The following is a 457,126-nucleotide window of genomic DNA, read 5'->3' on the forward strand; positions in this document are numbered from 1 at the left end:
GGTGACGCTTTGGCGCCGGCGCCCGGGAAGGGAATCACTGCCACCCTGACCTCACGAGTCATTACTCGTGGACCGGGTCGCGGTGGGTACTCGATTCGCCCACCGCACGAGAAAGTTCGAGGTCTTGATATGCCGGATAAATCCATCATCGACAGCAAGGCCCAGCATTACTACAACGTGTTCCATCACGAGCGCGACGGCTGGGTCAGCGTAACCGACGTGTACGCCTGGGTGGGCCGCACGACCCAGGAATTCAAGCTCACGCCAGGAACCGCCCCGGCCAGCGCACTGCAGAGATCCCTACTGGAGTACTGGAATAGATTGTTTGCCCCTATGGACACAGACGGGGACGGCGTCGTATCACGCGACGAATTCCTGGCCGGGTTTGTCAGCCTGGAGAACAAGCCGGATGATTACGCGCGGATCGTCACACCGTCCGCCAAGGTCTTCGTGGCCACTGCCGACGTCGACGGGGACGGCGAACTCGACAAGTCCGAGTTCAAGCGCCTGTTTCAGTCCTCTTTCGCACTGAGCGACGAAGACATCGACGTGTCGTTCGCCGACATCGACACCGACTGCTCCGGCTCCATCTCAACTGACGAGCTGAGAGCGGCCATTCGCGTGTTCCACAGCAGTACTGATCCGAACGACCGAGGTCACCGCCTCCTGGGAGCCCTGCGTTCCTGAGCCGACCGAACCGGACAGGCCCCTCTCGTCCAGAGCCCCTCGCCATCGGGGCGCTGATTTCCACTCGGCACCGGCGATCAGAGGGGTCCGCTGGTCCAGCGTCGAGCTGTGCTCAGGAACAACACGCCAGGAGAAACGACCGTGACCACCCATCTGGGGACAACCAAGGCGCCGCTAGTGACAGCGCACGCCAAGCGCATCGTGGCCGAGATCGGTGTGCTGAACAATCCGTACTTCCGAACGCTGGTGGACGGAAGCATGTCATTGGAGAGCTTCCGTACGAGCCAGGAGCAACTAGGTTTCGCCGTGACCTACTTCGCCCGTCCGATGGCTGTGCTGGTGTCCCGGATCGAGCACCCCGCGGATCGCGTCGGCATCCTGGGCAATGTCGTGGAAGAACACGGCGGATTCCGCCCTCAGGAATTCCACCACGAGACCTTCCGCGGATTTCTGGCCGGCATCGGCAGCGACACCGCACGGCTGAACAGCCTGAAGATGATACCGGCTGTCCACGCGTACAACAGCGTTCTCAGTGCGGTGTGCACGTGGGAGGACCCGCAGGTAGGAATTGGCTGCATGGGCGCGATCGAGTACGCATTCGCCTCGGTATCGGCCATCACGGGTAGCGCGGCGGTGAACCGCGGTTGGGTCGCACAAGCCGATCTGATGCACTACGGCCTCCACTCCGAAATCGACGAACAACACGCGGAGGACTTCTTCCTGCTGCTGGAACCCCACTACCAAGATCCAGCCGCCCGACGCCGAATCGACCAGGGCCTCGGCCTGGGCGCGTACGCACTGAACCGCCTCTACAGCGATCTGTCCGAACTGGGCCGTTCACAGCAGAACTGAACTGATCACGGCTGGGCAAGCAGGAAGGCTGCGAGCACGGTGAATTCGTCAACGCCGACGAGCAGCCGGCAAGCCGTCGATGTCGAGGCCACAGGGCCGAACACCTCTGCCTGGTCGCGCGCGGCCGAAGCGGTCTGAGCGCAGTGGGATCAGGGGATGCGAGAGACGTCATGATCCGGGAGACCCGGAGGGCTCAGGGGCCGTCGCGCCGACCGCAAGCAGAAGGCGGCACCACCGGTACGACTGGTGGTGCCGCCTTCTGGCGCGTCCAGGTACTCGCGCGAGGACGAACGGACCCACCCCAATGGAGCTTTTTTGTATGCCAGTTACCAAAAGCGGCCCGTGCGGCAGGGCCGTTCCCGGAGGTTCCTGTTGCCTTCAGGCCATCGCCGAACGTGACCGGCCCGGCCCGCACAGAGCGAGCAACGAGCGCGCGTCAGACGCCCTTCAGAACACGGTCAAGTGCCGCCCGGCCCGCAGGTCCCCAGTGCGGCTTGCCGCCGGGGAGGCCCTGATCTCCGTTCTGCCCCATGAGCATCAGGAAGAGGCTCTTCATGGCGGCCAGCCCGCGGGCACGCCGGATCGCCGCCTCGTCCGCACGCGCGTACGTGTCGAAGAACCGTGAGGCCGTGCCCGCGGGCAGCAGCACCCAGGCGGCGGCGAGGTCCCACGCCGGATCGCCGGCGAGCATGTCACCGAAGTCGACGATGCCCGAGAGCGTTCCGTCCGAGACGACGACGTTCGCGGGGTGGAGGTCGCCGTGCACCCACACCGGCGGGCCCTCCCACGCGGGGGCCGCGACGGCGTCGTCCCAGACGGCCCGGACGTCGGCGGCGATGCCGTCGAGGGCAACACCCCGGAAGAAGACCTCGAAGTCGTCCGTGCAGTTCCCGGGATGGCCACCGCGGCCCGTGGAGACCGGCGCCTCGGGCGGCGCCTCCACATGGAGCGCCCGGAGGAAACCCGCCAACGTGTCGGCCGCGTGGAAGCCGCGGCTGATCGAGCCGTGGTCCAGCGGCTCGCCGGGAACCCACGTCATCACGGTCCAGTGCTTGGGGAAGCGCTCGGACGGTTCACCGAACCGCACGGGGGTCGGCACCGGGAGCGGCAGGCGCGGGGCCAGCACGGGCAACCAGCGCCGCTCCTTGAGCTGAAGCTCCGGGGTGGGGTCCATGCGCTGCATACGCACGGCCAGCTCGTCCCCGAGGCGCCACATCTGGTTGCCCCAGCCGCCCGCCACCTCGCGGATGGCCAGCCCTGCAAGGTCTGGATGCTGCTCCCCCAGCAGGTCGCGGACCAGGTCTGCGGTGATCTCGATCTCGGTCATGCGAAGCCACAGTACCGAGGCGGAGGAAGATCCGTCGCCCCCGCCCACAACTGGCCGAGCCCTGGCGAGTGAGGCGTCCGAGGCGAGCGCGGGTGACGTTGACCGATGCCTCGGGCGCCGCGTTCTCAGCTGTGCGGCGGGAGGGACTTCACTCGATGAAGACCCTCACGGAGTCGGGGCTCCCGTTGTTCTGGTTGACGCCGACGAAGAAGTCGCTCCCAATGTGGGTGACATCTTCGATCTCGTCGGTCAATTCGTTCCCCGGGATTCCGATATCGCTCTCCACGTCGCCCCCGGACCAGTTGTACTGGTACACCCAGTTCCACCCGGTAGCGGGCGTTGAAGTGTTGATGGACTTGGTGTTCCAGATGTAGTTCTCAGAGCAGTCAATGCCTTGGTCGGAACGATTGCCGTGAGTCGTCAGGTTGCTCTTCACCAGCGTCCATCCGCTCGTCAGCGAACCGGCGCCGGGATGGGTCCACAGGTTGCCCGAGCGGCGGGCAGCATATTTGCCGGCTCCGTCGGCCGCCGTCGCGCTGTAGCAGAGGCCGCTGATGTTGCCGATGGGCAGATGGACCACCTCGCTCGCGCCAATAGATCCCGACGGGTCGAGGTGAGTGATCGTCACATCAGGGCTCGGGTAGGCCGATTGGCTTCCCTGGGTGGCAATCAAGGCGGGACCCTGGCCCCGATAGTTCGCGTGGTAGGCGAGGTCGTTACCGTGGCCGAGTGCGGGTATGGAGGTCGGCACCCCGGAGCAGATCCAGCTGGCACCGTCCCAGGTCGAGCCGTCGCGCAACCATCGGGACAGGACAGGCTCCGCCCCGCCCGCCTTGGTGAAAATGATGTAGAGCTGGCCGCCCGGCCCCGCGACCATGCCTTGCATGACGGTGCGGCCTGCCCTGCATGCACTGCTGTTCGGGATGTTGAGCCGTTCTGCCCCACTCCTGTCCCCAGCGGCGTAGGCAGACGTGGTCGAGGCAGTGGCGATTCCGGTCAAGAGTGCCACTACGGACGCGAAACTCAGCAGTTTCTTCACTCGGTGCCTCTCCTTTGTGGATGAGGAGGAGGCTAGCATCAGGCGCATACCCTGCATCCGAGGTGGCGTCAACCCGGCTGAAAAGTAACCGTTATGACCGATCGTCAATTCAAATCGCTGGGAGCCCGGTTCACGTTTCGGGGAAGTCGTGAGCGCGATCTCCCCGTCAGAAACCGACGGGCTACCAGTGAACCTTTTCCACCTTGATCAGCTGGCGAGTTCGAGGGCGACGACGGCTCGGACGACGGCTGTGATGCGGGTGGTGCTACAGCGGAGCTTCCGCAGAAGCCGCCAGGACTTGAGGATCGCCATGGCGCGTTCACCGAGGCTGCGGATCTTCGTGTGGTCCCGGTTGTGACGTCGGCGCCAGCCGCGCAGGTGCTTGCCACGGATCGGGACACGGATCGCGGGGCCGGCGCCCTGATACGCCTTGTCGGCCCAGCACTTGATGTCGTCTGCGGCGAGGGCGGCGGGAATGCCGTGGGCCCGCGCCGCGGTCAGGCCGTGTGTGGCTCCCGGCAGTGCGTCCGAGGCCCAGATCAGGCGTCCGGCGGGATCGGCGATGACCTGCACGTTCATCCCGTGACGCTTCTTCTTCCCGGAGTAGTACGGCCGGTCTGCGGCGATGCGGTCGATCGGCAGCACGGTGCCGTCGAGGATCACGTACGCCTTCTTCCGGACGGACGTCATGGCCTGTTCCAGCGTGGGCGCGAGGGCGGCCAGGAGATCGACGGCCTCGCGTATGTAGCGGTAGGCCGTGGCGATCCCGATTGCGGAAGCCCGCGGCGAGACGGGCGTAGGTGTCGCCGCAGCGCAGGTGGGCCAGGACGAGCAGGGCCTGCTGGGCCACAGGTGAGGCGACGCCACCGGGAGCCGATCCGACGGCGGTGACCTGCGAGGAGACCGGAGAGGTGCTGCAGGGCACGGCTGGACAGATCGATACCGGAAGGGTAGACAAGCACGCGAAAGCTCCTGGCGGACTGGTGATCTTGGTCGTGAACCCGTCTACCAGGAGCTTTCTTCATGCCCGCCGCCGGGGCTGCCGGTCCACCCACCCGTCAGGTTGGGGTAGCGCCGGGGTAAGCCCAAAGGCCACCAGTTCTTGATCTTGGTGGGTCTCTTCAGCTCTCAGGGTGGGCCGCGAGACCGTTGACGCGGTTCTCGTACTCGCGGCGGGCCTTGCGCTGGGCCGGGACTGCCGTGGTGCTGTCGAGGACCTGGCAGCGGTCCAGGAGTTGGCGATGAACCGCGGGTACGGCAGTGGCGCGAAGGGTGTAGCCCTGGCCGCGCCGTACGGCCTGGCCCTCGTCGAGCGAGGCTCGCTCGGCGTCGTCCAGCTCGGCGGCGCGGAGGAAGTCGGCGACCTTGCCCGGCATGTCGAGGACGACTGGCGTTTCCGGGGCTGGGGCGCCTGGGGCGGCGGCTGTGTAGTCGGGCAGGAGGTCGGCGACGGCGGTACGGATGGCGCCGCGGCTGACCTGGTGGTCGCGGGCGAGCGCGGCGATGGAGCGGCCTTCCAGGTATGCGGTGCGCACGGCTTCGGCCTTCGCGGCCGGGACGGCGGGGCGGCGCCCGCCCTTGTTGCCCTTCGCCTCGACGGCCCGCAGCCCGTCGTACGTCAGCTCCCGCTGGAGGTCGCGCTGGAGTCCGCCGGCGGCGGCGAGGGTCTGCACCATGAACTTCACGGTAGACAGCAGCTCTCCGGTCGCGGGTGGCGGGCGGTGAGGTCCATCGAGGAGAACGCGCCGTCGTGGATGCGCAGGGCGAGGCGGTCGCGGTGCAGGATATCGAGCACGTCGAGAATGTGGCCCGTGCCCCGGACCAGGCGGAACATCTCGGAGATGTGCACGGTGTCTCCCGCGCCGCGCGTACGCGAGGAGATCACCGAACTTCGTGCGCTCAAGCGGATGGAGGCGGCTGGAAGTGCCGGCCTCCTCCTCGAAGACGACCGGGTCCTCGATCCCGGCCTCGTCCAGGACGAGGTTCTGGCGGTCGGTCGACTGCTGGTCGGTCGACACCCGCTTGCAGACCAGGTTCGCCACCGAGAGGCCCCCTCCGTACGGAGGATCGGGCCCTATCTGTCGTCAAACCCTGTCAGCAATCACCATCGGATCTGATTGGATTCGCGCCGCCTCGAAGCCCCTGATTGCACGGGTTCATTGGACGCGTCGGCTGCCTGTCGTCAAACGTTTGTTTGACGACACCCGAGCGAGTCCGACGGGCACCAGCCTCGCGCTGCGGAGGTCTCCCTTGCCGAATGGGCGACTTAGAGAGCTATAGTGATAGGCAACTAGGTAAATGGAGGAACGGGTGATTGAGTTCCACCTGAACGGCCGGTCCGGCCTGTCTCCCTATCAGCAGCTGGTCCAGCAGGTCCGCCATGCGCTGCGCCTGGGCCTGCTGAAGGAGGGGGACAAGCTGCCCACGGTCAAGGACGTGGCAAAGCAGATCGCGGTCAACCCGAACACGGTGCTCAAGGCGTACCGCGAGCTGGAGCACGAGGGGCTGGTCGGCGCCCGTCCGGGCGTCGGGACTTTCGTGACCCGCACGCTGGCCGACGGCACGCTCGCCGCGCACGGCCCGCTGCGCAAGGACCTCCAGCGCTGGCTGACCAAGGCCCGTCTGGCCGGACTCGACGAGGAAAGCATCGAGGCACTGTTCATGAACACCTTTCGTAACGCAGCCGGAGAGGACGTAGCGTGAGCGCCGTCTTACGGGCCCAGGCACTGGGCAAGAAGTACAAGCAACGCTGGGCGCTGCAGAACTGCGATCTGGACGTTCCGGCCGGCCGGGTGGTGGGCCTGGTCGGGCCCAACGGGGCGGGCAAGTCCACCCTGCTGAACCTGGCCTCCGGCATGCTGACCCCGACCGCCGGCACCATCGAGGTGTGCGGAGGCCGTCCAGCCGAGGGCGTGGAACAGCTGGCCAAGGTCGGCTTCGTCGCCCAGGACACCCCGACCTATGCGTCCTTGAGCGTCGCCGACCACCTCGACTTCGGTCAGCGGCTTAATCCGAACTGGGACGACGCCGTGGCGCGGGACCGGATCCGTCGGCTCGGCCTGGACCCGAAACAGCGGGCCGGGAAACTGTCCGGGGGCCAGCGGGCGCAGCTCGCCCTCACCCTGGGCATCGCCAAGCGGCCCGAACTGCTCATCCTGGACGAGCCGGTCGCCGCCCTCGACCCGCTCGCCCGGCGAGAGTTCATGCAGGATCTGATGGAGGCAGTCGCCGAGCACGAGATGAGCGTCGTGCTCTCCTCGCATCTCGTCTCCGACGTGGAGCGGACCTGCGACTACGTCATCGTCCTGGTCGACTCCCAGGTGCAGGTGGCCGGCGACATCGACGACCTGGTCGTCTCGCACCACCGGCTCACCGGCCCGCGCCGTGACCCGGCCACGTTTCCCTCGGGCCAGCACGTCATCTCCGCCAGCCACACCGACCGGCAGACCACTCTCCTGGTGCGCACCGACACCGCGGTCCACGATCCTTCCTGGAGCGTGACCCCGCTCGGCCTGGAAGACATCGTCCTGGCCTACATGACGCGCCCCGCGGATGCCTTCCGCGACACCCGACCCACCCTTGAGGTGCTGCGATGATCTGGCTGACCTGGCGACAGTTCCGCACCCAAGCCACGGTCGTGTATCTCGCCCTGGCCTTCCTCGCCGTGCTCCTCGCGGTCACCGGCCCGCAGCTGGCCGACCTGTACGCCAGTGCCGGGGACGACCTGTTCGGCCGGATCACCAGCGCCGACCAGACCGTGTACTACCTCGGCCTCGTCATCGTCCTGCTCGTACCGGCCGTGATCGGCATGTTCTGGGGCGCACCGCTGATCACGCGTGAGCTGGAGACCGGCACGTACCGCCTGGCGTGGAACCAGAGCATCACCCGTACCCGCTGGCTCGCGACCAAACTCGTTCTCACCGGCGTGGCCACCATGGCCGCTGCCGCCCTGGCGTCTGTGGCGGTGACCTGGTGGAGCGGTCCGATCGACCAGGCCGTCAACAGCGGCGGGACCGGCGCAGATCCCTTCTACCCGCGCATCGATCCCCTGGTCTTCGGTGAGCGCGGCATCGTCCCGATCGGCTATGCCGCCTTCGCCTTCATGCTCGGCGTCACCCTTGGTGTGCTCATCCGTCGCACCGTGCCCGCGATGGCTGCCACCCTCGCCACGTACGCCGCCATCCAGATCGCCATGCCCCTGTGGGTCCGGCCGCACTTGGCCCCGTCCGTCGATGTCACCCTGTCGTTCACCCAGGCCAAGCCGGTGAACATCGGCATCGACGCCGTGCGCGAGGTGGACTTCGGCCAGCCGGGCGCCTGGGTCCTGTCCGAGCAGACCGTCAACGCCTCCGGCCGACCGGCCGCCCTGCCCGAGTCGCTCACCGACTGCTCCTCCATGTCGGACTGCGCCGCCAACCTCACCAAGGCCGGGTACCGGCAGCAGGTCTCCTACCAGCCCGCCGGCAATTTCTGGACCCTTCAGTGGGTCGAGACCGGGCTCTACCTCGGCCTCGGCCTCGCCCTGACTGGGTTCTGCGCCTGGTGGATCCGCCGCCGACTGACCTGACAGAGGCCAGTGCCACTACAGGAGTGACCGTGAGGGGCAACCGAGGCTGGCTGCCCCTCACGGTCGCCAGAGTCCTTTCACCGTTCAAGATCAATCTTGCCGATCCCGACTGTTCCGTTGGTCCCCGTACAGACCCGGTCTCGCCCAGTCAGGCCGCGGTCCCGAAGCCCTCGGCGCGCAGGTCCTGGTCGCGGAGCTGGGTGAAGTCGACGTCGAGTTTGGGGTCGTACGCCTCGGGCTGGATGCCGAGTTCGTGGGTGGAGTAATCACCAAACCGTTTAATGTGCTCGGTCAGGTACGGCGAGATATGCGCCAGGTCCTCCGGGTCGATCTCCCAGCCTTCCTCCAGGAGCTGCCGGACGATCTCCGCGATGTCCAGGGCGTTGTGAAAAATGACCGCGTTGGTGAGCAGGGCGTTGAACTTCATCGCCTTCTCCTGCTCGATGGGGTCGTTGTCGGCGAGGACGCCCTGGTTGCCGAAGCCGACCCACTGGGAGAACCGGTTGAACGACTCCACCTTGTTCGTCGCCGCGGTAACCCGCCGGCGAAGTGGTGCGTCCGAGAGGTAGCGCAACAGCTGCACCGTGCGTACCACACGGCCGACCTCGCGGAACGCGGTGTAGGTGGAGTTCTTGTGCGAGCCCGACCGCAGCCGCTTCAGCAGCGCCGAGGAGGAGATGGCGCCCTCACGTACGGACACGGCCACCCGCATCAGGTGCCGGAACTGGGACTCGATCAGATCCCAGTCGATGACGTTCTTGCCCACCTCCCCGAACAGGGAGTCGATGTGCACGTACTCGCTCTGCTTGGACGGGCGGTAGAAGGTCAGGCCCTTCCAGTTCCTGATCCTGGGCATCAGATCGAAGCCCAGCAGATGCGCCAAGGCGAAAACCGGCACGCTCTGGCCCTGGGTATCGGCGTGCACGGTGGTCGGTTTCACCTCGCTGGTGTTCTTGAGGAGGCCCTCAATGATGTACACGGCCTCCCACACCCCGCACGGGATGAAGTGCGTGAACAGCGCGATGCAGGTGTCCGAGATGTGGTGGTAGGCGATCCCGCCCGCCTTGTAGCGCACGCTCGTCTCGGCGAGCAGGTTGTTGAGGTACGTGTCCATGTGGGTGCCGTCCGCCGCCACAGCGGTGCCGTCGCCCCACGCCTGGGAGATGTCGAGGCGGGCATGCGCGTTGACCAGGTCAGCGACGGCTTCGTTCAGCAGCGCGATGGAGAAGTGCCGGTTGGCCACGTACGACAGCTCATGCCCGGACACCCCGGGGATGTGCTTGGCCGCCTCGTACGGGCCCATGTTGGTGCCCTTGACGAACGTGGTCAGCGCGTACCGGCCGAACGGGTCCTTGAGCTTCGGGTCGTTGCCCGAGGGCGGCCCGAAGCGGCGCCACCACTCCACCCAGTACGCGGTCCGGGCCACGATCCCCCTCAGCGTGCGTCCGGCATCCGGGCCTTGACCTCCTGCTCCAGGCGCTTCGCCGAAGGCCGCTGCCCCTCGGAACGGTGCGGCTTCAGGGACGGGATGCCGGTCTCCGGGTCGATAACCAGGCCCTCGCTGTCCGGGTACCCGGCATCCGCCGCCGCGGCGGCGCCGCGCAGCTTGTCCTCCAACTGCTGGCGGAAGGACGCCGCGTCGAAGGCACCGGCCTCGACCTCCTCGCACAGCCCGACCTCCACCAGGTAGTCGGCCGGCTTCTCCTGGATGTCCTCCCACGCGAGCAGCTGCTCGCTCCAGTCGGCGTACTCCTCCGAGCCGACCACCGCGACGTCCCCGGTGCGCAGCTCCTCGGCGAGGTGGGTGAGGACCATCGCCTCGAAGCGCTTGCGGACGAACCGGCCCGGCCTCGTCTTGTCGAGCACGGCCTTGCGCCAGTTCTGCGTGGCGAAGGAGATGTCGACGGTCTTGCCGTCCTCGCCGAGTGCGGTGATGTACTCGCCGCGGGCGCTCTCGTTGCGCATCGCGTGCGCGAGTGCGGCCAGCACCCGCCCGTCCTCGGACGTCGTGGTGAACTCCAGTTTCTCCGCCAGGTCGAACATCACCGACCGGTCCGGGCCGAGCTGCCCGTACAGCAGCACTTCCCAGAAGTTGCCGTGATGCGCGGAGACCTTCTCGATCTGCTCGTACTGCCCCGCCCCCGCGAACCCGCAGAAGCTCTCCACTGCCCTGGTAACCGCCCCCAGACCGCCGGCCTGCACCAACTGGGCCTTCGCCAGGGCGAGCACGGCTGGGAAGACCTCCCCGCCCGGGCGCCGGGCGACCTCTTCCACGGGCGCCGCCTCGTCCGGCTCGTCCAGGGCCTTCACGGCCTCGGCGGTCATCGCCGCGGCCTTCGCCAGCGCTTCTTGGGCGGGGCCGCCGTCGTCGAGGTTCTTGAGCACGGTGCGGTAGTTCCCGATCAAGGACTCGACGATCTCCCGCTCGGCGAGCCGGATCTCCTCCAGCTCCTCCTTGGCCTTCTTGATCTTCATGGCGACCCGTTTGCAGAACATCGTCGCCAGATCGTCCCGCACCCGCAGCCGGGCCTTGTGGGCGAGGCAGGCCAGCAGCGCGATCCGCTTGATGCCCGCGTAGTCCCGCAGCTCGGAAGCGTCCGCCGCATCCGCCTCCCCGGCGAAATCGGTGACCTTCGGCGCGGCAACACCGTCCACCCACACCGCGGTGTCGCCGAGCTCGTCCAGCCACTCCAGGTGCGTGAACAGGCGCTTGAAGTGCGACCAGCTCGGGCCCTGGGCGGTCTGCTTCAGCCGATTGAACTGCGTGGTGCCGTCGCTGTCGCACTCTTCCAGCAGCCGCAGCATCCCCGCCTGCTCGGCGAGGCTCATCCGGTCGTGGATGCCACAGCAGATCGCGGTGTTCACCTCGGTGCGAATCGTGGAAGCCATCGTGTCGAAGGTGGAAAACGCCGGCAGTTCCAGCCCGGCCGCCACCACCTTCTCCAGCGCGATATTGATCAGGTCGGCGGGGCGGTTCTTCGACGCGGCCTCCTTGCGGATCGCCGCCTCAGCGATGGGCCGTGCCTGGGACTGCTTGTACTTCGGCGCTACCCCAGGTTGGAAACGGCTCAGTCATCGGCAACGAAATGGGCCACCGACTCCGTCGGCAGCCCATCACGAAAGATCGAGGTTAAATAACTCTTGCCTGGCAATGTCCCGCCGTGCAAAGGTTAGGGAAAGGATTGCAGATCTATTGCAATCGGCAACCTTGGGGGATGTTTCAACGAATATCGAGCACAAGAACCGGCGGTTTCGCACCATTTGGGACAGTTTCGGCGCTAATGGGGCTACTGTTGGCCGCCCCTTCGGCGAGTTCGGCCAGTGGGCCTGAAACTCCCGTCGAAGTGTCCGCCTTCCTCAACTCTGAGAAGCAAAACGTCGATTTCAGCAGCCCCACACTGGACAGGATAAAGAAATCTGCCAAGGCGGATGGAAGTTCCCTCCAGGTGGCTGTGGACAACTATCTAGCGAATCCTTCGACCGCCTCCAGGCTGACTATGGTGCTCACCAATAGCAACGTCTCGGCAGGCGGCGACAGTGGAGGTCCGTGGTATCACGGAGGCACTGCGGTCGGAATTCACACCGGCATCGTGAGTAAGGGTGGAGCTGTTCGCAGCGTCTTCACACCCGCGTATTTGTTCCAGAATCGCGGCTACGACGTCTGGCAGCGATGAAGAGGTAGTTCTAATTTCTGTGGGGCAAGCTGAGCCGCTTGCCCCACAGGGCTATAGAGAGGCTTGACCTGTGCGGTTTCCGAGAACGATCAACCGCTTCTTGCTCGTTTCCGGGTTGCTCGCCCTCTCCGCTTGCGGAGGTGGAGGCGGAGGCGGAAAGAGCAGCGGGGGCCAGACCTCCCCGGACGGTCTCGCCGTGAAGGGCGAGAACCCGAAGATCCTGGTTCACAACCGCGAGCTGGCCGAAGACATGCTGGTGGGCGGACGTCTCGAGTACATTGCTGACGGCGACTGCCTGGTGGTGCACGCCGACAAGGGCGGCGTCGAGGTCACAGTGTCGCCGATCTGGTCGAAGGACGTGCAGCCGGCCCGCGAGGGCGGCAAGCGGGGTGTCGAAGTCCCGAACTTCGGCACGACTCTGGAAGGCGCCACGATCAAGGCGAGTGGCTCTTTCTGGGAGGCAGACGACGCCAGGATGAAGGACGCGGACATCGCGCGGGCATGCCGGCCGGAAGGGGGCTTCATCGTCCTCAACGCCGGCTCCTTCAAATAGGCCTTGTCCACGGTGGCGTCACTGAGCAGTTTCCAACCTGCCGGGCGGTTGGACGGCACCCCCGGCGACGGGCATGAAGAAAGCTCCTGGTAGACGGGTTCACGACCAAGATCACCAGTCCGCCAGGAGCTTTCGCGTGCTTGTCTACCCTTCCGGTATCGATCTGTCCAGCCGTGCCCTGCAGCACCTCTCCGGTCTCCTCGCAGGTCACCGCCGTCGGATCGGCTCCCGGTGGCGTCGCCTCACCTGTGGCCCAGCAGGCCCTGCTCGTCCTGGCCCACCTCCGCTGCGGCGACACCTACGCCCGTCTCGCCGCGGGCTTCCGCAATCGGGATCGCCACGGCCTACCGCTACATACGCGAGGCCGTCGATCTCCTGGCCGCCCTCGCACCCACGTTGGAGCAGGCCATGACGACCGTGCGGAGGAAGGCGTACGTGATCCTCGACGGCACCGTGCTGCCGATCGACCGCATCGCCGCAGACCGCCCGTACTACTCGGGGAAGAAGAAGCACCACGGGATGAACGTGCAGGTCATCGCCGATCCCGCCGGACGCCTGATCTGGGCCTCGGACGCACTACCCGGAGCCGTGCACGATCTGACCGCGGCCCGGACCCACGGCATTCCCGCCACCCTCGCCGCAGACGGCACCAAGTGCTGGGCCGACAAGGCGTATCAGGGCGCCGGCCCTGCTATCCGCGTCCCGCTCCGGGGCAAGAATCCGCGTGGTTGGCGTCGGCGTCACAACCGCGATCACGCGAAGATCCGCAGCCTCGGCGAACGCGCCCGGGCCACCCTCAAATGCTGGCGGCTCCTGCGGAAGCTCCGCCGCAGCACCACCCGGATCACCGCCGTCGTCCGAGCCGTCGTCGCCCTCGAACTCGCCACCTGATCAAGATGGAAAAGGCCAGTGGCCCCATCTGCCCCATGACCTCCCGGCCTGGTCGGCGGTGTTCTGCTACGAAGCCCTCACCCATGGCGCACTGTTGGACATCGACGTCGAGCTCAGGAGTCATAGCCACGGATGCCGCCTGCGAGGGCCCTTCGGCCCACAACTGGACCCACGCAAGGCGGAACATCCACACCGTGGTCAGACGGCGCCGAACTCTCCGGCCCTGGCACCTGCCACGAAGGAGGCGAACGAGGCGGCGGGAACGTTCAGAACCGGACCGGCCTGCTCCTTGGAGTCACGGACCGGCACGATGCCGAGCGAGTCGACAAGGTTGGTAGCGACCTCGACGCACTGGCCGCCGTTGCCGCTGTACGAGGACTTGAACCAACGAGGGGATTCGGTCGTCACGGGGTGCCCTTTCGTAACTGCTCGATCATGGCCACGGATGCCGCTTGGGAGAGCGCCTCGGCCTGCAGTTGATGGTAGGCCGTCAGTATGGGCAGCACGAAGGCAGTTTCGCGTTCAAGATGCCCGCGCTGGGCGGACTCCGCGTAGGACATGAGAGAGCGGTCCGGCATCGTGAGTACGGTGATGGGCAGGCTGAACGGTCGCCGCGCCCCCATGGAGAACGGCGCTACTTGCAGCACAGTGTTCGGCCGCTCAGCAAACGCCAGCAGGCGATCGAACTGGGCTTCCATGACAGCGGGATCACCCATCGGCCGACGAATGCAGCCCTCGTCGAGCACAGCAAAGATCAAGGGTGACGGGATACGGGCAAGCGCGGCTTGCCTCCGCACCACTAGCTCCACTCGCTCGTCGGCCTGTTCAGGGGTGACGGCTTCACGCCGAACCGCGTCAGCTTCCAGCGTTGCCGCGTACTCCGGCGTCTGGAGCAGGCCAGGGACGACACCCACTTCGTACAGCCGGATCTCCGCCGCACGCGCCTCATGCGCAACGTACTCCGGGAAGCCTTCAAGTAGTGCCGTGTACCTCACTGCCCGACTCATGCGCTCGAATCGGTCACCCGTGCCGAACACTCTGTCAGCACTCTTCGCAAACTGCAGAGTTGGGGGGCGACGACCAGTCTCAACGGCTGAAATATGCGTGCCTGAGCACCCCATGCGCTCAGCCAGCTCGTCCTGTGTCCAGCCGCGTTCATCCCTCAGCATGCGGAGAAGCTGGCCGAAGCGCGCACTGGGTGACTTGTCCGGGTCCAGTTCCTTACGGTTCACCATTCGGAAATCCAACTCCCCACTCAGTTGCTGCAAGTTGAACTCGCTCCGAGCCTAAGCCACGCTGAACGCCCTTGGTAGTGAAACGACTACAGAGAGGAGCGGCGATGCCTGAGCAGAAGCACGCCCAGCTCCCGCCCGCCGGGACGCTCATGGCGGACAGCAGCCGTAACGACCGCGTCGGAGAGTTCCGAGGGGTCTCCGGCCCCTACTGGTCACTGCGGCCCATCGGCGGGGGTCCCGAGTGGGAAGCCGTCCCCGAACACATCCGCCCCGCCACCCGCGACGAGCGCCTCCACGCCCGTACCGCGTACGAGAACGCCAGGAGCCGGGGGGAAGTGACATGACCGACCGCAGCAGCACCGAGCCTTCCGGGACCGCCGTGTGCCGGGAGTGCCAGAAGCTTGATCTGGCCGAAGCCGCAGCCCGGCGTGAGCGGGACGAGAGCCGGGCGACCGACTGCCGTGTGCTGCGCAAGCGGCATCTGGCCGCCGCGCACGGGGAGCGGGCGTGAAGCGGCGCCCGGGTGGGGAGTGTGCGGCGTGACCGGTGCGGGCTACGCGGTGGAGGTCACCGCGACGACCGGGCAGCGTGCCGTGTCGCTCGGCGGGGCCGTGGTGAGGAATCGCCGGCTCGCCCTGCGGTGGCTGCGGCGGCAGGCGCTGCGGCTCGTGGAAGGACGCGGCGCCGCGTACGGTTCCGCGTGGTCCGGCGGGATGGACGTACGCACGGTCATCCGTCAGAGCTCCGGTGTGCGCGCGGCGCTCCGGGCCTGGGGCGATGACCTCGGCCAGCAGGACCACGCCATGGCCCGGCTGGAATCCGGGTGCCCCGACGTGTTCACCGTGGTGGACCCCGCCCTCGGCCTCCTGGTGACGCTCGCCGGGCGGCGCCTCCGGCCGGGGCGTGCCGTCGGCGGACAGCGAAACGACCGCGCTCGCCGGGCGGACCGGCGGGCACGGCCGTGCGGAGGGCGGACCGTGGGGTTCGCCGCGGTGGGTCAGCCGTTGACGGTGAACCAGGTGGCGCGGGACTTCTTCCACTCGTCGTGGTCGAGGTCCTTGGCCTCCGTGCCGTCCCCGTACAGATCGGCCGAACCCGCGTCCGTGATCAGCTGGGCTCGTGCGCCGGGCGTGTTGAGGTCGGGGACGTCGACGACGGCCTCCCAGCCGCCCGGGTCGGTGGTCGGCAGGTCGAGGCGCTTGACCGGCGCGTGGCCCGCGATACCGTCCCAGGAGTAAAGGGCGTACGGATCGGAGTTGTCGTCCGCCGCCCAGGAACCGGCCACGATCAGATACTGGTCGGCGGAGTTCTTGCGGATGTCGCGGATGCTGAGTCCGCCGAGGTCCAGCTCGATCGGGGTGCCGATCGTCGCCTTCGCTCCTGAGCCGGCCACCTTGTCGAAGTTGGTGACGGGCACGATCAGCGCCTTGCCGCCCTCCTTCGGCGGGACGAGCGGGGCGCGGAAGCCGAGGTAGGCGGTGGTCGTCGAGCCGGGTGCGAACTCCAGGCCCTCGATGTTGAACCCGTCGATCTGCTTGGGCGCCTCGCCGTCCTTCGTCCCCGCCGCGAAGCCGTAGCGGTTGCCGTTCGTCTTGTCCCAGGCGACGAGGTCGTCGCGGAGCTTCTTGTACTTCCCGCCGACCGTCAGCTCCGTGGCGGCGCCGGAGCCGCTCACCGTGGTCGTGAAGACGGTGTTGCGGTCGGACTTGTACGCACCGTCCTTGTTGTTGCCCAGCGAACCGGTCCAGTAGATCGTGTTCCCGACCCGGGCCGCGCCCTCGATGTCGATCTCCTTGGACACCCCGAGCTTCGAGGCGACGTCCCAGGTACGGACGGGCGCCCCGGAGACCGAACTGTCGTAGAGGCGCAGGGTGTTGGTCTCGTCGTCGGCGACCACCACATAGCCGTCACCGGCGTCGACGGCGGCCGAGGCGTCCGAGGAGCCGGTGAGGTAGCGCGTGTCGGCCGCGTTCCGGACGGCGGCGGACGCCGCGTAGTGCAGGGACTTGGTGGCGGACTTGCCGCCGAGGCCGGTGACCTTGATCGTGAGGTCCGTGTAGCCGCGGGCGTGGGCGGCGACCCGGAGCTGCCGGGTGGCGCCCGTACCGGTCACCGTCACATCGCCGGTGGCGGCGACGGACGACTTGGAGCTGGCGGACGCCGCCACGCCGAGCGCCGACACATCGGCTCCGCTCTGCCCGACGGTGACCGTCACCACGGGGTCGGCGGTCGCGCCGACGGCGCCGGAGAGATAGCCGACGGACAGCGTGATCGTCGGCGTTCCGTAGCTCGCGGCGTGCGCGGGTGCGCCCAGACCCAGGGCGGCCAGCGCCAGTGCACCTCCCGCGGCGGCGACGGTCCGGCGGTGAGGGAGGACAAGCTGATGCAGCACGGTGTGCCTCTCGTCGGCGGGGTGTCGAGAAGTAGGTTCTGATTCTCGCGCCAACGGCGGGCGGACGCCGGGGATACGGCGGACGAACAACGCCGAACGGCCCCCGGCTCAGACAGGAGCCGGGGGCCGTTCACACGCACACGGTGTCGCTCAGACGTTGAAGCCCAGCGCGCGCAGCTGCTCGCGGCCGTCGTCCGTGATCTTGTCGGGACCCCACGGCGGCATCCAGACCCAGTTGATCCGGAGCTCGTTGACGATGCCGTCGGTGGCGGACCTCGCCTGGTCCTCGATGACATCGGTCAGCGGACAGGCCGCCGACGTCAGGGTCATGTCGAGGGTGGCGATGTTCGCGTCGTCCACATGGATGCCGTAGATCAGGCCCAGGTTGACGACATCGATGCCCAGCTCGGGGTCGACGACGTCGTACAGCGCCTCGCGGACCTCCTCCTCGGAGGCCGGCTTGGTGGTGAGAGTCTCGTTGTCGCTCATGCCGTCTTCCCTTCGGACAGCGCCTTCGCCGTCGCGTCTTTCCACGCCATCCAGCTCAGCAGCGCGCATTTGACCCGGGCCGGGTACTTGGAGACGCCGGCGAACGCGACCGCGTCCTCCAGCACCTCCTCCATCGCGTCGTCCGGCTCCAGCTGTCCCTTGGACTGCATCAGTTCCAGGAACGCGGCCTGGATCTTCTGGGCCTCGCCCAGTTCCTTGCCGACCAGCAGTTCGTTCAGCACGGAGGCGCTGGCCTGGCTGATGGAGCAGCCCTGGCCCTCGTAGCTCACATCGGCGATGGTCTCGCCGTCGTACCGTACGCGCAGCGTGATCTCGTCACCGCACGTCGGATTGACGTGATGCACCTCGGCGTCGCCGTCCCGCAGGCCACGCCCGTGGGGGTGCTTGTAGTGGTCCAGGATCACTTCCTGGTACATGGAATCAAGCTTCACCAGTCAACCCTCGCCGCTGTCTAACCGAAAAAGTTCCGGACGTGTTCCAGGCCGTCCACCAGGGCGTCGACCTCGGCGGGCGTGGAGTACAGATAGAACGACGCTCGCGTCGTCGCAGGAATTCCGTACCGCAGGCAGACCGGCCGTGCGCAGTGGTGTCCCACCCGGACGGCGATGCCCTGCTCGTCGAGTACCTGACCCACGTCGTGCGGGTGGATGTCGCCGAGTGTGAAGGAGATCGCGGCCCCGCGGTCCTCGGCGGTGGCCGGACCGATGATCCTGAGGTCCGGGACCTCCAGGAGCCGCTTCACCGCGTACTCGGTGATGGCCTGCTCGTGGCGGTGGATGTTCTCCATGCCGATCGCCGAGAGGTAGTCCACGGCCGCGCCGAGGCCGACGGCCTGGGCGATCGGGGGCGTACCCGCCTCGAACTTGTGGGGCGCCGGGGCGTACGTCGACGAGTTCATCGACACGGTCTCGATCATCTCGCCGCCGCCGAGGAAGGGCGGCAGGTCCTCCAGGAGCTCCTGCCGTCCCCAGAGCACGCCGATGCCGGTCGGACCGACCATCTTGTGGCCGGTGAAGGCCACGAAGTCGGCTTGCAGCGCCTGCACGTCGAGCACCATGTGCGGGGCCGCCTGCGAGGCGTCGATGCAGACCAGCGCGCCGACTTCCTGGGCGCGCCGGACGATCTGCTCGACCGGGTTGATCGTGCCCATGATGTTCGAGACCAGTGTGAAGGAGACGATCTTCGTCTTCTCGGTGATGATCTCGTTGATGTGGGACAGGTCGAGCCGGCCGTCGTCGGTGATGCCGAACCACTTCAGCTTCGCACCGGTGCGCTGCGAGAGCAGCTGCCACGGCACGATGTTGGAGTGGTGCTCCATCTCCGTGATGACGATCTCGGTCTCGTGGTCGACCCGGTAGGGCTCGTCGGCCCAGCCGAGCATGTTGGCCACGAGGTTGAGCGACTCCGAGGCGTTCTTGGTGAAGATCACCTCGTTGCGGCTGGGTGCGTTGATGAACGCGGCGACCTTGTCACGGGCGCCTTCGTACAGCGCCGTGGCCTCCTCCGCGAGCACGTGCACGCCGCGGTGGACGTTGGCGTTGTGCCGCTCGTAGTACTCGTTGAGGGCATCGAGCACCTGGCGCGGCTTCTGCGAGGTCGCCGCGTTGTCCAGGTACACGATCTTCTTGCCGTCGTGGACCGTGCGGTCCAGGATCGGGAAGTCCTTGCGGATCGCCTCGGTGTCGAGGAGGCCGGAGAGCCCCTGTCGGGCGTCAGTCACGCGGAAGCGCCACCCTTCGTGTAGGCCTCGTAGCCCTCGTTCTCCAGCGTGTCGGCGAGCTCGGCGCCACCGGACGCGGCGATGCGGCCGTTGGCGAAGACGTGCACGAAGTCGGGCTTGATGTACTTGAGGATGCGCGTGTAGTGCGTGATCAGCAGCGTGCCGACCTCGCCGGACTCGCGGACCCGGTTGACGCCCTCGGAGACCGTCTTCAGCGCGTCGACGTCCAGACCGGAGTCCGTCTCGTCGAGGATCGCGATCTTCGGCTTGAGGAGCTCCAGCTGAAGGATCTCGTGGCGCTTCTTCTCACCGCCGGAGAAGCCCTCGTTCACGTTGCGCTCGGCGAAGGCGGGGTCCATGTGGAGCTCGGACATCGCCTCCTTGACCTCCTTCACCCAGGTACGCAGCTTGGGGGCCTCGCCGCGGACGGCGGTGGCGGAGGTGCGCAGGAAGTTGGAGACCGAGACACCGGGGATCTCGACGGGGTACTGCATGGCGAGGAACAGACCGGCGCGGGCGCGCTCGTCGACGGTCATCTCCAGGACGTTCTCGCCGTCCAGGGTCACCGTGCCGCTGGTGATCGTGTACTTGGGGTGGCCTGCGAGGGAGTACGCGAGGGTGGACTTGCCGGACCCGTTGGGGCCCATGATGGCGTGGGTCTCGCCCTGCTTCACGGTCAGGTCGACGCCCTTGAGGATCTCCTTCGTGGCGTTGTCGGCCTCGACGGTGACGTGCAGGTCGTGGATTTCAAGCGTTGCCATGGGTGACTCAGGTCTCCTGGGTGACGGAGACGAGCACATCGTCCCCTTGGATCTTGACGGGGTATACGGGGACGGGGCGCGTCGCGGGAAGGCCGGACGGCTTGCCGGTACGCAGGTCGAAGCTCGATCCGTGCAGCCAGCACTCGATCATGCAGTCCTCGACCTCGCCCTCGGACAGCGAGACGTTCGCGTGCGAGCAGATGTCGTTGATCGCGAACACCTCGCCCTCGGTGCGGACGACGGACACCGGCGTGCCGTCGAGCTCCACCCGCTTGGGGGTGTCGTCCTCCAGCTCGCTCAGCGCACAGGCTTTGACGAAGGCCATCAGACCGACGCCTTCAGCTCGGTCTCGATCTTGTCGAGGAGACGGGCTTCGACGTCCGGCAGGCCGATCTGCTGGACCAGCTCGGCGAAGAAGCCGCGCACGACGAGGCGGCGGGCCTCCTCGGCGGGGATGCCGCGGGACTGGAGGTAGAACAACTGCTCGTCGTCGAAGCGGCCGGTCGCGGAGGCGTGGCCGGCGCCGACGATCTCGCCGGTCTCGATCTCCAGGTTCGGCACCGAGTCGACCCGCGCACCGTCGGTGAGAACCAGGTTGCGGTTCATCTCGTAGGTGTCGGTGCCCTCGGCGCTGGCCTGGATCAGGACGTCACCGATCCACACGGCGTGCGCGCCGTCGCCCTGCAGCGCGCCCTTGTAGGCCACGTTGGACTTGCAGTGCGGGGCGTTGTGGTCGACCAGGAGGCGGTGCTCCTGGTGCTGGCCCTTGTCGGTGAAGTACAGGCCGAAGAGCTCGGCCTCGCCGCCGGGGCCCGCGTAGGCGATCCGCGGGTGGATCCGGACGACGTCGCCGCCGAAGGTGACGACGATGGACTTGAACGAGGCGTCCCGGCCGACCAGCGCGTTGTGCTGGCCGACGTGGACGGCCTTCTCGTCCCAGTCCTGGACGGAGACGACGGTCAGCTTCGCACCGTCGCCCAGGACGTAGTCGACGTTGGCGGCGAGGACCGCGTCACCGGTGTGGTCGATGACGACGACGGCCTCGGCGAAGGCGCCCAGCTGGATGACCTGGTGGCCGTAGGCCACCCCGCCCTCGCCGTGCACCGCGATCCGGATCGGCTCGGTGAGCACGGCTTCCTTGTCGACGGTGACGACGGAGGCCTGCTCGAAGGACGAGTAGGCCTGGGCGGCCACCCGGTCCACCGGCGTACCGGCCTTGCCCAGCCGGGCGTCGTCGCGGCCGACGGTCTCGACCGTGACGCCCGAGGGCGCCTCGATCGCGACCTTCACACCGCTGCCGGTGGCGACGGCCGTGCCGTCGTGCAGACCGCGCAGCCGCTCCAGCGGCGTGAACCGCCACTCCTCCTCGCGGCCGTGCGGGACCGGGAAGTCCGCGACGTCGAAGGACGGGGGGGCGCTAATGCGCGTGGCGACGGTCGACTCGGCGGCCACCGCGATGGAGCCGGCGGTGGTGGAGCCCGCCGGAATGTTCTGAGCCTCAGCCATGGCTGTCGTAGTGCTCGCTTTCTCAGTCAGACGGTGTCAGGGGGATTCGGTCGTCGGTGTACTAGCCGACCGAACCCTCCATCTGCAGCTCGATCAGCCGGTTGAGCTCAAGGGCGTACTCCATCGGGAGTTCCTTCGCGATCGGCTCGACGAAGCCGCGCACGATCATCGCCATTGCCTCGAACTCGGTCATGCCGCGGCTCATCAGGTAGAAGAGCTGGTCCTCGGAGACCTTGGAGACGGTCGCCTCGTGCCCCATCGACACGTCGTCCTCGCGGACGTCGACGTAGGGGTAGGTGTCGGAGCGCGAGATCGTGTCGACCAGCAGCGCGTCACAGAGCACGTTGGACTTCGCGCCCGGCGCGCCCTCGCCGATCTCGATGAGACCGCGGTAGGAGGTGCGGCCGCCGCCTCGTGCCACCGACTTGGAGACGATGTTGGACGAGGTGTTCGGGGCCATGTGGACCATCTTGGCGCCGGCGTCCTGGTGCTGGCCCTCGCCCGCGAAGGCGATGGACAGGGTCTCGCCCTTGGCGTGCTCGCCCATCAGGTAGATGGCCGGGTACTTCATGGTGACCTTGGAGCCGATGTTGCCGTCGACCCACTCCATGGTCGCGCCCTCGTAGGCGACGGCGCGCTTGGTCACCAGGTTGTAGACGTTGTTCGACCAGTTCTGGATCGTCGTGTAGCGGCAGCGGCCGCCCTTCTTCACGATGATCTCGACGACCGCGGAGTGCAGCGAGTCCGAGGAGTAGATCGGCGCGGTGCAGCCCTCGACGTAGTGGACGTAGGCGTCCTCGTCGACGATGATCAGCGTCCGCTCGAACTGGCCCATGTTCTCCGTGTTGATACGGAAGTAGGCCTGGAGCGGGATCTCGACGTGCACGCCCTTCGGCACGTAGATGAACGAGCCACCGGACCACACGGCCGTGTTCAGCGAGGCGAACTTGTTGTCACCGACGGGGATGACGGTGCCGAAGTACTCCTTGAAGAGCTCCGGGTGCTCCTTCAGCGCGGTGTCGGTGTCCATGAAGATGACACCCTGCGCCTCCAGCTCCTCGTTGATCTGGTGGTAGACGACCTCGGACTCGTACTGCGCGGCGACACCGGCGACGAGACGCTGCTTCTCCGCCTCCGGGATACCGAGCTTGTCGTACGTGTTCTTGATGTCCTCGGGCAGGTCCTCCCAGGACTCCGCCTGCTTCTCCGTCGAGCGGACGAAGTACTTGATGTTGTCGAAGTCGATGCCCGACAGGTCGGAGCCCCAGTTCGGCATGGGCTTCTTGCCGAAGAGCTTGAGGCCCTTGAGCCGCAGCTTCAGCATCCACTCGGGCTCGTTCTTCTTGTCCGAGATGTCGCGGACGACAGCCTCGGAGAGGCCGCGCTTGGCCGCCGCGCCTGCCGCGTCGGAGTCGGCCCAGCCGAATTCGTACGTGCCCAGGCCATCGAGCTCAGGGTGGGCAGTCTCCGTAGGGAGCGTCATGCGGGGTTCCTCCCGGACTTGCTTGTGGATGCTGATTCAGTGGTCTGTGAGGTGGGGTGACCGCTGCGCGGGATGTAGGTCGTGCACACCCCGTCGCCGTGGGCGATGGTGGCGAGACGCTGCACATGCGTCCCCAGGAGGCTGGAGAAGAACTCCGTCTCCGCCTCGCACAGCTGCGGGTACTCCTCGGCGACGTGTGCGACCGGGCAGTGGTGCTGGCAGAGCTGCTCGCCCTGCTGCGGGCCCGGCGCGCTACGCGCCGTAGCAGCGTACCCGTCGGCGGACAAAGCCTTGGCCAAGGCCTCCGTACGGGTCTCGGGGCCCGCGGCGTCGATCGCCGCGCGGTAGGCCGCCGACTGGTCGGCGACCCTGGCACGGGCGAACGCCATGACCGCGTCGTCGCCCGCGGTCTCGGCGATCCAGCGCAGGGCGTCCGCGGCGAGCGTGTCGTAGGACTGGTCGAAGGCGTCCCGGCCGCAGTCGGTCAGGGCGAACACCTTGGCCGGGCGGCCACGGGTCCGCGCCCCGTACACCCGCTGCTCGCGGGCCTCCACGACATCGTCGGAGACGAGGGCGTCGAGCTGTCGGCGGACGGCGGCCTGGGTGAGCCCCAGGCGCTTCGCGAGATCGGCGGCGGTGGACGGGCCGTGGTCCAGGACGGAGCGCGCGATCCGGTTGCGCGTCGAGCGCTCACCGGTCGCGAGTTCCTCCTGCGGAGCCTCGCCAACGTATTTCACAACGCCATTGTTGCGTAATTCATCCGGCCCTGACAAGCACGGTCCGAAACGATCAACGGTGGAATCGATCACTTAGGGTTACCTAATCAAGCCCCGGGACGGGGGCCCGGAAGACGGCTGCCTAGACTTACCGCCCATGAAGAGCGAGCCCGCCCCACCCCCGTCCGGCCCGGCTGTCCAGGTCCGTGGCCTGGTGAAGCGGTACGGCGACCGGACCGCGGTGGACGGCCTCGACCTGTGCGTGGGCGCCGGTGCGGTCACCGCGGTCCTCGGCCCCAACGGCGCCGGGAAAACCACCACGATCGAGACCTGCGAGGGGTACCGCCGTCCGGATGAGGGGACGGTCCGGGTCCTCGGTCTCGACCCCGTCGCCGACGCGGCGCGGCTGCGCCCCCGGATCGGCGTGATGCTCCAGTCCGGCGGCGTCTACTCCGGCGCACGCGCCGACGAGATGCTCCGGCACACGGCGAAGCTCCACGCCCACCCGCTGGACGTGGACGCCCTGATCGAGCGCCTGGGCCTGGGCGGCTGCGGCCGCACCACCTACCGGCGGCTCTCCGGCGGTCAGCAGCAGCGGCTCGCCCTCGCGATGGCCGTCGTCGGCCGCCCCGAGCTGGTCTTCCTCGACGAGCCGACCGCGGGCCTCGACCCGCAGGCCCGCCGCTCCACCTGGGACCTCGTACGGGAACTGCGCACCGACGGCGTGTCCGTCGTGCTCACCACCCACTTCATGGACGAGGCCGAGGAGCTCGCCGACGACGTCGCGATCATCGACGCCGGCCGGCTCATCGCCCAGGGCAGCCCGGAGACCCTCTGCCGCGGCGGCGCGGAGAACACCCTGCGCTTCACCGGCCGCCCCGGTCTCGATCTCGGCTCCCTGCTGAAGGCACTGCCCGACGGTTCGGAGGCGGTCGAGCTCAGCACCGGCGCGTACCGCATCACCGGCCAGGTCGACCCGCAGCTGCTGGCCACCGTCACCTCCTGGTGCGCGCAGAACGGCGTGATGCCCTCCGGCATCTCCGTCGAGCGCCACACCCTGGAGGACGTCTTCCTGGAACTGACCGGCAAGGAGCTGCGCGCATGAGCGCCGGTACGTACACCCCCCGGCCGGGCGCGGCCCCGCTGCCCCGCATGATCGCCGCGCAGACCGCGCTGGAGACGCGGATGCTGCTGCGCAACGGCGAGCAGCTGCTGCTGACGGTGGTCATCCCGACGCTGCTGCTGGTCCTGTTCAGCGCGGTCGACATCGTGGACACCGGCTCGGGCGCGTCGGTCGACTTCCTGACCCCCGGCATCCTGGCGCTCGCCGTGATGTCCACGGCCTTCACCGGCCAGGCCATCGCCACCGGCTTCGAGCGGCGCTACGGGGTGCTCAAGCGGCTCGGCGCGTCCCCGCTGCCCCGCTGGGCGCTGATGACCGCCAAGACGCTGGCCGTGCTGGTCACCGAGGTGCTCCAGGTGGTGCTGCTCACGGTGATCGCCTTCGCGCTGGGCTGGTCTCCGCACGGCAACCCGTTCGCCGTCCTGCTGCTGCTCGTCCTCGGGACCGCCGCGTTCTCCGGGCTCGGCCTGCTGATGGCCGGGACGCTGAAGGCGGAGGCGACCCTCGCCGCGGCCAACCTGGTCTTCCTGCTGCTGCTGGTCGGCGGCGGGGTCATCGTGCCGCTGGACAAGTTCCCCGACGCCGTCCAGTCGGTGCTGGGGCTGCTGCCGATCGCGGCCCTGTCCGACGGCCTGCGCGACGTCCTCCAGCACGGTGCGGCGATGCCGTGGGGCGACCTCGGCATCCTGGCCGTCTGGGCGGTGCTGGGCCTCGGCGCGGCGGCGCGCTTCTTCCGCTGGGAGTGACCCCGGACACGCGACAGGTCACGGTTCGTCCCCCTCGTGAAAGCTTGCACAAGCGGCCGCCTACGATGGTCCCCGTGCCCAAGCTGACCCGAGCCGAAGTCGCTCAAGCCGTACGGAACCCGCTTCAGTACATCGCCGAACGCTGGACGCCGTCCGCCCGGACAGTGCGCCGCGCGGCCATGTCCGCCGTCGTGATGGCCGTCGCCATCGTCGTCACCGGCGGCGCGGTGCGGCTGACCGGTTCCGGTCTCGGCTGCCCGACCTGGCCCAAGTGCACCGACGAGAGCCTCACCGCGACGAGCGCGATGGGCTTCCACGGCGTCATCGAGTTCGGCAACCGGATGCTGACGTACGTCCTGTGCGCGGCGGTCGGGTGGGCGATCATCGCCGCCCGGTCGGCGAAGCCGTGGCGGCGCGGTGTCACCCGGCTCGGCTGGGCGCAGTTCTGGGTGGTCATGGGCAACGCCGTCCTCGGCGGCGTCGTGGTCCTGGTCGGCCTCAACCCGTACACCGTCGCGGCGCACTTCCTGCTCTCCACCGCACTCCTCACGATCGCCCTGCTGACCTGGCACCGCATCGGGGAGGGCGACACCGCGCCCCGTCCGCTGGTCGGCAAGGCGGTCTCGCAGCTGACCTGGCTGCTGGTGGTGGCGGCCGGGCTGCTGATCGCGGTCGGCACCGTGGTCACGGGGGCCGGCCGGCACGCCGGGGACTCCAGCGACGTCCACCGCATCCCGATCGACTGGAAGATGATCGCGCAGCTGCACGCCGATCTCGCCTGGGTCGTGGTGGCGCTGACCGTCGCGCTCTGGTTCGTCCTGAAGGCCGTCGACGCGCCCGTCGGCCCGCTGCACCGCGTCCGGGACCTCTTCCTGATCCTGATGGCGCAGGGTGTGATCGGGTACGTCCAGTACTTCACGGACACGCCGGAGATCCTCGTCGGGCTGCACATGTTCGGCTCGTGCCTGGTGTGGATCGGGGTGCTGCGCGTCCTGCTGTCGCAGCGCGAGCGGCCGGTGGACATCGCCGGGGTGCCCGGCCCGGCGGCCGAGCAGCCGGAGCCCGCGACGGCCTGAACCCCGGCGTCGAGGCGTGAACGGCTCCCCCGCTGCCCCGTCGGCCCCGTCATGCCCCCGCGGCCCATTGCGCGTCCCCCACGTCCAGCAGCGCGGCCAGCCGGGCCGGGTCCGGCAGCGGTCCGTGGTCGCCGGTCACCCGCAGTGCGGCGCCGGCGGTGAGATGGCCGAGGCGCAGCGCCCGTACGGTGTCCTCTCCGTGCAGCAGTCCGGCGAGGAACCCGGCGGCGAACGCGTCGCCCGCGCCCACCGGTTCGACGACCGCGACCCGGGGCGCGGGCACGGTGTGCGTCCGGTCGCCGTCGAAGGCGGTGGCGGCCCGCCCGCCGTCCTTGACGACGAGGACGCGCGGCTGGGGCAGCAGCGCGCGCACGGCGGCCGCGTCGGTCAGCCCGGCACCCCACAGGGCCTGCGCCTCGTCGAGGCCGACGAAGGTGATGTCCGCCTGCCGGGCGAGGCCGAGCAGCACCTCGGGCGCCGTGCCGTCCGGCCAGAGGGCGGGCCGGTGGTTGACGTCGAAGCTGACCGGGCGGGGCCGTTCGGCGGCGGGGACCTCCAGCAGCGCGGCGACCAGGCCGTGACAGTGCGGGGAGAGCGCCGGGGTGATGCCGCTGAGGTGGACGAGCCCGGCGGTGCGTACCGCGTCGTCGTTCAGCACGTCCGCCGTCAGGGCGGAGGCCGCCGAGCCGCGGCGGTAGTAGTGGACCCGGGTGGAGTCGGTGCCGGGGTCCTTGACGAGGAGTCCGGTCGGGCGGTGCGGGTCGGTGCGCACCCCGCTGACGTCGACCCCGGCCGCGGCCACCTCGTGCAGGATCCGGCGGCCGAAGGGGTCGTCGCCGAGCGCCGAGACCCAGCGGGCGGGCACCCCGTGGTCGGCGAGGTAGACCGCCACGTTGGACTCGGCGCCCGCGATGCGTACGCCGAGCCGGGCGGCCTCCTCCAGGGGGGCGACCGGGTCCGGGACCAGCGCGGCCATCGTCTCCCCGACGCAGGCCACCGGGGGGCGGGCGGGCCGTCCGGCCCAGGCACGTATCGCGGCGGTCATACGGGACTCCCCTGCCGGTAGGCGGCGGTGGGCAGGCCCGGAACATCGACCCGTACGGAGAACACCGCGCCGTCCAGCGGACCGGGCGCGGTGAGTCCGTGCCGGGCGCTGGTCACGTACAGGGTGTCGCCGTCGAGGCAGAGCCCGGCGGGCTGTGCGGCGGGGAACCGGATCTGCCGGTCCGGGGTGCCGTCGGCGCGGAAGCGGTGGGCGGTTCCGGTGCCCCAGACGGCGGTCCACAGGCCGCCCTCGGCGTCGACCGCCATGCCGTCCGGGCTGCCCCGGTCGAACGCGGCGAAGGTGTCGGGCGCCCCCAGCGCCCCGCTGTCCGGGTCCACGGGGTAGCGGCGGATGACGCCCTTCGCGCTGTCCGCGAGGTACATCGCACCGCCGTCCGCCGTGAACACCGGGCCGTTGGGCACCGTGAGCCCGTCCAGCACCCGGTCCACCGCGCCGTCGTGGCCGACCCGGTAGAGGGAGCCGGCGCCCTCCACGGCGTCGCACGCCATGCTGCCCGCCCAGAACCGGCCCCGCGGATCGGCGGTGGCGTCGTTCATCCGCATCGCGGGGACCGCCCCTTCCTCGGGCCGGGCCAGCCACCGCGTGACGCCGTCCGGGGCGATCAGGCAGATGCCGGTTCCGGCGGCCGCGATCCAGTGTCCGGGGCGCCCGTGGACCGGGGCGACCGCGCCCAGCGGTTCGTCGAGCCGGACCAGCGGAACGAGCGGGGCGGTGCGGTCGGCGGGGCCGGACAGCAGCCGGCCGGTCAGGATGTCGACGAGGACGATGCGGCCGTCGACCGCCCGGATGCCCTCACCGAGCCCGAGGCGGTCCGGCCACAGCGCGGCCGGTGCGCCGGCGCTCATCGACCGCTGCCCGACGGGATGCGTACCGCGGCGAGGAAGGCGCGGGCGCGCTCGCGCAGCGCGTCGGTGCTGCCGCCGTCTGCGGCGTCGCCGATCAGCGGGGAGCCGACGCCCACCGCGGTGGCGCCCCGGGCGAGGTAGTCGCGGGCCGCTTCGGCGTCCACTCCCCCGACCGGGACGAACGGCGCGTGCGGGAACGGCCCGCGCAGCGCCGACAGATAGCCGGGGCCGCCGGCCTGTGCGGCGGGGAAGAGCTTGTACGCGTCGGCGCCGAGCCGTTGCGCGGCGACGATGTCGCTCGGGGTCATCACTCCGGCCAGTACGGGCAGTCCGATGCGCCTGGCCTCCGTGACGCCCTCGCAGACGGCCGGGGTGACGACGAAGTCGGCTCCCGCGTCGCGTACCGCCTGGGCGTCCTGGGCGGTCAGCACGGTGCCCGCGCCGAGCGGTGCGGCCGGGCCGAGGGCGGCGCGGGCCCGGCGGATGACGCCGAGTGCGTCCTGCCCGCTGAGGGAGACCTCGATGAGCGGGAGTCCCTCCTCGGCCAGGGTGAGTACGGTCCTGAGTGCGGCGTCCGCGTCGGCGCCGCGCACGATGGCGACGATCCGGTGGGTGCGCAGCGCGGTCAGCAGCTCCACGTGCGGGTTCCCTTCTGGTTGTTCGGTACGTCTGTCATGGTGTGCGCCGTCACGGTGAGGCGCCAGCGGACCTCGCCGCCGGCCGGGACGACGGCGGCGTCGCCCTCCCCGGCGGCCGCGAGGCCGAAGACCCGGCCGAGCATCGGTTCGACGCCGACCGAGCGGTACGGGTGGTGCTCGGGGAAGCCGCCGAGGTTGCGCCACAGCGCGACGGACACCGGCTGGTCCCCGGCCTCGACGGCCAGCCGCAGCACGGCCGTTCCGTCGTGGACGGACACCTGCCGGGTGCCGACGACCGCGCCGACGGCCGTACCGTCGTCCGGGCCGATTCGGTCGAGGCCCGAGGGCCAGGCACAGGGGATCCACCGGTCTCCGCCGTCCGGGTAACGGCGGACCGGGGCGCCGTCCGCGATCCCGATGCGGGCGCCCGGTGCGAGGTCGAGCAGGGCGTGGGCGGCCCACAGAAAGCGGTAACCGGGTTCCGCGGTGAGCCGGTAGTCGGCCACCGCGCGGTCCCCGTCGGTACGGATGCGCCGGCCGATCCGGAAGTCGGGGCAGTCGGCGGACTCGGTGCCGTCGGCCGCCCGTTGCCAGGGCCTGGACCAGGCGTCGCCGTGGTCGGGGGTGCCGCGTACCGTCGGCACGCACTCCTCCAGACCGCCGGCGTCGGCGAAGGCGTCGCCGGGACGGACGCCGGGGCGGCGCGGCTCCGGCCGGTGCCGGAGCCATTCGCGGCCGGCCGCCCGCAGCGAGGTCCACCGGCCGCCGTGCGCGGGGTCGGTCTCGATCCGCAGGAGGGCCGGGGCGCTCACCATTCGGCGAACGATCCGTCGTCGTGCCGCCACACCGGGTTGCGCCAGGCGTGTCCGGAGCGGCTCGCCGCGCGGACGGCGTTCTCGTCGACGGTGATGCCGAGCCCCGGCCGGTCGGTGCGCCGGGCGTGGCCGGCGTCGAAGCGGTACGGCTCGGTGTCCACGACGTAACTCAGCAGGTCGGCGTCCTTGTTGTAGTGGATGCCCCGGCTCTGCTCCTGGATGAGGAAGTTCGGGGTGGCGAACGCGATCTGGAGGCTGGCCGCGAGCGCGATGGGGCCCAGCGGGCAGTGCGGGGCGAGCTGCACCCCGAAGGTGTCGGCGAGCGAGCCGATGCGGTGGACCTCGGAGATGCCCCCGGCGTGCGAGAGGTCCGGCTGGGCGACCGCGATCCCGGCCGTCAGCGCGGGCAGGAAGTCGGCGCGCCCGTAGAGCCGTTCGCCGGTGGCGATGGGGACGCAGGTGGCGGCGGTGAGGGCGGGCAGCAGGTGTCCCTGCTCGGGCAGGAGGGGTTCCTCCACGAACAGCGGGTGCAGTGCCTCGATGGCGTGCAGTACCCGGCGGGCCCCGGCCGGTCCGAATCTGCCGTGCATGTCGATGGCGACGTCGCGGCCGGGGCCGAGCACGTCGCGGACGGCGGCGACCCGTTCGACGACGGCTGCGGTCTCGGCTGGGGTGGCCAGCGGCGAGGTGCGGCCGGCCGCGTTCATCTTGACGGCGGTGAAGCCGGCCTCGACCTGGGCGGTGACCTCCTCCGCGAGGCGGGCGGGTTCGTCGCCGCCGACCCAGGCGTAGACCCGGACCCGGTCGCGCACGGGGCCGCCGAGCAGGGCGTGGACGGGGGCGCCGTACGCCTTGCCCGCGATGTCCCACAGCGCCTGGTCGATTCCGGCGACGGCGCTGGAGAGCACCGGGCCGCCCCGGTAGAAGCCGCCCTTGCTGAGGACCTGCCAGTGGTCCTGGATACGCAGCGGATCCCGGCCGACGAGGTATTCGGCGAGGACGTCGACGGCGGTCCTGACCACTTCGGCGCGGCCCTCGACGACGGGTTCGCCCCAGCCGACGACGCCCTCGTCGGTCTCGATCCGGCAGAACAGCCAGCGCGGCGGCACGAGGAAGGTCTCGATACGGGTGATCTTCATCGGTTCACGGTCCCCTCTGCGGTGCCGTCGTCGGTGCCGTGCACCCGGTCGAGGTCGCGTACGGCCTGGTCGAGCAGGGCCCGCATGGCGTGCTCCGCGGCGGCCGGGTCCCGGTCGCGGACGGCGTCCAGGACGGCTCGGTGACTCGGGACCGGGTCCTCGCCGTGCTGGGAGCTGTGCACGATCTCGTCGCGGTGGGCGAGGCCGGACTCGATGACCATCTCCATGCGGTCCAGCAGTTCGTTGTGGGTGGCCGCGAGAAGGGCGCGGTGGAAGGCGAGGTCCGCCTCGACCGCGTGGGCGGGGCCGCCCTCCCGCTCGCCCATCGCGGTGATCGCGGCTTCGAGGACGGCCAGGTCGGCGTCGGTGCGGCGGTCGGCGGCCAGCCGGGCCGCGGCCGGTTCGATGATGCCGCGGACCTCGCCGAGGTCGCGCAGGAGTGCCAGGTCGGTGCCCGACTCGGTGCCGCCGGCGAACTGCCAGCGCAGTACGTCCGCGTCGAGCAGGTTCCAGTCCGCGCGGGCCCTGACGAAGGTGCCGCGCTTCTGGCGGGCGTCCACGATCCCCTTGGCCGCGAGGACCTTCAGGGACTCGCGCAGGGCGGTCAGGCTGACGTCGAGCTCGCCCTGGAGTGCCACGAGGTCGAGTGTCGCCCCTTCGGGGATCTCGCCGCTCAGGACCCGGCGCGCGAGAGTCTCCACGGTCTGGCCGTGCACTCCGCGGCGCGCGTATGGCGTCATGTCCGTGGTGCCTTTCTGTGCGATGGGGTACGGCGGCGGTCAGGCGGAGGCCTTGACAACGGACCAGCCGCCGTCCACGAGCAGGCTCGATCCGGTGATGTAGGACGCTTCGTCGGCGGCGAGGAAGGCGATGGCCGCGGCCGCCTCCTCGGGGGTGCCGAACCGGCCCGCGGCGGTCTCGGCGACGCTCTTGCGGCGGTCCTCCTCCCCCACCCGGTCCCAGGCCCCGGTCAGGATGGGCCCCGGCAGGACGGCGTTGACCCGCACCTCGGGCCCGTACTCCACCGCGAGCTGTCCGCACAGCGAGAGCAGCGCGCCCTTGGACGCGGCGTACGCGGGGTGCCCGGGGATGCCCTTGTGGGCGTGGACCGAGGAGGTCAGCACCGCGGCGCCGCGCTGTGCGCGCAGGTCGGGCAGGACCGCCCGGAAGCCGAGGAAGGTGCCGGTGAGGTTGACCGCGAGCTGCCGCTCCCAGGAGGCGAGGCTCATCTCGTGGGCGGGGGTGACGTCGACCGTGTAGGCGTTGCTCACCAGGACGCCGACGGGGCCGAAGGTGTGCGCGGCGGCCACGGCCCGCTGCCAGTCGCCCTCCTCGGAGACGTCCGTGCGGACGAAGCGGGCCCGGCCGCCCCGGGCGCGGATGCCTCTCGCGACGCTCTCGCCGGGGCCTTCCGCGATGTCCGCGAGGATCACCGCGGCGCCCTCCGACGCGAGCCGTTCGGCGGTGGCCGCGCCGATGCCCGAGGCGGCTCCGGTGACCACGGCCACCTTGTCGGCGAAGCGGGGGTTTCCGTTCATGGTGCGGGTCGACTCCTCGGGTTCAGCGGTGCTGTCGTGACTCCGGTGACGGTGTACCCGGCCCGGACGGAGATCACGGGGCGGCGCCTCGGACAGGACTGTGACGGCTCACCCGACCCCCCGTCAAGATTAATTACTAATTAAGTGAAACTTGAGTCCACCGGTGGGCGGAAACGGCGGAGGCCGGTCGGACTGGTGTCCGACCGGCCTCCGCGTGGTGTCTGTCCGGCCCGTGCGGCCCGCCCGCCCCTCAGCCCTTGTCGGCCGGGCCGCCGACCTGGATGCCAGCCATCCGCGTCCACTCGTACGGGCCCGTGCGCACCTTGGCGGCGAACTCGCCGTCGAAGGACTCGTGCATCGTGATCCCGGACTTCCGCGCGGCGCTCTCGGCGACCGCGTACGAGGGGGCGACCAGATCGCCCCAGCCGCCGTCCTCGCCGACGAGGACGATGCGGGTGCCCGACTCCCCGATGTAGGCGAGCTGCCCCTCGGCGCCGCCGTGCGCCTTCGCGAAGGCGCCGATCTGCTTGGCGAGCCGCGCCGCCCTGCGCTCCGCGCGCGCCGCCTGCTTGCCGTCCACCTGCTGGGTCTCAGCCGTCTCTGCCATGGACAGGATGCTACCGACGGGTAGCTGAACTGGCGACGGGCGGAGCGCGTGGCGTGGGCCACGCACCCCGCCCGTCGGCGGAGGCAGAGGGAGCGGACTACCGCAGGAAGGGGTCCACCGCGACGGCGACGAACAGCAGCGACACATAGGTGATCGACCAGTGGAACAGCCGCATCTCCTTGAGCTTGGCCCCGGCCGCGCCGGCCTTGGCGCGGCTCTGCAGGCCGTGCGCCTCCCAGAGCCAGAAGCCGCCGGTGAGCAGGGCCACCACCGTGTAGAACCAGCCGGTGTAGCCGAGCGGGGTCAGCAGCAGGGAGACGATGACCATGACCCAGCTGTAGAGCACGATCTGGCGGGCGACCACCCGGTTGGTGGCAACGACCGGAAGCATCGGGACACCGACCCGCGCGTAGTCGTCCTTCACCTTCATGGAGAGCGGCCAGTAGTGCGGCGGCGTCCAGAAGAAGATGACGGCGAAGAGGATCACCGCGGCCCAGGACACCGAGTTCGTCACGGCCGACCAGCCGATGAGGACCGGCATGCAGCCCGCGATACCGCCCCAGACGATGTTCTGCGAGGTGCGGCGCTTCAGCAGCATCGTGTACACGACGACGTAGAAGAGCAGGGCGCCGAGCGACAGTGCCGCCGACAGCCAGTTGACCAGCAGACCGAACCAGACCGTCGAGATCACCGCGAGGCCGATACCGAAGGCCAGGCACTCGCGCGGGCTCACCATGCCGGTGACCAGCGGTCGCTGCGACGTACGGTCCATCAACGCGTCGATGTCGCGGTCGATGTACATGTTCAATGCATTGGCACCGCCGGCGGACAGATAGCCGCCGATGGTGGTAGTGAGCACGAGCCACAGGTCGGGTACACCCTGAGCGGCCAGGAACATCACTGGAACAGTGGTGATCAGCAACAGCTCGATGATCCGAGGCTTGGTCAGTGCCACGAATGCCTTGACACGGGCCCCGAATGGGCGATGGCCCCCTGGGCTCGGAGTCAAGGCGACCCCTGCGGGTCGGGACTCGACGGCCGTCACGCACACCCCTGACAGAGAAATCCCAGCAAGCTCCGGGCGTGAAGGCCCAGTAAAGACTTGCGCGAACCAGTCCACTGTAGACGTTGGGGACATGCCGATCTTCGCGGGGGTGGGGTCGTGTTGATGTGGCGCGGGGAGCCGTTGCGGCACCTGCGCGGAGGGCTTGGCTCATCCGGGTGACACGCCGGAATTCCCGGGCCTGCGGACGACCCGCCCAAGGGTGCGTCGGCGCACCTCAGGAGTGGGTCCCCGCGCTCATCGGAGTGGCGCATCGGTGAGCCTCCGCGCTCATACGGGAGGCGAATCCGGCGGGCCGCCCGCACCCTGGGATTACCCGGAAAACGCGGGTTGCGACGGGGGTAGGCTCGACAATGTCCGGTGCGGTCACAGCCACCGGTTTACAACAGTGGAGAGGAGCCCTGACTCAGGGTGAGCACCAAGCCGACCACCACAGACCTCCAGTGGACCGAATTGGACCAGCGGGCCGTGGACACTGTCCGCGTTCTCGCCGCGGACGCCGTACAGAAGGTCGGAAACGGCCACCCGGGTACGGCCATGAGCCTGGCTCCCGCCGCGTACACGCTCTTCCAGAAGGTGATGCGGCACGACCCCGCCGACGCGGAGTGGACCGGCCGTGACCGGTTCGTGCTCTCGGTGGGCCACAGCAGCCTGACCCTCTACATCCAGCTCTACCTGGCCGGGTACGGCCTGGAGCTGGAGGACCTCGAAGCCTTCCGCACCTGGGGCTCGAAGACGCCGGGCCACCCGGAGTACGGCCACACCACGGGCGTGGAGACGACCACCGGTCCGCTGGGCCAGGGTGTCGCGAACGCCGTGGGCATGGCCATGGCCTCCCGCTACGAGCGCGGCCTGTTCGACCCAGAGGCGGCCCCCGGCACCTCCCCGTTCGACCACATGATCTGGGCCATCGCCGGTGACGGCTGCCTCCAGGAGGGCATCTCCGCGGAGGCGTCCTCGCTGGCCGGGCACCAGAAGCTGGGCAACCTGGTCCTCCTCTGGGACGACAACCACATCTCCATCGAGGGCGACACGGAGACCGCGGTCTCCGAGGACACCCTCAAGCGCTACGAGGCGTACGGCTGGCACGTCCAGCGTGTCGCGCAGCTGCCCAGCGGTGACCTGGACCCGGCGGGTCTGTACGAGGCGCTCCGGGCCGCGAAGGCCGAGACCACCCGCCCGTCGTTCATCGCGGCCCGCTCGATCATCGCGTGGCCCGCCCCGCACGCCCAGAACACCGAGGCCGCGCACGGCTCGGCCCTCGGCGCCGACGAGGTCGCCGCGACCAAGAAGGTCCTCGGCTTCGACCCGGAGAAGTCCTTCCAGGTCGCCGACGAGGTCATCGCGCACACCCGTGAGGCGCTGGACCGCGGCCGCGAGACGAAGGCCGCGTGGGAGAAGACCTTCGCCGCCTGGCGCACCGCGAACCCGGAGCGCGCCGCCGAGTTCGACCGCATCCGTGCGGGCGAGCTGCCCAAGGGCTGGGAGGACAGCCTTCCGGTCTTCGAGACCGGCAAGGGTGTCGCCACCCGCGCCGCCTCCGGCAAGGTGCTCCAGGCGCTCGGCGAGATCGTCCCCGAGCTGTGGGGCGGCTCCGCCGACCTCGCGGGCTCGAACAACACCACGATCGACAAGACGTCGTCGTTCCTCCCGGCGGGCAATCCGCTGCCGGGCGCCGACCCGTACGGGCGCACGATCCACTTCGGCATCCGCGAGCACGCCATGGCCGCCGCCATGAACGGCATCGCGCTGCACGGCAACACCCGCGTCTACGGCGGCACCTTCCTGGTGTTCTCCGACTACATGCGCAACGCCGTGCGCCTGTCCGCGCTGATGCACGCGCCGGTGACGTACGTGTGGACGCACGACTCCATCGGTCTCGGCGAGGACGGCCCGACCCACCAGCCGGTGGAGCACCTGGCCTCGCTGCGCGCGATCCCGGGCCTGAACGTCGTCCGCCCGGCCGACGCCAACGAGACCACGATCGCCTGGCGCGAGATCCTGCGCCGCTACACCAAGGTGTTCGGCAAGGGTGCCCCGCACGGCCTGGCGCTGACCCGCCAGGGCGTGCCGACGTACGAGGCGAACGAGAACGCGGCCAAGGGCGGCTACGTGCTCTTCGACGCGCAGACGCCCGACGGGCACGTCGCGACGCCCCAGCTCGTCCTCATCGGCACCGGTTCCGAGGTACAGCTCGCCGTCGGGGCGCGCGAGGAGCTGCAGGCGGCCGGTATCCCGACCCGGGTGGTCTCGATGCCGTGTGTCGAGTGGTTCGAGGAGCAGAGCCAGGCGTACAAGGACAGCGTCCTGCCGCCGTCCGTGAAGGCCCGCGTGGCCGTCGAGGCGGGCATCGCGCTGACCTGGTACCGGTACGTCGGGGACGCCGGCCGGATCGTCTCGCTGGAGCACTTCGGTGCCTCGGCCGACGCCAAGGTCCTCTTCCGCGAGTTCGGCTTCACCGCCGAGCACGTCGTCGCCGCCGCCCGGGAATCCCTCGCGGCCGCCGCGCGCTGACGCCGTTAACGACTAGTAGGAGATGCATTTCTCATGACAGACGCACTCAAGCGCCTCTCCGACGAGGGCGTGGCGATCTGGCTCGATGACCTGTCGCGCAAGCGGATCACCTCGGGCAACCTGGCCGAGCTGATCGACCAGAGCCACGTCGTGGGTGTCACCACCAACCCCTCGATCTTCCAGAAGGCGATCTCGCACGGCGACGGTTACGAGCAGCAGCTCACCGACCTCGCGACCCGCAAGGTCACGGTCGACGAGGCCATCCGCATGATCACCACGGCGGACGTCCGTGACGCCGCCGACATCCTGCGTCCGGTCTTCGACAGCACGGACGGCCAGGACGGCCGGGTCTCCATCGAGGTCGACCCGCGCCTGGCGCACCACACGGATGCCACCGTCGCCGAGGCCAAGCAGCTGGCCTGGCTGGTGGACCGGCCGAACACGCTCATCAAGATCCCGGCGACGAAGGCCGGTCTGCCGGCGATCACTGAGGTCATCGGCAAGGGCATCAGCGTCAACGTCACGCTGATCTTCTCGCTGGAGCGCTACCGCGAGGTCATGGATGCCTACCTGGCGGGCCTGGAGAAGGCGAAGGCCGCGGGCCTGGACCTCTCCAAGATCCACTCGGTGGCCTCGTTCTTCGTCTCCCGGGTCGACACCGAGATCGACAAGCGGCTCGACGCGGTCGGCACCGACGAAGCCAAGGCGCTGAAGGGCAAGGCCGCTCTGGCCAACGCCCGGCTCGCCTACCAGGCGTTCGAGGAGGTCTTCTCCTCGGACCGCTGGTCCGTGCTCGACAAGGCGCACGCCAACAAGCAGCGTCCGCTGTGGGCCTCCACCGGTGTGAAGGACCCCGCGTACAAGGACACCCTGTACGTGGACGACCTGGTCGCCCCCGGCACGGTGAACACCATGCCGGAGGCGACCCTGGACGCCACCGCGGACCACGGGCAGATCACCGGCAACACCATCGCCGGCACCTACGAGCAGGCCCGTGCCGAGCTCGACGCCATCGGCGGGCTCGGTGTCTCGTACGACGACGTCGTCCAGCTCCTCGAGGACGAGGGCGTCGAGAAGTTCGAGGCGGCCTGGATCGACCTGCTCAACTCGACAGAGGCGGAACTCAAGCGCCTCGCCCCTTCGGAGGGCTGACCACTTTGTCTGGTGTTCCCGGAGCCAACCCGCTCCGTGACGCCCAGGATCGACGGCTCCCGCGCATCGCGGGGCCGTCGGGCCTGGTCATCTTTGGCGTCACGGGCGATTTGTCCCGTAAAAAGCTGATGCCCGCCGTCTACGACCTGGCCAATCGCGGCCTGCTGCCGCCGGGCTTCTCGCTCATCGGTTTCGCGCGCCGCGAATGGCAGGACGAGGACTTCGCCCAGGAGGTCCACGACGCCGTCAAGCAGCACGCCCGTACCCCGTTCCGTGAAGAGGTCTGGCAGCAGCTCATCCAGGGGATGCGCTTCGTCCAGGGCACCTTCGACGACGACGACGCCTTCGAGACCCTGAAGGCGACCATCCAGGAGCTCGACAAGGCGCAGGGGACGGGCGGCAACTTCGCCTTCTACCTCTCCGTGCCGCCGAAGTTCTTCCCCAAGGTCGTCCAGCAGCTCAAGAAGCACGGGCTCGCCGACCAGAAGGAGGGTTCCTGGCGGCGTGCCGTCATCGAGAAGCCCTTCGGCCACGACCTGAAGAGCGCGCAGGAGCTCAACCAGCTCGTGCACGACGTGTTCCCGCCCAACGAGGTCTTCCGGATCGACCACTACCTGGGCAAGGAGACGGTCCAGAACATCCTGGCGCTGCGGTTCGCCAACACGATGTTCGAGCCGATCTGGAACCGTTCGTACGTGGACCACGTGCAGATCACGATGGCCGAGGACATCGGCATCGGCGGCCGGGCCGGCTACTACGACGGCATCGGCGCCGCCCGTGACGTCATCCAGAACCACCTGCTCCAGCTGCTGGCGCTGACCGCGATGGAGGAGCCCGGCTCCTTCCACCCGAAGGCGCTGGTCGCCGAGAAGCTGAAGGTGCTCACGGCCGTCGAGCTGCCGGACGACCTCGGCAAGCACACCGTGCGCGGCCAGTACGCGCACGCGTGGCAGGGCGGCGAGGAAGTCCTCGGCTACCTGGAGGAGGACGGTATCGACCCCAAGTCGAAGACCGACACCTTCGCCGCGATCAAGCTGACGATCAACAACCGCCGCTGGGCGGGCGTGCCGTTCTATCTCCGGACCGGAAAGCGGCTCGGCCGCCGGGTCACCGAGATCGCGATCGTCTTCAAGCGCGCCCCGTACCTGCCCTTCGAGTCCGGCGCGACCGAGGAGCTGGGCAGCAACGCCCTGGTCATCCGGGTCCAGCCGGACGAGGGCGTGACCGTGCGGTTCGGCTCCAAGGTGCCCGGCACCTCGATGGAGGTCCGGGACGTCACGATGGACTTCGCCTACGGCGAGTCCTTCACGGAGTCCAGCCCGGAGGCGTACGAGCGGCTCATCCTCGATGTGCTGCTCGGCGACGCCAACCTCTTCCCCCGCCACCAGGAGGTCGAACTCTCCTGGGACATCCTCGACCCGATCGAGGAGTACTGGGACAAGCACGGCAAGCCCGCGCAGTACTCGTCGGGCACCTGGGGCCCGGCCGAGGCCGACGAGATGCTCGCACGAGACGGACGGAGCTGGCGCCGGCCATGAAGATCGATCTCACGGAAACCACTTCCAGCAAGATCAACCAGGCGCTCGTGTCGGCCCGCCGTGCCATCGGCACCCCGGCGATCGGCATGGTCCTCACGCTGGTCATCGTCACCGACGAGGAGAACGCGTACGACGCGCTCAAGTCGGCGGGCGACGCCTCGCGCGAACACCCCTCGCGGATCATCGCGGTGATCAAGCGGGTCAGCCGTTCGCCGCGCAGCCGGCGCGACGCCCGGCTGGACGCCGAGGTCCGGGTCGGCTCCGACGCGGGCACCGGCGAGACCGTGGTGCTGCGGCTCCACGGCGAACTGGCCAACCACGCGCAGTCGGTGGTCCTTCCCCTGCTGCTGCCCGACGCGCCGGTCGTGGTCTGGTGGCCGGAGGCGGCGCCCCCCGATCCGGCGAAGGACCCGCTGGGCGCGCTCGCCCAGCGCCGGATCACGGACGCGTACTCGGCGGAGCACCCGAGCGCCGAACTGGCGGTGCGCGCGAAGTCGTACACCCCCGGCGACACCGATCTGGCCTGGACCCGGATCACGCCGTGGCGCTCGATGCTGGCGGCCGCGCTCGACCAGCAGGCCGTGGACGTCGTCTCGGCCACGGTCGAGGGCGAGTCCGAGAACCCGAGCTGCGAACTGCTGGCCATGTGGCTCGCGGACCGGCTCCAGGTTCCGGTGGAACGCACCATGTCGGGCGGCCCGGGTCTGACGGCCGTCCGGATGGAGACCAAGAACGGCACGATCGTGCTGGACCGGGCCGACGGTTCGCTGGCCACGCTCTCCATGGTGGGGCAGCCGGACCGCGCGGTGGCGCTCAAGCGCCGTGAGACCGCGGAGCTGCTGGCCGAGGAGCTGCGCCGGCTCGACCCGGACAACACCTACGAGTCCTCGGTGAAGTTCGGCGTGGAACGGCTCGGGGAAACCGCAGCGCCCAAGGCGGCCGCCAAGCCGGCCGAGTCCTCCACCGCGCCCGCCGCCCCGGCCAAGAAGACGGCGGCGAAGAAGGCGGCCTCGAAGTGAGCGTCGTCCCCCAGCTCGTCGTGCACCGCGACAAGGAGCTGATGGCACAGGCCGCGGCGGCCCGGCTGATCACGAAGGTCGTGGACGCCCAGGCCGCCCGCGGTCATGCCTCCGTGGTGCTCACCGGCGGACGCAACGGCAACGGTCTGCTGGCCGCGCTCGCCCAGGCACCCGCCCGGGACGCGGTCGACTGGTCGCGGCTCGACCTGTGGTGGGGCGACGAGCGGTTCCTGCCCGAGGGCGATCCGGAGCGCAATGTCACGCAGGCCCGTGAGGCCCTGCTGGACTCGGTGCCGCTGGACCCGTCCCGGGTGCACGCGATGCCCGCTTCCGACGGCGCGTACGGGCGGGACGTCGATGCCGCCGCGGCCGCGTACGCCGCCGAACTGGCCGCCGCGGCCGGTCCGGAGGACCACGGTCCGGTGCCGGTGTTCGACGTGCTGATGCTGGGCGTCGGCCCGGACACCCATGTCGCGTCGCTCTTCCCCGAGCTGCCCGCGGTACGGGAGACCGAGCGCACCGTCGTCGGTGTGCACGGGGCGCCCAAGCCGCCGCCCGTCCGGGTCACGCTCACGCTGCCGGCCATCCGGTCGGCCCGCGAGGTGTGGCTGCTCGCGGCGGGCGAGGACAAGGCGGAGGCCGCGGCCATCGCCCTGTCGGGTGCCGGGGAGATCCAGGCCCCGGCGGCGGGCGCCTACGGACGCGCCCGCACGCTGTGGCTGCTGGACGCGGCGGCGGCGTCCCGGCTGCCGCGCGCCCTCTCCTCCGCCTGAGCGGACGTCAGTGGCAGTACCCGCGGGCCCGGCCTGCTCCTCGGAGCGGACCGGGCCCGCGGCGTGAAGGGCTCCCCCGCGCCGCACCGGGCTCACTCCGCCGCCGGGACCCGTTCCAGGAAGGGTTCCAGGAGGCCGTGGACGGCCTCGGAGGCGAAGTCCAGCCCCTCGGCCGCGTCCGCGTCGTACACCGTGTACTCGCCCGCTCCGGCGGCCGTCGTGGCGGTGATGTTCAGCAGCCCGGCCCGCCGCTGGAAGTACGACTGGCGCACCGTCCAGCCGATCACCCCGGCCCGTTCCAGCGCGGCCGTGGAGCGGCGCAGCGCGCCCGAGCGGGTCACCAGGTATCCGCCGCTGAGGGCGTGGCCGAGGCCGCGGTAGGCGTCCCGGGCCAGCAGCACCCCCACGGGGAGGCCGACGGCAGCGCAGCCGAGCGCGATCCAGAGCAGGACGGGCGTCAGCAGGGCGCCGAGCAGTGCGAGGACGAGGACCGGGCCGAGAACCGCCCAGAAGGCCCGGCGCAGCCGCCGGCCACGGGCGGTGACGGGGTGCGCGGTCAGTGGGGCGCCGGTCGGGGACACGGTCTCGCGGAGCACGGCGGCGGCGACGGCACCGGCGACCGGCCGGGGCGCGGCGGGCAGCAGGGTGTTGTGGTCGCCGTGCTGCTCCTCGTCGTCCTTGGCCAGGCCGGTGGTGATGGCGTCGACCCGGGCGGCGCCCAGCAGCCGGACGCCGAGCGGCTCGACGAGGTCGACGCCGCGCAGCCGGCGCTCCTCGATGGAGACGGACCGGGAGGTGAGCAGTCCGCGCCGGATCCGCAGGGTGCCGCCGGGTTCGCGTTCGAGGCGGTAGTTCCACCACATCTCGACCCAGAGGCCCAGCGCGCCGACGACCCCGGCGAGTACCCCGGCGACGGCGAGGAGCACGATCACCGAGAGCAGGGAGGTCTCCCGGTAGCGGTCACCGACCCATTCGATGACCTGGCCCTGCGCCCCGAACCAGTCGCTGACCTGAAGCACGGCCCCGGCCGCCGCTCCGCCGAGCGCGGGTGCGACGAACGAGACCGGTGCGTAGCGGATCCAGCGCGGGTCGAGGGAGACGAGTTCGCCCTCGCGGTGGCTGCCGGAGGTGGCGGCGAGGCCGCGCTCCAGGAGGGCGCGGCGCAGGCGTTCGCCCTCGGCCCGCAGGACCGGGTCGAGCTCCAGGGTGGATTCGCCGCCGGCGTGCTCACCGGTGCCGATCCGGACGGTGACGAGCCCGAGGACGCGCTGGAGCAGATGGGCGGTGAGGTCGACGCTCCGGATGCGTTCGCGCGCCAGCGAGCGCTTCTTGACCAGCAGCAGGCCGGTGTGGAGTTCGACGCGGTCGGCGCCGACCCGGTACCGGGTGCGGCGCCAGCGTATGTAGTCGGCGCCCGCGCCGGAGGCGATCAGGAGGGCGGCGCCCGTCAGCACCCAGGCGACGGCGGGGCCGAAGCCGAGGCGTCCGGAGAGCCCGAGCGTGGTCGGCACGGCGGCTCCGGCCGCGACCCCGGCGGTGACGACCGCGGTGAGCAGGACCGTGCGCCGGTCGAGGGACCGCCAGTCCCCGGCCGGGGCGGCCGTGCTCATGTGGCGTCCCCGGGGGTGTCCTGGGTGATCCGGGTCAGCCGCTCGGCGAGCTCGGCCGCCAGCTCGTGGTCGAGGCCCTCGATCCGGACCGCGCCCTTGGCGGAGGCGGTGGTGACGGTGACCGTGGCGAGCCGGTAGAGCTGTTCGAGGGGGCCGCGCACGGTGTCCACGGTCTGGATCCGGGACATCGGCGCGATCCGCCACTCCTGCCACAGCACCCCCGTGCGGACGTACACCGCCTCGTCGGTGACCTCCCAGCGGTGGTTGCGGAACCACCACAGGGGGAGCAGGACGGCGCAGCCGGCGCCGACGGCCGCCAGGACCGCGGCGCAGAGCAGCAGCCAGAACCGGGCGGACGTGAGGAACACGCCCAGCACGGCCAGGACCACCACCGGACCGGCGGTCAGCAGCAGCCACCGGGTCCGCCACCAGCCGACGACCCGCGGGTCCAGCGTGTGGACCGGCGGCCGCAGCCGTACTGTCCCCTCCCCCGTGGACATGGGCTCAGCGCCCCCTGCGCTCGCGGTACGCGGCGACGAGCGCGGCGGTCGAGCTGTCCAGCCGCTCGGCGGCCTCGCGCTCGGCCGCCTCGTCCTCGGTCAGCAACGGCTCGATCTTCTTGGCGAGGACCTTGCCCAGTTCGACACCCCACTGGTCGAAGGAGTCGATGTTCCAGACGGCGCCCTGGACGAAGACCTTGTGCTCGTACAGCGCGATCAGCTGGCCGAGCACCGAGGGGGTCAGCCGGTCCGCGAGGATCGTCGTGGTCGGGTGGTTGCCGCGGAACGTCTTGTGCGGCACCAGCTCCTCGGCGACGCCCTCGGCGCGCACCTCGTCCGGTGTCCTGCCGAAGGCCAGCGCCTGGGTCTGGGCGAAGAAGTTGGCCATCAGCAGGTCGTGCTGGGCGACCAGTCCGGGCAGCAGACCGTCGACCGGCTCCGCGAAGCCGATGAAGTCGGCCGGGATGACCTTCGTGCCCTGGTGGATCAACTGGTAGTACGCGTGCTGCCCGTTGGTGCCGGGGGTGCCCCAGACGACCGGTCCGGTCTGCCAGTCCACCGGGTTGCCGTCGCGGTCCACGGACTTGCCGTTGGACTCCATGTCCAGCTGCTGGAGGTACGCGGTGAACTTGGAAAGGTAGTGGCTGTAGGGGAGCACGGCGTGCGACTGGGCGTCGAAGAACGCGCCGTACCAGACGCCGAGCAGCCCCAGCAGCAGCGGGGCGTTCTCCTCGGCCGGGGCGGTGCGGAAGTGCTCGTCGACGAGGTGGAAGCCGTCGAGCATCTCGCGGAACCGGTCCGGGCCGATGGCGATCATCAGCGAGAGGCCGATGGCGGAGTCGTACGAGTAGCGGCCGCCGACCCAGTCCCAGAACTCGAACATGTTCGCGGTGTCGATACCGAAGTCCGCGACCTTCTCGCCGTTCGTCGACAGCGCCACGAAGTGCTTGGCCACCGCGTCCTGACCGGCCCTCAGACCGGTCAGCAGCCAGTCGCGGGCGGAGGTGGCGTTGGTGATCGTCTCGATCGTGGTGAAGGTCTTCGACGCGATGACGAAGAGCGTCTCGGCCGGGTCGAGACCCTGCAGGGCCTCGTGGAGGTCGGCGCCGTCGACGTTGGAGACGAAGCGGACGGTCAGCGAGCGGTCCGTGAAGGAGCGCAGCGCCTCGTACGCCATCGCGGGGCCCAGGTCGGAGCCGCCGATACCGATGTTGACGACGTTCTTGATCGGCTTGCCGGTGTGACCGGTCCACTCGCCGGACCTGACGCGCTCCGAGAAGGCGGCCATCTTGTCGAGCACCGCGTGCACGGCGGGCACCACGTTCTCGCCGTCGACCTCGATCACGGCGTCGCGCGGGGCACGCAGCGCGGTGTGCAGGACGGCGCGGTCCTCGGTGGTGTTGATCTTGTCGCCGCGGAACATCGCGTCCCGCAGCGCGGCGACCCCGGTGGCCCCGGCGAGCTCGCGGAGCAGCCGGAGCGTCTCGTCGGTGACCAGCTGCTTGGAGTAGTCGATGTACAGGTCACCGACCCGCAGCGTGTATCCGGTGCCGCGCTCCGGATCGTCCGCGAACAGCTCGCGCAGATGGGTCGTCCCGAACTGCTCACGGTGCTTTCCCAGCGCCGTCCATTCCGGCGTCTGGTTGAGCCTGGTTCGACTTTGTGCGTTCATCCCGGACATCAGCCCACTTCTCCTCGTCACCGCAGTTCCCCGCTGCCCCACCAACTTAATTGATCAGGAGGACGGACGGGACGGCGGCGGGCTGCGGCACGGCGGAAGCATTCCGGCCGGGCACCCTGGGGGTGTCCGGCCGGTGAACAACTTCTGGAACGCGAACCAGGTCTTCCGTTCGGATCAGGCTGGATCAGGGAGCGGGGCCAGGCCCCGCGAGCCCAGCGTGATCCAAACGAAGGGCCCTAGATCTCGCCGCGGAGTTTCGCGAGGGCCTCGGCGAGAATCGCCTCGCCGTCCTCGTCGCTGCGCCGCTCGCGCACGTACGCGAGGTGCGTCTTGTACGGCTCGGTGCGCGGCGGGTCCGGCGGGCTGTCGCGGTCCTGGCCGGCCGGGAAGCCACAGCGCGGGCAGTCCCAGGTCTCCGGTACCTGCGCGTCATGGGCGAAGCTCGGCTGCGTCTCGTGCCCGTTCGAGCACCAGAAGGAGATGCGGGCGCGTGGCGCGGACTCGCCGCGCTCGGCCTCCCCCATCGGCCCCGCTCCGACCCGGCTTCCCCGGATCGCGTTGCCACTTGCCACGGTCGTAACTCCCTGCGTGATGGTGCTCGAAGATGCCCCAGTCTACGTAAGGCCCAACGCGCGTCCAGTGATTGGAGTTACACCCTCACAGGAATCGCGTACGACGGGTCAGTTGTCCAGCTTGATGAGCAGACCAAGCACCACAATGCATGCGAACCAGCCCAGACCGACCACGACGGTGATCCGGTCGAGGTTGCGCTCGGCGACCGAGGAGCCACCGACGGACGACTGCATGCCGCCACCGAACATGTCGGAGAGACCGCCGCCCTTTCCCTTGTGCATCAGCACCAGCAGCATCAGCAGCAGGCTGAAGACGATCAGGGCGATCTCGAACGCCAAAATCACGGCTGGTCCCTACTTTCCGGAATTCCTGGACTGCGTATGCGAACAACGGGGGCCGGGAGGCTGTGCCCTCCTCGGCCCCCGCAAGGGTACGACGGATCCGCGCTACCGCATACTCACTGGTCGCGGAAGCGGACGATCTTGACGAACTCGTCGGTGTCCAGCGCGGCGCCACCGATCAGCGCGCCGTCCACATCGGGCTGCGCCATGATCGCGGCGACGTTGCCGGACTTGACCGAGCCGCCGTACTGGATGCGGACCGCGTCGGCCAGCTCCTGCGAGTACAGCTCCGCGAGACGGCCGCGGATCGCACCGCAGACCTCCTGCGCGTCTTCGGGGGTGGCGACCTCGCCGGTGCCGATGGCCCAGACCGGCTCGTAGGCGATCACGATGGACTCGGCCTGCTCGGCCGGGACGTCCTTCAGCGCGCCGTCGAGCTGGGCGAGCGTGTGGGAGACCTGCTCTCCGGCCTTGCGGATGTCCAGGCCCTCGCCGACGCAGAGGATCGGGGTCAGGCCGTGCCGGTACGCGGCCTTCACCTTGGCGTTGCAGACCTCGTCGGTCTCGGCGTGGTACTGGCGGCGCTCGCTGTGTCCGACGGCGACGTAGGTGCACTTCAGCTTGGCGAGCATGGCACCGGAGATCTCACCGGTGTACGCGCCGGAGTCGTGCGCCGAGATGTCCTGGGCGCCGTACTTGATCTTCAGCTTGTCGCCGTCGACCAGCGTCTGCACGGAACGCAGGTCGGTGAAGGGCGGCAGGACGGCGACCTCGACGGCGTCGTAGTCCTTGTCGGCCAGGGCGAAGGAGAGCTTCTGGACGTGAGCGATGGCCTCAAGGTGGTTGAGGTTCATCTTCCAGTTGCCCGCCATCAGCGGGGTGCGGGTGGTCATGAAAGGTCAGTCCTCCAGTGCGGCGAGGCCGGGAAGCGTCTTGCCCTCAAGGTATTCGAGGCTGGCGCCGCCACCGGTCGAGATGTGTCCGAACGCGTTCTCGTCGAAGCCCAGGATGCGGACGGCCGCGGCGGAGTCGCCACCGCCGACCACGCTGAAGCCGGACGAGTCGACGAGGGCCTGGGCGACCGCCCTGGTGCCCTCGGCGAAATCGGGGTGCTCGAAGACGCCCATCGGGCCGTTCCAGAAGACGGTGGCCGCGTCGGCGAGCTTCGATGCGTAGAGCTTGTTGGTCTCCGGACCGTTGTCCAGCCCCATCTGGCCGGCCGGCATGGCGTCGGCGGCGACGGTGGTGGGGTGGGCCGGGGCCTTGGTCTTGAGGTCGGGGAACGCCGGGGCGACCACGACGTCGACGGGGAGCACGAACTCCACGCCCTTCTCCTCGGCGCGCTTGAGGTACTCCAGCACGACCGGGATCTGGTCCTCCTGGAGCAGCGAGCTGCCGACCTCGTGGCCCTGGGCCTTGAGGAAGGTGTACGCCATGCCGCCGCCGATGAGGATGCGGTCGGCCCGCTCCAGGAGGTGGTCGATGACGCCGAGCTTGTCGGAGACCTTGGCGCCGCCGAGCACGACCGCGTAGGGCCGCCGCACGTCGTCGGTGAGCTTCTTCAGGACGCCGACCTCGGTGGCGATCAGGTCGCCCGCCGCGTGTGGCAGCCGGGCCGGGAGGTCGAAGACCGAGGCGTGCTTGCGGTGCACGGCGCCGAAGCCGTCACCCACGTACACGTCGGCGAGCTCGGCCAGCTGGTCGGCGAACGCGCCGCGCTCGGCGTCGTCCTTCGACGTCTCGCCGGCGTTGAAGCGGAGGTTCTCGATGACGGCGACCTCGCCGTCACGGAGAGCGGCGACCGTGGCGCGGGCGGACTCGCCGACCGTGTCGGTCGCGAAGGCCACGTCGGTCCCGAGCAGTTCACCGAGCCGGGTGGCCGCGGGCGCCAGCGAGAACGCCGGGTCCGGGGCGCCCTTGGGGCGGCCCAGGTGCGAGGCGACGACGACCCGGGCACCGGCCGCGGCCAGCTTCTCCACGGTCGGCTGGACGGCGCGGATGCGGCCGTCGTCGGTGATGGTGGTGCCGCTGAGCGGCACGTTGAGGTCGGCCCGGACGAATACGCGCTTGCCGGTGACCCCTTCGGCGAGAAGTTCGTCGATGGTCTTCATCTTCTGGACTCCTTGGAGGGACGAGAGAGCATGCAACGAGGCTCGAACTGCGCTTCATTGCGCTGTTCGAGCCCCGTACTCACATCGAGGTGCCTGCCGGTTCGAAGGTCAGAGCTGGCTGCCGACGAAAACGGTCAGGTCGACGAGGCGGTTGGAGTAGCCCCACTCGTTGTCGTACCAGCCGAGGATCTTCACCGTGTTGCCCTCCTGGACCATGGTCAGGGAGGAGTCGAAGGTGCAGGACGACGGGTCACCGACGATGTCCGAGGACACGATCGGGTCCTCGGTGTACGTCAGGAAGCCCTTGAGGTCGCCGTCGTCGGAGGCCTTCTTGAACGCGGCGTTGACCTCGTCCTTGGTGACCTCGCGCTCCAGGGTCACGACGAGGTCGGTGGCGGAACCGGTCGGGACCGGGACACGCATCGCGATGCCGTCGAGCTTGCCCTTGAGCTGCGGGAGGACCAGAGCGGTCGCCTTGGCGGCACCCGTCGTGGTCGGAATGATGTTCTCGGCGGCGGCGCGGGCACGGCGCAGGTCCGAGTGCGGGAAGTCCAGGATCCGCTGGTCGTTCGTGTACGCGTGGACCGTCGTCATCAGGCCCTTGACGATGCCGAAGTTCTCGTCGAGAACCTTGGCCATCGGCGCCACACAGTTGGTGGTGCAGGAGGCGTTGGAGATGACGTGGTGGTTGGCCGCGTCGTACTTGTCCTGGTTGACGCCCATCACGATGGTGATGTCCTCGTCCTTGGCCGGAGCCGAGATGAGGACCTTCTTGGCGCCGCCGGCGATGTGCTTGGCGGCGTCGGCCTTCTTGGTGAAGATGCCGGTCGACTCGATCACGATGTCGACGCCCAGCTCGCCCCACGGAATGTCCGACGGGTTGCGCTCGGAAAGCACCTTGATGGTGTGGCCGTCGACGGTGATGGTGTCGGCGGTGTGGCTGACCTCGGCCTTGAGACGACCCAGAATGGTGTCGTACTTCAGCAGGTGAGCCGTGGTCGCAGTGTCACCCAGGTCGTTGACAGCCACGATCTCGATGTCCGCACCCTGCTCCAGCAGCGCGCGGAAGTAGTTACGACCGATGCGGCCAAAGCCGTTGATGCCTACGCGGATCGTCACGAACCGATCTCCTCGTTAGGTACGCCGGTTTTCGACGCCGGCGAGTTGTATGGGATGTCCCCGACCGCCTACGACACTACCCCTCCGAGGCCCCGGGAGTGACATCGAGCGGGGCGGGAGGGGCGGCGGGGACCCGTACTCCCCAGTAGGAGTACGGGCCTCCGGTTGCCCTCCCCCGCCCGCTGCGACGACTACGCAGTGTCAACGCCCCCGGGAACGTGGCGCGTTCCTGCTCAGGTCCGCCGGCGGGGGCCCGATCAGCCGACCAGGCCGTCGGCCAGCTCTTCGCTGAGGGTGGATTCCGTGCTCGGGATACCCAGGTCCTGGGCCCGCTTGTCGGCCATCGCCAGGAGCCGGCGGATGCGGCCCGCGACGGCGTCCTTGGTCAGCGGCGGATCGGCGAGGGCGCCCAGCTCCTCCAGGGAGGCCTGCTTGTGCTCCATGCGCAGCCGTCCGGCCGCCGCGAGGTGCTCGGGCACCTCCTCGCCCAGGATCTCCAGCGCGCGCCCCACCCGGGCACCCGCGGCCACCGCGGCCCTGGCCGAGCGGCGCAGGTTGGCGTCGTCGAAGTTCGCGAGGCGGTTGGCGGTGGCGCGGACCTCGCGCCGCATCCGCCGCTCCTCCCAGGCGAGCACCGACTCATGGGCACCCAGCCGGGTGAGCAGGGCGCCGATCGCGTCGCCGTCGCGGACGACGACCCGGTCCACGCCGCGCACCTCGCGGGCCTTCGCCGCGATGGAGAGCCGCCGGGCGGCACCGACCAGCGCGAGCGCCGCCTCCGGCCCCGGGCAGGTCACCTCCAGCGAGGAGGAGCGCCCCGGCTCGGTGAGCGAGCCGTGTGCCAGGAAGGCCCCGCGCCAGGCGGCCTCGGCATCGCAGGTGGCCCCCGAGACCACCTGCGGGGGAAGCCCGCGGATGGGACGGCCGCGGCCGTCCACCAGACCCGTCTGGCGGGCCAGCTGGTCGCCGCCCGCCACCACCCGTACGACATAGCGGGAGCCGCGCCGCAGCCCGCCGGGGGCCATCACGATCAGCTCCGAGCTGTGCCCGAAGATTTCGAGAATGTCCCGCTTCAGCCGGCGCGCCGCCATCGCGGTGTCCAGCTCCGCCTCGATCACAATCCGGCCGCTCACCAGGTGCAGCCCACCCGCGAACCGAAGAATCGCCGAGACTTCTGCCTTCCTGCAGCAGGTCCGGGTTACGGGAAGCCGAGAGATTTCGTCCTTCACCGCTGGCGTCATCGCCATGGGCCGATCCTTCCATGCATCCGAAAAATACGGTCGTACGCGGCGGCCAACAGCTCCGGATCGTGAACCGGAACGCCGTCGGGTGAGGCAACCGGCGCCAGCTCGACCGCGGCACCGAGCCGTTCCGCGGCATCGGCGAGGGACTCACGGTCGGGCGCGGCGGCCTCGTCGGCCAGCACCACGTCCAAGGCGAGTTTAGGGGCGTGTCGTCCCAAAACCTCCAAATGACGCTGCGGAGAGAAGCCATCTGTTTCACCGGGTTGCGGCGCGAGGTTCAGCGAGAGGACCTTCCGGGCCTTCGTCTCGATCAGCGCGTCCAGCAGATCGGGGACGAGCAGATGGGGGATGACCGAGGAGAACCAGGACCCCGGACCGAGCACCACCCAGTCCGCGTCCAGGACCGCGGCGACCGCCTCGGGGACGGCCGGCGGGTCGGCCGGGACGACGTGCACGGACTGCACCTCGCCCGGGGTGAGCGCCACGGTGGCCTGGCCGCGCACCGTGTCCACCTCGTCCGGGCGCTCCGGGTCGTGTCCCCGTACGAGCGCCTGGAGCTCCAGGGGCACGGCGGACATCGGGAGCACCCGGCCCTGCGCCCCGAGGAGCTTGCCGACCAGGTCCAGGGCCTGGACGTGGTCGCCGAGCTGCTCCCACAGGGCGACGATCAGCAGGTTGCCCACGGCGTGCTCGTGCAGATCGCCCTTGGACTGGAAGCGGTGCTGGATGACCTGGGCCCAGGTCTGGCCCCAGTCGTCGTCGCCGCACAGGGCGGCCAGCGCCTTGCGCAGATCGCCGGGCGGCAGTACGCCCAGCTCCTCGCGGAGCCGGCCGCTGGAGCCGCCGTCGTCGGCGACGGTGACCACGGCGGTCAGATCACCGGTGATCCGCCGCAGCGCGGTCAGGGAGGCGGACAGCCCCATGCCGCCGCCGAGGGCGACGACCTTGGGCTGTGCGCCGCGCTTGCGGCCGGACAGCGCGGAGGTGGCCCTGCGCAGCCGGCGCAGCCGTATGGTGCGGCTGGTCACTCGCGCCCCATGTCCCGATGTACGAGCACGGTCTCGATCCCTTCGGTGGCCAGCCGGGCGGAGAGCTTCTCCGACATCGCGACGGAGCGGTGCTTGCCGCCCGTGCAGCCCACGGCGATGGTCACGTAGCGCTTGCCCTCGCGGCGGTATCCGGCGGCGATGAGCTGGAGCAGCTCCGTGTACTGGTTGAGGAACTCCTTGGCGCCCGGCTGGTCGAAGACGTACGCGGAGACCTCCTCGTTGAGCCCGGTGAAGGGGCGCAGCTCGGGGACCCAGTGCGGGTTGGGCAGGAACCGGCAGTCCACCACCAGGTCGGCGTCGACCGGCAGCCCGTACTTGTAGCCGAAGGACATCACCGTGGCGCGGAGCTCCGGCTCCTCGTCGCCCGCGAACTGGGCGTCCATCTTGGCGCGCAGTTCGTGGACGTTGAGGCTGGAGGTGTCGATCACCAGGTCGGCGTCGCCGCGCAGCTCGCGCAGCAGGTCGCGCTCGGCGGCGATGCCGTCGACGATGCGGCCGTCGCCCTGGAGGGGGTGCGGGCGCCGGACCGACTCGAAGCGGCGGACCAGCGCGTCGTCGGAGGACTCCAGGAAAACGATCCGTCTGGTGACGCCCTTGGCCTCCAGGTCCGCGAGGGACTCCCGGAGGTTGTCGAAGAAGCGGCGGCCCCGTACGTCGACGACGACGGCGATCCGGGCCACATTGCCCTGGGACCTGGCGCCGAGCTCCACCATGGTGGGGATCAGCGCGGGCGGCAGGTTGTCCACGACGAACCAGCCGAGGTCCTCCAGGCACTTGGCCGCGGTGCTGCGTCCGGCGCCGGACATGCCGGAGATGATCACCAGCTCGGGGATGGCCACCGTGCTGTCGCCCGTCTCGGCCGGGGTGCCCGTACTCATGTGTCCTGCTCCGTCTGCTCGGTCGGTGCGGTCGTGCCCTTGTTCATGTTCGCGCTCAGTCATGTCTTGCTGCCCCCGTCGTCCTCTTCGATGATCTCTCCTGTGGCCGTGTTCACGGCAGGCGTGGCCGGGGTGGTCGAGGCCAGCGCGGCGGCCACTGATTCCGCCGTCCTGCGGCCTATCCCCGGAACCTCGCAGATCTCGTCGATTGTCGCCTGCCTCAGCTTCTTCACGGAGCCGAAATGCTTGATCAGGGCCTGCTTCCGGGTCTCACCGAGACCGGCGACGTCGTCCAGAGGGCTGGAGCGGATGCGCTTGGCCCGTCTGGCGCGCTGGTAGGTGATGGCGAAGCGGTGGGCCTCGTCGCGGATGCGCTGCAGGAGGTAGAGGCCCTCGCTGGAGCGGGGCAGGACCACCGGGTCGTCGTCATCGGGCAGCCAGACCTCTTCGAGGCGCTTGGCGAGGCCGCAGACGGCGATGTCGTCGATCCCCAGCTCGTCCAGCGCCCGCTTGGCCGCGGCGACCTGGGGCCGGCCGCCGTCGACCACGAGGAGCTGGGGCGGGTAGGCGAACCGCTTGGGCCGGCCGTCGTCCTCGCGGGGCTCGGCGGCGGAGTCCGGGGCGGGGTCTTCCGGCGCGGAGTGCGCGGGCGTGGGGCCGGTGGGCGCGGGGCCGGTCCGGGCGGGGTCCGTCCGCGCGGGGTCCGTGTCCGCCGGGGTCTCCTCCCACTCCCCCGTGCGCTCCTTCTCCTGGAGGTAGCGCCGGAAGCGCCGGCCGATCACCTCGTGCATCGAGCGGACGTCGTCCTGTCCCTCGAAGCTCTTGATCTGGAAGCGGCGGTACTCGCCCTTGCGGGCGAGCCCGTCCTCGAAGACCACCATCGACGCCACCACGTCGTCGCCCTGGAGGTGGGAGATGTCGAAGCACTCGATGCGCAGCGGTGCCGTGTCCAGGCCGAGCGCCTCTGAGATCTCCTCCAGGGCCCGGGAGCGGGTCGTCAGGTCGGACGCCCGCTTCGTCTTGTGCAGCCCCAGGGCCTGGAGGGCGTTGCGCTGGACCGTGGCCATCAGGTCCTTCTTGTCGCCGCGCTGCGGGATGCGCAGGCTGACCTGGGAGCCCCGGCGGTCGGCCAGCCACTGGGAGACCGCGTCGGGGTCCTCGGGGAGGGCCGGGACGAGGACCTCCTTGGGGACGGCGTCCCCGGCCTCCTCGCCGTACAGCTGCTGGATCGCGTGCTCGACCAGTCCGGAGGTGTCGACGTTCTCCACCTTGTCGGTGACCCAGCCGCGCTGCCCGCGCACCCGGCCGCCCCGGACGTGGAAGATCTGGACCGCGGCCTCCAGCTCGTCCTCGGCGACCGCGATGAGGTCGGCGTCGGTGGCGTCGGCGAGCACGACGGCGCTCTTCTCCATGGCGCGCTTGAGCGCCTCCGCGTCGTCCCGGAGGCGGGCCGCCCGCTCGTACTCCATCTCCTCGGCCGCCGCCATCATGTCCTTCTCCAGGCGGCGGATGTACGCGCCGGTGCGGCCGGCCATGAAGTCGCAGAAGTCGTCGGCGAGTTCGCGGTGCTCCTCCGGGGTGACCCGGCCGACGCAGGGGGCCGAGCACTTGCCGATGTAGCCGAGGAGGCAGGGGCGGCCGGTCCTGGCGGCGTTCTTGAACACCCCGGCGGAGCACGTGCGGACGGGGAAGACCCGCAGCATCAGGTCGACCGTCTCGCGGATCGCCCAGGCGTGGCCGTACGGACCGAAGTAGCGCACGCCCTTCTTCTTGGCCCCGCGCATCACCTGGACGCGCGGGAACTCCTCGTTGAGCGTGACCGCGAGGTACGGATAGCTCTTGTCGTCGCGGTACTTGACGTTGAACCTGGGGTCGTACTCCTTGATCCAGGAGTACTCCAGCTGGAGCGCCTCGACCTCCGTGGAGACGACGGTCCACTCCACGGACGCGGCGGTGGTCACCATCGTGCGCGTACGCGGGTGGAGGCCCGCCAGGTCCTGGAAGTAGTTGGCCAGGCGCTGGCGCAGGTTCTTCGCCTTCCCGACGTAGATCACCCGGCGGTGTTCGTCGCGGAATCTGTAGACCCCCGGGGAGTCGGGGATCTGTCCCGGCTTGGGGCGGTAGCTGGAGGGGTCTGCCATGTCTCCCACCCTACTTGTGGGCAGTGACAGCGCGGTGTGCCCGTGGACGGCGCCGTGCTCCGGGGCGCGCGTGGGGATACGCGCCCCGGAGCACGGGGTCATCGGGCGCGGGCGGCTCCGGCGGTCAGCCGCGCCCCCGCCTCGCCGGACCGGTCACCGGGCCCGTCGGCGGCGCAGGGCCTTCGCGCCGCAGAGGCCGAGCAGGGCGGCGGCACCCGCCGCCGCGGTCCCGGAGGCGGCCGTCAGCGCGGTGTCCGCGCCCCGGTCCGCGCCCCGGTCCGCGCCGGTGTCCGCCGCGATGGCCGGTCCCGGCCGGGCGGCGGCCTCGGGGTGTCCGGCGGCCGGTTCCGCTCCGGCGGGTCCGTAGCCGCCCGCCCGGCCCGAGCGGGCGTATCCGGAGCCCGGGAGCTTGTCCGCGTACGCGGCGCGCACCCGGGTGCGGTAGGCGGCCAGGGTGGTGCCCCGCGCGCCGACCGCGTGCACCGCGTCCTGGTCCAGCGGGAGCACCCGGCTGCCCTTCTGGACGTACCAGGCGTTGATCTGCGGCTCCCGGAAGACGGTGCCGCCGGGCAGTTTGCGGGCGCCCGCGGCCGTGTACCGGGCCTCGTCGTCACCGGTGGCGATGTTCACCACCTGCCACCGCCCGTCCTTCCCCGGCTCGGGGAGCGTCCACAGGGACGCCTTCTGCCCGTCGGAGGAGACGGCGGTGCTGGCGAGGTAGTCCAGGCCGGCGACCGGGGCCCCCGGTTCACCGGCGACGAAGTCCGCGGCCAGGGTGCGTACGGGCACGGCCGCGCCCTCGATCCGCGGCGCGGCCGCAGCCCGGGTGACCGCGCCCTCCCGGGCGAAGAACCGGGACAGCGTGTCCAGGGTGGCGGCGTCGGTGGCGGCCGCGTGGGCCGCCGCCAGGGCCGCCGGAGTGGCCGCGGGACCGGTGGCGGCGGCCGCCTGCGGGGCGGCGACGGTGAGCAGTGCGGACCCGGCGAGCACGCCGGCCGCGGCGAGGGCCGCAGCGGCGGAGCGCGCGGTACGTGCGGCGGGGTGGACCGGGACTCCGGTGGAGGTCATGCCGTCACGCCCCGATCCGGTAGAGCGAATGGGTCCAGGAGAACTCGCTGTTGTTCACGTACCAGGCGTGCGAGGCCCAGTTGTAGCGGTTGTCGGAGGGCCAGGGATCGCCCCAGTAGACCCAGCTGTTCGCGTCGTCGTAGCCGTACAGCACGTGCATGTGACCGCCGCCGGAGGACCACTGGATGCGGGTCTCCACCGGCCTCCCGGCGGCGATCTCGGTCTGCACGGTGGGATAGCGCAGCCAGCCGGTGACGTACGAGCCGGGGCTGATGCCCGCCCAGGACAGACCGTCCTGGACGTTGCCGAGCGAGGCCTGCGAGTTGGGGCACTCGTAGCCCTGGGCCCGGCCGAACGCGGCGTTGCAGAACTCGTTCTGGGTGTGGCTGCGGCCGAACCAGGCGGCGACGGTGTTGCCCGCCGCGGCCCAGCACCAGTTGGTCTTCTGCTGGGCCTGCATCGTGATGTTCAGCCGCTGGGCCGCGGCGAGGGTGGCGGTGGGTGCGGAGCTGTTCCGCTCCGACGCGGTGGCGGTCGCCGCGGGTACGGCGAGCAGCAGGGCGGCGAGCACGGCCGTGACCGACAGCCGTCGGGGCCTGACTCTTCGGTTGCGCATGGTGGTCCTCCCGGGGCGGGGGGTGGGGTTCCAAGGAGCGCGTCCGGACGCTGTCGAGGAGCATCAACCGTTGTCGGGAGCGGGTCAACACGCTTCAATGCGGGGGAACATCGCGGTGTGAACGCCAGGGGCGGACGCGTGAACGCCTCCCCCTGGCCACCTGCGGACCGGCATCCGTCGGCGCGGCCCCGCTCCCGCACGACGTGAACGTTCACCTGGAGGACCCATGCAGCACACCGAGGCCGAACTGGCGCAGGTGCTGCACACCGGCCCGTTCCATCTGGCGCTGCGCACCGCGCTCTCCGTGCGCGGGCTGCCGCTCCAGCGGGTGCAGCACCATCTGGCGCACCGCGGGGTCAAGGTCGGTGTGACCAGCCTGAGTTACTGGCAGCAGGGGGCCAGGCGCCCGCAGCGCCCCGAGTCCCTGCGGGCCGTGAAGGCGCTGGAAGAGGTGTTGGGGCTGCCGGGGAACTCGCTGCTCGGGCTGCTGGGGCCCGGGGAGCCCCGCACGGAGGCCGACCGCCCGCCGGCCCGCTCGTACCGTTCCCTGGTGGACGCGTCCGGCGCGGTCGAGCGGCTGCTCACCGCGATGGAGTCGCCCGCGGACGGCGGGCTGCACACGGTGGGGCACCAGGAGCGGGTACGGATCGGGCCCGGCCGCCGGATGCAGCGCCGGAACTCCCAGCACGTGGTGCGCGCCCACCGCGACGGGATCGACCGCTATCTCGCCGTGTACCGCGGCGACCCGGGCTGCGATCCGGCCCGGGTCGGGGTGAGCGCCCGCGAGAACTGCCGGACGGGGCGGGTCCGCTGGGACGCGGAGACGGGGGTCCTGGTCGCCGAGCTGCTCTTCGACACCCGGCTGCGAGCGGGCGAGACGTACCTCTTCGGCTACGGCTTCGAGGACGGTACGGGAGGGCCGTGCGGCGAGTACGTGCGCGGTTTCAGCTTCGGCGGCGGGCAGTACGTGCTCCAGGTCCGGTTCGACGAGGAGGCGCTGCCGGTGCGGTGCCGGCGCTTCGCCCAGGTGTCCACGGGTGCGCCGCGCGGCGCCCGGACGGACCTCACCCTCACCGGCCGGCACCGGACGGTGCATCTGGTGGAGCAGGGGGTGCGGCCCGGTCTGGTCGGCATCGACTGGGACTGGGAGTGAGACGGGCCGGCGTCGCCGCCGGGCGCGAGGACGCGAGGAGCCCCGGGCCGGTTCAGGCGTCGGGGCCCGCGACCAGCCGGCCGCCCTCGACCCTGACCGGGACGGAGGGCAGCGGCACGGTCGCCGGACCGTGCACGGCCTTGCCGGTGGTGGTGTCGAAGAGGCTGCCGTGGCAGGGGCAGTGCCCCTCGTTCTCCTCGACCTTGTCCAGCAGGCAGCCCGCGTGGGTGCACTGGGCGCTGAACGCCTTGTACTGGCCCTTGGCCGGGCAGGTGACGATGACGCGCTGCTCGCGGTAGAGCTTGGACTGGCCGACCGGGATCTCGTCCGGGGCGCCGAGCTCGACAGGTGCGGTGGGGGTCGGCGTCTGGGCGTGCCCGAGCTTCGAGTCGGTCGAGCAGGCAGCCACTCCCAGCCCGGCGGCGCCCGCGAGAGCGGCGCCCTTCAGCACGGTACGGCGGGCGGCGGGCTGGCCGGACATGCGGTCTCCACTGGTCGGAGGGATTAGGTGCGCCAGAGGTGCCCGGGACGGCTGAGGCGGCGGAGGCATCGGTGACGTAACCGACGATACCGGCGGAGACGGACGCCCCTGCGCCCGGCCCGGTCGCACCCGGTCGTGCCTGGTCAGAGCCGCGGCCGTCGGGCCGGGGCGCCGAGGCGGGGCGGCCGGCTCCGGACACACGGCGAGGCGGTGGTTCCCGGTGCCGGGAACCACCGCCTCGCCCGGCCGTCAGGCCTTGCGCGCGCCTGCCGCCTTCTTCGCGGCCGTCTTCTTGGCAGCGGGCTTCTTGGCGGCGGGCTTCTTCGCCGTCTTCGTCGTCGCAGCCGTCTTGGTCGCGGCCGTCCCGGTGGCCTTCGCCGTGGTGCTCCGGGGCGCCTTCGCCGTCGCCGTCTTCCTGGCGGGGGCGGAGTGCGCGGCGACCGCCTTCTTCGCCGCCGTCCTGCGGGCCGGCTTACGGGCGGAGGGAACCGCCGCCTCGCTGACCCGGTCCGCGTCCAGGATGCCCTGGAGGAACTTTCCGGTGTGGCTGGCGGGGACGCCGGCCACGTACTCCGGGGTGCCCTCGGCGATGACCAGACCGCCGCCGTTGCCGCCCTCGGGGCCCATGTCGATGACCCAGTCGGCGGTCTTGACGACATCGAGGTTGTGCTCGATGACGATCACCGTGTTGCCCTTGTCGACCAGCCCGGAGAGCACCTTGATGAGCTTGGAGATGTCCTCGAAGTGCAGACCGGTGGTCGGCTCGTCCAGCACGTACACCGTGCGGCCGGTCGAGCGCTTCTGGAGCTCGCTCGCCAGCTTCACCCGCTGTGCCTCACCGCCGGAGAGCGTCGGCGCGGACTGGCCGAGCCTGACGTATCCGAGGCCGACCTCGTTGAGCGTCCGCAGGTGCCGCGCGATGGTCGGCACGGCCTCGAAGAACGCGAGGCCCTCCTCGATCGGCATGTCCAGCACCTCGGCGATGGACTTGCCCTTGTAATGGACCTCCAGGGTCTCCCGGTTGTAGCGCGCTCCGTGGCAGACCTCGCACGGGACGTACACGTCCGGCAGGAAGTTCATCTCGATCTTGATGGTGCCGTCGCCGGAGCAGTTCTCGCAGCGGCCGCCCTTGACGTTGAAGGAGAACCGGCCCGGCAGGTAGCCGCGGACCTTGGCCTCCATCGTCTCCGCGAACAGCCTGCGGACGTGATCGAAGACACCGGTGTACGTGGCCGGGTTGGACCGGGGTGTACGGCCGATGGGCGACTGGTCGACGTGCACCACCTTGTCGACGAGATCGTCCCCGTCGACCCGGGTGTGCCGGCCGGGGACCGACTTGGCGCCGTTCAGCTCGCGCGCCAGGTGGGTGTAGAGGATGTCGTTGACCAGGGTCGACTTCCCGGAGCCGGAGACCCCGGTCACGGCGGTCAGCACGCCGAGCGGGAAGGAGACGTCGATGTCCTGGAGGTTGTTCTCCCGGGCGCCGTGGACCGTGAGCAGGCGCGAGGGGTCGACGGGACGCCGGACGTCGGGCATCGCGATCGACTTCTTGCCGGTCAGGTACTGACCGGTGATCGACTTGTCGTTGGCCAGCAGCTCCTTGAGCGATCCGGAGTGGACCACCTTGCCGCCGTGCTCACCGGCGCCGGGGCCGATGTCGACGATCCAGTCGGCGACCTTGATGGTGTCCTCGTCGTGCTCGACGACGATGAGGGTGTTGCCCATGTCGCGGAGCCGGACCAGGGTCTCGATCAGCCGGTGGTTGTCGCGCTGGTGCAGGCCGATGGACGGCTCGTCCAGCACGTAGAGCACGCCGACCAGGCCGGAGCCGATCTGGGTGGCGAGCCGGATGCGCTGGGCCTCGCCGCCGGACAGGGTGCCGGCCGCGCGGTTCAGCGAGAGGTAGTCCAGGCCGACGTCGACCAGGAACTTCAGCCGCTCGTTGACCTCCTTGAGCACCCGCTCGGCGATCTTCTTGTCGCGGGCGTTCAGCTTCATCCGGCCGAGGAACTCGGCGCACTCGCTGATCGACATCGCCGCGACCTGGGCGATGGACTTCTCCATCACCGTCACCGCGAGGACGATCGGCTTGAGCCTGGTGCCCTCACACGTCGGGCAGGGCACCTCGCGCATGTAGCCCTCGAAGCGCTCCCGGCTGGAATCGCTCTCCGCCTCGGAGTGCCGCCTCTTGACGAACTGCACCGCGCCCTCGAAGGAGGGGGTGGTGTAGGCGCGCTCGCGCCCGTACCGGTTGCGGTAGCGGACCTCGGTCTGGATCTTGTGGCCGTGCAGCAGGGCCTTCTTGGCGCGCTGCGGCAGCCCGGCCCAGGGGATGTCCGTACGGAATCCGAGGGCTTCGGCGAGCGCGTTGATCTGCCGCCCGAAGTACTCCTTGGTGTGGCCGTGCGACCAGGGGTGGATCGCGCCCTCGTCGAGGGACTTCTCCTCGTCCGGGACGATCAGCTCCGGGTCGACCTCCATCCGCGTACCGATGCCCGTGCAGTCGGGGCAGGCGCCGAAGGGCGAGTTGAAGGAGAAGGAGCGCGGCTCCAGCTCCTCGAAGGAGAGGTCGTCGTACGGGCAGTAGAGGTGTTCGGAGTACATCCGCTCACGCTCGGGGTCGTCCTCGGGGAGGTCGACGAAGTCGAGCACGACCATGCCGCCGGAGAGGCCCAGCGCGGTCTCGACCGAGTCGGTCAGCCGGCGCTTGGCGCTGTCCTTGACGGTGAGGCGGTCGATGACCACCTCGATGGTGTGCTTCTCCTGCTTCTTGAGCGCGGGCGGCTCGGAGAGCTGGATGGTCTCGCCGTCGACCCTGGCCCGGCTGTAGCCCTTGGTCTGGAGATCCGCGAAGAGGTCGACGAACTCGCCCTTGCGCTCGCGCACCAGCGGCGAGAGGACCTGGAAACGGCTGCCCTCGGGCAGGCCGAGCACCTTGTCCACGATGGCCTGCGGCGACTGGCGCGAGATCGGGCGGTGGCACTCGGGGCAGTGCGGCTTGCCGATCCTGGCGAAGAGCAGCCGGAGGTAGTCGTAGACCTCGGTGATGGTGCCGACCGTCGAGCGCGGGTTGCGCGAGGTCGACTTCTGGTCGATGGAGACGGCGGGCGACAGGCCCTCGATGAAGTCGACGTCCGGCTTGTCCATCTGACCGAGGAACTGCCGGGCGTACGAGGAGAGCGACTCCACGTAACGGCGCTGCCCCTCGGCGAAGATCGTGTCGAACGCGAGCGACGACTTGCCCGACCCGGAGAGCCCGGTGAAGACGATGAGGGAGTCGCGGGGGAGGTCGAGCGAGACGTTCTTGAGGTTGTGCTCGCGAGCGCCACGGACGATGAGACGGTCGGCCACGCCGGTCCGCACCTTTCTAGAGAGAAGCGGGGGAACTGAGCCCCTGCCCCAGGGTATGGGGGGTGCCACAGCGTTGTACGGAGCTTTCGACTCCGAGCGTATAGCACGCGCATTCGATTTACTGACGGCTGATGACTCCTTCACCCAAATGAGTGGCGGGGCTACGCTCGGCCCCATGATTGATCACGTGCACGACCTGGACGCCCTACGTGAAGCGACCGGACGGCTGCTCAGCGCCACGGAGAAACTGGACGACTCCGCGCTCGCCTCGCCGTCGCGACTGCCGGGCTGGAGCCGGGGTCATGTCGTCGCGCACCTCTCACGTAACGCCGACGCGCTGGTAAATGTTCTCCAGGGCCGGCCGATGTACGCAGACAGCGAAACCCGCGACCGTGACATCGAGCGCGACGCCCCCCGGCCCCGGGCCGAGCAGCTCGCGGATCTGACGGAGAGCGCGGCCCGTTTCGTGGCGGCGGCCTCGGCCCCGGCCGACTGGTCACGCACGGTCGCGATGCGCAACGGTGTGACGGACTCCGCCTCCCGGATCCCCTTCCGCCGCCGCACCGAGGTCGAGCTGCACCACGTCGACCTGGGGGTGGGGTACGAGCTGGAGGATCTGCCCGACGATTTCACCGCCCGGGAGATCGACTTTCTCGCCGAGCGGTTCGCCGGACACCCGGACGTCGTGTCCACGGGCGTGGCCGACGGCACGGGCCGGTCCTGGACGACGGGTGGCGGAAAGGAAGGCGCCCCGGCCGTCGTCCGCGGGACGGCGTCCGAGCTGCTCGGCTGGCTCAGCGGTCGCCGCGACGGGTCGGCACTGACCGTCGAGGGCGGACAGCCCCTGCCCGCCCTGCCCCCGCTATAGGCTGAGACGCATGACGTACAGCGGAGCGGTCAAGGTCGGCGGGCGGGCGGACGTGCACGAGCTGACGGATCTGATGATCTCCAAGGTCGCCGTCGGCCCGATGAACAACAACGCCTATCTGCTGCGCTGCCGGGCCACCGGCGAGCAGCTCCTGATCGACGCGGCCAACGACGCCGGCACCCTGCTGGGGCTGATCGGCGAGGACTCGATCGCCTCGGTCGTCACCACCCACCGGCACGGCGACCACTGGCAGGCGCTGGGCGAGGTCGTGGCGGCCACGGGCGCGCGTACGTACGCCGGGCGGTACGACGCCGAGGGGATTGCGGTCCCGACCGATGTGCTCGTCGAGGACAACGACACCATCCGGGTCGGGCAGGTCGCCCTGACCGCCCGCCATCTGACCGGGCACACACCGGGGTCGATCGCGCTCGTCTACGACGACCCGCAGGGCGCTCCGCACCTGTTCACCGGGGACTGCCTCTTCCCGGGCGGGGTCGGCAACACGTTCGAGGACCCCGAGGCGTTCGTGAGCCTGCTGCACGATGTGGAGACCAAGCTCTTCGCCCCGCTGCCGGACGAGACCTGGGTCTACCCGGGCCACGGCCACGACACCACGCTGGGCGACGAGCGTCCGCGGCTGCCCGAGTGGCGCGCCCGCGGCTGGTGACGAGGCCCCGGTGACAGCCGCGGAGCGGATGTCACCGGGGCCGCACCACGGGCGTCACCGGGCCTCGCGGCCGCTTCAGGCGTCGATTCCGGCGCCCTTGTCCGCGCCGTCCTCGGCCTTCCCGGCCTCCGCCGCGGCCTGCTTCCTGTTGGCGAGGAGGCTGGTGATCGTGGTGATCACCAGCACGCCGCAGATGACGCCGAGCGAGACCGGGATGGAGATCTCGGGGACGTGCACCCCGGACTCGTGCAGGGCGTGCAGCACCAGCTTGACGCCGATGAACCCGAGGATCACCGAGAGCCCGTAGCTGAGGTGGACCAGCTTCTTCAGCAGACCGCCGATCAGGAAGTACAGCTGCCGCAGACCCATCAGGGCGAAGGCGTTGGCGGTGAAGACGATGTACGGGTCCTGGGTGAGCCCGAAGATCGCCGGGATCGAGTCCAGCGCGAACAGCACATCGGTGGTACCGATGGCGAGCATGACGACCATCAGGGGCGTCAGGACGCGCTTGCCGTTGTTGCGGATGAAGAGCTTGGTGCCGTGGTACCTGTCGGCGACACCGAAGCGGCGCTCGATCGTCTTCAGGAGACGGTTCTCCTCGAACTCCTCTTCCTCGTCGTCCGACCGCGCCTCCTGGATGAGCTTCCAGGCGGTGAAGATCAGGAACGCGCCGAAGATGTAGAAGACCCACGAGAAGTTGGCGATGACCGCGGCGCCCGCGGCGATGAAGACCGCCCGCAGCACCAGTGCGATCAGTACGCCGAAGAGCAGCACCCGCTGCTGGAGGTGGGAGGGCACCGAGAACTTCGCCATGATCAGCACGAAGACGAAGAGGTTGTCGACACTCAGCGATTTCTCGGTGATGAAGCCGGCGAAGAACTCGCCCGAGGCCTGGGTCTCGCCGAAGACGAGCAGGCCGAGCCCGAAGAGGGCGGCCAGCGCGATCCAGACGACTGTCCAGATTCCGGCTTCCTTGGTCGACACGTCATGGGGCTTGCGCCCGATGAAGAAGTCGACGGCGATGAGGGCGCTCAGACCAAGAATGGTCAGCGCCCAGAGGGTCCATGAAACGTCCACTGCGCCTCCGGCAGTTCGCTACGGCTACTGATCAGCGTCGTCGCTGCCGGAGGTCTCTTCCACCTGGGCGCGCGGGCTGCGCGCCTGGCCGGCGCCCCGGGACCGGTCACAGTCCGTACTGACGGGAACGCCGCGATCGGGAGTACTCCCCTCCGCCCAAGGAACAGTACAGGAATTACCAAGGAAAGGTAAAGAGAAGGCTAAAGAAGCATCAAAACACCAGGTCAGGGCGGTGGTGGGTGAAGGGAGAGGGCCGGGGCAGGTCAGCGGGGTCCGGTGCGGCGGGCGGCCGCCACCCGGGCGAGCACCAGCTCGAGAACGCCGCTGCCGGGAGGCGTCGTCAGCGGCTCGTACGTCCAGGCGTGGCCCACCCAGGGGTCGGCCAGATGGTCGTCCGCGACCGGGGTGATCCGGAGCAGCGAGCGCCACAGCGGATCGAGCACCGGCCCGAACCCGGAGGCGTCCTCCCGGTCCGCGACCATCAGGAGGTGGACGCCGACGGACGGCCCCTCGTCCGCGAGGTAGCGCAGCTGGGTGACGGCCCGGTCGTCGAAGCCGTGCGGGAAGTCGTTGACGATCAGCAACTGCTCGGCCGGGTCCAGATCGGGCGGCAGCGAATCCGCGGCGCCGGCCCGGACCGCCATCTGCACCAGGTCGACCCGCCGGGTGAGCTGGGCGAGGACCGAGGACACTCCCCCGGGCCCGGACGCGGGCGGGCCCGCGAGCACCCCGGAGCTGACCAGCGGGACGAGCGCGGCCGAGGCGGAGCCCGCCGGGTCGATGACATGGACCGAGAACTCTCCCGCCGGGTAGACGGCGAGCAGCCTGGCCGCATGCAGGACCGCGCTCTCCATGGCCAGCCGGTGCAACTGGTCGCTGTCCGTGAAGGCGGCGGCCTCGGAGGCCGTGCGCCCGCTGTCGATCCAGATGCCGCGCTCCAGCGGCAGCCGGACGAGCAGCGGGATGCGCAGGGCGGCGCTCTCAGGCAGGTGCAGATCACCGATCCGCAGCGCCATCGGGATCTCCATCGGAACCCGGTAGGCGTGCCAGACGGGGTTGTCCCAGCCCGCGTAGGGGGCGGGGAGCGCGGGTTCCACCACGGCGGACTCGGCGGCCAGCTGGGCGAGGTCCCGGTCCAGCGCCTCACGGGCCCGGCCGGTCAGCTCGTCGCGTTTGGCGCGAGCCTGCGCACGGGCCAGGTCGCCCGCGCCGCCCGTACGGCTGCGCGGGTCGGACAGGGTGCGCTCCAGCTCCTGGTCCATCCGGGACTCGGCGAAGTCGACGGCGCTGCGGTACGCGGCGGTGGTCCTGGCCAGGTCCTCGAACATCCCCCAGATCTGGTTGTAGAGGCGCTCGTCCATGGACCATCCGGTCGCGTCCCCGGCGACGGGCCGCGCCGGCTGTCCGGGGCCGGCGGGCGGCGCGGCGGGCGGGGGCGGCGGGGGCGCGGCGGACTGGCGGCGCGGGTGCGCGTAGTCGATGGGGCCGGACGGGACGGCGGCCGGGGGCTCGGGCTGCGGGGCGGCCGGGGGCCGGACGGGGGGCTGCCCGCCGCCCGGGGCGGGTGCGGGACCCGCCGGGTGCCGGACCCGGTCGCCCTCCGGGGTGCGGGGCGGGGGCGGTGACACGGAGCGGGCCAGGCCGCGGGCGACGGCCTCCTGGATCGAACCGGCCAGTTCGGCGGCCCGGTCGACGCCCTGGTCGGCGAGCATCGCGGCGAGACCGCCGGCGTAGCCCTGGCCGACGGCGCGGACCTTCCAGCCGCCCTGCCGGCGGTAGAGCTCCAGGGCGGCGACCGCGGACTCGGTGTCCAGGCCGGTCAGGGTGAAGGTGGCGATCTCGGCGCCTTCGAGTCCGGTGACGGCGACGAAGGGCGCGGCCACGGCTCCGAAGCGGGTCGGGCCGCCCGCCTCCAGCGGCAGGGCGAGCAGCACGGTGACCCGGTGCACCCCGTCGGGCAGGGCGTCGAGGTCGACGGCGAGCCGGTGGTCGGCCGCCGCCTGCCTGGACACTTCGAGCCCCGGCAGGTGCGGCGAGCCGGGGTGGGCGATCCGCTCGACGCCGTGCACGGTGCCGTGCTCGTCCCCGAGGGTGGCCCCGGCCACGACGGGCGCCCCTGCCGAAATCCGGATCTCCAGACGGGTCTGGGGCAAGGTGTGGTTCTGCCCCCGGACCAGCTCGGCCGTCATTGCCCTGTCCCCTCGACGAGTTGCCGCCGCGCGGCACGGTGCCGCGATGCGGTGCAGCTCCCGGCGGCCGATGCCTCCGGGAGCTGCGGATACCGATACGGACCTGCTGGTCCGGCCCTGCCTACAGGTGCGGCAGGATCGCCGGCATGAGGTCCTGGAAGGTGCGGCCGTTGGCCGGGGTGCCGATGGCGGTCATCTGCCACCCGTTCCCCGCGCGGTGCACCTTCGCCATGATCTGAGCGGTGTACTGCCCGCCGCCGTCCAGCGTGTAGCGGGCGAGCTCCTGGCCGTTGGTCTCGTCGACGATGCGGCAGAAGGCGTGTCGCACCTCCTGGAACGTCTGGCCGGTGAAGGAGTTCACCGTGAAGACGATCTGGTCGATGTGGACCGGCACCCGCTGGAGGTCGACCAGGATCGCCTCGTCGTCGCCGCCCGAGCCCGCGCCGCCGACCAGGTTGTCCCCGGTGTGCTTGACGGAGCCGTCGTCGCTGACGAGGTGCCGGAAGAAGACGACGTCGACCGGCTGCTTGTCGGCGAACAGGACCGCCGAGGCGTCCAGGTCGATCTCCCGGGTGCGCGAACCGAACAGACCGCGGCGCGGCGCCGCCTGCCAGCCGAGCCCCATCCGTACCGCGGTCAGGGTCCCCCCGTCGCTCTTCTGCAGGCTGATGGCCTGGCCCTTGGTCATGTTGACCGTCACGCGCTGTCCCCTCTCCGCTTCCCCGCAAACCGTCCTTGCGCGGTTTCCAGCACCCTACGCAGTCACTCCACCGGCGCATCGGGTGCGGGCCGTTTTGTGTCGGTTCTGCAACACACCCCGTCCCGCGGGGTCAGGCCAGGCCCGCTTCCCGCATCTGGCGCAACTCCTTCTTCAACTCCCCCACCTCGTCCCGCAGTCGGGCGGCCACCTCGAACTGCAGATCCGCGGCGGCGGCGCGCATCCGGTCGGTCATCTCCTCGATGATCCCGGCGAGCTCGGTGGCCGGGCGGTCGGTGACCACCGCCCCGTCCCCCTTGGCCTTCCCGGAACCGGCCTTGATGCCCAGCGTGGGCACGGGCGCCTTGGCGCCCTTCGCCTGGCGGTAGCCGGTGCCGAGGAGCTGCTCGGTGTCGACCTCCTCGCGGGCGATCGTCGCGACGATGTCGTTGATCTTCTTGCGCAGCGGCTGCGGGTCGAGTCCGCGCTCGGTGTTGTAGGCGATCTGCTTCTCTCGGCGCCGGTTCGTCTCGTCGATGGCCTGCGCCATCGCCGGGGTGATCTTGTCCGCGTACATATGGACCTGCCCGGACACGTTACGAGCCGCGCGGCCGATGGTCTGGATCAGTGAGGTGCCCGAGCGCAGGAAGCCCTGCTTGTCGGCGTCGAGGATCGCCACGAGCGACACCTCGGGCAGGTCGAGGCCCTCGCGCAGGAGGTTGATGCCGACCAGGACGTCGTACTCGCCGGAGCGCAGTTCGCGCAGCAGCTCGATGCGGCGCAGGGTGTCGACGTCGCTGTGCAGGTAGCGGACCTGGATGCCGAGCTCCAGGAAGTAGTCGGTGAGGTCCTCCGACATCTTCTTGGTGAGGGTGGTGACCAGGACCCGCTCGTCCTTCTCGGTGCGCTTGCGGATCTCGTGCACCAGGTCGTCGATCTGGCCCTCGGTGGGCTTGACGACGATCTCCGGGTCGACGAGGCCGGTGGGGCGGATGATCTGCTCCACGAAGCCGTCGCCCCGGGAGAGCTCGTACTTGCCGGGGGTGGCGGAGAGGTAGACCGTCTGGTTGATCCGGCCGAGGAACTCCTCCCACTTCAGCGGGCGGTTGTCCAGGGCCGACGGCAGCCGGAAGCCGTGGTCGACGAGGGTCCGCTTCCGGGAGGCGTCACCCTCGTACATCGCGCCGATCTGCGGCACGGTGACATGCGATTCGTCGAGCACGAGGAGGAAGTCCTCGGGGAAGTAGTCGAGGAGAGTGTTGGGCGCGGTGCCGGGGGTGCGGTCGTCGAAGTGCATCGAGTAGTTCTCGACGCCCGAGCAGGTGCCGATCTGGCGCAGCATCTCGATGTCGTACGTGGTGCGCATCCGCAGCCGCTGGGCCTCCAGCATCTTGCCCTGCTTCTCCAGCTCGGCCAGTCGCTGCTCCAGCTCCTTCTCGATGCCGCCGACGGCCTTCTCCAGGCGCTCCGGTCCCGCCACGTAGTGGCTGGCGGGGAAGACGTGGAGGGACTGGTCCTCGCTGATGACCTCGCCGGTGAGAGGGTGGAGGGTGGAGAGCGCCTCGATCTCGTCGCCGAACATCTCGATGCGGACGGCGAGCTCCTCGTAGACCGGGAAGATCTCGATGGTGTCGCCACGCACCCGGAAGGTGCCACGGGCGAACGCGAGGTCATTGCGGCTGTACTGGATCTCGACGAAACGGCGCAGCAGCTGGTCGCGGTCGATCTCGTCGCCCACCTTGAGCTGGACCATCCGGTCGACGTACTCCTGCGGGGTACCGAGGCCGTAGATGCAGGAGACGGAGGCGACCACGATGACGTCACGCCGGGTGAGCAGGGAGTTCGTCGCGGAGTGGCGCAGCCGCTCGACCTCCTCGTTGATCGAGGAGTCCTTCTCGATGTAGGTGTCCGACTGCGGGACGTACGCCTCGGGCTGGTAGTAGTCGTAGTACGAGACGAAGTACTCGACGGCGTTGTTGGGCAGGAGCTCGCGGAACTCGTTGGCCAGCTGGGCGGCGAGGGTCTTGTTCGGCGCCATCACCAGGGTGGGGCGCTGCAGCTTCTCGATCATCCAGGCGGTGGTCGCCGACTTTCCGGTGCCGGTCGCGCCGAGGAGCACGACATCCTTCTCACCTGCCCTGACGCGCCGCTCCAGCTCGGCGATGGCTGCCGGCTGGTCGCCGCTGGGCTGGTAGGGACTGACGACCTCGAAAGGCGCCACCGAACGTTCGATCTTCGAAACGGGCCGCATGCAACCACCGTACGACCCCCCACTGACAACGGGGCGGGTCAGCGGTCGTGGTGCCGTACGGGGTCGCGCCGCTGCGTGTGGAAGGACGCCGGGTCGGCGTGCGTGCCGAACCGGGGTATCTGGCGCTGGGCGGGGATGCCGAGGGTCCGTCCGGCCGCGGCGTCGCCCCAGTCCGGGGTGCCCATGACGACCAGGGGGTCGAACATCACGACGACCCCGGCGAGCAGCAGGAAGCAGGCCGGGCCGATCAGCATGGGCACGAGCAGGCCGGTCGGGGTCTCTCCGGCGGTGGTGCCGGTGATCGTGGCGGGGTGCAGGTGGACCCGGAGCGCGGCCATGCCCGTGTAGTGCATTCCGCTGACGGCGACGCCCATCACCACGGCGGCGCCCAGGCTGGGCAGGAAGCCGTGGATCGAGACGGCGGCCCAGAGCGCGGCCGTCGAGGCGACCACGGCGATGACCACGGAGAGCGTCACGGTGATCGTGTCGTACTCGAACTGCCCATCAAGTCGCATACCGGCCATGCCGAGGTAATGCATGGTGGCCACGCCGAGTCCGGTGATCGTGCCGCCCGTCACCAGAGCCATCGGGGTGGCGCCCCGGTACCCGACAAGGAAGATCCCGACACCGACCATGACGATCGCGACGGCGAGGCTGGCGAACGTGATCGGCTTGTCGTAGCCGATCGGTACCTCCTCGACGGAGAAACCCATCATCGCGATGAAGTGCATCGTCCAGATACCGGAGCCTATGGAGGTCGCACCGAGAGCAAGCCAGCCGGCCTTGAAGGAACGTTCCGTACGCAGGGAGCGAGTGGTGCAGCGCAGCCCCAGTGCCGCGCCGAGGCAGGCCATGAGGAACGCCGCGACGGGGGTCACCGCCCCATAGCTGAAACCGTCGATTGTGCCCTGCATACACACGCCCTTCGCAGAAGCCCGGGTGCGGACGACCCTAAGGCGCGAGGCCCGGCAAACAAACAGGAGAACTGCATTTTATCGACAGGGGCACCGGTCCATGACGCGGTCCCCCGGGTGCGTTCACACGGTGGCCACCCTTCGCCCGTCCCCTGTTCGACGGCGGCTGCGAGTCTCGGGCCGTACGCAACTCTGACGCAAGGAGTCCACGTGCACGCAGGCACCGCAACCGCCTCTGTCGCCGCCGCCGCGCTGCTGGGCGCCGGCACGTTCCTGTTGTCGAACACCGGCACACCGGTCACGGACACCACCGCGGCCGGGCACACCGTGACGGTGACCCCCGCCGGCCCCGCCCGGGGCACGGCAGCGGCCACCGGTGGCGTCCGGACGGCGGGCGACCCCGCCCCGGCCCGGACCGCCGACCCGCTCGTCATCGCCCACCGGGGTGCGTCGGCCTACGCCCCCGAGAACACCCTCGCGGCCGTGGACAGGGCCCACGCGCTCGGCTTCGACTGGGTGGAGAACGACGTCCAGCTCACCGAGGACGGCGTCCCCGTCGTCATCCACGACACCGGCCTGAAGCGGACCACCGACGCCGAGCAGGTCTTCCCGGACCGCGCGCCGTGGGCGGTCAAGGACTTCACGGCGGCCGAGATCGCCCGGCTGGACGCGGGCAGCTGGTTCGGGCCGCAGTACGCCGGCACCCGGGTGCCCACGCTCCGGCAGTACCTGGACCGGATCGGGCACAACCGCCAGAACCTGCTCCTGGAGATCAAGAGCCCCGAGATCTACCCGGGGATCGAGCGGGCGACCCTGCGCGTGCTGAGCCAGGCGGGGTGGCTCGACGGCGGGCATGTCCGCGACCGCCTCGTGATCCAGAGCTTCGGCGCGGACAGTGTGCGCGAGGTGCACCAGCAGCGCCCGGACGTCGTCACGGGCTTCCTGGGCAACCCGGCCGTCGCCGAGCTGCCCTCGTACGCCGAGTTCACCGATCAGATCAACCCGACGTACACCTCGGTCTCGGGCGCGTACGTGACGGCGGTGCACGCGCTGAAGGGGCCGCACCACAAGACGCTCCGGGTCAACGCGTGGACGGTCAACGACGCGGCGCACGCGCTCCGGGTGTCCGGGTACGGCGTGGACGGCATCATCACCAACGCGCCGGACGTGGTGCGGGCGGCCACCGGGACACGTGAGGCCGCCGGGGGTGCGTGAGGCCGCCGGCTGACCGTCCCGGGACCGCCGTCGCGGCCGGCCCGCGCCCGTTGTCAGTGGCCGGCCGTACGGTGGTTCCCATGAACAGCAACGGGGTTGTCGAGTGGGCCGTCGTGGAGAGCGACATCGGCCCGCTGCTGCTGGCCGCGACGGACGCGGGGCTGGTGAGCGTGGTCTTCCACGCGCGTCCGGCGGTACGGGACAGGGCCCTGTCCCAGTTGCGCGACCGGCTCGGCGCGGAGCCGGTCGAATCACCCGGCTCCGTCCGGCTGGCCGAGCCGATACGCCAGTTCGCGGCGTACTTCGCGGGCACCCTGCGGGATTTCTCCCTCGATCTGGACTGGTCGCTGACGAGCGGCTTCAACCGCCAGGTGCTCCGTGAGCTGTCGGAGGGCGTGCCGTACGGCACGGTCGCCGGTTACGGGGACCTCGCCGGGCGGGTCGGGCAGCCCGGGGCGGCCCAGGCGGTCGGGGCGGCCATGGGGTCCAACCCGTTGCCGGTCGTGGTGCCCTGCCACCGGGTGGTGGAGCGCGACGGCGGGATCGGCGGCTTCGGCGGCGGGCTGGAGACGAAACGGCGGCTGCTGGCGCTGGAGGGCGTGCTGCCCCCGCCGCTGTTCTGACCGGCGCACCCCTGTTCGGACCGGCCCGCCGGTGTTCGGAGCGGCGCACCGCTGGCACACTGCGTCGGTGACCAACACCCTCGACACATCCGACACCCCCGGCGAGCCGGCTCCCGCCGGGCGGGTCACCGCGGCGGAGCTGCCCGCGCTCCGGCGCAGAACGACCGCCGTCCTCATCGCCGGCCAGATACTCGGCGGCCTCGGTGTGCCCGTCGGCATCACCCTGGCCCCCGTACTGGCGACACAGGTCAGCGGCTCCGAGGCGCTGTCGGGCCTCGCGCCCACCGCGTCGGTGACCGGCACGGCCCTGCTCTCGCTGCCGCTGGCCGCGCTGATGACCTCGCGCGGCCGTCGCCCCGGCCTCGTACTGGCGTATCTGATCGGAGCGCTCGGCGCCGGCCTCGTGGTGCTGGCCACCGTGGTGGGGAACTTCCCGCTGCTGCTCCTCGGCATGGCCGCGTTCGGCGCGGGCTCCTCCGCCAATCTGCAGGCACGGTTCGCCGCGGCGGATCTGGCCGAGCCCGAGCGGCGCGGCCGGGCGATCTCGACCGTCATCTGGGCCACCACCATCGGCTCGGTGCTGGGGCCCAACATCGCGGCGCCGGCGGGCCGGGTCTTCCGCGGCACCGCCGTGTCGGAGACGGCCGGGCCGTTCGTCTGGGCAGCCGGCATCTTCCTGCTCGCCGCGCTCGTGGTCGCGGCGCTGCTGCGGCCCGACCCGCTGCTCACGGCACGCGCGCTGGCCCCGCAGGAGGAGAGCAGGTCGGCCGGGGACCGTTCGCTGCGTGCGGGCCTCGCGGCCGTGCGGGCCTCACCGATGGCCCGGCTGGCGCTGGTGACCGTGACCGTCTCGCACACCGCGATGGTCTCGATCATGGTGATGACCCCGGTCGACCTCGGCCACCACGGCGCGGACCTCCAGCTGATCGGACTGGTGATCAGCGGCCACATCGCGGGGATGTACGCGTTCTCACCGGTGATGGGCTGGCTGTCGGACCGCTTCGGCCGGCTCACCGTCATCGGCCTGGCGGTCGGGCTGCTCTCCCTGGCCGCGCTGCTGGCGGGCACCGCGGGCGCCGCTCACGGCAGGACCGCGGCCGGCCTGTTCGTGCTCGGGCTCGGCTGGTCCGCGGGGCTGGTCGCCGGTTCGGCGCTGCTCACCGACTCCGTACCGCAGCCCGCCCGCGCCGCCGTGCAGGGCCTGTCGGACCTGACCATGAACGCGTCGGCGGGCATCGGCGGCGCGGTCGCCGGGGTCATCGTCTCGCAGGCGAGCTACGGCTGGCTGAACCTCACGGGCGCCTGTCTGCTGCTGCCGATGGCCGCGCTGGCGCTGCGCCGGTCCCTCACCCGGCCCGCCTCGGTCTGAGCCGGGCCGGGTGAGGCGCCCCTCAGAGGCTGATGTGGTAGGCCTTGCGCAGCGTCTCGTGCACGGTCCACGTCGTACGGTCGCCCTCGCGCAGCACGCAGGCGTCGCCCGGTCCGATCTCCAGCGTCGCGCCGCCCTCGACCGCCACGGTCGCACGCCCGCTGACGACCACGAACAGCTCGTTGGCCTCGGTGTCCGTGACCACGCCGGGCGTGATCTGCCAGATCCCGCGCAGCTGTTTGCCGTCGGCCGACTCCCACAGCACCTTGCCGGTGACCTGCGGATCACCCGACACGACCTGTGCCGGATCGAGCGGCTCCGCTTCGAGCACGGCGTCCGGGATGTGCACGGTGAAAGAGGCGGGAGCTTGATCAATCGTGGTCATGGGCGGTCACTCTAGCGACCGTCCCGGAGCGTCCGGCAGGGCCCCGGGCCAAGTCCGCGGAGCGTCCGGCCCGGGGCCGCCCGGGACCGTGTCAGCTCCGCGGGTCCGGGGCGGTGGAGCCGACCGCGGTGAGCCAGGCGTCGGCGATCAGCCGGTGCCCGAGCCGGCTCGGGTGGACGCCGTCCGGGGCGAGCTCCGCCGGTTCCCGGTCCTGTGCCGCGCGGGTCATGACGAGGTCGGCGCGAACCAGCCGGGCCCCGTTGTTCCCGGCTGCCCGCAGGACGGCGTCCGTGCGCGGGGTGAGGTCCTCGAACCAGCTCTCCTGGTCCGGCACGGCCGGGAGCAGGAAGGGGGTGATGACGACGAGCCGTGCGGACAGCTCGCGCGCCGTGTCCGCGAGCAGCCGGTCGAGGCACGCCTCGAACATGTCGACCGGGCTGAGCACTCCCCGGTCGTAGCGCCGCCAGGTGTCGTTGATGCCGATCTTGACCGTGACCACGGTGGGCCGGTGGTCGATGACATCGGCGGTCCAGCGGGTTTCGAGGTCGTACACGCGATTGCCGTTGACTCCCCTGTTGATGACACGGGGTCCGGGTCCGCCGTCCGCGCGGTCGCGCAGGGTCTGCGCGATCTCGTGGACGTAACCCGTGCCGAGCGACGCGGGATCCGTACGGGTACGGCCCGCGTCGGTGATGGAGTCACCGATGAACAGGAGCGTGTCGTCGTTCTTGAGGTGCATGTCTGCTGTCCTGACGTCGGGGGCGCCGGAACGTCCCTGGTGATCCGCGGGTGTTCGGTCGGCTACGGCCGGCCGGCGGGGGTTCGGCCCGCGCATCCCCTCAGTGTCGCGGCCTCCCGCGCCAGCACCGCGGGGTCGTCGCCGGGCACGAACTCGATGAGTGCCTCGACACGCCGGCCGGCCAGCAGGCGGAGGGCGGCCGCCCACAGGTCAGAACGGTCCGCCAGCGGGAGCCGGTTGTTGCCCGGCCACCACGAGAAGGCGTGCACGGCACAGACCCGGTCGGCGAGCGATTCCAGCCCCGCCAGGGCCTCTTCTGCGGGTGTGTCGAGCGGCGGCTGCCAGTACGTGCGGACGTTGTCCGCGTCCACCTCGTCCAGCAGCCGGGCGGTCGAGGCGACGGTGTCGGTGAGCGTTCCCCCGTGGAACTCGGGCGCGAGCAGCAGTCCGTGGTCCGCGGCGATCCGGGCCGCCTCCCGCAGACAGCTCACGGTCTCGTGCCGCTCCTCGGGCGGGGTGGATCGCGATCCGGTCGCGCCCGCCCACACCCGGATCCGCGGCGCCCCGAGAAGCACCGCGGCGCGGGCGACGGCGGAGAACCCGGCCAGTTCGCCCCGGCCGGCGCGGAAGTACGAGCCGTACGAGCAACAGGCCAGCCCGTACCGGTCGGTGGCCTCACGGACCGCGCCGACGGTGCCGGGCTCCCCCGCGGGCGCGTGCACGTCCGCCCCCCACTCGATCACCTCCAGACCCGCGTCCGCGGCGCGCCGCGCGACCTCGGCGGCGGGCAGCCGGCGGAAGGTGACCGAGCACAGGCCCAGCCCGAGCCTTCCCGCCTCCGGCCCGGCCGTCGGTCGGAGCGGGACGCGGCCCGCCGCACTCCTGCTGCTCTCCTCGGTCATGAATCCGCCTTCCTGCGGTCGGGCCCTCGGGCGCTCTCGTACGGTCCGCCCGGACGGGGCGGGCGGACCGGGCCGGCTGGTCGGTGCCCCGTCACCGGGGCCGCTCAGGCGGCGTTCGGACCGACGTCCGCCGCCGTGAGGGGGTGGCGGAGCGCGGGAGTCGTCGCGTACTCGTCGGCACCGATGTCCCGTGCGCTGCCGCGCTGGTCCCCGTCGATGTCCTCGGTGACGGCGGCGCCGCTCAGGGTGGCGGCGCCGATCGCCGGGCTGCCCGGCGACAGCCGCAGCACACCGTCCGCGCCCTGGCTGAGCAGCGGGTCGGCCCGGGTGAAGCCCCCGGAGGGGATGTTGCCGTTGGCGGCCGCGCCCCACAGCAGGTTGGTCTGCCAGGTGAAGCCGGAGGTGGCTCCCATCGCGACGAGGCTGCCCGAGTCGCCGACCAGCAGGTTGTCGGCGACGGTCACGTCCTGCGGCGCGTACGCCCGGGTCTCGCCCGAGAGCATTCCGGTGTTGCCGATGAGGGAGTTGTGCACGATCACCGCGCGGTCGCAGGCGTCGTTGCCCCGCCGCTCGTCCTCCGTCTCACCGGAGTTGTGGTCCCGGGTGGTGCCGCTGCCGATCACCAGGGCCCTGCCGGACAGCCCGCTGAGGTAGTTGTTGACGATTCTGTGGTCGTTGCCGTAGATCCGTACCCCGTCCGTTCCTCCGATCAGGTGGTTGCTCTCCACCACGGAACGGTTGCCGTGGCGCAGCACGATGCCGCCGCGGCTGTCTCGGACGGTGTTGTACCGGATGGTGTTGTCCGAGGACTTCACCGAGATGGCCTCGGGGTCCCCGTCACAGCGCTCGAACAGGTTGTACTCGACGACCGCGTGGGCTCCGGAAAGGGCCCGGCTGCTGACGCCGAGGCGGATGGGCTCGCCCCCGTTGGCGCCGGTGAAGCTGTGGTCGGAGAAGTGGTTCCGGAAGATGTGCAGGTTCTGGGCCATGGCGGTCGGGCCGGAGCCGTCGACGACGATGAAGATGCCCGCGGTGGTCTTGTCGTGGAAGTGGTTCCGGTCGATCTTCGTGTCGTCCGCCCGCACGACGAGCCAGTACGGGTCGCCGGTGTCCGCGAGCTGGAAGTCGTTGCGGGTCAGCCGGATCGCCGAGCAGTTCGCGGGGATCTCCATCGTGGTGCTCTGCCGGAAGGAGAAGCCGCTGAGGGTGATGTTGCTCGAACCGCTGAGCACGAAGCCGCGTTCGCCACGCAGTACGGCGCCGCCGCGGGTCTTGGAGACGATGGTGATCTGCGCGGCGGCGGTGCCGTTCTTGCCGGTGATGTCGATCGCGCTCCCCGACGGGACCGTGTAGGTGCCGTCGGCCACGACGATGCGGTCACCGGGTGCGGCGCTGTTGATGGCGCTCTGGAGCTGGGCCAGGGTGGCGACCGGGATGTCGGCCGCCGACGCGCTCCCCGACAGCGAGGTGGTGAGCGGTACGGCGGCGAGCGCGGCCACCGCCGTGCTCCTGAGGAACGTGCGTCGTTGCATGGTGTCTCCTGCGTCGAAGTGGACGGGTGCGGTCAGCGGGCCAGGGGGCCGACGTCGGCCGGGGTCAGGGGTCCGCGCCTCGGGGCCCGGCGGGAGTATTCGTCCGCGCCCACGTCCCTGGACCGGCCGCGCGGCTGCCCGTCGATGTCGTGGGTGACGGGCGGCCACCGGAGGGTGCCCGCGTCGATCGCCGGGCTGTCGGCGGCCGGCCGTGCGATGCCGTGCGGGTCCTTCACCAGCCTCGGGTCGGTGCGGGTGCCGCCACCGGCGGGGATGTTGCCGTCGGCGGCGGCACCCCACAGGAGGTTGCCCGACCAGGTGAAGCGCACGGTGTCCGCCATCTCGACGAGTCGGCCCGTGTCCGCGACGAGCAGGTTGTCGGCGACGGTGACGTCGCGTGGCTCGTGCGGGCGCTGGCTCTCGCCGGAGAGCGTGCCGTTGTTGTCGACCAGGGTGTTGTACGCGATGAGGATCCGGTCGGGGGCGTCGTTGCCGCGGCGCGCCTCTGGCGTCTCGCCGGGCAGGTGGTCGCGCTCGGAACCGCTGCCGATCACCAGGGCGCGCCCCGACAGGCCGGCGAGGTAGTTGTTGACGATGCTGTGGTCGTTGCCGTAGATCCGTACGCCTTCCTGGCCGTCGACGAGGTGGTTGCCCTCGACCCGGTTGCGGTTGCCGTGCCGCAGGACGATGCCGCCGAGGCTGTTCCGGATGGTGTTGTAGCGGATGGTGTTGTCCGAGCTCTTCACCGAGATCGCCTCCGGGTCCCCGTCGGCGCGCTCGAACAGGTTGTACTCCACGACCGCGTGGGCTCCGGACAGGGCCCGGGGGCTGACGCCGAGCCGGATCGGCTCGCCGCCGTTGGAGCCGGCGAAGATGTGGTCGGAGAAGTGGTTGCGGTACACGTGGACGCGCTGGGCCATCTCGTCCGTGCCCGCGCCCTCGATGCCGAGGTAGATGCCGAGCGTGCTCTTGCCGTGGAAGTGGTTGTGGTCGACGGTGCTGTCGTCCGCGCGCACCATCACCCAGTGCAGGCCCTCGATGTCGGCGAGCCGGAAGTCGTTGCGGGTGAGTCTGATGTGCGAGCAGTCCGGGGGGATGTCCAGGGTGCTGCTCTGCCGGAAGGAGAAGCCGCTGAGGGTGATGTGGCTGGACGCCTCCAGGACGAAGCTGTGTTCGCCCTCCAGGACGACACCGCCCGGGGTCCGGGCGGCGATGGTCACGGGTGCGCGCTCGGTGCCGCGCTTGTTCCGGATGGTGAGGGGGCTGTCCGGCGGGACGGTGTAGGTCCCGTCGGCCACGACGATCCGGTCACCGGGCCGCGCCCGGTCGATCGCGGCCTGGAGCTCGGCCGGTGTGCGCACGGCTGCCGGGGCCGTGGCCGCGCTCGCGGCCGGCGCTCCGCCGACGGGGGCGGCGGCGAGCGCCACCCCCGCTGCGGTGCTCATGAGGAACGTGCGGCGTTGCATGGGTGCCTCCGTGAGTGTGGTGGACGGAGCCTGTTCCGGCTTCGGATCAGCGATCGGCCGGGGTGTCCAGGAACAGTTCGATGACGGGGACGGGGGTGTCGGGGCGGCGGACCGGGATCTGGAGCGTGAGCGTTCCGGCGGGCTGGCCGCCCATCTCGGTGTTGGCCGCGGGCCGGTCCGGATCGATGTGGACCGGGATGATCTCGGACGCGTCGTTCAGCAGCTGGGCGTAGCGCACCCGGCCGGCGAGGCCCGGCAGGTGCAGATGGCGCGGCGGCCAGGCGAACAGGTGGACGTAGAGCCGGTCGCCGCGCTGGGTGTACCGGCATTCGGCGGGGGGTGTGTACGGGGACGGGCCGCAGCCGCGGACCGACCGTTCGTGCAGCTCCGTCCAGCGGCCGATCTCGCCGAGGATCGCGCCGTCGCGCGGGTCGAGATCGCCGCGGCCGGTGGGGCCCACGTTGAGCAGCAGGTTGCCGCCCTTGGAGACCCCGTCGACGAGCATGCGGATCAGCAGGTCGGCGCTCTTGTGGTCGAGGTTGTCACGGTCGTAGCCCCAGCTTCCGTTGAGCGTCTGGCAGGCCTCCCAGAGCACGGGACGCCCGTTCTCGGTCATCGGGCCGGAGGGCTGGTACTGCTCGGGGGTGACGAAGTCCCCGGGAAGGCCGGTCCGGTCGTTGACGAGGACGTGGGGCTGGAGTTCCCGGATCGTCTCCAGGAGCTTCGGGGAGTCCCAGTCGTCGGGGCCCTTGCCGCCCCACCAGGTGCGCCCGGCGTAGGAGAAGTCGAAGAACAGGTAGTCGATGCGCCCGAACGACGTCAGCAGCTCGCGGACCTGGCCGTGCAGGTAGCGCTGGTAGTCGCGGATGTCGCGGTCCGCGTTGGCGGCCTTGAACTCCTCGTCGTCGCGCTGGGGGTGGGTGCCGTCCACCGGGAAGGACGGGTGGTGCCAGTCGATCAGCGAGTAGTAGAGGCCGACCTTGAGCCCTTCGGCGCGGCACGCCTCGATGAAGGGGGCGACGAGGTCGCGGCCGTGCGGCGTGTTGGTGACCTTGTACTCGGTGAGGGCGCTGTCCCACAGGCAGAAGCCGTCGTGGTGCTTGGTGGTGAGGACGACGTAGCGCATCCCGGCCGCCTTGGCCGCCCTGGCCCACTGGGCCGGGTCGTAGCGGTCGGGGTCGAAGTGGTCGAAGTAGACCTGGTACTGCTCGTCGGTCAGCTTCTCCCGGGTCTTGACCCACTCGTGCCGCGCGGCGAGCGAGTACAGCCCCCAGTGGACGAACATGCCGAACCGGGCGGCGGTGAACCAGGCCGTCTCCGGGGCCCCTTGGGGGTCCTGGCTCCCGGACGGGTGGGCCTGCGGGGTGTCGGCGCTCGGGGTCATGGGGAATCGCTCCTTCTCATCGGCGTCCGGTGGGTGCGCGGTGCGCGTCGGGGACGGTCGTACGGGGACGGTGGGCGGGTGCGTCGGCGGTGTCGTGCGAGGGCGGGGCGCGGGCTGCGGGGTCAGCCCTTCAGGGCGCCGGAGGACAGACCGCTGACGAAGGAGCGCTGGAAGAACAGGAAGACGATCACGGAGGGCAGCAGGGCCAGCAGCGAGGCGGCCATCACCACTCCGGGGGTGACCGCGGGGTCGATCCGCAGGGTCCGCAGCGCCAGCGGAAGCGTGTACGAGGAGGAGTCGGTGGAGACGAGGAGGGGCAGCAGGTACTGGTCCCAGATCATGGTGAAGCCGAAGACCCCGATGACGCCGAGGGCGGGCTTGCACATGGGCAGGATGATCTGGGCGAAGATCCGCAGGTCTCCCGCGCCGTCGATGCGGGCGGCCTCTTCGAGCTCGCGCGGCACGTCCTTCATGAACTCGGTCATCACCAGGATGGAAAAGCCCCAGGCGCCCAGCGGGACGATCATTCCGGCCAGGGTGCCGATGAGGTTGAAGTGGAGGACCGGCAGGTCGGAGAGGATCAGGGACAGCGGGAGCGCCAGGATCTCCTCGGGCAGCATCAGCGTCGCCAGGACGGCGACGAGCACCAGCGTCATCCCGGGGAAGACCTTCCTGGCCAGCGCGTACCCGGCCAGAACGGAGACGGCCACCTGGAGCAGCAGCCCGCCGCCGACCACGAAGAACGAGTTCAGCAGGTACGTGAGCACCCCCTGGTCGAAGGCGATCCTGAAGTTGTCCAGCGTGATGCCCGAGGGGATGACGCTCAGCTGTGTCGGGTCCTTGACGTGTCCGAAGGCGCTGACGAGCAGGGCCAGCAGGGGCCCCGCGAAGACGATCAGGACCAGCAGGTGGATGACGGCCCTCAGGACGCGGCCGCCGGCACTCCGGCTCTCGGTCAGGCCCAGCGCGGTCTCGGTCTGCGCACTCACTTGCTCTCCCTCCGCCGCAGCAGTTGGACGACGACGGTCAGGGCCAGCGTCGCGGCGAACAGCAGGACCGCTCCCGCCGCTCCGACGCCGAGCCGGTTCTGTTCCAGCCCGAGCTTGTAGATAAGGGTCATGACGACCTCGGTGGAACCGTCGGGTCCGCCGTTGGTGAGCAGGAACACCTCGGTGAACACCCGCAGTCCGCGGATCGCGGCGAGGATGAACAGGATCGAGAACACCGACCGCAGTCCGGGCACCGTCACGTGCCACACCCGCTGCCGCCTGGACGCGCCGTCGACCTTCGCGGCCTCGTACAGCCCGCGGTCCACGCTCGTCAGACCGGCGAGAATGATCATCATGTCGTAGGGGGCGCCCCGCCAGATGCCGGTGAGCATGATGGAGGCCATCGAGGTGTCGGGGTCGTTGATGAACCCCGACGGGCCCATTCCCACCAGGCCGAGGAGGGAGTTGAGCATGCCGTCCCCGGTCGGGTGGTACATGATCCGCCACAGTTCGGCGACGACCGCGATCGGCACCACCACCGGGAGGAACGCCGCGGAGCGCACGACCTTCAGCCGGCGGCTCTGCCCCTCCATCAGCAGGGCGAGGGCGAGGCCGAGCGCCATCGAGCCGGCCGTCTGCCCGGCGGCGAGGACGACGGTGTGCCACGCGGCCTCGCGGAATCCGTGGGACTGGAGCACCGTGGCGTAGTTCTCGGTGCCGACCCACTTGTTTCCCAGATAGGGCTGGACCTCCTGGAAGGACATGGTCAGCGCGTTGGCCATGGGGATGAACTTGAAGTACAGGAAGAGGAGCAGAGCGGGGGCGAGGAACAGCCAGGGCGTCCACCACCGGCCCGCTCTGCGGCTGCGCCCCGGGAAACCGGTGGCCCCGCCGTCCCGGCGGCCCGTCTTCCGCGGGGAGGGTCCGGCCGCCGCGGGGGCGGCCGGTTCCGCCTGGTCGAGGCTCATGACGCGGCGATCCCCTGCTCCTGGAGGATGTCGGCGAGCTGCTTGTCGAGCTCACCCAGCTTGGCCACGGTGTCGAGACCGCAGTCCGCCATGAGCGCGTTCACGGTGTCCGCCGCCGCCTGCCGTACCGGGGTCCAGTTCGGGATGGACGGCGCGTACCGCCCGGAGTCCTGGTACGCCTGCGCGTACGTCTTCCAGCGGGGGTCGGGACGCACCTGGGAGATGTCCACCGTCTTGTTGACGGGAAGCTGCACGGTGGAGCCGGTGGCGCCCTCCATCCCCGCCCTCTGGCCCTCGGCGGAGACGGCGAAGCCGGCGAAGGCGTCCTGGCCGGCCTGGTTGCCGGACCCGGCCATCAGGTAGACGGAGCCGCCCTCGGCGAGGACGGTGGCGTCCTTCGGCCCCTTGGGCATCGGCACGACCTCGTACTTGTCCTTGCCGAGGGTCTCGTCGAAGCGGGGCAGCAGATACGGGCCGACGACGAACATTCCGGCCCGGCCCGCCTCGAACGTCTCGTTCGTCGGCGGGGTGTCCATGGTCACGGCGCCGGGCTGGACGGCCTTGGCCTCGCAGCCCAGATCGCGGAACCACTGCATGGCCTCGACCGATGCCTTCGTGGTCATCGCCGGCTTGTACTTCCCCTTGCCGGTCTCGGTGATGAAGTCGCCGCCCGCGGCCCAGAGGAAGTTGGAGAAGTACCAGGAGGCGTAGCCGCGCTTGGTGGACAGCGGGGCGGCGAGGCCGGCGGTGTTCTTCTTGCCGTCGCCGTCGGGGTCCTGGGTGGTGAACGCCTTGGCCATCGCGGCGAAGTCGTCCCAGTCGCGCGGGATACCGAGCTTCAGCTTCTGCCGCCAGTCCTTCCGGATGAGCAGCGCGGACGCCTGCGCCGAGTACGGCAGTCCGTACTGCTTGCCGTCCAGGCTCTTCCCGGAGTCCAGCCCCTGGCCGACGATCTGCCCGCTGTCCTTGATCCTGTCCAGGTCGATCTCCCGGAGCAGGCCCTGGCTGTGCATGGCTCCGAGCTGCGTCACGTCGTTCATGACGATGTCGGGGAGGTTCTTCTGGGCGGCCCGCTGCTGCAGCTTGGTCTCGAAGTCGTCGAAGATGGCCGTGACCTCGACCTTGTGGCCCGTGGCCTTCTCGAAGGCGGTGGCGAGCCTGAGGACGCTCTGCTCTCCCGGTCCGCCCGGTGTCGTCCTGGTCCAGAGCTCCAGGGTCGCCTCGGGGTTCTGCTTGGCATCCACTCCCGCGGGCCCTGACGAACAGCTGGTGAGGACCAGCGCCGAGGCGAGGACACCCGCACCGATCCATCGCGATCTCTGCATCACAACTCCCGTTTTCGCCGCCTCACAGTGGGCCTGGAAAGCGCTTTCTGGGACGGTAACGGGGCCGGAATCAGCGGTCAATAGTCCGATGAATACAAAAAGTTTTCACCGACCGACAGGCCCTTCACTGAACATCCTCCCGGGCGCGGCCCGGCAATCCGGAACGCGCGAGGACGGTACCACCACCATAAAAGGCCTGGTAGCTGCCCAGTTCAGCTATCCGCACGCACGGCCACCCCGATCCACCCGGCTACTGATCACGACAACCACCACCCGAGCATCGAGGGCTGGACATCCGAGCCGTACACGAGGACATTCCAGTGATCCGATGTATCGTCCCTGCGACCACCCGGCCCAGTCGGCCCGAGAAACAAACAGGCCACACCAATCCACGACATCCCGTCAGACATTCGCCCACAGACCCGAGCAGGGACCGATGACCGCCCGGCGGCCGGTCCGGCACCGGACAGGCCGCCGAGGAGACAGACCCGACATGAACGAACCGGCCACCGCACCGACAGCCCTGTTGGTCATGGAGGAAGAGCGCCGTGCGGACGTCTACCCGGCCGAGGTGCTGGCCGGGATCGGCCGGCTCGTCCACTGGCAGCGACCGCCCCTCACCCGGCAGGAGCTCGCCGAGGACCCCGAGGTGCTGAGGGACATCGACATCCTGCTCACGGGCTGGGGGGCGCCCGTCCTCGATACCGCCTTCCTGTCGCACGCCCCTCGGCTGCGGGCCGTTCTCGTCGCGGCGGGATCCGTCCGGCACCTGACCACGCCCGCCTTCTGGGAGCGCGGCATCCCGATCGTCTCCGCCGCCGCGGCCAACGCGGTCCCGGTCGCGGAGTTCACCCTCGCCCACGTCCTCCTCGGGCTGAAGCAGGCACACCGCATCGCACGGGAGGTCGCGAGCAGCCGCCGCTTCCCGAGCGATCCCGACGTCCCGGGCGCCTACCGGTCACGGGTGGGCCTGCTGGGGCTCGGGCACATCGGCCGGCTCGTCGCCGGCCACCTCGCCCGCTTCGACGTCGAGATCCTCGCCACCGATCCCGTCGCCTCCCCGGACGCCGCCCGGCAGGCGGGCGTCCGGCTGGTCCCCGTCGAGGAACTCTTCGCCACCTGCCACGTCGTCAGCCTCCACGCACCGCTCCTGCCGGAGACCCGAGGCACGATCGGGGCGCGGCTGCTGAACTCCCTGGGGCCCGGCGCGACGCTGGTCAACACCGCGCGGGGCGCGCTGATCGACGAGGCGGCTACCGCCCAGGTCCTGCGCGCCAGGCCCGACCTCACCGCCGTGCTCGACGTAACGCATCCGGAGCCCCCGGCTGATGATTCGCCACTCTTCACCCTTCCCAACGTCGTCCTGACACCGCATCTCGGCGGCGCCCTGGGCGCCGAACGTCACCGCCTCGGACAGCTCGTGCTCGACGAACTGCGCCTGTTCATCCAGGGCCTGCCGCTCCGGCACGCCATCGATCCCGCACACGCCGCTTCGCTGGCCTGACGCCACCGGGCACGGCCGGCAAGGCACCCTTCCTCAGGAGGAATTCCGGTCGCGACGTCACGCGAGGCGGCCATGCTGTACCGAATGGCCGGGGCCGGGCAAGCCCGGTCGGCACCTCATTCCACAAGTCCACAGCCCAGGGGTGCCGCGTCGGCGAAACGTTAGTGAAACGCTAGTGAGACGTAAGCGAGCGGAGCGATAGTTCGGGGCAGGCAACGGCCCCGGCCCGGACTATTGCTCCGCATGTCCATTCGGCCGCTCATTCCGCTCGGCCGCCGCGTGAGCAGAGGGGCGGGCCGCGAACCCGAAAGGGATCGGGGCCGAATTCCGCGCGACTGTCGGCACTTTCACGTTCGCCGACGGACCCGCCGAGAGAATGTGCGCACGTCCGGTCAACGGGTTACCCGGAAATGCCACGGCGAATAACAGCCCCCCGTTTTCCTGAATACGCGGCCCACCAACTCGGTACGACCGGGGCAGCGGTACGCCCCCGCGCGGCGCCTCCCGGCTACTCGTCCCCCCGCAGCCCCGTCCAGGCCGGATGGCGCGGATCATCGGCCCGGACGACCGCGTCGGCGCTCCCGGCGGGCGCCACCTCGTCCTCGTACCGCGCGAAGGCGGGCAGCGTCCACTGCTCGCCCTCCTCGGTGCGCCGCCGCAGCGCACCCGGCGACAGCCGCAGGTGGACACTCAGGTCGAACGGGAACCAGTGCCCCAGCAGCAACGGCCCGTGCAGCACCAGCACCCCGCCCTCCGGCAGGAGCCGGTACGGGCTCCGGGTGGCCCGGTCCGTCGCCGGATCCCAGAGGTCGGGCAGCACCCGCCCGCTGCCGCCCGGCTCCAGCGGCCCGAACACCTCACGCCACAGCGCTCCGGTGTCGAACCAGCTGCCGTAGTACGAGTCGGGGTCCTGTTTCCCGTACTCGTACCGCAGGCTGGCGGGCCGCAGGAATCCCGCTGTGGACACCGGGAGCACGGCCCGGCCGCGGAGCCGCAGCGCCTGTTCGACCGCCCCGGCCAGCTCACCGGTGCGGGCGGCCGGGGCCCCGTCGACGGCGACCTTGAGCCAGGGCCCGCCGTCGGACGGCTTCAGCGCGTCGGCGTGCGCGGCGAGGGCGTCCGCCAGCCGTTCCCAGGTGATCGCTTCGAATCGCACGCGTCCATCATCGCCCCGTCGCGGCGGGGCTGTCCGCCTCGCCCGGCGCCGCACGGACAGGGCCCGTCAGCGGAGGTCCGCCCGATGGTCCGCCGCCAGCCGCACGACGCGCTCGGCGAGCGGGCCCCGGGCGGGCTCGATCGCGGCAGCGGCCTCGGCGAGGCGGGTGATGTCGGCGAACCAGTCACCGGTGACGGTGTCCGCCGCCCCGATGCGGGCGAAGCCGCGCTCCAGCAGGCCCCGGGCGGTCTGCGGCCGGCCGCGCAGCACCGCCTTCACCGCGGCGACCGCGTTGGCGAGTGCGCTGGCGGGCCTCGACCAGTCGTCGCGGCGCGCCGCCGGACTGTCCTGGTCGTAGCCGGGCCGACCGGCGACGGACAGCGCGACGACCTCCAGGTCCAGCCGCCAGAAGAGGGGCAGCCGGTCGAAGTCGACGAAGAGCAGCCGCCTCTTGCGGGAGTTCCCCAGCTCGGGGTCGACGCGCAGGGAGGCGACGCCGCGGACCGTGCCGAGCAGATCCGGGACGGCGGCGACACAGGCGTCGAACCGCTCGTCGGGCACGGTCCAGAGGAGGTCGATATCGCTGTACGCGTCGGCGGTCCCCCGTGCGAGCGATCCCCTCGGTTCCGCCAGCGAACCGGCGCAGTGGGAGCGGAGCACGCGCAGGAGCTCCTGCGCCAACGCGGCCCGGCGCGCCGGGTCCAGGCCCTCGGGCCCCTCTTCACTCATGGCCTGGTACCCCTTCGTCCCCGCCTCGTACGCTCTTCCTCATGGATCTCGCATTCGCCCGCACGTTCGCCGCGCAGTGGCAGGACGACTGGAACTCCCACGACCTGGAGCGCATCCTGACGCACTATCACGAGGACGTGACCTTCAGCTCCCCCATGATCGCCCGGTTCACCGGCGATCCCTCCGGCACCGTGCGCGGCAAGGACCAGCTGCGTGCGTACTGGGCGCGCGGGCTCGAACTCATCCCCGACCTGGAGTTCGAGGTGATGGACGTCCGGGTGAGCGTCGACACCCTGGTGATCGACTACCGCAACCAGATCGGCGGCCGGGTGTACGAGGTGCTGACGTTCCGGGACGGGCTGGTGGCCGGCGGCCTCGGTGCTTACGGGGAGACGCTCGCCCGCTGACGGTCGGCACCCGCCGGCGCGGTGGCCGGACGGGACGACAGGGGGCGGGCCTCAGCCCTGCTTCACTTCTTCCCGCCCTTCTTTCCGCAGTCCACTGCGTCGGCGTCGTCGGAGAGTTCGCTGCCCTTGGGCAGCAGATAGGTCACCCAGAGGACGACGGGCTCGGTCCCCAGATTGCGCCCGATGTGGCGGTGCTCGGCCCCGGACGGTTCGATGAAGGACGTTCCGGCGGGGGTCACCTCGACCGAGCAGTCGTCCAGGGTGCGCGTCAGCGTCCCCTGCTGGACGACCGCGATCAGCTGACCGCGATGGGTGTGCCAGCCGGTGGAGCCGCCTGGCTCGACGGTGATCTTCCGGAAGGTGACGTCGGTACGGCCCTTCGGCGTCTTCACCTTCAGCTTGCCCGGCGATGTGCCCTCCGCGACGACGGTGCCGGTCACACCACTGCCCGGGGTGGCGACGGCCGCCGACGGCACGAAGCCGAGGGCCGCCACACAGCCCCCGATGACAAGCGCCTTGCCCAGCCGCCCCCGCGGACCCTGTCGGCCCTCCGACTCCCGCCGTACCGTCCGTCCCGTCCGTCCCAGCCACGCGTGTTGTCTGCCGGATCTCATGGGCAACTCCTCTGCGTCGGTGTCACGGGCGTCATCTGGTGTCCCTGACATCCCAAATGCCCCGACGCTACCCAGGAGTCGGCAGCGCGAACCGTCCCGCCGTCGCCGTCATGCGCCTCGCAGCTCCGCGGCCAGCGGCCCCTCGCCCGACACCTCGATCCGCCCGTCCTTCACCGCCTCCGCGAACGTCGCCTCGCCGCGCCCCAGCGCGAGGCAGAGCTCGGCGTCGAGCACGATGCGCGCATCGGCGCGGGCGGCCGGACCGTCCCCGTAGACAGCGCTGCCGGCCTCCCGCGCTCCCGTACGGACGTGGAACTCGCCCTCGTCGAGATGCACATCGAGCACTCCGTCACCGGCCGGCCCGCCGGGTCCGTCCAGCGCGCGCAGCAGCGGGAGCGCGAACCAGTGCGCCCGCACCGCGTCGGTGGGCCGTCGCTCCGCGAGTGCGGGTGCGCCCCATTCGGCGAGTGCGGCGAGGACGGGCAGCAGCCCGTGTCCGCGCTCGGTCAGTTCGTACACCGAGGCGGCGGCGGGCGGCGGCAGTCTGCGGCGAGTGGCCAGTCCGCCCTGCTCCATGTCCTTGAGCCGGGAGGCGAGGACGTCCGTGCTGACGCCGGGGAGGTCGGCGTGCAGATCGGTGTACCGGCGCGGACCGGCCAGCAGCTCACGGACGATCAGCAGCGTCCACCGGTCGCCGACGGCGTCCAGCGCGCGGGCGCCGGCACAGAACTGGTCGTAACTCCGGCGGCGGGCCGCTCTGGGCGCGGGCTGTTGCTGACGTGGCATACGACGCAGTCTAGACATGTTGTTGGACTTTCCAAGCTCAAGCTTGGTAAAACCAAGTATCACAGTCGGGTCGGGGAGGCACCGCATGGAGTTCCGCCAGTCCAGCAAGCTCAACGAGGTCTGTTACGAGATCCGGGGTCCGGTCATCGAGCACGCCAACGCCCTGGAGGAGGCGGGTCACAGTGTGCTCCGCCTCAACACGGGCAACCCGGCGCTGTTCGGTTTCGAGGCGCCGGAGGAGATCGTCCAGGACATGATCCGGATGCTCCCGCAGGCCCACGGCTACACCGATTCACGCGGCATCCTGTCCGCCCGCCGGGCCGTGGCGCAGCGCTACCAGGCGATGGGGCTCACCGAGGTCGGCGTGGACGACATCTTCCTCGGCAACGGGGTCTCCGAGCTGATCTCCATGGCGGTGCAGGGCCTGCTGGAGGACGGTGACGAGGTGCTGATCCCGTCCCCGGACTACCCGCTGTGGACCGCGGTGACGACCCTGGCCGGCGGGAAGGCCGTGCACTACATGTGCGACGAGGCCTCGGACTGGAACCCCGACCTGGCCGACATGGCGTCGAAGATCACCGACCGGACCAGGGCCGTCGTGATCATCAACCCGAACAACCCGACCGGCGCCGTCTACCCGCGCGAGGTCCTCGACTCCATCCTCGGCCTGGCCCGCAGGCACGGTCTGATGGTGTTCGCCGACGAGATCTACGACCAGATCCTCTACGACGACGCCGAGCACCACAGTGTGGCGGCCCTCGCCCCCGACCTGGTCTGCCTCACGTTCAGCGGCCTCTCCAAGACGTACCGCGTGGCCGGCTTCCGTTCGGGCTGGATGGTGGTGTCAGGGCCGAAGCAGCACGCGCGCAGCTATCTGGAGGGGCTGACCATGCTCGCCTCCATGCGGCTCTGCCCCAACGCCCCGGCGCAGTACGCGATCCAGGCCGCGCTGGGCGGCCGGCAGTCGATCCGGGAACTGGTGGCGCCCGGGGGCAGGCTGTACGAGCAGCGCAACCTCGCCTGGGAGAAGCTGAACGAGATCCCCGGGGTGTCGTGCGTGAAGCCCAGGGGCGCGCTGTACGCCTTCCCGCGCATCGACCCGAAGGTTCATCCCCTGGTCGACGACGAGAAGTTCGTCCTCGACCTGCTGCTGCGCGAGAAGATCCAGGTCGTGCAGGGCACCGGTTTCAACTGGCCGCGGCCCGACCACTTCCGGATCCTGACCCTCCCGTACGCTGACGATCTCGACGCGGCGATCAGCCGGATCGGCCGCTTCCTGACCGGGTACCGGCAGTGACCGGACGCCGGAGATGAACGGATACCGATCGTGAGCCACCCCACCTGCCCCACCTGCCCGGTACCGGTCCACACCCAGTTCGCCTCGTTCGAGCTCGTCGGGGCGATCGTCGAGGGCGGGCTCGACCCGGCCACCGACCCCGCGTGGGCGGACTCGGGCGCGGAGTCGCCCGCGGAGTACGCGCGCTGGGCGGGCCATCTGTGCGGGATGACCTGTCTGCGCATGGCACTCGGCGCCGACGCCCCGCCCCTCTTCGCGCTGCGCGACGGAGCGCTCGGGTACGGCGCGTACACCGAGGACCCGGACGGTGCGATCCGCGGCCTGGTCTACGCCCCCTTCGCCACGTACGTACGGGAGCGGCACGGCCTCGGCGCGACCGTCCACCGGCACCTCTCGTCCGCGGAGATCCCGGCGCTGCTGGACGAGGGCCGGTCCGTCATGGCCTCCGTGCACTACGCGATCCGCCACCCGAGGCAGCCCGCGCCGGGACGGGGCGGGCACCTGGTGCTCCTGACGTCCCGTACGGCCGACGGCACGGGCGTCCACTTCCACAATCCGTCGGGCACGACGGCCGCGACCCGGTCGGCGGAGCTGCCGCTGGCCGAGTTCGAGCGCTTCTTCGCCGGACGCGGGGTCTCGCTGCGCGCGGCGTGACCGCGGCCGGGAAACGGGAGCGGGCCCGGGAGTGTAGCCGACCCCCGAGCCCTGTGATGCCACCTGTATGACACGCCGACACTTTTAAGGTCCCGCGTCAGTCTTATGTCGTCGCGTCCTGCCTTTGGACCACCGCGGACCGAAGCTCCGCGGGCCGGAGTCGAACCGGCATCTCGACGCACACGGGCACGGGCCCGGTCGATTCGGCGATAGGTGGCGCATGCTGAGTCTGGAGCAAGAGTCTGAGATTGATCGCGGCCTGCCTCTGCCAGTTGGGCCACCCCGGCCCGCATCCGTAAGAAGTACGGAAGTGCCGGGGGGAGGACTCGAACCTCCACCGGAACCGCGTCGTCACGACAAACTTCAGTTTCAGCTTTGCGCTCCTCGCGCACCCCGGCGGCTTCGACCGCCCCCGGGGATTCCATGGTCGGTCACCCGAAGAGGTAACCGAAGACCGCATCACCCACCCGCTGGTCCGTGACGTCCACGCCGTTGGCCTCCTCGCGGGCGAACTTGACGGCCTGCTGGAGCTTCTCGACCCGGTCGGTCAGTTCGTTGATCCGCCGTGCGGGCAGCGCCCCGGAGAACTTCACGGTCGTCCAGTAGCCGATCGGCACATCCTCGTAGTACACGTCGACCTGCGCCGGGTGCTTCTCGGTGGCCTCCGCCTTCACATGGTTGCGGGGCACCTTCTTGGTGCGCAGGGTCCGCACCGGCTCGGTCTTCCAGGAGTCGGTGGACGGGTCCTGGGCCCAGGCCTCCGAGGCTTCGAGCACCGGCAGTCTGCGGATGAAGGTGGTGACGTCCGTGAGCTGCTTCTCCAGGAAGAGCAGATACGACACCGGTACGCCGGCCACCAGCACCCGGCCGTCGACCGAGATGTCGGCGCGGGCCGCGCAGTTCGCCCAGTCCTTGGTGGCGGTCACGTCGAAGAGCCGGGTGAGGGTCTTCGCCGTCTCGCGCAGCACGTCCTCGGCCTTGATCTGCACCGGTGTCGACTCGGGCGGCAACTGCTCGCCCTCCTCGTCCTTCGGCTGGTAGGTCCGGGAGATCCCGGCCAGCAGGCCGGCCTTCTGGAGGCCGTGATGCGCCGCCGTCAGGTCCTGGTGAGCCTTGGACTTGACGCCCTTCTCCACTGCGATGATCTGATTGAGTTTCGCCACGTCCAGGAAGCTAGCAACAGCAACACGGCCTGCACCAGCGGTTTTTGCCGCACCGGAGGCGCTGGACGGACCGGGGTGCGGCGGGAGTACCGGACATCGATCGACAGGGAGCAGGCCGCATGGGCGCCGCGATACGTCATTTCACCGCCACGACCGAGCAGGGGCAGGTCTTCACGGTCAACATCGAGCGGGACTTCCGGTACGACCCGTACCGCGACTTCCTGGTCTGCGCGCACTGCGAGTGGCGTCCCTCTCTCCTGACCACGGAGCGGATCATCGACATGGCCGGGGAGCACCTGGCCTCCGCGCACGGGGCCGGGCGCGGGCTGGCGCAGCAGGAGGACGAGTCGTTCCGCAAGGGGCGGCTGATCGTGCTGCCGATCGTCGCCGTCGTGCTGATCGGTCTGCTGCTGCTCCTGAAGGGCTGACCCGTCAGCCGCCGCTGAGCTCCAGGAGCGCGCCCACCGGATCGGAGTCCGGTACGGCACGCGGCCACCACTCGTCCTGCCCCGGGTCGGACTCGTAGCCGTACCAGCGGCCGTCGTGGCCGAAGCGGAGCTGGAGCGTGCCACCGGGATGGGTGAGGTGGTTGCGCCAGGGCTGGAAGCGGGGGAAGCCGGCGGCTGCGAGGGCCGGGCGGGCCCGGTCGAACGGGCCGGCCGGGGGGTCCCACTGCGATTCCAGGACGTCCAGCCCCTCGGCCCCGCCCTGGCGCCAGGCGGCGACGGCGCGGGCCAGGTCGGTGGTGTTGCGGCCGGTGGCGGACGCCAGTTCGCGGTAGAGGGCGCGGGTGGTGGCGGTGAGCCCCGCGGTGGGCCGGGCCGCTGCCAGCCGGACCGCGTCCTGCCAGGAGGTGAGCCCGGCGAGCGGGTCGAGGCCGGTGGTGAGCAGGGCGTGGGCCCGTGCCGCCGCGTCCGTGGCGAGCTGGTCGAGGGCGAGGGGGTCCCGGCTGCCGGGCAGGCTCGGGTACGCGGGCGGCTGCCCGGGATGCGGCTCCACCGGGAACGGGGCGGGCAGCGGAGGCAGGAAGCGGCCGGCCAGCGCGTCCTGCGCCGTTACGGAGGGAGCGGCGGGGGCCTCGGGCCGCTCCCGAGCGGAGTGCGCGGCGTTGCGGTGGCCCAGGTCCTCCAGGAGTTCGCGCTCGCCCCGGCCGCGCAGCAGCAGCAGGACGAACGGATCGGCGTCCAGGAGCCGGGCCATCTGGTAGCAGAGCGCCGACACGTGCTTGCAGGGCCAGCCGTGGTCGGGGCAGGAACAGCTGGGGTCCAGGTCGTCGGCTGCGGGGAGCAGCGCGACTCCGGAGGCGGCCGCCGTGTCGGCCAGGGAGTGCGGCATCTCCTTGGTGAGCAGTGCGGCGAGGTGGCCGGGGCTGGCGGCGACCGCGGCGAGGAAGGTGTCCCAGTCGGCGTCGGTGAAGGTGCGCAGCCGCAGTTCGGCGCGGTAGGGCCGGGGGCGGCTGCCGTGCACATAGGCGACGACGCGGCCGGGGGTGACGGTGACCGCGGCGACGTGCCCGCCGTCGGCGTACGCACGGCCGCGAGCGAGCCTCGCCGCGTCCATCGAGAGGGCTTCCAGCGCCGCCACCCAGGCCCGGCCCCACCAGCTGTCCGCGAACGGCCCGTCGTCGCCGGAGGTCCGCGCGGGTACCGCCTCGAAGGTCCGCCGCAGGTCGTCGGGGCCCGGCCGGGACCGGGCGACGGGACGGGGGTCGCGGGCGGACTGCAGGGAGTGCGGGCGGGGACTCATGACGGCCTCCGGAGGGAGACGAGATCGGCGAGGTCGCGGTCGCTGAGCTCGGTCAGCGCGGTCTCGCCGGCGCCCAGCACGGCGTCGGCCAGGGCGCGCTTGGCCAGCAGCATCTCGCCGATCCGGTCCTCGACGGTGCCCTCGGCGATCAGCCGGTGCACCTGGACGGGCTGGGTCTGCCCGATGCGGTAGGCGCGGTCCGTGGCCTGTTCCTCGACGGCCGGGTTCCACCAGCGGTCGTAGTGGATGACATGGGCGGCCCTGGTGAGGTTCAGCCCGGTGCCCGCCGCCTTCAGGGAGAGCAGGAACACCGGGACCTCGCCGGACTGGAAGCGGTCCACCATCCGTTCCCGCTCGGGCACCGGCGTGCCGCCGTGCAGGAGCTGGGAGGGGATCGCCCGCGCGGTGAGGTGCGCGGAGAGCAGCCGGGCCATCGTCACGTACTGGGTGAAGACGAGGACGGAGCCGTCCTCCGCGAGGATCGTGTCGAGGAGTTCGTCGAGCAGGGCGAGCTTCCCGGAGCGGCCGACGAGCCGGGTCGGCTCCTCCTTCAGATACTGCGCGGGGTGGTTGCAGATCTGCTTGAGCGACGCCAGCAGCTTCATGATGAGGCCGCGCCGGGCGATGCCCTCCGACGCCTCGATGTACGCCATGGTCTCGCGCACCGTGGCCTCGTAGAGCGTGGCCTGCTCGCGGGTGAGGAAGACGGGGTGGTCGGTCTCCGTCTTGGGCGGCAGCTCGGGTGCGATGCCCGGGTCCGACTTCTTGCGGCGCAGCAGGAAGGGGCGGACCAGCCTGGAGAGCCGCTCGACCGCTTCGTCGTTGCCGATCCCGGCCGCCGTGCCGGTGTTCTCCACGATCCGGGCGTGCCGGGCCCGGAACGCCTTGAGGGGGCCGAGCAGTCCGGGCGTGGTCCAGTCGAGCAGCGCCCAGAGCTCGGAGAGGTTGTTCTCGACGGGGGTACCGGTCAGGGCGACCCGGGCCGGGGACGGAATCGTGCGCAGCGCCTTCGCCGTCGAGGAGTGCGGGTTCTTCACGTGCTGCGCCTCGTCGGCGACGACCAGTCCCCAGTTGTGCGCGGCGAGTTCGGCCGCGCTGGAGCGCATCGTGCCGTACGTGGTGAGGACGAAGCCGCCGTCGGGTTCGGCGAGGGTGCGGTCGGTGCCGTGGAACCGGCGCACGGGTACGCCGGGGGCGAAGCGGTTGATCTCCCGGTGCCAGTTGCCCAGCAGCGAGGCGGGGCAGATCACCAGGGTGGGCGCGCGATGGGCGCGGTGCAGATGCAGGGCGATGAGGGTGATCGTCTTGCCGAGGCCCATGTCGTCGGCGAGGCAGCCGCCGAGGCCCAGCGAGGTCATCCGGTCCAGCCAGGCCAGCCCGCGCAACTGGTAGTCGCGGAGCGTCGCGTTGAGGCCGGGCGGCGGTGCGACGGTGGTCTCGTCGTCGACGATGCGGGTGCGGAGCGCGGCGAGCGCGCCGACCGGCACGGCGTCGACCTGTTCGCCGTCCACCTCGGCGCTGCCGGTCAGGGCGACGGCGAGGGCGTCCACCGGGTCGAGCAGGCCCAGCTCCCGCTTGCGCGCCTTGCGGACGAGCGCGGGGTCGACGACGACCCATTGGTCCCGCAGCCGCACCACGGGCCGGTGGGCCTCGGCCAGCACGTCCATCTCGGCCTCGGTGAGCTGCTGGTCCCCCAGCGAGAGCTGCCAGTTGAAGGCGAAGAGCTGTTCTGCGTCGAAGAACGCCGTGCCGTCGGTGGCGGTGCCCGGCGCGGGCCGCACCACGGCGGCCGCGGTGAGGGAACGGGCCAGCTCCCGGGGCCAGTGCACGCTCACCCCGGCGGCCGAGAGCCGGGCCCCGGCATCGCTGAGCAGCTCGTACAGCTCGTCCTCGGTGAGGGCCAGCACATCGGGGACGGGCTGGTCGAGGAGGCGTTCCAGCGGGGCCCAGACACGGGCGGCGCGGCGCAGCGCGAGCACGGCGTCGATCCGGGCCCGCGGACCGAAGGGCTCGCCCGCCGCGCCGGTCCACAGCGCGGCGGCGTCGACGACGTAGGTCGGGTCGGCGAGGCTGTGCACCTGGGTGATGGCCGCGGCGGCGTGCCGCGCGGCGGCCGGACCGTCGGAGTCGGAGCCGGAGCCGGAGCCGAAACCGGAGTCGGAGCCGGAGCCGGTCGTGCCGGCGGTATCCGTTGTGTCGAAGAGTTCGTACGCGGAGAGGTCCAGGCGCAGCGACACCCGTACGCCCGCGTCCAGCCCGGCCGCGACCGCCACGGCCCACTCACGGGCGCCGGGGAGGTGCTGGGCCTCCCGGGCGGCGAAGGGCGCCCCCATGGCGAAAGCCGCCGCGGGGGTGCGGGGCAGGGTGTCGGCCACCGCGTCGAGGAAGGAGGCGATGAGCGGCTCGGGATCGGGAACCTGGAGGGGAGTGCGGTCCGGGAACGGCACCGCGTACCCCTCGGGGGGCATGGCCGCGGCGACCGCACGCAGATGGGCGACGTCCTCCGCGGCGCGCGGACCGGCCCGCCAGGCATCGTGATCGTCGGGCGTCAGCCCGGGAAGCATCCGGCCGCGGGCCACCAGATGGAGCGCGTGGAGGGTGGCGGCGCCCCAGCAGCGGGTGGCGGGGTGGGCGGACTGCTGGTGCCTGGCACGGGCCAGCAGGGGGACAGCGTCGGCGATGGACAGCACGAGGGCCGGCACGGTGTGCCGGCGGACGTCGCCCTGACCGCCGTGCCGTCGGACGACCGTGATCTCGGAGACCCGGTCGTCGGTACCGGCCGCGAAGCCCGTACCGGAGGCCGAGCCGCTGCCGGACGTGTCACCGAGGCCGGGGAGCGGGGCCCCTTCCGGGTCCCAGAACGCGATGCGGCCCTCCCTGGGGAGCGCTGCGGGGAGGAAGACGGCCGCGCAGCGCAGCAGGCGGCCGACGGCCGCGTCCTGCGGTGGTGATGCGATGGCCACCGGCCCCTCCCCTCATGCCCGAATCCCTGGTCACGGGCTCTGTGCCCGCTGTCCCCGGCACCTGACCGGCACCGGATCCCTCTGACTCGCGAGTCTAGGCGGGGGGTATGACAGCCGACCACGGGCCCGCCGCCGACCCCTCGGTTCGGACGGGGTACGGCGGGCGGGTCCGTGGGCCGGTGGCGGCCTCAGTGCCTGGCGAGCGGCTTCGACCCGTTGGGACGTGGCCGGGGCCTCGCGGCGGGCGGGGCGGGCTCGGGGGTGCGGGCCGTCCGCGCCGGCCCCTGTGACGGAGACGGACCCGCCGCCGGCGACGGAGACGGGGGCGCGGACGAGGACTCGGGCGCGGTCTCAGGTTCCGCGGACCGCGCCTCGGTCGGCGAGGACTCGGGTGAGGAATCGGCCGAGGACTCAGGCGCCGCCGCCGACGCGGGCTCCACAGGCGGCTCGGGCTCCGCGCCCTGCGCTGCCTGCACGCCCTGCACGGGCTGCGCGCCCTGCACGGCCTGCGGCGGCGCTGTCGTCGGCTGTGCCCGCTCCAGGAAGCGGAGCAGCTCCACCGGGAACGGCAGCACCAGTGTGGAGTTCTTCTCCGCGGCCACCGCCACCACGGTCTGCAGCAGCCTCAGCTGGAGTGCCGCGGGCTGGGAGGACATCTCCGCGGCTGCCTGGGACAGCTTCTTCGACGCCTGGAGTTCCGCGTCCGCGTTGATGACCCGGGCCCGCCTCTCACGGTCCGCCTCGGCCTGACGCGCCATGGAGCGTTTCATCGTCTCCGGCAGCGAGACGTCCTTGATCTCCACCCGGTCGATCTGCACGCCCCAGCCGACCGCGGGGCTGTCGATCATCAGCTCCAGGCCCTGGTTCAGCTTCTCCCGGTTGGACAGCAGATCGTCCAGATCGCTCTTACCGATGATCGAACGCAACGATGTCTGCGCCATCTGCGAGACGGCGAACCGGTAGTCCTCCACCTCGACGACGGCGCTCGCGGCGTCGACCACCTTGAAGTAGATGACCGCGTCGACCCGCACCGTGACGTTGTCCCGGGTGATCCCGTCCTGGGCCGGCACCGGCATCGTCACGATCTGCATGTTGACCTTGCGCAGCCGCTCCGCACCGGGGAGCACCATGGTGAATCCGGGCCCTCGTACGTCGTTCCGGAGCCGGCCGAACCTGAGAACCACACCCCGTTCGTACTGTTTGACGACCCGGGCGGCGGCTGCCATGTAGGCGACACCCGCCAGCACCACCACAACCAAAGCGATCAAGAGCTCCTGGACCATGACGGCCCCCTACCAGCCGGAAACACCGGAACACTCACTCCACGCCGGACAAGGCGCTAATACCACGGTATGCCCGGTCCGGGCGTCAGTCGAACTCCTGCCCACACATTCCGCCGAACCCCTGCCCACACATTCCGCGTGTCCCGTGCGTTCCGTGCATCTGTAGCCCGCCCGGCCGCCTCCCGGATGCCGGGTCGGCGGCGAGCGGGCAAGGTGGCCAGCGTGAGCACGTACCCCCGTGGCGTACGTGGGCCATGTGACGGAGTGCGTACGGATGAGCCGGACGAGACAGACGAGGACCTGCCCATGCCCGTGATCGACAACCGACGCCGCCGTTTCGGCATCGCAGCCGGGACCGCCCTCCTGACCCTCACCGTCGCGGGCTGTTCGGGCCTCGGCCGGACCGCGGTCGGTCCGGTCACCTACACGACCGAGCGGGAGGCCGTGATCATGGTGAACAGCCCCTCGGTGCGGGGCTGCCACCCGCTCGCCCCCGCGGGCGCCAAGGAAGTGGACAACGGGACCCTGATCGACATCATCCTGTACCGCACGCGGGACTGCACCGGACCGGGTACGACCTACCTCGCCACCACGCTCTCCGACGTGCGGGCGCCCGATTCGCTGCCCTGGCGCAGCTTCAGCACAGTGCACTGATCCGGGCCACCACCGCAGGCCGGACCGCCCCGCCACGCTCCGCTATCGAGGCACGGCCCGCACCCAGACGCCGTCATCCGTGAGATAGCGGTCCACTCCCAGTCCGGCCGCCGCCAGGTACTCCTCGAACTGTTCCTTCGACAGCGGCCGTGACAGGAACGTCTGCGACCACTGGGCGTCGTCGAACTCGTACTCGGCGCGCACCGAGCGCACCCCGTCCCCGGCCGGCTGCGAGGAGACGATCCGCAGGGTGTACCCGGCCGGTTCGACGCGCTCCCTCGGCAGTCCGGTGTGGTAGTCCGGCCCCTCGCGCTGGATGAGCACCGTCCCGCCGTCGCGCACGTACCTCCGGCAGGTCCGCAGCAGTCCGTCCCGCACCCGGTGGTCGCCCGTGTGCACCAGGAACGACGCGAGCATCACCACGTCGAACCTCTCGTCACCGAGCTCCAGCGTCTCGATGGGGCTCTGCACCGTACGCGCGCCGCGCACCTTCTCCAGCATCTGCGCCGACTCGTCCACCGCGGTGACGTCGAACCCGCGGCGGATCAGCGGATGCGTCACCCGGCCCGCCCCGCAGCCCAGTTCCAGAATCCTCGCCCCGGCGGGGACGGCGTCGGCGATCACGTCCGGTTCGCTGCCGACGGACAGCCGGGTGTACAGCTCCACCGCGCAGCCGTCCGGCGTGATCGCGCCGGGACCGGTCCCTGAATAGCCCTCACGTATCAGTTGTCCGCTCATGTACGGCGAACGAACCGTCGCCGGAGGCCGTTCCCGTACCGGACCGCCGAGCCGAACCGGCCCGTGACCAGGGGCCGTTCGCGTCCCTCACACGGAGCGGCGTGCCACCAGCGCGGCGCTGAGATGCTGGAGGTCGGCGGGGCGGGCCGGGGAGAGGCCGGTCAGCCGGTCGATACGGCGGATGCGGTAGTCGACGGTGTTGGGGTGGACGTGCAGTGCGGCCGCCGCGGCCCGGCGGTCGAGGCCGTGTCCGAGGTAGGTCTCCAGCGTGTGCAGCAGCTCCGGTTTGGCCTCCAGCGGGCGCAGGAGCCGGGCGAGCCCGTGCAGTGCCTCACTGGGTCTGCTCAGCTGGTACTCCAGCAGGACATCGGCCAGCCGGTACAGGCCGGGCGGCCGTCCGGTGCGGGCGACCAAGTCGACGATCTCGGCGTTACGGGCCACGGCGGCCGGGACCGCCGCCGGTTCGGCGGTCTCCGCCGCCGCGGTGACCGGTACCCCGGCCGCCCGCGTCGCCTCGGCGATCAGCTCGCACAGCCCGCCGGGACCGCTCCACGGCGGCGGCTCGTCGACGGGCAGCAGCACGGTGCCGCCGGAGGCGTCCAGAGCGGTCAGCGCGGGCGTGCCGGCGAACCGGTCCAGGGTCGTGCGGATGCGGCGGATCTTGCGGCGGGCGGCCACCCGCGCGCCGGGGCCGGGCGCCTGGCTCACCTCGTCGCGGTGCGGGGCGAACGCGAGCGTCATCGTCAGATAGCCCGCCGCCGGTCGCAGCCCGGTGCGCTGGCTGAAGCGGTCCAGGGCCTCACCGCTCAGCAGGGCGGCCATCAGGGCGTGCCGGCCGCCGTGCTCCTGGCTGTCCAGGATCTGCCGGGCCTCCAGATAGGCGCCGCTGACCGCGGACGTCAACTGCTGCTGGAGGACCATGATGCGGTCCATGATCTCCAGGACGGCGGGGAGGTCGGCGGGGCCCGCGTCCCGGGCGGTCTCCTGCCAGCACATCGCGATGCCGACCTGGTACGCGGTGAGGATCGCGTCCAGCGGCACGCCCTCCTCCGCGCGCTGGGCCGCCGAGTCGCGCTGCTGGGCGAGTTCGGCGTCGGTGGCGGGGCGGCGGTGTTCGACGACATCGGCGAAGAGCCGCAGATTGTGCTGGACGATGTCCGCGATGTCGCCCGCGATCTCCTCGTGGGGCAGTTCCGCGTAGACCGGCAGATCACTGAGCAGCCGGGCGACGACACAGGCGGTCAGCGCGGGGGCGCGGGCCCGCAGCTGGGCGGCCACCGGCCGCCCTGCGATGCACAGCGGCGGCTGCCCGGCGGGGCCCCGGTCCGCGTGTCCGCCTCTGACGACGGCCCGCTCTTTGTCATGCGTCACAAAAGCCCCCGCGGAAGTCTGCGTTACCCACCAGTTAAACGACGGCGTCCGAGTCTGCATGATGACCGGCGACACCCGCCATCCCGCCTCACCCCCCACCACCGGAGGTCGTCGTGAACTCAACCCGGAACAAGGCATTCTGTCGGACCGTCAGATCATCGGTCACCGCGCTCGCCCTGGCCGGACTGGCTGTCGGAACCGGCGCGTCCGGCGCGTCGGCGGCCGCCGACGACACCACCTCGTACGTCGCGCTCGGCGACTCGATGGCCTCCGGGCCGCTCATCCCGGGCATCACCGGACCGGTGGCGTGCGGGCGCTCCACGCACAACTACCCGCACGAGCTGGCGGCGAGCCTCGGCGCCTCGCTGAGCGACGTCACGTGCAGTGGCGCCGCGTCCAAGCACATGACGGAGAAGCAGTCGCTCTCCCTGCTCGACGTACCCATGGGTTCGGCGCCGCCCCAGTTCGACGCGCTGCGCGCGGACACCGACCTGGTGACCCTGACCATCGGCGGCAACGACGCCGGCCTGGTCGGTATCGCACAGGGCTGCACCACCCTCGACCCGACCGCCACCCCGTGCAAGGAGAAGTACAACGAGGGCGGGGTGGACCAGGTGGGGCAGCGGATCGCGGAGTTCGCCCCGCGCCTGGCCGCCGTGCTGGACGGGATCCACCAGCGTTCGCCGCAGGCCAGGGTGATCGTCACGGGCTACGGGCTGTACATCAAGCCCGGCGGCTGCTGGCCGCTCCAGCCCGTGCTGCCGGTGGACGCCGACTTCCTCCAGGGCAGCGTCGACCGGATGAACACGGTGATCGCCGAGCAGAGCGCCGCGCACGGCGCCGAGTACATCGACCTCGCCACACCCAGCAAGGGCCACGACTCCTGCCAGGCCCCGTCGGACAAGTGGGTCGAGGGGTACGTGCCGACGGCCCCGGCCGCGCCCCTGCACCCGAACCGGCAGGGCGAGTCGAACTACGCCCGCCTCATCGGCGCACACCTCCAGGGCTGACGCGTGGGGCAGGGGGCGCCCTCCACGGCATTCCGGCGGGAGCCCCTCCCCCATTTCCTGACGCCTCCCCTCCCCCGCAGGGCACAGACAAGGAGCACCATGCGTACGCACCGCACCGCCGGGGCCGTCGTCGCGGCCGCCCTCCTCGCAGGTACCGCACTGGCCCCGTCCGCGCTCGCGGCACCGCCCGCCGCCGCGGTGACGGCCGCGGCGGCCGCCGCCGTACCGTTCACCTCAGCAACGGCCGCACGCACGGCCGACGGCGGCCACACCCTCTCCTGGGCCTCCCCCGCCGTGTCGGTGACCGTCACGGCCGTCACCTCCCCCGACGCCACCACCGGTGTCGCCGTCGGAACGGCCCCGGGCACCGGCTCACTGACCGTTCCCGCCGGGACGCTCCCGGAGTCCGGGCGCTGGTACTTCCGGCTGGTCCCGGACAGCGGGAGCCCACTGGTCGTCGCCGACCGCTCCCTCGGCCTGGAGTCCGCCCGCAACTTCCGTGACATCGGCGGCTACCGCACCACCGACGGGCGCTGGGTCCGCTCCGGTCTGGTCTACCGCTCCGGCAAGCTGAACGGCCTCACGGACACCGAGCAGCAGCGGCTGGTCTCCCAGCGGCTCACGCTCGATGTGGACCTGCGCAACGCCATGGAGCGCCACGACGGCCCGGACCGGCTGCCCGCCGGTGTCGCCTACCAGGTCGCCGACGTCGTCTCGCTCGGCCACGGCGTCCGCTTCCACGACCCGGCCCTGATGACCCTGGCCCAGGCCGTCGCCGCCGGTCTCTTCTCCGGCTCCTCCGACCTCGGCCAGTCCATCGGCTACCCGTTCATGGTCAACTTCGTGGGCGGCGACTACGCGTTCCACGACCTGGTCACGGCCGTCGCCACGAACACCTCGGGGGCCACGGTCTTCCACTGCAGCGCGGGCAAGGACCGGACCGGCTGGGGCACGGCCGTCCTGCTCACCCTGCTCGGCGTCCCGCGGGCCACGGTCGAGGCGGACTTCCTCGCCAGCAACCAGTACACGGGCGACCCGCAGGCCGTCGAACTGAGCTGGCTGCACGCCGCGTTCGACGAGGTGGACCACCTGTACGGGGACTTCGACAGCTACGTACGCGAAGGGCTGAAGCTCGACGCGGCGACCGTGGAGACCCTGCGCGCCAGGCTGCTGACCGGCTGACCCGCGCCTCGGCCCGGATCAGCACCCCGGGTAGCGGCCGGCCGGCCACTCGACCGTGTGCTCGAACTCCAGGGAGAGGTCGTCGGCCACCTCGGTGATCACCGCCCGTCCTTCCGTGCGCACCAGCCAGGCCGGCGGGAGGTGTACGTCGCCGTGGTGGGCGCCGAGCAGGTTCCCGCAGACGGCGCCGGTGGAGTCGCTGTCGCCGGAGTGGTTGACGGAGAGCAGCAGCGCCTCGTCCACCTGCCCCGCGCCCGGCAGGACCAGCGCGCAGTACACGGCGATGGCGAGCGCCTCCTCGGCCACCCAGCCCGCCCCGAGCGACTCCACCTTCTCCGCGCTCGGGGCGCCCCGGGCGGCCAGCTCGTGGGCCGCCCGGAGCGCGGCGGTCGTCTCCTCGTGCCCGGGGTGGCGGGCCAGCAGCTCCATGGCCCGCAGTACGGAACCGGACAGGGAGTCGCCGTCCAGGAGATGGGTGACGATCGCCGCGAGGGCGCCGGCCGCGTAGGCGCCGGTGAGGTGGCCGTGGGTGATCTGGGCGCAGCGGGCGGCCAGCCCGAAGCCGGCCTCCGCGTGCGGGCCGGTCAGACCGAAGGGGGCGGAGCGCATCACCGTGCCGCATCCCTTGGAGCCGGTGTTGACCGGGCCGGGCTCGCCGAGCGGGGCCCTCGGGTCGGGGGTGTACCCGGCCGCGAGCCCGGTCAGACAGGCGTTGCCGGGGGCCCGCCGCGCGTACAGCCAGGGCTGCTGCCTGAGCCAGCCGGTACGGACGATGTCGTCCCCTTCGGGGGCGGGCGGCGCGGGGTGGTTCTGGGTGTCGAGCCAGCGCAGATAGGCGTGCCTGACGACCGCGGTCTCGGCGCCGCCGATTCCCCTGGCCATGGCCCGGGAGTGGGCCCTGATCAGCCCCTCGGCCGTGAAGAGCGTCATCTGGGTGTCGTCGGTGACGCGCCCGACCACCCCGTCCTCGTCGGCGGTGAGGCCGCGTACGCCCCGCTCTCCGTGGGCCCGCCGGATGCCCGCGAGCGACAGGAACTCCACCGGACTGCCCAGCGCGTCCCCGATCGCCCCACCAAGCAGGCATCCCCTGACCCGGGCCCTTCGGACGGAGTCGTTCCCCCATGCCGTGCCGCTCATCGCCGCCGCCCCCATTCCCTCTTGCCGGTCCGTGTCCCTCGCCGGTCCGCCGCGTTCCGCCGTCGCGGGTCCATGCTGGTAGGAGAGGCGATGGCCATGCGTACCGGTAGTGAACCGACGACTGCACGCAGTTCTCTGCGACTGCGGCTCTGGCTGAGTGTATGGGGCCTGGCCTGGGCCGTCCTCGGCCTGACGGCATTCACTCTGACCGGCCGCCCGGGGTGGGCGGCCGCCTGCGGTGTGCTGCTCGTCCTGGTGCTGGTGGACCTGGCCGTGATCGTCCACCGCATCCACCAGGGCCCGCGCTACCAGCCCGGCCGCACCGTCCCGCCGCACGGAGCGGGCCACGGGCGACGGCGGTGGTACGGGGACTGACCGCGGGCCCCACGGCGGGCGGACCAGCGGCACGGCGGGCGCGGAGGTCACCCGGCAGCCGCTCAGCCCTCCGTGTCGAAGCGGGCGGCCCTCAGGTACTCCGGGTTGGGGTCGAGCGCCGCCGCCAGCCTGAAGTGGCGGGTTGCCCGCTCCGGATGGCCGGCCCGCTCGAAGGTCCGGGCCAGCGCGAAGTGCGCGAAGGCGTTGTCCGGCTCCCGCTCCAGGACGAGTTCGAATTCCAGCTCGGCGGGGCGCAGTTGGGCAGCCGCGAAGAAGGCGCGGGCGCGCAGCAGCCGGGCGGCGGTGTTCTCCGGGTGGGAGGCGATCACCGAGTCGAGCAGCTTCACGGCACCCCGGGGATCACGCGCGGCCAGCAGTTGCTCGGCCGCGCGGAAGTCTATGACGTGGGTTTCCGGGTTCCTCTCGGGCACAGTCGCATCCTTCCCTCGGCCACCTCGGTGTGAACGTCGCTCCGGGCGCCGGTATTCCGGTCCGGGCGGCGCGGCACCGGCTCCCGGGTCAGCGGGCCGCGGCCCGCCGCTCCAGCTCCGACCAGAGCTCGCGGACCTGCGGTGCCAGCGCCTCGACCGGTCCGTCGTTGTCGATGACCAGGTCGGCGACGGCCAGCCGCTCCTCGCGGGTGGCCTGTGCGGCCATCCGGGCACGGGCGTCCGATTCCGTCATCCCGCGCAGTCGCACGAGGCGGTCGAGCTGGGCCCCGGGAGCGGCGTCGACGACGACGACCAGGTCGTACAGGGGTGCGAGGCCGTTCTCGGTGAGGAGGGGAACGTCGTGGACGACCACGGAGCCGGGGCTCGCGGCCCGTTCCAGCTCGGCGGAGCGGGCACCGACCAGCGGGTGGACGATCGCGTTGAGGACGGCGAGCCGTTCGGCGTCGGAGAAGACGATCGAGCCGAGCTTCGGCCGGTCCAGGCTGCCGTCCGGGCTCAGGACTCCCGTGCCGAACGCCTCGACGAGCGCGTCGAGCCCGGGGGTGCCGGGCTCGACGACCTCACGTGCGATCCGGTCGGCGTCGACGAGGACGGCTCCGTGGCCGACGAGCAGCCGTGACACTTCGCTCTTGCCGGCGCCGATTCCACCGGTCAGGCCCACTTTCAGCATGGGCGGCAGCCTAGTGCCAGGGCTGCGGGGCCCGACAGGCGGAATCGGCGCTCGTCGTACCGGAGGTCAGCTGTCGCCTTCCCGTTCGGCCAGGAAGCGCTCGAATTCGAGGCCGATCTCGTCGGCGGACGGCAGGTCCACCGGTTCGGCGACCAGGTTGCCCCGGGTCTCGGAGCCCGCCACCGCGTCGTACTGGTGCTCAAGGCCCTCGACCAGCGAGACGAGTTCCTCGTCGCCCTGCCCGATCTGGCGGTCGATCTCCGTCTGGGTGCGGTGCGCCTCGGTGCGCAGGGCGTGGGCGATGGCCGGCAGGACCAGTCCGGTCGCGGCCGTGATCGACTCCAGCGCGGTGAGCGCGGCGTCGGGGTAGGCGGAGCGGGCGACGTAGTGCGGCACATGGGCGGCGACACCGAGTACGTCGTGTCCGGCCTCCATCAGCCGGTACTCGACGAGGGCCTCCGCGGAGCCGGGCACCTGGGCCTCGTCGAACGGGCTGCGGTGTCCCGGCATGAGGTCGGTGCGGTTGCCGTGCGGGGTGACGCCGACCGGGCGGGTGTGCGGGACTCCCATCGGAATGCCGTGGAAGTTGACCGCGAGACGCACACCGAGGCGCTCGACGATCTGCTCGACGGCGGCGGCGAACCTCTCCCACTCCACGTCCGGTTCCGGCCCGGACAGCAGCAGGAACGGGGCCCCGGTCGCGTCCTGGACCACCCGGACGTCCAGCGTCGGGGTCTCGTACGCCGTCCAGCGGTCGCGCCGGAAGGTCAGCAGGGGACGCCGTGCGCGGTAGTCGACGAGGCGGTCGTGGTCGAAGCGCGCCACCACCTGGTGCGGCAGCGATTCGAGCAGACCGTCGACGATCTGCTCACCGGTCTCACCCGCGTCGATGTACCCCTCGAAGTGGTAGAGCATGACCAGGCCGGCCGACTCCTGGGCAAGCGCCATGTCGACGACAGCCAGGCCCTTCGGCTCCCATTCGTACAAACTCTGCGGATCAGCCACGGTTACCGCTCCTCCTTGTGTTCCTGAAGAAGAACGCCCCGAGGGGCACGGGCATTCCCGGCCGCACCCCTTCACAAGCTGTTTACCCAGGTAGCCGCGAGTGCAGTGCGGCGAGGCAGCGACGTTCAGATCAATGAACACCTCGGCGTGAAAGCCGAGTTCACGGCACGGGCGTGTCACGCGCCGTCAGTTGCTCGTGCATCCCGCACGTTTCCCCCGCCCCCTCGTGCGCCACCTTCACCCGCAATGGTCCAGACCTTGACACGGCGTCACTCCCTCTCTACGTTCACGGTCAGCAAGTTCAGACACTCGCCCCACGTTCATGTACGAGAACCCTGGACCTTGAACCCTTCGACGGGAAGGCACCCCCATGCGCACCCGCACGCTGCTCCCCGCCCTGCTGTCCACCGCCCTGGCCACCGGTGGTCTGATCCTCGCCTCGGCCGCCACCGCCGGGGCCGCGACCGTCATCGAGGTGAGTACCGCGGCCCAGCTCAAGTCGGCCCTCACCGCGGCCGGCCCCGGCGACACGATCCATCTCGCGGACGGCACGTACACCGGCAACTTCAAGGCGACCGTCCCCGGCAGCGCCTCCGCGCGCATCACGCTGACCGGCTCCGCCGGGGCGGTCCTCACGGCCGGCGGCGGCTACGGGCTGCACCTCAACGGCGCCTCGTACTGGACCGTGCGGGGCATCACCGTCTCCGGCGGCCAGAAGGGCATCATGGCCGACAGCGCCAACGGTGTCGTCATCGACTCGGTGACCGTGCACGACCTCGACATGGAGGGCGTCCACTTCCGCAAGTCCAGCAGCGACGGCGTCATCAAGAACTCCCGGATCTACGACACCGGGCACGACGGCCGCGGCATGGGCGAGGGCGTCTACGTCGGCACGGCGGGCGATCTCTCCGACAACAGCGACCGGGTGCAGATCCTGGACAACACGATCGGTCCGGACGTCGGCGGCGAGAACGTCGACATCAAGGAGGGCACCACGGGTACCCGGATCGTCGGCAACACCTTCGACGGCAGCGGGCTGACCGGGGCCAACTACGACGACTCCTGGGTCGACGTGAAGGGCAACGACGTGCTGGTCGAGGGCAACCACGGCTCCCGTACGACCAACAACGGCTACGAGACGCACACCCAGCAGAGCGGCTGGGGCTGCGGGACCGTCTTCCGCGGCAACACCTCTGACCTGTCCGGCTCGACGGGCGACAAACAGCTCGCGTTCAACATCACCAACTACAGCGCGAGTTGCGCCACCACGGTCCGCAGCAGCAACACGGTGACCGGCGGCAAGGGCCTGACCAACATCTCCGTCACCCCGTAAGCCGCCTCCGCGCGCCCGTCGCGGACATGAGTGAGGCCCGCCCCCCGAAGGGAGCGGGCCTCACTTTCATCTACCGCAGCCGATGACCGGCCGGAGGGTCAGAGCGTCAGCTCTGGCCGCCCGCCAGCTTCTCGCGCAGGGCAGCCAGGGCCTCGTCCGACGCCAGGGCGCCGGAGTTGTCCGCGGACTCCGAGGAGTACGAACCGCCACCGCCGCCGCCACCGCTGCCGCTGGAGGCAGCCGGAGCGCTGCCGGCCGGGGCGGCAGCGCCCTCGGCAGCAGCGGCCTCGTCGGCCTCGCGGGACTTGATGACCTGGGCCTGGTGCTGCTCGAAGCGCGTCTGCGCCTCGGCGTACTGGGTCTCCCAGACCTCGCGCTGAGCCTCGAAGCCCTCGAGCCAGTCGTTGGTCTCGGGGTCGAAGCCCTCGGGGTAGATGTAGTTGCCCTGGTCGTCGTACGACGCGGCCATGCCGTACAGCGTCGGGTCGAACTCGACCGAGGCCGGGTCGCCACCGAAGGACTCGTTGGCCTGCTTCAGCGAGAGGCTGATGCGACGGCGCTCGAGGTCGATGTCGATGACCTTGACGAAGATCTCGTCGTTGACCTGGACGACCTGCTCCGGGATCTCCACGTGGCGCTCGGCCAGCTCGGAGATGTGGACCAGGCCCTCGATGCCCTCGTCGACGCGCACGAACGCACCGAACGGAACGAGCTTGGTGACCTTACCGGGAACAACCTGCCCGATCTGGTGCGTCCGGGCGAACTGCTGCCACGGGTCTTCCTGCGTCGCCTTGAGCGACAGGGAGACACGCTCGCGGTCCATGTCCACGTCGAGAACCTCGACGGTGACCTCCTGGCCGACCTCGACAACCTCGGAGGGGTGGTCGATGTGCTTCCAGGACAGCTCGGAGACGTGCACGAGACCGTCGACGCCACCCAGGTCCACGAAGGCACCGAAGTTGACGATCGAGGAGACGACGCCGGAGCGGACCTGACCCTTCTGGAGGGTCGTGAGGAACGTCTGGCGAACCTCGGACTGGGTCTGCTCGAGCCAGGCACGGCGGGACAGGACCACGTTGTTGCGGTTCTTGTCCAGCTCGATGATCTTGGCCTCGAGCTCCTTGCCCACGTACGGCTGGAGGTCGCGGACGCGGCGCATCTCGACGAGCGACGCCGGCAGGAAGCCCCGGAGGCCGATGTCGAGGATGAGACCACCCTTGACGACCTCGATGACGGTACCGGTGACGATGCCGTCTTCTTCCTTGATCTTCTCGATGGTGCCCCAGGCACGCTCGTACTGAGCGCGCTTCTTCGAGAGGATCAGGCGGCCTTCCTTGTCCTCCTTCTGGAGAACCAGGGCCTCGATCTCGTCGCCGACCTTGACGACCTCGTTCGGGTCGACGTCGTGCTTGATCGAGAGCTCGCGGCTCGGGATGACACCTTCGGTCTTGTAACCGATGTCGAGGAGAACCTCGTCGCGGTCAACCTTGACGATGACGCCATCAACGATGTCGCCGTCGTTGAAGTACTTGATCGTCTCGTCGATCGCCGCGAGGAACGCGTCCGCATCGCCGATGTCGTTGACCGCAACCTGCGGAGTGGTGGCGGTGGTCTCGGTGCTGCTCGTCATGTGGGAAAGGGCTCCGGTACGGACAGTGAGTCGAAGTTACTGCTACGCCGTGAGCCCGTATCGCCTCTGCAGAAGCCGGACAGCCTGGGAAGCGCCCGATCCCGCGAACGGGAGGCGCCTCGTGAACCGAGGGGACATACAACAGATGCGAGCGCGGCCTGCTAGGTCTGAGGCGCGCAGGCTCGCAGCGCAACTTGTAGCATACGGGGGCAGCAGGGCACGGTCAATGCGCGAAGGCGCACACCAGGGGCGGAACGCCCCATACCCGGCACAACTCGTGTTCACCGAGGCCACATCGGCCCCGCCGATGTCCCGGACACACAGGTTCCGTACTCACAGATGCCCCTTGGTACGTACCGCGTATCACGGGGTGAAGGCAAACTACAGCGACGGGCACGATGAGCCAAGAGATCCACCCGGCAGAACCCGAGGCGACACGCCGCACCGCGGACGAGGCCGAGAGCAGCCGGGCCAGCCGCGGCTGGTGGGACCGCAACGCCGACGACTACCAGATCGAGCACGGGACCTTCCTCGGCGACGACAGGTTCGTCTGGGGTCCGGAGGGCATCGACGAGATGGAGGCCGGGCTCCTGGGCCCGCTCGACGACCTGGAGGGTCTGGACGTCCTGGAGATCGGGGCGGGCGCGGCACAGTGCTCGCGCTGGCTGGCCGCCCAGGGCGCCCGCCCGGTCGCGCTCGACCTCTCGCACCGCCAGCTCCAGCACGCGCTGCGGATCGGCGACGGCATCCCCCTGGTCCAGGCCGACGCCGGGGTGCTGCCCTTCCGCGACGGCAGCTTCGACCTGGCCTGCTCCGCCTACGGCGCGGTGCCGTTCGTCGCGGACCCGGTCCAGGTGTTCCGCGAGGTGCACCGGGTGCTGCGCCCCGGCGGCCGCTGGATCTTCTCCGTCACGCACCCGGTCCGCTGGGCGTTCCCGGACGAACCGGGCCCGGAGGGCCTGTCCGTCGCCGCCTCCTACTTCGACCGCACCCCCTACGTCGAGCAGAACGAGAACGGCGACGCGGTGTACGTCGAGCACCACCGCACTCTGGGTGACCGGGTTCGGGACGTGGTGGCGGGCGGATTCCGGCTGGTCGACCTGGTGGAGCCGGAGTGGCCCGCCTGGAACACCCAGGAGTGGGGCGGCTGGTCGCCGCTGCGCGGCAGGCTGATCCCGGGAACCGCGATCTTCGTCTGCGTACGGGACTAGGGCCTGCATGGGGTCACGCGGAACAACCCCATACAGGCCCTGAGGCACCGACCGGTGCCGGACGCGGCGGCGGGCCGTACGAGACTGGGGGCGTGATCCGCACCGACGCCCTGGACCGACTGCCCGTCCGCACCGCCGTGCCCGCACTGCGGCGGGCCCTCGACGACCGCGGCGTCGCCGTGCTGTGCGCACCCCCCGGCACCGGCAAGACCACCCTCGTCCCCCTGGTCCTGGCCGGGCTGACCGGTGACGGACCGCTCCGCCGGGTGGTGGTCGCGGAGCCCCGGCGGATCGCGGCCCGCGCGGCGGCGCGCCGGATGGCCTGGCTGCTCGGGGAGCGGGCCGGCGAGCGGGTCGGGTTCACCGTGCGCGGGGAGCGGGTGGTGGGACCGGACACCGTGGTGGAGGTGGTCACCACCGGGGTGCTGCTCCAGCGGCTCCAGCGCGACCAGGAGCTGTCCGGGATCGACGCGGTGATCATCGACGAGTGCCACGAGCGCCATCTGGACGCGGACACGGTGGCCGCGTTCCTCCTCGACGTACGGGCGGCGATCCGGCCCGATCTGCGGCTGGTCGCCGCGTCGGCGACGACGGACGCGCAGGGCTGGGCGCGGCTGCTCGGCGACGCACCGGTGGTCGAGGCGCAGGGCGTCTCGTACCCGGTGGAGGTCGTGTGGGCGCCGCCGGTCAGGCCGGTGAAGCCGCCGCACGGGATGCGGGTCGATCCCGCGCTGCTGACCCATGTGGCCTCCGTGGTGCGGCGGGCGCTGGCCGAGCGGGACGGCGACGTGCTGTGCTTCCTGCCCGGGGTCGGCGAGATCGCCCGGGTGGCGGGGCAGTTGTCCGGTATCGCCGCCGAGGTCCTCCAGGTGCACGGGCGGGCCCCCGCGGCGGTGCAGGACGCGGTGCTGGCCGGTTCGCCGGAGGGGCGGCGGGTGGTGCTGGCGACCTCGGTGGCGGAGTCGTCGCTGACCGTGCCGGGGGTGCGGACCGTCGTCGACTCCGGGCTGGCCAGGGAGCCGCGCACCGATCACGCCCGCGGCCTGAGCGCGCTGACGACGGTACGGGCCTCGCAGGCGTCGGGCCGCCAGCGGGCGGGCCGGGCCGGCCGCGAGGCGCCCGGGGCGGTCTACCGCTGCTGGGAGCAGGCGGAGGACGGGCGGCTCGCACGGTTCCCCTCCCCGGAGATCAAGGTGGCCGACCTGGCCGCGTTCGCTCTCCAGGCGGCCTGCTGGGGCGATCCGGAGGCCACCGGGCTCGCGCTGCTCGACGCTCCCCCGGCCGGTGCGATGGCCGCCGCCCACGAGGTGCTGACGGCCGTCGGCGCGGTGGGCCCGGACGGGCGGGTGACCGAGCGGGGCGTACGGATGTCGCGGCTGGGGCTGCATCCCCGGCTGGCCAGGGCGCTGCTGGACGGGGCGGCCTCGGTCGGCGGGCGCCGGGCCGCGGAGGTGGTGGCGCTGCTGAGCGAGGAACCGCCCAGGGAGTACGGGGACGACCTGGCGGCCGCGCTGCGCACCGCGCGCCAGGGCAAGGACTCCTACGCGGCCCGCTGGCGCCAGGAGGTGCGGCGGCTGTCCTCCTCGTCCAAGGGCGCGGCGGGCGGCGGTGGCGGAGCGGGCCCGGACGATGCGGCCGTCGGTCTGGTGGCGGCCCTGGCCTTCCCGGAGCGGGTGGCGCGGGCCAGGGCCGAGGGCGCGTTCCTGATGGCGTCCGGCACGGGGGCGGAGCTGCGGGACGGCTCACGGCTGCGCAGTGCGGCGTGGCTGGCGGTCGCGGTCGCGGACCGTCCGGCCCAGTCGGCGTCCGCGCGGGTCCGGCTCGCCGCGGTGATCGACGAGGACACGGCGCGGCTGGCCGCCGGGCATCTGCGGTTCGCGGGCGAGGAGGTCCGCTGGGACGGCAACGACGTGGTGGCCCGCCGGGTGGAGCGCCTCGGCGCCATCGAGCTGTCGGCGCGCCCGCTGAAGCAGCCGGACCCCGCCCTGGTCCGCGAGGCCCTGGTGGAGGGCCTGCGGCGGGAGGGGCTCGGCCTGCTGCGCTGGACCCGGGACACCGGACAGCTCCGGGAGCGGCTGGCGTTCCTGCACCGGGAGCTGGGCGAGCCCTGGCCGGACGTGTCGGACGAGGCGCTGCTGAGCCGTACCGGGGAGTGGCTGGAGCCCGAGCTGTCGCGGGCCCGGCGCCGCTCCGCGCTCGCCGGGATCGACGCCGGACAGGCGCTGCGCCGGCTCCTGCCGTGGGCGACCGGTGAGGGGGCCCGGCTGGACGAGCTGGCCCCGGAACGGATCGAGGTGCCGAGCGGTTCCCGGATCAGGGTGGAGTACGGCGGGGCGCAGCCGGTGCTCGCGGTGAAGCTCCAGGAGCTGTTCGGTCTCCAGGAGACCCCGCGGGTGGCCGGGGTTCCGGTCCTGGTGCATCTGCTCTCCCCGGCCGGCCGCCCGGCGGCGGTGACAGCCGATCTCGCGTCGTTCTGGCGGGAGGGCTACAAGGCGGTGCGCGCGGAGCTGCGCGGCCGCTATCCGAAGCACCCGTGGCCCGAGGACCCGACGACGGTGGAGGCGACCCGGTTCACGAAGGCCCGGCTCAAGCGGGAGTAGGTTCCGGGTCGGGGACGGGTTCCGGCGCGGGGTGCGGCCTCGGTGTGCCCGGCCGCCGGGAGCGGGCCTCCAGCCAGAGCGAGAGGGCCAGGAGCGCGGCGCCGAGGAAGAGGAAGCCCCAGGGCAGGTACGAGGTCAGCAGCAGCACCAGCACGCGCTGGGACTTGACCTGGTCGATGATCGAGGCGATGTAGTCCTCGCGCATCTTCACGTGCCCGGCGAACACCGTGACGGTGTCCTTGGGCATTCCCATCGCCTTCGCGTTCCGCATCTCCTCCCGGTGGATCTCCTCGCCGTTGACCGGCGCCCCGGTGACGGGGTCGACCCAGAACATCCGCTTGGTGGTGTACCAGCGGGTCATGCCGGTCTTGGCGATCTGCTCCGGGGTGATCTCCTTGATGGGCATCGTCTTCGGCATGGGGACCTTGGTCCACGGGACGGTCTGCTCGAAGTAGTAGACCTCGAGACCGCGGAAGGTCTGGGTGCCCTTGTAGTGGATGGGCGAGCTGGTGCGGGTCTGCGCGTCGAAGTACTCGTAGTCGCGCTTCTCGGTGAGGAAGGGCCACTTGAACTCGATGCCCTTGCGGCTGACCTGGTCGCCGTCGACCATTTCACCGGTGGCGTGGACCGGGGCCTGGCTGTGCGCGTCGAAGATGTAGCGCTCGGGGATCTTGGAGACCATCTTGCCGTCCGGGCCCTGGACGTAGGAGAGGGTGTCCCAGACGACGACGTCGCGGCCGGCGCTGCGTTCGATCTTCTCGGACTCCTCCACGTTGCCCTTGAGGGTCTGCACGATGGTGAGTTTGTCGACCTTCTTGGCCGTGAGGGTGCTGTAGTCGAGCAGGGTCGCGGGCTTCGCCTCCAGCACCGTCTCCTGGTACTGGTTCGGTGGGATCTTCGCCAGCCGCGGGAAGGCGTACCAGCGCAGCAGTGGCGAGAGCGCGGCGAAGAAGACGGCGAAGGCCAGGAGTACGAGGCTGGCTCGGCGGCGCATGGGGTGTCCTCCCTCTGCATTCCGTGGTGCGGACGGCATGGTGCGGTGCGGACGGCTAAGGCTGGTTCTTGGGGCCCGGGACGGTGGTCAGCAGGGGTTTGGGCGAGGTCTCGCCGGGGGGTGCGCCCACCGCGCTGATGGTGAGTACGAGGGCGAGGGCGGCGGCCAGTCCGATGGCGGCGGCGACGAGGGCACGCATGCTCGGCCTCCCGGGAGCGTGTAACTGATGGGTCGTCAGGGCTGGGGCACCGTAGCAACCGGGGCGCGAGATGAGAACACGTAGAACAGCCCCTTGGCCGGGTGTCGGCAAAGGGGCTGTTCCGGTGCGCTGTTCGGTCAGGCAGCGGCCTCGACCGTGAGCTCGATGACGACGGTGGCGCCGCCCTCGGTGGTGAGGCGCAGCTTGTAGGTGCCCGCCGTGTCGTCGGCGTGGATCTCCGGGAGGACGAGCTTGCCGTCGGCGTCGGTGCTCAGGTCCGTGAGGGTGCGGACCGGCTTGCCGTCCTTGTCCTCGAAGTAGGGGCCCTTGTCGTTCTCGGCCGGCTTCTCGTCGTCGGTGATCATGGTGGCGGTGACGGCGACGCCGTGGGCGGCCGCGTCCTTGTACGTGGCCTTGACCTCGACGTCGGCGAAGGTGGCGCCGGCCTCGGCGGTCAGCTTCGTGGTGCCGGTCCTGGCGATCGCGTCGGCCTGCCGGGCGGTGACCGTCGCGGAGTAGGTGACGGCGGGCAGCGAGGTGCCGCCGGCCGTCGCGCGCACGGTGAACTTGCCCGTCTTCTCGCCCGCCTTCAGCAACGGCGCGGTGGCCGTGCCGTCGGCCCCGGTGTCCAGGGTGACGCTGCGGAAGCCGTGGTCGAACGCGGCGTCCGTGTCACCGACGATGGTGAAGGTCACCGACGCCTTGGCGAACGGGCCGCCGAATCCGTTGTGCGCCCGTACCTTGAGCCGCTCGGCGAAGACGTCGCCCGCGGTGGCGGTCAGGGTGCCGCTGCCCGCGTTCCGCAGCCCGGCGAGGGTCTGGGACGGGGTGGGGTCGGGGGTCGGCGGCGGGTACGACGGCTTGCCGGCCGGACCGCCCGGGTCCGTCGGGGTGGGGCTCGGCTTCGACGGGGGCTTCGGGGCCGGCGAACCGTGCGGGGAGGGCGAGGGCGACGGCGAGGTCGAGGGGGACGGTGAAGGTGACGTGGTGGAGCCGGTGCTGCCCTGGTCCGTACCGCTGCCGAGGTCGGCCGGGAGGACGCCGCTGCCGTCCGGGACCTCGTGGGTGCCGCGCTTGTAGTACTCGAACCAGGAGCGGACGGTACGCAGGTACTCGTCCGAGTGGTTGTAGCTCAGGACCGCCCGGTCCAGGTCCGCGGCGAGCGACAGGTCGCGGGAGCCGGCGCAGAGGTAGCGTCCGGCGGCGAGCGCCGCGTCGTAGATGTTGTTGGGGTCCTTGCGCCCGTCGCCGTTGCCGTCCTGGCCCCAGGTCTCCCAGGTGGACGGGATGAACTGCATCGGGCCGACCGCGCGGTCGTGCGTCGAGTCCCCGTCGTAGGCACCGTTGTCGGTGTCCTTGATCAGGGCGAAGCCCTGGCCGTTGAGGGCCGGGCCGAGGATCGGGGAGAGCGTGGTGCCCTGCGCGTCGACGCGGCCGCCGCGGGCCTGGCCGGACTCGACCTTGCCGATCGCGGCAAGGAGCTGCCACGGCAGCCGGCAGGCGGCGTCCGTGCCCGCCACGGTCTGCTGCGTCTTCTTGTACGCCGCCAGGATCGACGCCGGTATGCCCGATTCCGCACTGCCCGTCACCGGCAGATCGACGGAGGTACCGGGCTTGTTGGGCGTGTTCAGCGGCGGCAGGTCCGTGAAGTAGGGCGAGTTGCCGGAGGCCGCACTGTCGTCCGAGGACGTCGCGCCCGCGGCCGGCTGGTCGCCCTCGGCCGCGACCAGGGGCGAACCGGGGGCCTGCGAGGCGGAAAGTGCCGCGACAGCGGCGGCGGCCACAGCAGTGGTGGTCGCCCCTCTGCGCAGTCGGCGACCGAATTGCGCTGCCATAACGTGTGGCCCTCCCCGTCGTCGGCTGTCCGCGCTCCCCTGCGCCTGGACTCAGGCGACCCTACGGCAACTTGCACCGCCCGAACACAGCGGCCTTACCGCTTCTCACCGGTTTCTCACGTTCCGGATCACCGGGTGTACAGCGGGCGGCGCTTCGGTGACGGCAGCTCACACATACTTTCACCATGCCGTTCACCCTCAGCCATGCCGCAGCCGTCCTGCCGGGGCTCCAGCGCGACGGAACGGGGCGCGGACCGCTGGTCGCCTCGGCCCTCGTCGCCGGTTCGTTCGCCCCCGACATCACGTACTACGCGGACACCGCCCTTCCCGGCGCCATGGAGTTCGGGCAGGTCACCCATGCGGTGTGGGGCGTGTTCACGGTGGATGTCCTCATCACGGCGGCGACCGTCGCACTGTGGCTGCTGCTGCGCGAACCGCTGGTGGCGCTGCTGCCGCGGAACCGTCAGGGGCGGGTGTACGCACTGGTGCGGGGAGCCCGCCGGGCGCCGGGGCGGGGGCCGCGGGATGTCCGGGACGCCGCCTGGTTCGTGGCGTCGGCGGTCATCGGGGCCGGTACCCATGTCGTCTGGGACGCGTTCACCCACCACGGCCGGTGGGGGGTACGGCTGGTGCCGGTGCTCGGCCGGGACCTGGGCGGATACCCGGTGTTCCAGCTGGTGCAGTACGGCACTTCGGCCCTGGCGCTGACCGTGCTCGCCCGGTTCACCGTGTCCGCGCTGCGGCGCACCGGTGAACAGCCGGCCCCGGCGTCCGTACCGGTGCTCGGCCGCCGGGCGCGGTGGTACGCGGTCGGCGGCATCGGCCTGTGCGTGCTGCTGGGCGTCGTTCACCGGTGCGTTCGCTGGTACGCGTACTTCGGGCACGTCGACACACCGCTCGACCTCATCCCCACCGCCTGCTTCGGCGCGGGCGCCGGACTGGCGGTGGGGCTGGTGCTGTACGGGGTGTGGATGCGGCTACCGGGCCGCGGCGGCAGCGGCACGCCGTCGCCCTCAGCCGCCGGAAGCGCCCGGAACGCGGGCCCGTCCGGCGGCTGAGGGCACTACTCCCACGAAGCCTGCCTGCCATCAGTGCGCGGCGGACTCCCAGTCCCTGCCCACGCCCACCGACACGTCCAGCGGTGCGCGCAGTCGCACCGCCGTCGACATCTCGTGGCGCAGGATGCGCTCCACCTGCTCACGCTCCCCCGCGGCGATCTCCAGCACGATTTCGTCGTGCACCTGGAGCAGCATCCGCGACTCCAGCTTCGCCTTCGTGAGTGCCCGGTCGACGTGGAGCATCGCGACCTTGACGATGTCCGCCGCCGTGCCCTGGATCGGTGCGTTGAGCGCCATCCGCTCGGCCGTCTCCCGGCGCTGGCGGTTGTCGCTGTTGAGGTCCGGCAGGTAGCGGCGGCGGCCGAAGACCGTCTCCGTGTAGCCGGTGGCACGGGCCTCCTCCACCACCCGGTGCAGATAGTCACGGACCCCGCCGAACCGCTCGAAGTAGGTGTCCATCAGACCGCGGGCCTCGCCCGCCTCGATGTTCAGCTGCTGGGAGAGGCCGAACGCGGAGAGACCGTATGCCAGCCCGTAGCTCATGGCCTTGATCTTGCGTCGCATCTCCGGGTCGACCGCGGACTTCTCGACGCCGAACACCTGCGAGGCGACCGTGGTGTGCAGGTCCTCGCCGGAGGTGAACGCCTCGATCAGGCCCGCGTCCTCGGAGAGGTGGGCCATCACCCGCAGTTCGATCTGGCTGTAGTCCGCCGTCATCAGCGACTCGAAGCCCTCGCCGACGACGAACCCGCGACGGATCGCCCGGCCCTCGTCCGTGCGGACGGGGATGTTCTGGAGGTTGGGGTCGGTCGAGGAGAGCCGGCCCGTCGCCGCCACCGTCTGGTTGAACGTGGTGTGGATGCGGCCGTCCGCCGCGATCGTCTTGACCAGGCCCTCGACCGTCACCCGGAGCTTCGCCTGCTCGCGGTGGCGCAGCATGATGACCGGCAGCTCGTGCTCGGTCTGTGCGGCCAGCCACGCCAGGGCGTCGGCGTCCGTGGTGAAACCGGTCTTCGTCTTCTTCGTCTTCGGCAGGCCCAGCTCACCGAAGAGCACTTCCTGGAGCTGCTTGGGCGAACCGAGGTTGAACTCCCGGCCCACCGCGGCGTGCGCCTCCTTCACCGCCTGCTGCACGGCACCCGCGAACTGCTCCTCCATGCCCTCCAGATGGGACCGGTCGGCCGCGATGCCGTGCCGCTCCAGGCGGGCCAGCAGGATGGACGTCGGCAGCTCCATGTCGTGGAGCAGGTCGGCGGCGCCGACCTCCTTGAGCCGGGTCGTGAACGCTTCCCCGAGATCCAGGACCGCGCGGGCCTGCGTCATCAGGGCGTCGGCCTCCGCCTGGTCGTCCGCGCCGAAGGCCAGCTGCCCGTCGGAGGAGGCGGCCGGGGCCAGCTCCCGCCCCAGGTACTCCACGGCCAGCGCGTCCAGCGCGAAGGAACGCCGGCCGGGCTTGACCAGGTACGCGGCGAGCGCGGTGTCCATCGAGACGCCGTCGATCCGCCAGCCGTGCTCCGGGAAGACCCGCATGGCGCTCTTCGCGTTGTGCATGACCTTCGGCCGGGCGGCATCCGCGATCCAGGCGGCGAACGCCTGCTCGTCGGCCTCGTCGAGCTGCGAGGGGTCGAACCAGGCGGCGGCCCCGCCGGCCGCGGCGAGCGCGATCTCGGTGACCGTGCCGCTGCCGAGCGCCCAGGTGTCGACCGTGGCGACGCCGAGCGGCTGCCCGCCGTGCTCGGCCAGCCACGGGGCGACCTCGCCCGCGCCCAGCACCGAACCGTCCAGCTCGATGCCCGCGGCGGGGGCCGGGGCCTCGTCCTCGACGGCGCCCGGGTCCACGGCCAGCAGCCGCTCGCGCAGGCTCGGGTTGCGGATCTCCAGCACATCCAGGACACCGGTGACCGCCGTGCGGTCGTAAGGAGCACGCTCCAGGTCGGCCGGGGTCTTCGGCAGCGCCACGTCACGGACCATCTCGGTCAGCCGCCGGTTCAGCCGCACCGCGTCCAGGTGGTCGCGGAAATTCTGCCCGGCCTTGCCCTTGACCTCCTCGGCCCGCGCCACCAGGTCGTCGAACGAACCGAACTGGTTGATCCACTTCGCGGCCGTCTTCTCGCCGACGCCGGGAATGCCCGGAAGATTGTCCGACGGGTCACCGCGCAGCGCCGCGAAGTCCGGGTACTGCCGCGGGGTGAGCCCGTACTTCTCCTCGACCTTCGCCGGGGTGAAGCGCGTCAGCTCCGAGACGCCCTTGGTCGGGTACAGCACCGTGACGTTGTCCGTGATCAGCTGGAACGAGTCCCGGTCGCCGGTGACGATCAGCACTTCAAAACCTGCCGCCTCCGCCTGGGTGGCCAGCGTGGCGATCACATCGTCCGCCTCGAAACCGTCGACCGCGAACCGGTCGGCGTGCATCGCGTCGAGCAGCTCCCCGATCAGCTCGACCTGCCCCTTGAACTCGTCCGGGGTCTTCGACCGGTTCGCCTTGTACTCGGGGAACTCCTCCGAGCGCCAGGTCTTGCGGGACACGTCGAACGCCACCGCGAAATGCGTCGGCGCCTCGTCACGCAACGTGTTCGCCAGCATCGACGCGAAGCCGTACACGGCGTTCGTCGGCTGCCCCGCCCCGGTCGTGAAATTCTCCGCAGGCAGCGCAAAGAACGCCCGGTACGCCAGGGAGTGCCCGTCCATCAGGAGCAGGCGCGGTCGGTTGTCTGCCGTCTTCTTCGATGCCGTCTCAGCCACGCCCCCGATCCTGCCACGTACCACTGACAATCCGGACCGGCGGCGGCCCGCGGCCGCTCGCCGGGCCGCCGCGCGGCGCCGCGTGCCAGGATCGGAGGACCAGGAAACACGCACAGCGGACCCCGCCCGGTCCGCAGCCGGCTCAAAGGGGAACACGATGGCCACGAAGCCGCCCGCAGGTGACCCGGTCCAGGACGCACCGCAGGTCGAACCGGCCCAGCACGCCGCCGCCGGGCTGCCCGCCGTCGCCCACAGCCTGCGCATGGCCCAGCAGCAGATGGGGGTGCGCCGCACCGCGCAGACCCTCCTCAAGGTCAACCAGAAGAACGGCTTCGACTGCCCCGGCTGCGCCTGGCCGGAGGGCGACAAGCGGCACACGGCCGAATTCTGCGAGAACGGTGCCAAGGCCGTCGCCGAGGAGGCGACGCTGCGCCGCGTCACCCCGGACTTCTTCGCCGCCCACCCGGTCGCCGATCTGGCCACCCGCAGCGGCTACTGGCTCGGCCAGCAGGGACGCATCACGCAGCCCGTGTATCTGCCCGAGGGGGCCGACCGGTACCAGGCCGTGACCTGGGAGCGCGCCTTCGCGATCATCGCCGAGGAGCTCGGCGCGCTCGCCTCCCCCGACGAGGCCCTCTTCTACACCTCCGGGCGCACCAGCAACGAGGCCGCGTTCCTGCTCCAGCTGTTCGCCCGCGAATTCGGCACCAACAACCTGCCCGACTGCTCCAACATGTGCCACGAGTCCTCCGGCTCGGCGCTGACGGAGACCATCGGCGTCGGCAAGGGCTCCGTCTCCCTGGAGGACCTGCACCACGCCGACCTGATCATCGTCGCGGGGCAGAACCCCGGCACCAACCACCCCCGGATGCTCTCCGCCCTGGAGAAGGCCAAGTCCGGCGGCGCGAAGATCATTTCGGTGAACCCGCTGCCCGAGGCCGGACTCGAACGGTTCAAGAACCCGCAGACCCCGCTCGGCATGATCAAGGGCGCGGCCCTCAACGACCTCTTCCTCCAGATCCGCATCGGCGGCGACCAGGCCCTCTTCCGGCTCCTCAACAAGCTGATCCTGGAGACCGAGGGCGCCGTCGACGAGACCTTCGTCGCCGCACACACCCACGGCTACGAGGCGTTCGCCGCGGCGGCCGCCGAAGCCGACTGGGAGGAGACCCTCGCCGCCACCGGCCTCGACCGCTCCGCCATCGAGGAGGCCCTCGCGATGGTCCTCGCCTCGAAGCGCACCATCGTGTGCTGGGCCATGGGCCTCACCCAGCACAAGCACTCCGTGCCGACCATCCGCGAAGTCGTCAACTTCCTCCTGCTGCGCGGCAACATCGGCCGGACCGGCGCCGGTGTCTGCCCCGTACGCGGTCACTCCAACGTCCAGGGCGACCGCACCATGGGCATCTTCGAGCGGCCCGCGCCCGCGTTCCTCGACGCCCTCGACAAGGAATTCGGCATCACCTCGCCGCGCCACCACGGCTACGACGTGGTCCGCTCCATCGAGGCGCTGCGCGACGGCGACGCCAAGGTCTTCTTCGCCATGGGCGGCAACTTCGTCGCCGCCACCCCCGACACCGACGTCACCGAGGCCGCCATGCGCGGCGCCCGCCTCACGGTGCACGTCTCCACCAAGGTCAACCGCTCCCACGCCGTCACCGGCACCCGGGCCCTGATCCTGCCCACGCTGGGCCGCACCGACAAGGACGTCCAGGCCGGCGGCAAGCAGTTCGTCACCGTCGAGGACTCCATGAGCATGGTGCACGCCTCCCGCGGCAACCTCACCCCCGCGAGCCCCCACCTGCTCTCCGAGCCGGCCATCGTCGCCCGCCTCGCCCGCGCCGTACTCGGACCCGACTCCGCCACCCCCTGGGAGGAGTTCGAGAAGGACTACGCGACGATCCGCGACCGCATCTCCCGCGTCGTCCCCGGCTTCGAGAACTTCAACGCACGCGTCGCCCACCCCGGCGGATTCGCCCTCCCGCACGGCCCCCGCGACTCCCGCCGCTTCCCCACCGCCACCGGCCGGGCCAACTTCACCGCGGCGCCCGTCGAGTTCCCCGAACTCCCCGAGGGACGGCTCCTGTTGCAGACACTGCGCTCCCACGACCAGTACAACACCACCATCTACGGCCTCGACGACCGCTACCGCGGCATCAAGGGCGGCCGCCGCGTCGTCCTCGTCAACCCCGACGACGCCGCCGCCCTCGGCCTCGCCGACGGTGCCTACGCCGACCTCGTCAGCGAGTGGAAGGACGGAACGGAACGGCGTGCCCCCGGCTTCCGCGTCGTCCACTACCCCACCGCCCGGGGCTGCGCGGCCGCCTACTACCCCGAGACCAACGTCCTGGTCCCCCTCGGCTCCACCGCCGACACCAGCAACACCCCCGCCAGCAAGTCCGTGGTGATCCGCTTCGAGCACGCCGGCCGGCACCCCGGCCCGGCGTGATCCCGACGACAAAACCTAAGCGCCCGCTCAGCCGTCTGATATGAACAACGGACATCACACGCGTCAGCGCACCACCGCAGAGAGACGGAGCCGGACCCATGGGCGAGCACACCGCACCCAAGTTCCCCCAGGAGATCATCGACGAGTACGCCGCGCTCGGTGTCGACCTGCCCGCCCTCTTCTCCGCCGGCCACCTCGGCGAGCGCATGGGCGTCCGGATCACCGAGGCCTCCGCGGACCGCGTCGTCGGCACCATGCCCGTCGAGGGCAACACCCAGCCCTACGGACTCCTGCACGGCGGCGCCTCCGCCGTCCTCGCCGAGACCCTCGGCTCCGTCGGCACCATGCTCCACGGCGGCCCCGCCAAGCTCGCCGTGGGCGTCGACCTGAACTGCACCCATCACCGAGGGGCACGGAGCGGCCTCGTCACCGGCGTCGCCACCCCCGTGCACCGCGGCCGCACCACCGCCACGTACGAGATCGTCATCACCGACGAACACGACAAGCGCGTCTGCACCGCCCGGCTCACCTGCCTCCTGCGTGACGCGCCCAAGGCCGAATCCGCCTGACCCCCCGACACCCCGCACCACCCCTGCCCGGCCGGACCGCAAACCGGCCGGGCATCGCCATATCCCCCACAACCACAGCCCCGCACACCGAACTTGCACATCCGCACCGGCCAACGCCCTTGACCACAAACCGCGTTCTGTGGCCCACTCAGCAGCCACGCCCCGCCCGCGCACCCGCCACCCCGCGTCGACCACACCACCCCCGATGTAACACTGCGTAACATCCGCGCAATGTTCACCCGCTCCGGCGCAGCCCGGGGAACCCGGCCCCGCAGGCACCGGGCACTTTCGCGCGCACTCGCGCGCTCTCTCGCACCCCATTGCGCGACAGCAGCAAGATCGCCTCAAGCCCCTTAGCAGAGCTGCGCGTTCTCAGGATGCGGTCACTTCGCCGTCCGGTAAAAAGCCGTACATGTCCACACAGCCACCTCAAGCCTTCCTCAAGGGCATAACAAGACAGTCACATCATTCGACTGACCCGTCCCCGACCCCCGCCCCTGCCCATAGAGTCACCGCCAGTCACCGCGCCGCCGGGCGCGTCTGCGGCACGGCCCTGTACCTACCAGTACGGCCCGGCGAACGACACGGCACCTCAAGCAGAGGAGGCCGCGCCAGGGAAAGGACTTTTCGTGCGACACCGTTCTTTGCTCATCCTCACCACAGTGCTCACCACAGGAGCGCTGACACTCACCGCCTGCGGGTCGCGCGACGACGACAAGAAGAGCAGCGACAGCGGCGGCACCCAGACCGTCGTCATCGGCGTCGACGCCCCCATCACCGGTGACCTGTCCGCCCTCGGCCTCGGCATCAAGAACTCCGCCGACCTCGCCGCCAAGACGGCGAACAAGGACAAGACGGTCCCCGGCATCAACTTCGTCGTCAAGCCCCTCGACGACCAGGCGCAGCCCTCCGTCGGCCAGCAGAACGCCCAGAAGTTCATCGACGACGAGACCGTCCTCGGCGTCGTCGGCCCCCTGAACTCCGGCGTCTCCCAGTCGATGCAGAAGCCGCTCAACGACGCCAGCCTCACCCAGGTCTCCCCCGCCAACACGGGCACCGAACTGACCCAGGGCGAGAACTGGAAGACCGGCGACAAGAAGCGCCCCTTCAAGACCTACTTCCGCACCGCCACCACGGACCAGATCCAGGGCGCCTTCGCGGCGAAGTACCTGTACAACAACGCGAAGATCAAGCAGGTCTACCTCATCGACGACCAGAAGCCCTACGGCGCCGGTCTCGCCGCCTCCTTCAAGGCGACCTTCACCGGCCTCGGCGGCAAGATCGTCGGCGCCGACCACGTCAACCCCGACGACCGCGACTTCAACGCCGTCGTCACCAAGGTCAAGAAGTCCGGCGCCAAGGCCGTCTACTACGGCGGTGAGTACCCCGCCGGCGCACCCCTGAGCCAGCAGCTCAAGGACAGCGTCAAGATCCCCCTCATGGGCGGCGACGGCATGTACAGCGCCGACTTCATCAAGCTCAACAAGAAGGCCCAGGGCGACATCGCCACCTCCGTCGGCAAGCCCGTCGAGGAACTCGACTCCGCCAAGACCTTCATCGCGAACTACAAGACGGCCGGATACAAGGACGCCTACGAGGCCTACGGCGGCGGCACCTACGACGCCACCTGGTCCATCATCGAGGCCGTCAAGATCGCCGTCGCCGACAACAACGGCAAGCTCCCCGACGACGCCCGCGCCAAGGTCCTCGCCGCGATGAGCAAGGTCAAGTTCGACGGCGTCACCGGCCCCGTCTCGTTCGACGAGTTCGGCGACACCACCAACACCATGATGACCGCCTACCAGGTCAACGGCGGCAAGTGGACGTCCAAGCTCAGCGAGGCCTACAAGCCGTAACAAGCTCCCCGGTCACGCACTGACTGACACCAGACCGCGCGGGGGCGCCAAGAGCGCTCCCGCGCGGTGCCATATCCGAACCACTCCACGGAGGCCCTGCGGTGCACGAACTGCCGCAACAGCTGGCCAATGGACTCATCCTCGGCGCGATGTACGGACTCATCGCGATCGGTTACACGATGGTCTACGGAATCATCCAGCTCATCAACTTCGCCCATGGCGAGATCTTCATGATCGGAGGCTTCGGGGCCCTCACCGTCTACCTCTGGATGCCGGCCGGCACCAACCTCCTCGCAATCATCCCCCTCATGATCATCGGCGGCGTCATCTGCTCCGTCGCGATCAGCACAGCCGCCGAACGCTTCGCCTACCGGCCGCTGCGCAACGCACCGCGACTGGCCCCGCTCATCACGGCCATCGGACTCTCCCTGGCCCTCCAGCAGGCCATCTGGAAGTGGTACCCCGACGCCAAGAAGGACCGTTCCTTCCCCCAGTTCAAGGGCGAAGCGATCGACATCTTCGGCGCCCACATCCAACGCGGCGACATCTTCGTCCTCATCACCGCACCCGTCTGCATGATCGCCCTCGGCCTCTTCGTCTCCAAGACCCGCGCCGGCCGCGGCATGCAGGCCACCAGCCAGGACCCCGACACCGCCAAGCTCATGGGGATCAACACCGACCGCATCATCGTCATGGCCTTCGCCATCGGTGCCGCGTTCGCAGCCGTCGCCGCCGTCGCCTACGGGCTCAAGAACGGCCAGATCGGCTTCAAAATGGGCTTCATCATGGGGCTCAAGGCCTTCACCGCAGCCGTACTCGGCGGAATCGGCAACATCTACGGCGCCATGCTCGGCGGCGTCGTACTCGGCATCGCCGAATCACTCGCCACCGGCTACATGAGCGACGTACCCGGCATGGAACTCTTCGGCGGCGGCGCCTGGAAGGACGTATGGGCCTTCGTCCTCCTCATCATCGTCCTGCTGCTCCGCCCCCAGGGCCTGCTCGGCGAACGCGTCGCGGATCGGGCGTGATACGGATGACCACCCACACCACCACCACGCCCCCCGCCACCGCCCTGATCCCGATGCCCGCCCCCGCGGCCCGCATCGCCACCACGGCAGGCGCGACCGTCGCCCTCGTGGGCACCTTCCTCGCCTGGACCTGGACCGACCAATTCCCCGGCGACCTCACCGTCACCGGCTACCCCGGCGGCCTCCAGGTCCTCACCCTCATCAGCGCCGCACTCACCCTGCTGCTCACCCTCTCCGGGTACGGCATCCGCGGCCTCGGCTGGCTCACCCCCGGCGGCACCAACAGCCCCGTCCGCCTCCTGGCGCTCGGCACCTTCGGCACCACCGCCTACGCCATCGGCGCCATCACCTACGACCTCGGCGGCGTCGTCAACCTCGAACCCGGCGCCTGGGTCAGCGGAATCGGCGCACTCATCGCCGTCATCGCCGCCCACGGACTCCCCGCCGACCAGCCCCTACCCGACACCGGGAACCCGGACGCCGGCTGGCAGCGCTTCCGCAACGGCCTCAGCGCACCGGCCGCCCGCCGCGCCGCACCACTCCCCGCCTGGGCCGAGATCCTCACCATCGCCATCGCCTTCGGCATCGGCCTCTACGTCTTCGCCTACGGCATCGACACCGACTACACCGAACTCTTCATCGGGTTCCTCATCACCGCCGCCTTCGCCTTCACCGCACTGAACCGTGCCGGACTCATCTCCCGCATCACCGCGATGACCGCGAAGCACCGCAACATCACCCTCACCGCGGCCCTCGTCGCAGCCGTCTGCTTCCCCTTCACCCAGCAGAAAGAGGAATACGCGCTCATCGGCGCCAACATCCTCATCTTCGCGACCGTCGCGCTCGGCCTCAACGTCGTCGTCGGCCTCGCCGGCCTCCTCGACCTCGGATACGTCGCCTTCCTCGGCGTCGGCGCCTACGCCGCCGCCCTGGTCTCCGGCTCCACCATGTCGGCCATCGGCGTCGAGTTCCCCTTCTGGGCCGCCGTCCTCACCGGCGCCGGGGCCTCACTCGTCTTCGGCGTACTCATCGGCGCACCAACCCTGCGACTACGCGGCGACTACCTCGCCATCGTCACGCTCGGCTTCGGTGAAATCTTCCGCCTCACCGTGAACAACCTCAACGGCAACAGCGGACCCGACCTCACCAACGGCTCCCAGGGCATCCCGAGCATCCCCGACCTCAACCTCTTCGGAATCGACTTCGGGCTCAAACACGACATCGGCGGCTTCACCCTCGGCAGGTCGGCCAACTACTACCTGCTCATGCTCGTCTTCACCGCCGTCGTCGTCCTCGTCTTCCGCCGCTCCGGGGAATCGCGCATCGGCCGCGCCTGGGTCGCCATCCGTGAGGACGAGACCGCGGCCACCGCCATGGGCATCAACGCCTTCCGGCTCAAGCTGCTCGCCTTCGCCCTCGGCGCCACCCTCGCCGGACTCGCCGGAACCGTGCAGTCACACGTCAACTACACCGTGACGCCCGAGCAGTACCAGTTCGCCGGCTCCGTACCCCCGAACTCCGCCTTCCTCCTCGCCGCCGTCATCCTCGGCGGCATGGGAACCCTCAGCGGACCCCTCGTCGGCGCGGCACTGCTCTACCTCATCCCGGCCAAGCTCCAGTTCATGCAGGACTACCAGCTCTTCCTCTTCGGCGTCGCACTCATCCTCCTGATGCGCCTGCGCCCCGAAGGACTGGTCGCCGACCGCAGGAAGCAGCTCGAATTCCACGAGACCGACCAGCTCGACGTGCCGGAACCCCGGAAGTCCGACGACGTCGACGCCGGTATCGCCAAGGCGGGGGCGTGACCACCATGACCACCACCACGAAGACCGGCACCCCCGTGCTCGACGCCAGCGGCGTCACGATGCGGTTCGGCGGCCTCACCGCCGTCCACGACGTCGACCTCACCGTCAACGCGGGCGAGATCGTCGGCCTCATCGGCCCCAACGGCGCCGGAAAGACCACCTTCTTCAACTGCCTCACCGGCCTCTACGTCCCCACCGAGGGCAAGGTCAGCTACAAGGGCACCGTCCTGCCCCCCAAGCCCCACCTCGTCACCCAGGCAGGCATCGCCCGCACCTTCCAGAACATCCGGCTCTTCGCCAACATGACCGTCCTGGAGAACGTCCTCGTCGGACGCCACACCAGGACCAAGGAAGGCCTCTGGTCCGCCCTCCTGCGCCTCCCCGGCTTCACCAAGGCCGAGAACGCCAGCCGGGAACGCGCCATGGAACTCCTGGAGTTCATCGGCCTCCAGGACAAGGCCGACCACCTCGCGCGCAACCTCCCCTACGGAGACCAGCGCAAGCTGGAGATCGCCCGCGCACTGGCCAGCGACCCCGGTCTCCTCCTCCTGGACGAGCCCACCGCCGGCATGAACCCGCAGGAAACCCGCGTCACCGAAGAGCTCATCTTCGCCATCCGCGACCAGGGCATCGCCGTACTCGTCATCGAGCACGACATGCGCTTCATCTTCAACCTCTGCGACCGCGTCGCCGTACTCGTCCAGGGCGAGAAGCTCGTCGAAGGCACCTCCGACGTCGTCCAGAGCGACGAACGCGTCGTCGCCGCCTACCTCGGCACCCCGTTCGAAGGCGCCCCCGGCGCCGAGGAACTCGCCGAGGTCGAAGCCGCAGAGGCCGTCGCCACCAAAGGCGCCGTAACCACCGCCGACACCACCACCACCAGCACCAGCACCAGCACCAGCACCAGCACCGAGGAGGAGGACACCCGATGACCGCACTGCTAGAGGTCGAGGACCTCCGCGTCGCCTACGGCAAGATCGAAGCCGTCAAGGGCATCTCCTTCAGCGTCGAAGCCGGCCAGGTCGTCACCCTGATCGGCACCAACGGTGCGGGCAAGACCACCACCCTGCGCACCCTCTCCGGGCTGCTCAAGCCCATCGGCGGCCGCATCCTCTTCGAGGGCAAGCCGCTGGCGGGCATCCCCGCCCACAAGATCGTCGCTCTGGGCCTGGCCCACTCCCCCGAGGGCCGGCACATCTTCCCCCGGCTGACGATCACCGAGAACCTCCAGCTCGGCGCCTACCTCCGCAGCGACAAGGCGGGCATCGAGAAGGACATCCAGCGCGCCTACGACCTCTTCCCCATCCTCGGGGAACGCCGGAAGCAGGCCGCGGGCACCCTCTCGGGCGGCGAACAGCAGATGCTCGCCATGGGCAGGGCCCTGATGTGCCAGCCCAAGCTCCTGATGCTCGACGAACCCTCCATGGGCCTCTCCCCGATCATGATGCAGAAGATCATGGAGACCATCGTCGAGCTCAAGTCCCAGGGCACCACGATCCTGCTCGTCGAGCAGAACGCCCAGGCCGCGCTCTCCCTGGCCGACGAGGGCCACGTCATGGAGGTCGGCAAGATCGTCCTCTCCGGCACCGGCGCGGACCTCCTCCACGACGAGTCGGTCCGCAAGGCCTACCTCGGCGAGGACTGAACCCGCGCGTACTCGAGAGAAGGCCCGCGCCCCGGACTGCTGCCGGGGCGCGGGCCTTCTCTCGGGTACGGGGCTACTCGGCCGCCTTCTTCTTCTCCTCGGCGTCCTCGATCAACGCCTCTGCGAGCTGCTGCATCGACAGCCGCCGGTCCATCGACGTCTTCTGGATCCAGCGGAACGCGGCGGGCTCGGACAGCCCGTAGTCCGTCTGCAGAATGCTCTTCGCGCGGTCCACCAGCTTCCGGGTCTCCAGCCGCTGCGACAGGTCCGCGACCTCGCCCTCCAGCGCCTTCAGCTCCGCGAACCGCGACACGGCCATCTCGATGGCCGGCACCACGTCGCTCTTGCTGAACGGCTTCACCAGGTACGCCATCGCCCCGGCGTCCCTGGCCCGCTCCACGAGGTCGCGCTGCGAGAACGCGGTGAGCATCAGGACGGGCGCGATGGACTCCTCCGCGATCTTCTCGGCGGCGGAGATCCCGTCGAGGACCGGCATCTTCACATCGAGGATGACCAGGTCCGGCCTGTGCTCCCGGGCCAGCTCGACAGCCTGCTGCCCGTCCCCGGCCTCACCGACGACCGCGTATCCCTCTTCCTCCAGCATCTCTTTGAGGTCGAGGCGGATGAGCGCCTCGTCCTCGGCGATGACGACGCGGGTCGTCAGCGGCGGGACGTGCGACTTGTCGTCGTCGGCGACGGGCTGGGGCGACTCGGGGGTGGTCACGGGGCTCCTTGGTTCAGGGCAAGTACAGCTCCCACGAGCCTACCCAGCTCCTGTAAGGTAGTGACGCGCAGGGCGGCTATAGCCCTTCCTTTCTAAGGCCCCAGTACTCCAACTGGTTAGAGAGGCCGCTCTCAAACAGCGGACAGTGTGGGTTCGAATCCCACCTGGGGCACTTTTCCTTCGATTCCAAGGTGAGAGCGGAATCGAAGAACTTCACTTGATCCGGCTATTGGTGCGGTATTCCCGCGCCGGACCCCCGCCGTCGGGCGAGGCTCGGCTCCATGTACGACATGGGGACCCGGAAGCGAGCGCTGGCGCTGGTCGCGCAGGGCCGCAGTCTCAATTCCGTGAGCAAGGAAACCGGACTGTCCCGCGCCGCGATCCGCTCCTGGCAAAACCGCATCGAACCACTCGACGGGCGGGCCGGGCCATGCCCCAGGTGCGGCGACACGGCCACCGAGGTCGAACACCCCTCCGCGTACTCCTACCTCCTGGGGCTCTATCTCGGCGACGGCTGCATCAGCTCGTTCAAACGGGGCGTCTATTTCCTTCGCATCGCATGCGCCGACGCCTGGCCGGGTCTCATCGATGCGTGCGCCGAAGCAGTCCGGACCGCACGCCCGGCCAACAAGGTCTTCCGGATTCAGGGGCAGGGCTGTCAGTACGTCACCGCTTTCAGCAAGCACTGGCCCTGTTTCTTCCCCCAGCACGGCCCCGGCAAGAAGCACGAGCGCAGGATTGCTCTCGAACCCTGGCAGCGGGAGATCGTCGACGCCCACCCCTGGGAGTTCATCCGTGGCCTCATCCACTCCGACGGCTGCCGGATCATGAACTGGACCACGCGCCTCGTCGGTGGCGAGCGCAGGCGGTACGAGTACCCGCGCTACTTCTTCACCAACCTGTCGGCCGACATCCTGGGGCTCTTCACCGGCGCGCTGGACCAGGTAGGAGTCGAGTGGACGCAGCCCAACAGCAGGAACATCTCCGTCGCCCGACGGGCGTCCGTCGCCCTCATGGACGCTCACGTCGGGCCGAAGTACTGAGGGCCGCTACTTCGGGCTGTCGTCCTCGCCGATGTGGTGCACCCGTACCAGGTTCGTCGATCCCGCGACGCCGGGCGGGGAGCCGGCCGTGATGACCACCACGTCGCCCTTCCGGCAGCGTCCGATCTTCAGCAGCTCCTCGTCGACCTGCGCCACCATCGCGTCCGTCGAGTCCACGTGCGGGCCCAGGAACGTCTCCACGCCCCAGGTCAGGTTCAGCTGGGCGCGGGTCGCCGGGTCCGGGGTGAAGGCCAGGAGCGGGATGGGTGAGCGGTAGCGGGAGAGGCGCTTGACCGTGTCGCCGCTCTGGGTGAAGGCCACCAGGAACTTCGCGCCGAGGAAGTCGCCCATCTCGGCTGCCGCGCGGGCGACCGCGCCGCCCTGGGTGCGGGGCTTGTTGCGATCGGTGAGCGGCGGGAGGCCCTTGGCGAGGATGTCCTCCTCGGCGGCCTCGACGATGCGGGACATCGTGCGGACCGTCTCGATGGGGTACTTGCCGACGCTGGTCTCGCCGGAGAGCATGACCGCGTCCGTGCCGTCGATGACGGCGTTCGCGACGTCGGAGGCCTCGGCGCGGGTGGGGCGGGAGTTGTCGATCATCGAGTCGAGCATCTGGGTGGCGACGATGACCGGCTTGGCGTTGCGCTTGGCGAGCTTGATGGCGCGCTTCTGGACGATCGGCACCTGCTCCAGGGGCATTTCGACGCCGAGATCGCCCCGGGCGACCATGATGCCGTCGAAGGCGGCGACGATGTCGTCGATGTTCTCGACGGCCTGGGGCTTCTCGACCTTGGCGATGACGGGGAGGCGGCGGCCCTCCTCGTCCATGACGCGGTGGACGGGTTCGATGTCGCGTCCGCTGCGCACGAAGGAGAGGGCGATGACGTCGGCGCCGGTGCGCAGGGCCCAGCGGAGGTCGTCGATGTCCTTCTCGGAGAGGGCGGGGACGGAGACGGCGACGCCGGGGAGGTTGAGTCCCTTGTGGTCGGAGACCATGCCGCCCTCGATGACGGTGGTGTGGACTCGGGGGCCGTCGACCTCGGTCACTTCGAGGGTGACGCGGCCGTCGTCGATGAGGATGTGTTCGCCGGGGGCGACGTCGGCGTTGAGGCCTTCGTAGGTGGTGCCGCAGGTGTGGCGGTCACCTTCCATGGGCTCGACGGTGATCGTGAAGTCGTCGCCGCGTTCAAGGAGTACGGGTCCTTCACGGAAGCGTCCGAGGCGGATCTTCGGGCCTTGAAGGTCGGCGAGGATTCCGACGCTGCGTCCGGCTTCCTCGGATGCTTTGCGTACTCGGTGGTAGCGCTCTTCGTGTTCGGCGTAAGTGCCGTGGCTGAGGTTGAGGCGGGCAATGTCCATACCCGCTTCGACCAGGGCCTTGATCTGGTCATATGTGTCGGTGGCGGGTCCTAGGGTGCAAACAATTTTTGCTCGGCGCATGGTTTGAGCCTAGACCTTACCTACGGGTAGTGAATTGGCTCCGCATGACTGCTCAACAACCTTTGGGTGAAGGGTTTTTGACAAGTGTTGAATTGTGCGGCGGGGTGCTCGGATGAGCATTTTCCTAGAGTGCGGGCGGGGTCATGATGAAGCGGGCATTCACCTGCGCGAAGACGGTCTGGCGTTGTGGTTCGAGGTCGAGCGCGGGGGCGGGTTCGGCTGCGGCACCGGCGAATCCGCGGGTGCGGCCGTAGCCACCGGGGGCGGCGGCCATGGCGGGAGTGGCGTTCTCGGCGCCGAGGTCGGCGAGTTCGACGAGGGCGGCCAGCCGTGCGCCGACGGCGTCGGCGTATTCGCGGGCGCGCTGGACGGCTTCGCGTACGGCTTGGCGGCGGGCTTCGCCGTGGGCGGGCGAGTCGGGGCGCAGGGCCCACCAGGGTCCGTCGATGCGGGTCAGGTCGAGGTCGGCGACGCGGGTGGTGAATTCACCGAGTGCGGTGAAGTCGTTGAGTACGGCGGTGATGTGGACGCGTCCGTGGTAGGTGCGGATCTTCTCGTCGCGGCCGCGCCGGGTGAGTTCGGGCGTGATGGAGAAGGTGCCGGTTTCGAGCTTCTCGACGGCTGGTCCGTAGGTGCGGGCGAGTTCGAGGACGGTGGTGTTGCGTCGGGTGAGGTCGTCGAGGGCGGCGCGGCGGTCTTTCCCGCGGGCGCTGACGGTGATGCCGACGCCGGCGATCTCGGGGTCGATTTCGAGGCGGGCGTCGCCGCGGACGGCGAGGCGGGGGTGGTCGGGGGTGCCGTAGGGGTACGGGGTGTCGGTCATGGGTCCACTGTGGCACTCGGGTGCGACAGCGGGTGGTCATCGAAACGAAACCTGCGGGGGGTGTTGCCGGGTGCCGTGCGTGGGTGATTATCTACGCGCGTTGTCCACGCGTGCGCGGGGTCTACGCGCGTTGTGTACGGAGAGAACTGAGATGTGGGAGACGAGATGCCGCTGAATCGAAGGACGTTCCTGGGCACATCGGCCGCGGCCGGTGCGGGTGTCGCGATCGCGGGCGGTGCCGCGGTTCCCGCCGAGGCGCACGGCCACGGGCATGGGAACGGTCATGGGCGTCCGCAGAAGCGGTACTCGTTCACCGTGATGGGTACGACCGATCTGCACGGAAATGTCTTCAACTGGGACTACTTCACGGACAAGGAGTTCGACGACGGCGACCACAACGACGTCGGTCTGGCGAAGATCTCGACGCTGGTGGATCAGGTGCGTCGGGAGAAGGGCCGCCACAACACCCTGATGATCGATGCGGGTGACACGATCCAGGGCACGCAGCTGTCCTACTACTACGCGAAGATCGACCCGATCACGGCGAAGCGCGGTCCGGTGCATCCGATGGCGCAGGCGATGAACGCGATCGGTTATGACGCGGCGGCGCTCGGCAACCATGAGTTCAACTACGGCATTCCGGTGCTGCGCAAGTTCGAGGAGCAGTGTGACTTCCCGCTGCTGGGTGCGAACGCGCTGGACGCGAAGACGCTGAAGCCGGCGTTCGCGCCGTATGTGATCAAGAAGCTGCGGACGCCGCACGGCCGGGATGTGAAGGTGGCAATCCTGGGGCTGACGAATCCGGGTATCGCGATCTGGGACAAGGCGAACGTCAGCGGCAAGATGGTGTTCCCGGGCCTGGAGGAGCAGGCGGCGAAGTTCGTGCCGCGGCTGCGTTCGATGGGTGCGGATGTGGTGATCGTGTCGGCGCACTCGGGGAACAGCGGGACGTCGTCGTACGGTGATCAGATTCCGTATGTGGAGAATGCCGCGGGTCTGGTGGCGGAGCAGGTGCCGGGGATCGATGCGATTCTGGTGGGTCATGCGCATCTGGAGATTCCCGAGTACTTCGTGGAGAACAAGAAGACCGGAAAGAAGGTCGTGCTTTCCGAGCCGTTGAAGTGGGGTCAGCGGCTGACGCTGTTCGACTTCGATCTGGTGTGGGAGAAGGGCCGCTGGGTGGTCGAGAAGGCGGGGTCGCAGGTGTTGAACTCCAACACGGCGGCGGAGGACCGGAAGATCACGAAGTTGCTGGCGGATGAGCACAAGAAGGTTGTGGCCTACGTCAATCAGGTGATCGGTACGTCCACGGCGGCGATGACGACGGCCGAGGCGGCGTGGAAGGACGAGCCGATCATCGATCTGATCAATGTCGTCCAGGCGGAGACGGTGAAGGCGGCGCTGGCGGGTGGCGAGTACGCGGCGCTGCCGGTGCTGTCGCAGGCGTCGTGTTTCTCGCGTACGGCGCAGATCCCGGCCGGGGACGTGACGATCAAGGATGCGGCGGGTCTGTATCCGTTCGAGAACACGCTTGAGGCGCGGCTGCTGACGGGTGCACAGATCAAGGATTATCTGGAGTTCTCGGCGCGGTACTACGTGCAGACGGCGGCGGGTGCTCCGGTGGATCCGGCGAAGCTGACGAACGCGGACAAGACTCCGGATTACAATTATGACGCGGTGTCGGGTCTGACGTATGACATCGACATCGCGAAGCCGAATGGTTCGCGGATTGTTGGTCTTTCGTTCGAGGGCAAGGCGATTGATCCGGCGGCGCAGTTCGTGCTGGCGGTGAACAATTACCGGGCGAGTGGTGGGGGTAACTTCCCGCATGTGCCGGGTGCCAAGCAGCTCTGGGCGAATTCGGAGGAGATCCGGAACACCATCATCGGGTGGGTGCAGGCGAAGGGTTCGGTGGACGGTGCGCAGTTCGCCTCGGTGGACTGGCGGCTGACGCGGGACGGTACGCCGGTGTTCTAGGTCTGTGGTGGGGCGGCCGTCTCCTTTCCTTTTGGGAGGGGGCGGCCGCTTTTCTGCGTGCCCGGTGGGGCGGGAGGGGTGGTGTCAGTTGCTCTGGACCAGGGGGGTGAGGGCGGGGCCCTGGGTGGGGATCTTGGGGGCGTGGGGGGTGAGGCCGAAGGTGGTGAAGGCGGTGCGTTGCGGGAGGTGGTAGGCGGTGGTGCCGGTGAGGTTGTTGAGGATGGTGGCGCTGCGCCAGGCGGCGAGGCCGAGGTCGGGGGCGCCGACGCCGTGGGTGTGGCGTTCGGCGTTCTGTACGTAGATGTTGCCGGTGATGGCGGGGTCGAGGTCGAGGCGGAACTGGTCGTCGATGCGGGGGCGGCCGGAGCTGTCGCGGCGCAGGTGGGTGTGGAGGCCGTCGAGCATCTGGTCGAGGGGGCGTTCGCGGTAGCCGGTGGCGAGGACGACGGCGTCGGTGGTGAGGCGGGAGCGGGTGCTCTGCTGGGTGTGTTCGAGGTGGAGTTCGACGCGGGAGTTGGCGACGCGGCCGGCGGTGCGTACGCAGACGCCGGGGGTGAGGGTGGCGTCGGGCCAGCCGCCGTGGAGGGTGCGGCGGTAGAGCTCTTCGTGGATGGCGGTGATGGTGTCGTGGTCGATGCCCTTGTGGAGTTGCCATTGGTCGGGGACGAGTTCGTCGCGCACGGCTTCGGGGAGGGCGTGGAAGTAGCGGGTGTAGTCGGGGGTGAAGTGTTCGAGGCCGAGCTTGGAGTACTCCATGGGTGCGAAGGCGGGGGTGCGGGCGAGCCAGTGGAGTTTTTCGCGGCCGGCGGGGCGGGCGCGGAGGAGGTCGAGGAAGATCTCGGCGCCGGACTGTCCTGATCCGATGACGGTGATGTGTTCGGCGCCGAGGAGTCGTTCGCGGTGGTGGAGGTAGTCGGCGGAGTGGATGACGGGGACTGATCCGGCTTCGGCCAGGGGTTTGAGGGGTTCGGGGACATGGGGTTCGGTTCCGACGCCGAGCGCGATGTGGCGGGTGTGGGCGCGGCCGAGCGCTTCGGCTTCGCCGTGGGTGTCGAGTTGGGTGAAGTCGACTTCGAAGAGGGCGCGTTCGGCGTTCCAGCGGATGGCGTCGACCTGGTGGCCGAAGTGGAGGCCGGGGAGTTGTTCGGTGACCCAGCGGCAGTAGGCGTCGTACTCGGCGCGTTGGATGTGGAAGCGCTCGGCGAAGTAGAAGGGGAAGAGCCGGTCGCGGGTGCGTAGGTAGTTGAGGAAGGTCCAGGGGCTGGAGGGGTCGGCAAGGGTGACGAGGTCGGCGAGGAAGGGGACTTGGAGGCTGGCGCCGTCGATGAGGAGGCCGGGGTGCCAGTGGAAGGCGGGGCGTTGTTCGTAGAAGGTGGCGGTGAGGGGGTGGGGGGTGCCGGGGATGCCGTGGGCGAGGGCGGCGAGGGAGAGGTTGAAGGGGCCGATGCCGATGCCGACGAGGTCGTGTGGCTGGTCGGCGTCGGGGGTGGGCCGGGCTGGCCGGGCTGGCCGGGCTGTCATCGGTGGGTGCTGCCTTCCGGGAGTGCTGCGGCGAGGTGGGTGACGAGGTCGAGGAGTTTCTGCAGGTCGTGGGGGGTGGTGTGGGGGTTGAGGAGGGTGGCTTTGAGCCAGAGGCGGCCGTTGGCGTGGGTGCGGCCGAGTACGGCGTGGCCTCGGGTGAGGAGGGTGCGGCGGATGGTGGCGACGGTGTGGTCGTCGGTGTGGGTGGGGCGGAAGAGGACGGTGGTGATGGTGGGGCGGTCGTAGAGGTCGAGGGTGGGGGTTTTGGTGATGAGGTCGGCGAGGTGGTGGGCGGCGGTGCAGGTGCGGTCGATGAGGTCGGCGAGTCCGGTGCGGCCGAGCGCTTGGAGGGTGACGGCGATTTTGAGTGCGTCGGGGCGGCGGGTGGTGCGCAGGGAGCGGCCGAGGAGGTCGGGGAGGCCGGCTTCGGTGTCGTCGTCGGCGTTGAGGTAGGGGGCGTGGTGGTGGAGTGCGTCGAGGTGGTGGTGTTCGGGGACGGCGAGGATGCCTGCTGACGCGGGTTGCCAGCCGAGTTTGTGCAGGTCGAGGGTGACGCTGTGGGCGCGGTCGAGGCCGTGGACCTTGTTGCGGTGGGTGGGGCTGAAGAGGAGGGGGCCGCCGTAGGCGGCGTCGATGTGGAGTTCGGCGCCGTGGGTGGTGCAGAGGTCCGCGATCTCGGTGAGGGGGTCGATCCGGCCGGTGTCGGTGGTGCCCGCGGTGGCGGTGACGAGGACGGGTCCGCGGAGTCGGGCGAGGGTGTCGTCGAGGGCGGTGAGGTCGATGACGCCGGTGGGGGCGGGGACGGTGACGGGTTCGGGGAGGCCGAGGAGCCAGGCGGCGCGGGTGATGCTGTGGTGGGCGTTGGCGCCGCGGATGGTCTGGACGGGGCCGTGGCGTTCGCGGGCGAGGAGGAGTGCGAGTTGGTTGGCTTCCGTGCCGCCGGTGGTGACGAGGGCGTCGGGTGCGGTGCGGTGGGGGTAGATCTCGGCGGCGAGCGCGGTGGTGAGGTCGGCTTCGAGGGCGGAGGCGGCGGGTGCCTGGTCCCAGGAGTCCATGGAGGGGTTGAGGGCGGAGGCGGCGAGGTCGGCTGCCGCGGCGAGGGCGAGGGGCGGGGTGTGGAGGTGGGCGGCGCAGAGGGGGTCGGCCGGGTCCGCGGCGCCTTGGGCGAGTGCGGTGACGAGGGTGCTGAGGGCGTGGTGGGCGCCGGTGCCGTGGTCGGGGATGACGGGGTGGAGGGCGGTGCGCAGGTGGGGGGTGACGGTGTCGGGGCCGCCGGCGGGGAGGGGGCCGTCGCGCCGGTGGGCGCCTTCGTGGAGTGCGGTGAGCACGGTGTCGAGGAGGGGGCGCAGAGCGGCGGGGCCGGTGGTGCCTCCGGCGAGGGGCGGGGTGGGCATGTGCGGGGGTGGCCCTTCGGAGCGCATGGGTGGACATCCCAGCTTGTCCGGGTTTCGGGCGGCGCGACTGGTGAGCCCGGTGATCTGAACTCGAAAGGGGGACGGGTGTGTGATGAGGGCGGGGTGGTGGGGGTTCGGGTGGTATGGGTGCGGCTTGGGCCCGTGTGTCGGTGGGCGGTTGGGAGGCGGTCCGGGGGGCCGCGGTGGGCTGTGCCGCCCGCGGTCCGGGGGGCCGCGGTGGGCTGTGCCGCCCGCGGTCCGGGGGGCCGCGGTGGGCTGTGCCGCCGGAACGCGGACGGGATCGGGCGCCCGGGAGGGTTCTCCGGGCGCCCGGTCGTGTCCGCGGGGCGAGGTGTTCCTCCGGTTCGGTCAGCCGTACATCGCCACCTCCGGTTCGGTCAGCCGTACATCGCCACGCGGCAGAGGGCCGCGAGCGCGTCGTCGATGGGGTGGGGCCGGGGCCGGCCGGCGGCGTCGAGCGTGTTCCACCTCTGCAGGTTCAGCGCGACGGACAGCTGCCGGTTGCCGTCGGCACGGGTCATGGCCAGTGCTCCGCCGCCCCAGACCGTGCCGCCGTGGCCCCAGAAGGTGGCCTGGCCGGGGGCCTTCGCCGGGTACAGGCCGAGGCCGTACTCGATCGTCTTTCTCTCCTGGGAGACGACCGGGACGGTGCGTTGCATCTGTGCCAGCGACGACGGGCTGACGATCTCGCCGGCCAGCAGCTTGCCGAAGAAGCGGTTGAGGTCGGTGACGGTGGTTATCAGCGCGGCCGCCGGTCCCACCCATGACATGTCGTAGACGCTGTAGTCGCGCGGCGGGTCGATCATGCCGAACCACGCCTCGTAGATCTGCGAGTGCGGTCCCTCGACATGGGTTCCGGTGGGGAAACCGGTGTCCCGGAGCCCGGCGCGCTCGATGACGTTCCGGGTGACGCACTGCTCGGCCGTGGTGCCGGTGACGTGTTCCAGGAGCCGGCCGAGGAGCAGGTAGTTGGTGTTGGAGTAGACCCCCGGAGTGCTGCCCGGGGCGCCGCTCGGGGGCGCGGAGACGCCCATCTCGATGAGTTCGGCGGGGTGGAACCGGGTGAACCGGTTGTCGTCCAGGCTCTGGGGCCCGGTGTCCGCGACGTCGGGGAATCCCTTGAGGGAGGGGTAGGCGTAGGGGAGGTACTCGGCGAGGCCGCTGGTGTGGTTGATCAGCATCCGGACGGTGATCCGGTCGCCGCGTTCTCCGGGGACCAGTTCCGGGAGGTAGCGGCTGATCGGTGTGTCGAGACCGATCCGGCCCTTCTCGGCCTGTTGCAGCACGGCGGCGGCGGTGAAGGTCTTGGTGATGCTGCCGACGCGGTGGCGCATGTCGGCGGTGACGGGGCGGCCGGTGGCGGTGTCGGCGGTCCCGGCGGCGCCGCGCCAGACCTGGTCACCGTCACGTACTTCGGCGAACAGGCCGGGCATTCCCGCGCGGTGGACGTTGTCGATGGCGGTGTCCAGCTCCGCGGGATCGAGTGCGTTCCTCACGGCTTGCGTCCTTTCGTAGTCCCGGGGGTGAGCTCCACATCGGTCGGCCGACCCCGGGTGACGGGGCACGAGTGGGGTGTCGGCCGGCTCGCTGACGGCTCCCCGGCACACCCATGCCCTCATTATGCACGCGGTGCGTGCAACACCAAGTGCATACGTTAGGCTGGGGTCCGACGAGAGGAGCGGGATGACAGGGCGAAGGCGCTGGTCGACCGAGGAGATCCTGGACGCGGCGGCGGACCTGCTGCGCACGGGCGACGCCGAGTCCTTCAGCGTGCGCGGACTGGCCGCGGCCCTCGGGACCGATTCCTCCAGCCTCTACCGGCACTTCCGCAGCAAGACCGAACTGCTGCGCGCGGTCGCCGACAGGATTCTGCTGGCCGCCATGGACGGCTACCGCCCCGAGGGCGACTGGAAGCAGCGCATCACCGCCCTGGGCCTGCGCGTGCGGGAGGCCTTCGGCCGGCAGCCCCAGCTCGCCGCGGTCTGGGGACGCCACGCGTCGAGCGGCGCCGGTTCCCGGCTGGTGATGGAAGAGGTGCTGCAGGCCCTGCGGGCGTCAGGACTGCCCGACGAGAAGATCCCGGCGCACTACCACCGGATCGCGGTCCTCATCTCCGCGTTGATCGCCTCGGAGGCCGGGGTCAGCACCATCACCCCCCAGGAGTACGACCAGGGCATGGAGCTGTTCCGCGTCGCGGTACTCGGCGCCGACCCCGAACGCTTCCCGGCCCTGTCGCACTTCGCCCGCGACGTCCGCCCCCTCGGAGCGGACCGTCGCGCCGCGTTCGTGGAACTCATCGCCGCCCAGCTCGCCCACGTCGAGGCCGCGGTACGCGCTGCCTGAAACGCTGTCCCGGTATCGCGCACAGCCGTGCCCGGCCCGCCCTCGGTGATGAGGGCGGGCCGGGCACGGGTGGTACGGGCCGGTCGGGTCCGCGTCAGTGGGCGTCGCGGACGGCGAGGGCGCGGCGCAGGTCGTCGATCTGGTCGGCGAGTTTGCGGCGCAGGGCGGGGACGAGTGCCTGGTCGGCGAGTGCCTGTTCGCCGAGGTGGAGGCTGTCGGCGTCGATGGCGTACACCGGGAACGCGTGGCTGCCGACGGCTTCGGCGATGGCCGGGCCGCGGCGGACGGCGAGCTGGGCCGCCTCGGGGTAGTAGCGGGGCACGTACGCGCTGACGAGGTCGGCCTGTTCGGGCTGCCAGAAGCCCTGCGCGACGGCGGTGAAGAGGTAGTTGGAGAGGCTGTCGTCGGTGAACATGGCCTGCCAGGCGGCGGCCTTGGCCTCGGGGGTGGGCAGGGCGGCGCGGCAGCGGGCGGCGCCTTCCTGGCCGGTGGCGCTCGGGTCCTGGTCGAGTTCGGCGGCGATGGCCGCTTCGTCGGTGGCGCCGAGGACGGCGAGCCGGGTGAGGATGCGCCAGCGCAGTTCGGCGTCGAGTTCGGGTCCGCCGGGGACGGTGCCCTCGGTGAGCCAGCCCTGGATGGCGTCGGGCTGGGTGGCGGCGTCGATGAGGCGGCGTACGGCGATGAGGCGGAGGCCGGGGTTGCTGCCGTCCTCGGTGCGGCGCATGAGGTCGCGGCACAGGGCGGTGAGCGCGTTGAGCGCGGCGGGCCGGTCCTCGGGGGTGACGTAGCGGCCGGCGATCTGGGCGCAGGCGAAGGTGAGGACACCCTGGTGGAGTGCGAGGTCGGTCTCGTGCGGGAGGTGGGTGCGGGCGGCCTCGATGTAGGTGGCGGGGGCGAGTTCGCCGTCGCGGACCATGTCCCGGGCGGTGTTCCAGAGGACGGCTCGGGTGAGTGCGTCGGGGATGCCGGAGAGGCTGCGCAGGACGGTGTTCCAGGAGTCCGGGTCGAGGCGGACCTTGGCGTAGGTGAGGTCGCCGTCGTTGAGGACGACGAGGGCGGGGCGGCGGCCGGGGCGGGTGACGGGTGTGCCGTCCTGGGGGATGCCGATGTCGAAGCGGTCGCGCGGGACGAGCCGGTCGGGGCCGGACTGGGTGTCGATGGCGTGGTCGTAGGTGCCGACGGCGATGCGGTGGGGGCGGGAGCCGAGGTGGTCGACGGCGAGGGACCAGGTGGTGTCGGCCTCGGTGACGTGCGCGGTGAGGGTGTCGACCCCAGAGGTGCGCAGCCACTGGGCGGCCCAGGCGTGGACGTCGCGGTCGGTGGCGGACGCGAGGTTGTCGATGAAGTCGGCGAGGGTGGCGTTGCCGAACCGGTGGCGGGCGAAGTGGATGTTGATGCCGGCCAGGAAGTCCTTCTCGCCGAGCCAGGCGACGAGCTGGCGCAGGGCGGACGCGCCCTTGGCGTAGGAGATGCCGTCGAAGTTGAGCATCGCGGAGGCGGTGTCGGGGACGGCGGCCGGGTCGGGTGCGACGGGGTGGGTGGAGGGGCGCTGGTCGGCGTCGTAGCCCCAGCCCTTGCGGGCGACGCCGAAGTCGACCCAGGTGTCGGGGAACGGGGCCTCCCCTGCCCGGACGGAGTGGAGAGCCCGGGGGAGGGTGATCTCGGCGAGGGTCTGGTAGCCCATGTACTCGGCGAAGGACTCGTTCAGCCAGATGTCGTCCCACCAGGCGAGGGTGACGAGGTCGCCGAACCACATGTGGGCCATCTCGTGGGCGATGACCATGCCGCGGGTCTGGCGTTCGGTGTCGGTGACGGCGGAGCGGTAGATGAATTCGTCGCGGAAGGTGACGAGGCCGGGGTTCTCCATGGCGCCCGCGTTGAACTCGGGGACGAAGGCCTGGTCGTAGGAGTCGAACGGGTAGGGCTCGTCGAACTTCTCCTGGAACCGGTCGAAGCAGGCCCGGGTGATGTCGAGGATCTCGTCGGCGTCGGCGTCGAGGTGGGGGGCGAGGGAGGCGCGGCAGTGGATGCCGAAGGGCAGTCCGGCGTGTTCGGTGGTCACGGAGTGCCAGGGGCCCGCGGCGACGGCGACGAGGTAGGTGGAGATCGGCGGCGTGGGGGCGAGGGTCCAGTGGCCGTCTCCGGTGTGCCGGGCGGTGCCGTTGCCGAGGACGGTCCAGCCCTCGGGGGCGGTGACGGTGAGGGCGAAGACGGACTTGAGGTCGGGCTGGTCGAACGCGGCGAAGACGCGCTGGACGTCCTCCAGGAAGAGCTGGGTGTAGACGTAGGTCTCGTGGTCGGTGGGGTCGGTGAAGCGGTGCATGCCTTCGCCGGTACGGGAGTAGCTCATGGCGGCGTCGACGCGGAGTTCGTGTTCGCCGCTGGTCAGGGAGGTCAGCGGGAAGCGGTTGCCGTCGAGGTCCGCGGGGTCGAGTGGGTGCCCGTCGAGGCTGATCGAGCGCAGGGTGGCGGGCTTGACCTCGACGAAGGTGTCGCCGTCCGCGAGGGCGGTGAACCGGATGAGGGTACGGGAGTCGAAGGTCTCCTCCCCCGCGGTCAGATCGAGGTCGATCGTGTACCGCTGTACGTCGAGGAACTGGGCTCGGGTCTGCGCTTCGTCGCGCATCAGTACGGACATGGGCCCATGCTGCCGTATGCGGTGTGCGCGGTGGGGGCGGGTTCGCGGCGGGCTGAGCGGATTCGTACCAGGTCCGTCGCGCCGCGAGCGGCATCCGCGGCCTGTTCACCGGCCGCTACCGGCTCCGGACACTGGAGGAGACGGCGAACCGCCCGCTGGAGGAGATCTCGCCCTGCCGGTCGGGCGGCGGCCGGCGGGCGGGCGGCTGTTACGGGCGGTGACCCGGGTCAGGCCGGTGCGCCGCCCGTCCCGTTCGCCGATTCGTCGGCGATGCGCTCGTGGTGGCGGATGACCTCCGCCACGATGAAGTTCAGCAGCTTCTCGGCGAACGCCGGGTCCAGGTGGGCGCTCTCCGCCAGCTGGCGCAGCCGGGCGATCTGGCGGCCCTCGCGCGCCGGATCGGCCGGGGGAAGGTGGTGGGCGGCCTTGAGATGGCCCACCTGCTGAGTGCACTTGAAGCGCTCGGCGAGCATGTGGACAACTGCCGCGTCGATGTTGTCGATGCTCTCGCGCAGCCGGATCAGCTCGGCGCCTGCGGACTCGTCGATGTCGCTCGTGGTCATGGTCATCGAGCTTAAGTCCTCTCCGGCGCGGCGGGCTACGGGCTGATCGTCGGCGGGTGGTCCGGGTCCGGCACCCGGTCGCTCCAGCCGCCCGGCACGCTGCGTCCCTGCTGTTCGCGGAAGCGGACCGGGGCGATGCCGACCCGGCGGGCGAACAGCCGGGAGAAGTACGCCGGATCGTCGTACCCGACGCGGCGGGCGACGGCCGCGACCGGCAGGTCGCTGGTGGCGAGGAGTTCCTTGGCGCGGCCGAGCCGGATGCCGAGGAGGTAGTCCTTCGGGCTGCACCCCGCACCGCGCCGGACGGCCGTGCGCAGTTCGGCGGGGGTCATGCCGTGCCGGGCGGCGTGCTCGGCGACGGAGAGCGGCTGGAACGCGTCGCGGGTCATGGCCTGGAGCACCGGGTCGCCGTCGGGGCTGACATCGGCGCGGGCCCGGCGCAGGGCGACGAGCAGTTCGTGGACGGCCGCGCCGGTCTCCACCTCCAGCAGCGGGTTCCCGCGCCGCGCCGCGCGTACCATCCGGCCGATGGCGGCCCGGGGTGCCGCCGTGTCGGACAGCGGGACGAGGGGGCGGTCCGGCTCGATGTAGCCGAGTTCGGTGTACGTGGTGGTGGCGGGGCCGGTGAAGTCGACGAAGCTCTCGTCCCAGCCGGTGGCCGGATCGGCTCCGTAGTGGTGCGGGGTGCCCGGGGTCAGCCAGATCAGGCTGGGCCCGGTGACCGGCACCCGCCGCCCGTCGGGCCCGGCGAACCATCCGCTGCCCGAGTTGATGACCACGGCGACGTGGTGGTCCAGGGTGCGGGGGCCGACGGTGGGCAGCGCGCCGTGCTGGAGCCCCACCCCGAGGCAGACCAGGCCGAGGCGGTGGTGGAGCGGGCTCGGGGTGAAGAAGCGCATCCAGGTGTGGTACATCGGCTTTCGCTCCCCGGTTCTCGCGTCGTGCGCCGACAGCGATGTGCTGCGTCCAAACAGCAATGATCTTTGTCCATGGACCGGCCGCACGCCAGGGGTGAGGCTGGGTCGCGACATTCCTCCCGAGTTCGACCGCTCCGTCGCACGGTGCCGCATTCCGCCGGTACCGGTTCGCGGGGCTGTGCGGCCGGGACCGCCCGCACAGGAGAGAACGAGCACGATGGCTGACTTCACGGTGGGCGACGACGACCACTTCTGGCTCGACGGGCGGCCCGTACGGCTGCTGTCGGGTGCCCTGCACTACTTCCGGGTGCACGAGGCGCAGTGGGATCACCGACTGTCGATGCTGCGGGCGATGGGCCTGAACTGTGTCGAGACGTACGTGCCGTGGAACCTCCACGAGCCGCGGCCGGGCCGGTTCCGGGACGTGGCGGCGCTCGGCCGCTTCCTGGACGCGGTGCGGCGGGCCGGCCTGTGGGCGATCGTCCGCCCCGGGCCGTACATCTGTGCGGAGTGGGAGAACGGCGGGCTGCCGGTCTGGGTGACCGGGCGGTTCGGGCGGCGGGTGCGGACCCGGGACGCCGCCTATCTGGACGCGGTACGGCGGTGGTTCGCCGAACTGCTGCCCCAGGTCGTGGAGCGGCAGATCGACCGCGGCGGCCCGGTGATCATGGTGCAGGCGGAGAACGAGTACGGCAGTTACGGCACCGATCAGGCCTATCTGCGGCAGGTGGCCGCGATGCTGGGCGAGTACGGCGTGAGCGTCCCGCTGTTCACCTCCGACGGTCCCGAGGACCACATGCTCACGGGCGGCTCCGTCCCCGGTCTGCTCGCCACGGCGAACTTCGGCTCGGGGGCGCGCGAGGCGTTCCGGGTGCTCCGGCGCCATCAGGACGCGGGGCCGCTGATGTGCATGGAGTTCTGGTGCGGCTGGTTCGAGCACTGGGGCGCCCCGCCGGTCGTACGCGATCCGGCGCACGCCGCGGAGGCGCTGCGGGAGATCCTGGAGTGCGGGGCGTCGGTCAACATCTACATGGCGCACGGCGGGACGAACTTCGGCGGCTGGGCGGGCGCCAACCGCGCGGGCCCGCTCCAGGACCAGGAGCTCCAGCCGACGGTGACGTCGTACGACTACGACGCGCCGGTCGACGAGTACGGGCGGCCCACGGAGAAGTTCTGGCTGTTCCGGAAGGTCCTCGCCGAGTACGCGGACGGGCCGCTGCCCGAGCTGCCGGCCGCGCCCGCCGCGCTCGCCGCTCCGCTGCGGGCCGCGCTGACCGGCTGGGCACCGCTCCAGGACGTCATGGAGGCGCTCGGCGACGAGGAGCAGCCGGAGTCCGGCGTTCCGCCCACGTTCGAGGAGCTGGGTGTCGACCGCGGCCTGGTGCGCTACCGGGTCGGCGTCCCGGGTCCCCGACAGCCGTACGCCCTGGGGGTGTCGGGGCTCCGGGACCGGGCGGTGGTGTACGTGGACGGTGTCCGCAAGGGCGTCCTGAGCGAGGAGGACAGCACCCTGGCCGAGCCGGTGGCCGGGCCCGCGGAGGTCGAGCTGTGGGTGGAGTCGCTGGGCCGGGTCAACTACGGGCCGCGGCTGGGCGAGGCCAAGGGGATCACCGGGGGCGTGCTGCACGAGCGCCAGTTCCTGCACGGTGTGCGGGCCCGTGCGCTGCGGCTCGACGCGTTCGAGGACGCGGCGGTGGCCGGCGTCCCGTTCGCCCCGCTCGACGGGTCCGGGCGCAGCGGTCTGTACCGGGGCTCCTTCGAGCTCGCGGACGCGGGCGGCACCGGGCACGCGGGGCTCGAACTGCCGGGCTGGACGCGCGGATTCGTCTGGGTGAACGGGTTCTGCCTCGGGCGGTACTGGTCGGCGGGCCCGCAGCGGACGCTGTACGTACCGGGTCCGGTACTGCGGGAGGGTGTCAACGAGGTGTGGGTGCTGGAGGTGGAGGACGCGGGCGCGCCGTACGCGGAGCTGGGGCCGGGTCTGCCCGTCCGCTCGTACACCGCTGCCGGGGCCGGGGCAGGCGCCCCGGAGGACGCCCGGGTCTGACGTCCGGCTTTCCGGGCCGCTCGGTGCCGCCCCGGCTACAGTGGGCCGGAGCCGAGCGGCAGGGACGGGGGTGAGGGCGTGAGCGACGGCCCCCACGGCAGCCCGGTGGTGCACGGCTTCCCGCACCTGGCCACCGTCCGGTCGGCGATCACCGCGCTGTACCGGCGGCTGTCGTACGACGGTGTCCACCGGTTCGCGCCGAGCCTCCTCCCCGCCGACGCGGCCTTCGCCGACACGGACGATCTGCATCTCGGCGCGCAGCGCGTGGCGCGGGCGATGGTGCAGCACCTGCGTCTGCCGGACGCCCGGATGGTCGTCGCGTTCCGTGCGATGGAGCATGCGGGAAGTGTCGAACTCGCGGCCGGGCCGGAGTACTTCATCGAGCTCAACGACCGGTTCCGCACCCACCGCAGGGACATCGGGGCCGCGCTGTCGCACGAGGTCATGCACGTGCTGCTGCACCGGCTCGGCCTGGAGTTCCCCGGGACCCGCGACAACGAGATCCTCACCGACACCGCGGCCGCCTATCTGGGTGCGGGCTGGCTGCTGCTGGACGCGTTCCGGGAGGACGCCACCTCCAGCCAGAAGCTCGGCTACCTCACCCCGGAGGAGTTCGGGTACGTACTGGCCAAGCGGGCACTCGCCTTCGACGAGGACCCCTCGCCGTGGTTCACCAGCCCGCAGGCCTACGCGGCGTACACGAAGGGGCGGGCGCAGGCCCTGCGCGAGGGCCTTCAGCCGCCGCTGACGGCGGCCGGCTGGGCGGGCCGGCGCCGGTACGCCAAGGACCGGCGGTACGCCCAGGAGCATCCCGGTGCGGGCGCGGCCCCCGGCCCCGAGCCCCCGTACACCTTCGAGAGCGGCCGGGACGGGCTCCGGGTCGCCTTCCCGTGCCCGACCTGCCATCAGCGCAACAGGGTTCCGGTGCGCGGCCGGGTGCGGGCCCGGTGCGCGCTGTGCCGCACGGTGCTGGACTGCACGACATGAGGCGCCGCCGCCCGCAACGGGCCCTGGCGTGAAAGGTATTACAGTCGAAATGTGACAGAAGACCCGATGGCGGAGGCGGCGGCGGACGGGCTGAGCCTGTTCGACGCGCTGTACGAGGGCGAGGACGCCGTCGTACGGCTGCTCCGCGCCGGTGCGCCCGCCGAGTCGTCGGACCAGGACGGTGCGAGTCCGCTCTACCTGGCGGCGGTCTCCGACCGGCCGGGCGTGGTGCGGCTGCTCCTCGCCGCGGGCGCCGATCCGGACCGGGCCTGCGGACCGGAGTCGGGCGATCTGCCGATCTGCGGGGCGGCGTGCGGCGGTCACACCGAGGTGGTCGAGGCGCTGCTGTCCGCCGGGGCCCAGCCGGATCTGCGTGAGCAGTTCGGGTTCACGGCGCTGCGCTGGGCGGTGGGGCTCGGCCACGCGCGGACCGCGCGGACGCTGCTCGCCCACGGCGCCGACCCCTGCCTGCCGGGACCGGAGGGCGAGGCGCCCCTCCTCCTGGCCGCCCGCCGGGGCTCCCTGGAGACGGTACGGGCGCTGCTGCGCCACGGCGCGGGAGCACCGGACGGGGCGCTGGAGGAGGCTCTCGCGGAGGCGCGGCGCCTGGGGGAGGTGAACCTGGAGCGGGAGCTGCGCGACGGGCTGCTGGACGCCTACGGGGAGTCGGAGGAGCACCAGGTCTGCGTGCACCGTGCCGTGGTCGACGGCGGGGAGACGCTGACCGTCGAACTGGTGCGGAACGGGGAGCCGTTCGCGGGCCGGGACCAGCAGACGGGGCACGGCGCCATCGCCACGCTCCTGGAGACCGAGCTGGGGCTCCTGGCCTCGTTCGAGGAGCTGGCGCGGCGGGCGCTGCGATCCGGGAACCCGGACCTGGACAACTGGCGCGCGTCGGCGCAGGCGCTGCGCGAGCGCGGCGACGAGGAGACCCGGCAGGCGGCGGCCGCGTGGTGCGCGGCAGGTGATCCCCTGCGCCGGGCGTTCGGCGCGGACGTCCTGGCGCGGCTCGGGCACCCCGGGGCCTGAGAAAAGCCCGTCCGGCGTCCGAGGACGGAAGCGGCGCTCGGGCGAACCCGGCTGACGCTCCGTCCTCGATCGCCGGACGGGCTGGAGTGGCTTGTGTGCACCGCCCGGAAGCTCCGGACGGGCTCAGGTCAACGGCTACGCCGCGCGACGCCCCCGCGCGGGCGCACTACCGCGGCCGGAGCCACCGGAGCCGCCGGCGCGACCCGCGCCCTGCGCACCGGCGCCGCCGGCGCCGCCCGCACCGCCGCCGCGTCGGCCGCGCCCACGCGTGCCCGAGCGGAAACCGCCACCGGCGCCCGCACCGGACCCCGTGCCGCCGGGCCGCGTGCGCGGCTTCGGCTGGGTCGGCTGCGGGACCTCGACGACGATGGCGACGCCCGACGGCTCGCGCGCCCCGGTGATCCGGGTGAGCTCCTCGTCGCTGGACTTGATGCGGGTGGTGTGCGGCGCGATGCCCGCGTCCTGCATCAGCCGGGTCATCTCCCGCTTCTCCTCGGGCAGCACCAGCGTGACGACGCTGCCGGACTCCCCGGCGCGCGCCGTGCGCCCGCCGCGGTGGAGGTAGTCCTTGTGGTCGGTGGGCGGGTCCACGTTGACGACCAGGTCGAGGTCGTCGACGTGGATGCCGCGCGCCGCCACGTTCGTCGCGACGAGTGCGGTGACCTGGCCGTTCTTGAACTGGTCCAGGGTCCGGTTGCGCTGCGGCTGCGAGCGGCCGCCGTGCAGGGCGGCGGCCCGTACACCGCTGGCGAGCAGCCGCTTGGCGAAGCGGTCGGCGGCACGCTTGGTGTCGACGAACATGATCACCCGGCCCTCGCGGGCGGCGATCTTCGTGGCGACGGCCTTCTTGTCGGTCTCGTCGAGCACATGGAGCACGTGGTGCTCCATGGTGGTGACCGCGCCCGCGGACGGGTCGACCGAGTGCACGACGGGGTCGGTCAGGAACATCTTGACCAGCCGGTCGATGTTCTTGTCCAGGGTCGCGGAGAAGAGCATCCGCTGCCCGTCCGGCTCGACCTGCTTGAGCAGGGCGACGACCTGCGGCATGAAGCCCATGTCGGCCATCTGGTCGGCCTCGTCGAGGACGGTGATGGCGACCTGGTCGAGGCGGCAGTCGCCGCGCTCGATGAGGTCCTTGAGCCGGCCCGGCGTGGCGACGAGTACCTCGGCGCCGCGGCGCAGGGTGCCGGACTGCTTGCTGATCGACATCCCTCCGACGACGGTCGCCATCCGCAGGTTGACGGACGTCGCGTACGGCGTCAGTGCGTCGGTGACCTGCTGGGCGAGCTCGCGGGTCGGGACGAGGACGAGGACGAGCGGCGCCTTCGGCTCGGAGCGGCGTCCGGCGGTGCGGGCCAGCAGCGCGAGGCCGAAGGCGAGGGTCTTGCCGGAGCCGGTGCGGCCGCGGCCGAGGATGTCCCGGCCGGCGAGCGAGTTCGGCAGGGTGGCGCCCTGGATCGGGAACGGGTCGGTGACGCCCTGCGCGGCAAGGGTTTTCAGCAGGGCGGCGGGCATGTCCAGCTCGGCGAACGCCTCGACGGCGGGCAGTGCGGGGGTCATGGTTTCGGGCAGGGCGAACTCACCCTGCGGCGGCGTTGCCTTGCGACGCGGCGACGCCTTGCCGGATCCCTTGCCGGAACCCTGTGCGGTTGCCTTTGCCTGGGCCGTGCCACGCCCCCTCGACGGGCGATTGCGGGCGGGACGGTCCTGACGTTCGGAGCGGGTCATACGGAATTGCCCTCCTGGGGATTCCTGGGAACTACGTGGGAATGCTGGGACGTGGCCGGGGCCTGCGCGGAATGCGGACTGCGGCACGCGGTGCGCGGGGGCCCGGAACACCCGGGGTGCTTCGTAGCACCCGGTGCGGGGCGCTCGGAGGCGCCCGGAACTTCCGTACTTCCCAGGGACAGCACAAGCCGGGGCCCGCACCTTCACGGTGCGGGCCCCGGCTGCGAGGTACGCGTCCGGCAATTAGGCCGGGACGATGTTCTCCGCCTGCGGGCCCTTCTGGCCCTGCGTGACGTCGAAGGAGACCTTCTGGCCCTCCTGGAGCTCACGGAAGCCCTGGGTGGCGATGTTCGAGTAGTGGGCGAAGACGTCAGCGCCGCCGCCGTCCTGCTCGATGAAGCCGAAGCCCTTTTCCGAGTTGAACCACTTCACGGTTCCAGTAGCCATGTCATTCTCCTAAAACAGGTGCAGTGCCGGAAATCCGCACTTTACGAATTCCAAGTCGCCGCATTGAGCCCCACCCGGAGAAAGCCGGAAAACATTAAAGCGCCTGAGGAAGCATTCCCGTCAGGCGCACATAAAGTTCATGGGTACCAAAACTGCAACCGGACCACCGTAGCACGATCTGCCGACCGGCGGTGGGACACGCCACGCCGCCGGCCGGCTGTGGTCCGGGTGAACCCTTGGGGCACAAGGGCCGGAGCCGTTCGAAGATCGTCCGAGACCGGTCCTGGACACGGTTGACTCAGTCGCGCAGGGCGATCCCGTCCAGGACCATCGACAGGTACTGGCGGGCGATCTCCTCGGGGCTGTGCTGTCCGCCCGGCCGGTACCAGGAGGCGGCGACCCAGACCGTGTCGCGGACGAACCGGTAGGTGAGGCGGATGTCGAGGTCGGCGCGGAAGACCCGGTCGGCGACGCCGCGCTCCAGGGTGCCGAGCCAGGCCTTCTCGAACTTCTGCTGGGAGTCGACGAGGTACCGGAACCTCGGCTGGGCCGCCAGGTGCTGGGACTCCTTCTGGTAGATGGCGACGGCGGCACGGTGCCGGTCGATCTCGCGGAAGGACTCGGTGACGAGGGCCCCGATGGTCTCCCTGGGGCCGAGCCCGGCGTCGAGCACGGCGTCGTACCCCTCCCAGAGCTCGTTCAGGAAGGTGGAGAGGATCTCGTCGACCATCGATTCCTTGGAGTCGAAGTGGTAGTAGAGGCTGCCCGCGAGCATTCCGGCCGCGTCCGCGATCCGGCGGACGGTCGTGGCGTTGTATCCCTGCGCGGCGAACACCTCGGCGGCGGTGGCGAGCAGTTCGCCGCGCCGCTCGGGGGAAGGCGTCGCCTGTGGCTTCTTCTTGGTAGGCACCCGCCCATTCTCCGCCCGGCCGCCTCCCCCGCCGTCCTGCGGCCGCGGAGGCGCCCTGCCGGGGCCGTCAGGAGGTCTCGGCCAGGGAGCCGTCGTCGTTGCCCCTGCGGAAGGAGCGCAGCGGGCGGCCGGGGCGCCAGACCTGGATGACCAGGGTGTCGCCGCCCTCGATGCCGGTGCGCACCACCTCGGTCAGCTCGATCCGGAAGAGGTGGAAGGGTTCCGGCGGCTTCACCTCGTCGACGAAGCGGGCCAGCACGGCGGGGTCGCTCACCTCCACCGCCCGTCCGGAGATCCGGACGTCCCCGTCGGCCATCTCGGCGTCGGGGCCGGGGTTGGCCTGCACGGCGAAGCGGGGGTCGCGGCGCAGGTCCAGCGCCTTGCGGGAGTTCGGCATCATGCCGAGGAACGGCTCGCCGAGCCGGAACTCCACTTCGAGGCCGGTCACCCGGGGCGAGCCGTCCTGGCGGAGGGTCGCCAGGACGTGGTGCTTGTACTGCTGGAAGCGCTGGCGCACGGTGTCGGCGAAGTCGGGCTCCGCGGTCCGGAAATCTGCCCAGGAGTTCGATGTCATGCGTTCATCGAACTCCGTATTCCCGACATCTCCTGTCCGGTTTCCTCCCCGGCTGTCGCGGACCACCCGTTCGGATCCCGTCCGGCGCTGTCGCTACCGGCTGCCCGGCCCGTGTCCGGTGAGCGTGATCAGCGCCGCGTATCCGTGTGTCCGCAGCACGCACGGCGCCCGGCCGTGCAGCAGCACCGCGTCGTGGCGGCCGAGCACGGTGTCCGTACCGTCGATGACGGCGCCGTCCTCCAGCGCCACGGCCAGCGCCGTTCCGCCCTCGGGCGCCATCAGCCGCAGGGTGCCGCGTACGACCGCCACCTCGGCCCGCGTACGGTCCCTGCGGTACATCACGTTGAGGTTGACGACCGGGCCCGCCAGCAGCCGTCCGTCGGTCTCCACGTCGCCCGGGAAGTCGTGCGGCCAGTACGGCTCGTCGACGATGTGGTGCTCGCCGTCCACCATGAGGTCCATCCCGGCGCCCTCCACCACGGTCAGGGTGCGGTCGGTGCCGGGGAACACGGAGAACGGCCCGTCCCCGGTCACGTCCGCCAGGCTGACCCGCCAGTCGAAGGCGCCGGATGCCGCGCCGGACGCGGCGATCTCGCGGGTGACTCCCCCGCCGTTCTTCCAGGGCGCGGCCACCCGGGCGGCCGCGCGCAGGATCCTGAACGCCTCGGAGGTCATGCGGATGCTCCAGTCTCGACGGGGTCGGGGCCTCCGAGCCTAAGCCCGGCCGGTCCGTACCCCCCGGGGTTCGCTATCTTGATCGCCGCCGCCCCCCACCGGCCGCTCTTGCCCGTTCACCGATGAAGGAGCCGGCCATGGAGGCCGCCATCACCACGTGCTTTCGCCATCCCTCGTACGAGACGTATGTGAGCTGTACCCGCTGTGAGCGCTTCATCTGCCCGGACTGCATGCGCGAGGCCGCGGTCGGCCACCACTGCGTGGAGTGCGTGAAGGAGGGGCGGCGTTCGGTCCGGCAGGCGCGGACGGTCTTCGGCGGGACGGTGGCCCGGAGCACGGTGCCGCTCGTCACCTATGCGCTGATGGGCCTGAACGTCCTGGTGTATCTGGTCGAGCTGGTGCGCCCGGGGATCGTCGACCGGTTCGGGATGACGGGTGCGGGGCTGGCCGGTCCGGACGGCAGCCAGTACGTCTACGTGACCGGCGGCTTCCCCGGCCTCCAGGTGACCGGGGTGGTGGACGGCGAGTGGTACCGGCTGCTGACCAGCGCCTTCCTGCATCTGCCACCCGGCGATTCCGCCCTCGGCTCGGTGCCGTTCGGGGTACTTCACATCGCGTTCAACATGTACGCGCTGTGGAACCTGGGCCGGGTCGTCGAGGAGCAGCTGGGGCGGGCCCGCTATCTCGCGCTGTACCTGCTGTCCGCGCTGGGCGGTTCGGTGCTGGTGTACCTGATCGCGCCGCTGGACACCGCGGTGGGCGCCTCCGGTGCGGTCTTCGGGCTCGCGGCGGCGTTCTACGTCATCAACCGGCGGCTGGACCGGGACATGCACGCGGTGAACAGGTTCCTGGCCGGGTTCCTGGTCTGGATGGTGATCTCGGCGGGCTTCACCTCGTGGCAGGGGCATCTGGGCGGGCTGCTGACCGGTGCGTCGGTGACGGTCGTCTACGCGTACGCCCCGGCCGAGCGCCGTACGGCGGTCCAGGCCGCCGGGTGCGTGGTGCTGTTCGCCGTGCTGATGCTGCTGGTGGTCCTCAAGACGTCGGCGCTGACGGGCTGAGCCCGGTGTGCGCCTGCCCCGGGACGCGCCACGGCGCCTGCCGAATCGTCCGGTCGGGGACGGGCAGGCGCCGCGTTCAGTTCCGTACGCCGTTGTACGGGACGTCTGGTGTGCCGTGATCAGACCATCATGGAACGGTCCGTCGGGCGGATCGGGGCCGGCAGTGCGCTGGCCCCGGTGAGGAAGCGGTCCACGCCGCGTGCCGCGGAGCGGCCCTCGGCGATGGCCCACACGATGAGGGACTGACCTCGGCCGGCGTCACCGGCGACGAAGACGCCGTTGACGTTGGTGGCGTAGTCGTCGTCGCGGGCCACATTACCGCGTGCGTCGAGTTCCAGGCCGAACTGCTGGACCAGGCCGTTGGCCTGGTCGGTGCCGGTGAAGCCCATGGCGAGGGTGACCAGCTGCGCGGGGATCGTCCGCTCGGTGCCGGTCTTCTGCACCGGCCTGCCGTCCTTGAACTCCACCTCGATGAGGTGGAGCGACTGGACGTTGCCGTCCTCGTCGCCCTCGAAGTGGGTGGTGGAGACGGAGTAGATCCGCTCGCCGCCCTCCTCGTGCGCGGAGGTGACCTTGTAGAGCATCGGGAAGGTCGGCCAGGGCTGGCCGGCGCTCCGGTCCTCGCCCGGCCTGGGCATGATCTCCAGCTGGGTGACGGAGAGCGCGCCCTGCCGGTGGGCGGTGCCGACGCAGTCCGCGCCGGTGTCGCCGCCGCCGATGACGACGACGTGCTTGCCCTCGGCGGTGATCGGGGAGACCGTCAGGTCGCCCTCCTGCACCTTGTTGGCGAGCGGCAGGTACTCCATCGCGAAGTGCACACCGTTGAGCTCGCGGCCCGGGACGGGAAGGTCGCGGGAGACGGTGGCACCGGCGGCGATGACGACGGCGTCGTAGCGTCGGCGCAGCTTGGCGGCGTCGACGTCCGTGCCGACCTCCACCTCGGTGCGGAACTTGGTGCCCTCGGCGCGCATCTGCTCGATGCGGCGGTTGATGTGCGACTTCTCCATCTTGAACTCGGGGATGCCGTACCGGAGGAGGCCCCCGATGCGGTCCGCGCGCTCGTAGACGGCGACCGTGTGGCCGGCCCGGGTCAGCTGCTGGGCGGCGGCGAGTCCGGCGGGGCCGGAGCCGATGACGGCCACGGTCTTGCCGGAGAGGCGCTCGGGCGGCTGCGGGGTGACGTCGCCGCGGTCCCACGCCTGGTCGATGATGGAGACTTCGACGTTCTTGATGGTGACGGCCGGCTGGTTGATGCCGAGCACACACGCCGACTCGCACGGGGCTGGGCAGAGCCGCCCGGTGAACTCCGGGAAGTTGTTCGTGGCGTGCAGCCGCTCGGACGCGGCCGTCCAGTCCTCGCGGTAGGCGTAGTCGTTCCACTCGGGGATGAGGTTTCCGAGCGGGCAGCCCTGGTGGCAGAACGGGATGCCGCAGTCCATGCAGCGGCCGGCCTGCTTGCTGATGATCGGGAGCAGCGAGCCGGGAACGTAGACCTCGTTCCAGTCCTTGACGCGCTCGTCGACGGGGCGGGTCTCGGCGACCTCGCGGCCGGTGGTCAGGAAGCCCTTGGGGTCAGCCATTGGTCGCCGCCTCCATCATCTTCTCGGTGGTCTCCTGCTCGGAGAGACCGGCGAGCTCAGCGGCGTCCTTGGCGGCGAGCACTGCCTTGTAGGTGGACGGGATGATCTTGCTGAAGCGGGCCACCGCGGTGTCCCACTCGGCGAGGAGCTTCTCGGCGACCGTGGATCCGGTCTCCTCCTGGTGGCGGCGCACAGCGTCGTGCAGCCACTGCCGGTCGGTGTCGGAGAGTTCCTCGACCGCGCCGAGGTTCCCGACGTTGACGTGGTCGCGCTTGAGGTCGATGACGTACGCGACGCCGCCCGACATGCCGGCCGCGAAGTTGCGTCCGGTCTCGCCGAGGACGACGGCGTGTCCGCCGGTCATGTACTCGCAGCCGTGGTCGCCCACGCCTTCGGAGACGACCGTGGCGCCGGAGTTGCGGACGCAGAACCGCTCGCCGGTGCGGCCGCGCAGGAACAGCTCGCCGCCGGTGGCGCCGTAGGCGATGGTGTTGCCCGCGATGGTGGAGTACTCGGCGAGGTGGTCGGCGCCGCGGTCCGGGCGGACGACGACGCGGCCGCCGGAGAGGCCCTTGCCGACGTAGTCGTTGGCGTCGCCCTCCAGGCGCAGTGTCACACCGCTGGGGAGGAAGGCGCCGAAGGACTGGCCGGCGGAGCCGGTGAAGGTGATGTCGATGGTGTCCTCGGGCAGGCCCGCACCGCCGAACTTCTTCGTGACCTCGTGGCCGAGCATGGTGCCGACGGTCCGGTTGATGTTGCGGATCGCGATCTGCGCGCGGACCGGCTGGGCGGTCTCGGCGCTGTCGGCCTTCAGGGCGTCGGCGGCGAGCTTGATCAGCTCGTTGTCGAGGGCCTTGGCCAGGCCGTGGTCCTGCTCGGCGATCTGGTGGCGGACGGCGCCCTCGGCCAGCTCGGGGACGTGGAACAGCGGGGCGAGGTCGAGGCCCTGGGCCTTCCAGTGCGTGATCGCACGGTCGGTGTCGAGCAGCTCGGCGTGGCCGACGGCCTCTTCGATCGTACGGAAGCCGAGCTCGGCGAGGATCTCGCGGACTTCCTGGGCGATGAACTCGAAGAAGTTGACGATGTACTCGGCCTTGCCGGAGAACCGGTCCCGCAGGACCGGGTTCTGCGTGGCGATGCCGACCGGGCAGGTGTCCAGGTGGCAGACGCGCATCATGACGCAGCCGGAGACGACGAGCGGCGCGGTCGCGAAACCGAACTCCTCCGCGCCCAGCAGTGCGGCGATGACGACGTCGCGGCCGGTCTTGAGCTGGCCGTCGGTCTGCACGACGATGCGGTCGCGCAGTCCGTTGAGCAGCAGCGTCTGCTGGGTCTCGGCGAGGCCGAGCTCCCAGGGGCCGCCGGCGTGCTTCAGCGAGGTGAGCGGGGAGGCGCCCGTTCCGCCGTCGTGGCCGGAGATGAGGACGACGTCGGCGTGTGCCTTGGAGACACCGGCGGCGACCGTGCCGACGCCGACCTCGGAGACCAGCTTCACGTGGATGCGGGCCGCCGGGTTGGCGTTCTTGAGGTCGTGGATCAGCTGAGCCAGGTCCTCGATGGAGTAGATGTCGTGGTGCGGCGGCGGGGAGATCAGGCCGACGCCCGGGGTGGAGTGCCGAGTCTTGGCGACCCACGGGTAGACCTTGTGGCCGGGCAGCTGGCCGCCCTCGCCGGGCTTGGCGCCCTGCGCCATCTTGATCTGGATGTCGTCCGCGTTGACCAGGTACTCGCTGGTGACACCGAAGCGGCCGGAGGCGACCTGCTTGATGGAGGAGCGGCGCGCCGGGTCGTAGAGCCGGTCGGCGTCCTCGCCGCCCTCACCGGTGTTGGACTTGCCGCCCAGCTGGTTCATGGCGATGGCGAGGGTCTCGTGCGCCTCGCGGGAGATCGAGCCGTAGGACATGGCGCCGGTGGAGAAGCGCTTGACGAGGTCGGAGACGGACTCGACCTCTTCGATGTCGATGGCCTCGCGGTCCGAGGTGAAGCCGAACAGGCCGCGGAGCGTCATCAGCCGCTCGGACTGCTCGTTCACCCGGTCCGTGTACTGCTTGAAGATGTCGTAGCGCCGGTTGCGGGTGGCGTGCTGGAGGCGGAAGACCGTCTCCGGGTCGAACAGGTGCGGTTCGCCCTCGCGGCGCCACTGGTACTCGCCGCCGATCTCCAGCGCGCGGTGCGAGGCGGAGATGCCGGTGGCGGGGTAGCCCTTGGCGTGCCGGGCGGCGACCTCCTTGGCGACGACGTCGAGCCCGGCGCCGCCGATCTTGGTGGCGGTGCCGTTGAAGTACTGGGCGACGAAGTCCTCGTTCAGGCCGACGGCCTCGAAGACCTGGGCGCCTCGGTAGGAGGCGACGGTGGAGATGCCCATCTTGGACATCACCTTCAGGACGCCCTTGCCCAGCGCGTAGATGAGGTTGCGGATGGCCTGCTCGGCGTCGATGCCCTCGATGAAGGTGCCGGCCCTGACCAGGTCCTCGACGGACTCCATGGCCAGGTACGGGTTGACCGCGGCGGCGCCGAAGCCGATCAGCAGCGCGACGTGGTGGACCTCGCGGACGTCACCGGCCTCGACCAGCAGACCGACCTGGGTGCGCTGCTTGGTGCGGATGAGGTGGTGGTGGACGGCCGAGGTGAGCAGCAGCGACGGGATCGGCGCGTGCTCGGCGTCGGAGTGCCGGTCGGACAGGACGACCAGGCGGGCGCCGTCCTCGATGGCGGCGTCGACCTCGCCGCAGATCTCCTCGATCCGCGCGGCCAGCGCCTCGCCGCCGCCGCCGACCCGGTAGAGACCGGAGAGAGTGGCGGCCTTCATGCCCGGCATGTCGCCGTCGGCGTTGATGTGTATGAGCTTGGCCAGCTCGTCGTTGTCGATCACCGGGAACGGCAGCGTGACGCTGCGGCACGCGGCGGCGGTCGGCTCCAGGATGTTGCCGGCCGGGCCGAGCGTGGAGCGCAGCGAGGTGACGAGCTCCTCGCGGATGGCGTCCAGCGGCGGGTTGGTGACCTGCGCGAACAGCTGGGTGAAGTAGTCGAAGAGCAGCCGGGGGCGGGCGGACAGCGCGGCGATCGGCGAGTCCGTGCCCATGGAGCCGAGCGGCTCGCCGGCCGTGCGGGCCATCGGGGCGAGGATGACGCGGAGTTCTTCCTCGGTGTAGCCGAAGGTCTGCTGGCGGCGGGTGACGGAGGCGTGCGTGTGCACGATGTGCTCCCGCTCGGGGAGGTCCTCCAGCCCGATCTCGCCGGTCTCCAGCCACTCCTGGTAGGGCTGCTCGGCGGCGAGGGACGCCTTGATCTCGTCGTCCTCGATGATGCGGTGCTCCGCGGTGTCGACGAGGAACATCTTGCCGGGCTGGAGGCGGCCCTTGCGGACGACCTTGGCGGGGTCGATGTCCAGGACGCCGACCTCGGAGGAGAGCACGACGAGGCCGTCGTCGGTGACCCAGTAGCGGCCGGGGCGCAGGCCGTTGCGGTCGAGGACCGCGCCGACCTGGACGCCGTCGGTGAAGGTGACGCAGGCCGGGCCGTCCCAGGGCTCCATCATCGTGGCGTGGTACTGGTAGAAGGCGCGCCGGGCCGGGTCCATGGAGTCGTGGTTCTCCCACGCCTCGGGGACCATCATCAGCACCGAGTGCGGCAGCGAGCGGCCGCCGAGGTGGAGCAGCTCCAGGACCTCGTCGAAGGAGGCGGAGTCGGAGGCGTCCGGGGTGCAGACGGGGAAGATCCGGTCCAGCCGCTCCTTGCCGAAGAGGCCGGAGGCGAGCTGGGACTCGCGGGCCTTCATCCAGTTGCGGTTGCCCTTGACCGTGTTGATCTCGCCGTTGTGCGCGACGAAGCGGTACGGGTGGGCGAGCGGCCAGCTCGGGAAGGTGTTGGTGGAGAAGCGCGAGTGGACCAGCGCGACCGTGGTGGCGAACCGGTCGTCGGAGAGGTCCGGGAAGAACGGCTCCAGCTGCCCGGTGGTGAGCATTCCCTTGTAGACGATCGTGCGGGCGGAGAGCGACGGGAAGTAGACCCCGGTCTCACGCTCGGCGCGCTTGCGCAGCACGAAGGCCTTGCGGTCCAGGACGATCCCGGTGCTCTCGCCGTCCGCGACGAAGAGCTGACGGAACTCGGGCATGGTGGCGCGGGCGCCCTTGCCGAGGATGTCGGGGGTGACCGGGACGTCGCGCCAGCCGAGGACCTTCAGGCCCTCCTCGGCGGCGATCTTCTCCAGGCCCCGGACGGCCGTCGTGGAGTCGTCCGCGGGCAGGAACGCGATGCCGACGGCGTAGGCACCGGCCTCGGGGAGGTCGAAGGGGACCTCCGCGCGCAGGAAGGCGTCCGGTACCTGGAGCAGGATTCCGGCACCGTCACCGGAGTCGGGCTCGGATCCGGTGGCGCCGCGGTGTTCGAGATTGCGCAGTACGGTCAGCGCCTGCTCTACCAGCTCGTGGCCGGCCACACCGGTCAGAGTGGCCACGAACCCGACGCCACAGGCGTCGTGCTCGTTGCGGGGGTCGTACATCCCCTGCTGGGCGGGGCGACCGTCCATGGGCGACCAGGCGTCGGTGCGCATCGGCTCTCCCGTCGTCGTCGTGGCATATGAACAGCCGAGGGACGACTCTGGCCCTCTGCGAAATTTCGTGCAGATTACATGATGGGACGCTTCTCAAGAAGCGGATAGCTTGTTCCAACATACGGACACCGCTGATGGCGGTGGAGGGGGTCGCAGTCGGAGGATCGGCGCCCGGGAGACCGCAGAGAGCAGGCGTCGTTGCCTGCGGTGTCTACGGCTCATGCCCGGCGGCAGCGGAAACGAAACCGCCGGGTAACGACTACTTATGTGCAGCCCTGCATAGAGTCTCATTTTACGTCGCGCCTGGCCGTCCCGCCCAGTGGCGGGCGCCAAGACGTACGTCACACGGATGGCGCACACGTGACGGGCCGGGATCGAGTTCCGATCCCGGCCCATGACACGGGGGGGCGCACCCCCGGAGCGGCTCAGCCTCCGACGGCGACGCCGAACAGCATGCCGAGACCGTAGGTGAGCGCGGCCGCCGTACCGCCGAGCACCAGCTGGCGCAGTCCGCTGAACCACCAGCTGCGGGCCGTGACCCGGGCCACCACCGCGCCGCAGCCGAAGAGGCCGATCAGGGCGAGCAGCACGGCCGGCCACAGCGCGTTCGCGCCGAGCAGGTACGGCAGCAGGGGCAGCAGGGCACCCAGCGCGAAAGCGCCGAAGGAGGACACGGCGGCGACGAGCGGCGAGGGCAGGTCGCCCGGGTCGATGCCGAGCTCCTCGCGGGCGTGGATCTCCAGGGCCTGCTCCGGGTCGCGCGACAGCTGCCGGGCGACCTCGCGGGCGAGGCCGGCCTCGACCCCCCGGGACTCGTAGAGCTCGGCGAGCTCCCGCTCCTCGTCCAGCGGGTGCTTGCGCAACTCCCGTCGCTCCACGTCCAGTTCGGCTTCCACCAACTCGCGCTGCGAGGCGACGGAGGTGTACTCGCCGGCCGCCATGGAGAAGGCGCCCGCGGCCAGACCGGCCAGTCCGGTGATCACGATCGTCCGGTGCGAGACCGCGCCGCCCGCGACACCGGTCATCAGGGCGAGGTTCGAGACGAGACCGTCCATGGCGCCGAACACCGCCGGCCGCAGCCAGCCACCGTTCACATCCCGGTGGGTGTGGTTGTCCCGGTGCGCCTCGTGCAGTACGGCGTCGGTCTCGATGATGGACACAGCTCTCCCCTTACTCCGGCAGCGGGTCCCACCCGCTCCGGCCCCGCTCGACACCATCGAAAGTACGCACGAAAAATGGCCCCCGCCAGCAAGGCAGGCCGTACTTACCACTGTCCGTGACCAGGTAGGTACGGCTTGCCTTGCTGTCCGAAGGCCGTCATCCGAGTGGCCCTTTTGTTGTGATTGTCGGCCTCTGTCCTGGCTCCGCGTGGCACAGATCCCACAGGTACGGGAACTGGCTCGGTACGAGCGAAGGGTCGACGCGATGGAGCTGATCGCAGGAAATCCGGCAGCGCCGCGGACGGACGGCACGCGGACGGCGGTACACGGGGCACCGGCCCCGGGCGAAACGGCCCGGGGCGGTCCGGGTGACCGGGCCAGGGGTTCGTTGCTGGGCCTCGCGGTCGGCGACGCGCTGGGCGCCCCCGCGGAGAACATGCGGCCCTCCGAGATCCGCCGCCGCTGGGGCCGGATCGAGGGCTTCGTGAGCGACGACCCGGCGGGCACCGACGACACGGAGTACGCGATCTTCTCGGGGCTGCTGCTGGCCCGGCACGGTTCCGCGCTGACCGTCAGCCATGTCGAGCGGGCCTGGCGGCTGTGGATCGCGGACCTGGACGAGGGGCCGTTCCGCGGCGCCGGGTTCAGCGAGCGCGGCACCCTGGAGAACCTGCGCCGGGGCCTGGCCGCCCCGATCTCCGCCCAGCACCGGCACGCCTGGAGCGACGGTCTGGCGATGCGGGCGGCACCGTTCGGCGTCTTCGCGGCGGGCCGCCCCGCGGAGGCGGCCCGGCTCGTCGCGGTGGACGGCCGGGTCAGCCACGAGGGCGAGGGCATCTACGGCGGCCAGGCGGTGGCGGCCGGGGTGGCGGCCGCGATGACGGGAGCCGGGGTCACCTCCGTGATCGCCGCCGCGCTCTCCGTCGTGCCGATGGACTCCTGGACCGCGCGTTCGCTGCGCCGCGCGGTCACGGCCGCCCAGCGCCCCTACCCCGACCGGCTCACGATGGAGCGCGCGGTGCGCTCGGCCGTGGTCGTCGGCGGCTACCCGTGGACGGACCTGGCGCCGGAGGCGGTGGGGCTGGCCTTCGGGGCGTTCGCCGCGGCGCGCGGCGACTTCCGTACGGCGGTGCTGACCGCGGTCAACATGGGCCGCGACGCCGACACCACGGCCGCGGTGGCGGGCGCCCTGGCCGGGGCGCTGCACGGGGCCTCGGCCATTCCGCACCCCTGGGCGCAGGCGATCGGCCCGGTCCGGGGCAGCTGCCTCCCGTCGATGCGCGGCTACCACGTCCTGGACATCGCGGAGCTGCTCACCCCGGCGGAGGCGGACGAACGGAAGGAGTGCCCGGCCCCCGGGCCCGGCGGCGGGGCGCCCCCGCCCGGTGAAGCCGCCGGCGACAGCGCCGGCCACCGGGACGTCCGCGCCGGCGCACCGGCGGTGCGCCCATGACCGGCACCGTCCGCCGCGCCCGGATCGAGGGGCTGCTGCTCGGACTGGCCGCCGGAGACGCCGCGGGGTGGCCGGCCGCGCGGCACCGGGCGGCCCGGATGCCGGAGTGGACCCGGCGCCTCACCCGCGAGCTCGACACCTTCGCCGAGCAGAACGCGACCACCACACTGCCCGTCCCGATCGCCCTCAACCAGCCGCCGGAACCCCTGCGGCTCGGCCCCTCCGACGACGCCGAATGGGCGGCGTTCGCGGCCGGGACCGTCCTCACCTCGGCGGCGGGCCCGCTGCACGGCCTCTCCCCCGGCCGCCGGATGCGGGCCGCGGTGGACGTCGCCTGGAACGCGCTGGCCGCCGAGGTCGCCGAGGCCGCCGCACGGGCGCCCGAGGTCGAATCGGCGGTCCTGCCGCTGCGGGCCCGGATCTCGGTCCGGGCCGGGCTCGGCAACCTGGCCGCCGGGCTGCGCCCGCCCGCCACCGGCCACGACAACCCGCACTACTTCGACGACGCGGCGTGTGTGCGGGCCGCCGTACTGGCCGTCGTCCACCCCGGCGACCCCGCGGCGGCCGCCGACCTCGCCGAGTTCGACGCGCGCTACACCCAGGACGGCGACGGGGTGCACGGTGCGCGGGCGATGGCCGCCGCGATCGCCGCGGCACTCGGCGGGGCGGACGTGGACACGGCGGTGAACGCCGCGCTCGCACAGCTCCCCGAAGGCACCGAGATCGCCCGCAACGCCGCCCACGCGGTCCGGATCGCCCGCGACTTCGCCGGTGAGACGGCCGGCGCCTTCGCCCTCGTACCGGTGCTGGAGCACCAGATCGTCGACCACGTCTACAGCTACGGGATCGCCGCGGCCGAGACCGTCCCGGTCGCCCTCGCCCTCGCCACCGCGGCCCGCGGCGAGATCGCGCAGGCCGTACCGTCAGCGGCCTGCCTGTCCCGGGTCGCCGATTCGGCGCCCGCCCTGGCCGGTGCGCTGACCGGTGCGCTCGGCGGCATCGCCACCGTGCCCGACGGCTGGCGCGAGGCCTGCCGCACCCTGGCGGGGTGCGCGCTGCCCCGTTTCGCGGGCACGGATCTGATGGAACTCGCCGGGCTGCTGGCAGACACGGAACCGGCACTCCCGGGTGGACAATTCGGACATGACATCCACAGTGCCCCTGGCGCCCACGAGGTCCGCACCGCCCACGACGCCCATGGCGCTCACCCTCGATGAACGGATCGCGGGCGCGCTCGTCGGCGCCGCGGTCGGTGACGCGCTCGGCGGTCCGGTCGAGGGCCGGCCCCCCGAGCAGATCGCGGCCCGCCACGGCGGGCGGATCACCGGCGTCGTCGGCCCCTGGGACGGCGACGACTGGCGCACCGCCCGCCCCATCGCCCCGTACCACAAGGGCGACGGCCACGTCACCGACGACACCTTGATGACCCATGCGCTGGTCCGGGTGTACGGGAAGGTGCGCGGCCACCTCGACGCGTACTCCGTCGCCGACCACCTCGTGCCGGAGCTGATCTCGAACCCCCGCTGGATTCCGGAGCTGGAGGCCGAGGCGCTGCCGCTCCAGCGGATCTTCCTCGCGGAGAAGTGGATCGTCGCCCGGCTGCACTACGGCCACGTCGACCCGCGCGAGGCGGGCTCGGGCAACATCGTCAACTGCGGTGCGGCGATGTACATGGCGCCGGTCGGCCTGGTGAACGCGGCCCATCCGCAGGCCGCTTACGCCGAGGCCCTGGACATCGCGGGCGCCCACCAGTCGTCGTACGGAAGGGAGGCGGCCGGAGTCCTCGCCGCCGCCGTCGCCGCGGCCTGCACTCCCGGGGCAACGCCCGCGTCCGTCGTCGAGACCTGTCTGTCGCTCGCCAAGGACGGCACCCGGGCCGCCATCGAGGCGGTGTGCGAAACAGCTGTCGGGTACCGGGACTTCGAATCCGCCCTGGCCCCGATCCGGGAGGCCGTCGCCCCCTTCGACACCGTCGGCCCCGACTACCGCGCCCCCTCGCTCGGAGCCCGCCGACCCTCCCGGCTCCACGCCATCGAGGAACTCCCCGTCGCGCTCGGCATGTTGCTCGTCGGGGACGGGGACTACCGGCGCACGGTCCTCGGATCGGTCAACTACGGGCGGGACTGCGACTCGATCGCCACCATGAGCGGCGCCGTCGCGGGCGCGCTGCACGGCGAAGGGACGATCCCCGCCGACTGGGTGAGCACCGTCGCCGGGGCCAGCCGCCTCGATCTGCACGCCCCGGCCCGGACCCTGACCGAGGTCGCCCGTGAGGTGTTCGCGCACGACACGGCCCGCCGCCGCGCCCACGAGGCCGCCTTCGCCGCACTGGTGGGCACCGCGTGAACACGAGGGTGCGGGTCACCTGGGTGCAGCCGGAGGACCTGGTCGGGCACGAGCTGCGGCAGGCCGCGGAGGACGGGCGCGACGCCCGGGACATCGAGCGCCGGTGGTACGAGGCCGGCGGCTCGCCCGCCCCGGACCGCGCGGGCGCCTCCGAGCCCCCCGCACCGCCGGAACTGCGCGCGGTCGCCGAGCACCTGCTCGACGAACTCGCCCTGCTGGAATCGCCGTTGGCCGAGGACGAGCCGACCGGCCTGGACGCGATCCGGGCCGCCTGCCCGCACTGGCCGCGCCCCCGCACGGACCCGGGCGCCGTTGGCCGCGACCGGCTGCACGCGGCCTGGCTGGGTCGCGCCGTCGGCTGCCTGCTGGGCAAGCCGGTCGAGAAGCTGCCGCTGGAGGGCATCCGCGCGCTGGCCCGCGCCACCGGGAACTGGCCGCTCTCCACCTGGTTCACCGCCAAGGGGCTGCCCCCGGGCCTGTCGGCCACGTACCCCTGGAACCGGCGCTCCGCGAGCACCTCGCTCGCCGAGAACATCGACGGGATGCCGGAGGACGACGACCTCAACTACCCCTTGCTGACCGTGGTGCTGCTCCAGCGGTACGGCCGGTCGTTCACCACCGCCGACCTCGCCCGCCTCTGGCTGGACGAGCTTCCGGCGGGCCGGACGTTCACCGCGGAGCGGGTCGCCTACCGCAATCTCCTCGACGGCGTCGAACCACCGGACACCGCACTGCGCCGCAATCCGTTCCGGGAGTGGATCGGCGCCCAGATCCGGGCCGATGTGCACGGCTGGACACATCCCGGCGACCCGGCCGCGGCGGCGGAGCAGGCCCACCGGGACGCGGTCCTCACGCACAGCGGGAACGGGGTGTACGGCGCGATGTTCACCGCGGCGGCGCTCGCGGAGGCGGCCGGCGGGGAGGCCGATGTGCACGGCTGCCTGGCCGCCGGACTCAGGGTCGTACCACCGCGCTCGCGGTTCGCACGGGCGGTACGGGACGGTGTCGCGGCGGCCCGCGGCACGTCCGGCTTCGACGCGGTCGTCGACCGGCTCCACGACACCTACGGCAGGTACCACTGGGTGCATGTGCTGCCCAACGCGGCGCTGCTCACCGCCGCGCTCACGCACGCCGACGGCGATTTCACCGGCTCGGTCTGCCGCGCGGTGTCCGGCGGCTGGGACACCGACTCCAACGGGGCGACCGCCGGTTCGCTCGCCGGACTGCTGGCCGGGCGGCCAGAGGCGCTGCCCGACCGGTGGACCACCCCGCTGAAGAACCGTCTCGCCACGTCCGTCCCCGGTTTCGACTCGGTCGGCTTCGACACGCTGGCCGACCTGACCCACCGGCTCACCCATCAGGAGGCACTCCGCCCATGACACGTATCGCGGTGCTCGGCAGCACCAACATGGATCTTGTGGCCTACGTCGACCGGGCTCCGGAACGCGGACAGACCGTCACCGGACGCGAGTTCCGCACCGTGCCCGGCGGCAAGGGGGCCAACCAGGCCGTCGCGGCCGCCCGTGCGGGCGGCGACGTGATGATGATCGGTGCGGTCGGCAACGACGAGTACGGCGTCCGGCTGCGGGAGAACCTGGAGCACTCCGGCGTCGACACCGATCTGCTGCACACCGCGGAGGGGCCCAGCGGAACGGCGCACATCGTGGTGGACGCCAAGGGCTCCAACGCGATCGTGGTCGTCCCCGGCGCCAACGGCGCCGTCACCGCGCTCGGTCCGGGCGAGATCGCCGCCATCGCGGAGGCCGACCTGCTGCTGCTCCAGCTGGAGCTGCCGATGTCCGCCGTGATCGAGGGTGCGCGGGCCGGCCACGCCCAGGGGGTACGGATTCTCCTCACCCCCTCCCCGGTGCGGCAACTGCCCGACGAACTCCTGGACTGCGTGGACCTGCTGATCCCCAATGAGCACGAGGCGGCCGAGCTGTCCGGACACTCAGAACCGCACGCGGCGGCCGAGGTGCTGCTCGGCCAGGTGCCCGCCGTCGTCATCACGCTCGGCTCGAAGGGCTGCCTGTACGCGGCACGGGGCCGCACGGCCGTGCACTTCCCCGCCCCCGACGTCACCGCCGTCGACACCACCGGCGCCGGCGACACCTTCGCAGGCGCGCTCGCGGTGGCGATCGGTGAGGGGCGGCCGGTGCCGCAGGCCATCGCCTGGGCCTCGTCGGCCGCCGCGCTCTGCGTGCGGAAACCCGGCGCCTCGACGTCCATGCCGTACCGCAGCGAAATCGACGCCGCGTGACCGGGCCCGCGGCCGCGCCGCTGACCGGGCTCAAGGTCATCGATCTCGCCACGCTCTTCGCGGGCCCCCTGTGCGCCACCATGCTCGGTGACTACGGCGCCGACGTGATCAAGGTCGAGCATCCGGGGCGGCCCGACCCGTCCCGGGGACACGGCCCCACGAAGGACGGCATCGGGCTGTGGTGGAAACTGCTCGGCCGCAACAAACGCACCATGACCCTCGATCTGTCCGGGCCCGGCGGCCGCGAACTCCTGCTGCGGCTCGCCGCGGACACCGATGTGATCATCGAGAACTTCCGGCCGGGCACGCTGGAGCGGTGGGGCCTCGGCTGGGAGGAGCTGCACGCCGTCAACCCCCGGCTGGTCCTGGCCCGGGTCACCGGCTTCGGCCAGTTCGGCCCGTACGCGCACCGGCCCGGCTTCGGCACGCTCGCGGAGGCGATGAGCGGATTCGCGGCGATCACCGGGGAGCCGGACGGGCCGCCGACGCTGCCGCCGTTCGGTCTCGCGGACTCGATCGCGGCCATCGCCACGGCGTTCGCGGTGATGACCGCGCTGGCCGGGCGGGAGCGGACCGGTGAGGGGCAGGTCGTCGACCTCGCGATCATCGAGCCGATCCTCACGGTGCTCGGCCCGCAGCCGCTCTGGTACGACCAGCTCGGTTACGTACAGCCGCGCACCGGCAACCGTTCGCGCAACAACGCCCCGCGCAACACCTACCGCACCTCGGACGGGCAGTGGGTGGCCGTCTCCACCTCCGCGCAGTCCGTCGCCGAGCGGGTGATGCGCCTGGTGGGACGGGCGGAACTGATCGACGAGCCGTGGTTCGGCTCCGGCACCACCCGCGCCGACCACTGCGAGGAGCTCGACGAGGCGGTCGGCAACTGGATCGCCCGGCACACCCGGGACGACGCGGTCTCCGCGTTCGAGAAGGCGGAGGCGGCCATCGCGCCCGTCCATGACATCCGCGACGTGATGGAGGACCCGCAGTACCGCGCGCTGGACTCCATCACGGAGGTCGACGACCCCGAGCTGGGCCCGCTGCGGATGCAGAACGTCCTGTTCCGGCTCTCCGGCACCCCGGGCGCGATCCGCTGGGCGGGCCGGCCGCACGGGGCGGACACCGAGGAGATCCTCACCGGGCTCGGACTGACCGGCCCGGAGATCTCGGCGCTGCGGGCGGAGCGGGTCCTGTGACCCCGGCGATCCCGCTCACCTGGCTGTACGCCCCCGGGGACCGGCCGGACGTGGTGCGCAAGGCGCGTGCGTCGGGGGCGGACGTGGTCATCGTGGACCTGGAGGACGCCGTCGCCCCGGACCGCAAGGAGTACGCACGGGCCGCCACCGCGGAGCTCCTCTCCGCGGACGCCGAGGGAGTGCCGGTCCATGTCCGGGTCCACACCGAGGCCGACGTCCTGGCCCTGGCCGGGCTGCCGGGCCTCGCCGAACTGCGGCTGCCGAAGATCACGCACGCGGCGTCCGTCCATCACATCGCGGCGCTGGCCCCCGGGGTCGCGCTCTGTCCGCTGCTGGAGTCGGCGCTCGGCATCGAGCACGCGTACTCGGTGGCCGCCGCCCACCCCCAGGTGCGGTCCATCGCCCTGGGCGAGGCGGATCTCCGGGCCGATCTGGGGGTCCGGGACGATACGGGGCTCGACTGGTCGCGCAGCCGGACGGTGGTCGCGGCCCGCGCGGCCGGGCTGGCCCCGCCCGCCCAGTCGGTGTTCCCGGACATCAGGGACCTGGACGGTCTGTGGGCGTCCTGCGCCCATGGGCGGGCGCTGGGGTTCCTCGGCCGGGCGGCGATCCACCCCCGGCAGCTGCCGGTGATCGAGCGGGCGTTCCGGCCGACGCCGCAGGAGATCGAGGCCGCGCAGGAGATCGTCGAGGCGGCCCGGACGGAGGCGGGCGCGCTGGCCCTGCCGGACGGCCGTTTCGTGGACGCGGCGGTGGTGGCCTCGGCCCACCGCACACTCGCCCTGGCCGGGCGCACGGTGGTATCCGGCCCACGCTGACCCCGGGGCCCCCTTTCTGTCCTCAATCGCCGGACAGGCTTGATTTCCACCCGGGACCGCGCAGGCTGCCCGTCCAAGCCCGTCCGGCGATTGAGGACACCCGGCGACGGCGGTCGTGGCGCACAACGTGACGAGGGGCCGCCGAATCGCTCGGCGGCCCCTCGTCGTCGTTGGGTCGGCGTCAGCCCTTGGCCGTCTCCGCCGTGTCCTTCGTCTTCGACGCGTCGGACTCGGTCGCAACGTCCCCGGATTCGGAATCGGACTCGGACTCGGCGTTACCCGACTCCGCGTCACTCGACTCCGCGTCCTCGACGTCTCCGGCGTCCACCGCGTCAGGAGCCTCCGGCTCCCCCGGCTCCCCCGGCTCGACGATCTCCTCGCGCCCCGGCCGTACCTTCGCCGAGATCACGAAGTAGACCACCGCGAGCACGAACACGATCAGCGCGGTCCATACGTTCAGGCGCAGGCCCAGGATGTGGTGGGCCTCGTCGACGCGCATGTACTCGATCCACGCGCGACCGGCGCAGTAGGACGCGACGTACAGCGCGAACGCCCGCCCGTGGCCGAGCTTGAACCGGCGGTCCGCCCAGATCACGAGGAGGGCCACGCCGATGCACCACAGCGACTCGTACAGGAATGTCGGGTGGTACGTGCCCGCCACCCGGTTGGGGCCCTCGCTGATCTTCAGCGCCCACGGGACGTCGGTCTCCCGGCCGTACAGCTCCTGGTTGAACCAGTTGCCCCAGCGGCCGCAGGCCTGGGCCACGGCGATACCGGGGGCGAGCGCGTCGGCCCAGGCGGGCAGCGGGATCCCGCGGCGGCGACAGCCGATCCAGGCACCGACCGCGCCGAACGCGATCGCACCCCAGATCCCGAGGCCGCCCTGCCAGATCTTGAAGGCGTCGACCCAGTTCTCACCGTCGCTGAAGTACAGCTGGTAGTCGGTGATGACGTGGTAGAGCCTCCCGCCGACCAGGCCGAAGGGGACGGCCCAGACGGCGATGTCGGCAACGGTGCCGGCTCTGCCCCCTCGGGCGATCCAGCGCCTGTTGCCGAGCCATACGGCGACGAAGACACCGATGATGATGCAGAACGCGTAGCCGCGAAGCGGGATCGGGCCGAGATCGATCACGCCGGTCGACGGGCTGGGAATGTAGGCAAGGTCCATGACAGGGTCGACGCTACCTTGCCGGGCGGGAGGTGCGGCAACCCGCCCGACAACGTCTGGGTAACGAGCCGGTCATCGATTCCCCAGGTTTCCGCCGTTCAGGACCCCGACGGGGCAGGGGTGACGGTGCCCCTCCGCTTGCCCTTGTTGGCCTCGGCGACCCACTTCTTCAGGTTGGCCACGGTGATGGGTTCGTTCCCCTTCTTGGGGAAGATCGACTCACCGTTGAGCAGTGCCGTCGGCGTGCCCTGGAAGCCGCCCTTCTGGAACGCGGTGTTGGACTTCTGGACCCAGCTGTCGTGCGTGCCGTCCTCGACACAGCTGCGGAAGGCGGGCGTGTCGAGCCCGTCGACCTTCTTGGACAGGTCGATCAGCTTGCTGTTGTCACCGAAGGCGTCGTCGGTCTCCTGCGGCTGATTGCGGTAGAGGATGTCGTGGTACGCGGAGAACTTTCCCGCGTCCTGGGCGCAGGCCGCCGCGTTGGCTGCCTTGAGGGAGCCGCTGCCGCCGAGATTGCCGTCGATCAGCGTGGCGAGGTGGTATTCGACCTTGAGCTGCCCGCTCTGCTCCAACTGGTGGATCGTGTCCCGGAACGCGTTCTCGAACTGGGCGCAGACCGGGCAGCGGAAGTCCTCCCAGATCGTGAGCGTGGACGGGGCGTCGTCCGCTCCCACCTGGATGGCCAGGCTGTCCTTGCCGGTGGCGCCCGAGGGCGCGACGGCGGGACCCGATGCCTTGCTCTTGCTGCCCTTGCCGCCGCTGTTCGCGGCGATCACGCCGACGACGGCGGCCAGCGCGAGGACACCCACCACCGCGGTGGAGACGATCAGCGTGCGGCGGCGGCGCTCTCGCGCCTTCGTCTGCTCACGCTGCTGGATCAGCCGGTCTCGCGCGGCCCTTTTTCCCTCTTGGTTCTTCTCGCTCACACCGCAGCAACGACCCGGGGAGGCACTCTCGTGCCTCCCCGGTCCCAGGTCCACCCGTTCGGGTTACGCCGGGTGTCAGCGCTTTCGAACACCTTCGGCCAGATCGGCCGCCAGTGAGCGGACGGCCGCCAGGCCGGCCGCCTCGTCGGGAGCGTCCAGCATGCACTTGACGAAGGCGGTGCCGACGATGACCCCGTCCGCGAACCCGGCGACCTCGGCCGCCTGGTCGGCGTTCGAGACGCCGAGGCCGACGCAGACCGGGATGGAGGTGGTGGCGCGGGTGCGCCGCACCAGGTCCTCGGCCTGTTCGCCGACCGAGACGCGGGTGCCGGTGACGCCCATCAGCGAAGCGGCGTAGACGAAGCCGGAACCGGCCGCCGTGATGGTGGCGAGGCGCTCGTCCTTGCTGCTGGGCGCGACGACGAAGACGGTCGCCAGACCGTGCTTCTCGGCGTGCTCGCGCCACAGCGCGGACTCCTGGACCGGCAGGTCGGGCAGGATGCACCCGGCGCCGCCCGCCTCGGCGAGTTCGGCGGTGAAGCGCTCGACGCCGTACCGGTCGATCGGGTTCCAGTACGTCATGACCAGGATCGGGATCCCGGTCGCCTCGTACGCCTCGCGGACCGTGCGCATCACGTCGGCGATCTTCACGCCGCCGCGCAGCGCGATGTCGTCGGCGGTCTGGATGACGGGGCCGTCGAGGACCGGGTCGCTGTGCGGCAGGCCCACCTCGACGACGTCGGCGCCGCCGGCCACCACGGCCTTGACGGCCGCGATGGCGCCGTCGACGGTCGGGAAGCCCGCGGGCAGGTACGCGATCAGCGCCGCCCGGTCCTCGGCCCTCGCCGCGGCGAGGGTGGAATTCAGCAGCTCGATGTTGCCGCTCACTTGGCGTCCCCCTCGATCTCGGCGCTGCCGGCCGCGTCCGCCTCGACGGTCGCGTCGGCCTCGTACAGCCCGAAGTACCGGGCCGCCGTGTCCATGTCCTTGTCACCGCGGCCGGACAGGTTGACCAGGATCAGGCCGTCCTTGCCGAGCTCCCTGCCGACCTCCAGGGCGCCGGCCAGCGCGTGCGCGCTCTCGATGGCCGGGATGATCCCCTCGGTGCGGGAGAGCAGCCGCAGCGACTGCATGGCCGCGTCGTCGGTGACCGCGCGGTACTCGCCGCGGCCGATGTCCTTCAGGTACGCGTGCTCCGGGCCGATGCCCGGGTAGTCCAGACCGGCCGAGATGGAGTACGGCTCGGTGATCTGGCCCTCCTCGTCCTGGAGGACGTAGCTGCGCGAGCCGTGCAGGATGCCGGGCTCGCCCGCGGTCAGGGTCGCCGCGTGCTCGCCGGTCTCCACACCGTGTCCGGCGGGCTCGCAGCCGATGAGGCGGACGTCCGCGTCCGGGATGAAGGCGTGGAAGAGGCCGATGGCGTTGGAGCCGCCGCCGACACAGGCGACCGCGGCGTCCGGCAGCCGGCCGGCCCGCTCCAGGATCTGCCGCCTGGCCTCGACGCCGATGACGCGGTGGAAGTCGCGGACCATGGCGGGGAAGGGGTGCGGGCCCGCGACCGTGCCGAAGAGGTAGTGCGTGCGGTCCACGTTGGCGACCCAGTCGCGGAACGCCTCGTTGATGGCGTCCTTGAGCGTGCGGGAGCCGGACTTCACGGCGATGACCTCGGCGCCGAGCATCCGCATCCGCGCCACGTTCAGCGCCTGCCGCTGGGTGTCGATCTCGCCCATGTAGATGGTGCATTCGAGGCCGAAGAGGGCGCAGGCGGTCGCGGTGGCGACGCCGTGCTGGCCGGCCCCGGTCTCGGCGATGACCCGGGTCTTGCCCATGCGCCGGGTGAGCAGCGCCTGGCCCAGCACGTTGTTGATCTTGTGCGAACCGGTGTGGTTGAGGTCCTCGCGCTTGAGGAAGATCCGGGCGCCGCCGGCGTGCTCGGCGAAGCGCGGCACCTCGGTCAGCGCGCTGGGCCGGCCGGTGTAGTCGACCATGAGCTCGTTGAGCTCGGCGGCGAAGGCCGGGTCGGCCTTCGCCTTGTCGTACTCGACGGCGACCTCGTCCACGGCGGCGACGAGCGCCTCCGGGATGAACTTTCCGCCGTACGCGCCGAAGTAGCCCTCGGCGCTGGGGATCAGACCCTCCGGGTCCGGAATGAAGAAGTCAGATGACATCCGACGTGTGCTCCTCGACATGACAGGGGTGGATGCGTGGATTCACCGTGTCGCGCCGTGAGCGAGCCCCGCCTCGGCCGTGGCCGGGCGGTGCGGTCGTGCGGTTGCGCCGGGTGCGGCGGTGGGTGCGACGGCCGGGGCTCGCTTACTGCGCGGACCCCGTGCGCCATCGCATGCCGTTGACCTGGCCGGGCTCGTCACCGATCACGTACCGCACCCGCCGGCCGTGCACGCGGCGCGCGGGGGCGCGGCAGCCGCGGGGGCGGCAGCCGCGCGCCAGCGGCGCGTGCGGGTCCCGGCCGGTGGCCGCGGCGGGGCGCAGGCCCGGCCTGACACGGGACGCGGGACGGTCGGCGGACACGGGTGCGGTCAGCTCCGTCCGTGCCGGAGCGCCGGGTGGGCGCCCGCGGCGACCAGGTCGGCGACGGCGCCGCGCGGGTCGCGGCCGGTGACCAGGGACTCGCCGACCAGAACGGCGTCCGCGCCGGCGTTGGCGTAGGCGATGAGGTCGTGCGGGCCGCGGACGCCGGACTCGGCGACCTTGACGATGTGGTCGGGGATCTCGGGGGCGACGCGCTCGAAGGTGGAGCGGTCGACCTTGAGGTCCTTCAGGTTGCGGGCGTTGACGCCGATGATCCGCGCGCCGGCGTCCACCGCCCGCTCCGCCTCCTCCTCGTCGTGCGCCTCGACCAGCGGCGTCAGGCCGATGGACTCGGCGCGCTCGATCAGGGAGACGAGGGCCTCCTGGTCGAGGGCGGCGACGATCAGCAGCGCGAGGTCGGCGCCGTACGCCCGTGCCTCCCACAGCTGGTACGAGGTGACGATGAAGTCCTTGCGCAGGACCGGGATGTCGACCTTGGCGCGGACGGCCTCCAGGTCGGCCAGCGAACCGCCGAAGCGGCGCTCCTCGGTGAGGACCGAGATGACGGACGCGCCGCCGGCCTCGTAGTCCGCGGCGAGTGCGGCGGGGTCGGCGATGGCGGCAAGGGCCCCCTTGGAGGGGCTGGAGCGCTTTACCTCGCAGATGACGGTGACGCCCTCGCCGCGCAGGGCGGCGACTCCGTCCTTCGCCTGGGGAGCGCGCGCCGCGCGTTCCTTCAGCTCATCGAGGCTGACGCGCGCCTGCCGCTCTGCGAGGTCGGCGCGTACGCCGTTGATGATCTCGTCGAGCACACTCACGCGAGCGGCCCCCTTCCGGGACGGTGACAAGGGAACAGGATCAGCCATACCGATGGTATCCGCAGGAGGCCGATGGGCCCGCATCCGGCCGACAGATGTCCCACTACCTGGGCATTCACGGCACCAGCGCCGATCCGAACGGCAGATTCCGGACGAGGGTGAAGAGCATGAGAACGGCTCCGATGCCCCACCAGTGGACGGGCCTCAGCGCGATCCGTACCGGTTTCCCGGCGGCGGCGCGGACCATCCACAGGACCCAGAGGACGGCGAAGATCCCGTAGCCGGCGACGGCGAGGGCGTTGGAGCCGAGGGCCACCGCGATGTCGCCGTGGGCGACGGCGTGGGCGCTGCGCAGCCCGCCGCAGCCGGGGCAGTAGATGCCGGTGAAGCGGAGCAGCGGGCAGGCCGGGTAGTGGCCCGGCTCGTTGGGGTCGACGGAGCCGACGAAGGCGAAGGCCCCGATGACGACGGCCATGGCACCGGCCGGGACGGCGATCCGCCGCAGCCGTGAGGCGGGGACGGGGGCCGGGGGGAAGACCGGCGGGAACGGCCCCCGGTACCCGGCGGGCGGGCCGGGCACGGGCGGCTGGCCGTCGGGAGCGGGCTGCGGGCCGGGGGCCGCGGAGGCGCCGGGCGCGGCGGGGCGGCCCGGTGTCGGCGGGGCGGCGGATGGTGAGGGCGAGGCGTCCACCCGGTGATTGTCGCCTCTGACGCGGAAAGGCGCAGCCCGGTCCGGGCTGCGCCTCGCGTGCGTACGTCCCGCGGACGGGGTCAGGAGGTCTGCGCCTGCCCGGCGCGGGCCCTGGCCTGGGCCAGCTCCGCGGACTCCTTGGGCATTCCGAGACCGGCGGCCTTCATCGCGAGGCCGACGATGCCGCCGACGAGGGTGACGGCGATACCGGCCCAGAAGCCGAGCGGGTTGGCCGCGACCATGAAGACGCCTGCGATGCAGAAGCCGATGAAGGAGATGATGACACCGGTCCAGGCGGCCGGGGTGTGTCCGTGGCTGGTGCCCGCCATGATTTTGCTCCTCGTTGGTGTTGCGCTGTTGGTGTCGCTCGGTGTCACTGTGCGCAGAGCCGGTGCCGCTGTGGGTGCCGCTGCGCTGTGAGCTCCGAGCCATTGTCCCGTACGTGCGGACAGGACATGAGCTGGGGGGTCATGCCTCGCGCGTCGGGTCCTCGCCGCGGTCCAGCGCCTTCCACAGGTCCTCCGGGCGGTCGGGATCCATGGCCTTGCGAGGGGCCTTGCGGGGGCGCGGGGTGCCGTCGCGCTCGTACCGGCCGGACATCGTGGGCCAGCGCTTGCCGTAGCGCAGGGCGAGCAGCCCGGCGAGCAGGATCAGCAGACCGCCGGCCCCGGTCACGTAGGGCCAGGCCGTGTGGCTGAGGGCGCCGATGGTGGCGGAGCTGTCGCCGGTGGTCCTGGCGGCCTGCTCGTCGAGCGCGGCGCTGTCGGAGGCGCCGAGGAAGGCGCTCAGCGCGGCGCCGAGCCCGCTGAGGGCCAGCAGTCCCGCGACGAGCAGCCGGCCGCTGCTGCGGACGGCGAAGACGGCGACGAGGGCGGCCAGGCCGACGATGGCGAGGGCGGCCGGAAGACCGGTGACGTCCTGTCCGTCGGCGCTCAGCGGCAGGGCGCCGCCGCCGACCGCGGCCCGGCCCTCGGCCCAGGTCTGCCCGGAGGCGAGCAGGACGACGGTGGCACCGGCCGCCCCGAGGAGCAGGCCGGCGGCCAGGCTTCGGCGGCTTCCCGCGCTGTCGGGCGCGGGGACGGCTTCGGCACGGGGCTGGGGTACGGGGACAGCGCTCACGTATCCCACTATCCCCTACCGCCCCGGGGTGACCGGCACACGGGGGGTGTGAGATTGGAGCCCCCGTCGCGCCCGGCGGGCGCTCAGGCGCCGCCGAGGCGGTTGGCCGTGTGCACGGCGCGCAGCACCGCCGCGGCCTTGTTCCGGCACTCGGTGTCCTCGGCGACCGGGTCGGAGTCGGCGACGACGCCCGCCCCGGCCTGGACGTATGCCGTTCCGTCGCGCAGCAGGGCGGTGCGGATGGCGATGGCGGTGTCGGAGTCCCCGGCGAAGTCGAGGTAGCCGACGCAGCCGCCGTACAGGCCGCGGCGGGTGGGTTCGAGCTCCTCGATGATCTGCATGGCGCGGGGCTTAGGGGCGCCGGAGAGGGTGCCCGCCGGGAAGCAGGCGGTGAGGACGTCGAAGGCGGTGCGGCCCTCGGCGACGCGGCCGGTGACGGTGGACACGATGTGCATCACGTGGGAGTACCGCTCGACCGACATGAAGTCGACGACCTCGACGCTGCCGGGTTCGCAGACCCGCCCCAGGTCGTTGCGGCCGAGGTCGACGAGCATCAGGTGCTCGGCGCGTTCCTTCGGGTCGGCGAGGAGTTCCTCGGCGAGGGCCTGGTCCTCCCGCGGGGTGGCGCCGCGGTGCCGGGTCCCGGCGATCGGGTGGACCATCGCGCGGCCGTCCTCGACCTTGACGAGTGCCTCGGGGCTGGAGCCGGCGACGTCGAAGCCGTCGAACCGGAAGAGGTACATGTACGGCGAGGGGTTGGTGGCGCGCAGCACCCGGTAGACGTCCAGCGCGCTCGCGGTGCACGGGGTCTCGAAGCGCTGGGAGGGGACGACCTGGAAGGCCTCGCCGGCCCTGATGCGCTCCTTCACGTCCTCGACGGCGTCCTGGTAGGCCTTGCCGCCCCACAGCGCGGTGTACGGCGGGAGTTCGGAGGGCGGCAGGACGGCGGGGGTGTTCTCGACGGGGCGGCGCAGGTCCTGCTCCATGGCGTCGAGGCGGGCCACGGCGTCGGTGTACGCCTCGTCGACGCCGGTGGCCAGGTCGTTGTCGTTGATCGCGTTGGCGATGAGCAGGACGCTGCCGGCCCAGTGGTCGAGGACGGCGAGGTCGGAGGTGAGCAGCATGGTCAGCTCGGGGAGCTTCAGGTCGTCGCCGCCGCTCTCGCCGATCCGCTCCAGCCGCCGCACGATGTCGTAGCCGAGGTAGCCGACCATGCCGCCGGTGAAGGGCGGCAGTCCGGACTCCTGCTCGTGCGGGGTGTGCAGGGTCTCGATGGTGGCGCGCAGGGCCTGGAGCGGGTCCCCGTCGACGGGGACGCCGACCGGCGGGGTGCCGGTCCAGTGGGCCCGGCCGTCCTTCGAGGTGAGCGTGGCGGCGCTGCGTACCCCGATGAAGGAGTAGCGCGACCAGGTGCGGCCGTTCTCGGCGGATTCGAGGAGGAAGGTGCCGGTGCGCTCGCCCGCGAGCTTGCGGTAGAGCCCGACCGGGGTGTCGCCGTCCGCGAGGAGCCGGCGGGTGACGGGGATGACGCGCCGGTCGACGGCCAGCTTGCGGAACGTGTCGAGATCCATGGCGGCAGACCCTACTGTCCGAGGGGGAGGACATCGGCGTCGAAACAGGTGCGGTCGCCGGTGTGGCAGGCGGCACCCGTCTGGTCGACCCGGACGAGGACGGTGTCGGCGTCGCAGTCCAGGGCGACGGACTTGACGTGCTGGACGTGTCCTGAGGTGTCGCCCTTGACCCAGTACTCCTGGCGGCTGCGCGACCAGTAGGTGCAGCGGCCGGTGGTCAGGGTGCGGTGCAGGGCCTCGTCGTCCATCCAGCCGAGCATCAGCACCTCGCCGGTGTCGTACTGCTGGGCGATGGCCGGGACCAGTCCGTCGGCGCCGCGCTTGAGGCGGGCGGCGATGGCGGGGTCGAGACCGCTGGCGGGCGGTGGGGTGCCGGGCGTGGGCGTGCTGGTCATGTGCCCATTGTGCCGTGGCGGGGAGGGCCGTCCGGGCGTGCGTCCACTGGGCGGACGCTGGACAGCGGTCGTACGCTGGCGCACATGTCGACCCATGCGAAGCGCGAACGACTTCTGCTCGCCGATCTGTTGGAGGCGGCGGGCCCGGAGGCCCCGACCCTCTGCCACGGCTGGACGGCCCGGGACCTGGCGGCCCATGTGGTGGTGCGGGAGCGCAGGCCCGACGCGGCGGCCGGGCTGCTGATCGGCCCGCTGAAGAGCCGGAGCGAGCGGATCACGAACGAATTCACCTCGAAGCCGTACGAGGAACTGGTCCAGCTCATCCGTACGGGGCCGCCGAGGATGTCTCCGTTCGGGGTGAAGCAGGTGGACGAGGCCGCCAACACCGTCGAGTTCTACGTCCACGCGGAGGACGTGCGCCGGGCCCAGCCCGACTGGTCGGCGCGGGAGCTGGACCCGGTCTTCGCCGATGTCCTGTGGTCGCGTACGGAGAAGGCGGCCCGGATGCTGGGGCGGAAGGCCCCGGTGGGGCTGGTGCTGCGCCGCCCCGACGGGCAGACCGCCGTCGCGCACAAGGGCACCCCGGTGGTGACGGTGACCGGTGAGCCGGGCGAGCTGCTGCTGTTCGCGTTCGGGCGGCAGGACGCGGCGCGGGTGGAGCTGGAGGGCGACCAGGAGGCGATCTCCCGGGTGACGACGGCGAAGCTCGGGATGTAAGCCCCGGGTCCGGCGGCGGGCCGCCGTACCGGTGCTCAGCGCGGCAGTTCCGCGCGGCGCAGCGGGGAGACCAGCAGGCCCGCCACCGCCCCCGACGCGCACAGCGAGGCGCTGGTGACGAAGACCGGGCCGGTGCCCCAGAGGGCGACGGCCGCGCCGGTGACCGGGTAGCTGAGCGGCGCGAGCGCGTGGGTGAAGAGCGTCGAGACCGAGGTGACCCGGCCCAGGTAGACCGGGTCGGCGGCGGTCTGGACGAGGGCGCCGCACAGGGCGCCACCGAGTCCGACGAAGAGCCCGATGAGGGCCGCGACACCGGCGGCGAGCGGCACGGAGGGCGTGTACGCGAGGGCGGCGATGGCGAACGCCCCGGTCAGTACGGTGACGCACATGACGAGCCCGGCCCTGGGCAGCCGTCCCCGGACCGCGAGCAGCAGGGCGGAGGCGCCCGCGCCGGTGCCGAAGGCGGCGATGATCCAGCCCATTCCGGAGGCGCCCCAGCCGCGTTCCTCGCTGAGCAGGATCAGGCCGAGGTTGAGCGGTCCCACGAAGCCCAGTTCGCTGACGGCGACGACGAGCATCAGCGGGCCCAGCAGCGGGTGGCGGCGGATGTGGCGCAGCCCGTCGACGAGTTCGCGCCAGGCGGTGGCGTCCGGTGCGGCTTCGGCCGCGTCCGCCACCGGCGGCGGGCTCATCCGTACGGCCAGCAGCAGCGGCAGCGAGACGGCGAAGAGCACACCGGCCGCGGCGAAGGCGAGGACCGGGCCGCCGAGGGCGACGGCGACGCCGCCGAGCGGGGCGCCGACGACACTGGCGGTGCGGGTGGCGAGGCCGCGCAGGCCCTGGACCCGGGCGAGCTGTCCGGGCGCGGTGATCCGGGGCGGCAGCGCGCCGACGGCGGGCAGGAAGAGGGCGTCGGCCGCGCCGAAGACCAGGGCGACGGCGATCAGCATCCACACCGTGGGCGAGGTGAGGAGCAGCGCCCCGGCCAGGCCCAGGATGACGAGGCAGCGGACGGTGTCGCTCACGACCACGACGCGGCGCGGCCCGAACCGGTCGGCGAGCACTCCCCCGCCGAGCAGCAGCAGGGCCCTGGGTATGGAGCCGACCGCGAGCACGAGGCCCGTCTGGGAGGCGCTTCCGGTGCGGGCGGCGGCCCAGGCGAGGGCCATGTAGTAGACGCTGTCGCCGATCGTCGACGCGGTGTAGGCGCTGAGCCAGCGCAGGACGTTGCCGTCGCGGTGGGCGGGGTGTTCGGGAGCCTGTTCGGCGGTAAGGGCGACGGTCACGGCGCGTGTCCTCTCGGGTGGCCGGGTCAGGTCCGGAACGGGAATCCGTACAGGTGCAGCGCGACGTTCTCCCGGTTCTCCGTGTCGCCGGCCTCGTCCCGGGCGCTGCCCTGCTCCTCGTACCGTCTGATGACCTGGTGCAGCTCGCGTTCGAGCGCGGCGAGCTCCTCGGGGTTCAGCCGGGCGAGGTACTCCGAGGCGAAGGCGCTCTTGCGCCACGGGGGCGTCCAGCTCCGGAACGCGTCCAGGAAACGGCGGTACAGCTGGATGTGCTGGTCGAACGAGAGCCGGCTGACGGCGGTGTGGGTCGCGGCCTTCTCCGGTGCGTCGCTGAAGTCCTCGTCGTGGAAGCTCAGCCCCTTCGACGCGGGCTGCCACCAGCGCTCGCGGCCGTCCCTGCCCGGTCCGTCGGCCGCTTCGATCAGGCCGTGGTCGGCGAGCTTGCGCAGGTGGTAGCTGACCAGTGAGACCTGCTCGTCGACCTGCTCCGCGAGCTGCGAGGCGGTGGCCTGCCGGGCGATGTAGAGCGCTCGGTAGAGCTTCATCCGCAGGGGGTGCCCGAACGCCTTGAGCGTGCCGAGGTCGGACACCCGGCGTGTTTCGTTGCTTGCCATGCCCCCACGGTAGATAGGAAAGAAACCTTGCGCAATATCTCTTGTGCAATAAAAGCTGCGCGATTCTCGCGACCAGGTCCCCGCACCCGCCGCCGGGGCCGGAGACCGGCTGAACAGCGCGTACGGCAGGACCGGTGGCAGTACGGAGGCGGAGGCCGCGAACGAGAGCGAGAGGGCGCTCGCCTCAGCCGGCCAGCAGGCGGCGCGCGGCCAGGGCGAGCGAGACCTCGACCGCGTCGGACGGGCGGGTCAGACAGCGGCCGGTCAACTGCTCGAAGCGGCGCAGCCGGTTCAGGACGGTGTTGCGGTGGCAGTAGAGCCGGGCCCCCGCCCGCTGGGCGGAGCCGTCGGAGTCGAGCCACGCGGTGAGCGTCTCGATGAGTACGTCGCGGTCGGCGGGGTCCAGCCGGTCCAGCGGACCCAGCACCCGGGCGGCGAGCGCCGTGCCGAGCCCGGGGGACGAGACGACCAGGGCGGCGGGCAGCTGTTCGTCGAGCAGGACGACCCCGCCGCCGGCCGGGCACGCCCGCAGCGCGGTCTCGGCGAGCCGCCGGGCGTCCCCGACGGCCGCCAGCCCGCCGACGACGGAGCTGATGCCGACCCGGGCACCGGGCGGTACGGACAACCCGGCTGCCAGGGCGGCGAGTTCGGCGTCGCCGTCGAGCGGGCCGGCCGGTGTGCCGGGCTGCGTTCCGGCCTCGGCCGGTCCGGAGGCGTCAGCGAGCGGTGCGCTGGGCTCCGCCGTCGCGCCCGGGGCCAGCGGCAGGATCGCGAACTCCGCGTCCGGGCCCGGGTGCCAGAGCGCCTCCGTGCCCGTGGGCAGCGCCATCGGCGGGTGCGTGGTGCCGTGCGGGGCGCGGCGGGCGGCGGCGACCGCGAGCACCGCGTACCTGCCGTGCTCCGGCAGCCCCAGCATCGCCGCGGCGTCCGGCAGTTCGGCGATCCGGGCGGTGCCGTCCAGCAGGGCGGCCGTCATCAGGCGCTGCCGGTTCTCCCGGCGCCAGGCCAGCCGGCGTTCCGTCTGCCGGTAGGCGTCGGCGACGACGCCGCAGTGCTCGTCCACGAAGTTCCAGACGTCCGCCGCGACATGGACCAGCAGCCGGACGTCGTCGGGGTGCCGGCGCGCGGTCTCGTCCACGAGGCCCTGCCAGACCATCGCGCCGCCCATCCGGAAGGCGTGCAGGACCGCGTCGAGCGGCAGGCCCTGTTCGGCGCGGATCTCCCCGATCCGCCGGGAGGTGCGGTGGGCGGCGTCCCGGAACTCCCGGGGCTGGATGAGCGATCCGACGTTGTGCCGCAGCGAGTGGTGCACCTCCTGCCAGATCTCCACCGCGTCCGCCTCGATCGCGGAGCGGTAGGCGGGTTCCTGCTCCCGCAGCGCCTCGACGAGCCGGTCCGTCAGCTCCGGCAGCGCCTCGATCAGCACCCGGGCGGCCCGGTGCAGTACAGCGACGGCTTCGCGGTCGGCCAGCGAACGGAAGCGGCGCGGCACCGGCGCGACGGGGGGCGGCCCGTGCAGCGCCCTGACCCGTGAACGTACGACCTGCGGCATGGCGGCCTCCACCGGGATTCGGCCGGCTCCGGGAAACGGCCGGCTCCGGGTCGCCCAGCCCGGCGTTGGGCATGAGCACACCGAACGATCCTGACGCCCGCAGAATGGCATACCGCCCAGTCGGTACCTAGGGGTCTGCGGCGTACTTCTCATCACGGTCCTGCAACCTCCCGGCTCCGGGACCCCGGCCCGGCCCTCCGCGTCACCCCCTCCGGCGGCCGAGCATCCCGGCCAGCTCGGTCCTGGAGCGCACGCCCAGCGCGGCGAACACATTGCGCAGATGGTGGTCGACGGTCCGCGTGCTCACCGAGAGCCGCAGCGCCACCTCGCGGTTGGTGGCGCCCTCCGCGACGCACCGGGCGATCCGCTGCTGCTGCGGGGTCAGCGCGGAGAGCGGGTCCGCTCCCCCGGCGGCTGAGCCCTCCACCGCTTCGCCCGCGGCCCGCAGTTCGCCGCCCGCCCGGTCCGCCCAGGCCCGCGCGCCGCACCGTTCGAAGCCGACCAGGGCGTCCCGCAGCGGGCCCCTGGCCTCCCGGGTACGGCGGCGCCTGCGCAGCCACGCCCCGTACAGCAGCTGGGTGCGGGCGCGTTCGAAGTCGCCGCCCGTGCGGTCGTGGTGGACGAGCGCCTCCTCGTACCGTCCCGCCGCCTCGGCGGGCGGCGCCAGCAGGGCCCGGCAGCGGGCCAGTTGGGCGGGGGTGGCGGGGTCGGTGGTGTACGTGACCCAGACGGCGAACTCCGCGACGGCGTCCGCGACCGGGTCCGCTCCCCCGCCGGCGCGGTGAACGGCGCGCCCGGCCAGGACCGACGCCTCGACGAAGCACGGCACGGCGAGCATCCGGGCCGCGAAGTGCCCGCGCCGCGGGCCGGGCCCGACCAGGGGGCCGAGCCGCGCCGCCGCCGCACCGGAGCGTCCGGCGGCCAGGTCCGCACGGGCGAGGGCCCAGGTGGCGAGGGTCGCGGCCTGAACGAGGCCGTGCGGTCCGGCACCCGCGAGGGCGGCGTCCGCGTGCGCGGCGCAGGACCGCGTCCCGCCTTCCACGGAGGCGGCCAGCGCGAGCACGGCGTGCAGATGGGCGGCGGTGTTGGGCTGTCCGGTACGGCGGGCGGCGTGCAGGCCGTCCAGGGCGTGGGCGCGGGCCCGCGCATGGCGCCCGGCGCGGAGTTCGGCGTACGCCAGGTGCTCCAGGGCCTGCGGCAGCAGGGAGTCCGGACCGGTCGCGCGTACGGCGGCCAGCGCCCTGGCCCCGGACCGGCACGCGGCGTCGATGTCGCCGAGCACCAGCGCCGCCACTGCGCCGCGCAGCATCCCGGCGGGGTCCCGTGCCCGGCCGGCGGAGTCGAGGCAGTGGCGCAGCAGGGCGTGGCCCTCGGCGGTCCGGCCGCTCAGCATCGCGCACATGCCGTCGCGGTACTGCGCGAGGGCCCGGTCGGGCACGGGGACGGCGATCCGGGTCATCGCGTCGAGGTAGCCGAGGGCGTCGCCCGTCGCCCAAGCGGCCTCCGCGGCGCCGAGGAGCGCGTCGAGGGCGCGGCGCGGATCGTGCGGGGCGAGCAGCGACGCGGCGGTGAGCAGTTCCTCGCGGGCGTCGGCGGCCGGCCCGTCCCGCAGGGCGAGCAGCCCGCGCACGCGGTGCGCGGCGCCGTGCGGGGGCCGTCCGCCGACCCTGGCCAGCAGCGCGCGGGCCCGCCCGGCGTCGCCCGCGAGCCGGGTGTGCTCGGCGGCCGCGGCGAACCGGTCGGCCCGCAGCGCCTCGTCGGTGGAGAGCATCGCGGCGCGGGCGAGTGCGGCGGCCCGCTCGGCGTGCGGTCGCGGTGGCACGGCCGCGGCCTCCAGCGCGTCGGCGAGCGCGGCGTCGGGGCCGGCGGCCGCACCGGCCCGCTGGACGAGCGCCGCGAGCGCGGGCGGTCCGGGCGCCGTGGGGGCTCCGCCGGACCGGACCCGGCCGCGCGGACCGGTGGTGCCCGTCGTCAGGAGGGTGGCGAGCAGCCCGTGCACCGCGCGGCGGCGGTGCGGGGTGGCACGGTGCAGGACCGCCCGGCGCAGCAGCGGGTGGCTGAAGTGGACGCGGTTGCCCGCCCGTTGGAGCGCGCCCGCGGTCCCGGCGGGGGTGTGGAGCGCGCGGTCGAGCGCGGCGGGGCCGAGACCGGCCGAGGTGGCGGCGCGCAGCAGCAGGGCGGCGTCGGCGCCCGCGCCCTCCGGCTCGTGCTCCTCCGCGGCGGCCGCGAGCAGCAGGAGGGTGCGGGTGTCAGGGGGGAGGCCGTCGAGGCGTGCGGCGTGGGCGTCCAGGACGTCCTCTGCGCCGGGCAGCGGGGAGGGCAGTGCGGTCCGTCCGGCGAGCTGGTCGGGGGTGAGCCGGCCGGCGAGTCCGGTGAGCAGTCGCGGGTTGCCGGCCGCCTCCCGCAGCAGTTCGCCGCGGACCACCGGGTCGGCCCGGTCCGCGGCGCCCGTGGCATCGGTGAGCCGGTCCAGGAGCGCGGCCGACGCGTCGTCGTCGAGCGGGCCGAGCCGGAGTACGGGCAGCCCCGCGAATCCCGCGCCGTCCCCGGCGCCGAGCAGCACCGCGGCCCGGCTGCCCGCGCCGAGCCTGCGGGCCGCGAAGCCGAGTGCGGCGCGTGAGTCGGCGTCCCAGAGGTGCGCGTCGTCCACGCACACCAACAGCGGCCGTTCCGCGCCGAGTTGCCGCAGCAGGGCGAGGAGGGCCGCCGGTGCGATGCCGTCGCGCAGCACTTGGTCGGGCGGCAGCGGGAGCGGGCCGGGCGCGGAGCAGAGCAGGGCGTGCAGCCCGCTGTGGGGCAGCCGCTGTTCGGCGGGGGCCGCGGTGGCGGTCAGGACGGGGCCGGTACGGCGCTCGCGGTGTGCGGCGACGGCACTGTCCAGGAGGGCGGTGCGGCCGATGCCGGGCAGTGCGGTCAGCACCAGCGCACCGCCGTCGCCGTCGCGCAGCCGGGCCGACAGCGTGTCCAGCAGGGCGAGTTCACCGCTGCGGCCGTACAGCCGGAGGGGACTGTGCACGGTCGTCATGGGGGTCACCACCGGCACGTTACTTCCGCGTGAACAAGCCCGGAAGGTGTGCGTCCGCCTCCGGCCGGTCGCGGGGCACTCTCCCAAGGCGGGCCGCGATCGGCTGTGCGCGCACACAGCCGGGGCGCGGGAAGGGGCCGGAGCGCGGTGGGCGCGGTCCGGCCCCTCACACCCCGTCAGTTTCAGGAGGTGTGCGGGCAGTTGCCCCGGGACTCGGCGACCGTCAGGCTCACCGCCGGCAGCGGGCAGAGGAACTGCTCGTACCGGGTGTCATTGTCGACGAAGCGCTTCAGCCACGAGATGCTGTACTTCGCGATCGTGGTGTTGGAGGAGTTCGGGGTGAAGTGCGTGGCCCCGCGCAGCTCCACGTACGCCTTGTCCAGGTTGCTCGGGAGCGACTGGTAGAACGGCTCGGAGTGGGTGGCGACGGGGGCGATCGTGTCGCCGTCGGCGCCGAAGATCAGGGTGGGGGTGCGGACCTCGGGCCAGGTGGTGTCGAGGTTCCAGCCGGTCAGCGGGATCGCCGCCTTGAGCGAGGTGCGGCTCTTCGCGGCCTCCAGGGTGCCGCCGCCGCCCATGGAGTGGCCCATCACGCCGAGCCGGGTGGTGTCGATCCGGCTGCGCACCGAGCTGCTCTTCGTCAGGTAGTCGAGCGCGGCCAGGAGCTGGCGTCCCCGGCTGTCGGGCTGGTCGAGTGTGGTGTTGGTGTCGATGGTGAAGACGACGAAGCCCTGCGAGGCGAGCCGCGGTCCGAGCCAGGCGATGCTGGACTGGTAGGCGGTGAAGCCGGGCGCGATGGCGACCGCGCCGAAGGTGCCGTCCGCGGTCGACGTCGGGTAGTAGACCGTGCCGCCGCCGAAGCCGCTGACGCTCAGCGAGGAGACGCTGGTCTGCGTGACCGCGTACGCGCCGCGGCTCGCCTCGATACTCGCGTTGCTCGGGGCCGGGCCGCGCTCGTAGGGGTTGTCGGCGGCCTGGGCGCCCGGCACCAGCGCGGTGCACAGACCCGCGGTGGCGACGGCGGCGGCCAGCAGGCCCTTGACGAGGCGGGAGCGGCTCCTGGAGATCCGGTGGCGCGGGGCGATGTCGCCGGAGGGGAGGTGCTGCTGCACGAGGGGGGTCCTCTCGGTCGTGGCGGGAGCCACGCCGGGCAGGGTCCGAGGGCCCGTCGTCACCTGGGGCCTTCGGGGTGCACCGCGTGGGGACCGCCGTGTTTCTCTGGCGGTCCCCACTTTCGCGGTGCACCCCGGTCGCACACATCGGCAACTTCACCGGTCTTCGCGGCCGGTGGTGCCTGCCCGCGCTCAGCGGACCGGGTGGCCGGCCTCCCGGAGGGCGCCCTTGACCTCGGAGATCCGCAGATCGCCGAAGTGGAAGACGGACGCGGCGAGGACCGCGTCGGCTCCCGCGCCGACAGCGGGCGCGAAGTCCGCGAGCCGCCCCGCGCCGCCGGAGGCGATGACGGGGACGGTCACGTGCTTGCGGACGGCCTCGATCATCTCGGTGTCGTAGCCGTCCTTCGTGCCGTCGGCGTCCATCGAGTTGAGCAGGATCTCGCCCGCGCCGAGGCCGGCGGCCCGGTGTGCCCATTCGACCGCGTCGATGCCGGTGCCCTTGCGGCCGCCGTGCGTGGTGACCTCGAAGGTGCCGGCGGGGGTGCGCCGGGCGTCCACGGAGAGCACCAGGACCTGGCCGCCGAAGCGTTCGGCGATCTCCCGGATGAGCTCCGGGCGGGCGATGGCCGCGGTGTTGACGCCGACCTTGTCCGCGCCGGCCCGCAGCAGCTTGTCGACGTCGTCGGTGGTGCGGACACCGCCGCCGACGGTGAGCGGGATGAAGACCTGCTCGGCGGTGCGGCGCACCACGTCGTAGGTCGTCTCGCGGTCGCCGCTGGACGCGGTGATGTCGAGGAAGGTCAGCTCGTCGGCGCCCTCGGCGTCGTACAGCTTCGCCATCTCCACGGGGTCACCGGCGTCGCGCAGGTTCTGGAAGTTGACGCCCTTGACGACGCGGCCGTTGTCCACGTCGAGGCAGGGGATGACCCGTACGGCGAGCGTCATCGGGCACCTGCCCGGAAGGCCTCGATCTCGATCTCGACGACCAGGCTCGGGTCGACGAGGCCGGACACGATGATCATGGAGGCGGCGGGGCGCACGTCGTCGAACAGCTCCTTGTGGGCACGGCCGACGTCGTCGACGTCCCGGGCGTGTGTGAGGTACATCCGGGTACGGACGACGTCCTCGCGGCCCAGGCCCACCTGCCCGAGCGCCGCGAAGGCGACCTCGAAGGAGGTGATGGCCTGCTCGTACGGGCCGCCGGCGGAGATCTCCCCGCCCGCCACCGAGGTGCACCCGGCCACCAGCACCAGGCCGCCCGGCAGCTCGACCGCGCGGGAGTAGCCGAACTTCTCCTCCCAGGGGGCGCCGGAGGAGATCCGGTTGACGGAGTCGGTCATGCGGCGACCGTCTTCAGGGCCTCTTCCAGCGTGAACGCCTTCGCGTACAGCGCCTTGCCGACGATCGCACCCTCGACGCCTTCGGGGACGAGCAGAGAGATCGCCCGCAGATCGTCGAGGGAGGAGACTCCGCCCGAGGCGACGACGGGGCGGTCGGTGGCCGCGCAGACGTCCCTCAGCAGGCCCAGGTTGGGGCCCTGGAGCGTGCCGTCCTTGGCGATGTCGGTGACGACGTAGCGGGCGCAGCCCTCGGAGTCGAGGCGGGCGAGCGTCTCGTAGAGGTCGCCGCCGTCGCGGGTCCAGCCTCGGCCGCGCAGCGTGGTGCCGCGGACGTCGAGGCCGACCGCGATCTGGTCGCCGTGCTCGGCGATGACCTTGGCGACCCACTCGGGGGTCTCCAGGGCGGCGGTGCCGAGGTTGACCCGGCGGCAGCCGGTGGCGAGGGCGGCGGCGAGCGAGGCGTCGTCGCGGATGCCGCCGGAGAGCTCGACCTTGATGTCCATGGCGCCGGCCACCTCGGCGATGAGCGCGCGGTTGTCGCCGGTGCCGAAGGCGGCGTCCAGGTCGACGAGGTGCAGCCACTCGGCGCCGGAGCGCTGCCAGGCGAGTGCGGCCTCCAGCGGGGAGCCGTAGGAGGTCTCGGAGCCGGACTCGCCGTGCACCAGGCGGACCGCCTGGCCGTCGCGGACGTCTACGGCGGGGAGCAGTTCAAGCTTCGGCATTACAGCGTCTCGATCCAGTTGGTCAGCAGCTGGGCGCCGGCGTCGCCGGACTTCTCGGGGTGGAACTGGGTGGCCCACAGCGCGCCGTTCTCCACGGCCGCCACGAACCGTTCGCCGTGCGTGGCCCAGGTGACCCTGGGAGCACGGATCTTCGCGTTGGTGACTTCGAGGGACCAGTCGTGCGCCGCGTACGAGTGCACGAAGTAGTACCTGGCCTCGGGGTCGAGTCCGGCGAACAGCCGGGAGTCCTCGGGGGCCTCGACGGTGTTCCATCCCATGTGCGGGACGACGTCGGCCTTGAGCGGGCCGACGGTGCCAGGCCACTCGTCGAGTCCCTCGGTCTCCACGCCGTGCTCGATGCCGCGCTCGAAGAGGATCTGCATGCCGACGCAGATGCCCATGACGGGGCGACCGCCGGAGAGCCTGCGGCCGATGATCCATTCCCCACGGGCCTTCTTCAGGCCCTCCATGCAGGCGGAGAACGCGCCGACGCCGGGCACCAGCAGCCCGTCGGCGTTCATCGCCGTGTCGAAGTCGCGGGTGATCTCGACATCGGCGCCGACCCGGGCGAGGGCGCGCTCGGCGGAGCGGATGTTGCCGAAGCCGTAGTCGAAGACGACGACCTTCTTCTTCTTGCTGTCCACGCCCGCCCCTAGTCCCAGAGTCCCTGGATCCGCATGACGCCTGCGACCAGGCACATCACGGAGCCGATGCCGAGCAGCACGATGACGCCCTTGGGCATGCCCTGCTTCGAGAAGGAGTAGACCCCGCCGGCCAGGAAGAGGCCGACCAGGATCAGGATGGTGTTGAGGCCGGTCACAGCGCGCCCTTCGTGGAGGGGAGGATGCCGGCCGCGCGCCCGTCGTGCTCGCTGGCGTAGCGCAGGGCGCGTGCGAGCGCCTTGAACTGGCACTCCACGATGTGGTGGGCGTTGCGCCCGTACGGGACGTGGACGTGCAGGGCGATCTGCGCCTGGGCGACGAACGACTCCAGGATGTGCCGGGTCATCGTCGTGTCGTACTCGCCGATCATCGGCGCCATGTTCTCGGGCTCGGTGTGCACCAGGTACGGGCGGCCGGAGAGGTCGACGGTGACCTGGGCGAGCGACTCGTCGAGCGGGACGGTGCAGTTGCCGAAGCGGTAGATGCCGACCTTGTCGCCGAGGGCCTGCCTGAAGGCGGCGCCGAGGGCGAGGGCGGTGTCCTCGATGGTGTGGTGCGAGTCGATGTGCAGGTCGCCGTCGGTCTTGACCGTGAGGTCGAAGAGTCCGTGGCGGCCGAGCTGGTCGAGCATGTGGTCGTAGAAGCCGACCCCGGTCGCGACATCGACCTTGCCGGTGCCGTCGAGGTTGATCTCGACGAGCACGGAGGTTTCCTTGGTGGTCCGCTCCACTCTTCCTACGCGGGCCTCGCGAGTCATGCGTCGTGCTCCTTCTTCAGTTCGCGTACCGCATCGAGGAACGCGTCGTTCTCTGCCGGGGTCCCTGCGGAGACCCGCAGCCATCCCGGTACGCCGTTGTCCCGGACCAGGACGCCCCGGTCGAGGATGTGCTGCCAGGCCGTGTGGCTGTCGGCGAAGCGGCCGAACTGGACGAAGTTGGCGTCCGAGTCGGTGACGTCGAAGCCGAGGGCGCGCAGCTCGGTGACGATACGGTCGCGTTCGCCCTTGAGCTGGGCGACGTATCCGAGGAGCGTATCGGTGTGCTCCAGGGCGGCGAGCGCGGTGGCCTGGGTGACGGAGGACAGGTGGTACGGGAGCCGCACCAGCTGGACCGCGTCCACGACGGCGGGGTCGGCGGCGAGGTAGCCGAGCCGCAGTCCGGCGGCGCCGAACGCCTTCGACATGGTGCGTGAGAGCACCAGGTGGGGGCGGCCCCCGATCAGCGGGAGCAGCGAGGCGTGGTGGCTGAACTCGCCGTACGCCTCGTCGACGACGACCATCGACGGCTTGGCCGCCTGCGCGGCGTCGTGCAGCGCGAGGACGGTGTCCGCGTCGACGGCGGTGCCGGTGGGGTTGTTGGGCGAGGTGATGAAGACGACGTCGGGGCGCTCCCGCGCGATGACGGCGCGGGCCGCGTCGACGTCGATGGTGAAGTCCTCGTTGCGCGGGCCGGAGATCCAGCTCGTTCCGGTGCCGCGGGCGATGAGGGCGTGCATCGAGTAGGAGGGCTCGAAGCCGATCGCGGTGCGGCCGGGGCCGCCGAAGGTCTGCAGCAGTTGCTGGAGCACCTCGTTGGAGCCGTTGGCCGCCCAGACGTTGGCGTGGCCCACCTGGTGCCCGGCGGTGCGGGTGAGGTAGCGGGCCAGCTCGGTGCGGAGCTCGACGGCGTCGCGGTCGGGGTAGCGGTTGAGGTCGCGGGCGGCCTCGCGGACCCGTTCGGCGATCCGGTCGACCAGTGCTCCGGGGAGCGGGTAGGGGTTCTCGTTGGTGTTCAGCCGGACCGGTACGTCGAGCTGGGGCGCGCCGTACGGGGACTGGCCGCGCAGTTCGTCCCGGATCGGGAGGTCGTCGATGCGGGACGGCTCGGGGACACGGGCCGGCGTGGTGCTGTCGTTCGTCACTGCTGCGGAACCTTCCAGCCGAACCTGGCCTTCAGCGCGGCGCCGTGGGCGGGGAGGTCCTCCGCCTCGGCGAGGGTCACGACGTGGTGGGTGACCTCGGCGAGCGCGTCGCGGGTGTAGTCGACGATGTGGATGCCGCGCAGGAAGGACTGCACGGACAGGCCGGAGGAGTGGCAGGCGCAGCCGCCGGTGGGCAGCACGTGGTTGGAGCCGGCGCAGTAGTCACCGAGCGAGACCGGGGACCAGGGGCCGACGAAGACCGCCCCGGCGTTACGGACCCGGTCCGCGACGGCGGCGGCGTCCGCGGTCTGGATCTCCAGGTGCTCCGCGGCGTACGCGTCGACGACCTTGAGACCGTCCTCCAGGTCGTTGACCAGGACGATCGCGGACTGCCGGCCGGCCAGCGCGGGCTCGATCCGGTCGGTGACGTGCTTGGTCGCGTCGACCTGCGGCCTCAGCTCGGCCTCGGTGGCGGCGGCGAGCTCCTCGGAGTCGGTCACCAGCACCGCGGCGGCCATCGGGTCGTGCTCGGCCTGGCTGATCAGGTCGGCGGCGACGTGCACCGGGTCGGCGGTGGAGTCGGCGAGGATCGCGATCTCGGTGGGCCCGGCCTCGGCGTCGATGCCGATGCGGCCCTTGAGGAGACGCTTGGCGGCGGCGACGTAGATGTTGCCGGGGCCGGTGACGAGGTTGACCGGCAGGCAGTCCTCGGTGCCGTACGCGAACATCGCGACGGCCTGGGCGCCGCCGGCCGCGTACACCTCGTCGACGCCCAGCAGGGCGCAGGCCGCCAGGATCGTCGGGTGCGGCAGTCCGCCGAACTCCTTCTGCGGCGGGGAGGAGACGGCGATGCCCTCGACGCCCGCCTCCTGGGCGGGGACGACGTTCATCACGACGGACGACGGGTACACCGAGCGCCCGCCCGGCACGTACAGCCCGACGCGCTCGACCGGCACCCACTTCTCGGTGACGGTGCCGCCGGGCACGACCTGGGTGGTGTGCGTGGTGCGGCGCTGCTCGCGGTGGACGAGCCGGGCGCGGCGGATCGACTCCTCCAGGGCGGCGCGCACGGCGGGATCAAGCCGCTCTAGCGCCTCGGTGACCGCGCCGGCCGGTACCCGGATCGAGCCGATCCGCACACCGTCGAATTTCTCCCCCCAGTCGATCACTGCCGCCGAGCCACGATGGCGTACGTCCTCGCAGATGGGGCGCACCGTCTCCAGGGCGGCTTCCACGTCGAACTCGGCACGGGGCAGCAGGTCGCGCAGGGCGCCGCCCTCGGGGAGGGCATCGCCGCGCAGATCGATTCGAGAGATCACACCGCAATTCTCTCAGACCGCCACAGGCGCCCGGACGCCCGTATCACTGGCTGATACATGCCGTCGCTGTCACGGCTGACTATTAGCGTTCATACGGTCACTCAGAGGGAATAACGGGATTACCGACCGACCCCACTTGTGCCGGTCGGTCCAAGGCTCCGAGTGGAAGGGGCATCGGTGACCGAACCGCACGACGGCGATTTCCCGGACGGCCTCAGCGCGGCCGAGCTGGGCATGTGGCAGTCCTTCAGGAACGGGTCCACCTACGATCTGCGCTCCCGTGACGCGGCACTCAACGATCCGTTCGCCCCGCTCGCGTGGGGCCTGGAGCGCACTGTGGACGCCCGGGTCGTCGCCCGGCTGCTGCTGAGCGGCCCGAAGGCCAGGCCCGGCCGGGTGGCCGCGCTGAAGCTCCGGGGCTTACGCGTCACGGGGAAGCTGGATCTCGCGGGCGGGCGGGTGGATCCGTACGTGGAGCTGACCGGCTGCCGCTTCGAGGAGGAGGTGGTGCTGCCCGAGTGCCACTTCACGACCTTGCGGATGGTCGGGTGCGCGATCCCGCGGCTGGAGGCGGCCCGGCTGCGCACCGAGGGCGATCTGCATCTGCCGCGCTGCCGGGTCGAGCGGGGCATCCGCCTCACGGACGCGCACATCGGCACGGATCTGCTGCTCAACCAGATCGACATCGGCCCCGACCGGCAGGGCCGGGCGTTCATCGGCGACGGGCTCACGGTCGCCCAGGACCTCCAGGCCGAGATGATCGAGCTGCTCGGCGAGCTGAGCCTGCGCGGCGCGAAGGTCGGCGGTTCGCTGAGCCTGCGCGGCAGCAGGCTCCGGGCCACGCAGGGGCTCCGCGCACTGAACGCCCCGCAGCTGAGCGTGGAGCGGACGCTGTACATGAGCGAGGCGTGGGTCAGCGTGGACACCGGCAACCAGGGCAACACGCCCCCGTACGGCATCGTCACGTCCCCGACGCCCGCGCACGGCACCCGGGCGCAGGTCTTCCGGTGCCGGGGCGGGGTGCGGCTGGACGACGGGCGGTTCGGTGACGCGGTCGACCTGCACAAGGCCGTCTTCGTCCTCGTCGGCCACGAGGAGCTGTCGCTGCGCCGGATAGTGGCTCCGGAACTGAGGTTCAACCCGGAGCGCCCGGCCCAGGGCCGGGTGGTGCTGAACGGCGCGAGGATCGTCACACTGATCGACGTGTCGACCAGCTGGCCGGGTCCCGGCGGTCTGGCGATGGGCGGGTTCGTGTACGAGAACCTCGTCCCGTACGGGCACTTCCCGCTCTCCCGGCGTCTGGAGTGGGTGGCCGCGGCGACCCCCGAGTATGTGCCGGAGCCGTACGAGCGGCTCGCCGCCGTACTCCGGAGCAGCGGCGAGGACGCGGACGCCCGCGAGGTGCTGCTCGCCAAGCAGCGGCGGCGCCGCGAGACCCTGCCGCCCGCCGCGAAGCTCTGGGGCTTCCTCCAGGACTGGACGGTGGCGTACGGCTACCGGCCGGGGCGGGCCGCGGTGTGGATGGCGGTGCTGTGGGCGGCGGGCGCGGTGGCCTTCTCGCAGTACCGGCCGGCGGCGATCAAGGGGAGCGAGCACCCGGAGTGGAACCCCTCGCTGTACGCGCTGGATCTGCTGGTGCCGGTGATCAACCTCGGCCAGGACGGCTACTGGCTCATGGAGGGCGGCTGGCAGTGGGTGGCGGCCGCCCTGATCCTGCTGGGTTGGATACTGGCCACCACCGTCGCGGCCGGCGCCTCACGGCTGCTGCGCCGCAGCTGACCGCGGAGCCGGCCCGGCAGCAACGGACCAAGGGACCTCCACCCGCCTCACGAACGGGTGGAGCGGCCGCCGAACGCCCACCCGCCGCGCCGGGCACACCACTCGACCGCTCCCCCTGGAACAACAGGAACAGGCCAGATTCCGCACTTTCCTTTACTTTTTCTTGACCGCTCCGAGTACAACCCCTTCACTCGGCACCAAAGTTTCACAGCGCCCCTCTGGCGCCGCCCCGACCAGCGCTTTTCAATGGTCTGCACCATGCCTTTCCTCCGCGCTCTGCTCCGTACCGCGCGCATGATCCGGCACACCCCGGAGCTGTCGGCCGGGTTGCCCGCGGACCATGCGGTGATGCTCGACGCCCCCGACGAGAGACTGTCGCCCGCGCTGGTCGCCGCCGCGCTCGGGGAGTACGAGCCGGCCGCGAAGCTGCTGGCCACCACCAGGGACGCGGCCGAGTGGGAGAGCCGGGACCGCTATCTGAAGCGGATCGTGGCCTTCGCCCGCAGCCGGGACGGCTGGCTGGGCGACTGGCTGGCCGCCGCCCCGCACGACCCCGACGCGCTGCTCGTCAAGGCCCAGCTCGCCGTGTTGCGCGCCTGGGAGTCGCCCGCCCGCGCGGAGCAGCTGCGCGACGTGGGGCCGATGATCACGGCCGCGGCGGAGTGCGATCCGCGCGATCCGGTGCCCTGGCGCCTCGCGCTCGACCACGCCCGCGGCACCCGTGCGACGCACACCACGTTCGAGACACTGTGGGAGCAGGCCGTACAGCGCTCCACGCACCACTACGGCTGCCATGTCGCCGCCCTCCAGTACCTCTCCGCCGCCTGGTACGGCTCGCACCGCGAGTGCTTCGACTTCGCGGAGCGGGCCGCGGAGGACTCGCTGCCCAGTTCCCTGGTGCAGGCGCTGCCGCTGCGGGCGGCCTTCGCCGTGCTGGCCGAGGGGCCGGACACACGGACCACCTCGGTGCAGGTGGAACGGATCGACCGGGCGGCGGATCTGGCGATCTCCCTCTCCGTCTCCTTCGAGCCGGGTGACCCGTGGCCGGCCGAGGTCCGCAATCTGCTCGCGTACGTGCTGGTCGCACGGGGCCGCTGGGACGAGGCACTGGAACAGTTCCGGCAGATCGGGCCCCACGCCGCCTCGTTCCCGTGGTCCTCGGTGTCCGAGGACCCGCTCGGCAGGTTCCTCGACACACGCGACGGCACCCGGCTCCAGGTGGCGTCTGTGACGCCCTTGCGACACCGGGCCGACCGGGGACGGACCCGCGGCCATTACGCTTGACCGTTGTGACCACCGCTCGCCTGCCTCTGTTCCCGCTGAACGCGGTGCTGTTCCCCGGCCTCGTGCTGCCGCTGAACGTCTTCGAGGAGCGGTATCGCGCCATGATGCGCGAACTGCTGAAGACCGATGAGGACGAACCGCGCCGCTTCGCCGTGGTCGCCATCCGCGACGGCCGCGAGACCGCCCCGACGGCTGCCGGAATGCCGGACCCGGGGCGCGTTCCCGTCGAGCGCGGCCCGGCGGACGGCTTCGGCCCCGATCCCCTCCAGACGTTCCACCGGGTGGGCTGTATCGCCGACGCGGCGAAGATCCGGGAGCGGTCGGACGGCAGCTTCGAGGTCCTCGCGACCGGCACCACCCGGGTCCGGCTGCTCTCGGTGGACGCGAGCGGCCCCTGTCTGACGGCCGAGCTCGAAGAGCTGGAGGAGGAGCCGGGCGAGGACGCCGGTGCGCTCGCCGAGGGCGTCCTGCGGGCCTTCCGCAGCTACCAGAAGCGGCTGGCGGGCGCGAGCGAGCGTTCCCTCACCACCGGTGCGGAGCTGCCCGACGACCCGTCCGTCGTCTCGTACCTGGTCGCCGCCGCGGCCGTGCTGGACATCCCCGCCAAGCAGCGCCTGCTCCAGGCCCCGGACACCGCGACCCGGCTCCGCGAGGAGCTGAAGCTGCTGCGTTCCGAGACGGCCGTCATCCGGCATCTGCCGTCGTTGCCCGCGGTGGAGCTGACCCGAGCCCCGACCCACCCCAACTGAGCGACCGGAGGGCCACTCCCCCGTGGCGAAGAAGCCGAAGAAGCAGCACCAGCCCGGCGGCACCCCGGCCACGGTCGCGCTGACCGCCGCCGGCACGGACTTCACGCTGCACGCCTACGAGCACGACCCGGCGTCGGCCTCCTACGGCGAGGAGGCGGCCGAGGCACTGGGCGTCTCCCCCGACCGGGTGTTCAAGACCCTGGTCGCCGACGTGGACGGCCGGCTGACCGTCGCGGTCGTCCCGGTCGCCGGCTCACTGGACCTGAAGGCCCTCGCGTCGGCGGTCGGCGGCAAGCGGGCGGCCATGGCGGACCCGGCGGCGGCGGAACGGACCACGGGCTACGTCCTGGGCGGCATCTCCCCCCTGGGCCAGCGCAAGCGGCTGCCCACGGTGCTGGACGCGTCGGCACGGGACCACGGCACGGTCTGCGTCTCGGCGGGCCGCCGCGGTCTGGAGGTCGAGCTGTCCCCGGCGGATCTGGCGTCCCTGACGGGGGCGGTGTTCGCGGCGATCGGCCGGGGCTGAGGACAGCCCCGTCACTCTGGCCGGCGCACCTCGCCCCGTGCGTGCGGGCCCGCTGTGCGTCAGGACGCCGTGGACGAGCCCGTGTCATCTGAACCGTCGTCGATGCTCCACATGCCGAGGAAAGCGCCGAAGGTGCCGGCCACTTCGTCGGGGTCGTCGTCCGGGGTATCGGGAAGGTAGACGCCGTCATCGGTGAAGGACGATTCGCCCCGGTGCCAGATCGACCCGAGCCTCGGCTCGGTCACCTTGATGAGGATCGCGCCGGTGGTCAGCCGCATGATCGGCAGATAGTCCATCGGCAGGTCGCCCCGGTCGGAGTGCGCGACGAGCAGCTCCGTATGCGTGTTTCCGCCGGTCCGGTAACCGTAGAGGTCCTCATCGATGCCGTAGTCGTACCCCGCCAGGACGGGTTCGGTGAAGGTCCCGCCTTCGCGGTCGAACGGAAACTCGGCGCCGTTGGTGCGGGCCAGCCATGCCCGGTACTCGTCCGGGAGCGGGAAGCCGAGCTGTGATTCGAGCTCGCGCAGGGCTTCCTCGGAGAGGGATCCCCGGGGGGTCGGTTCGACGAACATCAGTTCTCCAGTCGGCGTGGCGCTACGCGCGCAGGTCGGCCGGCAGTCCGGGCGGCGTACGGCAGGAAATCCGGGAAGCCCATGAGCCCGACGTACACGCCGTCCGGGTACTCGCGGCTGCGTGAGGTGCGCACGAAGTCCACGATTCCACCCGCGAACTCGGAGGCCGGTGAGCCGCCGGTCCCGGTATCCGATGCGGTCATCCGTCGCTCATCTCCTTGGCCCTGCGCGGAAAGCAGGCTCAACTCTCCCACGCGGACGGCCGGTTCGAATGTCGCGAGGCCGATACGGGGCCGGCCTGCGGCTGCGGCTGCACGGGCGCGACCGCGGATACGGCCCGCGCCCCCGCACCCGCCGCTACGACCCCGACGACGGAGCAGGCGGCTCGGGCGACGACGGACCGGACGGCGCGGGGCCGGAGGACGGCTCGGACCCGGACGACGGCACAGGGCCGTCCGCGGGACCGTCCGCAGGCGCGGACGACGGCGCGGGACCGTACACCGGCGCCTGCCCCGGCGCGTGGTAGACGCCCCACTCCGGCTCCGGATCCCGCGGCCCGAACATCGCCGTCAAGCCAAGATGCACGGCCATCGCCGCCAGCGACCACGCCAGCAGCGCCCCCTTGGCGTGGAGTTCGAGCGGCGCGTCGAAGATCACGCCCTTGCCGACCTCACGGGCGTGGGCGACCACGTCGCCGGTCGGCCCCAGCCGGGTCCCCAGCTGCCACGCGAGTACCGAGCCGAGCACCCCGCCCACCGCGAGCCCCACCACGAGCGCGACTCCGCCCCGCCGGTGGAACCAGAAGACCAGCGCCGCGGAGACCGCTCCGAAGGCCAGCGCGAGCAGCGCGAACGTGCCGTCGGCCCCGATCGCCTCCTCGCCCTCGCTGTCGCTCAGGAAGACGGCCGTGTTGTCGGAGACCAGCGGCACCCGGGGAGCCAGCCACAGCCACAGCAGCCCGAGCCCGACACCGGCGACCGTCACCACCGCACCGACGACGGCGGCCCGGCGCAGGTCGGCACGGAGATCCTTCTCCTCCGGTGACTCCAGCAGGGTCCCGGGACGGGAGCCGCCGGGGCCGCCCCCGTTCGGCGGCGTCTGCCACGGGTCGTGGGGCGAGGGCTGGTGCGGCGGCGTCAGAGGTGCTGTCACCGTGCCATCGTGCCAGGCGTCCCTGTGTCGCGCCTCACCGGACCGCTGCCCTGCGGTACGCCCAGGTCGCCACGGCCAGCGAGAGCACACCCACGACGGCGCAGACAGCCAGGTCCAGGGCGACGACGGCCCAGTCCGGGTGGGCGTCGAAGGAGCGGGCGAGCGCCTCGACCCCGTACGTGGAGGGCAGCAGGTCGCGCGCCCAGCCGATCGGCTCCGGCAGCCGGTCCGCCGGAAGCACGCCCAGCAGCAGCGCCGCGGACATGCCGAGCTGGCCCAGCAGCGTGGCCAGCTCCTGCCGGGGCGCGAGCAGCCCGAGCGCGGCGCCGAGTCCGGAGAGGGCCGCGCCGGAGAGCGGGATGACGGCGACGAGCACCCACAGGTGGGTCATCGGCAGCCCGAAGAGCACGCTGCCCGCCACCGCCGTGACGATCGTGCCGGGCACGGTGAAGGAGGCGTACGCCCCGGCCGCCCCGAGCACCACGGCGGCGGGCGGCACCGGCAGGGTCGCGTAGTGGTCGAGCCCCCCGCCGGCCCGGAGCTGCCCGAAGTACTGGGCCAGCAGGTTCAGCGCGACGAAGGCGACGACCAGGACGCTGGACCCGGCGACGACGGCCCGCGCCTCGGAACCGCCGTCGACGACCCCGCGCATCAGGACCATGATCCCGACGGACTGGAAGGTCGCCACGAAGAGCAGCGGGATGCGGGCGACCCTGGCCCGGGAGAGCTGGGCCCGGTAGACCGCCGCGAGCGAGGGGAACAGCCGGGCCCTCGGGGCGAGCTCCGCGGCCTCGGTGCTCCGGCCGTCGGCGAAACCGTCCAGGCCGTCCCTGCCGGACCTGCCGTACCTGCCCGGCGGCTCGGAGTGTGCCGGTCGCCCGGTCTGCCCGGACACCGCCTCCGCGGGAACGATGCTCGTCACCTGGCGCTGCTCCTGTTCGGTCCCTGCCCGGCCGCACGCCCGCGCCGGTACGCTCCGGCCACGCCGCTCGGCGCACACGTCGCGGTCATGCCTTCACCAGCCCCATGGTCGCGCCCCCGCCGAGCGCCAGATACACGTCCTCCAGGCTGGGCGTCGCCAGGGTGAAGTCGTCGAGCGCGGCGAAGGCCGCGCCACCGGTCACCGCGGCGACCGCCGCACGCGCCTCGTCGGGCCCGAGCCGCAGCACCCAGCGGCGCCCGGACTCCTGCGCGGACGCCCGCAGCGCCGCGACCTCGGGCACGTCCAGCGGTGCCCGCTCGCGCCACACCAGCTCCACCCTGACCTCGCCCGCCACCTGCTCCTTGAGCCCGGCCGGGGTGTCGCAGGCGATGACCTTGCCGCGGTCGATGACGGCGACCCGGTCCAGGACGGTCTCGGCCTCGATGACGTTGTGGGTGACCAGCAGCACCGTCGCGCCGCGCTCGGCACGCCGCCGGTCGACGGCGGCCCAGACGGCGCGCCGGGCGACGGGGTCCATCCCGGTCGTCGGCTCGTCGAGGACGAGCACCGGACGCTCCCCGACCAGCGCGGCCGCGACACAGGCGAGCCGCCGCTGCCCGCCGGAGAGTTTCTTCAGGGGGCGGCCGGCGATCTCGCCGAGGCCGAGTTCGTCGAGTACCGCGTCACGCTCGGCGCGGGCCTCCCGCACCGGCAGGCCGCGCAGCCGCCCGGTGGTCTCCGCGGCGAGCGCCACCGTCAGCTCGTCGAGTGCGGTGGATTCCTGGCCGAGGTAGCCGATCAGCCGGGAGGCCCGTTCGGGGTGGCGCACGAGGTCGTGGCCGAGCATGTCGACGCTGCCGGAATCGGGCCGCATCAGCCCCGTGAGCTGCCGTACGAGGGTGGACTTGCCGGCGCCGTTGGGGCCGAGCAGTCCGAAGATCTCGCCGCGCCCGATGTCCAGGCTGATGCCGTCGGTGGCGCGTACCTCGGGGGTGGCGGGTGTACCGCGCCGGCCCCGGGCCGCGGGATAGGTCTTGACCAGGTCACGCACCGCGCACACGGTGCCGTTCGCCGTCTGCGCCTGTGCTGTGCCCGTACTCACGAGGTACGAGACTACGGGGTGCGGGCGGCCCCATGACGCCGGGGGCTTTCCGGAGCCGCAGCCGGTGCCGCATCTCCTCGCGCGGCGTCACCACGGTCGGGCGGTCAGGCCGGCCGGAGGTCCACCGGCCGTATCCGCACCCGGGCCGCAGCACCCACGCGGCACCGCCCCGCCGAATGAGCCGGACAGGGGCGGCCTCAGTCCCCGGACTGCACCGGTTTCTCCGTCCGCCCCACCGGGGGAGCGGGCTTGTCGGGCAGTGGCGGCGTGTGCTCCGCTGCTGCCCGTACATCGATCTCGCGCCAGAACCCCGCCCGGATCGCGTACCGGTCGTGCTCGTCGATCTGGTCGTCCTTGTGGGCGAGCAGGCCGAACCGGGCGGCGTACCGCAGCAGCTCGCCGTCGATGCGGTGCGGGACGCGCGGGTACATGGTGGACAGCTTCTGGAGGTGGACGGTCTCCGGCAGGCGTTCCATCCAGCGGCGGGCGAAGACCTGCCCCACCTCGAACGGGTCGCCGCCCACCGTGGTGATGTCCTCCTCGCGGTCCGCCCAGCGCTGCTCGGCGCTGGTGATCTGGGCCAGTGTCGGGAGGGACGCGGTTTCCGGGGGCTCGCCGAGGGGCCCGCCGCGCTCCACCCAGCCCCGGTCGGAGGACCAGCGGAGGGTGGCGTTGGCGGGCGGTGGGGCGGGGTGCTGGGCGGGCTGGGCGCCGGGGCCGCGCAGGGTGCCGGCGAGGTCCTTCGGGGTGGGGACGCCGCGGCCCGGGTGGCTGTGCGGGGTGTGGGCGGAGGAGTCGTCGGACGGCTCGGCCGCGCCGTCGCGGGCGGCCTCGGCCTGGGCCTGGGAGCCCCGCTCGGCGGAGGCCGCGAGGGCCGCCTCGGGCAGCGGGGCGGAGAGGATCGCGGCGATCTCGGAATTCCGCGCGGCGGGCTGCGGTGCGCACGGGCCGGCGGTCTCCTTGGCGCGGACGGCGCGGGTGATCCAGGCCCGGTCCAGCACCCGCCGCTCGTCGGCCTCGGCGACGAGGTCCTCGGACTGGTTGTAGTCGCCGTCGGCGGCCTGGACCGCCCAGAGGTGGACGGCGACGCCGTGTTCCTTGGCGGACATCAGTCCGGGCAGCAGATCTCCGTCCCCGGTCACCAGGACCACGTCGGAGCAGGCCCGGTTCCGCGCGAGCTCGGTGAGCTCGGCGTGCATCGCCGCGTCGACACCCTTCTGCGCCCACCGCCCGTCACTGCGAGTGAGGGCACCCAGGCGCACCGTCACCCGCGGCATGACGCGCAGTCTGCGGTGCTCGGGCTGCGGTACGCGGTCGGGGGCCCCGTCGAACCAGTAGATCCGCAGCAGCGGCTGTTCCGTATCGGCCTCCGCCCGCTCTCTGAGCCCCTGGATCAGGGCCGCGTGGTCGACGGTGATGCGGGAACGGGCGGGCTCTCCGGCCAGCAGGCTCGCGGCTGCGCCCAGCAGGTAGCCGGCGTCCACCAGGACGACGCAACGGTCCACGCGTTCCACCCTCTTCCAGGAATTCGGGAACGGGTTCAGCGGGCCCGGCGTTCGGAGCGCGGTGTCGCATCCTCCGCCGGCCGGACCCGCTTACTCAGGGTTTCCTTCGAGTCTGCCCGACCGTACGGGGGTTAACGGCCGGAACCCGATCATCGGCGTGGCGGATCCGGAAAACGGCGCATCATACCCCCTCGCTACGCACGGTAATGATCCAACATGCGATGTTTATCCGATTATGTGAATCTGACAGCGGTCCTGGCCCCGAGAGTCCCCCTAGGAGGAACACCATGGCCAAGAACAAGAACCGCAAGCAGGGCAGCCAGCAGGACCGCGCTACCGAGTCGGAGCGCGGCGAGCAGGAGGCACGGTCGACGGCTTTCGAGTCGCAGAACCAGCCCCAGGCTCAGTCCCAGGGCAGCCCTGCCGATGTTGCGCGTAAGCATCAGCGGCGCTTCGGCCACAACTGACCGGACTCCTCCGGTACGGCCACAGGCCGGTAGCCGAGAGGGGCGCTCCCGCTTCTGCGGGGCGCCCCTCTCGTGCGTGTGCGGTCGTCCGGGGTCTCAGCCGGCCAGGCAGGACGGGCCGAGCAGCACCTTCAGGTCCCCGAAGAGCGCCGGGTCGGCCTTCACCCGGTGCCGGTCGAGCCGGAGCACCGTGGTCTTGCGGGGGCCCTGGAGCCTGATCCGCACCTCCGTGTCGCCGCGGTGGCTGTTGAGCACCTCGCCGAGCCGGCTGACCATGGGCGGGGTGATCTTGACCGTGGGGATGGTCAGGATCACGGGGGCGTTGGTGCCCGCGTTGGAGATGTCGGGGACCTGCATCTCCATGGCGACGAGCCGGGGCACGTCCTCCCGCTTGTCGAGCCGTCCCTTGACGAAGACGACGGTGTCCTCGACGAGCTGGGTGGAGACCAGCTGGTAGGTGGCGGGGAAGAACATGCACTCGATGGAACCGGCCAGGTCCTCGACGGTGGCGATGGCCCAGGCATTGCCCTGCTTGGTCATCTTGCGCTGGAGGCCGGAGATGATGCCGCCCACGGTGACGATCGCGCCGTCGCTGTGCTCGCCGCCCATGAGCTGGGAGATCGCGGCGTCGGACTTGTCGCTGAGCACGTGCTCGATACCGAAGAGCGGGTGGTCGGAGACGTACAGCCCGAGCATCTCGCGCTCCTGGGCCAGCAGGTAGGACTTCTCCCACTCGATGTCGGAGAACTCCACGTCGAGCCCGAAGCCCGGCTCGTCGCTGTCCTCCTCACCGCCGCCGAAGAGGTCGAACTGCCCCTCTGCCTCCTTGCGCTTGACCTGCACCACGTTGTCGATCATGGGTTCGTGGTGGGCGACGAGCCCCTTGCGGGTGTGGCCCATCTCGTCGAAGGCGCCGGCCTTGATGAGGGACTCCACGGTCCGCTTGTTGCAGACGACCGCCTCGACCTTGTCGAGGAAGTCGGGGAAGCTGCTGTACTTCCCCTTCGTCTTGCGGCACCGGATGATCGAGTCGACGACGTTCTGGCCGACGTTGCGGACGGCCGTCAGCCCGAAGAGGATCACGTCGTCGCCCTGCGCGGCGAAGTTCGACTCGGACTCGTTGACGTTCGGCGGGAGCACCTTGATGCCCATGCGGCGGCACTCGTTGAGGTAGACCGCCGACTTGTCCTTGTCGTCCTTGACCGAGGTCAGCAGCGCCGCCATGTACTCGGCGGGGTAGTTCGCCTTCAGGTAGCCGGTCCAGTAGGTGACCAGGCCGTACGCGGAGGAGTGCGCCTTGTTGAAGGCGTATCCCGCGAACGGGACCAGTACGTCCCACAGGGCCTTGATCGCGGCGTCGGAGAAGCCGTTCTTCTTGGCGCCGGCCTCGAAGAGGACGAAGTTCTTCGCCAGCTCGTCGGCCTTCTTCTTGCCCATCACGCGGCGCAGGATGTCGGCCTCGCCGAGCGAGTACCCGGCGACGATCTGGGCGGCCTTCTGGACCTGCTCCTGGTAGACGATCAGACCGTAGGTGAGGCCGAGGACCTCCTTGAGCGGCTCCTCCAGCTCCGGGTGGATCGGAGTGATCTCCTGGCGGGCGTTCTTGCGCTCGGCGTAGTTCGTGTGCGAGTTCATGCCCATCGGGCCCGGCCGGTACAGGGCCGAGACGGCGGAAATGTCCTCGAAGTTGTCGGGCTGCATCTGGCGCAGCAGCGACCGCATCGGCCCGCCGTCGAACTGGAACACCCCGAGCGTGTCGCCGCGGCAGAGCAGCTCGTACGTCTTGGGGTCGTCCAGCGGGAGGGCCAGCATCTCCAGGTCGACGCCCTTGTTGGACTTCACCATCTTGATGGCGTCGTCCATGATCGTCAGGTTGCGCAGCCCCAGGAAGTCCATCTTGAGCAGGCCGAGCGACTCGCACTGCGGGTAGTCCCACTGGGTGATGGTGACGCCGTCGGAGTGCCGCGTCCAGAGCGGGGCGTGGTCGACGATCGGCTCGCTGGACATGATGACGCCGGCGGCGTGCACGCCCATCTGCCGGACCAGGCCCTCGACGCCCTTCGCGGTGTCGATGACCTTCTGGACGTCCGGCTCGTTCTCGTACATCCCCCGGATCTCGCCCGCCTCGCTGTAGCGCGGGTGCTTGGGGTCGGTGATGCCGTTGAGGTCGATGCCCTTGCCGAGGACGTCGGCGGGCATGGCCTTGGTGAGCCGGTCACCCATCGCGTACGGGTAGCCGAGGACGCGGGCGGAGTCCTTGATCGCGTTCTTGGCCTTGATCTTGCCGTAGGTGCCGATCATGGCGACCTTGTCGGCGCCGTACTTCTCCGTCACGTACCTGATCACCTCGACGCGCCTGCGCTCGTCGAAGTCGATGTCGACGTCGGGCATGGAGACGCGCTCGGGGTTGAGGAACCGCTCGAAGATCAGGCCGTGCTCGATCGGGTCGAGGTCGGTGATGCCCATCGCGTACGACACGATCGATCCGGCGGCGGAGCCACGGCCGGGACCGACCGCGATGCCGTTGTTCTTCGCCCACATGATGAAGTCCGCGACGACCAGGAAGTACCCCGGGAACCCCATCTGGATGATGATGTCCATCTCGTACTCGACCTGCTTCTGCCGGTCCTCCGGCACCCCGCCCGGGAAGCGGCGGTTCATCCCGACCCGGACCTCCTCCTGGAACCAGGTGATCTCCGTGAAGCCCTCGGGGATGTCGAACTTCGGCATCAGGTCGCGCTTCTCGAACATCCCGGTGGTGTCGATCTGCTGCGCGACGAGCAGGGTGTTGGCGCAGCCCTGCTGCCAGGCGTCCGAGGAGTCGACGGCGTACATCTCGTCCGTCGTCTTCAGGTAGTAGCCCGTGCCGTCGAAGCGGAAGCGGTCCGGGTCGGAGAGGTTCTTGCCGGTCTGGATGCAGAGCAGGGCGTCGTGCGCGGTCGCCTCGTTGGCGTACGTGTAGTGCGAGTCGTTCGTCACCAGCGGCGGGATGTCGAGCTTCCGGCCGATCTCCAGGAGCCCGTCACGGACCCGGCGCTCGATCTCGATGCCGTGGTCCATCAGCTCCAGGAAGTACTTGCCCTCGCCGAAGATGTCCTTGTAGTCGGAGGCCGCCTTCACCGCCTCGTCGAACTGCCCGAGCCGCAGCCGCGTCTGCACCTCGCCGGAGGGGCATCCGGTGGAGGCGATCAGCCCCTCGGACCACTGGGAGATCGTCTCCCTGTCCATGCGCGGCCACTTCTGCAGCCAGCCCTCCGCGTAGGCGTCCGAGGACAGCTTGAAGAGGTTGTGCAGGCCCTTGGCGTTCGACGCCCAGATCGTCTTGTGGGTGTAGCCACCGGAGCCGGAGACGTCGTCGCGCTTCTGGTGCGGCTGACCCCACTGGATCTTCCGCTTGTGCTTGCGCGACTCCGGGGCGACGTACGCCTCGATCCCGATGATCGGCGTCACGTTCGCCTTGGCCGCCGAGTGGAAGAAGTCGTACGCGCCGTGCAGGTTGCCGTGGTCGGTCATCGCGATGTGGGACATGCCCATCTCGTTGCACGCCTCGAACATGTCCTTGAGCCGCGCGGCACCGTCCAGCAGCGAGTACTGGGTGTGGACGTGAAGGTGCGTGAAAGGCGGCTTGGTCACGGCGCTGTGCCTCCGGGAAAACTGAGCATGGCGGGCTGGGGAGTCCGGCCCTGATCGACGGGACACGACCGAGGGGGGACAGCGTGGAAGTCTACGTCTCCGAGGTGACAACCGGCGGGCACTCCGGGATACGGTCGCGCGTTGGAAGAGCTGGGACGCCCGTCCCATTTGTCATGTACGTCGTCACGCACGCCAGGTACCAGGAGGCACCCAGAGATGTCGGAAACGCAGACCGGCGCAGCGCAGCGCGGGGAGCAGATCCTTGAGGTCTTCGACACCGCCTTCGGGGAGCTGCTGGCCGCCGACCCGGCTGCGTTCCGGGTCAAGTTCCGCAAGATGGCGGGCTCGGCCTTCGCCTTCTACCGGGGCACGGCGTGCCTGTTCTACGGCGACCTGGAGCGGGAGCGGCACGGCGGCCCGTATCTCGACGAGCGCACCGGCCGGGTGTGGATCCACGGCGATCTGCACGCGGAGAATTTCGGCACGTACATGGATGCCAACGGCCGGCTGATCTTCAATGTGAACGACTTCGACGAGGCGTACGTCGGCCCGTTCACCTGGGACCTCAAGCGCTTCGCCGCGTCGGTCGCCCTGATCGGTTACGCGAAGGCGCTGGGCGACGACCAGATCACCGAGCTCGTCCGGGTCTACGCGGCGGCCTACCGCGAGCGGATCCACGCGCTGGCGACGGGCGCGAAGAACGACGAGGTGCCCCCGTTCACCCTGGACACCGCCGAGGGCCCGCTGCTGGGGGCATTGCGTGACGCCCGGTCGCTGACCCGGTTCTCGCTGCTGGACTCGATGACCGAGATCCGTGACTTCGAGCGCCGCTTCGCGGACGGCGCGGGCGCGATCGACCTGGACGCGGCGACGCGCTACAAGGTCCTCGCGGCGTTCGACGGCTACCTGGAGACGCTGCCGGAGTCGAGCCTGACCCGCCCCGACTCCTACCGGGTCAAGGACGTCGTCGGCAGACGCGGGATCGGCATCGGATCGGCCGGCCTGCCCTCGTACAACATCCTTCTGGAGGGCAACAGCGACGCCCTGGAGAACGATGTGGTCATCTACCTCAAGCAGGCGCAGACCCCCGCGGTCTCCCGGCACATCACGGACTCGGCCGTACGGGACTACTTCCAGCACGAGGGGCACCGCACGGTGATCTCGCAGCGCGCGCTCCAGGCGCACGCCGACCCGTGGCTGGGCTGGACCGAGCTGGACGGGTCCGGTCAGCTGGTCGCCGAGGTGTCGCCGTACGCGGTCGATCTGGACTGGTCCGACATCGACGAGCCCGACGAGATCGCGGCGGTCGTCGCCGACCTCGGCCGGGCGACGGCCACGATGCACTCCGCGGCGGACGACGAGAGCGGTCACTCACTGGTGCCGTTCTCCACCGAGCGGGCGATCGACGCGGCGATCGCGGCGGACGAGGAGGGGTTCGGGGACCTGCTGGTGGACTTCGCCCACCGTTATGGTGCCAGGGCGCGCGCGGACCACCAGATCTTCGTGGACCTGTTCCGCAACGGCCGGATTCCGGGACTGTAGCGGCCTCGCTCACAGGGGCGGGCCCCTTTAGGGCTCGCATACAGGTTCGCATGCGACACTCCTCGACGATGGACATATCCGGGACGCAGCTCAGAGTCGTACGCGCGGCGCTCTTCACGGCGCTCGTCGTGACGCTCTCCACCGCGTCCCATGTGCTGCTCTCCCGGGTCCCGCTGCCGCTGACCCTCGTCGCCGTACTGGCCGGCGGGGTCTTCGCCGTCGCGTACGCGCTGGCCGGCCGGGAGCGCGGCTTCGGGGCGATCGCCGGGCTGCTGGTGCCGCTGGAACTGGCCGCCGACACCGTCTTCACCACCGGTCAGCACCTCTGTTACGGCGCTGCGGGCGGCCCGATCGCCGGTCCGCTGCGTTCGGTGGGCGTCGATGTGTTCTGCGGCGGCGGAGACCTGGGCGCCGGCGCCACCGAGTTCGGCAACGTCGGCGCGCTGGGCACCCCGCTGGCCTCGGTGACCGGCGCCGGGCACGGTACCGCCGCGCTGCTGGCCTCGCCGGGCCCCCTGGTGCCCTGGCTGCTGCTGGCCGCCCATGTCACGGTCGGGCTGCTCGCCGCGGCCTGGCTGTACCGGGGCGAGCTGGCGCTCGCCGGTCTGCTGGGCGCCTTCGCGCTGCTGGCGTTCCGGCCGCTGCTGGTCGCGGTCGCGGTGGTGGGCACGGCCCGTCACCGGCTGCGCCGCGCGGCACGGCCCGTGGCCCGGGGCCCCCACGCGCACGCGACCGCCCGCCTCCTCGTGCACTCCGTGGGACGGAGGGGACCGCCGCGCTCGGCCTGCGCCACCGCCTGAGCACACGAGTCCCTGACCAACGCACCACCACACCCCACGGAGAACCGACCATGAGCAACCGCAACAGCCAGGCCAACAAGTCCGCCGCCCGCGAGCGGCTGCGCGCCGAGCGCGACCGCCAGGCCAAGAAGGACAAGACCCGCCGCCAGGTCGTCGTCGGCGTCTCGATCGTCGCCGTCCTGGCGATCGCCGCAGGTGTCAGCTACGGCGTGATGCAGCTGAACAAGCCCGGCCACTGGGACGAGGCGAAGGACGCCACGAACGTCACCGCCCCGAAGAACACCTCGGGCAAGGACGGCACGACCGTCGTCGTCGGCAAGTCGACGGCCAAGAAGACGCTGGAGCTGTACGAGGACTCCCGCTGCCCGATCTGCGCCACGTTCGAGCAGACGGTCGGCGAGACGGTCCACAAGGACGTCGACGCGGGCAAGTACAAGGTCAAGTACATCGGTGCCACGTTCATCGACAACAGCGACAACGGCGAGGGCTCGAAGAACGCCCTGAGCGCGCTGGGCGCCGCTCTCGATGTCAGCCCCGAGGCCTTCCTCGACTACAAGTACGCCCTCTACTCCGCGAAGTACCACCCGCAGGAGACCGAGGACAAGTTCAAGGACGACTCGTACCTGATCAAGGTCGCCGACACGGTGGACGCCCTGAAGGGCAACGCCGCGTTCCAGAAGAGCGTCAAGGACGGCACGTACGACGCCTGGGCGATGAAGATGTCCGGGGCCTTCGACAAGAGCGGCGTGCAGGGCACCCCGACGCTCAAGATGGACGGCAAGACGCTGACCGGCTCGGACAAGAAGAACGCCCCGATGACGGCCGACGACTTCAACACCGCGATCACCGCGGCGCTGAAGGGCTGATCCGCTCCGCACCCCCGAAGGGCCCCGCGCGCCGCTTCCGTGCGCGCGGGGCCCTTCGCGTGCTCACAGCGTGGCGAGGAAGCCGATCGCGACCTTCCAGGCCAGCTCGGCCGAGGCCTGGTCGAAGTCCGGCAGTTCCGCGTCGGTGAACACGTGGCCCGCGCCGGGGTAGCGGTAGATCTCGACATCGGCGCCGGTCTGCCGCATCTGGAGGTACCAGGAGTTCAGCCAGTCGTGCGTCTCGTACGGGTCCGGGTCGGCGACGTGCAGCTGTACGGGCAGCTCGTCCACCGAGGCGTTCGCGGCGATGTCCGAGGTGCCGTGGAAGAGCAGCAGCCCGCGCGCCTTCGCGTCCCCGAGCGCCAGCGTCTGGGCGACGGACGCCCCGAGCGAGAAGCCGGCGTAGACCAGTCCGGAGTCCGAGTAGGGTGCGGCGGCCAGCACGGCCCGCTTCAGCAGCTCCTCCTTGCCCGTCTCCTGCTGGAAGGCCAGCCCTTCCTCGATGGTCTCGAAGGTGTGCCCGGCGAAGATATCGGGCACGCGCACCTCGTGCCCGGCTGCACGCAGCCGCTCGGCGGCCGCGTGCACCGCGGGGCGCAGACCGTACGTCGAGTGGAAAAGCATGATGTTCATGAGGCCCATGGTGCCAGTTGCCGTCGAGAGCTTGGAGAGCGACAGGATGGAGAACCTACTGCGTCCGCTGATCGTCGTCGGCGGTTCGGTAGTGATCACGCTGGTGATCGGCTGGCTGGTCGACCTGCTGCTCAGACGGGCCGACGGGCGGCATCACGAGACCCCGTTGTGGGGTCTGCTGCGGCGCTGCGGGATACCGTTCCAGCTCACGCTGTGCACGGCGCTGCTGCGGGCCAGCTACACCCACACCCGGCTCGACCTGATCAAGGACCACCGCACGGGCATCGGGCAGGTGCTGACGCTGGTGATGATCGGCGCCTCTGCCTGGCTGGTGCTGCGGATCGCCATCGCGGTGGTGGACTCGGTGTACGCGCGCTACGCGGCGAACACCCGGGACCCGGCGCGGGTGCGGCGGGTGCGGACGCAGGTGACGCTGATCCAGCGGGTGGTCACCGCCGTCGTGACGACGGTCGCCGTCGCCGCGATGCTGCTGACGTTCCCGGCCATGCGGGCGGTGGGCACCTCGATGCTGGCCTCGGCCGGTGTCCTCGGCATCGTCGCGGGTGTCGCCGCCCAGTCCACGCTCGGCAACCTCTTCGCGGGCCTGCAGATCGCCTTCGGCGACATGGTGCGCATCGGTGACACGGTGGTGGTGGACGACGAGTGGGGCACGATCGAGGAGATCACGCTGACCTTCCTCGCGGTACGGACCTGGGACGAGCGGCGGATCACGATGCCGGTCTCGTACTTCACGAGCCAGCCCTTCGAGAACTGGTCGCGCGGCGGGGCCCAGATGACCGGTTCGGTCTTCTTCCACCTGGACCACTCGGCGCCGGTCGCCGCGATGCGCGAACAGCTGCGGGACATCCTGGGCGACTGCGCCGCGTGGGACGGCCGCAACTGGTCGCTGGCCGTCACCGACACCACCCCGTCCACCGTCGTGGTGCGCGCGGTGGTCACGGCGAAGGACGCGGACGACATCTGGACGGTGCGCTGCGCGGTCCGGGAACAGCTGATCGGCTGGCTGCGCGATCACCACCCGTACGCCCTGCCGCGCATCGCGACGGCGCCCGCGGCGCTGCCGCCCCAGGACCAGTGGCCGCTCGGGTCGCACCCGAACGGGAAGCCGATCGGCCGGGACCGGGCGCCGCGCACCGGGCGCGGCTGACCGGCCCGGCCCGGGACCGGGTCAGCGCAGACTGCGTACATCCAGCTGCCGCAGCACCCGGTCGACGATCTCGGGGTCGGCGCCGGCCTCGCTGCGTGCGGAGAGCACCGCGTGGCGGGCGGCCGACAGCATCTCGCGCTGGATGCGGCTGATCTCCTTGAACCGCTCGGCGCGCTTCGCGTACGCCTCGCGCCGCTCGTCGTCGACCATGTCGGGGCTGATCCGCGCGCCCACGTCGTAGGCCAGCCGGTGCAGGCGCTCCACGACGTCCTCGGGGAAGTCCTCGACCTCCTGGATCTCCTTGAGCCGCTGTTTGGCGGCCCTGGCGGCCCGGATCGCGAGGTCCTTCTCCAGTGCCTCCTCGGCGTCGGTGTCCGCCTTGACCCGGAGCTTGCGCACCAGCCACGGCAGGGTCAGGCCCTGGAAGACCAGGGTGACCATGATCACGGCGAAGGCGATGAAGACGATCTCGTCCCGGCCCGGGAACGGCTTTCCGTCGTCCGTCTTCAGCGGGATCGCGAGGGCCAGCGCGACCGACGCCACCCCGCGCATCCCGGCCCACCACATGACGACGGTCTCGCGCCAGCCGGTGGGGATCTCCTCGCTGACGTCGCGGCGGGTGTGCAGCCGCTTGGCCAGCCAGGTCGCGGGCAGCAGATAGAGCAGCCGGACGCCGACGACGACCACGACGACGGCCAGGGCCCAGCCGGCCATCTCCAGTTCGCGCCCGTCGGCGGTCCCGAAGACGTTGTGCAGTTCGAGGCCGATCAACCCGAAGGCGACCCCGGTGACGAGGGTGTCGACGATCTCCCAGAAGGTACGGCCGGTGAGCCGGCCCAGGACGTCGTCGGCGTCGGCGGTGTGCTCGGCGAGGAAGAGCGCGGTGGTGAGGACGGCGAGGACGCCCGAGCCCATCAGCTCCTCGGCGAGTACGTAGCTGACGAACGGCACCAGCAGGGTGAGCCCGACCTGGAGCGTGGCATCGCCGAGCAGGCCCATGAGTTTGATGGTGAGCCAGCCGAGCGCGACGCCCACCGCGACGGCGACGACGGCGGAGAGGATCAGCAGCCCGAACGCCTCCGGCAGCGAGAAGGTGCCGCTCACCGCGGCCGCGATCGCCACGTGGTAGAGCACGATCGCGGTCACGTCGTTGAACAGCCCCTCGCCCTCCAGGATGGAGACGAGCCTGCGGGGCAGTCCGACCGAACCCGCGACGGCGGTCGCCGCGACCGGGTCGGGCGGTGCGACGAGCGCGCCGAGTGCGACGGCGGCGGCGATGGGCAGCCCGGGGACGATGGCGTTCGCCACCGCGGCGACGGCCGCCGTCGTCAGGAAGACCAACGCCACGGCCAGCAGAAAGATCGGTCGTTTGTTGGCAGCGAACTGCCGCCAGGAGGTGCGCTGCACGGAGGCGTAGAGCAGCGGCGGAAGCAGCGCGGGGAGGATGATCTCAGGCGGGATGTCCACATTCGGCACGAAGCTGAGGAATGCCATCCCGACGCCCGCGAGCGTCATCAGTACCGGCGCGGGGAGCCCCAGCCGGTCCCCCAGCGGCACGGTGACCACCGCCCCCAGCAACAACAGGAGCAACAGGGCCATTTGGTCCACGGGGTGCCTTCCGGAGCGCGGCGAGCCGGCCTCGGTGATCGGCCGATTCGGGGTTCCAGCCTGCCACGCACGTCACGCGAACCCGGTAACACCCCCACCACACACTTCTCCTGACCGATCATTCCTCCGATGTTTCTGCGGTCAGCCCTCTTCCGCTGCCCGCTCCGGGCGGGCAGTATGCGGCGTGCGTCATTCAGGGACGAGAACTCTCACCACATACATGACTGGCAGGAGAGACCACGTGACCGCGTTCTCCCGAAGGCATTTCGTCGGCGCCGCCGCTGCCGGCACCTCCGCGTTCTGGCTCGCCGGCTCCCCCACCGCGTGGGCGGCCCCCTCCCCCGCCCCGGCGGGCGGTCCGGACACCGACGTCCACGAGAGGACCGTCCGGGACGCCGCCATGACCTGGCGCACGCTCCCCACCGGCTGGCAGCAGGCCCCGTTCCTCGCCAACGGCCACCTCGGCGCCCAGCTGTACGCGGGCGGGTCCGCCAACACCCTGAAGCTGATGCTGAGTCACAGCCAGGTACAGGACCAGCGCGGCCAGTGGCGCGGCGGCATCGGCTTCTCCCGCCTCCCCGTCGGGTACTTCACCCTGACCCTGGCCGGGGAGATCACCGGCGTCGACTGGACCCTGGACCTGTACGACGCCGAGCTGCGCGGCACCGTCACCACCACCCGCGGCTCCCTGGCCTTCTCCGCCCTCGTCCAGAACGACACGAGCGCCCTGCTGGTCTCCACCCGGCCCACCCCGGGCGAGGAGTCCGCGGCCTGGTCGTTCCAGTGGCTGCCGGCCGCCACCACCCGCAGCAGCGGCAAGCCCGAGGACTACACGCCCAACCCGGACCCGCGGACCGGCGACGGCTTCGTCGAGCAGCCGCTGCTCGCGGGCGGCGGCTGGACCACCGCCTGGCGCGAGCGGCGCGAGGGCACCGGCCGGCTGCTCGCCGCCCACCTCGTGTACCGCTTCCCCGGCCGGGTCTCCCGGGCGACGGCGGACGCGCTGCGCGCCGTGGACCGCACCCTGGCCACGGACCCGGACCGGCTGGTGGACCGTCACCGCGGGTGGTGGCACGCGTACTACCGGCGCAGCTTCCTCTCCGTACCGGACAAGCGGCTGCAGAGCTTCTACCTCATCCAGCTCTACAAGCTCGCCGCGTCGACCAGGGCCGGCGGGCCGACGATCTCCGAGTGGGGCCCCTGGTTCCCCGAGACCGGCAACAACTGGACCGCGGTCTGGTGGAATCTCAACGTCCAGATCGGCATGGCGCCCGTCCACGGTTCCAACCACCCCGAACTCGACTCGGTGACCAGCACCTTCCGCCGCTTCGAGCACAACCTCCCGACGTCGGTCCCGGCCGCGTACCGCGACGGCGAGAGCTACGCGCTGGGCCACCCCTCGGACTGGCAGCTGCGCGCGGGCGACACGTACGACGTCGGCGCCCCCGGCTCGGACCACGTCTCCGACAACTTCGGCAACCTCATCTGGGCGCTGCACAACGTCTGGCAGTCCTACCGGCACTCGATGGACCTGTCCGTCCTGCGCGACGTGGTGCACCCGATCCTCGCGAAGGCCGTCAACTTCTACGCGCACTTCCTGCGCGAGGGCCCGGACGGCAGGCTGCACCTGCTGGAGACCCGCTCCCCCGAGTACGCCGACGCCGAGGACTGCACGTACGACCTCTCGCTCGTCCGCTGGGGCGTGCGCACCCTCATCGCGTCCTCGAAGCTGCTGCGGAACAACGACCCGCGGCTCGGACGCTGGCAGGACATCGAGCGGCGCCTCACCCCGTACGTGCAGGACCCGGTGTCCGGCGTGCTGATCGGCAAGGACGTCCCGCTCGCCGACTCCCACCGCCACCACTCGCACCTGCTCTGGCTCTACCCGCTGCGCGAGCGCGACTGGGACCGGGCCGGGGACCGGGACGTGATGCGGCGCTCCATGGACCACTGGGTCTCGATGCGGGAGCTGTGGCACGGCTACAGCTACGCGACCGCCTCGTCGATGTACTCGGTGACGGGCGAGCCGGAGAAGGCCCTCGACTTCCTGACCTTCTTCACCGATCTGAAGGTGGTCGCGGACTGCCAGATGACGGTCAACACGATGTACCGGGAGGGCAAGAACCTCGCCCTGGAGAGCCCGTTGTCGGCCGCCCAGTCGATGCTCGACATGGTGGTGCAGGGGCACGAGGGAGTGGTGAAGGTCTTCCCGTCCGTCTCGGACCGCTGGGCCGACGCGTCGATCGCGTCACTGCGCACCCAGGGGGCCTTCCTCGTGGACGCCGACCGGTCGGGCGGTGCCACGCGCTGGGTACGGGTCCACAGCGAGGCGGGCGCGCCGCTGACCCTGGACCACTCGGTCCGGGCCCCGGTCGAGGTGCGGGACGGCCGCGGCCGTCCGCTGCGCTGGCGGGAGACGGGACCGGGCCGGATCACGGTCGCCCTGCCGCGCGGCGCCACCGCGGTGATCACCCCGCGGGGTGCCCGGCCCGCCGGGCCGGGCCCGCGCGACGTGCCGTCGAACGGTGCGTGGACGAAGTGGGGCCTGCCGGGCTGACCCGGGCCCGGCCGCCGGGGGACTCAGCCGTTCAGCGCGCGGCGCATCGCCCGGTGCGGGATGCCCGCGTCCGGGAACTCGGGCCCGTAGGCCTCGTAGCCGAGCCGTTCGTAGAAGCCGAGCGCGTGCGTCTGGGCGTGCAGGTCGACGGCGGCGAGGCCGAGGTCGCGGCCCGCGTCCTCGATGGCCCGCACCAGCGCGGCGCCGACCCCGAGGCCGCGCGCCCCGCTGGTCACCGCGAGCCGGCCCAGCGAGCCGACCGTGAGGTCACCGCCGGTCTTCGCCACCGCACCGGGGCCGTGCAGCAGCCGCCCGGTGCCGAGCGCCGTGCCGTCCGCCGCGACGGCGATGACATGCACCGCGTCCGCGTCGTAGGCGTCGTACTCGATCTCCTCCGGCACGTTCTGCTCACCGACGAAGACGTCCTTGCGGACCTGGAAGCAGGCGGCGCGGTCCTGCTCCCCGGCGGCGGTGCGGGTGGTGTACGAGGGGGGCGTGCCGGTCATTCGCTCTCCGCCGCGATCCGGTCCAGGGCCTGCTGGAGGTCGTCCGGGTAGGTGCTGGAGAACTCGACCCAGCGGCCGTCGGAGGGGTGCTCGAAACCGAGCCGGACTGCGTGCAGCCACTGCCGGGTCAGGCCCAGCCGCTTGGCCATCGTCGGGTCGGCGCCGTAGGTCAGGTCGCCGACGCAGGGGTGACGGTGGGCGGACATGTGCACCCGGATCTGATGCGTACGGCCGGTCTCCAGCTTGATGTCCAGGAGGCTGGCGGCGCGGTACGCCTCGATCAGGTCGTAGTGGGTGACCGACGGCTTGCCCTCGGCGACGACCGCCCACTTGTAGTCGTGGGTGGGGTGGCGGCCGATGGGGGCGTCGATGGTGCCGCTCATCGGGTCCGGGTGGCCCTGGACCAGCGCGTGGTACTTCTTGTCGACGACCCGGTCCCGGAACTGGGCCTTCAGCAGGGTGTAGGCGCGCTCGGACTTGGCGACGACCATCAGCCCCGAGGTGCCGACGTCGAGCCGGTGCACGATGCCCTGGCGCTCCGCGGCGCCCGAGGTCGAGATCCGGTACCCGGCGGCGGCGAGGCCGCCGATGACGGTGGTGCCGGTCCAGCCGGGGCTCGGGTGCGCGGCGACACCGACCGGCTTCATGATCACGACGATGTCGTCGTCGTCGTGGACGATCTCCATGCCCTCGACGGGCTCGGCGACGATCTGCACCGGCGCGGGAGCCTGCGGCATCTCCACTTCCAGCCAGGCGCCGCCGTGCACGCGTTCCGACTTGCCCGCCACCGAACCGTCCACCTGCACCTTCCCGGCGGCGGCCAGCTCTGCGGCCTTGGTGCGGGAGAAACCGAACATCCGGGAAATGGCGGCGTCGACACGCTCGCCTTCCAGGCCATCGGGTACGGGCAGGGTTCGGATCTCGGGATGCGTACTCACCTGTCGAGTATGCCTTGCGCGTCCTAATCCTTGTGCACGGTGCCGTCGGGGTCCAGGCCCTTGAAGGAGAGGATCACGATCAGGATGCCGCCGCAGACGATCGAGGAGTCGGCCAGGTTGAAGACGGCGAAGTGGGCGGGGGCGATGAAGTCCACCACCGCGCCCTCCAGAACGCCCGGCGCGCGGAAGATCCGGTCGGTGAGGTTGCCCAGCGCACCGCCGAGCAGCAGCCCGAGCGCGACGGCCCACGGCAGGCTGTAGAGCTTGCGCGAGAGCCGTGCGATCACCACGATGACGGTCGCCGCGATGATCGTGAAGATGATCGTGAAGGCCTCACCGATACCGAACGCGGCTCCCGCGTTGCGGATGGCGTCGAGCCTGAGCCAGCTGCCGAAGATCTCGATCGGCTCCTGGTGCTCCAGCTTCGCCACCACGAGCATCTTGCTGCCCAGGTCGAGCAGGTAGGCGAGGACGGCGACGCAGAAGAGCAGGATGATCCGGCGCCGGCGCGTGGCCGGCGAACGGTCGACCGCCGCTTCCCCGTCCTCGGCCGCGGTGCTGTCCGCCGCCTGCCCGTCCGGGGCGCCGGCCCCGTCGTTCCGCTCCGGCTCGGCTCCTTCGTGTCCCTCAGCCTCAGGGATGTCCGGCGTACCGATGATGCTCTCCGCCTCTGCCACGTGAGTCCCTCAACCTAGTTCCCGACTGAGGACGAGGGTACGACACACCGGCGGGGATCAGCCGCGTCGCTCCTGCTTCTGTTTGTCCTCCACACAGAGGGTGGCCCGGGGGAACGCCTGCATCCGCGCCTTGCCGATCGGGTTGCCGCAGATCTCGCAGAGCCCGTACGTCCCGGCGTCGAGGCGGGCGAGGGCGCGCTCGGTCTGCTCCAGCATCTCCTGGGCGTTGGCGGCGAGCGACATCTCGTGCTCGCGGGTGATGTTCTTGGTGCCGGTGTCCGCCTCGTCGTCACCCGCCCCGTCGCCGGAGTCCCGCATCAGCCCGGCCAGCGCCGCGCCCGAGGTCTCCAGCTCGTTGCGCAGCCGGGTGATCTCGCCGGTCAGCTCGGACCGGGCGGCCACGACTTCCTCCTCCGTCCAGGGGTCCTCGCCCGGCCGTACGGCCAGCTCCCCCGGCGTGGTCGCGGCGGCGCGGGCCGGGGGCACGGGCGCCGTGCCCCGGCCGGCTGTCCGGGTCCTGGCCGCGCTCTTCTTGGCTACCACCGTGTGGGCTCCCGTCTGCTCGGCGGCCGCGGCCGCCCCCGTGGCCGCCGCGGCGGCCTTCTTCGAAGCCTTCTTGGCCGTGGACTTCGCTGCCGCGCTCTTCTTCGGCGCGGCCTTCTTGGCCGCCGTCTTCTTGGCCGCTGCCTTCTTGGCCGCCGTTTTGCTGGGCGCCGCCTTCTCGGCAGCCTTCTCCGTCGCCGTCTCCCCGGCGGCCGCGCCCGTGGATTGCGCCGACGCCGTCTTCTCTACGGCGGTCTTCTTCGCCACCATGGCCGCGGCCCCTTCACGCATTGTGATCTTGCTCGCGAGTCGTGCTGGGACGATAAGTCGACCCCGGCCCCGCGGCAACGGGGCACGCCGCCGAATCGCCCCTCCCCGTGTCCGGATCACAGCGCGCCTGAATCCGTTGTGCCCAGCTCCCCGCCCGGTAATCCGCCTTCCGCTCCCCCGCCGGGGCCCACCAGGACTCCGTACGCCGGGTCTGGCCATTCGGGTCACGCCGGGGCCCGTCGTTAAACCGGTCGGCCGTCACACCCCTGGGCCCGTACACTGACGGCAGCGAGAGGCGTGGATGGGACGAGTAGCGTCGTACGCAGCCAGGAGCGACCCGGGGACGGTGGGAGCCCGGGGGCGAGCGCGTCGTGAAGATCACCCGGAGCCGCCGGAGGAAAGCCTTGGACCGTGGGCCCCGCCCACGGGCGCAAGGCGAGTAGAACCGGCTTCGCACCCCAATGAGGGGGCCGTGGGCGCACGCCCGGGGCCAAGGAGGGTGGTACCGCGGGAGCCCGACCGGTTCTCGTCCCTCCGACGGAAGTGGAATACGTCCGCCGGAGGAAGCCGCACATGACATCGCCGCAGTACCGCCAGGTACCCGCCCAGGTCGACCTGCCCGCTCTGGAGCACGCAGTGCTCGACTTCTGGCGCGAGAGCAAGGTCTTCACCAAGAGCCTGGAGCAGTCCGAGGGCCGCCCCGAGTGGGTCTTCTACGAGGGCCCGCCGACCGCCAACGGAATGCCGGGCGCCCACCACATCGAGGCCCGCGTCTTCAAGGACGTCTTCCCGCGCTTCCGCACCATGCAGGGCTACCACGTCGGCCGCAAGGCCGGCTGGGACTGCCACGGTCTGCCGGTCGAGCTCGCGGTCGAGAAGGAGCTGGGCTTCAACGGCAAGAAGGACATCGAGGCGTACGGCATCGCCGAGTTCAACGCCAAGTGCCGGGAGTCGGTGACCCGCTACACCGACGCCTTCACCGAGCTCACGACCCGGATGGGCTACTGGGTCGACCTCGACGACGCCTACCGCACGATGGACCCCGAGTACGTCGAGTCGGTGTGGTGGTCGCTGAAGGAGATCTTCAACAAGGACCTGCTGGTCCAGGACCACCGCGTCGCCCCCTGGTGCCCGCGCTGCGGTACCGGCCTCTCGGACCACGAGCTGGCCCAGGGGTACGAGACGGTCGTCGACCCGTCGGTCTTCGTGCGCTTCCCGCTCACCTCCGGCCCGCTGGCCGGCGAGGCCGCCCTCCTGGTCTGGACGACGACCCCCTGGACCCTGGTCTCCAACACCGCCGTCGCCGTGCACCCCGAGGTGGACTACGTGGTCGCGACGAACGGCGAGGAGAAGCTCGTCGTCGCCCGGCCGCTCGTCGAGAAGGCGCTGGGCGAGGGCTGGGAGCTCACGGGCCGGTCCTTCACCGGCCGCGAGATGGAGCGCTGGACGTACGAGCGCCCGTTCGCCCTGGTCGACTTCCCCGCGCCCGCCCACTACGTCGTCAACGCCGAGTACGTGACGACCGAGGACGGTACGGGCCTGGTCCACCAGTCCCCCGCCTTCGGCGCCGACGACCTCCTGGTCTGCAAGGCGTACGGGCTGCCGGTGGTGAACCCGGTCCGCCCCGACGGCACCTTCGAGGAGGACCTGCCGCTGGTCGGCGGCGTCTTCTTCAAGAAGGCCGACGAGGCGCTCACCGCGGACCTCGCGGACCGCGGCCTGCTCTTCCGGCACGTGCCGTACGAGCACAGCTACCCGCACTGCTGGCGCTGCCACACCGCGCTGCTCTACTACGCGCAGCCGTCCTGGTACATCCGCACGACCGCTGTCAAGGACCGGCTCCTGGAGGAGAACCAGAAGACCAACTGGTTCCCCGAGTCGGTCAAGAACGGCCGGTACGGCGACTGGCTGAACAACAACATCGACTGGGCGCTGTCCCGCAACCGCTACTGGGGCACCCCGCTGCCGATCTGGCGCTGCGAGGACGACCACCTCACCTGCGTCGGTTCGCGCGCCGAGCTGAGCGAGCTGACCGGCAGCGACCTCTCCGCCCTCGACCCGCACCGGCCGTTCATCGACGAGATCACGTTCACGTGCTCGCACGAGAGCTGCCAACTGGAGGCGTACCGCGTCCCCGAGGTCATCGACGCCTGGTACGACTCGGGCTCGATGCCGTTCGCGCAGTGGGGCTACCCGCACAAGAACAAGGAGATCTTCGAGAGCCGTTACCCGGCGCAGTTCATCTCGGAGGCCATCGACCAGACGCGCGGCTGGTTCTACACCCTGATGGCGATCGGCACCCTGGTCTTCGACAAGTCCAGTTACGAGAACGTGGTCTGCCTGGGCCACATCCTCGCCGAGGACGGCCGCAAGATGTCCAAGCACCTGGGCAACACCCTCGAACCGGTCCCGCTGATGGACCAGCACGGCGCCGACGCCGTGCGCTGGTTCATGGCGGCCGGCGGCTCCCCGTGGGCGGCCCGGCGCGTCGGCCACGGCACGATCCAGGAGGTCGTCCGCAAGACGCTCCTCACGTACTGGAACACCGTCGCCTTCCAGGCGCTGTACGCCCGTACGTCGAACTGGGCGCCGTCCGCGGCCGACCCGGCCCCGGCCGACCGCACGGTCCTGGACCGCTGGCTGCTGAGCGAGCTGAACGCCCTGACCGACCAGGTCACCCAGGCGCTGGAGAACTACGACACCCAGCGCGCCGGCAAACTGCTCTCGGGGTTCGTCGACGACCTGTCCAACTGGTACGTCCGCCGCTCCCGCCGCCGCTTCTGGCAGGGCGACAAAGCGGCGCTGCGCACCCTGCACGAGGTCATCGAGACGGTCACCCGGCTGATGGCCCCGATGACGCCGTTCATCACCGAGCGGGTCTGGCAGGACCTGATCGTGCCGGTCTCCCCGGACGCCCCGGAGTCGGTCCACCTCTCCGGCTGGCCGAAGGCGGACCTGGCGGCGATCGATCCCGCGCTCTCGACGCAGATGGCGCTGGTGCGCCGGCTGGTCGAGCTCGGCCGGGCCACCCGCGCCGAGTCGGGCGTCAAGACCCGTCAGCCGCTGTCCAGGGCCCTGGTCGCGGCCTCGGGCTTCGAGAGCCTCTCCCCCGCCCTGCACGCCCAGATCACGGAGGAGCTGAACGTCTCCTCGGTGGCGTCCCTCTCCGAGGTCGGCGGTTCGCTGGTCGACACGACGGCGAAGGCCAACTTCCGGGCGCTGGGCAAGCGGTTCGGCAAGGGCGTCCAGGCGGTGGCCAAGGCCGTCGCGAACGCCGACGCCGCCGCGCTGTCGCTGGCCCTGCGCGAGGGCACGGCCTCGGTCGAGGTCGACGGCGAGACGGTGTCGCTGGCCCCGGACGAGGTGATCATCACGGAGACCCCGCGCGAGGGCTGGTCGGTCGCGTCCGACTCGGGCGCCACGGTCGCCCTGGACCTGGAGATCACCCCGGAGCTGCGGCGTGCGGGCCTGGCCCGTGACGCGATCCGCCTCATCCAGGAGGCCCGCAAGAACAGCGGCCTGGACGTGGCGGACCGCATCGCCGTCCGCTGGACGTCCACGTCGCCCGCGACGGCCGAGGCCCTGACCGAGCACGCGTCCCTGATCGCGGACGAGGTCCTGGCCCTGGACTACGCCCAGGGCGAGGCGGACACGGCGTACGGCGAGCCGTTCGAGGACGAGGGCCTGTCCCTGACGTTCCGCCTCCGCAGGACGGAGCGGTAACCCACAGCACCGAGGGGCCCGGCCGGACACATCCGGCCGGGCCCCTCGCTGTTCCCCACCACCGAGCACCCCCAAGCCCCTTCGGGCTGTTGCCGAGCCACATCCAGCTCCCCGGCGATTGCCGAGCAACCTCAAACCTCTCCGGCGATTGCCGAGCAACCTCAAGCCCCTCCGGCGATTGAGGAGCGGGGGTCCGGGGGCGGAGCCCCCGGGTGCCGCCGCCCACGGCAAAGGGCCGGGCCCCGGGGAAAACCCCGGGGCCCGGCCCTCAGCCTGCCGACGGCTACGCGCTCAACGCGCGACAGCCGCTCAGTTGTCGTCCTCGTCGATCAGGAACCCTCGCATCGGCGAAGGCGCCTGCTGCATCGGCTGGGGCGCCTGCGGCCGCACCGGTGCCATCGGCTGAGTCATAGCCGGGGACATCTGCTGCTGACCACCGTACGAGGGCGCACCGCCCATGGACGGGTTGCCGCCCATCTGCGGGCTGCCGTGACCGCCGTGGTTGCCACCCATGTGACCCATGGCACCCGCACCGGCCGGAGCCAGCGAGGGCGACGGCGGCAGCGAAGCGGCCGCCGGGGTCCGCGGCGGAGCGAGCGAGTCGTCCGCCTGGGTCTCCAGCTGACGCAGCTGGCTCTCCAGGTAGGACTTCAGACGCGTCCGGTACTCGCGCTCGAAGCCACGCAGGTCCTCGACCTTGCGCTCCAGCGTCGCGCGGGCCGACTCCAGGGAGCCCATCGCCACGCGGTGCTTCTCCTGCGCGTCCCGCTCCAGGGCGTCCGCCTTGGCACGCGCGTCGCGCTCCAGGCCCTCGGCACGGCTGCGCGCCTCGCCGACGATCTTGTTGGCCTCGGAACGGGCCTCCGCGATCGCCTGGTCGGCGGTCTGCTGCGCCAGGGAGAGGACACGGGCGGCGCTGTCGCCGCCGGGGCCCTGCTGCTGCTGCATCTGCGGCGGCTGCTGCTGCTGCATCTGCTGCATCTGCTGTTGCTGCTGCTGCTGGGGGTTGTGACCACCCATCGGGCCGCCCATCGGGCCACCCATGGGACCGCCCTGCATCGGGCCGGGGCCGTGCGGGCCCTGCGGACCGGGGCCGTGCGGGCCCTGGGGCCCGTGACCGCTGGGACCGGCGGGCAGCTGCGGCGCGCCACCAGGCAGCTGGGGCGGACCCATCTGCGGGGGCTGCTGCTGCTGGACCGGCGGACCAGATATGGCGGCCGGCACCGGTGCGCCGGGCCGGTCCTGCTGCTCCGGCTTGCGCATACCTTGCTGCTGCTGGTTCTGCGCGGCGGCACGCGTGGCGGCGGCCAGCTTGGCGCGCAGGTCCTCGTTCTCACGGAGCAGGCGGGTCAGCTCCGATTCGACCTCGTCGAGGAAGGCGTCAACCTCGTCCTCGTCATAGCCTTCTCGGAGGCGGACCGTCGTGAACTGCTTGTTCCGCACGTCCTCGGGGGTCAGCGGCATCTCTTCTTCACCTCTACGTAGTCGTCGGCAGTCGGCAAGACCGTATCGCTCACACCTTGATCACGACGCTGATCAGGATGGAAACGATGATCATCAGAACGAAGAAGGACAGGTCGAGTGCCACGCCCCCGAGACGCAGCGGCGGAATGAACCGCCGCAGGAGCTTGAGCGGTGGATCGGTGATCGTGTAGGTGGCCTCAAGAACGATCACCATCGGCTTGCCCGGCTGCCATGAACGTGCGAACTGGAAGACGTAGTCCATGACAAGCCGGAAGATCAGCACGATGAGGAAACACATCAACGCGATGTAGACAACACTTTGAGCGACGCCCATCCTCGCGCTTCCCTCTCCCCTGGCTCTCGTAGCTCCGGCCTCTCGGCCGGGTTGTTCCCGGTGTCGTGTTCTCAGCTCTGGTTGAAGAATCCGCCCTCTGCGATGCGGGCCTTGTCCTCCGCCGTGACATCGACGTTAGCAGGCGACAACAGAAAGACCTTCTGCGTCACTCGCTCAATGCTGCCATGGAGACCGAAGACAAGTCCCGCGGCAAAGTCGACAAGTCGCTTCGCGTCCGTGTCGTCCATCTCCGTGAGATTCATGATCACCGGAGTGCCCTCACGGAAGTGTTCCCCGATGGTACGGGCCTCGTTGTAGGTCCTGGGGTGCAGCGTGGTGATGCGGTAGGGCTCCCGCTCGGACACAACCTTGGGCATGATCACCGGTGCGTTCTTCTCCAAGTTCGAGCGTTCAGGTGTGATGGATGCCACGGGGGCGATTCGGGCGGGTCGCTCTCGTTCGGCCGGGATCTGGACCGGCTCCCGCTGCGCCGGAGGCTGCACCGCTCGTACCGGTTCGTCCCGTTCCCGTTCCACCTGATGCGCTGGCTGGTGCCGGCGCCGGTCCCGCTCGGGTTCCGGCTCGGGTTCGAATTCGTCGTCGGGGTCGAACCCCGGACCGTCGTACCCATCGTCCTCCACGAGGCCGAGGTAGACCGCCATCTTGCGCATCGCGCCGGCCATGCTCTGAGTCCTCCGCTCTGTGGTGGATCGGCATCTGTCACCAAGTGCCCGCGATCCACTGTGGCCTACCCGCCGTGGGCGGTAATGACCATATTTTCTGCTGTGGTCCGACTTGCTTGGCGACGTTACCCGAGCCCGGGTCGGTCTCCGAGTACCGCAGTACCGACGCGCACATGTGTCGCTCCGGCCGCAACCGCGTCCTCGAGGTCCGCACTCATCCCTGCGGAGACCATGTTCGCAGCCGGATGGTTCCCGCGCAGCCGGGATGAGATTTCCATCAGCCGGTCGAACGCCGCCCGTTGCCTGCCGGCGAACGGCCCGGCGAGCGGCGCGACGGTCATCAGACCGGCCAGCCGCAGCCCCGGGGCGGATTCGACCGCGGCGGCCAACTCCTCGATCCCGTCGGGTGCGACGCCGCCCCGCTCTCCCCGTTCGCCGCTTTCCGCGTCGAGCGCAACCTGGATGAGACACCCGAGTTCGCGCCCGTCACGCCCCTCACGCGCAGCCGCCGCGGAGAGCGCCGTCACGAGCTTGACGCGATCCACTGACTGCACGACATCGGCATAACTCACCACAGAACGAACCTTATTCGTCTGCAATTGACCGACAAAATGCCATCTGAGGGACAGATCAGCACATGCGGCGGCCTTGGGAGCCGCGTCCTGGTCGCGATTCTCCGCGACATGGCGCACGCCGAGTTCGTGCAGAATCCGCACATCGCTCGCGGGGTAGGTCTTGGTGACCACGATGAGGGTCACTTCTTCCCGCTTGCGGCCGGCGGCGGCGCAGGCGGAAGCAATGCGTTCCTCCACCTGTGCGAGATTTGCTGTGAGTTGAGCCCTACGGTCCGTCATGCCCTATCAGTCCAACCAGACATATCCGGCGAGCCGCCCCGTGGTGCGGTCGCGTCGGTACGAGAAATGGTCGCCCGATTCGAGAGTGCAGAAGGGCGACATGTGCCGGTCGGTGACCCCGAGGGCATCGAGCTGGGCATGGACTCCGGCCGTGACGTCCACGGCCGGGGTCCCCCAGCTGGTCTCGGACCAGGAGGCGGGGACGCTCGCGGCGACCTCGTCCCGCATGGCGGCCGGGACCTCGTAACACCGTCCGCAGACGGCCGGCCCGGTGCGGGCGATGATCCGCGCCGGGTCCGCGCCGAGCCGGACCATGGCCCCGACGGCTGCGGGGACGACTCCGGCGACCAGACCGGGACGCCCCGCGTGTGCCGCCGCGACGATCCCGGCGACCGGGTCGGCGAGGAGCACGGGGGTGCAGTCCGCGGTGAGGACGGCGAGCGGGAGTCCGCGCCGCGCGGTCACCACCGCGTCCACGGCGGGAATCCCGGGGGCGTCGCCCCACGGTCCGTCGACCACGGCGACGTCCCGGCCGTGGACCTGGTTCATCCAGACGACCCGCGCCGGGTCGAGACCGCGGCTGCGGGCGGCGCGCTCGCGGTTGGCGAGAACGGCGGCGGGGTCGTCACCGACCGCGCCGCCGAGGTTGAGCTCCGCATACGGGGCGGCGCTCACCCCTCCCCACCTGTCGGTGAAGGAGAAGTGGGCGCCGCCCCCTGAAGAAACCGAGTCCTTCGAGTTCACTGCGTGTTGCGGATCTATCACTTCAAGAAATCCGGAACATCCAGCTCTTCCGCCTGGGAGTCCTGGTAGGGACGGGCCGGCGGGACGTGCGGCGGAGCGACCGGCGGGAGGTGGCTCTCATTGGCCACCGGCACCGGCTCGTTCTGGACCGGGGACTCCTCGCGCGGGGGCACGGAGCCCAGTCCGCTCGTCTGGCGCACGGGCTCGGCGGCCCGGACCGGCGGAGCCGACTCCTCACGCTTGGCGGAGTTCGCGCCCAGGACGTTCTCGCGACGGGTCGGCGGCTGTCCGCCGTCGAAGCCCGCGGCGATCACGGTGACCCGCACCTCGTCGCCCAGTGCGTCGTCGATGACCGCACCGAAGATGATGTTCGCCTCGGGGTGCGCCGCCTCGCTCACCAGCTGGGCGGCCTCGTTGATCTCGAAGAGACCGAGGTCGCTGCCGCCGGAGATGGAGAGCAGGACACCGCGGGCGCCGTCGATGGACGCCTCCAGGAGCGGCGAGGAGATCGCCATCTCGGCCGCTGCCACCGCACGGTCGTCGCCGCGCGCGGAGCCGATGCCCATGAGCGCCGATCCGGCCTCGGACATGACCGACTTGACGTCGGCGAAGTCGAGGTTGATCAGCCCCGGGGTGGTGATGAGGTCGGTGATGCCCTGGACACCCGAGAGCAGTACCTGGTCGGCCGACTTGAACGCGTCGAGCACGCTGACCTGGCGGTCCGAGATGGACAGCAGTCGGTCGTTGGGAATGACGATGAGGGTGTCGACCTCTTCGCGGAGTTCGGCGATGCCGTCCTCCGCCTGGTTCGCGCGACGCCTGCCCTCGAAGGTGAACGGGCGGGTGACCACGCCGATCGTCAGGGCGCCGAGCGAGCGCGCGATGTTGGCGACGACGGGGGCGCCACCGGTTCCGGTGCCACCGCCTTCGCCTGCGGTGACGAAGACCATGTCGGCCCCCTTGAGGACCTCCTCGATCTCTTCACGGTGGTCCTCTGCCGCCTTGCGACCGACGGCCGGGTTCGCCCCGGCGCCGAGGCCACGGGTGAGTTCACGGCCGACGTCGAGCTTGACGTCGGCGTCGCTCATCAACAGGGCTTGCGCATCAGTGTTGATCGCGATGAACTCGACGCCCTTGAGACCGACCTCGATCATTCGGTTGATGGCATTGACACCACCGCCGCCGACACCGATGACCTTGATGACTGCGAGGTAGTTCTGCGGTGCTGCCACGTCGAAGGCCTCTCGCCTCGAGTTACGTGTCGTCGCTGGCGGTAGTCCCGCCGCGACGACGGATGCCGATTGGGACGGTCCGAACGCCGACCCGAACCCTAACGTTGAAGTTTAGGGTTACCAGTGTGTCTGCTTCATGGACTCTTCCGAACAGGACACTAAGTCGACAAGTGGCGCACGTTCAACGAACACGCCGAACCTCCCGTTTTTCTTTTCACCCTATGTGATCACCCGTAGCGCTGACCAACCAGGGTGCTGGCCAGGCCGAATGCGCGTCAACTGCCCGACACCGCAGGAGCGGTGGGTGCACTCACGTCGAAGTGTCCTGCTTTGGGAGCGGCTTTCATGAGCGCGATGAGCACTTTCGCCTTCACCGCACCTTCTTCACCACTCCCCCAGATCACCTCACGGTCCCGAGTGAGTTCCAGGGAGACCGAATCGTACGAGGTGACCCGCACGACCTCGGTGTCCCTGGCGACGCCGTCCGGGAGGCCGCCCGCGACCCGGACCGCCTCCCGCACCAGCCGGTCGCTGCCGAAACGGTGCAGACTCGCTGACCGACCCGGGGTCAATTCCAGCAGAGGTACACGCCGGGGCGCCTTGTCCACCGTGGCGAAGCGCACGCCTTTGGCGTCCACTTCAATGAACTTTGCGCCCTTTTTCACCAGCAGAACCGGCTTTCGTTCGGTCACCTTAAGTCCGATGCCGTGCGGCCATGACCGTACGACATCCACCGAGTCGATACGAGGCAACTTCTGGCGCAACCGGTTCGCGATGGAGTCCGTGTCCACGGAAATCAGCGGAGCGCCCATCGGCACCGCCGCGGCGGCCTCCACCTCGGCGGGTGACAGCACGTCGACACCGGTGATCCGGACCTGTTCGGTCCGGAGCCAGGACGAGCCGTAGAGCGCCCAGACGGCGCCGGAGCCGACGACCAGCACGGCCGCGGCGATCACGATCAGCAGCCTCAGCCGGGACATCCGGCGCCCCCGGGCGTCCGGGCGCGGCGGCCGGTCCGGGGTGTCCTCCTGCTGCCCTGCACCGCGCTGGGCGGTCGTCGGTCCGGCCACGCTCGCTCCTTATGCCGGGTCCGGGGGCGCCGCCCCCGGACCCGTCCGCCTCACGCGCCTCGGCGTGCGGCAATCGCCTCGTACACCATGCCGACCAGCAGGTCGTCGGCGTCCCGGCGGCCGAACTCGGCGGCAGCACGGGACATTTCATACAATCGGTGCGGATCCGCCAGCACCGGAAGGACGTTGCCCTGGACCCACTCGGGAGTGAGTGCCGCGTCGTCCACCAGCAGCCCGCCGCCGGCGTTGACCACCGGCTGGGCGTTGAGCCGCTGTTCGCCGTTGCCGATCGGCAGCGGGACGTAGGCGGCGGGAAGCCCGACGGCGGTGAGTTCGGCGACGGTCATCGCGCCCGCGCGGCAGAGCATCATGTCGGCCGCGGCGTACGCGAGGTCCATCCGGTCCACATACGGTACCGGGATATAGGGCGGCATACCGGGCATGTTGTCCACGCGCGGCATTTCGTTCTTCGGGCCGACCACGTGCAGGATCTGGATTCCGGAGCGCTGCATCAGCGGGGCGACCCGCTGGACCACCTCATTGAGGTGCCGGGCGCCCTGCGAGCCGCCGGAGACCAGCAGCGTCGGCAGGTTGGGGTCGAGCCCGAAGGCGGCACGCGCCTCAGGACGGACCCGGGCCCGGTCCAGGGTGGCGATGGTGCGGCGCAGCGGGATCCCGATGTAGCGGGCACCGCGCAGCTTGCTGTCGGGGGTGGAGACGGCGACCCCGTGCGCGTACCGCGAACCGATCTTGTTGGCCAGGCCCGGCCGGGCGTTGGCCTCGTGCACCACGATCGGCACCCCGGCGCGTTTGGCGGCGAGGTAGCCGGGCAGCGCGACGTAGCCGCCGAACCCGACCACGCAGTCCGCCTTGGTCCGTTCCAGGATCTGCTCGGCGGCCTTGATGGTGCCGCGCAGCCGCCCCGGGACGGTGATGAGTTCGGGGGTGGGCTTGCGCGGCAGCGGTACGGCCGGGATCAGGGCGAGTTCGTACCCCCGCTCGGGTACGAGTCTTGTCTCGAGTCCGCGCTCCGTGCCGAGAGCGGTGATTCCCACGCTCGGGTCCTGCCTGCGCAGGGCGTCCGCGAGGGCAAGCGCGGGCTCGATGTGGCCGGCGGTCCCCCCACCGGCGAGTACGACATGCACCGAAATTCACCGCTCTCCGGACGGACGCTTCTTGATGCGCCGTCTCATCGTCTTCCATCTCACCCCGGGCCTCCGCATGGCCAGGGCCGCCTTCGCGGCGGGATCCTCTCGCGCGAACGCGATCAGCAGCCCGACAGCGAACATGGTCGGCAGCAGGGCCGACCCTCCGTAGGAGAACAGCGGGAGCGGGACACCGGCGATCGGAAGCAGACCGAGCACCGCACCGATGTTGATCACGGCCTGAGCCGTGATCCAGGTGGTCACACCTCCCGCGGCATACCTCACGAAGGGGTCCTCCGTGCGTCCGGCCACGCGGATACCCGCATAGCCTAGAGCCGCGAAGAGGGCGAGTACCGACAGCGTCCCCGCCAACCCCAGTTCCTCCCCCGTGATGGCGAAGATGAAGTCGGTGTGAGGTTCGGGGAGTTGACCCCATTTTTCCACACTCGCACCGAGCCCGGATCCGAACCAGCCGCCGGACGCCAGAGCGTAGATACCGTGTACGGCCTGCCAGCACGAGCCGCCCGGTCCGGGTTCGCTGGCGCCCATGCAGTCGAGCCTGGCCATCCGGTTCGGACTGGTCTTGATCAGTACGAAGCCGATCAGGCCGGCGGTGGCGAGCACTCCGGCGAACAGCCGCGTGGGCGCCCCGGCCAGCCAGAGCAGCCCGAACAGGATCGCCGTGAGAATGATCGCAGTGCCCATGTCACCGCCGAGCATGATCAGCCCGAGCAGCATGAAGGCGACCGGGACGAGCGGCACGAGCATGTGCTTCCACTGGTTCAGCAGCCGCTTGTCCTGTTTGCGGGCGAGCAGGTCGGCCCCCCACAGGACGAGGGCGAGCTTGCCGAACTCGCTGGGCTGGAGCTGGAAGGGGCCGCCCAGGTAGAGCCAGTTCCGGTTGCCGTTGACCGACATCCCTATCCCCGGCACCTGGACCAGCACCATCAGGAAGACGGCGCCCGTCAGCAGCGGGTAGGACAGGGCGCGGTGCAGTTTCACCGGCATCCGGGCGGCGACCGCCATCAGCCCGGCCCCGATGACGGCGGCCAGGAACTGCTTGCGGAAGAAGTAGGTGCCCGGCTTGTCGAGTTCCAGCGCCTTGATCATCGAGGCGGAGTAGACCATGACGAGCCCGAGCACGGTGATGAGCAGCCCGGCACCCAGGATCAGGTAGTACGCGGTCAGCGGGCGGTCCCAGGCCCGGCGTGCCTGCTCGTAGAAGCGCCGCACACCGCCGCCGCGCGGGGTGCGGGGGCCTCCCGTGCTCCTGGAGCGGGCCGCGGGGGGCCGCCGGGAGCCGGGAGCCGACCGGACGCGCAGGGCGAGTCCGTCCGGCAGCGGGGCACCCCCGGTCGCGAGGAGGGACGGATGGAGCGCCCGGCTGATCGCCGTGGTCGCCCGTGAGCGCTCCCTGCCGCGTGCGGCAGAGCTCTCTTCGGCCGGCATGGTCCTGTCCCCTCCACTGCTCGTGCCCGGGGCTTCGGCGCCGAGTGCCCGCGGCCGCGGCACAGCCGTACGTACCCGGTTGTCCCGGGACGGTACGGCGCGGAGGCCGGGTCCGTCAGGCGCTCTCGGCGACGAGTGCGCGGACGGCGTCCGCGAAGGCCTCGCCCCGCTTGTTGTAATTGACGAACATGTCCATCGAGGCGCAGGCCGGGGCCATCAGTACGGTGTCTCCCGGCCGGGCGAGCCGTGCCGCCTCGCGGACCGCCTCCGACATCGCCCCAGTGTCGGTCCGGTCGAGGTCGACCACCGGGACCTCGGGCGCGTGTCGCGCGAGGGCTTCGCGGATCAGGGCTCGGTCGGCGCCCATCAGGACGACGCCCCGCAGACGCTTCGCGCACCCGGTCACCAGCTCGTCGAAGGTGGCGCCCTTGGCCAGGCCCCCGGCGATCCAGACGATCGGGTCGTAGGAGGCGAGGGAGGCCTCGGCGGCGTGGGTGTTGGTGGCCTTGGAGTCGTCGATGTACGTGACCCCGCCGGCCTGCGCGACCTGCTCGATGCGGTGCGGGTCCGGGCGGAAGGCCCGCAGCCCGTCCCGTACGGCGGCCGGTGCGACGCCGTAGGCGCGGGCCAGCGCCGCGGCCGCCAGCGCGTTGGCGATGTTGTGCGGGACGGGCGGGTTCACGTCCCCGACCTCGGCGAGCTCCTGCGCCTGCTTCTGCCGGTTCGTCACGAAGGCGCGGTCGACGAGGATGCCGTCGACGACGCCGAGCTGGGAGGGGCCGGGAGTGCCGAGGGTGAAGCCGATCGCCCGGCAGCCCTCCTCGACGTCCGCGCCGCGCACCAGTTCCTCGGTGGCGGGGTCCTCGACGTTGTAGACGCAGGCGACTTCGTTGCCCTCGTAGATCCGGCCCTTGTCGGCGACGTACGCCTCCATGGAGCCGTGCCAGTCGAGGTGGTCGGGGGCCAGGTTGAGGACGGCCGCGGAGTGGGCGCGCACCGAGGGCGACCAGTGCAGCTGGTAGCTGGACAGCTCGACGGCGAGGACGTCGTACTCCTGCTCGCCGAGGACGGCGTCCAGGAGCGAGACGCCGATGTTGCCGACGGCCGCGGTGCGCAGCCCGGCCGCCTCCAGGATCGAGGCGAGCATCCGCACGGTCGTGGTCTTGCCGTTGGTGCCGGTGACCGCGAGCCAGGGGGCCGGTGCCCGGCCGTCCCTGCCGCGCAGCCGCCAGGCGAGTTCGACGTCGCCCCAGACCGGGACGCCCGCCTCGGCGGCCGCGGCGAACAGCGGTTTGTCGGGCTTCCAGCCCGGGGTGGTGACGATGAGCTCGGTGGACTCGGGCAGGGTGGCCCCGTCGCCGAGGCGCACGGTGATGCCCTGCGCCTCCAGCTCCGCGGCCTGGGCGCGGGAGCGCTCGTCGTCCCCGTCGTTGACGACAGTGACGACGGCGCCGAGACCGCGCAGCACCCGGGCCGCCGGGATCCCGGAGACCCCGAGTCCGGCGACCGTGACGTGCTTGCCCTGCCAGTCCGTGCTGCTCACTTCTTGGCTGCCCATCCTGCGTAGAAGAGGCCGAGACCGACGATCACGCACATGCCCTGGATGATCCAGAAGCGGACCACGACAAGGACTTCGGACCACCCCTTGAGTTCGAAGTGGTGCTGGAGCGGCGCCATCCGGAACACCCGCTTGCCGGTCATCTTGAACGAGCCGACCTGGATGACGACGGACATCGTGATCATCACGAAGAGACCGCCGAGCACCGCCATCAGGAACTCGGTGCGGGAGCAGATCGCCAGACCGGCGAGCGCGCCGCCGAGGGCGAGCGAACCGGTGTCACCCATGAAGATCTTGGCGGGCGAGGTGTTCCACCACAGGAAGCCGAAGCAGGAGCCCATCAGTGCGGAGGCCACGACCGCGAGGTCGAGTGGATCTCGCACTTCGAAGCAGGCGCTCGGGTTGGTGAGGGTGGCCGCGTTGGCGCAGGACTCCTGGAACTGCCAGAGCCCGATGAAGGTGTACGCGCCGAAGACCATCACCGACGCACCGGTGGCGAGGCCGTCCAGACCGTCCGTCAGGTTCACGCCGTTGGACATGGCGAGAATCATGAAGAGCGCCCAGACCACGAACAGCACCGGGCCGATCGACCAGCCGAAGTCCTCGACGAACGAGAGCTTGGTGGAGGCGGGGGTGTTGCCGCGGGCGTCGGCGAACTGGAGCGAGAGCACCGCGAAGGCGATGCCGACGATCAGCTGACCGGCCATCTTCGCCTTGGCCCGCAGGCCCAGCGAACGCTGTTTGACGATCTTGATGTAGTCGTCGAGGAACCCGACGAGTCCCATGCCGGCCATCAGGAAGAGGACCAGCACACCGGAGAAGCGCATGTCCTCGCCGGTGATCACCTTCGCCAGGACGTACGCGATGATCGTCGCCAGGATGAAGGCGATGCCGCCCATGGTGGGCGTGCCCTTCTTCGATCCGTGGCTGCGCGGGCCGTCGTCCCGGATGAACTGCCCGTATCCCTTGCGGGCCAGCAGCTTGATCAGCAGCGGGGTACCGACCAGGGTCAGGAAGAGCCCGATGGCCCCCGCGAAGAGGATCTGCCTCATCGGCCGGCGACCTCGCCCTCGGTCGCGTTATCCAGCAGTGCCATGACAACCTGCTCCAGGCCGACCGACCGGGACGCCTTCACCAGCACGACGTCTCCCGGGCGCAGTTCACTGCGCAACAGGTCGACGGCAGCCTGTGCGTCGGACACATGCACCGACTCCTCACCCCACGAACCCTCGTTGTATGCGCCCAGTTGCAGCCAGGAGGCTTCTCTGCCCCCGACCGCGACGAGCTTGCTGACGTTGAGCCGGACGGCGAGCCGTCCGACCGCGTCGTGCTCGGTGAGCGAGGCGTCGCCGAGCTCGGCCATCTGGCCGAGCACCGCCCACGTACGACGCCCCTTCCCCATGGCGGCCAGCGCGCGCAGCGCGGCTCTCATGGATTCGGGGTTGGCGTTGTAGGCGTCATTGACGAACGTCACGCCGTCCGGACGCTCGGTGACCTCCATGCGCCAGCGGGAGAGGGTGCCCGCCTCGGAGAGCGCCTCGGCGATCTCGTCTGCGGACAGGCCCAACTCATGGGCGACGGCGGCCGCGGCGAGCGCGTTCGACACGTGGTGCTCACCGTACAGGCGCATGGTCACATCGCTGCACCCGGTGGGTGTGTGGAGGCGGAACGCGGGCCGTCCGTCGTCCGTGAGCCGCACGTTCTCTCCCCGTACGTCCGCATCCGCGGCTTCACCGAAGAGCAGGACGCGGGCCTTGGTGCGGGAGGTCATGGCGCGTACGAGCGGGTCGTCGGCGTTGAGGACGGCGAGGCCGTCCTCGGGCAGCGACTCGACCATCTCGCCCTTGGCCTGGGCGATCTGCTCGCGGCCGCCGAACTCGCCGATGTGGGCGGTGCCGACGTTCAGGACGAGGCCGATCCGGGGCGGGACGAGGCCGGTGAGGTAACAGATGTCCCCGATGTAGCGGGCACCCATTTCGAGGACCAGGTGCCGGGTCTCCTCGGTGGCGCGCAGCGCGGTGAGCGGCAGCCCGATCTCGTTGTTGAGGTTGCCCAGCGGGTAGACGGTGGGGCCCTTGCGCTCCAGGAGCTGGGCGATCAGGTCCTTGGTGGAGGTCTTGCCGGCGGACCCGGTGAGGGCGACCACGGTGGTGCCGAGGCGCCCGGTGACGGCGCGGGCGAGCGCGCCGAGCGCCGCCACGACGTCGTCCACGACGATCGCGGGAACGCCGACGGGGCGGGCGGCCAGGACGACTGCCGCGCCCGCCTCGACCGCGCGCTGCGCGTAGTCGTGGCCGTCGACCCGTTCGCCGGCGAAGGCGACGAAGAGGCTGCCTGGCTTCACCGCGCGGGAGTCGATGACGACCGGCCCGCTGACGGTTGCTGCCGGATCCGGTATGTCGTACGACTGCCCGCCGACGATTTCGGCGATCTCGGCGAGGGAAAGGGCGATCACTTGGTCATCCCTGACTGTTGTTCTCGTGGGTGGCGGCACGGTGGGCGGAGCTCTCGTGTCCCAGGGACCGCTCGATGGCCTCGCGCAGGACCACCCGGTCATCGAAGGGGCGCACCACTCCGTGGATGTCCTGGCCCTGCTCGTGGCCCTTGCCCGCGACGATGACGGTGTCGCCGGGCCCGGCCCGGCCGACCGCGGCGGCGATGGCGGCGGCCCGGTCGGCGTCGACCAGGACGTCACCGCGCTCGTGCACGGGCACCTCTGCGGCGCCCGCGAGCATGGCGGCGAGGATGCCCAGGGGGTCCTCCGAGCGGGGGTTGTCGGAGGTCAGTACGGCGGTGTCGGAGAGGCGTGCCGCGGCTGCGCCCATCGGACCGCGCTTGGTGGTGTCGCGGTCGCCGCCGCAGCCGAGGACGATGTGCAGCTTGCCCTCGGTGACCTTCCGCAGGGAGCGGAGCACCGATTCGACGGCGTCGGTCTTGTGCGCGTAGTCGACGAGCGCGAGATACGGCTGTCCGGCGTCGACCCGCTCCAGCCGGCCGGGCACCCCGGGCACGACGGCGACGCCGTCGGCCGCGATCTGCGGGTCGATGCCCGCGACCGCGAGGGTGACGATCGCGGCCAGGGTGTTGGCGACGTTGAACGGTCCGGGCAGCGGGGCCCTGGCGGTGGCCCGTTCGTCCTTGGGGCCGACGACGGTGAAGGTGGAGCCGAGCTGGCCGACCTCGACGTCCTCGGCCCGCCAGTCGGCGTCGGGGTGGCCCTCCGCGGAGAAGGTGGTGACCGGGACGGAGGCCTCGGTGATCAGCCTGCGTCCGTACGCGTCGTCGAAGTTGACGACGGCCTGCCTGCTGCGCTGCGGGGTGAACAGCCGTGCCTTGGCCTGGAAGTAGTCCTCCATGCCGGAGTGGAACTCCATGTGCTCGGGGCTGAGGTTGTTGAAGACGGCGACGTCGAAGACGCAGCCGTCGACCCGGCCGAGCACCAGGGCGTGGCTGGAGACCTCCATGGTCACCGCGTCGGCACCGCGTTCGCGCATGACGGCGAGCAGGGCCTGCAGATCGGTGGCCTCGGGGGTGGTCCGTTCGGACTTGATGCGTTCGTCGCCGATCCGCATCTCCACGGTGCCGATCAGACCGGTGCTGCGTCCTGCGCCGCGGAAGCCGCCCTCGATGAGGTAGGCGGTGGTGGTCTTGCCGGAGGTACCGGTGATGCCGATCTGGAGCAGGTCGGTGCCCGGGTGTCCGTAGATCTCGGCGGCGAGTTCCCCCATCCGGCCGCGTGGGTCCTCGGTGACCAGCACCGGGAGTCCGGTGGCGGCGGCGCGTTCGGCGCCCGCCGGGTCGGTGAGGATGGCGGCCGCGCCGAGGCCGGCCGCCTGGGCGGTGAAGTCGGCGCCGTGGAGGCGGGCACCGGGCAGGGCCGCGTAGACGTCTCCGGGGCGCACGGCCCGGGAGTCATGGGTGATGCCGGTGACTTCGCCGGTGCCGGGCGGTTCGACTCCCAGCCTGGCTGCCAGCGTAACCATGGAGGTCGGCCGCAGCCGATCCGGGCGGGGCGCTCCCGGGTAGTTCACAGGGGCGTCCTTCTGGGTGGTTCGGGACTGTTCAGCGTGGGGCACGGCGGTGAGCGTACCGGGAGCACCCGGCCTCTCGCGAAGTGAGGGGGCGGGGTCGCGGTGGTTCCCGTTCCGGTTCCCGGGATCAGGGGTGATGGTTGTCACTGGAGGGTCTCCCCGAGTTCACTCGCCGGGTTTGAAGGACACCGGCAGCCTGGCCGGCTCGCTGCCGGACGGTGCGGTCTGAAGCGTCTTGAGCGCGAATTCCATGACCTGCTTGTAGATGGGTCCGCAGATCTGGCCGCCGAAATAGCCGCCCTTGGTGGGGTTCTGGATCGCACAGTAGACGGTGATCTGGGGGTTGTCGGCGGGTGCGAAGCCGGCGAAGGAGGCGGTGTAGCCGTGGTAGCCGCCGCGCAGCGGATCGACCCGGTTGGCCGTACCGGTCTTGCCCGCGACCCGGTAGCCGGGGATCTTGGCCTGCGTTCCGGTGCCCTCCTGGTCGCCGACCACCGACTCCAGCATGCTCGACAGTGTCCTGGCGGTCTTCTCGCTGACCACCCGGGTCTGCTCGGGTGCGTCGGCGGCGGTGAAGCGGCCGTCGGCGCCCTTGGTGCCGCGGACGAGGGTCGGTGCGATCCGGACCCCGCCGTTGGCGATCGTGGAGTAGATCGAGGCGGCCTGCACGGCGTTGAGCGAGAGGCCCTGGCCGAACGGGATCGTGTACTGCTGCGAGGTCGACCAGTCCTGCGGCTTGGCGAGGATGCCGGGGGTCTCACCCGGGTAGCCGAGTCCGGTCGGTGAGCCGATGCCGAATTTGCGCAGGTAGGAGTAGAGCGTCTTGTTGGCCTGGGCCTGGGTCTTGCCGAGCTGTCCGGCGGCCATGATGGTTCCGATGTTGCTGGACTTGGCCAGGACGCCGTTGAGCGTCAGGTACCAGGTGGGGTGGTCGATGTCGTCCTTGAACTGCCGGTCGCCGCGGTGCAGCCGGTTCGGGACGGTGACGTGGGTGCCGGGGGTGGCGACTCCTTCCTCCAGCACCGCGGCCATGGACATGACCTTGCTGGTGGAGCCGGGCTCGTACACGTCCTGGAGCGCGGCGTTGCCCAGCGACGCCGCGTCGGCCTGCGAGAGGTCGTTGGGATCGAAGCCGGGGGCGTTGGCCATGGCCAACACCTCGCCCGTCCGGGTGTTCTGGACGACCACGTAGCCGCGGTCGGCCTTGGACTTCGCCACCTGTTCGGAGATGGCCTTCTGGGCCGCCCACTGGATGTCGCGGTCGATGGTCAGCTCGATGTCGGAGCCCGCGACGGCCGGGACCTCCTTGGTGCCCGCGGTGGGCACCCGGCGGCCGCCGGACTGGGCGTACTTGATCGTGCCGTCCTCGCCCGCCAGCTCCTTGTCCAGCTGCGACTCCAGGCCGCCCGCGCCCTTGCCCTCCGCGTTGACGTAACCCAGTATCCCGGCGGCCAGCCCGCCGTTGGGATAGACCCGCTTGGTGGTCGCCTCCTGGAAGACGCCGGCCAGCACGTTGGCTCCGCGGCCGCCGGCCGCCTCGTCCTTCGCGGCCTTCTCGGCGAAGACCGACTTGAGGTCCTTGATCTGCTTCCAGACCTGCGGGGTCTGCCGGCGGGCCAGCACCGCGTACCGGCTCTTCGGCTTCGCCAGCTTCTTCCTCAGCTCGGCGGCGTCGACGCCGAGGATGGGCGCGAGCAGGGCCGCCGCCTGCTGGGGGGCGTCCGGGGCGTTGCTGTCGGCCGGGGTGAACATCTTGGGGTCGGCGGTGATGTCGTACGCGTCGACGCTGGTGGCCAGCGCGATGCCGCTGCGGTCGGTGATCTCGCCGCGCTCGGCGGCGACGGTGTAGCTGAGGTAGCGGTTCAGGTCGGCCTTGGCCGCGTACGCGTTGGCGTCGACGGCCTGCACCTGGAGGAGCCGGACGACGAACGCGATCATGACGAGCGTCAGGGCGAGGCTGACCAGCCGCAGCCTGGGGCGCGGACTGCCGAGCCGCAGCGGGCGGCCGGAGCGGCTGCGCGGCACCTGCCCGCGCGCGGCGGACGAGGAGCTCCGCTTCGCGTCGGGGCGGGGGCGGCCGGAGCGGGGCGCCGCCTTACGGGGGCGCGCCGGGCCGGGGACCCGGCGGCGCGGTGGTTCCTTGGAAGGCACTGCGTCACCTGCCGGGGCTCGTGGAGGGCTGGTCTGCCGGGGTGCTGGGAGTCGCCGGTCCGGCCGCGTCGGCGGCGGGCGTACTCGGTTGGGCGGCGGCGGTGCCGGTCGTGCTGCCGGAAGGGGTGGGGCCGGGCGGACCGGAGGACGCCGCCGGGCTCGTGGTGGCCTGCGGCGGCGCGGTGGTCTCCTGCGGCGGCGTGGGGGTCGGCTCGGCGGTGGCGGTCGACGGCACACCCCGGACCGTGCCGTCGGGACCCAGGAAGACGGGGCTGCCGCCGGGGACCATGCCCAGTTCCCGGGCGCGCCGGGCCAGGGCGTCGGGCTCCGCGGAGCTGTCGACGTCACGCTGGAGCGCCTGCTGCTCGTCGGTGAGGTCGGTGGTGCGCTTCTTCAGCTCGCTCAGCCGGAACGATCCTTCGTTGAGCGCGGAGTTCAGCAGCAACAAGGTGATCAGGCCGCCGCCCAGGAGCAGGACGACCAGCAGGACGAAGGGGGCACGGGCCGCGTTGCTCGGCCCGGCCGGCATCAGCCGGGAGAGCCGTGCGGCACGCCCTTTCAACTGCCCGGCCGCTTTGCTCACCGCGCCGCCCCGTCCCTCGGCCGCGTCCGCACGCCGGGGCTCCGGGGGCTCATCGCTCCTCCGCCCGGATCCGCTGGGCGCCGCGCAGCCGGGCGGGGGCGGCGCGCCGGTTCTCGGCGACCTCCTCCTCCGTGGGCAGCTCCGCGCCCCGGGTCAGCAGCTTCAGCCGGGGCTGGTAGCGCTCGGGGACGACCGGCAGCCCGGCCGGAGCGGTGTTGGCGGCGCCCGCCGCGAACACCTGCTTGACCAGCCGGTCCTCCAGCGAGTGGTACGAGAGGACGGCGATGCGGCCGCCGACGGCGAGGCTCCGGACAGCGGCCGGGATCGCCCGCTCCAGCACGGTGAGCTCGCCGTTGACCTCGATGCGCAGCGCCTGGAAGGTGCGTTTGGCGGGGTTGCCGCCGGTGCGCTTGGCGGCCTGCGGCAGCGAGTCGCGGATCAGCTCGACGAGCCTGGCGCTGTTGGTGAAGGGCTCCTTCTCGCGCTCGCGGACGACGGCGGAGACGATCCGCTTGGCCTGCTTCTCCTCGCCGTACGCCCGCAGGATCCGGACCAGTTCGCCGGGCGGATAGGTGTTGAGCACCTCGGCGGCGCCGATGCCGGTCGTCTGGTCCATGCGCATGTCGAGCGGGGCGTCCTGGGCGTACGCGAATCCGCGGTCGGCCTCGTCCAGTTGCATGGAGGAGACGCCGAGGTCGAACAGGATCCCCTGGACCTTGGGGACGCCGAGCCGGTCGAGCACCTCGGGCAGTTCGTCGTAGACGGCGTGCACCAGTTCGGCGCGGTCGCCGTAGGGGGCGAGGCGCTCGCCGGAGAGGCGCAGCGCCTCCTTGTCCCGGTCCAGGGCGATCAGCCGGGCGGTGGGGAAGGCGGCGAGCAGTGCCTCGCTGTGTCCGCCGAGGCCCAGCGTGCAGTCGACGACCACGGGCGGCTGCGGTCCCGGTGCCTCAAGAGCCGGGGCCAACAGGTCCAGGCACCGCTGGAGCATCACCGGGACGTGTCGGGTCTGGCTCATGCGCCCTCTCAGGCTCAGGTCCCGGGTGGCTGTACGTACGGCCTGGTCCCCGCCCGCTCGCGAAGGGGAGGTCCGCCGGCGCCGGGGAAGGGGCGTCAGCCGACCGGCGAGCGGGAGAGGGCCGGGCCGTACGTACGCCGCGCACACGGGGAAACTTCGGAATGTGCAGGGTGTCGGTAACTTCCCGTCACTTTAGACCGACCGGCAGTCGGTCTTGTTCCACCCTGCCATTCGATCGATTCCCGATCAATCAACCCGGCAGCGCGTCGGCCCTCCCTTTGTTCACCCGGCCGGGCGACCGGGTGTGAGGCTTGTGGGTTACCTCACAACAAACGTCGTTGATGTTCTTTGTCCGCTTCCACGCCACGCCGGAGCGGCCCTCGCGGCTAACGTCTTGTCCATGTCGACTTCCGCGCATTCCCCCGCCGAGCCGTCCGCCCCCGTCGCAGGCCAGGTCCGCACCGGCGGGACGGTCACCGACCGCCTCGTCGAGGCGAACGTCCACTACGCCTCCGAGTTCAGCGATCCCGGGATGGACGCGAAGCCGGTGCTGCGCGTCGCCGTGGTCGCCTGCATGGACGCCCGCCTCGACCTGCACAAGGCACTCGGCCTGGCGCTCGGCGACTGCCACACCATCCGCAACGCGGGCGGCGTGGTCACCGACGACGTGATCCGCTCGCTGACCATCAGCCAGCGGGCCCTCGGCACCCGCAGCGTGATCCTGATCCACCACACGAACTGCGGCATGGAGTCGATCACCGAGGAGTTCCGCCAGCAGCTGGAGGGCGAGGTCGGCCAGCGCCCCGTCTGGGCCGTGGAGGCCTACACCGACGCGGACCAGGACGTACGGCAGTCGATGCAGCGGGTCCGCACGTCGCCGTTCCTGCTGCACAACGATGACGTGCGCGGTTTCGTCTTCGATGTGACCAGCGGTCTGCTGCGCGAGATCTTTCCGGCTTCCTGACCTCCGGAAAGACCCGGAAAGACGCAGTCCGGCATAGAAAAACACCCCCAACCCGACATATCGGCACCAGTTATCCACAGGCGAGTGACACGAAGCGGTAACGGCAACAAGAATGCGGGGGTGACACCCCGTCGGACGCCGTCCGCCGCGGTGTCCGTGTTTCGGGGTGGGCCGGGCCGCACGAGGGCGCCGGCCCGTGACTGGGGAATCCCGTGCTCCTGGTGAGCGCGGGGCAGGGCCGAGGAGGGCCGGGTGACGACCTATGACGAGCGAGCGAGCCTCACAGATCTGACCACCACAGCGGAGCGGGTGCGCAAGTCGGTGGAGAGTGTGATCGAGGGCAAGCCTGAGGTCGTACGGCTTTCGCTGACCGTGCTGCTCGCGGAGGGACACCTGCTGATCGAGGACGTCCCCGGTGTCGGCAAGACCATGCTGGCCAAGGCGCTGGCACGGTCCATCGACTGCTCGGTGCGACGGATCCAGTTCACACCGGACCTGCTGCCCTCGGACATCACCGGGGTGTCCATCTTCGATCAGCAGCGCCGCGAGTTCGAGTTCAAACCGGGCGCGATCTTCGCCCAGATCGTGATCGGCGACGAGATCAACCGCGCCTCGCCCAAGACCCAGTCCGCGCTGCTGGAGTCGATGGAGGAGCGTCAGGTCACGATCGACGGGCACACCTACGAACTGCCCGACCCCTTCATGGTCGTGGCCACCCAGAACCCGGTGGAGATGGAGGGCACGTACCCGCTGCCCGAGGCCCAGCGCGACCGGTTCATGGCGAGGGTGTCGATCGGCTACCCCAGCCCGGAGGCCGAGCTCCAGATGCTCGACGTGCACGGCGGTGTCTCGCCCCTGGACGACCTCCAGCCGGTGGCGCACGCACACGACATCGCGAAGCTGATCGAAGCGGTGCGGACGGTCCACGTCGCCGACGCCGTCCGCCGGTACGCGGTGCAGCTGGTCGGGGCCACCCGCAGCCACCCCGATCTCAGGCTCGGCGCCTCGCCCCGCGCCACCCTGCACCTGCTGCGCGCGGCGAAGGCCTCCGCGGCGCTGAGCAGCCGGGACTACTGCCTGCCCGACGACGTGCAGGCGCTGGCGGTCGCGGTCCTCGCGCACCGGCTGCTGCCGACCGCCCAGGCCCAGCTGAACCGCCGTACCGCCGAGCAGGTCGTGCTGGAGATCCTCCAGCAGACACCGGTGCCGACGGCGGCGGGCGGTGCGGGCATCCCGGCGCCGCAGCACCAGCCGGGCGCCGCGTACGGCAGCCGGCAGCCCGGCGTACGGCGGCCCTGATGAGCCCCGGGGGGCCCACCGCGATGGACGACAGCGACGGCAAAGGCGGTCTGCGGGCCGCTCTGAGCGGGCTGACCACGCGCGGCCGATCCTTCCTCGCGGCGGGTATCGCCGCCGCGGTCTGCGCGTATGTGCTGGGCCAGGGAGACCTGCTGCGCGTCGGGCTGCTGCTCGCCGTGCTGCCGCTGGTCTGTGTGACGGTGCTCGTCCGGACCCGCTACCGGGTCGCGGGCACCCGGCGCCTCTCGCCGTCCCGGGTCCCCGCGGGCTCCGAGGCCCGGGTCCATCTGCGGATGGACAACGTCTCGCGGCTGCCCACCGGTCTGCTGATGCTCCAGGACCGGGTGCCGTACGTGCTCGGCCCACGCCCCCGCTTCGTCCTGGACCGGGTGGAGGCGGGCGGCCGGCGCGAGGTGTCCTACCGGGTGCAGTCCGATCTGCGCGGGCGCTATCCGCTGGGCCCGTTGCAACTGCGGCTGAGCGATCCGTTCGGGATGTGCGAGCTGACACGTTCGTTCAGCGCGTACGACACCCTCGTCGTCATCCCGCGCACCGAACCGCTGCCGCCGGTGCGGCTGGCGGGCGAGTCCTCCGGGTACGGCGAGGGGCGGCAGCGGTCGCTGGCGCTGGCCGGCGAGGACGACGTGATCCCGCGCGGCTACCGGCACGGCGACGATCTGCGCCGCGTCCACTGGCGCTCCACCGCGCGCTACGGCGAGCTGATGGTGCGCCGCGAGGAGCAGCCGCAGCGGGCCAGATGCACGGTGCTGCTGGACACCCGGCAGACCGCGTACCAGGGGACGGGGCCCGACTCGGCGTTCGAGTGGGCCGTGTCGGGGGCCGCCTCCGCGGTGATGCACATGCTGGAACGGGGCTTCACGGTCCGGCTGCTGACGGACGAGGGCAGCCCGCTCCCGGGCGAGGGGTCGGACGGTTTCGCCGGCTCCGGCCAGGACTCCGCGGCCGCGGCCGGGCTGATGATGGACACCCTCGCCGTCGTCGACCACTCCGACGGGGGCGGTCTCTCCCGTGCGTACGACGTGCTGCGCGGCGGCAACGAGGGCCTGCTGATCGCGTTCCTCGGCGACCTGGACGAGGAGCAGGCGGCCGTGGCCGCCCGGATGCGGCAGCGCAGCGGTGGCGCCGTCGCGTTCGTGCTGGACAGCGCCGCCTGGGTGCACGGTGAGTCGCCCGCCGCCGAGGCGGCCTCCGAGCAGCGGCTGCGGCTGCTGCGCGAGTCGGGGTGGACGGCGGTCGCGGTGGGGCCCGGAACGGATCTCGCCCCGCTGTGGCAGCAGGCGAGCCATCTGGGTTCGCTGACGCAGTCCGCCGCCGTGGGCGGCGCGACGGGCGGTACGACAGGTTTCTCCGGTGGTTGGTCATGAGGGGACGGGCATGAGCGGTCGTGGTCGGCTGGCGCTGTGCGCCTATGCGGCGACGCTGATGGCGGCGTGTTCGATGCTGCCGCTGGTCGACCAGGTCAGCTGGATGATGCAGGCCGTGTTCCTGCTGGCCATCCAGTACGGCGTGGGTGCGCTCGGCCGCCGGGTGCCGCTGCCGCGGCTGCTGACCGTCGCCGCGCAGATGCTGGTCACGCTGGTGCTGCTGACCATGGCGTTCGCCCGGGAGCAGGCCCCGGCGGGGTTCCTGCCGGGGCCGCAGGCCGTGCGGCTGCTCGCGGATCTGCTGTCGGCGGGCGCCGATGACGTCGGCCGGTACGCGATCCCGGCACCGGCCACGGCGGGCATCCGGCTGATGCTGGTGGGTGGTGTGCTGCTGGTCGGTCTCGCGGTGGACGTGCTGGCGGTGACGTTCCGCAGCGCCGCACCGGCCGGGCTGCCCCTGCTGGCCCTGTACTCCGTCGCGGCCGGGCTGTCGGACGGCGGCGCGGACTGGCTGTGGTTCCTCCTCGCCGCCTGCGGCTATCTGCTCCTGCTGCTGGCCGAGGGGCGCGACCGGCTCTCCCAGTGGGGCCGGGTGTTCGGCGGTGCCGGCAGCAGGTCCAGGGGCGGCCCGGCCGGCGGCGACCTCTCGGGGGGCGGAGCGCTCGCCCCGGTACGCACGGGGCGCCGCATCGGCGCGCTGGCCCTGGGTGTCGCGCTGGTCGTGCCCGCGGCGCTGCCCGCTCTCGACGGCGGTCTGCTGGCCGGTTCGGGGGCCGGCAACGGCCGAGGGGGCGGTGGCGGCACCATCTCCGCGGTGAACCCGCTGGTCTCCCTGCAGAACAACCTCAACCAGCCGGAGAACCGGCAGGTGATGTCGTACCGCACCAACTCGAACAGTCCGCAGGACTTCTATCTGCGGATCCTGGCGCTGGACCAGTTCAACGGAAACGAATGGCGGGCGTCGACCCGACGGCTGAAAGACGTACCGAAGCGGCTTCCGAGCCCCGGGGGTCTGTCCCCGGAGGTCGCGGTGACCGAGATCAGCTCCAACATCTCCGCGTCCCCCTCGTACCGGCAGACCTATCTGCCGCTTCCCTATCCGGCGACCGAGGTCAGGGTCGGCGGGCACTGGCGGTACGAGTCCGAGGGGCGCACCCTCGTCGGTGACGACGGGGAGACGACCCGGGGTGCGCAGTACGAGGTCTCCAGCCTGCTCGTGCAGCCGACATCGGAGCAGCTCGCCGACGCGAGGCCGGCCCCGGCCGCCCTCCAGCGCGAGTACACCCAGGTGCCCGACTCACTGCCGAAGGTGGTCAAGGAGACCGCCGACGAGGTGACGAGGGGTTCCCGCAACGCCTACGAGCAGGCGGTGAAGCTACAGGACTACTTCGCCTCCGACGGCGGGTTCACCTACGACACCTCGGTGAACTCGGGCACCGGCAGCGCGGCGATCGGCCGCTTCCTCAAGGACAAGGAGGGCTTCTGCGTCCACTTCTCCTTCACGATGGCCGCGATGGCCCGGACGCTCGGCATCCCGGCCAGGGTCGCCATCGGCTTCACCCCCGGTACCGCGCAGTCAGACGGTTCGATGTCGATCGGGCTGCGCGACGCACACGCCTGGCCGGAGCTGTATTTCGAGGGCATCGGCTGGACCCGCTTCGAGCCGACGCCGACGCGTGGCACGGCGCCGTCGTACACCGTGCCGGACGCGCCTTCCGGCGACCCGGCCGATCCGGCCCGCCCGGAGACGGGCGCGTCGGCCGCCACGCCGGTCGCTCCGTCCGCCTCTGACAGCTGCCCGCCGCAGCTGCGCAAGCAGGGCGAGTGCGGCAGTCCGGTGGCTTCCGGAGCGGCGGGGCCGACGGATTCGGGGACGCCGACGGGCACGGTGCTCGGCGTGATCCTGCTGGTGCTGTTCGTACTCCTGCTGCCGTCGCTGCCGATGCTCTGGCGGATCCGGGCGCGGGCCCGCAGGCTGAGCTTCTCCGCCGGGCGTACGCCGGGCGACGCCGTCGCCAGAACGCTGGCGGCCTGGCGGGAGATCACCGACACGGCGTGGGACCACGGCATCGTCCCGGACGAGTCCCTGACCCCGCGCAAGGCCGCGGCCCGGATCGTGCGGCTGGGGCAGCTCGGCACCGACGGGGCCGAGGCGGTGCACCGGGTGGCGGGCGCGGTGGAGCAGGTGCTCTACGCGCCGGAGCCGCGCCCCGGGGCAGGGCTCTCGGAGGACGTGCAGGCGGTACGGACCGCGTTGCGGGCCTCCGTCGGCCGGTCCACCCGGCTCCGCGCGGTCGTGGCACCGCGATCGGCCGTACGGGTGGTGTGGGCGGCCTCGGAGCGCCGGTCAGCCCTGACCGCCCGGTGGCACCTGCCCCGACGCCCCACGTGGCTGCGGCGCCCGTCCCACCAGGAGGGCTGACCGCTCCGGCGTTCTGGTGGGCTCCCGGGCCCGCCAGGACGCCGTGTCGCGGACCGCAGCAGTGCCGGACGCCGTGCCGGACGCCGTTCCCGGTCCACCCGACAGTTCTCTCCGGCGCGGCCGGCGGCCGGGTGCGCACACCCGTCCGGCCGGCGCCGCGGCGTGGACACACGTGTGAGGGGCGGTCGCAGAAATGCGACCGCCCCTCACCCATAAGTGTGCGAAGCGCTTACTGGCCCTGCTCATCACGGCGGCGCTGCCACCGCTGCTCGATACGGTTCATCACGGTCCGGCGCTGTCTGGGCTGTCGACGCTCGCCCCCGCCTCCGGCCCCGGCCGTCTGTTGCTCACCGGGCTTGGGCGCTTTGCGCCACCCCGTGACCGCGAGCACCGCGCAGCCCAGCATGACGAGGAACCCCACCACGCTGATCCAGATCTGCTGGGCGACCATTCCGGCCATGAGGAGCGCGATACCCACCAGGAAGCCAGCAACTGCCTGGTAGACCCGTCGCCGGGTGTACGTACGCAGCCCGCTTCCCTCGAGCGCTGTCGCGAACTTGGGATCTTCGGCGTACAGCGCTCGCTCCATTTGCTCGAGCATTCGCTGCTCGTGCTCCGAGAGCGGCACGGAGTCCTCCTCGTCGTCGGCCGCGGGGGGCGGCCGGTATGCGGCCCTTTCAGGATAGGCAGGGAATCGTCCCCGTGAAACCCGCCCTCTTTGCCAATCAGCCAGTCCGGGCCGCCACGACGGCTCAGCTGCTGAGGCGTTGATTCCCCAACCTCCGGTCCGTCATGCCGGATGGTGTCCCCCGATCATACGGGGCCGAAGCGCTGATCGGGGCTGCTGGGCCGTACTCCGTCTGCGGCTGCGTTGCTGATCAGCCGCGCTAGCGGCTCGATCCGGCCGGTGCCTCAGGCGTGCTTGGTGCCCAGAACGTGCAGCTGGGTCGCCACCGAGTGGAACGCCGGCAGTTCGGCGACAGCCGTCTCCAGCTTGAGCAGGGCTTCCATCGCGCCGGGCTCGGTGTCCACCAGGACGCCCGGTACGAGGTCCGCGAAGACGCGTACGCCGTGGACCGCGCCGACCTCGACACCGGCCGCGGAGACCAGCTCGGTGAGCTGGTCCGCCGTGTACCGCCGGGGCATCGGGTCGCCCTCGCCCCAGCGGCCCGCCGGGTCGCTGAGCGCCTGCCTGGCCTCGGTGAAGTGACCGGCGAGCGCGCGGGCCAGGACCGCGCCGCCCAGCCCGGCGGCGAGCAGGCTGAGGGCTCCCGCCGGGCGGAGCGCGTCGACCGCGTTCCGCACGCCCTCCGCGGGGTCGTCCACGTACTCCAGGACGCCGTGGCAGAGCACCGCGTCGTAACCACCGCGCTCGACCACGTCGAACAGTCCGAGGATGTCGCCCTGGACACCGCGGACACGGTCGGCGACCCCGGCCTCCGCGGCGCGGCGCTCCAGCGCGAAGAGCGCGTTGGGGCTGGGGTCGACGACGGTGACCCGGTGGCCGAGGCGGGCCACCGGTACGGCGAAGTTGCCCGTGCCGCCGCCGGTGTCCAGTACGTCCAGGGCGTCCCTGCCGGTCGCCTTGACCCGACGGTCGAGGGCGTCCTTGAGGACCTCCCAGACCACGGCGGTACGAAGGGAGGCGCGGGGGCGCAGCTGGTCCGACACGGCAGTAGTCTCCTCGGCACGGTGCCGCCGCTGACGGCGGAGCGTGAACAGCGCAGGTGATAGGTCCCGTCCACCCTATTGCCTCGCGCCGCCCGCGCCGCCCTCACTCCTCGGGCCGCTCCCCGCGGGGCTGCGGAAGCACCGGCTGGAGGACCAGCAGCCGCTCCACCAGGCGCAGGAACATCGCCGCGTCCCGCAGCAGGTCGTCCGCGTCCCGCCGGCCGGCCGCTCCGGGTATGCCCGCTTCCGCTCGGGCCCGCCGCCGGGCGCCCGAGGCGAACAGCGCGCTCCACTCGGTCAGCTCGGGGGCGATCTCCGGGAGGACCTCCCAGGCGCTGCGGATCCGCTCCCGGCGCCGCCGGGAGGTCTCGGGGCGCCCCCGGACGGCGAGAACCGCGGCGGCGGCGCGGAGCGCGGCGAGGTGGGCGGTGGCATAGCGCTCGTTGGGGACGTCGAGAACAGCTGCCTCTTCTAGGCCGGCGCGGGCCTGGGCGAGGAGATCGAGGGCGGCGGGCGGCGCCGTGGCGCGCCGCAGAACGGGGTGGACGTCGTGCGCCGGGCCGGTCGGTGAGGGGGCAGGGCCGTCTGCGCGGCGTCGCGGAGCGGCTGCTGCGGACGAGTGGGCCATGACAGAACCTCCTGTCTCGTAACGGCTTCGTGGCCGTCTGTATCCATCGTGACGGCCCCCACTGACAATCGGCGTCGATCAGCTCCTGACCTGGGGTTTTGCTTCCATCGCGAGTTCCCGCTACCTTTTTGCACTGACCAGTCAGTTTAAAGAACGGAGAGGGCTTGTGGAAAGCCCGCACGGGGCAGCCGTCACCGCCGAGAACCTCGGGCTCAAAGGGCCGCGCGGCTGGGCCTTCCGCGGGGTGACCTTCAGCGCCGGGCCCGGCTCCCTGATCGCGGTCGAGGGCCCGTCCGGCTCCGGCCGCACCTGCCTGCTGCTCGCCCTCACCGGCCGGATGCGCTCCACCGAGGGCCACGCCGAGACCTGCGGCCTGCGCCTGCCGCGCCGGGCCGCCGCCGTACGACGCGTCGCCGCACTGGGCCCCGTACCCGGGGTCAGCGAGCTCGACCCGGCCTTCACGGTCGCCGAGCACCTGCGCGAACGCGCCCTGCTCCAGCGCCGCTACGACGGCTCCCTGCGCGCCCTGCTGCGACCGCGCCGCGAGCGCGCCGCCACGGCACGGGCCCGGATCGACGCGGCGCTGGACGCCGCCGGACTCGACCCCGCCACGCTGCCCAAGGCCGAGCGGACCTCCGTACGGGATCTGGAACGGCTGGAGGCCCTGCGGCTCTCACTCGCCCTCGCGCTGATCGGCCGGCCCGCGCTGATCGCGGTGGACGACGCCGATCTCAAGCTCTCCGACACCGAGCGCGCCGAGGCCTGGGAGCTGCTGCGCTCCCTCGCCGCCGACGGCACGACCGTGCTCGCCGTGTGCAGCGAGGCCCCCGAGGACGCGCTCACCGTACACACGGACGCCCCCGGGACGGCGCGGCACTCCAGCGGTACCGACACCACGGACGCCGCGGAACCGGCGGACCCCACGGACGACGAAGGGACGGCCGATGCGTTCGCCGAGACTGGCCGCTCTTGAGCTGAGGCGCTTCGGCAGGGGGAGGCTGCCCCGTGCGGCGCTGGCCGCACTCCTGCTGCTGCCCCTGCTCTACGGCGCCCTGTACCTGTGGTCGTTCTGGGACCCGTACGGCCGCCTGGACCGCATCCCGGTCGCCCTGGTCAACGACGACAAGGGCGCCTCCGCCGAGGGGAAGCGCATCGCGGCCGGGGACGAGATCACCGGCAAGCTGCTCGACTCCAAGGTCTTCGACTGGCACGAGGTGAGCGCCGCCGAGGCCGGCAAGGGCGTCGAGGACGGCACGTACTACCTCTCGCTGACCATGCCGTCGGACTTCAGCAGCCGCATCGCCTCCAGTGCGGGCGACTCCCCCGAGACCGGTGCGCTCCAGGTGCGCACCAACGACGCGAACAACTACATCGTCGGCCAGATCTCCCGGACGGTCTTCTCCGAGGTCCGCACCGCCGCCTCGGCCAACGCCTCGCGCGGCTTCCTCGACCGGATCTTCATCAACTTCTCCGATCTCCACGACGCGACGGCCAAGGCTGCCAGGGGCGCCGACGACCTCAAGGGCGGGATCGGCAAGGCGAAGAAGGGCTCGAAGGACCTCGCGGACGGGCTGAAGGACGCGAAGGCCGGCAGCAGCAGGCTGGCCGGCGGCATCGTCAAGCTGAACACGGGCGCGAGCGACCTGGAGACCGGCTCGCGCCAGGTCGCGGACGGCACCCAGCTCCTCGCCGACAAGGTCAACGGGGTGGCGGCCGATGTCCGCCCGTTCCTGAAGGACAACGGGAAGTCGATCGGTGACACGGCCAGGCTGGTCGCCGATTCCTCGCAGACCGTACGGGACAACCTCGACGTGCTGGTGAAGGCCGCGCCCGCCGCCGCCACCGCCGCGCACACGGCCTCCGACGATCTCGCCGACGTCCACCGCACCCGGTGCGAGGAGCAGCCGCTCCCCGACCCCACCGTCTGTCCGCCGCTGAAGCGGGCCGTGACGGCGGCGGCCGATGTCGCGGCCGTGGCCGACGACGTGAACGTCCTGGTCAGGAACCAGCACGGGGACCTCAAGAAGCTGCGCGGTCAGCTGACCACCCTTCAGGAGCAGGCAGACGCCCTCGCGGCGCGCTCGCCGCACCTGGACGAGGACCTGGAGAGCGCGGTCAAGAAGGTCAACGCGCTCAACACCGGTGCCCACAAGGTCGCCAAGGGCGCCGGTCAGCTGCACACCGGGCTGGCCACGGCCAAGTCGGGCTCGGCCGAGCTGAACACCGGCGTCGGCGACCTCAAGAAGGGCGCGACGAGCCTGGACAGCGGAATGATCCGGCTCGGCGACGGTTCCGCCACGCTCGCCCAGGGCCTCAACGACGGCGTCGGCAAGATCCCCGACTACGACAAGAAGGACCGCGACGCCCGTACGGGAGTCATGTCCGACCCCGTGCAGCTGGCGTCCCGGTCGCTGCACGCCGCCCCCAACTACGGCACCGGCTTCGCCCCCTACTTCATCCCGCTCTCCCTCTGGGTCGGCGCGATGGTGGCGTACATGCTGATCCAGCCGCTCAACCGGCGCGCGCTGGCCGCCGGGGCACCGGCCTGGCGGATCGCCCTCGCGGGCTGGCTGCCGGTGGCCGCGATCGGCCTGCTCCAGGTGGGCGCGCTGATGTCCGTACTGCACTGGGGACTCGGCCTCCAGATGGTCAGGGCCGCCGGGACGATCGGCTTCCTGGCACTGGTGACCTGCTGCTTCGCCGCGATCGTGCAGTGGCTGAACGCCCGCTTCGGGGCGGCGGGACGCATCCTCGTACTCGCGGTGCTGATGCTCCAGCTGACCTCGGCCGGGGGCACGTACCCCGTGCAGACCAGTCCGGGCTTCTTCAACGCGATCCACCCCTACCTGCCGATGAGCTACGTCGTCGAGGGGCTGCGCCGGCTGATCACGGGCGGCGGTCTCGGCCCGGTCTGGCAGGGCTGCGCGGTGCTGCTGGCCTTCACCGCGGGCGCGCTCGCGCTCACCGCCGTGTCGGCACGACGCAAACAGATGTGGACACTGGACCGGCTCCACCCGGAACTGAGCCTGTGAGCGCCCCGGGACCTGTGAGAATCAGGAGCATGGAAAGCAGTAGCACCACGCGCCGCCAGGCCACCCGGCAGAAGCTCTACGAGGCGGCCGTGACCCTCATCGCCGAGAAGGGCTTCTCGGCCACCACCGTGGACGAGATCGCCGAACGGGCCGGGGTCGCCAAGGGCACGGTCTACTACAACTTCAAGAGCAAGACCGAACTCTTCGAGGAGCTGCTGCGCCACGGCGTCGGGCTGCTCACCGCCTCGCTGCGCTCCGCGGCCGAGGAGACCGACGAGCGCGGTGGCAGCCGGGTCGAGGCGCTGGACGCCATGATCCGGGCCGGCCTGGCGTTCATCGACCACTATCCCGCCTTCACCCAGCTGTACGTGGCCGAGCTGTGGCGCACGAACCGGGCCTGGCAGGCGACCCTGCTGGTGGTCCGTCAGGAGGCCGTCGCCGTGGTCGAGGGAGTGCTCAAGGAGGGGGTCGCGGGCGGCGAGCTCAGCGACGAGATCGACATCCCGCTGACGGCGGCCGCGCTGGTCGGCATGGTGCTGGTGGCGGCGCTGGACTGGCAGGCGTTCCAGCCGGAGCGGTCGATCGACGACGTGCACTCGGCGCTGTCCCTGCTGCTGCACGGGCGGGTCAGCGGACGCTGACCTCCGCTCCGCGCGGCGGCCGGACAGACGACGACGCCGGTCCGGCGGAGCTCGATCCCCCCGAGCCCCGCCGGACCGGCGTCTTCCGTGCTGCCGGAGAACCTTCCCCCGTGACCCCGTCGTCCCCCGTGGTCCCGGATCCTCCGTCGCGCACCCCCGTTCCGGACGAGGTGCCGCGCCTGCTCCGCCGCCCCGTGCCGGCGGTACCGGCGCAGCGCCCCTTCCGTGGTCCCCACTCTGCCGTCCGCGCAGGTCGCGGCCCATCCGCGTACCTACTCATCTCGTGCTCTGGGTACGGATACTCAGACGTGCGCACCCAAGCGCTCCCGCGGCCGTACGCCGACTGGCTACGATCGCGTCCGTGTCCGTACTCCCCCTGGTGTTCACGAGCGGCTGGGCCAGCGGGATCAACGCCTACGCGGTGGTCCTCCTGCTCGGCGTCCTCGGCGCGACCGGTGTCACCGACGAGGTGCCCGACTCGCTCCAGCGCACCGATGTACTCGTCGTGGCCGGTGCGCTCTTCCTGTGCGAGATGGTGGCCGACAAGATCCCGTACGTGGACTCGGTCTGGGACACGGCGCACACCGTCGTCAGGCCGCTCGCCGGAGCGGTCGTCGCGGCGCTGCTGGCGGGCGACGACGGTTCACTGCCGGAGCTCGCGGCGGGGGCCGTCGGCGGTTCCACCGCGCTGATGAGCCATCTGGTGAAGGCGGGCACCAGGATGGCGGTCAACACCTCCCCCGAGCCGTTCAGCAATATCGCCATGAGCACGGTCGAGGACCTGGGCGTGGCCGCGGTGGTCACGTTCGCCCTCTTCCATCCGGTGATCGCGGCCGGCATCGCCGGGACGCTGCTGCTGCTCGGCCTGCTGACAGTGGCCTTCCTGGCCTCCCGCATCCGCCGCTTCCTGCGCCGCAGGGCGCAGCGGCGGGAGGAGAGGCGGCCGGTCTCGCCCGTCTCCCAGTGGCCTGACGGCTGAGCTGTCAGTGACGGCCGTTAAGGTCGCTGCCATGGCACGTATTGCGGTGATCGGCGCCGGGATGGGCGCGATGTCGGCGGCGGCACGGCTGGCCGTGGCAGGCCACCGGGTGACGGTGTACGAGCGGTCGGAGACCTTCGGCGGCTCGGTCGGCCGCTATGCCCGGGACGGCTTCGCGTTCGACACCGGGCCCGCCCTGCTGCATCTGCCCGCGGTCTACCGCGACCTGTTCGTGAAGACGGGCAAGGAGCCGCTGGAGCGGTGCGTCACCCTGACCCAGGTCGATCCGGCGAGCCGCCACGTCTTCGCGGACGGCACCGCGGTGTCGCTGCCGAACGCCTCGCGGGCCGGGGTCGTCGACGCGCTGGACGGCGCGCTCGGGCAGGGTGCCGGTGCGAGCTGGGGCGCGTTCCTGGACCGGGCCGGGGATGCCTGGGACCGGTCCAGGCGGCCGTTGCTGGAGGAGCCGCTGCGCCCCGACTGGCAGGTGCTGGCCCGCGATCCGTACCCGGCGCTGGTACGGCGGCGCCTGCTGCGCCCGGCGTCGCGGGCCGGCACGGTGGCGGAGGTGGGTTCCCATGAGCTGGCGGACCCCCGGCTGGCCGCCCTCCTCGACGGGTACGCGCTGTCCTACGGCCTGGATCCGCTGCACGCCCCGGCGAGCGCGGCCCTGCTGCCGTACATGGAGGAGACGTTCGGCAGCTGGTACGTCTCCGGCGGAACGCGAGCCCTGGCGCGGGCGGTGTACGAGCGGTGCCTGGCGCGGAAGGTGGAGTTCGTCTTCGGTGCGGAGGTGACCCGGGTGGTGGAGAAGGACGGCCGGGCGGCGGGTGTGGAGCTGGCCGACGGGAGGGTCGCGGAGGCCGCCCACGTGGTGCTCGGAGCCCGCCCGCATCCGGGGCTGATGCCCGGTCAGGAGATCTGGCGGGACGATGATGTGACGGTTCAGCCGCGGCCGGGCGGAGCCGGGGCGGCGGGCCGGTTCCTGGTCCTGCTGTCGCTGCGCGGCGCCCGGCCCGCGGATGCGGTGCACCGGACGCTGGTGCATCCGGCGGACGGGGCGGCCGAGCGCGCGGCGGTGTTCGGGGGCCGGCTCGCCGCGCACCCCACGGTGACGGTGCTGCGCCCCGACGACCCCTCGACCCGTCCCGACGCGTCCCACGAGGCCGTGACGCTGGTGGCGACGGTCGCTCCGCACGGCCCGGTGGACTGGACGGACGCCGCGCTGCGGGCGCGGTACGCGGACACCCTGATCGACGCGGCGGGCGCGGCCGTGCCCGGCCTGCGGGACCGGCTGCTCCACGCGGAGGTGCGGACGCCCGCGGAGACCGAGGCGGAGACGGGTGCGCAGGGGGGCGCGGTTCCCCCGCCCGCGCTGGCCGGGGCCGGCGGCGGGTATCTGCACGCGGGGAACGGCACCCGGGTGCCGGGGCTGCTGCTGGCGGGCGGCTGGGCGCATCCGGGCGGCGGACTGGCGCACGCGGGGATGTCGGGGGCGCTGGTCGCCGGACTCATCGTCGAGGGGGACGGGTTCCGCGGCTCCCAGTGAGACGGCGGGGGTCCGGTGGGGGTGACCGGCCGTCAGGTGGCAGAGCCGACGAGCGGTGTCAGGCCGTCAGGCGGCGCTGTCAGTAGCGGTACTGGTCGTTGTGGCCGGTGTCGTAGCCGTTCGGGTACTGGGCGGGCTGTACGGGCTGCTCCGGGGGCATCGGGGGGTGGAACTGCTCGCCCTCGCGCTGCTGCGGCACCCAGACACCGCCCGGCGGGGTCTCGGGGGCGTACTGCTGGGACTGGGCGTACGGGTCGGCGTACTGCTCCCCGCCGCCGTTGCTGTCGTGGTTCCCGTAGCTGTCGTACGTGCCGTACTGCGGTGCGCCCGCGGTCGTACCGGTGCCGATGTACGGGTCGGAGTAGGCGGCGTACTGCTGCCCCGCCGTGCCGTAGTCGTACTGCCCCGCTCCCGCGTAGCCGTCCTGGCCCGGGTACGTGTCCTGGCCGGCGTGGCCGCCCTGGCCGCCGTAGCCGTCCTGGCCCTGCGCCGGGTACGGGGAGTAGTCCGTGTAGGGGTCGTAGGCGGCGTACTGCGGCTGGCCCTGGGGCTGTTGGGGCTCCTGGTGCTGTTCCTGGTGCTGCCCCTGCGGCGAGCGGGAGTCGTAGACGCCGTACTGCCCGGTGTCGTCCGGCAGGGGCTCGGTCTCGTAGACCGCCGCCGGATTCCGCGGGGCGTGGGTGGGCTCCGGGGGTGTGCCGGGGTCGTACTCCGTCTCCAGGTCCGAGACCTGGAGCCGCGGCTCGCGGTCCCCGCCGCCACGGCGGCGACGGCTCTCACCGGGGCTGCCCCCTATGGCCCAGCCGGTCGAGAAACCGCGCCGGAACGAGAGCGTGACGTACGTCTGGCCGGTCGCGAAGGCGATCGCGCCGACCGTGATGACGAGCACGGACGGCATCAGGACACCGACGACCACACCGACGAAGCCGGTGAAGGCGAGCAGGCGCCAGCGAAGCCGCGCCTTGTACTGGAGCAGCACCTCACCGAGCAGCCACAGCGCAACGATGCCGAACGCGATGTAGAGGACCGTCCAGCCCATGCCCGCCCCCTTCTACGGCCACCGCCCCGGATCGCGGCGGGTACGGCCGGTCACGACTGCTTGTGCAGTCCGAGATTTTCGTAGATTTCGAGCGTCGCCGTCGAGTTGTTCAACGTGATGAAGTGCAGCCCGGGGACACCCTCGGACAGCAGCTTCGCGCAGAACCGCGTTGCGAAGTCGATGCCAATGGAGCGTACAGCGGCGGGATCGTCCTTGGCGGCGAGGATGCGCTCTTTCAGCGCCGCGGGCAGGCTCGCGTTGCTGAGCTGCGGGAAACGCTCCAATTGGCGGACGCTCGTGAGGGGCATCACCTCGGGAATGACCGGGGTGTCGCAACCGGCGGCGACCACCCGGTCACGCATACGCAGGTAGTCCTCGGGGTCGAAGAACATCTGCGTGATCGCGTAGTCCGCACCGGCGCGGCACTTGTCCACGAAATGCCGGATGTCGGTGTCCCAGTCGGCGGAGCGCGGATGCATCTCGGGGAACGCGGCGACGCCGACGCAGAAGTCGCCGGATTCCTTGATCAGCCGGACGAGGTCGGCGGCGTACCGCACGCCCTGCGGGTGCTCGATCCACGGGCCCATCGGGTCGCCCGGCGGGTCCCCGCGCACGGCGAGGATGTTCCGGATTCCGGCGCCCGCGTACTGGCCGATCATGTTGCGCAGCTCGGCGATGGAGTGGTTGACCGCCGTGAGGTGCGCGACCGGGGTGAGGGTGGACTCGGCGGCGATGTCCTGCGTCGCCTTCACCGTCCCGGCCCGGGTGGACCCACCGGCTCCGTACGTCACCGAGACGAAGCTCGGTCCCACCGCCTCGATCCGGCGCAGCGCGTTCCAGAGATTGCGCTCGCCCTTCTCGGTCTTGGGCGCCCAGAACTCGAAGGAGTGCAAGGTCTCGCCGGTCGCGAGCATCTCACGCACGGTGCGCGCGTGATCTGTCCTGGTGGAAGGTGTGCCAAGGGCCATACCGGCAGGTTAACCAGGGCGTGGCGGCCACCCAACCGAACCAGCGAGATTTGCCCGAATTGACCGGTACTTGTCCACGCTTCGGACACCGATGTCCCAAAGACGCCGCTCGGGCGGTCCCGTCCGCCCGGGGTGTCCGCCGGATCACGCGTCGGCGCGGGCCCGGATCCTTTCTGCGAGTTCAGCGGCGGCGGCCGCGGGGTCCGCGGCCTCGGTGAGGGCCCGTACGACGACGACGCGGCGCGCTCCGGCGTCCAGCACCTCGTCGAGATTGCCGGCGTCGATCCCGCCGATGGCGAACCACGGACGCGCCGGGGCGAGCGAGGCGGCGTACCGGACGAGGCCGAGGCCGGGGGCGTGCCGGCCGGGCTTGGTCGGGGTGGGCCAGCAGGGGCCGGTGCAGAAGTAGTCCACGCCGGGCTCGGTGACGGCGGCGTCGACCTCGGCCTCGGCGTGCGTGGAACGGCCGACGATCACGTCGTGGCCGATGATCGCGCGGGCGGCGGGCACCGGCAGGTCGCCCTGGCCCAGGTGCAGCACGTCGGAGCCGATGGCGTGGGCGACGTCGGCCCGGTCATTGACCGCGAGGAGCCTGCCGTGACGCCGGCAGGCGTCGGCGAGGACCGCGAGGTGGTCGAGCTCCTCGGCCGCCTCCATCCCCTTGTCGCGGAGCTGGACGATGTCCACCCCGCCGGAGAGGACCGCGTCGAGGAATTCGGGGAGGTCTCCCTGGCGCCTGCGGGCGTCCGTGCACAGGTAGAGCCGGGCGTCGGACAGCGGCGTGCGAGGCGTGGGCATGGCGAAGTTCCCCCGGAGAGCTATGACGTGCGGTAGGCGGTGCGGAGATGGTGCGGGCCGCACCGTGCGGCCCGCACCACCCGTACGGCTGTCGGTCAGACGGCGAGCGCCTGGGCGCGGCGCTTCACCTCCGTGCCGCGATTCTCACTCAGCGCCTGCGCGGGCGTGCCCGGCAGGCTCGGGTCGGGAGTGAAGAGCCATTCCAGCATCTCCTCGTCGGAGTAGCCGTCGTCCCTCAGGAGCGTCAGGGTCCCCGAAAGGCCCTTGACCACCTTGTCGCCGTCGATGAAGGCGGCAGGCACCTGGAGTGCCCGGTTCTCACCACGTCGTACGGCGATCAGCTGGCCCTCCTTGACCAGCTGCCGCACACGCGTCACCTCGATATCGAACAATTCGGCGATATCGGGCAGGTGGAGCCAGGCAGGGACGAGAGCATCGATCTTTGCGTCAATCTCGGTCACGGGACAAGCCTGCCATCCCGGACCGACAGTCGATACCCGGACTCAGCCCTTCAGGGCCTCGCGGGCCACGTCGGCGACGCGGCAGTGGCGCTGCCGGTCGGCCGTGACCCAGCCGTGAGCGGTCGTCAGGGAGCGCGAGTAGCAGGCCCCGGTGTCCGTGGTGCCCCGGTACTTCTCGGTGGAGGCCCCGTCGGCCGACCGGACGGCACCCGCGGTGCGGACGATGCTGCCGGTCGAGTCCACGGTGTCGTCGGTGACCGCGTCCGTGTGCCATCCGGATGCGGAGCCCCTCCGGGACGTGTCGACGATCACGCGGCGCTGGGTGACGGCCGCCCTCATGTCGTAGTTGTTGTAGTTGCCGTACAGCGGGATGTCCAGGTCCACGTCGATGGGGTAGGACCAGGTGCCGCGCAGCGCTTCCGTGCGGCCGCGGGCCTTGGTCGTCACCGTGGTGGAGCCGTGGTCGCGCTGGTGCATCACCTGGTGGCTGCCGGTGGCGGAGACGTTGTCCGTGTTGGTGTACGCGAACTTCTGCTCGACGGTGGTGGTGACCCGGCCCCTGGAGGTCTCGACGTACCCCGAGATCCTCCAGGAGCGGCCGGTCGACACGGAGACGTCGGTGGAGCCGTTCGCACCCGGGGTCCGGACGGTCTTCACGTCCGGGGTGTGGCTGAGGGTGTTGGTGGTCACCCCGCCGCTCGTGCGGGCCTTGTGGGCGTCGGTACCGAGGAAGAGCGAACCGTCGATGGTCCAGCCGTCGGCCGCGCCGTACGGGGTGATGCCGATGGCGTGCGGCCGGCCGTCGGCCAGCAGGCCCGCGAAGGGGGTGAGGTCGATGTCGTACGCCTCGGTACCGAACTGGTCGATGGCCGGGATCGGGCGCCACAGCGTCGGCACGATGCCGCCGGAGTACACGACGGGGTACGGCTGGGCGAGGCCCGCGGCCCGCCCGTCCACCGTGACCTGCACCTCGCGGTAGGGGCCGCCGCCGCAGAGGTAGTCGGGGGCGGTCGCCGCCAGGTCGTCGGGGACCGCGTCGAACCACTGCTCGTCGCAGCCGCCGCCGCGGGCGTAGACCTCCAGGCGCGCGTCGGTCAGATTGCGCGGGAAGGTGACGTCGGTGCTGGTGGAGCCGCCCTTGGCGACACTCATCCAGGGCGCGCCGCCGGAGCGGGTGTCACCGAGGGGGACGACGCGGTCGGCCGTGGCGGCGGCCGGGTGGCGCTTGTCGGCCCGGTAGTACGTGATCTTCAGCTTGATCCTGTACACGCCGGTGTACGTCTCGTTGACAACGTTGCCGAGTTCGAGCTGGAGCTTCTGCGGATCCTTGAGGAGCGGCGCGAAGTCGGTGATGTCCTTGGCGACGTGCCAGCTGATGCCGTCGTCGTCGGGCTCGGCGGTGCTGGTGCGGAAGACCTCCGCGCCGCCGATGAAGACCGCGGCGAGGCGGTCGTACTGGCGCCCCTTCACGCTGCCCGACCAGTCGAGGACGACCTTGTTCCACGGGCCCTCGCACTTCTTGGGCGGGGTGAGCGTGGTCGTGTACGGGGGCCCGCCGAGGGTGTTGCCGAAGTCGTGGTCGACGGCCGTCACCGAGCAGTGCCCGGTATCCGGACGGGAGACCGGCGGAGTCGCGTCGACCGGGTCCTGGTAGGCGACGGCCGGGTTGGAACCGGGCGCGGGGGCGGTGTCCGCCTGGGCCGGGGCGGCGAGGGCGCCTCCGACGAGGGCGACCGACGCCGAGGCCATGGAGATTCCACGCAGCGCGCGGGACCATCTGTGCCGAAACATGCGCATCCTTCGAAGAGTGTGAAAAATGATCACTTCAAAAGATGTACAGTGCACCAATCTCCGCCCTGCCCCAAGGGCCTGTCCACATATCGGACGTCAACGTCCGCTGCGCGCACCGCTACTGACGGGCCGCCGACTTCAGCGGTACGGAGACGTCACCGGCCCGCTCCGGATCGAGCCGCGCCCCGGCCTCGATGAGCCTGCGCCCCTGGATCAGGTCGCGCGGGCGGCCGACGGCGAGCACGGCGACCAGGACGTCGTCGCGCAGCCAGCACACCGACCAGGCGGGACCGGCCGGATCACCGCGCCACAGCAGGGTGTCCGCCCCTTCGTGGTGACCCGCGTACTGGACGAACCGGCCGAACTGCTCTGACCAGAAATACGGCACGGGGTCATAGGCGGGCGGCTCCGCCCCGTCCCCGCCGGCCGTGCCGATGATCTGGGCGGCCGCGGTCCGGGGCCCCTGGAGGGCGTTGTCCCAGTGGTGGACCAGCAGACGCGCCCCGTAGCGCGCGGAGGGGAACGAGGCGCAGTCGCCGACGGCGTACACATCGGGCAGCGAGGTGCGCAGCGCCGCGTCGGCGGTCACCGATCCGTCGGGCCCGAGCCCGATGCCGGAGCCGGCCAGCCAGCCGGTGGCGGGTCGTGCGCCGATCCCGACGACGACCGCGTCGGCCGGGAGCGTGCGGCCGTCCGCCAGGACCACGCTGCCGGGCTCGACGCGGGCCACCCGCGCCCCGGTGAGGAGTCCGGCGCCTCTCTCCGCGTACCAGGCGGCCATCGGGGCGGCGACCTCGGCGGGCAGGGCGCCCGCGAGGGGGCGTTCCGCGGCCTCGACGACGGTGACCTCGCAGCCCGCGGCGCGGGCCGCGGTGGCGAACTCGGCACCGATCCAGCCCGCGCCGACGACCACGACGGTGTGCCGCGCCTCCAGGACGGGCCGCAGCCGCGCCGCGTCGTCCAGGGTGCGCAGCAGATGGACGCCCGGCACGCCCTCTGAACCGGGCAGCACGACGGGTTCGGCGCCGGTGGCGATGACCAGGACGTCGTAGGGGACGGGCCCCGCGGAGGTGTCCAGCTCATGGTCGCCGGCGCGCAGGCCGGTGACCTCGCAGCCCAGCCGCAACGCGATGCCCAGTGCCTCGAAGTCGATGTCGAAGGCGGATTCCTCGGCCTTGCCGAGCAGCACCGCCTTGGACAGTGGTGGGCGGTCGTAGGGCTGATGGGGTTCGGCACCGATCAGGGTGACGGCGCCGGTGAAGCCCTGCTCCCGCAGGGCCACCGCCGTCTGCACGCCCGCCATGCCCGCGCCGACGACGACCACCCGTCGCCCCGCCCGCTCCGACTGCCGCTCCGGCCGCTCTGCCCGCTGCTGCTCGTTCACCCGTCCACCTTAATCAACTGACGACCCGTCAGGAAAGTGGTCCGCGGTCGCGCTCGCACCCACCGCCCTCCCGGGACCCGCCACGAGCCGGGGTCTAGGGTGACCCACGGAGAAACACTCGCGGGAGCCCGGACGCACCGGGCTGAGAGGGAGGCTGGACGGCCTCCGACCGTACGAACCTGATCCGGGTCATGCCGGCGAAGGGAGGGGCTGGATGCCCATGCGCACCCACCGCGCGAGCGGGTCCGACGTCCTCGTCATCGGGGGCGGCATCATCGGCCTGGTGACCGCCTGGCGGTCCGCGCAGCGCGGTCTGGCCACCGCGGTCGCCGATCCCGGCCCCGGCGGCGGGGCCGCCCGGGTCGCGGCCGGGATGCTGGCCGCCGTCACCGAACTGCACTACGGCGAAGAGATGCTGCTGGGTCTCAACCTCGCCTCCGCCGCGCGCTATCCGGCGTTCGCGGCCGAGCTGGAGGCGGCGAGCGGACAGGACATCGGCTACCGCGCCTGCGGCACCCTGGCCGTCGCGCTGGACACCGACGACCGTGCCCATCTGCGCGAGCTGCACGCGTTGCAGCGCCGGTCCGGGCTGGAGTCCGAGTGGCTCACCGGCCGCGAGTGCCGGCGCCTGGAGCCGATGCTCGCGCCGGGCGTACGCGGCGGACTCCGGGTCGACGGCGACCACCAGGTCGACCCGCGCCGGCTGGCCGCCGCGCTGCTGACGGCGTGCGAGCGGGCCGGGGTCGTCTTCCACCGCCACCGGGCCGAACGGCTCTCGGTGGCACGGGACCGGGCCACCGGGGCCGTACTGGCCGACGGTTCGGAGCCGGTGGCCGATCAGGTGGTGCTCGCCGCGGGCAGCCTCAGCGGCCGGCTCGCGGGGGTGCCCGACGACGTCCTGCCGCCCGTCCGCCCGGTCAAGGGCCAGGTGCTGCGGCTGACCGTACCCACCGCGTACGCCCCCTTCCTCAGCCGCACCGTGCGGGCCGTGGTCCGGGGCAGTCACGTCTACCTCGTGCCGCGCGAGAACGGCGAGCTGGTGATCGGCGCCACCAGCGAGGAGATGGGCTGGGACACCACCGTCACGGCGGGCGGGGTGTACGAGCTGCTGCGCGACGCCCACGAGCTGGTGCCCGGCATCACCGAGCTGCCGCTCACCGAGACCCTGGCCGGTCTGCGCCCCGCCTCACCCGACAACGCCCCGCTGCTCGGCCGCACCGCACTGCCCGGCCTCCACCTCGCCACCGGGCACCACCGCAACGGGGTGCTGCTCACTCCGGTCACCGGCGACGCCATGGCGCAGCTGCTGGCCGACGGCGAGCTCCCCGAGGTGGCCCGCCCCTTCTCCCCCGGCCGTTTCGCGGCCGCCACCCCCGTACGACAGGAGCAGCCCGCATGACCGTGCCCGTCCCCCTCTCCGTGTCCGTGTCCGTGAACGGCGAGACCGTCGCCGTCGCAGCGGGCACCACGCTGGACGCCCTCGTCGCGACCCTGACCGAGGCGCCCTCGGGTGTCGCGGCCGCGCTGAACGAGACCGTCGTGCCGCGCGGCCAGTGGTCCGCCGCGGCGCTCGCCGACGGCGACCGGGTCGAGGTCCTGACCGCGGTCCAGGGAGGCTGACCGTGTCCGACGATCTGTTCACTCTCGGGGACACCGTCCTCGGCTCCCGGCTGATCATGGGAACGGGCGGGGCGCCCAGCCTCGATGTGCTGGAACGCTCACTGATCGCCTCCGGCACCGAGCTGACCACCGTCGCGATGCGCCGCCTCGACCCGACCGTGCGGGGCTCCGTGCTCTCCGTACTGGAGCGGCTCTCCATCCGCGTCCTGCCGAACACCGCGGGCTGCTTCACGGCGGGCGAGGCCGTGCTCACCGCCCGGCTGGCCCGCGAGGCGCTCGGCACCGACTGGGTCAAGCTGGAGGTGGTCGCCGACGAGCGGACCCTGCTGCCCGACCCGATCGAGCTGCTGGACGCCGCCGAGATCCTGGTCGACGACGGTTTCACCGTGCTGCCGTACACCAATGACGATCCGGTGCTGGCCCGCCGGCTCCAGGACGTGGGGTGCGCGGCGGTCATGCCGCTCGGCTCCCCCATCGGCTCGGGGCTGGGCATCCGCAATCCGCACAACTTCCAGCTGATCGTCGAGCAGGCCCGGGTCCCGGTGATCCTGGACGCGGGTGCCGGGACGGCCTCGGACGCGGCGCTCGCCATGGAGCTGGGGTGCGCGGCTGTGATGCTCGCCTCAGCGGTGACCCGGGCCCAGGAACCCGAGCTGATGGCCGCCGCGATGCGTCACGCGGTGGAGGGCGGGCGGCTGGCGTACCGCGCGGGGCGGATTCCGCGCCGGCACTTCGCCGAGGCGTCGTCGCCGGTGGCGGGGCGTGCGGCGCTGGACCCGGAACGCCCCGCTTTCTGACGCCGGACACCGCGGCTCCGGGAGCGGTGGGCAGCGTGTCCCTGTCACGGCCCGGCTGCGGTACCGGTCCGGAATCGTCCCGGCCCGTCAGTCGTGTCCGCGCCGGCTCGTAGACTCGCTGCGTGGATACGACCCTCCAGGACCCTCTCGTCGGGCAGCTGCTCGACGGCCGCTACCGCGTCGATGCCCGCATCGCCGTGGGCGGCATGGCCACGGTCTACCGGGCCATGGACACCCGGCTCGACCGGGTGCTCGCCCTCAAGGTGATGCACCCGGCGCTCGCGACCGACGCCTCCTTCGTCGAGCGCTTCATCCGCGAGGCCAAGTCGGTGGCGGGGCTCGCGCACCCCAATGTGGTCGGGGTCTTCGACCAGGGGGCCCAGGGGCAGTACGTGTACCTGGCGATGGAGTACGTCGCGGGCTGCACGCTGCGCGACGTGCTGCGCGAGCGCGGCGCACTCCAGCCGCGGGCCGCGCTGGACATCCTGGAGCCGGTGCTCGCCGCGCTCGGCGCCGCGCACCGGGCGGGCTTCGTGCACCGTGACATGAAGCCGGAGAACGTACTCATAGGCGACGACGGCCGGGTCAAGGTCGCCGACTTCGGCCTGGTACGGGCCGTAGGCACGGTCACCAACACCACCGGTTCCGTCCTGGGCACCGTCTCCTACCTCGCCCCCGAGCAGATCGAGCGCGGCACCGCGGACACCCGCGCCGATGTGTACGCGTGCGGGGTGGTGCTGTACGAGATGCTCACCGGCACCAAGCCGCACACCGGGGACTCCCCCGCCCAGGTCATCTACCAGCATCTGAACGAGGACGTCCCGGCCCCATCCGCCCTCGTCCCCGGGCTCGCACCCGAGCTCGACGAGCTGGTCGCGAGCGCCGCCGCGCGTGACCCCGAGGTCCGGCCGTTCGACGCGGTGGCCCTGCTCGCCGAGTCCCGCCGGGCCCGCGCCGGCCTCAGCGACGCCCAGCTGGACGCCGTTCCGCCGCAGGCCCTGGCCGAGGTGCGCGACGCCGCGGAGGACCGCACGAGCGTGATTCCGCGGGTGCTGCCGCCCGGCCAGGGAACCGCCCACCACACGAGCCGGCTGGAGATGCCCCCGCCGCTGCCGCCGGAGCCGCCGGTCCGGCGGACCGGGCCCCTCGGCGGGCCGCGGCGCGGCATCGTCGCGGCGGTCGTCGCCGTGCTGCTGGTCCTGGGGATCGGCGGCGGCGTCTGGTACATCAACTCCGGACAGTTCACCCACGTCCCCTCGGTGCTCGGCCGGAGCGAGCAGGCGGCCAAGGGCCGGCTGTCGGACGCCGGCCTCGAAGTGAAGGGCGTCGAGCGCGCCTACAGCGACACCGTCGGCCGCGGCAAGGTGATCGGCAGCGACCCGAAGCCGGCCGCCAGGATCCGGGGCAACGGCTCGGTGACACTCGTCGTCTCGCGCGGGCCCGAGATCGTGAAGGTGCCCGACGTCGAGGGCGTCGCGCTGGCCGAGGCCAGGCGGAAGCTGGCGAAGGCGGGCCTGGTGCCCGGCATGACCACCAAGGAGTTCAGCGAGGACGCGGAGGCCGGCGAGGTGGTGCGGACGGACCCCGAGGCGGGCACCGAGCGCCGCGCGGACAGCGCGATCGCCATCGTGGTGTCCAAGGGCAGCCCGGTCGACGTCCCCGATGTCACCGGCCTCTCCGTCGAGGACGCCACCGACGCGCTGGACGAGGAGGGGCTGAAGGCCAAGGTGCTGCCCGGCCGGGTGAACTCCTCCGAGGACGCGGGCGACATCGCCGAGCAGTCACCGACCGAGGGCCGGGAGGCCGCCGAGGGCGACACCGTCACGCTGACGGTCTCCAAGGGCCCGCAGATGATCGACGTCCCGGACGTCACCGGCAAGGACGTCGACGACGCCCGGAGCGAGCTGGAGGACGCGGGCTTCGAGGTCGAGGTCGACCGGCCGTTCCTCGGCATCAGCGACACGGTCGCGAGCCAGTCCGTCGACGGCGGCGACCGGGCCCCCGAGGGCAGCACCATCACCATCAAGACCAAGAGGCTCTAGATCCATATGCGCAACCCCGTAGGCGGCCATGTACCGGTGGCCGGCGGCCTCGCCAGGGCCGGCCTCCCGTACGCCCGCGAGATGGGAGCGGAGGCCGTCCAGGTCTTCGTCGCCAATCCGCGCGGCTGGGCGACCTCGCCCGGCAGCCCGGCGCAGGACGAGCAGTTCCGCGCCGAGTGCGCGGCCGAGTCCGTACCGGCGTACGTCCACGCCCCGTACCTGATCAACTTCGGCTCGCACACCGCGGCGACCGTCGAGAAGTCCGTGACCTCGCTGCGCCACTCCCTGCGCCGCGCCCGCGAGATCGGCGCCCTGGGCGTCGTGGTGCACACCGGCTCCGCGACCAACGGCCGGCCCCGCGAGGAGGCGCTGGCCCAGGTGCGCACCCATATGCGGCCGCTGCTGGACGAGCTGACGCACGACGACGACCCGTTCCTGCTGCTGGAGTCGACCGCCGGCCAGGGGTTCTCGCTCTGCTCGCGGACCTGGGACTTCGGCCCGTACTTCGACGCGCTCGACGCCCATCCGAAGCTCGGCATCTGCCTCGACACCTGCCACATCTTCGCGGCGGGACACGATCTGGCCGGTCCCGGCGGGATGAAGGAGACGCTGGACCTGCTGGTGGAGACGGTCGGCGAGGGCCGGCTGAAGCTGATCCACGCCAATGACTCCAAGGACGTGGCCGGAGCCCACAAGGACCGGCACGAGAACATCGGCGCGGGCCACATCGGCGAGGAGCCCTTCCGGGAGCTGTTCTCCCATCCGGCCACCGAGGGCGTACCGCTGATCATCGAGACACCGGGCGGCAAGGAGGGGCACGCGGCGGACGTGGCCCGGCTGAAGGAGCTGCGCGGCCGGAGCTGATCCGGCCGCGCCACTGGGCGGGGAATACCCCATGGGGGTATACGGTTCCTGTAGTCGACAGACACCGCAGTCCGGCATTGGGGTATCGACATGCAGGAGCACACACAGCACACGGAGCACGCACACCACGCAGCGCACACGGGGCACGTCGGATGGGGCACGGCCGCTCGGGCCACCCTGCACTGCCTGACCGGATGCGCCATCGGTGAGGTGCTCGGCATGGTGATCGGCACGGCGTTCGGCTGGGGCAACCTGCCGACGATGGTTCTCGCCATCGCCCTGGCGTTCTTCTTCGGCTACACGCTGACCCTGCGGTCCATCCGGAAGGCCGGCGTCGACTTCCGTACGGCGTTCCGCGTCGCCCTCGCCGCCGACACGCTCTCCATCGCGGTGATGGAGCTGATCGACAACGGGCTGATCGCCCTGTGGCCCGGCGCGATGGACGCGACACTCGCGGACGCGCTGTTCTGGGGAACGCTCACCCTGTCGCTGGCCGTGGCGTTCGCCGTCACCACACCGGTCAACAAGTGGATGATCGGCCGCGGCAAGGGCCACGCCGTGGTGCACCAGTACCACCACTGAGGCAGCGCGGGGACCGGCAGGGGCCGGGGGTCAGAGCTCGGGGCCGTCCCCGGGCTCCTCCTGGTAGGAGTAGCGCTGTTCCTTCCACGGGTCGCCGACGTTGTGATAGCCGCGCTCCTCCCAGAAGCCGCGGCGGTCGGCGGTCATGTACTCGACGCCCCGGACCCACTTGGGGCCCTTCCAGGCGTACAGCTGCGGAACCACGAGCCGGAGCGGGAAGCCGTGCTCCGCGGTGAGCAGCTCGCCGTCCTTGTGGGTCGCGAACAGGGCTCGCTCCGCGGTGAAGTCCTCGATCCTGAGGTTCGAGGAGAACCCGTACTCGGCCCAGACCATGACGTGCGTGACATGGGGTGCGGGCGGCGCGAGCGCCACGACATCGCGGACGAGCACCCCGCCCCACTCCGCGCCGAGCATGCTGAATTTCGTCACGCAGTGCAGATCGGCGACGACCGAGGAAAACGGCAGCGCCGAGAATTCCTGATGGTCCCAGCAGTGCTTGTCGCCGTCGGCCGTGGCACCGAAAACCCGGAATTCCCAGCGTTCGGGTCTGAACTTCGGCACCGGCCCGTAATGGGTGACCGGCCAACCGCGCTGCAGTCGCTGTCCCGGCGGAAGCTCGGACTGCTCTGATGCGCGGTTTTCCCGGCTTTCCGGCTGACCCATGTCTCCATGGTGACAGACAGGCAAGGGTGGTCATGACCAGCACAGAGACGTTTCGGGCAAGCACTACTAAGCATGTACTTACTGGACGGCCACCGGGTGCGATGCGAAGATGCGGCCAACTTGCCCAGTTCACCGGTTGGAAGGAGCCTCTGCGATGCAGGGCGACCCCGAGGTCCTTGAGTTCCTGAACGAACAGCTGACCGCCGAATTGACTGCCATCAATCAGTATTTCCTGCATGCCAAGATGCAGGAGAACTTCGGCTGGACGAAGCTCGCGAAGTACACCCGCTCCGAGTCGTTCGACGAGATGAAGCACGCCGAGATCCTGACCGACCGGATCCTCTTCCTCGACGGACTGCCGAACTACCAGCGGCTCTTCCACGTACGTGTGGGCCAGACGGTCACCGAGATGTTCCAGGCGGACCGCCAGGTGGAGGCGGAGGCGATCGACCGCCTCAAGCGGGGCATCGAGCTGATGCGCGGCAAGGGCGACATCACGTCCGCGAACATCTTCGAGTCGATCCTGGCCGACGAGGAGCACCACATCGACTATCTCGACACCCAGCTGGAGCTGGTCGAGAAGCTCGGTGAGCCGCTCTACATCGCGCAGCTGATCGAGCAGCCGGAGAGCTGACCGGTACGGGGGACGCCGCTCAGGCGGCTTCGGGGAACCCGGCCACCGGTGCGTCCACGCGTGCGACGGCGCCGGGCGGCTGCTTCTGGTCGAGCAGTTCGCGGCGCGGACAGGCGCCGCGGCCGAGCATCGCCTGGATGGTGCGGACGCAGCCACCGCAGTCGGTCCCCGCCTTGCAGGCGGAGGCTATCTGGCGGGGCGTGCAGGCGCCGGCTTCCGCATGCTTCCTGACCTGCTGCTCCGTAACGCCGAAGCACGAGCAGACGTACACGCGGTTCACCTCCCGGCGGGATGGGTCGTGGCGGCCGCCCCGATAATCGGTGAGGCTAACCTAACCTTACCTGCCGCTCAAGAGCGGTAAAAGCCCCGGAACGCCCAGTGGGGCACGGATCACATCGATCCGTGCCCCACAGTCGTACGTGCGCTACCAGCGGTGATGCCTACTGATCCCGGTACATCTCGGCGACCAGGAACGCGAGGTCCAGCGACTGGCTGCGGTTGAGCCGCGGGTCGCAGGCCGTCTCGTAACGCTGGTGCAGATCGTCCACGAAGATCTCGTGGCCGCCGCCGACGCACTCGGTGACGTCGTCACCGGTGAGCTCGACGTGGATGCCGCCCGGGTGGGTGCCGAGGCCCTTGTGCACCTCGAAGAAGCCCTTGACCTCGTCCAGGACGTCGTCGAAGCGGCGGGTCTTGTGGCCGGACGCGGCCTCGAAGGTGTTGCCGTGCATCGGGTCGGTGACCCAGGCGACGGTGGCACCGGAGGCGGTGACCTTCTCGACCAGCGCGGGGAGCTTGTCGCGGACCTTGTCGGCGCCCATCCGGACGATGAAGGTCAGCCGGCCGGGCTCGCGCTCGGGGTCGAGGCGGTCGATGTAGCCGAGCGCCTCGTCGACGGTGGTCGTCGGTCCGAGCTTGATGCCGATGGGGTTGCGGATCCTGGAGGCGAACTCGATGTGCGCGCCGTCCATCTGGCGGGTGCGCTCACCGATCCACACCATGTGGCCCGAGGTGTCGTACAGCTCACCGGTGCGCGAGTCGGTGCGGGTCAGCGCCGACTCGTAGTCCAGCAGCAGGCCCTCGTGCGAGGCGAAGAACTCGACGGCCTTGAACTCCGCCGGGTCCGTGCCGCACGCCTTCATGAAGTTCAGCGCGTTGTCGATCTCGCGGGCCAGGGCCTCGTAGCGCTGGCCGGACGGGGACGACTTCACGAAGTCCTGGTTCCAGGCGTGCACCTGGCGCAGGTCGGCGTAACCGCCGGTGGTGAAGGCGCGGACGAGGTTCAGCGTGGAGGCGGACGCGTGGTACATCTGCTTCAGCCGGTCCGGGTCCGGGACGCGCTCGGCCTCGGTGAAGGCGAAGCCGTTGACGGAGTCGCCGCGGTAGGTCGGCAGGGTCACGCCGTCGCGGGTCTCGGTCGACTTGGAGCGGGGCTTGGAGTACTGGCCGGCGATCCGGCCCACCTTGACGACGGGCACGGAGGCCGCGTAGGTGAGGACGGCGCTCATCTGGAGCAGCGTCTTCAGCTTGGCGCGGATGTGCTCGGCCGACACGGCGTCGAAGGCCTCGGCGCAGTCGCCGCCCTGAAGCAGGAACGCCTCGCCCTTGGCGACGGCTCCCATGCGGGCGCGCAGCTGGTCGCACTCGCCCGCGAAGACGAGCGGCGGATACGACGCGAGGTCCGCGAGTACATCGCGCAGCGCCTCGGAGTCGGGGTACTCGGGCTGCTGCGCCGCGGGAAGGTCTCGCCAGGTGTTGCCACCGGCGACGGAGGTATTGGCGTTCACGGTCACGAGTCCCACATTACGGGGTCGTGTCGACTGGTTTTCCTGGTGCTCAGTCACTGAGACGGACGACGCGGCGCGGTCCGTGACGAGGGACACAGCGGGGGGCTGCTAGCCTCACGACTTTCGGATGTGAACAAGTGACGTACAGGGGGTGGGGATTTGAAGCGGAACCACCGCAAGGATCTCAGGAAAAGACGGGTGCTCTACGGGGTGGGGGCAGCGGTCGTGGCGACCGCGACGATCGGCACGGTCGCCATGGCATCGCAGGACACCGTGCCGGCCGACGGCAAGCCGGCTCCGGCGTCCGCCACGCTGCAGACGCAGTTCAAGGACGCGGCGCGCGAGTTCGACGTGCCGCAGAGCGTGCTGATGGCGGTCTCGTACCGCCAGACGCTGTGGGAGAGCCACGACGGCGAGCCGAGCACGAGCGGCGCGTACAACGTGATGGGGCTCACCCGGGTGACACCGAAGGACGTCGTCCAGCCGGACGGCAAGGAGCGTCTCGCGCACCTCAACATGAGCGGCAGTCCCGAGATCGCGCGCAAGTTCGACGCGGCCGAGGCGCTGCGCAACCTGCCCGCGGAGACCGTCGCCACCGACGACCCGCGGCTCCACACCCTGGACAAGGCCGCCGGTCTCATCGACGCCGGCACCGACGCGGTCCGCGGCAGCACCGGGCAGAGCATCCGTGCGGGCGCGGCGCTGCTGGCCGAGTACCAGCGGCAGGCGACCGGCTCCCTGCCGGACAGCGCGGGTGAGTGGTACCCCGCGGTGGCCCGCTTCAGCCAGTCGACGGACGCGAAGGGCGCCGATCTCTTCGCCAAGCGGGTCTTCGAGTCGATCAGGACGGGTGAGCGGCAGCTCACCACGGAGGGCCAGCAGGTCACACTGCCCGCCGACCCCTCCGTCGAACCGGTCAGGCCGTCGAAGGTTCCGCTCGCCGCCACGTTCGCGAGCACGGCCGCGGCAGCAACGCCGGAGTGCCCGTCCGGCCTGAACTGCAACTTCATCCCGGCCGAGGACCCGAAGACCGGCACGCGGAACTACAGCCTGGCCGACCGGCCCGCGGGCGGGTTCGGCATCCGCCAGATCGTCATCCACGACACCGAGGGCGGCTACCAGGGCTCGGTCGACACGTTCCGGAACTCGGCGAACGGTGTCAGCACGCACTACCTGGTCCGCGCCTCCGACGGTCTGGTCACCCAGATGGTCGAGAACAAGAACCTGGCCTGGCACGCGGGCAACTGGTCGCTGAACATGCACTCCATCGGCGTGGAGCACGAGGGCTACGCCATCAAGGCCGGTACGTGGTACACCGAGCCGCAGTACGAGTCCTCCGCGGCCCTGGTGAAGTTCCTCGCGGCCAAGTACGACATCCCGCTGGACCGTGAGCACGTCATCGGCCACGACGAGGTGCCCGGTGCGCTGGACGCCAATGTCGCCCCCATGCACTGGGACGCGGGCCCGTTCTGGGACTGGAACCACTACATGGCGCTGATGGGTGCCCCGACCGGTGCCAGTGGCGCGGGCGGCCCGGTCAAGACCGGCCAGGTGGTCCGCGTGGTGCCCCCGTTCACCACGGCCAACCAGCCGGAGCTGACGTACAACGGCGGCACGGTCGCCAAGCAGCCGGCGAACTTCGGCTACCTCTACACCTCGCCCTCGACGACGTCGGCCAGGATCACCGACCCGTACATCCCGAACGTTAAGGCCACGGACGGCCCGAACTGGGGCAACAAGGTCGTCGCGGGCGGCAAGTACGTGGTGGCCGAGGCCCGGAACGACTGGACGGCGATCTGGTACGGCGGACAGAAGGCGTGGTTCTCCAACCCGGGCGGGCAGTTCACCGCACGCGTCGCCGGTACCGCCCCGGTCGTGCTGAAGGCGAAGGCCGGGGTCACACCGCGGCTCTACGGCCGTTCGTTCCCCGAGGCCTCGGCCTACGACGGGACCGGCGCCACCGCCCCGGCGGACAGCCCCGACCACCTGTCGAAGTACAAGCTCCCCAGCGGGCAGGCGTACGTGAAGGCCGGGGACGAGGTCCAGGGCGACGACTACTTCGGCTCCTTGCAGACCCGTGTCGTGGGCACCGAGCTGTACACCCCGATCCGCTACAACCACCGCATCGCCTGGGTGAAGTCGAGCGACGTCCAGGAGGCGAGCGGCACCGTCCCGGATGCCGGGACGAACCGCTACAACCTGATCGGCAAGGACAGCAAGGGCGACGTCTGGCAGTACCAGGGCACCGGCAGCGCCGCGTCCCCGTACTACAAGCGCTACCTCATGGGCTACGGCTGGCAGAACTACACCGCCATCACCGCCATGACCGCGATGCGCGCCGACGGCACCGGCGACATCACGGCCCGCGACAAGGACGGCGTGCTCTGGTACTACCGCGGCAGCGGCAACCCGGACAAGCCGTACCTGGCACGGCTCAAGGTGGGCAGCGGCTGGAACCAGTACAACGGCATCTGGGGCATGCGCGACCTGGACGGGGACGGCAAGGCGGACATGATCGCCCGCAACGGCTCCGGGGTGATCTATTTCTACAAGGGCACGGGTGACCCGGCGAAACCCTTCGCCCCCAAGGCGCAGATCGGCACCGGCTGGCAGATCTACGACGCCGTCGTCTCCACCGGCGATCTGAACGGTGACGGCAAGGCCGACTTCGTGGCGCGGGACAAGTCCGGTGTGCTCTGGCTCTACACGGGTACCGGCAGCGCCGCGGCGCCGTATGCCAAGCGGGTGCAGATCGGCTCCGGCTGGGGCGCCTACAAGCTGATGCTCGGTCCGAGCGACCTCGACCGGGACGGCATCGGGGACCTGGTCGGCGTGAACGGATCGGGAGTGCTCTGGTTCTACAAGGGCACCGGCAACGCGGCCAAACCCTTCGCCACCAAGGCGCAGGTCGGCACCGGCTGGCAGATCTACGACTCGCTGTTCTGAGACCCGCTGTGACGGGTCCGGCCCGGCCGGCCGGACCGGAGGCCCGTTCCATCCGTCGGGTGGGACGGGCCTCCGCGTGCCCGATCGTGGGTTAGGGTTCGGGCATGTTCGCGCACTCGACCCGTAACTGGTGGTGGACCGCTCATCCGGCGGCCCACTGACTGCGCGTACGCAGAAAGACAACAGAGGCCGCCCGAGGGGCGGCCTTTTCCGTTTCCACGGGCCGTTCCTCCCAGCTGATTCCACTGGAAGGAACACCCCGCATGACACCGCACACGATCGTCCGGAGACTGCTCGGCGAGGACTGCCCGCCCTTCGCCCTGCTCCGCAGGCGCACCCCCGGCCATGACCACGACACCGTCGAGGTGCTGATCGGCGAGGTGCGGGAGGTGGACCGGCTGGCGGACCTCCCGGTCGGTGAACGGCCCTCGCTCGCCATGGTGCCGTTCCGGCAGATCGCCGAGCGCGGTTTCGACGTACGGGACGACGGGACGCCGCTGGCCGTACTGGTCGCGGACGAGACGTACGAACTGCCGCTCGACGAGGCGCTGGAGCTGCTCCCCGCGCACGAGGTGCGGGTCGAGGACGGCGCGTTCGACGTCGCCGACGAGGAGTACGCGGGGACCGTCCGGCGGGTCATCCAGGACGAGATCGGCCGGGGCGAGGGCGCGAACTTCGTCATCCGGCGGACCTTCCGGGGCGGGATCCCGGGGTTCGGGAGGGCGGACGCGCTGGCGCTGTTCCGGCGGCTGCTGGCGGGCGAGCGGGGCGCGTACTGGACGTTCGTCGTGCACACGGGTGACGGCGGGCCCGAAGGGCTCTCGTCGTCGGGGCGGCGGGCGGCGGGCGGGCGGACCCTGGTCGGTGCCAGCCCCGAGGTGCATGTGCGGATGTCCGGCGGGACGGTCGTGATGAATCCGATCAGCGGCACCTACCGCTACCCCGCGCAGGGACCGTCCGCCGAGGGCCTGCTGGCCTTCCTCGGGGACCGCAAGGAGACCGAGGAGCTCTCCATGGTGGTCGACGAGGAACTCAAGATGATGTGCACGGTCGGGGACATGGGCGGGGTGGTGATCGGCCCCCGGCTCAAGGAGATGGCCCATCTCGCGCACACGGAGTACGAGTTGCGCGGGCGCTCCTCGCTGGATGTGCGCGAGGTGCTGAAGGAGACCATGTTCGCGGCGACGGTCACCGGCTCCCCCGTGCAGAACGCCTGCCGGGTCATCGAGCGGTACGAGTCCGGCGGGCGCGGCTACTACGCCGGCGCGCTGGCCCTGCTGCGGCAGGGGCCCGACGGGGCGCAGACGCTGGACTCACCGATCCTGATCCGGACCGCCGACATCTCGGCGGGCGGGCAGCTGCGGGTACCGGTCGGGGCGACGCTGGTGCGCCACTCCGATCCGGCGAGCGAGGTCGCGGAGACCCATGCCAAGGCGGCCGGGGTGCTGACCGCGCTGGGCGTGCTGCCGGGCCGGCCGAGGGCCGGGGGCGCACTGCCGCGGCTGGCCGAGGACCCGCGGGTGCGGGCGGCGCTGGACGCCAGGCGGGACGGGCTCGCACCGTTCTGGCTGCGGATGCAGGAGCGCACCGACGAGCTGTCCGGCCACGCGCTGGTGATCGACGGCGAGGACACGTTCACCGCGATGCTGGGGCATCTGCTGCGCGCCTCGGGTCTCGATGTGACGGTGCGCCACTACGACGAGCCGGGGCTGCGCGAGGCCGTACGGGCGCACGAGGGGCCGGTGGTGCTGGGCCCCGGGCCGGGGAATCCGGGTGATCCGGACGATCCGAAGATGCGGCTGCTGAGGGCGCTGGCGGCGGAGCTGGTCCGGGACCACCGGCACGGGCTGCTGGGGGTGTGCCTGGGCCATGAGCTGATCGCGGCGGAGCTGGGCCTGGAGATCGTCCGCAAGACGGTGCCGTACCAGGGTGCGCAGACCCGGATCGAGCTGTTCGGGCGGCCGGAGACGGTCGGCTTCTACAACAGTTTCACCGCGCGCTGCGACGACGCCGCGGCCGACGAGCTGGCGGCGCACGGCATCGAGGCGAGCGTGGACGGGGCGACCGGGGAGCTGCACGCGCTGCGCGGGGACGGCTTCGCGTCGGTGCAGTTCCACCCGGAGTCGGTGCTGACGCTGCGCGGCGCGGCGATCGTGGCCGAGCTGCTGGCGGGGCTGCCGGTGCGCGGCTGAGCGGCCGCCGCCCGGACCCTGTCGGGCTTCAGGGGCCGGGCGGCGCCGGGACCAGGACGTTCTCGCTGCGGGCGCGGGCCAGGTAGTCGTCGACGTTCCGGACGGTCGCGTCGATGATCTGGCCCACCGCGTCCTCGGTGTAGTACGCCTGGTGCGAGGTGACGATGACGTTCGGAAAGGTGACCAGCCGGGCCAGGGTGTCGTCGTCGATGCCCTTCAGCGACTTGTCGAGGAAGAAGAGCCCGGCCTCGGCCTCGTACACGTCGAGGCCGACGCCGAGGAACCGGCCGGCCCGCAGCTCCCCGACCAGGGCCGTGGTGTCGACGAGTCCGCCCCGGCTGGAGTTGATCAGGATCGCGTCGTCCTTCATCAGGGCCAGGGCGTCCTTGCCGATGATGTGGTGGGTGGAGGGCAGCAGCGGGACGTGCAGGCTGATCACGTCGGACTCGGCGAGGAGCTGCTCCTTGTCGACGTACCGCATGCCGAGTTCGACGCAGGCCGGGTTCTCCGCGACGTCCCAGCCGAGCAGATTCATGCCGAAGCCGTGGGCGATCCGGGTGAAGGCCTCACCGATCTTGCCGGTGCCGATGACACCGACGGTGCGGCCGTGCATGTCGCGGCCGAGGAGCCCGTCGAGGCGGAAGTCGAAGTCGCGGGTGCGGCTCGCGGCCCGGATGACGCGGCGGTTGACCGCCATGGCGAGGGTCCAGGCGAATTCGGCCACCGAGTAGGGCGAGTAGTACGAGACCCGGGAGACGCGCATGGCGAGGCGCTCGGCGACGTCCAGGTCGATGTTGTTGAAGCCGGTGGAACGCTGGGCGATCATCTGGGTGCCGCCGGCCGCGAGAGTCTGCAGGACACCGCTGCCCAGGTCGGCGTTGACGCTGGTCGAGATGATCTCGTAGCCGGCCGCGATGGGCGCGGTGTCCCGGTTCAGGAAGACGTCCAGGCACCGGACCTCGTGCTTCCCGGCGAAGGCTTTCTCGATCAGCGGCTTCTCGTCGGACTGCACGCCGAAGGCCAGGATCTCCACTGCGTCTCCCGTTACTGATGCGGGCGGGGTGCCGGGGCGCGCGCACGGGGGTGCGTACGGGTCCGGCCGGTCGGTCATCGCGAATATATGGCAGGGCCGCCCGGCACGCCGACCGGACCTCAGCCGGAGAAGGCCCCACCTCAGGGAATTGATCTCAGATGTCGTCGAGTCCCCGTTCGATGGCGTACCGCACGAGCTCCACCCTGTTGTGCAACTGGAGCTTGCCCAGGGTGTTCTGGACGTGGTTCTGGACCGTGCGGTGGGAGATGACCAGCCGTTCGGCGATCTGCTTGTACGAGAGTCCCTTGGCGACCAGCCGCAGCACCTCGGTCTCCCGGTCGGTGAGCTCCGGGGCCTTCGGCTCGTCGGACGCCACGGGCACGGGCTCCGAGGCCAGCCTGCGGTACTCGCCGAGCACCAGCCCGGCGAGGCCGGGGGTGAAGACGGGGTCGCCGGCCGCGGTGCTCCGGACCGCCTCGGTCAGCTCCTGGGTGCTGGCCGACTTGAGCAGGTAGCCGGTGGCGCCGGACTTGACCGCCTCCAGCACATCGGCGTGCTCGCCGCTCGCGGAGAGCACCAGGACCCGCAGCCCGGGGTGCGAGCCGACGAGCTCCTTGCAGACCTGGACGCCCGGCATCCCGGGCAGATTGAGGTCGAGGACGAGGACGTCGGGGCGGACGGCCCCGGCCCGGCGGACCGCCTGCGGGCCGTCGCCCGCGGTCGCCACCACGTCGAAACCGGACTCCGCGAGGTCGCGGGCGACGGCGTCGCGCCACATCGGGTGGTCGTCGACCACCATCACCCTGATGGCCCGCGGCTCTCCCGCCGCGCCCTGGCCGTGCTCCGCACTCATCGGACCGAACCCGCCTTCCCCCGTGAAATCTTCGGAACCTTCAATTCGACCTCGGTGCCCTGGCCGGGCACCGAGATCAGCTCTGCCGTACCGCCGAGTTCGGCCAGCCGCCCGCGTATCGACAGGGCGACGCCGAGGCGCCCCTCGCCCTCGGCCTGGGCGAGCCGCCCCGCCGGGATGCCCGGCCCGTCGTCCCGGACCGTGACGATCACCTCGTGCGGCCAGTCCTCGACCAGGATCCAGGCCTGGGCGTTCTCCCCCGCGTGCACCCGGACATTGTCCAGGGCGGCGCTCACCGCGGCCGCCAGCTCCATCGCCGCCGGGGGCGCGAGGAGCACCGGGGCTCCCGGCTCCGCGAAGCTGACCCGGGAGCCGGCGTGCGGGGCGAGCAGGGCGCGCAGATCGGTCCCGCCCGGCCCGCCGGGCTCGTCGTCGTCCGTCTCGACGGTGCGCACCACGGCGCCCTCCGCGGCGTCCTCGGAGACCCGGGTGGGCGGCACCAGGCCGCTGGAGACCAGGGTGCGCAGGGCGACCTCCTGCTCCCCGGCCATCCGGCCCAGCTCGGCGGCCTCGCCGCCGAGCGCCGTACCGCGGCGCTGCACCATCGCCAGGACCTGGAGCACGCTGTCGTGGATGTCGCGGGCCAGCCGTTCCCGTTCCCGGGTGGCGGCCTCGATCTCCAGGGCGCGGGCGAGGGTGCGCTCACTGGCGCGGGCCACCTCGACGACGTAACCGATCGCGATGGAGGCGACCCAGACCAGCAGGACGTTGTGCAGGGTGTCGCGGCTGGGTTCGGCGCGCTCGACGATGTTGGCGGCGGCGACGAAGCTGGAGGCGAAGGCCGCCCAGCGCCAGCCGCCCTTGATCGCGAAGGCCAGGACGGACCCCGCGGTCCAGATCGACGGCAGGGTCGGGCCGTCGACGTGCTGGGCCTGGAAGTCGGCGAGCGGGGTGAGGAGGATGCCGGCGAGGGCGAGGGCGAGGTCGGCGCCGAGGAAGCGCTTGGTGCAGGCCGCCGCGCCGGCGACCTTCGGCAGGGTGGCGAGCGTCCAGACGGCCATGACCGTCAGGAAGACGACGGCCACCCACGGCCGGTCGTACTTGTCGCGTCCGAAGACCGCGAGCAGGATCGCGTAGAGCATCGTCAGAATGCGGTACGCGGTCAGGGCACGCCACAGCGGCTGCTCGACCGACATCCGCACGACCCGCACACGCTTGGCCATCTTCATCTCCCCCGCCCCGGACGGACCGACGCGCGCTCAGGCGCCGCCGCGGTCCTTGTCCGTACCCTGCTGCTCGTCCCCGCCGCCGGACGCGGCCCGCTTGGCGGTCTCCGAGCGCCGCTTCGCCTCGTCCGCGATCTGCCGCTTGGCGGCGGTCGCGTAGATGTCGACGTACTCCTGCCCGGAGAGCTTCATGATCTCGTACATCACCTCGTCGGTGACCGAGCGCAGGATGAAGCGGTCGCCCTCCATGCCGTGGTACCGGCTGAAGTCGAGCGGCTTGCCGATCCTGATCCCCGGGCGCATCAGCTTGGGCACCACCTGGCCGGGCGGCTGGATCTTCTCCGTGTCGATCATCGCGACGGGGATCACCGGCGCCCCGGTCGCGAGCGCCACCCGGGCGAGCCCGCCGGGCTTGCCCCGGTAGAGGCGGCCGTCGGGCGAGCGGGTGCCCTCCGGGTAGATGCCGAAGAGGCCGCCGCTCTCGATCACCTCGATACCGGCCTTGATCGCCGCCTCGCCGGCGCCCCGGGCGCCCGAGCGGTCCACCGGGAGCTGGCCGACGCCCTTGAAGAAGGCGGCGGTCAGCTTGCCCTTGACGCCGGGCGCGGTGAAGTACTCGGCCTTGGCGATGAAGGTGACCTTGCGGTCCAGGACGGCGGGCAGGAAGAAGGAGTCGGAGAAGGACAGATGGTTGCTCGCGAGGATCGCCGGTCCCTGCGCGGGGATGTTCTCCAGGCCCTCCACCCACGGCCTGAACGCGAGCTTCAGAGACCCGCCGATGGAGAACTTCATAGCGCCGTAGATCAACTCGGGTGCCTCCTGTGTGCTGTCCGGCAGACCTCAGGGCCTGCCCGGCGGCCCGCGGCCGGGGTCGCGACGTCCGGCACGGCGCCCCACCCTGTCCGACTGCGATCCCCCGGACAGACCCTAACCCGTGCCGCCGTCCGTGCTCCTGCCCGGCACGGCCCCGGGTACCCGGCCCGTGCCGGTGACGGCCCTGGTCGGTGTCGGCCCGGTCGCGTACGGTGAAGTAATCCTTGCGCACTCCCCCTTTCGCTCCCCTCCGAGCCTCACGAACAGGAGACCCCGGTGCCGGTCCTTCCTGGAGCCGAGCCGTTCCGCCACGAGGGCGGAGAGGTCGGCGTCCTTCTCTGTCACGGATTCACCGGTTCCCCGCAGTCGCTGCGCCCCTGGGCCGACTACCTGGCCGAGCGCGGGCTCACGGTCTCGCTGCCGCTCCTCCCCGGGCACGGCACCCGCTGGCAGGACATGCAGGTGACCGGCTGGCAGGACTGGTACGCGGAGGTGGACCGGGAGCTGCGGTCGCTGCTGGAGCGGTGTTCCCAGGTCTTCGTCTTCGGTCTCTCCATGGGCGGAGCCCTCGCGCTGCGGCTCGCGGCGAAGCACGGTGACGCGGTCCGGGGGCTGGTGCTCGTCAACCCGGCCAACAAGGTGCACGGCCTCGCGGCGCACGCGCTGCCGGTCGCCCGCCATCTGGTGCCGACGACGAAGGGCCTGGCCAGCGACATCGCGCGGGAGGGCTCGGAAGAGGTCGGCTACGACCGGGTGCCGCTGCACGCGGCGCACTCGGTAAGGAAGTTCTTCCGGCTGGTCGACGCCGAACTGCCCCAGGTGACCCAGCCCGTCCTGCTGCTGCACAGCCCGCAGGACCATGTCGTGCCGCCCGCCGACTCGGCCCGGGTCCTGAGCCGGATCTCGTCCACGGACGTCGAGGAGATCCTCCTGGAACAGAGCTACCACGTGGCGACGTTGGACCACGATGCGGAGCGGATCTTCGACGAGAGCTATTCGTTCATCGGCCGCCTCGCTCCGAGCGTCGGGAAGAAGGGGAGCACGTCCGGTGGCTGAGCACAACGCGGATCGCGCGAGCGGCGAGGAGGAGCGCGAGCCGCTCCCCGCCGAGGGAGCGGCCGTCCCCGATGACGGCGGCGCACCCCCGTCGGAGGCGCCGGGCATCGCCCAGGGCGGCGACGGGGAGCGGCCGGTGGACGAGGAGGCCGTCTGGGAGGCGATCGTCGCGGGGTACGGCGACGAGCCGCCGGACCCGCCGGGCGCCAGGCCGTTCCGGTCCATCGAGGACGTCGCGCTGCTGGAGGACGGTCCGCTGAGCGCCCTGGATCCGGACAAGGGCATCGGCAAGCGGCCGCCCAAGCCGCCGGAGAAGCCGCTCGGCAGCTCGGTGGTGTTCGCCCCCGGCGTCGGCAACGGCCCGCGCGACTACGAGCCGGCGGAGCCGGCCGCGGGTGACACGGACGACGGGGACGACAGCGGCGAGGGGCACTTCGTGCCGCCGGAGCCGCCCCCGCTGCCGGAGGCCGACGTCACGGCCAAGTTCGCCTGGCTGGCGGTGATCGGCGGACCGGTCCTGCTGCTGCTCGCGGTGCTGCTCCAGTGGGAGATGACCTGGTGGCTGACGACGGTCTGCGTCGGCGGCTTCCTGGGCGGCTTCGTGACGCTGGTGGCGCGGATGGAGCACGACGACGAGGACGGCGACGACCCCGGCCGCGGCGCGGTGGTCTGAGCACCCGCCTCAGGCCGGGTCCGCCGCGGGCACCCGCAGCGCGGCCAGCACCGGCAGGTGGTCGGTCGCGGCCCGCAGGTCGCCCTCGGCGAGGCCGGGCAGCCCGGCCGGGACACCGCAGCCGAGCACCTCGACGCCGCGGGTCGCGAGGACCGCGTCGATCCGCTTGCGCGGGTCGTGCGCCGGGAAGGTGTGCTCGCCGCCCCGGGGCCGTGCGGTCCAGCAGTCCTGGAGGCGCCCGGCCAGCCGCCGGAACGCCTGCCCGCCCGGTACCTCGTTGAGGTCACCGCCCACCACGGCGTGCTCCACCCCCATCGCGTCCAGCCGGTCGAGCAGCGCCTGCGCGTGGGCGAGGCGCTCCTCGCGCTGGAGGCCGAGGTGGCAGCTCAGCACGCCGATCCGGGTGCCGGCGATCCGGACGACCGCGGTGGCGAAGCCCCTGCGGTGCAGTCCGGGGGTGAGCGGCAGCAGGACGTCCTCGGTGCGCTCCACCGAGGCGCGCAGCGAGCAGAGCAGCAGCGGTCCGGCCGCGGTGGCTCCACCGCCGAGGACCACCAGATCGGTGGCGGCGGCGAGCCGGGCGGCGCGCTTGCGCCAGCGGAAGAAGCGCGGCGCCTCCTGGACGAGGACCAGATCGGGGGCGCAGGCGCGGATCACCCGGGCCAGTGCCGCGGGGTCGTCGCGCATCGACCGGATGTTGTAACTGAGCACTCTGATGACGGCCGAGCCGTCCTGCTCGGTACGGGATTCTGGCAGCGACGTCTGGGCCATGGCGCTCACGATACGACGGACGCCCGCCGCGACCCGGTCGTGGGGCGCGACGGGCGTCCGTCATGTCCGTGGTGCCTGGGTGGATCAGCCCTGCCGGGCCAGGTCCGCCGCGCCCACCAGCCCGGCCTTGCCGCCCAGTTGGGCCGCGAGGACCTGGGCGTGCGGACGCCACTCGCCGCCGATCAGCCAGCGCCGGAACGACTTGCGGATCGGGTCGAGGACCAGCTCGCCCTCGTCCGAGACGCCGCCGCCGACGATGAAGGCGGACGGGTCGAAGAGCGAGGCGAGGTCGGCCAGTCCCGCGCCGGCCCAGCGGGCCAGCTCGCGGAACGAGTCGACGGCCACCGGGCAGCCCTGCCGGGCGGCCTCACTGATGTGCTTGCCCTCGATGCCCTCGACCGTGCCGTCGCCGAGCGACAGCAGGATCGTGGCGTTCTCGGGGGTGGCGTTGGCCCGCTGCTTCGCGTACCGGACGAGCGCCCGCCCGGAGGCGTACTGCTCCCAGCAGCCCTGGCTGCCGCAGCCGCAGAGCAGACCGTCCGGGACGACCCGGATGTGGCCGAACTCGGCGGCCACGCCGAAGCGTCCGCGGCGCAGCTTGTTGCCGATGATGATGCCGCCGCCGAGGCCGGTGCCGAGCGTGATGCAGATGACGTCCTCGTGGCCCTGGCCCGCGCCGAAGCGGTACTCGCCCCAGGCGGCCGCGTTGGCGTCGTTCTCGACGACCACCGGGAGGCCGACGCGCTGCTCGACCTTGTCCTTGAGCGGCTCGTGCCGCCAGTTGATGTTCGGTGCGAAGAGCACCGTGGCACGCTTGTCGTCGACATATCCGGCCGCGCCGATGCCGACCGCCTCGACCGGGTGTCCCTCGCTCGCGCCGGACACCGCCGCCGCGATCGCGTCCACGATGCCTTCGGCCGTCGGCGGGGTCGGCACCTTGAAGGTCGAGAGGATGTGGCCCTCTTCGTCGACCACTCCAGCTGCGATCTTCGTGCCGCCGATATCGACGCCGATGGTGAGTCCCATGAATCCCTCAGTTTCGGTCGAGCCCCGCTGGGGCAACCGTACCCGAGGCCGGGCCCCGCCCGGTCGGCGCCGGTCAGTCCAGGTCGATCTGCTCGCCGGTGCCGGGCCCCTCGTCTCGGGGGTCGGTGGCGTCGTCAGCCTTCTTTTCGGTGCCCGCGGGGTCTCCCGCGCCCTGGGTCCAACGGCGTTCCTGACCCTCGACGGCCGAGCGGTAGGCGGCGAGCAGTTCGCCACCGGCCGCCGCGATGTGATCGAAAACGTCAGGATTGCGCTCGATGACGGGTTCGACGGCGGACTTCGCCTGCCTGATGACCTGCTGGACCGCGCCCTGGGCCGCCATGCCGAACAGCGGCGACTGGAGGGAGGAGACCTTGTCGGCCACGGCGTCCATCAGCTTGCGCAGCTCCTCGGCCGCGGAACCGGGCGGCGGACCGTACTCGGCACGGCGGCGGGCCTTCTCGGCGGCGAGGTCCTCGGCACAGGCCTGGGCCCACGCGTCGTCGTCGGCGGGACGATCGGTGGCTTCGCTCATGGCGGACTCCTGCGACGTGGGTGGCCGGCGGCCCGGCACACGGGACCCGTACCTACGACGGTACCCGAACGGTGGTAAAGCGTTCAGCTCGTCCTGGGCCACAGGTCCGCGTCGGGCGTGAACCGGACACGGAGCACGCCGTCGGTGAGCGAGGCGCCGGAGACGGTGCAGCGGCGCAGCGCGGACTCCAGGGGCACGATGCGGTGGAACGGGCCGACGGTGAGCAGGAGTTCGTTGCCGCGGCGGACCAGCTGGAGGTCCTTCTTGACCGCTCCGGGCAGCCGCAGGCACCAGATCAGTATCCCGTCCGGGCCGTCGGCACCGTCAGGCGTGCCGGACTCCTCGATCCACCAGGGGTTCTCGGCGCGGCCGGTCCCCCGGTCGTCCACGGCCGGCACGGCGTCCCCGCCGGTCAGGGCGGCCAGGTCGGCGGCGTCCTGCGGGTCGCGGCCCAGGTGCGGCACCTCGACCGGCGGTGCCTCTGCGGCCCACTCCTCGCGCCAGTGGTCGAGGCACTTCTCCTGCTGTGCGGCGAGCGCCGCGAACCAGGGGTCCGGGGAGTGCCGGGGCAGCACCCGGTTGGCCACCAGGGCGTCGACGCGCGCTCCCTGGAGGGCGAGTCCGGTCCGGGCGGTACGCAGCGCGTCCTCGGCGGCCGGGCCGGGCTCCGCGACCAGCCGGAGCGTGGTGGCACGGTCCTCGACGAGGGCCTGGACGGCGGCCAGTTCGGCGTCGCGCCGGGCGGCGGCCTCGTACAGCCAGTGTGCGGGCATGGGCACGCCGGCCAGCTGGGCGAGCATCGGGCGCAGGGCGCGGGCGGCCTGGCGCTCCTGGGGGACGAGCCGGCGCAGATAGCGGCGCAGCTGTTCGGGCAGGGCCAGCAGGGCGAGGGCTTCGCGCAGCGGCGGCAGGTCGACGACGAGGAGGTCGTAGCCGTCGCGGGACCAGTCGCCCTGTGCGGCGCGGTGGAGGCTGTGGAGCAGGGCGAGCTGGTCGCTGCCGGGGAGTTCGGTGAGCTCCTCGCCGTCCAGGTGGTTGCCGCCGAGCATGCCGAGTACGCCGGACAGCTGGTCCTGGAGGGCGAGGAGTTCGCTGCGGAAGTGCTCCGCGGAGTCGGTCCGGACGGACCACAGGGTGTCGGTGACCCGTGCGGGTTCGGTGGCGGAGGGGAAGCCGGGTATGGCGTCCGCCGAGATCAGCAGGGTGCGGGCGCCGCGCCGGGAGCCGGCCAGCGCGGTCGCCGCCGCGACGGTGGTACGGCCGGCGCCGCCGGGGCCGGTGACCAGGACCGTACGCACCGGGTCAGGCCTTCGGGACGGACTCGACGCGCTTCTTCAGGCCGGCCAGGGCGCGGTCGATGATGACCTTCTCCGCCTTGCGCTTGATCATGCCGAGCATCGGGATCTTGACGTCGACGGTCAGCCGGTAGGTGACCTCGGTGCGGTCGCCGTCGCCGAGCGGGGCCAGTGCGTAGGAGCCGTCGATGGCGCGCAGCATCTGGGACTTGACCAGGGTCCAGCTGACCTCGTAGTCGCCGATCCAGGTGTACGCGAGGGTGTGGTCGTCCTTGATCGCTCCGGCGTCGAGGACCAGGCGGACCTTCTCGGCGCGGCCGCGGTCGTCGGTGGCGAGCACCTCGGCCTCCTTGACCTCGCCGGTCCATTCCGGATAGCGGTCGAAGTCGGCGATCACGCCCATGACGTCGGCCGGTGCCGCCTCGATGGTGATGCTCGAGCTGGTGTGTTCAGCCATCGCTGTGGCCCTCCAGTGCGGTGTACCGGTCGATCGGCAGAGACCTGCCGCCAGAAGGCTATCGCGTGTGCGCCGCGCCTCGGCCCAGGGCCTGCCGGGATGCAGGTGCGGCCGGGCCCGGTCACCACTCCAGCGCCCACGGCCTCCCGGTCGAGGCGAAGTGGCCCACGTTCACGCACTCGGTGGCGCCGATCCGCATCCGGCGGACCAGGGGCTGGTGGACGTGGCCGAACACGGCGTACCGGGGGCGGGTACGGCGGATGGCGTCGAGCAGGGCGCGGCTGCCGCGTTCGAAACGGCGCGCCACGGTGTCGTACGTCAGCTCCGGGACGTCGGGCGGAATGTGGGTGCACAGGACGTCGACCTCACCGACCGCCTCGATCTTGGCGGCGTACTCCTCGTCGCCGATCTCGTACGGGGTGCGCATCGGGGTCCGGAGTCCACCGCCGACGAACCCGAAGACGCGGCCGCCGATCTCGGCGCGTTCGCCGTCCAGGACGGTGGTTCCGGGGCGGGCGTACTCGGGCCACAGGCCGGGGATGTCGACGTTGCCGTAGGTGGCGTACGTCGGGGTGGGCAGCGCGGCGAACATCTCGGCGTACTGCTTGCGCACGGCCGTGACGATCGCGGTGTCTCGGTCCACGCCCGCCCACAGGCCCCGGCCGAAGTCCCTGGCCTCCTCGAAACGGCGCTCGGTGCGCAGGGCGACGATCCGGTCGGCGTTCTCCACGCCGAAGAGTTCCGGGAAGATGCCGCGCGAGTGATCGGCGTAGTCGAGGAAGAGCACCAGGTCGCCCAGGCAGACGAGGGCGTCGGCGCCGTCCCCCGCGCGGGCCAGCGCCTCGGTGTTCCCGTGCACGTCACTGACCACGTGGATTCGGGTGCGCCGCTCTGCGGCGGCCTCCCGGCTGTTCGGTCCGGCTCGCATGACGATCACCCTAGAACCCCCGCGCCCGCCTGGGTAGAGGCCACCGGACCTGCGGTTACTTCCAGGGCCCGGCCGGGGTGCACTACTGTGCGCGAAAGGCCAGCCGATATGTGTGACGCGTAAGACATCTGACCGGAACCCCCTATCCGGAACCGAGTACTGGTGGGTAACGTCCGGGCAGTCCAGTCGTGCTCACCCCACTGAGCACCCGCCACCTTGGACCGCAGCCGGTGCGTCACACAGAGCCGTGGCACCGGAGCCCGATGAGGAGCAGCAGTCTTGCGCGAGTTCAGCCTTCCGGCCCTGTACGAGGTCCCCTCGGACGGCAACCTGACGGATCTCATCCGCCGCAATGCCGCTCAGCATCCCGATGTCGCGGTGATGAGCCGCAAAGTGGCGGGCGTCTGGACCGACGTCACCGCCACGCAGTTCCTGACCGAGGTAAGAGCCGCGGCCAAGGGGCTGATCGCCGCCGGTGTCGAACCCGGTGACCGGGTCGCCCTGATGTCACGCACCCGCTACGAGTGGGTGCAGCTGGACTTCGCGATCTGGAGCGCGGGCGCCGTCACCGTACCGGTGTACGAGACCAGTTCGGCCGAGCAGGTCCAGTGGATCCTCGGGGACTCGGGCGCCGTCGCGGTCCTGGTGGAGAGCGATGCCCACGCCGACGCCGTGGCCTCCGTGCGCGACCGGCTGCCGGAGCTGCGCCAGGTGTGGCAGATCGACAAGGACGCGATCGGCGCGCTCACCGCCTCGGGCGCGGAGGTCTCCGAGGAGACCGTGGACCTGCGCAGCGGGAGCGCCAAGGCCGACGACCCGGCCACCATCGTCTACACCTCGGGCACCACCGGACGCCCCAAGGGCTGCGTGCTCACCCACCGCAGCTTCTTCGCGGAGTGCGGCAACGTGGTGGAGCGGCTCAAGCCCCTCTTCCGTACCGGTGAGTGCTCCGTCCTGCTCTTCCTGCCGGCCGCGCACGTCTTCGGACGGCTGGTCGAGGTCGCCTGTGTGATGGCCCCGATCAAGCTCGGCTGCGTACCGGACATCAAGCACCTCACCGATGAACTGGCCGCGTTCCGGCCGACCCTGATCCTCGGGGTGCCGCGGGTCTTCGAGAAGGTCTACAACTCGGCGCGGGCCAAGGCCCAGGCCGACGGCAAGGGCAAGATCTTCGACCGGGCCGCGAACACCGCGATCGCCTACAGCCGCGCGCTGGGCACGCCGCAGGGCCCGTCCGTGGGCCTCCGGTTCAAGCACAAGGTGTTCGACCGGCTCGTCTACAGCAAGCTGCGGGCCGTGCTCGGCGGACGCGGCGAGCACGCGATCTCCGGCGGTGCGCCGCTCGGTGAGCGGCTCGGGCACTTCTACCGCGGGATCGGCTTCACCGTCCTGGAGGGCTACGGCCTGACCGAGACGTGCGCGGCGACCGCCTTCAACCCGTGGGACCGCCAGAAGATCGGCACGGTCGGCCAGCCGCTGCCCGGCTCGGTCGTGCGGATCGCGGACGACGGCGAGGTGCTGCTCCACGGCGAGCACCTGTTCTCCGGGTACTGGAACAACGAGACGGCGACGGCCGAGGCGCTGGCCGACGGCTGGTTCCACACAGGCGACATCGGCACGCTCGACGAGGACGGCTACCTCGCGATCACCGGCCGCAAGAAGGAGATCATCGTCACGGCGGGCGGCAAGAACGTCGCTCCCGCCGTCATCGAGGACCGCATCCGCGGGCACGCCCTGGTCGCGGAGTGCATGGTGGTCGGCGACGGACGCCCGTTCGTGGGCGCGCTGGTGACGCTGGACGAGGAGTTCCTGGGCCACTGGGCCGAGGAGCACGGCAAGCCGGTCGGCTCCACCGCCCTGTCGCTGCGCGAGGACCCGGAGCTGCTCGCCGAGGTGCAGCGGGCGATCGACGACGGCAACGCCGCGGTGTCCAAGGCCGAGTCCGTACGCAAGTTCCGGATCCTGGCCGCCCAGTTCACCGAGGAGGCGGGCCACATCACGCCGTCGCTGAAGCTGAAGCGGAACGTGGTGGCGAAGGACTTCGCGGACGAGGTCGAGTCGATCTACCGGAGCTGATCCGCGTGACGCGTACGCAGGGGCCCGCACCGATTCCGGTGCGGGCCCCTGCGGCGTTCAGAGCAGCGCCCTGAGCTTCTGTGCCAGCAGGTCCCAGCGCCACTTCTCCTCGACCCAGGCCCGGCCCCGCTCCCCCATGCGCCGGCGCAGCTCCGCGTCGCCGAGCAGCGTGACGATCCGCTCCGCCGACTCCTCGGCGCGGCCGCCGCGCACCACCCAGCCGGTCTCGCCGTCGAGCACCGCGTCCGGGGCGCCGCCCGAGTCGCCCGCCACCACCGGCAGCCCGGTCGCGGACGCCTCCAGGTAGACGATGCCCAGGCCCTCCACGTCGAGGCCGCCGCGCCGGGTGCGGCACGGCATCGCGAAGACGTCACCGGCCCCGTAGTGCGCGGGCAGTTCCGCCCAGGGCACAGGCCCGGTGAACCGCACCGAGTCCAGCACCCCGGTCTCGGCGGCCAGCTTCCTCAGCTCCCCGGCGTACGGTCCGCCGCCGACGATCAGCAGGACGGCGTCGGGCACCTCGGCCAGGATCGCGGGCATCGCGAGGATCAGGGTGTCCTGGCCCTTGCGGGGCACCAGCCGGGACACACAGACGACGACCGGCCGGTCCGTGAGCCCGAGCCGGGCGCGGACCAGATCGCCGCCGGAGTCCGGGTGGAAGGTCTTCTCGTCCACGCCGGGCGGCAGCTGGACCATGCGGTCCGCGGCCGCCGGGGTGAGCGCCGCGGCGATCCGGGACCGGGTGTACTCGCCGAGATAGGTGATCGTGTCCGTGCCCTCGCCGATCCGCCGCAGCAGCTGCCGGGAGGCGGGCAGCTGGGCCCAGCCGGCCTCGTGCCCGTGCGTGGTGGCGACCAGCCGGCGGGCACCGGCCCGGCGCAGCGCCGGCGCCATCAGCCCGAGCGGGGCGGCGGCGCCGAACCAGACGGACGAGCAGCCGTGGGTCCGCAGCAGCTGGACGGCGCGCCGGGTCACCCGCGGGGTCGGCAGCAGCATCGTCGTACGGTCGCGGACCACGGTGAAGGGCTGCTCGGCGTCGAACGCGGCGGTGGCCGCGGCGCCCTCGGGGCCGCGCTTCCAGGTGGAGGCGTAGACGACGATCCGGTCCGGGTCCAGCCGGAGCGCCATGTTGTGCAGGAACGCCTGGATTCCACCGGGGCGGGGCGGGAAGTCGTTGGTCACGATCAGGGTCTTGTCCATCGCCGCCGACAGTACCGGGCGGCCCCGCCTCGTGGCTGTCCGGCGGACGGGGCGGGCATCATGTCCTGTCGTACCACCGGCACAACGGACGAGGACGGGACATGACGGGTTCGAGCGGCGCACAGCCGGCCTTCGTGGTGTGGGCCCTCACCAGGGCCCTGTTGCTGCTCTGTGTCATCAAGGTGATCACGCTGCCGGGCGCCGACGTGACGAACGACGTGTCGGTGATCTACCACGGCTGGTACGACGTGCTGCGCTCGGGAAGTTACCCGCAGTCCGACGTCACCTGGCAGTACCCGCCGGTCGCGGCGCTCGCGATCCTCTCCCCCGCCCTGCTGCCGTTCCTGGACTACGCCTCGGCCTTCTTCGTCCTGGCGTTCCTCTGCGACGCGCTGGTGCTGGGCCTGCTGCTGCACGCGGGCCGGGGCGCCTCCCGGCGGACGGCCGGGGCGTGGATGTGGGTGGCGGGGGTGCCGTTGCTCGGTGCGACCGCGTACGCCCGGTACGACGTGATGGTGACGGCCGTCGCGGTGGCGGCGCTGCTGGCCGGTGTCCGGCATCCGCGGGTGATGGGGGCGCTGGCGGCGGTCGGGGCGACGCTGAAGGTGTGGCCGGTGCTGCTGCTCGCCGGTACGGCGCGCGGGCGCGGGACGCGCCTGGCGTGGGCGACCGCGGCGGGGACGGCGCTCGGGCTGCTGGGGCTGTGTGCGCTGGCGGCGCCCGGCGCGCTGGCCTTTCTCGGCTTCCAGCGCGACCGGGGCACCGAGGTCGAGTCGCTGGGGGCGCTGGTCTTCCATGTGGCACGGCAGTTCGGCTGGCAGGGCCGGGTGGAGCTGCATTACGGCTCGCTGGAGTTCCTGGGCCCGCACGTGCCGCTGGTGAGCACGCTCGCGCTGGGTCTGAGCGTGGTGGCGTTGGGCTGGCTGGTGGTGTGGCGGCTGAAGGCGCGCACGTTCGGCGTGAGTACGCCGGCGGACGCCGCGTTCACCGCGGTGCTGCTGTTCACCACCACGAGCCGGGTGATCAGCCCCCAGTACATGCTGTGGCTGGTCGGCATGGCCGCGGTGTGCCTGGTCTTCCGGGAGAGCCGGATGACGCTGCCGGCCTGTCTGGTGCTGGTGGCGACGGGGGTCACCCAGCTGGAGTTCCCGCTCGGGTTCATCCATGTGGTGACGAGCGACGCGACGGGCGTGACGCTGATGTTCCTGCGCAACGGGCTGCTGGTCGCCGCGACGCTGATCGCGGGCGGGCGCCTGTGGCGGGACACGGTGACGAGGCCGGCCCCCGAGGTCAGCCGAGCCGGTCCCGCACGTGCTCCCGCCAGCGCGCCGTGAAGTCCTCCGGGGTCGTGCCGAGCACCTCGTGCAGGGCCTGCTCCACCGCTCCGTCCCGCCCTGAGTGGGCTCCGACGGCCCGGTAGAAGGCGAACAGCTTCTCCTCGCCCCAGCGGTCGGCGACGAGCTCACAGGCCAGCCAGGCGCCCTCGTACGCCCTCGCCAGCCGGTCCGGGTCCTCGGTGAAGCCGAAGTCCTCGTCGGTGGGCAGGGCGGCGGGCAGCTCGCCGCGCCGGACGGCGTCCGCCAGCTCGGGCGCGACCTCGGCGGCGGTGCGGTCCCCCTCCCGGTAGGCCGCCCAGTCGGCGAAGCCCTCGGAGAGCCAGGTCGGGGTGGCGGCGGAGGTGCGGGTACGGGTGGCGACGTGGGTGGTCTCGTGGGTGAGGACGACGCGCTGCCCGAACGAGCCGAGCATCCCGTACGCCTTCGGGTTCACGATCACCCGGTCCGCGGGCGCCGTGCCCGAGCCGCCGGTCTCGCCGGTGGTGACGGCCGCTATGCCCCGGTAGTTCGCGGCGGGCGACCCGAGCAGCTCCGCCATGTCCTGCACGGTGTCCGGGACCAGCACCACCACCCGGCCCGCCCAGCGCTCCGGCCAGGCGTCGGAGACGGCGGGTACCGCCCGGTCCGCGGTGGCCGCGATCCGGGTCAGCTCGTCGCGGGAGCGGCCGACGCCCAGCACCAGGCTGTGCGTGCCGCGCACCACCTCGACGTCGCCCTGCTGCCAGAGCTGCCGGCCGCCGCCCTCGGCCGGGCGGTCGGCGGTGAGGTACCAGCGGCCGTCCGCCGGGTCCCGTTCGAGGTCGAGGACCCGGTCCACGGAGACCGGCGCGCTGTCGTAGCCCTTGATCCGGTAGCCGAGCCGGACATCGGCGGTGGCCCGGTCCGCGCCGTGCGTCGAGACATCCGTCAGCCGGTACGTCCAGGAGCCGATCGGCATGTCCGCGAGATGGCCGATCTCCTTGCGCTGCGCGGCCCGCAGGTCGGGGGCGTCCTGAGCGACGACCGCGGCGTAGGCGTCCGGGTCGTGGTGCAGCACCGCGGCGGCCCGGCGGCCCAGGGTGGCGCGGATATCGGCGGCGGCGGTGTCCGGGGCGTCGCCGGCCGGGGCCGAGCAGGCGGTGGCGCACAGCAGCGCGGCGAGCACGGCACCGGCCGCGCGCCGCAGTCCGCCGCGCGCCCGCGCCGCGGTACGCCCCTGATCAGCCACAGGAACGAGAGTAGCGACCTCACCCGCGACACCGCTGCCCGTCGGGGGCGGGGCCGTGGGGGTCAGACCCGGGTGACCGAGGAGACGGGCATCATGCCGACGGGGTCGTAGCGGACCGGGGCGCCGGGGTACGGGGCATGGATGACCTGGCCGTTCCCCACGTACATCCCGATATGGCCGGCGTCCGCGCGATAGGCGACCAGATCACCGGGCCGGGCCTGGGAGAGCGGCACCATGCGGCCGGCGTACCGCTGGGCCTGCGAGGTGCGGGGCAGGCTGACCCCGGCCTGGGCGTACGCCCACTGCATCAGCCCGGAGCAGTCGAATCCGGAGGGCCCGCTCGCGCCCCAGACGTAGGGGCGGCCCAGCGCCCGCTGGACGGCCATGACGGCGGCCGCCGCCCGCGCCGAGCCCGCCGGAAGTCCGGCCGTCGGCCGCGCGGCGGTGTCCCGGCCGTCGCGCGAGGCCCGCTCAAGGGCCGCCCGGTCGGTGCCGGACAGCGATCCGAGCAGCCGCCTGGCCTCGGTGAGCTTGCGCACGACGGTCCGCTTGTGGCGGCTGACGGCGGCGCGGCCGCGCTCCAGGCCCGCGAGCGAGCCGGCCGCCTCCGCCCGGATCTGGGCCAGCGCCCGCTGGGCCCGGCGGAGTTCGGACAGGGCGCCCGCCCTGCTGTCGTTCACCCGGCCCAGCACGGCGGCCCGGTCGAGGTAGTTGTCCGGGTCGGAGGAGAGCAGCAGGGCGAGCGAGGGGTCGATGCCGCCGGCCCGGTACTGCGCACGGGCCGCGGAACCGACCTCCTCGCGCATCCCGTTGACGCGCTCCTGGCCACGGGCCGCCCGGTCCTGCGCCCGGCGCACCTCACCGCGCAGCCGTCCGACGTCCTCACCGGCCTTGTTGTACTGCTCGGTGGCGTGCTCGGCCTCGGCGTAGAGGCGGTCCACCCGGGCCCCGGCGGACCGCGGGGTGTCCTGCGGCTCGGCGTGCGCGGTGGCCGCGCCGAGCGTCGCGGCGGCGGTCGCCGCCGCGGCCGACAGGACAGTGGCCCGGACGCCCCGGCTCACGCCGGGCTGTGTGGAACGGCGATGGGACACCACAGGACGCCGCACTCCCTTCCGCTGTACGCAGATGTGCGCAGCCCCTGCCGCCCGGGGCGGGCGGACCGACATGTGGAGCTGCGCGGCAGCCAGACAGTAGTCGCGCGATCACGGAGCGGACAAAGGCCGCGCCGGGCGGACGGGGGTCACAAATGACGGCGCCCCGCCGGTGACCTGTGGTCTCCGGCGGGGCGGGCAGTCAGTGCGGGGCGCGGGAATTCGCCCGTTCGGGCGTGATCAGATGCGCACGGCGGTCTGGTAGGCGCCGACCGTGTTCATCGACTCGAAGCGGACCACGGCGCCCGGCTTCGGGGCGTGCAGCACGGTGTTGTTGCCCGCGTAGAGCGCCACGTGCGAGGTGTTGCTGAAGAAGACCAGGTCGCCCGGCTTCAGCTGGCTGCGCCCGATCTGGGTGCCCTGGTTGATCTGGGTGTACGTGGTGCGGGTGATCTGGGCACCGGCCTGGGCGTAGGCCCACTGGGTCAGGCCCGAGCAGTCGAAGGAGCTGGGCCCCGTGCCACCGGAGACGTACGGCTTGCCGACCTGCGTGGAGGCGGCCTGGAGGGCGGCACCGCCGAGACCGGAGGCCGGGGCCTCGTTGCCGAGGTCCACGCGGTCACCCGCGTCGCGGCTGGCGCGCACGTCGTCCTGGCGCATCTTCTCGCGCTCGGCGGCGGTCAGGGTGTTGAGCACCTTCTGCGCCTCGGCGAGCTTGCCCTGCTGCTTCTTCTTCTTCTCGCCGAGCGTCTTGCGGACGTCCGCGAGGTCACCCAGCTTGTCCTGGGCCTCCTTGCGCTCCTGCGCGAGGGACCGCTGCTTCTCCTGGATCTTCTGCATCGCCTCGGCCTGCTTGGCCGTCAGCTGGTCCAGGGCGGAGGCCTGGTCGAGGAAGCTGTCCGGGTCGGAGGCGAGGAAGAGCTGCACGGAGGGGTCGATGCCTCCGGAGCGGTACTGCGCGGCGGCGAGCGAACCGAGGCCGGAGCGGAGCGTGTTGAGCTCCTCCTGGCCGCGGGCCACCTTGTCCTGAAGCGCGCCGACCTGCTTCTCCAGCTTCTCCTGCTTCTCCTTGGCCCCGCTGTACTGCTCGGTGGCCGTCTCCGCCTCGTGGTAGAGCTTGTCGACCTCCGCCTTGACCTCGCTCTTGGTCGGCTTGGGGTCGGCGTGAGCGGCCTGGGAGGTCAGGGCCACGGCTGCGGCGGCGGTCGCGGTGAGCACGGTCACACGGGCGCGGCTCGGATTCTTGGGACGACGGTGGGACGCCACGAAGGCGAGCTCCTTCTTCCTCGAGCCGCCTACCGGGCTGTGGGGGACATGAATCCCCGGCTCCGTGGGGATCACGGACTCGGCGGTTCCTTCACTGCCACCCCGGATGGGTGATCAACCGTGCGAAGGTTCGAGGCCCGACCATAGTGACCATCCTGTGATCAGTTCAAATCCTCGCAGGAAAAATCTCGTCACAGCCGGTACTTCTTTACCCACACCACACTGCGTGTAGCGGTGAATTGACGGCCCGTTCCGTAATTTCCGGCAAGCCGCAACAAGTCTCGCTAAACGCGCGAAAGCCGCTTCAGGAGCAAGAGGGACGCAACGGGCCTGGCCCCCGCCTTCGCCACTCCGTCGGCCACCTCGCGGTCGGTGGAGACCACCACGACGGGCCGTCCGGACGGTTCGGCGCGCGCCAACTGCCGGATCAGCTCGTCCGCGGTGACCCCCGCCTTGCTGAACAGCACCCGCACCCCACGAGGCGGCGCGAGCAGCACCGGAGCGGCCAGCTCGGCCCCGTCGAAGACGCAGGTCATCTCGGCGCCCGTCTGGGCGGCGAGCACCGACAGACCGCCCAGCAGCCGCAGCCGCTGCTTCTCCAGCGGCATCTGCGGATAGCCGGTCTTGGTGACGTTGTAGCCGTCCACGATCAGATGCGCCTGCGGCAGCGCGAGCAGTTGGTCCAGCAGCGCCGGATCGGTGTCGGAAAGGGCTCTGGCGGCAACGTCCTTGGGCGACATCCGGCCCGGCTCGACGGCGTCGACGGTGTCCGCGGGACGCATCGAGGAGGGCGGCAGCGCCAGTTCGCGGCGCAGTCCGCCGGCCGCTTCGAGCACCGTGTCGAGCAGCAGCCGCAGCCGCATGTCCTCGACCGACCGCCCCTCGCGCGCGGCCCGGCGCCCCGCCTCGACGGACGCCTCCGCCTCGCTGAGCCGCGCCCGCAGCCTCCGGGTCTCGCTCTCCGCCGCGGACACCTGGACGGCCGCCTCTGCCCGTACGGCGTCGCTCTCGGCCCTGCCCCGGCGCAGCGCCGCCTCGCCGCGCTTCACCTCGCTGGCCGCGCTGCGCAGTTTGCGCTGGAGCGACTCGGCCTCCTTGCGGGCCGCGTCGAGGTCGGTGCGGAGCCGTTCGGTCTCGCTCCTCGTCTGGGCGCGGGCCTGGACGAGCTCCTCGCGCAGCCGCTCCAGTTCGCGCCGGGTCTCCTCGTCCGCCCGCTCGGCGCCGGCCCGCTCGGCCTCCTCACCGGCGGCGGCGAGGAGCTTCACCCAGCCCACCGGACGCAGCACATAGGCCGCGGCGGCCACATCGACGGGGTCGGCGGCGGCGGGCGGCGAGCCCGCCTCCAGGGCGGCACTCAGCTCCGGCTGGGTCTCCCTCAGCCGTTCACCGATGCGCCGGCGGAACGACGCGTCGCTCTCCAGGGCGGCCGCCATCGCGTTCCCGGCGAACTTCGCACGCCGGGTCGGCGTGAAACGGGCGTACTGTCTGAGCTGAGCCGGGAGTTCGGTGACCGTGAGGCCGCCGAACGCGTCCGAGACCAGCGCGACGACCCGACGCCGTACGCCTTCGGGCAGCGGACGGTCGAGCACCTCCACGGCATCGTCGGCCGCATCGGCCGACGCGGCGCCGCCAGCGGGCTGCTCCACCATCCGTCACCTCAAACTCTATGTCCGCACGGCCCCGTCAGGAGTCGGCACCCGGCCTGTCCACCAGCTCGATCTGATCCACCGCGTTGCACCAACGACAGCGCACCGACTCGATGGTCTCACTGACCACCTCGCGTTCTTCGACGCTCGATTCCCCGGCCAGGTCGAGATGGACGTATTCGACGACCTTGGAGGAGCGCGTCACGTCGAATCGCGTGAGGTTTCCGCAGAGCGTGCAGCGCCAGCGGGTCGCCTCGGTCGGCTGGGGAACCGTCGTCATCGTTGCGTCCTCTTTCGTCGGGCCTCGTGCTGCCACATAAGGATCTTCGCGGTGCGCCGTCGAACTGCGGATGTCCTGCCGTAACCCTACGGCCTCGTCGCATACCACCGGCACGGCGAGGCGCTCTGTCCGGTTCCCTCCGCTTGAGTCATGCTCTGTTCATGACCGATCGGCGGGCTGCGGCCGGCAGACTCCTGCGGGCGGCCACCTCGGGCGGGCCGCCGGTGACCTACGCCCTCATCGCCCTGTGCTGCGTGGTCTTCGCGATCAGCCCGCTCTCCGGGCTCGCCCCGGTGTACGGCAGCGCGGACGCCCTGCTGTCCGCCCAGGCCGGGTACTTCGAGCGCTGGGGCGTGATCCCGAGCGAACTGTGGGACGGCTCCGCCCACGCCCTGCTCACCCCGCTGACCGCGCTCTTCGTACACGGCAGCTGGCTGCACCTGCTCGGCAACATACTGTTCCTGTACGTGTTCGGAGCGATGGCCGAGGAGCGCATGGGCCACACCGAGTTCGCGTTCTTCTACCTCGGCTGCGGCTACCTCGCCCTGCTCGCCTACGCGGCCGCGCACGCCACGTCCGACCAGACACTCGTCGGCGCGTCGGGGGCGATCTCGGCGGTGCTGGGCGCCTTCCTCTATCTCTTCCCCCGGGCCCGGGTCACCAGCGTGTTCCCGTTCCTGCTCTTCCTGCCGCTGCGCTTCCCCGCCTGGATCGTGCTGATCTTCTGGTTCGTGCTGCAGTGGCTGGCCGCAGAGGGCGCGGGCAGCGGCCCCGGCGTGGCCTATCTCTCCCATGTGGTCGGCTTCGCCATCGGCTTCCTCTACGCCTGGGGGCGCTATCGGCGTGGGGCCAGGACACGAGGCCCTAGAGTGAGATCTCCAGCCACGGCCACCGAGGGAGAAAGCCAGCCGTGATCACCGCGATCGTGCTCATCAAAACCAGCGTGGACCGGATCCCCGAGATCGCCGAGGCCGTCGCGGCGCTGGACAGCGTCAGCGAGGTCTTCTCGGTCACCGGTACCTACGACCTGATCGCCATGGTCCGGGTGGCCAAGCACGACGATCTGGCCGACGTCATCCCCGGCCGGATCAGCAAGATCCCCGGCGTCGAGGGGACCGACACCCACGTGGCGTTCCGTACGTACTCGCAGCACGACCTGGAGGCGGCCTTCGCCATCGGTCTGGACGCATAGGTACATCCGTTCGGCCGGGTACGGACAGCTGTCCGTACCCGGCCGAACGTGTTTCACGACCCTCAGAGCTGGGCGGTACCCCGGTCCGGGACGCAACGGCCGTCCTCGGTGCGGTACTTCCACTGGGCGCCCTCGCTCACCAGCTCCTTGACCGCCCGCACGAAGCGCTCGATGTGCTCGTCCGGCGTACCGGCACCGAAGCTGACCCGGATCGCGTTGAGCGACCTCTCGCCCGGCTCGGCCTCCGGCGCACCGCACTCACCGATGTCCTGCGGGTCGCTGCCGAGCAGGGTGCGCACCAGCGGGTGGGCGCAGAACAGCCCGTCGCGCACCCCGATGCCGTACTCGGCGGAGAGCGCCGCGGCGAAGTGCGAGCTGTTCCAGCCCTCCACCACGAAGGAGATGACGCCGACCCGCGGGGCGTCGTCGCCGAACAGCGAGAGCACCTTGACCTCGGGGACCTCGGCGAGGCCGGCGCGGACCGCGGTGACGAGCCGCTGCTCCCGGGCGACCAGGCCGTCGAATCCGGCCTCGGTGAGCGCCTTGCAGGCGGAGGCGATGGAGTAGACGCCGATGACGTTGGGGGAACCGGCCTCGTGGCGGGCGGCGGTGGTGTGCCACTCGACGTCCACTGCGCCGTCGGCGCGCCGGGCGACCTTGCGGGAGGCGCCGCCGCCGGCCAGGTAGGGCGCGGCGTCGCGCAGCCAGTCGGAGCGGCCGGCCAGGACGCCGGAGCCGAACGGCGCGTACAGCTTGTGTCCGGAGAAGGCGACCCAGTCCACGTCCAGCTCGGTGATGTCGACGGGGTGGTGCGGGGCCAGTTGCGCGGCGTCCAGCACGATCCGCGCGCCGTGGGCGTGCGCGGCGGCGGCGAGCTCCTTGACCGGCCACAGCTCACCGGTGACGTTGGAGGCGCCGGTGACGCAGACCAGCGCGGGGCCGTAGGGGTCACGGTCCGCGAGGGCCCGCTCCAGCGTGGCGACGGCCTGGGCGGGGGTGCGCGGGGCGTTCAGGTAGGTCACCCGGGCGTCGCGCCAGGGCAGCAGGGACGCGTGGTGCTCGGTCTCGAAGACGAACACCTGGCAGTCGGCGGGGACCGCGGCGGCCAGCAGGTTGAGCGAGTCCGTGGTCGACCGGGTGAAGATCACCTGGTCGTCGGCGCGGCAGCCGAGGAACTCCGCGACGGTGACGCGGCTGGACTCGAAGAGGTCCGTGGAGAGCTGCGAGAGGTAGCCGGCGCCGCGGTGGACGCTGCCGTAGTACGGCGCGTACGCGGCGACGTCGTCCCACACCCGTTGCAGGGCCGGGGCGCTGGCGGCGTAGTCGAGGGCGGCGTAGACGACCTCACCGCCGGTCACCAGCGGAACCGTCACATCCTTGCCCAGAACCGGCAGAGGGGTACAAATGGACTGGTCGGCGGCAGCGGTGAAGACAGACATGACGGACTCCCGTAACAGGCAGGCGAATTCCGCGTGCCTGCGGGTACGCGGCAGCACGGAGGGAAGAAAAGAGGGTGTGCGGAGGAGGGCCGAAAAGCCCTATCGCATTCGCTTGCTCACAGAGGCTCCCTGAGGACCAGGACCCCACGGGTGGACGTCTACGACGTCGAGGGGTCCGCGCTTGCCGCAGACCTCGCTGCCTACGGCCTGGTCTTCACCCGGGGCACCCCGCCACGGACGGAGGGTTGCCGGACAGCGGGCCGGGGCCGTAGTCGCTGTCACTCATGACCTGCCCAGCATCTTGCCATACGTACCGGAACGCGCAAGGCGCAGTCCATGATCTGGACTGCGCCCTGCCTCACCTTCCGCACGGTCAGGCGTTGCTCGCCCTGACCCATCTCTCCAGCACCCGGCCGGCGGACCCGGAGTCGATGGACTCGGCGGCCTTCGCGATACCGGCGGCGAGCTGCTCGGTGAGCGTGCCCTCCCCCTGGTCCAGCGCGACCAGGGCCGCCGCCGAGTTGAGCAGGACGGCGTCCCGTACCGGGCCCTTCTCACCGGCCAGCAGGCGGCGGGCCACATCGGCGTTGTACGAGGCGTCGGCGCCGCGCAGCGCTTCCACCGGCACCAGTTCCAGGCCGACGTCGCGCGGGTCGAAGGCCTGCTCGCGCACGACGCCGTCCCGGGCCACCCAGACCCGGGAGGTCGCGGTGGTGGTCAGCTCGTCCAGGCCGTCGTCGCCGCGGAAGACCAGCGCGGAGTTGCCGCGTTCGGCGAGCACGCCCGCGACGATGGGCGCCATCCGCAGGTCGGCGACGCCGATGGCCTGGGAGCGGACCTGGGCCGGATTGGTGAGCGGACCGAGGATGTTGAAGGTGGTCGGGGCGCCCAGCTCCGACCGTGCCTTCGCCGCGTACCGCAGGGCGGGGTGGAACTTCACCGCGAAGCAGAAGGTGATGCCCGCTTCCTCGGCCACCTCGACCACGCGCTGCGGCGACAGATCCAGGTTGACGCCGAGCTTGCCCAGGACATCGGAGGAGCCGCTGGCCGAGGAGGAGGCGCGGTTGCCGTGCTTGACGACCTTGGCCCCGGCCCCCGCCACCACGATCGCGGACATGGTGGAGATGTTGACCGTCTTGGCCATGTCGCCGCCGGTGCCGACGATGTCGACCGTACGGCCGGGCACGTGGATGGTGGTGGCGTGCTCGTACATCGCACGGACCAGACCGGTGACCTCCGTGACGGTCTCGCCCTTGGCGCGCAGGGCGACCGCGAAGCCGGCGATCTGCACGTCGGTCGCCTCACCGCTCATGATGCGGTCCATCGCCCACGCGGTGTCGTCGGCGCTCAGGTCCTCGCCGCGCAGCAGCGGGGTCAGCACGCCGGGCCAGGAACGAGCCGCCACGCTGTCGCCGCCGACCGGGGTCACAACGTTCATGGTCCGCTCCTGGGGTCCACAGCCGATAAGGGGATGTGACCACCCTATCGAGCGCCGGGGACAGCGAAGAGCCCCGTCCATCGTATGGATGGGCGGGGCTCCTGCTGTGGCGATCAGTTCAGGTGATCAGTGGTGGCCGTGGCCGTCGGTGATCTCCTTGTACTCCTCGGCGGAAGGCTTGACGATCTGGTTGTTCTCGCCGTAGTAGCCCTTGCTGAGCCTGGCCCGCAGCTTCTCCACCGGCGACACCTTGCGCTTGACGCCGTTCTCGTCGACCAGCGGGCCGATCTCGACCGGCGTGTACTGCTCGTGCGCGGTGAGGGTGTGCAGCTGACCCTGCGACAGCGGCTCGTGGACCTCGACGAACTCACCGTGCGGCAGGCGCTTGATGAGCCCGGACTCGCGCCCGTGCAGCACCTTCTCCTTGTCCCGGCGCTGAAGGCCGAGGCAGATCCGCTTGGTGGCGATGAACGCCAGGACGGGAGCGACGAAGAACGCGATCCGCACGAACCAGGTGATCGAGTTGATCGACAGATGGAAGTGCGTGGCCCAGAGGTCGTTGCCACCACCGACCAGCAGTACGAAGTACCACGTGATCCACGCGACGCCGAAGGCGGTGCGCGTCGGCGCGTTGCGCGGCCGGTCCAGGATGTGGTGCTCGCGCTTGTCCCCGGTGACCCAGGACTCGACGAACGGGTACACGGCGATCGCGACCAGCACCAGCGGGAAGATCATGAGCGGCACGAGCACACCCAGGACCAGCGTGTGGCCCCAGAGGTTGATCTCCCAGCCCGGCATCACACGGATCAGGCCCTCGGAGAACCCCATGTACCAGTCGGGCTGCGCGCCGGTGGACACCTGGTCCGGGCGGTAGGGCCCGATGGCCCAGATCGGGTTGATCGAGGCGATGCCCGAGATGGCGGCGATGACGCCGAAGACCAGGAAGAAGAACCCTCCGGCCTTCGCCATGTACACCGGCAGCAGCGGCATGCCGACCACGTTCTTGTTGGTCCGGCCGGGACCCGCGAACTGCGTGTGCTTGTGGTAGAAGACCAGGATCAGGTGCGCCACCAGCAGCCCCATCATGATGCCGGGCAGCAGCAGGATGTGGACCGAGTAGAACCGGGCGATGACATCGCCGCCCGGGAACTCCCCGCCGAACAGGAACATCGACAGGTACGTGCCGACGATCGGCATGGACAGGATCGCGCCCTGCATGAACCGGACACCCGTACCCGAGAGCAGGTCGTCCGGGAGCGAGTAGCCGGTGAAGCCGGTGAACATACCGAGCACGAACAGCAGGAAGCCGAACAGCCAGTTGATCTCACGCGGCTTGCGGAACGCGCCCGTGAAGAAGACACGCATCATGTGCACGAACATGCCGGCCAGGAAGATCAGCGCGGCCCAGTGGTGGATCTGCCGGACCAGCAGACCACCGCGGACGTCGAAGCTGATGTTCAGCGTCGAGGCGTAGGCCTCGGACATCCGGATGCCCTGCATGGGCTCGTACGGGCCGTGGTACACGACCTCGTTCATGCTCGGGTGGAAGAACAGCGTCAGGTACACACCCGTGAGGATGATGATGATGAAGCTGTAGAGGCAGATCTCGCCGAGCATGAAGGACCAGTGGTCCGGGAAGATCTTGCGCATGTTGGCCTTGGCCAGGGAGTAGATCCCGAGCCGGCCGTCCGCCCAGTCGGCCATCTTCTCACCGGCGGGCGCCTTGCGCTTCGTATCGGTCGCAGTACTCATCCGCGCTCCCAGAATGCAGGACCGACGGGCTCTTCGAAGTCACCGAGCGCCTCGAGGTTGCCCTCGCTGTTCACGCCGATCCGCAGCTGCGGAAGGGCGTGACCGGCCGGACCGAAGATGACGCGGGCGCCGTCGGAGAGGTCGAAGGTTGACTGGTGGCACGGGCAGAGCACGTGGTGCGTCTGCTGCTCGTACAGGCTGATCGGGCAGCCGACGTGGGTGCAGATCTTCGAGAAGGCCACGATGCCCTCGTGGGCCCACTCCCGCTCGCGCTTGTCCTTGATGTCGGACGGCTCGATGCGGATGATCATCAGCGCGGCCTTGGCGATCTGCTTCTGGAAGTCCTCCGCGTGCTCCTCCAGGCCCTCGGGCATGGCGAAGGTCAGCGAACCGACAGCCACGTCCTCGGGACGGAGCGGCTGCATGGTGTTCATGTTGACGAGCTGCTTGCCCTTGGCCCACAGGGTGGAGCGGAGCTTCTTCTCCGGCAGCGGACCGAGGTCGCGCAGCAGCACCACACCGGCGAGCGGCACCAGGGCCAGCGCGCCGAACATGGTGTTGCGGATCAGCTTGCGCCGGCCGAACGCGGACTCCTCGGCACCGGCCGCGAAGTCGGCGAGAACCTTCGCCTTGACCTCGGGCTCGGCCGAGATCGCGTGCCGCTCGTCGGCGACCTCCACGTCGGACATCAGGGTGCGCGCCCAGTGGACGGCTCCCGCGCCGATCGCGAAGAGCGCCACGCCCAGGGTCAGCCCCAGGGAGAAGTTGAGCGCGCTCACATGACCGAACGGGAAGATGTAGACGATCTTGTCGACCGGGAAGATGACGTAGGAGGCGATGAAGCCGACCGTCGCCAGCATGGACAGCGTGAACATGAACGCGACCGCGCGCTCGGACCGGTCCGCGGCCCGTTCGTCGATGTCCTGGACCCGCGGCTGGTGGGCCGGGAGTCCCGGGTCGGCGAACGGATCGTCCGCACCCTCTACCGCGCCGTGCGCGGGGGCCTGCTCTGCGGGCAGGTTCTCTTCTGGAATCTCTTGGCTACTCATGACTTCTTGGCCTTAGCGGTGTGGGCCGCGACCCAGACGGCAACTGCGATCAGTGCGCCGAGCCCGAAGATCCAGCCGAACAGACCCTCGCTGACCGGACCGAGACCGCCGAGCTTGAGGCCACCGGGGCTCTCCGACTCAGCGCTGTTCACGGTCTGGATGTACGCGATGATGTCCTTCTTCTGCTGAGTGGGCATCGTCGTGTCGGGGAAGGACGGCATGCTCTGAGGACCGGTCTGCATGGCCTCGTACATGTGCTTCGGGTCCACGCCCTCAAGGGTGGGAGCGTACTTGCCCTTGGTCAGGGCACCGCCCTGACCCGTGAAGTTGTGGCACTGCGCGCAGTTGGTACGGAACAGGTCGCCGCCCTTGGCCACGTCCGCGCCCTCAGGGCTGACCTGGCTCTTGGTGGGGACGATCGGGCCGGCGCCGAGCGACGCGACGTACGCCGCGAGCTGGTCGATCTCGGCCTGGTTGTAGATGACCTTCTTCTTCGGTACCTGGGCACCCGGCTGCTGCGCCGGCATACGGCCCGTACCGACCTGGAAGTCCACGGCGGCGGAGCCCACGCCGACAAGCTGGGGCCCGTCGGTGGTTCCCTCACCGCCGGTTCCGTGGCAGCTGGCGCAACCGACGGAGTACAGCTTCTTGCCCTCGTCGATGGCGAGGGACTGGGCGGTGTCGTCGGCCTGCGCCTTACTCGCGGGCGCAAACGCGGCGTACAGCCCCCCAGTAGCCGCCAGCGCGAGGAGTAGTACGACGACCGCCGCCAACGGATGGCGTCGTCGTGCGGAGAGCTTTTTCACGGATTACCCCGGTGTCAGGATCTTCTGCGTCGATGGTCGATGCTGGATGTGGTTCGGGCTCGGGCCCGGTTACTTGATCAAGTAGATCGTGGCAAAAAGGCCGATCCACACAACATCGACGAAGTGCCAGTAATAGGACACGACGATGGCAGCGGTCGCCTGTTCATGGGTGAACCTCTTGGCCGCGTATGTCCTGCCCAGAACGAACAGGAAGGCGATGAGACCGCCTGTCACATGCAGACCGTGGAAGCCGGTGGTCAGGTAGAACACCGAGCCGTACGGATCGGAGGACAGCGAGAGGCCGTCCTCCTTCACCAGCTCGGTGTACTCGAAGATCTGGCCTCCGATGAAGATCGCACCCATCACGAAAGTGATCACGAACCAGGCGCGGAGCTTCTTCACATCGCCCCGCTCCGCGGCGAAGACGCCGAGCTGGCAAGTGAGTGAGGAGAGCACCAGGATGGTCGTGTTCGTCGCCGAGAACGGAACGTTCAGGGACGACGCCATTTCCTTCCAGTGATCTGGTCCGGTCACCGATCGCAGGGTGAAGTACATCGCGAAGAGGGCCGCGAAGAACATCAGCTCGGAACTCAACCAGATGATGGTTCCGACGCTGGTGAGGTTCGGCCGATTGACCGACGGGTGCGCGTGCCCGGTTTCTACTGTCGTTGCTGTCGCCACGACCGACATTATGTCGGTCGCTTATCCCGCCCTCACTCCGGGGGGTGCCGTTCGGTGTGTCAGAGGCGTGTGTCCTCCCCGAACGGCCCATGAATCCGCCGTCCCGGGCGGTGCTGACAGGCTGTCGGGCGGAGTACGATCCGCGCATCGGTCCCCCATGCCCCGAAGACACAGATGTCACGGAGGAACAATGCAGCCGACCGCCACGGTCCTGGTCTACAGCGACAACGCACACACCCGTGAGCAGGTGAGGCTGGCAGCAGGGCGCAGGCCCGCGGCGGACGTGCCGCCGGTGGAGTTCCTGGAGTGCGCCACCCTGCCCGCCGTCCTGGACGCACTCGACCACGGAGGCGTGGACGTCTGCGTGTTGGACGGTGAGACCGCGCCCGCCGGCGGCATGGGCGTCTGCCGCCAGATCAAGGACGAGATCTTCCGCTGCCCACCCGTACTGCTGCTGATCGGGCGCCCGCAGGACGCCTGGCTGGCCACCTGGAGCCGCGCGGACGCCGCGGTGACCCTTCCGGTCGAGCCGGTCGGGTTCGCGGACGCCCTGGCCGCCCTGCTGCGCACCAGGCTCTCCGTGGGGGCCTGAGGGACCGCCGGACCCTCCTCCTGGCGCCGCTCCCTCCGAGGAGCGGCGCCAGTCCCCGGTCAGACCTCGGGGCGCAGTCGGGCCGTCTGAACCGTGTCCACCCGGTCGGGCGTGTCGTTCTGGAGTGCGCTGCCCTTCTGCCACTTGGCCCAGGACAGGTTCCAGTCGCCGTAACCGTTGTCGAACGGCGTCATGGTCTCGCCCTCGCTGCCGACGACGCTGACGATGTCGCCCTCGCGCACGGTGTCGTAGAACCATTCCGCCTCGCTGGTGCTCATGCCGGTGCAGCCGTGGCTGACGTTCGCGACGCCCTGCGACCCGGTGGACCAGGGGGCCGCGTGGACGTACTCGCCGCTCCAGGTGACCCGGGTCGCGTAGTAGACCGGCAGGTCGTACGAGTCGGACGAGCCCTCGGAGATGCCGATGGTCTCCCCGCGCATACGTACGTAGTACTCCTTGCCCAGCACGACCTTGACGCCGTTGCGGGTGGAGAAGCCGGGCTTGCCCGTGGTCACCGGAATGGTGTTGATCACTTCTCCGTTGCGCTTGACCGTCATGGAGTGCTCGGAGGCGTCGGTGACGGCCTCGATCCGGTCGCCGGTAGTGATCTTCAACGCTTTCGCGGGAGCCCCGTACAGCGCGCTGGTCACCTTGATGCCGGCCAGATTGCTGCTGACCTCGATGGTGGCCTTGGCCGGCCAGTACTCCCGCGGCCGGTAGTGCAGCGTCTTGTCGTCGACCCAGTACCAGGAGCCGGTCACGGAGGGCGTGGAGCGCACCTTCAGCGCACGCTCGACGGTGGCGCGGGCCGCCTTGTCGGCGACCGGGGCGCTGAGAACCGCCGTAACGGGCTGTCCGACGCCGTAGGTGCCCGCCTGAGGGCCGAAGGTGACCTTCAGGAACTTCTTGGCGGAGGCGGTCTCGAAGGAGAGCGTGCGGCCCCCTGGGGCGCCGTCGTGGTCCTCCATGCTGACCTTGACGGTGTACCGGGTGCCTGCGGCGAGCGGGGCGGTGGAGTGCCAGCGCTTTCCGTCGGCGTCGAGTTCGCCCGCCAGATGGCGTCCTGCGGTGTCCACGGCCGTCACATCGGTGATCCGGCCGTCGTCGCCGTCGACGCCGACTTCGAGGGGCTTGTCCGGGTCGACCTTCTCGCCGCCGTCGGGCGCGTTGGAGGAGATCTCGTCCACGGCGTCGTACGGCTTCGCCGAGAGCGGATGGCTGCCGGACTCCCCACAGGCGGTCATCCCTGCGAGCAGGGTCACGACCAGCAGAGTGCAGCTCACTACGGGACGGATGCGCGGCGTGTGGTTCATGAACCCACGCTAAGAAGATTCATTCGTTTCAGCGCGCGGGGTGACTGCAAACGGGGGGCCCGCACTTCTCGTGGAAGTGCGGGCCCCCCGTCAGGTGGAGCGGTGTCACGGGTGGAGCGGTGTCACTGGGTGCGGTTCTCACCGCGGTAGTACTCGAAGACCCAGCCGAACAGACCGATCAGGATGACCGGGAGCGAGAAGTAGAGCAGCCACCAGCCGAAGACGACTCCCATGAAGGCGAGTGCGCCGCCGAGCGCCAGCGAGAGCGGCTGCCAGCTGTGCGGGGAGAAGAACCCCACGTCGCCGGCCTCGTCCGCCACGTCGGCTTCCTTGTTGTCCTGCGCCAGAGCGTCGATCCGCCGGGCCGTGAAGGCCAGGTAGAAGCCGATCATGACGCTCAGGCCGAAGGCCAGGACGAGCGCGGTGGTGCCGGCCGGCTCCTTGGACCACACGCCGTACGTGACGGCCATGGCGAGGATGAAGACCGAAAGCCAGAGGAACAGCTTGCCCTGAATCTTCACTTGCCCGCCTCCTTGCCGCCGGCGAGGGCCTTGTCACCCTCGGAGTGGTGCTCCAGCTGTTCGAGCGCCGTGATCTCCGGGTGGTGCAGGTCGAACGCCGGGGATTCGGAACGGATGCGCGGCAGCGTGATGAAGTTGTGCCGCGGCGGCGGGCAGGACGTCGCCCACTCCAGCGAACGGCCGTAACCCCACGGGTCGTCGACCTCGATCTTCTTGCCGTACTTGGCCGTCTTCCAGACGTTGTAGAAGAACGGCAGGATCGACAGGCCGAGCAGGAACGAGGAGATCGTCGAGACCGTGTTCAGCGCGGTGAAGCCGTCCGCCGCGAGGTAGTCCGCGTAACGACGCGGCATGCCCTCCGCGCCCAGCCAGTGCTGCACCAGGAACGTGCCGTGGAAGCCCACGAACAGCGTCCAGAAGGTGATCTTGCCGAGCCGCTCGTCCAGCATCTTCCCGGTGAACTTCGGCCACCAGAAGTGGAACCCGGAGAACATCGCGAAGACCACGGTGCCGAAGACCACGTAGTGGAAGTGCGCCACCACGAAGTACGAGTCCGAGACGTGGAAGTCCATCGGCGGCGACGCGAGGATGACGCCGGTCAGACCACCGAAGGCGAAGGTGATCAGGAAGCCGACGGCCCAGAGCATCGGTGTCTCGAAGGACAGCGAGCCCTTCCACATCGTGCCGATCCAGTTGAAGAACTTCACCCCGGTGGGTACCGCGATGAGGAACGTCATGAACGAGAAGAACGGCAACAGCACACCGCCGGTGACGTACATGTGGTGCGCCCACACGGTCACGGACAGACCCGCGATGGCGATCGTCGCGCCGATCAGGCCGATGTATCCGAACATCGGCTTTCTGCTGAACACCGGGATCACTTCGGAGACGATCCCGAAGAAGGGCAAAGCGATGATGTACACCTCTGGATGGCCGAAGAACCAGAAGAGGTGTTGCCAGAGCAATGCGCCGCCGTTGGCCGCGTCGAATACATGCGCCCCGAATTTTCGGTCCGCCTCCAGCGCGAAGAGCGCCGCGGCGAGGACCGGGAAGGCCAGCAGGACCAGCACACCGGTCAGCAGGACGTTCCAGACGAAGATCGGCATGCGGAACATCGTCATGCCGGGTGCGCGCATGCAGATGATCGTGGTGATGAAGTTGACCGAACCGAGGATCGTGCCGAATCCGGAGAAGGCCAGACCCATGATCCACATATCGGCGCCGACGCCCGGCGAGCGGACCGCGTCCGAGAGCGGGGAGTAGGCGAACCAGCCGAAGTCCGCCGCACCCTGCGGGGTGAGGAAGCCGGCCACCGCGATGAGCGAGCCGAAGAGGTACAGCCAGTACGCGAACATGTTCAGTCGCGGGAACGCCACGTCGGGCGCGCCGATCTGCAGCGGCATGATCCAGTTCGCGAACCCGGCGAACAGCGGCGTCGCGAACATCAGCAGCATGATCGTGCCGTGCATCGTGAACGCCTGGTTGAACTGCTCGTTCGACATGATCTGCGTGCCCGGACGGGCCAGCTCGGCGCGCATGAAGAGCGCGAGCAGACCGCCGATGCAGAAGAAGGCGAACGATGTGACCAGGTACATCGTGCCGATCGTCTTGTGGTCAGTGGTGGTCAGCCACTTGATGACGACGTTTCCCGGCTGCTTGGGCCGGACCGGCAGCTCGTCCTCGTACGAGTCGTCTGCTGCCGCGGCACCCTGAGGTTCATTGAGGATGCTCACAGTTTGTTCGTCTCCGCATTCCTGGCCGGGTCAGTCTGCTCGATGCCGGCCGGCACGTAGCCCGTGTTGCCCTTCTTCGCCAGCTCCTTGAGGTGCGCCTGATAGCGCTCCGGGGAGACGACCTTGACGTTGAAGAGCATCCGGGAGTGGTCGACGCCACAGAGCTCGGCGCACTTGCCCATGAAGGTGCCCTCCTGGTTGGGAGTCACCTCGAAGGAGTTGGTGTGGCCCGGAATGACGTCCTGCTTCATGAGGAACGGCACCACCCAGAAGGAGTGGATGACGTCACGCGAAGTCAGGATGAAGCGGACCTTCTCGCCCTTGGCCAGCCACAGGGTCGGCCCCGGGTTGCCGGTCTGCGGGTTCCGGGTTCCCGGGACGCCGACGTCGTAGACGCCGTCAGCACCCTTGGGGAAGTCCTTGCGGAACCGGTCCGGGATGGCGTCGAGCTCCTTGGGGATCTTGTTGCCCGTGGCGGTCGAGCCGTCCACGTTCTCGATGTAGTTGAAGCCCCAGCTCCACTGGTAGCCGACCACGTTGACCGTGTGGGCGGGCTTCGGGGAGAGCTCTAGAAGCTTCGATTCGTCGCGCGCGGTGAAGTAGAACAACACCGACACGATGATCAGAGGGACCACGGTGTACAACGCCTCGATCGGCATGTTGTACCGGGTCTGCGGAGGAACCTCCACCTTGGTGCGGCTGCGCCGGTGGAAGATGACGCTCCACAGGATCAGGCCCCAGACCAGCACACCCGTGGCGAGCGCTGCCGCCCACGAGCCCTGCCAGAGGGAAAGGATCCGTGGGGCCTCTTCCGTTACCGGCGTAGGCATACCAAGGCGGGGGAAATCCTTGTATGTGCAACCGGTTGCGGTCGCCAGGATCAGGGCCGCAGTCAGCACCTGCGGCAGCTTCCGCCGCATCGGGCGCCGCGACGAGCGGTCGGAGCCGTTGGGACTCACGTAGCGCCTTCCCGAGAGTCTCGCCCGCACGGTCGGCGCGCCCGTCTCGTTTGTCGGTCGCCGCCCCTGACGCGGGCAGGGGTTTGGATGTTTATGCGGACCAAACCCTACTGGACGCTATTTGGGGTCGCGCGGGGAGGGTGCCCAACGCGCCGCCCGACTCCCCGAAGGGGTGGAATCCGCGCCTCCGACCGCCATCTGACGCCCCCTCTCCCGACCGGGTGGGCGGCCGGTCCCGAGCCGGGGTCCGGACCGGGCTAGCGTGGCCGGGTGCCCTACTTCGACGCCGCGTCCGCCGCCCCCCTCCACCCCGTCGCCCGCCAGGCGCTGCTTGCCGCACTGGACGAGGGCTGGGCCGATCCGGCCAGGCTCCACCGCGAGGGGCGCCGCGCCCGGCTGCTGCTGGACGCGGCCAGGGAGGCGGCGGCGGAGGCCGTCGGCTGCCGTCCCGACGAGCTCTCCTTCACCTCGTCGGGCACCCGGGCGGTGCACTCCGGAATTTCCGGGGCTCTCGCCGGGCGTCGGCGTGTCGGCCGCCATCTGGTGGTCTCCGCGGTCGAACACTCTTCCGTCCTCCATTCGGCCGCCGACCACGAGAGCCGGGGCGGATCGGTCACGGAGGTGCCGGTGGACCGCTCGGGGGCGGTGGGCCCGGCGGCGTACGGAGCGGTGCTGCGCGAGGACACCGCGCTGGCCTGCCTCCAGTCCGCCAACCACGAGGTGGGCACGGAGCAGCCGGTGGCCGAGGTCGCCGGGCTCTGCCGGGAGGCGGGGGTGCCGCTGCTGGTGGACGCCGCGCAGTCGCTGGGCCGGGGGCCGGTGCCGGGCGGCTGGTCGCTGCTGGCGGCGAGTGCCCACAAGTGGGGCGGTCCGGCCGGGGTCGGGCTGCTGGCGGTGCGCAAGGGGGTCAGGTTCGCGGTCCAAGGACCGGCCGACGAGCGGGAGTCGGGGCGCGCCGCCGGCTTCGAGAACATTCCGGCGATCGTGGCCGCGGCGGCGTCCCTGCGGGCGGTGCGGGCGGAGGCGGACGCCGAGTCGGTGCGGCTGCGGGCGCTGGTGGAGCGGATCCGGAGCCGGGTGCCGGCGCTGGTGCCCGATGTGGAGGTCGTCGGCGATCCGGTGCGGCGACTGCCGCATCTGGTCACCTTCTCCTGTCTCTATGTCGACGGGGAGACTCTGCTGCACGAGCTGGACCGGGCGGGTTTCTCCGTGTCGTCCGGCTCGTCGTGCACGAGCAGCACCCTGACCCCGAGCCATGTGCTGAAGGCCATGGGGGTGCTGTCGGAGGGCAACGTCCGGGTGTCGCTGCCGGCGGGCACCGCGGAGGAGGACGTCGACCGCTTCCTCGATGTGCTTCCCGGAGTGGTGGCGGGGGTGCGGGAGAAGCTGGGGGCGCCCGCCGCGGCCGCCCCCTCCCCCGCCCCGGCGGCCTCCCTGGTCGTCGACGCGCTGGGGAGGCGCTGCCCGGTCCCGGTGATCGAACTGGCAAAGGTGATCGGAGGGGTACCGGTGGGCGGGACGGTGACCGTGCTGTCCGACGACGAGGCGGCCCGGCTCGACATCCCGGCGTGGTGCGCGATGCGCGAGCAGGAGTACGTGGGTGAGGAGCCGGCGGACCGGGGCTCGGCCTATGTGGTCCGCCGGCTTTCGTGACCGGGTGCGGCTCCGCCTACGCGAGGTGCGTGCGGACCTCGGCGGCGGCCTCGTGGCCGTAGGCCTTGGTGAAGCGGTCCATGAAGTGGGTGCGGTGCAGGGTGTACTCCTGGGTGCCGACCGTCTCGATGACCAGGGTGGCGAGCATGCAGCCGACCTGGGCGGCCCGCTCCAGGCCGACGCCCCAGGCGAGACCGGAGAGGAACCCGGCGCGGAAGGCGTCGCCGACGCCGGTCGGGTCGGTCTTGCTCATCTCCTCGGCGCAGCCGACCTCGATCGGCTCCTCGCCCACGCACTCGATCCGGACGCCCTGGGAGCCGAGGGTGGTGACGCGGTGGCCGACCTTGGAGAGGATCTCCTCGTCGGTCCAGCCGGTCTTGGACTCGATGAGGCCCTTCTCGTACTCGTTGGAGAAGAGGTACGTGGCGCCGTCGAGCAGGATGCGGATCTCGTCGCCGTCCATCCGGGCGATCTGCTGCGAGAAGTCCGCGGCGAACGGGATCCCGCGGGTGCGGCACTCCTCCGTGTGGCGGAGCATGCCCTCCGGGTCGTCGGCGCCGATGGAGACCAGGTCGAGTCCGCCCACGCGGTCGGCGACGGCCTTCAGCTCGATCAGCCGGGCCTCGCTCATGGCGCCGGTGTAGAAGGAGCCGATCTGGTTGTGGTCGGCGTCCGTCGTGCAGACGAAGCGGGCGGTGTGCAGGACCTCGGAGATCCGCACGGAGCCGGTGTCGACGCCGTGGCGGTCGAGCCAGGCCCGGTACTCGTCGAAGTCGGAGCCCGCGGCGCCGACCAGGATCGGTGCGGTGCCGAGCAGGCCCATGCCGAAGCAGATGTTGGCGGCGACACCTCCCCGGCGCACGTCCAGGTTGTCGACCAGGAAGGAGAGCGAGACCGTGTGCAGCTGATCGGCGACCAGCTGGTCGGCGAATCGGCCGGGGAAGGTCATGAGGTGGTCGGTGGCGATGGAGCCGGTGACTGCGATACGCACGGGGGACTGCTCCTGCGGAGGTCGGGGGAACGGTGTCCGCGTTCCCGGGGCGGCGTGACAGGTGAACGCCCGGAAATCGGGGCCCCCTCACGTTACCGGTTTCCCCGGTGACCCGAAGGGGAAAAACTACCCGATAGTAGGGCTTTCTTACTGAGCTTTATGGTGCCTACGGTGCGGATATGTCGAAACACATCGTCCCGCTCGAGTACGAGACCGGTCTGGCCGAGCTGCGCGGGGACTGCGCACGGATGGCTCCGCACTGGGTGGTACCCGCGAAGGCCGCCGCCACCCCTGTGGCGGCTTCCCTGATTCACGGGGTGACCGTGCCGCCCGCCTCGGCCCGGCTGATCGACGCGATGTCGGATTACGGCGACTGACGATCGCGCGCCGGCCGCTCCCGGACCGCGCTCCCGCCGCAACTGCCGCCCCACGGGGGAACCGTGCGCTCCCGCGCCCCGTCCCATCGGTGTCCGCACCCGAGGGGCGGGCCATATGCCGGCCAGGCGTATGACGGCAATGCAGGCGAAGGAGCGATCCGGTGAGCACCGAGCGACCCGACAACGATGTGACCGGCCCCCGGCGGCGTTCGCCGCTCGCCGTGGCCTCGGTGGCGGCAGCCGTACTGCTGGCCGGTGGCGGCGGCGCGTACTGGGCCGCGACCGCGGCGGACGGCGGCAGCGGCAGCGCGGGCAACGGCACCGGCACTCCCCCACTGCTCTCCCTGGACGAGCGGACGGGCGGACCGGCCGGCCACTCCACCAGCCCGTCGACCCCACCGCGGGGCATCGCACCGGGCGAGCCCGATCCGCACGGCGAACGGCTCGTCTACCGCGCGGCCGGGACCCTGCCGGACGGTCCGGCGAAGGCCGCCGTCCAGCGCACGAGCGGAACCGTCTCGGCGGCCGAGGTGACCCGGCTGGCGAAGGCGCTCGGCCTGAAGGGCGCCCCGCGGGCCGAGGGCACCTCCTGGAAGGTGGGCTCCGACGGGGACGGCTCCGGGCCGGTGCTGCGGGTGGACAAGCAGGCGCCCGGCACCTGGACCTTCGCCCGTTACGGCTCCGGAGGGACCGACAACTGCGGGAACAAGGCGACCTGTTCGGGCAAGCACGTGGCTCCGGGCGGTTCGGGGTCGCCGGTGAGCGAGAAGTCCGCCAAGGCGGCCGCGGCGCCCGTACTGAAGGCGGCCGGCCAGGACGGCGCCGCCCTCGACGCCCGTCAGCTGATGGGCTCCGCGCGGGTGGTGAACGCGGATCCGGTGGTGGACGGACTGCCGACGTACGGCTGGGCCACCGGGATCCAGGTCGGTGCCGACGGTGAGGTGATCGGCGGTGGCGGGCAGTTGAAGGGCCTGGAGAAGGGCGACGACTATCCCGTGATCGGCGCGGCCGAGGCACTGAAGCAGCTGAACGCCGCACAGCCCTCCGACGGCCGCAAGAACATCGGCGGGTGCGCGACCGTGGCGCCGCTGAAGGACGACAGGAAGCCGTCCGGGGCCACCTGCGGCGCACGGACCGGGGCGGAACCGGCGACGACGACGGTGACGGTCGACAAGGCCGTGTTCGGCCTGGCGGCGCGGTACGTGGACGGCGGGCAGCTGCTCGTCCCGTCCTGGATCTTCACGGTGCGGCCGGCCTCGGGCGGGACGGGCTCCACCGTCACCCAGGTGGCGGTGGACCCGCAGTACCTGGCGGAGGAAGCCCCGTCGGAGAAGACCCCGGACACGGGCGGGACGACACCGGCCGGCGGCGCGGTCCAGTCGTACAGCGCCGACGGGCGGACGCTCTCGGTGACGTTCTGGGGCGGTGCGTGCAGTACGTACGAGGTGAGCGCGCGCGAGGACGGTGACACCGTGCGGGTGACCGTGGCGGAGTCGAAGCCGGACCCGAAGAAGGTCTGCGTCATGATCGCCAAGGAGCTGACCCGTACGGTCACCCTGGACCAGCCGCTGGGCGACCGGAAGGTCGTCGACGCGGCGTCGGGCGAAGCGGTGGCGCGGAAGTGACGTGACGCCCGCTCGGCGGGCGCACCGGACAGGACAGCGGTACGGCGGCGGGGGGGGGGGGCGGGGGGGGGGGGGGGGGGCGGTGGGGGGGGGGGGGGGCGGGCGGGGGGGCGCCCCCCGGGGGGGGGCCCCCCCCCCGGGCCCGGGGGGGGGGGGGCCGCCGGGGCCCCCCCCCCGGCCCCCGCCGCCGTACCGCTGTCGCGCACGCGCGCTGTCGCGTACGCGCCTTAGCTGAAGGAATCGCCGCAGGCGCAGGAACCCGTGGCGTTCGGGTTGTCGATCGTGAAGCCCTGCTTCTCGATGGTGTCGACGAAGTCGACGGAGGCGCCGCCCAGGTACGGGGCGCTCATCCGGTCGGTGACGACCTTGACGCCGCCGAAGTCCTTCACGACATCGCCGTCGAGCGAGCGCTCGTCGAAGAAGAGCTGGTAGCGCAGGCCCGAGCAGCCGCCGGGCTGGACGGCGACGCGCAGCGCCAGGTCGTCACGGCCCTCCTGCTCCAGCAGGCCCTTGACCTTGGCTGCGGCGGCGTCGGACAGGAGGATGCCGTCGCTCACGGTGGTGGTCTCGTCCGATACGGACATCTGCTTCTCTCCCGGGTTGTTCGGAGTCTGCTTGCCGACGTTGCAACCGCCGGAGCCGCGGATTCATTCCGGGCCGCGCGCTTGCCTGTTCCATTCATGCTCGCACACCGGCCCCTCGGGCGGGTGCGTCACATTGACGTTATCGGCATCGTCAAACTGACGTGAAGCGGTTATGATAGATAACGTCAATTCGACGAAAAGGCTCCTCGTAGAGAAGCTCCTCGCAGAGAAGAAAGGGTGCGTGACGTGACCACGGCCCACCCCGTCCAGGAACTCGACGTCCAGCCGTCGCCCCTCGCCCTGCTCCTGCTCGGCCGCGACGCCGACCCCAGGAGCGAGCGCGGCGTCGAATGCCCCGGCGACCTGCCCTCCCCGTCCGACCCGGACCTGGTGGAGCGCGCCCGCGCGGCCAAGGAGAAGCTGGGCGAGAAGGTCTTCGTCCTCGGGCACCACTACCAGCGCGACGAGGTCATCCAGTTCGCGGACGTCACCGGGGACTCGTTCAAGCTGGCGCGCGACGCCGCGGCGCGTCCGGAGGCGGAGTACATCGTCTTCTGCGGCGTGCACTTCATGGCCGAGTCCGCGGACATCCTGACCGGCGACGCCCAGAAGGTCGTGCTGCCGGACCTGGCGGCGGGCTGCTCGATGGCCGACATGGCCACCGCGGAGCAGGTCGCCGAGTGCTGGGACGTGCTGACCGATGCCGGGGTGGCCGAGCAGGTCGTGCCCGTCTCGTACATGAACTCCTCCGCCGACATCAAGGCCTTCACGGGCCGCCACGGCGGCACGATCTGCACCTCGTCCAATGCGAAGCGGGCCCTGGAGTGGGCCTTCGAGCAGGGTGAGAAGGTCCTCTTCCTGCCGGACCAGCACCTGGGCCGGAACACCGCCGTGCGCGACATGGGGATGACCCTGGAGGACTGCGTCCTCTACAACCCGCACAAGCCGAACGGCGGTCTGACCGCCGAGCAGCTGCGCGACGCGAAGATGATCCTGTGGCGCGGGCACTGCTCGGTGCACGGGCGCTTCTCGGTGGAGTCCGTCAACGACGTCCGCGCCCGCATACCCGGCGTCAACGTACTGGTGCACCCGGAGTGCAAGCACGAGGTCGTGTCGGCGGCCGACCACGTCGGCTCGACGGAGTACATCATCAAGGCCCTGGAGGCGGCCCCGGCCGGTTCCAAGTGGGCGATCGGCACCGAACTGAACCTGGTCCGCCGGCTGGCGAACCGTTTCGCCGCCGAGGACAAGGAGATCGTCTTCCTCGACAAGACGGTGTGCTTCTGCTCGACGATGAACCGGATCGACCTGCCGCACCTGGTGTGGACGCTGGAATCGCTGGCCGAGGGCAACCTCGTGAACCGGATCGAGGTCGACCCGGAGACCGAGAAGTACGCCAAGCTCGCGCTGGAGCGGATGCTGGCGCTGCCGTAGCCCCGGCCGCGAAAGGCTGCCCGCCGCGCAAGGCCCCGGGGCGCCTCCGGGCGCTTCTCCGGGGCCTTTCGCACGTGCAGCGCCGGCCGGCCGATTTCCCCCATACGGCCCCCAGGATGTCCGTACCGTAACTACGCTGCTACTCACCGCAGCGCACATTTCACGGGGGTACGGCGGCAGATGACATCTCGCAGCCCGGTGCACGACCTGGTGGTCGTCGTCCCGGGCATTCTCGGCAGCCGGCTGGCGGACGCGGACGGGAACGAGGTCTGGGGCCTCTCGGGCCCGGCCCTCCTCCGCGGAATCCGTACGTTCGGCCGGTCCGTCAAGGGCCTGGCGCTCCCCCCGGACCTGGGCGACGAGCACCCGGGCGACGGCGTGAGCCCGCTCGGTCCGATGCGCGACCTGCACGGGCTGCTGGGCATCGGGACGCTCGTGGACGGCTACGACGGCCTCCTGGACTGGCTGGAGCGCCACTTCACGCTGCGCCGCCGGAGAGTGACGGACGAGGCCGACGCCCCCGCCAACCTGATCGCCTTCGCCTACGACTGGCGGCTCTCCTGCCGGTACAACGCGGGCCGGCTGGCCGGGCGGGTGGCGGAGGAGCTCGGCCGCTGGCGGGCCTCGGCACCGGAGCGGGCCGGGGCCAGGGCCGTCCTCGTCTGCCACTCGATGGGCGGACTGGTCGCCCGCCACTACGTGGAGCGAGGCGGCGGCGCGGAGACGACGCGCCTCGTGATCACGCTCGGAACGCCGTACCGGGGTTCCCTGGACGCCCTGCTGTATCTGGTCAACGGAGTGGGCCCGGCCGGTATCGGCCTCACCGCGTTCGCCCGGAGCCTTCCGTCCCTCCACCAGCTCGTCCCCGACTACGCCGCGCTGAGCACCGCACCGGGCGAGCCGCTGCGGTACGCCCGCGAGGTGACCGGCCTGCCCGGGACCGACGCGGCACTGCTCAAGGACGCCGCCCGCTTCCACGAGGCGCTGCGGGAGTCCGGCGCGGGAGCGGCGTACGGGGTGGAGTACCTGCCGGTCAGCGGGGTGCGCCAGCCGACGCCGACCACCGCGGAGGTCCGGGGCGAGAGGCTGGCCGGACTGCTCACGATCAACGGGACCGACGAGGGCGGCGACGGCCGGGTCCCCCGGCTCTCCAGCGCCCCTGTGGAGGTGGCGGGGCGGCCCGCGTACACGCCCTGGGAGAAGCACGGTTCGCTCCAGAACAACACGGCGCTGCGCCAGGCCCTCTACGGCTGGCTCATCCCGGACCCGCCGGTGCACCGGGGCCCGGAGGCCCCGGACGTCCCGCTGGTGGTGGACGCCCCGGACGTGATCACCGGCGGCGAGGCCTACGAGCTGCGGGCCACGGTCCCGCCGCACATACCCGGCCACGACCGGGCGGCCGTCCTCGTGGCGGCCGACGGCGGACCGGTGCGGACGGCGGCCAACCTGGGCGGGGGCCGTTACGTGGCGCGCCTGACCGGGCTGCCGGCGGGACCGCACCGGGTGCGGGTGAGTACGGGAAACGCGGGTCACGTCGTGATGACCGCGCTGGTGCTGGTACTGGAGGGCGGGGCGGGCGATGGTGCGTGAGCCGGGTATGACGGGTGAGTCGAGCGGGGCGGGCGACGAGGGAAACGAGCCGGTGGGGACGGCGCTGTGCGTGGTGTGCGAGGAGTACGCCGACCGGCGGAGCTTTCCCCGGCTGACCGGGGCGGTGGCCCAGATGGAGGGGATCGCCGGACTGCTGGAGGGGCTGGGGATCGCGGCCCACGTGGTGGGCGGCGGGAACCCGTCCTGGACGGTCTTCGACGACTCCCTCACCGCCTGGAGCGAGGGGTGGCGGGAGACGGGGGCGGCGAAGCCCGCGGTCATCGTCTGGTCGGGGCACGGCGTCTTGGTCGACGACGAACTGCGCCTCGCGCTCTGCGACCTGGATCTCGACGTCGAGCAGGTGACGCGTGACGCACGCGCTCTCAGGCGGGGCGTCTCGGCCGAGACGCTGGTCAATGACGCGGTGGCGTCGGGCGCCGACCAGATCCTGGTGATCATCGACACCTGCCACGCGGGCGACGCGGTGGGCCGGGGCCTGGAGAAGACCCTGCGGCGCTGGGCGGCCGCCTCCACACCGCCCGGCCGGGCCAAGTGGTTCGGGATCATGGCGAGCTGCCGGCGCGCCGAGACGTCGGACGGCAGCGGCCCGCTGCTCACCGCGTTGGCACAGGTGCTGAGGGCGGGGCCCGCCACCTCCGAGTACCGCTCGGCGTGGAGCGCCCACAACGAGCTGGTCAGCGGCCCCGACCTGCTGGCCGCGCTCGGTGGGCGGTGGCACGGCGAGGGCCAGACACCGGTCTCCGCCGCCCTCGGCACCGGGCGGCCGGTCTTCCCGAACCCGCGCCATGTGCACAGGGCCCCCGCCCGGCTGGTGGAGCACCTGGTGCTCGCGGCGCGCGGGGTCGGCTACCGCGAGGAGGGCTGGTTCTTCACGGGCCGCAGGCAGGTGCTGGGCCGGATCGCCGCCTGGCTGGAGACGGACGCGGCCGGGCTCTTCCTGGTGACCGGCCCGGCGGGCTGCGGCAAGTCGGCCGTGCTGGGCCGGATCGCGACGCTCACCGATCCCGTACGGCGGGAGGAGACCGAGGCGCACGGGGGCCTGCGCGAGGACGACCCGGACCCGGGCCCGCGCCCCGGCCGCACCCTCGCCTCCGTGCATCTGCGGGGTCTGAGCCCGCTCCAGGCGGCCTCTGAGCTGGCCCGCCGGCTCGGCCTGCCGGAACCCCGCAACACCGACGACTTCCGGGGCGAGCTCCGTGAGTTGTCCCCGCGGCCGGTGCTGGTCCTCGACGGGCTGGACGAGGTACCGGCCGAGCACCTCCGCGCCATGACCGAGGAGCTGGTCTTCCCGCTGAGCCGTACGAGCCCGGTCCTGCTCGGCTCCCGCGACCGCGCGTTCCGCAGCCGCCTGGCGGAGGACGGGCGCGCGGACGAGACGCTGCCGGACGCCCTGGCCCGGCTGACCGGTGCGGAGGTCACCACGGCGGACCTGGAGCGGGAGCCGGACACGCGGGAGGACATCGCCGAGTACGTGTTCCGCCGGTGCGCGGCGGCCGGTGTCCCGGCGGGCCGGGCGCGGCAGGCGGGCGAGGCGGTCGCGGCCCGCGCCACGGACGTGGGCGGCGGGTTCCTCTTCGCGCGGCTGGTGACGGGCTCGCTGCTGGCGGCGGCGTCCGGTGGTGGTGCCGGGGACCAGTGGCTGTCCGGTCTGCCCGGCTCCATCGAGGCCGCGTTCGAGGGGGACATGCTGGCTGGGCCGGTACGGGTCCGGGCGGACGGCACCGAACTGCCGTCCGCCGCCCGGGACCTGCTGACCGCGCTGGCGTGGACGGTGGGGCGCGGGATGCCCGCCGGGGGCGTGTGGGAGGAAGTCGCCGGGGCGCTGAGTGGCGGTGCCGTGTCCTACGACGAGGGCGACGTGGACTGGCTGCTGTCCGCGTACGGCCGCTACATCGTCGAGGACGTGGAGAACGGGCAGGCGGTGTACCGGCTGTACCACCGCGAGTTCGTGTCGCACCTCGCGGGCCGGGCGGGGCCGGAGGGCGCCGCGGCCGGAGAGGTGGTGCTGGCAGCACTGATCGCGCACGTGGAGCGGCGAGCGATGGGCGGCGGCTGGCGGACGGTCGATCCGTACGTGGTGTGGGGGCTGCCCCTGCACGCGGCACGGGTGGGTGCGGCGGGGATCGGGGCGCTGCGAGGGTCCGCGGAACGGGTCGGACCGAGCGCGGCACCGGTACTGGCCCAGGCGTTGCAGTACTTCTCCGAGCGGCTCGCGGCGGAAGGCGATCTGGCCGGGGCGCCGGCCCCGGCGCGGGAGGCCGCCACCCTGTACAAGGCGCTGGAGCACGTCGTGCCCGGATCGTGCACGACGGCGCTGGTACGCGCGCTCGTCAATCTCGCCGACCGGTACGCCGCCGTCGGCGACCACCAAGGGGCGCTTGCTCCGGCGCGCGAAGCGGTGGCGCTCCGGCAGGGCATCGCCGGGGCGGACGCGGAGGCGTCCCTCCCCGACCTCGCGCTTGCCCTCGGCACTCTCGGCCGGCGCCTCCACGCCATCGGTGACCACGAGGAAGCACTCGCACTCGCCCGGGACACGGTCGCCATCTACCGGCAGCTCGCCGGACGGGCTCCCGCGGTCTTCCGCCCGCGTCTGGCCGCCGCGCTGACCGATCTGTCGGTGAGTCTGGGAGCCGTCGGAGAGCGCAGGGCCGCCGTGCCGTCGGCGCGGGAGGCCGTGGAGATCGGCACCGAGCTGGCCGCATCGCACCCCGAGGAGTTCTCGGCCGGCCTCGCCTCCGCCCTGATCATGCTGGCCGGCACTCTCAGGTCCGTCGGGAGCCACACGGAGGCGCTGCCGCACGCGGAACGGGCGGTCCAGGTCAGCCGCGGGGTGGCCGAAGGCCGTCCCGTCGTCCTGCGGTCCGCTCTGGCGGGCTCCCTGACCAATCTGTCCGTACACCGCGCGGACGTCGGTGACCTCGCGGGGTGCCTCGCGCCCGCGCGGGAGGCCGTGGAGATCTGCCGGGAACTCGACGCGCATCATCCGTCCGCCTTCAAGGGCCAGTTGGCGGGCGCCCTCCACAACCTGGCGGACCGGTTCTCCGACGCGGGGGACCACGAGCGCGCGCTCGCCCCTGCGCGGGAGGCCGCTCGGGTGCACGCCGAGCTCGCGCTGCGGCTGCCGGAGGCCTTCCAGCCGAATCTCGCCCGGTCCCTGTCCTCCCTGGCGACCAAGACGGCCGCCGCGGGAGACCCCTCGGCGGTGCTTTTCGCGCGGGAGGCCGTCCGTCTCCAGCGCGAACTGGCCGCGGACCGGGAGGCAGCGGCTCTCCCCGGCCTGGCCTCGATGCTCAACGACCTCGCCACGCTCCACGTCTCAGCGGGTGAGCCCGCGGCAGCCCTGCCCCACTCCGAGGAAGCGGCCGGCCTCTACCGGCGCCTGGCCGCCGAGGATCCCGGCGCGTTCCTCCCCGCGTTCGCGACCGTGCTCAGCAACCTCGGCAACCATCGCGCGGCCGTGGGCGATGTCTCGGGGGCGCTCGCGGCGGGCGTGGAAGCCGTTGCCCTGCGCCGCGCGCTCGCCGCGGAGCGGCCCGCCGCCTTCCGGCAGGAGCTGGCCACGTCACTGGCCGGCCTGGCCGGTCACCTGAACCAGGCGGGAGATCCGACGGCGGGACTGCACGCAGCGGAGGAAGCGGTCGCCCTTTACCGTGAGACCGCCGAACGTCAGCCGGCCGTCCGCGCCGCTCTGGCCGGCGCGCTCGGCACGCTGGCGCAGAGCCTCGCGGACACCGGCAGCGCGAAAGCGGCCCTGGTGCCGGCCAGGGAGGCCGTACGCCTCTTGCGCGAACCGGAAGACGCACCGGCCGAGGCCTTCCGCCGTCAGCTGGCCCTCGCCCTGCGGAACCTCAGCGAGCACCTGGCCCGGAACCAGGAGCACGAGGAGACCGTGGGCACGGCGCGGGAAGCGGTCGCCGCCTACCGGACCCTGGCCCTGGAGGACCCCGGTGCCTTCGGCACCCACCTGGTCTCCGCTCTCGCCGGCCTGGCCCAGGCACTCGTCCGCACCGACGATCGCGCGTCCGCGATCCGGCAATTCGACGAGGCCGTCGCGGAGTTCACCTCCGCCCACCCGGCGACCGCGCGGCGTCTCGGTGTCGAGCGGAGCGTTTTCCTGCTCGACTGTCCCGATCCCCAGGCCTCGGTCGGCGTACGCGAACTCGTGGCCTTCCTCGACGGGGAGTCCGCGCCGGACGGCGGCGCGGACACCGTGACCGTACGGGCCCGGCGGGCCCTTCGCGCCGTCAGCGACGCCGAGGCCGTACGCACGGCGTGGGAAGAGGCGACCCTCGCCCCCGCACCGGCCTGGCTCACCCTCTCGCCGGAGACTCTGACCCTCGTCAGTTCCTGGATGTTCGCGCCCAACTGGCCCGAGTCACGCGACTTCTGGTCCCGGAACGGCGAAGCGCTCAGCAGCGAGGAGACGGCGACCGCTCTCGAGGAACTGGCACTCCTGGACCCCGGGGCCGCGCTGCGGCATGCCGCGCTCCGCGAGGCCGTCCTCGCCCACGGCGTGACCGCCGCCTACGATCCGCTGATCCTCGCGGAGCTGGTGGCGGAGTGGGTGGACTGCGCCACCTGGGCGGAGTCGCGGGCGTTCCTCCAGGACCACCCCCGCATCCTGGGGGCCCAGCCGTCCGAGGCCACTCCGCTCGCCCACGTCGCCGTCCTCGATGTCGCCCGCACCGAAGGACTGGACGCCGCGTACCGCCTCGTCGAGGACCGTGACGCCCTCCAGGCCTACGTGGAACGCGCGTTGGCGGCCGGGGACGGCAACGCGCTGATGCACGCGGCGGCCGTGGAGGGGCAGGTCTTCGACGACAAGCTGTCCTCCCTCACCCACGCCCAGGCGGGCATGGTGCTCTCCGGAGCGGTCGAGGGCGTCGAGCCGGACGATCTGGCCACGCTCCTGCCCCGGGCACGCGAGGAGATCCGGGTCCGGCTGCTGAGGGAGATCTGCGCCCTCAGCGTCCGCCACGCCCACCCGTACGGGGAGACGTGGCTCCGGATCGTCCAGGCCCTCAGCGGAAGCGGGGCCGCCTGACGCTCACCGCCGGCCCGGTTCGTCCCGGCAGCCGGCGCCCTCACCGTTCGCCAGCCGCCCGCCCCGGCTCGCCGCGATCCGCAGGGTGTCCCCCAGCGACTCGGCGAGCCGGACGCCCGCGAACCGTAGCTCCTGCTCCCCCACCACGGTCTCCGCCAGCACCTCACGGGCCTCCTCGAGCACGTACTCGGCCGAGGCGATCAGGTCGGCCTCGATCTCGTCGGCCATCCGGGAGACGGGACCGCCGGGGCTCGCCGTGCTGAGCCAGCACGGCCCGCCCTGGTCGTTGGTCCACGGGAGCAGTCGCAGGGCCTGGCCCTTCGCATCGAACATCATGTCGATCGCCACCTTCGGAGAAGGCCCTCTGGTGCGCCGCACGAGAGGACGGTTACGGTGTGTGCCGCAATCGTCGCCCTGGGGAACCTCACGCCAACAGGGCGCCGCTGTCCCGTCCTTGGGAACGGGACGCACGAAAGGCACGCACCGTGACGTTCAAACCCCAGCCCCTGACCCCCTATCTGTCCGCCCGCCACTACTTCGGTTCCGAGCAGCGCCGCCACCGCGACCGGGCGGGTCTGTCGCTCGTGCAGCTCGCGGACATCGTGAACTCCAGCAAGAGCACGCTGGCCCGGATCGAGACGGCCGACCTGATGCCGCCACCGGACATCCCGAACCGGCTGGACATGGCCTTCGGGACGGACGACCACTTCCACGGGCTCTACGAGCTCGCCCGGCGCGAGATCCATCCCGACCAGTACCAGCGGTACATGGACTTCGAGTTCCGTGCCGAAGTGATAGAGCAGTACGGGGCGCAGGCGCTGCCGGGGCTGTTGCAGACCGAGGAGTACGCGCGCACGTTTCTCCGCTGCCAGGAGGACCTGAGTGCCGAACAGGTCGAGGAACGCGTCACCGCGCGCATGTCGCGGCAGGAACGGCAGCATTCGGAGAACGCGCCGTTCCGGTGGGCGATCATCGACGAGGCTGTACTGCGACGGCAGATGGGCAGTCGGGCCTGCATGCGTGAGCAACTGGCTTCGCTGCTGGAGCAGGTGGATACTCCGGACAGTAAAGTTCAGGTGATGCCGTTCGGCGCGGGACTCCACCCGCTGCTGGGTGGCGCGCTGACTCTGCTGGCCCTGCCCGACGGCACTTCGGTGGCGTACGAGGAGGGCATTCAGGCCGGTCATCTCTACGAGGATCCGGCCGCGGTGAAGAAGTGGCGGCGGCAGTACGAGGTACTGCGGGCCAACTCCCTCCCCCTGGCCGAGTCGGCGGAACTGATCCGGACCGCGATGGAGGGCTACCGACCATGACCCACTCCCCCGAGCTGAGCACCGCCCACTGGCGCAGCAGTAGCTACAGCAATTCCAATGGGGGCGAATGCGTCGAGATCAGCGACGACTTCCCCGGCATCGTCCCCGTACGCGACAGCAAGAACCCCACCGGCCCGGCGCTCGTCGTCCAGGCCGCGTCCTGGGGCGCGTTCGTCTCCTCGCTCAAGTAACGACGGCTCGGGCAGCACGCCGAAACCGGCCGGGAAGAAAACGAGAGGGCCCTGTCCCACGCACCCGCGTGGGACAGGGCCCTCTCGTCCGGTCAGGCCTGCGCGGGCTCGGTCTCCCGGACCTCGTCCGACTCGGTCTGAGCCGGCACGCCCGCCTTGGAGGCGCGCTTGTCGGCCTTCTTCTTCGCGCGGCGCTCCTTGCGGAGCTCCACCATCGCGTACAGCGTCGGCACCAGGAGCAGCGTCAGCAGCGTCGAGGTGACCAGACCGCCGATGACCACGACGGCCAGCGGCTGCGAGATGAAGCCGCCCTCGCCGGTGACGCCGAGCGCCATCGGGAGGAGGGCGAAGATGGTCGCCAGGGCCGTCATCAGGATCGGGCGCAGACGGTGGCGTCCACCCTCGACGACCGCCTCGACGATTCCCATGCCCTGCGTCCGGTACTGGTTGATCAGGTCGATCAGCACGATCGCGTTGGTCACCACGATGCCGATCAGCATCAGCATGCCGATCATCGCGGGGACCCCCATCGGGGTGCCGGTGATGATGAGCAGGCCGATCGCCCCGGTCGCCGCGAACGGGATGGAGACCAGCAGGATCAGCGGCTGGACGAGCGACCGGAAGGTCGCGACCAGCAGCATGAAGACGATCGCGATGGCCGCCAGCATGGCCAGGCCCAGCTTGACGAAGGCGTCGTTCTGGTCCTCGGAGACACCGCCGATGGTCGCGGTGGCGCCGTCCGGGAGGTCCAGGGCGTCGATCTTCTTCTGGAGCGAGGTGCCGACCGCGCCGGTGTTGTCACCGACGGGCTTGGCGGTGATCGTCGCGGCGCGCTGGCCGTCGATCCTGGTCATGGAGACCGGTCCGGGGACCAGCTTCACCTCGGCGATGGTGCCGAGCTTGACCGGGCCCATCGGGAGCTTCTTCAGCTCCTCCATCGTGGTGGCCGGGTGGGCGGACTTGATGACGACGTCGCGCTCGGTGTCGTCCATGATCGCCTTGCCGGACTGGGTGCCCTGCACCGCACCGGCGACGGCCGCGCCCAGGGTGGCCTGGCTGTAGCCGGCGTCGGCGGCCTTGGCGTTGGCCTTGACGGAGATCCGCGGGATGCTCTGCGCCAGGTCGCTCTGTACGTCGGTGACGTCCTTGAGCTTGGCCACCTCGGCCCGTACTTCCTCGGCGGCCTTGCGCAGGGTGTCCCCGTCGGCGGACTTGACCACGACGCTCAGGTCCTGGCTGCCGAAGCCGTCGCCCGCGGCGATGGTGGTGTCACCGATGCCGTCGAGCTTGCCCAGCGCCTCGTCGATGCGCTTCTCGGTGGCGTCGTAGTCCGCGGAGTCCTTGAGGGTGACCTGGTAGGAGGCCTGGTTGGCGCCGGTGCCGCCGCCGAAGGCCGCCATGAAGCCGGACGAACCGACGGTGACCTGGTACTCCTTGACGCCCTCGTCGCTGCCGAGGAGCTTCTCGACCTTCTTGGCCGCCTCGTCGGCGGCCGCCAGGCTGGTGCCCGGGGTGAGCTCCTGCTTGATGGACAGGACTTCCTGCTCGCCCTGGTCGAAGAAGTTGGTCTTGAGCAGCGGGACCATGCCGAAGGTGCCGAACAGCACGGCGACGGCGATGACGATGCTGGTGATGCGGCGCCGGGTCGCGAAGCGCAGCACCGGGACGTAGAGCCGCTGGAGCCTGCTGCGGGCTTCCTTCTCCTCGGCCTCACGGCGTGCCTTGTCCGGGTCCTCGGCGCTGCCCTTGGGGGCGCGCAGGAACCAGAAGGACAGGACGGGGACGACGGTCAGCGAGACCAGCAGGGATGCCAGCAGGGCCGCGGTGACGGTCAGGGAGAACGAGCCGAAGAGCTCGCCGACCATGCCGCCGACGAGACCGATCGGCAGGAAGACCGCGACCGTGGTGAGGGTCGAGGAGGTGACCGCGCCGGCCACTTCCTTCACCGCGGTGATGATCGCGGACTGGCGCTCCTCGCCGTAGCCGAGGTGACGCTTGATGTTCTCCAGTACGACGATCGAGTCGTCGACGACCCGGCCGATCGCGATGGTCAGCGCGCCCAGGGTGAGCATGTTGAGCGAGAGGTCACGGGTCCAGAGCACGATCAGCGCGAGGACCACGGAGAGCGGGATGGAGACCGCGGTGACCAGGGTCGAGCGGAGCGAGCCCAGGAAGACCAGGATCACGATGACCGCGAAGAGCAGGCCGAGCGCGCCCTCGGTGGTCAGGCCCGAGATCGCCTTGGAGACCGCGGGGCCCTGGTCGGACACGACGGTCAGCTCGGCGCCGGCGCCGAGGTCCTTGCGCAGGTCCGGGAGCTTGTCCTTGACCGCGTCCGAGATGGCGACGGCGCTGCCGTCCTTGTCCATCGTGGCCATGACGGCGAGGCTCGGCTTGCCGTTCGTACGGGTGAGGGAGACCGCGGTGGAGGGCTCCTGCTTCACCGTCGCGATGTCACCGACCCGGACCGGGTCGCCGGGCTTGCCCGTCGCCGGGTCCTGGCCGGTGACGCGGAGGTCCTCGATCTGCTTCAGGGAGGTGAAGGCGCCGCCGACCTGGACGGTGCGGCTCTTGCCGGACTCGGAGAAGGAACCCGCCGGGACGGTCGCGCCGCCCGCCTGGAGTGCCTGGGCGAGCGAGGTCGCGTTCAGACCGGCTTCGGCGAGCTTCTTGTCGTCGGGGGTGACGGAGATCTGGAGGTCACGCACACCGTCGACGGACACCTGGCCGACGCCGTCGATGCCCTCCAGCGCGGGGACGACGGTGCGGTCCAGCTGGTCGGCGAGCGCCTGCTGGTCCTTGCCGGAGGTGACCGCGAGGACGACGGTCGGGATGTCGTCCGTCGAACCGGCGATGACCTGCGGGTCCACATCGTCGGGCAGCTGGACGCGGGCGCGGTTCACCGCCTGCTGGATGTCGGCGACGAGCTGCTTGGTGCCCTCGTCGCCGAAGTCGAAGGACGCCATGATGACGGCGTTGCCCTCGCTGGCGGTGGAGGTGATTCCGGTGACGCCGTCGACGGACTTGATCGAGTTCTCTAGCGGTTCGACGACCTGCTTCTCGACCACATCGGGGGACGCTCCCTGGTAGGGGGCGAGCACCGACACCATCGGAAGTTCGATGGTGGGCAGCAGTTGCTGCTTGAGCTGCGGGATCGCAATCGCTCCGAATACGAGCGCGACGATCGAGATCAGCCCGATCAGGGCCCTTTGCGCGAGGCTGAATCTGGACAGCCAGGACATGGGTGAGGTCTCTCTTCTGTGGCTTACGCGGCAGGTGGGCGGGGTAACACGGGGACAGACCCGGCCCACTTATACGATCGCCCATCCCTGGGACCCAAAGCGTCAATCCCAGGTCGCTTTCTTATCCCGCGCATACCGCAGCTGGAGTACACCGCGTCTGCACCCTCACTCCACCCTGGGGCGGACAAGACCCGATTCGTAGGCTATTACCACCAATTGGGCCCGGTCGCGGGCGCCCAGCTTCGCCATCGCCCTGTTCACATGGGTCTTCACGGTGAGCGGGCTGACCACCAGGCGCTCGGCGATCTCGTCGTTGGAGAGCCCGCCCGCGACCAGGACCAGCACTTCGCGCTCCCGCGTGGTGAGGGCCGCGAGGCGCGCGGAGTACTCCGCGGCGCCCGGCCCCTCGCCGTCCGAACCGCCGCCCTGCGCGAGGAACGTGGCGATCAGCCCCTTGGTCGCGGCCGGGGAGAGCAGCGCCTCGCCTCCCGCGGCGACGCGGATGGCGCTGAGGAGCTCCTCCGGTTCCGCGCCCTTGCCCAGGAAGCCCGAGGCGCCGGCCCGCAGCGACTGCACCACGTACTCGTCCACCTCGAAGGTGGTGAGCATGACCACGTGCACGCCCACGAGATCCGGGTCGGCGCTGATCATCCGGGTCGCGGCGAGCCCGTCCGTACCGGGCATCCTGATGTCCATCAGCACCACGTCGGCGCCCGTCGAGCGGGCCAGCTCCACCGCCTGCGCGCCGTCCGCCGCCTCGCCGACCACCTGCATGTCGGGCTCCGAGTCGACCAGCACCCGGAACGCGCTGCGCAGCAGCGCCTGGTCGTCGGCGAGCAGGACCTTGATGGCCGGTGTCATGCGTTCTCCCCCGTCCGGCCCGCCACGTCCGGTTGCTCCGACTGCTGCGGGAGGGCCTTGACGGGCAGGATCGCATGGACGCGGAAACCGCCGCCGTAACGGGGTCCGGCGTTGAGGGTGCCGCCCAGGGCCGTGACCCGCTCCCGCATACCGAGCAGTCCGTGGCCGCCCCCGTCCTCGCCACCGCCCGGGTTCCCGCGGCCGTTGTCGAGCACCATGACCTCGGCCGTGGCCCCGACCCGTACGACACTCACCTCGGCCTTCGCGCCGGGGCCGGCGTGCTTGCGCACATTGGTCAGCGCCTCCTGGATCACCCGGTACGCGGCCAGGTCCACGGCGGCGGTCAGCGGCGGGCCGTCCCCGGTCGCGCAGGCCACCTCGACGGGCAGCCCGGCCCGCCGCACGGTCTTCACGAGCTCGTCCAGGACGGCGAGGCCGGGGGCGGGTTCGGTCGGCGCCTCCGGGTCGCCGGACTGGCGCAGCAGCCCGACGGTGGCCCGGAGTTCGTTGAGCGCGGAGCGGCTCGCCTCGCGGACGTGGGCGAGCGCCTGCTTGGCCTGGTCGGGGCGCTTGTCCATGACGTGGGCGGCGACCCCGGCCTGCACGTTGACCAGGGCGATGTGGTGGGCGACGACGTCGTGCAGATCACGGGCGATCCGCAGCCGTTCCTCGGCCACCCTCCGTCCGGCCTCCTCCTCACGCGTCCGTTCGGCCCGTTCGGCGCGCTCCCTGATGGCGTCGACGAACGCGCGCCGGGAACGCACCGCGTCGCCCGCGGCGCCCGCCATGCCCGTCCAGGCGAAGACGCCGAAGTTCTCCTGGCTGTACCAGGGCGCGGACCCGAAGAGCATCGCGGCGGCGGTGAGCGCGGCCATCGTGAGCAGCCCGACCCGCCAGGTGGTCGGCCGGTCGGTGCGGGCGGCGATGGTGTACAGCGCGATGACCACGCTCATCACCACCGGGGACGGCGGGTCCACCATCACCAGTTCGATGACCGTCAGCCCGCTGGTGACGACGAGCACGCACATCGGGCGGCGGCGGCGCCACACCAGGGCGAGGGCGCCGAGCACCATCAGGAGCACGCTGCTCGGGGCCGGTGTGCGGGTGCCGAAGGTGGGTCCGCTGTGCGAGCCGGGAGCGGCGAAGGATCCGACGATCATGGAGGCGAGCACGGCCAGGGCGAGTGCTCCGTCCAGCGCGAGCGGATGGTCGCGCAGCCAGTGCCGGACGCGCAGAACGCCGGTTCCGAGGGTGGTCACGTCAAGCTACGTTACGGCGTGTCGCGCGGGAATCGGTCCGGCCCGCGGCGAGCGGACCCAGCAGGGTGGGACGGGGCGCCCCGCCGCACGCACCGACGGTGCCCCGCGTCCGGTGGACCGGACGCGGGGCACCGTCGGTGCGGGTGCTGGAGCTGCCGGTCGTCAGCCGGGAATCAGACCGTCGTCGCTGAGCATGGCACGCACCTCTTCGAGGGTTGCCTCGGGCGACGGCAGGATCAGCTCGGACGGCTCCAAGGAGTCGTCCGGCCATGGTGTGCCGAGTTCGCGCACCCTGGCGAGGAGCGCGTGGAGGGTCGAGCGGAAGCCGGGGCCGTCGCCGCTCTCCATTTCGGCGAGCAGTTCGTTGTCGAGCTCGTCGAGCTCGGCGAGATGACTGTCGGCCAGGTCTACCTGGCCCTCCCCCATGATCCGTACGATCATGACGCTGCCTTAATTCTTGTCGAACTTGTTCGGGGACTGGGACTGCTGCTGCTGAGCGGCATCCTGCGGACCGCCCTCGATGGCCTGCTGCGAGGTGGAGCCGCCGGCCAGTTCGGCCTTCATGCGCTGCAGCTCCAGCTCTACATCCGTACCACCGGAGATCCGGTCCAGCTCGGCGGTGAGGTCGTCCTTCGCCGTGCCGGTCGGGTCGTCCAGGGCGCCGGAGGCGAGCAGCTCGTCGATCGCGCCGGCGCGCGCCTGGAGCTGCTGGGTCTTGTCCTCGGCCCGCTGGATCGCAAGGCCGACATCGCCCATCTCCTCGGAGATGCCCGAGAAGGCCTCCCCGATCCGGGTCTGCGCCTGTGCCGCTGTGTAGGTGGCCTTGATCGTCTCCTTCTTGGTACGGAAGGCGTCGACCTTGGCCTGCAGCCGCTGGGCCGCCAGAGTGAGTTTCTCCTCCTCGCCCTGCAGCGTGGTGTGCTGCGTCTCCAGGTCGGTGACCTGCTGCTGGAGGGCGGCTCGGCGCGACAGCGCCTCGCGGGCCAGGTCCTCGCGACCGAGCGCGAGTGCCTTGCGGCCCTGGTCCTCCAGCTTTGAGGTCTGGCCCTGCAGCTGGTTCAGCTGCAGCTCCAGACGCTTGCGCGACGTCGCCACATCGGCGACACCGCGGCGCACCTTCTGAAGCAGCTCCAGCTGCTTCTGGTACGAGTAATCGAGGGTCTCGCGCGGGTCCTCGGCCCTGTCAAGGGCCTTGTTTGCCTTCGCGCGGAAGATCATCCCCATACGCTTCATGACACCGCTCATGGGCTTCGCGCGCCCCCTTCTGACTTAACTGGGCTCCAGCACTCCAACAGAACCCACAGTACGGGCCCTGTCTCTATTACCGCACTGTTCGAGCAAGGATGTGGTCCTCCCCAAGGACGACTGGCACCGCTCGGCACTCCGGCCCAGGGAGTAGGTGAGGGTCAGGGAAACCGTCGACAACGCCCGTATCGTCCCGCTCGCACACTCATGGGGACGCAGGCCGTTGCCGGATCGTTCCCGGCCGGTCCGGGGTCGCCGCGATCGACCCCGTACCCTTGGGCCTTGTGTTCCGTAGCCGCTCCAAGGAAGAGAAGGCCCCCACCGGCAAGGTGACGGCGGACCTCTCCAAGACGCCCCGCGACCCGCAGGCCCCCAAAGGTCGCCCCACCCCCAAGCGCAGCGATGCCCAAACGCAGCGCCGTCGTGCCTCCAGTGGAGCGCCGACCGACCGCAAGGAGGCCATGAAGCGCCAGCGCGAGGCGCGCCGCGTGGACATGGCAAAACAGCGCGAGGCGCTCGCCAGTGGTGACGAGCGCTATCTGCCGGCCCGTGACAAGGGCCCGGTGCGGCGCTTCGTCCGTGACTTCGTGGACTCGCGCTTCTGCATCGCGGAGTACTTCCTGCCGCTCGCCGTGGTCATCCTGATCCTCAGCGTGATCCAGGTGCAGGGCATCCAGAACATCTCGCTGCTGCTCTGGCTCGGCGTCATCGTGCTGATCGTCGTCGACTCGATCGGGCTCACGTTCCGGCTGCGCAAGCAGCTGAACGAGCGGTTCCCGGACAAGCCCAAGCGCGGCGCGGTCGCCTACGGCCTGATGCGCACGCTCCAGATGCGACGGCTGCGGCTGCCCAAGCCGCAGGTCAAGCGCGGAGAGCGGCCCTGAGTACGGATCTCCTCGGCTCGGCCGGCGGTCCGTCCGCCGGTCGGCCGGGTGATGCCGGATCCGGTTTCGCCGGAGCCTCCTCGGCGTGGCTGGACGGGCTCGGCGGACTGCGCAACACCGTCCGCCAGGAGCTCGTGGCCCGGCAGCTGGACGAGCAGATCGCGGCACGCTTCCCGGTCGGGCAGCGGCTGCGGGTCCTGGACGTCGGCACGGGCCAGGGCACCCAGGCCCTGCGCCTGGCACGGGCCGGTCACACCGTGACCGGGCTGGAGTCCGACGCGGACATGCTGCGGGCCGCCCGTGAGGCGCTCGCCGGCGAGCCCGCGGGAATCCGTGAGCGGGTCCGGCTCATCGAGGGCAACGGCCAGGACACCGGGGTGCACTTCCTGCCCGGCAGCTTCGACGTGGTGCTGTGCCACGGCGTGCTGATGTATGTCCAGGCACCCGACGCCATGGTGGCGGGACTGGCCCGGATGCTCGCGCCGGGCGGCCTGCTGTCACTCCTCGTACGGAACGCGGACGCGCTCGCGATGCGGGCCGGGACCGCCGGGGACTGGGACGCGGCACTGGCCGCGTTCGACACGGACCGGTACACCAACCGGCTCGGGCTCTCCGTACGCGCGGACCGGCTCGACGCCCTCACCGCCACGCTCGCCGGGATCGCGGCGCCACTGCACGCCTGGTACGGGGTGCGCGTCTTCACGGACAACGTGAGCAACGACGTGGAACTGCCCGCCGCGGCGGAGCTGGAACGGGTGCTGGCGGCGGAGGACCGGGCCGGCCGGACGGATCCCTACCGCGGGGTGGCGGCACTGCTGCACCTGTGCGGAGTGCGGGGCTGACCGTTACGGGGTGGGTTCGCCGGGTCGTCCGGCGGCCGCTCCGCCCCCGATCGCCGGGCGGGCCCGGTCCTGCTCGGGCGGGTGCGCTCAACAGGCCACCCATGGGGTTGAAAGCCATAATCCGGACATGGATTCCTCTCACTCCCGCAGCCGTGTGCGCCGGCTGCTGCTGCCTCTGACCGCAGGTGTCTGTGCGATCGCGCTGGTCAGCGGTTGCTCCGACTCGAACTCGAACTCCTCCGGGCCGGACGCGACAGAGTCCGGAACGGTCCAGCAGGGCTCGGCCTCCAAGGCCACCGGCGACCTGCAGGCCGAATACCAGACCGTCATCGAGAACGTGCTCCCGTCCGTGGTGCAGATCGACGCGTCGGACAGCCTGGGCTCCGGCATCGTCTACGACACCAAGGGCCATATCGTCACCAACGCCCATGTCGTCGGCAAGGAGAAGACCTTCAAGGTCAGCTCGGCCACCGGCGAGAAGGTGCTGAGCGCCTCGCTGGTCGCCGCCTATCCCGAACAGGACCTGGCCGTCATCAAGCTCGACAAGGTGCCCAAGGGGCTGAAGGCGGCGAAGTTCGGCGACTCGGAGAAGGTCGCGGTGGGGCAGATCGTGCTGGCGATGGGTTCGCCGCTCGGCCTGTCCAGCAGCGTCACCCAGGGCATCGTCTCCGCGCTCGGCCGGACCGTGAGCGAGAGCAGCGCGGGCGGCGGCACCGGGGCCACCATCCCGAACATGGTGCAGACCTCCGCGGCGATCAACCCGGGCAACAGCGGCGGCGCGCTGGTGAACCTGAACAGCGAGGTCATCGGTATCCCGACGCTGGCGGCGACGGACCCGCAGATGGGCGGCAGCGCCGCGCCGGGGATCGGATTCGCCATCCCGGTCTCGATGGTGAAGACGGTCGCGGACCAGATCATCAAGAACGGCAAGGTCACCGACTCGGGCCGGGCGGGGCTGAACATCACCGGCCGTACGGTCGTCGACAACAGCTACAAGCCGGCCGGGGTCGCACTCGTCAGCGTGTCGAAGGGCGGCGCGGCCGACAAGGCCGGTCTGCGGGCCGGCGACATCATCACCAAGCTCGGTGACATGCCGGTCACCACGATCACGTCCCTGTCCGAGGCACTGGCCGCCGACAAGCCGGGCCAGAAGGTCACCGTGACGTATCTGCGCAACGAGGCGGAGAAGACCGCACAGGTCACCCTGGGCGAGATCTGAGAGCAGACGGCACAGAGGGAACGGACGTGTGAACGCGCGAGCGCCGGGCGGGCCCCCTCGGGTCCGCCCGGCGCTCGTACGGCGCTCGTACGGGTCAGCTCTGGTCGGCCTGGAGGCTCATCGGGCCGTAGATCTTCGTCGCGTCCTCGAAGAGCGTCACCTGGGCCGCCCCGCCGTCGAGGAGTTCCTTCCAGTACTCACCGATCCAGGACTCCGCGTCGCCCTGCGTCGTGAATTCCTCCGGCTGAAGGGCCGGCTCCGTCTCCGTACCGTCGGACTTCTCGAACCGCCACGTCCACGCCATGTCCGCCTCCTGGGTCACTTTGTTCCGTCCCGCAGCCTAGTGCTTCGGACCAGCACGGGAAGGGGCCCGCGCACGCCCCCCACCCCCCACGTCGCGCACCCGGTGCGGGTACGCGGGAGGATCGGTTCGTGGAACTCACTCTGCTCGGCACCGGAGCCCCCGACGGGCTGCCGCGGCCCGAATGCCCCTGCGCCGCCTGCGCCGCCGCCCGGGGGGCGCACAGCCGGGCCGCGACCGCTCTGCTGGTCGACGACGCGCTGCTGCTCGATCTCACCCCCGGGGCCGTGTTCGCCGCCGCCCGCGCGGGCCATTCGCTCACCGGCGTACGCCAGGTGCTGCTCACCCATCCGCACGACGGGCCCGCCGTGGAGCTGCCCGCCGGACTGCCGCCCGCGGGCCGGGTGCCGGACGGGCGGGTGCTGACGCTGATCAGCGGACACCGGGTGCGGGCGGTGCCGATGGACGCGCCGGGGACCGGGTACGAGGTGACGGCGCCGGAGGGCGAGCGGCTGCTCTACCTGCCCCCGGGAGGCGCCCCGGCCGGTCTCGCCGACCGGATGGCGGAGCCGTACGACATGGTGGTCGGCGATGTCGTGGGCCGGCCGGACGCGGTGGCCCGGCTGCGGGCCGTCGACGCGATCGGGCCGGCCACCGAGGTGATCGCCGTCCATCTGGACCATGACGCGCCCCCCGGCCCCGAGCTCGGACGCCGGCTCGCGGCGGCCGGGGCGCGGGCCGTGCCGGACGGGACGACACTGACGGTCGGCGGGTACCACGCGTCGCCGGACGTGCCCCGGCGCACGCTGATCACCGGCGGCGCGCGGTCCGGCAAGTCGGTCGAGGCCGAACGGCGGCTGGAGACGTATCCGGAGGTCGTGTACGTGGCGACCGGCGGCAGCCGCGACGGCGACGCGGAGTGGGCGGCCCGGATCGGGCTGCACCGGGAGCGCAGACCGGCGGCCTGGCGCACCGAGGAGACCTGCGACCTGGCGGCGCTGCTGGCCTCTGACGGGCCCCCGCTGCTGATCGACTGCCTGTCGCTCTGGCTGACGGACGCGATGGACCGGGTGGACGCCTGGGACGACGCGGCGTGGGCGGGCGGCGGGCGGAGCGTGCTGCGGAAGCGGACGGCGGAACTCGTGGCCGCTGTCCGCGGGACGCGGCGGACCGTCGTCATGGTGACCAACGAGACCGGCTCCGGCGTGGTGCCCGCGACGGCGGCGGGGCGGCGGTTCAGGGACGAGCTGGGCCGGCTGAACGCCTCGGTGGCCGCCGAGTGCGAGCAGGTGCTGCTGGTGGTGGCCGGGCAGTCGCTGCCCCTGCGCGGCTGACGGGCCGTCGGGCGGCCTCGCACCCGGCGGGGCCCGGAAATCGCGGCAGGTACTGTTCCGCAGTGGGAGGTTGCGAGGTCACCCGGCAACCTCCGAGCCCGCCGCCGGGCTCCCCGGCCCACACGACGTATCGACCCGCGAGGCAGACCCCCGTGAATCTGGACGACTTCTCCGACCTGATCGAACGCCCCGACGGGGGTGTACGGCGAGACGCCGAGGAGCGCCGGGAGCGCTTCATGGTGCCCCCGGGCGCCCTCGGCCGCCTCGACGAGCTGGGCGAATGGCTCTCGGCCGCCCAGCAGGCCGTGCCGGTCAAGCCGATCGACCAGCCGCGTGTGGTGCTGTTCGCCGGTGACCACGGGGTGGCCGCGCTGGATGTCTCCGGGCGTGCGGCCGGCAGCGCGCACGAGCTGGTGCGGGCCACGCTGGAGGGCGCGACGCCGCTCGCCGTGCTGGCCCGCCGGTTCTCCGTACCGGTACGGATCGTCGACGCCGGCCTGGACTGCGACCCCGAGCTGCTGCCGGAGCAGGTGGTACGGACCCGGGTGCGGCGCGGCAGCGGCCGGATCGACATCGAGGACGCGCTGACGGCCGAGGAGGCCGAGCGGGCGGTGCGCCTCGGCATGGCGATCGCCGACGAGGAGGCCGACTCGGGCACGGACCTGGTGGTGCTCGGCGATCTGAGCGTCGGCGGCACGACGGCCGCGGCCACCCTGATCGCGGCGCTGTGCGGCACCGACGCCTCCGTGGTCACCGGGCGCGGTGGCGCGGGCATCGACGACCTGGCCTGGATGCGCAAGTGCGCGGCGGTCCGGGACGCGTTGCGCCGGGCCCGGCCGGTCCTGGGCGACCAGCTGGAGCTGCTGGCCACGGTCGGCGGCGCCGATCTGGCGGCGATGACCGGCTTCCTGTTGCAGTCCGCGGTGCGCCGGCTCCCGGTGATCCTGGACGGTGTGGTCTCCGCGGCCTGTGCGCTGGTCGGCCAGCGGGCCGCGTTCCGGGCGCCGGACTGGTGGCTGGCGGGTCAGCTGAGCGGTGAACCGGCGCAGGCGAAGGCGCTGGACCGGATGGCACTCAACCCGTTGCTCGACCACGGCGTCATCGTCGGAGAAGGAAGCGGGGCATTGCTCGCACTTCCGTTCGTACAGGCCGCGGCCGCACTGGCGGCGGAACTGCCCGAGCGCGCACCGGCCGCCGACGAGGACGAGAAGGAAGAGACGGAAGGCGGGGACGACGGCGAGGAGCCGGCCGGCGGCGAAGGGGTCAACGGAGGCGAACCGGCCGGGGACTGACGAGAAGCAGCCGGCCGGATCGAGCTGCGGTCGCCGGACACCGACCGCGAAGCGGCCCCTTATGAAGTGCGATGCCCCATATGATCGCTTTTCATGGGAGAGGTCAGATTGGCCAGCGAGGAATCCGGGCGGGGCGCCGTCCAGCCACAGAGCACCGTCCGGTCGCAACGCAGCGCCGCCTTCGCCATCTGGTACCTGCGCGTCGTGTCGTTCATCAACTTCCTGAGCGCCGCCTGGGTCACCTTCGGCCAGGATCTGCGACGCCACAACACCGAGAACTACTTCACGCCCTACCTGCTCACCGCGGGCTTCTCCTCCGGGGTGGTCGCGCTCTTCCTCGCGGTCACCATGCGTCGGCGCAAACGGGCCGCGTGGATCATCAACATGGTGCTGAGCGGGCTCACGCTGCTGCTCTTCGCCGCCGTGATCGGCTTCCCGGAGATCCGCCGGTACCCGCAGAACTGGATCTCACTGTTCCTCACCGCCTCCTTCGTCCTCGCCCTCGCCCTCGGCCGGCGCGAGTTCTACGCGAAGGGGGACCGGTCCAACCCGAAGCTGGCCGCACTGGTGGCGGTCGTCGGACTGCTGATCACCTCACTGATCGCCGCGGCTCTGGTCACGGCCACCAACACCGCTCACCACGAGTCCCGTTCGACGTTCCTGGACCGCTGGCGCTACGGCGCGCTGCGGCTGGTGTCCGTCGCCGACAACGACGCGCGGTTCCCGGGCATCACCACGCCCGGCTGGGTCAACGTCCTGATCAACGTCATGTCCACGCTGCTGCTGATCGCCGTCGTGTACGCGGCCTTCCGCTCCCGCCGGGCGGTCGACCCGATCAGCCCGCAGGACGAGGAGGCGCTGCGCGTCCTGCTCGACAAGCACGGCGAGCGGGACTCCCTGGGGTACTTCGCGCTGCGCCGAGAGAAGAGCGTCATCTGGTCACCGACCGGGAAGGCCGCCGTCACCTACCGGGTGGTCGGCGGGGTCTCGCTGGCCTCCGGCGATCCGATCGGCGACCCGGAGGCCTGGCCGGGGGCCATCGGCCCCTGGCTGGCCGAGGCCCGCGAGCACGGCTGGACCCCTGCGGCGATGGGGGTGAGCGAGGAGGGCGGCACCGTGTACGCCCGGTACGGACTCGACGCCCTGGAGCTCGGGGACGAAGCGATCGTGGAGACCGCCGAGTTCACGTTGGAGGGACGGGCGATGCGCACCGTCCGCCAGGCGTACAACCGGGTCAAGCGGGCCGGGTACGACGTGACGGTCCGCCGTCACGAGGAGATCCCCGAGGCCGAGATGGCCGAACTGGTGCGCAGGGCCGACGACTGGCGCGACGGGGCGACCGAGCGCGGCTTCTCGATGGCGCTGGGGCGGCTCGGCGACCCGGCCGACGGCCAGTGCGTGATGCTCGAATGCCGTGACGCGGCCCCCGCCGACGACGGCGGTCCCGGCGAACTGCGTGCCCTGCTGAGCTTCGTCCCCTGGGGGCCGAACGGGCTCTCGCTCGACCTGATGCGTCGTGACCGGGACGCCGAGAACGGCCTGATGGAGTTCATGGTCATCGAACTCCTGCAACGGGCCGAGAAGATCGGCATCACCCAGGTCTCGCTGAACTTCGCGATGTTCCGCTCGGTCTTCGAACGGGGATCGCGGCTCGGCGCCGGACCGGTGCTCAGGCTGTGGCGGTCGCTGCTCAGCTTCTTCTCGCGCTGGTGGCAGATCGAGTCGCTCTACCGCGCCAACGCCAAGTACCGGCCGATCTGGGAACCGCGCTTCATGCTCTTCGAGAAGAGCTCCGACCTGCTGCGCATCGGCATCGCGGCGGGGCGCGCCGAAGGGTTCCTGGAGGCGCCCGGCCTGCCCAAGTGGCTGCACCGCTCGCACCTCGGACCGCGTGGATGAGACCGGTACACGCCCTCGGCCGGGCGGCCCGCCGGGAGTGGGGTTCGCTGTGGGCGACCGTACGGACGGCGCTCGTGGCCGACCGGCTGCGGGCCGTCCCGATGACGCTGGCCGCGGTCGGTCTGACCGCGCTGCTCCAGGTGGTCCAGAACCGGCCCTGGGGCTTCGGCCCGGTACAGACGCTCGGTTCGGTGCGGGCCGAGGATCCGCTCTGGGTGGCCCTGCTGCGTACCCCGCTGTCACTGTTCGTCCCCGCACTGGACCTGCCGGTGTGGGGTGCGCTCGCGCAGTTGCTGCTGGTGTTCGGGATCGCCGAGATCTGCCTGGGCCGGTGGCGGACGCTGCTGATCGCGTACGTCGCGACCCTGGCCGGGACGCTGTACGCGCGGATCGGCGTCGCGGTCGGCCCCGACGGGTTCCTCGGGCTGCCCGCGTCGGACTCCCTGGTCGTCGACACCGGCCCCTCGGCCGCCGTGGTCGCCCTGGCCGTCTACCTCTGCTACGTCCACCGGGCCTGGGTCACCGGGGCGGTGGTGATCGCGGCGATGGTGGGCGAGGTGGTGGTCAAGGACAACCTGGCGGGCAAGGAGCACCTGATGGCCATCGCGGCGGCCCTCGTGCTGTGCGCGGTCTCGGCCCGCCACGACCGGCGCAGGCTGCGCCGCCGCCGTCAGGGTTTGGGCGTGGGAGTCGGAACCCGGTCCGGTGCGCCGCCGATCAAGTCCTGAAACCTGCGGCGCGGTCCGGCCCAGCGGACGTCGTGGTGGTAGGCGCGCAGCACCGAGCGGGAGCGGGCCCGGTGCCGGTTGCGGTAGAACCGCTTCGCCCACCACGAGGCGGGCCGGGCCAGCCGGACCGCCCCGAACAGGGCGACGAACGGGACCAGGGTGCCGACCACCGCCATCCGCGCCTTGCCCTTGAACAGGGAGATCAGCACGAAGCAGAAGTTGATGACGAGCGAGAGGACGACGCCGAGCCGGCCCTGCTGCTCGTCGTCGCTCAGCTCGTTCACGCCGAGCGGGGAGAACCCGCCGAGCACGAGCAGCACCAGGGCCGCGGTGAGGACCACGACCTCCACGCTCTGGCGGCCCTGCTCGGTCCAGTACACGTCGTCCAGATGCAGGATCAGCGCGAACTCGTCCAGCACCAGCCCCGCGCCCATGCCGAAGACCACCGCGAAGACCCCGGCCGTGACACCGTGCCGCCCGCTGGCGACCGCGCCGAAGCCGCCGACGACGCTCAGCACCACCCCGGGCACCACATGGTGGACGTGGACCCCGCCGGGGGTGAAGTTGCGGAACGGCCCCTTCCCGGCCCGGATCATCCGGGTGATGACCCGGGTGATCGCGAAGGTCAGCACGAAGGACGCCAGCGCCAGCAGCAGGGGCAGCTTCCCCGGCTCGACGATGTTCTGATCGAACCAGTGACCCATGCCACCCACCCCCGATAAACCGCTTTCGCCCCACTCCATGGCGTTTTGGACAATCTATCGGCCGCGGCCACCGATTAGCCTGCGCGCCGTGACCTCCCTGAACAGCCACGGCATACGTTTCGCCTTCGGCACCCTCACCGTGATCCCCGTCCGCGTCACCCGCTGGGACCGTGAGGCGGCGCGGGCCGGAATGCTGTGCGCCCCGCTGGCCGGTCTGGTCGTGGGGGTGCTCGCGGCGCTGCCCGGCAGCCTGTTGCTGCTGTTCGGCTCGGGGCCGCTGCTCGCCGCGGTCGCCTCCGCCGCGGTGCCGGCGGTCCTCACCAGGGGGCTGCATCTCGACGGTCTCGCGGACACCGCCGACGGCCTGGGCAGCGGCAAGCCGGCCGAGGACGCGCTGCGGATCATGAAGCAGTCCGACATTGGGCCATTCGGTGTCATCACCCTGCTGTTCGTGCTGCTGGCCCAGGTGGCGGTCCTTCAGCAGCTGTACGCGCAGGGCTGGACGCGGGGTGCGGTGGCGGCCGTCGCGGCCGGGGCCGTCGCCCGGCTCGCCCTCACCCTGGCCTCCCGCGGCGGGGTCCCGGCGGCCCGTCCGGAGGGGCTGGGCGCCGCGGTGGCCGGCGCCGTCCCGGTCCGCGGCGCGGTGGCCGTCGCGCTCCTGACGGTGGCGGCCTGCGCGGGTGCGGGAGCGCTGTTCGGCGGGTACGGGGCGCTGCGGTACGGCCTCGCCGCCCTGGGCGCTCTCGCGGTGGCCCAGTTGCTCCTGCGGCACTGCGTGCGGCGCTTCGGCGGGGTGACCGGTGATGTGTTCGGGGCGCTGGCGGAGACGGCGGCGACCGTGACGCTGGTGGGGCTGGCGCTCGGCTGAACGGCGGCCGGGGAGCCAGCCGGTCAGGCTGACGCCGCCGGGCACTTCTCGCGCCAGACGCCGAGCTCGTACTTCTTGAGCAGCGAGCTGAGCCCCAGCCGCCGGGACTCCCCGCAGAACCGCGCCACGGGCAGCTCGTACTCGACGTGGAAGACCGCCTTGCCCGCCTTCACGAACGGGGTGAGCTCCTCGCACTCCTCGTACTGGGCGCACTGCTCGTTCACCGCGAAGTCGAAGTCCCCCACCAGCTGCGGGATCTGCGGGAGGTCGTTCTTCAGGCCGACGGCGAGGCCGTGGCGGTGGGCGACCCGGGCGATGAGCCGGTTGTAGCGCAGTTGGTGGGCGGCGGTCAGCGGGAAGCCGGTCCGGTTGCGGTAGCCGTCCATGTTGTCGGGCTCCACCGCGTCGAAGCCCTTCTTCGCGCACATCGCGATCCGGGTCTCCATCAGCGGCTCCAGGACCTCGGTGCGGCGGATGTCGAGCCAGCGCTCCCCCGCCCAGCCGTTGCTCCTGCCGAGGACCGCGGCGGGGAAGTCGTCCGCGTCGGGGCGGAACTCCTCCCAGGCGCCGGTGGAGAGGTAGCAGATGACCTTGCGCCCCTTGCGGTGCAGCGCGGCGACCTGGGCCGCGTCGCGGTCGAAGCCGTCGATGTCGTACACCGGGGCGTCCACGGCCGTGTCCAGCCGGCCGGAGAGCTGCCACTGCCAGTCGGTGCCCGGTGCGGGCTGCCAGCGCACCCGGGCGGGCCGGGCGGCCCCGTCGGATTCCGGCGCCGAGGTGCAGCCCGCCAGCACGGCCAGCAGAATCAGTACGGTGACGGGCAGCACGGCCGGCCTCCCGGTCACACGTGTGGCCATCCGCTCGCGCATCGTTCTCCCTGTTCACCGGTGTACCGCCAACGTCGTTGCGGTCGCGGCCCGTTCCCCCGGGAAGATCATCCCGGTACGACAACCGTACGACTGCCGGAGTGCGCAGTCGGCCCGCCGCCGTGATCCGGCAGCAAGGGCGCGCGTAGGCTCATTCCCGGCACATTGCGGCGGCGTCTACGATGCGCCGGGCACGGTCGGCCCACCCCTCGACCGAAAAAAGAACTCTACGGAAGCGAGATTTCACCACCGTGACTGCTCTCACTCTCAGCACCTCCGGTGCGGCGACGCTGCGCGCCGACGCACTCGTCGTAGGCGTCGCCAAGGGCACTGGATCCAAGTCCGGAAACCTGGTCCTCGCACCGGGCGCCGAGGCCGTGGACAAGGCGTTCGGCGGAAAGCTCGCCGGCATCCTGGAGACCCTGGGCGCCTCCGGTGCCGAGGGCGAACTGACCAAGCTCCCCGCGCCCGACGGCCTGAAGGCCCCGGTCGTCATCGCGGCCGGACTCGGCCCCGTCCCGGCGAAGGACGGCGCGTACGACGCCGAGGCGCTGCGCCGGGCCGCGGGCTCCGCCGCCCGCTCGCTCACCGGCTCGAAGAAGGCCGGCTTCGCCCTGCCCGTCGGCTCCGTCGAGGACGCCGAGGCCATCGCCGAGGGCGCGCTGCTGGGCGCGTACGCCTTCACCGCCTACCAGCGCGGCGAGAACAAGCTGGCGCCCAAGGGCGCCCAGTCCGGCGCCAAGCTGCCGCTCGCCGAGGTGGCCCTGCTCGGCGCCAAGCCCCGCGACAAGGCGTTCAAGGCCGCCGCGGAGCGCGCCGTCGCGCTGGTCGAGGAGATCAACCGCGCCCGCGACCTGATCAACACCCCGCCGAACGACCTGTACCCCGAGTCCTTCGCCGCCGTGGCCGCGGCCGCCGGCAAGGAGCACGGCATCAAGGTGCAGGTGCTCGACGAGAAGGCGCTCGTCAAGGGCGGCTACGGCGGCCTGGTCGGCGTCGGCCAGGGCGCGACCCACGGCCCGCGCCTGGTGAAGCTCGCCTACACGCACCCCAAGGCGGAGAAGACCCTGGCCCTTGTGGGCAAGGGCATCACCTACGACTCGGGCGGCATCTCGCTGAAGCCGGCCGGCCACAACGAGACGATGAAGTGCGACATGAGCGGCGCCGCCGCCGTGTTCGCGACCGTCGTCACGGCCGCCCGTCTGGGTCTGCGCGTCAACGTCACCGGCTGGCTGGCGCTCGCGGAGAACATGCCGTCGGGCAACGCCACCCGCCCCGGTGACGTGCTGAACATGTACAGCGGCAAGACCGTCGAGGTCCTCAACACGGACGCCGAGGGCCGTCTCGTCCTCGCCGACGCGCTGACCCGCGCCTCCGAGGAGAAGCCGGACGCGATCGTCGACGTGGCGACCCTGACCGGCGCGATGGTGCTGGCCCTGGGCAACCGCACCTTCGGCATCATGGCGAACGACGACGCCTTCCGCACCTCGATCCACGAGATCGCCGAGGAGGTCGGTGAGGCCTCCTGGCCGATGCCGCTCCCGGCCGACCTGCGCAAGGGCATGGACTCCCCGACCGCCGACATCGCCAACATGGGCGAGCGGATGGGCGGCGGCCTGGTGGCCGGTCTGTTCCTGAAGGAGTTCGTGGGCGAGGGCATCGCCTGGGCGCACCTGGACATCGCGGGCCCGGCCTTCCACGAGGGCGCCCCGTACGGCTACACGCCGAAGGGCGGCACCGGATCCGCGGTCCGCACCCTGGTGAAGCTGGCGGAGCGCACCGCGGCCGGAGACCTCGGCTGAGCTCGCAGCTGACGGTCGGCCCCGGGCATACGTCCGGGGCCGTCCGTGTTCCACCCACGGCACCGCCGCCGGGGCCGGGCGGGTTTCGCTCTCGACGAAATCAGCCCGTCCCTACGCGGCGGTAACCCGCTGGGACGGACGACCATCCGTCTCAGACCCGGGCCCCGCGTCCCGCCCACCGTCAACAAGTGCGAAGATGGGTTCTCGGCAGGACAGGGCCCCCACCACAGGGCCGAATGACAAAAGCGGCCGCACACCAGCCGACCGGCCGGTCACACCCCGATGACGGGGCCCGGCGTACGGCGCACATGCATGGAGGACGTGACGTGGCGAACGACGCCAGCACCGTTTTCGACCTAGTGATCCTCGGCGGTGGCAGCGGCGGTTATGCCGCGGCCCTGCGCGGAGCGCAGCTGGGCCTGGACGTCGCTCTGATCGAGAAGGGCAAGGTCGGCGGCACCTGCCTGCACAACGGCTGCATCCCGACGAAGGCCCTGCTGCACGCCGGTGAGATCGCGGACCAGGCGCGCGAGGCCGACCAGTTCGGTGTCAAGGCCACCTTCGAGGGCATCGACATGGAGGCCGTCCACAAGTACAAGGACGACGTGATCTCGGGCCTGTACAAGGGTCTGCAGGGTCTCATCGCCTCCCGCAAGGTGCACTACATCGAGGGTGAGGGACGTCTCTCCTCCCCCACCTCGGTGGATGTGAACGGCCAGCGCGTCCAGGGCCGCCACGTGCTCCTGGCGACCGGCTCCGTGCCGAAGTCGCTGCCGGGCCTGGAGATCGACGGCAACCGCGTCATCTCCTCGGACCACGCGCTGAAGCTGGACCGGGTTCCGAAGTCCGCGATCGTGCTGGGCGGCGGCGTCATCGGCGTCGAGTTCGCCTCGGCGTGGAAGTCCTTCGGCACCGACGTCACCATCGTCGAGGGCCTGAAGCACCTGGTCCCGGTCGAGGACGAGAACAGCTCGAAGCTTCTTGAGCGCGCGTTCCGCAAGCGCGGCATCAAGTTCAACCTCGGTACGTTCTTCCAGGGTGTCGAGTACACCCAGGACGGCGTCCGGGTGACCCTCGCCGACGGCAAGACCTTCGAGGCCGAGCTGCTGCTCGTCGCCATCGGCCGCGGCCCCGTCTCGCAGGGCCTCGGTTACGAGGAGGCCGGTGTCGCGATGGACCGCGGCTACGTCCTCGTCGACGAGTACATGCGGACGAACGTGGAGACGGTCTCGGCGGTGGGCGACCTGGTCCCGACGCTCCAGCTCGCGCACGTCGGCTTCGCCGAGGGCATCCTCGTGGCGGAGCGGCTGGCCGGTCTGAAGACCGTTCCGATCGACTACGACGGTGTCCCGAAGGTGACGTACTGCCACCCCGAGGTCGCCTCCGTCGGTATCACCGAGGCCAAGGCCAAGGAGCTCTACGGGGCGGACAAGGTCGTCGCCCTCAAGTACAACCTCGCGGGCAACGGCAAGAGCAAGATCCTCAAGACCGCGGGCGAGATCAAGCTCGTCCAGGTCAAGGACGGTGCCGTGGTCGGCGTCCACATGGTCGGTGACCGTATGGGCGAGCAGGTCGGCGAAGCCCAGCTGATCTACAACTGGGAGGCGCTGCCGGCCGAGGTCGCGCAGCTCATCCACGCCCACCCCACGCAGAACGAGGCGATGGGCGAAGCCCACCTGGCCCTGGCCGGCAAGCCTCTGCACTCCCACGACTGATCAGTCGACCGGGCGCGACGACCGACCTACTTCCGCACATTCGTAAGGAGCAACTGAAACCATGTCGGTTTCCGTAACCCTTCCGGCGCTCGGCGAGAGCGTCACCGAGGGCACTGTCACCCGTTGGCTGAAGGCCGAGGGCGAGCGCGTCGAGGCCGACGAGCCGCTGCTCGAGGTATCGACCGACAAGGTCGACACCGAGATCCCGGCCCCCGCCTCCGGCATCCTGGCCTCCATCAAGGTCGCCGAGGACGAGACCGTCGAGGTCGGCGCCGAGCTGGCCGTCATCGACGACGGCACCGGTGCGCCGGCTGCCGCAGCGGCTCCGGCCGCCGAGCCCGAGGCCGCACCGGCCCCGGCACCGGCGCCTGCCGCCGAGGCACCCGCCCCCGTCGAGGCTCCGGCCCCCGCGGCCGAGGCTCCGGCCGGTGGCGCCGCCGGGACCGACGTCACCCTTCCGGCGCTCGGCGAGAGCGTCACCGAGGGCACCGTCACCCGCTGGCTGAAGGAGGTCGGCGAGGAGGTCACGGAGGACGAGCCCCTCCTGGAGGTCTCCACGGACAAGGTCGACACCGAGATCCCGGCCCCGGTTTCCGGTGTGCTGCTGGAGATCGTCGTCGCCGAGGACGAGACCGCCGAGGTCGGCGCCAAGCTCGCCGTCATCGGTGCCCCCGGTGCCGCTCCGGCCGCCGCTCCGGCTCCGGCCGCCGCTGCCCCGGCGCCCGCCGCCCCGGCTCCTGCCGCTCCCGCTCCGGCTGCTCCGGCTCCGGCTGCTCCCGCAGCACCGGCCGCCGCTCCTGCTGCTCCCGCAGCACCGGCCGCCGCTCCGGCCCCGGCCGCTCCGGCGCCCGCCGCCGCTGCTCCGGCTCCGGCTCCGGTCACCCCGGTGGCCCCGGCCGCTCCGGCCGCGACCTCCGGTGACGACGGCGCGTACGTCACGCCGCTGGTCCGCAAGCTCGCCGCCGAGAACGGCGTCGACCTGGGCGCGGTCAAGGGCACCGGCGTCGGTGGCCGTATCCGCAAGCAGGACGTCGTCGCCGCCGCGGAGGCCGCCAAGGCCGCCGTTGCCGCTCCGGCACCCGCCGCCGCTCCGGCCGCCTCCAAGGCGCCGAAGCTGGAGGCCTCCCCGCTGCGCGGTCAGACGGTCAAGATGACCCGCATGCGCAAGGTCATCGGCGAGAACATGATGAAGGCGCTGCACTCGCAGGCTCAGCTGACCACGGTCGTCGAGGTCGACGTCACCAGGCTGATGAAGCTGCGCAACAAGGCGAAGGACGCCTTCGCGGCCCGTGAGGGCGTCAAGCTCTCCCCGATGCCGTTCTACGTCAAGGCCGCCGCCCAGGCGCTGAAGGCCCACCCGGTCGTCAACGCCCGGATCAACGAGGACGAAGGCACGATCACGTACTTCGACTCGGAGAACATCGGCATCGCCGTGGACGCCGAGAAGGGCCTGATGACCCCGGTCATCAAGGGCGCGGGCGACCTCAACATCGCCGGTATCTCGAAGAAGACCGCCGAGCTGGCCGGCAAGGCCCGGGGTGGCGGTCTGACGCCGGACGACATGTCCGGTGCCACCTTCACCATCAGCAACACCGGCTCGCGCGGTGCGCTGTTCGACACCGTCATCGTGCCGCCGAACCAGGCAGCCATCCTGGGCATCGGCGCCACCGTCAAGCGTCCGGCCGTCATCGAGACCGCCGAGGGCACCGTCATCGGCGTCCGCGACATGACGTACCTCGCGCTCTCCTACGACCACCGTCTGGTGGACGGCGCCGACGCCGCCCGCTACCTGACCACGGTCAAGGCGATCCTGGAGGCCGGTGAGTTCGAGGTCGAGCTCGGCCTCTGAGCACCGCGGTTGTAACCAGCCTCACCAGCGGCGCCCCCGTCCGGAACACTCCCGGGCGGGGGCGCCGCCGTATTGTCTAGACACCACCGGTCGCCCCCGGCAGCGGGGGTGGGTGCAGGCAGCACCGGTTTGCCCCGAAGGAGCCCCACATGACCCCGCCCGTCGTCCACTCGCTGCGCGAGCAGATCCGCGAGCACATCGTGGACGGGATCGTCAGCGGGCGCTGGAAGCCGGGCGAGCGGATCGTGGAGCGGCGCATCGCCACCGAACTGGAGGTCAGCCAGACGCCCGTGCGCGAGGCGCTGCGGGAACTGGAGACGCTCCGGCTGATCGAGTCGGCGCCCAACAAGGGCGTCCGGGTCCGCAATCTCACCGCGGCCGATCTCGAGGAGAGCTATCCGGTCCGGGCCGGTCTGGAGCAGATCGCCGCCGAGCTGGCGGCCCCCGGACTCGGCGAGGACTGCTCACTGCTCGCGCCCCATGTGACGGCGCTGTACGAGGCGGACCGGCGGGCCGACGGCGAGGCCCAGGTGCGCCACACGGTCGGTTTCCACCGCGAGCTGGTCCGGGCGGCGGGGAACGCCGTGCTGCTGCACACCTGGGAGGGGCTGGGCATCGAGGTGTTCACGGCGCTCTCGATCCGCTGGCTCGGCACGGTGCAGAAGTCCTACGCCGAGGAGCACGAGGCGCTCATCGAGGCGTTCCTTCGCCAGGACCCGGACATCGGTGTGCTGGTCAAGGCACATGTGCTCGGCTGCGCACCGCGCGCCTGAGTCCCGTACCGGCCGGCGCACACTTGCCGTCATCCGCGCTCGAATGTGCAGACGAGCGCCCCTTTTATCTGATATATCCCGTCACTGCGTGCCCCGTTCTGCGGCACCCCATGCCACTTTTCTTCATATCGAGAAGTTTTGCCTTTCATCCTTTGATCGATCATCGATCGGCGACTTAGAGTTCACCAGCGGGCCCACCGGCCCCATCGCCCTGTCCTGCCAGTCAGGGACTTCTCCACCCCCCTCCTCACCGGAAGGCGGCGAACATGACCGACCCCGTAGGAAAGCTTCCGAGCGAGCTCGACCAGCTCCCGGACCGCGACCCCGAGGAGACCGCCGAATGGGCGGCCTCCCTGGATGCCGTCACCAAGGCCGCAGGCCCGCACCGCGCCGCATACCTGATGCGCCGCTCGCTCCAGCATGCCGAGGGCGCCGGTCTCGCGCTGCCCAAACTGCTGGAGACCGATTACGTCAACTCCATCCCGACCGCCGCCGAGCCCGCGTTCGACGGCGACCTGGCGATGGAGTCCCGGATCACCGCCTGGAACCGCTGGAACGCGGCCGCGATGGTCACCCGGGGCTCCCGGCTCGGCGTCGGCGGCCACATCGCCACCTTCGCCTCGGCGGCCTGGCTGTACGAGACCGGCTTCAACCACTTCTTCCGCGGCAAGGAGGGGGACGGCTCCGGCGACCAGCTCTACATCCAGGGCCACGCCTCCCCCGGTATCTACGCCCGCGCCTTCCTCGACGGCCGGCTCAGCGAGCAGCAGCTCGACAATTTCCGCCAGGAGGCGGGCGGCGAGGGTCTGCCGTCCTACCCGCACCCGCGGCGGCTGCCCTGGCTGTGGGAGTTCCCCACCGTGTCGATGGGCCTCGGCCCGCTCTCGGCGATCTACCAGGCGCGCTTCAACCGCTACCTGACCAACCGCAGCATCAAGGACACGTCGAACTCGCACGTCTGGGCCTTCCTGGGCGACGGCGAGATGGACGAGCCCGAGTCGACCGCCGCCCTCGCCCTCGCGGCCCGTGAGCAGCTCGACAACCTGACCTTCGTCATCAACTGCAACCTGCAGCGCCTCGACGGCCCGGTCCGCGCCAACTTCCGGGTGGTCCAGGAGCTGGAGGGCGCGTTCCGCGGTGCCGGCTGGAACGTCATCAAGACGCTCTGGGGCAACGCCTGGGACGAGCTGTTCCAGCTCGACACCACGGGTGCGCTGGTGCGCCGGCTCCGGGAGGTCCCGGACGCGCAGTTCCAGACGTACGCCACCCGCGACGTCGCCTACATCCGCGAGCACTTCTTCGGCGCCGAGCCCGCGCTCTCCGAGCTGGCGAAGCTGCTCACCGACACGAAGATCGCCGAGTGTTTCCACACCTCGCGCGGTGGCCACGAGGCCCGCAAGGTGTACGCGGCGTACAAGGCCGCGGTCGAGCACAAGGGTGCGCCGACCGTGATCCTCGCGCAGACGGTGAAGGGCTACACGCTCGGCCCCGGCTTCGAGTCGCGCAACGCCAACCACCAGATGAAGAAGCTCGACGGCAAGCAGTTCCGCGCCATGCGCGATCTGCTGGAGCTGCCGATCCCGGACTCCAGGCTGGACGAGGGCCTGGTGCCCTACGGCCACCCGGGCGCCGACTCCCCCGAGGTCCGCTACCTCCAGGAGCGCCGCGCCGCCCTCGGCGGCCCCGCCCCGGCCCGCCGGGTGCACGCGGTGGCGCTGCCGCAGCCCGAGGAGCGCGCGTTCTCCGCGCTGAAGAAGGGCTCCGGCAAGCAGGAACTGGCCACCACGATGGCGTTCGTCCGCCTGGCCAAGGACCTGATGCGGGACAAGGAGACCGGCAAGCGCTGGGTTCCGATCGTCCCCGACGAGGCCCGCACCTTCGGTATGGAGGCGCTGTTCCCGTCGGCCGGCATCTACTCGCCGCTGGGCCAGACGTACGACCCGGTCGACCGCGACCAGCTGATGTACTACAAGGAAGCCAAGGACGGCCAGGTCCTCAACGAGGGCATCACCGAGGCCGGCGCGATGGCCGACTTCATCGCCGCGTCCACGTCGTACGCGACGCACGGCGAGCCGATGATCCCGTTCTACATCTTCTACTCGATGTTCGGCTGGCAGCGTACGGGCGACCAGTTCTGGCAGCTGGGCGACCAGCTCGGCCGCGGCTTCGTGGTCGGCGCCACGGCGGGCCGGACGACCCTGACGGGCGAGGGCCTCCAGCACGCGGACGGCCACTCGCACCTGATCGCGTCCACGAACCCGGCGTCGCTCAACTACGACCCGGCGTTCGCGTACGAGATCGCGGTGATCGTCCAGGACGGTCTGCGCCGGATGTACGGCCCCGACGCCGAGAACGTCTTCTACTACCTGACGGTCTACAACGAGCCGAAGCCGCAGCCCGCGATGCCGGAAGGCGTCGAGGAGGGCATCGTCAAGGGCCTCTACCGCTTCAAGGAGGGCACGCCCGCGAAGGCGGACGCGCCGCGCCTTCAGCTGATGGCGTCCGGTACGGCGATCCACTGGGCCCTGGAGGCCCAGGAGCTGCTGGCCGCGGACTGGGGTGTCACGGCCGACGTCTGGTCCGCCACCTCGTGGGGCGAGCTGCGCCGCGAGGCGCTGGAGTGCGACGAGGCGCTGCTCCGCGGTGAGCAGCGGGTGCCGTACGTGACCCAGGCGCTGGAAGGCGCACCGGGTCCGGTCCTCGCGGTGAGCGACTGGATGCGCGCGGTGCCGGACCAGATCAGCCAGTGGGTGGAGCAGGACTGGTCCTCGCTCGGTACGGACGGCTTCGGCCTCTCCGACACCCGCGAGGCGGCCCGCCGCCACTTCGGTGTCGACGCGCAGTCGGTCACCGTAGCGGCGCTGGCCCAGCTCGCCCGTCGCGGCGAGGTGACCGCGTCGGCGGTCAAGGAGGCCCGGGAGCGGTACGGGCTCTGACAGCGAGATCAGGCCCGTCCGGCGGAGGCTCTGTCCTCAATCGCCGGACGGGCCTGATTCTTCCGCCGGGCGCGCATCGAGCCCGTCCGGCGTTTGCGGCCATCTTTCGAGCCCGGCCGGCGATTGCGGCCGTCTTTCAAGCCCGGCCGGCGTTTGAGGCCGGACCCGGCCCGGCCGGCGTCTGCGGCCCACCGCCCCGGGCCGCAGGAACGCGCACCCCGTACCGCGGCCACAATGGCCGCATGCGTGCTGCCCGGCTCATCAGAATGGTGCTGCTCCTGCAGTCCCGCCCCGCCATGACCGCCGCCGAGCTCGCCCAGGAGCTGGAGGTGTCGGAGCGGACCGTCACCCGGGACGCCCAGGCGCTCTCCGAGGCGGGGGTCCCGGTCTACGCGGAGCGGGGGCGTGCGGGCGGGTACCGGCTCATCGGCGGGTACCGCACCCGGCTCACCGGTCTCGCCCGTGACGAGGCCGAGGCGCTCTTCCTCTCCGGCCTGCCCTCCGCGCTGCGCGACATGGGCCTGGAGGACGCCGCGTCCGCCGCCCGGCTCAAGGTGTCGGCGGCCCTCCTCCCCGCCCTGCGGGACGCCTCCACCGGGGTCAGCAGGCGCTTCCACCTGGACGCGCCCGGCTGGTACCGGGAGCCGGTCACCCCCGCACTGCTGCCCGCCGTCGCCGAGGCGGTCCGGGACGACCGGACAGTGCTGGCGCGCTACCGGCGAGCCGGTCAGGACACCGAGGCGGAGCGGGAGCTGTCGCCGTACGGGCTCGTGCTCAAGGCCGGGGTCTGGTACCTCTGCGCCCGCGCGGCGGACGACTTCCGGGTGTACCGGATCGACCGGTTCACCGCCGTAGCCGTGTCGGACACCCGCTTCGTCCGCGACGAGGGCTTCGATCTGCCGGGGTTCTGGGCTGAGCACGCGGCGCGGTTCGCCCGGTCGCTCCTGCGTACCGAGGTGACGCTGCGCCTCTCGGAGGCGGCCGCCGCCCGGCTGCCGCACACCGTGGACCGCGTCGCCGCCCTGGAGGCCCTGGACGCGGCAGGACCGCCCGGGGCCGACGGACGGGTGACGGTCACTCTGCCGGTCGAGTCCCTGGACGTCGCCTACGGCCAGTTGCTCTCGCTGGGACCGGAGTTGGAGGTCCTGGAGCCGGCCGCGCTGCGGACGCGCTTCGCCGACGCCGCCGAACGGCTGCACTCGCTCTACCGGCACAGCCGGTAACGGCCGCGAGTGAGGTCGTAAGGCTTCATTTCGGTGTCTCCGCGTGCGTCGCCCGCCGCCAGGGCCGATGCTGGACCCGTGATGGACGAGACGGAATTCTGGGAGCTCATCGACAGCACCCGCGAGGCCGCCGACGGCGATCCCGAGGACCACGCCGACCTGCTGGTCGAACGGCTGGTGCAGCTCGATCCCGAATCCGTGCTGGACTTCGCCCGGCACTTCGAGGCCCGTTACAACCGCGCCTACCGCTGGGACCTGTGGGGCGCGGCCGCCCTCCTGCTCGGCGGGGCGAACGACGACGCCTTCGACTACTTCCGCTACTGGCTGATCGGCCAGGGCCGGGAGGTCTTCGAGGGCGCCGTGCACGATCCGGACAACCTCGCCGAGCTCCTCGACGAGTTCGACGAGGAGCTGGACGGGGACGCCGAAGAGCTGGGCTACGCCGCCGACGAGGCGTACGAGCAGCTCACCGGCGTGGTCGCGCCGGACCTCGGGCTGCCGCCCCGGCCCGCGGACCCGGAGGGCACCCCGTTCAGCCTCGATGACGACGCGGCCCTGGCGGAGCGCTTCCCGCTGCTCCAGGAGCGGTTCGGCGGCGTCTGAGCCGTACCGCTCCCGTCCGCGGTCCCGGTCAGTAGTGGGTGCCGCCGTCGATGCGGATCTCCGTACCGGTGATGAACGCCCCGTCCTGCGAACCGAGCATCGCGACGACGCCCGCCACGGTGTCCGGGCTGGCGAAGCCCTCGCCCAGCGCGGGGGCCAGCTTCGCGAAGAGCGACATGTCGGCGTCGGCCGGGAGCCCCGGGCCGTTGCCGCTGGTCATGTCGGAGGAGATCGAGCCGGGCGCGACGGCGGTGAAGCGCAGCCCCTGCTTGCCGTACTCGGCGGCCAGCGCGTGGGTCATCGACTGGATGCCGCCCTTGCTCGCCGCGTAGGCCGACATATAGGGGTGCGCGAAGCTCGCCGACGTCGAGGAGAAGTTCACGACGGCCGGCCGGTCGCCCGCCAGCAGTGCCGGTATCGCCTCACGGATCATCAGGAACGTGCCGGTGAGGTTGACCGCGATGACCTTGTTGAAGAACTCCAGCGACGTCTTGTGCGTGTGCTCGGAGCGCAGGATGCCCGCCGCGTTGACCAGCACGTCCAGTCCGCCGAGGGTGGCCACGGCGGCGGCGACACCGGACCGGACGGCCGCCTCGTCCGAGATGTCGAGGACGGTGGTGGTGAGCCGGCCGGCGGTGCCGTGGGCCTGCGCGGTGCCGTACGTGGTCCGCAGGCCCGGCTCGCTGACATCGGCGGCGACCACGAGGCCGCCCTCGGCGAGGACGCGGTGGACGGTGGCCTGTCCGATGCCGGAGCCCGCGCCGGTGATGAGTACGCGTCGGCCTTCGTAGCGGTTCATATGAGGTCTCCCGATCTCGAATCCCCCGATGACAATCTCATTTCCTGTCCACCGTACGCCGTAGTGGCACGTTTTGCCATGACGGCATTGCGTGCATCGGATCGGTGCGGATCGGGCCCGGCCGGGGTAATCTGCGGGGAATGAGCCCCTCGCAGCCCTCACTCACCGAACGCCGCAAGGCCGCGACCCAGCTGGACATCGCCCGTGCGGCCGCCGCGCTCTTCGCCGAGCGCGGGCCCGACGGCACCACGGCGGAGGACATCGCCCACCGGGCGGGCGTCGCGCTGCGCACCTTCTACCGCTACTTCCGCTCGAAGCAGGACGCGGTGGGGCCGCTGCTCACCGGCGGCGCCGAGCGCTGGCAGGCACTGCTCGCGGCGGCCGAGCCGGGCACCCCGCTCGCCGGGGTCCTGGAAGGGGCGGTCACGGAGGCGCTCACTCCGGCCGACGAGCAGGCCACGGAGCAGCTCGGCCAGACGCGCGGGCTGCTGCGGGCGGCGCAGGACGATCCGGCGCTGCGGGCGGTCTGGTACCGGGTCAACCAGGATTCGGAGGAGCGGCTGCTGCCGGTGCTGACCCGGCTGGCGGGCGACGGGGCGGACCCCTTGGAGATCCGGCTCGCCGCCGCGGCCGCCACGGACGCGGTACGGGTCGCGCTGGAGACCTGGGCGGGGACGGACGCCCCGACGTCCGGACCCGGCTCCCCCGCCGACCTCGCGGTGCGCTGCCTGCACGAACTCACGGGCGGAATGGGGCTGTTCAGGCCCTGAGCGGAGAGCCACCGCTCAGCGTCCCCGCTCGGGCCTCGACTCAGCGCCTCCGCTCAGGGCCACCGCTCAGGGTCTCCGCTCAAGGAGCGAGTGAGCGCCCCATCAGTACGTCGTCGACATAGCGCCCGCCGAGGAAGAACTCGCCGGGCAGCACTCCCTCGACGGTGAACCCCTCCGACTCGTACAGCGCACGCGCGGGCGTGTTGTGCCCGAGGACCCGCAGGGTCATCCGGTTGGCGCCCTGGTTCCGCGCCACCGCCGTCGCCGCCCGCAGCAGCGCCCTGGCGATCCCCCGGCCGCGCGCCCAGTCGGCCACGGCCAGGCCCTGTATCTGGCGTACGTGCGTATTGCAGGCCAACGGGGTCGGCGGGACCAGCCTGGTGTACCCGGCCAGCCGCACCTCGCCCGCCGCGTCCCGCACCTCTGCCACCAGGAAGTCCGGCGGCCGGTGGTTGTCGTCGAAGAACGGCGCGTACGGCGGCTGCGGCCTCGGCGACACGGCATGCAGCGTCGACCAGGTCGATCGGTCGAGCTCACCGAGAGCGGCTTCGTCGGCGAGGACCGAGGGACGGACGGAGTGGGCCTGGTGGGCATGGGTCTCGGACATGCGCGCAACTGTGCCACGCCCGCTTCCGACCGCTCCGTACGGCAGGATGGCACCATGCTGCGCTCCCGAATTGCCGTCACCGGATCGACCGGACTCATCGGAGCGGCCCTGGTGCGCTCCCTGCGGGCCGACGGGCACGAGGTGGTCCGCCTCGTCCGCCGTCCGGCCCGGTCGGGCGACGAGGTGGAGTGGGACCCGAAGCGGAGTCGCGTCGACGTGGCCGGACTCGTGGGCTGCGACGCCGTCGTCCACCTCGCCGGGGCCGGGGTGGCCGACCACCGCTGGACCGAGGCGTACAAGCGCGAGATCCGGGACAGCCGGGTGCTGGGCACCGCCGCCGTCGCGGAGGCCGTCGCCTCGCTCGACACCCCGCCGAAGGTGCTGCTGGCCGGGTCCGCGATCGGCTTCTACGGCGACACCGGGGACCGGGCGGTCGACGAGAGCGCGCCGCCAGGCGACGGGTTCCTGCCGTCGGTGTGCGTCGAGTGGGAAGAGGCCACCGCCGCCGCGGAGGAGGCCGGAGTACGGACCGTGCACGCCCGTACCGGGCTGGTCGTCGCCCGGGAGGGCGGAGCCTGGGGCCGGCTGTTCCCCCTCTTCCGGGCGGGGCTCGGCGGGCGGCTGGGCAACGGGCGGCAGTACTGGAGCTTCATCGCGCTGCACGACCACATCGCGGCCCTGCGGCACATCCTCGACACCCCGGAGCTGTCCGGGGCGGTGAACCTGACCGGCCCCGACCCCGTCACCAACGGCGAGGTGACGGCGGCGATGGGCCGGGTGCTGCACCGGCCGACCCTCTTCACCGCGCCCGCACCGGCCCTGCGGATCGCCCTGGGCGACTTCGCCGAAGACGTGCTGGGCAGTCAGCGGGTGCTGCCGGGGCGGCTGCTGGACGCGGGATTCTCGTTCGCCTTCCCCGGGATCGACGCCGCCATCCGCGCGGCACTGCGCTGATCCGGCCCGCCCCGAACCACGGGGCGGTCCCGCCGCCACCCCGGAAAACCGCGAACTCTGAATCCCGGAGGCTCCCGGGAGCCCCCGGGAGCCCCTTGAAGCCCCTCGTGACGCCAGGAACCCCACCCGCCGGAGGACGCGGACGGATGTGCGACCCCGTGCCCCGGTGCCCCGGTGCGCGCGACCGCGCCGATATCCGGCCGCCCTCCTAGCCTCAAGGCGAACTCGCGCATTCCGGTGGCCTGTTGAGGGCAAGAGCCTCCCACCCATTGCGCCGACTCGGGGAGGGCACGTGCTCAGCACGGCACACCACGCGGACGTCGTCATCATCGGAGCCGGGATCGCCGGCCTGTCAGCGGCCCATCAACTGACCAGTGCGGGAGTGAGCGTCAGCGTCCTGGAGGCCGGCCCCCGGGTCGGCGGCCGGATGGTGACCGAGGAGATGGACGGATTCCGGCTCGACCGCATCGGCCCGCTCCTCAACACCTCGTACCCGGAGCTGTACGCGGGACCCGGACTCGACGGACTCGTCCTGCGGAACTTCGCCCCCGGTGTGCTCGTCCACAGCGAGGGCCGCCGCTACCGGACCGGGGAGATCCGGGGCACACGGGGCGCGCGCAACGCCCGGGGCGCGCTCAAGGCCGCGCGTGCCCTCGCCGGCGCCCCCAGAGCGCCGCTGGGCGGGACCATCAGCGGGGTCATGGGCGGCGCGATCGACCACGCCAGGCTCGGCGCCTCGCTGTCCCGCCTCGCCGCCACCCCCCGGGCCCGCGTACTGGCCCGGCCCGAACGGACCGCGCTCGAAGCCCTGTCCGGCCGCGGCCTGTCCTCCCGTACGCTCGACGGCTTCGTGCGCCCGCTGCTCACCGCGCTGCTCAGCGACCCCGAACTCACCACGTCCAGCCGGTGCGCCGATCTCGCCCTGCGCAGCTATGCGAGCGGCAGGCTCTGCGTACCGTCGGGCGGTTCAGGGACGCTGCCCGAACTGCTGGCGGCGGCGCTGCCGCCCGGCACCGTACGGACGGGGGTGCGGGTCACGGCCGCCGACATCACCTCGGTGCGTACCGAGGAGCACGGCGAACTGGGCTGCCGCTCACTGCTGCTGGCCACCGGCGCAGGCGCCGCCGCCGAACTGCTGCCCGGTCTGCGGGTGCCGTCCTTCCGCCAGGTGACGGTGCTTCACCACACCGCCCCCGCTCCCCCGCGGAGCGGGGCGTCGCTGGTGCTGGACGCCGACCGCGCGGGCCCGGTCGCGCACACCGCGGTGATGAGCGAGGTCGACCCGGCGCGCGCCCCGCACGGCCGGACCCTGATCAGCTCGACGGTGCTCGGCACCCCGCCGCCCGATCTGGACCGTGTGGTCCGCGCCCGTCTCGCCACGCTGTACGGCACCCCCACCGACGACTGGGAGCTGCTGGCCGTCCACCACGACCCGGAGGCGGTGCCCGCGATGAAGGCCCCGCACGACCCCCACCGCCCGGTCCGGCTGCTCGCGGGCCTGTACGTGTGCGGCGACCACCGCGACACGAGCACGGTCCAGGGGGCCCTGTTCTCGGCCCGCCGCGCGGCCGAGGCGATCCTCACCGACCTGGGCGTACGGCCCGGATACGGAAGCGCCACCGCACTCCCCCGGGCCGCCTAGGGCCTGGGCGCCGGTATCACCCGAGTGCGGCAACCCGCTCACGGTAGCCGCGTACGGGGGCGGCGTCCCGGAAGGGTTCGAGCCGGCGCTCGAAGTCCCGTACGTACTCCGTGGCGCGCACCGATCGCATCTCGGCGGCCTGCTGAGCGGCCTCCGCGCCCAGCCGGCAGGCCTGGTCGAGCTCACCGAGGCCGAGCCGCGCGGAGGCCAGCACGACGCGGCAGAACAGCCGGCTGCGGGCGTACGCGGGGGCGCGCAGCTGGAGCGAGCGCTCGGCGTGCTGCGCGGCGGCCCGGTACTGCTGGAGGTCCCGGTGGCAGTGGCCGAACTCGTCGGCGAGCTGGGCCTCGTCGAAGCAGCGCGCCCAGTGCGGCACGTCGTCCCCGTTGCGGGCGATCTCCAGTGCGCGTTCCGCCCGCGCCAGCGAGGCCAGACAGGCCTTGGCCTCCCCGAGCACCGCGTGCCCGCGCGCCTCGACCGCGTGCAGCAGGGCCAGGACCGCGTTCGGCGCCGCCGAGCCGATGCCCTGCTGGGCCACCCGCGCCAGCTGCACCGCCTCCCTGCCGTGCCCGAGGTAGACCGCCTGCCGGCTCATGGTGATCAGGACGTAACTGCCGTAGGCCCGGTCCCCGGCGGCCTGGGCGAGGCGTAACGACTGGACGAAGTACCGCTGGGCGAGCCCGTGCGCGGCGATGTCGTACGAGGTCCAGCCCGCGAGGCGGGTCAGATCGGCGGCGGCGGCGAACAGCCGGCGGCCGGTGGCCTCGCTGTAGGTGCCGCGCAGCATCGGTTCCGTCTCGTGCTCCAGGTACCGGACCAGGGCCTGCCGGGCGTGGCCGCCGCCGTAGGCGTGGTCGAGGGTGCGGAAGAGATCGGCGACCGACCGGAGAGCGGCGACGTCGCCGCTGCCGACCCGCTGGCCGGAGCCCCGGTCCGTCTGCCGCTGCCGGGGAACGGCGGGCGGTACGAGGGAGCCCCCGGGGCCGGGACCGCCGGGGGGCCGGGACGGCACGGGCCCCCGGAGACCGGGCCGGCCACCGGGCCCGGTGTACCCGTTCGCTCCGGTGCCGTACGTCCCGTTCAGCCCGGACGCCCCGCGTGGCCCGCCGGCCGTCTGGACGCCGTGGGTCCGGACGGCCGCACCGGCGCCGGGAGCGCCACCGCCGGTCCGCACCGGTCCGCCGGGCGCGCCCGCTCCGGGCTCGACGCCGCGCCCCACCCACTCGTCCGCCCGGCCGATGAGCCAGTCACGGCTGGGGACGACCAGGCCTGCCGGGGTGAAGGCGATCTTCCGCAGCTCCGCATGGCTGCCGGAGTCCTTCCGCCACAGTCCGCTGACGATGTCGACCGCCTCCGCCGGGGTGGCGGCGAACTCCAGGCCCGCGTAGACGGGGGCGCAGGCGTCGAGGCCCAGGTCCTGGGCGGAGAGTCTGCGCCCGAGCCGCCGGGTGAAGACCTCCGCGATGAGTGCCGGGGTGGTCCCCCGCGGCTGCTGTCCGCGCAGCCAGCGGGTCACGGACGTCTTGTCGTACCGCAGGTCGAGGCCGTGTTCGAGGCCGAGCTGGTCCACCCGGCGGGCGAGGCCCGCGTTGGAGAATCCGGCTTCGGCGATGAGCGAGGCGAGTCGGCGGTTGGGGGTGCGCTGCGGAGGTCGTTCCGACATCAGCTGTACGGTCTCCTGCCTTCGGGGCCGGGCGGGCAGCCCCTAGGGCCTGCTCTAGGGAACGGCGCGAATTTAGCGGCCTCCGGGGCGACCTCGGCCACCTTGGCTTCACATTCATCCGATCGTGTGAGGATTGCGGGAACGCTGACGGGAGTGACCTGCCGGGCCGGTGTTCCGTGGCCGGTCGTACAGTTGCGGGAGGCGCGATTCGGTGCATGGTGACGTGGTGCCGGGGACACCCCCCGTCCACGGCACCGCAAGAAGAAAGGCTGCTGCCGTGACTGAGCTTCGGTTCGTCCGTCTGGGATTCGGCGAGGAAGCCGTCGACTACCAGGAGGCCTGGCAGAAGCAGCGCGAGGTGCACGCGGCGCGGTTCGAGGACACCGTCCCCGACACCTGCCTGCTGCTGGAGCACCCGCCCGTCTACACGGCGGGCCGGCGCACGGCCGACAGTGAGCGCCCCCTGGACGGCACGCCGGTCATCGACGTGGACCGCGGTGGCAAGATCACCTGGCACGGGCCGGGCCAGCTGGTCGGCTACCCGATCCAGAAGCTCCCGCGCCCGGTGGACGTCGTCGCGCACGTCCGCCGTCTGGAGGAGGCGCTGATCCGCACGGCGGCCGAGTTCGGGGTGGAGACCAGCCGGGTCGAGGGCCGCAGCGGCGTCTGGGTGCTCGGTGACCCGGTCGAGGAGCGTCCGGCGATCGGCGGCCTCTCGCTCGACTTCGACCCCAGGCTCCGGGACGAGGAGTTCGACGCCCGGCTGAACGGCCCCGAGTACGCCCCGTCCAACGCCGGCCAGCGCCGCGAGGACCGCAAACTGGCCGCGATCGGCATCCGGGTCGCCAAGGGCGTGACGATGCACGGTTTCGCGCTCAACGTGAACCCGGACAACACCTCGTTCGACCGGATCGTGCCCTGCGGGATCCGGGACGCGGGCGTCACCTCGCTCGCGTACGAGCTGGGCCGCGACCTCACGATCGCGGATGTGCTCCCGGTCGTCGAGAAGCACCTCAGGGACGTCCTGGAGCACGCCGAACTGGCCCCGCGCACCATCGAGCGCGCGGCCGATGCCGTGGCCACGGCATGACGCTCGGAGCACCGTTCCGGGAATAGCCCCTGCCGGCCACAGGTTGGGCAGACGTAAAGCCGTATGAACTACGGGCGTACCCTGGTGTTCGCCGAAGAATCCAATGCAGTGAAAGCAAAGGGGAGTGCCGGAGTGTCCGCTGTCGCACCCGACGGGCGCAAGATGCTGCGCCTTGAGGTCCGGAACAGCCAGACCCCCATCGAGCGGAAGCCCGAGTGGATCAAAACCCGGGCGAAGATGGGCCCCGAGTACAACCAGCTGCAGAAGCTCGTGAAGAGCGAGGGTCTGCACACGGTGTGCCAGGAGGCGGGCTGCCCCAACATCTTCGAGTGCTGGGAGGACCGCGAGGCCACGTTCCTCATCGGCGGCGACCAGTGCACCAGGCGCTGCGACTTCTGCCAGATCGACACGGGCAAGCCGCAGGCGCTGGACCGGGACGAGCCCCGTCGCGTCGGTGAGTCCGTCGTCACGATGGACCTGAACTACGCCACCATCACCGGCGTCGCCCGCGACGACCTGGAGGACGGCGGTGCCTGGCTGTACGCGGAGACCGTGCGCCAGATCCACGCGCAGACGGCGGAGCGGGCGGCCGGCCAGACCAAGGTCGAGCTGCTGATCCCCGACTTCAACGCCGAGCCCGAGCAGCTCGCCGAGGTCTTCTCCTCGCGCCCCGAGGTGCTGGGGCACAACGTGGAGACGGTGCCGCGGATCTTCAAGCGGATCCGTCCCGGCTTCCGGTACGAGCGCTCCCTGGAGGTCATCACGCGGGCCCGCGAGGCCGGTCTGGTGACCAAGTCCAACCTGATCCTCGGCATGGGCGAGACCCGCGAGGAGGTCAGCCAGGCGCTCCGGGACCTGCACGACGCGGGTTGCGAGCTCATCACGATCACGCAGTACCTGCGGCCGACCCCGCGCCACCACCCCGTCGAGCGCTGGGTGAAGCCGCACGAGTTCGTGGAGCTCAAGGACGAGGCCGACGCGATCGGCTACTCCGGCGTGATGTCCGGGCCGCTGGTCCGTTCCTCCTACCGGGCCGGCCGGCTCTTCCAGCAGGCCGTCGAGCGGCGCGGTGCGGCCTCCGCCGCGGCACCGGCCGCGCAGCAGACGTCCGTGTGAAACCGAGCACAAGACGTTACTGAGCAGTAACAGCAGATCGGGCGCGGCCCATCCACTCCTCGCAGGTCGGAGGCGCGGATGGGCCGCGCCGACGTGCGCGCCGCTCATATCAAGGTTTCATTGGTGTTTGACCGACCGGTCATGCGCTGGTAACACCGAGCAATGACCCTGGATGCACGCAGCGCACAGCGGCCCTCCCGGCTGCTGGCCCCGCCGCTTCCGTATCCAGTCCGCGCAACACAGTCCGCCCACTGAGCGCCGCTCAGTCCGCGCATCCGTTCCGAGGGGACTTCCACGATGCAGGCCGCGCCGGTACGCGCCACCGCCATTCCGACCGTCACCAACGCCCTCCGCGCCGTCGAGTCGCTGCTGCTGAGCAGCGGCCAGCGCACCGCCCGCCGCAACGCCTGGACGGCGGTCCTGGAGGACCGCCGCCGGGCCAAGGACCGGGTCGAGTCCGAGTACGTACTGGAGGCCGTGGCCGAGCACCGTTCTTAGGCCACGTAAACTTCCTTGTATGGCGAGGAAGGCAAAATCCACTGAAGGCGCGGACAGCGCCGAGAACGCGGGGCGACTCAAGCAGATCGCTCTGACCTACAAGATGACCAGGCGGACCGACACCAAGATCGGTCTTGTCGTCGCGGGTGTGGGAATCGTCACCTTCGGTGTCCTCCTCGCGATCGGTTTCTTGATCAACCACCCGATCTACGTGGGCATCCTGGGCTTCGTGCTCGCCCTCCTCGCGATGGCGATCGTCTTCGGACGGCGCGCCGAGCGGGCCGCCTTCGGGCAGATGGAGGGCCAGCCGGGCGCTGCGGCGGCGGTGCTGGACCGTGTGGGCCGCGGCTGGTCCACGACCCCCGCGGTCGCGATGAACCGCAGCCAGGACGTCGTCCACCGTGCCGTGGGCAAGGCGGGCATCGTGCTGGTGGGCGAGGGCAACCCGAACCGGGTGAAGACCCTGCTCGCGGCCGAGAAGAAGAAGATGGCCCGCATCGTGGTCGACGTACCCGTGCACGACATCATCGTCGGCAACGACGAGGGTCAGGTGCCGCTCAAGAAGGTGCGCACCAAGATGCTGAAGCTGCCGCGCGTCCTGACCGGCCCCCAGGTGACCGCCGCCAACGACCGGCTGCGCGCGATGGGCGACCTGATGAGCAACATGCCGCTGCCGAAGGGCCCGATGCCGAAGGGTATGCGGATGCCGCGCGGCGGAAAGATGCGCTGACGCACGGAGACGGCATACGAAGAGGGCGGGTCACGAACTCCTGGTTCGCGGCCCGCCCTCTTCGTGTGCCGTCTCCGTATGCCGTCTCAGCTGCCGGACGCCGTGGCCCGCGGCGTCGCGGGCACTCGGACGCGTCCGGCTCAGATGCGGATCTGCACGGCGCGGGCCAGCCGGTCGTGCAGGCCCCGGCCGTCACGGTCCCAGACCAGGGCCGGGATCACCAGGCACAGCAGCACGCTGCGCACCAGCACCCTCCCGAGACCCAGCCGCCCGCCGCCCTCGGCGACGACCCTGATGCCCAGGAGGCGCTTGCCGGGCGTGCAGCCGATGGTGCCGACGGTGAGCACGCTCAGTACGAGGAAGATCCCCACGGCCCAGTTGCCGGCCGCCTGCTGGTCACCGCGGGCGAACAGCCCGTATGCGATCACCATGCACAGGGCCCAGTCGACGAAGATCGCGCCGAAGCGGCGGCCGAGCGGCGCGACGGCCCCCGGCCCCTGCTCGGGAAGCCCGAGCCGCTTGCCCCGGTACCCGAAGTCGGCGCCCATGTCCTCGGCTGCCGCACGCGGCCCGGAGAGCCAGGATCCGATTACTTGCCTGTTGTCCACCCGACCACGGTACTGCGCCCGTCCCGGACCCCTGCCGGGCGGGTGCGGAGGCCGCCTCAGGACACCGCTCCGGCGCCGCTCGGGACACGGCCCGGAAACCGGCCCGGAACCCGTCCGGAACCGGTCGCAGCACGGCCACGAGGCGCCGCTCACACCCGGCCCGGTTAACTTCTGCGAAACAAATGGGTCATGCTTGAGAAATCCGGTCTGCCTATGGTCGGGTCCAGCGTGTGCCACCGCACTGGCCGCACAACGAGCTGCAACCCCGTCCCGCCCCGGGCCGGGAGTAGGAGGAGTTGGATGTTCCAGAACGCCGACGACGTGAAGAAGTACATCGCCGACGAAGACGTCAAGTTCATCGACGTCCGGTTCTGCGACCTGCCCGGTGTGATGCAGCACTTCACCATCCCGGCGGCGGTCTTCGACCCGACCGAGGAACTGGCCTTCGACGGCTCGTCGATCCGCGGCTTCCAGGCCATCCACGAGTCCGACATGGCGCTCCGCGCGGACCTGTCGACCGCCCGCGTCGACCCCTTCCGCCGCGACAAGACCGTCAACATCAACTTCTTCATCCACGACCCGATCACCGGCGAGCAGTACAGCCGTGACCCGCGGAACGTGGCCAAGAAGGCCGAGGCGTACCTGGCCTCCACCGGCATCGCCGACACCGCCTACTTCGGTCCCGAGGCCGAGTTCTACGTCTTCGACAACGTCCGCTTCCAGACGTCGGCGAACGAGAGCTTCTACCACATCGACTCCGAGGCCGGCGCCTGGAACACCGGGTCCGAGGACAACAACCGCGGCTACAAGGTCCGCTACAAGGGCGGCTACTTCCCGACGCCGCCGGTGGACCACTTCGCCGACCTGCGTGCCGAGATCTCCCTGGAGCTGGACAAGAACGGCCTCCAGGTCGAGCGCCAGCACCACGAGGTCGGCACCGCCGGCCAGGCCGAGATCAACTACAAGTTCAACACGCTGCTCGCCGCGGCCGACGACCTGATGCTCTTCAAGTACATCGTGAAGAACGTCGCCTGGCGCAACGGCAAGACCGCGACCTTCATGCCGAAGCCGATCTTCGGCGACAACGGCTCGGGCATGCACGTCCACCAGTCCCTGTGGGCCGGCGGCGACCCGCTGTTCTACGACGAGCAGGGCTACGCGGGCCTCTCGGACATGGCGCGCTACTACATCGGCGGCATCCTGAAGCACGCCCCGTCGCTGCTGGCGTTCACCAACCCGACGGTGAACTCCTACCACCGCCTGGTCCCCGGCTTCGAGGCCCCGGTCAACATGGTGTACTCGCAGCGCAACCGCTCCGCCGCGATGCGCATCCCGATCACGGGCTCCAACCCGAAGGCCAAGCGCGTCGAGTTCCGCGCCCCGGACCCGTCGTCCAACCCGTACCTCGCCTTCTCGGCCCTGCTGATGGCCGGCCTGGACGGCGTGAAGAACAAGATCGAGCCGCCGGAGCCGATCGACAAGGACCTCTACGAGCTGGCTCCCGAGGAGCACGCCAACGTCCAGCAGGTCCCGACGTCCCTCCCGGCCGTCCTCGAAGCCCTTGAGGCGGACCACGAGTACCTCCTCGCGGGCGGCGTCTTCACGCCCGACCTGATCGAGACGTGGATCGACTTCAAGCGCACGAACGAGATCGCCCCGATCCAGCTGCGCCCGCACCCGCACGAGTTCGAGCTGTACTTCGACCTCTAGGCAGCAGGGTCTGTCACCGGCCGGTATCCGTGCCGTGGTGCACCGGGTGCGCGCCGCGCGGCCGATTCGCTGACACGATCTCAGAAATGCCGGCAACGCCAGTGAGGGCCGCTCCCCATATCCGGGGAAGCGGCCCTCACTGGCGTCGGCGATACCGGAGGCGGGCAGGACGTCGGCCCAGAAGGTGCCGTCCACCCGGGCGGAGGACAGCCACAGCATGCCTGCCGCGAGGGACAGCAGACCGATGACGATCAGGGGCTCGGTCCCGAAGCGGGCGATCGGCCGGGGGCCAGGACGACCATCATGATCATGGTGGCGACCGTCATGGGCAGCAGGGCCGCGCCGGAGGCGAAGGCGCCCAGCCCCAGCACCTGCTGGAGAACACGTCGACCTCGCCGACGCCCGCGCGTCCGGCGAGGACCTTCGCGGTCAGTGCCGCAGCGCCCTGCCCACCTCGGCCTTGACGTCGCCGTCGAGCTCGCGGTTGCTGCGGGCGTCGGCGTCCTTGGTGCCCTTGGCGGGGACGTCGTCGACCGCCAAGGGCACGGCCCCCGCGCCCCGTACGCCTCGCCTCGCCATCGCGCCTCCCAGCGGTCGTCCATCGCCCCAAGTCAAGGCGGCGGCAGGTGGGGGCGCATGTGGTGCGGGCCGGACGGGTGAGGGAGGAGGCGGGGTCGCGGGGCGGGCCCGGAGCGTGGAGGGTGGTGGCATGAGCGAGCAGCCGACCGACGACGGACCGGCCGGGCCGCAGCCCCCTCGGCGGCGGATCTGGCCGTGGGTGCTGCTGATGGCCGTCGTGCTCCTGGCCCTGGCCGCGGGCGCGGTCTCCGCGGTGCTGGCCCACGGGCTCTCCGAACAGAGCTCGCAGAGACTGCGGATCAGGTACGAGGTCACCGGCACCGCCGAGGACGTCACCCTCACCTACAGCAGCTGGCAGGGCGAGGCCCTGTCGACCGGGCGGCTGACCCTGCGGACCCTGCCGTGGGCCGGGGAGCTGGAGACCAGGGGGTTCATGAATGGCGGCTCGTTCGTCGTCAGCCTCGGAAGGTCCGGTGGCGACGTCGCCTGCTCCGTGACGGTGGACGACATCACCCGGCGGACCGACCGGGCCTCGGGCGCCTTCGCCACCGCCACGTGCGACGGGTACTGAACGGGTACGGAGACGCGGCTGCGCCCCCGGATCTCCCGGGGGCGCAGCGGTCGGACCGGTGGCCGGCGGTCAGCGGCCGTAGCGGATGAGCGCGCGGACCATGCGGCAGGTGGTGTCGGACGGCGGGTGGATGCCGAGCAGCTCGGCGGTCGTACGTATCCGGGCGTTGCTCGCGCTCGACGGGTGGTGAACTCCCGTGTCGAGCAGGGCGATCGACAGGCGCATCGCCTTCAGCCGGCGGTTGTGGGTGACGTACCACTCACGGGGGCGGCCGGCGGGGAGCGGCTTCTTCTGCAGGGGCTTGTGGAGCGGCTTGGTCGTGACGGCGGCAACTGCCATGGGCAACCTCCTGGCGCACGGTGGCGGAACGCTGTGGAACGCTCACGAACTACCCCCATTTTACTGCCCCGCACTGACAATCGCCCCTGGCCAGAGGGGTTTTCGGGGGTCCATCCCGTACCGTTGGCCCCATGGAGATCTGGATCAATCCCGCCTGTTCCAAGTGCCGCGGCGCGGTGCGGCTGCTCGACGCGGAGGGCGCCGACTACACGGTCCGCCGGTACCTGGAGGACGTGCCGTCACCGGACGAGATCCGGGCGGTGCTCGGCCGGCTCGGGCTGGAGCCGTGGGACATCACACGGACGCAGGAGGCGGACGCGAAGGAGCTGGGGCTCAGGGAGTGGCCGCGCGAGGCGGATGCGCGGGAGCGGTGGATCACCGCGCTCGCCGCGCACCCGAAGCTGATCCAGCGGCCGATCATCACGGCCGAGGACGGCACGGCCGTGGTCGCGCGCACGGACGAGGCGGTACGGGACGCCATGAGTCGCTGAGCCCACCCGGACGAATGGGGGCGCCGTTACTCCCCCGCCTGCGCCTCTGCCTCCGCGAGCAGTTCCGTCAGCCGGAGCCCGAACCGTACGTCGCAGGGGTGCGCCTCACCCGTGCGCACCGACTCGATCAGCGCGTCCACCGCGGCCCGGAAGGCGCCGACGGCGCCGTCCCACCGGGGCAGGCCCACGGTCCCGTGCTCGCCCCTCAGCTCGACCTCCACCCCGGCCGCCGCCACCGGGGCGGCCAGCGTGAGCGTCACCGTGCTGGAGGCTCCGGAGGCGTGGCGGAGGATGAGGTGGTGGGTGTCGGCGGGGCCGCGGGCCGCGGTCAGCCGGGTCACGTCGCCGAGCACCGGGATGAGGACGGACAGCGCGTGCGGGCCGACGTCCCAGAGGCCGCCCTTCTCGTGGCGCCACGGGGACGCGGCGAACTCGCTGTCCACGCCGGGCGCCCACAGGGCGCCGATCCAGTGGGCGTGTGCGGTGAACCAGCCGCCGACCGCGTTCTGTTCGGCGATCCAGGCGGACGTCTCCGGGGCGAACCGCAGCGTGCAGAAGACGATGGAGGCGACCCGGGCCGACTCCGCGGCCTCGGCGACCTCGCGGGCGGCCGCGACGCTCGTGGCGACGGGCTTGTCCATCAGCAGGTGGCAGCCGGCCGCCGCGGCGCGGGCGGCGAGCGGGGCCTGCACGTCCGGCGGCAGGGCGAACGCGACGGCGTCGCTCGCGGCGAAGAGTTCGTCGAGCCCCGCGTCACCGGTGTACGCGGTGGCGCCATGGGCGGCGGCCAGCTCCTGCGCGGCCTCGGCCCGGCGGCCCCACACCCCGCTCAGCACGGCGCCGGGGTGCGCGGCGATGGCGGGGGCCTGGGTCATGCGGGCCCAGGGCCCGGTACCGGCCAGGCCGATACGCAGGGGGGTCACGGGTGTCGTCATGGGACAAGTGTGCCCGGTGCGGCCGGGGTCTCGAACGAATGCGGTGGCGGGGTGCCCGGCCGGGCGGTGACGTTGGCGGCGCCGGCCGCGGGACTCCGGTGCGACTTCCGGGACTTGCCTGTAAAGCAAATATTTCGCTGCTCGCGCCCCCATTCCCCGGCCGGCTTCCGCTGGCGCGTACCGCCTCGCGGAACACCACGGGGGATTCATCATGACGAACGAGACCTTTGCCGACCTTGTCGCCGCCGAGGACGTGCTCCTCTTCGTCTATGCCGCCATCACCGCGACCGGGCAGCGAGAAGCGGCGCCGGCCGCTCGCCGTGGCGCCGGCCTGCCACTTCCTGCTGGAGGCGCCGGCCGCGCCGGGCGCGTACACCCCGCTGTGGACGACCGGCGCCGGCGATCCGCTGCTGGTCGTGCCCCGGGGTCCGACGCCGCTCGGCTGCCGGGTGCCGGACGCCCTGGAGTACGGCCCCGACCGGCTGGTCATCGTCTCGGACGGCTGGGACAACGCGCCTCCCGGCCTCGCGGGCGAGGTGCTGCGGGTGTGGCGGACCAGGCTCGATCCGGACCGGCGTACGGCGGTGGTCCATGTGAACCCTGTATACGACGCGGACGGTTTCGACGTCCGGCGGCTCTCCCCGGGGGTGCCGACGGCCGGTATCCGGGACGCGGAGGACCTGCCGTCCCTGGTGGAGATCGCGCGGTTCTCCGAGGGCCGGACCGGACCCGCCGCACTCCACTCGTACCTGGACCGGCGGGTCGCCCGGTTCGTGACGGCCGGCCGGGAAGGGGACCCGCTGTGAACACGCTCGAACTGACCGGGCTCACCGCACGCCCCTCGCAGGCCTGGGGCGGCATCCAGCTGGTGCCGCTGGTGCGCGAGAGGCCCGTCGAGGGGCTCCGGCTGCACCACGAGGTGCACGCGGGCGGCGGGAGCGGGGTCGTGGAGGCGAGGCCGCGGACCCACCGCACCTCGTCCATCCCGCACGGTTTCGTCGCCGACTGGTCGGGCGAGGGTGCCGGGACCGCCACGTACGGCACGCAGCCGGCGGCCCACGGCGACGCGGGGCGGACCCCGCCCAGGACGGTACGGCTGCCGCGCCACCGCCACCACCGGACGGCCAAGCGGCAGCCCGGCGACCGGCTGCGTTTCCTGCCGCTGCACCTGGCGCTGGAGGGCTATCTCTCGTTGCACTTCGGCGGACCGTCGACCGCCTGGGAGGAGTGGTCGCGCCACGCGCTGCGCGACGGCCTCTCGCCGCGTGCGGAGGACGCGTACCTGGGGTGGTCGGTGCGCGGTCTCGGCGACGCGCTGCGGGTGTTCGAGATCCATCCCGGCAAGTGCGGGGTGATGGTGTACGCGGCCGACGCGCTCGCCGCGGCGTTCGTGGTGCCGCGCCCCGAGGACTACCGCCTGCTGCACGCGTCGCTCGTCCAGGACCTGTACGGGGAGCTGGTCCACCAGTACACGATGTACGGCGCCCCGGTGCCCGCCTTCGGCGCGCGGATCGCGGACGGGCCGGGGGTGGACACGCTCGCCGGTCTGCGGGCGGCCGCGCGGGAGCAGGAGCGGGCGTGGCGCGGGGCGCACGGCACGCTGTTCGCGCGGGAGCTGCTGGACTCCTCGTACGGCTTCGAGCGGGTGTACCGGATGGGGGCGTTCACGCTGTGGCGGTTCCTGCCGGGCACCTCCCGCGTGCGGCGGTGGCGCTGGGCGCGACCGAGGAGGAGCTGGTGCGGCGGATCCGGGCGGCCGGCTTCGAGTCGCTGCTCAGGGCCCGCGGCTGAGGGAGCCCGGGGGGCTTCGCAACCGTCCCGTCTTGTCCGGGAAACCTCGGTAACACGGGGTTCACACGAGAGCAACGGACGGGAAATCGCGTCTTGCGAAGCTGCGCTGCATAGACCCGCAGCACCCCCAAAGGATGGCTTCCGTGACGTTCAAGGCTGAGTACATCTGGATCGACGGCACCGAGCCGACCGCCAAGCTCCGTTCCAAGACGAAGATCATGCCCGGTTCCCCGTCGTCCGACGTGGCGGAGCTGCCCATCTGGGGCTTCGACGGATCGAGCACCAACCAGGCCGAGGGCCACGCCTCCGACCGGGTGCTGAAGCCGGTCTTCACCTGCCCGGACCCGATCCGCGGGGGTGACGACGTCCTGGTCCTGTGCGAGGTCTTCCACATCGACATGACCCCGCACGAGTCCAACACGCGTGCCGGACTGCGCCCGTTCGCCGAGCAGTTCGCGAGCCAGGAGCCGATCTTCGGCATCGAGCAGGAGTACACCTTCTTCGACGGCCACCGGCCGCTCGGCTTCCCCGAGGGCGGCTTCCCGGCCGCGCAGGGCGGCTACTACTGCGGTGTCGGCGCCGACGAGATCTTCGGCCGCGAGATCGTCGAGAAGCACCTCGACAACTGTCTGAAGGCGGGCCTCGCCATCTCCGGCATCAACGCCGAGGTCATGCCCGGCCAGTGGGAGTTCCAGGTCGGTCCGGTCTCCCCGCTGGAGGTCTCCGACCACCTGTGGATAGCCCGCTGGCTGCTCTACCGCACCGCCGAGGACTTCAACGTCTCCGCGACCCTCGACCCGAAGCCGGTCAAGGGCGACTGGAACGGCGCGGGCGCGCACACCAACTTCTCCACCCGGGCGATGCGCGAGGGCTACGACGCGATCATCACCGCGTGCGAGTCGCTGGGCGAGGGCTCGAAGCCGATGGACCACGTCAAGCACTACGGCGCGGGCATCGACGACCGGCTGACCGGTCTGCACGAGACCGCCCCGTGGAACGAGTACAGCTACGGCGTCTCCAACCGCGGCGCCTCGGTCCGTATCCCGTGGCAGGTCGAGCAGGACCGCAAGGGCTACATCGAGGACCGCCGCCCGAACGCCAACGTCGACCCGTACGTCGTCACCCGGCTGATCGTCGACACCTGCTGCACCGCGCTGGAGAAGGCCGGGCAGGTCTGATCCCGCGGCACGTACTGGCAAGAGGCGCCCACCGCACTGCCGGTGGGCGCCTCTTGCCGTGCCCGAGGTGAGGAAGGTAACGCAAAGGGTCCGTATCGACGGGTGAGAGAGGCCTGCTGCGGGGTCGCCTTCTCTGGTTCAATGGGGGCATGGCCAGCTTCCAGCACACCTCGACAGGTCGCAGCGACCTAGAGCCGTTCTGGCCTTCCCGTCAGCATCACGACTTCGACCGGGTGTGTTGCCGCGCGTTGAACGCGCTGGCCCTCTAAAGCCGCTCACCCCGGTCTTCGGTCCGCGCGCACGCAGCAAGTCCGTCCACAGACGACTCCTTCGCGCGAAAGAGCTGACCCCCATGGCGAACACTCGCACCTTCTCCGCCGCAGCCGCTGCCACCGCAGCGCAGACGGCGACCGCTGCGGCCACCCCCACCCGTCCTCCCTCCCCCAACCGGCACCGGCTGCGGGCCGTCGCGCCGGACGAGGTCTTCCAGCCGGCCGACGTGGCCGCGTTCCTGGCGCCGGGCACGACCTGGCTGCCCGCGCCCCAGCACACCCTGCCGGCGCTGCCGGGCCGGCCGCCGATGGTCGGCTATCTGGTGCTCGTCCCCGCCGACCAGCAGCCGGCGCTCACCGCCGCGGCGGCCGGCGCCGCCCAGTACGTGGTGCCCGAGCTGCTGGAGGCCCCGGGGACCGGTCCGGTGCACATCGACTCCGTCCAGCGCACCGCCGCGGTGAACGGGAACACGCTCGACCTCACCTACCTGGAGTTCGAGCTCCTCGCCCATCTGGTGGCGCACCCGAACCGGGTGCACACCCGCGACCAGCTGGTGACCACGGTCTGGGGCTACGGGCACGTGGGCGACGGGCGCACCGTAGACGTCCACATCGCCCGGCTGCGCCGCAAGCTGGGCGCCGAGCACCGCCGGTCGATCCAGACGGTGCGGCGCGTCGGGTACAAGTACGCGCCCTGATCGCACCCGCGCGAGCCCCGGCCGCGGTACGTACCGCGGCCGGGGCCCGCTTCGCTCGTCCGGGGTCAGCCGCGCACCCCCGTCACCACCGGGTCCGCCGCGGGGCCGGGCTCCGGCTCCGGCTCGCTGTGGTCCGGGGCGGGCAGCCGGGACAGTCCGCGCGGGGTCCGCCAGTTCCGCTCGCCGAGCAGCGCCATCACGGAGGGCAGCAGCACCATCCGTACGATCGTCGCGTCCAGCAGGACCGCGACGGCCAGGCCGACGCCCATCTGCTGCATGTCCTGCATGGACAGCGTCCCGAAGACCGCGAACACCGCCACCATGATCACGGCCGCGCCGGTGACCGCGCCCGCTGTCCGCCGGATGCCCTCGTCGATCGCGGCCGGGGTGGAGAGACCGCGGCCGTGGGCCTCGCGGATCCGGGAGACCACGAAGACGTGGTAGTCCATCGAGAGCCCGAACAGGACGACCAGCACGAAGAGCGGCATCCAGGACTCGATCGCGCCGACGCCCTCAGAGCCGATCAGCGAGGCGCCCCAGCCGTGCTGGAAGACGGCGACCATCACTCCGTACGCGGCGGCCACCGAGAGCAGGTTGAGCAGGATCGCGGTCACGGCGATGACGTAGCTGCGGAAGCAGAACAGCATCACCAGGAAGGTCACCGCGGTGATGAAGAGGAAGACGGGCAGGATGCCGCGCTTCAGCTGGTCGTTGAAGTCCGTGGACCCGGCCACCTCACCTGTCACATAGGCGCGGGCGCCCGTTCCGTCGAACGCGGCCGGCAGCCGCTTCTCGCGCAGTTCGGTCAGGTCGCTCTCGCCGTGCGGCAGCGGGATCTCGATCTCCGCGACGTTCTGCGCCCGGTGGACGGCCACCTTGTCGAAGCCGTCGAGTGCCTTGCGTACGCCGGGCGCCCCGATGTCGTCCGCCTCGACGACCACCTGGGCCGGGGCGGGTCCGCCGGGGAAGGCCTCGCTGATGTCGCGGTAGGCGACGGCCAGTTCGGACTGGGAGCCGAACTGCTTCTCCAGGCCGAGTTCCTCCGTCTTCATACCGAGGGCGGGCGCGGCGAGCACGAGCAGGACGACGACGGAGGCGGCGGCGAAGAGCTTCGGCCTGGACAGCACGGGCCGCAGCAGCTTTCCGGCGATCCGGCCGCTCTCCTTCTTCGTACCCCGCTTGCTCCGCCGGTTGAGCAGGGGCACGCGTCCGGCGTCGATCCGGTCGCCCAGCCAGGAGAGCAGTGCGGGCAGTACCGTCACGGAGCCCATCATGGCGATGAAGACCACGATGATCGTGGCGATGGCGAAGCCCTTGAAGAGGAGCAGTCCGGACAGGAACATGCCGGCCATCGCGACCATGACGGTCAGCCCGGAGACCAGGACGGACCGGCCGCTGGTCGCCGCGGCGATCCGCAGCGCCGTCTCGGCGTCGCGGCCCGCCGCCCGCTCGTCCCGCTCGCGCCGCAGGTAGAAGAGGCAGTAGTCGACGCCGACGGCGAAGCCCATCAGGAACATCACGGAGTACGTGGTCTGGAAGAGGTGCAGCTGGTGGCTGGCGAGCGACAGCAGACCGAAGGCGGCCAGACAGGCGGTCAGTGCGAGGCCGACGGGCAGCAGGGCCGCGACGACGGCGCCGAAGGCGACCAGCAGGATCCCCAGGGCCAGGGGCACGGCGGTGAACTCGGCCTTCTTGAAGTCGTCGGAGAGCAGGTCGCCGAGCCACTTACCGGCGCTGGCGTCGCCGAACTGCTGGACCGTGACGTCGGTCCGTTGCTCCTGGACCCCTTCGACGGCGTCCAGGACGGGCTGCACCCGGTCGGACGCGGTGGCGGCGTCCCCCTTCATCTCGAAGGTGATCAGCGCGTCCTTGCCGTTCCTGGAGGCGACCGGAGCGGCGAGGCCCGTCACCTCGCCGGTCTCCCCGAGGGCGGCGGTCAGCTCCCGCGCCGCGGTCCGCCAGCCGTTCGGCTCGGCCGACGACACCATGACCAGCTCGCCCGCCCGGTGGCTGAGGCCGGCGTCGGAGAGGATCTGCTCGGCCCGTGCCGAGTCGCCCGCACCGTTCTCGGCGTTGGTCATCTCGACCATGCCCGACGCACCGCCGATGCCCGCGGCGAGCACGACGAAGAGCAGCCAGCCGAGAATGGCCGTCTTTCGGTGGTGTGTGCTCCACACACCGATACGTGCCGCGAGATTGCGCCTCATGGCGTGTTCGCCCCCTGAAAGTCGTCGTCGGAAGTAGTCGTCGGAGAAGACACCTCGAATCTAGGAACCCGGGGCCCGCCGCCCCAGCCGCTGGAACACCCACTCCCCCGTGACGTAGGGCGAGGTCACGGGGGTGGTGCTGGGTACACCCCCGCCGGGTGTCAAAACGGCTGCCGCCCCGGCCGCCCGAGGAGACAGACTGTGTGCGGACCGGGGCTGCCACGAGTGCCGGCGAGGGAAGAGGGACCGATATGAACACGCCGCACGGACGGACAAGGGGCGCGCTGCTGGCGGCCGGGCGGGGGCTGGCGCTGTCGTTCGCCTCGATCGTGGGTTCGGTCACGCTGTTCGTGCTGGCGGTGACCTCCATCGCCCTCATCCCGCTGGGGATCGGCCTGGTGACCACCCCGTGGGTGCTGTCGGCGGTCCGCAAGCACGCCAATCAGCGCCGGCTGCTGGCGATCACCTGGTCGGACGTCCGCATCCCGGTGCCGTACCGGCCGTTCCCGGAGGATGTCCGCAGCGGGTTCACCGGGCAGGTGGAGCGGACCGGGGTGCTGCTGAAGGACCCGGCGACCTGGCGGGACATGCAGTGGCTCCTGGTCGACATGACGGCCGGCTACGTGGTGTCGATCCTGGCGGCGGCGCTGATGATCTACCCGGTGGAGGGTTTCGTCCTGGCGGCGGGGCTGTGGCGGGTCTTCACGGACGACCGGTACTGGTACGGGTTCGTCCCCGTGGACAGTCAGGCGACGGCGCTGGCCGCCGCCGGGCTCGGGGTGGCGCTCTTCGCGACCGGGGTGCTGCTGAGCGAGCGGCTGCTGCACGCGCACTTCGTGATCGCGCGCTCGGTGCTGGCCCCCACCCATGAACAGGAACTGGCCCTGCGCATCGACCGGCTGACCGAGACCCGGCACGAGGCGGTCGGCACCGCCGCCTCCGAGCTGCGGCGCATCGAGCGCGATCTGCACGACGGCGCGCAGGCCCGGCTGGTCGCCATGGGCATGAACCTGGGGACCATCGAGGCGCTGGTCGAGAAGGACCCGGCGCAGGCGAAGAAGCTCCTGGCGATGGCCCGTGAGTCGTCCGCGGAGGCGCTCACGGAGCTGCGCGACCTGGTGCGGGGCATCCATCCGCCGGTCCTGGCCGAGCGCGGGCTCGGGGACGCGGTCAAGGCGCTGGCGCTGCGGATGCCGATCGGGACCGAGGTGGACGTGGAGCTGAGCGGCCGCGCCGAGGCGCCGGTCGAGTCGGCCGCGTACTTCGCGGTCAGCGAGATCCTGACGAACGCCGCGAAGCACTCGGGCGCCGACCGGATCTGGGTGGATCTGCACGATGCCGAGGGGATGCTGCGGATCTCCGTCACGGACAACGGGCAGGGCGGTGCGACGACCGGTTCGGGCTCCGGCCTGAGCGGGGTCGAACGCCGGCTCGGTACATTCGACGGCATCATGGCCGTCAGCAGCCCCGCGGGCGGTCCCACCATGGTGACCATGGAGATCCCTTGCGAGTTGTCCTAGCCGAAGATCTCTTCCTGCTGCGCGACGGCCTGGTGCGCATGCTGGAGGCGTACGACTTCGAGATCGCGGCCGCCGTCGAGACCGGACCCGAACTGACCAGAGCCCTCGCCGAGTTGAAGCCGGACGTCGCCGTTGTCGACGTCCGGCTTCCGCCGTCCCACACGGACGAGGGGTTGCAGTGCGCGCTGGCGGCCCGGCGGGCGAGACCGGGCCTGCCGGTGCTCGTGCTCTCCCAGCACGTCGAGCAGTTGTACGCGCGTGAGCTGCTGGCGGACGGCAACGGCGCCATCGGCTATCTGCTCAAGGACCGGGTCTTCGACGCCGATCAGTTCATCGACGCGGTCCGCCGGGTCGCGGCGGGCGGCACCGCGATGGACCCGCAGGTGATCTCGCAGTTGCTGTCGCGGCGCTCGCAGGACAAGCCGATGGGCGGGCTGACGCCGCGTGAGCGGGAGGTCATGGAGCAGATGGCCCAGGGCCGTTCGAACGCGGCGATCGCCTCGCACATGGTGATCACGGAGCGGGCGGTGGCCAAGCACACCTCGAACATCTTCGGGAAGCTCGGCCTGCCGCCCTCCGACGACGACAACCGCCGCGTTCTCGCGGTACTGGCGTATCTCGACCGCGGTTAGGGGGTGACGGGCGCGGTGGTGAGGTGCAGTGTCGTGGCGCCCAGGTACGGCTTCGCCCTGGACTCCAGCACCCTGACCCGGACGTCCGAGGCGGTGACGGCCGCGGACAGCGGCAGGATGCGCTCGTGCCCGATGGTGGTGCCGTCGGCGATCCGCTGCCACGTCCCGTCGATCCGGGCCTCCACGGCGAACTTCTCCACCCGCTGTCCGTGCCGGATGTCCTCACGGACGGCGACCCGGTCGAAGGTGTAGGGCCCCGGTCCCCGCTTGCGCACATCGGCGCCGTAGACCCTGCGCAGACCGGTGCCGAAGGCGGTCAGCGACGCGACGTCCTCGTCGGCGATCCGGCCGTCCGGCGCGGGCGGGACGTTGAGCAGGAGCGAGGCGTTGCGGCCGACGCTCTTCTCGTACAGGTCCATCAGCTGCGCGGCCGTCTTGGGCTTCTCCTCTGGGTGGTAGAACCAGCCGGGGCGGTTGGAGACGTCGGCCTCGGCCGGGTACCACTGGAGGTAGTTGATCGCCGGGTCCAGGAGCTTGGCCCGGGAGCCGATGTCGGGGTCGGTCGAGTCGTTGGGGAGGCTGCCGAGCCCCGTCCACGGGTCGGTGGTGTGCGGGGTGACGCTCCACTCGGTCTCGCGGGCGACGCCGGACTCGTTGCCGACCCAGCGGACGCCCTGCGGGCCCTGGAAGACGACGGTGTTCGGCGACAGCGCCTTGACCATGTCGAACCACTGCTTGACGTCGTACTTCTGCGTGATGCCCGAGCCGGACCAGGGGTTGGCGCCGTCCAGCCAGAGTTCCTCGACCGGGCCGTACTGGGTGAAGATCTCGTACAGCTGGTTGAGGTAGTACGCGTCGTAGTCGTCGGCCCGCACCTTGAAGGTGGGCAGCTTGCCGCTCCTCACCCGGGCGGCGCGGTCGTCGCCGGGGACGAGGGTGGGGATGGTGCGCTCGGTGACGGCGCTGCCGTTGCCGAAGCGGCCCTGGCCGGCGGGGGCGCGGTCACCGTCCTCCAGCGCCATCTTCTCGGGCAGGCTGAGCGGCTTGCCCTCGGCCTGCTTGGCCCGGATCTCCTCGACCCACTCGGCGTGCCAGGCGTGCGGGAGTTCCGCGCCGTCGGAGGGCGAGAGGTAGAGGCCGACCTTGAGGCCCGCCTTGCGGGCGGCCTTCACATAGAGGGCGACGACATCGGGGCTGCCGGGGCTGAGGGCGACCGAGTGGTCGGTGTAGCGGCTGGGGTAGAGGACGAAGCCGTCGTGGTGCTTGACGGTGAGCATGACCTGTTTGATACCGGCGGCCTTGTAGGCGCGCATCCACTGGTCGGCGTCGATGCTCTTCGGCGCGAACAGCTTCTCGTCCTCCGTGCCGGAGCCCCACTCGCGGCCGGTGAAGGTGTTCATCCCGAAGTGCGTGAAGGCGGTGACGTCCCGCTGCTGCCAGGCCAGCTGGCCCGGAGTGGGGACGATGTTCGCGGCCTTCTCGATGATCCGCTCCGGGCTGTCGCACGCCTCGACCGTCATCTGCGACGCGGGTCTCACCGGTCCGCCGCAGGGGGCAGCGGGCCGTGCGGTCTGCTGAGCCGTGGCCTGTACGGGGATGAGCGCGGCTGCGGCCGCCAGTGCGAACGCGCTGAGGACATGGGTGCGTCGTGCCATGGTTCCCTCCCATTCTCGACCACGAGTGGTCGGATCTCTTGGGTACCGACGCGTGCATGTTGCCGCACCGAGTGGCCCACGGGAAGGGTGCCCGCCAGATACGTCCTATCTCTCGTCCGCAAAGTCCAAGCCCTCACCGAATCCGGTCAGCCGTTGAACCAGCTCGTCGCGTCGAGCCGGAAGGCGTCCGCGGAGGCCATGGTGCGCAGGTCGGCCTCCAGGGCGGCGACCCGTTCGGCGCCGAGCGCCCTGACCCATGCGGCGCGCAGCCGGTCGAAGCCCTCGGCGGAGCGCACCAGTACGTCGATCCCGCGCGGGGAGAGCCGGACGAGTTTGCGGCGGCCGTCCTGGGGATCGTCGGCGCGCTCGACGTAGCCGAGGTGTTCGAGCCGGTCGACGGTCTTCCCGGCGGCCTGTTTGGAGACCCCCAGCCGCCGGCCGATCTCACTGGCGGTCGCCCCGTCGCGGCCCACCGCCTGGAGTGCGTAGCCGTACGCGGGCCGCACCTCGGGGTGGCCCTGTTCGGCCAGCTCGCGGTGGAGCTCGTCGATGATCGACCGGAAGCCGGCGAAGAGCAGCAGGGGCAGCTCGAAGCCCGGAGCGGCCGCTCCCGTGCGCTCAGCCATTGCGGAACTCGACAACCTGGTTTACCTTTTCGTCAATCACGTTGTCGAGTTTACCGCGAGAGGTCAGCCATGCCCGCACCCGTCTCCCCCGACCACTCCCCCCTCTTCCCCGAGCACAGCCTCGAATCCGCCCCCGCCGCCTCACGCCCCGCGATGGCGGCCGTGGCGGCGAAGCAGGGCTATCAGCCCGCCGCCGTCGGTCTGCTCGCCTCCTCGCCGGAGCTGCTCAACGGCTTCCTGAAGATGAGCGCGCTCTTCGAGTCGACGACCCTGGACCCGCTCTCCCGCGAGGCCCTGATCATGACGGTGGCCACCCGTAACGGCTGCCACCTGTGCGTGGCGATGCACACCGCGAGACTCACCGCCCTCGGCGCGGACAGCGGACTCATCGCCGCCCTGCGCGGCGGGAGCCCGTTGCCGGACGAACGCCTGGAGGCGGTACGCCGGTTCACCCTCGCCGTGATCGAGTCGAGCGGCGCCGTGGACGACGACACGCTCCGGTCGTTCCTGGCGCACGGCTACACCTCCCGCAACGCGCTGGAAGTGGTGCTGGGGATCGGCGCCTACACCATGTCGACCCTGGCCAACCGGATGACGGCGGCGCCCGCCGATCCGCAACTGGCCCGGTTCGCCTGAGAGTTCGGCGCAATTCGGGCCAAGGACCCGGACCGCCGCGGGGCCCGTGGCCCGCGCGGCGACGGCACCGGACGGGTCCGCCCGGAGTGACCATCGCACGATTCGCTCGTTCAGCTGAACGTGCGCCCACTGCCAGAGGTACCGTCAGCCGCCCCGGTCGATGCGGAGCAGAACGAGGCCTCGCTCGTCGAGCACTACCCGCGACTGGTCCGGCTCGGCTATCTCGTCCTGCCGCCCTCGCTGGGCCGCTCGCGGCGCGTTCTCGCGGCCCACGCCCTGGCCCAGCGCTCCCTGCAGTCCGCGCACAGGGCCGGTCCGGCGGACGGCGCGGGCGTCCCGCCGGCGCGCCGCCCCGGCCGGGCGGAGACCGCCGGGCCCGGATACGCGTACGTCCGGGGGCAGGTGCTGCGCGGCGCGCTGGCGGCGGGGACACCGCTGCGGCTGCGGTTGCGGACCGGGCGCGCCCCGTTGCCGCCCGTCCTGCCGCTGGTCTGGGGGCTCCGGCTGTTCCCGCACTCCGGCGGCGCCGACGAACTCGCCCTGGAGCAGCGGCTGTCGGAGCTCCGCGGACCGGCGCGCGCCGCGTTCGTCCTGCGTGGCCTGGAGTCGCTCGCGGACTGCGAGGTCCGGCGGGAGCTGGCCGCCGCGGGGGTCGCGGACCCGCACGCGGCACTGCGGGAGGCGGACGGGGTCCCGGCGCCGTACGCGCTGCTCTCCTCGCCCGAGTTCGACCCGTGCTCGCTCCAGGCCAGGCCGCCGGATCTGCCGCGCCGCCGCAGATACGCGCGGGCCTCGCTGGCCGCCGCCGCGGCGCTCGTGGTGTGCGGGGCGCTGCTGGGGCTGCCGGGCGGCGGCTGGGGGCGCGCGGGGCCGGCCGCGCCGCCGTACGCGCGCAATCCGGCCGCGGAGGAGGCCCTTGATCCGGGGGCGTTGCGGGTGGTGACGGCGTCGTTCTGGCGGCGTTCGCCGCGTACCGACTTCACCGCCTGGCCCACCCGGGGCGACCGCGCCGAGGACACCCGGCTGCTGCGGCGGGCGCTGACGGTGTGGGCGCGGCCGGGCAGCGGGGTGCGGACGTCGGCGACGCCGCGGACGCCCACGGGGCCGCCGATGGGGGCCCCGCAGCTGCTGTACGCGGGTGAGGTGGGCGCGTCGGCGGTGGTGCTGTTCCACGACGGGCTGCGCGTCGTGCGGTACGCGGAGCCCCGTGACGCCGATCCGTCCGAGGGCGCGGCGCTCGACTTCGCCCGGGTCGACGGGGCGGACGCGACGTCGTCGGGCGCCCTGGTGGTGGACCGCGCGGGGGGCCGGGTCCGTTATCTGACGGCGCCCTGGGTGCGGCGGGTGTCGGTACGGGATCTGCTCGCGCCGGACCGTGCGCCGCGCCCGCTGCACCGCTCCCCGGACGGGGTGACCGACGCGCTGACCGGTCCGGGGGCCGGCGGCTGCCGGTCCTGGGACGCGGTCGAACTGTCCGACGGCACGGCGGTGCGCCTGATGACGGATCTCGGTGAGCTCGCCCCGGCCCGGCTGACCTCGGGCCCGCCCTCGAAACCGCACGACGTGTCCGGGCGGGCCGAGTTGGGGAGCTGGGAGCGGACCGCCTGCCTGCTGCCCGCGGTACGTTCGCACGGGGTGCGGTCGGTCAACTCCTGGACGTACGCGACGCAGCCGCTGCCCGAGGGGAGCGGTTCGGCGCAGTGGCTGTGCACCCGGGCGGAGACCTGGCGGGGCACCGGGAGCCGGGTCCTCGCCCAGTTCCAGGAGCCGTCCGCGCGACCGCCGGGAAGCCGTCCGCGGGGAGCCGTCGCGGCGCGCTCCGAGGACTCCCCCGCGTGCGGGCCCCGTATGCCGCGGGTACTGGCGGGCGTGCTGTGGAAGTCGCGCGGCGGCCGGTGGTACGTACTCGCGGCGGGCAGCGAGCAGTTCACCTCGCTGACCACGTCCGGCGGGGTGACGGGGAGCACGCGGGGGCGGCTGCTCGCGGTGCCCGCCGGTGCGGGCGACCGGGCGGATCTGGACGGGGAGCTGGCGGACGGCAGCCGGGTCGGGGCACTGCGGTGAGCGCGGGCCGGTGGGGACGGGCTCAGGAATTCGCCGCAGGCCCCTGTTCCCCTGGCCTACCCCTCAGTACATTGACAACATGTCTAACACGCAGCCAGCGGCGGTCGCGTCGGAGCGGATCGCGCTCAAGGCCCGCCGGGTCTCCTTCGCCTGGGACAGGACGCCCCTGCACTGGGTGCCGGGCGACCCGTTCACCACGCACACCATCAACGTGCTCCATCTGCTGCTCCCGGCCGGGGAACGCTGGTTCATCCACGTCTACCGCCAGGTGCTTCCGTACATACATGACGAGCAACTGCGCCAGGACGTCATCGGGTTCATCGGCCAGGAGGCGATGCACTCCCAGGCCCACGACGACGTACTCCCGCACCTGAGAGACCTGGGCCTCGACCCGACGCCGTACACGGCCCAGGTCGACTGGCTCTTCGAGAAGCTGCTCGGCGACCGGACGCTGCCGCCGGGGCGGGCGCGCACGTGGTGGCTGATGGAGCGGGTCGCGACGATAGCGGCGATCGAGCACTACACCGCGTTCCTCGGTGACTGGATACTGAACGCCGAGGAGCTGGACCGGCGCGGCGCCGACCCCACGATGCTGGATCTGCTGCGCTGGCACGGCGCGGAGGAGGTCGAGCACCGGTCGGTCGCCTTCGATGTGTTCATGCACGTCGACGGCGGATACCGGCGGCGGGTGCGGACCTGGGCGACGGCGTTCTCCGCCCTGGCCTTCCTCTGGCAGCGCGGCGCCCGGTTCTTCATGGAGAACGACCCCAGCCTGCTGGACGGCAAGGCGTCGTTCCGGCAGTTCTACCGCGGCGGCAGGCTCGGCACCCTGCCCAGCACGCCCTCGATGCTGCGGTCGATCCCGCGCTATCTGAGCCGCGGCTACCACCCCACCCAGGAGGGCAGTACGGCGCAGGCCGTCGACTACCTCGCCCACTCGCCCGCCGCGGTCGCCGCGGAGGCCCGCACCACGGAAGCCGGCTGACCATGCCCCTGCCCCTCCCCCGGCTGCGGACCGCCGTCGTGGTGGCCGGTGCCGCGCTGCTCGCCAAGCGGGCGATGCGCCGGCGCATAGAGAAGTCCCCGCTGTGGCCGCTGCCCGCCCTTGAGGAGCCCGTCTCCGGCCACTCGCGGCGCCGCTCGACCACCGGCCTGCGGCTGCTGGTCACCGAGCGGTCCACTCCCGCCGACGGGGTCGTGCTGCTCCGCCTGAAGGGTTCCGGCCTGCCGCGCTGGCAGCCCGGCGCCCATCTGGACCTGGTGCTGCCGTCCGGACTGATACGCCAGTACTCGCTGTGCGGCGACCCGTCCGACCCGGACTCGTACACCGTCGCGACCCGGCTCGCCGAGGACGGCCGGGGCGGCTCCAGAGAGGTGCACGAACGGCTCCGCGAGGGCGAGGAGGTCGAGATCCGCGGCCCGCGCAACCGCTTCCCGCTGGCGGACGCCCCCGCGTACGTCCTCATAGCGGGCGGCATCGGCATCACGCCGATCCTGCCGATGCTCCGCGCGCTCGCCGCCTCCGGAGCGGACTGGCGGCTGCTGTACGGGGGCCGCAGCCGGGCGACGATGCCGTTCCTGGACGAGATCGGGGAACTGGACGCGGACGGCGGCCGGGTCACCGTCGTACCGCAGGACGAGGCGGGCCACCCGGACGTCGCCGCGGCACTGGCGGACGCGGCGGCGGGCACGGCGGTCCACTGCTGCGGTCCCGAGCCCCTGATGGAGGCCGTCGCCGCCGCGCTCCCGCCCGGCTGCACCCTGCACCTGGAGCGCTTCTCCGCGACGGCCCCGGACGCCACCGGCTCCGCGGCCTTCGAGGTGGAGCTGCGCCGCTCGGGCCGCACGGTCCGGGTGGCGGCGGGCCGGTCGGTGCTGGCCGCCGTGCGCGCGGAGCTGCCGCACGTCCCGTACTCCTGCGAGCAGGGCTTCTGCGGGACCTGCCAACAGCGCGTCCTGGCGGGCGAGGTGGACCACAGGGACGATCTGCTCACGGACTCCGAGCGGCGGGACTCGATGCTGATCTGCGTGTCGCGGTGCCGGGGCGAGCGGCTGGTGCTCGATCTGTAGGCGGCCGGGAACGGACCCGCGCGCCGCGCCCCGGGCGCGCCGGTCGGTACGCTGTTCCCCATGACGACCGGGGTACGGCGCAGGATGGGCGTCGAGGAGCGCAGGCAGCAGCTGATCGGTGTCGCGCTGGAGTTGTTCAGTCACCGCTCCCCCGACGAGGTGTCGATCGACGAGATCGCCGCCGCCGCCGGGATCTCGCGGCCGCTGGTCTACCACTACTTCCCGGGCAAGCAGAGCCTGTACGAGGCGGCGCTGCGGCGGGCGGCCGACGAGCTGGCGACCCGGTTCCTGGAACCGCGCGAAGGCCCCCTGGGCGCACGGCTGCTGCGGGTGATGGAGCGGTTCTTCGACTTCGTCGAAGAACACGGCCCGGGGTTCGCCGCGCTGATGCGGGGCGGCCCGGCCGTGGGCTCGTCGACGGCGAACGCGATGATCGACGGGGTGCGGCAGGCGGCCTGCGAACAGATCCTGGCCCACCTGGGGGTCGAGAAGCCCCCGGCCCGGCTGGAGTTGGTCGTACGGTCCTGGGTGTCGCTGGCCGAGTCGACGGCCCTGATCTGGCTGGACGGGCGGCACATCCCGCGCGCCGAGCTGGAGTTGCAGCTCGTGCACGACTTCGCGGCGCTGATCGCCGTGAGTGCCGCGTACAACGCGGAGATGGCGGGCATCGTGCTGCGGGTCCTCGCGCAGGAGCCGGCGGACGGGCCGTTCGGGGACCTGCTGGTGCGGCTCTCCGCGCTGGCGCCCGCCGTGCCGGCCGTGCCCCCGCAGCGGCCGGCGTAGCGGGACCGGCTCAGCGCTTGCGGTAGGAGGGGTCGAGGTCACGGGTCTCGGCGGAGAGGTGCAGGGTCAGCCCCTCGGCCGGCCGGATGTGGCCGGCCAGCAGTTCCAGTACGGATTCGGCGAGCTGCGCCTTGAGCTCCGGGGTGCGGCCGGCCAGCATCGCGATCTCGATGTGCACGATCGCGTCGCCGTCGGGGGCGTCCGCCACCGCCGTCCCCGCGACCTGGCGGAAGCGGGTCTTGCAGGCGGCGGTCCTGGTACTGACCGTCTCGGCGATCAGCGGGTGCAGCGCCCCCGCGAAGCCCTGGAAGTCGAAGGTCTCGTCGAGCTCGGCGGAGTAGTCGACGGTGATCTGCGGCATGGCGGTCTCCTGGGCGGGGCGCGGGTGGTGGCCGCCCCACTCTTCCCCGAGCGGGGCAGGCGCACAAGCCGGGCCCGCTCCCTGATCCGGCATGATCCGGACGAGAGGCCTCAGGTGAGCAGTTCGCCGTGGAGTGCGAGCGCCAGACCCGCTTCCGCGCTGTCCGCCCGGCCCCGCTCGTAGGCCCGCTGGTAGGCGGCGTCACCGACGGCCTCGCGGGCCTGGCGTTCGCAGGCCTCGCGCAGCGGGCCCAGCTCCGGGGTGCCCCGCTGCGGGTGGCCGACCATCCGCCAGTAGAGCTGCCCGGTGCCGTACACCCGGGCGGCGTGGGCGCCCTCGCCCTGGGCGGCGACCGCGGCGGCCAGGATGTCGAGGCCGAGCGCGATGCCGAAGCTGTCGCGGAGCCGGTGCTTGCCGACGAGCATGGACCGGGCGTGTGCGGCGGCCGCGTCGGCGCGGCCCTGGAGCAGGGCGATCAGCGCGAGTTGGTAGTCGACGTAGCTGCGGGTCCAGCACTCGTCCATGGCCTCGCAGGCCGCGCGCAGGACAGCCGCGGCCGCGGCGGCCTCGTCCAGCCGGCCGAGGCTGGTGAGGGCGAAGACGGTGATCAGGTGGCAGCGCAGCCGGTAGGCGGATTCGAGCGGGGTGGTGCTCGCCTCCGTGCTGCGCAGCACCCGGTCCGCCTCGCGCAGGCTCAGCTCGGGCCGGCCGACCATCAGATGGGTGAGGCCGCGCAGGTACGCGGCGGCGAGGATGCCCTCGTCGGACCCGTCCTCGGCCGCCGCCCGTACGCACTCGGCACCGATCCGCTCGGCGGCCGGGTAGTCGCCCTGGAGCATCACGCAGATGCCGAGCACCCACAGGGCCCGGGTGCGGTGCGGGCCCTGGGCCGGGCCGAGGTCCAGGGCGCGCTGCGCGTAGCCGCGGGTCTGCGGCAGGTGTCCGCAGCAGCACCAGAAGAACCCGATCCGGCCGGCCATCTCCTGGGCGGCGGCGGTGTCGTGGGCGAGCAGGTGGTCGAGGGCCGCGCACAGGTCGGCGTGGGTGTCGGCGATGCGGTGGTACCAGCTGATCTGGTCGTCGCCGGTCCAGCCCGCGTGGGCGCTGCGGGCCAGTTGCAGGAAGCAGGCGGCGTGCCGGTCGGCCGCGGCGCGTTCCTCGCCGAGTTCGGCCAGCCACATCCGGCCGTACTCGCGGATGGTGTCCAGCATCCGGTGGCGCGGGCCGTCGCGCACGACGACCGATTTGGCCACCAGCCCGCGCAGCGCCGTGTGGACCCCGTCCCCGGTGAGCGGTCCCCCGGCGCAGACCTCGCGGGCGGTGGCCTCGTCGAAGTCGCCGCGCAGCACGGTCAGCCGGGCCCAGAGCAGCCGTTCCAGCGGGGTGCACAGTTCGTGGCTCCAGCCGATGGTGGTGCGCAGGGTGCGGTGGCGATGCGGCCGGATAGACGCGTCGGCGAGGAGATCGAGGCGGGAGCCGATCCGCAGGGCGATCTGCTCGACGGTGTGCCGCCCGGTGCCCGCCGCCGCGAGTTCGATGGCGAGCGGGATGCCTTCCAGCCGGCGGCAGATCTCGGCGGCCGCGGCGGCGGTGCCGGAGGCGTCGAACGCGGTGCCGGGGGCGGCCGCGGTGGCCCGGTCCCGGAACAGGGTGAGGGCGTCGGCGGCGCCGTCGACGGGGAGCGGCTCCACCTCGACCAGTTGCTCGTCCTTGATGCCGAGCGGCTGTCTGCTGGTGGCGAGCACCGTGAGTCCGGGTGAGGTGGTGAGGATCTCGCCGAGGAGGTGGGCGCAGGCGGGGCGCAGGTGTTCGCAGGAGTCCAGGACGAGCAGCAGCTGTTTGTCGGCGAGCCACTCGCACAGCACGTCCATGGGCATCCGCAGGGTGTGGTCGCTGAGCCCGACGGCGTCGGAGACGGTGGCGAGGAGCAGTCCGTCGTCGTGGAGCGGGGCGAGGTCGGCCCACCAGACGCCGTCGCGGTACCCGGGTTCCGCGCGGCCGGCCGCGCGGACCGCCAGCCGGGTCTTGCCGACCCCGCCCGCGCCGGTGAGCGTGGTCAGCCGGCGGGTGGCGAGGGCGCGTTCGATCCGGCCCAGCTCCGTCCTGCGTCCGACGAAGCTCGTGGTCTCCTCGGGGATGTAGCTCACCATCGTCACCGTCGCTGAACAGGTGGAGAGGCCGGGTCCCGGCCCCCGCGCCCGGTACGGCACCGGCGGGCCGACGGCGCGGCTGCCGGTGCGTACGGGGCGGGGGCCGGGACCCGGCCGGGTGGAGTGGGAGGGCGCGCCCGGGAGTGTGGCGGTGCGACTCTCCCCGGCGGCTGGCCTCACGGTAGACCTGTTGCGGTCAGTGCAACGAGAACACCGCCACAGTGCGACCCGGGACGGTGAAACTTCCCGAACTCCGCTCGTACGTCGACTTCTTGACGGTAGAATCCGCGCCCGCAGCCTGGATGGGGTGCAGGGCGTAGTTCCTGCCCGCGAGGGAAGCGATCTTCTGGGTGGTGGCGCCGGGGGCCGCGTTGAGAACGACCACCAGCTTCCCGAGCCGCATGGTGATCACCCCGGGGGTCTCGTCCTTGCCGGAGAGCGGGAAGGAGAGGGCGGACTGCACCTGCCCCTCGGTGGAGAGGCCGAAGTCCTTCTCGGTGGCGCGGATGGTGAGCAGGTCCCGGTACGCGGCCGAGGCGCCGTTGATCTGTGCGCACCCCGGGCTGATCGTGGCGTTGGTCAACAGCGGCTCGGCATAAGGCCACTTGTCCTCGTTGTCGGCGGCGGGCGGCAGTCCGCGGCCGAAGCCGTTGCCGGCGCGGCAGTCCCAGTGCAGGGCGTTGAACCAGTCGCCGCTGTCGAAGGAGTTGCGGTCCAGGGACTTGGAGCGCAGCAGGTCGGTACCGGCCTGGGAGAGCGAGGGGCCCTGCGAGAGGGTGGCCGTCGCCATGGCCAGGACCTGCGCTCTGGCCCGGTCGGCTGCCGGGGTGCCCGCCGGGAGCTTGAAGGCGAGGGTGTCGTACAGCGTCTCGTTGTCGTGGGCGTCGGCGTAGGCGAGCGCGTCGCCGGGGGCCGCGGCGTATCCGGCCGGGGCTCCGTTGTAGTCGACGTCCGAGCCCTTGACCGTGCTGCCGGAGCTGTCGGTGAAGGTGTAGCCGGCGAGGCTGCCGGTGAGCCCGACCTTGATCAGGTCCTGGTAGTGGAGCAGCCGGGCCCTCTGCTCGGCCTTCGTACCGTTCCCGGTGGAGGTGTTGGGGTCGGTGTAGAGGCCGGTGGCGAAGCCCTGCACGCCGGGGTCCTCGTCGAACGGGCTGCCGCCGCGCACCGCGTCGCGGGCCCGGTCGGAGAAGGTGGCGATGCCGGTGCCGGCCATGTTCTTCTGGGTGGCCTGGACGAAGCGGGCGTCGTCGGCGATCTCACCGAAGTTCCAGCCCTCCCCGTACAGGATGATCTTCTTCCCGTCGACGCCGTCCTTGGCGACGGTCAGGGCGTCCAGGGCCTTGCGGACGGCCAGGATGTTGGCCTTGGGGTGGTGTCCCATCAGGTCGAAGCGGAAGCCGTCGACCTTGTACTCCCTGGCCCAGGTGACGACCGAGTCGACGACGAGCTTGCCCATCATGGTGTTCTCGGGTGCGGTGTTGGCGCAGCAGGTGGAGGTGGCGACGGTGCCGTCCTCCAGCAGCCGCTGGTAGTAGCCGGGCACGATCCGGTCGAGGACGGACTTGTCGTCCTGGCCGGAGGCGACGGTGTGGTTGTAGACGACGTCCATGACGGTCCGCAGACCGGCGCCGTTCAGCCCCTGCACCATCTGCCGGAACTCGACCGTGCGCCGGGTGCCGTCCGGGTCGGAGGCGTAACTGCCCTCCGGGACGGTGTAGTGCAGCGGGTCGTAGCCCCAGTTGAACGCGTCCTTCGCGGCGGTCTTCGCCACGCAGGCCTGCTGCTCCCGGGAGTCGGGGGCGTGGGCGGACAGGTCGCAGGCGGGCTTGAGCTGGTCCTTCTTCCTCTCGGGGATGGTGCCGATGTCGAAGGCGGGCAGCAGGTGGACGTAGCCGGTGCCGGAGTCGGCGAGCTGCTTGAGGTGCTTCATCCCGTCGGAGCGGGTGTCGGTGAAGGCCAGGTACTCGCCGGGGTGCCTGAACGTGGGGTCCGCGATCGAGAAGTCACGGATCTGGAGTTCCTGGATCCGGGCGTTCCGCAGCGGCACCGCGGCGGGCTTGCGCAGCCCGCTCCAGCCCTTGGGCGCGAGCCCGGCGTCGTCGAGGTCGACCACGAGGCTCCGGGCGGAGTCGGTGGTCAGTGCCGTGGAGTAGGGGTCGGTGACCTTGTTGGTGACGAGCTTCTGGACGGTGGGCGCCCAGACCTCCACCACGTACCGGTAGGGCTTGCCGTTCCAGTCCCGCTTCCCGGTGACGGACCAGACGCCGGTGCGGTCGTCGCGCCGCATCGGGACGGTACGGCCGCCGAGTTCGAGCGAGACGCCGCGGGCGGTGGGCGCCCAGACGGACAGGGTCGGGGTGCCGTGCCGGAAGACCGGTCCGAGCGAGGCGCTGCTCGCCTTCGTCCCGTAGAGGTCGTCGAGCACCCCGGCGCTCTGTACGCCGGTGGCGGCGAGCAGGGCGCCGTTGGCCGCCCGCTGGGTGGCGATCAGCTGGCCGCGCAGCGCCTCGCGGACCCTGTCCCGGTCACGGGCGTCGACGGTGAACGCGGGGTAGTCCTTGAGGTGCGGGTACTTCGCCTTCTGCGCGTCGGTCAGCGCGGACGGGCTGAGCCGCAGCCACTGGCCCTCGTCGGAGAGTGCGCCGTCGACGACGGAGATACCGCCGTTCGACGCGTAGACGAGCTGCTGGCTGGTGGCGTCGGTGGTCTTCACCTTCCAGACGACGGTGTCGGAGTCGATCCACTGCGCCTCGGCCTTCGTCAGGTCGGGGGTGGGGGCGGCGCCGGTCTGCGGCAGCAGATAGCCGGCCGTGCCGCCGAGCATCCACACCTCGTGGCCGTTGCTCGCGAGGTCGAGGGACTGGTCGCTGGGCAGGTCCTTCTCGTCGCCCCGGTGCAGGATGTAGCTGAGCGAGGTGGCCCCGTCGGTGAGCGGGACCTCGAACGTCAGGCCGGAGGCGTCCTTCTTGGCCGGCTGGAGCGGCTTGGCCCAGTCGGTCGGCTCCTTGGCGCCGGTCCAGGTGTGCAGCCCCCAGCCGTCGTAGTCGCCGTCGGCCCGGTAGTAGTGCAGGACGGCCTTGCCGGTGTCCTGCGGCGGGTAGGCGCCGTCGGGGGCGGTGGCCGACTGGCCGTCCTCCCCCTGGGCGATCCAGACCTGCCCGGTCTTCGCGAGGTCGACGGAACGTTCCGGCCCGTCGGCGGCGCCGCCCCTGGCGACGGTGTACGGGACCGAGTCGGCGCCCTCGGGCACCTTGATCCAGGCGAAGGCTCCGTAGGCGTCCCGCCCGGTGAAGTCCGCGGTGGTGTCGCCGGACCTGGCCTGCCAGCCGTCGTAGTCGCCGTCGGCACGCTTGTAGTGGATGACTGCGTAGTCGCGTTCGACGGCTACGGGCTTCGCCGGTGCGGGTGTCTGTCCGGCGGCCGAGGAGGCGAGGGCGCTCGCGGTGCGCCCGGCGCGGTCAACCACGACGGCCTTGTAGCGCAGGGGCGTTCCGGCGGCGGTCTTGGCACTGATGGTCTGGGTGACCCGGTACGGGGCGTGGTCGGCGGAACCGAGGGTGGTCCACTTCCCGTTGCCCTGCTGGGCGGCGAAGACGACCCGGTCGAGGGAGCCGCCGTCCACGTCGGCGGTCAGCTCGACGGTGCCGGTGGCTCCGGCGGCCGGTGCCTTCAGGGAGATCGCGGGCCTGGCGGCGGGGGCGCCGAGCGGCTTCTCCGCGCGGAGCACGATGCTGGACAGGGCGGGCACCGTGACGGTGACCTTCCGGTCCGCGCCGCTGCGGACCGTACCGGAACCGCCGTACAGGGTACGGAAGTCCATCCGGGCGGACTCGGTGGGCAGCTCGACGGTCTTCGCGGCCGCGCCGTTGTTGGTGGCGACGACGTACTCGTTGCTGTGCGCCGGGTCCGTACGGGAGAAGGCGTAGACCGAGCCCTGCGCGTACCGCTCGGTCTGGACGCCGTCCCGCAGCGCCGGGTTCTTCGCGGTCAGCTCGGAGAGCGCGGCGATGGAGCGGTAGAGGGGGTGCTCGGTGTCGTACGCGTCGGAGGCGTGCGTGCGGTCGGTGCCCAGCTCGTCGTCGTCGAGGTAGTCGGCGGTCTTCGAGGCGAACATGGTCTGGCGGGCGTCCTTGTCGCCGCCGGCGCCCGTGAAGCCCTGTTCGTCGCCGTAGTAGACGACGGGGTTGCCGCGGCTGAGGAACATCACCTCGTTGGCCAGACGCGCCCGCTTCACCAGCTCCGCGTCACCGGCCTTCGGGTTGTCCTGCTTGAGGAAGGTGCCGATGCGGCCCATGTCGTGGTTGCCGAGGAAGGTCACCTGCTCGTAGGCGTTGGCCTTGTCGGTGGTGTACCGGTAGTCGTCCGCGAAGACGGCGGCGAGCTTCGAGGCCGGGGCGCCCTGCGAGGCGTACTGGCGGGCCGCTTCCTGGAAGGGGAAGTCGAGCGTCGCGTCCAGCCGGCCCCGGGTGACGTAGGGCGAGGTGATCGCGGTGTCGGCGGAGTAGACCTCGCCGAACATGAAGAAGTCCTTGCGGCCGTGCTTGGCGGCGTAGGTGTCGAGCGCGGTCGCCCACTGGGTCCAGAAGTCCAGGTCGACGTGTTTGACGGTGTCGATGCGGAAGCCGTCGATATCGAAGTCACGGACCCACTTCTCGTAGATCTTCTCCATGCCGGAGACGACCTCGGGCCGCTCGGTCCACAGGTCGTCGAGCCCGGAGAAGTCGCCGTACGTGGTGGACTCGCCGGCATAGGTCGAGTCGCCTCGGTTGTGGTACATCGTCGGGTCGTTGAGCCAGGACGGCGTCTTGCCGCCGGTGGTGACCGGCTTGTACGGGAAGGAGTCGGCGTCCACCTTCGCCGTGCCCGCGGCGTCGTCGAAGGGGCGGCCGTTCCGGTCGAGGTACGGGTAGGCGCCCTTGGGCTTGTAGCCGTACGTCTTCTCGGCGTAGTCGACGGTGTCGGCGGTGTGGTTGGTGATGACGTCGAAGAAGACCTTCATGCCCTTGCCGTGGGCCTTGTCGATCAGCTTCGTCAGGTCGGCGTTGGTGCCGAAGTGCGGGTCGACCTGGGTGAAGTCGGTGATCCAGTAGCCGTGGTAGCCGGCCGAGGCGTCCTTGCCGGTGCCCTGCACGGGCCGGTTCCTGAAGATCGGGGCGAGCCAGATCGCGGTGGTGCCGAGCCCCTTGATGTAGTCGAGCCTGTTCGTCAGCCCCTTGAGGTCGCCGCCCTGGTAGAACCCCTTGTCGGTGGGGTCGTACCCGGTCTCCAGCCGGGAACCGGTCAGCCCGCCCCGGTCGTTGCCGGTATCGCCGTTGGCGAACCGGTCGGGCATCACGAAGTAGAACTGCTCACGGGTCAGATCGTGGCGGGCGGGCTGTGCGGCCAGCTCGGCGTCCGACGGCGCGGCGGGCGGCCTGGCCGCGGCGGCGGGCAGCGCGGGCACGAGGGCCGCGCACAGCGCGGCCGCGACGACGGCGGCGGGCGCCGCTCTTCGCGCGGGCACGCGCGGGGACGGACGTATCACTCGGGTTCTCCTCGACGGGGTACGGGGCCGGACGGGCGGTGTTCAGCCCGTCCGGCGATTGAGGACACCGCGCGGCCGGAGACCGCGCGGCCCACGGAGAGACCTCAGCTGCGCCAGACGTCCGCGTTCAGAACGACCTTGCCGGAGGACGGCACGGTGGCCGTGCGGTTGGCACCGCTCTCCCAGGTGACGTTGCCGCTCGCGTCCTTGCGGACGTACTTGTACTCGAACGACGTACCGGCGGGCAGGCTCACATCGAGCTTCCAGACGGGGTACGTGGCCGGGTCCAGCTTCGGCGCGGCGGCGGGGTTCCAGTTGCCGAGGGCGGACTGGTTGCCGGTGACGTAGATGTTCTGGCCGAGCTGGGTGGTGGCGTTGACGCCGAAGGAGGCGCCGGAGGTGCCCGTACCGGGATCGGTCGGGTCCGTCGGGTCCGTCGGACCGGTACCGGAGCAGGTGCGGGCACCGGTCTGGAGGGCGAGGGCCGTGTTCGCGCCGAGCGTGGCGGTGAACTGGCCGGAGCCGTTGACGGTGACGCCCTTGCCGGACTGGATGTCGCAGTAGTCACCGGCGGACAGCGAGGTCTGGAAGGTACGGGTCAGCGAGGAGCCCTCGTGGTTGATCGCGACGTACGCCTTGGAGCCGCGGCCGAAGGCGATCTGGTCGCCGCCGTTGTCCCACCAGTTGGTGACCGCCTCACCGCGCGCGGTGTTGCGGAAGCCGACCATGGAGGAGATCTCGCGCCAGGCGTGCTGGCACTTCCAGCCGTCGCTGTAACAGGCGTTGACCGTGCCGCCGTTGGGCGGACCGGCGTCCTTGTCGGACCACTCGTAGCCGGAGTGGACGTCGGGCGAACCGTAGGGCCAGGCCAGCATGAACACGCTGGCGAGCGTGTAGCTTGCGCCGTCCTTGTAGTTCAGCGTCTCACCGTTGCGCTCGGTGTCGTGGTTGTCGACGAAGACCGCGGCCTTCGAGGAGGACATGAAGCCCCAGCCCTCACCGAAGTTCTTCAGGTAGGCCAGGTTCTCGTTGTTGAAGACCTGCTTGAGGCTGCGGGCGTAGCGGAACTCCTGGACGTCCCCGGTGCCGGCGTACTCGTCGGGCGAGACGGCCTCACCGGCTCCGTAGATCGCCTCCTGCTTCCAGTAGGCGCCGGAATTGCTCAGCCGGGACTTGATGTTGGCAAGGTCGCCCTCGGGGATGTGCTTGGCCGCGTCGATGCGGAAGCCGTCGACGCCGAGCGAGAGGAGGTCGTTGAGGTAGCCGGCGATCCTGCCGCGGACGTAGTCCTCACCGGTGTCCAGGTCGGCCAGGCCCACGAGTTCGCAGTGCTGGACGTTGTAGCGGTCCTGGTAGTTGCTGATCTGCGCGGTGCAGTCGTCCATGTCGGGTGCGGAGTACAGGCCGGGGTAGTTGTACTTCGTGTACGAGGAGCCGCCGGTGCCGGTGCCCGAGCCCGCCGACATGTGGTTGATGACGGAGTCGGCGACGACCTTCACGCCCGCGCCGTGGCAGGTGCTGACCATGTTGGCGAACGCGTTCCGGTCGCCGAGCCGTCCGGCGATCTTGTAGCTGACCGGCTGGTACGAGGTCCACCACTGCCCGCCCTGGATGTGCTCCTGGGGCGGCGAGACCTGTACGTAGCCGTAGCCGGCCGGGCCGAGGGAGTCCGTGCACGCCTTGGCTACGGAGTCGAACTTCCACTCGAACAGAACCGCGGTGACGTCCTTGGTGCCCGGCGTGGCGGCCTGGGCACTCGTGGTGGGGACCACGAGGGCGGCGGCGCCCGCTATCAGGGCGAGCGCGGCAGACAGGGGTCTGCTGGCCATGTTTTCCTCCTGCGGTGGGGGAAATGCGGGTAACGGTGCAGCCTCGTCCGGCAACGCGCCCTGCCCTCAAGGCCCCTGCATGTTCTTGCTGCAAGAATGCAAACCTTGCCGCGGGGAGACCGTACGAGCCCACCAGGCCCCGGTCAACCCTTTGGACATGAGCCGCTCACATCCCGCTCACACCCGCGAAATACCGCAGCTTCCTCCCTGCAAGGCCTTACGCAAGACATTGCAGACCTGTTACGTTTCTCCCGACTCCGGTCCGGCCGGCCGGGGGTCCCGTTACCCCGGGCCCCACGCGCCCGGCCGGCCGGGCCGGTCACGGACAAGAGAGGCACCGGGAGCCGCCCACTCCCCGCAGGCCCGTTCAGGGCCGGCTCCCGGTGCCTCTCCTCTTCCGGCGCCATCGTCACCCGGCAGGTGGCACACGGGTCGGGGCCGACGCCACGCTCGCCCGCACGAGGCCGGCTCAACGGATTTGTCCCTGTTGTTGTCCACACTGAGCGATGTGAACAAGGCGCAATCCAAGGGTCATGAAGAGGACGATCAGGACTCCGGCGTGCCTCGTCCCTCCGAGGTACTGCCGGCTCTCGACCAGGAGCAACTCCGCGTGCTGCGCCAGGTCGGCCGGCAGTGGAGTCGCGCGGCCCCGCAGTCCGGGGCAGAACACCGGGCGCTTCCCGTTGACCCTGACACGGGCGCGTTCCCCCCGGCGGCGGAGATTCAGCCCACCCGGTTCGGTCAGCTGGTGCGCGTCACGTCCCTGGGCAGCTCCGCATCGGAGCAGGCGGCCGACGGCGTGGACGAGGTCACTCGCTCGCGGATGGCCCGCTTCGCGCATCGCTCCCGCCGGGTGGTGCTTGGATCGCCACTGAAGAGCACCGCCGTCGTACGCGAAAGCATGCGGAAACTCGTGGCCCTGCCGGTGCTCTCGGCCGACGCCCTGTCCTCGGTGGCCTACGGCCCCGAGGCGATGCTGACCGTACTCGTACTCGCGGGCACCGCCGGGCTGGCGTACTCCCTGCCCATCGCGGCCACCATCGCCTTTCTGATGCTGGTGGTCGGGGTGTCCTACCGGCAGACGATCCGCGCCTACCCCCACGGGGGCGGCTCCTACATCGTGGCCGGCGACAACCTGGGACTCCTGCCGGGGCTGCTGGCAGCGGGGGGTCTGCTGATCGACTACATCCTCACGGTCGCGGTCTCGATCGCCTCCGGGATCGCCGCGATGACCTCCGCCATCCCCTCACTGGCGCCGGCCACGGTCCCCCTGGGCCTGATCATGATCGCCCTCCTGCTTGTCGGGAACCTGCGCGGGATCCGGCAGGCCGGCGTCCTGTTCGCCGCACCGACCTACGCCTTCGTCCTCGCCATGTTCGCCCTCATCATCAGCAGCCTGGCGGACGCCGCCGGGAACGGCTTCGAGCCGGCCCCCACCCCCAGCTGAACGCGACCGAAGGCCTCGGGATCCTGCTCGTCATGCGTGCCTTCGCCTCCGGCTCCACGGCCATGACCGGCATCGAGGCCATCTCCAACGCCGTACCGGCCTTCCGGCCCGTCCGATGGCGCAACGCCCGCGCCACCCTCACCTGGATGACCGGCCTGCTCATCGCCATGTTCGCGGGCGTCATCACCATCGTGCACCTGCGTGGTGTCATCCCCCGCAGCGGCGAGACCGTCCTGTCCCAGCTCGCCCACCTGACTTTCCATTCCGGACCGATGTACGTCTTCGTCCAGGCAGCCACCGCGGCGGTCCTCCTCCTCGCGGCGAACACCGCCTACAACGACTTCCCCCGCGTGCTGTTCCTCCTGGCCCGCGACGGCCACGCCCCCCACATCTTTCTCAGGCAGGGCGACCGACTGGCCTTCAGCAACGGCATCGCCCTGCTGTCGGTGGCTGCCGCACTCGTCTTCGTGGTGTTCGCCGGCAACACCGACTCACTGATCCCGCTGTACGCCGTCGGCGTCTTCCTCGCCTTCAGCCTGTCGCAGACGGGCATGGTGGTGCACTGGCGCCGCGTCCGCACCCGGCACTGGCGCAAGAGCCTGACGTTCAACGCCACTGGGGCAGTGCTCTCCACACTCGTCCTGATCACCGCTGCCCTCACCAAGTTCACCTCCGGCGCCTGGGTCGCCCTCATGGCCATCGGTCTGTTCTTCCTCGTGGCCACACGCATCCGGCACCACTACCGATCGGCCGGCGCAGCGCTCCGGCTCCGTCCCGACGGCGCCGAAGCACCCGACCGGATCGGCGCACGTGCTCCCGCCCCCGCGCCGATGCCGACGCAACACCCTGGACAGCCCGGAGCAGGAGGGACCGACCACGACATGGCGGAAGGCGAGGAAGAGGAGGAGGAAACACCCCAGGCCGTACATCACCTGGCGGTCGTCGCCCTCGCCTCCCTCGACCTCGCCGGCCTCCGCGCCCTCGCCTACGCGGTCTCACTCCAGCAACCCACACTCGCCCTGCACATCAGCCCCAGCGAAGAGGAGGCACAGCGATTCCGCGACTACTGGACCACCTGGGGCGACCACGTGCCGCTGCACGTCGTCCTCTCCCCCTGCCGTGCGATCGTCGCGCCGCTGATCCACTACATCGAGGCACTTCACCACCAACGCCCCGGCCTCACCATCACGGTGATCCTCCCGGAGATCGTCACACAGCACCTGCGCCACCGGCTCCTGCACAGCAAGGACGCCGCCCGCCTTCGCCGCGCCCTGCGCCCACTGCCCAAGATCGTCGTCACAAGCGTTCCCTTCCACATCCCTTGAGGAAGGGCCAGGGGCCCGGGGCCAGTTGGGGCCATGGAGCAAGTTGACTTGTTTCGTTGGGCTAATCGGAGTCGGCGCGTGGAAAAATCGCCGCGACCGCAACACGGTTCCCCGAAGGAGAACGCCCATGCGCCTGCATCGACGTATTGCCGCCACTGCCGTGTCGCTTGCCATGGCCTCGAGCGGCCTGGTCGCTCTCGCTGTTCCTGCCGCGTCGGCCGCCCCGGCCGGCGCCCAAAGCTGCAACGGCAAGCCCGTCACGGGCAGCGCCGGGCATGCCGGCTGGCTCTTCCAGTGCAACAGCGGGACAGGTGTCAACTGGCGGACCAAAATCGTGTGCCTCGGCGCTCCGCAGCCCTACACGCACTACGGCAACACCGTGAGCGGGAGCAAGTCGGGCGCCTCGACCGCGTGGTGCGCGGTTCCCGGCCACTGGGTGGACAGCGCGGACATAGCCCCTGCGTAGGTCTCGGGCCCCGCGGAGTCCTGTCAGGGCTCCGCAGGGCATCCCCGGTGCGGAGGGTTGCCGAAAGGGACCGGTGTGAGGCCGGCCGGTCGGCCTTGCCGCAGGCAGCACCTCGGACCGGCTGGCGGCCATGCCGAATCCGACGGTGGCCGGGAAGCACACCAGCGGGCGAGGACGTTGACCGGGCGGTCGTCCATGCCGGCCCGGTGCGATGCGGCCGGGCCGGCAAGGACGGGCGCCCGGGGCCGGCTTCAGGCTCCGCGCACCGCCGCCGCCACCGCCGCCGTCGACCCCCGCACCACCAGCTCCGGCTGGAACACGTACTCCGTGCGCTGTACGGGGCTTCCGCCGATCTCCTCCAGCAGGGCGCCCACCGCGGCTGCCGCCATCGCCTGTACGGGCTGGCGGACCGTGGTCAGCGGCGGGTCGGTGAACGCGATCAGCTGCGAGTCGTCGAAGCCGACCACGGACACGTCACGCGGCACGTCGAGGCCGCGGTCCCGGGCGGCCCGCACCGCGCCCAGCGCCATCAGGTCGCTGCCGCAGACGATCCCCGTGCACCCCCGGTCGAGCAGCGCACCCGCCGCCACCTGGCCGCCCTCGACGCTGAACAGGGTCGAGCACACCAGGAGTTCGGCCTCGGCGCGGTCCAGGCCGAGCAGCGACACCGCGGCGTCCACGAAGCCGTCCCGTTTGCGGCGGGACGGCACGTAGCGCTGCGGGCCGATCGCCAGGCCGACCCGGCGGTGGCCCAGTTCGGCGAGATGGCCCACGGCCATCCGCACGGCGGCGGTGTCGTCGGGCGAGACGAACGGGGCGCTGATCCGTTCGTTGTAGCCGTTGATCAGGACGAACGGCACACCGCGGTCGGTCAGCGCGGCATAGCGCGCCGGGTCGGCCGAGGTGTCGGCGTGCAGTCCGGAGAGGAAGACGATGCCGCCGACGCCGCGTTCGACGAGCTGCTCGACGAGTTCGTCCTCGGTGGCGCCGCCGGGCAGCTGGGTGCAGAGCACCGGCGTGTAGCCGTGACCCGCCAGAACCTGTTCGACGCACTGCGCGAACGCCGGGAAGATCGGGTTGGTGAGTTCGGGTGTCACCAGTCCTATGAGTCCGGCGCTGCGCTGCCGCAGCCGTACCGGGCGCTCGTAGCCCAGGATGTCGAGCGCCGCGAGCACCCGCTGACGCGTGGTGTCCGCGACGCCCGGCTTGCCGTTGAGCACCCGGCTGACGGTCGCCTCGCTGACCGAGGCCTGCCCGGCGATGTCGGAGAGCCTCAGCGCGCTGCCGGCTCTGGGCGGGGGGACGGTCACACCGTCCACCACACCGTGGTGTCGGCCGGCAGCTCGATCTCGGCGCCGTCGGTGGTGACCGGCTCGCTGGACAGCAGGACGGTGCCGCGCACGGGGATGCGGACGGCGGAGCCCGTCGTGTTGACGGTGCAGACGAAGCCGGGACGGGCGAGGATCAGCAGCCCCTCGGGGGCGTCCAGCCACTCCACCGCGGTGCCCGCGCCGAGTCCGGGGTGCGCCCGGCGGGCGGCGATCGCCGCCCGGTACAGCTCCAGGGTGGAGCCGGCCACGCCGGTCTGGGCCTCGATGCTGAGCTCGCCCCAGCCCGCGGGCTGCGGCAGCCAGCTGCCGCCCTCGCCGAAGCCGTGACTGCTGCCCTCGCGGGTCCACGGGATCGGCACCCGGCAGCCGTCGCGGAAGCCGTCCTGGCCCTCGGCGCGGAAGAACGACGGGTCCTGGCGGGCCTCGTCGGGCAGGTCGGTGACGTCGGGCAGGCCCAGCTCCTCGCCCTGGTAGACGTAGGCGGATCCGGGCAGCGCCAGCATCAGCAGTGTGGCCGCACGGGCCCGGCGCAGGCCCAGCTCGCGGTCGCCCGCGGTACGGATCTGGGTGCCGAGGCCGGGCGGGTTGGCGAACCGGGTGGCGTGCCGGGTGACGTCGTGGTTGGAGAGCACCCAGGTGGTGGGGGCGCCGACCGGGCGCATCGCGTCCAGCGAGGTGTCGATGACGTCGCGCAGCGCCTCCGCGTCCCAGGAGGTGGCCAGGTACTGGAAGTTGAACGCCTGGTGCATCTCGTCGGGACGCACGTAGTTGGCGGTGCGCTCGACGGTCGGGGTCCAGGCCTCGGCCACCGCGATGCGGTCGCCCGGGTACTCGTCGAGGATGGTGCGCCAGCTGCGGTAGATCGCGTGCACGCCGTCCTGGTCGAAGAACGGCATGACATCGTTGCCCAGCAGCTTCAACTGGTCGTGCGTGCCCAGGTCGGGCAGGCCCTCGGCCTTGACGAGGCCGTGCGCGACGTCGACACGGAAGCCGTCGACGCCCATGTCGAGCCAGAAGCGCAGGATCGAGCGGAACTCGTCGGCAACGGCCGGGTGTTCCCAGTTGAAGTCGGGCTGCTCGGGCGCGAACAGGTGGAGGTACCAGTCGCCGGGCGTGCCGTCCGGGTCGGTGGTCCGGGTCCAGGCCGGTCCGCCGAAGATGGACTCCCAGTCGTTGGGCGGGAGTTCGCCGTCGGCGCCCTTGCCGGGGCGGAAGTGGTAGCGGTCGCGCAGGGCGGAGCCGGGGCCCTCGGCGAGCGCGCGCTTGAACCACTCGTGCTGGTCGGACGAGTGGTTGGGCACCAGGTCGACGATGATCCGCAGGCCCAGGTCGTGGGCGTCCCGGATCAGGGTGTCGGCGTCCAGCAGGGTGCCGAACATCGGGTCGATGGCCCGGTAGTCGGCGACGTCGTACCCGGCGTCGGCCTGCGGGGACGCGTAGAAGGGGCTGAGCCACACCGCGTCGACGCCGAGGTCCTTGAGGTACGGGAGCCGGGCGGTGACGCCTGCGAGATCGCCCATGCCGTCGCCGTTGCCGTCGGCGAAACTGCGCGGATAGACCTGGTAGATCACCGCGTCCTGCCACCAGCCGGTGCGGTGGCCCGGGGCGTCGGTGGACGTGCCGGCGGAGGGGGCAGCGAGGTGCTGGGTCATGTCGTCCCTGGGGTGTCTGGGTGGGGAGTGGCGCCGGAACCGGGTCGGGATGCCGGCGCCACCGTGACTGGTGCGTGCGGGTCGTACGGTCGTGCCGTGTGGCCGTCAGCCCTTGACGGCTCCGGCGGACATGCCGGTGACGAGGTGCTTCTGCGCGAACAGGAAGACCAGGGCCGCGGGTATCGCGATGAGCACGGACGCGGCGGTCATCGGACCCCACTGGGCCCCGTACTGGTTGACGAACAGCTGGAGTCCGCCCGCGAGCGTGAGGTTGTCCTCGCCGACCATGAAGGCGGAGGCGTACGCCACTTCACCCCATGCGGTGATGAAGGAGTAGAACGCGGTGACGGCGAGACCGGGCTTGGCCAGCGGCAGGACGAGCCGCCAGAACGTGCCGAACGGGGTGAGCCCGTCGACCTGCCCCGACTCGTCGATCTCACGCGGGATGGTGTCGAAGAAGCCCTTCATCATCCAGGCGCAGAACGGCACCGAGATGGTGAGGTAGGTGATGACCAGGCCGGCGGGCTTGTTGAGCAGTCCCATGCCCGCCATGATGTTGTAGATCGGCACGATGAGGACGGCGACCGGGAACATCTGGGTGATCAGCAGCGTCCACATCAGGCCGCGCTTGCCGGGGAAGCGGAAGCGGCTGACGGCGTAGCCGGTGGAGGCGGAGATGATGACGCCGAGGAGCGTGGTGAGCCCCGCGACGAGCAGCGAGTTGCCGAACCAGGTCAGGAACTTCGTGTTCTGGATCAGGTTCGTGTAGTTCTCGAACGTCGTGTCCTTGAAGAAGTCCGTGGTGGTCGCGTAGGCGACGGGCTTCAGCGAGGTGAGCAGCACCCAGAGCACGGGGAAGACGGCGATCACGGACGCGACGACGAGTGTCAGGTGCAGTGCGGTGGAGGCCAGCGGTGAACGCTCGCCGCGCGTCCTGACCTTGGGCGCGGAGTGCCGCGCGGTGGGGATGGTGGTCACCAGTCGTCTCCCTGGGTGCGCAGGACTCGCCGGTAGACGGCGGCGAAGATCAGCAGGAGTACGAGGATCAGTACGCCCCAGGTGGAGGACTGCGCGAAGTCGCGCGGGCTGATCTCGAAGGAGAACTTGTACGCCTGGGTGACCAGGATCTGGGTGGCGTCGCCGGGTCCGCCGCGGGTCAGCAGGAAGATCACCGGGAACATGTTGAAGGTCCAGATGGTGGAGAGCAGGATCACGGTCGTGGAGACCGGCCGCAGTCCGGGCAGCGTGATGTGGCGGAAGCGCTGCCAGGCGGTGGCGCCGTCCATCTCGGCGGCCTCGTAGTGCTCGCTGGGGATGGACTGGAGGCCGCCGAGGAGGGCGACCATCATGAACGGCACCCCGAGCCAGACGTTGACGGCGATGACCGAGAGCTTCGCCCAGGTGGGGTCGTTCAGCCACGGTATGCCGTCGATCCCGGCACCGGAGAGGATCTTGTTGAGCAGCCCGCGGTCCTCGTTGTAGAGGAAGCGCCAGGCGAAGACGGAGACGAAGCCGGGGATGGCCCAGGGCAGGATGAGCGCCATGCGGTACGCGGAGCGCCCGGCGATCCGGCGGTTCAGGATGTTGGCGAGCGCCATGCCGAGGCTGAAGGTGATGGCCACACAGGAGACCGTCCACACCAGGGTCCAGCCGAGCGTGCCGAGGAACTGGTCGCCGGTGAGGGCGTCGGCGTAGTTGTCCAGGCCCACGAACTTGTACGTGGCGGGCAGGTGGTTGACGCCGATGGACCGTTCGACGTTGCGCTCGTTGGCATCGGTCAGTGACAGGTAGATGCCGCGGACCAGCGGATACCCGATGATCACGCCGATCACGACGATGACCGGGGCGACCATGGTCCAGGCGTACCAGTGCGTCGACAGTGCCCGCCGGAGCCTGCTCGGGGGCGGGGGGTTACCAGTACCGCGGCTCCGGCCGCGGGCGACGACGTCGTCGCCCGCGGCCTTCGCCACCGACTGGCTGGTGTGGACAGCCATCAGCCGGCCTGCCTTCCTGGGTTACTTCCAGCCCTTGAGGAGCTTGCGGTAGGAATCGCCGGTCGTCTTGACGGCCTTCTCCGGCGTGGTCTGTCCGGTGAGGACCTTGGTGTACTCGGTGACGAGCGGCGCGAAGAGGCTGCCGGTCTCCGGGATCCAGGGGCGCTCGACGGCGCTCTCGACGACCGGCTTGAAGAAGCCGACGATCTCGTTGTCGACGACGCTCTCCTGCGCGTAGGCGGAGGTGCGGGTCGGCAGGAGGTTGAGCTCCTTGGTGACCTGGGCCTGGGTCTTGACGGAGGTCATGTAGTCGACGAAGGCGTACGAGGCGTCGAGGTTCTTGGAACCGGCGTAGACGGCGAGGTTGTGACCGCCCTGCGGGGCACCCTGTGCGGCGGAGCCGGCCGGGACGGGGGCGACGCCCAGGTTGGCCTTGTCCTTGAACTCCTTGCCGGAGTAGGTGTCGGCGACGGCCCACGGGCCGTTGATCATCATCGCGACCTTGCCGTCCTTGAAGGACGACTGCATGTTCTCCCAGCCGTCCGTCGCGTCGGTCTTCGCGGCGCCGGAGTCGACCAGGTCCTTGACGACCTTCATGGCCTTGACGCCGGCCGGGTTGTCGATGGTGACGGACTGGTTGGAGGCGTCGACCATGTCGCCGCCCTCGCCGTACAGGAAGGACAGGAACCAGTACGCGTCGTCGCCGCGCAGGTAGAAGCCGGTCTTGCCGGTCTTGGCCTTGATCTTCTTGGAGACGGTCTTCAGCTCGTCGACGGTCTTGGGGACCTCGACGCCGGCGTCCTTGAAGATCTTCTTGTTGTAGAAGATGCCCATGGAGTCGATGACCTGCGGCACCGCGTACGTCTTGTCCTTGTACTTGGTGGACGCGGCGGCCTGCTTCAGGAAGTCGTCCGCCTTCTGGAGCGCGGGGGTGCCGTCCAGCGGGGCGAGGTAGCCGAGGTCGGCGAACTCGGGCGTCCACGCGACCTCGGAGCGGATCACGTCGGGGGCGCCGGAGCCGGCCTGCGCGGCGTTCTTGAACTTGTTCTGCGCGTCGCCGAAGGGGACGTTGACGTACTTGACGTCGACCTTCGGGTGCTCCTTCTCGAAGCCCTCGGCGATCTTCTTGAAGACCTTGTCCTCGCTGCCCGCGGTGGAGGTGTCCCACCACGTGACGGTGCCCGAGAGCTCGCCCGAGCTCTTGGAGGTGCCGTTGGAACTGTCGTCATCGCTGCCGCAGGCGGTCGCCGCGAGCGCCAGGGCCGCGACCAGGGCGGTGGCCGTTATGCCACGTCGCATCTGAACTCCTTCAACTGCCGTACCGCTCCGTCGCGGCGCCGGGTCGACGTGAACGTAACAAGGATGAAAGAAGGCCGAAAGAGTTTGCGGAAGATTTCTGCAAGCTCCGGCGATCGTTACATTCGCGTGTCCTCACGGTTGCCGTCAAGCCTCTTGACGCGGACCCCCATCCCCTGGCAGGAGCGGGCCACCGCCCGCTATTCCGCGGTGTGACGATCTGACGGCAGCCTGCGGGCCGACCCCGCAAGACCTTGCAAGATGTTGCTGCGGCACCCCGCGGGCGGAACCCCGACCGGCGCAGGCGGGCGGGCCAGCGCCCGCCCGTGTCCGATTCCTGTGCATGGTGGGCAATCCGACCCGCTCCCGGTACAGTCCAGTCCCATGACCGCACGGCTTGCCGATATCGCAACTCAGGCGGGGGTCAGCGAAGCGACGGTCAGCCGTGTACTGAACGGCAAGCCCGGTGTTGCCGCTGCCACCCGCGAATCCGTCCTCGCCGCACTCGACGTCCTGGGCTACGAGCGGCCCGTACGGTTGCGCAGGCGCAGCGCGGGTCTGGTCGGTCTGATCACGCCCGAGCTGGAGAACCCCATCTTCCCGGCGCTCGCCCAGGTCATCGGGCAGGCGCTGACCCGGCAGGGCTACACCCCGGTACTGGCGACCCAGACGCCCGGCGGCTCCACCGAGGACGAGCTGACCGAAATGCTGGTCGACCGCGGTGTCTCGGGCATCATCTTCGTCTCCGGACTGCACGCCGACACCTCGGCCGACATGCAGCGCTACGAGCAACTGCGTGCCCAGGGAGTCCCCTTCGTACTGGTTAACGGTTTCTCGCCCAAGGTGCAGGCGCCGTTCATCTCACCGGACGACCGCGCCGCGATGCGGCTGGCGGTGACGCACCTGGTGTCGCTGGGCCACACCCGGATCGGGCTGGCGGTCGGCCCCAAGCGGTTCGTCCCCGTGGTCCGCAAGATCGAGGGCTTCCACGCCACGATGCGGGAGCAGTTGAACCTCACCCCGGACGAGGTGGAGGGGCTGATCCAGCACTCCCTGTACACGCTGGAGGGCGGCCAGGCGGCCGCCTCCGCGTTGATGGAGCGGGGCTGTACGGCGGTGGTGTGCGCGAGCGACATGATGGCGCTCGGTGCGATCCGGGCCGCCCGCAGGCTCTCCAGGGACGTGCCGCGCGATCTGTCGGTGGTCGGTTACGACGACTCCCCGCTCATAGCGTTCACCGATCCGCCGTTGACCACGATCCGGCAGCCGGTCACGGCGATGGGCCAGGCCGCGGTGCGTACGCTCCTCGAAGAGATCGGCGGCACACCCGCCCCGCACAGCGAGTTCGTCTTCATGCCCGAGCTGGTCGTGCGCGGCTCCACCGCCGCGGGTCCCGGGCCCGGCGCGGCCTCGGCCGCCCCGCCCGTCCAAGGATCCCACGCGCAGCCGTAATCCGCAGGACGTGCGACCAGCCCGCAGGACGTGCATCCCGCTCCCGGCCGGAGGATCATCAGGCGGAGGGGGCAAATCTGGCAGACTCTGTGGCTATGGGTGAATTGAGCGTGAAACCACAGGAAGGCCGCACGGAGGCCACCCCGTCACCCATCGTGAACGAGGCGGCTCCCGAGGCGAACGCGAAGCAACCCGGCAACGTGAACCGGATGCGCAGACTGCGTGACCGCAGCCTGGCAGGACTGCGTGCCCCGCGGTCCCCCAGACGGCCACGCCTCTGGTTCGAAATCCTGCTGATCGCGGTCAGTTACTGGCTGTACTCGCTGGTGCGCAACGCCGTCCCCGAGCAGAAGGCGGCGGCCCTGGCCAACGCCGACTGGATCTGGTCGGTCGAGCGGTTCCTGGGCATCGCCGTCGAGCGGTCGGTCAACCACGCGGTCAACTCGGTGACATGGCTGATCGTGTCGATGAACTACTACTACGCGACACTGCACTTCATCGTCACCATCAGCGTGCTCGTGTGGCTGTTCCGCCGGCACCCCGGCCGCTACGCGGCAGCCCGGCTGGCCCTGTTCGCGACCACGGCGGCCGCGCTGGCCGGCTACTACCTGTTCCCGTTGGCCCCGCCCCGGCTGATGAACGGCAGCACGTTCATCGACACGGTCATGGTGCACCAGACCTGGGGTTCGATGGCCTCGGGCAACTTCAAGAACATGTCGAACCAGTACGCGGCGATGCCGTCGATGCACATCGGCTGGTCGCTGTGGTGCGGTCTGACGATCTTCGCCCTGGCCTCCGCGCCCTGGGCGAAGATCCTGGGCCTGCTCTACCCGGCGGTCACCCTGATCGTGATCGTGTCGACCGCGAACCACTTCTGGCTGGACGCGGTGGGCGGCATGGCCTGTCTGGCCTTCGGCTACGCGGTGTCGTACGCCTGGTACGGAGCGCTGCCGCACCGTCTGCCGAGGCAGATCCCCCCGAGAACGGCCCGCCGCCCCCGTCTGTCGGCGCTCTCGGTCCACCGGGCGAAGGCAGCGGCGGGCCGGAACTGACGCACCGGGCGAGGGGCGGCGTGGGCGCTGCACCGGGGCGAGGGACAGCGTGGGCGCGCCAAGGTCTTCCGGGCTCGGCCCCGGAGCCGGCCCCGCCGGTCGCGCCCTCACCCCCCGTAGAACCGCTCGTCCACCACCGCCCGTGCGCGCCGCGTGATCCGCCGGTAGTCGTCCAACATGTCCCCGACGTGACCGGGCTCGTACCCCAGGTACCGCCCCACCGCCGTCAGCTCCCGCGGCCCGGACGGAAACGTGTCGCCCGGCCTCCCCCGCACCAGCATCACCGCGTTGCGGACCCGGGTGGCGAGCACCCACGCCTCGTCCAGCGTCTGGGCGTCCTCGTCGGAGATCAGTTCCGCCGCGCGGGCGGCGGCCAGCGCCTCACGGGTCCGGGTGGTCCGCAGCCCCGGCACCGTCCAGCCGTGCTGCATCTGCATCAGCTGCACCGTCCACTCGACGTCGCTCAGCCCGCCCCGGCCCAGCTTGGCGTGGAGCGTCGGGTCCGCGCCGCGCGGCAGCCGCTCGGACTCCATCCGGGCCTTCAGCCGCCGGATCTCACGGACCGCGTCCTCCCCCAGCCCCTCCGCCGGGTAGCGCAGCGGATCGATCAGCTCGATGAAGTCGCGGCCCAGATCCATGTCACCCGCCATCGGCTCGGCCCGCAGCAGGGCCTGGCTCTCCCAGACCAGCGACCAGCGCCGGTAGTACGCCTCGTACGACTTCAGGGTGCGGACCAGCGGACCGCTCTTGCCCTCGGGGCGCAGATCGGCGTCGATGATCAGCGGCGGGTCCGCGGTGGGCAGCTGGAGCAGCCTGCGCATCTCGGCCACCACCCGGTTCGCGGCCCGGCTCGCCTCCTGCTCGTCGACGCCCTCGCGCGGCGCGTGGACGAACAGGACGTCCGCGTCGGAGCCGTAGCCGAGCTCGTGCCCGCCGAACCGGCCCATGCCGATCACCGCGAACCGGGTGGGGAGGATGTCGCCCCACTCCGCGCGCACGGCGGCCCGCAGCGCCCCGGCGATCGTGACGGCGTTCAGATCGGTGACCGCGCTGCCGACCCGGTCGACGAGCGCGCCCGGGTCCGGCTCCGCGGGGCTCTCCTCCGTGCCGTAGGAGCCGATGATGTCCGCGGACGTCGTCCGGAACAGTTCGCGCCGCCGCACCCCGCGCACCACGGCCACCGCCGATTCGGCGTCCTCCGCCCGCCCCACCGCGGCCAGCACCTCCTGCTCCAGGGCGTTGCGGCTGCGCGGCCTCAGCCCCTGCGGGTCGCCGAGGATCGCCACCGCCTCCGGGGCGCGCAGCAGCAGGTCGGGGGCGAGCCGGCCGGCCGAGAGCACCCGGGCGAGGTTCTCCGCCGCCGCGCCCTCGTCCCGCAGGAGCCGCAGGTACCAGGGGGTCTTGCCGAGCGCGTCGGACACCTTGCGGAACCCGAGCAGTCCGGCGTCCGGGTCGGCGGAGTCCGCGAACCAGCCGAGCAGCACGGGCAGCAGTGTGCGCTGGATGGCGGCCTTGCGCGAGACGCCGGACGACAGTGCCTCCAGATGCCGCAGCGCCGCCGCCGGGTCCTCGTAGCCGAGGGCTTCGAGCCGGTGCGCGGCGGCCTTCGCGCTGAGCCGGGACTCGCCGGGGGCGAGCTGGGCGACGGCGTCGAGCAGCGGCCGGTAGAACAGCTTCTCGTGCAGTCGGCGCACCACGGAGGCGTGCCGCTTCCAGGCCTGGTTGAGCTCGACGACGGGGTCGGTCCGCAGGCCGAGGGAGCGGCCGAGCCGCCGCAGATCCGGCTCGTCCTCCGGGACCAGGTGGGTGCGGCGCAGCCGGTAGAGCTGGATGCGGTGCTCCATGGCGCGCAGGAAGCGGTAGGCGTCGTCCAGCTGTGCGGCGTCCACCCGTCCCACGTAGCCGCCCCTGGCGAGGGCGCCCAGGGCGTCCAGGGTCGAGCCGCTGCGCAGGGTGGCGTCGTTGCGGCCGTGCACCAGCTGGAGCAGCTGCACGGCGAACTCGACGTCCCGCAGTCCGCCGGGGCCGAGCTTGATCTCGCGGTCGACCCGGTCGACGGGGATCGTGTCGATGACCCGGCGGCGCATCTTCTGCACGTCGGGGACGAAGTTCTCGCGGTCGGCGGCCTGCCAGACGAGCGGCGAGACGGCCTCGACGTACTCGGCTCCCAGCGAGGGGTCACCGGCCACCGGCCGGGCCTTGAGGAGCGCCTGGAACTCCCAGGTCTTGGCCCAGCGCTGGTAGTAGGCGAGGTGCGAGGACAGGGTGCGCACCAGGGGCCCGTTGCGGCCCTCCGGGCGGAGGTTGGCGTCGACGGGCCAGATGGTGCCCTCGACGGTCGTGTCGGAGCAGATCCGCATCAGATGTGCGGCCAGCCGGGTCGCGGCCGGGATGGCGGCGCTCTCCTCGGCGCCGTCGGCGGGCTCCGCCACGAAGATGACGTCGACGTCGGAGACGTAGTTCAGTTCGTGTCCGCCGCACTTGCCCATCGCGATGACGGCGAGGCGGCACTGCGCGGCGTCCTCGGGCGTGGCCGCACGGGCGATGGCGAGCGCGGCCCGCAGGGTGGCCGTCGCCAGGTCGGCCAGCTCGGCGGCGGTCTCGGCGACATCCGTCGTGCCGCACACGTCCCTGGCCGCTATCGACAGCAGGCACCGGCGGTAGGCGACGCGCAGCGCGTCCGGATCGACGGCCCCGGCCAGCTCGTGCTCGAACTCGGCCACTCCGGGGTGCAGATCGGCGGCCTCGTACGTGACGAGGGCCTGCCAGTCGCGCGGGTGGCGGGCCAGGTGGTCACCGAGCGCCTCGGACGCCCCGAGCACCCCGAGCAGCCGGTCCCGCAGCGGCTTGGCGGTGACGAGCGTGTCCAGCAGGATCTGCCGCTCGTCCGCCTCCTCCGCCTCCACGAGCCGTACGACGCCGCGCAGCGCGAGATCGGGGTCGGCGGTGGCACCGAGCGCTTCGAGCAGGACGGGGTCGGAGCGCACCGAGGACAGGTCCGGCAGGTCGAGCAGCCGCTCGGCGGCGGACGGGTCGGTGAATCCGTGCCGCAGCAATCGGGTGAACGTACTGCTCCTGCGCCCCGGCAACGTCGTCATTCCGCGCTCTCTCCTGCTCGCCGCCCGATCACGTTCCAGCTGTACGAGCCTAGTCCCGCACCGATGAATACGGAGCGGCCGCACAGTCGTACTCACGGGCGCGATCTCTTTCCGCACCCGAAGCAGCACCCTATGCAGCACCCGAAGCAGCACCCGACCGGGAGGCCCGACCATGTCCGCAGCCGAACCCCACACCGAACAGAGCGCCGAACCGCGCACCGAGCTGGACCCTCGCTTCAGCAGCCCCGGCGCGGAGCCCGCCCGCTGGGCCGACGCGCGAGAACTGCTGTCCGGCGCCGAGCTGTACTGGCTGACGACGGTGCGCCCGGACGGCCGCCCGCACGTCACCCCGCTGATCGGGGTCTGGTGGCGTGGCGCGCTGCACTTCTGCACCGGTGCGCAGGAGCGCAAGGCCCGCAACCTCGCGGCGAACCCCGAAGTGGTCCTCACCACCGGCACCAGTACCTGGGCGGAGGGTTTCGACCTGGTGGTGGAGGGCCGGGCGGACCGGGTGACGGACGAGGGCCCGCTGACCGCTCTCGCCGGGGCCTGGGCGGCGAAGTACGGAGCGGTCTGGCACTTCGACGTCGCCGACGGCGTGTTCGTGGGTGCCCAGGGCAACCGGGCCGAGGTCTTCGCCGTGTCCCCGCGTACGGTCTTCGGCTTCGGCAAGGGCGAGCCGTTCACCCAGACCCGCTGGCGCTTCGCCTGAGAGTCCGACGGACCGGCCGCCCCCGCTCGCGCCCGCCGCCTCCTCCTCAGGGGGCGGCGGGCATGGTCCCGATCACGACCGTGGCGTACAGCTCGTCGGAGGAGACCACCCGCGGGATCAGCCCGCTGCCGCCCACGGTCTCCTCGGCACGGGCCGCCTGCCGTTCGCTGGTCTCGACCAGCAGGCTGCCCCCCGGTGCCAGCCACCTCGGCGCCTCGGCGGCCACCCGCCGCATCACGTCGAGTCCGTCGCCGCCGCCGTCGAGCGCGACCCGCGGCTCGTGCACGCGCGCCTCCGCGGGGAGCAGTGCGACGTCACCGGTCGGTACGTACGGCACGTTGGCGAGCAGTACGTCCACGCGCCCGCGCAGCGAGTCGGGCAGCGGTGCGAAGAGGTCGCCCTCGTAGACCCGGCCCAGCTCACCGATATTGCGCCGGGCGCAGCGCACCGCGGCGGCTTCGACGTCGGAGGCGTGGAGTTCGACCCCGTCCAGGGCCGCGGCGAGCGCGGCGCCAAGCGCGCCCGTTCCGCAGCAGAGGTCGACCACGACGACGGGGCCCGGGGACCTCGGGGCGAGTGCCGCGGCCTGCCGGATGAGGAACTCGGTGCGTCGGCGGGGGACGAAGACCCCGGGGTCCACGGCGATCCGCAGTCCGCTGAACTCGGCCCAGCCCAGGACGTGTTCCAGGGGGAGACCGGAGACGCGGCGTTCCACCATGGCGGTGAGCGCGGCGGGGCCGGTGGCGGTGGAGGCGATCAGGTCCGCCTCGTCCTCGGCGAATACGCAGCCCGCGGTGCGGAGTGTGGTGACGAGGGTGGAGAGGGCAAGGGGTGACAGCGGGACCGGCATGAAGCGGAGCCTTTCGGGAAAACGCCGATGGGTGCTCCGCGGCCGGTTATGTCCGGTCGGCCACGCGTTGACGAGGGGCGAGCACCCAGCCTGATACAGCGGTGATGGGTCCCACCTCCTTCGTCCGTCCCCGTACGGGGAAATCCTCGTTATGTCCCCGTACGGAGACACATTCTCGTGTCACGTCCCCGGTGCGGGAACGGGTTCTTGGGTCACGTCCCCGTGCGGGGAAGCGTCACCCTACCCCAGCGGGCCCGGACCGTTCCGGACCGCGGGGGCGTCAGTGCTTCCGGGGCCGCCAGTCGTTGCCGCCGTCGACGAAGCGGTTGTGGACGGCGATCGAGGTGTTGGCCGCGCGAATGTGCCGCGCCTCCGCGCTGTGTTGCCGCTCGATCTGCTGGCCGTCGAAGTTGTCCGTGGGGCGGCGCCGTTCCTTCAGCACCAGCTTCACGATCAGGAAGACGACCACGCCCAGCAGCACGCCGAACAGCACGAAGATCTCAGCCATGGCTCCCCCGTCCACTGCGGCCTCTGGTGCCATTGTCAGTGATCGGACAGGTCCAGTCCACCGGAATCACGGGCTCCGGGGCGGACCCCTCTCCCGGAGCCCGCCCCGCCCGCGTCGATGCCCGCGCCGGCTACAGATCCACGCTGTCGCGCAGCTTGGTCGGGGTGAGGAACAGGGCGGCGATCACGCCGACGACCGAGATGGCCGCCGAGATCAGGAAGATGTGCCCCGTCGCGTCGCCGTACGCGGCCCGCACGACCTCGCGGATCTCCGGCGGCATGGCCGCCACGTTCAGCGTGGAGCCGCCGGAGGACGAGGCCGCCGGGTCGACGCCGAGCTTCGTCAGGCCGGACGCGATCTTCGTGGCGACCTGGTTGGCGAGGACAGCGCCGAGGACCGAGACGCCGATGGTGCCGCCGAGCGAGCGGAAGAAGGTGATCGCGCCGCTGGCCGCGCCGAGTTCACTGAGCGGGACGGTGTTCTGGAGAACGAGAACGAGGTTCTGCATCGACATGCCGACGCCGATCCCGACCGCGAGCATGCCGATCGAGACGAGGACGAGCGGTGTCTCGTGGTCGATGGTGGACAGTCCCAGGAAGCCAAGAGTGAGGACGACGACACCGGTGATGATGTACGGCTTCACCTTGCCGGTCCTCGACACCATCCGGCCGGCCACGGTCGAGGAGACCAGCACGCCGAACATCAGCGGAATGGTGAGCAGTCCGGCCTCGGTCGGCGAGTAGCCGCGTCCGATCTGGAAGTACTGGCCGAGGAAGACCGCCCCGCCGAACATGGCCATACCGACCGCGAGGCTCGCGACGATGGCGAGGGCGGGGTCCCGGCGGCGCACGACGTGGAGCGGCACGACGGGCTCCTTGACCCGTGCCTCCACGGCCACGGCACCGCCGAGGATCACCGCGCTCGCACCGACCATGGCGGCCGTCTGCCAGGACAGCCAGTCGAAGTCGTTGCCGACGAAGGTGACCCAGAGGAGCAGCACGCTGACGCCGACGGCGATGAGCGAGGCGCCCAGGTAGTCGACCTTGGTGTCGGGGCGCCGGATCTCGGTGAGGTGCAGGGTGCGGGTGAGCATCACGAAGGCGATCAGCGTGAACGGTACGGCGATGAAGAAGCACCAACGCCAGCCGAGCCACGAGGTGTCGGTGATGAAGCCGCCCAGCAGCGGGCCGCCGACCGTGGCGACGGCCATGACGCCGCCGAGGTAACCGTTGTAGCGGCCGCGCTCCTTGGGGCTGATCATCGCCGCGATGATGACCTGCACGAGTACCTGGAGTGCGCCCATGCCGAGGCCCTGGAGGGCGCGGAAGGCGATCAACTGCTCGGTGGACCGGGCGAATCCGCAGGCGATCGACGCGACGACGAAGATGCCGATGGATATCTGGAGCAGCAGCTTCTTGCTGAAGAGGTCGGCGAGCTTGCCCCAGATCGGGGTGGAGGCCGTGGAGGCCAGCAGCATCGCGGTGACGACCCAGGTGTACTGCGACTGCGTTCCGTTGAGGGAGCCGATGATCTGCGGGAGCGCGACGGAGACCACCGTGCTGCTGGTCATCGCCACGAACAGCACGATGAGCAGACCGCTCAGGGCGCGCAGGATGTGGCGGTGGTCCATGGGCGCGATGTCGGTCGGCGCGGCCGTTTGAGCGCTCACGCTCAGCCTCCAGGAGGTATGCGGACAGGGCGACGGAGAGGACAGGAGCTCACCGTACATGCCCGTTGGGCAATTTTGCCCACTGCGCAACAATAACTGGCGGGTAGATAATGACCCCCATGGAGCGCTCTGTGGGACTGCGGGAACGCAAGAAGGAAGCCACCCGGCAGGCCGTGCACGAAGCGGCACTGCGGCTGACCGTCGAGCACGGCTTCGACCAGGTCACGGTGGAGGCCGTCGCGGACGCGGCCGGGATCTCCCGCAGAACGTTCTCCAATTACTTCACCGGCAAGGAGGACGCCCTCCTGTACGGCGAGGAGCAGCAGATAGGAGACCTCGTCCGCGCGGTACGCGAACGTCCCGCAGAGGAGAGTCCCTGGACCGCGCTGCGGGCAGCGGTGGCACAGTTCGCCGAACGGCTGGCACCCCCGGAACGCGAATGGGCCGTCCGCACCCGCCTGGCCATGCGCCACCCCTCCCTGCTCGCCCGCCAGCTCGCCAACCACGCGGCCCTGGAACGCGACCTGGCCGAAGCGGTGGCCGCCCGCCGGGGCCACTCGACGTGCCCCGTCCGCCCCCTGGTCCTCGCGGCGGCGTTCCTCTCGTCGATCCGGATCGCGATGCGGATGTGGATCGAGGAGGACCTGGCCCGCGAGCCGGCCGAGGTGATCGACGAGATCCTCGACGAGATGGGGCGGAGCTTCGCCTGAGCGCTTGGCGCCGGGGGGCGGGGGCGGGGGAACACGGAGAAGGGCCGGCGGTCATGGTGACCGTCGGCCCTCACGCGTAGGCGTTGGCCCCGTAGCCGGCTCGCCGGCCCGGGTCAGCGGGGCATCGCAGTCAGGTCAGTGCCTTCTCGATGGCCTCGAAGATATCCGCGTCGGTCTCCTGCTGCCAGGACGGCAGGCCGGGCCAGTCGGCCACGTACCCGGGCTTCGGCTCCTCGAAGTGCTTGAACATCTGGGCCGTCCAACAGGTGGCGACGAAACGGCTCTTCTGCTCACGGGAGAGCCTTGACGTGTGACCGCCACTGAGGTCGATGAAGTGCCGCACCTGTTCGTAGACCGACCCCGCCGCCTCACGCTCCCACTGCGGGATGTCGTCCCACGGGGTGACGTACCCGGCCTTGGGCTCCCCGGGAAAGTGCTGGTGCACTCCCGCGATCCACGTCTCCCGGAACAGTCGTGCACCTTCGATCTGCGACATGCCCACCCCTCTCGTCACGGCGTGCCCAACGTGGCGATCTCCGACCCCAGTTCAGCCACTCGTCGGTCACGGCTCAAGGGGCCGAACTCGTCGCACAGGGCTCGGAGTCTACGGGCGACGTAGCCGGATCCCGAGGCTCGGGCCAGGCCGATGGCCTCGTTCCCGTACGCGACGACCTGTTCGGTATCCCGCCGCTTCGCGCCGATGACTGCAAGATCGGTCAGCACAGCTCCGCGCCGCCGGTACGACTGCCCGGATGCCAGGGCTGTCTGCTTGAGCGCTCTGCGCAACGCGTCCTCCGCCAAGTCGAGGCGGCCCAGCTGTAGGTAGCGGGACCCGCGCTGCTCGATCAGACGCGTACCGTCGAAGCGGAGCCAGCCACCGTTGACGCTGTCGGCAGCGAGGTCGCGGACCGACTCGGCCCGGTCCATGGCACGTTCGCAGCCATCCAGGTCACCGAGACCCGCGTATGCCTCCGCCTGGACCGAGGCGACCCAATGCCGGGTCGAGAGGCTGCTGTCGCCCCGGCCGGCAAGTCGCGCGGCTGCACCGAGCATCTGCACCACTTGCCGATAGCGCTGCTCGGACATGTCCACGTAGGCATGTCGGACAAGGGCACAAGCCCACAGGTCATATGTCGCGGCATCCTTGCTGACCGACGCCGCCAACACGTACGAAGCCACGGCATCGGAATACCGGCTGCCGTCGAACGCCACCTCGCCGGCCAGCTGAAACAGGTCAGCTGCCGCGCTCAGCAGAGCGCCACGGCTCCCGCGATTGCCCGCCAGGGCCTGGTTCAGTGTTGTCAGCTGATCCCGGACCACGGGGTAGACAGAACCTTTGGAGCGGGCCAGCTGGTAAACCTGCCAGAGATGGCTGTTCATACGTGCGAAGTCGGCCGGGTTCCCTCTGTGCACACCCTCGACGAGGGCCTCGGCCTCCTCGACCGGCAGAACGCTCAGCGCACCGCTGATGGTCAGAATGCGGAGGAATTCGCGGCGGATCATTTCGTCGGGGTCTCCCGCGTTCGAGGGCTCGCTGGACTGGTGCCCGCCGCTATCCCGGTCTGCGGTTCGCGCTGGTGCCAGGAGAGCGTCCAACTCTTCGAGACTGACTTCGAGAGCGATGGCCAGGCCTCGCCGCTGAGGCGGCTGCGGATCAATTCTTCCGCTTTCCCAGCGCCCGACCGTTGTGCGGTCAACACCGAGTAACTGGGCCAATTTCTCCTGACTGTAGCCCAGGGTCCTGCGCCGTTTCGCCAGCCTCATGACGCCCTCCTCCCGCGATTTCGGCCGCCTCCGCGCCCCATGCCCGGATCTGCGTCAAGAGTGCCTCATCGATGCCGTGGAGACCTTCGACTCCACCCGCTTACCTGGTTGTTGACCCGGAAGAGCACCGAAACGCACGCAGGAGCGAGGCCATGACCACGAGAGCCACAGCTGAGACACGCCGCCGGGACCACACAACACTGGCGCACGGCCCCGGCGAGGAACAGCGTGTGATCATGACGCTCCGGGTCTCCCGTGACTCCGGCCGGACGTGGGGGCCACGGACGGAAGTGTCGTTGGCCAAGGACCCGGTGGTACCCATCAGCCCCTTCGGGTTCCCGCCGTGTGCGTGCCCGCTGTGCGCGAGGCAGGAGCGGGACTCGACAAGCCCCCTCCGCATGGTGCCGTGATGCAGTGCACACGCTGGCGTCGGCTGCCCCTGAACCTGGCCCAGGACGCACGGGAACGGGCTCCCTCGGGATGTGTTGACCGCGCTGTTCAGTGCCAGCTGTCCACGCACGACGATGACAGGCACTACGGCTTCCTCGACGACCTGTCCTACGGCACCGCGTTGTGGCTCTGGTGGCACGGGACCGATGTGGGCCTGGCCACGCTGTCGGACTGCACGACGGCCGACCTGCGGCCCGGCGGGGAGGGCTGCGGCCTGTTCGCCGGCCATACCGAACAGCACACTTGGGAAGAGACCCCTCCTTCGGAGGAGACAAACACCTGAAGGGATGGACCAGTCTTGGGGTCGCGGCCCTTCAGCCCCCGCACAACGCCCTACCGTCCGTCGATCAGCGGACAATGGGTCCCCGTGTAGATCGTGGGCATGCAGCGGTTGCAGTGGATGCACTCCGAGCGGGTGGCGGTGTCGCGCTCGATGCGGTGCAGCAGGTCGGGTTCGCGGAGCAGGGCGCGGGCCATGGCGACGAAGTCGAAGCCCTCCGCCATGGCGCGGTCCATGCCCTGGCGGTCGGTGATGCCGCCCAGGAGGATCAGCGGCAGCCGCAACGCGGCGCGGAACTGCCGGGCGGCGTCCAGCAGGTAGAGCGGCTGGTACGGGTAGGTGCGGAAGAAGGTGCGGCCGAGCGCCCGGATCGCCAGGCGTTGCGGGAGCGGGAAGTTGGCCGCGAACTCGGTGATGGGGGCGTCGCCCCGGAAGAGGTACATCGGGTTCAGCAGGGAGCTGCCCGCCGTCAGTTCGAGGGCGTCCACCGAGCCGTCCTCCTCAAGCCAGCGCGCGACCTGGAGGCTGTCGTCGAGGGTGAGCCCGCCGGGCGCGCCGTCCTTCATGTTCAGTTTGGCGGTGATGGCGATGCGGTCGCCCAGCGCGTCGCGTACCGCCCGGGTGATGCCCAGCGCCACGGCGGCGCGGGAGCGCAGGGAGCCGCCGAAGGCGTCGGTGCGGCGGTTCAGACGGGGGCTGAGGAAGGCGCTGGCCAGGTAGTTGTGGCCGAGGTGGATCTCCACGGCGTCGAAGCCGGCCTCGGCCGCCAGTAACGCCGCCTCGGCGTGGGCCTCGACGACGCGGGCGATGTCATCGGCGGTGGCCGCCTTGTTGCGGCGCATGCTGAGGGGGTTGAAGCCGGCCATCGGGGCGAGGGCGGGCAGTCCGTTGGAGCGGCCGTCCGCCACCGGTCCGGCGTGGCCCAGCTGGGCGCAGACCGCGGCCCCGGTGCCGTGCACCGCCTCCGTCAGCCCGCGCAGCCCCGGCAGCGCCTCGGGCCGCATCCACAGCTGGCGGCGCTCGGTGCGGCCCTCCGGGGACACCGCGCAGTAGGCGACGGTGGTCATGGCGACACCGCCCGCCGCGGGGCGCAGGTGGTAGTCGATGAGCTCCTGGGTGACCAGCGCCTCGGGGGTGGCGCCCTCGAAGGTCGCGGCCTTGATCACCCGGTTACGCAGCCTCAGCGGCCCCAGCCGGGCCGGTGCCAGCACATCCGGCGCGCCGTGAGGCGCACCCCTCGTTGCTCCCGATTCGTCCGGCATGGCGCGCACTATCGCAGAGAACTGACGAATAGTCAGTAGAGGCGCGGTCGCGGATCCGGCCCGTGCCCGCAGGTGGTCACCGATGGCTCCGGGGCGACTGTGGACGTCAGTCGGACCGCGGCACGATGCTCAGCGCGCGGTAGTCGTACCCGTCCTGTTTGAAGCCGGGCGCTTCCCAGACGAGGTCCACGCGCTGTCCGGGCGTCAGGGTGCGGAAACCGCGCTTCTGTATGTCGGAGTAGTGGCCGAAGCAGCCGCCGGGGGTCTCGGGGGAATCGAGCACGCCCCACCCTTCCTCGTCGCGCCACTCCCGAACCGTCGCAATCACCATGGGCCGGATCATATGGGCACCGCCCGCGCAGGCCCGTGCGGGTACCCACAACCGATCCTCGCCGGCCACAACGATCAGTTGTACGTACCTAGACTGAACCGGTGGACACCGAGGCACTGCGCACGTTCGTCCGGGCCGCCGAGCTGGGACGGCTGCGGCACGCCGCCGATGAGCTGGGCGTGACACAGCAGGCGGTCTCGAAGCGGATCGCCGCCCTGGAGCGCGAGCTGGAGGTCCGCCTGTTCACCCGCACCCCCCGAGGGGTGGAGCTGACGCTCGACGGCCAGGCGTTCCTCCCCCACGCGCGGAGCATCGTGGCGGGTGTCGAGCGCGCCGTCAGCGCCGTCAGGCCGGGCTCCCGGGCCCTTCGGATCGATGTCCTCGGTCTGCGGAGCGCACAGTCCGTCATGCTGCACGACTACTGGCGGTCGCGTCCCGGAACCGAGCTGGACGTGGTGACCCTCCGGGTCAACGACCCGCGCGTGGCGGTCGCCGCCGTCGAGGCGGGCGATATCGACGCCTCGTTCCGCACCGTCACCGACCCGGCGGTCCTGCCGCCCGCCGTACGGATGATCCACGCGTTCGACTCACCGCTGGAACTCCTCGTCGGCCCGGGGCATCCGCTGGCCTCCGCGCGCGAACTGACGCCACCGCAGTTGCGCGAGCACCGGATCTGGGTGCCGGGCATCGCGCCCCGGAGCGAGTGGTCGGAGTTCTACGACCAGCTCGCCACCGACTTCGATCTGCGCATCGACGCGGCGGGCCCGCACTTCGGGGACGAAGTACTCCTGGACACCCTCGCGGAGTCCGCGGAGGTGGCCACCTTCGTGGGGGCGCGCGACCGGTACACCTGGCCGGCGGACCACGACCTGCGTCGCATCCCCGTGGTGAGTCCGACTCTCGCCTACCCGCTCTCGCTCATCCTCCCCGCGGCGAATCCGCATCCAGGACTTCGCGGAATCATCGCCCACCTCCACAGCCTGCCGGGGCTCCCCGGGCCGGTCTGGCGCCCGGCCTGGGCGCCACAGAGGTGAACCGGCCGGGGGCCGGCGAGACCTGTCCAGCCACCGGCACACCAGCACACCGGACAAAGACAAAGGATCGTGACGTGCCCAGCGACCGTTTCATGCGCATCCACAGCCCCGAGTTCCAGGCCATGTCCGAGCGGGTCCTGCGGGTCACCCAGCTCACCTCCCGCCTGAACGTCCTGCCCTTCGAGGACGAGGCAGGAAAGGCGGAACTGTTCGAACAGATCCTCGCCAGGCCGCTGCCGCCGAGAGTGACGATCTATCCGCCCTTCTACACGGATCACGGCCTTCGACTGGACCTCGGGGAGCGCGTGTTCATCAACCAGAACTGCACGTTCCTGGACTACGCCGGCATCCGGCTCGGCGAGCGGGTGATGGTCGGACCCAACGTCATGTTCATCACCCTCGGCCACCCGGTCGATCCCGGGGAGCGACGGGAATGGCTGACCGGCGCGCCCATCGACGTGGCCGAGAACGTGTGGATCGGCGCCGGCGCCAAGATCCTGCCGGGCGTCAGCATCGGCCGCGACGCGGTCATCGCGGCCGGCTCGGTCGTGGCCGACGACGTTCCGCCGGCCAGCCTGGTGACCGGCGGCAAGGCGACCGTGCGGCGACGGTGGTGACCCCCGCTCGGGGCGGCTCAGGGGGCCGAGGGGCAGCCTGACGCGTCCACATGCTTTCGGGCCGACGGTGTCGCACCGTCGGCCCGAAGTCACGTACGAGCGCCTCTGCTTAGCCGCCCCACGCCTACAGCACCGGCAGCAGGTTCTTCAGCTCGAAGGCGGTGACCTCGCTGCGGTACTCCTCCCACTCCTGCTTCTTGTTGCGGAGGAAGAAGTCGAAGACGTGCTCGCCCAGCGTCTCCGCGACCAGTTCGCTCTTCTCCATGAGCGAGATCGCCTCGCCCAGGTTCTGCGGGAGCGGCTCGATGCCCATCGCGCGGCGCTCGGCGTCGGAGAGGGCCCAGACGTCGTCGTCGGCGCCGGCCGGGAGTTCGTAGCCCTCCTCGATGCCCTTGAGGCCGGCGGCCAGCAGGACCGCGTAGGTCAGGTACGGGTTGGCGCCGGAGTCGATGGAGCGGACCTCGACGCGGGCCGAGCCGGTCTTGCCGGGCTTGTACATCGGGACCCGGATCAGCGCGGAGCGGTTGTTGTGGCCCCAGCAGATGTACGAGGGGGCCTCGCCGCCGGCGCCCGCGGCGCGGGAGGAGCCGCCCCAGATGCGCTTGTAGGAGTTGACCCACTGGTTGGTCACGGCGGAGATCTCCGCGGCGTGCATCAGCAGGCCCGCGATGAAGGAGCGGCCGACCTTGGAGAGCTGGTACTCGGCGCCGGACTCGTAGAACGCGTTGCGGTCGCCCTCGAAGAGGGAGAGGTGGGTGTGCATGCCGGAGCCGGGGTACTCGGAGAACGGCTTCGGCATGAACGTCGCCTGCACGCCCTGCTCCAGCGCGACCTGCTTCATGACCAGGCGGAACGTCATGATGTTGTCGGCGGTGGAGAGCGCGTCCGCGTACCGCAGGTCGATCTCCTGCTGGCCGGGGGCTCCCTCGTGGTGGCTGAACTCGACCGAGATGCCCATCGATTCGAGCATCGTGATCGCCTGGCGGCGGAAGTCCATCCCGACGTTCTGCGGGGTGTGGTCGAAGTAGCCGGAGCTGTCCGCGGGGGTGGGACGGCTGCCGTCGACCGGCTTGTCCTTCAGCAGGAAGAACTCGATCTCCGGGTGGGTGTAGAAGGTGAAACCCAGGTCGGAGGTCTTGGCCAGGATGCGCTTGAGCACGTAGCGCGGGTCGGCGAAGGACGGCGAGCCGTCCGGCATCAGGATGTCGCAGAACATCCGGGCCGTGCCGGGGGCCTCCGCACGCCAGGGCAGGATCTGGAACGTGCCCGGGTCCGGCTTGGCGATCATGTCCGACTCGTAGACCCGGGCGAAGCCCTCGATGGCCGAGCCGTCGAAGCCGATCCCCTCGTCGAACGCCTGCTCCAGCTCGGCAGGGGCCACGGCCACGGACTTGAGGTAACCGAGCACGTCGGTGAACCACAGCCGGACGAACCGGATGTCGCGCTCCTCAAGTGTCCTGAGGACGAATTCCTGCTGCTTGTCCATAGCCACATCCTTGCAGTTCAGACGGTCCGTGCACCACCGCCCGGGGTAGGGGGGAAACTCCAGTATCACGACCCGGGATTTCACCCAGATTACGCACACGACGTGAGATGGAGCACGCGGCCACCCACTACGATCGTCGGCCATGGTGTGCACGGGATGCGGCGGCCTCGCAACCGCCCTGCGCACACCGGTTTTCCGACCCGTTCCAGACCCTCATCGCCCCTTCGCAGAAGGACCCACGACATGAGCCACGAGAGCCACGACAGCAGGACTCGCACAGAGCAGATGCGCGACGCCGACCGTACGCGGGACCACCGCAACCGTGTGGTGGCCATAAGCCTCAGCGCCGTCGTCGTCGCAGGTCTCGTCGCCTTCGGGAGCTACACGCTGCTCGACAGGACCGAGGCCGCCGCGGACCAGAAGTCCGCCGACGCGAAGGGGTCGCAGCAGCACGGGGCGGACGGCAAGGACGCGGCCGACGGCGCGATCGAGGGCGAGAAGACGTGGGACGCGAAGAAGCTGACCCGCAACCACGTCACCGAGACCGTCACGTACCCGATGAAGCCCCCGGTCGGCGGTGACCACGCCCCCGTCTGGATGAACTGCGACGGCGAGGTATACAAGACGGCGATCCCCGACATGAACGCCGTGCACTCGCTGGAGCACGGGTCGGTGTGGGTGACGTACACGGACAAGGCCCCGGCCGCGGACCTGGACAAGCTCGCCGAGCGGGTCGGGAAGACCCCGTACTCGCTGATGAGCCCGTACAAGGACCAGGCGGGCGCGATCATGCTGAGTGCCTGGGGCAAGCAGGTCACGGTGGACGGCGCCGACGACCCCCGGGTGGCGCAGTTCTTCTCCGCGTACGTGCAGGGGCCGCAGACGCCCGAGCCGGGCGCGGCGTGCACCGGCGGGCGGGGGGCGGAGTGACGGTGGTTACGGAGCGCACCCGGCGCACTCGGTGGGTGGCGGGTTCCGCCGTCGCACTCGCGGTGCTGTTCGCGGGCGCCGCGACGGTGGCCTCCGCGCGGGACGACGGGGCGGACCACCACGCGGCCGCGACCGCCCCGCGCACGCCCGCGGCGGACTCGGCGGACGCCGGGTTCGCCCAGGACATGGCGGTCCACCACCAGCAGGCCGTGGAGATGTCCTTCATCGTGCGGGACCGTACGCGGGACGAGGACGTGCGCCGTCTCGCGTACGACATCGCCAACACCCAGGCCAACCAGCGGGGCATGCTGCTCGGCTGGCTGGACCTGTGGGAGCTGCCCAAGGTCGCCGCCGGGCAGGAGCCGATGGCCTGGATGGCCGGTGGGGCCAGTGCCAGTCCCGGTGGGCACGAGGGACACGACATGGGCGATATGGACGGGATGGAGGGGATGTCGGGGCACGGGGACGGTTACCAGGCCCACGACGGGTCCCTCATGCCCGGTATGGCCACCCGTACCGAGCTCGGCCGGCTCCGCGAGGCCAGTGGCAAGCAGGCCGAGATCCTGTATCTCCAGCTGATGACCGACCACCACAAGGGCGGCATCGACATGGCCCGCGGCTGCGCGGGCCTGTGCACCGTGAAGGTGGAGAAGCGGCTGGCCCAGGGCATGGTCGAGGCCCAGCAGTCCGAGCTGGACGCGATGGCCGGGATGCTGACGGAACGCGGTTCGGCGCCCCGCGCCTGAAGGGCTCCACAAGGTTCCCCGGCAGCGCAAATGCACCCGAATGGGTGATAGCGGTCGCGTACCCCGAACGGGCCCATGACGATGGGTTCGCTCGGGGTCGTACGGCAGTGCCCACCGGCACGCGGGAGGAGTCCCCATGACCACCGCCAAGGACATCATGCACACCGGCGCCACCTGGATCCCGGCGCACGAGACCCTTGACCGCGCCGCCCAGCTGATGCGCGAGCACAAGGTCGGGGCGCTGCCCATCTCGGCCAGCGGCGAGCAGGACCGGATGATCGGCATCCTCACGGACCGCGACATCGTGGTCGACTGCGTGGCGATCGGCCGGGACCCCGCGAAGGTGACCGCGGGCGACCTCGCGCAGGGCACACCGCGCTGGATCGACGCGGGCGCAGAGGTGGAGGACGTGCTGCGGGAGATGCAGAACCATCGGATCCGGCGGCTCCCGGTGGTCGAGAACAAGAAGCTGATCGGCATGATCAGCGAGGCCGATCTGGCGCAGCACCTCTCCGACGACCAGATCGCCGGCTGGGCCGAGAAGGTCTACTCCCGCACCTGACCCGCACCGCGTACGGCCCGACGACCCGACGGCCCGGCCGCCCGCCCTCCCGCCGCACGGGGCGGCGGGCCACCGCCGTTCACATACCCGGTAGGGGTAGTGTGGCCGGCATGTTCGGGACGAGGAGTGCGAGGTGCGGGCAGCTGCTGCTGTTCGCCGCACTGCTCTTCGGGATCTTCACCATGCACACCGTCGGTCATCCGGCGGAGCACAGCGGGCGGGGTGCCACCGGGACGGCTGCCTCGCACTCGATGGCCGCCGCCGCGACGGGCGTGGACGCGATGGCCATGGACGCCACGGACACCACGGCCGCTTCGCGCTCGGGGCGCTCCGAGCGCTCGGAAGCCACAAAGACAACGGACGCCACGGAGACCAGGAAGTCCACGCGCCTGGATCACCCGCGCCACGACCGTCCGGCGCCGATGCGGGGCATGGACCCGATGGCCGTCTGCCTCGCCGTGCTCTCCGTCTGGGGCCTCGCCCTGCTCACCGCGCTCATGGTGGCGCGGCGGCCCGTGGACCGCGTGCCGGGAACCTCCCCGGCCCGTGAGCCGTGGCGGCCGCGGCTCACTCCCCCGCCACGGCCTCGCAAGGCCGTCCTCACTGGTCTGTCGGTACTGCGGATATAGGCGCACCGCGCCCCCGTCCGCCCTTTCAGCACACCGACACCATCTTTGAGGTGCACTCAGTCATGCCCGCTCAGCACACCCGCCGCGCCGTCCTCGGCGCATCGATCGCCCTCGCCGGTACCGGAGTTCTCGCCGCCTGCTCCGACGGCGGCACGAGCACCGACCACTCCGGCATGAACCATGCCGGGCCGTCCGGCACGGCCGCCCCCGAGGGATACGTGGCCCCCGACGGCCCCGAGGTCGCGGCGGCCGAGAAGCGCCGGGGCTCCGGCCCCGTACGCGAGGTCTCCCTGACCGCCACCCCGTCCCGGCTCGATCTGGGCGGCGGGCACACCGTCAGCACCTGGGCGTACGGGGACCGGCTGCCCGGCAAGGAGGTACGGGTCACCGCGGGCGACACGCTCGCCCTCACCCTCGCCAACCACCTTCCGCAGCCGACCTCGCTGCACTGGCACGGGCTCGCCCTGCGCAACGACATGGACGGGGTCCCCGGGCTGACCCAGCGGGCCGTCGAACCGGGAAAGGACTTCACCTACCGGTTCTCGGTGCCGGACCCCGGCACGTACTGGTTCCACCCGCACTCGGGCGTCCAGCTGGACCGGGGGCTGTACGCGCCGCTGATCGTCGAGGACCCGAAGGAGCCGCTGTCGTACGACAAGGAGTGGGTCGTCGTCCTGGACGACTGGCTCGACGGGGTGGACGGCTCCACCCCCGACGCGGTGCTCCAGGAGCTGACCAAGGGCAGCGGTCACGGCGGGCACGCGATGGGGGCCACGCCGTCGGCCGGTGCCGGGACCGGTCCCTCGCGCATGCTCATGGGCGCCACCAGCAAGCTGCTGGGCGGTGACGCGGGCGATGTCGGCTACCCGTACTACCTGGTCAACGGCGGTACTCCGGAGGACCCGTCCGTCTTCACCGCACGGCCGGGCGACCGGATCCGGCTGCGGATCATCAACGCGGGCGGTGACACCGCGTTCCGCGTCGCGCTCGGCGGCCACCGGATGACGGTCACGCACACCGACGGCTTCCCCGTGCGGCACACCACGACGGACGCCCTGCTGATCGGCATGGGCGAGCGGTACGACGTGCTGGTGACCGCCGGGGACGGGGTGTTCCCGCTGGCCGCGTCGGCCGAGGGCAAGAAGGCCTCCGCGATGGCGCTGCTCCGTACCGGCACGGGCGCGGCGCCCACCGCCTCCGTGCAGCCGAAGGAGCTGGCCGGTCAGCTGGTGACGGCCGACCGGCTGACCCCGGACGCGTCCGTGGCGCTGCCCGTCCGTGAGCCGGACCGGACGGTGCGGATCAGGCTGACCGGTTCGATGGCGGCGTACGACTGGGCCTTCGACGGGAAGCCGTACAGCGCCGACCAGCGCCATCCGGTGCGGGCCGGGGAGCGGGTCCGGCTGGAGTTCCGGAACGCGACCTCGATGTGGCACCCGGTCCATCTGCACGGGCACACGTTCGCGCTGGCCGGGAACGCGTCCGGGGCCCGCAAGGACACCGCGATCGTGCTGCCCCGGCAGTCGCTGACGGTGGACTTCGACGCCGACAACCCGGGGCTGTGGATGCTGCACTGCCACAACCTGTACCACGCGGAGGCGGGCATGATGACGGTCGTCGGCTACCGCCGCTGACCGTCCCCCCGGCGGGCCGCACGGCTTTCCGCGCGGCCCGCCAGGACATCGCGTCAGTCAGACGATTACACTGGGCGGCGTGCCTCAACTACGCCTCGCACTGAATCAGATCGACTCGACCGTCGGTGACCTCGCCGGCAACGCCGAGGCGATCCTCCACTGGACCCGGCACTCCGCCGAGCAGGGCGCCCACCTGGTGGCGTTCCCCGAGATGGTGCTGACCGGTTACCCCGTCGAGGACCTGGCCCTGCGGTCGTCCTTCGTCGAGGCGTCGCGGGACGCGCTGCGCGCGCTCGCCGCCCGTCTCGACGAGGAGGGCTTCGGGGAACTGCCGGTCGTCGTCGGATACCTCGACCGCTCCGAGTTCCCGGCGCCGCGCTACGGCCAGCCCGCCGGGTCCCCGCGCAACGCCGCCGCGGTGCTGCACCGCGGCGGGATCGCGCTGAACTTCGCCAAGCACCACCTGCCCAACTACGGCGTCTTCGACGAGTTCCGGTACTTCGTGCCGGGCGACTCGATGCCCGTGGTGCGGGTGCACGGGATCGACGTCGCGCTCGCGATCTGCGAGGACCTGTGGCAGGACGGCGGCCGGGTACCGGCCGCACGCGCCGCCGGGGCCGGGCTGCTGCTCTCGGTCAACGCCTCGCCCTACGAGCGGGACAAGGACGACACCCGGCTGGAACTGGTCCGCAAGCGGGCCGAGGAGGCCGGCTGCACCACGGCCTATCTGGCGATGATCGGCGGTCAGGACGAGCTGGTCTTCGACGGTGACTCGATCGTCGTCGACAAGCGCGGCGAAGTGATCGCCCGTGCACCCCAGTTCGCCGAGGGCAGTGTGATCATCGATCTCGAGCTGCCGGCGGCCTCGGCCGACGCCCCCTCGGGTGTGGTGAACGACGGGCTGCGCATCGACCACGTGGTCCTCTCCGAGAAGCCGCTGCCGCCGTACGAGGCGGAGCTGGCCGGAGGGTACGCGGACCGGCTGGACGACGACGAGGAGCTGTACTCGGCGCTCGTCGTGGGCCTGCGCGCGTACGCCGCGAAGAACGGCTTCAGCAGCGTGCTCGTCGGGCTCTCCGGCGGGATCGACTCGGCGCTGGTCGCGGCGATCGGCTGCGATGCGCTGGGCGCCGAGAACGTGTACGGCATCTCGATGCCGTCGAAGTACTCCTCCGACCACTCCAAGGGCGACGCGGCCGAGCTGGCGCGGCGTACCGGGCTGAACTTCCGGACCGTACCGATCGAGCCGATGTTCGACGCGTACATGGGGTCGCTGGGGCTCACCGGTCTCGCCGAGGAGAACCTCCAGTCGCGGCTGCGCGGCACGATGCTGATGGCCGTCTCCAACCAGGAGGGCCAGATCGTCCTGGCTCCGGGCAACAAGTCGGAGCTGGCGGTCGGTTACTCGACGCTGTACGGCGACTCCGTCGGCGCGTACGGGCCGATCAAGGACGTCTACAAGACGTCGGTCTTCCGGCTGGCGAAGTGGCGCAACCGGGCCGCGGAGGAGCGCGGGCAGACCCCGCCGATCCCGGAGGCCTCCATCACCAAGCCGCCCAGCGCGGAGCTGCGTCCGGGGCAGGTCGACACGGACTCGCTGCCCGACTACGACGTGCTGGACCGGATCCTGGAGATGTACGTCGACCGGGACCAGGGGCTCGACGCGATCGTCGCAGCCGGGTTCGATCCGGCGCTGGTGGCGAAGACGCTGCGGATGGTGGACACCGCCGAGTACAAGCGGCGGCAGTACCCGCCGGGCACGAAGATCTCGCCCAAGGGCTTCGGCAAGGACCGGCGGCTGCCGATCACGAACCGCTGGCGCGAGTCCGGCTGACGCCGGGAGGGCGGGTCGCCGGGCCCGTCCGCTGACGGTTCGTCCTCAATCGCCGGACGGGCTCGACGCGGCCGGGCTCCGCTCGGCCACCGTCGCCCCCGCGCGGGCCACCACCCTCGACGGTGTGCGGTCGCGGTCCAGTACGCCAGCCGTGACCGCCACCGCGAGGCCCGCGACGGCCAGGACCGCGCCGACCAGGGCCGGGGACGTCCAGCCCCAGCCGGCCGCGATGGCCATCCCGCCGAGCCACGCGCCGCCCGCGTTGGCCAGGTTGAACGCGGAGTGGTTGGAGGCGGAGGCCAGGGTCGGGGCGTCCTTGGCCTTGTTCATGACGAGCATCTGCAACGGCGTCGTCGTCATGAAGCCGACCCCGCCCAGCAGCACCACCATGACCAGCGCGGCCCACTGCACATGGGCGGCGAACGGGAAGACCACCAGGACGACCGCGAGCGCGCCCAGCGATCCGTACAGGGTCGGACGCAGTGCCCGGTCCGTGAGCGGGCCGGCGGCGAGCGCGCCGAGGGTCATGCCGATACCGAAGAGCGCCAGCACCAGCGTCACGGAGGACTCGCCGAAGCCCATCGCCTCGGTCGTCATCGCCGAGAGGTAGGAGTACACGGCGAAGACCCCGGCGAAGCCGAAGACGGCGGTGAGCAGGCCGAGCAGCACCTGCCGGTTGCCCAGGGCCCGCAGCTCGTGGCGGACGTCGTGGTGGGCCTCGACCGGGATCCGGGGGACGAGCCGGGCGAGCGCGGCCATCGCGCACAGCCCGATCACCGCGACCACCAGGAACGTGGCCCGCCAGCCGAGGTGCTGGCCGAGCAGGGTGGCGGCGGGCACGCCGATGATGTTGGCGACGGTCAGGCCGAGGAACATCGTCGCCACGGCCCGTGCCTGGCGCCCGTCGGCGACCAGCCGGGCGGCGACGACCGCGCCGACGCCGAAGAACGCGCCGTGCGGCAGCCCGGCCAGGACGCGTCCCGCGACCAGCCAGCCGAAGCCCGGAGCGCACGCGGAGGCGAGGTTGCCGACGGTGAAGAGCGCCATCAGCAGCAGGAGCATCCGCTTGCGCGGGATGCGGGAGCCGAGGGCGGTGAGCAGTGGGGCGCCGAGCACCACACCGATCGCATAGGCCGACACGAGGTAGCCCGCCGTGGGGACGGAGGTGCCGAGATCGTCCGCGACATCGGGCAGCAGGCCCATCATCACGAACTCCGTGGTACCGATGCCGAAGGCGCTCACCGCGAGTGCGAGCAGAGCCAGAGGCATGAGGAGAGACCTTTCCGAGGGGAGCCCCGAGCTCCGCGGCGGACGGGGCCGGCCGCGGTACGGGGCGCAGGAGGGAGCCGGGGCATGGCGGCGCCGACGGGCGTGGACGCCCGAGCACACAGCGGCTCACCGGCTCCATCGCCGGTCGGCCTCGGTCCCTGATCGGAACAAATACTCTCAGATGGTTTATGCCGGGAGGTAAATGGACCGTGACGTCAGAGATTGACGCGGGCGGCGATCGGGAGGTGGTCGCTGTCCGTGGCGGGCAGGGTCCAGGACGACACCGGGTCGACGCCCTTCACCATGATCTGGTCGATCCGGGCCATCGGGAACGCGGCGGGCCAGCTGAACCCGAAGCCGTCACCGGCCGCGCCCTGGGTGGAGCGCATCTGCGAGGTGACCGCGTTGAGGGAGCGGTCGTTCATGGTGCCGTTGAGGTCGCCGAGCAGGACGACCCGGTCGAGCCGTTCGTCCGCGATGGCCTCGCCGAGTGCGTCGGCGCTCTGGTCACGCTGGTTCGCGGTGAATCCGGCGTGCAGCTTGACCCGGACCGAGGGCAGGTGCGCGACGACGAAGCCGACCTTGCCCTCGGGCGTGGCGACGGTGGTCCGCATGGCCCGGACCCAGCCCATCTTGATGTCCACCGGGCGGGTGTCGCTGATCGGGTACTTGCTCCACAGGCCGACGGTCCCCTGGACCGAGTGGTACGGGAAGCGGGCGGCGAGCGCCGATTCGTACGTCTTCACCTGCCCGGCGGGCAGCTCCTGGAGGGCGATGACGTCGGCGCCGGAGCCCGCGACCTGCTGGGCGGTGCCCGAGGGGTCGGCGTTGTCCGCGTTGACGTTGTGGGTGGCGACGGTGAGATCGCCGCCCCCGCCCGACTTGTCGGTGAGCAGTCCGCCGAACACGTTGAACCAGACCACGATCGGGAGCAGGAGCACGATCAGGGCCGTCGCGGAGCGCCGCACCAGGCCCAGCACGAGCAGCACCGGTACGAAGACGGCGATCCACGGCAGGAACGTCTCGGTGAGGCTGCCCAGGTTGCCGATGGCGTTCGGGATGTGGGAGTGCAGGAGCATCACGAAGGTCAGCAGGACCGAACAGCCTGCCAGAACGAGCCCGCGCCGCCAGATGCCCGGGTCCCGGACCAGCCTGTCGCGCAGGTCCCGGAAACGGGATCCGGAGGGCTGCGGTCCCGCGCCGCCGTTCCCGGTGTCCGCCCTGTACGCCTGCACCATCGCACTGTCCTCACTGCCTTGCCGTGCACATCGCCGCGCCAACGACCCTAGGCGATGAGCGATGCGTTTCCCGCCGTCGATGACGGCCGTACTGCCAGCAGGACGAACAAGGGGGTGCGGTGGGTTCCGGCCGGAGGCGGTCTGCGGGGGCTTGTGACAGAAGGATCACACGCGCGGTGGTCCGGGCGCGTCAGCGCCGTTCCGCGGCTCCGCCGGGTCCGTCGCCCGGGGGCCGCGGCCCGACGCCCTCGACCAGCAGCTGGATGATGCGGTCGGCGAGGTCCTCGGGCAGCGGCGCGTCAGGCCGGTGGATGGTGCGTACGAGCATGGGGCCGACGAACAGGTCGTCCATCAGCTCCACGTCCGTGTCGCCGCGCAGTTCTCCGGCCTCGACGGCTCGCCGGACGGCCGCGAGCATCGCGAGGCGGCGCGGCGCTATCACGGTGCCCTGGTACTCGGACCAGAGCCGGGGATGGCTCTTCATCTGGGCGAAGACGTTGTGCAGCAGCACGGAGGAGCGCTGGGCCAGGCCGCGCCTGCGCATCGACTCCAGCAGGACCCGCAGGTCACCGAGCCCGCCGGTGCCGGAGACGTCGGGCTCCGGGGGCTCGATGTCGCGCAGGACGTCGACGAAGAGCTCCTCCTTGTCGGTCCAGCGCCGGTAGATGGTGGCCTTGCCGACCCCGGCGGTGCGGGCGATCCGCTCGATGGACAGGCCGGCGAGGGGTTCGCCGGCCTCCAGGAGCTCGACGACGGCGTCCAGGATGGCCCGCTCGGCCGCCGCGCTGCGCGGGCGGCCGCGGCGGGGCTCCTGGTCGTCGCCGGGGCCGGAGCCGTGATCGCGGTCGCGGTCGCCCGGGGCCCGCTCGTCCCGGTCCGATGCCTGAGCCTGCACGTGGAACCACCTTTCGCCGCCCCCGATTCTCCCCGAACGGACGGCGCCCGGCAGCATCCGGCCGGATGCCGGGGCACCGGCCGTGCGCCGTCAGCCGTGCGGGGCCGGCCGTGTCACCGCGCCGCGGGCGCGGGCACCGTCGGCTCGTCCTGCGTGCCGCCCGGCGCGGGCGGCTGCGCGGCGGGCGTCCTGCCCGGCAGGAACAGCGCGACCACGGCCGCTCCGATCAGGGCGACGGCGGCCGAGCTGAGGGCCGTGACGTGCATGGCGCTCAGGAAGGCGTCGTGCGCGGCGGCGACCAGCGGGGCGCCCGCGGGGCCCATCCTCTCCGCGATGCCGAGCGTCGCCTCGATCGACTCCGCCGCGGTGTCCCTGGCGGCGGCCGGGAGCGCGCCGAGGTGCCCCTCGATGTCGCCGCGGTAGACGGCGGACAGCACCGATCCGAGGACGGCGATCCCGAGCGCGCCGCCGACCTGGCGGAACGTGTTGTTGACGGCCGAGCCGGAGCCGGCCTTCTCGCGGGGCAGCGCCTGCATCACGGCGACGGTGACCGGCGGCATCACGTGGGCCATGCCCGTGCCCTGCACGAAGAAGACCACACACATCAGCCAGACGGGCGTGTCGGCGTCGAACAGCGCGAACGCCGCCAGCCCGACGGCGACCATCAGCATGCCGACGGTGCACACCGCACGGGCACCGAACCGTGCGACGACCAGCCGGGCCCTGGGCGCGAAGACCATCTGGGCGATGGCCAGCGGCAGGATCAGCAGCCCGGACTGAAGGGCGCTCCAGCCCCGCACGCTCTGCATGTAGAAGGCGGAGAAGAACGTCACGCCCATCAGCGCGAAGAAGACCAGCGCGATGGCGGCGACGGCGGCCGAGAAGGCCGGCTTCCTGAAGTACGTGATGTCGATGGCCGGGCTGCTGCTGCGCTTCTCGTGGAGGACGAACACCACCAGGACGGCCAGGCCGCCGATGACCGGCAGGAGCACGGAGACGTCGGTGAAGTCGGCCAGCTCGCCGCCGCGGATGATGCCGTACACCAGCAGCACCAGGCCGATGATGGAGAGCACCACACCGATCGGGTCGAGACGGCCCGGCTTCGGGTCCCTGGAGTCCGGTACGAGCACCGCCATCGCGATCAGCGCGATGACCACCACGGGGACGTTGACCAGGAAGATCGAGCCCCACCAGAAGTGTTCGAGGAGCAGCCCGCCGGTGATCGGGCCGATCGCGATGCCGAGGCCGACGCTGCCGGCCCAGATGCCGATGGCCTTGGGCTGCTCGTCGCGCTCGAAGACGTTCATCAGGACGGCGAGGGTGGCCGGCATCACGAACGCGGCGCCGAAGCCCATCACGGCACGCCAGGCGACGAGTTCGCCCGGGGAGCCGGACATGGCGGCGAAGGCCGAGCCGATGCCGAAGAGCACGATGCCGAAGAGCAGCACCTTCTTGCGCCCGAGGCGGTCGCCGAGGAGGCCCGCGGTGAAGAGCAGTCCGGCGAAGACGAGGGTGTAGGAGTTGATCGCCCACTCCAGCTCGCTCTGGGTGGCCCCCAGTCCGGTGGGTGCGGGGGAAGCGATCGTCTTGACGGCGACGTTCAGGATCGAGTTGTCCAGCACCACGATGAGCAGGCTGAACATCAGGACAACGAGAATCGCCCAGCGGCGGCGGTGGACCGCCTCCGGGACCTGGGGCACGACGGCGGGAGCGCCGGACGGTATGGACATGACGGAGAGCCTAGCCTCATTTCGATACGAGACCGTCTCGTATTGGAAAGTCTTTACCGGGCGGGAACCCGCCGCCGCCGTACCGCCGTCCGGGCCGCGTGCGCGGGCCCACTTCCCGTGACCGGCTCCGGGATGCCACCATGGAGGGGATCCGGGGACACCGTCAGGGTGCCTCGAGATGACGAAGGAGCCGTTGGCCATGTCGCTTCAGGCTGCGCAGAACCAGTCCGCCACACCCCCCGCGGGAGCCCCCACCGACAGCAGCAAGGCGCTGTACGGAGGCAAGAGCAACCGCCGCGTCACCATCCACGACATCGCCGCCGCCACCGGGCGCGGCGAGAAGTGGCCCATGCTCACCGCCTATGACGCGATGACCGCGTCCGTCTTCGACGAGGCCGGCATCCCGGTCATGCTCGTCGGCGACTCGATGGGCAACTGTCACCTCGGCTACGAGACCACCGTGCCCGTCACGATGGACGAGATCGCCATCCTCTCCGCCGCCGTCGTACGGGGCACCAAGCGCGCCCTCGTCGTCGCCGACCTGCCCTTCGGGGCGTACCAGGAGAGCCCTGTCCAGGCCCTGCGCAACGCCACCCGGCTGATCAAGGAGTCCGGGGTCGGCGCGGTCAAGCTGGAGGGCGGCGAGCGCAGCCACGAGCAGATCAAGCTGCTGGTCGACGCCGGCATCCCGGTCATGGCGCACATCGGCCTGACCCCGCAGTCCGTCAACGCGATGGGCTACCGGGTGCAGGGCCGCGGCGAGGAGGCCGCCCAGCAGATGCTGCGCGACGCCAAGGCCGTGCAGGACGCGGGCGCGTTCGCCGTCGTCCTGGAACTCGTACCGGCCGAGCTGGCCGCCGAGGTCACCCGCACCCTGCACATCCCGACCGTCGGCATCGGCGCCGGTCCGGACACGGACGCCCAGGTGCTGGTCTACACCGACATGGTCGGGCTGACCGGCGGCAAGGTGCCGCGCTTCACCAAGCAGTACGCCGACCTGCGCCAGATCCTCGGCGACGCCGCGAAGGCGTACGCGGACGAGGTAGTCGGCGGCAGCTTCCCGGCGCCGGAGCACACCTTCCACTGACCGGACGACCACTGCCGGCACCACCGACAGCCCGCCGACTTCCCCCATCGGCGGGCTGTCGGCCCGCTGTCGGCGGCCTGTCGGTGGCGGCTGTTCTGATGGTGGGCATGACGCGAATCGACAAGAACCCCAGGAGCGGCGGAAACGCCGTCGAGGTACGGGGGCTGGTCAAGCACTACGGCTCGACCAAAGCTCTGGACGGCGTGGACCTCGATGTACGCGAGGGCACCGTCCTCGGAGTGCTCGGCCCCAACGGTGCCGGCAAGACCACGCTCGTACGCTGCCTGTCCACCCTGATCCTGCCCGACGCCGGACACGCGGTCGTGGCGGGCTACGACGTGGTGAAGCAGCCCCGCCAGCTGCGCCGCACCATCGGTCTGACCGGGCAGTACGCCTCGGTCGACGAGAAGCTCTCCGGCTGGGAGAACCTCTACATGATCGGGCGGCTGCTCGATCTGCCGCGCAAGAAGGCCCGGTCCCGCGCCGACGAGCTGCTGGAGCGCTTCTCGCTCACCGACGCGGCGAAGAAGGCCGCCATGGACTACTCGGGCGGTATGCGGCGCCGGCTGGACCTGGCCGCTTCCATGATCGGCAGCCCGTCCGTGCTCTACCTGGACGAGCCGACGACGGGGCTCGACCCCCGGACCCGCAACGAGGTCTGGGACGAGGTGCAGCGGATGGTCGCGGAGGGGGCGACCGTCCTGCTCACCACCCAGTACATGGAAGAGGCCGAACAGCTCGCCGGCGAGCTCACCGTCATCGATCACGGCAAGATCATCGCCCGCGGCGGTGTCGACGAGCTGAAGGCCAGGGTCGGCGGCCGCACCCTGCAGATCCGGCCCTCGGACCCGTCCGAACTGGCCGCGATGGCACAGGCGCTGCGGGAGGCCGGTCTCGACGGGGTCTCGGGCGCGCAGGCGGTTCCGGACGAGGGGCTGCTGTACGTACCGATCCTCAGCGACGAACAGCTCACCGCCGTCATCGGCCTGCTCGGCACCCGGGGCTTCTCGCTGGCGCACGTAGCCACCGCGCTGCCCAGCCTGGACGAGGTGTTCCTCGCCATCACGGGCGAGAAGGCCTCCGCCCCCACCGACACGATCCACGAGGAGGTCGCGGCATGAGCACGACGACTCTGAAGCCCGCTCCCGCCGGTTCGGCCGGTACCGCCCCGGCGAAGCCGCTCCACGACGAGGGCCGGATCGGGCTGCGGGGCAACATGCGGCACATCGGGGCGCTGATGCGGCGCAACCTGCTCCAGATCAAGAAGGATCCGGAGTCGATGTTCGATGTGCTCCTGATGCCCATCGTCTTCACCCTGCTGTTCGTGTACGTCTTCGGCGGGTCCGTCGGCGCGAGCCTGGGCGGTGACCGGCAGACGTACATCAACTACGTCATACCCGGTCTGATGGCGATGATGGGCATGAACATCGCGACCGCGGTCGGCACCGGGGTCAACGACGACTTCCACAAGGGGGTCATGGACCGGTTCCGCACGATGCCGATCGCCCGCTCGTCGGTGCTCATCGCGAAGATCGTGGTCGAGCTGGGCCGGATGATGGTCGCCACGGCGATCCTGCTGGGCATGGGCTTCGCGCTCGGGCTCCAGGTGAGTTCGGTGCCCGGCCTGCTGGCCGCGGTGGTGCTGTCGGCGGCGTTCGGCGCCGCGATCATGTGGATCTTCATCCTGCTCGGGCTGTCCCTCAAGACGCCCCAGTCGGTCCAGGCGATGGGATTCCTCATCTTGATGCCTCTTCAGTTCGGATCCTCGATCTTCGCCCCGCCGACCACGATGCCCGGCTGGCTGAAGACCTTCACCGACTACAACCCGCTGTCCAACCTGGCCGACGCGGCGCGCGGCCTGATGACCGGCGGACCGCTCGGCCACTCCGTGTGGATGACCCTCGTCTGGGCCGTGGGCATCACCGCGATCACGGCCCCGCTGGCGGTCTCGAAGTTCCGCAAGCGCACCTGACCGGGCGCCTCTCAGTCCCGGTACGGCTCGACGAGGGCGGCGGCCTCCTTCAGGGAGAGGCCGCCGCCCTCGGCGTACGCGGTCTCGAAGGCGGCGTCCCCGAGGACGGCACGGGCCAGTTCCTCGGCCGCCGTGTAACTTTCCCGCTCGATCGACGTCGGCACGTGCCCGTCGGGCAGCAGGCCCCGGCAGGCGCCCAGCAGCCGCGCCGCGACGGCGGCCCGGCGCTCCCCGCCGAGTCCGCCCAGCGCCCGCGCGGCGCCGACCAGGTGGGTCACGGCCATCTGCGGCGCCACCATCTGCGCGAGCGGGTCGTCGGCGCGGGCCAGTGAGCGCAGGGTCCCGGCGAGGGCGTCCGCGTAGCGCCCGTCCAGGTTGTCCAGCCAGGCCACACCGCCCAGCACGAATCCGTCGAAGACCGCCCGGGTCTCCGAATGGAACTCCTCGCGCAGCGTGGCGAAGTGTTCGCGGGCCTCCGCGGTACGGCCGGACCGGCCCAGCCACATGGCCAGGAAGAGCCGGGCGAACGACCTCGCGCCATGGGCCGCGTACCGGGCCTCTGCGAGCACCTCCCGCAGGATCGCCTCGCCCTCCTCGCCGCGGCCGAGCTCGGTCAGCACGGAGGCGTACCGGGTGCGGAGGACCAGCACCTGGGCGTGGGCGCCGAGCTTCTCCGCGTAGCCGACGGCGGCCAGGTAGTCGTCGGCCGCCCGGGTGTAGTCGCCGGTCTTCTCGTTGGCCTCGCCGCGCGAGGAGAGCGACTCGGCCGTGCCCCAGTCGTCCCCGAGGCGGCGGAACACCTCCAGGCTCTCGTCGGCGTCCGCCCGTGCCTCGCCCGACCAGTCGGGCCGGTTGGCCAGCACGTTGGCGCGCATCTGGAGCGCCGCCGCCAGCTCCCACTCGTAGCCGAACCCCCGCGCGGCCCGGACCGTTTCGTCCAGCATCGCGCGCAGGCCGCCGATGTCCCCGGTGAGCAGGACCGCGAAGAACCACAGCGATGCCGGGGCACGGCAGGTCTGCGGCTGCCCGGCCCGGTAGGTGGCGGCGATGACGCGCAGCCGCTCCATGCCCTCGCCGCTCACCAACTCGTCCATCGCGTGGTCCATGCTGACCAGCTGGACCAGCGCGACCTGGCGCCGCGCCTCCTGGAGCAGCTCGGGGCCCATCGGCGGGGGCGCGTCGATGCAGCGTTCGTGGAGGGACGGCGCGGGCACGGCGGGCGGGGCGAACGGATCGGGGCCGAGGGCGGCGGCGGCTTCGGCCCACTGGAGGGCGTCGGCGCGCAGATCGCGTATCTGCCAGAACCAGGAGAGCGAGATGACCATGCACAGGGCCTCCTGCTCGTCGCGGGCGGCGACGGCGTGGCGCAGGGCGGTGCGCAGGTTCTCGTACTCGCGCTGGAACAGTTCGATGGCGGCGAGCTGTCCGGGGCCCCGGAGTTCGGGGTCGGCGGTACGGGCCAGCTCCCGGAAGAACACCAGGTGCTGCCGTTCGACGGATTCCCGCTCCCCCGCCTCGTCGAGCCGTTCGACGGCGTACTCACCGACGGTCTCCAGGAGGCGGTAGCGCATCTGGCCGTCCGTGGCGGGCGCGGCGACGACGAGGGACTTGTCGACGAGCGAGCCGAGCACCGCGGCGACGTCGTGCGCGTCCTGCGGCCGGTCCGCGCAGACCGCCTCCGCGGCGGCGAGGGTCCAGCCGCCGGAGAAGACCGACAGCCGACGCAGGGCGGTGCGTTCGGCCTCGTCCAGGAGGTCCCAGGACCAGTCGACGACGGCCCGCAGGGTCTGCTGGCGCGGCAGTACGGTCCGGCTGCCGCCGGTCAGCAGGCGGAACCGGTCGTCCAGCCGGTCCGCGATCTGGCGCGGGGTGAGCATCCGGAGCCGGGCGGCGGCCAGCTCGATGGCGAGCGGCAGCCCGTCCAGGCGGCGGCAGATCTCCGCGACGGCCGCCGCGGTGCGCTCGTCCGCGTCGACCCGGAAGCCGGACAGTGCGGCGGCGCCGCGGTCCGCGAACAGGCGCAGCGCCATCGGGTCGGGCAGCGGGTCGACGGGCCGGACGAACTCGCCCGGTACGCCGAGGGGTTCACGGCTGGTCGCGAGGACGGTGAGCTCCGGGCAGCGGGCCAGCAGGTGGTCGGTGAGGGCGGCGGCGGCCTCGATGACGTGCTCGCAGTTGTCCAGGAGCAGCAGCATGCGGCGCCCGGAGCAGTGTTCGGTGAGCCGGGCGAGCGGTTCGGCTCCCCCGCCCCGCTCGACGGCCCGGAGCTCCTCCGCGCCCGCACCGCGCAGCACGGTCTCGCGGCCGCCGAGGGCGGTGAGGACGGCCTCCGGCACCGAGTCGGGGTCCTCGACCGGTGCGAGCTCGGCCATCCAGACCCCGTCCGGCCAGGTGGCGGGGTCGACGGATTCGGCGGCCTCCTGGGAGAGCCGGGTCTTGCCGGCGCCACCGGGGCCGAGCAGGGTGACGAGGCGGGCGCCGGAGAGATCGCCGCGCAGGGTGTCGATGTCGCTCTCGCGCCCGACGAAGCTGGTGAGCCTGACCCGGAGATTTCCGGGCCGGGCGGCGGGGGCCGGGTTGCCGTTCGGGGGCGCGGGGTTGCCGTTCGGGGCCGTGGATATCGCCGGGCGGGCCGGTTCCTGGCGCAGGAGTTCGGCGTACAGCGCACCCAGTTCGGCGCCCGGGTCGGTGCCGAGCCGGTCGGCGAGCACGGTGCGCACCTCCTCGTACGCGGCCAGCGCCTGGGCGGTGCGTCCGGCGTCGCGCAGGGCGCGCAGCCGCAGCGCCTGGAGCGGTTCGTCGATGGGGTGCTCGCCGCAGAGCGCGGCCAGCTCCGGCAGCACCTGCTCGGCCCGGCCGAGGGCGAGCAGGGCGGTGAGGCGGGTGCGGCGGGCGTCGAACCGGCGGGCCGTCCAGCGGGCCGCCTCGGCGTGCCGGTCGGGCAGATCGGCGAGGACCTGTCCGCGCCACAGGCCCAGCGCGTCGTCGAGGAGCGTCACGGCCTTCGCCGGATCGCCCTCCTCCAGGGCCCGTGTCCCCTCCCCCGCGAGACGCTCGAAGCGGTACAGGTCCACGGTGTCCGGTTCGGCGGCCAGCCGGTAACCGTTCTCCGCCGAGGCGACCGCCGCATGGCCGAGCGCCCGCCGGAGCCGGCCCACGAGTGCCTGCAACGCACCCGGCGCGTCGGCGGGCGGGTCCCCGTCCCACACCTCGTCGACGAGCACGGCCGCGGGCACGGTCCGGCCGGCCCGCAGCGCGAGAACGGTGAGCAGGGCGCGCAGCCGCGCCCCGCCGACGGCGACGGCCGTGCCGTCGTCGCGGAGTGCCTGGGTGGTACCGAGGATGCTGTAGCGCACGCGCCTATTCTCCGTGACCGGGGCCGGGTGCGGGACCGCGGCCCGGCCGGATGAGCGCGGGCCGTCCGCCGTCCTGCCTGTCATGCCCCCACCCTTTACGGAACCACCGGCCGGATGCCAGACGTTTTGGCCGTGTCGCCTGTACGGTCGGGGCTCGCCGCCCGCCCGCTCCCGCCGGGCGGTGTGGACGGACTTCGCCGATCAGGGCGTCAGCTCAAGGGGTGCGTGACCCACGCCGAGCGCCGCGGCTGGGAAGCCTGGGTCCTCACGACTTCTGCGTGTCCGCTTCGAACTCAGCCCAGGCAGTGGCGGAACGAAGAGTGTTCCGAGGCGCCTGACCTTCGTGTCCCGGACCATGACTGCGGCAGGGCCGTTATCCGCGACTTCCACGCAGGAATCACTTTTCGTACAGGTGCTCGTGCGCCAGTCAGGGATTACCGCCACGTTTTTCTCTCACATTCGGTTGAAGTGCTCGATAGCAGCCAGAATTAGATTCCTTGCGCTGTGCCCGTACACCGCGATCCGCCTGTGAAGCTCAAATGCCTTCATGTAGGTCTCGACCTCCCCGGGGGCAGTCACGGACATCTCCGCGGAGAACGTCTCCACCATGACGAGCTTGTCGTCGAACATCGAAAATCCGTGACCGATCCAGATGCCGAGTGGGGCAGAGAGCGGGACGATACCCAAGCTGAGCCGGGGCAGTGTAAGGACACTCATCAAACGATCGAGTTGGGCCTTCATGGCCTCCGGTCCGCCGTGGTTCGCATAGAGCGCCTGCTCACCGAGGAGCACGTTGAAAATTCGATCCCCGGTGTAGAGGTAGCCCTGCCGTTCGATGCGCTTAGCCACTGCCGCATCGGTGTCAGTCGGGGTGTCGTACAAGCTGGATGCCTGATCGAAGATGTTCCCGGCGTATGCCGCGGTCTGGATGGTGCCCCAGATAACGTTGGGCTCCCAGATCCGGAACACCTTGGTCTTCCGGTAGAGCGGGAGGGACCGCTGCTGGCGCTTTTCAGCTCCCTCCTCCAGTTGCCGACGCCACTCCATCCACATCTCGTCCATGTGGCGGATGACGGCAATCAGGTCAGCGAGATCGGCCTCGTGCCCCGTCAACTGGCACCAGGCACGGATGTCCTCCTCGCTCGCGTTCTGCTTACCGTTCTCGATCCGGGAGACCTTGGACTCCTGCCACCCGGTGGCAGCAGCGAACGCCCGGCCGCTGGTGAAGCCCGCGTCCTTGCGGTATCCACGCAGCCGGGCACCCAACGCCTCCCGGGTTTCCTTTGCCTGGTTGCTCACTGATCGGTCAGGGCTTGTACTCGGAGTGGCGGATGGCGGTTTCCCAGAGCAAGTCCCGAACTCGAACGCATTCGGCGACGGTCTCGGGGTCGTCGATCAGCTCGGACCCGAGGACCCTCCCTGAGCCGTCGAAGTGACCTACGGCCAAGAGCGTGTCATCGAGCAGCCACCAGTCCTTCCCGGCCAGGGGGAAGGACAGGCCCTCGGGCAGCTCATGCCTGGGGAGCCACCGGATCTGCTCGCCGGCCTTCTCGTTGAGGGGTGTGCCTTCATGCTCCCAGCGGACATACGGGGCGTGCGGCTCGGTCACGACACGGACACGCCGAACAGTCCTGCCCCCCTGGGTGAGCTGCCGAATCATCGACAGCCACGGGCCCATGAAGTCGTCGTCGACCACTCCCCCGAGCCACTTCTCATACGGCCCGTCCTCCAACGGCACCGAGTAGTCGTCCCTCAGCTCCAGATGGAAGGCATCGTGCGCGACGGACTCAATGAGCCGGTTGCGCTCGGTGCTGGAGATCAGCTCCACGTGGTTCCTCCAGTAGGGCTGTGATCGCGGCCTTGGAGACCTCGACCACGGTCTCGTAGTCAGGAATCGACATCTGGGACAGGGCCTCGGGATCAGTCACCTCCCGCCCCCGCACAACGTACGTACCACCCGGCGTGAGGACCATGAGGGGGTCCTCAAGGCGCCTGAACTCGCCAGAGGGGTGGCCGTCCTTCTCCAGGTGCTCGAACAGTTCGGTGGGGACCTCGACGGCCGTCTCGCCCTCGCCGAGGTCGAGCTGTGCCAGGAGATCGTTCGCGAAGATCTGCCACCCCTGGACGAGGTAGGTGTCACGGTCGGTGGCGTAGAGGGTCGGGCAGTCGCCCACCTTGGAGTTCGTGCCCAGGAACCGTAGCTGCATGGCTGCTCTCCTGTCGTCTGCCTTGCACGAGATTGCGGCACGCCGATGGTCGAGGAGGCGTTCAATCGAGTCAATCTCCGTACTGCAAACTCGCGCAATCTTCTTGAAGGTTGGCTCTGGGCCGGTCTAGCTTCGCACTGAACCCCACGGTGAGCAGGGACAAGTGATGAAGGATCACCTGTTGCTATGACCACCGAGACGAGGAACCGGAAGACACGGCGCGGTGCATCGCGAACAACGCGGTTCCGAACGTCACCGGGGCACTTGAGCTGATGAGGCTCCAGGGGCCCGTTGAGGCCGGGGACGTGCGGGACGGCCGCGGAACCGTGCTCATCACCCTCCGGTGAATCCGACAAGACCGCCGGAAACCGGGGCTGCGAACACGCTGCTCCGCTTCAACTCACCAAGCAGGAGAAGGCTCGATGACCATCGCAAGCGAAACCGCAATGCGCCCGTGGGGTGCCGGCCGACTCGCCCCCTATCCGGCCACCGTCCGTGTCCCGCACGCCTCCGTCACGGTCGACCCCGTCACGCAGCTCGGTGTGTTCCGCGACCGCGCCGGCCGCGTAGTGGAGAGGGGCAAGCACGGCACCAGCAAGGGTACTGAGACCTCGACAACCACGAACTCGGACTCGGCGCCCGACTCGGGCCACGACCAGGACAGCACACAGGACTGATGGCCGCGACCGAGGAGAGGCCGGTCCTGGTGGCCACCGAGGCGGACGACATCACCGCCGACATGGTCATCACCCAGCTCAACCGGCGAAGTGTGCCGGTGGTCAGGTTCAACCCTGCTGACATCGGCGCGGACCTGACGGTCTCGGCCCGGTTCGGCACCTGCCCGGTCTCCGTGGCCGGGCGGGTGGATACCCCGTCGAGGACCATGGACCTGGCCGAGGTGCGTTCGGTGTACTGGCGTCGGCCCGTCTGGCCCGCGTTCCAGCACCTGGAGGACAACGATGCGCGGTTCGCGGCGGCACAGGTCCGGTATGGGCTGGGGGGCGTCCTCTACTCCCTCGACGGCCCTCTATGGATCAATCAACCGCAACGCAGCGCAGCCGCCGACTACAAGCCCACTCAGCTCGCAGTCGCACAGCGGCTCGGCCTCACCGTGCCGCCGACGCTCGTGACCAACGACCCGAGCGAGGCACGCGCGTTCATGGCCGACCACGGCCGGGTGATCTTCAAGACGCTGCGGTGGACTCGGTACGAGCGCAACGATGTGCCGGTCACCGGATGGGCCGAACCCGTGACCGCCGACGAGATCGACGAGAGCGTGCGCGTGACGCCGCACCTGTTCCAGGCCCGCGTGGACAAGGTGGCCGACGTCCGGGTGTTGGTGGTCGGCCGACGCGTGTTTGCCGTGCGCATCGACTCCGGCCTTTTGGACTGGCGCAAGGACTACTCCGCCCTCTCCTACACGGTGGTGGACCTGCCCGCCCAGGTGGGCAGGGCGCTGCTGACCTACCTGGACCACTTCGGGTTGGTGTCCGGCAGCTTTGATCTTGCCGTGGACCGGGCGGGAGATTACTGGTGGCTGGAGCTGAATCCGAACGGCCAGTGGGGGTGGCTGGAGGAAAGCACCGGGCTGGAGATGTCCGCGGCATTCGCCGACCTGTTGACACGAGGAGATACCTCATGACCGACACCGCTCCCGAGCGGCGTGCGCTGGCCGATCGTCTGGAGAGGGCTGGCGTGCTCATCACACCGGAGTGGCGCGCAGCAGTGGAAGCCGTACCCCGCGAGGTGTTCCTGAACCCCGGAGTGTTCCTGCCCGAGGAGGGCGGCCGATGGCGTCCGGTATCCGCGCTCGGAACCGATCCGGACAGGTGGGTCGCTATCGCCTACAGTGACCGGTCACTGACCACTCAACTCGACGGCTCCCTGACCGCCGACCAGATCAGCGATCCGGTGACAGGCTCCCCCACCTCGTCATCCACCACCCCGGTCACCGTGGTGGACATGATCGAGAACCTGGAGGTGGAGGACGGGCATCAGGTACTGGAGATCGGCACGGGAACCGGCTACTCCTCGGCCCTGATGTGCCACCGGCTCGGCGTAGACAACGTGACGACGGTCGAGGTGGACCCCGAGGTGTCGGCCCGCGCCGACAGCGCGCTGGAAGCCGCCGGGTTCTCGACGTGGACCGTGACCGGGGACGGACTTCTCGGTCACCCGCGCCGGGCACCGTACGACCGTGTGATTGCCACCTGCGCCGTCCGGCGTATCCCCCTCACCTGGATCAGGCAGACCAAGCCGGGCGGCATGGTGCTGGCCACCGTCGGTGGGTCCTGGCACTACGGCACGGGCCTGGCCAAGGTCGTCGTGGGCGAGGACGGCACTGCCGAGGGCCGGATCATCGGCCGCTCCTCGTTCATGCGGGCACGGTCCCAAGCCACCCTGCCGGTATCCGGCGACCTGTCCGCACGCACGGCGTACGCCGACAGCGAGCGGGCGACGAGAGTACCGCCGACCGTGCTTTCGGAATGGATGCCGGCCTTCCTCGCCCAGCTCGCCGCACCGGGCGCGCAATTCGTCCGCGCTGAAACGCTCGAAGGTGCCCAGCTCCGGTACCTCTTCGACCCGGAGCGTGAGTCCTTCGCCGAGTTCACCGCCAACGGCGGTGGGTGGACAGTCCGCCAGGGCGGACCAGCCGCCCTGTGGAATGACATCGAGCAGGCGCTGACCGCATGGCAGAGTGCGGGCAGCCCCGACATCACCACCGTCCGGCTCCGGATCACGCGCGACTCCCACACGTACTGGATCGACGACGACCCGTCGCTCCGCTGGGAGCACCGGCTCGCCTGAGCAACGGCAGAGCCATCTCGGCGGCGTCTACGGGCCTGGAGGGAATCAAGGTGTCACTTCCCCGCAAGCCCTTAGGGTCGGCTCATGCCCACCAACGAGCGCCAAGGCATCAGCCCGGTCTTCCTCGGAATCGCAGCCGTCGCGGCGGTGTCCGGCTGGGCGGTGTGGACGGACTTCACCGATCAGCCCGGGTTCGCCACGTTCCTCTTCGTCACGGCGGCCTGGGTCGTGTCCCTCTGCCTCCACGAGTACGCCCACGCCAGGACCGCGCTGCACAGCGGCGACATCTCCATCGCAGCCAAGGGATATCTCACGCTCAATCCCCTTCGCTACACCCATGCCCTGCTGAGCATCGTGCTGCCGGTGCTGTTCGTGATCATGGGCGGGATCGGCCTGCCGGGTGGCGCGGTGTTCATCGAGCGCGGCCGGATCCGCGGCCGCTGGCGGCACAGCCTGATCTCGGCGGCGGGCCCGCTGACCAATGTGCTGTTCGCGATCGTGTGCACGGCGCCGTTCTGGCTGGACGCGCTGGACGGCGTCCCGGCCGCCTTCCGGTACGCGCTGGGCTTCCTGGCACTGCTCCAGGTGACGGCCGCGATCCTGAACTCCGTACCGGTGCCGGGTCTGGACGGCTACGGGGTGATCGAGCCCTGGCTCTCCCACGCGGTGCGCCGCCAGGTGGAGCCGTTCGCCCCGTTCGGGCTGATCGCGGTGTTCGCCCTGCTGTGGGTTCCCGGCGTGAACGCGGCGTTCTTCGACATGGTCGACGCGCTGCTGAGGTCGCTCGGCGTGAGCAACTTCGACTCGTACTGCGGTCTCGACGCCTACCGGTTCTGGCAGAGCCCGAACGCGATCTGCTCGCTGAACGGCTAGGCGGCGTTCTCGGCGGCGCGTCGCCGGCGCAGGTAGTACCAGGCCATGTTGGACGAGAGGCCGACCAGGAGCACCCAGACGATCCCGAGGAGCCAGCTGCCCTCCACGAAGGAGATCACGGCCGCGACGACGGCCAGGACGCAGACGGCTACGGCGTAGAGAGCGAGGCGGGGCATGGGGACGGCTCCTGTCGGGGGATGGCGCGTGGTCCCGTCCAGTGTCCCCCATGCCCCCGGCCGCTCCGAGCGGGGTGGGGCCGGCGGAGGTGCGGCTCACACGTCGGTGGTGCGCAGCCCCGCGTGTGCCTTGTAGCGGCGGTTGACCGAGATCAGGTTGGCGACGAGCGACTCGACCTGGTGGGCGTTGCGCAGCCGGCCCGCGAAGATGCCCCGCATTCCGGGGATCCGGCCGGCCAGCGCCTGGACGATGTCGGTGTCGGCGCGGGCCTCGCCCAGGACCAGTACGTCGGTGTCGATCTCCTCGACCGTCTCGTCCTGGAGCAGCACGGCCGAGAGGTGGTGGAAGGCGGCGGTGACCCGGGACTCCGGCAGCAGGGCGGCGGCCTGCTCGGCGGCGCTGCCCTCCTCGGGCTTCAGCGCGTAGGCGCCCTTCTTGTCGAAGCCGAGCGGGTTGACGCAGTCGATGACGAGCTTCCCGGTGAGTTCCTCGCGCAGCGACTCCAGGGTCTTGGCGTGCCCGTCCCACGGCACGGCGACGATCACGACGTCGCTGTCGCGGGCGCACGCGGAGTTGTCCGCACCCCGGACGCCGTGGCCGATCTCCTCGGCGGCGGTCTGCGCGCGGTCGGCCGCGCGGGAGCCGATGACGACCTGCTGTCCGGCGCGGGCGAACCGGTAGGCGAGTCCGCGGCCCTGCGGGCCGGTGCCGCCGAGTACGCCGACGGTCAGGCCGGACACGTCGGGGAGGTCCCAGGGGTCCTTGGCCGGGGGCTTGGGCGCGCTGCCGCTGTCATTCGTAGTCATGGCCCCGACAGTACTTCCAGGTGGGGAGGGGCCGCCCCGTCGCCGGACCGCGATCCGGATCACGTTTCCGGCTCCGCACGTCCCCGGCCCCCGTCCGGATGTCCCCGGGCCCGTTCGGATGATTTCGCGGCCGTTCCCCCGCGCGGGGCCCGGCGTGTGGTGCAGGATGCCGGGCCATGGATGCCGTACGGGTGGCGCTGTTGCGTGAGGTGCTCGCCGGGACCGAGTGGCCGGCCGCCACCCGGCGGTTCGCCGGGACGCTGCGGTCGTCCGTCGTCCCGCACGGCGGCGGGCTGCTGCTGGTGGGGACCGAGGTGTACGAGCCGTGGCACCTGGCGGCGCATCTGGTCGACGAGTCGGCCTGGTCGGGGCTGCCCGAGCTGACGCCCACGCTGGTACGTCACCGGGTGGAGCCGGGGGCCCCGGCCCACTTGGCGGTCGGCCTGGGCCGGATCGAGGCGGCCGGGCGGGGCGAGACCCTGCTCGTGGTGGTGCCGGAGTCGCCGGGCGAGGGCCTGCTGGAGCGGGTGCACGACGCGCGCCGGGCGGGGGCGACGGTGCTCTCGCTGGACAACGGCGATCCGGAGGTCCGGGGCCTGGCCCATGAGGCGCTGTCCGTGGCGGGCGAGGACGTGGACCTGGACACGGTCCAGCACCTGGTCAGCGCGGCGGCCGGGGAGAACGGCGCACCCGTGCGGCGCGGCCGGCGGCACTTCCGTGACCGGCTGTCCCGGCTCGCCGACCAGCTGACGGCTCCCCCGCCACCGCGCTGGTGAGCCGAGCGGGCGGGCGCCCCCGGGGCGCGGCGGCGCCCGGCCCGGCCCGCGGTTTCGAAACACATTTGCACCGGGCACGTATCCCGGCGGACCATGACCTCTCGTGACCTCTCGTCCCTCGCCCGCCGCCAGGCTGGCCGCGCTCCTTCCCGACCTCTCGCCCTGGCGGTCCTCCGCGGACTTCCGGCTGCTGTGGGTGCAGGGGCTCATCACCTTCTTCGGCAGCTCCATGGCGCTGATCGCGCTGCCCCTCCAGATCAAGGACCTCACCGGGTCCCCCCTCGCCGTCGGCGCCATGGGCGCGGTCGAGCTCGTGCCGCTGGTCGTGTTCGGCCTCTACGGCGGCGCGCTCGCCGACTCCGCCGACCGCCGCAAGGTCATCCTGGCCACCGAGGCGGGGCTCGGGCTGCTCGCGCTCGTCCTCCTGGTGAACGCGGCCCTGCCCGACCCGATGCTCTGGCCGCTCTACGTGGTGGCCGGGGGCGTCTCCGCGCTCGCGGGGCTCCAGCGGCCCGCGCTGGACTCACTGATGGCCCGGATCGTGCCGCACGACCAGCTGCCCGCGGCGGCCGCGCTGAACTCGCTGCGCTGGCAGATCGGCGCGATCATGGGCCCTTCGCTGGCCGGTGTGGTGGTCGCGTACGCCGGACACGCCACGGCCTACACGGTCACCGTCGTCACGTTCACCGTCTCCGTGCTCCTGTGCCGCGGGCTCGCGCCCGCACCGCCCGTGGAGAAGGGGCAGAAGCCGTCGCTGCGCGGCATCGCGGAGGGCGCGCGCTACGCCTGGAGCCGTCCCGTCCTGCTGGGGACGTACGCGATCGACATGGCGGCGATGTTCTTCGCCTTCCCGAACGCGATCTTCCCGTTCCTCAGCGACGAGCTGGGTGCCGAGTGGTCGCTGGGGCTGATGTACGCGGCCGGCTCGGTCGGGTCCCTGGTGCTGGGCCTGACCAGCGGCTGGACCAGAGGCGTGCGCAGACACGGCCTGTTCGTGGTGTTCGGTGCCGCCGTCTGGGGGCTCGCCATCGCGGCGGCGGGCTGGTTCGGCAACGTGTGGCTGGTGCTGGTCTGCCTGGCGGTGGCCGGCGCGGGCGACATGCTCAGCGGGCTGGGCCGCTCCACCATCTGGAACCAGACCATCCCGGAGGAGCTCCGGGGCCGGCTGGCGGGCATCGAGGTGCTCTCGTACAGCGTCGGCCCGCAGCTGGGCCAGGTGCGGGCCGGCGGCATGGCGGGGTGGACGGGGACCCGGTCCGCGGTCTGGTCCGGCGGGGTGGCGTGCGTGGCCTCGGTGGCGCTGCTGGCGGCGGCGCTCCCGAAGCTGCTGACGTACGACTCCGCGACGGACGAGGACGCGCTGCGCAGGCGGGCGGCGCGGAACGAGGAGGGCCCGGTGGCCACCGCCACCGGCTGAGCCCCGCCCGCCGCGCCCCGGGCCCGCGCCCTCAGCCGCTCGGGTTCTCGTCCGGCCCCTGGCGGTCGTGCCACTTGGGGTCGTTCTCCCACTCCAGGTTCCGCTCCTGCGCGGTCTCCATGGCGTGCTGGGCCTCCTGGCGGGAGGTGTACGGGCCGAAGCGGTCCTTGGCGGGGCACTCGGGGCCCTCCTCGACCTTCTTGTGCTCCAGGCAGTAGTACCACTCGCCGGGCTTGCCGACCGTGCGCTTCTTGAACAGGGCCATCGTCGGCTCCTTTCCTCGGTGCCATGCTGCCCCATACCCGCTGGTTGGGGCCTGCCATGCGTACCGGACGCCGCAGGCCCGGCACGGCACGAGCGGCAGGCCCCAAGGGCTGTCCCGCGATTCCTGGCGCCCGCCAGGAATCGCGGGACAGCCCTTAGACTCGCTGGCATGTCTGGCCAGTCGCTGCTTGTACCAGGGGAGCTCACTCCCGTCCGTTCCGTGCCCGGAAACATCCGGCGCCCCGAGTATGTGGGCAAGCCCGCTCCGACGCCGTACACCGGCCCGGAGATCCAGGACGCCGAGACCGTGGAGCGCATGCGCGTCGCGGGGCGGATCGCCGCGCAGGCGATGGGTGAGGCCGCCAAGCTCATCGCCCCGGGCGTCACGACGGACGAACTCGACCGGGTCGCCCATGAGTTCATGTGCGACCACGGCGCCTATCCGTCGACGCTGGGCTACCGGGGCTTCCCCAAGTCGCTCTGCACCTCGCTCAACGAGGTGATCTGCCACGGCATCCCGGACTCGACGGTGCTGCGCGACGGCGACATCGTGAACCTCGATGTGACGGCGTACATCAACGGGGTGCACGGCGACAACAACGCCACCTACCTCTGCGGTGACGTGGACGAGGAGTCGCGGCTGCTCGTGGAGCGCACCGAGGAGTCGCTGAAGCGGGCGATCAAGGCGGTCCGGCCGGGCCGCCAGGTGAATGTGATCGGCCGCGTCATCGAGTCGTACGCGAAGCGCTTCGGGTACGGGGTGGTGCGGGACTTCACCGGGCACGGGATCAATTCCTCGTTCCACTCCGGCCTGATCATTCCGCATTACGACAGCGAGCACGCCACCACCGTGATGAAGCCCGGCATGACGTTCACCATCGAGCCGATGCTGACGCTCGGGTCCCACGACTACGACATGTGGGACGACGGCTGGACCGTGGTGACGAAGGACCGCAAGCGCACCGCGCAGTTCGAGCACACGCTGGTGGTGACGGAGACGGGGGCCGAGATCCTCACGCTCCCGTAACCGCACCGCCCCCTCTCCGCACGGAACGGCCGCCCCCTCGGGCGGCCGTTCTTCGTGCGTCCGCCTCTCTTCGCGTTCTCCGCGCGCCCGTGTGTCCGGGCCGGATCCGGGTACGTTTTACCGACAGAGCGTCGGGAAGCAGTTGACTTAGGTAAACCTAAGTAGGAAGATCGGGTCATCGGTCCGCGCTGCGGCACGCCGCCGCGGCAGGCCGATATTTCCGTCTCTTTCTGGACTTCCCGTCCCCCTTGGTCCCCGGAGGCCCGCCTTGGACGCAACCGTCACCGCCACGCCCTTCTCCACGCTGATCCGTACCGCGTCGCACGAGCAGCACACCGAGGCGGAGACCTCGACCTTCATGAGCGACCTGCTCGGCGGGCGCCTCGGCGTGGACGCGTACACGCGCTACACCGAGCAGCTGTGGTTCGTGTACCGGGCCCTGGAGGACGGCGCCGAGGCGCTGCGCAACGATCCCGTCGCCGGTCCGTTCATCCGGCCCGAGCTGATGCGCACCGCCGAGCTGGAGCGCGATCTGGCCCACCTGCGGGGTGCGGAGTGGCGCGAGGGCCTGGAGCCGCTGCCGGCCACCGCCGCGTACGCAGACCGGGTCGCCGAGTGCGCCCGCACCTGGCCCGCGGGTTACATCGCGCACCACTACACCCGCTACCTGGGCGACCTGTCGGGCGGCCAGATCATCCGCGACAAGGCGGAGCGGACCTGGGGCTTCGAGCGCAAGGGGGACGGCGTGCGGTTCTACGTCTTCGAGGGGATCGCCAACCCCGCCTCGTTCAAGCGGGGTTACCGCGAGCTGCTGGACGCGGTGAACGCGGACGACCTGGAGAAGCAGCGGATCGTGGACGAGTGCAAGCGCGCGTTCGCGCTGAACACCGCGGTGTTCCGGGAGCTGGGAGAGGCCTTTCCGCTGAGTGCGTAGCGCCGTGCGGCGGGCGGAGGCGGTGGGGCGGTACCGGGAGCGTTGGCCGGGGCCGCTCCGCCGCCTCGTCTTTTGTCCTCAATCGCCGGACGGGCTTGTTTTTCCCGCCGGACGGGCTTGTTTTTCCCGCCGGACGGGCTTGTTTTCCCGCCGGGCGGACTTGGTTCACCCCTGGACCGCCAGGAGGACTCGGCCGCCGATTTCCACCGTGCCGTCCGGGGCCGGGGCCGTGAGGATCTGGGAGCCGCGGCCTTGTCTGATGTTCAGGGCGCGGTTCAGCCGGGCGCTGAGCAGCAGCGCGGCCGCCCCCGTCGCCTCGTCCTCGTCGATGCCGTCGCCCCGCCGGGGGAACGCCCGCGCCCTGACCCGGCCCGCCGCCTCGTCCTCCCAGGCCCATGCGTAGAGCCCGCCCTCACCGGGCGGCGGACCGGTCAGCGCCTCGACCTCGGCCGCGGAGCCGTACCGCTCCAGCGTGCGCGGCGGGGCCCACTCGGGGCGGGCGGTGATCCAGCTGAACTCGCCGTCCTGGCGGGCGAAGACCTCCCCCACCGACAGCTCCAGGACCTCCAGGTCGAGCAGCCAGGCGGCGCCGACCAGCGGGTGCCCGGCGAACGGCAGGCGGAATCCCGGGGTGTAGATGTCCAGGTGCCCGCGCTCCGGATCGTCCACGAACACGGTCTCGCTGAAGCCGAGTCGCCGGGCGAGCTCCTGCCGGGAGGCCTCGTCGGGGTGGTCGCGCCCGTCGCGTACGACCCCGAGCGCGTTGCCGTGCCGGCCGTCGGGACCGCAGAACACACGCAGTACGTCGATGCCGGCGGGTACGTCGTAGTCGTTCACGTGCGCATTCAAGCACCGCCCGGGTGCCTGCCCCGCAAGAGGGCCGGTACCCGGGCGGTGGAGTCGCGCGGTGCGGCGGATCAGACGGTGCGGCGACGGCGTGCCACGACGACCGCTCCGGCGCCGGCCGCCACGATGAGGCCCGAGGCGGCGATCAGCGCGCCCGCCGGGACGTCGGAGCCGGTGGCGGCGAGGGCGCCGGAGCCGCCGACCGTACCGCCGCCACCCACGGTGCCGCCGGTGCCGCCGGTGGTCGAACCGCCCGTGCCACCCGTGGTGGACGAGCCGCCCGTGGTGGACGAGCCGCCGGTCGCGCTCTCGCCGGACGGGAGTTCGGCGTCCTTGTCCAGGGCGACCGAGACGGTCAGCGCGTCGAGCTGCTCACCCGCGCGGTACATCCCGCCGAAGGCCTTGGTGCCGTCGGCGGTGAGGGTCGCCGGAACGGCCGAGAGCGTCACCACGCCGTTCTTGGCGGTGAGTCCGCCGGCGGGCAGCTTGAGGTCGGCGACGGCGAGACCGGTGTAGGTGGCGACCTTCTTCGTCTCGCGGTCCTTGGTGGACACGTCGGCGACGAGCTTGCCCTTGGTCCCGTCGGCCCGGATCTCCAGGTTGCTCAGGGCGAGGTCGAGCGTGTACGCGCCGTCCTCCTGGTGGCCCAGGAAGCGGACCTTGCCGTCGAACCCGGCGTTCAGGGTCTGCTTGCCGGCGTCGAAGTGGCCGGTGGCGTCGGGGAAGCGGTAGCCGTCGCCGGACGCGGTCGCGCCGCCCGTCGTCTCGACCTTGCCGTGCGCGATGGGGCCGGTGACGTACGTACGGAAGGAGGCCTTGACGCCCCAGTTCAGGGTGCCGTCGACGATGGCACCCGGCTCCGCGACCGGCTTGTCGGTGGCCGTGACGCTCGGGGAGGGCTTCGGTGTCGGCTGCGTGGGCTGCGTGGTGGGCTCGTCCGTGGGCTTCACGGTCGGCTTGTCGGTGGGCTCGGCCGGATCGGTCGGCTTGTCGGTGGGCTCGGCCGGGTCCGTCGGCTTCTCGGTCGGGGCGGCGACCGCCTTCACCGTGAGCGTGGCCGGGTCGAGGACCTCGCCCGCCTGGTACTGACCGTTGAAGGCGTCGGAACCCGCCTTCGTCAGCTTCGCGGGGATGTCCTTGAAGACCATCGCCCCGCCCGCGCCCTGACCGGGCTTCACGGCCGACAGGTCGAGGTCCGCGACCGCCACGTCGTTCTGGGTGCCCTGCGGGGTCGCCACGTCGGCGGTGATCGCACCGCCCGTACCGGCGGTGGACAGCTTGACGTCCGAGAGCGTGATGTCGAGGACGCCGCCGTGGGCGGAGAAGTTGACGCCGCCCTCGAAGGCGGTGTCGGTGCCGTGGGTGGTCATGTCGTACGTGCCCTTGCCGTTGACAAAGGTGAACACGCCGTTGCCCGCGGCCTGGGTGGCGCCGTCCTTGACCGTGATCTTGCCGGCGGCGCCGATGTACTTGCGGAAGGACTCCTTGAAGCCCCAGTCCAGCGTGCCGTCCTTCAGTTCCATGGCCGGGGCGGTCGCGGTGGCGCCGTCCTGGGCGGACGGTCCGGCGGCGAACGCCGGGAGGGCGAAGGCGCTGCCGAGGGCGGCAACGGTGGCGACGGCTGCGGCGAGGGCTATGGGGCGGCGGGTGGCTGCCATGGTGGGTGGTCTCCTCGGGGGATGAGCGGTGATCAACGGGGGTGGTGTGCGGGGAGGAAGGGCTGCGGAGGTCAGGCGGGGGTGCCCGGCTTCGAGCGGTTGCGGCGCACCAGGAACAGCGCGGCGGCCGCGGCGAGCACGCCGACGCCGCCGAGGGCCAGGTACAGGGCGGTCGGGGAGCCGTCGTCCGCCACGGACGCCACGGGGGCCGCGGCGGCCGCGGAGCTCTTCGGTGACGGGGTGTCCGACGGCTGCGCCGAGGGCGCGGGGTCGCTGCCCAGGTCGGGGAGTGCGGGCAGCTTCGCCTTCGCGTCGACGGCGACGGCGAGCGAGACCGGGTCCATCGCGGTGCCCGCCCTGTAGAGGGAGCCGAAGGCCTTCGCGCCGTCGGCGGTCAGCTTCGCGGGGGCCTCCGTGAGGACCGCGAGGCCGTCCTTCGGTACGAAGTCCTCGGCGGTGAAGGTGATGAGCGGCACGGCCTCGCGGGTGTCGCCCCCGGTCCGGACGTCGGCGCTGAGCGTGCCCCGGCCCGCCTTCAGCCCCACCGCGAACCGGGAGAGCGTCAGATCGAGTTCATGGGCCCCGGTGAAGCGGACGCTGCCCGCGAAGGCGGCGGACAGGGTCTGCTTCTTCGCGTCGTACGTGCCCTGCCCCTTCGGGAAGCGGAAGAGCGCGCCGCCGTCCTGGGCGCCCCCGGCCAGGGTCCACTTCCCCTGACCGATCGAGCCGGTGACGTACTCCCGGAAGGTGCGGCGCACGCCCCAGTCCACGGCGGCGTCCTCGAAGCGGCCTGCCGTCTCCGCCGGCTTCGCGGTGCCGGCGGGCTTCTTCGCGGGGGCCTTGGTCGCGGCGGGCTTCGCAGCCGGGGCGGTGGTGTCCACGGAGAGGCTGACCGGATCCAGTGGCGTTCCGGCCGTGTAGTAGCCGGCGAAGGACTTCGCACCCTGTGAAGTCAGCGTCGCCGGAACGTTGTTGAGGGCGACGGGGGTGGAGCCGCCCCTCATGTCGATCCCGGACAGACCGAGCGTGGCCAGCGGCACCTGGGCGGCGGAGGTGACCCGTCCGCTCCCCCGGTCCTTGCTGACCATGTCCGCGTACAAGGTGCCGCTGCCGCCCTGGATGCGGACGGTGGGGCGGCTGATCGTGAGGTCCAGCTCGTTGGAGCCGTCGGACTTCTTGTGTCCGGTGAAGCGGACACCGCCCGAGAAGCCGGAGCTGAGCGCGCCGTTCGCCGGGTCGTAGGAGCCGGTGGCGGAGTGGAAGCGGAACTGGCTGCCGCCGACCGTGGCCGCGCCGCCGGTCAGGTTCCAGCTGCCCTGGGCGATGGGGCCCGTGACGTAGCTCTGGAAGGAGGACTTGATGCCCCAGTCCAGCCGGCCGCCCTGCACCGTCCGGTTCGCCGCTTGCGCGGCGGTGGCCGGGAGCAGGGCTCCCAGCAGTACCGCGAGAAGCGCGACGGCGAGCGCGCGGGCAGGTCTGAACGGCGGCATGGACCCCTCCGAGGTCTAGAAGATGAGGTAAGGCTAACCTAAGCTATGCACATCTCGTGCCGGTACCCCCCTTCCGCCACATTCCTCGCAATCCACTCCCAACTGCACGCCGCAGAAAGACAGGACGGTGCCCAGTGCGCTTCTCGCAGGACTTCGCCCGGCCGGCCCGGGACGCCGGTCAACCCAGGCGCGGGCGTACCGGCGTCCTGACGGCCGCCCTGTCGCTGGCGACGGCCGTGCTGCTCACCGGCTGCGGGGGCACGGGGACTCCCGCGGCGAGGACGGCGGGCGCCGGGGCCGCCACAGCCGCGGACGCCGACCGGATCGAGCCGCTGGCCACCGTGCCGGCACCGGAGTTGCCCGTCACCGTGACCTCGGCGGACGGCGAGCGGACCACGGTCACCTCGGCCGACCGGATCGTGCCGCTGACCGGCAGCCTGAGCGAGATCGTCTTCACCCTCGGCCTCGGCAAGCAGGTCGTGGCCCGCGACATCACCGCCACCTTCGAGCAGGCGGAGAAGCTCCCCGTGGTGACCCGCGCCCATGACGTGTCGGCGGAGAGCGTTCTGTCCCTGCGGCCCACCGTCGTCCTCGCGGACACCACGACCGGCCCGGCCGAGGCCATCGGCCAGATCCGGGACGCCGGGATTCCGCTCGTCGTCGTCGAACCGGCCACGGAACTCGCCGACGTGGGCCGCCGGATCGACACGGTGGCGGCCGCCCTGGGCGTACCGAAGTCCGGCAGCGAGCTCAAGCAGCGCACCCAGGCCCGCATCGACGCCGTACGGAAGTCCGTGCCCGCACCGGCCGACGGGGCGAGGAAGCCGCGGGTCGCCTTCCTCTATCTGCGCGGCTCCGCCTCCGTCTATCTGCTGGGCGGCCGTGAGTCCGGCGCCAGTTCGCTGCTCGAAGCGGCGGGCGCGGTCGACGCGGGCAAGGCGTCCGGGCTGAAGAAGGACTTCACCGCCATCACCAGCGAGGCCCTGGCCAAGGCGGCTCCCGACGCGATCCTGGTGATGTCCAAGGGGCTCGACTCGGTCGGCGGTGTCGACGGACTGGTGAAGATCCCCGGTGTCGCGGAGACCCCGGCCGGGATGGACCGCCGCATCCTCTCCGTCGACGACGGGGTGCTGCTGAACTACGGGCCGCGCACCGACCGGGTGCTGAGCGAACTGGTGGCCCAGCTCCACCCGAAGGACGGAGCGGCCAAGTGAGCGCCCCGTACGAGGAACGCACCCGGCCGGCCGGGGCGAAGGCCCCGGAGGCGAGCGCGCCCCCGGCCCGCCGCTCCACCGCCGCCACCCTGACCGTCGGGCTGCTCGTGGCCCTGGCCGTCTGCTGCCTGCTCTCCGCCGGACTCGGCGCCTACCGAATCCCGCTCGGCGACGTACTGGCCTCCGTCCAGCACCGGGTCGGGCTCGGCGGGCACGCCCTGGACCGGGTCGGCGAGAGCGTCCTGTGGAACGTACGGCTGCCGAGGGTCGTCCTCGCCCTGCTGGTCGGGGCGTCGCTCGGCTGCGCGGGCGCCCTGATGCAGGGGGTGTTCGGCAATCCGCTCGCGGAGCCGGGCGTCATCGGGATCTCGGCGGGCGCGGCGGTCGGCGCGGTCGCCTCGATCGCGCTGGGGCTGAGCTTCTTCGGCAACTGGACCATCACCGTCTGCGCGTTCGTCGCCGGACTGCTGACCGTGCTGCTCGTCTACGCGCTGTCGCGGTCGGGCGGCCGGACGGAGGTGGTGACGCTGATCCTCACCGGCATCGCCGTCAACGCCTTCGCGGGCGCGCTGATCGGGCTGTTCATCTTCTTCGCCGACAACGCGCAGATCACCCAGATCACCTTCTGGCAGCTCGGTTCGCTGGCCCAGGCCACCTGGCCCAAGGTGCTGGCCGTGCTGCCGTGCGCGGTGCTCGGACTCGTCCTCGCGCCGTTCTACGCGCGCAAGCTGGACCTGCTCGCGCTCGGCGAGCGGCCCGCCCGGCACCTGGGCGTGGACGTCGAACGGCTCCGCGTCGTGCTGGTGCTCGTCGTGGCGCTGCTGACCGCCGCCGCGGTGGCGGTCGCCGGGATCATCTCGTTCGTGGGGCTGCTGGTGCCGCACCTGCTGCGGATGGCGAACGGCCCGGGGCACCGCTTCCTCGTCCCCGGCAGCGCGCTCGGCGGTGCGCTGGTGCTGGTCGCGGGCGATCTCGCGGCCCGTACCGTCGCCGATCCGGCCGAGCTGCCGCTCGGTGTACTGACCGCGCTCTTCGGCAGCCCGTTCTTCTTCTGGCTGCTGCGCAGGACCCGTCGCAAGCAAGGTGGTTGGGCATGAGGACGCTGCGGAATCTCTTCGCGGTACGCGACCGCCGGCCCCCGGCCCCGGTCGCCCCCGGTGCCCCGGTCGCCGAGGTGCGCGGGCTGCGGGTCCGGCTGGGCGGGCGCAAGGTGCTCGACTCCATCGAGCTGACGGTGCACGCGGGCGAGGTGCTGGCGCTCGTCGGCCCGAACGGGGCCGGGAAGTCGACGCTGCTGGCCGCCCTCGCCGCCGACCTGCCCGCCGAGAGCGGTGCGGTACGGATCGACGGGCGGCCGGTCACCGACTGGTCCGCGCCCGAACTCGCCCTGCGCCGGGCCGTACTGCCGCAGTCCGCGGCGCTCTCCTTCCCGTTCCCGGTGGAGGACGTCGTACGGATGGGGCGGGCGCCCTGGGCCGGTACGGAACGCGAGGACGAGGACGATCCGGCGGTCCGCGCGGCGATGGCGGCCACCGAGGTCACCGAGTTCGCCGCGCGCCCGTTCTCCGCGCTGTCCGGCGGCGAGCGGGCCAGGGTCGCGCTGGCCCGGGTGCTGGCGCAGCGCGCCCCGCTGCTGCTGCTCGACGAGCCGACCGCCGCGCTCGACCTGCGCCACCAGGAACTGGTGCTGCGGATCTGCCGGGAGCGGGCCGCCGCCGGTGACGCGGTCGTCGTCGTGCTGCACGATCTGGGGCTGGCCGCCGCGTACGCGGACCGGGCCGCGGTGCTGCAC

Annotated in this window: 402 protein-coding genes, 2 tRNA genes, 6 pseudogenes and 2 riboswitches (1 of these 412 running past the window's edge); of the genes and pseudogenes, 169 read left to right on the plus strand and 241 right to left on the minus strand. The window is 71.3% G+C overall.

The window, feature by feature from the left end:
- Positions 1-129: 129 nt before the first annotated feature.
- Positions 130-687: an EF-hand domain-containing protein gene (locus ACIO3R_RS04230; RefSeq protein ID WP_385352665.1), complete on the plus strand. Its 558-nt coding sequence runs from the start codon at positions 130-132 to the stop codon at positions 685-687.
- 141 nt (positions 688-828) lie between these two features.
- Positions 829-1,539, plus strand: a complete 711-nt coding sequence (locus ACIO3R_RS04235) for a TenA family transcriptional regulator (RefSeq protein WP_402103161.1) — start codon at positions 829-831, stop codon at positions 1,537-1,539.
- 436 nt (positions 1,540-1,975) lie between these two features.
- On the opposite strand, the gene ACIO3R_RS04240 is transcribed toward ACIO3R_RS04235, so the two are convergent.
- The 5 genes and pseudogenes from ACIO3R_RS04240 to ACIO3R_RS04260 all read right to left on the minus strand — a co-directional run bounded on the left by ACIO3R_RS04240 (position 1,976) and on the right by ACIO3R_RS04260 (position 5,754).
- Positions 1,976-2,866, minus strand: coding sequence for an aminoglycoside phosphotransferase family protein (locus tag ACIO3R_RS04240; RefSeq protein ID WP_402103164.1), 891 nt, complete (start codon positions 2,864-2,866; stop codon positions 1,976-1,978).
- A gap of 148 nt (positions 2,867-3,014) precedes the next feature.
- Complete coding sequence (locus ACIO3R_RS04245; protein WP_402103167.1) at positions 3,015-3,905, minus strand: hypothetical protein; 891 nt, start codon at positions 3,903-3,905, stop codon at positions 3,015-3,017.
- Between the two features lie 207 nt (positions 3,906-4,112).
- Positions 4,113-4,867 (minus strand): annotated as a pseudogene (locus ACIO3R_RS04250) (transposase family protein).
- Positions 4,868-5,026: 159 nt separating this feature from the next.
- Positions 5,027-5,581 (minus strand): resolvase, encoded by a 555-nt coding sequence (locus ACIO3R_RS04255; protein ID WP_402103170.1) that lies wholly within the window; start codon positions 5,579-5,581, stop codon positions 5,027-5,029.
- A gap of 5 nt (positions 5,582-5,586) precedes the next feature.
- Positions 5,587-5,754, minus strand: a complete 168-nt coding sequence (locus ACIO3R_RS04260; protein WP_402103173.1) for a hypothetical protein — start codon at positions 5,752-5,754, stop codon at positions 5,587-5,589.
- Positions 5,755-6,203: 449 nt separating this feature from the next.
- Between ACIO3R_RS04260 and ACIO3R_RS04265 the strand changes: the two genes are divergently transcribed.
- Genes ACIO3R_RS04265 through ACIO3R_RS04275 form a run of 3 tightly spaced genes read left to right on the plus strand, consistent with a single transcriptional unit; the run spans position 6,204 to position 8,472 of the window.
- Positions 6,204-6,608 carry a GntR family transcriptional regulator gene (locus ACIO3R_RS04265; RefSeq protein ID WP_401933920.1) on the plus strand — a complete coding sequence of 135 codons (405 nt, stop codon included), beginning with the start codon at positions 6,204-6,206 and terminating at the stop codon, positions 6,606-6,608.
- On the plus strand, positions 6,605-7,501 hold the full coding sequence (locus ACIO3R_RS04270; RefSeq protein ID WP_402103176.1) for an ABC transporter ATP-binding protein: 897 nt from the start codon (positions 6,605-6,607) through the stop codon (positions 7,499-7,501). Before ACIO3R_RS04265 ends, ACIO3R_RS04270 begins: the two co-directional genes overlap by 4 nt.
- Positions 7,498-8,472: a transporter gene (locus ACIO3R_RS04275; protein WP_402103178.1), complete on the plus strand. Its 975-nt coding sequence runs from the start codon at positions 7,498-7,500 to the stop codon at positions 8,470-8,472. The genes ACIO3R_RS04270 and ACIO3R_RS04275 overlap by 4 nt, the downstream gene beginning before the upstream one ends.
- A gap of 148 nt (positions 8,473-8,620) precedes the next feature.
- On the opposite strand, the gene ACIO3R_RS04280 is transcribed toward ACIO3R_RS04275, so the two are convergent.
- Together ACIO3R_RS04280 and ACIO3R_RS04285 are read right to left on the minus strand one after the other, a co-directional pair.
- A complete protein-coding gene (locus tag ACIO3R_RS04280; protein WP_402103180.1) occupies positions 8,621-9,898 on the minus strand; it encodes a transposase in 1,278 nt (425 codons plus the stop codon).
- Positions 9,899-9,906: 8 nt separating this feature from the next.
- The gene (locus ACIO3R_RS04285) at positions 9,907-11,361 is read right to left on the minus strand and encodes a hypothetical protein (protein ID WP_402103183.1); all 1,455 of its coding nucleotides are present in this window, start codon (positions 11,359-11,361) and stop codon (positions 9,907-9,909) included.
- 981 nt (positions 11,362-12,342) lie between these two features.
- On the opposite strand from ACIO3R_RS04285, the gene ACIO3R_RS04290 reads away from it, so the two are divergent.
- Both ACIO3R_RS04290 and ACIO3R_RS04295 read left to right on the plus strand, forming a co-directional pair.
- Positions 12,343-12,699: a hypothetical protein gene (locus tag ACIO3R_RS04290; RefSeq protein WP_385041833.1), complete on the plus strand. Its 357-nt coding sequence runs from the start codon at positions 12,343-12,345 to the stop codon at positions 12,697-12,699.
- Between the two features lie 136 nt (positions 12,700-12,835).
- Positions 12,836-13,590 (plus strand): annotated as a pseudogene (locus ACIO3R_RS04295) (transposase family protein).
- A gap of 198 nt (positions 13,591-13,788) precedes the next feature.
- Here the strand turns inward: ACIO3R_RS04295 and ACIO3R_RS04300 are convergent.
- The gene (locus ACIO3R_RS04300; protein WP_385039332.1) at positions 13,789-13,998 is read right to left on the minus strand and encodes a DUF397 domain-containing protein; all 210 of its coding nucleotides are present in this window, start codon (positions 13,996-13,998) and stop codon (positions 13,789-13,791) included.
- Positions 13,995-14,825, minus strand: coding sequence for a Scr1 family TA system antitoxin-like transcriptional regulator (locus ACIO3R_RS04305; protein ID WP_385039334.1), 831 nt, complete (start codon positions 14,823-14,825; stop codon positions 13,995-13,997). Before ACIO3R_RS04305 ends, ACIO3R_RS04300 begins: the two co-directional genes overlap by 4 nt.
- 104 nt (positions 14,826-14,929) lie before the next feature.
- Between ACIO3R_RS04305 and ACIO3R_RS04310 the strand changes: the two genes are divergently transcribed.
- Entirely contained in the window at positions 14,930-15,169 is a 240-nt protein-coding gene (locus ACIO3R_RS04310; RefSeq protein ID WP_402103187.1) for a hypothetical protein, read from the plus strand.
- Positions 15,166-15,336: a hypothetical protein gene (locus ACIO3R_RS04315; RefSeq protein ID WP_363021545.1), complete on the plus strand. Its 171-nt coding sequence runs from the start codon at positions 15,166-15,168 to the stop codon at positions 15,334-15,336. Before ACIO3R_RS04310 ends, ACIO3R_RS04315 begins: the two co-directional genes overlap by 4 nt.
- A gap of 42 nt (positions 15,337-15,378) precedes the next feature.
- On the opposite strand, the gene ACIO3R_RS04320 is transcribed toward ACIO3R_RS04315, so the two are convergent.
- From ACIO3R_RS04320 to ACIO3R_RS04365, 10 genes are all read right to left on the minus strand, one after another.
- Positions 15,379-15,558, minus strand: coding sequence for a hypothetical protein (locus ACIO3R_RS04320; protein ID WP_385039340.1), 180 nt, complete (start codon positions 15,556-15,558; stop codon positions 15,379-15,381).
- 264 nt (positions 15,559-15,822) lie between these two features.
- Positions 15,823-17,217, minus strand: coding sequence for a DUF3616 domain-containing protein (locus ACIO3R_RS04325; RefSeq protein WP_402103190.1), 1,395 nt, complete (start codon positions 17,215-17,217; stop codon positions 15,823-15,825).
- Positions 17,218-17,367: 150 nt separating this feature from the next.
- Positions 17,368-17,706 (minus strand): metal-sulfur cluster assembly factor, encoded by a 339-nt coding sequence (locus tag ACIO3R_RS04330; protein ID WP_363021542.1) that lies wholly within the window; start codon positions 17,704-17,706, stop codon positions 17,368-17,370.
- Positions 17,703-18,158 carry a Fe-S cluster assembly sulfur transfer protein SufU gene (sufU, locus tag ACIO3R_RS04335; RefSeq protein ID WP_024492621.1) on the minus strand — a complete coding sequence of 152 codons (456 nt, stop codon included), beginning with the start codon at positions 18,156-18,158 and terminating at the stop codon, positions 17,703-17,705. The genes ACIO3R_RS04330 and sufU overlap by 4 nt, the downstream gene beginning before the upstream one ends.
- Before the next feature lie 20 nt (positions 18,159-18,178).
- The gene (locus ACIO3R_RS04340; RefSeq protein WP_363021541.1) at positions 18,179-19,447 is read right to left on the minus strand and encodes a cysteine desulfurase; all 1,269 of its coding nucleotides are present in this window, start codon (positions 19,445-19,447) and stop codon (positions 18,179-18,181) included.
- Positions 19,444-20,208: a Fe-S cluster assembly ATPase SufC gene (sufC, locus tag ACIO3R_RS04345; RefSeq protein WP_363021540.1), complete on the minus strand. Its 765-nt coding sequence runs from the start codon at positions 20,206-20,208 to the stop codon at positions 19,444-19,446. The genes ACIO3R_RS04340 and sufC overlap by 4 nt, the downstream gene beginning before the upstream one ends.
- A 7-nt stretch (positions 20,209-20,215) precedes the next feature.
- A complete protein-coding gene (locus tag ACIO3R_RS04350; protein ID WP_024492618.1) occupies positions 20,216-20,533 on the minus strand; it encodes a bifunctional 3-phenylpropionate/cinnamic acid dioxygenase ferredoxin subunit in 318 nt (105 codons plus the stop codon).
- Positions 20,533-21,714, minus strand: a complete 1,182-nt coding sequence (sufD, locus tag ACIO3R_RS04355; RefSeq protein WP_402103195.1) for a Fe-S cluster assembly protein SufD — start codon at positions 21,712-21,714, stop codon at positions 20,533-20,535. The genes ACIO3R_RS04350 and sufD overlap by 1 nt, the downstream gene beginning before the upstream one ends.
- Before the next feature lie 61 nt (positions 21,715-21,775).
- Positions 21,776-23,197: a Fe-S cluster assembly protein SufB gene (sufB, locus tag ACIO3R_RS04360; RefSeq protein WP_145762813.1), complete on the minus strand. Its 1,422-nt coding sequence runs from the start codon at positions 23,195-23,197 to the stop codon at positions 21,776-21,778.
- Complete coding sequence (locus tag ACIO3R_RS04365; RefSeq protein ID WP_385039353.1) at positions 23,194-23,934, minus strand: helix-turn-helix transcriptional regulator; 741 nt, start codon at positions 23,932-23,934, stop codon at positions 23,194-23,196. The genes sufB and ACIO3R_RS04365 overlap by 4 nt, the downstream gene beginning before the upstream one ends.
- A gap of 136 nt (positions 23,935-24,070) precedes the next feature.
- Between ACIO3R_RS04365 and ACIO3R_RS04370 the strand changes: the two genes are divergently transcribed.
- The 3 genes from ACIO3R_RS04370 (at position 24,071) to ACIO3R_RS04380 (ending at position 26,858) form a co-directional block, all read left to right on the plus strand.
- On the plus strand, positions 24,071-25,018 hold the full coding sequence (locus ACIO3R_RS04370) for an ABC transporter ATP-binding protein (protein WP_402103198.1): 948 nt from the start codon (positions 24,071-24,073) through the stop codon (positions 25,016-25,018).
- Complete coding sequence (locus ACIO3R_RS04375; protein WP_363021535.1) at positions 25,015-25,782, plus strand: ABC transporter permease; 768 nt, start codon at positions 25,015-25,017, stop codon at positions 25,780-25,782. The genes ACIO3R_RS04370 and ACIO3R_RS04375 overlap by 4 nt, the downstream gene beginning before the upstream one ends.
- Positions 25,783-25,847: 65 nt before the next feature.
- Positions 25,848-26,858: a heme A synthase gene (locus tag ACIO3R_RS04380; RefSeq protein ID WP_402103201.1), complete on the plus strand. Its 1,011-nt coding sequence runs from the start codon at positions 25,848-25,850 to the stop codon at positions 26,856-26,858.
- A 49-nt stretch (positions 26,859-26,907) separates the two neighbouring features.
- Here the strand turns inward: ACIO3R_RS04380 and ACIO3R_RS04385 are convergent, their stop codons facing one another.
- The 9 genes from ACIO3R_RS04385 to ACIO3R_RS04425 all read right to left on the minus strand — a co-directional run bounded on the left by ACIO3R_RS04385 (position 26,908) and on the right by ACIO3R_RS04425 (position 34,557).
- Positions 26,908-27,903, minus strand: a complete 996-nt coding sequence (locus tag ACIO3R_RS04385; protein ID WP_402103204.1) for a sugar kinase — start codon at positions 27,901-27,903, stop codon at positions 26,908-26,910.
- On the minus strand, positions 27,900-28,769 hold the full coding sequence (locus tag ACIO3R_RS04390; RefSeq protein ID WP_385041500.1) for an SMP-30/gluconolactonase/LRE family protein: 870 nt from the start codon (positions 28,767-28,769) through the stop codon (positions 27,900-27,902). The genes ACIO3R_RS04385 and ACIO3R_RS04390 overlap by 4 nt, the downstream gene beginning before the upstream one ends.
- Positions 28,766-29,407 (minus strand): bifunctional 4-hydroxy-2-oxoglutarate aldolase/2-dehydro-3-deoxy-phosphogluconate aldolase, encoded by a 642-nt coding sequence (locus ACIO3R_RS04395; RefSeq protein ID WP_402103208.1) that lies wholly within the window; start codon positions 29,405-29,407, stop codon positions 28,766-28,768. The genes ACIO3R_RS04390 and ACIO3R_RS04395 overlap by 4 nt, the downstream gene beginning before the upstream one ends.
- Positions 29,395-30,222 (minus strand): hypothetical protein, encoded by an 828-nt coding sequence (locus ACIO3R_RS04400; protein WP_402103210.1) that lies wholly within the window; start codon positions 30,220-30,222, stop codon positions 29,395-29,397. Before ACIO3R_RS04400 ends, ACIO3R_RS04395 begins: the two co-directional genes overlap by 13 nt.
- Positions 30,216-31,361: a galactonate dehydratase gene (dgoD, locus tag ACIO3R_RS04405; protein WP_402103212.1), complete on the minus strand. Its 1,146-nt coding sequence runs from the start codon at positions 31,359-31,361 to the stop codon at positions 30,216-30,218. Before dgoD ends, ACIO3R_RS04400 begins: the two co-directional genes overlap by 7 nt.
- Positions 31,358-32,101, minus strand: coding sequence for a FadR/GntR family transcriptional regulator (locus tag ACIO3R_RS04410; protein ID WP_402103215.1), 744 nt, complete (start codon positions 32,099-32,101; stop codon positions 31,358-31,360). The genes dgoD and ACIO3R_RS04410 overlap by 4 nt, the downstream gene beginning before the upstream one ends.
- Before the next feature lie 39 nt (positions 32,102-32,140).
- Positions 32,141-32,899: an SDR family NAD(P)-dependent oxidoreductase gene (locus tag ACIO3R_RS04415; RefSeq protein WP_402103217.1), complete on the minus strand. Its 759-nt coding sequence runs from the start codon at positions 32,897-32,899 to the stop codon at positions 32,141-32,143.
- Positions 32,900-33,149: 250 nt separating this feature from the next.
- Positions 33,150-33,506, minus strand: a complete 357-nt coding sequence (locus ACIO3R_RS04420; RefSeq protein WP_402103220.1) for a hypothetical protein — start codon at positions 33,504-33,506, stop codon at positions 33,150-33,152.
- Positions 33,507-33,603: 97 nt separating this feature from the next.
- On the minus strand, positions 33,604-34,557 hold the full coding sequence (locus ACIO3R_RS04425) for a heme o synthase (protein ID WP_385036931.1): 954 nt from the start codon (positions 34,555-34,557) through the stop codon (positions 33,604-33,606).
- 423 nt (positions 34,558-34,980) lie between these two features.
- On the opposite strand from ACIO3R_RS04425, the gene tkt reads away from it, so the two are divergent.
- The 5 genes from tkt to pgl are packed head-to-tail and all read left to right on the plus strand — an operon-like array spanning position 34,981 to position 41,565.
- On the plus strand, positions 34,981-37,083 hold the full coding sequence (gene tkt / locus ACIO3R_RS04430) for a transketolase (RefSeq protein WP_385036933.1): 2,103 nt from the start codon (positions 34,981-34,983) through the stop codon (positions 37,081-37,083).
- Positions 37,084-37,116: 33 nt separating this feature from the next.
- Complete coding sequence (gene tal, locus ACIO3R_RS04435; protein WP_385036935.1) at positions 37,117-38,235, plus strand: transaldolase; 1,119 nt, start codon at positions 37,117-37,119, stop codon at positions 38,233-38,235.
- Between the two features lie 5 nt (positions 38,236-38,240).
- Complete coding sequence (zwf, locus tag ACIO3R_RS04440; protein ID WP_363021522.1) at positions 38,241-39,773, plus strand: glucose-6-phosphate dehydrogenase; 1,533 nt, start codon at positions 38,241-38,243, stop codon at positions 39,771-39,773.
- The gene (gene opcA / locus ACIO3R_RS04445; protein ID WP_402103226.1) at positions 39,770-40,792 is read left to right on the plus strand and encodes a glucose-6-phosphate dehydrogenase assembly protein OpcA; all 1,023 of its coding nucleotides are present in this window, start codon (positions 39,770-39,772) and stop codon (positions 40,790-40,792) included. The genes zwf and opcA overlap by 4 nt, the downstream gene beginning before the upstream one ends.
- The gene (pgl, locus tag ACIO3R_RS04450) at positions 40,789-41,565 is read left to right on the plus strand and encodes a 6-phosphogluconolactonase (protein ID WP_402103229.1); all 777 of its coding nucleotides are present in this window, start codon (positions 40,789-40,791) and stop codon (positions 41,563-41,565) included. The genes opcA and pgl overlap by 4 nt, the downstream gene beginning before the upstream one ends.
- A 92-nt stretch (positions 41,566-41,657) precedes the next feature.
- Here pgl and ACIO3R_RS04455 read toward each other — a convergent pair whose 3' ends face one another.
- From ACIO3R_RS04455 to ACIO3R_RS04520, 14 genes are all read right to left on the minus strand, one after another.
- A complete protein-coding gene (locus ACIO3R_RS04455) occupies positions 41,658-43,175 on the minus strand; it encodes a PH domain-containing protein (RefSeq protein WP_402103232.1) in 1,518 nt (505 codons plus the stop codon).
- Positions 43,172-43,675, minus strand: a complete 504-nt coding sequence (locus ACIO3R_RS04460) for a PH domain-containing protein (protein ID WP_385036943.1) — start codon at positions 43,673-43,675, stop codon at positions 43,172-43,174. The genes ACIO3R_RS04455 and ACIO3R_RS04460 overlap by 4 nt, the downstream gene beginning before the upstream one ends.
- Positions 43,676-43,679: 4 nt before the next feature.
- Positions 43,680-45,347, minus strand: a complete 1,668-nt coding sequence (gene pgi, locus ACIO3R_RS04465; RefSeq protein ID WP_402104199.1) for a glucose-6-phosphate isomerase — start codon at positions 45,345-45,347, stop codon at positions 43,680-43,682.
- 245 nt (positions 45,348-45,592) lie between these two features.
- A complete protein-coding gene (locus ACIO3R_RS04470) occupies positions 45,593-45,928 on the minus strand; it encodes an RNA polymerase-binding protein RbpA (protein ID WP_078617917.1) in 336 nt (111 codons plus the stop codon).
- 108 nt (positions 45,929-46,036) lie between these two features.
- Positions 46,037-46,273 (minus strand): preprotein translocase subunit SecG, encoded by a 237-nt coding sequence (gene secG, locus ACIO3R_RS04475; protein WP_072483071.1) that lies wholly within the window; start codon positions 46,271-46,273, stop codon positions 46,037-46,039.
- Positions 46,274-46,386: 113 nt separating this feature from the next.
- Positions 46,387-47,163 carry a triose-phosphate isomerase gene (gene tpiA, locus ACIO3R_RS04480; RefSeq protein ID WP_385036946.1) on the minus strand — a complete coding sequence of 259 codons (777 nt, stop codon included), beginning with the start codon at positions 47,161-47,163 and terminating at the stop codon, positions 46,387-46,389.
- A 6-nt stretch (positions 47,164-47,169) separates the two neighbouring features.
- Positions 47,170-48,381, minus strand: a complete 1,212-nt coding sequence (locus ACIO3R_RS04485) for a phosphoglycerate kinase (RefSeq protein WP_402103236.1) — start codon at positions 48,379-48,381, stop codon at positions 47,170-47,172.
- Positions 48,382-48,489: 108 nt separating this feature from the next.
- The gene (gene gap / locus ACIO3R_RS04490) at positions 48,490-49,500 is read right to left on the minus strand and encodes a type I glyceraldehyde-3-phosphate dehydrogenase (RefSeq protein WP_385036950.1); all 1,011 of its coding nucleotides are present in this window, start codon (positions 49,498-49,500) and stop codon (positions 48,490-48,492) included.
- Between the two features lie 257 nt (positions 49,501-49,757).
- A complete protein-coding gene (gene whiA / locus ACIO3R_RS04495) occupies positions 49,758-50,747 on the minus strand; it encodes a DNA-binding protein WhiA (RefSeq protein WP_024494235.1) in 990 nt (329 codons plus the stop codon).
- On the minus strand, positions 50,738-51,772 hold the full coding sequence (gene yvcK / locus ACIO3R_RS04500) for a uridine diphosphate-N-acetylglucosamine-binding protein YvcK (RefSeq protein WP_402103238.1): 1,035 nt from the start codon (positions 51,770-51,772) through the stop codon (positions 50,738-50,740). Before yvcK ends, whiA begins: the two co-directional genes overlap by 10 nt.
- Complete coding sequence (gene rapZ, locus ACIO3R_RS04505; protein WP_385036954.1) at positions 51,769-52,734, minus strand: RNase adapter RapZ; 966 nt, start codon at positions 52,732-52,734, stop codon at positions 51,769-51,771. Before rapZ ends, yvcK begins: the two co-directional genes overlap by 4 nt.
- Complete coding sequence (gene uvrC, locus ACIO3R_RS04510) at positions 52,731-54,812, minus strand: excinuclease ABC subunit UvrC (protein ID WP_402103242.1); 2,082 nt, start codon at positions 54,810-54,812, stop codon at positions 52,731-52,733. Before uvrC ends, rapZ begins: the two co-directional genes overlap by 4 nt.
- A gap of 153 nt (positions 54,813-54,965) precedes the next feature.
- Entirely contained in the window at positions 54,966-55,880 is a 915-nt protein-coding gene (locus ACIO3R_RS04515; RefSeq protein ID WP_402103245.1) for a hypothetical protein, read from the minus strand.
- Positions 55,881-55,884: 4 nt separating this feature from the next.
- Positions 55,885-56,496, minus strand: a complete 612-nt coding sequence (locus tag ACIO3R_RS04520; protein WP_402103247.1) for a papain-like cysteine protease family protein — start codon at positions 56,494-56,496, stop codon at positions 55,885-55,887.
- Between the two features lie 226 nt (positions 56,497-56,722).
- Here ACIO3R_RS04520 and ACIO3R_RS04525 point away from each other — a divergent pair, with 226 nt between their 5' ends.
- Positions 56,723-57,649 (plus strand): hypothetical protein, encoded by a 927-nt coding sequence (locus ACIO3R_RS04525; RefSeq protein ID WP_385041889.1) that lies wholly within the window; start codon positions 56,723-56,725, stop codon positions 57,647-57,649.
- Positions 57,650-57,701: 52 nt separating this feature from the next.
- Here the strand turns inward: ACIO3R_RS04525 and ACIO3R_RS04530 are convergent, their stop codons facing one another.
- Together ACIO3R_RS04530 and uvrA are read right to left on the minus strand one after the other, a co-directional pair.
- Positions 57,702-58,130: a Rieske (2Fe-2S) protein gene (locus ACIO3R_RS04530; RefSeq protein ID WP_385041887.1), complete on the minus strand. Its 429-nt coding sequence runs from the start codon at positions 58,128-58,130 to the stop codon at positions 57,702-57,704.
- Between the two features lie 249 nt (positions 58,131-58,379).
- Entirely contained in the window at positions 58,380-61,481 is a 3,102-nt protein-coding gene (gene uvrA, locus ACIO3R_RS04535) for an excinuclease ABC subunit UvrA (protein ID WP_402103252.1), read from the minus strand.
- Between the two features lie 175 nt (positions 61,482-61,656).
- Between uvrA and ACIO3R_RS04540 the strand changes: the two genes are divergently transcribed.
- Positions 61,657-62,349, plus strand: a complete 693-nt coding sequence (locus ACIO3R_RS04540) for a maleylpyruvate isomerase family mycothiol-dependent enzyme (RefSeq protein WP_402103255.1) — start codon at positions 61,657-61,659, stop codon at positions 62,347-62,349.
- Positions 62,350-62,359: 10 nt separating this feature from the next.
- Positions 62,360-63,016: an MBL fold metallo-hydrolase gene (locus tag ACIO3R_RS04545; protein ID WP_402103258.1), complete on the plus strand. Its 657-nt coding sequence runs from the start codon at positions 62,360-62,362 to the stop codon at positions 63,014-63,016.
- 75 nt (positions 63,017-63,091) lie between these two features.
- Here the strand turns inward: ACIO3R_RS04545 and ACIO3R_RS04550 are convergent, their stop codons facing one another.
- The 5 genes from ACIO3R_RS04550 to ACIO3R_RS04570 form a co-directional block, all read right to left on the minus strand.
- Entirely contained in the window at positions 63,092-64,093 is a 1,002-nt protein-coding gene (locus ACIO3R_RS04550; protein WP_385038376.1) for a TerC family protein, read from the minus strand.
- 263 nt (positions 64,094-64,356) lie between these two features.
- Positions 64,357-66,282, minus strand: a complete 1,926-nt coding sequence (locus tag ACIO3R_RS04555) for a TerD family protein (RefSeq protein ID WP_402103261.1) — start codon at positions 66,280-66,282, stop codon at positions 64,357-64,359.
- Positions 66,283-66,403: 121 nt separating this feature from the next.
- Positions 66,404-66,982 (minus strand): TerD family protein, encoded by a 579-nt coding sequence (locus ACIO3R_RS04560; RefSeq protein ID WP_362961973.1) that lies wholly within the window; start codon positions 66,980-66,982, stop codon positions 66,404-66,406.
- 130 nt (positions 66,983-67,112) lie between these two features.
- Entirely contained in the window at positions 67,113-69,230 is a 2,118-nt protein-coding gene (gene uvrB, locus ACIO3R_RS04565) for an excinuclease ABC subunit UvrB (RefSeq protein WP_385352800.1), read from the minus strand.
- A gap of 38 nt (positions 69,231-69,268) precedes the next feature.
- On the minus strand, positions 69,269-70,144 hold the full coding sequence (locus tag ACIO3R_RS04570) for an MHYT domain-containing protein (protein ID WP_385038385.1): 876 nt from the start codon (positions 70,142-70,144) through the stop codon (positions 69,269-69,271).
- A 210-nt stretch (positions 70,145-70,354) separates the two neighbouring features.
- On the opposite strand from ACIO3R_RS04570, the gene ACIO3R_RS04575 reads away from it, so the two are divergent.
- The 3 genes from ACIO3R_RS04575 (at position 70,355) to ACIO3R_RS04585 (ending at position 73,351) form a co-directional block, all read left to right on the plus strand.
- Positions 70,355-71,359, plus strand: a complete 1,005-nt coding sequence (locus tag ACIO3R_RS04575) for a glycerophosphodiester phosphodiesterase (RefSeq protein WP_402103266.1) — start codon at positions 70,355-70,357, stop codon at positions 71,357-71,359.
- A gap of 80 nt (positions 71,360-71,439) precedes the next feature.
- Positions 71,440-71,982 carry a methylated-DNA--[protein]-cysteine S-methyltransferase gene (locus ACIO3R_RS04580; protein ID WP_385352806.1) on the plus strand — a complete coding sequence of 181 codons (543 nt, stop codon included), beginning with the start codon at positions 71,440-71,442 and terminating at the stop codon, positions 71,980-71,982.
- Positions 71,983-72,049: 67 nt separating this feature from the next.
- A complete protein-coding gene (locus tag ACIO3R_RS04585) occupies positions 72,050-73,351 on the plus strand; it encodes an MFS transporter (RefSeq protein WP_385038393.1) in 1,302 nt (433 codons plus the stop codon).
- Between the two features lie 22 nt (positions 73,352-73,373).
- Here ACIO3R_RS04585 and ACIO3R_RS04590 read toward each other — a convergent pair whose 3' ends face one another.
- From ACIO3R_RS04590 to ACIO3R_RS04630, 9 genes are all read right to left on the minus strand, one after another.
- Positions 73,374-73,736 (minus strand): cupin domain-containing protein, encoded by a 363-nt coding sequence (locus ACIO3R_RS04590; RefSeq protein WP_385038396.1) that lies wholly within the window; start codon positions 73,734-73,736, stop codon positions 73,374-73,376.
- A 91-nt stretch (positions 73,737-73,827) separates the two neighbouring features.
- Positions 73,828-74,475, minus strand: coding sequence for an SGNH/GDSL hydrolase family protein (locus ACIO3R_RS04595; RefSeq protein ID WP_385038398.1), 648 nt, complete (start codon positions 74,473-74,475; stop codon positions 73,828-73,830).
- Between the two features lie 62 nt (positions 74,476-74,537).
- Positions 74,538-75,377, minus strand: a complete 840-nt coding sequence (locus ACIO3R_RS04600) for a sugar phosphate isomerase/epimerase family protein (RefSeq protein WP_385038401.1) — start codon at positions 75,375-75,377, stop codon at positions 74,538-74,540.
- A 104-nt stretch (positions 75,378-75,481) separates the two neighbouring features.
- Positions 75,482-76,909, minus strand: a complete 1,428-nt coding sequence (locus ACIO3R_RS04605; RefSeq protein ID WP_402103270.1) for a chondroitinase-B domain-containing protein — start codon at positions 76,907-76,909, stop codon at positions 75,482-75,484.
- A gap of 32 nt (positions 76,910-76,941) precedes the next feature.
- Entirely contained in the window at positions 76,942-78,375 is a 1,434-nt protein-coding gene (locus ACIO3R_RS04610) for a polysaccharide lyase 6 family protein (RefSeq protein ID WP_402103273.1), read from the minus strand.
- A 46-nt stretch (positions 78,376-78,421) separates the two neighbouring features.
- A complete protein-coding gene (locus ACIO3R_RS04615) occupies positions 78,422-79,759 on the minus strand; it encodes an alpha-L-fucosidase (RefSeq protein ID WP_385028057.1) in 1,338 nt (445 codons plus the stop codon).
- Between the two features lie 122 nt (positions 79,760-79,881).
- On the minus strand, positions 79,882-80,748 hold the full coding sequence (locus tag ACIO3R_RS04620; protein ID WP_385028054.1) for a carbohydrate ABC transporter permease: 867 nt from the start codon (positions 80,746-80,748) through the stop codon (positions 79,882-79,884).
- The gene (locus ACIO3R_RS04625) at positions 80,745-81,716 is read right to left on the minus strand and encodes a carbohydrate ABC transporter permease (RefSeq protein WP_402103276.1); all 972 of its coding nucleotides are present in this window, start codon (positions 81,714-81,716) and stop codon (positions 80,745-80,747) included. Before ACIO3R_RS04625 ends, ACIO3R_RS04620 begins: the two co-directional genes overlap by 4 nt.
- On the minus strand, positions 81,713-83,041 hold the full coding sequence (locus ACIO3R_RS04630; RefSeq protein WP_402103279.1) for an extracellular solute-binding protein: 1,329 nt from the start codon (positions 83,039-83,041) through the stop codon (positions 81,713-81,715). The genes ACIO3R_RS04625 and ACIO3R_RS04630 overlap by 4 nt, the downstream gene beginning before the upstream one ends.
- Positions 83,042-83,534: 493 nt before the next feature.
- Between ACIO3R_RS04630 and ACIO3R_RS04635 the strand changes: the two genes are divergently transcribed.
- Positions 83,535-84,545 carry a hydroxyacid dehydrogenase gene (locus tag ACIO3R_RS04635; RefSeq protein ID WP_402103282.1) on the plus strand — a complete coding sequence of 337 codons (1,011 nt, stop codon included), beginning with the start codon at positions 83,535-83,537 and terminating at the stop codon, positions 84,543-84,545.
- 508 nt (positions 84,546-85,053) lie between these two features.
- Here ACIO3R_RS04635 and ACIO3R_RS04640 read toward each other — a convergent pair.
- Together ACIO3R_RS04640 and ACIO3R_RS04645 are read right to left on the minus strand one after the other, a co-directional pair.
- A complete protein-coding gene (locus tag ACIO3R_RS04640; RefSeq protein ID WP_402103284.1) occupies positions 85,054-85,701 on the minus strand; it encodes a uridine kinase in 648 nt (215 codons plus the stop codon).
- Between the two features lie 66 nt (positions 85,702-85,767).
- Positions 85,768-86,430 (minus strand): hypothetical protein, encoded by a 663-nt coding sequence (locus tag ACIO3R_RS04645; protein WP_402103287.1) that lies wholly within the window; start codon positions 86,428-86,430, stop codon positions 85,768-85,770.
- Positions 86,431-86,471: 41 nt separating this feature from the next.
- Between ACIO3R_RS04645 and ACIO3R_RS04650 the strand changes: the two genes are divergently transcribed.
- Positions 86,472-86,837, plus strand: coding sequence for a nuclear transport factor 2 family protein (locus ACIO3R_RS04650; protein WP_402103290.1), 366 nt, complete (start codon positions 86,472-86,474; stop codon positions 86,835-86,837).
- A gap of 62 nt (positions 86,838-86,899) precedes the next feature.
- Here the strand turns inward: ACIO3R_RS04650 and ACIO3R_RS04655 are convergent, their stop codons facing one another.
- Together ACIO3R_RS04655 and ACIO3R_RS04660 are read right to left on the minus strand one after the other, a co-directional pair.
- The gene (locus tag ACIO3R_RS04655; protein ID WP_402103293.1) at positions 86,900-87,451 is read right to left on the minus strand and encodes a cupin domain-containing protein; all 552 of its coding nucleotides are present in this window, start codon (positions 87,449-87,451) and stop codon (positions 86,900-86,902) included.
- A gap of 108 nt (positions 87,452-87,559) precedes the next feature.
- Positions 87,560-88,237 (minus strand): winged helix-turn-helix transcriptional regulator, encoded by a 678-nt coding sequence (locus tag ACIO3R_RS04660; RefSeq protein WP_385352826.1) that lies wholly within the window; start codon positions 88,235-88,237, stop codon positions 87,560-87,562.
- A gap of 85 nt (positions 88,238-88,322) precedes the next feature.
- On the opposite strand from ACIO3R_RS04660, the gene ACIO3R_RS04665 reads away from it, so the two are divergent.
- Together ACIO3R_RS04665 and ACIO3R_RS04670 are read left to right on the plus strand one after the other, a co-directional pair.
- Positions 88,323-89,534 (plus strand): pyridoxal phosphate-dependent aminotransferase, encoded by a 1,212-nt coding sequence (locus tag ACIO3R_RS04665; RefSeq protein WP_402103295.1) that lies wholly within the window; start codon positions 88,323-88,325, stop codon positions 89,532-89,534.
- Positions 89,535-89,564: 30 nt separating this feature from the next.
- Positions 89,565-90,188: a peptidase gene (locus tag ACIO3R_RS04670; RefSeq protein ID WP_402103298.1), complete on the plus strand. Its 624-nt coding sequence runs from the start codon at positions 89,565-89,567 to the stop codon at positions 90,186-90,188.
- A gap of 311 nt (positions 90,189-90,499) precedes the next feature.
- On the opposite strand, the gene ACIO3R_RS04675 is transcribed toward ACIO3R_RS04670, so the two are convergent.
- A tRNA-OTHER gene (locus ACIO3R_RS04675) sits at positions 90,500-90,586 on the minus strand.
- 33 nt (positions 90,587-90,619) lie between these two features.
- On the minus strand, positions 90,620-91,351 hold the full coding sequence (locus tag ACIO3R_RS04680; RefSeq protein WP_385028022.1) for a hypothetical protein: 732 nt from the start codon (positions 91,349-91,351) through the stop codon (positions 90,620-90,622).
- 119 nt (positions 91,352-91,470) lie between these two features.
- Between ACIO3R_RS04680 and ACIO3R_RS04685 the strand changes: the two genes are divergently transcribed.
- The gene (locus ACIO3R_RS04685) at positions 91,471-91,779 is read left to right on the plus strand and encodes a hypothetical protein (protein ID WP_385028019.1); all 309 of its coding nucleotides are present in this window, start codon (positions 91,471-91,473) and stop codon (positions 91,777-91,779) included.
- A gap of 4 nt (positions 91,780-91,783) precedes the next feature.
- Here ACIO3R_RS04685 and ACIO3R_RS04690 read toward each other — a convergent pair whose 3' ends face one another.
- From ACIO3R_RS04690 to ACIO3R_RS04700, 3 genes are all read right to left on the minus strand, one after another.
- Positions 91,784-93,097 (minus strand): SWIM zinc finger family protein, encoded by a 1,314-nt coding sequence (locus ACIO3R_RS04690; RefSeq protein WP_402103305.1) that lies wholly within the window; start codon positions 93,095-93,097, stop codon positions 91,784-91,786.
- A complete protein-coding gene (locus tag ACIO3R_RS04695; protein ID WP_402103308.1) occupies positions 93,094-96,060 on the minus strand; it encodes a DEAD/DEAH box helicase in 2,967 nt (988 codons plus the stop codon). The genes ACIO3R_RS04690 and ACIO3R_RS04695 overlap by 4 nt, the downstream gene beginning before the upstream one ends.
- 188 nt (positions 96,061-96,248) lie before the next feature.
- Positions 96,249-97,343 (minus strand): slipin family protein, encoded by a 1,095-nt coding sequence (locus tag ACIO3R_RS04700; protein WP_402103311.1) that lies wholly within the window; start codon positions 97,341-97,343, stop codon positions 96,249-96,251.
- A 306-nt stretch (positions 97,344-97,649) separates the two neighbouring features.
- Between ACIO3R_RS04700 and ACIO3R_RS04705 the strand changes: the two genes are divergently transcribed.
- On the plus strand, positions 97,650-97,997 hold the full coding sequence (locus tag ACIO3R_RS04705; protein WP_385028008.1) for a hypothetical protein: 348 nt from the start codon (positions 97,650-97,652) through the stop codon (positions 97,995-97,997).
- Between the two features lie 42 nt (positions 97,998-98,039).
- Here ACIO3R_RS04705 and ACIO3R_RS04710 read toward each other — a convergent pair whose 3' ends face one another.
- Positions 98,040-98,735 (minus strand): class I SAM-dependent methyltransferase, encoded by a 696-nt coding sequence (locus tag ACIO3R_RS04710; RefSeq protein ID WP_402103315.1) that lies wholly within the window; start codon positions 98,733-98,735, stop codon positions 98,040-98,042.
- Positions 98,736-98,822: 87 nt separating this feature from the next.
- The gene (locus tag ACIO3R_RS04715) at positions 98,823-100,034 is read right to left on the minus strand and encodes a PucR family transcriptional regulator (RefSeq protein ID WP_402104201.1); all 1,212 of its coding nucleotides are present in this window, start codon (positions 100,032-100,034) and stop codon (positions 98,823-98,825) included.
- Between the two features lie 185 nt (positions 100,035-100,219).
- Here ACIO3R_RS04715 and ACIO3R_RS04720 point away from each other — a divergent pair, with 185 nt between their 5' ends.
- Both ACIO3R_RS04720 and ACIO3R_RS04725 read left to right on the plus strand, forming a co-directional pair.
- Entirely contained in the window at positions 100,220-101,116 is an 897-nt protein-coding gene (locus tag ACIO3R_RS04720) for an SGNH/GDSL hydrolase family protein (RefSeq protein ID WP_402103317.1), read from the plus strand.
- A gap of 99 nt (positions 101,117-101,215) precedes the next feature.
- Complete coding sequence (locus tag ACIO3R_RS04725) at positions 101,216-102,298, plus strand: tyrosine-protein phosphatase (RefSeq protein WP_402103319.1); 1,083 nt, start codon at positions 101,216-101,218, stop codon at positions 102,296-102,298.
- 18 nt (positions 102,299-102,316) lie between these two features.
- On the opposite strand, the gene ACIO3R_RS04730 is transcribed toward ACIO3R_RS04725, so the two are convergent.
- Positions 102,317-103,435: an ADP-ribosylglycohydrolase family protein gene (locus tag ACIO3R_RS04730; protein WP_402103322.1), complete on the minus strand. Its 1,119-nt coding sequence runs from the start codon at positions 103,433-103,435 to the stop codon at positions 102,317-102,319.
- Positions 103,436-103,525: 90 nt separating this feature from the next.
- Here ACIO3R_RS04730 and ACIO3R_RS04735 point away from each other — a divergent pair, with 90 nt between their 5' ends.
- Positions 103,526-103,810 carry a DUF6343 family protein gene (locus tag ACIO3R_RS04735; RefSeq protein WP_402103325.1) on the plus strand — a complete coding sequence of 95 codons (285 nt, stop codon included), beginning with the start codon at positions 103,526-103,528 and terminating at the stop codon, positions 103,808-103,810.
- A gap of 62 nt (positions 103,811-103,872) precedes the next feature.
- On the opposite strand, the gene ACIO3R_RS04740 is transcribed toward ACIO3R_RS04735, so the two are convergent.
- The 3 genes from ACIO3R_RS04740 to ACIO3R_RS04750 all read right to left on the minus strand — a co-directional run bounded on the left by ACIO3R_RS04740 (position 103,873) and on the right by ACIO3R_RS04750 (position 105,937).
- Positions 103,873-104,241, minus strand: coding sequence for a tetratricopeptide repeat protein (locus ACIO3R_RS04740; RefSeq protein ID WP_362953781.1), 369 nt, complete (start codon positions 104,239-104,241; stop codon positions 103,873-103,875).
- An 88-nt stretch (positions 104,242-104,329) separates the two neighbouring features.
- Positions 104,330-104,932, minus strand: coding sequence for a dephospho-CoA kinase (gene coaE, locus ACIO3R_RS04745; protein ID WP_402103329.1), 603 nt, complete (start codon positions 104,930-104,932; stop codon positions 104,330-104,332).
- 66 nt (positions 104,933-104,998) lie between these two features.
- Complete coding sequence (locus ACIO3R_RS04750) at positions 104,999-105,937, minus strand: PAC2 family protein (protein ID WP_363068403.1); 939 nt, start codon at positions 105,935-105,937, stop codon at positions 104,999-105,001.
- A 370-nt stretch (positions 105,938-106,307) separates the two neighbouring features.
- Here ACIO3R_RS04750 and ACIO3R_RS04755 point away from each other — a divergent pair, with 370 nt between their 5' ends.
- On the plus strand, positions 106,308-107,270 hold the full coding sequence (locus tag ACIO3R_RS04755; protein WP_385027986.1) for a right-handed parallel beta-helix repeat-containing protein: 963 nt from the start codon (positions 106,308-106,310) through the stop codon (positions 107,268-107,270).
- Positions 107,271-107,376: 106 nt separating this feature from the next.
- Here ACIO3R_RS04755 and rpsA read toward each other — a convergent pair whose 3' ends face one another.
- The gene (gene rpsA, locus ACIO3R_RS04760) at positions 107,377-108,900 is read right to left on the minus strand and encodes a 30S ribosomal protein S1 (RefSeq protein WP_363021459.1); all 1,524 of its coding nucleotides are present in this window, start codon (positions 108,898-108,900) and stop codon (positions 107,377-107,379) included.
- A 398-nt stretch (positions 108,901-109,298) separates the two neighbouring features.
- On the opposite strand from rpsA, the gene ACIO3R_RS04765 reads away from it, so the two are divergent.
- Both ACIO3R_RS04765 and hrpB read left to right on the plus strand, forming a co-directional pair.
- Entirely contained in the window at positions 109,299-110,111 is an 813-nt protein-coding gene (locus tag ACIO3R_RS04765) for a class I SAM-dependent methyltransferase (RefSeq protein ID WP_402103334.1), read from the plus strand.
- Positions 110,112-110,203: 92 nt separating this feature from the next.
- The gene (hrpB, locus tag ACIO3R_RS04770; RefSeq protein ID WP_402103337.1) at positions 110,204-112,711 is read left to right on the plus strand and encodes an ATP-dependent helicase HrpB; all 2,508 of its coding nucleotides are present in this window, start codon (positions 110,204-110,206) and stop codon (positions 112,709-112,711) included.
- Here the strand turns inward: hrpB and ACIO3R_RS04775 are convergent.
- The 3 genes from ACIO3R_RS04775 to ACIO3R_RS04785 all read right to left on the minus strand — a co-directional run bounded on the left by ACIO3R_RS04775 (position 112,698) and on the right by ACIO3R_RS04785 (position 115,739).
- Positions 112,698-113,705: a DUF3068 domain-containing protein gene (locus tag ACIO3R_RS04775; protein WP_402103340.1), complete on the minus strand. Its 1,008-nt coding sequence runs from the start codon at positions 113,703-113,705 to the stop codon at positions 112,698-112,700. The genes hrpB and ACIO3R_RS04775 overlap by 14 nt on opposite strands.
- 55 nt (positions 113,706-113,760) lie before the next feature.
- Positions 113,761-113,904, minus strand: coding sequence for an SPW_0924 family protein (locus ACIO3R_RS04780; protein WP_385027974.1), 144 nt, complete (start codon positions 113,902-113,904; stop codon positions 113,761-113,763).
- Between the two features lie 137 nt (positions 113,905-114,041).
- Positions 114,042-115,739, minus strand: coding sequence for a lytic murein transglycosylase (locus ACIO3R_RS04785; protein WP_385027971.1), 1,698 nt, complete (start codon positions 115,737-115,739; stop codon positions 114,042-114,044).
- Positions 115,740-115,924: 185 nt separating this feature from the next.
- Here ACIO3R_RS04785 and ACIO3R_RS04790 point away from each other — a divergent pair, with 185 nt between their 5' ends.
- Positions 115,925-116,797, plus strand: a complete 873-nt coding sequence (locus ACIO3R_RS04790; RefSeq protein ID WP_402103344.1) for a DUF4184 family protein — start codon at positions 115,925-115,927, stop codon at positions 116,795-116,797.
- A gap of 30 nt (positions 116,798-116,827) precedes the next feature.
- Here the strand turns inward: ACIO3R_RS04790 and polA are convergent, their stop codons facing one another.
- The gene (gene polA / locus ACIO3R_RS04795; protein ID WP_385352861.1) at positions 116,828-119,539 is read right to left on the minus strand and encodes a DNA polymerase I; all 2,712 of its coding nucleotides are present in this window, start codon (positions 119,537-119,539) and stop codon (positions 116,828-116,830) included.
- Between the two features lie 157 nt (positions 119,540-119,696).
- On the opposite strand from polA, the gene ACIO3R_RS04800 reads away from it, so the two are divergent.
- The 7 genes from ACIO3R_RS04800 to ACIO3R_RS04830 all read left to right on the plus strand — a co-directional run bounded on the left by ACIO3R_RS04800 (position 119,697) and on the right by ACIO3R_RS04830 (position 128,894).
- Positions 119,697-121,988 carry an FdhF/YdeP family oxidoreductase gene (locus ACIO3R_RS04800; RefSeq protein WP_402103347.1) on the plus strand — a complete coding sequence of 764 codons (2,292 nt, stop codon included), beginning with the start codon at positions 119,697-119,699 and terminating at the stop codon, positions 121,986-121,988.
- A gap of 98 nt (positions 121,989-122,086) precedes the next feature.
- Positions 122,087-122,557 (plus strand): hotdog fold thioesterase, encoded by a 471-nt coding sequence (locus ACIO3R_RS04805; protein ID WP_362953760.1) that lies wholly within the window; start codon positions 122,087-122,089, stop codon positions 122,555-122,557.
- Positions 122,558-123,201: 644 nt separating this feature from the next.
- Positions 123,202-124,413: a branched-chain amino acid ABC transporter substrate-binding protein gene (locus ACIO3R_RS04810; RefSeq protein WP_385040168.1), complete on the plus strand. Its 1,212-nt coding sequence runs from the start codon at positions 123,202-123,204 to the stop codon at positions 124,411-124,413.
- Positions 124,414-124,514: 101 nt separating this feature from the next.
- A complete protein-coding gene (locus ACIO3R_RS04815; protein ID WP_124283810.1) occupies positions 124,515-125,444 on the plus strand; it encodes a branched-chain amino acid ABC transporter permease in 930 nt (309 codons plus the stop codon).
- A 5-nt stretch (positions 125,445-125,449) separates the two neighbouring features.
- Positions 125,450-127,249, plus strand: coding sequence for a branched-chain amino acid ABC transporter permease (locus ACIO3R_RS04820; protein WP_385040164.1), 1,800 nt, complete (start codon positions 125,450-125,452; stop codon positions 127,247-127,249).
- 5 nt (positions 127,250-127,254) lie between these two features.
- A complete protein-coding gene (locus ACIO3R_RS04825; protein WP_402104203.1) occupies positions 127,255-128,181 on the plus strand; it encodes an ABC transporter ATP-binding protein in 927 nt (308 codons plus the stop codon).
- Positions 128,178-128,894, plus strand: a complete 717-nt coding sequence (locus ACIO3R_RS04830; RefSeq protein WP_124283812.1) for an ABC transporter ATP-binding protein — start codon at positions 128,178-128,180, stop codon at positions 128,892-128,894. The genes ACIO3R_RS04825 and ACIO3R_RS04830 overlap by 4 nt, the downstream gene beginning before the upstream one ends.
- 73 nt (positions 128,895-128,967) lie before the next feature.
- On the opposite strand, the gene ACIO3R_RS04835 is transcribed toward ACIO3R_RS04830, so the two are convergent.
- Complete coding sequence (locus ACIO3R_RS04835; RefSeq protein WP_402103352.1) at positions 128,968-129,618, minus strand: ANTAR domain-containing response regulator; 651 nt, start codon at positions 129,616-129,618, stop codon at positions 128,968-128,970.
- A gap of 97 nt (positions 129,619-129,715) precedes the next feature.
- Here ACIO3R_RS04835 and ACIO3R_RS04840 point away from each other — a divergent pair.
- Both ACIO3R_RS04840 and ACIO3R_RS04845 read left to right on the plus strand, forming a co-directional pair.
- Positions 129,716-129,790 (plus strand) — tRNA-Leu (locus ACIO3R_RS04840).
- Between the two features lie 109 nt (positions 129,791-129,899).
- Positions 129,900-130,661, plus strand: a complete 762-nt coding sequence (locus ACIO3R_RS04845; protein WP_402103354.1) for a transcriptional regulator — start codon at positions 129,900-129,902, stop codon at positions 130,659-130,661.
- A gap of 6 nt (positions 130,662-130,667) precedes the next feature.
- Here ACIO3R_RS04845 and pyk read toward each other — a convergent pair whose 3' ends face one another.
- A complete protein-coding gene (gene pyk / locus ACIO3R_RS04850) occupies positions 130,668-132,101 on the minus strand; it encodes a pyruvate kinase (protein WP_402103356.1) in 1,434 nt (477 codons plus the stop codon).
- Between the two features lie 124 nt (positions 132,102-132,225).
- A complete protein-coding gene (locus ACIO3R_RS04855) occupies positions 132,226-132,924 on the minus strand; it encodes an SIMPL domain-containing protein (protein ID WP_385040260.1) in 699 nt (232 codons plus the stop codon).
- 165 nt (positions 132,925-133,089) lie between these two features.
- Here ACIO3R_RS04855 and ACIO3R_RS04860 point away from each other — a divergent pair, with 165 nt between their 5' ends.
- The gene (locus ACIO3R_RS04860; RefSeq protein WP_402104205.1) at positions 133,090-134,901 is read left to right on the plus strand and encodes a bifunctional metallophosphatase/5'-nucleotidase; all 1,812 of its coding nucleotides are present in this window, start codon (positions 133,090-133,092) and stop codon (positions 134,899-134,901) included.
- Positions 134,902-134,985: 84 nt separating this feature from the next.
- Here the strand turns inward: ACIO3R_RS04860 and ACIO3R_RS04865 are convergent, their stop codons facing one another.
- The 3 genes from ACIO3R_RS04865 to ACIO3R_RS04875 all read right to left on the minus strand — a co-directional run bounded on the left by ACIO3R_RS04865 (position 134,986) and on the right by ACIO3R_RS04875 (position 139,333).
- The gene (locus ACIO3R_RS04865) at positions 134,986-136,422 is read right to left on the minus strand and encodes a lysine N(6)-hydroxylase/L-ornithine N(5)-oxygenase family protein (protein WP_402103359.1); all 1,437 of its coding nucleotides are present in this window, start codon (positions 136,420-136,422) and stop codon (positions 134,986-134,988) included.
- Positions 136,419-137,816, minus strand: a complete 1,398-nt coding sequence (locus tag ACIO3R_RS04870; RefSeq protein WP_385355489.1) for a pyridoxal phosphate-dependent decarboxylase family protein — start codon at positions 137,814-137,816, stop codon at positions 136,419-136,421. Before ACIO3R_RS04870 ends, ACIO3R_RS04865 begins: the two co-directional genes overlap by 4 nt.
- Before the next feature lie 398 nt (positions 137,817-138,214).
- The gene (locus ACIO3R_RS04875) at positions 138,215-139,333 is read right to left on the minus strand and encodes a serine hydrolase domain-containing protein (RefSeq protein WP_402103362.1); all 1,119 of its coding nucleotides are present in this window, start codon (positions 139,331-139,333) and stop codon (positions 138,215-138,217) included.
- Positions 139,334-139,520: 187 nt separating this feature from the next.
- On the opposite strand from ACIO3R_RS04875, the gene ACIO3R_RS04880 reads away from it, so the two are divergent.
- Positions 139,521-140,180: a TetR/AcrR family transcriptional regulator gene (locus ACIO3R_RS04880; RefSeq protein WP_402103365.1), complete on the plus strand. Its 660-nt coding sequence runs from the start codon at positions 139,521-139,523 to the stop codon at positions 140,178-140,180.
- Between the two features lie 94 nt (positions 140,181-140,274).
- On the opposite strand, the gene pepN is transcribed toward ACIO3R_RS04880, so the two are convergent.
- The 3 genes from pepN to ACIO3R_RS04895 all read right to left on the minus strand — a co-directional run bounded on the left by pepN (position 140,275) and on the right by ACIO3R_RS04895 (position 144,295).
- Entirely contained in the window at positions 140,275-142,818 is a 2,544-nt protein-coding gene (gene pepN, locus ACIO3R_RS04885) for an aminopeptidase N (RefSeq protein ID WP_402103368.1), read from the minus strand.
- A gap of 227 nt (positions 142,819-143,045) precedes the next feature.
- Positions 143,046-143,381: a chorismate mutase gene (locus ACIO3R_RS04890; protein ID WP_402103371.1), complete on the minus strand. Its 336-nt coding sequence runs from the start codon at positions 143,379-143,381 to the stop codon at positions 143,046-143,048.
- 35 nt (positions 143,382-143,416) lie between these two features.
- Positions 143,417-144,295 carry a helix-turn-helix domain-containing protein gene (locus ACIO3R_RS04895; RefSeq protein WP_385041094.1) on the minus strand — a complete coding sequence of 293 codons (879 nt, stop codon included), beginning with the start codon at positions 144,293-144,295 and terminating at the stop codon, positions 143,417-143,419.
- Positions 144,296-144,515: 220 nt separating this feature from the next.
- Here ACIO3R_RS04895 and ACIO3R_RS04900 point away from each other — a divergent pair, with 220 nt between their 5' ends.
- The 3 genes from ACIO3R_RS04900 (at position 144,516) to ACIO3R_RS04910 (ending at position 148,361) form a co-directional block, all read left to right on the plus strand.
- Positions 144,516-146,345, plus strand: coding sequence for a beta-galactosidase (locus ACIO3R_RS04900; RefSeq protein ID WP_385041091.1), 1,830 nt, complete (start codon positions 144,516-144,518; stop codon positions 146,343-146,345).
- A 78-nt stretch (positions 146,346-146,423) separates the two neighbouring features.
- Positions 146,424-147,332 carry a hypothetical protein gene (locus ACIO3R_RS04905; protein ID WP_402103374.1) on the plus strand — a complete coding sequence of 303 codons (909 nt, stop codon included), beginning with the start codon at positions 146,424-146,426 and terminating at the stop codon, positions 147,330-147,332.
- 51 nt (positions 147,333-147,383) lie between these two features.
- Complete coding sequence (locus ACIO3R_RS04910; protein ID WP_402103379.1) at positions 147,384-148,361, plus strand: ankyrin repeat domain-containing protein; 978 nt, start codon at positions 147,384-147,386, stop codon at positions 148,359-148,361.
- A 135-nt stretch (positions 148,362-148,496) separates the two neighbouring features.
- On the opposite strand, the gene ACIO3R_RS04915 is transcribed toward ACIO3R_RS04910, so the two are convergent.
- The 5 genes from ACIO3R_RS04915 to ACIO3R_RS04935 form a co-directional block, all read right to left on the minus strand.
- The gene (locus ACIO3R_RS04915; protein ID WP_402103381.1) at positions 148,497-150,089 is read right to left on the minus strand and encodes a DEAD/DEAH box helicase; all 1,593 of its coding nucleotides are present in this window, start codon (positions 150,087-150,089) and stop codon (positions 148,497-148,499) included.
- A 243-nt stretch (positions 150,090-150,332) separates the two neighbouring features.
- Positions 150,333-150,536 carry a cold-shock protein gene (locus ACIO3R_RS04920; protein ID WP_015607926.1) on the minus strand — a complete coding sequence of 68 codons (204 nt, stop codon included), beginning with the start codon at positions 150,534-150,536 and terminating at the stop codon, positions 150,333-150,335.
- Positions 150,537-150,834: 298 nt separating this feature from the next.
- The gene (locus tag ACIO3R_RS04925; RefSeq protein WP_385353183.1) at positions 150,835-151,446 is read right to left on the minus strand and encodes a TetR/AcrR family transcriptional regulator; all 612 of its coding nucleotides are present in this window, start codon (positions 151,444-151,446) and stop codon (positions 150,835-150,837) included.
- Between the two features lie 67 nt (positions 151,447-151,513).
- Positions 151,514-152,020, minus strand: coding sequence for a pyridoxamine 5'-phosphate oxidase family protein (locus ACIO3R_RS04930; RefSeq protein ID WP_385037893.1), 507 nt, complete (start codon positions 152,018-152,020; stop codon positions 151,514-151,516).
- 93 nt (positions 152,021-152,113) lie between these two features.
- Complete coding sequence (locus ACIO3R_RS04935; RefSeq protein WP_385037896.1) at positions 152,114-152,695, minus strand: HutD family protein; 582 nt, start codon at positions 152,693-152,695, stop codon at positions 152,114-152,116.
- 137 nt (positions 152,696-152,832) lie between these two features.
- On the opposite strand from ACIO3R_RS04935, the gene ACIO3R_RS04940 reads away from it, so the two are divergent.
- Positions 152,833-153,756 (plus strand): rhomboid family intramembrane serine protease, encoded by a 924-nt coding sequence (locus ACIO3R_RS04940; RefSeq protein ID WP_402103385.1) that lies wholly within the window; start codon positions 152,833-152,835, stop codon positions 153,754-153,756.
- A gap of 119 nt (positions 153,757-153,875) precedes the next feature.
- Here the strand turns inward: ACIO3R_RS04940 and ACIO3R_RS04945 are convergent, their stop codons facing one another.
- From ACIO3R_RS04945 to ACIO3R_RS04955, 3 genes are all read right to left on the minus strand, one after another.
- Positions 153,876-155,336 (minus strand): glutamate synthase subunit beta, encoded by a 1,461-nt coding sequence (locus ACIO3R_RS04945; RefSeq protein WP_385037902.1) that lies wholly within the window; start codon positions 155,334-155,336, stop codon positions 153,876-153,878.
- Complete coding sequence (gene gltB / locus ACIO3R_RS04950; protein ID WP_402103387.1) at positions 155,329-159,888, minus strand: glutamate synthase large subunit; 4,560 nt, start codon at positions 159,886-159,888, stop codon at positions 155,329-155,331. Before gltB ends, ACIO3R_RS04945 begins: the two co-directional genes overlap by 8 nt.
- 425 nt (positions 159,889-160,313) lie before the next feature.
- Positions 160,314-161,048 carry a VIT1/CCC1 transporter family protein gene (locus ACIO3R_RS04955; protein WP_363021430.1) on the minus strand — a complete coding sequence of 245 codons (735 nt, stop codon included), beginning with the start codon at positions 161,046-161,048 and terminating at the stop codon, positions 160,314-160,316.
- 265 nt (positions 161,049-161,313) lie between these two features.
- Here ACIO3R_RS04955 and ACIO3R_RS04960 point away from each other — a divergent pair, with 265 nt between their 5' ends.
- The 7 genes from ACIO3R_RS04960 to ACIO3R_RS04990 are packed head-to-tail and all read left to right on the plus strand — an operon-like array spanning position 161,314 to position 169,121.
- Entirely contained in the window at positions 161,314-162,501 is a 1,188-nt protein-coding gene (locus tag ACIO3R_RS04960; RefSeq protein WP_385037927.1) for an ADP-ribosylglycohydrolase family protein, read from the plus strand.
- Entirely contained in the window at positions 162,498-163,718 is a 1,221-nt protein-coding gene (locus tag ACIO3R_RS04965) for an ADP-ribosylglycohydrolase family protein (protein WP_402103392.1), read from the plus strand. The genes ACIO3R_RS04960 and ACIO3R_RS04965 overlap by 4 nt, the downstream gene beginning before the upstream one ends.
- Positions 163,645-164,847 (plus strand): ADP-ribosylglycohydrolase family protein, encoded by a 1,203-nt coding sequence (locus ACIO3R_RS04970; RefSeq protein ID WP_402103395.1) that lies wholly within the window; start codon positions 163,645-163,647, stop codon positions 164,845-164,847. Before ACIO3R_RS04965 ends, ACIO3R_RS04970 begins: the two co-directional genes overlap by 74 nt.
- Positions 164,844-166,226, plus strand: a complete 1,383-nt coding sequence (locus tag ACIO3R_RS04975; protein ID WP_402103397.1) for an ADP-ribosylglycohydrolase family protein — start codon at positions 164,844-164,846, stop codon at positions 166,224-166,226. Before ACIO3R_RS04970 ends, ACIO3R_RS04975 begins: the two co-directional genes overlap by 4 nt.
- Positions 166,223-167,107 (plus strand): ribokinase, encoded by an 885-nt coding sequence (gene rbsK, locus ACIO3R_RS04980; protein ID WP_385037918.1) that lies wholly within the window; start codon positions 166,223-166,225, stop codon positions 167,105-167,107. Before ACIO3R_RS04975 ends, rbsK begins: the two co-directional genes overlap by 4 nt.
- Complete coding sequence (locus tag ACIO3R_RS04985; protein ID WP_402103400.1) at positions 167,104-168,303, plus strand: CaiB/BaiF CoA transferase family protein; 1,200 nt, start codon at positions 167,104-167,106, stop codon at positions 168,301-168,303. Before rbsK ends, ACIO3R_RS04985 begins: the two co-directional genes overlap by 4 nt.
- A complete protein-coding gene (locus ACIO3R_RS04990) occupies positions 168,300-169,121 on the plus strand; it encodes an HpcH/HpaI aldolase/citrate lyase family protein (protein WP_385037924.1) in 822 nt (273 codons plus the stop codon). Before ACIO3R_RS04985 ends, ACIO3R_RS04990 begins: the two co-directional genes overlap by 4 nt.
- A gap of 181 nt (positions 169,122-169,302) precedes the next feature.
- Here ACIO3R_RS04990 and lgt read toward each other — a convergent pair whose 3' ends face one another.
- From lgt to hisI, 11 genes are all read right to left on the minus strand, one after another.
- Entirely contained in the window at positions 169,303-170,289 is a 987-nt protein-coding gene (gene lgt, locus ACIO3R_RS04995) for a prolipoprotein diacylglyceryl transferase (RefSeq protein ID WP_402103403.1), read from the minus strand.
- Between the two features lie 98 nt (positions 170,290-170,387).
- Positions 170,388-171,215, minus strand: a complete 828-nt coding sequence (locus ACIO3R_RS05000) for a thioredoxin domain-containing protein (RefSeq protein WP_385041712.1) — start codon at positions 171,213-171,215, stop codon at positions 170,388-170,390.
- Positions 171,216-171,290: 75 nt separating this feature from the next.
- Entirely contained in the window at positions 171,291-172,103 is an 813-nt protein-coding gene (gene trpA, locus ACIO3R_RS05005; RefSeq protein WP_385041710.1) for a tryptophan synthase subunit alpha, read from the minus strand.
- The gene (gene trpB / locus ACIO3R_RS05010) at positions 172,100-173,383 is read right to left on the minus strand and encodes a tryptophan synthase subunit beta (RefSeq protein WP_385041708.1); all 1,284 of its coding nucleotides are present in this window, start codon (positions 173,381-173,383) and stop codon (positions 172,100-172,102) included. Before trpB ends, trpA begins: the two co-directional genes overlap by 4 nt.
- A gap of 145 nt (positions 173,384-173,528) precedes the next feature.
- Positions 173,529-173,744, minus strand: coding sequence for a tryptophan biosynthesis modulator TrpM (gene trpM, locus ACIO3R_RS05015; RefSeq protein WP_385353210.1), 216 nt, complete (start codon positions 173,742-173,744; stop codon positions 173,529-173,531).
- An 8-nt stretch (positions 173,745-173,752) separates the two neighbouring features.
- Positions 173,753-174,562, minus strand: coding sequence for an indole-3-glycerol phosphate synthase TrpC (gene trpC, locus ACIO3R_RS05020; RefSeq protein ID WP_363021419.1), 810 nt, complete (start codon positions 174,560-174,562; stop codon positions 173,753-173,755).
- A gap of 115 nt (positions 174,563-174,677) precedes the next feature.
- Positions 174,678-175,253, minus strand: a complete 576-nt coding sequence (locus ACIO3R_RS05025; RefSeq protein WP_402103407.1) for a DUF2752 domain-containing protein — start codon at positions 175,251-175,253, stop codon at positions 174,678-174,680.
- Positions 175,254-175,333: 80 nt separating this feature from the next.
- Positions 175,334-175,582, minus strand: a complete 249-nt coding sequence (locus ACIO3R_RS05030; RefSeq protein WP_385039950.1) for an HGxxPAAW family protein — start codon at positions 175,580-175,582, stop codon at positions 175,334-175,336.
- Between the two features lie 139 nt (positions 175,583-175,721).
- Positions 175,722-176,381, minus strand: a complete 660-nt coding sequence (locus ACIO3R_RS05035) for a TIGR02234 family membrane protein (protein ID WP_385039947.1) — start codon at positions 176,379-176,381, stop codon at positions 175,722-175,724.
- A 74-nt stretch (positions 176,382-176,455) separates the two neighbouring features.
- On the minus strand, positions 176,456-177,943 hold the full coding sequence (locus ACIO3R_RS05040) for an anthranilate synthase component I (RefSeq protein WP_402103411.1): 1,488 nt from the start codon (positions 177,941-177,943) through the stop codon (positions 176,456-176,458).
- A gap of 11 nt (positions 177,944-177,954) precedes the next feature.
- Positions 177,955-178,338, minus strand: a complete 384-nt coding sequence (gene hisI / locus ACIO3R_RS05045) for a phosphoribosyl-AMP cyclohydrolase (protein ID WP_385039941.1) — start codon at positions 178,336-178,338, stop codon at positions 177,955-177,957.
- 84 nt (positions 178,339-178,422) lie between these two features.
- Between hisI and ACIO3R_RS05050 the strand changes: the two genes are divergently transcribed.
- Positions 178,423-179,055 (plus strand): TIGR03085 family metal-binding protein, encoded by a 633-nt coding sequence (locus ACIO3R_RS05050; protein ID WP_385039938.1) that lies wholly within the window; start codon positions 178,423-178,425, stop codon positions 179,053-179,055.
- Between the two features lie 35 nt (positions 179,056-179,090).
- On the opposite strand, the gene ACIO3R_RS05055 is transcribed toward ACIO3R_RS05050, so the two are convergent.
- The 13 genes from ACIO3R_RS05055 to hisD all read right to left on the minus strand — a co-directional run bounded on the left by ACIO3R_RS05055 (position 179,091) and on the right by hisD (position 192,589).
- Positions 179,091-180,341, minus strand: coding sequence for an MFS transporter (locus ACIO3R_RS05055; protein WP_402103415.1), 1,251 nt, complete (start codon positions 180,339-180,341; stop codon positions 179,091-179,093).
- Between the two features lie 26 nt (positions 180,342-180,367).
- A complete protein-coding gene (locus tag ACIO3R_RS05060; protein ID WP_385039932.1) occupies positions 180,368-180,955 on the minus strand; it encodes an ArsR/SmtB family transcription factor in 588 nt (195 codons plus the stop codon).
- A 184-nt stretch (positions 180,956-181,139) separates the two neighbouring features.
- The gene (locus ACIO3R_RS05065) at positions 181,140-182,507 is read right to left on the minus strand and encodes a helix-turn-helix domain-containing protein (RefSeq protein ID WP_402103419.1); all 1,368 of its coding nucleotides are present in this window, start codon (positions 182,505-182,507) and stop codon (positions 181,140-181,142) included.
- A gap of 202 nt (positions 182,508-182,709) precedes the next feature.
- On the minus strand, positions 182,710-185,523 hold the full coding sequence (locus ACIO3R_RS05070; protein ID WP_402104208.1) for a LuxR C-terminal-related transcriptional regulator: 2,814 nt from the start codon (positions 185,521-185,523) through the stop codon (positions 182,710-182,712).
- A gap of 191 nt (positions 185,524-185,714) precedes the next feature.
- Positions 185,715-186,644, minus strand: coding sequence for an alpha/beta hydrolase family protein (locus tag ACIO3R_RS05075; RefSeq protein ID WP_402103423.1), 930 nt, complete (start codon positions 186,642-186,644; stop codon positions 185,715-185,717).
- A gap of 192 nt (positions 186,645-186,836) precedes the next feature.
- Positions 186,837-187,592: an imidazole glycerol phosphate synthase subunit HisF gene (gene hisF / locus ACIO3R_RS05080; RefSeq protein ID WP_402103426.1), complete on the minus strand. Its 756-nt coding sequence runs from the start codon at positions 187,590-187,592 to the stop codon at positions 186,837-186,839.
- On the minus strand, positions 187,589-187,987 hold the full coding sequence (locus ACIO3R_RS05085; protein ID WP_385034488.1) for a RidA family protein: 399 nt from the start codon (positions 187,985-187,987) through the stop codon (positions 187,589-187,591). Before ACIO3R_RS05085 ends, hisF begins: the two co-directional genes overlap by 4 nt.
- A complete protein-coding gene (gene priA / locus ACIO3R_RS05090; protein WP_385034486.1) occupies positions 187,984-188,709 on the minus strand; it encodes a bifunctional 1-(5-phosphoribosyl)-5-((5-phosphoribosylamino)methylideneamino)imidazole-4-carboxamide isomerase/phosphoribosylanthranilate isomerase PriA in 726 nt (241 codons plus the stop codon). The genes ACIO3R_RS05085 and priA overlap by 4 nt, the downstream gene beginning before the upstream one ends.
- Positions 188,709-189,353, minus strand: a complete 645-nt coding sequence (hisH, locus tag ACIO3R_RS05095; protein WP_402103431.1) for an imidazole glycerol phosphate synthase subunit HisH — start codon at positions 189,351-189,353, stop codon at positions 188,709-188,711. The genes priA and hisH overlap by 1 nt, the downstream gene beginning before the upstream one ends.
- Positions 189,354-189,361: 8 nt before the next feature.
- The gene (locus ACIO3R_RS05100; protein WP_164494307.1) at positions 189,362-189,529 is read right to left on the minus strand and encodes a hypothetical protein; all 168 of its coding nucleotides are present in this window, start codon (positions 189,527-189,529) and stop codon (positions 189,362-189,364) included.
- Positions 189,526-190,128 carry an imidazoleglycerol-phosphate dehydratase HisB gene (hisB, locus tag ACIO3R_RS05105; protein WP_363021405.1) on the minus strand — a complete coding sequence of 201 codons (603 nt, stop codon included), beginning with the start codon at positions 190,126-190,128 and terminating at the stop codon, positions 189,526-189,528. Before hisB ends, ACIO3R_RS05100 begins: the two co-directional genes overlap by 4 nt.
- Positions 190,125-191,270: a histidinol-phosphate transaminase gene (locus tag ACIO3R_RS05110; RefSeq protein WP_402103435.1), complete on the minus strand. Its 1,146-nt coding sequence runs from the start codon at positions 191,268-191,270 to the stop codon at positions 190,125-190,127. The genes hisB and ACIO3R_RS05110 overlap by 4 nt, the downstream gene beginning before the upstream one ends.
- Entirely contained in the window at positions 191,267-192,589 is a 1,323-nt protein-coding gene (gene hisD, locus ACIO3R_RS05115) for a histidinol dehydrogenase (protein WP_385034481.1), read from the minus strand. The genes ACIO3R_RS05110 and hisD overlap by 4 nt, the downstream gene beginning before the upstream one ends.
- Before the next feature lie 177 nt (positions 192,590-192,766).
- On the opposite strand from hisD, the gene ACIO3R_RS05120 reads away from it, so the two are divergent.
- From ACIO3R_RS05120 to ybaK, 4 genes are all read left to right on the plus strand, one after another.
- Entirely contained in the window at positions 192,767-194,368 is a 1,602-nt protein-coding gene (locus tag ACIO3R_RS05120) for an oxidoreductase (protein WP_402103442.1), read from the plus strand.
- A gap of 246 nt (positions 194,369-194,614) precedes the next feature.
- Positions 194,615-195,652 carry a hypothetical protein gene (locus tag ACIO3R_RS05125; protein WP_385034479.1) on the plus strand — a complete coding sequence of 346 codons (1,038 nt, stop codon included), beginning with the start codon at positions 194,615-194,617 and terminating at the stop codon, positions 195,650-195,652.
- A 5-nt stretch (positions 195,653-195,657) separates the two neighbouring features.
- Positions 195,658-196,401: an LON peptidase substrate-binding domain-containing protein gene (locus ACIO3R_RS05130; RefSeq protein WP_385034477.1), complete on the plus strand. Its 744-nt coding sequence runs from the start codon at positions 195,658-195,660 to the stop codon at positions 196,399-196,401.
- A gap of 22 nt (positions 196,402-196,423) precedes the next feature.
- A complete protein-coding gene (gene ybaK, locus ACIO3R_RS05135; RefSeq protein WP_385034475.1) occupies positions 196,424-196,927 on the plus strand; it encodes a Cys-tRNA(Pro) deacylase in 504 nt (167 codons plus the stop codon).
- A 59-nt stretch (positions 196,928-196,986) separates the two neighbouring features.
- On the opposite strand, the gene ACIO3R_RS05140 is transcribed toward ybaK, so the two are convergent.
- From ACIO3R_RS05140 to ACIO3R_RS05165, 6 genes are all read right to left on the minus strand, one after another.
- Positions 196,987-197,499, minus strand: a complete 513-nt coding sequence (locus ACIO3R_RS05140; protein WP_402103445.1) for an SMI1/KNR4 family protein — start codon at positions 197,497-197,499, stop codon at positions 196,987-196,989.
- Positions 197,499-197,702: a hypothetical protein gene (locus ACIO3R_RS05145; RefSeq protein WP_385034471.1), complete on the minus strand. Its 204-nt coding sequence runs from the start codon at positions 197,700-197,702 to the stop codon at positions 197,499-197,501. Before ACIO3R_RS05145 ends, ACIO3R_RS05140 begins: the two co-directional genes overlap by 1 nt.
- Before the next feature lie 154 nt (positions 197,703-197,856).
- A complete protein-coding gene (locus tag ACIO3R_RS05150; RefSeq protein WP_402103447.1) occupies positions 197,857-198,651 on the minus strand; it encodes an ABC transporter permease in 795 nt (264 codons plus the stop codon).
- 34 nt (positions 198,652-198,685) lie between these two features.
- On the minus strand, positions 198,686-199,474 hold the full coding sequence (locus ACIO3R_RS05155; protein WP_385034496.1) for an ABC transporter permease: 789 nt from the start codon (positions 199,472-199,474) through the stop codon (positions 198,686-198,688).
- Positions 199,475-199,658: 184 nt separating this feature from the next.
- The gene (locus ACIO3R_RS05160) at positions 199,659-200,633 is read right to left on the minus strand and encodes an ABC transporter ATP-binding protein (RefSeq protein WP_402104211.1); all 975 of its coding nucleotides are present in this window, start codon (positions 200,631-200,633) and stop codon (positions 199,659-199,661) included.
- A gap of 239 nt (positions 200,634-200,872) precedes the next feature.
- A complete protein-coding gene (locus ACIO3R_RS05165) occupies positions 200,873-202,189 on the minus strand; it encodes an NYN domain-containing protein (protein ID WP_402103450.1) in 1,317 nt (438 codons plus the stop codon).
- A gap of 278 nt (positions 202,190-202,467) precedes the next feature.
- Between ACIO3R_RS05165 and ACIO3R_RS05170 the strand changes: the two genes are divergently transcribed.
- Positions 202,468-202,647: a hypothetical protein gene (locus ACIO3R_RS05170; protein WP_123469948.1), complete on the plus strand. Its 180-nt coding sequence runs from the start codon at positions 202,468-202,470 to the stop codon at positions 202,645-202,647.
- 96 nt (positions 202,648-202,743) lie between these two features.
- Here ACIO3R_RS05170 and dnaE read toward each other — a convergent pair whose 3' ends face one another.
- The gene (dnaE, locus tag ACIO3R_RS05175; RefSeq protein WP_385034465.1) at positions 202,744-206,280 is read right to left on the minus strand and encodes a DNA polymerase III subunit alpha; all 3,537 of its coding nucleotides are present in this window, start codon (positions 206,278-206,280) and stop codon (positions 202,744-202,746) included.
- A gap of 216 nt (positions 206,281-206,496) precedes the next feature.
- On the opposite strand from dnaE, the gene ACIO3R_RS05180 reads away from it, so the two are divergent.
- The 3 genes from ACIO3R_RS05180 (at position 206,497) to ACIO3R_RS05190 (ending at position 209,488) form a co-directional block, all read left to right on the plus strand.
- Complete coding sequence (locus ACIO3R_RS05180; protein WP_402103456.1) at positions 206,497-207,822, plus strand: DUF2252 domain-containing protein; 1,326 nt, start codon at positions 206,497-206,499, stop codon at positions 207,820-207,822.
- A gap of 68 nt (positions 207,823-207,890) precedes the next feature.
- On the plus strand, positions 207,891-208,622 hold the full coding sequence (locus ACIO3R_RS05185; RefSeq protein WP_402104213.1) for a hypothetical protein: 732 nt from the start codon (positions 207,891-207,893) through the stop codon (positions 208,620-208,622).
- Positions 208,623-208,672: 50 nt separating this feature from the next.
- Positions 208,673-209,488 (plus strand): DsbA family protein, encoded by an 816-nt coding sequence (locus tag ACIO3R_RS05190; protein WP_402103459.1) that lies wholly within the window; start codon positions 208,673-208,675, stop codon positions 209,486-209,488.
- Positions 209,489-209,551: 63 nt separating this feature from the next.
- Here the strand turns inward: ACIO3R_RS05190 and ACIO3R_RS05195 are convergent, their stop codons facing one another.
- A complete protein-coding gene (locus ACIO3R_RS05195; RefSeq protein ID WP_363021577.1) occupies positions 209,552-210,130 on the minus strand; it encodes a dienelactone hydrolase family protein in 579 nt (192 codons plus the stop codon).
- Between the two features lie 37 nt (positions 210,131-210,167).
- On the opposite strand from ACIO3R_RS05195, the gene ACIO3R_RS05200 reads away from it, so the two are divergent.
- The gene (locus ACIO3R_RS05200) at positions 210,168-211,289 is read left to right on the plus strand and encodes a mechanosensitive ion channel family protein (protein WP_402103463.1); all 1,122 of its coding nucleotides are present in this window, start codon (positions 210,168-210,170) and stop codon (positions 211,287-211,289) included.
- Positions 211,290-211,310: 21 nt separating this feature from the next.
- On the opposite strand, the gene ACIO3R_RS05205 is transcribed toward ACIO3R_RS05200, so the two are convergent.
- Complete coding sequence (locus ACIO3R_RS05205) at positions 211,311-212,897, minus strand: Na+/H+ antiporter (RefSeq protein WP_385034457.1); 1,587 nt, start codon at positions 212,895-212,897, stop codon at positions 211,311-211,313.
- A gap of 241 nt (positions 212,898-213,138) precedes the next feature.
- Between ACIO3R_RS05205 and ACIO3R_RS05210 the strand changes: the two genes are divergently transcribed.
- Positions 213,139-215,454: a glycosyl hydrolase family 95 catalytic domain-containing protein gene (locus ACIO3R_RS05210; RefSeq protein WP_402103466.1), complete on the plus strand. Its 2,316-nt coding sequence runs from the start codon at positions 213,139-213,141 to the stop codon at positions 215,452-215,454.
- Positions 215,455-215,477: 23 nt separating this feature from the next.
- Here ACIO3R_RS05210 and ACIO3R_RS05215 read toward each other — a convergent pair whose 3' ends face one another.
- Genes ACIO3R_RS05215 through ACIO3R_RS05230 form a run of 4 tightly spaced genes read right to left on the minus strand, consistent with a single transcriptional unit; the run spans position 215,478 to position 218,388 of the window.
- Positions 215,478-215,960 (minus strand): GNAT family N-acetyltransferase, encoded by a 483-nt coding sequence (locus ACIO3R_RS05215; protein WP_385034453.1) that lies wholly within the window; start codon positions 215,958-215,960, stop codon positions 215,478-215,480.
- Entirely contained in the window at positions 215,957-216,898 is a 942-nt protein-coding gene (locus ACIO3R_RS05220; protein WP_362953621.1) for an RluA family pseudouridine synthase, read from the minus strand. The genes ACIO3R_RS05215 and ACIO3R_RS05220 overlap by 4 nt, the downstream gene beginning before the upstream one ends.
- A 23-nt stretch (positions 216,899-216,921) precedes the next feature.
- Positions 216,922-217,575, minus strand: a complete 654-nt coding sequence (gene lspA / locus ACIO3R_RS05225; protein ID WP_385034450.1) for a signal peptidase II — start codon at positions 217,573-217,575, stop codon at positions 216,922-216,924.
- A gap of 57 nt (positions 217,576-217,632) precedes the next feature.
- Positions 217,633-218,388 carry a TraR/DksA family transcriptional regulator gene (locus ACIO3R_RS05230; RefSeq protein WP_385034448.1) on the minus strand — a complete coding sequence of 252 codons (756 nt, stop codon included), beginning with the start codon at positions 218,386-218,388 and terminating at the stop codon, positions 217,633-217,635.
- A gap of 573 nt (positions 218,389-218,961) precedes the next feature.
- Here ACIO3R_RS05230 and ileS point away from each other — a divergent pair.
- Positions 218,962-222,111, plus strand: coding sequence for an isoleucine--tRNA ligase (ileS, locus tag ACIO3R_RS05235; RefSeq protein WP_402103471.1), 3,150 nt, complete (start codon positions 218,962-218,964; stop codon positions 222,109-222,111).
- A gap of 309 nt (positions 222,112-222,420) precedes the next feature.
- Here ileS and ACIO3R_RS05240 read toward each other — a convergent pair whose 3' ends face one another.
- The 16 genes from ACIO3R_RS05240 to rsmH all read right to left on the minus strand — a co-directional run bounded on the left by ACIO3R_RS05240 (position 222,421) and on the right by rsmH (position 240,424).
- Complete coding sequence (locus ACIO3R_RS05240; protein WP_402103473.1) at positions 222,421-223,575, minus strand: DivIVA domain-containing protein; 1,155 nt, start codon at positions 223,573-223,575, stop codon at positions 222,421-222,423.
- A gap of 49 nt (positions 223,576-223,624) precedes the next feature.
- Positions 223,625-223,909, minus strand: coding sequence for a YggT family protein (locus tag ACIO3R_RS05245; protein WP_385028995.1), 285 nt, complete (start codon positions 223,907-223,909; stop codon positions 223,625-223,627).
- A 71-nt stretch (positions 223,910-223,980) separates the two neighbouring features.
- Positions 223,981-224,592, minus strand: a complete 612-nt coding sequence (locus tag ACIO3R_RS05250; protein ID WP_073735522.1) for a cell division protein SepF — start codon at positions 224,590-224,592, stop codon at positions 223,981-223,983.
- Positions 224,593-224,717: 125 nt separating this feature from the next.
- Entirely contained in the window at positions 224,718-225,446 is a 729-nt protein-coding gene (locus tag ACIO3R_RS05255; protein WP_402103476.1) for a YggS family pyridoxal phosphate-dependent enzyme, read from the minus strand.
- Between the two features lie 6 nt (positions 225,447-225,452).
- A complete protein-coding gene (pgeF, locus tag ACIO3R_RS05260) occupies positions 225,453-226,211 on the minus strand; it encodes a peptidoglycan editing factor PgeF (protein ID WP_402103479.1) in 759 nt (252 codons plus the stop codon).
- Complete coding sequence (gene ftsZ, locus ACIO3R_RS05265; protein WP_363021379.1) at positions 226,208-227,422, minus strand: cell division protein FtsZ; 1,215 nt, start codon at positions 227,420-227,422, stop codon at positions 226,208-226,210. Before ftsZ ends, pgeF begins: the two co-directional genes overlap by 4 nt.
- 275 nt (positions 227,423-227,697) lie before the next feature.
- The gene (locus tag ACIO3R_RS05270) at positions 227,698-228,492 is read right to left on the minus strand and encodes a cell division protein FtsQ/DivIB (RefSeq protein WP_385028986.1); all 795 of its coding nucleotides are present in this window, start codon (positions 228,490-228,492) and stop codon (positions 227,698-227,700) included.
- A 50-nt stretch (positions 228,493-228,542) separates the two neighbouring features.
- Positions 228,543-229,637: an undecaprenyldiphospho-muramoylpentapeptide beta-N-acetylglucosaminyltransferase gene (gene murG / locus ACIO3R_RS05275; protein WP_123469986.1), complete on the minus strand. Its 1,095-nt coding sequence runs from the start codon at positions 229,635-229,637 to the stop codon at positions 228,543-228,545.
- Positions 229,638-229,643: 6 nt separating this feature from the next.
- A complete protein-coding gene (gene ftsW, locus ACIO3R_RS05280; RefSeq protein WP_402103485.1) occupies positions 229,644-231,086 on the minus strand; it encodes a putative lipid II flippase FtsW in 1,443 nt (480 codons plus the stop codon).
- Between the two features lie 115 nt (positions 231,087-231,201).
- Positions 231,202-232,629 (minus strand): UDP-N-acetylmuramoyl-L-alanine--D-glutamate ligase, encoded by a 1,428-nt coding sequence (murD, locus tag ACIO3R_RS05285; protein WP_402103488.1) that lies wholly within the window; start codon positions 232,627-232,629, stop codon positions 231,202-231,204.
- On the minus strand, positions 232,626-233,696 hold the full coding sequence (gene mraY, locus ACIO3R_RS05290) for a phospho-N-acetylmuramoyl-pentapeptide-transferase (protein WP_123469991.1): 1,071 nt from the start codon (positions 233,694-233,696) through the stop codon (positions 232,626-232,628). Before mraY ends, murD begins: the two co-directional genes overlap by 4 nt.
- On the minus strand, positions 233,693-235,099 hold the full coding sequence (murF, locus tag ACIO3R_RS05295) for a UDP-N-acetylmuramoyl-tripeptide--D-alanyl-D-alanine ligase (RefSeq protein ID WP_385028977.1): 1,407 nt from the start codon (positions 235,097-235,099) through the stop codon (positions 233,693-233,695). The genes mraY and murF overlap by 4 nt, the downstream gene beginning before the upstream one ends.
- A gap of 4 nt (positions 235,100-235,103) precedes the next feature.
- On the minus strand, positions 235,104-236,822 hold the full coding sequence (locus ACIO3R_RS05300; protein ID WP_385028975.1) for a UDP-N-acetylmuramoyl-L-alanyl-D-glutamate--2,6-diaminopimelate ligase: 1,719 nt from the start codon (positions 236,820-236,822) through the stop codon (positions 235,104-235,106).
- 18 nt (positions 236,823-236,840) lie between these two features.
- The gene (locus ACIO3R_RS05305) at positions 236,841-238,826 is read right to left on the minus strand and encodes a peptidoglycan D,D-transpeptidase FtsI family protein (protein ID WP_402103493.1); all 1,986 of its coding nucleotides are present in this window, start codon (positions 238,824-238,826) and stop codon (positions 236,841-236,843) included.
- Between the two features lie 4 nt (positions 238,827-238,830).
- Positions 238,831-239,409, minus strand: a complete 579-nt coding sequence (locus ACIO3R_RS05310; RefSeq protein ID WP_385028969.1) for a hypothetical protein — start codon at positions 239,407-239,409, stop codon at positions 238,831-238,833.
- A 49-nt stretch (positions 239,410-239,458) separates the two neighbouring features.
- Positions 239,459-240,424 (minus strand): 16S rRNA (cytosine(1402)-N(4))-methyltransferase RsmH, encoded by a 966-nt coding sequence (rsmH, locus tag ACIO3R_RS05315; RefSeq protein WP_385028965.1) that lies wholly within the window; start codon positions 240,422-240,424, stop codon positions 239,459-239,461.
- Between the two features lie 400 nt (positions 240,425-240,824).
- On the opposite strand from rsmH, the gene ACIO3R_RS05320 reads away from it, so the two are divergent.
- From ACIO3R_RS05320 to ACIO3R_RS05335, 4 genes are all read left to right on the plus strand, one after another.
- Entirely contained in the window at positions 240,825-241,388 is a 564-nt protein-coding gene (locus ACIO3R_RS05320) for a beta-class carbonic anhydrase (RefSeq protein WP_385028962.1), read from the plus strand.
- A 252-nt stretch (positions 241,389-241,640) separates the two neighbouring features.
- Positions 241,641-242,687 (plus strand): AAA family ATPase, encoded by a 1,047-nt coding sequence (locus ACIO3R_RS05325; RefSeq protein WP_385028959.1) that lies wholly within the window; start codon positions 241,641-241,643, stop codon positions 242,685-242,687.
- Positions 242,687-244,072: a DUF58 domain-containing protein gene (locus tag ACIO3R_RS05330; RefSeq protein WP_385028956.1), complete on the plus strand. Its 1,386-nt coding sequence runs from the start codon at positions 242,687-242,689 to the stop codon at positions 244,070-244,072. The genes ACIO3R_RS05325 and ACIO3R_RS05330 overlap by 1 nt, the downstream gene beginning before the upstream one ends.
- Before the next feature lie 10 nt (positions 244,073-244,082).
- The gene (locus ACIO3R_RS05335) at positions 244,083-246,494 is read left to right on the plus strand and encodes a DUF3488 and DUF4129 domain-containing transglutaminase family protein (RefSeq protein WP_402103498.1); all 2,412 of its coding nucleotides are present in this window, start codon (positions 244,083-244,085) and stop codon (positions 246,492-246,494) included.
- Positions 246,495-246,723: 229 nt separating this feature from the next.
- Here ACIO3R_RS05335 and ACIO3R_RS05340 read toward each other — a convergent pair whose 3' ends face one another.
- The 3 genes from ACIO3R_RS05340 to ACIO3R_RS05350 form a co-directional block, all read right to left on the minus strand.
- Positions 246,724-247,122 carry a DUF3040 domain-containing protein gene (locus ACIO3R_RS05340; RefSeq protein ID WP_402103500.1) on the minus strand — a complete coding sequence of 133 codons (399 nt, stop codon included), beginning with the start codon at positions 247,120-247,122 and terminating at the stop codon, positions 246,724-246,726.
- Between the two features lie 284 nt (positions 247,123-247,406).
- Entirely contained in the window at positions 247,407-248,165 is a 759-nt protein-coding gene (locus ACIO3R_RS05345) for a methyltransferase (RefSeq protein WP_363021368.1), read from the minus strand.
- A 103-nt stretch (positions 248,166-248,268) separates the two neighbouring features.
- Complete coding sequence (locus ACIO3R_RS05350) at positions 248,269-248,793, minus strand: SAV_6107 family HEPN domain-containing protein (protein ID WP_363073664.1); 525 nt, start codon at positions 248,791-248,793, stop codon at positions 248,269-248,271.
- A 166-nt stretch (positions 248,794-248,959) separates the two neighbouring features.
- On the opposite strand from ACIO3R_RS05350, the gene ACIO3R_RS05355 reads away from it, so the two are divergent.
- The 5 genes from ACIO3R_RS05355 to ACIO3R_RS05375 all read left to right on the plus strand — a co-directional run bounded on the left by ACIO3R_RS05355 (position 248,960) and on the right by ACIO3R_RS05375 (position 254,994).
- On the plus strand, positions 248,960-249,766 hold the full coding sequence (locus ACIO3R_RS05355) for an ATP-binding cassette domain-containing protein (protein ID WP_402103504.1): 807 nt from the start codon (positions 248,960-248,962) through the stop codon (positions 249,764-249,766).
- A complete protein-coding gene (locus ACIO3R_RS05360; RefSeq protein ID WP_402103507.1) occupies positions 249,738-251,825 on the plus strand; it encodes a YhgE/Pip family protein in 2,088 nt (695 codons plus the stop codon). The genes ACIO3R_RS05355 and ACIO3R_RS05360 overlap by 29 nt, the downstream gene beginning before the upstream one ends.
- A gap of 29 nt (positions 251,826-251,854) precedes the next feature.
- Positions 251,855-252,466, plus strand: coding sequence for a TetR/AcrR family transcriptional regulator (locus ACIO3R_RS05365; protein WP_402103509.1), 612 nt, complete (start codon positions 251,855-251,857; stop codon positions 252,464-252,466).
- Between the two features lie 361 nt (positions 252,467-252,827).
- A complete protein-coding gene (locus ACIO3R_RS05370; RefSeq protein ID WP_402103512.1) occupies positions 252,828-253,445 on the plus strand; it encodes a DUF4126 domain-containing protein in 618 nt (205 codons plus the stop codon).
- A gap of 31 nt (positions 253,446-253,476) precedes the next feature.
- Positions 253,477-254,994 carry a phytoene desaturase family protein gene (locus ACIO3R_RS05375; protein ID WP_402103514.1) on the plus strand — a complete coding sequence of 506 codons (1,518 nt, stop codon included), beginning with the start codon at positions 253,477-253,479 and terminating at the stop codon, positions 254,992-254,994.
- A 79-nt stretch (positions 254,995-255,073) separates the two neighbouring features.
- Here the strand turns inward: ACIO3R_RS05375 and ACIO3R_RS05380 are convergent, their stop codons facing one another.
- The 6 genes from ACIO3R_RS05380 to ACIO3R_RS05405 all read right to left on the minus strand — a co-directional run bounded on the left by ACIO3R_RS05380 (position 255,074) and on the right by ACIO3R_RS05405 (position 261,354).
- The gene (locus ACIO3R_RS05380) at positions 255,074-256,033 is read right to left on the minus strand and encodes a hypothetical protein (protein WP_402103517.1); all 960 of its coding nucleotides are present in this window, start codon (positions 256,031-256,033) and stop codon (positions 255,074-255,076) included.
- A 50-nt stretch (positions 256,034-256,083) separates the two neighbouring features.
- Positions 256,084-257,001: a methylenetetrahydrofolate reductase [NAD(P)H] gene (gene metF / locus ACIO3R_RS05385; protein WP_363021360.1), complete on the minus strand. Its 918-nt coding sequence runs from the start codon at positions 256,999-257,001 to the stop codon at positions 256,084-256,086.
- 144 nt (positions 257,002-257,145) lie between these two features.
- On the minus strand, positions 257,146-257,799 hold the full coding sequence (gene thiE, locus ACIO3R_RS05390) for a thiamine phosphate synthase (RefSeq protein WP_385028927.1): 654 nt from the start codon (positions 257,797-257,799) through the stop codon (positions 257,146-257,148).
- Between the two features lie 95 nt (positions 257,800-257,894).
- Positions 257,895-258,260 (minus strand): Rv2175c family DNA-binding protein, encoded by a 366-nt coding sequence (locus tag ACIO3R_RS05395; protein WP_363021358.1) that lies wholly within the window; start codon positions 258,258-258,260, stop codon positions 257,895-257,897.
- A 42-nt stretch (positions 258,261-258,302) separates the two neighbouring features.
- A complete protein-coding gene (locus tag ACIO3R_RS05400; RefSeq protein WP_402103522.1) occupies positions 258,303-260,051 on the minus strand; it encodes a peptide-N4-asparagine amidase in 1,749 nt (582 codons plus the stop codon).
- A gap of 118 nt (positions 260,052-260,169) precedes the next feature.
- Positions 260,170-261,354 (minus strand): NAD(P)/FAD-dependent oxidoreductase, encoded by a 1,185-nt coding sequence (locus ACIO3R_RS05405; protein WP_402104216.1) that lies wholly within the window; start codon positions 261,352-261,354, stop codon positions 260,170-260,172.
- Positions 261,355-261,545: 191 nt separating this feature from the next.
- Positions 261,546-261,658: riboswitch (TPP riboswitch) on the plus strand.
- On the opposite strand from ACIO3R_RS05405, the gene thiO reads away from it, so the two are divergent.
- The 6 genes from thiO to ACIO3R_RS05435 all read left to right on the plus strand — a co-directional run bounded on the left by thiO (position 261,656) and on the right by ACIO3R_RS05435 (position 267,340).
- A complete protein-coding gene (gene thiO / locus ACIO3R_RS05410; protein WP_402104218.1) occupies positions 261,656-262,834 on the plus strand; it encodes a glycine oxidase ThiO in 1,179 nt (392 codons plus the stop codon). (Overlaps the previous riboswitch by 3 nt.)
- Positions 262,831-263,055 carry a sulfur carrier protein ThiS gene (thiS, locus tag ACIO3R_RS05415; protein WP_402103525.1) on the plus strand — a complete coding sequence of 75 codons (225 nt, stop codon included), beginning with the start codon at positions 262,831-262,833 and terminating at the stop codon, positions 263,053-263,055. Before thiO ends, thiS begins: the two co-directional genes overlap by 4 nt.
- A 2-nt stretch (positions 263,056-263,057) precedes the next feature.
- Positions 263,058-263,852, plus strand: a complete 795-nt coding sequence (locus tag ACIO3R_RS05420; protein WP_363021355.1) for a thiazole synthase — start codon at positions 263,058-263,060, stop codon at positions 263,850-263,852.
- Positions 263,853-263,974: 122 nt separating this feature from the next.
- Entirely contained in the window at positions 263,975-265,894 is a 1,920-nt protein-coding gene (gene pknB / locus ACIO3R_RS05425) for a Stk1 family PASTA domain-containing Ser/Thr kinase (RefSeq protein ID WP_402103528.1), read from the plus strand.
- Between the two features lie 6 nt (positions 265,895-265,900).
- Entirely contained in the window at positions 265,901-266,758 is an 858-nt protein-coding gene (locus tag ACIO3R_RS05430; protein WP_402103530.1) for a deoxyribonuclease IV, read from the plus strand.
- 90 nt (positions 266,759-266,848) lie between these two features.
- Positions 266,849-267,340, plus strand: coding sequence for a DUF4396 domain-containing protein (locus ACIO3R_RS05435; RefSeq protein ID WP_385028909.1), 492 nt, complete (start codon positions 266,849-266,851; stop codon positions 267,338-267,340).
- 30 nt (positions 267,341-267,370) lie between these two features.
- Here ACIO3R_RS05435 and ACIO3R_RS05440 read toward each other — a convergent pair whose 3' ends face one another.
- Positions 267,371-268,003 (minus strand): sulfite oxidase-like oxidoreductase, encoded by a 633-nt coding sequence (locus ACIO3R_RS05440; RefSeq protein ID WP_385028906.1) that lies wholly within the window; start codon positions 268,001-268,003, stop codon positions 267,371-267,373.
- 154 nt (positions 268,004-268,157) lie between these two features.
- On the opposite strand from ACIO3R_RS05440, the gene bfr reads away from it, so the two are divergent.
- Positions 268,158-268,637, plus strand: a complete 480-nt coding sequence (gene bfr / locus ACIO3R_RS05445) for a bacterioferritin (RefSeq protein WP_385028903.1) — start codon at positions 268,158-268,160, stop codon at positions 268,635-268,637.
- A gap of 19 nt (positions 268,638-268,656) precedes the next feature.
- Here the strand turns inward: bfr and ACIO3R_RS05450 are convergent, their stop codons facing one another.
- Both ACIO3R_RS05450 and ACIO3R_RS05455 read right to left on the minus strand, forming a co-directional pair.
- Positions 268,657-268,908 carry a bacterioferritin-associated ferredoxin gene (locus ACIO3R_RS05450; RefSeq protein ID WP_401284368.1) on the minus strand — a complete coding sequence of 84 codons (252 nt, stop codon included), beginning with the start codon at positions 268,906-268,908 and terminating at the stop codon, positions 268,657-268,659.
- Positions 268,909-269,077: 169 nt separating this feature from the next.
- Positions 269,078-270,424: a class II 3-deoxy-7-phosphoheptulonate synthase gene (locus ACIO3R_RS05455; protein ID WP_402103535.1), complete on the minus strand. Its 1,347-nt coding sequence runs from the start codon at positions 270,422-270,424 to the stop codon at positions 269,078-269,080.
- A gap of 159 nt (positions 270,425-270,583) precedes the next feature.
- Here ACIO3R_RS05455 and ACIO3R_RS05460 point away from each other — a divergent pair, with 159 nt between their 5' ends.
- The 3 genes from ACIO3R_RS05460 to ACIO3R_RS05470 all read left to right on the plus strand — a co-directional run bounded on the left by ACIO3R_RS05460 (position 270,584) and on the right by ACIO3R_RS05470 (position 275,562).
- The gene (locus ACIO3R_RS05460) at positions 270,584-273,370 is read left to right on the plus strand and encodes an N-acetylmuramoyl-L-alanine amidase (protein ID WP_402103538.1); all 2,787 of its coding nucleotides are present in this window, start codon (positions 270,584-270,586) and stop codon (positions 273,368-273,370) included.
- A gap of 104 nt (positions 273,371-273,474) precedes the next feature.
- Positions 273,475-273,531 (plus strand): trp operon leader peptide, encoded by a 57-nt coding sequence (locus ACIO3R_RS05465; protein ID WP_073735655.1) that lies wholly within the window; start codon positions 273,475-273,477, stop codon positions 273,529-273,531.
- 102 nt (positions 273,532-273,633) lie between these two features.
- On the plus strand, positions 273,634-275,562 hold the full coding sequence (locus ACIO3R_RS05470; RefSeq protein ID WP_385028894.1) for an anthranilate synthase family protein: 1,929 nt from the start codon (positions 273,634-273,636) through the stop codon (positions 275,560-275,562).
- A gap of 28 nt (positions 275,563-275,590) precedes the next feature.
- Here ACIO3R_RS05470 and ACIO3R_RS05475 read toward each other — a convergent pair whose 3' ends face one another.
- From ACIO3R_RS05475 to ACIO3R_RS05490, 4 genes are all read right to left on the minus strand, one after another.
- The gene (locus tag ACIO3R_RS05475; RefSeq protein ID WP_385028891.1) at positions 275,591-276,595 is read right to left on the minus strand and encodes a 2-hydroxyacid dehydrogenase; all 1,005 of its coding nucleotides are present in this window, start codon (positions 276,593-276,595) and stop codon (positions 275,591-275,593) included.
- Between the two features lie 154 nt (positions 276,596-276,749).
- Entirely contained in the window at positions 276,750-277,448 is a 699-nt protein-coding gene (locus ACIO3R_RS05480; RefSeq protein ID WP_385028888.1) for a response regulator, read from the minus strand.
- Positions 277,445-278,671, minus strand: a complete 1,227-nt coding sequence (gene macS, locus ACIO3R_RS05485) for a MacS family sensor histidine kinase (RefSeq protein WP_385028885.1) — start codon at positions 278,669-278,671, stop codon at positions 277,445-277,447. Before macS ends, ACIO3R_RS05480 begins: the two co-directional genes overlap by 4 nt.
- Positions 278,672-278,707: 36 nt before the next feature.
- Positions 278,708-279,481, minus strand: a complete 774-nt coding sequence (locus ACIO3R_RS05490; protein WP_385028882.1) for a lysophospholipid acyltransferase family protein — start codon at positions 279,479-279,481, stop codon at positions 278,708-278,710.
- Between the two features lie 282 nt (positions 279,482-279,763).
- Here ACIO3R_RS05490 and ACIO3R_RS05495 point away from each other — a divergent pair, with 282 nt between their 5' ends.
- Positions 279,764-280,543, plus strand: coding sequence for an alpha/beta hydrolase (locus ACIO3R_RS05495; protein ID WP_385028879.1), 780 nt, complete (start codon positions 279,764-279,766; stop codon positions 280,541-280,543).
- Entirely contained in the window at positions 280,536-281,216 is a 681-nt protein-coding gene (locus ACIO3R_RS05500) for a hypothetical protein (RefSeq protein ID WP_385028876.1), read from the plus strand. The genes ACIO3R_RS05495 and ACIO3R_RS05500 overlap by 8 nt, the downstream gene beginning before the upstream one ends.
- Before the next feature lie 9 nt (positions 281,217-281,225).
- Here ACIO3R_RS05500 and ACIO3R_RS05505 read toward each other — a convergent pair whose 3' ends face one another.
- From ACIO3R_RS05505 to ACIO3R_RS05530, 6 genes are all read right to left on the minus strand, one after another.
- Positions 281,226-281,987: an endonuclease/exonuclease/phosphatase family protein gene (locus ACIO3R_RS05505; RefSeq protein WP_402103547.1), complete on the minus strand. Its 762-nt coding sequence runs from the start codon at positions 281,985-281,987 to the stop codon at positions 281,226-281,228.
- Positions 281,988-282,071: 84 nt separating this feature from the next.
- Positions 282,072-283,013: an ROK family glucokinase gene (locus ACIO3R_RS05510; protein ID WP_123470088.1), complete on the minus strand. Its 942-nt coding sequence runs from the start codon at positions 283,011-283,013 to the stop codon at positions 282,072-282,074.
- A 73-nt stretch (positions 283,014-283,086) separates the two neighbouring features.
- The gene (locus ACIO3R_RS05515) at positions 283,087-283,545 is read right to left on the minus strand and encodes a DUF5304 domain-containing protein (RefSeq protein ID WP_385028867.1); all 459 of its coding nucleotides are present in this window, start codon (positions 283,543-283,545) and stop codon (positions 283,087-283,089) included.
- Between the two features lie 83 nt (positions 283,546-283,628).
- Positions 283,629-284,843, minus strand: coding sequence for an ArsA family ATPase (locus ACIO3R_RS05520; RefSeq protein ID WP_402103556.1), 1,215 nt, complete (start codon positions 284,841-284,843; stop codon positions 283,629-283,631).
- A gap of 4 nt (positions 284,844-284,847) precedes the next feature.
- Entirely contained in the window at positions 284,848-285,297 is a 450-nt protein-coding gene (locus ACIO3R_RS05525) for an SRPBCC family protein (RefSeq protein ID WP_363021337.1), read from the minus strand.
- Positions 285,298-285,418: 121 nt separating this feature from the next.
- Entirely contained in the window at positions 285,419-286,225 is an 807-nt protein-coding gene (locus tag ACIO3R_RS05530; protein ID WP_402103560.1) for a metallophosphoesterase, read from the minus strand.
- Between the two features lie 279 nt (positions 286,226-286,504).
- Here ACIO3R_RS05530 and ACIO3R_RS05535 point away from each other — a divergent pair, with 279 nt between their 5' ends.
- The gene (locus ACIO3R_RS05535) at positions 286,505-288,301 is read left to right on the plus strand and encodes an AMP-dependent synthetase/ligase (protein ID WP_385028858.1); all 1,797 of its coding nucleotides are present in this window, start codon (positions 286,505-286,507) and stop codon (positions 288,299-288,301) included.
- Positions 288,302-288,358: 57 nt separating this feature from the next.
- Here ACIO3R_RS05535 and ACIO3R_RS05540 read toward each other — a convergent pair whose 3' ends face one another.
- Complete coding sequence (locus tag ACIO3R_RS05540) at positions 288,359-289,501, minus strand: glycosyltransferase family 4 protein (protein WP_402103563.1); 1,143 nt, start codon at positions 289,499-289,501, stop codon at positions 288,359-288,361.
- Positions 289,502-289,602: 101 nt separating this feature from the next.
- Between ACIO3R_RS05540 and ACIO3R_RS05545 the strand changes: the two genes are divergently transcribed.
- Positions 289,603-290,835, plus strand: coding sequence for a glycosyltransferase 87 family protein (locus ACIO3R_RS05545; protein WP_402103566.1), 1,233 nt, complete (start codon positions 289,603-289,605; stop codon positions 290,833-290,835).
- Here ACIO3R_RS05545 and ACIO3R_RS05550 read toward each other — a convergent pair.
- From ACIO3R_RS05550 to ACIO3R_RS05570, 5 genes are all read right to left on the minus strand, one after another.
- Positions 290,792-292,045, minus strand: coding sequence for a hypothetical protein (locus tag ACIO3R_RS05550; RefSeq protein WP_402103569.1), 1,254 nt, complete (start codon positions 292,043-292,045; stop codon positions 290,792-290,794). The genes ACIO3R_RS05545 and ACIO3R_RS05550 overlap by 44 nt on opposite strands.
- A 62-nt stretch (positions 292,046-292,107) precedes the next feature.
- Positions 292,108-293,139 carry an NlpC/P60 family protein gene (locus tag ACIO3R_RS05555; protein WP_385037939.1) on the minus strand — a complete coding sequence of 344 codons (1,032 nt, stop codon included), beginning with the start codon at positions 293,137-293,139 and terminating at the stop codon, positions 292,108-292,110.
- Positions 293,140-293,376: 237 nt separating this feature from the next.
- On the minus strand, positions 293,377-294,402 hold the full coding sequence (locus ACIO3R_RS05560) for an NlpC/P60 family protein (RefSeq protein ID WP_385037942.1): 1,026 nt from the start codon (positions 294,400-294,402) through the stop codon (positions 293,377-293,379).
- 284 nt (positions 294,403-294,686) lie between these two features.
- On the minus strand, positions 294,687-296,051 hold the full coding sequence (locus ACIO3R_RS05565; RefSeq protein WP_402103574.1) for an NYN domain-containing protein: 1,365 nt from the start codon (positions 296,049-296,051) through the stop codon (positions 294,687-294,689).
- 34 nt (positions 296,052-296,085) lie between these two features.
- On the minus strand, positions 296,086-296,328 hold the full coding sequence (locus ACIO3R_RS05570) for a hypothetical protein (protein WP_024494175.1): 243 nt from the start codon (positions 296,326-296,328) through the stop codon (positions 296,086-296,088).
- Between the two features lie 161 nt (positions 296,329-296,489).
- On the opposite strand from ACIO3R_RS05570, the gene ACIO3R_RS05575 reads away from it, so the two are divergent.
- Both ACIO3R_RS05575 and ACIO3R_RS05580 read left to right on the plus strand, forming a co-directional pair.
- Positions 296,490-297,242: a rhomboid family intramembrane serine protease gene (locus tag ACIO3R_RS05575; protein ID WP_402103577.1), complete on the plus strand. Its 753-nt coding sequence runs from the start codon at positions 296,490-296,492 to the stop codon at positions 297,240-297,242.
- Positions 297,239-297,520, plus strand: coding sequence for an Lrp/AsnC family transcriptional regulator (locus tag ACIO3R_RS05580; RefSeq protein WP_123470113.1), 282 nt, complete (start codon positions 297,239-297,241; stop codon positions 297,518-297,520). Before ACIO3R_RS05575 ends, ACIO3R_RS05580 begins: the two co-directional genes overlap by 4 nt.
- 62 nt (positions 297,521-297,582) lie before the next feature.
- Here ACIO3R_RS05580 and ACIO3R_RS05585 read toward each other — a convergent pair whose 3' ends face one another.
- The 6 genes from ACIO3R_RS05585 to ACIO3R_RS05610 all read right to left on the minus strand — a co-directional run bounded on the left by ACIO3R_RS05585 (position 297,583) and on the right by ACIO3R_RS05610 (position 304,694).
- Entirely contained in the window at positions 297,583-298,959 is a 1,377-nt protein-coding gene (locus tag ACIO3R_RS05585) for an aminotransferase class V-fold PLP-dependent enzyme (RefSeq protein ID WP_402103580.1), read from the minus strand.
- Between the two features lie 172 nt (positions 298,960-299,131).
- A riboswitch (SAM riboswitch) is annotated at positions 299,132-299,249 on the minus strand.
- Between the two features lie 83 nt (positions 299,250-299,332).
- Complete coding sequence (gene trpD / locus ACIO3R_RS05590; RefSeq protein ID WP_402103583.1) at positions 299,333-300,397, minus strand: anthranilate phosphoribosyltransferase; 1,065 nt, start codon at positions 300,395-300,397, stop codon at positions 299,333-299,335.
- 126 nt (positions 300,398-300,523) lie between these two features.
- On the minus strand, positions 300,524-302,149 hold the full coding sequence (locus ACIO3R_RS05595) for a cytochrome bc complex cytochrome b subunit (RefSeq protein WP_402103586.1): 1,626 nt from the start codon (positions 302,147-302,149) through the stop codon (positions 300,524-300,526).
- Positions 302,146-303,198, minus strand: a complete 1,053-nt coding sequence (locus tag ACIO3R_RS05600) for a Rieske 2Fe-2S domain-containing protein (RefSeq protein WP_385037960.1) — start codon at positions 303,196-303,198, stop codon at positions 302,146-302,148. The genes ACIO3R_RS05595 and ACIO3R_RS05600 overlap by 4 nt, the downstream gene beginning before the upstream one ends.
- The gene (locus tag ACIO3R_RS05605; protein WP_385037963.1) at positions 303,195-304,004 is read right to left on the minus strand and encodes a c-type cytochrome; all 810 of its coding nucleotides are present in this window, start codon (positions 304,002-304,004) and stop codon (positions 303,195-303,197) included. The genes ACIO3R_RS05600 and ACIO3R_RS05605 overlap by 4 nt, the downstream gene beginning before the upstream one ends.
- 69 nt (positions 304,005-304,073) lie before the next feature.
- The gene (locus ACIO3R_RS05610; protein WP_363021323.1) at positions 304,074-304,694 is read right to left on the minus strand and encodes a heme-copper oxidase subunit III; all 621 of its coding nucleotides are present in this window, start codon (positions 304,692-304,694) and stop codon (positions 304,074-304,076) included.
- A 181-nt stretch (positions 304,695-304,875) separates the two neighbouring features.
- Here ACIO3R_RS05610 and ACIO3R_RS05615 point away from each other — a divergent pair, with 181 nt between their 5' ends.
- Positions 304,876-305,277, plus strand: coding sequence for a hypothetical protein (locus ACIO3R_RS05615; protein WP_363021322.1), 402 nt, complete (start codon positions 304,876-304,878; stop codon positions 305,275-305,277).
- Positions 305,278-305,336: 59 nt separating this feature from the next.
- Here the strand turns inward: ACIO3R_RS05615 and ACIO3R_RS05620 are convergent, their stop codons facing one another.
- From ACIO3R_RS05620 to coxB, 4 genes are all read right to left on the minus strand, one after another.
- Positions 305,337-306,590 (minus strand): Ig-like domain-containing protein, encoded by a 1,254-nt coding sequence (locus ACIO3R_RS05620; protein WP_385037966.1) that lies wholly within the window; start codon positions 306,588-306,590, stop codon positions 305,337-305,339.
- A gap of 122 nt (positions 306,591-306,712) precedes the next feature.
- Positions 306,713-307,111, minus strand: a complete 399-nt coding sequence (locus tag ACIO3R_RS05625) for a cytochrome c oxidase subunit 4 (RefSeq protein ID WP_363021320.1) — start codon at positions 307,109-307,111, stop codon at positions 306,713-306,715.
- Positions 307,108-308,844 carry a cytochrome c oxidase subunit I gene (gene ctaD, locus ACIO3R_RS05630; protein ID WP_385027879.1) on the minus strand — a complete coding sequence of 579 codons (1,737 nt, stop codon included), beginning with the start codon at positions 308,842-308,844 and terminating at the stop codon, positions 307,108-307,110. The genes ACIO3R_RS05625 and ctaD overlap by 4 nt, the downstream gene beginning before the upstream one ends.
- Positions 308,841-309,803: a cytochrome c oxidase subunit II gene (coxB, locus tag ACIO3R_RS05635; RefSeq protein ID WP_402103592.1), complete on the minus strand. Its 963-nt coding sequence runs from the start codon at positions 309,801-309,803 to the stop codon at positions 308,841-308,843. Before coxB ends, ctaD begins: the two co-directional genes overlap by 4 nt.
- Positions 309,804-310,073: 270 nt before the next feature.
- Here coxB and ACIO3R_RS05640 point away from each other — a divergent pair, with 270 nt between their 5' ends.
- Positions 310,074-311,456, plus strand: a complete 1,383-nt coding sequence (locus ACIO3R_RS05640; protein ID WP_402103595.1) for a cysteine desulfurase/sulfurtransferase TusA family protein — start codon at positions 310,074-310,076, stop codon at positions 311,454-311,456.
- A 16-nt stretch (positions 311,457-311,472) separates the two neighbouring features.
- Here ACIO3R_RS05640 and ACIO3R_RS05645 read toward each other — a convergent pair whose 3' ends face one another.
- Complete coding sequence (locus ACIO3R_RS05645; protein ID WP_385027888.1) at positions 311,473-312,447, minus strand: carbohydrate kinase family protein; 975 nt, start codon at positions 312,445-312,447, stop codon at positions 311,473-311,475.
- A gap of 179 nt (positions 312,448-312,626) precedes the next feature.
- Between ACIO3R_RS05645 and ACIO3R_RS05650 the strand changes: the two genes are divergently transcribed.
- Entirely contained in the window at positions 312,627-312,824 is a 198-nt protein-coding gene (locus ACIO3R_RS05650) for a hypothetical protein (protein ID WP_402103597.1), read from the plus strand.
- 161 nt (positions 312,825-312,985) lie between these two features.
- Positions 312,986-314,449: a hypothetical protein gene (locus tag ACIO3R_RS05655; protein WP_402103600.1), complete on the plus strand. Its 1,464-nt coding sequence runs from the start codon at positions 312,986-312,988 to the stop codon at positions 314,447-314,449.
- A gap of 227 nt (positions 314,450-314,676) precedes the next feature.
- Here the strand turns inward: ACIO3R_RS05655 and ACIO3R_RS05660 are convergent, their stop codons facing one another.
- Positions 314,677-315,033 (minus strand): iron-sulfur cluster assembly accessory protein, encoded by a 357-nt coding sequence (locus tag ACIO3R_RS05660; RefSeq protein WP_024488899.1) that lies wholly within the window; start codon positions 315,031-315,033, stop codon positions 314,677-314,679.
- 237 nt (positions 315,034-315,270) lie between these two features.
- Here ACIO3R_RS05660 and nadA point away from each other — a divergent pair, with 237 nt between their 5' ends.
- The 3 genes from nadA (at position 315,271) to ACIO3R_RS05675 (ending at position 323,122) form a co-directional block, all read left to right on the plus strand.
- Complete coding sequence (gene nadA / locus ACIO3R_RS05665; RefSeq protein WP_385040930.1) at positions 315,271-316,467, plus strand: quinolinate synthase NadA; 1,197 nt, start codon at positions 315,271-315,273, stop codon at positions 316,465-316,467.
- A gap of 180 nt (positions 316,468-316,647) precedes the next feature.
- Complete coding sequence (locus ACIO3R_RS05670) at positions 316,648-318,057, plus strand: esterase/lipase family protein (RefSeq protein ID WP_385040932.1); 1,410 nt, start codon at positions 316,648-316,650, stop codon at positions 318,055-318,057.
- A gap of 7 nt (positions 318,058-318,064) precedes the next feature.
- Positions 318,065-323,122: a tetratricopeptide repeat protein gene (locus ACIO3R_RS05675; RefSeq protein WP_402103605.1), complete on the plus strand. Its 5,058-nt coding sequence runs from the start codon at positions 318,065-318,067 to the stop codon at positions 323,120-323,122.
- 3 nt (positions 323,123-323,125) lie between these two features.
- Here ACIO3R_RS05675 and ACIO3R_RS05680 read toward each other — a convergent pair whose 3' ends face one another.
- On the minus strand, positions 323,126-323,458 hold the full coding sequence (locus ACIO3R_RS05680) for a hypothetical protein (protein WP_402103608.1): 333 nt from the start codon (positions 323,456-323,458) through the stop codon (positions 323,126-323,128).
- Positions 323,459-323,607: 149 nt separating this feature from the next.
- Between ACIO3R_RS05680 and ACIO3R_RS05685 the strand changes: the two genes are divergently transcribed.
- Positions 323,608-324,435 carry a Scr1 family TA system antitoxin-like transcriptional regulator gene (locus ACIO3R_RS05685; RefSeq protein ID WP_385038268.1) on the plus strand — a complete coding sequence of 276 codons (828 nt, stop codon included), beginning with the start codon at positions 323,608-323,610 and terminating at the stop codon, positions 324,433-324,435.
- The gene (locus ACIO3R_RS05690; protein ID WP_385038265.1) at positions 324,432-324,626 is read left to right on the plus strand and encodes a DUF397 domain-containing protein; all 195 of its coding nucleotides are present in this window, start codon (positions 324,432-324,434) and stop codon (positions 324,624-324,626) included. Before ACIO3R_RS05685 ends, ACIO3R_RS05690 begins: the two co-directional genes overlap by 4 nt.
- A gap of 92 nt (positions 324,627-324,718) precedes the next feature.
- On the opposite strand, the gene ACIO3R_RS05695 is transcribed toward ACIO3R_RS05690, so the two are convergent.
- The 5 genes from ACIO3R_RS05695 to ACIO3R_RS05715 form a co-directional block, all read right to left on the minus strand.
- Positions 324,719-327,868, minus strand: coding sequence for an efflux RND transporter permease subunit (locus tag ACIO3R_RS05695; RefSeq protein ID WP_402103611.1), 3,150 nt, complete (start codon positions 327,866-327,868; stop codon positions 324,719-324,721).
- A 165-nt stretch (positions 327,869-328,033) separates the two neighbouring features.
- Positions 328,034-328,729 (minus strand): response regulator, encoded by a 696-nt coding sequence (locus tag ACIO3R_RS05700; RefSeq protein ID WP_402103614.1) that lies wholly within the window; start codon positions 328,727-328,729, stop codon positions 328,034-328,036.
- The gene (locus ACIO3R_RS05705; RefSeq protein ID WP_385038257.1) at positions 328,726-329,988 is read right to left on the minus strand and encodes a histidine kinase; all 1,263 of its coding nucleotides are present in this window, start codon (positions 329,986-329,988) and stop codon (positions 328,726-328,728) included. Before ACIO3R_RS05705 ends, ACIO3R_RS05700 begins: the two co-directional genes overlap by 4 nt.
- A gap of 162 nt (positions 329,989-330,150) precedes the next feature.
- Positions 330,151-330,429, minus strand: coding sequence for a hypothetical protein (locus ACIO3R_RS05710; RefSeq protein ID WP_385028444.1), 279 nt, complete (start codon positions 330,427-330,429; stop codon positions 330,151-330,153).
- Between the two features lie 9 nt (positions 330,430-330,438).
- Positions 330,439-331,221: a PspA/IM30 family protein gene (locus tag ACIO3R_RS05715; protein WP_363029459.1), complete on the minus strand. Its 783-nt coding sequence runs from the start codon at positions 331,219-331,221 to the stop codon at positions 330,439-330,441.
- A 296-nt stretch (positions 331,222-331,517) separates the two neighbouring features.
- Here ACIO3R_RS05715 and ACIO3R_RS05720 point away from each other — a divergent pair, with 296 nt between their 5' ends.
- The 3 genes from ACIO3R_RS05720 to ACIO3R_RS05730 all read left to right on the plus strand — a co-directional run bounded on the left by ACIO3R_RS05720 (position 331,518) and on the right by ACIO3R_RS05730 (position 334,178).
- Positions 331,518-332,117 (plus strand): DUF3043 domain-containing protein, encoded by a 600-nt coding sequence (locus tag ACIO3R_RS05720; protein WP_385028441.1) that lies wholly within the window; start codon positions 331,518-331,520, stop codon positions 332,115-332,117.
- 134 nt (positions 332,118-332,251) lie between these two features.
- Positions 332,252-332,959 carry a methyltransferase domain-containing protein gene (locus tag ACIO3R_RS05725; protein ID WP_363029455.1) on the plus strand — a complete coding sequence of 236 codons (708 nt, stop codon included), beginning with the start codon at positions 332,252-332,254 and terminating at the stop codon, positions 332,957-332,959.
- A gap of 127 nt (positions 332,960-333,086) precedes the next feature.
- Positions 333,087-334,178, plus strand: coding sequence for a S1C family serine protease (locus tag ACIO3R_RS05730; RefSeq protein ID WP_385028437.1), 1,092 nt, complete (start codon positions 333,087-333,089; stop codon positions 334,176-334,178).
- A gap of 94 nt (positions 334,179-334,272) precedes the next feature.
- Here ACIO3R_RS05730 and ACIO3R_RS05735 read toward each other — a convergent pair whose 3' ends face one another.
- Positions 334,273-334,482 carry a hypothetical protein gene (locus ACIO3R_RS05735; RefSeq protein ID WP_385033679.1) on the minus strand — a complete coding sequence of 70 codons (210 nt, stop codon included), beginning with the start codon at positions 334,480-334,482 and terminating at the stop codon, positions 334,273-334,275.
- 128 nt (positions 334,483-334,610) lie between these two features.
- Between ACIO3R_RS05735 and ACIO3R_RS05740 the strand changes: the two genes are divergently transcribed.
- The 4 genes from ACIO3R_RS05740 to ACIO3R_RS05755 all read left to right on the plus strand — a co-directional run bounded on the left by ACIO3R_RS05740 (position 334,611) and on the right by ACIO3R_RS05755 (position 339,732).
- The gene (locus tag ACIO3R_RS05740; protein ID WP_385033682.1) at positions 334,611-335,813 is read left to right on the plus strand and encodes a bifunctional adenosylcobinamide kinase/adenosylcobinamide-phosphate guanylyltransferase; all 1,203 of its coding nucleotides are present in this window, start codon (positions 334,611-334,613) and stop codon (positions 335,811-335,813) included.
- A 152-nt stretch (positions 335,814-335,965) separates the two neighbouring features.
- Positions 335,966-337,105 carry a nicotinate-nucleotide--dimethylbenzimidazole phosphoribosyltransferase gene (gene cobT, locus ACIO3R_RS05745; RefSeq protein WP_385033685.1) on the plus strand — a complete coding sequence of 380 codons (1,140 nt, stop codon included), beginning with the start codon at positions 335,966-335,968 and terminating at the stop codon, positions 337,103-337,105.
- A gap of 93 nt (positions 337,106-337,198) precedes the next feature.
- A complete protein-coding gene (locus ACIO3R_RS05750; RefSeq protein ID WP_385033688.1) occupies positions 337,199-339,004 on the plus strand; it encodes a phosphatidylglycerol lysyltransferase domain-containing protein in 1,806 nt (601 codons plus the stop codon).
- Complete coding sequence (locus tag ACIO3R_RS05755) at positions 339,001-339,732, plus strand: hypothetical protein (RefSeq protein ID WP_402103625.1); 732 nt, start codon at positions 339,001-339,003, stop codon at positions 339,730-339,732. Before ACIO3R_RS05750 ends, ACIO3R_RS05755 begins: the two co-directional genes overlap by 4 nt.
- Here the strand turns inward: ACIO3R_RS05755 and ACIO3R_RS05760 are convergent.
- The gene (locus ACIO3R_RS05760) at positions 339,675-340,436 is read right to left on the minus strand and encodes a hypothetical protein (RefSeq protein ID WP_385033694.1); all 762 of its coding nucleotides are present in this window, start codon (positions 340,434-340,436) and stop codon (positions 339,675-339,677) included. The genes ACIO3R_RS05755 and ACIO3R_RS05760 overlap by 58 nt on opposite strands.
- Before the next feature lie 88 nt (positions 340,437-340,524).
- Between ACIO3R_RS05760 and ACIO3R_RS05765 the strand changes: the two genes are divergently transcribed.
- Positions 340,525-341,304, plus strand: a complete 780-nt coding sequence (locus ACIO3R_RS05765) for an adenosylcobinamide-GDP ribazoletransferase (protein WP_385033697.1) — start codon at positions 340,525-340,527, stop codon at positions 341,302-341,304.
- 23 nt (positions 341,305-341,327) lie between these two features.
- Here the strand turns inward: ACIO3R_RS05765 and ACIO3R_RS05770 are convergent, their stop codons facing one another.
- Positions 341,328-342,173: an endo alpha-1,4 polygalactosaminidase gene (locus tag ACIO3R_RS05770; RefSeq protein ID WP_385033700.1), complete on the minus strand. Its 846-nt coding sequence runs from the start codon at positions 342,171-342,173 to the stop codon at positions 341,328-341,330.
- Positions 342,174-342,421: 248 nt separating this feature from the next.
- On the opposite strand from ACIO3R_RS05770, the gene ACIO3R_RS05775 reads away from it, so the two are divergent.
- From ACIO3R_RS05775 to ACIO3R_RS05805, 7 genes are all read left to right on the plus strand, one after another.
- Entirely contained in the window at positions 342,422-343,972 is a 1,551-nt protein-coding gene (locus ACIO3R_RS05775; RefSeq protein ID WP_385033703.1) for a leucyl aminopeptidase, read from the plus strand.
- Between the two features lie 326 nt (positions 343,973-344,298).
- Complete coding sequence (gene lpdA / locus ACIO3R_RS05780) at positions 344,299-345,687, plus strand: dihydrolipoyl dehydrogenase (RefSeq protein WP_385033706.1); 1,389 nt, start codon at positions 344,299-344,301, stop codon at positions 345,685-345,687.
- Positions 345,688-345,748: 61 nt separating this feature from the next.
- Complete coding sequence (gene sucB, locus ACIO3R_RS05785) at positions 345,749-347,536, plus strand: 2-oxoglutarate dehydrogenase, E2 component, dihydrolipoamide succinyltransferase (protein WP_402103631.1); 1,788 nt, start codon at positions 345,749-345,751, stop codon at positions 347,534-347,536.
- 149 nt (positions 347,537-347,685) lie between these two features.
- Positions 347,686-348,309, plus strand: a complete 624-nt coding sequence (locus tag ACIO3R_RS05790) for a GntR family transcriptional regulator (RefSeq protein WP_362953436.1) — start codon at positions 347,686-347,688, stop codon at positions 348,307-348,309.
- 266 nt (positions 348,310-348,575) lie between these two features.
- The gene (gene aceE / locus ACIO3R_RS05795; protein ID WP_402103634.1) at positions 348,576-351,245 is read left to right on the plus strand and encodes a pyruvate dehydrogenase (acetyl-transferring), homodimeric type; all 2,670 of its coding nucleotides are present in this window, start codon (positions 348,576-348,578) and stop codon (positions 351,243-351,245) included.
- A gap of 242 nt (positions 351,246-351,487) precedes the next feature.
- Positions 351,488-352,468 (plus strand): helix-turn-helix transcriptional regulator, encoded by a 981-nt coding sequence (locus ACIO3R_RS05800; RefSeq protein WP_402103639.1) that lies wholly within the window; start codon positions 351,488-351,490, stop codon positions 352,466-352,468.
- A gap of 81 nt (positions 352,469-352,549) precedes the next feature.
- A complete protein-coding gene (locus ACIO3R_RS05805) occupies positions 352,550-353,071 on the plus strand; it encodes a DUF4240 domain-containing protein (protein ID WP_402103644.1) in 522 nt (173 codons plus the stop codon).
- A 28-nt stretch (positions 353,072-353,099) separates the two neighbouring features.
- Here ACIO3R_RS05805 and ACIO3R_RS05810 read toward each other — a convergent pair whose 3' ends face one another.
- Complete coding sequence (locus ACIO3R_RS05810) at positions 353,100-353,870, minus strand: SDR family NAD(P)-dependent oxidoreductase (RefSeq protein WP_402103646.1); 771 nt, start codon at positions 353,868-353,870, stop codon at positions 353,100-353,102.
- A 140-nt stretch (positions 353,871-354,010) separates the two neighbouring features.
- On the opposite strand from ACIO3R_RS05810, the gene ACIO3R_RS05815 reads away from it, so the two are divergent.
- Positions 354,011-354,640 carry a TetR/AcrR family transcriptional regulator gene (locus ACIO3R_RS05815; RefSeq protein WP_402103649.1) on the plus strand — a complete coding sequence of 210 codons (630 nt, stop codon included), beginning with the start codon at positions 354,011-354,013 and terminating at the stop codon, positions 354,638-354,640.
- 79 nt (positions 354,641-354,719) lie between these two features.
- Here the strand turns inward: ACIO3R_RS05815 and ACIO3R_RS05820 are convergent, their stop codons facing one another.
- Positions 354,720-355,247 (minus strand): GNAT family N-acetyltransferase, encoded by a 528-nt coding sequence (locus ACIO3R_RS05820; RefSeq protein ID WP_385354522.1) that lies wholly within the window; start codon positions 355,245-355,247, stop codon positions 354,720-354,722.
- 54 nt (positions 355,248-355,301) lie between these two features.
- On the opposite strand from ACIO3R_RS05820, the gene ACIO3R_RS05825 reads away from it, so the two are divergent.
- Both ACIO3R_RS05825 and ACIO3R_RS05830 read left to right on the plus strand, forming a co-directional pair.
- Positions 355,302-356,201: a TIGR01777 family oxidoreductase gene (locus ACIO3R_RS05825; RefSeq protein ID WP_385033728.1), complete on the plus strand. Its 900-nt coding sequence runs from the start codon at positions 355,302-355,304 to the stop codon at positions 356,199-356,201.
- 292 nt (positions 356,202-356,493) lie between these two features.
- Complete coding sequence (locus ACIO3R_RS05830; RefSeq protein WP_385033731.1) at positions 356,494-357,843, plus strand: NAD(P)/FAD-dependent oxidoreductase; 1,350 nt, start codon at positions 356,494-356,496, stop codon at positions 357,841-357,843.
- A 16-nt stretch (positions 357,844-357,859) separates the two neighbouring features.
- Here ACIO3R_RS05830 and ACIO3R_RS05835 read toward each other — a convergent pair whose 3' ends face one another.
- Positions 357,860-359,506, minus strand: coding sequence for a regulator (locus tag ACIO3R_RS05835; protein WP_402103654.1), 1,647 nt, complete (start codon positions 359,504-359,506; stop codon positions 357,860-357,862).
- Between the two features lie 277 nt (positions 359,507-359,783).
- Between ACIO3R_RS05835 and lipB the strand changes: the two genes are divergently transcribed.
- The 4 genes from lipB to ACIO3R_RS05855 all read left to right on the plus strand — a co-directional run bounded on the left by lipB (position 359,784) and on the right by ACIO3R_RS05855 (position 362,940).
- Complete coding sequence (gene lipB, locus ACIO3R_RS05840) at positions 359,784-360,596, plus strand: lipoyl(octanoyl) transferase LipB (protein ID WP_363029413.1); 813 nt, start codon at positions 359,784-359,786, stop codon at positions 360,594-360,596.
- 132 nt (positions 360,597-360,728) lie between these two features.
- On the plus strand, positions 360,729-361,712 hold the full coding sequence (gene lipA, locus ACIO3R_RS05845) for a lipoyl synthase (RefSeq protein ID WP_385033737.1): 984 nt from the start codon (positions 360,729-360,731) through the stop codon (positions 361,710-361,712).
- Positions 361,713-362,009: 297 nt separating this feature from the next.
- Positions 362,010-362,210, plus strand: a complete 201-nt coding sequence (locus tag ACIO3R_RS05850) for a hypothetical protein (protein WP_123470220.1) — start codon at positions 362,010-362,012, stop codon at positions 362,208-362,210.
- A 19-nt stretch (positions 362,211-362,229) separates the two neighbouring features.
- Positions 362,230-362,940 carry a DUF4191 domain-containing protein gene (locus ACIO3R_RS05855; protein ID WP_385033741.1) on the plus strand — a complete coding sequence of 237 codons (711 nt, stop codon included), beginning with the start codon at positions 362,230-362,232 and terminating at the stop codon, positions 362,938-362,940.
- Between the two features lie 140 nt (positions 362,941-363,080).
- Here ACIO3R_RS05855 and ACIO3R_RS05860 read toward each other — a convergent pair whose 3' ends face one another.
- Positions 363,081-363,548 (minus strand): RDD family protein, encoded by a 468-nt coding sequence (locus tag ACIO3R_RS05860; RefSeq protein WP_402104220.1) that lies wholly within the window; start codon positions 363,546-363,548, stop codon positions 363,081-363,083.
- Positions 363,549-363,848: 300 nt separating this feature from the next.
- Between ACIO3R_RS05860 and glnA (ACIO3R_RS05865) the strand changes: the two genes are divergently transcribed.
- Positions 363,849-365,258: a type I glutamate--ammonia ligase gene (gene glnA / locus ACIO3R_RS05865; RefSeq protein WP_385033747.1), complete on the plus strand. Its 1,410-nt coding sequence runs from the start codon at positions 363,849-363,851 to the stop codon at positions 365,256-365,258.
- A 147-nt stretch (positions 365,259-365,405) separates the two neighbouring features.
- On the opposite strand, the pseudogene ACIO3R_RS05870 reads toward glnA (ACIO3R_RS05865), so the two are convergent.
- Together ACIO3R_RS05870 and ACIO3R_RS05875 are read right to left on the minus strand one after the other, a co-directional pair.
- A pseudogene (locus tag ACIO3R_RS05870) lies at positions 365,406-365,638 on the minus strand (MFS transporter); the annotation flags it as partial.
- Positions 365,639-365,687: 49 nt separating this feature from the next.
- The gene (locus ACIO3R_RS05875) at positions 365,688-365,837 is read right to left on the minus strand and encodes a hypothetical protein (protein WP_402103659.1); all 150 of its coding nucleotides are present in this window, start codon (positions 365,835-365,837) and stop codon (positions 365,688-365,690) included.
- 130 nt (positions 365,838-365,967) lie between these two features.
- On the opposite strand from ACIO3R_RS05875, the gene ACIO3R_RS05880 reads away from it, so the two are divergent.
- The gene (locus ACIO3R_RS05880) at positions 365,968-366,408 is read left to right on the plus strand and encodes a hypothetical protein (protein WP_385033753.1); all 441 of its coding nucleotides are present in this window, start codon (positions 365,968-365,970) and stop codon (positions 366,406-366,408) included.
- A 69-nt stretch (positions 366,409-366,477) separates the two neighbouring features.
- Here the strand turns inward: ACIO3R_RS05880 and ACIO3R_RS05885 are convergent, their stop codons facing one another.
- Entirely contained in the window at positions 366,478-366,747 is a 270-nt protein-coding gene (locus tag ACIO3R_RS05885) for a hypothetical protein (RefSeq protein WP_363029396.1), read from the minus strand.
- A 131-nt stretch (positions 366,748-366,878) separates the two neighbouring features.
- On the opposite strand from ACIO3R_RS05885, the gene ACIO3R_RS05890 reads away from it, so the two are divergent.
- Positions 366,879-367,238 carry an arsenate reductase family protein gene (locus ACIO3R_RS05890; RefSeq protein ID WP_385355539.1) on the plus strand — a complete coding sequence of 120 codons (360 nt, stop codon included), beginning with the start codon at positions 366,879-366,881 and terminating at the stop codon, positions 367,236-367,238.
- Positions 367,239-367,264: 26 nt separating this feature from the next.
- Here ACIO3R_RS05890 and ACIO3R_RS05895 read toward each other — a convergent pair whose 3' ends face one another.
- On the minus strand, positions 367,265-368,173 hold the full coding sequence (locus tag ACIO3R_RS05895; RefSeq protein ID WP_385033759.1) for a Gfo/Idh/MocA family protein: 909 nt from the start codon (positions 368,171-368,173) through the stop codon (positions 367,265-367,267).
- A 296-nt stretch (positions 368,174-368,469) separates the two neighbouring features.
- Here ACIO3R_RS05895 and ACIO3R_RS05900 point away from each other — a divergent pair.
- The 4 genes and pseudogenes from ACIO3R_RS05900 to ACIO3R_RS05915 all read left to right on the plus strand — a co-directional run.
- Positions 368,470-368,979, plus strand: a pseudogene (locus tag ACIO3R_RS05900) (hypothetical protein); the annotation flags it as partial.
- Positions 368,976-370,121 (plus strand): annotated as a pseudogene (locus ACIO3R_RS05905) (ARPP-2 domain-containing protein); the annotation flags it as partial. The pseudogenes ACIO3R_RS05900 and ACIO3R_RS05905, both read left to right, overlap by 4 nt.
- A complete protein-coding gene (glnII, locus tag ACIO3R_RS05910; protein WP_402104222.1) occupies positions 370,108-371,142 on the plus strand; it encodes a glutamine synthetase in 1,035 nt (344 codons plus the stop codon). The pseudogene ACIO3R_RS05905 and the gene glnII, both read left to right, overlap by 14 nt.
- Positions 371,143-371,494: 352 nt before the next feature.
- Entirely contained in the window at positions 371,495-372,112 is a 618-nt protein-coding gene (locus ACIO3R_RS05915) for a winged helix-turn-helix domain-containing protein (RefSeq protein ID WP_385033763.1), read from the plus strand.
- A 65-nt stretch (positions 372,113-372,177) separates the two neighbouring features.
- Here ACIO3R_RS05915 and ACIO3R_RS05920 read toward each other — a convergent pair whose 3' ends face one another.
- Entirely contained in the window at positions 372,178-374,319 is a 2,142-nt protein-coding gene (locus ACIO3R_RS05920; RefSeq protein WP_402103666.1) for an MMPL family transporter, read from the minus strand.
- Between the two features lie 251 nt (positions 374,320-374,570).
- Here ACIO3R_RS05920 and ACIO3R_RS05925 point away from each other — a divergent pair, with 251 nt between their 5' ends.
- Both ACIO3R_RS05925 and ACIO3R_RS05930 read left to right on the plus strand, forming a co-directional pair.
- On the plus strand, positions 374,571-375,839 hold the full coding sequence (locus tag ACIO3R_RS05925) for a sensor histidine kinase (protein ID WP_385035636.1): 1,269 nt from the start codon (positions 374,571-374,573) through the stop codon (positions 375,837-375,839).
- Positions 375,824-376,471, plus strand: coding sequence for a response regulator transcription factor (locus tag ACIO3R_RS05930; RefSeq protein ID WP_145763137.1), 648 nt, complete (start codon positions 375,824-375,826; stop codon positions 376,469-376,471). The genes ACIO3R_RS05925 and ACIO3R_RS05930 overlap by 16 nt, the downstream gene beginning before the upstream one ends.
- On the opposite strand, the gene ACIO3R_RS05935 is transcribed toward ACIO3R_RS05930, so the two are convergent.
- Complete coding sequence (locus ACIO3R_RS05935; protein ID WP_402103670.1) at positions 376,468-378,126, minus strand: alpha-L-fucosidase; 1,659 nt, start codon at positions 378,124-378,126, stop codon at positions 376,468-376,470. The two genes, ACIO3R_RS05930 and ACIO3R_RS05935, sit on opposite strands and share 4 nt — an antisense overlap.
- Positions 378,127-378,272: 146 nt before the next feature.
- The gene (locus ACIO3R_RS05940) at positions 378,273-378,752 is read right to left on the minus strand and encodes a MarR family winged helix-turn-helix transcriptional regulator (RefSeq protein ID WP_402103672.1); all 480 of its coding nucleotides are present in this window, start codon (positions 378,750-378,752) and stop codon (positions 378,273-378,275) included.
- 69 nt (positions 378,753-378,821) lie between these two features.
- On the opposite strand from ACIO3R_RS05940, the gene ACIO3R_RS05945 reads away from it, so the two are divergent.
- The 5 genes from ACIO3R_RS05945 (at position 378,822) to ACIO3R_RS05965 (ending at position 384,305) form a co-directional block, all read left to right on the plus strand.
- On the plus strand, positions 378,822-379,388 hold the full coding sequence (locus ACIO3R_RS05945; RefSeq protein ID WP_402103675.1) for a carboxymuconolactone decarboxylase family protein: 567 nt from the start codon (positions 378,822-378,824) through the stop codon (positions 379,386-379,388).
- 120 nt (positions 379,389-379,508) lie between these two features.
- A complete protein-coding gene (locus tag ACIO3R_RS05950) occupies positions 379,509-381,452 on the plus strand; it encodes a hypothetical protein (RefSeq protein WP_402103677.1) in 1,944 nt (647 codons plus the stop codon).
- A 79-nt stretch (positions 381,453-381,531) separates the two neighbouring features.
- Positions 381,532-382,437 carry a metal-dependent hydrolase gene (locus ACIO3R_RS05955; protein ID WP_402103680.1) on the plus strand — a complete coding sequence of 302 codons (906 nt, stop codon included), beginning with the start codon at positions 381,532-381,534 and terminating at the stop codon, positions 382,435-382,437.
- A gap of 8 nt (positions 382,438-382,445) precedes the next feature.
- Positions 382,446-383,522, plus strand: a complete 1,077-nt coding sequence (locus ACIO3R_RS05960) for a PDR/VanB family oxidoreductase (protein WP_402104225.1) — start codon at positions 382,446-382,448, stop codon at positions 383,520-383,522.
- Positions 383,523-383,582: 60 nt separating this feature from the next.
- Positions 383,583-384,305, plus strand: a complete 723-nt coding sequence (locus ACIO3R_RS05965) for a TetR/AcrR family transcriptional regulator (protein ID WP_402103682.1) — start codon at positions 383,583-383,585, stop codon at positions 384,303-384,305.
- A 10-nt stretch (positions 384,306-384,315) separates the two neighbouring features.
- Here ACIO3R_RS05965 and ACIO3R_RS05970 read toward each other — a convergent pair whose 3' ends face one another.
- From ACIO3R_RS05970 to ACIO3R_RS05985, 4 genes are all read right to left on the minus strand, one after another.
- On the minus strand, positions 384,316-384,666 hold the full coding sequence (locus ACIO3R_RS05970) for a 5-carboxymethyl-2-hydroxymuconate Delta-isomerase (protein WP_402103685.1): 351 nt from the start codon (positions 384,664-384,666) through the stop codon (positions 384,316-384,318).
- A 110-nt stretch (positions 384,667-384,776) separates the two neighbouring features.
- Positions 384,777-386,816, minus strand: coding sequence for an ATP-binding protein (locus ACIO3R_RS05975; protein ID WP_385035654.1), 2,040 nt, complete (start codon positions 386,814-386,816; stop codon positions 384,777-384,779).
- Positions 386,817-387,012: 196 nt separating this feature from the next.
- A complete protein-coding gene (gene pulA / locus ACIO3R_RS05980; protein WP_402103690.1) occupies positions 387,013-392,340 on the minus strand; it encodes a pullulanase-type alpha-1,6-glucosidase in 5,328 nt (1,775 codons plus the stop codon).
- Positions 392,341-392,444: 104 nt separating this feature from the next.
- Entirely contained in the window at positions 392,445-394,169 is a 1,725-nt protein-coding gene (locus ACIO3R_RS05985; protein WP_402103693.1) for a carbohydrate-binding module family 20 domain-containing protein, read from the minus strand.
- A gap of 559 nt (positions 394,170-394,728) precedes the next feature.
- Here ACIO3R_RS05985 and ACIO3R_RS05990 point away from each other — a divergent pair.
- Together ACIO3R_RS05990 and ACIO3R_RS05995 are read left to right on the plus strand one after the other, a co-directional pair.
- Positions 394,729-396,941: pseudogene (locus tag ACIO3R_RS05990) on the plus strand (APC family permease).
- A gap of 127 nt (positions 396,942-397,068) precedes the next feature.
- Positions 397,069-397,407 (plus strand): hypothetical protein, encoded by a 339-nt coding sequence (locus ACIO3R_RS05995; RefSeq protein ID WP_385035660.1) that lies wholly within the window; start codon positions 397,069-397,071, stop codon positions 397,405-397,407.
- 251 nt (positions 397,408-397,658) lie between these two features.
- Here ACIO3R_RS05995 and ACIO3R_RS06000 read toward each other — a convergent pair whose 3' ends face one another.
- From ACIO3R_RS06000 to ACIO3R_RS06020, 5 genes are all read right to left on the minus strand, one after another.
- Positions 397,659-398,729, minus strand: coding sequence for a LacI family DNA-binding transcriptional regulator (locus ACIO3R_RS06000; RefSeq protein WP_385035662.1), 1,071 nt, complete (start codon positions 398,727-398,729; stop codon positions 397,659-397,661).
- Positions 398,714-400,390, minus strand: a complete 1,677-nt coding sequence (locus ACIO3R_RS06005) for a glycoside hydrolase family 13 protein (RefSeq protein ID WP_385035664.1) — start codon at positions 400,388-400,390, stop codon at positions 398,714-398,716. Before ACIO3R_RS06005 ends, ACIO3R_RS06000 begins: the two co-directional genes overlap by 16 nt.
- A gap of 105 nt (positions 400,391-400,495) precedes the next feature.
- Positions 400,496-401,371: a sugar ABC transporter permease gene (locus ACIO3R_RS06010; protein WP_385035670.1), complete on the minus strand. Its 876-nt coding sequence runs from the start codon at positions 401,369-401,371 to the stop codon at positions 400,496-400,498.
- Positions 401,365-402,384, minus strand: a complete 1,020-nt coding sequence (locus tag ACIO3R_RS06015) for a carbohydrate ABC transporter permease (RefSeq protein ID WP_385346611.1) — start codon at positions 402,382-402,384, stop codon at positions 401,365-401,367. Before ACIO3R_RS06015 ends, ACIO3R_RS06010 begins: the two co-directional genes overlap by 7 nt.
- Positions 402,385-402,405: 21 nt before the next feature.
- Positions 402,406-403,683 (minus strand): extracellular solute-binding protein, encoded by a 1,278-nt coding sequence (locus ACIO3R_RS06020; protein WP_402103698.1) that lies wholly within the window; start codon positions 403,681-403,683, stop codon positions 402,406-402,408.
- Positions 403,684-404,064: 381 nt separating this feature from the next.
- Between ACIO3R_RS06020 and ACIO3R_RS06025 the strand changes: the two genes are divergently transcribed.
- Both ACIO3R_RS06025 and ACIO3R_RS06030 read left to right on the plus strand, forming a co-directional pair.
- Positions 404,065-405,132 carry a LacI family DNA-binding transcriptional regulator gene (locus tag ACIO3R_RS06025; protein ID WP_385035967.1) on the plus strand — a complete coding sequence of 356 codons (1,068 nt, stop codon included), beginning with the start codon at positions 404,065-404,067 and terminating at the stop codon, positions 405,130-405,132.
- A 95-nt stretch (positions 405,133-405,227) separates the two neighbouring features.
- Complete coding sequence (locus ACIO3R_RS06030; protein ID WP_402103702.1) at positions 405,228-406,184, plus strand: phosphatase PAP2 family protein; 957 nt, start codon at positions 405,228-405,230, stop codon at positions 406,182-406,184.
- Between the two features lie 107 nt (positions 406,185-406,291).
- On the opposite strand, the gene ACIO3R_RS06035 is transcribed toward ACIO3R_RS06030, so the two are convergent.
- Positions 406,292-409,282, minus strand: coding sequence for a bifunctional [glutamine synthetase] adenylyltransferase/[glutamine synthetase]-adenylyl-L-tyrosine phosphorylase (locus tag ACIO3R_RS06035; RefSeq protein ID WP_402103705.1), 2,991 nt, complete (start codon positions 409,280-409,282; stop codon positions 406,292-406,294).
- Between the two features lie 172 nt (positions 409,283-409,454).
- On the opposite strand from ACIO3R_RS06035, the gene ACIO3R_RS06040 reads away from it, so the two are divergent.
- Positions 409,455-409,994 carry a pyridoxamine 5'-phosphate oxidase family protein gene (locus ACIO3R_RS06040; RefSeq protein ID WP_385035969.1) on the plus strand — a complete coding sequence of 180 codons (540 nt, stop codon included), beginning with the start codon at positions 409,455-409,457 and terminating at the stop codon, positions 409,992-409,994.
- Between the two features lie 46 nt (positions 409,995-410,040).
- Here the strand turns inward: ACIO3R_RS06040 and ACIO3R_RS06045 are convergent, their stop codons facing one another.
- From ACIO3R_RS06045 to ACIO3R_RS06055, 3 genes are all read right to left on the minus strand, one after another.
- Positions 410,041-410,844 (minus strand): putative protein N(5)-glutamine methyltransferase, encoded by an 804-nt coding sequence (locus tag ACIO3R_RS06045; protein WP_402103711.1) that lies wholly within the window; start codon positions 410,842-410,844, stop codon positions 410,041-410,043.
- 280 nt (positions 410,845-411,124) lie between these two features.
- The gene (locus ACIO3R_RS06050; RefSeq protein ID WP_385035971.1) at positions 411,125-411,352 is read right to left on the minus strand and encodes a hypothetical protein; all 228 of its coding nucleotides are present in this window, start codon (positions 411,350-411,352) and stop codon (positions 411,125-411,127) included.
- Between the two features lie 130 nt (positions 411,353-411,482).
- Positions 411,483-412,982 carry an MDR family MFS transporter gene (locus ACIO3R_RS06055; protein WP_402104228.1) on the minus strand — a complete coding sequence of 500 codons (1,500 nt, stop codon included), beginning with the start codon at positions 412,980-412,982 and terminating at the stop codon, positions 411,483-411,485.
- Between the two features lie 158 nt (positions 412,983-413,140).
- Between ACIO3R_RS06055 and ACIO3R_RS06060 the strand changes: the two genes are divergently transcribed.
- Positions 413,141-413,731: a TetR family transcriptional regulator gene (locus ACIO3R_RS06060; RefSeq protein ID WP_385035972.1), complete on the plus strand. Its 591-nt coding sequence runs from the start codon at positions 413,141-413,143 to the stop codon at positions 413,729-413,731.
- Positions 413,732-413,861: 130 nt separating this feature from the next.
- Here the strand turns inward: ACIO3R_RS06060 and ACIO3R_RS06065 are convergent, their stop codons facing one another.
- Positions 413,862-414,227 (minus strand): hypothetical protein, encoded by a 366-nt coding sequence (locus ACIO3R_RS06065; RefSeq protein ID WP_385035973.1) that lies wholly within the window; start codon positions 414,225-414,227, stop codon positions 413,862-413,864.
- Between the two features lie 14 nt (positions 414,228-414,241).
- Positions 414,242-415,495: a helix-turn-helix transcriptional regulator gene (locus ACIO3R_RS06070; RefSeq protein ID WP_402103715.1), complete on the minus strand. Its 1,254-nt coding sequence runs from the start codon at positions 415,493-415,495 to the stop codon at positions 414,242-414,244.
- A gap of 409 nt (positions 415,496-415,904) precedes the next feature.
- On the opposite strand from ACIO3R_RS06070, the gene ACIO3R_RS06075 reads away from it, so the two are divergent.
- Positions 415,905-416,228 (plus strand): hypothetical protein, encoded by a 324-nt coding sequence (locus ACIO3R_RS06075; protein ID WP_402103719.1) that lies wholly within the window; start codon positions 415,905-415,907, stop codon positions 416,226-416,228.
- Positions 416,229-416,278: 50 nt separating this feature from the next.
- Here ACIO3R_RS06075 and ACIO3R_RS06080 read toward each other — a convergent pair whose 3' ends face one another.
- Positions 416,279-417,487: an NADH:flavin oxidoreductase gene (locus tag ACIO3R_RS06080; protein WP_402103722.1), complete on the minus strand. Its 1,209-nt coding sequence runs from the start codon at positions 417,485-417,487 to the stop codon at positions 416,279-416,281.
- A gap of 106 nt (positions 417,488-417,593) precedes the next feature.
- Positions 417,594-417,818: a cold-shock protein gene (locus ACIO3R_RS06085; RefSeq protein WP_385035977.1), complete on the minus strand. Its 225-nt coding sequence runs from the start codon at positions 417,816-417,818 to the stop codon at positions 417,594-417,596.
- Between the two features lie 101 nt (positions 417,819-417,919).
- Here ACIO3R_RS06085 and ACIO3R_RS06090 point away from each other — a divergent pair, with 101 nt between their 5' ends.
- Positions 417,920-418,852 (plus strand): LysR family transcriptional regulator, encoded by a 933-nt coding sequence (locus ACIO3R_RS06090; protein WP_402103725.1) that lies wholly within the window; start codon positions 417,920-417,922, stop codon positions 418,850-418,852.
- A 74-nt stretch (positions 418,853-418,926) separates the two neighbouring features.
- Positions 418,927-419,469, plus strand: coding sequence for a sugar O-acetyltransferase (locus ACIO3R_RS06095; protein WP_385035979.1), 543 nt, complete (start codon positions 418,927-418,929; stop codon positions 419,467-419,469).
- 124 nt (positions 419,470-419,593) lie between these two features.
- On the opposite strand, the gene glnA (ACIO3R_RS06100) is transcribed toward ACIO3R_RS06095, so the two are convergent.
- A complete protein-coding gene (glnA, locus tag ACIO3R_RS06100; RefSeq protein ID WP_123526403.1) occupies positions 419,594-420,955 on the minus strand; it encodes a type I glutamate--ammonia ligase in 1,362 nt (453 codons plus the stop codon).
- A gap of 285 nt (positions 420,956-421,240) precedes the next feature.
- On the opposite strand from glnA (ACIO3R_RS06100), the gene ACIO3R_RS06105 reads away from it, so the two are divergent.
- The 6 genes from ACIO3R_RS06105 (at position 421,241) to ACIO3R_RS06130 (ending at position 427,290) form a co-directional block, all read left to right on the plus strand.
- Positions 421,241-421,885, plus strand: a complete 645-nt coding sequence (locus ACIO3R_RS06105; protein ID WP_385035990.1) for a DUF3105 domain-containing protein — start codon at positions 421,241-421,243, stop codon at positions 421,883-421,885.
- Positions 421,886-421,920: 35 nt separating this feature from the next.
- On the plus strand, positions 421,921-422,631 hold the full coding sequence (locus ACIO3R_RS06110) for a DUF305 domain-containing protein (protein WP_402103729.1): 711 nt from the start codon (positions 421,921-421,923) through the stop codon (positions 422,629-422,631).
- Positions 422,632-422,767: 136 nt separating this feature from the next.
- Positions 422,768-423,193 (plus strand): CBS domain-containing protein, encoded by a 426-nt coding sequence (locus tag ACIO3R_RS06115; RefSeq protein WP_385346594.1) that lies wholly within the window; start codon positions 422,768-422,770, stop codon positions 423,191-423,193.
- 110 nt (positions 423,194-423,303) lie between these two features.
- Positions 423,304-423,822 (plus strand): hypothetical protein, encoded by a 519-nt coding sequence (locus ACIO3R_RS06120; RefSeq protein WP_402103732.1) that lies wholly within the window; start codon positions 423,304-423,306, stop codon positions 423,820-423,822.
- Positions 423,823-423,884: 62 nt separating this feature from the next.
- Positions 423,885-425,456, plus strand: a complete 1,572-nt coding sequence (locus ACIO3R_RS06125; protein WP_402103736.1) for a multicopper oxidase family protein — start codon at positions 423,885-423,887, stop codon at positions 425,454-425,456.
- 79 nt (positions 425,457-425,535) lie between these two features.
- Positions 425,536-427,290 (plus strand): NAD+ synthase, encoded by a 1,755-nt coding sequence (locus ACIO3R_RS06130; RefSeq protein ID WP_385035984.1) that lies wholly within the window; start codon positions 425,536-425,538, stop codon positions 427,288-427,290.
- 45 nt (positions 427,291-427,335) lie between these two features.
- Here ACIO3R_RS06130 and ACIO3R_RS06135 read toward each other — a convergent pair whose 3' ends face one another.
- From ACIO3R_RS06135 to ACIO3R_RS06150, 4 genes are all read right to left on the minus strand, one after another.
- Positions 427,336-428,559 (minus strand): MFS transporter, encoded by a 1,224-nt coding sequence (locus ACIO3R_RS06135; protein ID WP_385035985.1) that lies wholly within the window; start codon positions 428,557-428,559, stop codon positions 427,336-427,338.
- A 215-nt stretch (positions 428,560-428,774) separates the two neighbouring features.
- The gene (locus ACIO3R_RS06140; protein WP_385035986.1) at positions 428,775-429,797 is read right to left on the minus strand and encodes an endonuclease/exonuclease/phosphatase family protein; all 1,023 of its coding nucleotides are present in this window, start codon (positions 429,795-429,797) and stop codon (positions 428,775-428,777) included.
- A gap of 190 nt (positions 429,798-429,987) precedes the next feature.
- Positions 429,988-430,692, minus strand: coding sequence for a TetR/AcrR family transcriptional regulator (locus ACIO3R_RS06145; protein WP_402103740.1), 705 nt, complete (start codon positions 430,690-430,692; stop codon positions 429,988-429,990).
- A 113-nt stretch (positions 430,693-430,805) separates the two neighbouring features.
- The gene (locus tag ACIO3R_RS06150; RefSeq protein ID WP_402103743.1) at positions 430,806-432,422 is read right to left on the minus strand and encodes a DHA2 family efflux MFS transporter permease subunit; all 1,617 of its coding nucleotides are present in this window, start codon (positions 432,420-432,422) and stop codon (positions 430,806-430,808) included.
- Positions 432,423-432,621: 199 nt separating this feature from the next.
- Between ACIO3R_RS06150 and panB the strand changes: the two genes are divergently transcribed.
- The 3 genes from panB to ACIO3R_RS06165 all read left to right on the plus strand — a co-directional run bounded on the left by panB (position 432,622) and on the right by ACIO3R_RS06165 (position 435,481).
- Positions 432,622-433,509, plus strand: a complete 888-nt coding sequence (panB, locus tag ACIO3R_RS06155) for a 3-methyl-2-oxobutanoate hydroxymethyltransferase (protein ID WP_385346581.1) — start codon at positions 432,622-432,624, stop codon at positions 433,507-433,509.
- Between the two features lie 98 nt (positions 433,510-433,607).
- Positions 433,608-434,630, plus strand: a complete 1,023-nt coding sequence (locus ACIO3R_RS06160; RefSeq protein ID WP_402103747.1) for an ATP-binding cassette domain-containing protein — start codon at positions 433,608-433,610, stop codon at positions 434,628-434,630.
- Positions 434,627-435,481, plus strand: a complete 855-nt coding sequence (locus tag ACIO3R_RS06165; RefSeq protein ID WP_363069436.1) for an ABC transporter permease — start codon at positions 434,627-434,629, stop codon at positions 435,479-435,481. The genes ACIO3R_RS06160 and ACIO3R_RS06165 overlap by 4 nt, the downstream gene beginning before the upstream one ends.
- Positions 435,482-435,492: 11 nt before the next feature.
- Here ACIO3R_RS06165 and ACIO3R_RS06170 read toward each other — a convergent pair whose 3' ends face one another.
- From ACIO3R_RS06170 to ACIO3R_RS06190, 5 genes are all read right to left on the minus strand, one after another.
- A complete protein-coding gene (locus ACIO3R_RS06170; RefSeq protein ID WP_402103750.1) occupies positions 435,493-438,837 on the minus strand; it encodes a BTAD domain-containing putative transcriptional regulator in 3,345 nt (1,114 codons plus the stop codon).
- 201 nt (positions 438,838-439,038) lie between these two features.
- Entirely contained in the window at positions 439,039-439,281 is a 243-nt protein-coding gene (locus tag ACIO3R_RS06175) for a DUF397 domain-containing protein (RefSeq protein ID WP_385346575.1), read from the minus strand.
- A 9-nt stretch (positions 439,282-439,290) separates the two neighbouring features.
- The gene (locus ACIO3R_RS06180; RefSeq protein WP_385040388.1) at positions 439,291-440,136 is read right to left on the minus strand and encodes a helix-turn-helix domain-containing protein; all 846 of its coding nucleotides are present in this window, start codon (positions 440,134-440,136) and stop codon (positions 439,291-439,293) included.
- 7 nt (positions 440,137-440,143) lie between these two features.
- Positions 440,144-440,665 (minus strand): DUF6879 family protein, encoded by a 522-nt coding sequence (locus ACIO3R_RS06185; protein WP_385040385.1) that lies wholly within the window; start codon positions 440,663-440,665, stop codon positions 440,144-440,146.
- Positions 440,625-441,044, minus strand: coding sequence for a hypothetical protein (locus ACIO3R_RS06190; protein WP_385040382.1), 420 nt, complete (start codon positions 441,042-441,044; stop codon positions 440,625-440,627). The genes ACIO3R_RS06185 and ACIO3R_RS06190 overlap by 41 nt, the downstream gene beginning before the upstream one ends.
- Before the next feature lie 422 nt (positions 441,045-441,466).
- Between ACIO3R_RS06190 and tgmA the strand changes: the two genes are divergently transcribed.
- The 4 genes from tgmA (at position 441,467) to ACIO3R_RS06210 (ending at position 444,725) form a co-directional block, all read left to right on the plus strand.
- Entirely contained in the window at positions 441,467-441,721 is a 255-nt protein-coding gene (tgmA, locus tag ACIO3R_RS06195) for a putative ATP-grasp-modified RiPP (RefSeq protein ID WP_402103755.1), read from the plus strand.
- Positions 441,721-442,686, plus strand: coding sequence for an ATP-grasp ribosomal peptide maturase (tgmB, locus tag ACIO3R_RS06200; protein ID WP_402103758.1), 966 nt, complete (start codon positions 441,721-441,723; stop codon positions 442,684-442,686). Before tgmA ends, tgmB begins: the two co-directional genes overlap by 1 nt.
- On the plus strand, positions 442,683-443,852 hold the full coding sequence (gene tgmC, locus ACIO3R_RS06205) for an ATP-grasp peptide maturase system methyltransferase (RefSeq protein WP_402103762.1): 1,170 nt from the start codon (positions 442,683-442,685) through the stop codon (positions 443,850-443,852). Before tgmB ends, tgmC begins: the two co-directional genes overlap by 4 nt.
- 84 nt (positions 443,853-443,936) lie before the next feature.
- Entirely contained in the window at positions 443,937-444,725 is a 789-nt protein-coding gene (locus ACIO3R_RS06210; protein WP_402103765.1) for a site-2 protease family protein, read from the plus strand.
- Here ACIO3R_RS06210 and ACIO3R_RS06215 read toward each other — a convergent pair.
- Both ACIO3R_RS06215 and npdG read right to left on the minus strand, forming a co-directional pair.
- Positions 444,722-444,901: a hypothetical protein gene (locus ACIO3R_RS06215; RefSeq protein WP_385346568.1), complete on the minus strand. Its 180-nt coding sequence runs from the start codon at positions 444,899-444,901 to the stop codon at positions 444,722-444,724. The two genes, ACIO3R_RS06210 and ACIO3R_RS06215, sit on opposite strands and share 4 nt — an antisense overlap.
- A gap of 96 nt (positions 444,902-444,997) precedes the next feature.
- Positions 444,998-445,708, minus strand: coding sequence for an NADPH-dependent F420 reductase (npdG, locus tag ACIO3R_RS06220; RefSeq protein WP_402103767.1), 711 nt, complete (start codon positions 445,706-445,708; stop codon positions 444,998-445,000).
- A 176-nt stretch (positions 445,709-445,884) separates the two neighbouring features.
- On the opposite strand from npdG, the gene ACIO3R_RS06225 reads away from it, so the two are divergent.
- Positions 445,885-446,484, plus strand: a complete 600-nt coding sequence (locus ACIO3R_RS06225; protein WP_385040363.1) for a hypothetical protein — start codon at positions 445,885-445,887, stop codon at positions 446,482-446,484.
- Positions 446,485-446,587: 103 nt separating this feature from the next.
- Positions 446,588-447,901 (plus strand): MFS transporter, encoded by a 1,314-nt coding sequence (locus ACIO3R_RS06230; protein ID WP_402103771.1) that lies wholly within the window; start codon positions 446,588-446,590, stop codon positions 447,899-447,901.
- Between the two features lie 31 nt (positions 447,902-447,932).
- On the opposite strand, the gene ACIO3R_RS06235 is transcribed toward ACIO3R_RS06230, so the two are convergent.
- A complete protein-coding gene (locus ACIO3R_RS06235; protein WP_363029135.1) occupies positions 447,933-448,166 on the minus strand; it encodes a hypothetical protein in 234 nt (77 codons plus the stop codon).
- A gap of 168 nt (positions 448,167-448,334) precedes the next feature.
- On the opposite strand from ACIO3R_RS06235, the gene map reads away from it, so the two are divergent.
- Entirely contained in the window at positions 448,335-449,192 is an 858-nt protein-coding gene (map, locus tag ACIO3R_RS06240) for a type I methionyl aminopeptidase (RefSeq protein ID WP_385039662.1), read from the plus strand.
- A 268-nt stretch (positions 449,193-449,460) separates the two neighbouring features.
- Positions 449,461-450,126: a heme oxygenase (biliverdin-producing) gene (locus ACIO3R_RS06245; protein ID WP_402103777.1), complete on the plus strand. Its 666-nt coding sequence runs from the start codon at positions 449,461-449,463 to the stop codon at positions 450,124-450,126.
- A gap of 165 nt (positions 450,127-450,291) precedes the next feature.
- On the opposite strand, the gene ACIO3R_RS06250 is transcribed toward ACIO3R_RS06245, so the two are convergent.
- The 3 genes from ACIO3R_RS06250 to ACIO3R_RS06260 all read right to left on the minus strand — a co-directional run bounded on the left by ACIO3R_RS06250 (position 450,292) and on the right by ACIO3R_RS06260 (position 454,120).
- On the minus strand, positions 450,292-450,963 hold the full coding sequence (locus ACIO3R_RS06250; protein WP_402103780.1) for a PhzF family phenazine biosynthesis protein: 672 nt from the start codon (positions 450,961-450,963) through the stop codon (positions 450,292-450,294).
- A gap of 80 nt (positions 450,964-451,043) precedes the next feature.
- Complete coding sequence (locus tag ACIO3R_RS06255; protein ID WP_402103783.1) at positions 451,044-452,630, minus strand: HtaA domain-containing protein; 1,587 nt, start codon at positions 452,628-452,630, stop codon at positions 451,044-451,046.
- Positions 452,631-452,701: 71 nt separating this feature from the next.
- On the minus strand, positions 452,702-454,120 hold the full coding sequence (locus ACIO3R_RS06260) for an HtaA domain-containing protein (protein WP_402103788.1): 1,419 nt from the start codon (positions 454,118-454,120) through the stop codon (positions 452,702-452,704).
- A 134-nt stretch (positions 454,121-454,254) separates the two neighbouring features.
- Here ACIO3R_RS06260 and ACIO3R_RS06265 point away from each other — a divergent pair, with 134 nt between their 5' ends.
- The 3 genes in view from ACIO3R_RS06265 to ACIO3R_RS06275 are tightly spaced (each overlapping or abutting the next) and all read left to right on the plus strand, a layout consistent with a single transcriptional unit that may run on beyond the window.
- Positions 454,255-455,334, plus strand: coding sequence for a hemin ABC transporter substrate-binding protein (locus ACIO3R_RS06265; protein ID WP_402103791.1), 1,080 nt, complete (start codon positions 454,255-454,257; stop codon positions 455,332-455,334).
- Positions 455,331-456,431 (plus strand): FecCD family ABC transporter permease, encoded by a 1,101-nt coding sequence (locus tag ACIO3R_RS06270; RefSeq protein ID WP_385039678.1) that lies wholly within the window; start codon positions 455,331-455,333, stop codon positions 456,429-456,431. Before ACIO3R_RS06265 ends, ACIO3R_RS06270 begins: the two co-directional genes overlap by 4 nt.
- Positions 456,428-457,126: the 5' portion of a heme ABC transporter ATP-binding protein gene (locus ACIO3R_RS06275; RefSeq protein WP_402103794.1), read on the plus strand. The gene runs 141 nt beyond the window's last position; the window shows 699 of its 840 coding nt (coding positions 1-699); it begins with the start codon at positions 456,428-456,430; its stop codon lies off the right edge, out of view. The genes ACIO3R_RS06270 and ACIO3R_RS06275 overlap by 4 nt, the downstream gene beginning before the upstream one ends.

This window comes from Streptomyces sp. NPDC087428 (assembly GCF_044744085.1).
Lineage (GTDB): Bacteria > Actinomycetota > Actinomycetes > Streptomycetales > Streptomycetaceae > Streptomyces.

Coding starts and splice junctions, on each gene's coding strand:
- ACIO3R_RS04230 (WP_385352665.1), top strand. CDS start 130: ATGCCGGATAAATCCATCATCGACAGCAAGGCCCAGCATTACTACAAC.
- ACIO3R_RS04240 (WP_402103164.1), bottom strand. CDS start 2,866: ATGACCGAGATCGAGATCACCGCAGACCTGGTCCGCGACCTGCTGGGG.
- ACIO3R_RS04255 (WP_402103170.1), bottom strand. CDS start 5,581: ATGGTGCAGACCCTCGCCGCCGCCGGCGGACTCCAGCGCGACCTCCAG.
- ACIO3R_RS04265 (WP_401933920.1), top strand. CDS start 6,204: ATGGAGGAACGGGTGATTGAGTTCCACCTGAACGGCCGGTCCGGCCTG.
- ACIO3R_RS04275 (WP_402103178.1), top strand. CDS start 7,498: ATGATCTGGCTGACCTGGCGACAGTTCCGCACCCAAGCCACGGTCGTG.
- ACIO3R_RS04285 (WP_402103183.1), bottom strand. CDS start 11,361: ATGGCTTCCACGATTCGCACCGAGGTGAACACCGCGATCTGCTGTGGC.
- ACIO3R_RS04305 (WP_385039334.1), bottom strand. CDS start 14,825: ATGGTGAACCGTAAGGAACTGGACCCGGACAAGTCACCCAGTGCGCGC.
- ACIO3R_RS04310 (WP_402103187.1), top strand. CDS start 14,930: ATGCCTGAGCAGAAGCACGCCCAGCTCCCGCCCGCCGGGACGCTCATG.
- ACIO3R_RS04315 (WP_363021545.1), top strand. CDS start 15,166: ATGACCGACCGCAGCAGCACCGAGCCTTCCGGGACCGCCGTGTGCCGG.
- ACIO3R_RS04320 (WP_385039340.1), bottom strand. CDS start 15,558: ATGACCGTGCGTACGTCCATCCCGCCGGACCACGCGGAACCGTACGCG.
- ACIO3R_RS04330 (WP_363021542.1), bottom strand. CDS start 17,706: ATGAGCGACAACGAGACTCTCACCACCAAGCCGGCCTCCGAGGAGGAG.
- sufC (WP_363021540.1), bottom strand. CDS start 20,208: ATGGCAACGCTTGAAATCCACGACCTGCACGTCACCGTCGAGGCCGAC.
- ACIO3R_RS04350 (WP_024492618.1), bottom strand. CDS start 20,533: ATGGCCTTCGTCAAAGCCTGTGCGCTGAGCGAGCTGGAGGACGACACC.
- sufD (WP_402103195.1), bottom strand. CDS start 21,714: ATGGCTGAGGCTCAGAACATTCCGGCGGGCTCCACCACCGCCGGCTCC.
- sufB (WP_145762813.1), bottom strand. CDS start 23,197: ATGACGCTCCCTACGGAGACTGCCCACCCTGAGCTCGATGGCCTGGGC.
- ACIO3R_RS04370 (WP_402103198.1), top strand. CDS start 24,071: ATGAAGAGCGAGCCCGCCCCACCCCCGTCCGGCCCGGCTGTCCAGGTC.
- ACIO3R_RS04375 (WP_363021535.1), top strand. CDS start 25,015: ATGAGCGCCGGTACGTACACCCCCCGGCCGGGCGCGGCCCCGCTGCCC.
- ACIO3R_RS04380 (WP_402103201.1), top strand. CDS start 25,848: ATGGTCCCCGTGCCCAAGCTGACCCGAGCCGAAGTCGCTCAAGCCGTA.
- ACIO3R_RS04385 (WP_402103204.1), bottom strand. CDS start 27,903: ATGACCGCCGCGATACGTGCCTGGGCCGGACGGCCCGCCCGCCCCCCG.
- ACIO3R_RS04390 (WP_385041500.1), bottom strand. CDS start 28,769: ATGAGCGCCGGCGCACCGGCCGCGCTGTGGCCGGACCGCCTCGGGCTC.
- ACIO3R_RS04400 (WP_402103210.1), bottom strand. CDS start 30,222: ATGGTGAGCGCCCCGGCCCTCCTGCGGATCGAGACCGACCCCGCGCAC.
- dgoD (WP_402103212.1), bottom strand. CDS start 31,361: ATGAAGATCACCCGTATCGAGACCTTCCTCGTGCCGCCGCGCTGGCTG.
- ACIO3R_RS04410 (WP_402103215.1), bottom strand. CDS start 32,101: ATGACGCCATACGCGCGCCGCGGAGTGCACGGCCAGACCGTGGAGACT.
- ACIO3R_RS04415 (WP_402103217.1), bottom strand. CDS start 32,899: ATGAACGGAAACCCCCGCTTCGCCGACAAGGTGGCCGTGGTCACCGGA.
- ACIO3R_RS04420 (WP_402103220.1), bottom strand. CDS start 33,506: ATGGCAGAGACGGCTGAGACCCAGCAGGTGGACGGCAAGCAGGCGGCG.
- tal (WP_385036935.1), top strand. CDS start 37,117: ATGACAGACGCACTCAAGCGCCTCTCCGACGAGGGCGTGGCGATCTGG.
- opcA (WP_402103226.1), top strand. CDS start 39,770: ATGAAGATCGATCTCACGGAAACCACTTCCAGCAAGATCAACCAGGCG.
- ACIO3R_RS04455 (WP_402103232.1), bottom strand. CDS start 43,175: ATGAGCACGGCCGCCCCGGCCGGGGACTGGCGGTCCCTCGACCGGCGC.
- ACIO3R_RS04460 (WP_385036943.1), bottom strand. CDS start 43,675: ATGTCCACGGGGGAGGGGACAGTACGGCTGCGGCCGCCGGTCCACACG.
- pgi (WP_402104199.1), bottom strand. CDS start 45,347: ATGAACGCACAAAGTCGAACCAGGCTCAACCAGACGCCGGAATGGACG.
- tpiA (WP_385036946.1), bottom strand. CDS start 47,163: ATGACCACCCGCACCCCGCTGATGGCGGGCAACTGGAAGATGAACCTC.
- ACIO3R_RS04485 (WP_402103236.1), bottom strand. CDS start 48,381: ATGAAGACCATCGACGAACTTCTCGCCGAAGGGGTCACCGGCAAGCGC.
- whiA (WP_024494235.1), bottom strand. CDS start 50,747: ATGGCGATGACGCCAGCGGTGAAGGACGAAATCTCTCGGCTTCCCGTA.
- rapZ (WP_385036954.1), bottom strand. CDS start 52,734: ATGACTGAGCGCGAACATGAACAAGGGCACGACCGCACCGACCGAGCA.
- uvrC (WP_402103242.1), bottom strand. CDS start 54,812: ATGGCAGACCCCTCCAGCTACCGCCCCAAGCCGGGACAGATCCCCGAC.
- ACIO3R_RS04515 (WP_402103245.1), bottom strand. CDS start 55,880: ATGACCTCCACCGGAGTCCCGGTCCACCCCGCCGCACGTACCGCGCGC.
- ACIO3R_RS04520 (WP_402103247.1), bottom strand. CDS start 56,496: ATGCGCAACCGAAGAGTCAGGCCCCGACGGCTGTCGGTCACGGCCGTG.
- ACIO3R_RS04525 (WP_385041889.1), top strand. CDS start 56,723: ATGCAGCACACCGAGGCCGAACTGGCGCAGGTGCTGCACACCGGCCCG.
- ACIO3R_RS04530 (WP_385041887.1), bottom strand. CDS start 58,130: ATGTCCGGCCAGCCCGCCGCCCGCCGTACCGTGCTGAAGGGCGCCGCT.
- ACIO3R_RS04540 (WP_402103255.1), top strand. CDS start 61,657: ATGATTGATCACGTGCACGACCTGGACGCCCTACGTGAAGCGACCGGA.
- ACIO3R_RS04545 (WP_402103258.1), top strand. CDS start 62,360: ATGACGTACAGCGGAGCGGTCAAGGTCGGCGGGCGGGCGGACGTGCAC.
- ACIO3R_RS04555 (WP_402103261.1), bottom strand. CDS start 66,282: ATGACGGCCGAGCTGGTCCGGGGGCAGAACCACACCTTGCCCCAGACC.
- uvrB (WP_385352800.1), bottom strand. CDS start 69,230: ATGCGGCCCGTTTCGAAGATCGAACGTTCGGTGGCGCCTTTCGAGGTC.
- ACIO3R_RS04570 (WP_385038385.1), bottom strand. CDS start 70,144: ATGCAGGGCACAATCGACGGTTTCAGCTATGGGGCGGTGACCCCCGTC.
- ACIO3R_RS04580 (WP_385352806.1), top strand. CDS start 71,440: ATGAACAGCAACGGGGTTGTCGAGTGGGCCGTCGTGGAGAGCGACATC.
- ACIO3R_RS04590 (WP_385038396.1), bottom strand. CDS start 73,736: ATGACCACGATTGATCAAGCTCCCGCCTCTTTCACCGTGCACATCCCG.
- ACIO3R_RS04595 (WP_385038398.1), bottom strand. CDS start 74,475: ATGCACCTCAAGAACGACGACACGCTCCTGTTCATCGGTGACTCCATC.
- ACIO3R_RS04600 (WP_385038401.1), bottom strand. CDS start 75,377: ATGACCGAGGAGAGCAGCAGGAGTGCGGCGGGCCGCGTCCCGCTCCGA.
- ACIO3R_RS04605 (WP_402103270.1), bottom strand. CDS start 76,909: ATGCAACGACGCACGTTCCTCAGGAGCACGGCGGTGGCCGCGCTCGCC.
- ACIO3R_RS04610 (WP_402103273.1), bottom strand. CDS start 78,375: ATGCAACGCCGCACGTTCCTCATGAGCACCGCAGCGGGGGTGGCGCTC.
- ACIO3R_RS04615 (WP_385028057.1), bottom strand. CDS start 79,759: ATGACCCCGAGCGCCGACACCCCGCAGGCCCACCCGTCCGGGAGCCAG.
- ACIO3R_RS04625 (WP_402103276.1), bottom strand. CDS start 81,716: ATGAGCCTCGACCAGGCGGAACCGGCCGCCCCCGCGGCGGCCGGACCC.
- ACIO3R_RS04630 (WP_402103279.1), bottom strand. CDS start 83,041: ATGCAGAGATCGCGATGGATCGGTGCGGGTGTCCTCGCCTCGGCGCTG.
- ACIO3R_RS04635 (WP_402103282.1), top strand. CDS start 83,535: ATGAACGAACCGGCCACCGCACCGACAGCCCTGTTGGTCATGGAGGAA.
- ACIO3R_RS04645 (WP_402103287.1), bottom strand. CDS start 86,430: ATGAGTGAAGAGGGGCCCGAGGGCCTGGACCCGGCGCGCCGGGCCGCG.
- ACIO3R_RS04650 (WP_402103290.1), top strand. CDS start 86,472: ATGGATCTCGCATTCGCCCGCACGTTCGCCGCGCAGTGGCAGGACGAC.
- ACIO3R_RS04655 (WP_402103293.1), bottom strand. CDS start 87,451: ATGAGATCCGGCAGACAACACGCGTGGCTGGGACGGACGGGACGGACG.
- ACIO3R_RS04660 (WP_385352826.1), bottom strand. CDS start 88,237: ATGCCACGTCAGCAACAGCCCGCGCCCAGAGCGGCCCGCCGCCGGAGT.
- ACIO3R_RS04665 (WP_402103295.1), top strand. CDS start 88,323: ATGGAGTTCCGCCAGTCCAGCAAGCTCAACGAGGTCTGTTACGAGATC.
- ACIO3R_RS04685 (WP_385028019.1), top strand. CDS start 91,471: ATGGGCGCCGCGATACGTCATTTCACCGCCACGACCGAGCAGGGGCAG.
- ACIO3R_RS04690 (WP_402103305.1), bottom strand. CDS start 93,097: ATGAGTCCCCGCCCGCACTCCCTGCAGTCCGCCCGCGACCCCCGTCCC.
- ACIO3R_RS04700 (WP_402103311.1), bottom strand. CDS start 97,343: ATGGTCCAGGAGCTCTTGATCGCTTTGGTTGTGGTGGTGCTGGCGGGT.
- ACIO3R_RS04705 (WP_385028008.1), top strand. CDS start 97,650: ATGCCCGTGATCGACAACCGACGCCGCCGTTTCGGCATCGCAGCCGGG.
- ACIO3R_RS04710 (WP_402103315.1), bottom strand. CDS start 98,735: ATGAGCGGACAACTGATACGTGAGGGCTATTCAGGGACCGGTCCCGGC.
- ACIO3R_RS04725 (WP_402103319.1), top strand. CDS start 101,216: ATGCGTACGCACCGCACCGCCGGGGCCGTCGTCGCGGCCGCCCTCCTC.
- ACIO3R_RS04730 (WP_402103322.1), bottom strand. CDS start 103,435: ATGAGCGGCACGGCATGGGGGAACGACTCCGTCCGAAGGGCCCGGGTC.
- ACIO3R_RS04735 (WP_402103325.1), top strand. CDS start 103,526: ATGGCCATGCGTACCGGTAGTGAACCGACGACTGCACGCAGTTCTCTG.
- coaE (WP_402103329.1), bottom strand. CDS start 104,932: ATGCTGAAAGTGGGCCTGACCGGTGGAATCGGCGCCGGCAAGAGCGAA.
- ACIO3R_RS04755 (WP_385027986.1), top strand. CDS start 106,308: ATGCGCACCCGCACGCTGCTCCCCGCCCTGCTGTCCACCGCCCTGGCC.
- rpsA (WP_363021459.1), bottom strand. CDS start 108,900: ATGACGAGCAGCACCGAGACCACCGCCACCACTCCGCAGGTTGCGGTC.
- ACIO3R_RS04765 (WP_402103334.1), top strand. CDS start 109,299: ATGAGCCAAGAGATCCACCCGGCAGAACCCGAGGCGACACGCCGCACC.
- ACIO3R_RS04775 (WP_402103340.1), bottom strand. CDS start 113,705: ATGCGCCGCCGAGCCAGCCTCGTACTCCTGGCCTTCGCCGTCTTCTTC.
- ACIO3R_RS04780 (WP_385027974.1), bottom strand. CDS start 113,904: ATGCGTGCCCTCGTCGCCGCCGCCATCGGACTGGCCGCCGCCCTCGCC.
- ACIO3R_RS04785 (WP_385027971.1), bottom strand. CDS start 115,739: ATGGCAGCGCAATTCGGTCGCCGACTGCGCAGAGGGGCGACCACCACT.
- ACIO3R_RS04790 (WP_402103344.1), top strand. CDS start 115,925: ATGCCGTTCACCCTCAGCCATGCCGCAGCCGTCCTGCCGGGGCTCCAG.
- ACIO3R_RS04800 (WP_402103347.1), top strand. CDS start 119,697: ATGGCCACGAAGCCGCCCGCAGGTGACCCGGTCCAGGACGCACCGCAG.
- ACIO3R_RS04805 (WP_362953760.1), top strand. CDS start 122,087: ATGGGCGAGCACACCGCACCCAAGTTCCCCCAGGAGATCATCGACGAG.
- ACIO3R_RS04820 (WP_385040164.1), top strand. CDS start 125,450: ATGACCACCCACACCACCACCACGCCCCCCGCCACCGCCCTGATCCCG.
- ACIO3R_RS04825 (WP_402104203.1), top strand. CDS start 127,255: ATGACCACCACCACGAAGACCGGCACCCCCGTGCTCGACGCCAGCGGC.
- ACIO3R_RS04830 (WP_124283812.1), top strand. CDS start 128,178: ATGACCGCACTGCTAGAGGTCGAGGACCTCCGCGTCGCCTACGGCAAG.
- ACIO3R_RS04845 (WP_402103354.1), top strand. CDS start 129,900: ATGTACGACATGGGGACCCGGAAGCGAGCGCTGGCGCTGGTCGCGCAG.
- pyk (WP_402103356.1), bottom strand. CDS start 132,101: ATGCGCCGAGCAAAAATTGTTTGCACCCTAGGACCCGCCACCGACACA.
- ACIO3R_RS04855 (WP_385040260.1), bottom strand. CDS start 132,924: ATGACCGACACCCCGTACCCCTACGGCACCCCCGACCACCCCCGCCTC.
- ACIO3R_RS04860 (WP_402104205.1), top strand. CDS start 133,090: ATGCCGCTGAATCGAAGGACGTTCCTGGGCACATCGGCCGCGGCCGGT.
- ACIO3R_RS04865 (WP_402103359.1), bottom strand. CDS start 136,422: ATGACAGCCCGGCCAGCCCGGCCAGCCCGGCCCACCCCCGACGCCGAC.
- ACIO3R_RS04870 (WP_385355489.1), bottom strand. CDS start 137,816: ATGCCCACCCCGCCCCTCGCCGGAGGCACCACCGGCCCCGCCGCTCTG.
- ACIO3R_RS04880 (WP_402103365.1), top strand. CDS start 139,521: ATGACAGGGCGAAGGCGCTGGTCGACCGAGGAGATCCTGGACGCGGCG.
- pepN (WP_402103368.1), bottom strand. CDS start 142,818: ATGTCCGTACTGATGCGCGACGAAGCGCAGACCCGAGCCCAGTTCCTC.
- ACIO3R_RS04890 (WP_402103371.1), bottom strand. CDS start 143,381: ATGACCACGAGCGACATCGACGAGTCCGCAGGCGCCGAGCTGATCCGG.
- ACIO3R_RS04895 (WP_385041094.1), bottom strand. CDS start 144,295: ATGTACCACACCTGGATGCGCTTCTTCACCCCGAGCCCGCTCCACCAC.
- ACIO3R_RS04900 (WP_385041091.1), top strand. CDS start 144,516: ATGGCTGACTTCACGGTGGGCGACGACGACCACTTCTGGCTCGACGGG.
- ACIO3R_RS04915 (WP_402103381.1), bottom strand. CDS start 150,089: ATGACCCGCTCCGAACGTCAGGACCGTCCCGCCCGCAATCGCCCGTCG.
- ACIO3R_RS04920 (WP_015607926.1), bottom strand. CDS start 150,536: ATGGCTACTGGAACCGTGAAGTGGTTCAACTCGGAAAAGGGCTTCGGC.
- ACIO3R_RS04930 (WP_385037893.1), bottom strand. CDS start 152,020: ATGACATCGAACTCCTGGGCAGATTTCCGGACCGCGGAGCCCGACTTC.
- ACIO3R_RS04935 (WP_385037896.1), bottom strand. CDS start 152,695: ATGACCTCCGAGGCGTTCAGGATCCTGCGCGCGGCCGCCCGGGTGGCC.
- ACIO3R_RS04940 (WP_402103385.1), top strand. CDS start 152,833: ATGGAGGCCGCCATCACCACGTGCTTTCGCCATCCCTCGTACGAGACG.
- ACIO3R_RS04945 (WP_385037902.1), bottom strand. CDS start 155,336: ATGGCTGACCCCAAGGGCTTCCTGACCACCGGCCGCGAGGTCGCCGAG.
- gltB (WP_402103387.1), bottom strand. CDS start 159,888: ATGCGCACCGACGCCTGGTCGCCCATGGACGGTCGCCCCGCCCAGCAG.
- ACIO3R_RS04960 (WP_385037927.1), top strand. CDS start 161,314: ATGGAGCTGATCGCAGGAAATCCGGCAGCGCCGCGGACGGACGGCACG.
- ACIO3R_RS04965 (WP_402103392.1), top strand. CDS start 162,498: ATGACCGGCACCGTCCGCCGCGCCCGGATCGAGGGGCTGCTGCTCGGA.
- ACIO3R_RS04970 (WP_402103395.1), top strand. CDS start 163,645: ATGACATCCACAGTGCCCCTGGCGCCCACGAGGTCCGCACCGCCCACG.
- rbsK (WP_385037918.1), top strand. CDS start 166,223: ATGACACGTATCGCGGTGCTCGGCAGCACCAACATGGATCTTGTGGCC.
- lgt (WP_402103403.1), bottom strand. CDS start 170,289: ATGGACCTTGCCTACATTCCCAGCCCGTCGACCGGCGTGATCGATCTC.
- trpB (WP_385041708.1), bottom strand. CDS start 173,383: ATGTCATCTGACTTCTTCATTCCGGACCCGGAGGGTCTGATCCCCAGC.
- ACIO3R_RS05030 (WP_385039950.1), bottom strand. CDS start 175,582: ATGGCGGGCACCAGCCACGGACACACCCCGGCCGCCTGGACCGGTGTC.
- ACIO3R_RS05040 (WP_402103411.1), bottom strand. CDS start 177,943: ATGGATCTCGACACGTTCCGCAAGCTGGCCGTCGACCGGCGCGTCATC.
- hisI (WP_385039941.1), bottom strand. CDS start 178,338: ATGACCAGCACGCCCACGCCCGGCACCCCACCGCCCGCCAGCGGTCTC.
- ACIO3R_RS05050 (WP_385039938.1), top strand. CDS start 178,423: ATGTCGACCCATGCGAAGCGCGAACGACTTCTGCTCGCCGATCTGTTG.
- ACIO3R_RS05060 (WP_385039932.1), bottom strand. CDS start 180,955: ATGGCAAGCAACGAAACACGCCGGGTGTCCGACCTCGGCACGCTCAAG.
- ACIO3R_RS05065 (WP_402103419.1), bottom strand. CDS start 182,507: ATGCCGCAGGTCGTACGTTCACGGGTCAGGGCGCTGCACGGGCCGCCC.
- hisF (WP_402103426.1), bottom strand. CDS start 187,592: ATGACGCTCGCCGTACGGGTCATCCCCTGCCTCGACGTGGACAACGGC.
- ACIO3R_RS05085 (WP_385034488.1), bottom strand. CDS start 187,987: ATGACCGACTCCGTCAACCGGATCTCCTCCGGCGCCCCCTGGGAGGAG.
- priA (WP_385034486.1), bottom strand. CDS start 188,709: ATGCCGAAGCTTGAACTGCTCCCCGCCGTAGACGTCCGCGACGGCCAG.
- hisB (WP_363021405.1), bottom strand. CDS start 190,128: ATGACTCGCGAGGCCCGCGTAGGAAGAGTGGAGCGGACCACCAAGGAA.
- ACIO3R_RS05125 (WP_385034479.1), top strand. CDS start 194,615: ATGGTCTGCACCATGCCTTTCCTCCGCGCTCTGCTCCGTACCGCGCGC.
- ACIO3R_RS05140 (WP_402103445.1), bottom strand. CDS start 197,499: ATGTTCGTCGAACCGACCCCCCGGGGATCCCTCTCCGAGGAAGCCCTG.
- ACIO3R_RS05145 (WP_385034471.1), bottom strand. CDS start 197,702: ATGACCGCATCGGATACCGGGACCGGCGGCTCACCGGCCTCCGAGTTC.
- ACIO3R_RS05170 (WP_123469948.1), top strand. CDS start 202,468: ATGGCCAAGAACAAGAACCGCAAGCAGGGCAGCCAGCAGGACCGCGCT.
- ACIO3R_RS05180 (WP_402103456.1), top strand. CDS start 206,497: ATGTCGGAAACGCAGACCGGCGCAGCGCAGCGCGGGGAGCAGATCCTT.
- ACIO3R_RS05185 (WP_402104213.1), top strand. CDS start 207,891: ATGGACATATCCGGGACGCAGCTCAGAGTCGTACGCGCGGCGCTCTTC.
- ACIO3R_RS05190 (WP_402103459.1), top strand. CDS start 208,673: ATGAGCAACCGCAACAGCCAGGCCAACAAGTCCGCCGCCCGCGAGCGG.
- ACIO3R_RS05195 (WP_363021577.1), bottom strand. CDS start 210,130: ATGGGCCTCATGAACATCATGCTTTTCCACTCGACGTACGGTCTGCGC.
- ACIO3R_RS05200 (WP_402103463.1), top strand. CDS start 210,168: ATGGAGAACCTACTGCGTCCGCTGATCGTCGTCGGCGGTTCGGTAGTG.
- ACIO3R_RS05215 (WP_385034453.1), bottom strand. CDS start 215,960: ATGACCGGCACGCCCCCCTCGTACACCACCCGCACCGCCGCCGGGGAG.
- ACIO3R_RS05230 (WP_385034448.1), bottom strand. CDS start 218,388: ATGGTGGCGAAGAAGACCGCCGTAGAGAAGACGGCGTCGGCGCAATCC.
- ileS (WP_402103471.1), top strand. CDS start 218,962: ATGACATCGCCGCAGTACCGCCAGGTACCCGCCCAGGTCGACCTGCCC.
- ACIO3R_RS05240 (WP_402103473.1), bottom strand. CDS start 223,575: ATGCCGCTGACCCCCGAGGACGTGCGGAACAAGCAGTTCACGACGGTC.
- ACIO3R_RS05245 (WP_385028995.1), bottom strand. CDS start 223,909: ATGGGCGTCGCTCAAAGTGTTGTCTACATCGCGTTGATGTGTTTCCTC.
- ACIO3R_RS05250 (WP_073735522.1), bottom strand. CDS start 224,592: ATGGCCGGCGCGATGCGCAAGATGGCGGTCTACCTCGGCCTCGTGGAG.
- ACIO3R_RS05255 (WP_402103476.1), bottom strand. CDS start 225,446: ATGACGGACCGTAGGGCTCAACTCACAGCAAATCTCGCACAGGTGGAG.
- ftsW (WP_402103485.1), bottom strand. CDS start 231,086: ATGCCGGCCGAAGAGAGCTCTGCCGCACGCGGCAGGGAGCGCTCACGG.
- mraY (WP_123469991.1), bottom strand. CDS start 233,696: ATGAGGCAGATCCTCTTCGCGGGGGCCATCGGGCTCTTCCTGACCCTG.
- rsmH (WP_385028965.1), bottom strand. CDS start 240,424: ATGAGCCAGACCCGACACGTCCCGGTGATGCTCCAGCGGTGCCTGGAC.
- ACIO3R_RS05320 (WP_385028962.1), top strand. CDS start 240,825: ATGTCGACTTCCGCGCATTCCCCCGCCGAGCCGTCCGCCCCCGTCGCA.
- ACIO3R_RS05330 (WP_385028956.1), top strand. CDS start 242,687: ATGAGCCCCGGGGGGCCCACCGCGATGGACGACAGCGACGGCAAAGGC.
- ACIO3R_RS05335 (WP_402103498.1), top strand. CDS start 244,083: ATGAGCGGTCGTGGTCGGCTGGCGCTGTGCGCCTATGCGGCGACGCTG.
- ACIO3R_RS05350 (WP_363073664.1), bottom strand. CDS start 248,793: ATGGCCCACTCGTCCGCAGCAGCCGCTCCGCGACGCCGCGCAGACGGC.
- ACIO3R_RS05360 (WP_402103507.1), top strand. CDS start 249,738: ATGCGTTCGCCGAGACTGGCCGCTCTTGAGCTGAGGCGCTTCGGCAGG.
- ACIO3R_RS05365 (WP_402103509.1), top strand. CDS start 251,855: ATGGAAAGCAGTAGCACCACGCGCCGCCAGGCCACCCGGCAGAAGCTC.
- ACIO3R_RS05375 (WP_402103514.1), top strand. CDS start 253,477: ATGGCACGTATTGCGGTGATCGGCGCCGGGATGGGCGCGATGTCGGCG.
- ACIO3R_RS05380 (WP_402103517.1), bottom strand. CDS start 256,033: ATGGGCTGGACGGTCCTCTACATCGCGTTCGGCATCGTTGCGCTGTGG.
- metF (WP_363021360.1), bottom strand. CDS start 257,001: ATGGCCCTTGGCACACCTTCCACCAGGACAGATCACGCGCGCACCGTG.
- thiE (WP_385028927.1), bottom strand. CDS start 257,799: ATGCCCACGCCTCGCACGCCGCTGTCCGACGCCCGGCTCTACCTGTGC.
- ACIO3R_RS05400 (WP_402103522.1), bottom strand. CDS start 260,051: ATGTTTCGGCACAGATGGTCCCGCGCGCTGCGTGGAATCTCCATGGCC.
- ACIO3R_RS05405 (WP_402104216.1), bottom strand. CDS start 261,354: ATGGCGGGCGTGCAGACGGCGGTGGCCCTGCGGGAGCAGGGCTTCACC.
- thiO (WP_402104218.1), top strand. CDS start 261,656: ATGCGCACCCACCGCGCGAGCGGGTCCGACGTCCTCGTCATCGGGGGC.
- thiS (WP_402103525.1), top strand. CDS start 262,831: ATGACCGTGCCCGTCCCCCTCTCCGTGTCCGTGTCCGTGAACGGCGAG.
- ACIO3R_RS05430 (WP_402103530.1), top strand. CDS start 265,901: ATGCGCAACCCCGTAGGCGGCCATGTACCGGTGGCCGGCGGCCTCGCC.
- ACIO3R_RS05435 (WP_385028909.1), top strand. CDS start 266,849: ATGCAGGAGCACACACAGCACACGGAGCACGCACACCACGCAGCGCAC.
- ACIO3R_RS05440 (WP_385028906.1), bottom strand. CDS start 268,003: ATGGGTCAGCCGGAAAGCCGGGAAAACCGCGCATCAGAGCAGTCCGAG.
- bfr (WP_385028903.1), top strand. CDS start 268,158: ATGCAGGGCGACCCCGAGGTCCTTGAGTTCCTGAACGAACAGCTGACC.
- ACIO3R_RS05470 (WP_385028894.1), top strand. CDS start 273,634: ATGACACCGCACACGATCGTCCGGAGACTGCTCGGCGAGGACTGCCCG.
- ACIO3R_RS05480 (WP_385028888.1), bottom strand. CDS start 277,448: ATGAGTGCGGAGCACGGCCAGGGCGCGGCGGGAGAGCCGCGGGCCATC.
- macS (WP_385028885.1), bottom strand. CDS start 278,671: ATGGCCAAGCGTGTGCGGGTCGTGCGGATGTCGGTCGAGCAGCCGCTG.
- ACIO3R_RS05505 (WP_402103547.1), bottom strand. CDS start 281,987: ATGGCCCAGACGTCGCTGCCAGAATCCCGTACCGAGCAGGACGGCTCG.
- ACIO3R_RS05510 (WP_123470088.1), bottom strand. CDS start 283,013: ATGGGACTCACCATCGGCGTCGATATCGGCGGCACGAAGATCGCAGCT.
- ACIO3R_RS05515 (WP_385028867.1), bottom strand. CDS start 283,545: ATGAGCGAAGCCACCGATCGTCCCGCCGACGACGACGCGTGGGCCCAG.
- ACIO3R_RS05525 (WP_363021337.1), bottom strand. CDS start 285,297: ATGGCTGAACACACCAGCTCGAGCATCACCATCGAGGCGGCACCGGCC.
- ACIO3R_RS05530 (WP_402103560.1), bottom strand. CDS start 286,225: ATGCGAGCCGGACCGAACAGCCGGGAGGCCGCCGCAGAGCGGCGCACC.
- ACIO3R_RS05540 (WP_402103563.1), bottom strand. CDS start 289,501: ATGGACAAGACCCTGATCGTGACCAACGACTTCCCGCCCCGCCCCGGT.
- ACIO3R_RS05545 (WP_402103566.1), top strand. CDS start 289,603: ATGACGGGTTCGAGCGGCGCACAGCCGGCCTTCGTGGTGTGGGCCCTC.
- ACIO3R_RS05565 (WP_402103574.1), bottom strand. CDS start 296,051: ATGGTGGAGCAGCCCGCTGGCGGCGCCGCGTCGGCCGATGCGGCCGAC.
- ACIO3R_RS05570 (WP_024494175.1), bottom strand. CDS start 296,328: ATGACGACGGTTCCCCAGCCGACCGAGGCGACCCGCTGGCGCTGCACG.
- ACIO3R_RS05575 (WP_402103577.1), top strand. CDS start 296,490: ATGACCGATCGGCGGGCTGCGGCCGGCAGACTCCTGCGGGCGGCCACC.
- ACIO3R_RS05585 (WP_402103580.1), bottom strand. CDS start 298,959: ATGTCTGTCTTCACCGCTGCCGCCGACCAGTCCATTTGTACCCCTCTG.
- trpD (WP_402103583.1), bottom strand. CDS start 300,397: ATGAACGTTGTGACCCCGGTCGGCGGCGACAGCGTGGCGGCTCGTTCC.
- ACIO3R_RS05595 (WP_402103586.1), bottom strand. CDS start 302,149: ATGAGTACTGCGACCGATACGAAGCGCAAGGCGCCCGCCGGTGAGAAG.
- ACIO3R_RS05600 (WP_385037960.1), bottom strand. CDS start 303,198: ATGAGTAGCCAAGAGATTCCAGAAGAGAACCTGCCCGCAGAGCAGGCC.
- ACIO3R_RS05610 (WP_363021323.1), bottom strand. CDS start 304,694: ATGTCGGTCGTGGCGACAGCAACGACAGTAGAAACCGGGCACGCGCAC.
- ACIO3R_RS05615 (WP_363021322.1), top strand. CDS start 304,876: ATGCAGCCGACCGCCACGGTCCTGGTCTACAGCGACAACGCACACACC.
- ACIO3R_RS05620 (WP_385037966.1), bottom strand. CDS start 306,590: ATGAACCACACGCCGCGCATCCGTCCCGTAGTGAGCTGCACTCTGCTG.
- ACIO3R_RS05650 (WP_402103597.1), top strand. CDS start 312,627: ATGTCGAAACACATCGTCCCGCTCGAGTACGAGACCGGTCTGGCCGAG.
- ACIO3R_RS05660 (WP_024488899.1), bottom strand. CDS start 315,033: ATGTCCGTATCGGACGAGACCACCACCGTGAGCGACGGCATCCTCCTG.
- ACIO3R_RS05670 (WP_385040932.1), top strand. CDS start 316,648: ATGACATCTCGCAGCCCGGTGCACGACCTGGTGGTCGTCGTCCCGGGC.
- ACIO3R_RS05675 (WP_402103605.1), top strand. CDS start 318,065: ATGACGGGTGAGTCGAGCGGGGCGGGCGACGAGGGAAACGAGCCGGTG.
- ACIO3R_RS05680 (WP_402103608.1), bottom strand. CDS start 323,458: ATGATGTTCGATGCGAAGGGCCAGGCCCTGCGACTGCTCCCGTGGACC.
- ACIO3R_RS05690 (WP_385038265.1), top strand. CDS start 324,432: ATGACCCACTCCCCCGAGCTGAGCACCGCCCACTGGCGCAGCAGTAGC.
- ACIO3R_RS05695 (WP_402103611.1), bottom strand. CDS start 327,868: ATGTCCTGGCTGTCCAGATTCAGCCTCGCGCAAAGGGCCCTGATCGGG.
- ACIO3R_RS05700 (WP_402103614.1), bottom strand. CDS start 328,729: ATGACACCGGCCATCAAGGTCCTGCTCGCCGACGACCAGGCGCTGCTG.
- ACIO3R_RS05710 (WP_385028444.1), bottom strand. CDS start 330,429: ATGATCGTACGGATCATGGGGGAGGGCCAGGTAGACCTGGCCGACAGT.
- ACIO3R_RS05715 (WP_363029459.1), bottom strand. CDS start 331,221: ATGAAGCGTATGGGGATGATCTTCCGCGCGAAGGCAAACAAGGCCCTT.
- ACIO3R_RS05730 (WP_385028437.1), top strand. CDS start 333,087: ATGGATTCCTCTCACTCCCGCAGCCGTGTGCGCCGGCTGCTGCTGCCT.
- ACIO3R_RS05735 (WP_385033679.1), bottom strand. CDS start 334,482: ATGGCGTGGACGTGGCGGTTCGAGAAGTCCGACGGTACGGAGACGGAG.
- ACIO3R_RS05750 (WP_385033688.1), top strand. CDS start 337,199: ATGGGAGAGGTCAGATTGGCCAGCGAGGAATCCGGGCGGGGCGCCGTC.
- ACIO3R_RS05755 (WP_402103625.1), top strand. CDS start 339,001: ATGAGACCGGTACACGCCCTCGGCCGGGCGGCCCGCCGGGAGTGGGGT.
- ACIO3R_RS05760 (WP_385033694.1), bottom strand. CDS start 340,436: ATGGGTCACTGGTTCGATCAGAACATCGTCGAGCCGGGGAAGCTGCCC.
- ACIO3R_RS05770 (WP_385033700.1), bottom strand. CDS start 342,173: ATGCGCGAGCGGATGGCCACACGTGTGACCGGGAGGCCGGCCGTGCTG.
- sucB (WP_402103631.1), top strand. CDS start 345,749: ATGTCGGTTTCCGTAACCCTTCCGGCGCTCGGCGAGAGCGTCACCGAG.
- ACIO3R_RS05790 (WP_362953436.1), top strand. CDS start 347,686: ATGACCCCGCCCGTCGTCCACTCGCTGCGCGAGCAGATCCGCGAGCAC.
- aceE (WP_402103634.1), top strand. CDS start 348,576: ATGACCGACCCCGTAGGAAAGCTTCCGAGCGAGCTCGACCAGCTCCCG.
- ACIO3R_RS05800 (WP_402103639.1), top strand. CDS start 351,488: ATGCGTGCTGCCCGGCTCATCAGAATGGTGCTGCTCCTGCAGTCCCGC.
- ACIO3R_RS05805 (WP_402103644.1), top strand. CDS start 352,550: ATGGACGAGACGGAATTCTGGGAGCTCATCGACAGCACCCGCGAGGCC.
- ACIO3R_RS05810 (WP_402103646.1), bottom strand. CDS start 353,870: ATGAACCGCTACGAAGGCCGACGCGTACTCATCACCGGCGCGGGCTCC.
- ACIO3R_RS05815 (WP_402103649.1), top strand. CDS start 354,011: ATGAGCCCCTCGCAGCCCTCACTCACCGAACGCCGCAAGGCCGCGACC.
- ACIO3R_RS05820 (WP_385354522.1), bottom strand. CDS start 355,247: ATGTCCGAGACCCATGCCCACCAGGCCCACTCCGTCCGTCCCTCGGTC.
- ACIO3R_RS05825 (WP_385033728.1), top strand. CDS start 355,302: ATGCTGCGCTCCCGAATTGCCGTCACCGGATCGACCGGACTCATCGGA.
- ACIO3R_RS05835 (WP_402103654.1), bottom strand. CDS start 359,506: ATGTCGGAACGACCTCCGCAGCGCACCCCCAACCGCCGACTCGCCTCG.
- ACIO3R_RS05850 (WP_123470220.1), top strand. CDS start 362,010: ATGCAGGCCGCGCCGGTACGCGCCACCGCCATTCCGACCGTCACCAAC.
- ACIO3R_RS05855 (WP_385033741.1), top strand. CDS start 362,230: ATGGCGAGGAAGGCAAAATCCACTGAAGGCGCGGACAGCGCCGAGAAC.
- glnA (WP_385033747.1), top strand. CDS start 363,849: ATGTTCCAGAACGCCGACGACGTGAAGAAGTACATCGCCGACGAAGAC.
- ACIO3R_RS05875 (WP_402103659.1), bottom strand. CDS start 365,837: ATGGCGAGGCGAGGCGTACGGGGCGCGGGGGCCGTGCCCTTGGCGGTC.
- ACIO3R_RS05880 (WP_385033753.1), top strand. CDS start 365,968: ATGAGCGAGCAGCCGACCGACGACGGACCGGCCGGGCCGCAGCCCCCT.
- ACIO3R_RS05885 (WP_363029396.1), bottom strand. CDS start 366,747: ATGGCAGTTGCCGCCGTCACGACCAAGCCGCTCCACAAGCCCCTGCAG.
- ACIO3R_RS05890 (WP_385355539.1), top strand. CDS start 366,879: ATGGAGATCTGGATCAATCCCGCCTGTTCCAAGTGCCGCGGCGCGGTG.
- ACIO3R_RS05895 (WP_385033759.1), bottom strand. CDS start 368,173: ATGACGACACCCGTGACCCCCCTGCGTATCGGCCTGGCCGGTACCGGG.
- ACIO3R_RS05915 (WP_385033763.1), top strand. CDS start 371,495: ATGGCGAACACTCGCACCTTCTCCGCCGCAGCCGCTGCCACCGCAGCG.
- ACIO3R_RS05920 (WP_402103666.1), bottom strand. CDS start 374,319: ATGAGGCGCAATCTCGCGGCACGTATCGGTGTGTGGAGCACACACCAC.
- ACIO3R_RS05925 (WP_385035636.1), top strand. CDS start 374,571: ATGAACACGCCGCACGGACGGACAAGGGGCGCGCTGCTGGCGGCCGGG.
- ACIO3R_RS05935 (WP_402103670.1), bottom strand. CDS start 378,126: ATGGCACGACGCACCCATGTCCTCAGCGCGTTCGCACTGGCGGCCGCA.
- ACIO3R_RS05940 (WP_402103672.1), bottom strand. CDS start 378,752: ATGGCTGAGCGCACGGGAGCGGCCGCTCCGGGCTTCGAGCTGCCCCTG.
- ACIO3R_RS05945 (WP_402103675.1), top strand. CDS start 378,822: ATGCCCGCACCCGTCTCCCCCGACCACTCCCCCCTCTTCCCCGAGCAC.
- ACIO3R_RS05955 (WP_402103680.1), top strand. CDS start 381,532: ATGTCTAACACGCAGCCAGCGGCGGTCGCGTCGGAGCGGATCGCGCTC.
- ACIO3R_RS05965 (WP_402103682.1), top strand. CDS start 383,583: ATGACGACCGGGGTACGGCGCAGGATGGGCGTCGAGGAGCGCAGGCAG.
- ACIO3R_RS05970 (WP_402103685.1), bottom strand. CDS start 384,666: ATGCCGCAGATCACCGTCGACTACTCCGCCGAGCTCGACGAGACCTTC.
- ACIO3R_RS05975 (WP_385035654.1), bottom strand. CDS start 386,816: ATGGTGAGCTACATCCCCGAGGAGACCACGAGCTTCGTCGGACGCAGG.
- ACIO3R_RS05985 (WP_402103693.1), bottom strand. CDS start 394,169: ATGGCCAGCAGACCCCTGTCTGCCGCGCTCGCCCTGATAGCGGGCGCC.
- ACIO3R_RS05995 (WP_385035660.1), top strand. CDS start 397,069: ATGCGCCTGCATCGACGTATTGCCGCCACTGCCGTGTCGCTTGCCATG.
- ACIO3R_RS06005 (WP_385035664.1), bottom strand. CDS start 400,390: ATGACCCAGCACCTCGCTGCCCCCTCCGCCGGCACGTCCACCGACGCC.
- ACIO3R_RS06015 (WP_385346611.1), bottom strand. CDS start 402,384: ATGGCTGTCCACACCAGCCAGTCGGTGGCGAAGGCCGCGGGCGACGAC.
- ACIO3R_RS06020 (WP_402103698.1), bottom strand. CDS start 403,683: ATGCGACGTGGCATAACGGCCACCGCCCTGGTCGCGGCCCTGGCGCTC.
- ACIO3R_RS06025 (WP_385035967.1), top strand. CDS start 404,065: ATGACCGCACGGCTTGCCGATATCGCAACTCAGGCGGGGGTCAGCGAA.
- ACIO3R_RS06030 (WP_402103702.1), top strand. CDS start 405,228: ATGGGTGAATTGAGCGTGAAACCACAGGAAGGCCGCACGGAGGCCACC.
- ACIO3R_RS06035 (WP_402103705.1), bottom strand. CDS start 409,282: ATGACGACGTTGCCGGGGCGCAGGAGCAGTACGTTCACCCGATTGCTG.
- ACIO3R_RS06040 (WP_385035969.1), top strand. CDS start 409,455: ATGTCCGCAGCCGAACCCCACACCGAACAGAGCGCCGAACCGCGCACC.
- ACIO3R_RS06045 (WP_402103711.1), bottom strand. CDS start 410,844: ATGCCGGTCCCGCTGTCACCCCTTGCCCTCTCCACCCTCGTCACCACA.
- ACIO3R_RS06050 (WP_385035971.1), bottom strand. CDS start 411,352: ATGGCTGAGATCTTCGTGCTGTTCGGCGTGCTGCTGGGCGTGGTCGTC.
- ACIO3R_RS06055 (WP_402104228.1), bottom strand. CDS start 412,982: ATGGACCACCGCCACATCCTGCGCGCCCTGAGCGGTCTGCTCATCGTG.
- ACIO3R_RS06060 (WP_385035972.1), top strand. CDS start 413,141: ATGGAGCGCTCTGTGGGACTGCGGGAACGCAAGAAGGAAGCCACCCGG.
- ACIO3R_RS06065 (WP_385035973.1), bottom strand. CDS start 414,227: ATGTCGCAGATCGAAGGTGCACGACTGTTCCGGGAGACGTGGATCGCG.
- ACIO3R_RS06070 (WP_402103715.1), bottom strand. CDS start 415,495: ATGAGGCTGGCGAAACGGCGCAGGACCCTGGGCTACAGTCAGGAGAAA.
- ACIO3R_RS06075 (WP_402103719.1), top strand. CDS start 415,905: ATGCAGTGCACACGCTGGCGTCGGCTGCCCCTGAACCTGGCCCAGGAC.
- ACIO3R_RS06080 (WP_402103722.1), bottom strand. CDS start 417,487: ATGCCGGACGAATCGGGAGCAACGAGGGGTGCGCCTCACGGCGCGCCG.
- ACIO3R_RS06085 (WP_385035977.1), bottom strand. CDS start 417,818: ATGGTGATTGCGACGGTTCGGGAGTGGCGCGACGAGGAAGGGTGGGGC.
- glnA (WP_123526403.1), bottom strand. CDS start 420,955: ATGGACAAGCAGCAGGAATTCGTCCTCAGGACACTTGAGGAGCGCGAC.
- ACIO3R_RS06105 (WP_385035990.1), top strand. CDS start 421,241: ATGCGCGACGCCGACCGTACGCGGGACCACCGCAACCGTGTGGTGGCC.
- ACIO3R_RS06115 (WP_385346594.1), top strand. CDS start 422,768: ATGACCACCGCCAAGGACATCATGCACACCGGCGCCACCTGGATCCCG.
- ACIO3R_RS06120 (WP_402103732.1), top strand. CDS start 423,304: ATGTTCGGGACGAGGAGTGCGAGGTGCGGGCAGCTGCTGCTGTTCGCC.
- ACIO3R_RS06125 (WP_402103736.1), top strand. CDS start 423,885: ATGCCCGCTCAGCACACCCGCCGCGCCGTCCTCGGCGCATCGATCGCC.
- ACIO3R_RS06135 (WP_385035985.1), bottom strand. CDS start 428,559: ATGCCTCTGGCTCTGCTCGCACTCGCGGTGAGCGCCTTCGGCATCGGT.
- ACIO3R_RS06140 (WP_385035986.1), bottom strand. CDS start 429,797: ATGGTGCAGGCGTACAGGGCGGACACCGGGAACGGCGGCGCGGGACCG.
- ACIO3R_RS06150 (WP_402103743.1), bottom strand. CDS start 432,422: ATGTCCATACCGTCCGGCGCTCCCGCCGTCGTGCCCCAGGTCCCGGAG.
- panB (WP_385346581.1), top strand. CDS start 432,622: ATGTCGCTTCAGGCTGCGCAGAACCAGTCCGCCACACCCCCCGCGGGA.
- ACIO3R_RS06160 (WP_402103747.1), top strand. CDS start 433,608: ATGGTGGGCATGACGCGAATCGACAAGAACCCCAGGAGCGGCGGAAAC.
- ACIO3R_RS06165 (WP_363069436.1), top strand. CDS start 434,627: ATGAGCACGACGACTCTGAAGCCCGCTCCCGCCGGTTCGGCCGGTACC.
- ACIO3R_RS06190 (WP_385040382.1), bottom strand. CDS start 441,044: ATGCAGCTACGGTTCCTGGGCACGAACTCCAAGGTGGGCGACTGCCCG.
- tgmA (WP_402103755.1), top strand. CDS start 441,467: ATGACCATCGCAAGCGAAACCGCAATGCGCCCGTGGGGTGCCGGCCGA.
- tgmB (WP_402103758.1), top strand. CDS start 441,721: ATGGCCGCGACCGAGGAGAGGCCGGTCCTGGTGGCCACCGAGGCGGAC.
- tgmC (WP_402103762.1), top strand. CDS start 442,683: ATGACCGACACCGCTCCCGAGCGGCGTGCGCTGGCCGATCGTCTGGAG.
- ACIO3R_RS06210 (WP_402103765.1), top strand. CDS start 443,937: ATGCCCACCAACGAGCGCCAAGGCATCAGCCCGGTCTTCCTCGGAATC.
- ACIO3R_RS06215 (WP_385346568.1), bottom strand. CDS start 444,901: ATGCCCCGCCTCGCTCTCTACGCCGTAGCCGTCTGCGTCCTGGCCGTC.
- npdG (WP_402103767.1), bottom strand. CDS start 445,708: ATGACTACGAATGACAGCGGCAGCGCGCCCAAGCCCCCGGCCAAGGAC.
- ACIO3R_RS06225 (WP_385040363.1), top strand. CDS start 445,885: ATGGATGCCGTACGGGTGGCGCTGTTGCGTGAGGTGCTCGCCGGGACC.
- ACIO3R_RS06235 (WP_363029135.1), bottom strand. CDS start 448,166: ATGGCCCTGTTCAAGAAGCGCACGGTCGGCAAGCCCGGCGAGTGGTAC.
- map (WP_385039662.1), top strand. CDS start 448,335: ATGTCTGGCCAGTCGCTGCTTGTACCAGGGGAGCTCACTCCCGTCCGT.
- ACIO3R_RS06255 (WP_402103783.1), bottom strand. CDS start 452,630: ATGGCAGCCACCCGCCGCCCCATAGCCCTCGCCGCAGCCGTCGCCACC.
- ACIO3R_RS06260 (WP_402103788.1), bottom strand. CDS start 454,120: ATGCCGCCGTTCAGACCTGCCCGCGCGCTCGCCGTCGCGCTTCTCGCG.